Source organism: Rubripirellula tenax (assembly GCF_007860125.1).
GTDB lineage: Bacteria > Planctomycetota > Planctomycetia > Pirellulales > Pirellulaceae > Rubripirellula > Rubripirellula tenax.
The window spans coordinates 325,058-682,737 of the sequence record NZ_SJPW01000004.1; the positions used below are offsets into that span (position 1 = coordinate 325,058).

Annotated in this window: 289 protein-coding genes, 2 tRNA genes and 4 pseudogenes (1 of these 295 cut by a window edge); 165 read left to right on the forward strand and 130 right to left on the reverse strand. The window is 55.5% G+C overall.

Annotation, left to right across the window (positions count from 1 at the left end; genetic code table 11):
• The 5 genes from Poly51_RS15755 to Poly51_RS15775 form a co-directional block, all read left to right on the forward strand.
• Positions 1–1,345, forward strand: the 3' portion of a protein-coding gene (locus Poly51_RS15755; RefSeq protein ID WP_146458754.1) for an ammonium transporter. The gene continues 26 nt to the left of window position 1, outside the view; 1,345 of the gene's 1,371 nt are visible here — the last part of the coding sequence; the start codon falls outside the window, past its left edge; its stop codon occupies positions 1,343–1,345.
• 386 nt (positions 1,346–1,731) lie between these two features.
• Positions 1,732–2,079 (forward strand): P-II family nitrogen regulator, encoded by a 348-nt coding sequence (locus Poly51_RS15760; protein WP_146458755.1) that lies wholly within the window; start codon positions 1,732–1,734, stop codon positions 2,077–2,079.
• The gene (locus Poly51_RS15765; protein WP_146458756.1) at positions 2,076–2,612 is read left to right on the forward strand and encodes a type 1 glutamine amidotransferase domain-containing protein; all 537 of its coding nucleotides are present in this window, start codon (positions 2,076–2,078) and stop codon (positions 2,610–2,612) included. The genes Poly51_RS15760 and Poly51_RS15765 overlap by 4 nt, the downstream gene beginning before the upstream one ends.
• 48 nt (positions 2,613–2,660) lie before the next feature.
• The gene (locus Poly51_RS15770) at positions 2,661–4,058 is read left to right on the forward strand and encodes a TIGR01777 family oxidoreductase (RefSeq protein ID WP_146458757.1); all 1,398 of its coding nucleotides are present in this window, start codon (positions 2,661–2,663) and stop codon (positions 4,056–4,058) included.
• Positions 4,055–4,495, forward strand: a complete 441-nt coding sequence (locus Poly51_RS15775; RefSeq protein ID WP_146458758.1) for a hypothetical protein — start codon at positions 4,055–4,057, stop codon at positions 4,493–4,495. The genes Poly51_RS15770 and Poly51_RS15775 overlap by 4 nt, the downstream gene beginning before the upstream one ends.
• 31 nt (positions 4,496–4,526) lie before the next feature.
• On the opposite strand, the gene Poly51_RS15780 is transcribed toward Poly51_RS15775, so the two are convergent.
• Together Poly51_RS15780 and Poly51_RS15785 are read right to left on the reverse strand one after the other, a co-directional pair.
• Positions 4,527–5,006 (reverse strand): hypothetical protein, encoded by a 480-nt coding sequence (locus tag Poly51_RS15780; protein WP_146458759.1) that lies wholly within the window; start codon positions 5,004–5,006, stop codon positions 4,527–4,529.
• 62 nt (positions 5,007–5,068) lie between these two features.
• A complete protein-coding gene (locus tag Poly51_RS15785; protein WP_146458760.1) occupies positions 5,069–6,517 on the reverse strand; it encodes a hypothetical protein in 1,449 nt (482 codons plus the stop codon).
• 503 nt (positions 6,518–7,020) lie between these two features.
• Between Poly51_RS15785 and Poly51_RS15790 the strand changes: the two genes are divergently transcribed.
• Positions 7,021–9,849, forward strand: a complete 2,829-nt coding sequence (locus Poly51_RS15790; RefSeq protein WP_146458761.1) for a hypothetical protein — start codon at positions 7,021–7,023, stop codon at positions 9,847–9,849.
• A gap of 37 nt (positions 9,850–9,886) precedes the next feature.
• Here the strand turns inward: Poly51_RS15790 and Poly51_RS15795 are convergent, their stop codons facing one another.
• Positions 9,887–10,648, reverse strand: coding sequence for an AraC family transcriptional regulator (locus tag Poly51_RS15795; RefSeq protein WP_146458762.1), 762 nt, complete (start codon positions 10,646–10,648; stop codon positions 9,887–9,889).
• A gap of 148 nt (positions 10,649–10,796) precedes the next feature.
• On the opposite strand from Poly51_RS15795, the gene Poly51_RS15800 reads away from it, so the two are divergent.
• The 4 genes from Poly51_RS15800 (at position 10,797) to Poly51_RS15815 (ending at position 18,488) form a co-directional block, all read left to right on the forward strand.
• Entirely contained in the window at positions 10,797–14,093 is a 3,297-nt protein-coding gene (locus Poly51_RS15800; protein WP_146458763.1) for a DUF1553 domain-containing protein, read from the forward strand.
• Positions 14,090–15,556, forward strand: coding sequence for a DUF1501 domain-containing protein (locus tag Poly51_RS15805; RefSeq protein ID WP_146458764.1), 1,467 nt, complete (start codon positions 14,090–14,092; stop codon positions 15,554–15,556). The genes Poly51_RS15800 and Poly51_RS15805 overlap by 4 nt, the downstream gene beginning before the upstream one ends.
• 81 nt (positions 15,557–15,637) lie before the next feature.
• Positions 15,638–17,059: an alpha/beta fold hydrolase gene (locus tag Poly51_RS15810; RefSeq protein ID WP_186775590.1), complete on the forward strand. Its 1,422-nt coding sequence runs from the start codon at positions 15,638–15,640 to the stop codon at positions 17,057–17,059.
• Between the two features lie 109 nt (positions 17,060–17,168).
• On the forward strand, positions 17,169–18,488 hold the full coding sequence (locus Poly51_RS15815) for a family 43 glycosylhydrolase (RefSeq protein ID WP_246114543.1): 1,320 nt from the start codon (positions 17,169–17,171) through the stop codon (positions 18,486–18,488).
• 49 nt (positions 18,489–18,537) lie between these two features.
• Here Poly51_RS15815 and Poly51_RS15820 read toward each other — a convergent pair whose 3' ends face one another.
• From Poly51_RS15820 to Poly51_RS30470, 3 genes are all read right to left on the reverse strand, one after another.
• Complete coding sequence (locus tag Poly51_RS15820) at positions 18,538–21,552, reverse strand: FG-GAP-like repeat-containing protein (protein WP_146458766.1); 3,015 nt, start codon at positions 21,550–21,552, stop codon at positions 18,538–18,540.
• Positions 21,549–24,458 carry a CRTAC1 family protein gene (locus tag Poly51_RS15825; protein WP_186775591.1) on the reverse strand — a complete coding sequence of 970 codons (2,910 nt, stop codon included), beginning with the start codon at positions 24,456–24,458 and terminating at the stop codon, positions 21,549–21,551. Before Poly51_RS15825 ends, Poly51_RS15820 begins: the two co-directional genes overlap by 4 nt.
• A gap of 224 nt (positions 24,459–24,682) precedes the next feature.
• Positions 24,683–24,850, reverse strand: coding sequence for a hypothetical protein (locus tag Poly51_RS30470; protein WP_186775592.1), 168 nt, complete (start codon positions 24,848–24,850; stop codon positions 24,683–24,685).
• A gap of 297 nt (positions 24,851–25,147) precedes the next feature.
• Between Poly51_RS30470 and Poly51_RS15830 the strand changes: the two genes are divergently transcribed.
• Complete coding sequence (locus tag Poly51_RS15830) at positions 25,148–26,404, forward strand: DUF1559 domain-containing protein (RefSeq protein ID WP_146458768.1); 1,257 nt, start codon at positions 25,148–25,150, stop codon at positions 26,402–26,404.
• Between the two features lie 116 nt (positions 26,405–26,520).
• On the opposite strand, the gene Poly51_RS15835 is transcribed toward Poly51_RS15830, so the two are convergent.
• From Poly51_RS15835 to Poly51_RS15850, 4 genes are all read right to left on the reverse strand, one after another.
• A complete protein-coding gene (locus Poly51_RS15835) occupies positions 26,521–27,933 on the reverse strand; it encodes a sulfatase (RefSeq protein WP_146458769.1) in 1,413 nt (470 codons plus the stop codon).
• A gap of 109 nt (positions 27,934–28,042) precedes the next feature.
• Positions 28,043–30,247, reverse strand: coding sequence for a site-2 protease family protein (locus Poly51_RS15840; protein ID WP_186775593.1), 2,205 nt, complete (start codon positions 30,245–30,247; stop codon positions 28,043–28,045).
• On the reverse strand, positions 30,175–31,269 hold the full coding sequence (locus Poly51_RS15845) for an HlyD family secretion protein (protein WP_146458771.1): 1,095 nt from the start codon (positions 31,267–31,269) through the stop codon (positions 30,175–30,177). The genes Poly51_RS15840 and Poly51_RS15845 overlap by 73 nt, the downstream gene beginning before the upstream one ends.
• 10 nt (positions 31,270–31,279) lie before the next feature.
• On the reverse strand, positions 31,280–33,121 hold the full coding sequence (locus tag Poly51_RS15850) for an efflux RND transporter periplasmic adaptor subunit (RefSeq protein ID WP_146458772.1): 1,842 nt from the start codon (positions 33,119–33,121) through the stop codon (positions 31,280–31,282).
• A 369-nt stretch (positions 33,122–33,490) separates the two neighbouring features.
• Between Poly51_RS15850 and Poly51_RS15855 the strand changes: the two genes are divergently transcribed.
• The 10 genes from Poly51_RS15855 to Poly51_RS15900 all read left to right on the forward strand — a co-directional run bounded on the left by Poly51_RS15855 (position 33,491) and on the right by Poly51_RS15900 (position 45,830).
• A complete protein-coding gene (locus Poly51_RS15855) occupies positions 33,491–35,257 on the forward strand; it encodes a TolC family protein (protein WP_146458773.1) in 1,767 nt (588 codons plus the stop codon).
• A gap of 59 nt (positions 35,258–35,316) precedes the next feature.
• The gene (locus Poly51_RS15860; RefSeq protein ID WP_246114544.1) at positions 35,317–36,048 is read left to right on the forward strand and encodes an apolipoprotein acyltransferase; all 732 of its coding nucleotides are present in this window, start codon (positions 35,317–35,319) and stop codon (positions 36,046–36,048) included.
• Between the two features lie 125 nt (positions 36,049–36,173).
• On the forward strand, positions 36,174–37,574 hold the full coding sequence (locus Poly51_RS15865) for a hemolysin family protein (protein WP_186775594.1): 1,401 nt from the start codon (positions 36,174–36,176) through the stop codon (positions 37,572–37,574).
• On the forward strand, positions 37,571–39,808 hold the full coding sequence (locus Poly51_RS15870) for an amino acid permease (RefSeq protein ID WP_246114545.1): 2,238 nt from the start codon (positions 37,571–37,573) through the stop codon (positions 39,806–39,808). The genes Poly51_RS15865 and Poly51_RS15870 overlap by 4 nt, the downstream gene beginning before the upstream one ends.
• A gap of 132 nt (positions 39,809–39,940) precedes the next feature.
• Positions 39,941–41,383 carry a sulfatase-like hydrolase/transferase gene (locus Poly51_RS15875; RefSeq protein ID WP_246114546.1) on the forward strand — a complete coding sequence of 481 codons (1,443 nt, stop codon included), beginning with the start codon at positions 39,941–39,943 and terminating at the stop codon, positions 41,381–41,383.
• 174 nt (positions 41,384–41,557) lie between these two features.
• On the forward strand, positions 41,558–42,715 hold the full coding sequence (locus Poly51_RS15880; protein ID WP_146458775.1) for an iron-containing alcohol dehydrogenase: 1,158 nt from the start codon (positions 41,558–41,560) through the stop codon (positions 42,713–42,715).
• Between the two features lie 85 nt (positions 42,716–42,800).
• Positions 42,801–43,859 (forward strand): tetratricopeptide repeat protein, encoded by a 1,059-nt coding sequence (locus tag Poly51_RS15885; RefSeq protein WP_246114547.1) that lies wholly within the window; start codon positions 42,801–42,803, stop codon positions 43,857–43,859.
• A 34-nt stretch (positions 43,860–43,893) separates the two neighbouring features.
• Positions 43,894–44,163, forward strand: a complete 270-nt coding sequence (locus Poly51_RS15890; protein ID WP_146458776.1) for a WXG100 family type VII secretion target — start codon at positions 43,894–43,896, stop codon at positions 44,161–44,163.
• A gap of 3 nt (positions 44,164–44,166) precedes the next feature.
• Positions 44,167–44,643: a hypothetical protein gene (locus tag Poly51_RS15895; RefSeq protein ID WP_146458777.1), complete on the forward strand. Its 477-nt coding sequence runs from the start codon at positions 44,167–44,169 to the stop codon at positions 44,641–44,643.
• A 5-nt stretch (positions 44,644–44,648) separates the two neighbouring features.
• Positions 44,649–45,830, forward strand: coding sequence for a hypothetical protein (locus Poly51_RS15900; protein WP_246114548.1), 1,182 nt, complete (start codon positions 44,649–44,651; stop codon positions 45,828–45,830).
• A gap of 211 nt (positions 45,831–46,041) precedes the next feature.
• Here the strand turns inward: Poly51_RS15900 and sucD are convergent, their stop codons facing one another.
• Positions 46,042–46,917 (reverse strand): succinate--CoA ligase subunit alpha, encoded by an 876-nt coding sequence (gene sucD / locus Poly51_RS15905; protein WP_146458778.1) that lies wholly within the window; start codon positions 46,915–46,917, stop codon positions 46,042–46,044.
• A gap of 116 nt (positions 46,918–47,033) precedes the next feature.
• The gene (sucC, locus tag Poly51_RS15910; RefSeq protein ID WP_146458779.1) at positions 47,034–48,221 is read right to left on the reverse strand and encodes an ADP-forming succinate--CoA ligase subunit beta; all 1,188 of its coding nucleotides are present in this window, start codon (positions 48,219–48,221) and stop codon (positions 47,034–47,036) included.
• A 170-nt stretch (positions 48,222–48,391) separates the two neighbouring features.
• Here sucC and Poly51_RS15915 point away from each other — a divergent pair, with 170 nt between their 5' ends.
• The 6 genes from Poly51_RS15915 to Poly51_RS15940 all read left to right on the forward strand — a co-directional run bounded on the left by Poly51_RS15915 (position 48,392) and on the right by Poly51_RS15940 (position 55,915).
• Entirely contained in the window at positions 48,392–49,969 is a 1,578-nt protein-coding gene (locus Poly51_RS15915; RefSeq protein ID WP_146458780.1) for a UxaA family hydrolase, read from the forward strand.
• A 235-nt stretch (positions 49,970–50,204) separates the two neighbouring features.
• Positions 50,205–51,242, forward strand: a complete 1,038-nt coding sequence (locus Poly51_RS15920; RefSeq protein ID WP_146458781.1) for a DUF3500 domain-containing protein — start codon at positions 50,205–50,207, stop codon at positions 51,240–51,242.
• Positions 51,243–51,285: 43 nt separating this feature from the next.
• Complete coding sequence (locus Poly51_RS15925) at positions 51,286–51,672, forward strand: hypothetical protein (RefSeq protein WP_146458782.1); 387 nt, start codon at positions 51,286–51,288, stop codon at positions 51,670–51,672.
• Positions 51,673–51,744: 72 nt separating this feature from the next.
• Entirely contained in the window at positions 51,745–54,768 is a 3,024-nt protein-coding gene (locus Poly51_RS15930; RefSeq protein WP_146458783.1) for a M28 family peptidase, read from the forward strand.
• 133 nt (positions 54,769–54,901) lie between these two features.
• On the forward strand, positions 54,902–55,576 hold the full coding sequence (locus Poly51_RS15935; RefSeq protein ID WP_186775595.1) for a zinc metallopeptidase: 675 nt from the start codon (positions 54,902–54,904) through the stop codon (positions 55,574–55,576).
• 141 nt (positions 55,577–55,717) lie between these two features.
• Positions 55,718–55,915: a YjfB family protein gene (locus Poly51_RS15940; protein WP_146458784.1), complete on the forward strand. Its 198-nt coding sequence runs from the start codon at positions 55,718–55,720 to the stop codon at positions 55,913–55,915.
• 33 nt (positions 55,916–55,948) lie between these two features.
• On the opposite strand, the gene Poly51_RS15945 is transcribed toward Poly51_RS15940, so the two are convergent.
• From Poly51_RS15945 to Poly51_RS15970, 6 genes are all read right to left on the reverse strand, one after another.
• Positions 55,949–56,905, reverse strand: a complete 957-nt coding sequence (locus tag Poly51_RS15945; protein WP_146458785.1) for a hypothetical protein — start codon at positions 56,903–56,905, stop codon at positions 55,949–55,951.
• Between the two features lie 237 nt (positions 56,906–57,142).
• A complete protein-coding gene (locus Poly51_RS15950; protein ID WP_146458786.1) occupies positions 57,143–58,648 on the reverse strand; it encodes a glutamate synthase subunit beta in 1,506 nt (501 codons plus the stop codon).
• 92 nt (positions 58,649–58,740) lie between these two features.
• On the reverse strand, positions 58,741–63,300 hold the full coding sequence (gltB, locus tag Poly51_RS15955; protein ID WP_146459197.1) for a glutamate synthase large subunit: 4,560 nt from the start codon (positions 63,298–63,300) through the stop codon (positions 58,741–58,743).
• Positions 63,301–63,459: 159 nt separating this feature from the next.
• Complete coding sequence (locus tag Poly51_RS15960; protein ID WP_146458787.1) at positions 63,460–64,434, reverse strand: LysR family transcriptional regulator; 975 nt, start codon at positions 64,432–64,434, stop codon at positions 63,460–63,462.
• 108 nt (positions 64,435–64,542) lie between these two features.
• Positions 64,543–64,806 (reverse strand): hypothetical protein, encoded by a 264-nt coding sequence (locus Poly51_RS15965; protein ID WP_146458788.1) that lies wholly within the window; start codon positions 64,804–64,806, stop codon positions 64,543–64,545.
• 137 nt (positions 64,807–64,943) lie between these two features.
• Positions 64,944–65,810, reverse strand: coding sequence for a carbon-nitrogen hydrolase (locus tag Poly51_RS15970; protein WP_146458789.1), 867 nt, complete (start codon positions 65,808–65,810; stop codon positions 64,944–64,946).
• A gap of 50 nt (positions 65,811–65,860) precedes the next feature.
• Between Poly51_RS15970 and bioD the strand changes: the two genes are divergently transcribed.
• Entirely contained in the window at positions 65,861–66,580 is a 720-nt protein-coding gene (bioD, locus tag Poly51_RS15975; RefSeq protein ID WP_146458790.1) for a dethiobiotin synthase, read from the forward strand.
• Here the strand turns inward: bioD and msrB are convergent.
• Complete coding sequence (gene msrB / locus Poly51_RS15980) at positions 66,499–67,083, reverse strand: peptide-methionine (R)-S-oxide reductase MsrB (protein WP_146458791.1); 585 nt, start codon at positions 67,081–67,083, stop codon at positions 66,499–66,501. The two genes, bioD and msrB, sit on opposite strands and share 82 nt — an antisense overlap.
• 138 nt (positions 67,084–67,221) lie before the next feature.
• Between msrB and Poly51_RS15985 the strand changes: the two genes are divergently transcribed.
• Together Poly51_RS15985 and Poly51_RS15990 are read left to right on the forward strand one after the other, a co-directional pair.
• Positions 67,222–68,367, forward strand: a complete 1,146-nt coding sequence (locus tag Poly51_RS15985; protein WP_146458792.1) for an ABC transporter ATP-binding protein — start codon at positions 67,222–67,224, stop codon at positions 68,365–68,367.
• Positions 68,364–69,140, forward strand: a complete 777-nt coding sequence (locus Poly51_RS15990; protein WP_246114549.1) for a sulfite exporter TauE/SafE family protein — start codon at positions 68,364–68,366, stop codon at positions 69,138–69,140. The genes Poly51_RS15985 and Poly51_RS15990 overlap by 4 nt, the downstream gene beginning before the upstream one ends.
• A 20-nt stretch (positions 69,141–69,160) precedes the next feature.
• On the opposite strand, the gene Poly51_RS15995 is transcribed toward Poly51_RS15990, so the two are convergent.
• Complete coding sequence (locus Poly51_RS15995) at positions 69,161–70,579, reverse strand: DUF6513 domain-containing protein (protein ID WP_146458793.1); 1,419 nt, start codon at positions 70,577–70,579, stop codon at positions 69,161–69,163.
• Positions 70,580–70,915: 336 nt separating this feature from the next.
• Here Poly51_RS15995 and Poly51_RS16000 point away from each other — a divergent pair, with 336 nt between their 5' ends.
• The gene (locus tag Poly51_RS16000) at positions 70,916–72,466 is read left to right on the forward strand and encodes an HTTM domain-containing protein (RefSeq protein ID WP_186775598.1); all 1,551 of its coding nucleotides are present in this window, start codon (positions 70,916–70,918) and stop codon (positions 72,464–72,466) included.
• A 46-nt stretch (positions 72,467–72,512) separates the two neighbouring features.
• On the opposite strand, the gene Poly51_RS16005 is transcribed toward Poly51_RS16000, so the two are convergent.
• Positions 72,513–73,871: a polysaccharide biosynthesis/export family protein gene (locus tag Poly51_RS16005; protein ID WP_146458795.1), complete on the reverse strand. Its 1,359-nt coding sequence runs from the start codon at positions 73,869–73,871 to the stop codon at positions 72,513–72,515.
• Positions 73,872–74,038: 167 nt separating this feature from the next.
• Positions 74,039–75,043 carry a hypothetical protein gene (locus tag Poly51_RS16010; protein ID WP_146458796.1) on the reverse strand — a complete coding sequence of 335 codons (1,005 nt, stop codon included), beginning with the start codon at positions 75,041–75,043 and terminating at the stop codon, positions 74,039–74,041.
• A gap of 368 nt (positions 75,044–75,411) precedes the next feature.
• On the opposite strand from Poly51_RS16010, the gene Poly51_RS16015 reads away from it, so the two are divergent.
• Positions 75,412–76,971 (forward strand): MraY family glycosyltransferase, encoded by a 1,560-nt coding sequence (locus tag Poly51_RS16015; RefSeq protein WP_146458797.1) that lies wholly within the window; start codon positions 75,412–75,414, stop codon positions 76,969–76,971.
• Positions 76,972–77,414: 443 nt separating this feature from the next.
• Positions 77,415–80,843, forward strand: coding sequence for a general secretion pathway protein GspD (locus Poly51_RS16020; protein WP_246114550.1), 3,429 nt, complete (start codon positions 77,415–77,417; stop codon positions 80,841–80,843).
• 114 nt (positions 80,844–80,957) lie between these two features.
• On the opposite strand, the gene Poly51_RS16025 is transcribed toward Poly51_RS16020, so the two are convergent.
• A complete protein-coding gene (locus Poly51_RS16025; protein WP_146458798.1) occupies positions 80,958–81,203 on the reverse strand; it encodes a response regulator in 246 nt (81 codons plus the stop codon).
• 501 nt (positions 81,204–81,704) lie between these two features.
• Between Poly51_RS16025 and Poly51_RS16030 the strand changes: the two genes are divergently transcribed.
• Positions 81,705–82,205, forward strand: a complete 501-nt coding sequence (locus Poly51_RS16030; RefSeq protein WP_146458799.1) for a low molecular weight protein-tyrosine-phosphatase — start codon at positions 81,705–81,707, stop codon at positions 82,203–82,205.
• 10 nt (positions 82,206–82,215) lie between these two features.
• Here the strand turns inward: Poly51_RS16030 and Poly51_RS16035 are convergent, their stop codons facing one another.
• The gene (locus Poly51_RS16035) at positions 82,216–82,863 is read right to left on the reverse strand and encodes a thioredoxin family protein (protein WP_146458800.1); all 648 of its coding nucleotides are present in this window, start codon (positions 82,861–82,863) and stop codon (positions 82,216–82,218) included.
• Positions 82,864–83,072: 209 nt separating this feature from the next.
• Between Poly51_RS16035 and Poly51_RS16040 the strand changes: the two genes are divergently transcribed.
• From Poly51_RS16040 to Poly51_RS16060, 5 genes are all read left to right on the forward strand, one after another.
• Complete coding sequence (locus tag Poly51_RS16040; RefSeq protein WP_146458801.1) at positions 83,073–83,813, forward strand: helix-turn-helix domain-containing protein; 741 nt, start codon at positions 83,073–83,075, stop codon at positions 83,811–83,813.
• A gap of 136 nt (positions 83,814–83,949) precedes the next feature.
• Positions 83,950–85,152, forward strand: coding sequence for a cis-3-hydroxy-L-proline dehydratase (locus Poly51_RS16045; protein ID WP_146458802.1), 1,203 nt, complete (start codon positions 83,950–83,952; stop codon positions 85,150–85,152).
• 4 nt (positions 85,153–85,156) lie between these two features.
• A complete protein-coding gene (locus Poly51_RS16050; protein WP_246114551.1) occupies positions 85,157–86,596 on the forward strand; it encodes an arylsulfatase in 1,440 nt (479 codons plus the stop codon).
• A 242-nt stretch (positions 86,597–86,838) separates the two neighbouring features.
• On the forward strand, positions 86,839–88,053 hold the full coding sequence (locus Poly51_RS16055) for a DUF1559 domain-containing protein (RefSeq protein WP_146458803.1): 1,215 nt from the start codon (positions 86,839–86,841) through the stop codon (positions 88,051–88,053).
• A gap of 56 nt (positions 88,054–88,109) precedes the next feature.
• Positions 88,110–88,292: a hypothetical protein gene (locus tag Poly51_RS16060; protein WP_146458804.1), complete on the forward strand. Its 183-nt coding sequence runs from the start codon at positions 88,110–88,112 to the stop codon at positions 88,290–88,292.
• Between the two features lie 268 nt (positions 88,293–88,560).
• On the opposite strand, the gene Poly51_RS16065 is transcribed toward Poly51_RS16060, so the two are convergent.
• Entirely contained in the window at positions 88,561–89,670 is a 1,110-nt protein-coding gene (locus tag Poly51_RS16065; RefSeq protein ID WP_146458805.1) for a pyridoxal phosphate-dependent aminotransferase, read from the reverse strand.
• A gap of 110 nt (positions 89,671–89,780) precedes the next feature.
• On the opposite strand from Poly51_RS16065, the gene Poly51_RS16070 reads away from it, so the two are divergent.
• The 3 genes from Poly51_RS16070 (at position 89,781) to Poly51_RS16080 (ending at position 93,729) form a co-directional block, all read left to right on the forward strand.
• Positions 89,781–90,365, forward strand: coding sequence for a DUF4416 family protein (locus Poly51_RS16070; protein ID WP_146458806.1), 585 nt, complete (start codon positions 89,781–89,783; stop codon positions 90,363–90,365).
• A 113-nt stretch (positions 90,366–90,478) separates the two neighbouring features.
• Positions 90,479–91,057 (forward strand): hypothetical protein, encoded by a 579-nt coding sequence (locus tag Poly51_RS16075; RefSeq protein ID WP_146458807.1) that lies wholly within the window; start codon positions 90,479–90,481, stop codon positions 91,055–91,057.
• A 251-nt stretch (positions 91,058–91,308) separates the two neighbouring features.
• Positions 91,309–93,729, forward strand: coding sequence for a TolC family protein (locus tag Poly51_RS16080; protein ID WP_146458808.1), 2,421 nt, complete (start codon positions 91,309–91,311; stop codon positions 93,727–93,729).
• Positions 93,730–93,960: 231 nt separating this feature from the next.
• On the opposite strand, the gene Poly51_RS16085 is transcribed toward Poly51_RS16080, so the two are convergent.
• Complete coding sequence (locus Poly51_RS16085; RefSeq protein ID WP_246114552.1) at positions 93,961–94,224, reverse strand: WYL domain-containing protein; 264 nt, start codon at positions 94,222–94,224, stop codon at positions 93,961–93,963.
• A 129-nt stretch (positions 94,225–94,353) separates the two neighbouring features.
• Positions 94,354–95,328 carry an NHL repeat-containing protein gene (locus Poly51_RS16090; protein WP_146458809.1) on the reverse strand — a complete coding sequence of 325 codons (975 nt, stop codon included), beginning with the start codon at positions 95,326–95,328 and terminating at the stop codon, positions 94,354–94,356.
• Between the two features lie 132 nt (positions 95,329–95,460).
• On the opposite strand from Poly51_RS16090, the gene Poly51_RS16095 reads away from it, so the two are divergent.
• The 3 genes from Poly51_RS16095 to Poly51_RS16105 are packed head-to-tail and all read left to right on the forward strand — an operon-like array spanning position 95,461 to position 98,127.
• Complete coding sequence (locus Poly51_RS16095; RefSeq protein ID WP_146458810.1) at positions 95,461–96,597, forward strand: L-threonylcarbamoyladenylate synthase; 1,137 nt, start codon at positions 95,461–95,463, stop codon at positions 96,595–96,597.
• 13 nt (positions 96,598–96,610) lie between these two features.
• The gene (rpiB, locus tag Poly51_RS16100) at positions 96,611–97,099 is read left to right on the forward strand and encodes a ribose 5-phosphate isomerase B (RefSeq protein ID WP_146458811.1); all 489 of its coding nucleotides are present in this window, start codon (positions 96,611–96,613) and stop codon (positions 97,097–97,099) included.
• Positions 97,100–97,107: 8 nt separating this feature from the next.
• Positions 97,108–98,127: a DNA polymerase III subunit gene (locus tag Poly51_RS16105; RefSeq protein ID WP_146458812.1), complete on the forward strand. Its 1,020-nt coding sequence runs from the start codon at positions 97,108–97,110 to the stop codon at positions 98,125–98,127.
• Between the two features lie 18 nt (positions 98,128–98,145).
• Here Poly51_RS16105 and Poly51_RS16110 read toward each other — a convergent pair whose 3' ends face one another.
• The 4 genes from Poly51_RS16110 to Poly51_RS16125 all read right to left on the reverse strand — a co-directional run bounded on the left by Poly51_RS16110 (position 98,146) and on the right by Poly51_RS16125 (position 101,385).
• Positions 98,146–98,652, reverse strand: a complete 507-nt coding sequence (locus tag Poly51_RS16110) for a hypothetical protein (protein WP_146458813.1) — start codon at positions 98,650–98,652, stop codon at positions 98,146–98,148.
• A 56-nt stretch (positions 98,653–98,708) separates the two neighbouring features.
• Positions 98,709–99,857 carry a cyclic dehypoxanthinyl futalosine synthase gene (gene mqnC / locus Poly51_RS16115; protein WP_146458814.1) on the reverse strand — a complete coding sequence of 383 codons (1,149 nt, stop codon included), beginning with the start codon at positions 99,855–99,857 and terminating at the stop codon, positions 98,709–98,711.
• 5 nt (positions 99,858–99,862) lie between these two features.
• Entirely contained in the window at positions 99,863–100,648 is a 786-nt protein-coding gene (locus Poly51_RS16120) for a menaquinone biosynthetic enzyme MqnA/MqnD family protein (RefSeq protein WP_146458815.1), read from the reverse strand.
• A 77-nt stretch (positions 100,649–100,725) separates the two neighbouring features.
• Entirely contained in the window at positions 100,726–101,385 is a 660-nt protein-coding gene (locus tag Poly51_RS16125) for an RluA family pseudouridine synthase (protein WP_246114553.1), read from the reverse strand.
• A gap of 311 nt (positions 101,386–101,696) precedes the next feature.
• On the opposite strand from Poly51_RS16125, the gene Poly51_RS16130 reads away from it, so the two are divergent.
• The 9 genes from Poly51_RS16130 (at position 101,697) to Poly51_RS16170 (ending at position 114,626) form a co-directional block, all read left to right on the forward strand.
• Positions 101,697–102,392 (forward strand): hypothetical protein, encoded by a 696-nt coding sequence (locus tag Poly51_RS16130; protein WP_246114554.1) that lies wholly within the window; start codon positions 101,697–101,699, stop codon positions 102,390–102,392.
• 41 nt (positions 102,393–102,433) lie between these two features.
• Complete coding sequence (locus tag Poly51_RS16135; RefSeq protein ID WP_146458816.1) at positions 102,434–103,864, forward strand: phytoene desaturase family protein; 1,431 nt, start codon at positions 102,434–102,436, stop codon at positions 103,862–103,864.
• 41 nt (positions 103,865–103,905) lie between these two features.
• Positions 103,906–104,727: a fumarylacetoacetate hydrolase family protein gene (locus tag Poly51_RS16140; RefSeq protein ID WP_146458817.1), complete on the forward strand. Its 822-nt coding sequence runs from the start codon at positions 103,906–103,908 to the stop codon at positions 104,725–104,727.
• Positions 104,728–104,904: 177 nt separating this feature from the next.
• Entirely contained in the window at positions 104,905–106,992 is a 2,088-nt protein-coding gene (locus tag Poly51_RS16145; RefSeq protein WP_146458818.1) for an HlyD family efflux transporter periplasmic adaptor subunit, read from the forward strand.
• Positions 106,989–107,927, forward strand: a complete 939-nt coding sequence (locus tag Poly51_RS16150; protein WP_146458819.1) for an HlyD family secretion protein — start codon at positions 106,989–106,991, stop codon at positions 107,925–107,927. The genes Poly51_RS16145 and Poly51_RS16150 overlap by 4 nt, the downstream gene beginning before the upstream one ends.
• 11 nt (positions 107,928–107,938) lie before the next feature.
• The gene (locus tag Poly51_RS16155) at positions 107,939–109,954 is read left to right on the forward strand and encodes an efflux RND transporter periplasmic adaptor subunit (protein WP_186775599.1); all 2,016 of its coding nucleotides are present in this window, start codon (positions 107,939–107,941) and stop codon (positions 109,952–109,954) included.
• Positions 109,947–110,549 carry a peptide chain release factor family protein gene (locus Poly51_RS16160; RefSeq protein WP_222435872.1) on the forward strand — a complete coding sequence of 201 codons (603 nt, stop codon included), beginning with the start codon at positions 109,947–109,949 and terminating at the stop codon, positions 110,547–110,549. The genes Poly51_RS16155 and Poly51_RS16160 overlap by 8 nt, the downstream gene beginning before the upstream one ends.
• Positions 110,550–110,673: 124 nt before the next feature.
• Positions 110,674–112,983 carry an FAD-dependent oxidoreductase gene (locus Poly51_RS16165; protein WP_222435873.1) on the forward strand — a complete coding sequence of 770 codons (2,310 nt, stop codon included), beginning with the start codon at positions 110,674–110,676 and terminating at the stop codon, positions 112,981–112,983.
• The gene (locus tag Poly51_RS16170; protein WP_146458822.1) at positions 112,980–114,626 is read left to right on the forward strand and encodes an FMN-binding protein; all 1,647 of its coding nucleotides are present in this window, start codon (positions 112,980–112,982) and stop codon (positions 114,624–114,626) included. The genes Poly51_RS16165 and Poly51_RS16170 overlap by 4 nt, the downstream gene beginning before the upstream one ends.
• Here Poly51_RS16170 and Poly51_RS16175 read toward each other — a convergent pair.
• A complete protein-coding gene (locus Poly51_RS16175) occupies positions 114,621–115,388 on the reverse strand; it encodes a (5-formylfuran-3-yl)methyl phosphate synthase (RefSeq protein ID WP_146458823.1) in 768 nt (255 codons plus the stop codon). The genes Poly51_RS16170 and Poly51_RS16175 overlap by 6 nt on opposite strands.
• A gap of 115 nt (positions 115,389–115,503) precedes the next feature.
• Here Poly51_RS16175 and Poly51_RS16180 point away from each other — a divergent pair, with 115 nt between their 5' ends.
• Positions 115,504–116,688, forward strand: a complete 1,185-nt coding sequence (locus Poly51_RS16180) for a ribonuclease D (RefSeq protein ID WP_146458824.1) — start codon at positions 115,504–115,506, stop codon at positions 116,686–116,688.
• Between the two features lie 32 nt (positions 116,689–116,720).
• On the opposite strand, the gene Poly51_RS16185 is transcribed toward Poly51_RS16180, so the two are convergent.
• Positions 116,721–118,091, reverse strand: coding sequence for a 2-oxo acid dehydrogenase subunit E2 (locus Poly51_RS16185; protein WP_146458825.1), 1,371 nt, complete (start codon positions 118,089–118,091; stop codon positions 116,721–116,723).
• 65 nt (positions 118,092–118,156) lie between these two features.
• Complete coding sequence (gene aceE / locus Poly51_RS16190; protein ID WP_146458826.1) at positions 118,157–120,886, reverse strand: pyruvate dehydrogenase (acetyl-transferring), homodimeric type; 2,730 nt, start codon at positions 120,884–120,886, stop codon at positions 118,157–118,159.
• Positions 120,887–121,210: 324 nt separating this feature from the next.
• Here aceE and Poly51_RS16195 point away from each other — a divergent pair, with 324 nt between their 5' ends.
• On the forward strand, positions 121,211–122,014 hold the full coding sequence (locus Poly51_RS16195) for an SDR family NAD(P)-dependent oxidoreductase (protein WP_246114555.1): 804 nt from the start codon (positions 121,211–121,213) through the stop codon (positions 122,012–122,014).
• A gap of 21 nt (positions 122,015–122,035) precedes the next feature.
• On the opposite strand, the gene trpE is transcribed toward Poly51_RS16195, so the two are convergent.
• Positions 122,036–123,571, reverse strand: coding sequence for an anthranilate synthase component I (gene trpE / locus Poly51_RS16200; protein WP_146458828.1), 1,536 nt, complete (start codon positions 123,569–123,571; stop codon positions 122,036–122,038).
• Between the two features lie 308 nt (positions 123,572–123,879).
• Between trpE and Poly51_RS16205 the strand changes: the two genes are divergently transcribed.
• The 3 genes from Poly51_RS16205 (at position 123,880) to Poly51_RS16215 (ending at position 126,256) form a co-directional block, all read left to right on the forward strand.
• Entirely contained in the window at positions 123,880–124,443 is a 564-nt protein-coding gene (locus tag Poly51_RS16205; RefSeq protein WP_146458829.1) for a UvrB/UvrC motif-containing protein, read from the forward strand.
• The gene (locus tag Poly51_RS16210) at positions 124,440–125,528 is read left to right on the forward strand and encodes a protein arginine kinase (protein WP_146458830.1); all 1,089 of its coding nucleotides are present in this window, start codon (positions 124,440–124,442) and stop codon (positions 125,526–125,528) included. The genes Poly51_RS16205 and Poly51_RS16210 overlap by 4 nt, the downstream gene beginning before the upstream one ends.
• 152 nt (positions 125,529–125,680) lie before the next feature.
• Positions 125,681–126,256, forward strand: a complete 576-nt coding sequence (locus tag Poly51_RS16215) for an RNA polymerase sigma factor (protein ID WP_146458831.1) — start codon at positions 125,681–125,683, stop codon at positions 126,254–126,256.
• A gap of 23 nt (positions 126,257–126,279) precedes the next feature.
• On the opposite strand, the gene Poly51_RS16220 is transcribed toward Poly51_RS16215, so the two are convergent.
• The 5 genes from Poly51_RS16220 to Poly51_RS16240 form a co-directional block, all read right to left on the reverse strand.
• A complete protein-coding gene (locus tag Poly51_RS16220; RefSeq protein ID WP_146458832.1) occupies positions 126,280–126,729 on the reverse strand; it encodes a hypothetical protein in 450 nt (149 codons plus the stop codon).
• Positions 126,730–126,775: 46 nt separating this feature from the next.
• Positions 126,776–127,261, reverse strand: a complete 486-nt coding sequence (locus tag Poly51_RS16225) for a type II secretion system protein (RefSeq protein WP_146458833.1) — start codon at positions 127,259–127,261, stop codon at positions 126,776–126,778.
• Entirely contained in the window at positions 127,261–127,725 is a 465-nt protein-coding gene (locus Poly51_RS16230) for a hypothetical protein (RefSeq protein ID WP_146458834.1), read from the reverse strand. The genes Poly51_RS16225 and Poly51_RS16230 overlap by 1 nt, the downstream gene beginning before the upstream one ends.
• Before the next feature lie 35 nt (positions 127,726–127,760).
• Positions 127,761–128,243 (reverse strand): pilus assembly FimT family protein, encoded by a 483-nt coding sequence (locus Poly51_RS16235; protein ID WP_146458835.1) that lies wholly within the window; start codon positions 128,241–128,243, stop codon positions 127,761–127,763.
• A 132-nt stretch (positions 128,244–128,375) separates the two neighbouring features.
• Entirely contained in the window at positions 128,376–128,702 is a 327-nt protein-coding gene (locus Poly51_RS16240) for a prepilin-type N-terminal cleavage/methylation domain-containing protein (protein WP_146458836.1), read from the reverse strand.
• Positions 128,703–128,816: 114 nt separating this feature from the next.
• Between Poly51_RS16240 and Poly51_RS16245 the strand changes: the two genes are divergently transcribed.
• Both Poly51_RS16245 and Poly51_RS16250 read left to right on the forward strand, forming a co-directional pair.
• On the forward strand, positions 128,817–130,247 hold the full coding sequence (locus Poly51_RS16245; protein WP_146458837.1) for an aldehyde dehydrogenase family protein: 1,431 nt from the start codon (positions 128,817–128,819) through the stop codon (positions 130,245–130,247).
• A complete protein-coding gene (locus tag Poly51_RS16250; RefSeq protein WP_146458838.1) occupies positions 130,244–131,581 on the forward strand; it encodes an N-succinylarginine dihydrolase in 1,338 nt (445 codons plus the stop codon). The genes Poly51_RS16245 and Poly51_RS16250 overlap by 4 nt, the downstream gene beginning before the upstream one ends.
• On the opposite strand, the gene Poly51_RS16255 is transcribed toward Poly51_RS16250, so the two are convergent.
• Positions 131,554–132,378 carry a carbon-nitrogen hydrolase family protein gene (locus tag Poly51_RS16255; RefSeq protein ID WP_146458839.1) on the reverse strand — a complete coding sequence of 275 codons (825 nt, stop codon included), beginning with the start codon at positions 132,376–132,378 and terminating at the stop codon, positions 131,554–131,556. The genes Poly51_RS16250 and Poly51_RS16255 overlap by 28 nt on opposite strands.
• Positions 132,379–132,428: 50 nt before the next feature.
• Between Poly51_RS16255 and sthA the strand changes: the two genes are divergently transcribed.
• From sthA to Poly51_RS16280, 5 genes are all read left to right on the forward strand, one after another.
• Positions 132,429–133,820, forward strand: a complete 1,392-nt coding sequence (gene sthA / locus Poly51_RS16260) for a Si-specific NAD(P)(+) transhydrogenase (RefSeq protein WP_146458840.1) — start codon at positions 132,429–132,431, stop codon at positions 133,818–133,820.
• Positions 133,821–134,005: 185 nt separating this feature from the next.
• Positions 134,006–134,908 (forward strand): hypothetical protein, encoded by a 903-nt coding sequence (locus Poly51_RS16265; protein WP_146458841.1) that lies wholly within the window; start codon positions 134,006–134,008, stop codon positions 134,906–134,908.
• Positions 134,905–137,049, forward strand: a complete 2,145-nt coding sequence (locus Poly51_RS16270) for a DUF1549 domain-containing protein (RefSeq protein WP_186775600.1) — start codon at positions 134,905–134,907, stop codon at positions 137,047–137,049. The genes Poly51_RS16265 and Poly51_RS16270 overlap by 4 nt, the downstream gene beginning before the upstream one ends.
• A 7-nt stretch (positions 137,050–137,056) precedes the next feature.
• Positions 137,057–138,373 (forward strand): DUF1501 domain-containing protein, encoded by a 1,317-nt coding sequence (locus Poly51_RS16275; protein WP_186775601.1) that lies wholly within the window; start codon positions 137,057–137,059, stop codon positions 138,371–138,373.
• The gene (locus Poly51_RS16280) at positions 138,370–139,374 is read left to right on the forward strand and encodes a WD40 repeat domain-containing protein (RefSeq protein WP_146458844.1); all 1,005 of its coding nucleotides are present in this window, start codon (positions 138,370–138,372) and stop codon (positions 139,372–139,374) included. The genes Poly51_RS16275 and Poly51_RS16280 overlap by 4 nt, the downstream gene beginning before the upstream one ends.
• 185 nt (positions 139,375–139,559) lie before the next feature.
• Here the strand turns inward: Poly51_RS16280 and Poly51_RS16285 are convergent, their stop codons facing one another.
• The 3 genes from Poly51_RS16285 to Poly51_RS16295 form a co-directional block, all read right to left on the reverse strand.
• A complete protein-coding gene (locus Poly51_RS16285; protein ID WP_146458845.1) occupies positions 139,560–141,089 on the reverse strand; it encodes a SpoVR family protein in 1,530 nt (509 codons plus the stop codon).
• Positions 141,090–141,101: 12 nt separating this feature from the next.
• Positions 141,102–142,361, reverse strand: a complete 1,260-nt coding sequence (locus tag Poly51_RS16290) for a YeaH/YhbH family protein (protein WP_146458846.1) — start codon at positions 142,359–142,361, stop codon at positions 141,102–141,104.
• Positions 142,362–142,498: 137 nt separating this feature from the next.
• Entirely contained in the window at positions 142,499–144,448 is a 1,950-nt protein-coding gene (locus Poly51_RS16295; protein WP_146458847.1) for a PrkA family serine protein kinase, read from the reverse strand.
• A 691-nt stretch (positions 144,449–145,139) separates the two neighbouring features.
• Here Poly51_RS16295 and Poly51_RS16300 point away from each other — a divergent pair.
• Entirely contained in the window at positions 145,140–146,312 is a 1,173-nt protein-coding gene (locus tag Poly51_RS16300) for a TMEM43 family protein (RefSeq protein WP_146458848.1), read from the forward strand.
• A gap of 25 nt (positions 146,313–146,337) precedes the next feature.
• Here Poly51_RS16300 and Poly51_RS16305 read toward each other — a convergent pair whose 3' ends face one another.
• From Poly51_RS16305 to Poly51_RS16325, 5 genes are read right to left on the reverse strand one after another with little or no spacing between them, the layout of a single operon-like run.
• Positions 146,338–147,297 carry an ABC transporter permease gene (locus Poly51_RS16305; protein ID WP_246114556.1) on the reverse strand — a complete coding sequence of 320 codons (960 nt, stop codon included), beginning with the start codon at positions 147,295–147,297 and terminating at the stop codon, positions 146,338–146,340.
• Positions 147,294–148,811 carry a sugar ABC transporter ATP-binding protein gene (locus Poly51_RS16310; RefSeq protein ID WP_146458849.1) on the reverse strand — a complete coding sequence of 506 codons (1,518 nt, stop codon included), beginning with the start codon at positions 148,809–148,811 and terminating at the stop codon, positions 147,294–147,296. Before Poly51_RS16310 ends, Poly51_RS16305 begins: the two co-directional genes overlap by 4 nt.
• Positions 148,808–149,803: a sugar ABC transporter substrate-binding protein gene (locus Poly51_RS16315; protein ID WP_146458850.1), complete on the reverse strand. Its 996-nt coding sequence runs from the start codon at positions 149,801–149,803 to the stop codon at positions 148,808–148,810. Before Poly51_RS16315 ends, Poly51_RS16310 begins: the two co-directional genes overlap by 4 nt.
• Positions 149,800–150,735, reverse strand: coding sequence for a ribokinase (rbsK, locus tag Poly51_RS16320; protein WP_146458851.1), 936 nt, complete (start codon positions 150,733–150,735; stop codon positions 149,800–149,802). Before rbsK ends, Poly51_RS16315 begins: the two co-directional genes overlap by 4 nt.
• Entirely contained in the window at positions 150,732–151,781 is a 1,050-nt protein-coding gene (locus tag Poly51_RS16325; RefSeq protein WP_146458852.1) for a nucleoside hydrolase, read from the reverse strand. The genes rbsK and Poly51_RS16325 overlap by 4 nt, the downstream gene beginning before the upstream one ends.
• 265 nt (positions 151,782–152,046) lie before the next feature.
• On the opposite strand from Poly51_RS16325, the gene Poly51_RS16330 reads away from it, so the two are divergent.
• Together Poly51_RS16330 and Poly51_RS16335 are read left to right on the forward strand one after the other, a co-directional pair.
• Positions 152,047–154,629, forward strand: a complete 2,583-nt coding sequence (locus Poly51_RS16330) for a PSD1 and planctomycete cytochrome C domain-containing protein (RefSeq protein WP_146458853.1) — start codon at positions 152,047–152,049, stop codon at positions 154,627–154,629.
• 28 nt (positions 154,630–154,657) lie between these two features.
• Positions 154,658–156,043: a DUF1501 domain-containing protein gene (locus Poly51_RS16335; protein WP_146458854.1), complete on the forward strand. Its 1,386-nt coding sequence runs from the start codon at positions 154,658–154,660 to the stop codon at positions 156,041–156,043.
• A gap of 1 nt (position 156,044) precedes the next feature.
• Here Poly51_RS16335 and Poly51_RS16340 read toward each other — a convergent pair whose 3' ends face one another.
• The 5 genes from Poly51_RS16340 to cobA form a co-directional block, all read right to left on the reverse strand.
• Entirely contained in the window at positions 156,045–156,611 is a 567-nt protein-coding gene (locus tag Poly51_RS16340; protein ID WP_146458855.1) for a hypothetical protein, read from the reverse strand.
• Between the two features lie 85 nt (positions 156,612–156,696).
• Positions 156,697–157,914: a molybdopterin molybdotransferase MoeA gene (locus Poly51_RS16345; RefSeq protein WP_146458856.1), complete on the reverse strand. Its 1,218-nt coding sequence runs from the start codon at positions 157,912–157,914 to the stop codon at positions 156,697–156,699.
• The gene (gene mobA, locus Poly51_RS16350; RefSeq protein WP_146458857.1) at positions 157,904–158,467 is read right to left on the reverse strand and encodes a molybdenum cofactor guanylyltransferase; all 564 of its coding nucleotides are present in this window, start codon (positions 158,465–158,467) and stop codon (positions 157,904–157,906) included. The genes Poly51_RS16345 and mobA overlap by 11 nt, the downstream gene beginning before the upstream one ends.
• The gene (locus Poly51_RS16355) at positions 158,464–158,778 is read right to left on the reverse strand and encodes a carboxymuconolactone decarboxylase family protein (protein WP_186775602.1); all 315 of its coding nucleotides are present in this window, start codon (positions 158,776–158,778) and stop codon (positions 158,464–158,466) included. The genes mobA and Poly51_RS16355 overlap by 4 nt, the downstream gene beginning before the upstream one ends.
• Positions 158,779–158,857: 79 nt before the next feature.
• The gene (cobA, locus tag Poly51_RS16360) at positions 158,858–160,396 is read right to left on the reverse strand and encodes a uroporphyrinogen-III C-methyltransferase (protein ID WP_146458858.1); all 1,539 of its coding nucleotides are present in this window, start codon (positions 160,394–160,396) and stop codon (positions 158,858–158,860) included.
• Between the two features lie 121 nt (positions 160,397–160,517).
• On the opposite strand from cobA, the gene rpsT reads away from it, so the two are divergent.
• Positions 160,518–160,784 carry a 30S ribosomal protein S20 gene (rpsT, locus tag Poly51_RS16365; RefSeq protein WP_146458859.1) on the forward strand — a complete coding sequence of 89 codons (267 nt, stop codon included), beginning with the start codon at positions 160,518–160,520 and terminating at the stop codon, positions 160,782–160,784.
• A gap of 131 nt (positions 160,785–160,915) precedes the next feature.
• On the opposite strand, the gene Poly51_RS16370 is transcribed toward rpsT, so the two are convergent.
• From Poly51_RS16370 to Poly51_RS16430, 11 genes and pseudogenes are all read right to left on the reverse strand, one after another.
• Complete coding sequence (locus Poly51_RS16370; RefSeq protein ID WP_246114557.1) at positions 160,916–162,400, reverse strand: sulfatase family protein; 1,485 nt, start codon at positions 162,398–162,400, stop codon at positions 160,916–160,918.
• Positions 162,401–162,461: 61 nt separating this feature from the next.
• Complete coding sequence (locus tag Poly51_RS16375) at positions 162,462–164,111, reverse strand: DUF5060 domain-containing protein (protein ID WP_146458861.1); 1,650 nt, start codon at positions 164,109–164,111, stop codon at positions 162,462–162,464.
• A 52-nt stretch (positions 164,112–164,163) separates the two neighbouring features.
• A complete protein-coding gene (locus Poly51_RS16380) occupies positions 164,164–165,606 on the reverse strand; it encodes a sulfatase-like hydrolase/transferase (protein WP_146458862.1) in 1,443 nt (480 codons plus the stop codon).
• 62 nt (positions 165,607–165,668) lie between these two features.
• Entirely contained in the window at positions 165,669–168,011 is a 2,343-nt protein-coding gene (locus Poly51_RS16385) for a beta-agarase (RefSeq protein ID WP_146458863.1), read from the reverse strand.
• Positions 168,012–168,073: 62 nt separating this feature from the next.
• Positions 168,074–169,819, reverse strand: a complete 1,746-nt coding sequence (locus Poly51_RS16390; protein WP_146458864.1) for an arylsulfatase — start codon at positions 169,817–169,819, stop codon at positions 168,074–168,076.
• A gap of 9 nt (positions 169,820–169,828) precedes the next feature.
• Positions 169,829–172,105 (reverse strand): sulfatase-like hydrolase/transferase, encoded by a 2,277-nt coding sequence (locus tag Poly51_RS16395; RefSeq protein WP_146459207.1) that lies wholly within the window; start codon positions 172,103–172,105, stop codon positions 169,829–169,831.
• Between the two features lie 318 nt (positions 172,106–172,423).
• A complete protein-coding gene (locus Poly51_RS31330) occupies positions 172,424–175,033 on the reverse strand; it encodes a glycoside hydrolase family protein (protein ID WP_246114558.1) in 2,610 nt (869 codons plus the stop codon).
• Positions 175,034–175,090: 57 nt separating this feature from the next.
• Positions 175,091–176,512, reverse strand: a complete 1,422-nt coding sequence (locus Poly51_RS16410) for a sulfatase-like hydrolase/transferase (RefSeq protein ID WP_146458865.1) — start codon at positions 176,510–176,512, stop codon at positions 175,091–175,093.
• Between the two features lie 298 nt (positions 176,513–176,810).
• A pseudogene (locus Poly51_RS16420) lies at positions 176,811–176,945 on the reverse strand (transposase); the annotation flags it as partial.
• A gap of 169 nt (positions 176,946–177,114) precedes the next feature.
• Complete coding sequence (locus Poly51_RS16425) at positions 177,115–178,629, reverse strand: sulfatase family protein (RefSeq protein WP_146458868.1); 1,515 nt, start codon at positions 178,627–178,629, stop codon at positions 177,115–177,117.
• A gap of 16 nt (positions 178,630–178,645) precedes the next feature.
• Positions 178,646–181,072 (reverse strand): sulfatase-like hydrolase/transferase, encoded by a 2,427-nt coding sequence (locus tag Poly51_RS16430; protein WP_186775603.1) that lies wholly within the window; start codon positions 181,070–181,072, stop codon positions 178,646–178,648.
• Positions 181,073–181,604: 532 nt separating this feature from the next.
• On the opposite strand from Poly51_RS16430, the gene Poly51_RS31335 reads away from it, so the two are divergent.
• The 10 genes from Poly51_RS31335 (at position 181,605) to Poly51_RS16480 (ending at position 194,349) form a co-directional block, all read left to right on the forward strand.
• A complete protein-coding gene (locus tag Poly51_RS31335) occupies positions 181,605–181,886 on the forward strand; it encodes a transposase (RefSeq protein ID WP_246114559.1) in 282 nt (93 codons plus the stop codon).
• Between the two features lie 26 nt (positions 181,887–181,912).
• Positions 181,913–183,055 carry an IS3 family transposase gene (locus Poly51_RS31815; protein ID WP_390621791.1) on the forward strand — a complete coding sequence of 381 codons (1,143 nt, stop codon included), beginning with the start codon at positions 181,913–181,915 and terminating at the stop codon, positions 183,053–183,055.
• Positions 182,947–184,161, forward strand: a complete 1,215-nt coding sequence (locus Poly51_RS16445) for an autotransporter-associated beta strand repeat-containing protein (protein ID WP_146458870.1) — start codon at positions 182,947–182,949, stop codon at positions 184,159–184,161. The genes Poly51_RS31815 and Poly51_RS16445 overlap by 109 nt, the downstream gene beginning before the upstream one ends.
• Before the next feature lie 106 nt (positions 184,162–184,267).
• Positions 184,268–185,644 carry a tetratricopeptide repeat protein gene (locus Poly51_RS16450; RefSeq protein ID WP_146458871.1) on the forward strand — a complete coding sequence of 459 codons (1,377 nt, stop codon included), beginning with the start codon at positions 184,268–184,270 and terminating at the stop codon, positions 185,642–185,644.
• 275 nt (positions 185,645–185,919) lie between these two features.
• Positions 185,920–188,046, forward strand: a complete 2,127-nt coding sequence (locus Poly51_RS16455) for a PEP-CTERM sorting domain-containing protein (RefSeq protein ID WP_186775604.1) — start codon at positions 185,920–185,922, stop codon at positions 188,044–188,046.
• Positions 188,047–188,363: 317 nt separating this feature from the next.
• A complete protein-coding gene (locus Poly51_RS16460) occupies positions 188,364–188,609 on the forward strand; it encodes an ECF-type sigma factor (protein ID WP_261344121.1) in 246 nt (81 codons plus the stop codon).
• Positions 188,610–188,724: 115 nt separating this feature from the next.
• On the forward strand, positions 188,725–189,597 hold the full coding sequence (locus Poly51_RS16465) for an alpha/beta hydrolase family protein (RefSeq protein ID WP_146459208.1): 873 nt from the start codon (positions 188,725–188,727) through the stop codon (positions 189,595–189,597).
• Between the two features lie 90 nt (positions 189,598–189,687).
• Positions 189,688–191,727, forward strand: coding sequence for a hypothetical protein (locus Poly51_RS16470; protein ID WP_146458874.1), 2,040 nt, complete (start codon positions 189,688–189,690; stop codon positions 191,725–191,727).
• Complete coding sequence (locus Poly51_RS16475) at positions 191,727–193,094, forward strand: DUF1800 domain-containing protein (RefSeq protein ID WP_146458875.1); 1,368 nt, start codon at positions 191,727–191,729, stop codon at positions 193,092–193,094. Before Poly51_RS16470 ends, Poly51_RS16475 begins: the two co-directional genes overlap by 1 nt.
• Before the next feature lie 19 nt (positions 193,095–193,113).
• The gene (locus Poly51_RS16480; protein ID WP_146458876.1) at positions 193,114–194,349 is read left to right on the forward strand and encodes a DUF1501 domain-containing protein; all 1,236 of its coding nucleotides are present in this window, start codon (positions 193,114–193,116) and stop codon (positions 194,347–194,349) included.
• Positions 194,350–194,563: 214 nt separating this feature from the next.
• Here the strand turns inward: Poly51_RS16480 and Poly51_RS16485 are convergent, their stop codons facing one another.
• The 5 genes from Poly51_RS16485 to Poly51_RS16500 form a co-directional block, all read right to left on the reverse strand.
• On the reverse strand, positions 194,564–195,697 hold the full coding sequence (locus Poly51_RS16485) for a cellulase family glycosylhydrolase (protein WP_146458877.1): 1,134 nt from the start codon (positions 195,695–195,697) through the stop codon (positions 194,564–194,566).
• Positions 195,698–195,776: 79 nt separating this feature from the next.
• Positions 195,777–197,738, reverse strand: coding sequence for an Ig domain-containing protein (locus tag Poly51_RS16490; protein WP_186775605.1), 1,962 nt, complete (start codon positions 197,736–197,738; stop codon positions 195,777–195,779).
• A gap of 324 nt (positions 197,739–198,062) precedes the next feature.
• Positions 198,063–198,593, reverse strand: coding sequence for a Spy/CpxP family protein refolding chaperone (locus tag Poly51_RS16495; RefSeq protein WP_146458878.1), 531 nt, complete (start codon positions 198,591–198,593; stop codon positions 198,063–198,065).
• Positions 198,594–198,858: 265 nt separating this feature from the next.
• A tRNA-OTHER gene (locus Poly51_RS30480) sits at positions 198,859–198,937 on the reverse strand.
• A gap of 297 nt (positions 198,938–199,234) precedes the next feature.
• Complete coding sequence (locus tag Poly51_RS16500; RefSeq protein ID WP_146458879.1) at positions 199,235–199,507, reverse strand: hypothetical protein; 273 nt, start codon at positions 199,505–199,507, stop codon at positions 199,235–199,237.
• Positions 199,508–200,465: 958 nt separating this feature from the next.
• On the opposite strand from Poly51_RS16500, the gene Poly51_RS31820 reads away from it, so the two are divergent.
• Positions 200,466–200,705 carry a helix-turn-helix domain-containing protein gene (locus tag Poly51_RS31820; protein ID WP_146458880.1) on the forward strand — a complete coding sequence of 80 codons (240 nt, stop codon included), beginning with the start codon at positions 200,466–200,468 and terminating at the stop codon, positions 200,703–200,705.
• Here Poly51_RS31820 and Poly51_RS30485 read toward each other — a convergent pair.
• The 3 genes from Poly51_RS30485 to Poly51_RS16515 all read right to left on the reverse strand — a co-directional run bounded on the left by Poly51_RS30485 (position 200,628) and on the right by Poly51_RS16515 (position 203,046).
• Complete coding sequence (locus Poly51_RS30485; RefSeq protein WP_186775643.1) at positions 200,628–201,212, reverse strand: hypothetical protein; 585 nt, start codon at positions 201,210–201,212, stop codon at positions 200,628–200,630. The genes Poly51_RS31820 and Poly51_RS30485 overlap by 78 nt on opposite strands.
• Before the next feature lie 109 nt (positions 201,213–201,321).
• Entirely contained in the window at positions 201,322–202,227 is a 906-nt protein-coding gene (locus Poly51_RS16510; RefSeq protein ID WP_146458881.1) for a ParB/RepB/Spo0J family partition protein, read from the reverse strand.
• 6 nt (positions 202,228–202,233) lie between these two features.
• Complete coding sequence (locus Poly51_RS16515; protein WP_146458882.1) at positions 202,234–203,046, reverse strand: ParA family protein; 813 nt, start codon at positions 203,044–203,046, stop codon at positions 202,234–202,236.
• Between the two features lie 339 nt (positions 203,047–203,385).
• Here Poly51_RS16515 and Poly51_RS16520 point away from each other — a divergent pair, with 339 nt between their 5' ends.
• Positions 203,386–204,660: a hypothetical protein gene (locus Poly51_RS16520; protein WP_146458883.1), complete on the forward strand. Its 1,275-nt coding sequence runs from the start codon at positions 203,386–203,388 to the stop codon at positions 204,658–204,660.
• Positions 204,661–204,969: 309 nt separating this feature from the next.
• Complete coding sequence (locus tag Poly51_RS16525; protein ID WP_146458884.1) at positions 204,970–205,797, forward strand: hypothetical protein; 828 nt, start codon at positions 204,970–204,972, stop codon at positions 205,795–205,797.
• Here Poly51_RS16525 and Poly51_RS16530 read toward each other — a convergent pair.
• Positions 205,762–206,208, reverse strand: coding sequence for a hypothetical protein (locus Poly51_RS16530; RefSeq protein ID WP_146458885.1), 447 nt, complete (start codon positions 206,206–206,208; stop codon positions 205,762–205,764). The two genes, Poly51_RS16525 and Poly51_RS16530, sit on opposite strands and share 36 nt — an antisense overlap.
• A 1,825-nt stretch (positions 206,209–208,033) precedes the next feature.
• Here Poly51_RS16530 and Poly51_RS16535 point away from each other — a divergent pair.
• From Poly51_RS16535 to Poly51_RS16545, 3 genes are all read left to right on the forward strand, one after another.
• Positions 208,034–208,714, forward strand: coding sequence for a hypothetical protein (locus Poly51_RS16535; RefSeq protein WP_146458886.1), 681 nt, complete (start codon positions 208,034–208,036; stop codon positions 208,712–208,714).
• A gap of 679 nt (positions 208,715–209,393) precedes the next feature.
• Positions 209,394–210,062: a hypothetical protein gene (locus Poly51_RS16540; RefSeq protein WP_146458887.1), complete on the forward strand. Its 669-nt coding sequence runs from the start codon at positions 209,394–209,396 to the stop codon at positions 210,060–210,062.
• The gene (locus Poly51_RS16545; RefSeq protein ID WP_146458888.1) at positions 210,059–210,517 is read left to right on the forward strand and encodes a hypothetical protein; all 459 of its coding nucleotides are present in this window, start codon (positions 210,059–210,061) and stop codon (positions 210,515–210,517) included. The genes Poly51_RS16540 and Poly51_RS16545 overlap by 4 nt, the downstream gene beginning before the upstream one ends.
• Before the next feature lie 275 nt (positions 210,518–210,792).
• Here the strand turns inward: Poly51_RS16545 and Poly51_RS16550 are convergent, their stop codons facing one another.
• The gene (locus Poly51_RS16550; RefSeq protein ID WP_146458889.1) at positions 210,793–213,162 is read right to left on the reverse strand and encodes a hypothetical protein; all 2,370 of its coding nucleotides are present in this window, start codon (positions 213,160–213,162) and stop codon (positions 210,793–210,795) included.
• Positions 213,163–213,457: 295 nt separating this feature from the next.
• On the opposite strand from Poly51_RS16550, the gene Poly51_RS16555 reads away from it, so the two are divergent.
• Together Poly51_RS16555 and Poly51_RS31340 are read left to right on the forward strand one after the other, a co-directional pair.
• A complete protein-coding gene (locus tag Poly51_RS16555; protein ID WP_146458890.1) occupies positions 213,458–214,003 on the forward strand; it encodes a hypothetical protein in 546 nt (181 codons plus the stop codon).
• The gene (locus Poly51_RS31340; protein ID WP_246114560.1) at positions 214,000–214,704 is read left to right on the forward strand and encodes a hypothetical protein; all 705 of its coding nucleotides are present in this window, start codon (positions 214,000–214,002) and stop codon (positions 214,702–214,704) included. The genes Poly51_RS16555 and Poly51_RS31340 overlap by 4 nt, the downstream gene beginning before the upstream one ends.
• A 1,575-nt stretch (positions 214,705–216,279) precedes the next feature.
• Here the strand turns inward: Poly51_RS31340 and Poly51_RS31825 are convergent.
• Positions 216,280–216,621 (reverse strand): helix-turn-helix domain-containing protein, encoded by a 342-nt coding sequence (locus tag Poly51_RS31825; RefSeq protein ID WP_146458891.1) that lies wholly within the window; start codon positions 216,619–216,621, stop codon positions 216,280–216,282.
• Here Poly51_RS31825 and Poly51_RS16570 point away from each other — a divergent pair.
• From Poly51_RS16570 to Poly51_RS16610, 9 genes are all read left to right on the forward strand, one after another.
• Positions 216,608–217,147 (forward strand): RNA polymerase sigma factor, encoded by a 540-nt coding sequence (locus Poly51_RS16570; protein ID WP_146458892.1) that lies wholly within the window; start codon positions 216,608–216,610, stop codon positions 217,145–217,147. The two genes, Poly51_RS31825 and Poly51_RS16570, sit on opposite strands and share 14 nt — an antisense overlap.
• Positions 217,144–218,673 (forward strand): LamG-like jellyroll fold domain-containing protein, encoded by a 1,530-nt coding sequence (locus tag Poly51_RS16575; RefSeq protein ID WP_186775608.1) that lies wholly within the window; start codon positions 217,144–217,146, stop codon positions 218,671–218,673. Before Poly51_RS16570 ends, Poly51_RS16575 begins: the two co-directional genes overlap by 4 nt.
• Before the next feature lie 71 nt (positions 218,674–218,744).
• Entirely contained in the window at positions 218,745–220,076 is a 1,332-nt protein-coding gene (locus Poly51_RS16580) for a DUF1552 domain-containing protein (RefSeq protein WP_146458894.1), read from the forward strand.
• 23 nt (positions 220,077–220,099) lie between these two features.
• Positions 220,100–222,631: a DUF1588 domain-containing protein gene (locus Poly51_RS16585; RefSeq protein ID WP_246114561.1), complete on the forward strand. Its 2,532-nt coding sequence runs from the start codon at positions 220,100–220,102 to the stop codon at positions 222,629–222,631.
• Positions 222,632–222,642: 11 nt separating this feature from the next.
• On the forward strand, positions 222,643–224,430 hold the full coding sequence (locus tag Poly51_RS16590; RefSeq protein WP_146458895.1) for an alpha/beta hydrolase: 1,788 nt from the start codon (positions 222,643–222,645) through the stop codon (positions 224,428–224,430).
• The gene (locus Poly51_RS16595) at positions 224,427–226,580 is read left to right on the forward strand and encodes a DUF1592 domain-containing protein (protein WP_146458896.1); all 2,154 of its coding nucleotides are present in this window, start codon (positions 224,427–224,429) and stop codon (positions 226,578–226,580) included. Before Poly51_RS16590 ends, Poly51_RS16595 begins: the two co-directional genes overlap by 4 nt.
• Positions 226,577–227,911, forward strand: a complete 1,335-nt coding sequence (locus Poly51_RS16600; protein WP_146458897.1) for a DUF1552 domain-containing protein — start codon at positions 226,577–226,579, stop codon at positions 227,909–227,911. Before Poly51_RS16595 ends, Poly51_RS16600 begins: the two co-directional genes overlap by 4 nt.
• Before the next feature lie 46 nt (positions 227,912–227,957).
• Positions 227,958–230,321 carry a sulfatase family protein gene (locus Poly51_RS16605; protein WP_146458898.1) on the forward strand — a complete coding sequence of 788 codons (2,364 nt, stop codon included), beginning with the start codon at positions 227,958–227,960 and terminating at the stop codon, positions 230,319–230,321.
• Complete coding sequence (locus Poly51_RS16610) at positions 230,322–231,776, forward strand: sulfatase-like hydrolase/transferase (protein WP_146458899.1); 1,455 nt, start codon at positions 230,322–230,324, stop codon at positions 231,774–231,776. It begins immediately after the preceding gene.
• 354 nt (positions 231,777–232,130) lie between these two features.
• On the opposite strand, the gene Poly51_RS16615 is transcribed toward Poly51_RS16610, so the two are convergent.
• Positions 232,131–233,102: a terminase gpA endonuclease subunit gene (locus tag Poly51_RS16615; RefSeq protein WP_186775609.1), complete on the reverse strand. Its 972-nt coding sequence runs from the start codon at positions 233,100–233,102 to the stop codon at positions 232,131–232,133.
• A 338-nt stretch (positions 233,103–233,440) separates the two neighbouring features.
• Between Poly51_RS16615 and Poly51_RS16620 the strand changes: the two genes are divergently transcribed.
• From Poly51_RS16620 to Poly51_RS16640, 5 genes are all read left to right on the forward strand, one after another.
• Positions 233,441–233,851, forward strand: a complete 411-nt coding sequence (locus tag Poly51_RS16620) for a hypothetical protein (RefSeq protein WP_186775610.1) — start codon at positions 233,441–233,443, stop codon at positions 233,849–233,851.
• Entirely contained in the window at positions 233,848–234,696 is an 849-nt protein-coding gene (locus Poly51_RS16625; protein ID WP_146458902.1) for a radical SAM protein, read from the forward strand. Before Poly51_RS16620 ends, Poly51_RS16625 begins: the two co-directional genes overlap by 4 nt.
• Positions 234,697–235,516: 820 nt before the next feature.
• On the forward strand, positions 235,517–236,101 hold the full coding sequence (locus tag Poly51_RS16635; RefSeq protein WP_146458903.1) for a DUF2784 family protein: 585 nt from the start codon (positions 235,517–235,519) through the stop codon (positions 236,099–236,101).
• A 15-nt stretch (positions 236,102–236,116) separates the two neighbouring features.
• A complete protein-coding gene (locus Poly51_RS30495; RefSeq protein WP_186775611.1) occupies positions 236,117–236,260 on the forward strand; it encodes a hypothetical protein in 144 nt (47 codons plus the stop codon).
• Complete coding sequence (locus tag Poly51_RS16640; protein WP_146458904.1) at positions 236,257–237,816, forward strand: WD40 repeat domain-containing protein; 1,560 nt, start codon at positions 236,257–236,259, stop codon at positions 237,814–237,816. Before Poly51_RS30495 ends, Poly51_RS16640 begins: the two co-directional genes overlap by 4 nt.
• Positions 237,817–237,949: 133 nt before the next feature.
• Here Poly51_RS16640 and Poly51_RS16645 read toward each other — a convergent pair whose 3' ends face one another.
• A complete protein-coding gene (locus tag Poly51_RS16645) occupies positions 237,950–239,131 on the reverse strand; it encodes a leucine-rich repeat domain-containing protein (protein WP_146458905.1) in 1,182 nt (393 codons plus the stop codon).
• 92 nt (positions 239,132–239,223) lie between these two features.
• Positions 239,224–240,429 (reverse strand): YncE family protein, encoded by a 1,206-nt coding sequence (locus tag Poly51_RS16650; RefSeq protein WP_222435875.1) that lies wholly within the window; start codon positions 240,427–240,429, stop codon positions 239,224–239,226.
• A 579-nt stretch (positions 240,430–241,008) separates the two neighbouring features.
• Between Poly51_RS16650 and Poly51_RS16655 the strand changes: the two genes are divergently transcribed.
• A complete protein-coding gene (locus Poly51_RS16655; protein ID WP_146458907.1) occupies positions 241,009–241,329 on the forward strand; it encodes a hypothetical protein in 321 nt (106 codons plus the stop codon).
• A 293-nt stretch (positions 241,330–241,622) separates the two neighbouring features.
• Positions 241,623–241,808 (forward strand): hypothetical protein, encoded by a 186-nt coding sequence (locus Poly51_RS30500; RefSeq protein WP_186775612.1) that lies wholly within the window; start codon positions 241,623–241,625, stop codon positions 241,806–241,808.
• 63 nt (positions 241,809–241,871) lie between these two features.
• Here the strand turns inward: Poly51_RS30500 and Poly51_RS16665 are convergent, their stop codons facing one another.
• The gene (locus Poly51_RS16665; protein WP_146458909.1) at positions 241,872–243,173 is read right to left on the reverse strand and encodes an IS256 family transposase; all 1,302 of its coding nucleotides are present in this window, start codon (positions 243,171–243,173) and stop codon (positions 241,872–241,874) included.
• Positions 243,174–243,497: 324 nt separating this feature from the next.
• On the opposite strand from Poly51_RS16665, the gene Poly51_RS16670 reads away from it, so the two are divergent.
• The 6 genes from Poly51_RS16670 to Poly51_RS16695 all read left to right on the forward strand — a co-directional run bounded on the left by Poly51_RS16670 (position 243,498) and on the right by Poly51_RS16695 (position 250,397).
• Positions 243,498–244,004 carry a sigma-70 family RNA polymerase sigma factor gene (locus Poly51_RS16670; protein WP_146458910.1) on the forward strand — a complete coding sequence of 169 codons (507 nt, stop codon included), beginning with the start codon at positions 243,498–243,500 and terminating at the stop codon, positions 244,002–244,004.
• Positions 244,001–245,503, forward strand: coding sequence for a FecR domain-containing protein (locus Poly51_RS16675; protein WP_146458911.1), 1,503 nt, complete (start codon positions 244,001–244,003; stop codon positions 245,501–245,503). The genes Poly51_RS16670 and Poly51_RS16675 overlap by 4 nt, the downstream gene beginning before the upstream one ends.
• On the forward strand, positions 245,500–246,915 hold the full coding sequence (locus Poly51_RS16680; RefSeq protein WP_146458912.1) for a sulfatase: 1,416 nt from the start codon (positions 245,500–245,502) through the stop codon (positions 246,913–246,915). Before Poly51_RS16675 ends, Poly51_RS16680 begins: the two co-directional genes overlap by 4 nt.
• Positions 246,916–246,958: 43 nt before the next feature.
• On the forward strand, positions 246,959–248,167 hold the full coding sequence (locus tag Poly51_RS16685) for an endo-1,4-beta-xylanase (RefSeq protein ID WP_146458913.1): 1,209 nt from the start codon (positions 246,959–246,961) through the stop codon (positions 248,165–248,167).
• A gap of 220 nt (positions 248,168–248,387) precedes the next feature.
• The gene (locus tag Poly51_RS16690) at positions 248,388–249,137 is read left to right on the forward strand and encodes a PEP-CTERM sorting domain-containing protein (RefSeq protein ID WP_146458914.1); all 750 of its coding nucleotides are present in this window, start codon (positions 248,388–248,390) and stop codon (positions 249,135–249,137) included.
• A 132-nt stretch (positions 249,138–249,269) separates the two neighbouring features.
• On the forward strand, positions 249,270–250,397 hold the full coding sequence (locus Poly51_RS16695) for a sulfatase (protein WP_146458915.1): 1,128 nt from the start codon (positions 249,270–249,272) through the stop codon (positions 250,395–250,397).
• Here Poly51_RS16695 and Poly51_RS16700 read toward each other — a convergent pair.
• From Poly51_RS16700 to Poly51_RS16720, 5 genes are all read right to left on the reverse strand, one after another.
• Positions 250,352–250,897, reverse strand: coding sequence for an NAD(P)-binding domain-containing protein (locus tag Poly51_RS16700; protein ID WP_146458916.1), 546 nt, complete (start codon positions 250,895–250,897; stop codon positions 250,352–250,354). The genes Poly51_RS16695 and Poly51_RS16700 overlap by 46 nt on opposite strands.
• Positions 250,897–251,526, reverse strand: a complete 630-nt coding sequence (locus Poly51_RS16705; RefSeq protein ID WP_146458917.1) for a MerC domain-containing protein — start codon at positions 251,524–251,526, stop codon at positions 250,897–250,899. The genes Poly51_RS16700 and Poly51_RS16705 overlap by 1 nt, the downstream gene beginning before the upstream one ends.
• Positions 251,526–252,791 carry a GTP-binding protein gene (locus tag Poly51_RS16710; RefSeq protein ID WP_186775613.1) on the reverse strand — a complete coding sequence of 422 codons (1,266 nt, stop codon included), beginning with the start codon at positions 252,789–252,791 and terminating at the stop codon, positions 251,526–251,528. The genes Poly51_RS16705 and Poly51_RS16710 overlap by 1 nt, the downstream gene beginning before the upstream one ends.
• 12 nt (positions 252,792–252,803) lie before the next feature.
• Positions 252,804–253,214, reverse strand: coding sequence for a hypothetical protein (locus tag Poly51_RS16715; RefSeq protein ID WP_146458919.1), 411 nt, complete (start codon positions 253,212–253,214; stop codon positions 252,804–252,806).
• Between the two features lie 161 nt (positions 253,215–253,375).
• Positions 253,376–254,284: a ZIP family metal transporter gene (locus tag Poly51_RS16720; RefSeq protein ID WP_146458920.1), complete on the reverse strand. Its 909-nt coding sequence runs from the start codon at positions 254,282–254,284 to the stop codon at positions 253,376–253,378.
• A 205-nt stretch (positions 254,285–254,489) separates the two neighbouring features.
• Between Poly51_RS16720 and Poly51_RS31030 the strand changes: the two genes are divergently transcribed.
• From Poly51_RS31030 to Poly51_RS16730, 3 genes are all read left to right on the forward strand, one after another.
• A complete protein-coding gene (locus Poly51_RS31030) occupies positions 254,490–254,882 on the forward strand; it encodes an ArsR/SmtB family transcription factor (protein ID WP_246114562.1) in 393 nt (130 codons plus the stop codon).
• 13 nt (positions 254,883–254,895) lie between these two features.
• Positions 254,896–255,246 (forward strand): hypothetical protein, encoded by a 351-nt coding sequence (locus Poly51_RS31035; protein ID WP_222435876.1) that lies wholly within the window; start codon positions 254,896–254,898, stop codon positions 255,244–255,246.
• Between the two features lie 83 nt (positions 255,247–255,329).
• Positions 255,330–255,755, forward strand: a complete 426-nt coding sequence (locus Poly51_RS16730) for a Fur family transcriptional regulator (RefSeq protein WP_146458921.1) — start codon at positions 255,330–255,332, stop codon at positions 255,753–255,755.
• A gap of 5 nt (positions 255,756–255,760) precedes the next feature.
• Here Poly51_RS16730 and Poly51_RS16735 read toward each other — a convergent pair whose 3' ends face one another.
• Complete coding sequence (locus Poly51_RS16735; protein ID WP_186775614.1) at positions 255,761–257,203, reverse strand: A24 family peptidase; 1,443 nt, start codon at positions 257,201–257,203, stop codon at positions 255,761–255,763.
• A 262-nt stretch (positions 257,204–257,465) separates the two neighbouring features.
• Here Poly51_RS16735 and Poly51_RS31345 point away from each other — a divergent pair, with 262 nt between their 5' ends.
• Positions 257,466–258,311 (forward strand): hypothetical protein, encoded by an 846-nt coding sequence (locus Poly51_RS31345; protein ID WP_246114563.1) that lies wholly within the window; start codon positions 257,466–257,468, stop codon positions 258,309–258,311.
• Between the two features lie 15 nt (positions 258,312–258,326).
• Here Poly51_RS31345 and Poly51_RS31830 read toward each other — a convergent pair.
• The 3 genes and pseudogenes from Poly51_RS31830 to Poly51_RS16750 all read right to left on the reverse strand — a co-directional run.
• Positions 258,327–258,665, reverse strand: a pseudogene (locus tag Poly51_RS31830) (DUF2924 domain-containing protein); the annotation flags it as partial.
• Positions 258,655–258,816 (reverse strand): hypothetical protein, encoded by a 162-nt coding sequence (locus Poly51_RS30505; protein ID WP_186775615.1) that lies wholly within the window; start codon positions 258,814–258,816, stop codon positions 258,655–258,657. The gene Poly51_RS30505 and the pseudogene Poly51_RS31830, both read right to left, overlap by 11 nt.
• A 488-nt stretch (positions 258,817–259,304) precedes the next feature.
• Positions 259,305–259,673 carry an IS66 family transposase gene (locus Poly51_RS16750; protein ID WP_186775616.1) on the reverse strand — a complete coding sequence of 123 codons (369 nt, stop codon included), beginning with the start codon at positions 259,671–259,673 and terminating at the stop codon, positions 259,305–259,307.
• 226 nt (positions 259,674–259,899) lie between these two features.
• Here Poly51_RS16750 and Poly51_RS16755 point away from each other — a divergent pair, with 226 nt between their 5' ends.
• Positions 259,900–260,799 (forward strand): GAF domain-containing protein, encoded by a 900-nt coding sequence (locus Poly51_RS16755; protein WP_146458926.1) that lies wholly within the window; start codon positions 259,900–259,902, stop codon positions 260,797–260,799.
• 7 nt (positions 260,800–260,806) lie between these two features.
• Here the strand turns inward: Poly51_RS16755 and Poly51_RS16760 are convergent, their stop codons facing one another.
• The 5 genes from Poly51_RS16760 to Poly51_RS16780 form a co-directional block, all read right to left on the reverse strand.
• Positions 260,807–261,517, reverse strand: coding sequence for a helix-turn-helix transcriptional regulator (locus Poly51_RS16760; protein WP_146458927.1), 711 nt, complete (start codon positions 261,515–261,517; stop codon positions 260,807–260,809).
• Positions 261,518–262,213: 696 nt separating this feature from the next.
• Positions 262,214–262,735, reverse strand: coding sequence for a macro domain-containing protein (locus tag Poly51_RS16765; protein ID WP_146458928.1), 522 nt, complete (start codon positions 262,733–262,735; stop codon positions 262,214–262,216).
• Between the two features lie 19 nt (positions 262,736–262,754).
• Complete coding sequence (locus Poly51_RS16770; RefSeq protein ID WP_246114564.1) at positions 262,755–263,192, reverse strand: macro domain-containing protein; 438 nt, start codon at positions 263,190–263,192, stop codon at positions 262,755–262,757.
• Positions 263,193–263,232: 40 nt separating this feature from the next.
• On the reverse strand, positions 263,233–263,766 hold the full coding sequence (locus tag Poly51_RS16775; RefSeq protein ID WP_246114565.1) for an RNA 2'-phosphotransferase: 534 nt from the start codon (positions 263,764–263,766) through the stop codon (positions 263,233–263,235).
• A gap of 26 nt (positions 263,767–263,792) precedes the next feature.
• Positions 263,793–264,398: a nitroreductase family protein gene (locus Poly51_RS16780; RefSeq protein ID WP_146458931.1), complete on the reverse strand. Its 606-nt coding sequence runs from the start codon at positions 264,396–264,398 to the stop codon at positions 263,793–263,795.
• Between the two features lie 89 nt (positions 264,399–264,487).
• On the opposite strand from Poly51_RS16780, the gene Poly51_RS16785 reads away from it, so the two are divergent.
• Entirely contained in the window at positions 264,488–264,859 is a 372-nt protein-coding gene (locus tag Poly51_RS16785; protein WP_146458932.1) for a TA system antitoxin ParD family protein, read from the forward strand.
• Positions 264,859–265,407 carry a zeta toxin family protein gene (locus tag Poly51_RS16790; protein WP_246114591.1) on the forward strand — a complete coding sequence of 183 codons (549 nt, stop codon included), beginning with the start codon at positions 264,859–264,861 and terminating at the stop codon, positions 265,405–265,407. The genes Poly51_RS16785 and Poly51_RS16790 overlap by 1 nt, the downstream gene beginning before the upstream one ends.
• Positions 265,408–266,150: 743 nt before the next feature.
• Here Poly51_RS16790 and Poly51_RS16800 read toward each other — a convergent pair.
• Together Poly51_RS16800 and Poly51_RS16805 are read right to left on the reverse strand one after the other, a co-directional pair.
• Positions 266,151–269,915: a dsDNA nuclease domain-containing protein gene (locus Poly51_RS16800; RefSeq protein WP_146458934.1), complete on the reverse strand. Its 3,765-nt coding sequence runs from the start codon at positions 269,913–269,915 to the stop codon at positions 266,151–266,153.
• Between the two features lie 27 nt (positions 269,916–269,942).
• Positions 269,943–270,332 carry a helix-turn-helix domain-containing protein gene (locus Poly51_RS16805; RefSeq protein WP_315853671.1) on the reverse strand — a complete coding sequence of 130 codons (390 nt, stop codon included), beginning with the start codon at positions 270,330–270,332 and terminating at the stop codon, positions 269,943–269,945.
• Between the two features lie 81 nt (positions 270,333–270,413).
• Here Poly51_RS16805 and drmD point away from each other — a divergent pair, with 81 nt between their 5' ends.
• Genes drmD through Poly51_RS16820 form a run of 3 tightly spaced genes read left to right on the forward strand, consistent with a single transcriptional unit; the run spans position 270,414 to position 274,244 of the window.
• Positions 270,414–273,056: a DISARM system SNF2-like helicase DrmD gene (gene drmD / locus Poly51_RS16810; protein WP_146458935.1), complete on the forward strand. Its 2,643-nt coding sequence runs from the start codon at positions 270,414–270,416 to the stop codon at positions 273,054–273,056.
• Complete coding sequence (locus tag Poly51_RS16815) at positions 273,043–273,381, forward strand: hypothetical protein (RefSeq protein ID WP_146458936.1); 339 nt, start codon at positions 273,043–273,045, stop codon at positions 273,379–273,381. The genes drmD and Poly51_RS16815 overlap by 14 nt, the downstream gene beginning before the upstream one ends.
• The gene (locus Poly51_RS16820; protein ID WP_146458937.1) at positions 273,378–274,244 is read left to right on the forward strand and encodes a hypothetical protein; all 867 of its coding nucleotides are present in this window, start codon (positions 273,378–273,380) and stop codon (positions 274,242–274,244) included. Before Poly51_RS16815 ends, Poly51_RS16820 begins: the two co-directional genes overlap by 4 nt.
• Here the strand turns inward: Poly51_RS16820 and Poly51_RS16825 are convergent.
• From Poly51_RS16825 to Poly51_RS16835, 3 genes are all read right to left on the reverse strand, one after another.
• Positions 274,200–274,859 (reverse strand): hypothetical protein, encoded by a 660-nt coding sequence (locus Poly51_RS16825; protein WP_146458938.1) that lies wholly within the window; start codon positions 274,857–274,859, stop codon positions 274,200–274,202. The two genes, Poly51_RS16820 and Poly51_RS16825, sit on opposite strands and share 45 nt — an antisense overlap.
• Positions 274,834–276,027, reverse strand: coding sequence for a hypothetical protein (locus Poly51_RS16830; protein WP_146458939.1), 1,194 nt, complete (start codon positions 276,025–276,027; stop codon positions 274,834–274,836). The genes Poly51_RS16825 and Poly51_RS16830 overlap by 26 nt, the downstream gene beginning before the upstream one ends.
• A 728-nt stretch (positions 276,028–276,755) precedes the next feature.
• Positions 276,756–276,989, reverse strand: coding sequence for a hypothetical protein (locus tag Poly51_RS16835; protein ID WP_146458940.1), 234 nt, complete (start codon positions 276,987–276,989; stop codon positions 276,756–276,758).
• A gap of 164 nt (positions 276,990–277,153) precedes the next feature.
• On the opposite strand from Poly51_RS16835, the gene Poly51_RS16840 reads away from it, so the two are divergent.
• The 7 genes from Poly51_RS16840 (at position 277,154) to Poly51_RS16870 (ending at position 284,146) form a co-directional block, all read left to right on the forward strand.
• Entirely contained in the window at positions 277,154–278,731 is a 1,578-nt protein-coding gene (locus Poly51_RS16840) for a hypothetical protein (protein WP_146458941.1), read from the forward strand.
• 518 nt (positions 278,732–279,249) lie between these two features.
• A complete protein-coding gene (locus tag Poly51_RS16845; RefSeq protein WP_146458942.1) occupies positions 279,250–279,801 on the forward strand; it encodes a hypothetical protein in 552 nt (183 codons plus the stop codon).
• Between the two features lie 137 nt (positions 279,802–279,938).
• Complete coding sequence (locus Poly51_RS16850) at positions 279,939–280,205, forward strand: hypothetical protein (protein ID WP_146458943.1); 267 nt, start codon at positions 279,939–279,941, stop codon at positions 280,203–280,205.
• A 144-nt stretch (positions 280,206–280,349) separates the two neighbouring features.
• The gene (locus Poly51_RS16855) at positions 280,350–281,186 is read left to right on the forward strand and encodes a M23 family metallopeptidase (RefSeq protein WP_146458944.1); all 837 of its coding nucleotides are present in this window, start codon (positions 280,350–280,352) and stop codon (positions 281,184–281,186) included.
• Positions 281,187–281,381: 195 nt separating this feature from the next.
• Complete coding sequence (locus tag Poly51_RS16860; RefSeq protein WP_146458945.1) at positions 281,382–282,221, forward strand: 2OG-Fe(II) oxygenase; 840 nt, start codon at positions 281,382–281,384, stop codon at positions 282,219–282,221.
• A 57-nt stretch (positions 282,222–282,278) separates the two neighbouring features.
• Positions 282,279–282,926, forward strand: coding sequence for an alanyl-tRNA editing protein (locus Poly51_RS16865; protein ID WP_146458946.1), 648 nt, complete (start codon positions 282,279–282,281; stop codon positions 282,924–282,926).
• 860 nt (positions 282,927–283,786) lie between these two features.
• Positions 283,787–284,146, forward strand: coding sequence for a hypothetical protein (locus Poly51_RS16870; RefSeq protein ID WP_146458947.1), 360 nt, complete (start codon positions 283,787–283,789; stop codon positions 284,144–284,146).
• Positions 284,147–284,150: 4 nt separating this feature from the next.
• On the opposite strand, the gene Poly51_RS16875 is transcribed toward Poly51_RS16870, so the two are convergent.
• From Poly51_RS16875 to Poly51_RS30510, 11 genes are all read right to left on the reverse strand, one after another.
• The gene (locus Poly51_RS16875) at positions 284,151–284,573 is read right to left on the reverse strand and encodes a hypothetical protein (RefSeq protein ID WP_146458948.1); all 423 of its coding nucleotides are present in this window, start codon (positions 284,571–284,573) and stop codon (positions 284,151–284,153) included.
• Positions 284,574–284,582: 9 nt separating this feature from the next.
• The gene (locus Poly51_RS16880; protein WP_146458949.1) at positions 284,583–284,834 is read right to left on the reverse strand and encodes a hypothetical protein; all 252 of its coding nucleotides are present in this window, start codon (positions 284,832–284,834) and stop codon (positions 284,583–284,585) included.
• Positions 284,835–284,928: 94 nt separating this feature from the next.
• Positions 284,929–286,743 carry a sigma 54-interacting transcriptional regulator gene (locus Poly51_RS16885; RefSeq protein ID WP_146458950.1) on the reverse strand — a complete coding sequence of 605 codons (1,815 nt, stop codon included), beginning with the start codon at positions 286,741–286,743 and terminating at the stop codon, positions 284,929–284,931.
• Positions 286,740–288,497 (reverse strand): PEP-utilizing enzyme, encoded by a 1,758-nt coding sequence (locus Poly51_RS16890; RefSeq protein ID WP_146458951.1) that lies wholly within the window; start codon positions 288,495–288,497, stop codon positions 286,740–286,742. Before Poly51_RS16890 ends, Poly51_RS16885 begins: the two co-directional genes overlap by 4 nt.
• Positions 288,494–289,450 carry a PEP/pyruvate-binding domain-containing protein gene (locus Poly51_RS16895; protein ID WP_146458952.1) on the reverse strand — a complete coding sequence of 319 codons (957 nt, stop codon included), beginning with the start codon at positions 289,448–289,450 and terminating at the stop codon, positions 288,494–288,496. Before Poly51_RS16895 ends, Poly51_RS16890 begins: the two co-directional genes overlap by 4 nt.
• Before the next feature lie 11 nt (positions 289,451–289,461).
• A complete protein-coding gene (locus Poly51_RS16900; RefSeq protein WP_186775617.1) occupies positions 289,462–290,781 on the reverse strand; it encodes a PEP-utilizing enzyme in 1,320 nt (439 codons plus the stop codon).
• A 338-nt stretch (positions 290,782–291,119) separates the two neighbouring features.
• The gene (locus Poly51_RS16905; RefSeq protein ID WP_146458954.1) at positions 291,120–292,424 is read right to left on the reverse strand and encodes an NCS2 family permease; all 1,305 of its coding nucleotides are present in this window, start codon (positions 292,422–292,424) and stop codon (positions 291,120–291,122) included.
• 749 nt (positions 292,425–293,173) lie between these two features.
• Positions 293,174–293,608, reverse strand: a complete 435-nt coding sequence (locus Poly51_RS16910; protein WP_146458955.1) for a hypothetical protein — start codon at positions 293,606–293,608, stop codon at positions 293,174–293,176.
• On the reverse strand, positions 293,605–295,158 hold the full coding sequence (locus Poly51_RS16915; RefSeq protein WP_246114566.1) for a recombinase family protein: 1,554 nt from the start codon (positions 295,156–295,158) through the stop codon (positions 293,605–293,607). Before Poly51_RS16915 ends, Poly51_RS16910 begins: the two co-directional genes overlap by 4 nt.
• 20 nt (positions 295,159–295,178) lie before the next feature.
• Positions 295,179–295,667, reverse strand: a complete 489-nt coding sequence (locus tag Poly51_RS16920; protein WP_146458957.1) for a DUF2924 domain-containing protein — start codon at positions 295,665–295,667, stop codon at positions 295,179–295,181.
• Positions 295,664–295,834 carry a hypothetical protein gene (locus Poly51_RS30510; RefSeq protein WP_186775618.1) on the reverse strand — a complete coding sequence of 57 codons (171 nt, stop codon included), beginning with the start codon at positions 295,832–295,834 and terminating at the stop codon, positions 295,664–295,666. The genes Poly51_RS16920 and Poly51_RS30510 overlap by 4 nt, the downstream gene beginning before the upstream one ends.
• A gap of 1,223 nt (positions 295,835–297,057) precedes the next feature.
• On the opposite strand from Poly51_RS30510, the gene Poly51_RS16930 reads away from it, so the two are divergent.
• From Poly51_RS16930 to Poly51_RS16945, 4 genes are read left to right on the forward strand one after another with little or no spacing between them, the layout of a single operon-like run.
• On the forward strand, positions 297,058–297,276 hold the full coding sequence (locus Poly51_RS16930; protein WP_146458959.1) for a hypothetical protein: 219 nt from the start codon (positions 297,058–297,060) through the stop codon (positions 297,274–297,276).
• Positions 297,273–297,764: a DUF2924 domain-containing protein gene (locus tag Poly51_RS16935; protein WP_146458960.1), complete on the forward strand. Its 492-nt coding sequence runs from the start codon at positions 297,273–297,275 to the stop codon at positions 297,762–297,764. The genes Poly51_RS16930 and Poly51_RS16935 overlap by 4 nt, the downstream gene beginning before the upstream one ends.
• Positions 297,761–299,323 carry a recombinase family protein gene (locus Poly51_RS16940; protein ID WP_146458961.1) on the forward strand — a complete coding sequence of 521 codons (1,563 nt, stop codon included), beginning with the start codon at positions 297,761–297,763 and terminating at the stop codon, positions 299,321–299,323. The genes Poly51_RS16935 and Poly51_RS16940 overlap by 4 nt, the downstream gene beginning before the upstream one ends.
• Positions 299,320–299,748 (forward strand): hypothetical protein, encoded by a 429-nt coding sequence (locus tag Poly51_RS16945; RefSeq protein ID WP_246114567.1) that lies wholly within the window; start codon positions 299,320–299,322, stop codon positions 299,746–299,748. Before Poly51_RS16940 ends, Poly51_RS16945 begins: the two co-directional genes overlap by 4 nt.
• A gap of 12 nt (positions 299,749–299,760) precedes the next feature.
• Here Poly51_RS16945 and Poly51_RS16950 read toward each other — a convergent pair whose 3' ends face one another.
• Complete coding sequence (locus tag Poly51_RS16950) at positions 299,761–300,051, reverse strand: hypothetical protein (protein ID WP_246114568.1); 291 nt, start codon at positions 300,049–300,051, stop codon at positions 299,761–299,763.
• Between the two features lie 769 nt (positions 300,052–300,820).
• Between Poly51_RS16950 and Poly51_RS16955 the strand changes: the two genes are divergently transcribed.
• From Poly51_RS16955 to Poly51_RS16980, 6 genes are read left to right on the forward strand one after another with little or no spacing between them, the layout of a single operon-like run.
• The gene (locus Poly51_RS16955; protein WP_146458962.1) at positions 300,821–301,975 is read left to right on the forward strand and encodes an ABC transporter permease; all 1,155 of its coding nucleotides are present in this window, start codon (positions 300,821–300,823) and stop codon (positions 301,973–301,975) included.
• 22 nt (positions 301,976–301,997) lie between these two features.
• Positions 301,998–302,516 (forward strand): hypothetical protein, encoded by a 519-nt coding sequence (locus Poly51_RS16960; protein WP_146458963.1) that lies wholly within the window; start codon positions 301,998–302,000, stop codon positions 302,514–302,516.
• 2 nt (positions 302,517–302,518) lie between these two features.
• On the forward strand, positions 302,519–304,078 hold the full coding sequence (locus tag Poly51_RS16965) for an efflux RND transporter periplasmic adaptor subunit (RefSeq protein ID WP_146458964.1): 1,560 nt from the start codon (positions 302,519–302,521) through the stop codon (positions 304,076–304,078).
• The gene (locus Poly51_RS16970; RefSeq protein ID WP_146458965.1) at positions 304,079–304,768 is read left to right on the forward strand and encodes an ABC transporter ATP-binding protein; all 690 of its coding nucleotides are present in this window, start codon (positions 304,079–304,081) and stop codon (positions 304,766–304,768) included.
• 15 nt (positions 304,769–304,783) lie between these two features.
• Positions 304,784–305,917 carry an ABC transporter permease gene (locus Poly51_RS16975; RefSeq protein WP_146458966.1) on the forward strand — a complete coding sequence of 378 codons (1,134 nt, stop codon included), beginning with the start codon at positions 304,784–304,786 and terminating at the stop codon, positions 305,915–305,917.
• A gap of 4 nt (positions 305,918–305,921) precedes the next feature.
• A complete protein-coding gene (locus Poly51_RS16980; RefSeq protein ID WP_146458967.1) occupies positions 305,922–306,524 on the forward strand; it encodes a cation diffusion facilitator family transporter in 603 nt (200 codons plus the stop codon).
• A 27-nt stretch (positions 306,525–306,551) separates the two neighbouring features.
• Here the strand turns inward: Poly51_RS16980 and Poly51_RS31350 are convergent, their stop codons facing one another.
• Positions 306,552–307,274 (reverse strand): hypothetical protein, encoded by a 723-nt coding sequence (locus Poly51_RS31350; protein WP_246114569.1) that lies wholly within the window; start codon positions 307,272–307,274, stop codon positions 306,552–306,554.
• A gap of 113 nt (positions 307,275–307,387) precedes the next feature.
• Entirely contained in the window at positions 307,388–307,753 is a 366-nt protein-coding gene (locus Poly51_RS16990) for a hypothetical protein (protein ID WP_009096979.1), read from the reverse strand.
• Positions 307,754–308,053: 300 nt separating this feature from the next.
• Between Poly51_RS16990 and Poly51_RS16995 the strand changes: the two genes are divergently transcribed.
• Both Poly51_RS16995 and Poly51_RS17000 read left to right on the forward strand, forming a co-directional pair.
• Positions 308,054–308,647, forward strand: a complete 594-nt coding sequence (locus Poly51_RS16995) for a hypothetical protein (RefSeq protein ID WP_146458968.1) — start codon at positions 308,054–308,056, stop codon at positions 308,645–308,647.
• 238 nt (positions 308,648–308,885) lie between these two features.
• Entirely contained in the window at positions 308,886–310,517 is a 1,632-nt protein-coding gene (locus Poly51_RS17000; protein ID WP_146458969.1) for a TolC family protein, read from the forward strand.
• A 27-nt stretch (positions 310,518–310,544) separates the two neighbouring features.
• Here Poly51_RS17000 and Poly51_RS17005 read toward each other — a convergent pair whose 3' ends face one another.
• From Poly51_RS17005 to Poly51_RS17015, 3 genes are all read right to left on the reverse strand, one after another.
• Positions 310,545–313,997, reverse strand: coding sequence for a caspase family protein (locus tag Poly51_RS17005; RefSeq protein ID WP_146458970.1), 3,453 nt, complete (start codon positions 313,995–313,997; stop codon positions 310,545–310,547).
• Between the two features lie 187 nt (positions 313,998–314,184).
• Positions 314,185–316,221: a caspase family protein gene (locus Poly51_RS17010; RefSeq protein ID WP_146458971.1), complete on the reverse strand. Its 2,037-nt coding sequence runs from the start codon at positions 316,219–316,221 to the stop codon at positions 314,185–314,187.
• Positions 316,222–316,294: 73 nt separating this feature from the next.
• Complete coding sequence (locus tag Poly51_RS17015; RefSeq protein ID WP_146458972.1) at positions 316,295–317,014, reverse strand: hypothetical protein; 720 nt, start codon at positions 317,012–317,014, stop codon at positions 316,295–316,297.
• A 292-nt stretch (positions 317,015–317,306) separates the two neighbouring features.
• Here Poly51_RS17015 and Poly51_RS17020 point away from each other — a divergent pair, with 292 nt between their 5' ends.
• The 15 genes from Poly51_RS17020 to Poly51_RS17090 all read left to right on the forward strand — a co-directional run bounded on the left by Poly51_RS17020 (position 317,307) and on the right by Poly51_RS17090 (position 335,423).
• Positions 317,307–317,936: an RNA polymerase sigma factor gene (locus tag Poly51_RS17020; RefSeq protein WP_146458973.1), complete on the forward strand. Its 630-nt coding sequence runs from the start codon at positions 317,307–317,309 to the stop codon at positions 317,934–317,936.
• Positions 317,933–319,783: a serine/threonine-protein kinase gene (locus Poly51_RS17025; RefSeq protein WP_146458974.1), complete on the forward strand. Its 1,851-nt coding sequence runs from the start codon at positions 317,933–317,935 to the stop codon at positions 319,781–319,783. Before Poly51_RS17020 ends, Poly51_RS17025 begins: the two co-directional genes overlap by 4 nt.
• Before the next feature lie 107 nt (positions 319,784–319,890).
• The gene (locus Poly51_RS17030; RefSeq protein WP_146458975.1) at positions 319,891–320,274 is read left to right on the forward strand and encodes a hypothetical protein; all 384 of its coding nucleotides are present in this window, start codon (positions 319,891–319,893) and stop codon (positions 320,272–320,274) included.
• Between the two features lie 246 nt (positions 320,275–320,520).
• A complete protein-coding gene (locus tag Poly51_RS17035; protein WP_146458976.1) occupies positions 320,521–321,033 on the forward strand; it encodes a hypothetical protein in 513 nt (170 codons plus the stop codon).
• Between the two features lie 247 nt (positions 321,034–321,280).
• Entirely contained in the window at positions 321,281–322,768 is a 1,488-nt protein-coding gene (locus Poly51_RS17040) for an efflux RND transporter periplasmic adaptor subunit (RefSeq protein ID WP_246114570.1), read from the forward strand.
• An 11-nt stretch (positions 322,769–322,779) separates the two neighbouring features.
• Complete coding sequence (locus Poly51_RS17045; RefSeq protein ID WP_146458977.1) at positions 322,780–326,031, forward strand: efflux RND transporter permease subunit; 3,252 nt, start codon at positions 322,780–322,782, stop codon at positions 326,029–326,031.
• Between the two features lie 41 nt (positions 326,032–326,072).
• Positions 326,073–326,735, forward strand: coding sequence for a hypothetical protein (locus tag Poly51_RS17050; protein ID WP_146458978.1), 663 nt, complete (start codon positions 326,073–326,075; stop codon positions 326,733–326,735).
• A 39-nt stretch (positions 326,736–326,774) separates the two neighbouring features.
• A complete protein-coding gene (locus Poly51_RS17055) occupies positions 326,775–327,308 on the forward strand; it encodes a hypothetical protein (protein ID WP_146458979.1) in 534 nt (177 codons plus the stop codon).
• 110 nt (positions 327,309–327,418) lie between these two features.
• Complete coding sequence (locus tag Poly51_RS17060) at positions 327,419–328,201, forward strand: hypothetical protein (protein WP_146458980.1); 783 nt, start codon at positions 327,419–327,421, stop codon at positions 328,199–328,201.
• 55 nt (positions 328,202–328,256) lie between these two features.
• A complete protein-coding gene (locus tag Poly51_RS17065; protein WP_146458981.1) occupies positions 328,257–329,486 on the forward strand; it encodes an ABC transporter permease in 1,230 nt (409 codons plus the stop codon).
• A gap of 69 nt (positions 329,487–329,555) precedes the next feature.
• Positions 329,556–330,239 (forward strand): ABC transporter ATP-binding protein, encoded by a 684-nt coding sequence (locus tag Poly51_RS17070; RefSeq protein ID WP_146458982.1) that lies wholly within the window; start codon positions 329,556–329,558, stop codon positions 330,237–330,239.
• Between the two features lie 180 nt (positions 330,240–330,419).
• Complete coding sequence (locus Poly51_RS17075) at positions 330,420–331,181, forward strand: methyltransferase family protein (protein WP_146458983.1); 762 nt, start codon at positions 330,420–330,422, stop codon at positions 331,179–331,181.
• On the forward strand, positions 331,178–331,420 hold the full coding sequence (locus Poly51_RS17080; RefSeq protein ID WP_146458984.1) for a BON domain-containing protein: 243 nt from the start codon (positions 331,178–331,180) through the stop codon (positions 331,418–331,420). The genes Poly51_RS17075 and Poly51_RS17080 overlap by 4 nt, the downstream gene beginning before the upstream one ends.
• 32 nt (positions 331,421–331,452) lie before the next feature.
• On the forward strand, positions 331,453–332,925 hold the full coding sequence (locus tag Poly51_RS17085; protein ID WP_146458985.1) for a trypsin-like peptidase domain-containing protein: 1,473 nt from the start codon (positions 331,453–331,455) through the stop codon (positions 332,923–332,925).
• A 23-nt stretch (positions 332,926–332,948) separates the two neighbouring features.
• Positions 332,949–335,423, forward strand: a complete 2,475-nt coding sequence (locus Poly51_RS17090; RefSeq protein ID WP_146458986.1) for a heavy metal translocating P-type ATPase — start codon at positions 332,949–332,951, stop codon at positions 335,421–335,423.
• Positions 335,424–335,676: 253 nt separating this feature from the next.
• Here the strand turns inward: Poly51_RS17090 and Poly51_RS17095 are convergent, their stop codons facing one another.
• The 7 genes from Poly51_RS17095 to Poly51_RS17125 form a co-directional block, all read right to left on the reverse strand.
• Positions 335,677–336,036 (reverse strand): hypothetical protein, encoded by a 360-nt coding sequence (locus tag Poly51_RS17095; RefSeq protein ID WP_146458987.1) that lies wholly within the window; start codon positions 336,034–336,036, stop codon positions 335,677–335,679.
• Positions 336,033–336,884, reverse strand: coding sequence for a radical SAM protein (locus Poly51_RS17100; protein ID WP_146458988.1), 852 nt, complete (start codon positions 336,882–336,884; stop codon positions 336,033–336,035). Before Poly51_RS17100 ends, Poly51_RS17095 begins: the two co-directional genes overlap by 4 nt.
• The gene (locus tag Poly51_RS17105) at positions 336,884–337,375 is read right to left on the reverse strand and encodes a YiiX/YebB-like N1pC/P60 family cysteine hydrolase (RefSeq protein ID WP_222435878.1); all 492 of its coding nucleotides are present in this window, start codon (positions 337,373–337,375) and stop codon (positions 336,884–336,886) included. The genes Poly51_RS17100 and Poly51_RS17105 overlap by 1 nt, the downstream gene beginning before the upstream one ends.
• Before the next feature lie 122 nt (positions 337,376–337,497).
• Positions 337,498–338,211, reverse strand: a complete 714-nt coding sequence (locus tag Poly51_RS17110; protein WP_146458990.1) for a glycosyltransferase family A protein — start codon at positions 338,209–338,211, stop codon at positions 337,498–337,500.
• Complete coding sequence (locus Poly51_RS17115; RefSeq protein ID WP_246114571.1) at positions 338,204–338,959, reverse strand: glycosyltransferase family 2 protein; 756 nt, start codon at positions 338,957–338,959, stop codon at positions 338,204–338,206. Before Poly51_RS17115 ends, Poly51_RS17110 begins: the two co-directional genes overlap by 8 nt.
• 5 nt (positions 338,960–338,964) lie before the next feature.
• Positions 338,965–340,299, reverse strand: a complete 1,335-nt coding sequence (locus Poly51_RS17120) for a glycosyltransferase family 25 protein (RefSeq protein ID WP_146458992.1) — start codon at positions 340,297–340,299, stop codon at positions 338,965–338,967.
• A 13-nt stretch (positions 340,300–340,312) separates the two neighbouring features.
• Positions 340,313–340,885 carry a hypothetical protein gene (locus Poly51_RS17125; RefSeq protein ID WP_146458993.1) on the reverse strand — a complete coding sequence of 191 codons (573 nt, stop codon included), beginning with the start codon at positions 340,883–340,885 and terminating at the stop codon, positions 340,313–340,315.
• Here Poly51_RS17125 and Poly51_RS17130 point away from each other — a divergent pair.
• The 6 genes from Poly51_RS17130 (at position 340,877) to Poly51_RS17155 (ending at position 343,776) form a co-directional block, all read left to right on the forward strand.
• Positions 340,877–341,170 (forward strand): hypothetical protein, encoded by a 294-nt coding sequence (locus tag Poly51_RS17130; RefSeq protein WP_146458994.1) that lies wholly within the window; start codon positions 340,877–340,879, stop codon positions 341,168–341,170. The two genes, Poly51_RS17125 and Poly51_RS17130, sit on opposite strands and share 9 nt — an antisense overlap.
• Positions 341,171–341,176: 6 nt before the next feature.
• Complete coding sequence (locus tag Poly51_RS17135) at positions 341,177–341,530, forward strand: hypothetical protein (protein ID WP_146458995.1); 354 nt, start codon at positions 341,177–341,179, stop codon at positions 341,528–341,530.
• A gap of 24 nt (positions 341,531–341,554) precedes the next feature.
• Positions 341,555–342,262: a hypothetical protein gene (locus Poly51_RS17140; protein ID WP_146458996.1), complete on the forward strand. Its 708-nt coding sequence runs from the start codon at positions 341,555–341,557 to the stop codon at positions 342,260–342,262.
• 156 nt (positions 342,263–342,418) lie between these two features.
• Positions 342,419–342,949, forward strand: coding sequence for a hypothetical protein (locus Poly51_RS17145; protein ID WP_146458997.1), 531 nt, complete (start codon positions 342,419–342,421; stop codon positions 342,947–342,949).
• A 185-nt stretch (positions 342,950–343,134) separates the two neighbouring features.
• Complete coding sequence (locus tag Poly51_RS17150) at positions 343,135–343,419, forward strand: hypothetical protein (protein WP_146458998.1); 285 nt, start codon at positions 343,135–343,137, stop codon at positions 343,417–343,419.
• A gap of 45 nt (positions 343,420–343,464) precedes the next feature.
• A complete protein-coding gene (locus Poly51_RS17155; RefSeq protein WP_146458999.1) occupies positions 343,465–343,776 on the forward strand; it encodes a hypothetical protein in 312 nt (103 codons plus the stop codon).
• A gap of 138 nt (positions 343,777–343,914) precedes the next feature.
• On the opposite strand, the gene Poly51_RS17160 is transcribed toward Poly51_RS17155, so the two are convergent.
• The 3 genes and pseudogenes from Poly51_RS17160 to Poly51_RS17170 all read right to left on the reverse strand — a co-directional run.
• Positions 343,915–344,709: a hypothetical protein gene (locus Poly51_RS17160; RefSeq protein WP_146459000.1), complete on the reverse strand. Its 795-nt coding sequence runs from the start codon at positions 344,707–344,709 to the stop codon at positions 343,915–343,917.
• Positions 344,709–345,524, reverse strand: coding sequence for a hypothetical protein (locus Poly51_RS17165; RefSeq protein WP_146459001.1), 816 nt, complete (start codon positions 345,522–345,524; stop codon positions 344,709–344,711). The genes Poly51_RS17160 and Poly51_RS17165 overlap by 1 nt, the downstream gene beginning before the upstream one ends.
• Before the next feature lie 105 nt (positions 345,525–345,629).
• Positions 345,630–346,013 (reverse strand): annotated as a pseudogene (locus Poly51_RS17170) (N-6 DNA methylase); the annotation flags it as partial.
• A 34-nt stretch (positions 346,014–346,047) separates the two neighbouring features.
• Between Poly51_RS17170 and drt2 the strand changes: the two are divergent.
• From drt2 to Poly51_RS17185, 3 genes and pseudogenes are all read left to right on the forward strand, one after another.
• Positions 346,048–347,322: pseudogene (drt2, locus tag Poly51_RS17175) on the forward strand (antiviral reverse transcriptase Drt2); the annotation flags it as partial.
• Between the two features lie 30 nt (positions 347,323–347,352).
• Positions 347,353–347,730: a DoxX family protein gene (locus Poly51_RS17180; RefSeq protein WP_146459004.1), complete on the forward strand. Its 378-nt coding sequence runs from the start codon at positions 347,353–347,355 to the stop codon at positions 347,728–347,730.
• A complete protein-coding gene (locus Poly51_RS17185) occupies positions 347,723–348,439 on the forward strand; it encodes a ZIP family metal transporter (RefSeq protein ID WP_146459005.1) in 717 nt (238 codons plus the stop codon). Before Poly51_RS17180 ends, Poly51_RS17185 begins: the two co-directional genes overlap by 8 nt.
• 29 nt (positions 348,440–348,468) lie before the next feature.
• Here the strand turns inward: Poly51_RS17185 and Poly51_RS17190 are convergent, their stop codons facing one another.
• Positions 348,469–348,783: a hypothetical protein gene (locus Poly51_RS17190; RefSeq protein WP_146459006.1), complete on the reverse strand. Its 315-nt coding sequence runs from the start codon at positions 348,781–348,783 to the stop codon at positions 348,469–348,471.
• 413 nt (positions 348,784–349,196) lie between these two features.
• Positions 349,197–349,270: transfer RNA gene (locus tag Poly51_RS17195), tRNA-Met, on the reverse strand.
• A gap of 283 nt (positions 349,271–349,553) precedes the next feature.
• Between Poly51_RS17195 and Poly51_RS17200 the strand changes: the two genes are divergently transcribed.
• Complete coding sequence (locus Poly51_RS17200) at positions 349,554–351,362, forward strand: prenyltransferase/squalene oxidase repeat-containing protein (RefSeq protein ID WP_246114572.1); 1,809 nt, start codon at positions 349,554–349,556, stop codon at positions 351,360–351,362.
• Positions 351,363–351,365: 3 nt separating this feature from the next.
• Here Poly51_RS17200 and lnt read toward each other — a convergent pair whose 3' ends face one another.
• On the reverse strand, positions 351,366–353,003 hold the full coding sequence (gene lnt, locus Poly51_RS17205) for an apolipoprotein N-acyltransferase (RefSeq protein WP_146459007.1): 1,638 nt from the start codon (positions 353,001–353,003) through the stop codon (positions 351,366–351,368).
• 161 nt (positions 353,004–353,164) lie between these two features.
• Here lnt and Poly51_RS17210 point away from each other — a divergent pair, with 161 nt between their 5' ends.
• Positions 353,165–355,066 (forward strand): serine/threonine-protein kinase, encoded by a 1,902-nt coding sequence (locus Poly51_RS17210; protein ID WP_146459008.1) that lies wholly within the window; start codon positions 353,165–353,167, stop codon positions 355,064–355,066.
• 19 nt (positions 355,067–355,085) lie between these two features.
• Here Poly51_RS17210 and Poly51_RS17215 read toward each other — a convergent pair whose 3' ends face one another.
• Entirely contained in the window at positions 355,086–357,476 is a 2,391-nt protein-coding gene (locus Poly51_RS17215; RefSeq protein WP_146459009.1) for a heavy metal translocating P-type ATPase, read from the reverse strand.
• Between the last annotated feature and the right edge of the window lie 204 nt (positions 357,477–357,680).

Here is a 357,680-nt window from a genome sequence, read left to right on the forward strand (position 1 = left end):
CCAAGATGAAGTGGTTGCGGAAGTGGTCGAAGCGGTCGCTGAGGCCGAGCCCGCTGCCGATGCCGATCTGGGTGTCGGCTACGCCTTGGACAACGCGGTGCTATTTCTGTGCGCCGTGCTGGTCTTGTTCATGCAGGCAGGCTTCGCGATGGTCGAAGTCGGACTGAACTCGGCGAAGAATACGATCAACATTTTGTCGAAGAATGTGATGGACTTGGCCGTCGGGGCCCTGCTGTTCTTCGCCGTCGGTTTCGGATTGATGTATCCGGGCAGCTATGGGGAAGTAGACAACGCCTACTTTGCCTTCGGCGGCAGCGGCATCTATGACTCCGCCGCTGATCGAACATTCTCGCCTCAAGTCGACTGGTTCTTCCAAGCCGTTTTCGCAGCGACTGCCGCGACGATCGTATCGGGTGCCGTCGCGGGTCGAATGAAGTTCACCGCCTACCTGATCTACAGCGCGATGTTGACCGGATTGATCTATCCGATCAGCGGCTACTGGAAGTGGGGCGGCGGATGGTTGATGCAGTTTGGCGAACTGGTTGACGGCGAATACACGATGGCCTTCCAGGACTTCGCAGGTTCGGCAGTCGTTCACGCGGTTGGTGGATTCGCCGGCCTAGCCGGTGCGATGATCCTTGGCCCACGCCTGGGACGTTTCACCGCCGATGGCAAGAGTGTGCCCCTTCCCGGTCACAACATCGCCTTCGCTGCACTGGGCGTGTTCATCCTATGGGTCGGATGGTACGGATTCAACCCTGGCAGCCAGCTGGCGTTCCAAGGTACAGGCGACATTGACGCGACGGTCTTCATTGCCGTGAACACAACTCTGGCTGCTGCGGCGGGTGCCGTGATTGCGACCGCGTTGAGCTGGGCGATGTTCAGCAAGCCCGACCTGACAATGAGTCTTAACGGTGCGCTGGGTGGATTGGTCGGTATCACGGCTTGCTGTGACGCGTTCTCGAACGTTTGGTCAATCGTTGTCGGCGGTGTCGCTGGTGCGTTGGTCGTCTTGGGTGTGATCCTGCTGGACAAAGCCAAGATCGACGACCCCGTTGGTGCATGGCCCGTTCACGGATTGTGCGGCGTTTGGGGCTGCTTGGCACTTGGCCTGCTTCCCAACACCCACCTCGACAGTGGTGCAACCAGCTTGATGGTGCAGTTGATTGGTACGGTGTCGATATGTGCTTGGTCGTTCGTCACGATGGGAGGTTTGTTCCTGGTGCTGAAGGCGCTTGGCATGCTTCGAGTCTCGGCCGAAGAGGAAACCGCTGGCTTGGATATTTCCGAGCACGGCATGCACGCATACCCGTCGGACGCAGTCTCTGGCGGTGCGGTCATCTAGTGAATTCAATCGACGTTGTTTTGGCAGCGTCGAAACGAGCTACCCACCAATGCTTCGTCGCCACGGTCGTCCTGACCGAGGCGGCGAGGCACCCGGTGCGGAAAGGGAACACGGGGAGACAAGACGACTTCTCGGCTCTTGCCTGGGCCAGAAGATCCCGGCTCGGGTGGGCGTCCGCCTCGCTCACCTGAGTTCGGGTTTTTCGAATCCGGCAAACCAGCGGTCGATCTTGAGAAAGCCGGCGTCTCGTCAGAGGCGTCGGCTTTTTTCGTACCCGCGAACGTTGCGTAGTCGCCAACCGGTCGACCATCTACAATCACGATCTGCCCCGCTATTGTCACCTTTGTTTTATGGACTCGTCGAAGCACCGTGAAAGTCGAAGCACCGTGAAATTTGTCATCGCAATTGTCCAGCCGGGCAAGCTGGAATCCATCAAGGCGGAACTCAGCCAAGTCGAAGTCGTTCGATTGACGGTGTTGGATTGCCAAGGCTTTGGTCGCCAGCGGGGAAAAACCGGGGCCCAACACGGCTTGGACTCGAGCGTGAACCTGCTTCGCAAAGTTCAATTGCAGATCGCCGTCAATGAAGAGTTCGTGCAACCGACCATCGACGCGATCGTCGCGGGCGGGCGGACGGGATCCGAGGGCGAGATCGGCGATGGCAAGATTTTCGTTCTACCGATGGACGATTGCATCCGAATCCGCACTGGTGAAACAGGAAGTGAAGCAATATGAGCGAGTCTGATCTCCCGCTGGCCGGCCAACGCGTCTTGATTTTGACCGGCGAGATCTACGAAGACCTCGAACTTTGGTACCCGAAACTGCGACTCGAAGAGGCCGGTGCCTCCACCGTCGTCGCTGGCCCCGACGCGAAAACGCACTACAACGGGAAACATGGATACCCGTGTACCAGTGATGCCGCGATCGCGGACATGGATGCGGGGGACTTCGATGCATTGGTTGTGCCGGGCGGATTCATGCCCGACAAGTTGCGCCGCGACCGGGCGGTTCTCGACTTGGTCCGCGCCTTCGACGCGGATAAGAAACCGATTGCCGCGATTTGCCATGGCGGATGGATTCCGATCTCGGCGGGTGTCTACAAAGGCGTGCGAGTGACCGGTTCGCCGGGCATCAAGGACGACCTCGTCAATTCGGGTGCAACCTACGAAGATGCGTCGGTCGTTGTCGACGGTCACCACGTGACCAGCCGTCGCCCGGACGACTTGCCGGATTTCTGTCGAGCGCTGATCGGCTTGATGGCTCGCTAGAGTTTTTTCGACGCAGCCATTCCCACGCACAAAAGAACGTACACCTGCATGGCCGAAGACGAATTCTATGCGGCGACGGTCTCGTTGGCCGTGCCGATTGACCAAGCATTCGCATATCACGAACGCCCGGGAGCACTGTCTCGGTTGATCCCGCCGTGGGAGTCTGTCGAACTTGAGCATTCCGACGGATCGCTGACCGTTGGCAGCCAAGTGGTCATGAAGACCAAGATTTTTGGGATTCCGTTTCGCTGGGTCGCCCGTCACACCGAATACGACCGGCCGCGGCTGTTTGCCGACACTCAGGTTTCCGGACCTTTTGCATCGTGGGATCACCGCCATGAATTCAGCGAACCGTCTACCGAACAAAGTTCGATGTCTCAACTGCGAGACCAGATTCGGTATCGAGTTCCGCTGGGCGCGGTCGGGCGATTGTTTGGCGGATCGAAAGCCCGCCGAACGATTGAGGCGATGTTCGCGTTTCGTCACCGTTTGACTCAGGATGACTTGCAATTGCATCACGATCGTCCGGCCGAACCGATGACGATCGCCATTTCCGGATCTAGCGGAATGGTGGGCAGCCAGTTGTCGGCGCTGGCGACACTCTTAGGGCATCAAGTTCGCCCGATCGTTCGGTCCGTCGACAAAGACCCCAACACCATCGCGGCTTGGTCAAATGACGATGACTTGCAAAAGTTCGAAGGTGTTGATGCCGTGGTTCACCTAGCCGGAAAGTCGATCGCTGACCAACGTTGGACCGACCCCGTCAAACAGGAAATTCGCGACAGCCGCGTCGTCAAAACACGCCAACTTTGCGAGTTGCTGGCCCGACTGGATCGAAAGCCATCGGTTTTGATATGCGCGTCGGCGACGGGCATTTACGGGGATCGTGGCGATGAGATTCTCACCGAAGATTCCCAGCCCGACGATTCGTTTCTAGCGGATGTCGCTCGCCAATGGGAAGCCGCTTGTCAGCCGGCCATCGATGCGGGCATTCGCGTCGTCCATGCTCGTTTCGGAATCGTTTTGTCACCGCAGGGCGGCGCGCTCGAAAAATCGCTGCTGCCGGCAAAGCTGGCCGGCGGGTCGCTGGGCAATGGCCGCCAATGGTGGAGCTGGATCGCGTTGGACGATGTCGTCGGTGCGATCTATCACGCGATCACCGACCCTTCGATGTCGGGACCCGTCAATTTCGTTTCGCCGACACCGGTCACCAATGGTGAGTTTGCAAAAACGCTGGCCAGTGTTGTGGGTCGACCGGCACTGTTTCCGGCCCCTGCGTTCGCACTCCGAGCAGCGCTGGGCGAAATGGCGGACGCGCTGTTGTTGTCCAGTTGCCGTGCCGAGCCGACGCGGTTGCAGGCGGCGGGCTATCGATTTCGGTTCACCGAATTGGAACCGTTCCTTCGATACGTGTTGGGGCGAAACCGGCTGAGATCGGAAGCATGAACGCCAACACTCTTTTTATCTTAAATCTGTGTTCGACGTGGTACATGGTCGGTCTGATTTGGATGGTCCAGGTCGTACACTACGCGATGTTCGATCGCGTGGGGGAGAGCGAATTTATTCGCTATGCTGCGGACCATAATCGATTGATCACGCCCATCGTCGGAGTCCCGATGTTGATCGAAATCGCGACGGCGTGCATGCTTTTGGCGATGGCGCCGGATGGTTTTCCGCGATGGGCGGCGTGGGTCGGCGTCGCGATGATCATCGCCATTTGGATTTCGACGGCGGTTCTGCAAGTGCCGTGTCACGAACGGTTGGGTTCCGGCTTTGACGTCGAAGTGTATCGACGATTGGTCAACACCAATTGGATCCGCACGATTTTGTGGACTGCGCGAGGCGTCATGATGGGCTATTTCTTGACGAAGATGCTGCGGTGATCCTTTGCGAATTCCGCACCGCCGAGAGTGACTACAAGTACATGCCGACGAAACCGTCGGACGAATCACTCTGCTCTTGAATCGCTTTCAGGCGTTCTTCCGTCTTGGTCATGTCACCCGCTTCGATGTAGCGGTCGAATTCGACCAGCAGTGCATGCCGAACGCTTTCGGTCAAAAATTCAACCATGGGTTCGTTCAACCAACTGCACGTTTCGCCTTTCAGTTGGACGTGTACATCAACCGCTTTGGTTTGGATGTCCTTCTCGCCCGTCATCACCGTGCCCTCGAACGAGAACACAATTTGGCCGCGATTGGGATCGTTGGTCAAGTGATACACACATTGACCACGGTGCAGATAGTACGTGTTGTGCGTACCGTGCGTTGCCATTGCATCTTTGACTCGCAACACAAACTGTTCATAGCGAGGCGACGCATCGACGGGAACGTCCATCCGCGTGACGCTGCGCAACGGCAGACAATCAAACTCAACCTCTACCCACCTGCCCGTCATGATCGTCGATTCCTAATACCGCTGAAGCCTGAACTGACACAGATTCCAGTGTACCGAAAAAATCACTGAACCGTCGTCAACACGTTGACGTTTTGTTCAACGCGACGATGGATTCGGTTGAGTTGCTGTTCAAGCTGCAGGTTTTCACGATGCAGACGCTGCATTTCTTGACGCATTGCTTTGACCGTCGCGTCCGTTTCTGCTGCATATTCGCTGATCGCTTTGGATTCAACCTCGAACTGCTTCAAGTCTTGTTCCAAACGAACCTTGATACCTTGGTTGGCGACCAGCATGCCGTTGCTCTTGTCGATCGCTTCCTTCAAAACGGTTTCCGCCTGAGTCAGTTCGGCCTTTCGGTTTTCCAACTCGGCCAATCGCAAGCGAATGTGCCGCAGAATGAATCGATAGTCATTCAAAGGGCGGATGTAATATCGGTCGATCAGTTTTGCCGCGCCCTCGTCGATCAAAACGTCTGCGGCATCTTCTTTGAACAAGTAGATGTCGCCCTTCTTGAACTTGACGCTGCCGCCGTCGCCACGTTGCAACCTTGCATCCACCGCGCGACCCGTTCCGTCGAAGAATCCACCTTCGAGTGCGCCACGTTGTTCGGGGCTGTCGACTTCGATGGAATGATTCTTGATGAATTCAACCTTGGTCCATCGGCTCAGTGGCGGATCGTCTTGTGTCGCCCGTGAACCGTCACGCAGGTAATTCTTCAGCGTTTCGGGGGAAACGGTTTTGCCGATTATCGACTTGACCAATTCTTCGTCGACACGTCCGAGCCAGTTGTCGTCACTGGGGACACTACCTTCGGCGATAAACGGCGTATGTCCGTCAAGCGGCAGCAACTCGTAGATCGACCAACTGCGAGCTTGACCGCTGCCGATCGCTTGCAATTGAGCTGGCTCGAGCGGTCCCGTCGGAGTGATCACGATTTGGTTCGGTGTGCTGGCCGTGACTCGGAATTCACCCAAAAAGAACGTTGGGATAGGAGTCGGCACGTCGGGACGCGGTGTTTCGCCGAAACCGTACACAACCAAATCAACTGGGATCATCGGTGCCGGATCCACGGCAGCCGCGGGCTCTTCACCGGGGACGCCGGCCACACCGGTATCTTCGACCAGCTGGACCAAAGTGATTTGATTGTCGGCAACGTTCTTCATCTGCAGGTTTCGCCAGCGACGTCCTGCTTCGATTCCCAGCTTCGAAAGCCGCTGTGACAATTGACGAACTCCGTCACCGCCGGTGGGATCGGTCGGATCGCCGCGAGAAATCAGCCGGTGCTCGGCTTCGACCTCAGCAAATTGTTTTTCTAGCTTTTCACGGACCTGATGCCACGCCGCACGACTCTTCAACACGCCCGCGGTCGGGAACAAGAACAGCACCGCCAAGATCATGGTGATGCAGACAGGCACGATTTGAAACCAACGCCAACCGGACGCGGCCTTCCAAACCATTACGAAGAAGCCGATCAGCAGAACGACCAACAGACCGAGGATGACAAACTTCATGGTCGTTTTGAGATCACCATCGCGGCGAGTGAAATGGAACGCGTCTCCCGCAAGCAGCTCTCGAGCTCAACTTTCCCTAGGAATGCATTGTTTCCTATCGGAAGATGAAGCCGTCGAACCTGCAATTTTGAGCGCTGAACACCAAAAAGAGCAGAGGAGTGGCCGAAATTGCCTCCCCGAATACTAAGTTGGGCAATTTGCAGCGTCAAGGTTTTCTCGCCACGGTTGGGCTCATTGGGCAATTTGTTGCCCTTTCGACCCCTCTTCTAGCGCCTTCAGGTCGCTCCATCACCTCATTTCGAGACTTTTCCGCATAACCGAGGCAATCCGCTTAGTCGTTACCACCGGACGGGGGTAACCGGAAAACCGGCAACCTCGGCATAATTGCCCCGCAATCGAAGGGCTTGAAAAACCGAAACCGATAACGACGGGACCGAATGCGCACGGAGTGCCGGTCTGCGACTGTACATCGATGTTTTCGCTTTCGACGATTGACCTGCCCTATGACAACGATTCGATCAAACGCCGTAGTGCCCTTGGCCGCAACCGTGGGAATGATCGTTCTTGGGATCGCCGCCTCGACGGGGTGCCATCGGCAATTCTATCGCAAGCAGGCCGATTGCGAGGCCCACGCCCTGATAGCAGAGAAGTCCTCTCACGTCGCTCGCCCGCCCAGCCAAGCGGTTCGTATCGAAGTCGATCGACGCAGTCGGATGTTCAACCCATTCGATTTGGACTTTCAACCGATGCCGCTGGATGACCCGTCGTCCTACCAATACATGCAGTGCGTTGACGGCCGCCGGGGATACCCGATGTGGGAAGCCGCGGGGCTGACCAACACGACCGAGAGTCCAGATTGGTGGCAGTTTCTACCGCTGAACGAAGACGGCGTGTTGGTGCTGAATCTCGAGAACTCGGTCCAGATCGCGCTGTTGCATTCGCCCGAGTACCAGGCCCAGGTCGAACAGTTGTATTTGTCGGCGCTGCAAGTCAGTGCCGAACGATTTCAATTCGACACACAATTTTTCGGCGGCGGTAGAACGTTCTTGACTGCCGACGGTTCGGCTCGCAATGGAGGTGGGGGAGCCAGCAGCACGCGATTCGAAATCGGTCCCAATAGCAATGGACGACGAGACCTGGCGTTGCAACGCAGTTTTGCGACCGGCGGCGAGTTGGTCGCCGGTGTTGCCAACAGCATCGTTTGGGAATTAAGCGGTCCGAATTCGCAGAGCGCATCGACCGTATTGGACTTCTCGTTGATTCAACCTCTCTTGCGGCGTGCCGGTCGCGACCGAGTGCTCGAAGATTTGACGTTCGCCGAACGCGCACTGCTGGCTAACGTTCGTTCGTTCGAACGATTCCGTCGCAGCTTCTTCCTGAATGTCACGATCGGTCGGTCCACCGAAAGCACGTTGCGAACGGGCGGATTCAGTGCCGGCGGACTCGGCAACAACGTTCCCAATGCGAACGTGACCAATACAGGCAACGTCGGCGGCTACCTTGGACTGTTGCAAACCGAATTGCGGATTCGCAACCTGGAAGAAAACATCGCCCGACAGGCCGAGTTCTTGTTGGTGCTCGAAGACACTTTGATCGAGTTGTTGACCAAGATTCCGGACGATGCCGACTCGATCGTGCGTCAGCGATTGCAAGTCGCACAAGCACGATCAAGTCTGTTGCGATCGCAAAGTGACTTGGTCAATCAACAAGCCAACTACCAACGCTCGGTGGACGCGTTTTTGCGAACGCTGGGACTGCCACCTTATATCTGTGCAAAGTTGGACGATCCGTTCCTGGACCAATTCGAGCTGATCGACCGAACGCTATTGCTGCGGCGTGAAGAACTCAGCCTGCTGCGATCGGACGTCGGCGTGTTGAACGTCGCGATTTTGGAACGCACTCAAACGGGCATCGATCCGGATACGAAACTGCCAAGTTCGTCGCTCGAATGGAGCGAAGGCTTGAAAGAAACACTCGAGGAACTCCGCAAAGAAATCGAACCACTGGCCGAGTTCAACAAAAAGTTGATCGACGAAGACTTGCCGTCGGTTGCGAAAGATATCGAGACGTTCAACGAGTCATTGGGCGAGCGTCAAAAACAAAACAAAGACTTGATGAAGGTCTACGAAACGGAACAGCAGAGCATTTGTGGATTGTTAAACGTGTCGGAAATCGACGAGTCGATCTTCGAAATCGATGAACTCGAAAAGCTCGCACCACTGTTGCAACAGTCGTACGACCGACTGGAAAAACGGTTCCAATCCTACAACGATAAGATTGCCGAACTGCAAGAAACTCTCGAAACGATCCTGGCGGACGAAGGTGGCGACCTGGAACCCGACGAACTGGCGACGGGGCTTCGTGACGACGTCATTCTGGCATCCCAGAACCTGTTGGCCGACCTCGGTGACGACGTGCTGGCACTGCAGTTGATCCAGGCTCGGGCGCGGACCGAAAAGGTTGTCCTGCCATCGGTCGACATCGCACCGGAAACCGCGTTTGAAATCGCTCGCAAGAACCGTCGTGACTTGGCGAATGCGAAAGCCGCTTTGGTGGATACGTGGCGAGCGATCGAAGTCGTCGCGGACGATTTGGAAAGCACGCTGGACCTTGAATTCAGCGGCGATGTTCAAAACGTTGGCAACAACCCGCTCGACCTGCGAAGCAACACCGGACGATTGCGAGTCGGATTGCGTTGGGACGCGCCGATCACCCGCTTGCTTGAACGCAATGCGTATCGAACCAGCTTGATTCGCTATGAACAAGCCAAGCGATCCTACTACGGGCTAGAGGACAGCATTTGGCAACTGCTGCGAGCCGAGATTCGACAGCTTCAAGCGAACCGTTTGACGTTTGAACTGGGCCGACAATCGGTTCGAATCGCGGCTCAGCAGATCGAATTGAACGCGGACATTCGTGAAATCAATGACTCCCGCGGTCGCCCGGCCGGTCCAACGGCCGCTCGTGACGCGATCAGTGCGCTCAGCGATTTGTTGGACGCCCAGAACGGACTGCTGAACATCTTCGTCAATTACGAAGTGGTACGCCGTGGCTTAGACTTTGACCTGGGAACGATGGAGTTGACGCCCGAAGGACTCTGGATCGAACCAGGGGAACTGGAACCGGAATTGCTTCTCATGCTGCCGGGGACGACGGCTGGCGGAATGGTGGATGGTCAATGCACCAATTGCTGCTTGCCCTACAACCCGCTGCCGCCCGAACCAAGCTTCAAGGACTTTTTGCAAACATCTGCCGGAATACCCGTGGAGGCGAACAACGGACTGCCGCCCGAAGTGGTCATCGAAGCCGGCGGTTTTGTGCCGGAAAGTTAACGGTCGACTTGAAGCTCGAAAGCACTCGACTTGCGGGCTATCGAAATCGTTTTCGATAGCCAAGCGGTGTCAGTCCCGTCACCCGGCGGAAGCGTTTGGTGAAGTGGCTTTGGTCAAAGAAGCCGACTTCACTGCTGATGTCGATGATGCTCTTTTCGGTTTGCGTCAACAGTCGCTGGGCATGCTGGATGCGACGCGACAACACGTACTCGGTCGGCGAAAGTCGCAGGATGGCGCGGAATCTCGCATTGAACTGGGTCGGCGAAAGGCTCGCCTTGGCCGCCATCGCGGCCATCGAAATCGAATCGGTGTAGTTCGCGTCCATATGCTCGATGACCGGCGACAGTTCTTGAAAAAACGCCATTTGGTCATCGCCCGTGGCAACCGGATACATGGCTCCCGCTAGACCGATCACCTTTCCGCCAGGATTGAACAACGGCGTTTTCGTAGAAACGTACCAACTTGGTGTTCCACGAACGTGGGGCACCAACCACGCCTGGTTGGGAATGATCTTCCCGCCCTCCATCACTCGTCGGTCTTCGGCGTGATAGGCCTCGGCGAGTGCTGGCGGTTGGAATTCGAGGTCGGTTCTTCCGAGCAATTCTTCCTTCGATTCCATGCCGAACACATCCGCCAGCGTCCGCTTGTTGGCGCCGATGTACCGGTGATCGGAATCCTTGGCATAGAAAAGCACCGCCGGAAGGTATTCGTACAATTCGAATGCTTGCCGAATGCCAGGATTCTGTGCAAAAAAGGAGTCCTGAAACTCACGCGGCTTGTTTTTGGCGGCTTGCGACATCGTTAAAACGTACCAAAAACGACCGTTGATATACAAGACACGCCGTTGCTTTTGGTGCAAAATATGGACGGACGTGATCTGCAGTCGCAGTACGGACCGGCGACGCCTCTTGCCCGATCCTCGGATTCTAAGAAGCAGCACCATAGTGATGAAAAAGCGAAAAGTCGCACCTCATTGGATCATGACGTTTTCAAACGCCTTCGTGTGTTTGAGCCTGGCGGGCGTGGTTAGCGCCGACACTGTCTCGTTCAACCGAGATGTGCGGCCGATCCTGTCGGACCGCTGCTTCAAGTGTCACGGGCCTGATGCCGCGAATCAGGAATCGGAGTTCCGCGTCGATACGTTCGACAATGCGACGGTCGATTTGGGTGTCTACTTTGGCGTTGTTCCCGGCGATCTTGAAAAGAGCGAATTGCACGTCCGGATTCACGATGAAGATGATCCGATGCCGCCGGAGGGATCGTTGAAGCCGTTGACGGACCGGGAACGAGAAATTTTGGATCAGTGGATTCTTCAGGGCGCAGCATTTGAATCGCACTGGGCGTTCACGCCGCTGGCCGAACAAATCGAAACGCCGGCGATGTCGGAAATTGGTGAACTGGCCGATTGGCAACAAGGCCCGATTGATCAGTTCATCGCTAAGACGCTGGTCGCCAAGAAGATGGAACCGGCCGGCGCGGCTCCCAAAAACAAATGGCTGCGCCGCGTGACGTTCGATCTGACCGGGTTGCCGCCGACCGAAGACGAAATCAATGACTACGTCGCCGACGCGACACCGACGGCGGAAGAGAAGGTCGTCGACCGTTTGCTTGCCAGCGATGCCTACGCCGAACGCATGACCAGTGAATGGTTGGACGTCGCTCGCTACGCCGATTCGTATGGGTACCAACAAGACACCGAACGATTCGTTTGGCCGTACCGTGATTGGGTCATCGACGCCTACAAACAAGGGATGCCGTACGACCAATTCATCACTTGGCAACTCGCCGGTGATCTTTTGCCTAGCCCGACGCGTGAGCAGTTGCTGGCGACGACATTCAATCGATTGCATTCACACCAACGCGAGGGCGGCGTATCGGTGGAAGAATTTCGCGTTGAAAACGTTTCCGACCGAACGCACACCGTCGGTACCGCGATGCTTGGGTTGACGATGGAATGTTGCCGCTGTCACGATCACAAATACGATCCGCTGACGGCGAATGACTATTATTCGTTCAGCGCATTTTTTGACAACATCGACGAAAACGGACTGATCTCTTACTTCACACCCGCCGTCCCCACGCCGGCGATGCCGCTGCCCAATGACGAGCAGCGGGAAAAGCTTGACGCCTTAACCCAAGAGTTGGCAAAGTCCGAAGCCGCGTTGCAACAGCACTTAGACGGCGAAGCGAAAACGGCGTTCGCTGCTTGGTTGAGTGAACGTAAGACCGAAACGCTGATGCCGGGTCATGTCACGTCGCTTTCGTTTGACGAATTCAAGGTTGTTTACGAAAAGCCGACTGAAAAACGAAAGAACAAGAAAAAAGCCGATACGAAGGATGCGAAGCAGGAGGACGAACCATCCGAAGCGTCGGAACCCAAAGTCGATTCCAAGAACTTTGGGCTGACGAACCGTTTTGGTCCCGAGGCGGTAACACCGTCGGTCAACAAGCTAGTGGAAGGCCATTCTGGGAAGGCGATCGAATTGACGGGCGAAGATGCGGTCGAGATTCCAGAAGTTGGTTGGTTCGAGCGTCACGATCCATTCTCGTTTTCGCTTTGGATTTCGTCACCTGAAGTCGAAGAACGAGCAGTCATCTATCGACGCTCACGTGGTTGGGACGATGCCGGTTCGATCGGATACGAACTGACTCGCGAAGGCAGCATCCTGAGCGCAAAGCTGTGCCATTTTTGGCCCGGTGATGCGATCGCGGTCGAGACGACCGAGCCCATGGAGATCGATCGATGGTACCACGTCGCCGTCACCTACGACGGTTCAAGTCGCGCCGCGGGGCTGAAGATTTTCGTGGACGGAAAGGCAGCCAAAACCGTGACGGTGAAAGACCATTTGACCCGTAACATTAGCCAATGGGCGGAAAACTACGACAAGGTCAACTACTACGAACTGGCGATCGGGTCTCGCTATCGCGATCGCGGTTTCGTGGATGGTCAAGTCGATGACTTTGACGTTTTTGATCGCGAAATCAGCGCGATCGAAGTGGCACAGTTATTTGACGCAAACGCATTACAGGGCTTGATGGACAAACCGGTTGCCACGCTGTCTCGTCACGATCGAAAACAATTGCAAGAGTACTTCTTGTTGGCCGCAGACGACGAATCGAATCAGTTGCGAAAAGCCGTTCGCGATGCCCGGTCGGCCATCAATGCGCACATGGATTCGATTCCCGCCATCATGATCATGCGAGAACTTGACGCTCCACGACAGACTTATCTTCTTGATCGCGGCGTCTACGATGCGAAGGGCGAACCGGTATCGCCGCGCACGCCCACATTCCTGCCGCCGATGTCGGACGAAATGCCACGCAACAGACTCGGCTTGGCACGTTGGTTGACCATCCCTGACCATCCGCTGACTTCGCGTGTGGCCGTCAATCGTTACTGGCAATTGATGTTCGGACAGGGACTTGTTCTAACGCCGGAAGACTTTGGCAATCAAGGTGAAATGCCGACGCACCCAGAACTGTTGGATTGGCTTGCCCGAGACTTCGTCGCATCCGGCTGGGACGTTCGTTCGATGCTTCGCAAGATCGCATTATCGGCAACTTACCGCCAAACCGCTGCGGTTTCGCAGCAGCAACGCGATCGAGATCCCACGAACCGCTACTACGCCCGTGGCACAGGGTCACGGTTGTCGGCCGAGATGATTCGTGACAACGTCCTTGCGACCAGCGGACTCCTCAACGACGTCGTGGGTGGTGAACCGGTCAAGCCCTACGACTTGGCGTTGGCCTACACGCCTCTTGAGATCGACAAAGGGGAAAAGCTCTATCGCCGAAGCCTGTACACGTTTTGGAAACGTGCTTCACCGACCCCAGTCATGATGACGCTTAACGCCCCCAGTCGCGAAGTTTGCCGCATGAAACGCGAGTTGACGGACACACCGTTGCAAGCACTTGTGTTGCTAAACGGTCCGCAATTCATCGAAGCCTCGCGAGTCATGGCGGCTGAATTGCTTGACACGTACGGCGAGAGCCCGGTGGAACTTGCAGGCGATGCGTTCTTGCGTCTGACGTCAAGACAGCCAAGTCAACGAGAGACGGAGATTCTGGTTGAAATGTACACGAAACAATTCGACGAATTTTCGAAGCATCCGGAACTGGCAACCGAGTTTTTGAAGACCGGCCAGGCTTCCGTTGTAACGAAGGCGAGTCCGGCACATCTGGCCGCGGCTACTGTCTTGGTCAGTTCCATCATGAACCTTGACGAGTGTGTGAGGCACCAATGAATAAATCAATTCAACACGTTTGCACCGGCAACGACATCAACCCGCTATCTCGCCGCCAATGGTTAAGCCAACTTGGCTATGGGATCGGCTCGATGGCGTTGGGCAGTCTGCTGCAGCAGGACATGGCCATGGGGGCTTCGTCGTCCGCGGAAGCGGCTATCGAGGCGGGGATGCACCATGCGCCGAAAGCCAAACGAATCATCTTTTTGTTTCAATCGGGCGCTCCGTCGCAAATGGATTTGTTCGACTACAAGCCAGTGCTGAACGAACGCGATGGCCAAGAATTGCCCGCTTCGATTCGCATGGGTCAACGTTTGACCGGCATGAGTGCCCACCAGGCAACGTTGCCAATCGTCGGTTCGCCGTTCAAGTTTTCACAGCACGGCGAGAGTGGAACGTGGATGAGCGATCTGTTGCCACACACGGCAAAGATTGCCGACGAACTGTGTGTGATCAAGTCAATGAACACTGAGGCGATCAACCATGGTCCAGGTGTCACGATGATGCAAACCGGGTCGCAGTTCCCTGGCCGGCCCAGCATGGGCGCATGGTCGTGGTATGGACTGGGCAGCGAGAACGAAGACCTGCCCGCGTTTGTCGTCATGGTATCGAAGGAACGTGGCGGCCAACCGTTATTCGCAAGACTATGGGGCAGCGGTTTTTTGCCCGGCAAGTACGACGGAGTCGAACTGCGATCCGATGAAGATGCTGTCTTGTATCTGAATTCGCCCGAAGGGATTCGGCAATCGAGTCGCCGAAGTGCGTTGGATGGACTCGCCAAACTTCACCAATTGCAATACGAATCGACTTTGGATCCGGCCATCGAGAATCGCATCGCTCAGTATGAGATGGCGTTCCGCATGCAGACGTCGATCCCTGAAGTGACCGATATTTCGGGCGAATCGAAACAAACGCTTGAACTCTACGGCGATGATGTTACCAAGCCAGGTTCGTTTGCCGCGAACTGTTTGCGCGCTCGCCGCTTGGCCCAGCGCGGTGTTCGCTTCATTCAACTGTATCAACCCGGTTGGGATCACCATGCAAACTTGCCTGGGTCGATCAAGCATTCGTGCAAGATTACGGATCAACCAACGGCTGGCTTGATCCAAGATCTCAAGAACCACGGGTTGCTCGAAGACACGTTGGTGATTTGGGGCGGCGAGTTCGGCCGCACCAGTTATTGCCAAGGCAAGATCACGCCGGGAAACTTTGGTCGCGACCATCACCCACGTTGCTTCACAATGTGGATGGCCGGCGGCGGCGTTAAACCCGGTTACACGCACGGCGAGACCGACGAATTCAGTTACAACCTGGTATCGGGCGGCGTCCACATTCACGATCTGCACGCAACGATTCTGCATCAGATGGGCATCGATCACGAACGTCTGACCTTCCGATATCAAGGTCGTGATTTCCGCCTGACCGATGTGCATGGTCATGTGGTGAAAGAACTGATTGCCTAGGAAAAACGCGTAAAAATGCTTGCTACTTCCCCATCACTTCCAAGCCAAGTCTCCAAGGATGCTCTCGTGTTTCTATTTTCGATGTCGCGGAATTTTGGATTTCTTGTACTGGCGTTGACGGTCGCCGTTGCCACGGCGGATGACGGCCCATCGGACTGGAGCCACCAAGTCGAACTCCCCACGGGTGAGACCGCGATCGAGTTATTCAACGGGCATGATCTGACCGGGTGGAAGGGGCTAAAGAAGTACTTTTCGGTCGTCGACCAGTCCATTCGCGCAGCCAACGACGAACCAGTTTCGCACGGCACGTATTTGTTTTCGGATCAAGCATTCCGCGAATTCCGTCTGTTGTTGGAGGTGAAACAAAACCGCAGCAAGGGTTATTCGATCATGCACTCTGCGGTCGCCGCGCTAGGAGAACGCTTCACGGACCCCGGCAGCGAGTTTGCGTTCAAGGGGCCGTTATTAATGTTCTGTCATGACTGGGGCATCTGGGGCGCATACACACGAGGTCGTATCTTTCCGTCCGATCAGAAAGGTCCGATGATGGAAGTGCCGTGGGAAAAAGATGGCGAATGGAATCAAATCGAAATTTTGGTCGTCGGCAATCGCATTCGGATGGTTGCCAACGGCACCGTCGTGATCGATCACACCGAAACGAAAGACGAACTAAAAAAGTGTCCGATCGCGTTACAACTTCATAACAACAAAGAGCCACAGGAGTTTCATTTCCGAGGCTTGGTCGCCGTTGAGAATCCAGCGGATGAACTGCTGACGGTGAAGAAAGATGACATCGGAGTATCGACCGTCGTCCCATCCAATGTCGTTATCGTGCACGGTGCATGGGGTGGTGCTCATCATTGGAAAGCGGTTGCCGATTCGCTATCACATGATCGTGCGATGGATGTTCGACGCATCACGCTGACGGGACTGGGCGAGCGATCCCATTTGGCGTCTCGCGATGTTGATCTTCCAACGCACATTCAAGATGTGGTCAATGCGATCGAGTTCGACGACTTGAGCAACGTCGTCATGATCGGACATAGCTACGGCGGCGTCGTCGTGTCGGGTGTGGTCGACGCCATTCCCGAGCGCATCTCCCGAGTCATCTACATGGACGCGCATTTGCTGGACGATGGCGAATCGTATTTGACGCATCACACAGAGTTGAAAGAAAAGTTGGTGGATCGAGCCGACCAAGATGGTGAAGGATGGCAATTGCCGGTTGACTGGGCTAATCCGATGCGAGACACGCCGCATCCCTTGGCGACGCTGTTACAGCCAATCCACTTGCAGAATCCCGACGGTGCGAAGGTACAGTCGTCGTATTGGCTCTTCACCGATGGCGGGAAGCCTGAAGCAGACGAACGGCACTTTTACTATCAACGTGCCCAGCAACGAGGTTGGCCCGTAAAAACATTCTCGTGGGACCATAATCCGCACCGAAGTCGCCCCGATGACGTGGTTGCCGAGTTGGCCAAGTTGTTGAAGGACCCAACGTAAACGAACGATTCACCCGTCGTGGCATCAACGAATGCGACCCGCTGTCTCGACGATTATGATGCCGCCCTTGTTTTTCTTCCTGTCGTCTTTCCTAACTTTGAGCGAGCTGATGATTCATCGAATATTGCTTCTCTCCGCAATGGTCGTTTCTTTTACAACCATCGCCAAAGCTCAGTCTTTTGGAGGCGTTGTTTCGGATTCCGAAACCTCTGCTCCGATTCCAAACGTGACGGTGCTTCAGTTGGAAGACAACATCACCGCAACGACCGGTCAAGATGGATCTTTCAAGATCGAGGGCGGCGGTGAGGGTGCTAAAACGCTGCGATTCATTTCCGAAGGCTACGTATTCGATGAAAAGCGGCGCATTGCACCCACCAACACGATCACCGTTTCGTTGCGAAAGACAAAAAAGAGCGCCGCGAGCATCCGGGAAGAAGGCTATATCGCCAACGGTTGTGAAATCACGAACCCCGAAAAGCCCGAATGGAATATTCGTTTCGAGCACTCACCGTTGAAGGGTGATTTGGCGCCGGACCCCAACTTCACACGCCGCGATCCGAGTGCCGTCATTTTCGTCAATGACAAGTACTACGTTTGGTATTCGTACAGCCTGACGCACAACACCGACAAGGAAGCGCCTTGGGATTTGAACGATCTCTATTTCGCGACATCGAGTGACGGAGAGACTTGGGAAGAAAAAGGGCCAGCAGTGATGCGAGGGGCCGAGGGCGAGTTCGACCACCGGTCCGTTTTCACGACGGAAATTTTCGTCCACGACGGCGTCTATTATCTGGTCTATCAAGCGGCTGCTGATCTGGACGGAGTTTACAATCGCAACTTTGTCGGCATGTCCCAAGCAAGTTCACCAGACGGGCCTTGGACCAAACTAAAGGAGCCTGTGCTTCGACCGACGTACGTGAACACTCCATATTTTGACAACAACGCCGTTCATGATCCCTGCTTGATTCACTACAACGACAAGTTCTATCTGTACTACAAAGGCGAGTGCAATTGTTTCGATTGCGAGGGTTGCGAACGCTGGTGCAACCCCATTTGCGGATTGAAAAAGCAAGTGAAGTGGGGCGTCGCCATCGCGGACAGTCCGACGGGACCGTTTGTTAAATCGGAATTCAATCCAATCACCAACACGGGTCACGAAGTGATGGTTTGGAAATACGGGACGGGAGTTGCGATCCTGCAGCACCAAGATGGCCCGGAAGCTAAGACGATTCAGTATGCCGAAGACGGTGTTAATTTTGAAATCATGGGCAACGCCATCGACATGCCCGAAGCTGCGGGATTGTTTCGCCCTTCGGATCCCGAAAACACGCCGCATGCCGGCGTGGATTGGGGACTCAGCCACGTGCTGAAATGGAACGCGGGGCCAAAGGGGTGGATGTACATTCAAAAGTACAAGAAGATCAAGTGACGCTTGGGCTGCCGGACTGGCGGGAACTTGAGAATCAACCGTCCCATTGTCATGGACTGACTACCTGTGTCCATGCAACCGAGTCTCGTTCAACGATCAGATAGCGCCGATCGATGGACAGGTTGGAAAATCGCTGCTCTTTGCCGGTCGGCCACTTCACGACAACCGTTACGGGTTCGGAAGCGAAACCTAGACCAAAGGCAAGGACGGCTTCATTGCGTCCTTGGAATCCATCGCCGGTTGAGACTACGGCGATCTGTCTTTTCGATTCCGTGATAACGGTGACATGGGCGCCGATCGCATCACGCTCGCTGGCCGTGCCGACCAATTGCAACTGAATCCAATGATGGTTTGAATCCGTCTGATTCTCAAGCAACGCGACAGGCTCCTGCAAATCAACGACAAGGAAATCGATTCGTCCATCCGCATTGTGATCGCAGGTGATCAAGCAGCGTCCAAGATGATTCTTGTTCCAGTATTCGCCGCCGCAGTCCGTGGCCAATTCAAAACGATCACCTCGGTTGACCGCGAGTTGCGTCGGCATTTCAAACGCGATCCCTTTGTAAGTGAAATCGTCGATGTATCCGTTGGCAAAGATAACATCGGTCCATCCGTCGTTGTCAAAATCGAGGGACTGGACGCCGAATCCCAGCACGTTGGCACTGATTTGATGGAGCCGATACTGTGCGGCCAAATCACGAAACGTGCCATCGGATGTTTGCAGGAACAGATTCGCCCACTCGTCCAGAAAGTTGGCGACGACAAGGTCGGGAAAGCCGTTGTGATCGAAGTCTGCTTTGGCGACACCCATACAAGCTTGTGCGGCACCTCGCGATCCAAAGGCAACGCCCGCGATGACGGCTAGATCTTGAAATGACGGTTGGTCGTTCGCAGTGCCGGTTTCCGTTTCGTCGAGTTTCCAGAGTTGGTTGGGTTGAAGGTCGTTCCCTACGAAGATTTCCAGCCCCGTCTGCAGGTCTAAATCGGTGATCACCAATCCGAGCCCTGGACTCGGATTGGTGAGCATCGTATCACGAAGCGTCCCGTCGGGATCCGCAATCCAAACGTGATCGTTGGCTGCTCGGAAGTTTGACGGGCCCATGCCTGTGATGGCAAAGCCGTCCTGATTTAGCTTCGGTCCAACAAAGATGCCTTGGTCATCGACGTAATTCATTTCCACGATATCGGGCAGTCCATCGGCGGTCACGTCGGCGATCCCAAGTCCAGTGGTAAAGCGTTTCTCCCACCAACCGATTTGATTACTGATCTCGCGAAATGTGCCATCGCCTTGATTGAGGTAAAGACGATTTCGACCAACGTTTCCGACGACGATATCTGGGAATCCGTCTTGGTTGAGGTCACCGAAAGTCAGCCCTTGGGCGTAACCGAGATCGCCGACGCCTGCCAACTTGGTGACGTCTTGGAATCGATTCGCGTGTTGCCGATAGAGCACGTTGGGGCGATCCGAATCCTCGCGAGGATCGCTACCACCCTGGCCGAAATAGAAATCGATTCTTCCGTCGAGGTTGTAGTCGAACGCGATCGCTCCGGCGCCGAACTGTTGAAAGACAAGGATCCCACGAAGGTTGCGTGGATTCGCGTTCAAGTATTCGTGGTCCAAGCCAAACGTGTGTGCGACGTCAATAAACCGGGGCTGCGAAAGAGTCTCTGGCGCCATTGTGATCGGCTTTGTTTCGCGACGGGTCGATGCTGATGCAACGCGATCGGTTTGGACAATAGCGGGATCGGGAAAGTCTTTCGGATTCAAGCCGCACAGACGCCGATCGATCATGGTTGCGTCCGGCATTTGCCCCCATTGATCCAACATCGTACCGGCCCAGGTCAAGAATTGACGGTTGGGTGGTTGGCGAGTCATGTAGATTTGCGTCCACGCGATCGCCTGCTCGCGTTGACCCAGGTTGGCCAAGTCGGTCGCTAATTCCGCGACCAATTCTTGGACGTTCGGGGCACGATCGTGAATCATATTCGCCGTCACCAAGACGGTATCAAGACGTTCGATTCGTTCGGAAACTCGTTCGGCCGCCGTGATTTCGTTCAGTCTGGTTAGCGCGTTCTTGAGTCGCAGATGGGCCTGCACAAAGGTGCTGTCCAGCCTGACCGATTCCAAATACGCACTCACCGCCGCTCGATGATTCTTTGAGTACGTTTCCAAGTCACCAACCGCCATCCAATACGCAGCGATTTGTGCGGCTTCGACGGGGGCTTGGGCAAGTAGCGATACCGCTTCGTCAAACTGTTGCAACTCCGTCAGTGTCGCGGCGTAATACGCGATGACGTACGGATCGGGAGCGTTCGGTTCGATCAAGGACTCGAACAATTCGGCTGCCCTATCTAGCTTTTGGGCCGTGTACATCCCGAGTGCTTGACCGAGCCGAAACTTCGGATTTTCGTCGGATTGCTGCGTCCAAATGTAGGGTGCAGAGAGTGTCAACAGCGAGCGCAGTTCGCTCTCGGTAACGTCGCCGGTGTGAACGAGTGGGGCGAGGGTTTTCGCGGCCTCGTCCCGCCGACCGACGGTGTTGAGAAGGAATGCGAGACGATGCCTTAACGCCGGATTATCGCCGTTTCGTTGAAGCAGAGTTTGGTAGCGGGGAATCGCGGATGGGTAATCGCCGAGCTGAGTCATCCAATCCGCGCACAGCCCCCACGCCGCGACACCGAATAGCGGGTCGTCGATCGGTACATCATGCAATCGTTCGATAGCGGACTTCAAGTCGCCCGCGACAGCATCGATCTGGGACAAGCCAATGACGGCGCGCCGATCATCGGGATCACGGACGAGAATGTCACGAAGGAATTTGCGAGCCGACTCGATTTCATTCGCTCGGATGGCCCGTTCGGCCCGCGCGAGAAGCTCGTCGATGGAAGGCGGCTGCGAATCATCGCCGTTTGCGGCGATTGATTGTTTGAAACTGGGCTGATCGAAACTGGGCTCATCGGCGCTAGATTGGGCTCTCGGTTGGGTACTCGGTTCACTCGGCCCGCATCCTGAGACGAACGCAAAGCACAACGTTATTGCCACCCCGATTGTTCGCGGACTCATGGTTTCGCCAGCTTGAGATCGTTCTTCAGCTCGAACGGCGAATCGCCTTGGACGATCAGCCAATCGGCGTCAATGGAAAGCGAAGTATGAGTCTGTGTCGAACCATCCGGCCACAGCACGGTTGCCGTTACTTTCGCGTCGCGGGGACCTAAGCCAAATCGGATCACACGCTCGTCGCTGCACATGTAGCCGTCGCCCGAGGTCAAGAATGCGGTTTGCGTGTTCTCGTCAGTGGAAATCTTCACGACGGTTCCGACGGCATCTCGACTCACATTCCGTCCACTCAATCGGATCGCTAAATGGTGGTGATCGGTTACTGTGTGATTGACTAGCAAGGCGACGGGTTCGGTTTGGTGCGTGACCACAACATCGCAGCGGTCATCACCATTGGCATCGATCGTCCAAAGGGCCCGTCCGGCGTGGGGATTCGAAAAATACTCGCCGCTGACCTTGTTATCGACCCTAACGTACCGATCCGCTGCGCCACGCTGGAATATTTGCAGGGGCATCGCAAACGGGGCCGAGTCTTTCAAAGCCGCATCGCTGAGGCTGCTCGGTTTTTCGGCCGCATAGTTGTCGACGTGACCGTTGCAGACGATCAGCTCGTTGGTTCCGTTGAGATCAAAATCAACGGCCGAGGTACCCCACCCGACCATCGCCATGGTGGGTTGCGCAAGCCCCACGGAATTCGTCTGATCCTGCCACAACCCACTGCCCCGTTGTCGATAAAACGTGTTGTATTCAGACAAGAAATTGGTCACGTACAGGTCGGCTTTTCCATCGCCGGTTAAGTCAGCTGCAGCGATTCCCATCGATCCCTGCGCCAACGAGCGATCATTGCGTGCGAGGCCCCGGACCATCGCAGATTCGTGCAAGCAAAATCCGGTCTCGTCTTTCGATGGGCTGAAATAGTGATTGTCCGTTTGATCGTTGGTGACGTAAACGTCAACGCCCGGTTGATCGTCAAACGAGCCGGTCACGATCCCAAGCCCTCGCCCAGGAACACTCGCGATCGCTCCCCATTGGATGGTCTTGTCAACAAATCCTCCTGACGCAGCACCCTTCATGAACGAGTCTTGTTCGGCCGAATAAGTCGTTGGTGCGCATGACTGCGTGCCGTTGACATCATCGGCGCACACTCGGCTCAACACGTCGGGGCCGCCGCAATAGTGAACCACGATCGCGTCGTTGATGCCGTCGCCATCGACATCCGCAATCGCGCCGCTGGTCGACCACTTTGATTCCGTCTCGGGCAGCCACGTTCGGCTCGCGTCGCGAAAACTGCCGTCACCGTTGTTGATGAAGAGCTGATCTGGTCCGAAATTCAGTACGAGCAAATCGGGAAAACCATCCTCGTTGACATCGCCCACCGCGGCACCCTGGCCGAACTCTGTGCTGTCGGACGAAGACGACTGTGTGACGTTGGTGAAAACGCCGTCCAGATTCCGCATCAACGCGTTGCTTTGCGAATCGCTTTGATGCGGGGTGCCGCCCGCGCTGGTCAAGTACAAGTCGCTGTTGCCGTCCAGATCAAAGTCGATGGTGCCACCACCACAGCCCGTCGTGTAATGGATCATCGTGTGAGACACACCGGGATCCGCAGCGCTTTTGCCAAAGAAATTCAATCCTCGCTGCTTAGCTTCGTTGGCGAATTCCAAATCGCTCGCGGACGCATCTTCGTTGCCGAAGTCGAGTGATATCGCCGAACCGTTGCCATCGTCGCCGGATGACAAAGGCAATCCACTCAAGTCCAACTGGTGATACGGTTCGGCAAGCTGCCAGGGCGTGTCTTTGTTAAGCGACGTTACAATTTTGGCTCGTATCGCCTTGGCAGTGCCGTCGTTTTCTTTCACCATGGTTGTCGCTACCGCAGCCCATGCCTCGGCTTCCCAGAATCGCCCGAGTCTGTGCAATGATTCGGCGACGGATGCCGCGTCGGCAGATGACTGCTGCCCCGTCCGAGTGAATCTCGCCACAGCATTGGAAAGTTCACTCAGCCGAGAAAGACGAGACTCAACCGATGCGATCACTTCCGGTGGAATGACTCCATCGTCCCATTTGAGTTGTCGTAGCAAAATGGTGAGTTTTGAAAACGCCTCGACGTCTAAGTCGCCAAGACGAGCTGCTTCCCAGTACGCTCTGGCTGCGGCTTGTTCGCGGTGGGCCTCGCGTGCCCAGTCACCAAGCGCGATCCAATAGCTTGGGAACCGCTGGATTTCTTTGCTCTGCGATTCTGACCACTTTTGGAATTCATCGAAGCGCCGCGCCGCCGCCAGCGATCGTCCGAGTAACGCTTGCGCAGGAAAGTAGTCCTGGTGAGAGGTGACGATGTCTTTCAGTAACTCGATGGCGGCGTCGAAGTTACCTGCATCGAAAGATTCTTTCGCCTTGCCAATCAGCGGGCGTCGATCGCTGGGATTACGGACGACCATCGCATCAAGAGGCTCTGTTGAGAGAGTGCGTCGGTGATCACGCACGAGTGCGAGCAGAAGTTCTACATCGAACTTTCGTTTGCGAATCAAAAAGAGCCCGTGCGGAACTGCGTCCAATGGCTGCTCAATCCCGACGTAAAAGTCGAACAGCCAGCGACGCGATTCAAGATGGTCCGGCTGTATCGTAAGCGAATCTTCTAGCAGCTTCATTGCGTCATGAAGCTGGCCCACAGAGATTCTAGCCGACACCGCTTCTAGCACCTGCGGTTCGTCAGAATACGACTCCGCACGGCAAGCTTCTTCCAATAGGCCTATCGCGATGGCGGGCTGGCCGACCCGGCGGGCCACCTCGGCCACTTCTCGAACGACGCCTGGTTCCCGATGGTGACGTGCCAGGACGCTGTCGGAATACTGAAAAGCTAGGGGCCACTGTCCCGCGTTGACGGCCGCTCTCATCGCCGCGAGCGAGTCCATCGATCGTGAAGACGGCGCGGCCGTTTCGGTCGAACACCCTAACAACCCGGAAAGGGCACATGTGAAAATCCAAGCCAAGAGCAAACAACGAAACCCTCCAACCGAAGCGTGCCGGTTGGAGGGCAATGTCGTTTCTGGTTTCTTGCTCATAACGCCGCGTAGCAGTCAGAGTGAGGAAGGACCGGGCCCACGGTCAAGCAAGAATTCGCCGCAAAAGCCGCGAATTACTTCGCTTTCGCGGCCTCAGCCGGCACGGCAAACGCTGCAGCTTCTTTCGCCCGCATCGCGTTGTATTCCGCGATCTTATCAGGCGATTCGTCGGCCACGTTGGTGGCTTGGGGGCCACCGCACCCCATCGAAAGGAGACATGCGGAAACGAGAATGGTACTCACGAAAAACTTCATACTGGTCACTTTGAGGAATGGCTGAATGGGCGTGAACAAACAATTGTCCCGATACTTTGGTCGCGGCTCAAGATTCAATTTTGGAAAGAAAACCAGAATCTTTGCGGAATCGGCACACTCAGTTAGACTCGGGTTCTATAACAATTCTCCAAGCCTAGTGGAAAAATCACAAATTGTGAAAAATTGCGATCCAAAAAAGCGTCCGCGGACTGTATAAATTGTTAACAGTCTACATCTGACTGTCGGTTTTCTGAATTTCTTTCATCCTTGAAAAGGTAACTTTCAATGGAACGATCTCGTCGCGCAGGCTTCACCTTGGTGGAGCTTCTAGTGGTTATCGCCATCATTGGCGTGTTGGTCGGTCTGCTGCTTCCAGCGGTTCAAGCTGCTCGCGAAGCCGCTCGCCGCATGAGCTGCAGCAACAACTTTAAGCAAATCGGGCTTGGGTTACACAACTACCACTCAGCCTACAAGCAGCTGCCCATCCACGGTGGTGGGACGAATGCTCGCGTCCCTGCCGGTTGGTGGAATGCGAGTGCAACGGGGAACCGTTGGCGTTTGAGCATGTTAGTAGGCGTCACTCCCTTCGTCGAACAGCAAGCGGTTTGGGAAGTCATTTCCAATCCTTACGAAAACCCGAACGATGCCGACACGGTGATCACCGATCCCGGCGATTCCACAACACTGCCCCTCGGCAACGTTGACTTCTTTGCTTTCGGACCGACGCCGGACACCATCGAATATCGGCCTTGGGCGACTGATATCCCGACGCTTCGCTGCCCCAGCGATCCCGGTCGCGGACTTCCTTCACTGGGCCGTACCAACTACGCCGCTTGTGTTGGTGACCAAATCGAGGACATGGAATACGGCAACCGCGTCGGCAACCGGTCCAGAGTTGGGACCGGAACGGGTGTAGTTTGGGATGGCAACGGTGCTGAAACACGCGCAGGTGCCCGTGGCGTGTTCCGAATGTGCGAGACCACCAAATTCCGCGACGTCCTTGATGGCCTTTCAAACACGATCATGGCTTGCGAAATCGCAACCGACCTGGGTGATGGCGACACGCGTACCATTCCGCAACCCATTGCGGGGGCAAGCACGCAGGCGACTGGGATCATCGATAACCCAGCCATCTGCCAGCAGAACTCCACCATCGATCCGTTGCGTCCTCAGTTCTGGTTGGTCAACCCGGGCAGCACCACCTCAGGACGTGGCTACCGCTGGGCAGAAGCACTTCCCGGTTACACCCAAGCGAACACGATTCACCCGCCGAATAGCCCGCTTTGCATGTGGGCATCTTCGGGCAACAGCGGTGTTGTTCCACCATCAAGTCGTCACCAAGGTGGCGCGCACGTGCTGATGTCGGACGGTGCAGTCAAATTCATCACTGACTCGATCGAAGCCGGCGCCAAAAATCACCCTGCTGTTTGGCTCGGCGGAACCGCAGCGCTTGGCAATCAGCCTGGTGCAGCAAGCCCTTACGGCTTATGGGGTGCGTTGGGCACACGAGCTTCAAAGGAAGTGATTGAAGAAGAACTATAAGCGTTGCTTAACAGTTTCATCGGACACGAACCCTGGATTCCGAATCGGAGTCCAGGGTTTTTTACGCGCCAACGGAATCGCATTTCACAGGTCGCTTGCGTTATAGCCGTGATCTGTTATTTCCTCTTGTCTTTCGCAGCTCCCGTCTTGACTGACTTGAACGGAACCTTATCTGTTTTGGGAAGGTGACCGCGATGTTGTTCCAGTACTTGCTCATTGCTAGGCGAAGTAGCGACGTTGGCCCACTCGTACGGATCGGTTCGATGGTCGTACAGTTCTTCGCTCCCGTCGGCATATCGGATGTAACGCCAATCTTTGGATCGCACCGCGTGATTCTTGTATCCGTAGGTTGAAATCGCGATGGAATCACCAGCCACTTCGGGGCTACGCAGCAACGCCACGACACTCTTGCCTTCTACATGGGCGGGGACTGGAATGCCCGCCAAATCACAAAGCGTAGGATAGATCGTCATGAAGTCCACCGTTTCATCGCACCGTGTTCCCGGTTGAGTGACGCCGGGCGCGACCCAAATCAATGGTGCCCGAGTCTCTTCCTCCCAGAGTGCAAATTTTCGCCAGTGCTGTTTCTCGCCAAAGCTCCATCCGTGATCTCCCCACAGCACGACGATCGTATCCTTGGCGATCGGGCTGTTATCGAGTCCATCGATCAAACGACCGATGTTCATGTCCAAGTACGCGACGGTCGCCAAGTAGGACTGGATCGCATGTTTCCATCGGCCGGACTTCAAAAATTTTGCATGGTCTCTATCTGGGCCTGCCATCCGGACGCCGGCCGGCGAAAGGTCATCCAGATCATCGCCGCGATGCGGCGGCAATTCGATTTCCTCGATCGGAAACATTTCGTAATACTTACGCGGAACTGCAAATGGCAGATGCGGTTTGTGCAGTCCACAAGCAAGAAACAGCGGCTTGTCGTGCGATCGATTCATCTGCTCGACGCACCAATCAACGATGTGGTAATCCGAGATGTCGTCATCTTCTAAATCGGATTTTAGCGGTTCATGAAAGCCTTCATCTTTACCGACACTTTTGCCCGTTGCGGTGAAATTTCCGCGTCGCGAGTAGTCGGACCATTCCGATTCATAGTACGAATCGCTGTGATAAATCTTTCCAGATCCGGCGACATGGTATCCTGCACCCATGAACTGTTTGCTTAGCCCGAGCCCCTCGGGGATGTGTTTTTTCCAGTTGTCGGCATTGAGGTAGCAGGCAGTGTTCCACGGACGCAGTCCCGACATCAGGGCAGCTCGAGCCGGGTTACAGGCCGGGACGGCACAATGCGCTTGGTGAAACGCCACGCCTCGCGCGGCCAAGCGATCAAGATTTGGCGTCTTGGCCTGTGTGTTGCGACCCATGTAACCCACCCAGTGATTCAAATCATCGACAGCGATGAACAGAACGTTGGGCCGTTTTACGGAACGTGCCTCATCGGCGCGGCATTGTTGGTTCCAAATCCCAATCGCAACGAAAGGGATTGCAGTCGCAAGTAGAAAGCGTTTCGAGATCATGGCGGTACACCGAATGAAATGGTTGGCGGGTCAAGGTGAGTCTTCCTTGCCAAACATTCTAGCGGCGCACAGCGACCATTTGGTTGCAATCAACAACGGATGCTGATTTCTAGAACGCGTTGCTGAACCATCGGCGAAGGCGAATCCAGGCCGACGCGGATTCGACTTCGACTTGAACGGTGGCGATCATGCGGACCGAAAGCGGAGTCGCTTGATGGTCGATTCGAACACGGGCTTGGTAATAGGGCGAGCGCAGAACGTCGATGGCTTTGTCGCTGATTCGACCGGATCGAATCAGACCCTCTGGAATTTCATTTGCCGGTGATGTCGCGACTTCCATAATGACGCCGCGAACGGAACCGCGTGGGCGATCGGCGACTAGAATCGCCACTGGTTGCCCGACTCGAACCAGTTCAACGTCTTGTTGACGAATGTAGGCGATCGCATCTCGCTCGACTTCATCGCCGATCACGCAAATCGTCGTTCCCTCGTCCAACCTTGCGCCACGGTTGTCTAGGTCGAGCGGGGTACCGGACCAAAACTGTGAATCTTCGGCTCGGACAGGGGACATCGCCATTCGTTCGGGATCAAACGCGACGCCGCGAACCGTCGCACGGATGGATCGACGGTCGAGTTCGCGGTCGACCAACTTGATCTGCTTTTCGGTTTCATCTAGAGCCCGACGTGTTGCCGGAATGGTCGAAGCAGCGTCGGAGTCGATGCCTCGACGGTTTTGTAGCGATGCAAGAGTTGAAACTAGCTGATCACGACGCGTTGTCATCGAAAGTCGGTGTTGCGCTGCATCGTCATCGACGAGCGAGCAAACGACTTGCCCGGGTTGAACCACCGTACCACCGCGCACCGCATTCTGGACGCGTCCCGGCAACGTCACGACGAGGGTTTCCGCGGATTGTGGTTGCGTGATCGATGGCGCAGTGACACTTCGTGGCAGTGGCACGAATGCGCCCGCGACCAACAATGCGGAAAGACCTGCCAACGCTAGGCCGGGGCGAGTGGAAAAAAAATCCGAAGATCGACTCTGTGTGCAAGGCTTCTTGAACCACCTTGGGAACCCGCGCACCAAAAACGACATCAGCAATGACCCGATGACGATGAGTGCCAGGTCGCCGCCGCCATGGGACTTGGCCCAAGCGTAAAAAACGGTCGCGAGCGCCGAATAGACCATCCAACGATAAACCACGCTGGCGATGAAATACGCGATCAATCCGATCGATCGAGCACCCGCGTCATCTACCGACGATGAGTATACCGGTGCCACGCCCCACAAGAAATTTCGCAAGCGATCGTTTGCCAACGCGTTTGCACGGCCGGCCAAGTTGGGGATCCCGATCGCATCGGACAATATGTAGTAACCGTCGTAACGCATCAGCGGGTTTCCGTTGAACAAGACGGTCGATGCCGAGCACACCACCATCACGGTCACGCAAACGTCTCTTAGGGGTCCATCGATAGTGAAGACCCAAACCCAGGTTGCGATCGCCGCGATCATCAGTTCGGCAATCATGCCGGCGGCGGAAACCAGCATGCGTTTCCAAGGTCGGGGGATCATCCACGCATCGGAAACGTCGCAATACAAACATGGGATTCCGACCAAGAACATCACGCCAATCTCGGTGCACTGCCCACCTAATTTGCGGCATACCATCGCGTGGGCTAGCTCGTGCGTGATCTTGGTCATAGCGATCGCCAACACCAACACAACCCATAAGTCAAAACGGCCTGCCGCAGTAGACAGGTTTTCGGCGAAAACTGACCAACGCGACACCGCCATGGAAACGGCAACCAGCATCACCGCGATGCCCGCAACGATCGCGAACGGAGAGAACAAAACGCGAGCGATCGGATCGAGGTAGCCGAGCCACGGCGTTGGATCGATACCGGGCAACCGGATGGCCAAAGGGTTGGACCAACGCGACGTCGTCTTCGCCGACGATGGAAGTTTGGCTGCGATCAGCAGGCCTTTCGCATTCGCTTCGGCGAAAAACTGGACCACGTTCGTAGCCGGCAAGTGTTGCGGCACGAACAAGGCTGCGGCGTCGCTACAGAGCTGAGTGAGCGATCGTTTGCCATCCGCCAAACACAGCATGGTGTGCTCTTGTTCGGTAAAATGAACATACGTTCGCGCAAGCGGATCTTTGATGACCCACACCATCGTTCCGCCAGACTGGATCCGCTTGTGAATCAGGTCGGGGCGAAGCCGCAGAGCAGCAGATTTCGCTTTCAACTTTTCCGCCTCGCGCTCAATCGCATACCGGGCAATACGTCCATCGCCGGGTTGTCGAACTCGATCCAAAACTTGACTTCGTTGTTGACCGGATCGATCTCGGGGCTGACAAACACGACCGTCCCCGTTCGTTCGACTTGTTCGCCGTTGCCGATTTCGATAATCAAATCAACGCGGGGCTTCTTTCTCAGTTCACTCAGTTGATCAAACGACGCGAATCCTTCTGCACGCAATCGATCCAACCGGATCACTCGGGCGATCGGTTCGCCTTCGGTCACCCAGTCGCCGGCGCGTTGAAAGACTTCCGCGACAACTCCATCCAAAGGCGACACGACCCTGTGACGTTCGGTTTCCAGAGTCGCCAATTCGCTTTGGCGTCGGCCGAGTTGCAAGTTCAAGTCAGCGATGTGCTGGTCGGCTTTGGATTGTTCCAGGGCTAGCGTGAATTGCTGGATCGCCCAAACGTGCCGCGACGCGGCTTCGGATTCGGCTTGCGCCTTGAGTCGATCGACGGCCCGTTCAAACGTGGCTTGTTCACTTTCCAGTTGCGACCTTTCGTATGTCAATCGAAGTCCTTCGATCTCTGATGCTGACACACTTTCGGAATACTCGGCGCGTGATCGAAGCGCCCGGTCGAGTTCGTTCTTGGCAACGGCGGCTGACTTTTCCGACGCTTGAATTTGGACATCGTTGGTAGCCAAACGGTCAGCGATCTTCTGGCGAACCAGATGTTCTTTGGCCGATTGGCGCTGAGCCCCTAGTTCGGCTTCGGCCTTTTCGGTTGCCAGGTCATTGTCGGCGGTGCTTTGAAGAATATCGAGTTGCGTTTGCGCGATGGCTGCTTTGACGCGTGCCTCTCGGTCGTCGGTATTGGCGATCGTTTGTCCTGTTCGGACGGTATCGCCTTCGTGAACCGATACCGTCGCAATGACGCCAGTCCGCGACGCAGGGACTTCGACCGAATCGATCACGGTGATGATCAACTGGTCAAACGTGATCGGTTCATCGGCGGTTGCCGGCGCATGGGCGAATATCGCGAAGACCGACAAGGCTACGATCAGGTTACACGTCGATTTGGTTCTTTGAATCATAGGAGCAACCTCAAAACCAACTCTGTTGGCGATACCACTGGATAAAGCTTTGCAGATAAACAAAGGCGGCGGAACGTTTGCCGCAATGGATGCGAGCGACGACCGACGCGCCTTGTCGCATCGCCGAACCGTCCCCCGATTCGATGGACACGATCGCGCGGACGACAGATTTTCCCGCCGCGTTGACGTCGGCGACTCCCGACACGCGATCGATCGAACCGGCAATCGTTTGAGTCGGATCGGATCGCAGTTTGAGCGAACATCGTGTGGGACCCTTGTTTTGCGTCCCGGCAACATGCGCGATCGATTGATCGGGAATTTCGATCTCTGCGTTCCAGCCATCGGCGGGCGAAATCACACTCAATAAATACTGACCATGCGAAACCGGTCGCCGCGCCAGCGACGTGTCCATGTTCCAGTGGTCGACGATTCCGTCGATCGGGCTGGTGACGATCAATTGCTGGCGTTGATCATCAATGGCATCGCGTTGGCGCATCAGGCCGGCGATTTCCGCGTCGAGCGTCTGCTGGTCGGCCGACGACTTTGCGTCACGGCCACCGCTGCTGCGCAGTGCGGCGATGGAGTCTCGTTTCGCTTTGGCGGATTCAAGTTGGGCAATGATTGCTTGCTGGTCGAGATCAAGCTGTGGACTTCGAAGTGCCATCAACTTCTGGCCGGCAGAGATGTGCTGGCCGTCCGAAACAAAGACTTCGGTAACGATGGCTTCCGTCGGCGCAAATATACGAGACTGATTCGACGCCACCACTTTCCCTTCGACGGGAACATCAAACGCCACCGGAAACCAGCCGGCGATCGCAATCGCGGCAGCAACGGCGACGGCCGTGGTCCGCTTTCGCGTCGTGGCGAAATCGAACCACTGCATGGCTACCGACGACAGCGCGGATTCGTGCCGAACGATGGCTTGCTGGATTGCACCCGTGACGGGCGCGTCGACGGTGTCCCAGGCTTGCGTCAGCGACTGCGGTCCATCCGTTGAAATTCGGAACATTTCCAATGCGATGACGGCGATCGGATCGTGGTCGTCGGGGCCAAAAATCGGTTGGAGCAATATTTCTCGGCAACCGGAGTGATCGATATAAGCGTCCAACACCTCGGAAGCTTCGTCCGTCGATCGGCTGTTCGCACCAATCGAGTGGCGGATGCTGGATTCACGCTGGATCGTCAATCGGGCGAGCTGTCGCAGTGCTTGTACGTCGTGGGCGCGGCGGTCAATGGTCGAGTGCGTCGACGTCGCGACCAACCGAACGGCTTTCGTTTTCGCTTTGACGCGCAGCAGGCTGATTCGATCGATCGACAATCGGCGGCTTGTCGCGGACGCAATCGCGGCGAACGATTCGGTTAAGTGCGTGCCTTGGTGCATTTCCGCGATCCAATCGTCTCGATCGTCCTGGTCTTTTAGTCGCGCGGCAAGCGATTGAATTTTCCCTCGCATGTAGGGAGCGATTGCCAGGTCGGAAAGAACCGAAACGAGCTGCTCGATGGCTTGTCGCCGCGCGAGCGGAACCGGCTGGTGGAAGCGAGCTTCCACGTGCAGCAAATCGTTGCCGCCGGCCGACGACGATGCGGAGATCGATTCGTGTTTATTCTCGTCGCCTGAAATGAGGGCGATTGGATCGCACACGATCGTCGTGGACGCAGCTTCCGATTGAAGACGAACGATCGCCGCATCGGCGGCCGTCGTTTGACGAAGCCCGCTCGCGAGTTCGCTAAGAAAATCATGCGTGTCCGCGGGCGACGTCGATGGTTCCCTCGCCTTCGCCTCCAACGATTGGATCAGCCGTTGGCATTGGTCCCATAACAGGTCGTCGTCATTTCGGTGTCGATCGATCATGACGTTTCGTCGAGGCGACCAAGGGAGTGAAGGGATGCCGAACAGGTTGTTCGTAACACGACCTCATTTTAACCGGCTTCAACAAATTGCTTCCCATAAACCCCGTGTTTCACGCGACTGAACATCCGTGGATGCAAAAACGTGCGGATTGATTGGACGGGCGGGGTCCGGTTGTACGAATAAGACTTGTGGCGCCGGTTGTACCCATTACAGGACGACCCTGCGCCTGCGAGACGTGACACGATTCGTTTTCGTGGCAACCGTTTCCTTACGCAGTCATTGGCGATCACGTTGTCTAATTCCGGCTCACGACGAAAAACAGCTACGCGGACCGCTTGGGTTCGAGCGTCGTTGTGCGCGCTGGTGACCATGACCCCGGTGGGGTGCCGAGCCTATCGAGACATTCCGCAGACGATCGGGAACAACACCGCTCAGATCGACGCATTGATGATCGAAGTCGATGCCGGCGCGCCCGCGATGAGCACCAGTATCGCATTCGCGCACCAGGCCGCAACCGCGCCGATGACGCTGCGATCGCCCGAAGACTTCGACAACGCCACTTACCGCGACCTATCACTGGAACAAGCGGTGCAGCTTGCAGTCGACAGCGCGGACGTGCTGCGTGACCTTGGTGCGACCGTGTTGCGTTCGCCGGGCCAAGTGACAACGACGGAAGCATTGGGGTTGGTCCAAACGGATCCCCAATCGAGCATCGAAGCTGCTTTATCGGCTTACGATGCCCAGTTTTATGCCTTTGGAAAATGGCAGAATAACGATCGACGTTTCAACAACCGATTCTTCGGTGGCGGATCGACGGCGTTCAAGCAGGACACGCACGACTACGTCGCCCAGTTGTCCAAACGCACGGCGACGGGTGCGCAATTCGCCGTTCGAAGTGTTACGGACTACGACGCCAACAACGCGACGGGAAATTTGTTCCCCAGTGCATGGCAAACACAATTGCATGCCGAAGCGAGGCAACCGTTGTTGCAAGGCGGCGGCTTGACGTTCAATCGAATCGCCGGACCGGGCGCCCAACCGGGCGTCTACAACGGTATTCTGATTGCGAAAGTCAACAGCGACATCACTGCGTCGAAATTTCGAAGCCAGACGCGCGACTTCGTCAGCGATGTGATGAACGCGTATTGGGATCTGTATTTCGCGTATCGGGATTTAGATGCCAAACGCGACGCGCTCGAACGGGCACGGCAAACCTGGGAGAGCTTTCAAGCTCAAAAAACCAGCAACCGCAAATCGGGTGCATCCGAGGCGCTTGCTCGCGAACAATACTACCGATTCAAAGCCGAACTGCAGGACGCGATCGCGGGCAAGTTGGCCCAGCGGACACAGGTCGACAACAGCAGCTCGGGCGGAACATTCGCGGGCCAGGGCGGCGTGCAAGCGTGCGAACGGAAGTTACGTTTGCTGATCGGATTGCCGATCAGCGACGGAACGCTGATCCGTCCGTCGGACGAACCCAACGACGCGCCCATCGTGTTCGATTGGGATTCGATTTCGGCGGAAGCCATTCAACTTCGAAGCGAGCTCCAGCAACAACGTCTGACCGTCAAGCGTCGCGAAATGGAATTGCTGGCGGCGAAAAACTTTTTGATGCCGTCGCTCGATCTGGTTTCGATCTATCGGTTGCGAGGACTCGACAAGCATCTAGCCGGCAACGACAGCGCCTTCGCAGAAGTCGGCTCACTCGACTATCAGGAATATGAAGCGAGTGTCGAATTGCGGCTGCCCGTCGGTTTTCGGCAGGGTCACGCCGCGGTACGGCACGCCCGATTCCAGGTCTCGCGAGAGAAAGCCATTCTGCACGAACAAGAACGTCAGGTCTTGCACGACTTGACGGCGGTGGTAGCGGATGTCGATCGTGCTTTCGCGCAAGTTCAAACCAGCCTGAATCGTTTTCTCGCGGCGAGCGAAGCCCTTGATGTGCTGGAGGCGAATCGAAAGGCCGGACTCCCCGTGAATCTGGAACAATTATTGGACGCACAGCGGCGGATCAGCGAGTCGCAGAGCCGGTACTATCTTTCCTTGGTCGAATACACGATCGCGAACAAGAATATTCAGTTCGAAAAGGGCACATTGCTGGAAACGGCGAACCTCATGATCGCGGATTTGCCTTGACGCTAGACTCTAGGTATCTGCGCCAAGGCGCCGTAACCACTATCAAATAGCGTGATGTCATGAACGTCGAACTTCTTCTACAGCACTTTCATACTCGGTCCCAACATTCGCCCGAACAGGCTTCGGATCCCGATTCCTTGATCGGGTTCTTCCAGAACTTTAGGCCTGGTGGGGAGGCGCTTCAGGATCTATTCAGCAGCCTTGATCTTGGCGGCACCGAGATCGCGGAGGATCTAAACGCTCGGATATCCGAGCTTTTCGAAGTCGCAGGCGACGATCGACGACCGCAGGGAGGACGTGACGCGTACTTTGTGGTGCGCAAACCGGTGCCGCTTGACCCATCGTTGGCCAGCGATTGGGCGAACCAGTGGTTGAGCCATGTTCGCGATCTGGCCATTTCGGTGGGCGATTTCGAGCTGGTCGAATCGCTTGATCCGACGCCCACGATTCGCGTGCTGGAGGGCATGCCACCGAAGCACCCGAAGGCCGAGGACGAAAAAGCCTCGCTTTTGAAATTGATCGAGCAGAATCTGCCGATGCTCGTTCAACGAATCGACGCCGGGCCTGTGCCAGCGGTTCTGCGTCCGGCGTACTACTTTATCGCGTGTGACGCGGCGCTTCGCGACTACTTGATGTGGCCGCTTTATGCGACAGCCGCTGGAATCCAAGATCCATTCCTCCCCTATTTCCGTTTGTGGCGGCACGGCGTGAAGTACCGAATCTTTGAAGACAACAAGATGGATCTTTACCTTCCCCGTCCAACGGCGGTGATCGGCGTGCCGGCAAGCTGATCAATTCGGAACGCTGGGTGATTCGGGTTGGAAAAGATTGGTTATGCTTTGCATCAGAGAACCACCGGTGGGTGGTTTCTTGATCTGAAGTCATCTTCTTTCCTCCTGGAACAAACATGTACGGCATGACCGGCACGCTTTTTCATCTTTTTGCCGCAGCCGAAGTCGAAGTTGAAATCGCAACGGATTCCGCCATGGGCGGGGCAACCGGGACGCTCATCTACATGGCAGCCGCCTTCTTTTTGATCGTCTTAAACGGCTTTTTCGTTGCTGCGGAGTTTTCGTTGGTCAAGGTTCGGATCTCCCGAATCGAACAACTCGAACGCGACGGGAAGCTGTTTGCTCGGACGGCGAAATGGTTGGCCAAGCGATTGGACGAGTCGCTGTCGGCGTGCCAATTGGGGATCACGATGGCGTCGCTTGCCCTGGGTTGGGTCGGCGAACCAGCGTTCGTACGCATTGTTGCCCCAGTGTTGGCATGGTTCGGAATGACCGATCCGCGACTTTCGCACATCCTCGGTTTTACGATCGCGTTTTCACTGATCACCGGGTTGCACTTGGTGGTGGGTGAACAGTTTCCAAAGATTTTTGCCATCCGGCGACCCGAGCAAATGTTGCTCTGGTGCGCGATACCGCTGAAGTTTTTCTATGTCATCTTGTTCCCATTTTTAACGGTGTTGAATGTCGTGACGGCATTCTTGTTGCGACTGGTGGGAATCAAAGGTGCCGCCGAACACGACGGACCGAACACCGAAGAGGAAATTCGTGCGCTGCTTCGCGAGGCGCATGTCCACGGCAATCTGAGCCGTAACGAACACTCTTTGATCAACAACGTGTTCGAGTTTGACGACATGATCGTGCGTCGCGTGATGGTGCCCCGCGGGGACGTTGAGTTTTTTGACATCAACGAACCTGTTTCGAAATTTCGTGACCTCGTTCGCCAAACGATGCACACTCGCTATCCGGTTTGCGATCGTTCGTTGGACAAAGTGATCGGCATCATCCACATCAAAGACCTGTTGGTGATTCCGCCTGACGACGACGGTTTCGACCTGCGGTCCATCATTCGGCCGCCAAAGAAGGTTCACGAGACGATGCCGATCAGTCGCGTGCTAAGACACTTTCAAGCCACGCATCAATTGATGGCGTTCGTGATTGACGAGTACGGAACGATCACCGGGATGGTGACGCTAGAGAATGTCTTGGAGAAGATCGTTGGCGAGGTTGACGACGAATTCGATAGCGCAGATCCGAACGTCGTGCCGGTCGGCCAAGGAGAATTCATCATCAACGGGATAACCGGGCTTGATGAAGTTCGTCGTCGTTTGTCGATCCCGCTGGACGAGTCGGAGGAAGCCGACACGATCAGTGGTTTGCTGATGGACGTAAAGCAAAAGATCTTAGTCGCAGGTGACAAGCTGGAAGTCGTGGGCGCCAACGTGGAAGTGCTGGAGATCAGAAACGATAGTGCAACGAAACTGAGATTCAAATTGGTTGAGGCGGTTCCTGACGGAAATCAGTCGTGACGGATCGAGCTGCGACAAGTGCTCCGGCAAAATTTGGAATGTTCGGCGGAGTATTTACTCCGTGCACGTTGACGATCTTGGGCGTGATCATGTTTCTGCGGTTCGGCCAAGTGGTCGGACAGGCAGGCGTTCTGCACGCGGTGCTGATCGTCCTGGCGGCGAAATCGATCACCACGCTGACCACGCTATCCCTTTCGGCGATCGCGACCAATACGCGGGTCAAAGGGGGTGGAGCGTACTATTTGATCAGCCGCTCGCTTGGCGTGGAATTCGGCGGCGCAATCGGCATCTTGTTCTTCACCGCCCAAGCGATCTCGGTAGCGATGTACATCATCGGATTTACCGAAGCCTTCGCCGTTACGTTTCCCAATTGGTCGGCGCATTTCGTGGCGATCGCCAGTTTGGTCAACTTGATCACGTTCCTGTGCGTTTACGTGGGTGCGGGTTGGACGATCAAGGTCCAATACTTCATCTTGGCCGTTTTGGTCATGGCACTGGCGTCGTTCTATGCCGGAGCGATTGCGGATTTCAGTCCCGCGTATCTGCAGACGAATTTGACGTCTAACTTTCTGCCGGGCGAGAACTGGTTCACCATGTTCGCTCTATTTTTCCCCGCGGTAACGGGAATCATGGCCGGTGCGAATATGTCGGGCGACCTCGCCAACCCGTCGCGGGCGATCCCACGAGGCACGTTGTTGGCGATCGCCGTGACCGCGGTGGTGTATCTGTCGCAAGCGCTCTTGTTGGGTTGTGCCCGTCCGTCGGAAGAGCTGATCAGCAACAATATGGTGATCCGCGACATCGCGATCTGGCCGATGGCGATCACCGCCGGTGTTTTTGCGGCAACGTTGTCGTCAGCACTGGGCAGCATGATGGGCGCGCCGCGAATATTGCAGGCATTCGCTCGCGACGAGATTTTCCGATCCTTGTCGTTCTTCGGTGTTGGCAGCGGCTTCACGAACGAGCCTCGCAGGGCAACGGTTCTGACATTTGCGATCGCTCAGATCTGCATCTTATTGGGCGATCTGAATGCGATTGCGCCCATCATCACGATGTTCTTCATGATCACCTACGGCTTGTTGAACTTGGCGACGTTCTACGAAGCGATCACTAAGAACCCGAGTTATCGGCCGACGTTCAAGTACAGCCATTGGTCGACGTCGTTGGCCGGTTCGCTGGGGTGTTTGGGGGTCATGTTTTTGGTGAATTGGAAGTGGGCGTTGGGGTCGATCCTTTTCATTGGCGGACTGCACTGGTTCATTCGTTCGCGTGAGATCGAATCGCGTTGGGGCGATTTGCAGAGCGGCGTTATTTTTGAACGGGCCCGGAAGGCGCTGTTGCGTTTGGAAGTCGAAGCCTATCACCCCAAGAACTGGCGTCCCATTATCATGGCGCTCAGCGGTACCGGATGGACGCGAAGCCACATTCCCATCTACGGGCATTGGTTGACGTCGGGGCACGGAATGCTGACACTCGCGCATGTCGTTTCTGGTGACATCGAAGATCATGCGGAGCGGCGTGATCGCTATGAAAAGGTGCTTCGCAACTTCATTGCAAAGGAGCAACTGGAAGCGTTTCCCGCTGTGACGTGCAACGCCTTATTGTCCGACGGCATCGAATCGTTGATCCAGTGCTCTGGTATCGGTGGACTGCGACCCAACACCGTTCTTTTGGGTTGGCCGCGAGACGAATCGAAGTCAGAAGCTTTTGGGGCGAATATTCGATTGATCGCGAGGATGAATCGAAGCATTTTGGCGATGCGATTTCTGTCCTATCGAAGCGAAGATCCGGACGCGGATGACGGCAGCGATGTCGACGAACACTGGAAGATCCCCACCGGTACGATCGATGTTTGGTGGCGTGGAATGGAAAACGGAGCGCTGATGATGCTGCTGGCACATCTACTGAATCGCAATTCGGGTTGGCGAGAGAATCCGATTCGTGTGATGCGTGTGGTCGAGAACGAAGAGGGCAAGGGAGAGGTGTTGAAGCACTTAGTCGAACTCGGTGCATCGTCCCGAATCACGATCATTCCCGAGGTTGTTGTTTCCAGCCGGCCACCGTCGGAAGTGATCGCCGAAGCGTCCGCGTCGGCGGCGATTGTGCTACTGGGCTTTCAAACCCCCGAGGAAGGCAAGGAAATGGAGCTCTACCGCCGAATGGAAGACCTGGCCGGTGACTTGCCGCGAATCCTGTTTGTCGACAGCGCCGGCGGCATGGCGCTGGAATCGTAAGAAATCAGTCCTAGGGAAGCGGATCCCGCGAATGATCACGCTTTGCGGCATAATTGACGCACTCACGCCTAGCGATGACACTGAACGCCCGGCCTGCTTCCCCCACCCGTCCTTGCCCAAACGGAGATTCTGATGAATTCCAAGATCGCTTGCTTTCCCGTCTCGGCAATTCGCTCGTTCGCGATTCTGAGCGTGATGTTGATTGCCACGGTTACGCGAGCCGATCAGCCGAACATTGTATTTATCTTTGCCGACGACCAGTGTTTCGAAACGATTGGGGGATTGAATAACGCCGCCGTCGAGACGCCCAATTTGGACAAGCTTGTGCGTCGGGGCACGACGTTCACACACGCTTACAACATGGGTTCCTGGAGCGGCGCGGTTTGCGTGGCAAGCCGCACGATGCTGAACTCGGGGCGGTTCGTATGGAATGCTAACGCGATCTACGACAAGTCGGAAAAAGAACGATCCGAGGGCCGTTGGTGGAGCGAGTACATGAAGGCCGCCGGTTATCGCACCTACATGACCGGCAAGTGGCACTGTAAAGCCAACGCGAACAAGGCGTTCGATGTCGCGCGAGACATTCGCGCGGGCATGCCAGGCGATACTGAAGCGGGTTACCAACGACCGGCCGCAGACGGTAGCGATCCTTGGTCGCCGTCGGATCCTAAGTTCGGTGGTTACTGGAAAGGCGGAACCCATTGGAGCGAAGTGGTCGCCAATCACTCGCAAGATTACTTTTCGCAAGCCGCATCACGCGACGAGCCGTTCTTTATGTATTTGGCTTTCAATGCGCCCCACGATCCACGTCAATCGCCACAAGAATACGTTGATAAGTATCCGGTCGATTCGATCCAAACGCCAGAGAACTTCTTGCCTGTCTATCCCTATGCGGAACAGATCGGATGCGGTCCGAAATTGCGGGACGAGCGACTGGCTCCGTTTCCACGAACACCCCATCAAGTGAATGTTCATCGCCAAGAGTATTACGCCATCATCACTCACATGGATGTCATGATCGGGCGAATCCTCGACGCGATTGAGAAAAGCGGCAAAGCCGACAACACATGGATTTTCTTTACCGCCGACCACGGGTTGGCCGTCGGCCAGCACGGCTTGATTGGAAAGCAGAACCTGTATGACCACAGCGTGAGGGTTCCGATGGTCGTCGTCGGTCCCGGCGTCGACGCAGGAAAACAGATTGAAACGCCCGTTTACTTGCAAGACATCATGCCAACGACGCTTGAGTTGGCAAATGTAGCGAAACCCGAACACGTTGAATTCCACAGCCTGCTGCCGATGCTCGACGGCGAACCGAGCCCGTATCAACGGATGTACGGTGCTTATCTGAACAAGCAGCGTAGTATTCGCACCGAAACGCATAAGTTGATCGCGTACCCGGAAGCCGGTGTTTTGCGGCTTTATGACATCGCGGCCGATCCCCGCGAGATGAAGGATTTGGCGGACAACCCGAAATCAAAGCCATTGCTGCAAGAAATGTTTGCTCAGTTGCAAGATTTGCAGCGCGAGATGAATGATGATTTGGATTTGACTGCGTTGAAGCCAGCAAACTAGTGTTCCTGCAAGGCTTAAAAGTAATCGCAGGTCGGAAGCCTACGCTACGGTTTGACCACCCCGATCACCCAGTTGCGGCGAAGTACAAGTCGTTCGCGGTTCGTTGCCGTTTGCCCCGCGATCGGCTACACCGATCGAACGATTCCCTCCCACCTCTATCCAACCTAGCTTCCGATGCAGCCTTTTGACATTCAGAATCGCACGCGTTTTATTTTCGGCGAGGGTGCGATTTCACGATTGGGAGATTTATCGGCTCAGTACCGACCGGCCTGTGTGATGGTGGTCAGCGATCGAGGCATCATGGAGGCCGGTCACGATGCGGCGGCAATTGCCTCGTTGAAAGCGGCGGGATTGAGAGTCGAGTCGTTTCATGACTTTGCAGAGAATCCGACGTCGGCCATGGTCGACGCGGGGGTGCGACGGGCCGCCCACGTCAAGCCGGATCTGTTGGTCGGCTTGGGCGGCGGCAGCAGCATGGATTGTTGCAAGGGGATCAACTTCGTCTACTCGTGTGGCGGTACGATTCATGACTACCACGGGGTTGGCAAGGCGACGTGCGATCTGCTGCCAATGATCGCCATTCCGACGACGTCGGGGACGGGCAGCGAAGCCCAATCGTTTGCGTTGATCAGTGACGCCGAAACGCATGCCAAGATGCCTTGTGGCGATCGGCGCGCCGCGTTCCAAATCGCCATTTTAGATCCCGTGTTAACGTTGACTCAGCCACCGAAGGTAACGGCGCTAACCGGCATCGACGCGCTTTCGCACGCGATCGAAACTTATGTGACGAAGCGGCGCAACCCGATGTCGATCGCTTACAGTCGTCGCGCTTTTGGAATGTTGGCGAGCGGGTTTCCACGAGTCCTTGCCGATCCGACGGACTTGGATGCACGAGGGCAAATGCAGTTGGGGGCGTGCCTGGCCGGAATGGCCATCGAGACGTCGATGCTGGGTGCGGCGCACGCAATGGCCAACCCGCTAACGGCACGGCATTCGATCACCCATGGCCAGGCGGTGGGGATGATGTTGCCGTCGGTCATTCGTATGAACGGTTCCTTGCACCCCGATTGGTACGGCGAATTGATGCGCGAGATCGAACCGGCGACTGGCGACGACAAAGCGGTAGAACGCTTGGCGACGTGCGTGACCGGATGGCTGCGCCAAGCGGGTTTGGCGACGACTTTGGAAGAGTTGTCCATCGCCGACACGGAAATTGCAGCGCTGGCTGACGATTCGCTGAAACAATGGACGGGGACCTTCAATCCGGTTCCGCTAAACATCGAGCGATCTTGCGATTTGTATCGATCCGTTGCTCGCAAACCGGCTGTCTAAGTTGTCAAAATCGGTGTTTGCGGTGGGCCTGGGAATGGTTCACAATGGGGGCGGCCGTTCCATTTGCATCCTAGAGTATTACGACATGTCAGCGTCATCGACCAACGATTCAGGCATTCAGGTGACCGGTTCACCCAAGGTGTCGCATGGCGGACGTGAGGGAATATGGGTTGCGGTTCATCCGGAGGAATTGGAGCGTGTGCCGATTGAGAATTCGGAAAGTGCAGCCACCGAAACAGAGCCCCAGAACGATCCCCAGCTAGAAGTCGCTCCGGCGGCGAATGAAACGTCCAGCGTCGATCCCGAACCTCCGGCGGTCATTCCGACGCCGATTCCCCCGTTGGTGCAAAAGCCTGCCGAACCGCAAGAGGCGCCTACGCTTGCCGCTGCAACGGTCGGTGTCACCGCCGGTGCCATCAAGACAGCCACAACGGAAAAACCCAAGCTCGAACTGAAGCGTCGGCAACAGCTTGAACATCACCTCAAGTCGAATCCGGCCGATCTGGACGCGTTCCTTGAACTGTCGCGGATCTACCGTGCCGAGAATCGGCCGATGGAGGCGCGGCGGGTGCTGCAGCAGGCGATTCAGATTTTTCCAGACGAACCTGATTTACAGTGGGAACTCGAAGAGGCCACCCTATCGCGATCGATTCAGCAACTTCGCGAGGTGGCGGAACTGGCCGGACGCCTCAACACCGCTGAAACGGATCGTGAACTGAATCGGTGCCAGCAGGACTGGGCGCGGCGCCGAATCGAAGTTTGCGAAGCAAGATTGGTGCGTGATCCGTCGTTGACGCACTTGCGAGTGACGCTTGCGGAAGCCAAGTACGATGCCGAAATGTATGAAGAAGCGATCGATGACCTAGACATAGTTTTGGGCAACGACGAATTCTCGCCATCCGCCTACCTGCTTCGCGGTCGGTGCATGTTGGCGATGGGTAAGGACCTTGATGCGATGGTATCGCTTCGGGCGTGTGCGATGCGTCGTGCGGTGGTGGCGCCGTTGAGGACGCGGGTCGTTGCGTTAAGATTGTTGTGTGAGACGGCGGATCGATTGGGCATTGCGTTAACGCTGGCGACGTATCGATCTCATCTCCAGCAGGCTGAACAAGAATTGGCCAAGCAAGCGACCCTGGGTTCGTGATCATCGCGAACTTGCCAACCAAAGGATGAAATCGATGAGTCAAGCCGTTGTTGATCCAGACCAGTTGCGTCAATTTGCTTCGCAGTTGCACCGTTTTTCGGAAGAGATGAAGCAGCGATCAACGGGACTGGCGTCCCAGATGAATCAACTCGAACAAACGTGGCGAGACGAGCAGCAACGCAAGTTTTCGGATGAATTTACGAGCCAAATGCGGCAGATGGCCCGTTTGATCCAGACCACGGAAGAACACGTTCCGTATTTGATGCGGAAGGCCGAGCAAATCGACGCTTACTTGGGGCGATAGCCGATGTCGGCCAGCAATGTACGCAGCATCGAATCGCTCGAACGCTTTCATGCCGGTTTGACTCGATTGTCGGGCGATTGGGACAAAGCGTTGCAAGAGGTTCGAATGATGGTCCACCGCGCGGAAGACTATTTTTCGCACGACCGCCCGAAACATTGGCGTCACCAAGTCACGCTTGCCCAACGGCAGCTTTCCGAGGCGAAAGACAGCCTGGCACAAAAGCGAGCAACCGTGCGACCCGGCGATCGACCGGCGGCGTCCGAGCAAGTCAAACGAGTCGCCTTGTGCGAAAGACGGGTGCGGCACTGTGAAGAGAAGGTTCGCCAAGCCAAAGCGCTGTCGATCGAGATGTCCCAGGCTTGCAATGAAGTCCTTGGCCCCCTTGCCGACCTGGCCCAGCAGTGCGAGGTTTTATTGCCCACGGCGGCGATCGAACTGCGAAGGTTGATCGAGCAATTGAAGGCATACGCGGACCCATAAGCACTATGAATACAACCGAAGCGGATATCTTTGCCAGTCTGGCCGAATCTCGAGGCGACTCGGCGGCAATGCTGGATCGAATGATCGACCATTTTCGGCGCACCCGCCGTGCGATGGAACTGTTCGAAGCCATCAAGATGCGGATTCGGGGTCAAGTCGGATTGCCTCTGGTGGCATCCGAAGATGAGCCGTCCAGGCCCGAAGAGGTCGAGAAACAGCTGGAAGTCGGGCTGCTCGACGCGTGTCGCGAAGCCGGCACGATGTTGCTTGAAGACGGCCGCGTCGGGGAAGGTTGGATGTATCTGCGCCCCACTGGGGATATGGATCTTGCGCGTCAATTGATCAGGAAGGTGAAAATCACCGATGACAATTACGACGAAATGATCCAAGTGTTGTTGCACGAAGGCGTCGACGTTGGCCGTGGTTACCAGGCGGTTATCGACAATCAGGGCACTTGCAATAGCATCACGCTTTACGAGCAGTCGCTGGTTGGTCGAAGCAAAGCGGATCGCAGTGCAGCGTCCGCTCGATTGCTCGAGCATCTCTATGACGAATTGTTGGCAATGGTTCGCAACGATATCGATCAAAAGGAAGGGGAACCGCCGGCCGGCCCAGACGAAACACTCAGCGACTTGATCATCAATCGTCGTTGGATCCTTGCCGGTGGCGGCTATCACTTGGACACGACCCACTTGGCCGCGACCGTGCGTGTTTCGACCGTGCTAGATGACCCCGACCAACTTCGGAAAGCATGGGAATTGACCCAGTACGGTCGGCAATTGAATCATCAGTTTCAGTATCCCGGCGAAGAACCGTTTGTGGATTTTTATCCCGCCTATGGAACATTTTTCTCGGTTCTACTGGGCGAGAACGTAGAGGCAGGGCTGAAGCTGTTCGAGCGAAAAGCGCGGACGGTCGACGTGGCCCAACATGGGACCGGTGCGATCGAGGCGTATGTGGATCTGCTGGACCGAATCGGCCGACACTCTGAAGCGGTCTTGGCGTCATTGGAGTTCGTCCCCGGCGACGTGCCGACGCAGCGGATCGTTCCAATGCTGGTCGAGATGGCGTCACGCGCGAAGACTGCGGGAGACGAGTCCGCATTCGATCCGATTTTAGAGTACTGCAAAAAGCACGGCGACGTACTGGGCTATGCCGCCGTCTTGCACGCCACATCTTCGGCCTAGCCCGGGCATCCCTATGTGGACCCGCGACTCCGCTCGCGGGAACGGAACTGCAAAGCGGTTCTGTGCGCTGCTTTTAGTATCTTGTGTCAGCTCAATAACCGAACTCAGTCGCAACAGGCGTCGCCCGACTTCTGGGCAACTGATGAAAACCCGAACTCTGACGAGCCCGGCTAAGGAAAACGCTCGCCGAAAACCAAACTGCGGCGGAACACTAGTGCTTCTTCATCGCTTCCACGACCGCAGCGCCCATGTCGGCGGGCGTTGGTGCGACAACGATTCCGGCGTCTTCCAATGCAGCAACTTTCTCCGTTGCCGTTCCCTTGCCACCGCTAATGATCGCGCCGGCATGGCCCATTCGTTTCCCGGGCGGTGCGGTGCGTCCGGCGATGAAGGCGGCCATCGGCTTGGTGACATGCTCTTTTGCGAACGCGGCGGCTTCTTCTTCGGCTGATCCGCCGATTTCACCGATCATCAAAATCGCTTCGGTTTGATCGTCTTCTTGGTAAAGCTTTAGCAGATCGATGAAGCTGGTCCCGACAATCGGGTCACCACCCAGACCGACACAGGTGCTTTGCCCCAGGCCAAGGTTGCTGGTTTGCCAGACGGATTCATAGGTCAGGGTACCACTGCGGCTCATCACGCCGACCTTGCCTGGTTGGTGAATGTAACCGGGCATGATTCCGATTTTGCACTCGCCGGGCGTGATCAGTCCGGGGCAGTTCGGGCCGATCAGGATCGAACCGCTTGCTTTTACCTTTTCGTAAACGCGAACCATGTCCAAGACCGGCACGCCTTCGGTGATCGCGGCGATGATCTTGATGCCTGCATCGACGGCTTCCAAAATCGCATCGGCCGTGAACGGCGGCGGGACAAAAATCATTGTCGCGTTGGCGCCGGTCGAGTGAACGGCTTCTTCGACGGTGTCAAAAACGGGGATGCCTTCGACGTTTTGGCCGCCCTTGCCTGGCGTGACGCCGCCGACCATTTGAGTGCCATATTCGCGGCAACCAAGTGCGTGGAACGTGCCCGCATTGCCGGTGATGCCTTGGCAAATGACTTTCGTGTTCTTATCGACCAGGATACTCATGGGAGTAGGCTACAGGGTTCAGGTTACAGGTTTTAGGAAATGGGATAGGCGACAAACGAAAGGCCAGGGCGAAAGGAGAAGCGTTTGGTTGCTCCTCGCGTCCCGACCACTTTGACCTACGCTCCGGCGGCAGCGACGATTTTCTTGGCGGCATCGGTGATGTCGACCGCGTTGATGATGTCGACATCCGATTCGGCCAACATTTTGCGGCCCTCTTCGACTTCGGTGCCTTCCAGCCGAACAACCAGCGGCACCTTAAATCCGACGACCTTGCTGGCCTCGATGATGGCCGATGCGATCGTGGTGCAGCGGGCGATACCGCCGAAGATGTTGACCAAGACGCCTTTGCAGTTCGGATCCGACAGCAGGATCTGGAACGCTTCGGTCACTTGTTCGGCATTCGCGCCACCACCGACGTCCAAGAAGTTGGCCGGTTGGCCGCCGTGGTACTTGATGATATCCATTGTCGACATCGCCAGTCCGGCACCGTTGACCAAGCAACCGATGTTGCCTTCCAGCTTGACATAGCTGAGGCCCGACTTACTGGCCCGCACTTCGCTGGGCTCTTCTTCGGACAGGTCGCGGTATTCCAACAACTCTTTATGGCGGAACAGTGCGTTGGAATCGAAATCGATCTTCGCGTCCAAGGCGATCATTTGTCCGTCGCCGGTGATGACCAGCGGGTTGATTTCCGCCATCGAACAATCGTAGTCGACAAAAAAACGACAGATCGCGGGCAGGAACTTCGAAGCTGCCTTCGCCGCTGTTCCTTCGATCTTCAGTTTCTTGCAAAGCTTGCGAACTTGATAGCCTTCCAGCCCGACGGCCGGGTCGAAGTGTTCTTTGAAAATCAGTTCGGGAGTGTGCTCAGCGACCTCTTCGATTTCGACGCCGCCCTCGGTGCTGGCCATCAGAACTGGCTTCATCGTGGCCCGGTCGACAACGATGCCCAAGTACAGTTCGCGAGCAATATCGCAGCCGGCTTCGACGAAGACCTGGTTGACGAGTTTGCCTTCGGCGCCGGTTTGGATCGTGACCAATGTCTTGCCCAGCAAGCCGTTGGCGGCTGCGCGAACTTCGTCGGCGCTCTTGCAAACCACGACGCCGCGTTGATTCGGATCCTCTTTCGTCGTTCCCTTGCCGCGTCCGCCGGCGTGGATTTGCGATTTAACGACCGCAATTTTCCCGCCCAGTTTTTCGTAGGCCGCGACGGCTTCGTCGGCCGTTTTGGCGACGATGCCATCCAGAACCGGCACGCCGGATTTGCGGAACAGTTCTTTGCCTTGATATTCGTGAATCTTCATCGGTTTTGGCTTGGCTGTTTTTGATTGGGCTGGTTTGGGTCGGCTTGGAAGCCGTATCGAGAACGTGATTGACGCAGCTTGTCAGACGCTAAACTGCGACATCAAACTCTCAAAACTTCGACTCCGGAAATATAAGCGTCCGGGTTCGCGTCAGGAACCACAGGCACACGATGACAATTGTCGACCAAGCGGATGCGAATCCCCGCCCGATGCTGATTCGATTGGACCCCAGCGACAATGTGGCCGTGGCGACGTCCGCGATTGCGGCAAGTCAAAGGGAAACGCTTGGCGGTCGAGAAGTCGTGATCAGAACGTCGATTCCGGCGGGCCACAAAGTCGCGACCTTGCCCATCTCGTCCGGCGATCCGGTGATCAAGTACGGCCAACCCATTGGTATGGCGACCCGCGACATCGGTTTGGGGGACCACGTTCATTCCCACAACTTGACCGACCATCACGTCGTATCCGACGATCTGTCGACGATTTCGCCTCCGCCTCCGCTGCCCAAACAGTCGCGATCGTTCGACGGATTCCACCGGCCCGATGGTCGCGTCGGGACGCGCAACTACGTCATGTTGCTATCGACGGTGAATTGCAGTGCGACAGTCTGTCACAAAGTGGTCGCTCGATTTACGCCCGAGCGCATGAAGCGTTGGCCGGGCGTTGATGGTGTCTTTGCGGCAACTCACACCACCGGTTGCGCGATGCAGTATGACGGCATTAAGCACCAAATGCTGGGGCGTGTCTTGGCCGGATACGCGGGGCACCCCAACGTCGGCGGCGTGTTGGTGATCGGGCTGGGTTGCGAACAAACCACTGCGGGATACCTGGCCGAACATCACGGCGTCGTTTCCTTGTACGCCCCCGGCGGTAAGAAACTGACTCGCGACGCGGGGGTCCCGATATTGACGATGCAAACCGAAGGCGGCACGCGGGCGACGATCGAAAAAGCAGACGCACTGATGGTCGAAGTCCTCGACCGGGCCAATCGGTTCACCCGTTCGCCCGCCGATGCGTCGAAGTTGACACTGGGGGTCGAGTGCGGCGGAAGCGACGGTTACTCGGGTTTGACGGCGAATCCAGCCGTGGGCGTGGTTTCGGACCGGATCGTCGCGTGTGGCGGCACGAGTGTGATTTCGGAAACGACGGAATTGTACGGCGCCGAACACTTGCTGGTCCGTCGCAGTCGCTCGGCAGCGGTCGCCCAAAAACTGCTGGATCGGATTCAGTGGTGGAAGGACCACGTCGCGATGTACGGTGGCCAGATCGACAACAACCCGTCGGTCGGCAACAAGGCGGGCGGATTGACGACGATCACGGAAAAGTCGCTGGGCGCGGTATCCAAAAGTGGCTCGACTGCGATGGAGGCCGTTTACGAATATGCCGAGCCGATCACGTCGACAGGACTGGTCGTGATGGACACGCCAGGGTTTGATCCGGCCAGCGTCACGGGCAAGGTTGCCGGTGGGGCGAACTTAGTCCTATTCACCACCGGACGGGGCAGTTGTTTTGGGTGCAAACCGACGCCGGTCGTCAAGATCGCAACAAATACACCGATGTTCGATGCGATGCGTGAAGATATGGACCTGGACGCAGGGACGGTGATGACGGGCGAAGACCTGCAATCGGCCGGCGATCGTTTTTTCGAATTCACTCTGGAAGTCGCCAGCGGTCGAAAGACGGCCAGCGAGATACTTGACGTCGGCGATCACGAGTTTATCCCCTGGACGGTTGGGCCAACGCTCTAGTAAGCGACGCCGTTGCGAGCCAGGGCGCATCAGTTTTTGAAACTGGGTGGCTCAGATTGTCGCGGATTGCCCCGCAATCCAACGTGTTCCAGGTGTTGGATCGGCGGAGCGATCCACAACGATCGTTGCCTAAGTTGTGAAACGGATTTGCCCTGTCGTCGCGGGCGCACCGTCGTCTCTGTTAAACTACGCTGATTGCTGGTTTCTGCCCTTTCCCACGTCGGACCTTCCCGCCATGCGTCTTTTCGTTCGCTCTTTCATTGCTGCCTCCCTTTGTCTTACCGCGCTGGCCGTTGGCGGTTTGAAGGTTGGCGATCCGCCCGGGCAACAGATGCAAACGTTTGCCGAGTCGTTTGTGTCGTCGCTTGATGCCGACCAGAAGGCGAAAGCGATCATGCCCTATGACTCGCCTGCTCGCATTGATTGGCACTTCATACCGAAGAAGTCTCGCAAGGGATTGATGATCAAGGAAATGAATACGGCCCAACAAACGGCCGCTTTGAGACTGGTTCGCGCAGCACTTAGCGAAATGGGTTACGACAAAGCCAACAAGATCATGATGAACGAGAGCGTGCTGCGAGAACTCGAAGGCGACAATCGCACTTGGGATCGTGATTCGGGAATGTACTACGTCACCTTGTTTGGTGAGCCCAAGAATGAAGGCGTGTGGGGCATGAGTTTTGAAGGCCACCACCTTTCGCTGAACTTCGTTTGCCGCGACGGCAAGATGGTCGATAGCACGCCGCAGTTTTTTGCAACCAACCCCGCTACGATCATGGACGAAGTGTCGGGACCGCTGGGCAAGGGAACTCGAATCCTGAAGCAGGAAGAAGACTTGGCATTCGCATTGATCAACTCGCTTTCGGGGGACACGCTCGGCACCGCGATGATCGCCGATGAAGCACCCAAGGAAATCCGTTTTGCCGGCGAAGGTCAGCCGAAAGTTGGCAAGCCTGAGGGCATCCCAATGTCTGATTTGGACGCCTCCGGAAAGAAACTGTTGCAAGATTTGGTCAGTGTCTACATCGATGCCGTTGCCGATGACATCGCTAAACAACGCCGCGAATTGATCGAGCAAGCCGGGTGGGACAACGTTTATTTCGCCTGGGCCGGCGCGACGAAGCCGGGTATCGGCCATTACTATCGTGTCCGCGGCAACAACTTCCTGATCGAATTCGTCAACACACAACCCGACGCGTCGGGCAACCCGGCCAACCACATCCACGCCGTGTGGCGAGACCTGACGGGCGACTTCGATTTGCCGATCGAATAGAGTTGCACAGTTCAACTTCTTTCGCACCGAGGCGCTGTCCCCCATGTTCTCGTTCTTCAAACACTTTCGTGAACGTTGGAACGATTGGTGCGGCGACCGAGACATGGAGATGGCGATCCGTCGTCATTTGAATGAGAACGGTTTTTTCGGCCAATCGGCGAAGCTGAAAAACGTGCGTTGCGTCGCCGTCCAACGGCCCGGCTGGCTGCAGGTGTTTCGTTTCGAAGCCGTTGTACGTTTGAGAACTGAAACGCCGGACGATCAACCCGATCCGGAACCAGAATACCGGACCGTTTTTGGGCTGGTCCGCGATGATATTCGCCACAAAATCAGCACCGTGCGAGTATTCGACGACGAAGGCGAGCGGAGCGAATTGTTCGGTCGATGGAGCGAAGACCTGATCCGGCTTCGCGGTGCTCACGGGTTGTAACGGCGCTGGTTGATCGAGCCGATTGCGATAGAATTCAGTCCACCGCAGATTCTTTCCCGCCATGGATGAAACATGCTCTGTTCAATTGCCCACCGCGCTGTCGTTTCGCTCGCCTTTCTCGTTTTCGGTTCCACGCTCTTGCAAGCTGAGGCTCCGGATGTGGCCGCGATCAGTGGCAATGAGGCACTGCTGCTGAGTGGGACACGTCAAATTACGTTTGAAGGCCGCCGTGCTGGCGAAGGATACTTCAGCGCTGATGGTAACCGAATGGTCTTTCAAAGCGAACGCGATCCGGCCAATCCGTTCTATCAAATCTACGTGACGGATTTGGAAACCGGCGACATCGAAATTGTGTCGCCCGGTTTCGGGAAAACCACGTGCGCGTGGATCCATCCCCAAGGCGATCGCATCCTGTTCGCTAGCACACTGGACGATCCCGATGCAAAGACAAAACAAACGGATGAACTGGAGTTGCGGGCCACCGGAAAAGAACGTCGGTATTCTTGGGATTACGATCCGGCCTACGAGTTGTATGCAAAAGACTTGGCGTCGGGAATGTTCACTCGCTTGACCGACACAAAAGGATACGACGCAGAAGCCAGCTACAGCCCCAGTGGTAAGCAAATCGTGTTCGCGTCGAACCGCTGCGCTTACGAAAGAGAATTGTCCGACCGCGAAAAACAGTTGTTCGAAATCGATCCGGCATCAATGATCGATCTGTACATCATGGACGCCGACGGAGCGAATGTCCGCCGTTTGACGGATGTCGCCGGGTACGACGGCGGGCCGTTCTTTTCGCCCGATGGCCAACGAATTTGTTGGCGCCGATTTAGCGAGGATGGCGTCACGGCCGAGGTCTACACGATGAAGACCGACGGGACCGATGTGAAACGGTTGACGGAGATCGGTGCGATGAGTTGGGCGCCGTACTTTCACCCCAGCGGCGACTACTTGATCTTCACCACCAACAAGCACGGCTTCGGCAATTTCGAACTGTACCTCGTCCGCGCCGACGGCAAAGGCCAGCCCGTTCGTGTGACGGACACCGATGGCTTTGATGGGCTTCCCGTGTTCTTGCCCGATGGTGACCGATTGTCGTGGACATCGAATCGAACCAAGTCGAAACAGTCGCAAATTTTCCTGGCGGATTGGGACGATGCCAAGGCACGGCAATTGCTGGATTTGACCGACGCCGAAAGCGAAGATCGCACCGCTGCGCTGGCATCAGCCGAATCGTCATCCCCAGATTTTTCGCCCGCCGACGTGATGCGCCATGTCGACTATCTGACTCGCCCCGAACTGGGTGGCCGATTGACGGGCACCGAAGGCGAGCGTCGGGCGACGGCCTATGTTGCTGCTTATCTGGAAAGCCTGGGGTTGGAACCGGCCGGCGAAAATGGAACGTTTTTTCAATCGTTTGATTTTCCGGCCGGTTCGACGCTGGGTAAAAACAACTCGATGACGACGGGTGATCAAACGCTCGTGCTGAATCAAGACTGGGTCCCATTGTCGTTCTCGGCGGACGGTGAAATCGGAGAAGCTGCCATCGTCTTCGCGGGGTACGGTCTGCAGGTTCCCGGCGGCGAAGGCGTCGACGAGTACGACAGCTATGTGCATTTGAATGTTGCAGGCCAGTGGGTGTTGGTGTTCCGTGATCTTCCGCAAGAGATCACACCCGAGCAGCGGCAACAAATGGCTCGGTATAGTTCGCCACGGCGTAAAGCCACAGTCGCTCGTGACCTGGGCGCGAAGGGGATTATCTTCGCCGCCGGGCCGACCAGCAAAGTGCGAAACGAACTGATTCGTTTTGATGCCGACGCGTCTCAGGCTGGCGTTTCGATCGGTGCCCTTTCGGTCACCAACGAAGTCGCGGCAAAGTGGTTGGCCGAGACGGATCAGGACTTGGCAAAAATTCAATCCGAACTGGACGACGGATCGCTCGCGATGGGTTTTCCCGTCGAAGGCGCGAAGGCAAACGCGAGCGTCGACATCGATCGCAAGCGTGGCACAGGACGAAACGTATTGGCTCGCATGAACGCTGGCGAACAAGCCGATGCATCGCAGCCCGTTGTGATCGTGGGCGCCCATGTCGACCACTTGGGTAAGGGCGGAAGCAGCAACTCGCTAGCCAAAGACGACGAACGTGATGGGATTCACGTCGGTGCCGATGACAATGCTTCGGGCGTGGCGGCGATGCTTGAAATCGCTCAGTATTTGGCAGCGGAGAAGAAGGCCGGGCGGTTGAAAGCGAAGCGTGACTTGGTGATCGCCGGTTGGAGCGGCGAAGAACTTGGTTTGTTCGGTTCCCAAGCATTCGTCGAAGCCTACGGCACGCTTTACCCCGACGCGCCGAAAACAGTCGTCGATCCGGATTACGCGGCCGCCGCAGCCGCGCACGGGATGACCACGGACGCCGCGCCGTTGACCGCCGCCGTAGCAGCCTATTTGAACTTGGACATGGTTGGACGACTTCGCGAAAAACTGGTCATCCAAGGGCTGGGATCGTCACCAGGATTTGATGCCGAAGTCCAGCGGCGTAACGTGCCGGTGGGTTTAGAGTTGACGTTGGACAAGACGAGCACTCGATTGCCCACCGATGCGTCAGCGTTTGTGGCCCGCGATGTGCCGATTTTATCGGCCTTTACGGGGGCTCACGAGGACTACCATACGCCGCGTGATACGCCAGACAAATTGAACTACGAAGGTGCAGCCAAGATCAGCCGTTTGTTTGCGCTGTTGGCTCGCGGTTTTTTAACCGCTGCCGAGCCGCCGAAGTTCGAACTGGCTGAGGGCGAAGCGTCGGAGAAGGACGTGCCCCGTGCGAACTTGACGGCATATCTAGGGACGATTCCCGACTACGTTGCGGGCGACGTGAAGGGTCTGAAGCTGAGCGGTGTCGCCGGCGAAGGCCCCGCGGCCAAGGCGGGCTTGAAGGGCGGCGACGTGATCATCGAACTTTCCGGCCGAAAAATCGAAGACATCTACGATTACACCTACGCGATCGAGGCTCTAAAAATCGGTGAAGAGGTGGAAATCGTAGTTCGTCGGGGACAGGACGACGTAAAGTTGATGGTAACGCCCACCGCACGCGATTGAGAATCAAGTTGCATCGGAAATGACGGCTCCGGCCGGCACTTGGTCCGACAGTTGCATCAGTAGGTGACCTTAGCGTTCGCTGCCGTTTTGGCGGACGACGTTTTTCGCAAACAAATGATGAGAACTCACAAAGATGATCATGTATCTGCTGTTTTTGGCTCCAGCAATGTTGCTGGGCCTTTACGCTCAGTGGAAGGTGAAATCTTCATTCACGGCAATGAGCCAAATCCCCGCGAGAATGTCGGGCGCCGAAGCAGCGCGTCGGATGCTCGATAACGGCGGACTACAATCGGTCGGAATCGAGCAGGTTCCCGGGCAACTGAGCGACCACTACGATCCGCGTTCCAAAGTGCTGCGATTGAGTGGCGACGTTTACAACGGTCGATCGATGGCTGCGCTGGGCGTGGCTTGTCACGAGGCCGGGCATGCGTTCCAAGATGCGAAGGGTTACCTTCCGTTGGTTGTTCGCAATGCAGCGGTGCCAGCCGCCAACTTTGGGTCGGGAATCAGCGGCATTTTATTGATGGCCGGATTCGTGATGGGGGCCAAGCCGTTGATTTTGATCGGCGTGCTGTTTTTCTCGGCGGTCGTATTCTTCCAACTGGTGAATTTGCCCGTCGAATTTGACGCGAGCGCGCGAGCGAAGCACGAGTTGGTCGCTCAAGGCATGATCGCCGGGAATGAAGAACACTACGTCGGCAAGGTTCTAAACGCTGCGGCGTTGACCTATGTGGCTGCGACGCTGCAATCGGTGATGACGCTGGCTTACTACCTGTTCGTGATTTTCGGAAATCAACGCGACGACTAACCAACCGCGTGACCGTTACCAGCCGAACTGGAACCAGGTTTCCATCCAGTTTCGGCTGGGAAAACTTCTGCGTTGACGGGGAACTGGGCGAAAGCTTCAAAAGATAGGCTTCCTTTTCCTCCGCAAGCACGGTCCTTCCCGATGTCCAGCATTCCTGCGCCGGTACGCCAACTTCTTCAGGCTCGTGACCAAGCAACGGCCCAGAAGATCGACATGGCCGTTACGAAGAAAGCACTTGATACGCAAAAAGCGACCGGCGACGCGATCATTTCGATGCTCGAACAAACGGTCAACGTGCAGAAGCAGATCGCCAAAGGTCACCTGGACGTTAAGGTCTAAGGATCCATCAAGGCGATCATCGCCTCAACCGTTCTAGCGGTAGAACGATCCCGACGTGTTGGGAGTTTCGGAACCGCTTGGGTATCCACCCGTCTTGCTCGTGCTGCCGGGCATATAGCTGCTGCCGCCTGTGCTGGCCGGTGCATAGCCCATCGATGAAGACGCTGCAGGTGCCGCGATCTCACTTGCCGTGCTGGCCGTCGAGAATGATGGCCCCGCCGAGTCAGGCATGCTAAATGACGGCGACGATGACGCGGTACTGGTAGCCGGCGTGATCGACGCAGCGGCCGGTGATGTTCCCAATGGCAGTGCAAAACCGCCTGACGACGGCGAAGTCAACGATGACGATGTCACACTTGACGGGACCTTCGTGGGTGCAGGTGGTGGCGAAGTGTAACTGGTCGATGGTGCGGCCACTTTCGAAGTCGCTGCGACGCTGCCGGGCAAACCATAGCTGGTCTGTTTCGGTGTAGAGCTGGCCGCCGGCGGGGTGCCCCCCGTCTTCGGTGTGAAGGTGCTCTTTCCAAACGTGTACCCAGACGGCGCGCTGGAATCTGACGGCATCGTCGGTAAGGCCGCAGAGTTCGCGGCGTTCGCAGTCGGCGGTACGTAGGACGCGCCGCTGTAGATGCCGTTGGCTTGGGCTGCGGCCAAGTTGGTTGACGGGCCCGTCGCGGATGAAGCGGGCGTCGCGTACCCAGGTGTCAGGTTATAGCCGGCAACTTGTGCGTTGACGGAACCAGGTTTCTTCAGCGGAGATGGTGTCGCCGTCCCGCCAGCAATCGATGCAATCGCCTCGGGCGTCGCCGACGCACTGGGTGGTGACGGATACGTTCGCGTCGGGCCGGTGCCGGCGAGCGCCTCGGCCGATGGTTCACCTCGCCGGGCGAACATGTTCATGCCAGGCATGCTTCGGCAACCGGTGGACGCCAGCGTTGCGGCAATGCAAGTGGACAACAAAAGTCGGCGAGTTGTAATGTGCTTCAGCATCCCTGCTTACCTTCGGCTCTACTATTCAAACGGCATCGTGATGGTTCGAACTCGCCAATCCATTGACGAGTTGCGAAAACGCTTGTCGCTGTCTTCAACGCTTTAATCGGCATTCCCGACCCAGATTGCCAAGAAATTTTTCCGATTCCGTCTGACCGTAAAACGTCCGCAGTGCGGGTGTCAATGTCAGCTTGTGCACTTTTCACTTGGCGACGTTTCCCGACGCCGCGTGAAACTCTAAACGCTCATTTCCATCGCCGTGCCCATCGTTTGACCGGGGGCGGGCAAGTTACTGCTGCCTTCCAAGTAGATGTCGATCGCACGCGCGGCACCGCGGCCTTCGTTGATCGCCCAGACCACCAAACTTTGGCCGCGGCGACAGTCACCAGCGGCAAAAACGCCGTCGATGTTCGTCGTGTACTTACCGTGGACTGCTTGGAAATTGCTACGTGGATCGACTTCCAATCCCAGCGACTCGGCAACGTATTGTTCCGGTCCCAAGAAGCCCATCGCCAAAAGAATCAACTGTGCCGGCCAATCCTTCTCGCTGCCGGCGACTTCGGACATCGCCCAACCGCCTTCGCTGTTTTTGGTCCAAGCGACCTGAACGGTTTTGATACCACGCAAATTCCCGTTCTCGTCTTTCAAGAATTCCTTGCTCAGGATTTGGTACTCGCGCGGGTCACGTCCGAACTTCTCGGAAGCTTCTTCGTGGCCATAGTCGACGCGGAAGACACGTGGCCATTGTGGCCACGGATTGTCGGGTGCTCGGTCTTCGGGCGGCTTGGGTAGCAATTCAAAATTGACCAAGCTGCGACAACCGTGACGGATCGACGTTCCGATACAGTCCGTGCCGGTATCACCACCGCCGATCACGATCACGTCTTTGCCTTCGGCGCTGATGAACCCATCGCCTAGCGAATCGCCGTGGACGGCCTGGGCCGTGTTGGCGGTCAAGAAATCCATGGCTGGATAAACGCCCACGGCGTCGCGATTGGGAATCGGCAAATCACGCGGTTTCGTTGCACCGCAAGCCAACAAGACGGCGTCAAAATCTTTTTGCAAGTCTTTGGGCGAGATGTCTTTGCCGATGTTCACCCCCGTTTTGAACGTGATGCCCTCGGTCGTCATCTTGTCGATGCGGCGCTGGATCGCTTGCTTGGACAACTTCATATTCGGAATGCCGTACTGCAGCAGTCCGCCGATTCGGTCGGCTCGTTCAAAGACGGTGACCTTGTGACCGGCGCGATTGAGTTGGTCCGCCGCAGACAAACCCGCCGGTCCGCTGCCCACGATCGCAACGGTTTTTCCAGTGCGCGTTTCGGGCGGTTCCGGCACGATCCATCCCTCTTCCCAAGCTCGATCGACGATCGCATTTTCGATGTTCTTGATCGTCACCGGCGGATTGGTGATGCCAAGCACGCACGCGCCTTCGCACGGCGCCGGGCAAACCCGTCCGGTGAACTCCGGGAAGTTGTTGGTCTTGTGCAACCGTTCGATCGCTTCTTTCCAACGGTTGTTGTAAACCAGGTCGTTCCACTCGGGGATCAAGTTATCGATCGGACATCCGGTCGTCGATTGACAGAACGGGACACCACAATCCATACACCGAGCGCCTTGCTCTTTGAGTTGTTCGAGCTTCGGTTCGGTGTAGATTTCGTCATAGTCGTTGATGCGAACGACTGGTAAACGCCACGGCACTTTTTTACGGTCAAATTCTTTGAATCCGGTTGGCTTGCCCATCGTTGGCCTCTTTCGTTGATGTGTTTTTGATTCGTATTTATTGATTGCCTGTGGGGCGATACCCACAGGAATGATTGCGGCGACGTTGGGTTCTAAACCAATGCTTCCTCGACCTGCAAATTTTGCAGAACGCGTTTGTAGTCGGTCGGCATGACTTTGACGCACTTTGCCAGGAACTCGGCCCAGTTGTCGAGCGCCCACGCTGCCATGTCGCTGCCGGTAAAGTCTTTGTGCTTTTGGATGATCGCTTTGATTTCGGCTTCTTCTTCAGCCGTTTCGATCTTTTCCAATTCGACGGTGGCGAGGTTGCAGTTCACAGTGAATGTGTCATCGGCATCGAGCACGTAAGCAATGCCGCCGGACATGCCCGCGGCAAAGTTGCGTCCGGTTTTGCCCAGGCAAATGACGCGTCCGCCGGTCATGTACTCGCAACCGTGATCGCCCACACCTTCGACAACCGTGATCGCACCGCTGTTACGAACACAGAATCGCTCCGCCGCACGTCCGCGTAGATACGCCTCGCCGCCCGTCGCACCGTACAAGCAAACATTGCCGACCAAAATGTTATCTTCGGCCGTGAAGCTGGCTTCGCGAGGCGGGAACACGATCACGCGACCGCCACTGAGTCCCTTGCCGACGTAATCGTTGGCGTCACCTTCCAATTCGATCGTGATCCCGTGCGCCAAAAATGCGCCCAAACTCTGTCCGGCCGATCCGGTCAACTCAATGCGAATCGTGTCATCCGGCAATCCGGCTTGGCCGTATTTCTTGGCAACTTCGTTACTCAAAATCGTACCGACCGTTCGGTTGATGTTCACAACCGGTGACTGGATCACCACGGATTTTCCAGAATCGATCGCCGGCTTAGCGGCCTCCAATAATACCGTCATGTCGAGTGATTTTTCGAGTCCGTGGTCTTGCGGCATCGAGCAGATCACGCCGACGTCTTCGTGCGGCTTCTTGGCCGGCATCAAGATTTTTGTCAAATCGAGTCCGTCCGACTTCCAGTGCTTGATCGCTTCGTCCGTCTTGAGCATGTCGCTTCGTCCGACCATTTCGTCGATCGATCGGAAACCCATTTTTGCCATCCAACGTCGCGCGTCTTCGGCGACCATGAACAGATAATTCACGACATGCTCGGGTTTGCCCGTAAACATTTTGCGAAGTTCGGGGTCCTGGGTCGCGATTCCGACCGGGCAAGTGTTCAAGTGACACTTACGCATCATGATGCAACCGAGCGTGATCAGAGGCGCGGTCGAGAACCCGAATTCTTCGGCGCCCAACAACGCGGCAATTGCCACGTCTCGGCCGGTCTTCAATCCGCCGTCGGTCTGCAACACGACTCGTGAACGCAAATTATTCAGAACCAAAACCTGATGCGTTTCGGCAATGCCAAGTTCCCAAGGAAGTCCCGCGTGTTTGATGCTGGTCAGCGGCGAAGCACCCGTGCCACCGGTGTCACCGGCGATCAGGATGTGATCGGCATGTGCCTTGGCGACACCCGATGCGATGACGCCGACGCCAACTTCGCTGACCAACTTGACGCTGATCCGCGCAGCGCGGTTGGCGTTCTTCAAGTCGTGAATCAACTGAGCCAAGTCTTCGATCGAATAGATGTCGTGGTGCGGCGGAGGGCTGATCAGACCGACACCCGGCGTGCTGTAGCGGATCCGGGCGATCGTTTGATCGACCTTCTTGCCCGGCAATTCACCGCCCTCGCCGGGTTTCGCACCCTGCGAAATTTTGATCTGAATTTCGTCGGCATTGGACAAGTACTCGATCGTCACGCCGAAACGGCCCGACGCGACCTGCTTGATTGCCGACCGCTTTGAGTCACCGTTTTCAAGTGGTTTGAATCGGATCGGATCCTCGCCACCTTCGCCGGTGTTGCTCTTGCCGCCTAAACGATTCATTGCAACTGCAATCGTCTCGTGTGATTCCGCGCTGATGCTGCCCAGCGACATCGCACCGGTACAGAATCGTTTGACGATCTCTTTGGCCGGTTGAACTTCGTCCAGCGGAATCGACTTTTCTTCGTCGATGTGGAAATCGAACAGTCCCCGTAACGTGCAACGGTTGCGGTTGTCTTCGTTGATTGTATGAGCGAATCGCCAGTACGCACTTTCGTCGTTGTTGCGAGCCGCGACTTGCAAATCAGAAATCGACGCCGGTGACCAAGCATGCTTTTCACCTTCGGCCCGCCAATGGAACTCGCCCAAGTTGGGCAGTGCGGGCAAACGGTCGGACGACTTCAGCGGGAACCCCAGCTTGTGACGTCGCATGGTTTCTTCGGCAAGGATGTCGAATGAGACACCTTGAATGCGGCTGGCCGTGCCGACGAAGCACTTGTCGATGACTTCGTCTCGCAGCCCCAACGCTTCAAAAATCTGAGCGCCTTTGTAACTCTGTAGCGTGCTGATGCCCATCTTGGCCATGACCTTCAACATGCCCTTGGCGACGCCCTTGCGATACGCTGCCACGACCTTGTCGTCGTCAAGTTTCGGATCCATCAATCCATCCAATCGTGCTTGCCACAAAGCTTCGAATGCCAAGTAGGGGTTGATCCCGTCGGCGCCGTAACCAACGAGCAAGCAGTGATGATGGACTTCGCGAGCTTCGCCCGATTCGACGAGCAAGCCGATGCGGGTCCGCTTGGCTTTGGCAACCAAGTGGTGGTGAACGGCACCGGTCGCCAACAGCACGCTGACGGGAACGCGATCATGCGAGATGGCGCGGTCGCTCAAAATGACCAACTGGATGCCTTCGTCCGCTGCCGCTTCGGCTTCGGCCGCGATTCGGTCGAGCGTATTCTTGAGCCCGGCTTTGCCTTCGGCACGATCGAAGGTGATGTCGATCACGCGACTGTGCCAGCCTTCGTAATCGATGTGCTTCAGCGCCGCAATTTCTTCGTTGGTCAAAATTGGGTGATCGACAAGCAAGCGATGGCAGTGCGCCGGCGTCGCCGTCAACAGGTTCTGTTCCGGACCGATGTAGCACTCCAACGACATGATGACGTCTTCGCGGATCGAATCGATCGACGGGTTGGTCACTTGTGCGAACAGTTGCTTGAAGTAGTCGTAAATCATTCGCGGCTTGTCCGACAAGCACGCCAACGCGCTATCGTTGCCCATCGATCCGACCGGGTCACGCAGTTCCGAAACCAAGGGACGCAGCATGAAGTTCAGCGTTTCGGCGGTGTAACCGAACGCTTGCATGCGAGGCAACAATGTCTCGCTGTCGAAACCGTGAGGCTCGTTTTGCGGATTCAAGTCGGCCAGGCGAATGCGTTGCTCTTTCAGCCAGTCGCCATAAGGCATCTTGCGAGCGAATTCGCTCTTCAGTTCTTCGTCGGGGATCAAACGGCCTTCGGCAAAGTCGACCAAGAACATCTTTCCCGGTTGCAAACGCCCCTTCGATTTGACGATCGCCGGATCCACCGGCAATACGCCGACTTCGCTGGCCATGATGACGCGGTCGTCGTGGGTGATGTAGTAACGACTTGGACGAAGTCCGTTGCGGTCCAGCGTCGCGCCGATGTAATGGCCGTCGGTGAACACGATCGAAGCCGGCCCGTCCCAGGGCTCCATCATGCAACTGAAGTACTCGTAGAACGCCCGCTTTTCTTCGGGCATCGTTTCGTGTTTTTGCCAGGCCTCGGGGACCATCATCATGATCGCCTCTTGCAGCGTTCGCCCGTTCATCAGCATGAACTCGAGGACGTTGTCAAACGTTCCCGAATCGGACCCATTGGGCTCGATCACAGGAAACAGTTTCTTCAGGTTGTCGCCGAACAGTTCGCTTTCGGCCGAACCTTCACGAGCACGCATCCAGTTCTTGTTGCCGCGCAGCGTGTTGATTTCGCCGTTGTGGCTCATGAACCGAAGCGGTTGTGCCCGGTCCCAGCTTGGGAACGTGTTCGTCGAAAATCGACTGTGAACCATCGCCAAGTGCGTTTCGAAATCGGTATCACGCAAGTCGGGGAAATAGGGCAAAACTTGCGCCGGCGTCAGCATGCCTTTGTAAATGATGACCTTCGAACTGAGCGAACAGATGTAGAACATCAAAGCTTGCTTCAAGCTGCTGTCGGCGCCGCGAAGCCGATGGCTGGCTTGTTTGTGAATCATGTAGAGCTTGCGATCGAACGCATCATCCTTCAGCCCATCGGAGGCTTCGACGAACAATTGTTCGATGTACGGTTCACTGGCACGAGCGGTTGGGCCAATGTCGGCAATGTCCGTCATCTGTGGCACGTCACGCCAACCGATCAGCTTCTGGCCGGCTTCGGCAATCAGCGACTCAATGGTCGACTTGCATTCAGCTCGTTCAGCCTCGTCTTGCGGCAAGAAAACCAAACCGGCCGCGAATTGGCCCGGTTCGGGCAATTCAACGCCAAGGTCGCGTTTGGCGACTTTGCGTAGAAACTTGTGTGGCAGCCCGCACATGATTCCGCTGCCGTCGCCCGTGTTCGTTTCACATCCACAAGCACCGCGGTGATCCATGTTCTGCAGGATCGTGTCCGCATCGATCACATTCTGGTGACTGGGAACGCCCTTGATGTGGGCGATGAAACCGACACCGCAAGCGTCTTTTTCAAACTCGGGGTCATACAGACCTTGAGCCGGTGGCAGGTGAAAAAGGGGTGTCTTCACGATCGGGTCGTCATTGGATTGGTTGTCGTTGTTCATCGTTTCCTACTCGTTTTCCATCAAAGGTTGTACTGCTTTGGCCGCCCGATTCACCGAGAGGTGCGAGGCTGGCGTCTAAGCAAAGTTGCGAAGTTGCCAGGCGATGCACCGGAGAACCGATCCGGGTCAAGCCACGACCGAAGTACCGCTCCCGGTTTCGATCGAACCGCCGTCCACGCCAGATTTCCTGCTGGCGGATTTACTCCGTATTTCCGACTCGATGTCACGCCCCAGCAGAAGCGAGCCAAACTCGCTGGCTGCGCGGCTGAGACGTCCCGAACGTCGAAAGATCATTCCGAGTGGACGCTTCATGCGCCACTCCTTACATGCCACCACTCGCAACGCGCCGGTGGCTGTTTCGCGGCGAACCGCTGCCTCGGGGATGATGCCCATTCCGCGATTGGCCTGGATGGCCCGAATCATGGAGTCGACATTGTCGAACTCCATCCGAACGTTGACCGCGACGCCGGCGCGAGCCAGGCATCGATCGATTTCTTGTCGTAACGTCAATGCACGATCGAATCCGATCATGTCGGCGCCACGCAATTGCGCCAGCGTGACTTCGTGGCTGGCGGCCAACGGATGCTCGGCCGAGCAGACGATACGCATGGGTTCCTGTTGCCAGGGAATGCAATGAATTTGTTTGGTGCTTCGCGGAAAGCTGACCAGTCCGAAGTCGACCTCGCCTTCGGCCGTCATTTCGATAACACGTTCGACGGAACCGAATTCCGCTTTCACGTCGACTTCCGGATGCAAACGAGCGAACTCGTCGGTCGCCGCTGGCATGTAGCTGAGCCCGACCGAAACGATGGTCCCGATGGTGATCTGGCCACGCAGCGTGCAACTGATGCTGCGAACCTCTTTTTCAAGCCTTTGATACGATCGCAAAACGCCTCGTAATCCACGCAGGTACGTCTTGCCTTCGGGCGTCAGAATCAGCGGCCGTTTCGAGCGATCGATTAACCGAACGCCCAACGATTCTTCCAGATGACCGATCGCTTGGCTGGCCGCACTCTGCGTCAAATCGTGAGCCTCCGCAGCTTTCGAAAAGCTACGCTGCTCGGCGATCGTACAAAAGAGTTCCAGAGTCCGCAGGTGCAATCGAGTTACCTACCATTAGGATTTCTAATAGTGCGGCCTTCAGCATGAAGGCCGTTGATCGCAAGGTAAATCGCAGCTCGATTTTCGTCAATAGCTTCGGCACCGACGCTAAGCTATCGCACCGCTTCGCCAACGCCGGGGCAGTGTGAATGCGTACAGTACCGTAATCGCCCCCAATGACAGGAACGCCCAGGGCATCCACTCTTTCGGCCGCCAAGTGCTGACATTGCCCGACGGACTGCCCGCCGGGTTGATGAAGGACGCCGGGCGAGTTTCGCCGGCGGCATACAGATTGGCGCTGTCGATCATCAAGAACTCGGCGCCCAAGATGATTGCCATGATACCCAGCGCGATGAAAATGGAACGTCGCATCGAAATGTCTCTCTCAAAATCTGGAAGGCCAGGAGTCCAGAGAGTGAGATCGGCATTTGCTAGCAACAGAATCTTCCATTTCCTGGCTTTGCCCTAATACCAGCAAAACCAGCAGTACTTCCGACTCTTGATTCCGTCTAGTCCAGATACCGCTTCGTCAGACCTTCGTAGGCATCGATTCGGCGGTCTCGCAGGAACGGCCAATGCGTTCGGACCACGTCAATGTCGTCGATTTGACAATCGGTGGTGATCACCGTTTCGTCGCCGGTTCCGGCCTGGGCGACCACTTCACCACGGGGTGAAACAACGAACGATGACCCCCAGAACTCCAACCGGCCCTCGATGCCGACTCGGTTGGGCGCCCCCAGCCACAACCCGTTTGCGATCGCATGGGCTCGCATCGCCGTTTGCCAAGCGTCGCGTTGCCCGGGCCCGAAGGTGTCCTTTTCATCATCGATCCAACCGATCGCGGTCGGATAAAGCAGGATCTCGGCGCCGGCGAGCGCGAACAACCTTGCCGCTTCCGGATACCACTGGTCCCAACAAATGCCGACCCCCAGTTTCGCGTAACGTGTTTGGATCGGCGTGAATCCGAGGTCGCCGGGCGTGAAATAGAACTTCTCGTAAAACAGGGGATCGTCGGGAATGTGCATCTTTCGGTATTTACCCGCGATCGTCCCGTCGGCGTCGATGACCGCGACGGTGTTGTGATACAGCCCCGGCGCCCGGCGTTCAAACAGCGGTGCGACGATCACGATTTCGCGGCGTGCGGCGATCTCGGCCAGTGCCTCGGTAGACGGGCCGGGAATCGATTCGGCCAGATCGAACATGCAGTGATCTTCGGCTTGGCACGGATACGGCCCGGTGAACAGTTCCTGCAGGCAAACGACTTGGGCTCCATCATCGGCTGCGCTCTCGATGTGCTTCGATGCCGATGCAATGCACGCAGCGACCGATCCGGCGTCTCGCATTTGAACCAGCGATAAGCGAACATTGCGTCCCACAAGAAGACTCCCAGAGAAGTAATAAATAACCGAATAACCAAACCGATAATATGACGTCGCCCCATCCTAAGCCGCCGACGCTGTTCTTTGCAGGCACCGACACGGATGTCGGCAAGACGTTTGTGGCGTGCATGTTCGCGAGACTTTTGCGAGATCGCGGCCATCGCGTGGGCATCTACAAGCCGGTTGCCAGCGGTTGTCGCGATGAAAATGCCATTCGCATCGCCGATGACGCCGTCGCGCTATGGAATGCGGCGGGTCGACCTGGATCGATCCAGCGAGTTTGTCCGCAGATGTTCTTGGCGCCCCTGGCACCACCGGCCGCCGCGGCACAGGAGGGACGACAAGTCGACGCCGAACGCTTATTTACCGAAGCCAGTCATTGGGACGACGTTTGCGACGCGTTGATCATCGAAGGTGCCGGCGGGCTGTTCAGCCCCTTGGCCGACGGCGTATTGAACATCGACCTAGCCCGGAAGTTTGCCGATGCGCACTTGATCATTGTTGCCGCAAACCGCTTGGGTGTGATTCACCAAACTCTGGCAACGATTGAAGCGGCTCGCAATCGCGGGCGAATGCCCGTTGGCATTGTACTTTGCGATCCCAAAGGGACCGCCGAACCGTCGACGGATACCAATGCATCGCAGATCGCCGCCTATACCGATGTGCCGATCATCGGCAACGTGCCTTACTTGACTTCGACGGATGCTTTGTCGGACGTCGAGGCTTTTGTTTCGACAAAGTTCATCGACGAACTGTTCATGCAGTAACGTTTGCCGGTCGGCTTTGGTCCATCATCAAACACGTGCCCCAGGTGTGCGCCGCACCGGGCACAGTGGACTTCTGTTCGTTTGTAAAACAGGAAGTTGTCCGTTTTATACCCAACACTTTTCTCGTTTAGCGGTGCATAGAAGCTAGGCCAACCGGTTCCCGACTTGAACTTTGTGTCACTTTTAAAAAGATCGAGTCCACAGACAATGCACTCGTAAATCCCTTTGTCTTTGTTGTTCCAGTATTTGTTTCGGAACGCGGGCTCGGTGGCTTCGTTTTGGGTCACGTCGAACTGGATCCTGGTTAGGGAACGCCGAAGCTCCGTTTCTGATTTCGGCGTATATGATTCCGCCTCGCCGTCACTTTCCGACTCGTTCGAAGGAATCGAAAATTCGGACTGCGTTTCCGTCGACCGTTCATCTGCGACCACTCGCATTGAAAGACAGGCGGCGAAAACGACCAACGAGAAAGCGGCGAACAACCCAAGGCTACGAGACATCATCGGCGGACTCCATCGATCGGCGGGGGGATCAGGCGGGGAAATCGCAGTCGGCGAACTCGGAGAGAACACGGACTTCCGTTACAATGCCGGATTGGATCCTTCATCCGTCATTCCCGACCATTCTACGCCCTTTTTGTCATGCCGCACGTCGAATTGCGAGATATCCATTCGACGTTGGGCGGTATTTCCATCTTACGCGGGATGGATTTCCGGATTCCGGACGTCGCATCCACCGTGGCGGGCGATCCCTACATCGTCCTGCTCGGCCCCAGCGGTTGCGGAAAATCGACGACGCTTCGGACCATCGCCGGACTGCAGTCGCCCGATCAAGGTCAAGTGCTGATCGGCGGCGAAGACGTGACGACGCGTCCATCCCGACGTCGGGATGTTGCGATGGTCTTTCAAGGGGACTCGCTTTATCCACATCTGACCATCCGGCAATCGCTGGCTGTCTCAGCAGCGCGGACGACGGATCGATCGAAACGAGAATCGCAAATCGGGCGAGCAATCTTGATGACGGGGATCAGTGCCATCGCGGACCGCCATCCCGACCGGTTGAGCGGCGGCGAACTGCGACGCGCGGCGATCGCGAAGGTCATCGCCTCGGGGGCTTCGGTTCGATTGCTAGACGAACCGCTTTCGGCACTCGATGCATCGGTCCGGCATGGGTTGGCGGCAGATCTGCGAAGGTTTCACGATACCGACGCTGCGACCACCATCCACGTGACCCACGACGGCGACGAAGCGATGCGAATGGCTGACCTGATTGCCGTGATGGCCGGCGGTCGCATCGTTCAGTTCGACACACCCTCGCAGATCTACGATGCGCCGAATTCGGTGACTGTCGCACAGTCGATCGGAACGCCGCCCATGAATTTTCTGAACGCTTCGATTGCGAATGGCGAAGTTTGTTTCGAGGACGACAGGATTCGCCTTCGACGGTGCGAATCAGTAGATCACATCGTCGGGATTTCATCCGCCAGTTCCGTGAAGAACATCATTGTTGGCGTTCGTCCCGCATCGGTTCATCTGGGCGAACTGGGTTCAACGTCACTGGTCCTCTCTATCGTTCGATCGTCGCTTTCAATCTGTCGCATGAATCACTCGCTGTTGATCACTGTACCAATCGAAGGGCAGGCGTTCGCGGCGCTGCTGCCGCGAACGACGTTGTTTGAAACAACGTCGCTTGAAAAAGACACCGTTTCCATCGCGGCCGGTTTCGACGATTTACATTTCTTTGATCGGGCGACGGGGATTCGCATCAACGACCGGTCGGATCGATGACCGAATTTGCTTTCACGGCTAGCGATTTGTATTCGATGCTGCCGATCACCTTGATTCTATGCTTGGGCATCTTCGTTCAATCAGCCGCCGGTTTCGCCGCCGGAGTGTTGATCATCCCCGTGCTGTTGTGGTGTGGTTACACGATCCCGGCGGCGCAATCTGCTTTGTTGGTGGCAACGATTCCACAAAATGTTTGGGGCGTCTGGTCATTGCGGGATCAGATCAAACCACGCAGCATCGTTTGGCCTGGTTTCGGGAGAGTCGCTGTCCTTCCCGTTGGCGTTTGGGTGTTGCATTCGATGGAATCGCTGCCGACGCAAACGATTCGTCAAATCGTTGGCGGCGTTGTGCTTTTTGCAGCGATCGCGACCGTCTACGTCAAACCGACACCCCGTTCACACTTGCATCCGGTTTGGGCGTGGCTTGCATTTCCGATTTCGGGTTTTCTGCAGGGCGTTGTCGGAATGGGCGGGCCGCCCATGGTGTTTTGGGTTCAAGCTCACGACTGGGACACGAAGCAAACCCGTGGATTCCTGTTCGCGATGTACCTGGTCAGCCTCGCGCCGGCCTTGGCGATTTTGTACTTCGCTTTCGGCGATCGAATTGTCGCGCCGGGGCTGTTGGCAGCCGCGTCGATTCCCGCGTTGTGGATCAGTTCGGTGTTCGGACTGAGATTCGGAACGTGGTTAGGAAAAGATCGATTGCGTCGGTTGACGTTGGTCTTGTTGATGGTGTTAGGCGTATCGGGATTGGCATCACCTTGGTTGCGATGAAGTCGCAGACGTCTTTGCCATCACTTCGTTCGATGCCGACTGGTCCGCTGGATGCGATGAAGATCTTCGGTCCTTGTCAGGAACCCCCAATCGAGTGCTTGATCTTGCTCGTATTGCTTACCAAGTGTTTGCGAGATCGACGCTTTGGCAAGCTCGTAGCCGAGATAGAAAGCGTGACCGGCATCAACATTGTCGGATATCGATTCGGCCATCAATCGATCGAATAATCGAAACGGATCGTCATCGCGCAGGTGCAACCCCGCCGAAATCAGATGCAATTCGCCTTGCTGGGCGAAGATGCGATAGTTGTTGTCTTTGATCGAATGGGCCATCGCCACCAGTGCTTCGTCGGGGTACGGACGAAGCTTCGTATCGCGCAGCATCACTAGCTGATCGGACAATCGTTTGGGTGGTACGGCATGGCGGCGACTGTAGTGTGTCAAACGTCTGGCAACATCGCATTCGCGAATCGATGATCGCGCCCAATTGATCACCTGTGTCGTCAGCACGCTTTGGATTTCAAGCTCTTGGCAAACAGCAATCAACATCATGTTCACGCCGGCCGAATCCACGTCAGTCAATTCGGTCACGTTGCCGATCCCCATCATCATCGGCAACTCGGGGTAACGAGAACGGACGCCCGCGTAGCGCACGAGACTTTCCGCGAAGCCCATGCCGATCGGTTCAAGAATCGAGTCCAATCGCATCGCGACGCCGCGAGTTGTCAAAAAATCGATTGTTTTTTCAAAACTTTTTTCATCACCAGGAACGTCCGGGATGACGACGACTTCACATCCCCAATCAGCAGCCGCATCGCGATTGGTTGAGTTGACCGACAGCACCAATGTCGCGCCGTGACGCGTCGCTTGGGAAGCCTCCCACGGATCGAAGGTGTCGACCGAAACTTTCAATCCGTCGTCAACGAGCGCCGTGATGTAGTCGCCGATGTTCACGCATCTTGACGACGGATCGCATCCGAAATCGATCACGTTTGCGCCGCTGTCGCTCAGTTGCCTTGCGATCGTTACGACGTCTTGGACACTGCGACGCGGCGCGTGGTTGATCTCGGCAACGATGTCGATATCGTACTGGCCGAAATCGGCGTCGGGTCGCGTGCCACCAAACAGTTCGGGCATCGAACGGCAATCGTTCGGTCCGCAAATTACGGGAACATTCTGCGATTCGGCCAGTTCATCAATGCCCTGCTCGCAATAACCGGGAACGATCACGTGGGTCGCCACATCGGGGACTGACAGGTGGCGTTTCAACCACTTGGGCGTCATCAAAGCGGCAACGGTGATCGGCATCACACCGATGGAGTAATCGAAGGAGTGCTTGTCGGCCAAATCGGCAACGATCGCGCGCACCGCGGCTTCGGCCAATCGTCCCGTAACGAAATGATAGTGGTGCGTCGGATCAACTTCGATGACATGCATCATCGTTTGGACTCTGTCGGATGTTCGATTTTCATGACGCTCAGTCTAGCTGGAAAAACAACATGACGACTTGTATTCGCGGTTCGGAAATCCGAAATCAAGCCGTCGGTCTTGTTTGCAAGAGGTGTCTCGGCAGACAAAAAAACCGATGCCGAATGCATGGTCGCTCTTGACGCAACAAGCCTAGCCTTTAAAACTTCCTGGACGAGAGATCCGTCGATCGATTTGAAAACCATTTTTAAATCGTCGTGGCCGGGATCTCTCGTTTTTTTATGCGCTGGCGATTTACGATCCGGCACGACATTTCTTATGCCGGTGCTCCCATTCCCCGGTATCGCCATGACGGATTCTCTAATTCAACTCCAACCGCAGCAGTCGACGAACGTGCCATCGCGACCAACGACAATTTGGCATCGCGTTTCAACGAGCGGATTCGATCGAGTCGACTCGTTGATTCTGATCTGGTTGCGAGTCGCCGTTGCCGTCGCGATCTACGTTTGGGCCAACGACTACCTTGCCGACGAAACGTACCGGCACGTCTTCATCGAGCCTCGTGTGTTGATGAAGTACGCCGAGTTCGAATGGGTTTTGTTGTGGCCGGGCGATGGCATGTACTGGCACTTCGTGATCACAAAGATCGCCGCGATTTGCCTTGCCGCCGGATTGGTGACGCGTCTGTCGGCGGCAATCCTTTGCTTCTCGATCGCCTACGTGTTGTTGGTCGAAGCGACGATTTACGTCAACCATTACTATTTGCTTTCCATGACGGCGGGTTTACTGGTTTTCCTGCCTGCGGCTGGCCAATGGTCGGTGGATCGCTTGATCGGGCTAACGCGGACCGGCCCCACGATGTGGCGTTGGCAGCTTTGGATGCTGCGGTTTCAGCTGGGGATGCCGTATGTCTTTGGTGCGATGGCCAAGCTGAACGGTGACTGGCTGCGTGGGCAACCGATGGAATCGATCCTGCGATTGCGGACTTCGTGGGGCGGCCGACCGTGGTCTGAGATCCCCGGGATGGTCGAGGCGTTCGCATGGGGTGGTTTCGCTTTCGACTTGTTGGTCGTGCCACTGCTGATGTGGAAACGAACTCGCTTGATCGCGGTGGTCTGGGCCATGCTATTTCATTTGACGAATGCAGCGACTTTGGACATCGGCGTTTTTCCCTGGTTCATGTTAGCGACTTTGGTGGTCTTCTTTCCAGTTGACTTCCTGCGTCGGCGGATGCGCATGTTTGTCGGCGACACGCGAGACCTCATACCGCACAGCGACGTTGCGACTCTCGTTTCCCGGCTAGACCGAGTCGCTGCCACGATGGCGATTGTCTACGTCTTCATTCATATTTGCTTGCCAATGCGGCCGGCGATCTATCCCGGGGATTCGAATTGGAACGAGCGAGGCCACCGATTCGCGTGGCGGATGATGCTCTATCACAAACACGCGTTGACGCACTATTTGGTCGTGGACAAAAACAGCGACGAGTTTCTGTTCGTGCCTTCAACCACCGTGTTGACGGGATATCAAGCGTTACGAGATGACCATCGCCCTGAAATGATCCGGCAAACCGCGGTTGCAATCAGTAGGACGGCCACAGAATTGGGCGTCACAGAGAACCGAGTCTATGCGTTGGCTCTGGTTTCGCTAAACGGACGAAAGCCGACACCAATCGTGGATCCCACAATCGACTTGACGCAGGTTCGCCAAGGCTGGTGGCGTGACGATTGGGTACGACAAGATCCGGGGCCCCTGTCGGATCCGCCCTGGACGATCGACAAGGAACAGTGGTGGTCGGTTCTCGAATTGCCAGAGCCGTTCACTGCACTGCAGGGACGAACGCCAAATGAGTTGCAGGAATTTTTGAAACAGCAGGCAACAAAAAAAGCCACGCCGTGATCGATTCACGGCGTGGCTCAGTTTCTTCTTTGCGACGTTCGCTCGCTTAGTTTCGCAACAGTTCCGCGATACCGAAGGTGAAGAACGTGGACAGACCAAAGTTGATCGCTTCCTCTTCACACTTGTATTGCAGGATCAACGTGTCGCCCGCTTGGACTAAAGGTCGGCTTCGCGGATCGTTGATCGCTTGGCTCAAGTCCACCTCGATGGCCACTTGACCTCCACACCCGTCGCTGCGAAGGACGTACAGCATGGTTGGTGGAACCCCTTGGGCCCCACGACCGACCGATTGTCCGAATTGCTGAGCCGTACCGCCGATGCTTGATCCGGCAACCGCAATCGCACCCAACACGTCCAAGTCATAGTCACGTGGCAGTGGGAATTGACCACCGTTGAGCAAGCCGCCGGTGTAGTACACTTCCGTTTCACGCGATTCGATGTACACGATGTCGCCGTCTTTGAGGACAACGTCTTCTTCGTCGATGTCGGGCACGACGCCTGGCTTGAGCCGTAGCGGAATCCGTAAGACCGATGGATCTTCGGGAAGCTTCGGCGGGCAAGCACAAGGATCAAGTCGCAACGCCTGTTGCTGGAGATTCCATTGTTGCATGAACTGGGCACGTTTGCGTTGGTCGGCGCGGCTGGCTCGCAACACCTTCACCTCGTTCTTGGCGTTCAAGCCCGGCAGTCCACCGGTTTCGACCAAAGCATGAAGGATGTCGTTCTTGTATGCGGGAAGCTTGACCAAACCGCCCGAAGCACTTCGGTCACTACCACCAGTTAAAAACTGGGACGCGACGTTCTGTACGTTAAGTCCATTGTTCGGCGTACCACCACCGTCTTCACGAACCACGATTACGTCGTAGGTACGTTCTTTGATGATCGTGACGATCGGGCGAGCCTTTTCAGGACGCAAGATGTCTTCGTCGATGTACTTGTCACGGATCGCATCGCGAACTTGCTCGAGCGTCAAGCCGTCGACGTCAAGAGGTTCGATCAACGGCAACGACAACGTACCGTCATCTTGCACCGCGATCGGGTATCCGATCGACGGTGGCAATGTGCTGTCCGCATCGGGGAAGTTCACCGGTGGCGGCTCAGGTGGTTGGTTGGGCGGATTGAAGGGCAGAACGCCTTCAACGTAGATACCCAAAATGTCTCCACCTGAGATTTGATAGTCGCGCGGTGGCTCGATCGACAACAACGCGATGTCGACAGGCACCAAGTCATTCTTTGGCTCAGCAAAGAACTGTGATGGTAGCCGGTCGGCCGGTACGCCGTTGATCGGCTGTGTCAAAGCCGAGCACCCAGAAAGTGCCGTGGCAACCAAGCTGGCCGCAACGGCGGTCGTTGCGGAGCGGATCAATCGCCGTGTCCGCTCGACGGCTGGAAGTTTCGTTCTCATCCCTGAACTCTCTTGCTAGGGCCCGATTTTGATTTGCTGAAAGACTTGGCCAGTCGCCGAACGTCTTACGTATTGACCAAAGCAACGCCGTGGTCAGTCATTGAACGCCTGGGAGTCATTCCGCCGGCGTTACCGTTGTCATTGATTCACTCTGATCGTGAATGCTCTCACTCAAAACTGAACGGCAGGTCGTTCGCATCGCTGATGTTGATGGTGTCGGAAGAAGTTCCGAACACGTCATCAATATCAACGGTGACAGATTCATCGATCACGTTGGATCGATCGATCACTGCCGTTCGCATGTCCGGTTGCGAAGCGGCGGCTGGGCCATCGCTTAACACCGCGGCAAACGGAAACGAATCCGAGCTTTGGTAGGCGCTGTCGAAGTCATCGAGTGCATCGATTGCTTCTGTCGCATCTGATTCGATTGGCTCGATGCCACTCTTATCAAGCTTGGGCTCGTCAAGTTTCGTTGGCTCGGGCGCCTTTTCGTTTTCCGTGTAAAACGGATTCGCAGGTGCAGGAGCGGTGGAACTTGAATCGCTGTTGGAATAAGCAGCAGCGGGCATCGGCACCGGTGCCTGTTGAGGCGCCGATGACGTACCAATTTGGCTCCAATGTCCGACTCCGTCTTCCTCGGCTGCTCGAGCCCCTTGCGGGAAACCCTGGAACCAAGCGTTGACAGCACCTTGACCGTTGGCTGATTGGTATCGCCATCCCCAGTACTGGGACGGGGCAATGGCAGGCGTGCAAGCGTTTCCGCCTTCAGCGACTTCCATGTAACCCTTCATGAATCCATCTCTGAATTCACGCTCGTTGCGTTGATTGCAAAATTGGTCTTTGCGGCAATGCCACGCTTTCTCGGCTAACGCACGGTTGCGGTAGCCAATCATGAAGTCGTCGATACATTCGGTGTGCTTCAACTGTCGGCCAATGCCGGCAGTCATCGTGCATCCGCTCGATCCCACCACAATCAGTCCGAGACACCCCGCCGCCAGCCAACGTCGCAGGTTGCGAATCGCCGGTGAGGGTTCTGTGCTCGTATTGATCGTGACGGATCCAGCTTCGGCATTATCCGAAGAGTTCGTCGCGACGGTATTCGGCTCGGCCTCTACGGCCCAGTCAGATTTGTTCTGTTGAAGTGCTTTCGCACCAATGGAACGAATCGCCATGTTGGCCCCCCTTGGCTACAACGGCATTCGGTAAGTCAGTCATGCAGGTTGGGCGGGTCGTATCGTTAAGACACGTCGCCCTGGCCTATCTATCGCCGTATTCCCCCTGCCGGATTAAACAAAAAGGACGAAAATCCGATCTGTAACGGAAGAAGCGACCCTACCGGCCTTGTCTATTGAGCCTAAGAATGCCGTCTAGCACTGCCTCACAACCGGAAATGTCTACCACCACAAGCGTTAAATAATGGGGGATTTTCCAGTTCAGAGGTTTTGTCGGGAAGATCGCCCTCTACAATGGAACGCTTACTCGGCGAGCGTTGTCCCGCCTTGGCTAATCTTCATAAATTCATTACGCGTCGGTAAACCTTATGGCACCGTTAATAGCGATCGCTCTTCTCCTTGCCATCGCGATCGCGCTGGTTTTGGTGCCGTTCGTTCGCTCTGTGGCCCGTACCGTCGGGATGGTGGATTCGCCCGACCGCAAACGAAAACTACAAGACGAGTCCGTAGCTCTAGGGGGGGGCATCGCGGTTTTCGCTGCGGTCGCGATCACGTTTGCAGCTACGATCTTGATCGATCGACAATTCTTTGGACAAACCCTGGGTGTGCTTTCATTGCGCTGGTACAGCCTTTTCGGTGCTGCTGCAGCAATGTTGACAGTCGGTTTGGTTGACGATACGTGGGGATTGCGTGGGCGACAAAAGCTGCTGCTGCAATGCTTGATCATTGCCGGACTGGTCGGCAGCGGGACCGTCATCGAGAAACTTAGCCTGTTCGGGTTGACGCTCGATCTTGGCGTGTTTTCGTTTCCCATCACGATGTTGTGGTTGTTGATTGCCGTCAACGCGCTCAATCTGATTGACGGAGCGGACGGCATGGCAACGACAGCGGGTTCGATTATCTGCATTGGCATGGGGATCGCCGCTCTTCACTTTGGTTCCTACCTCAGCGTCGTGCTAGCGTTTGGGTTGGCCGGTGCTCAACTGGGATTTTTGAGATACAACCGTCCGCCGGCAAGCATCTACCTGGGTGATGCGGGCAGCATGATGATCGGCTTGTTTTTGGGCGCACTTGCGATCTGGAGCAACTTCAAAGAGTCCGCCGTCTTGGCATCGGCGCCGATCGCTATTTTGGCGATTCCGCTTTTCGATTCGAGTGCCGCGATTCTTCGTCGCTGGTTAACGGGGCGAAGCATCTATGTGACGGACCGAGGCCACCTGCACCACTTGCTGCAGCTTAAGTTTGGGAAGAAAGGCATGTTGTTGGTTGTAGCACTGTTGTGCGGCATCACGACAACGTCTTCGGTTCTGTCGCTGTATTGGAACGCACCTTGGTTAGCCGGTATCGGTGTCATGGTCGTCTTGGGCTTGTGCATCAACACACGAACATTCGGTCACGCCGAGACTCGTTTGCTGGTCAACCGTTTCGTGAATTTTGCCCAATCTTTCACGCTCAATCCGAAAACTTGTTTGACCATGAAGCAACAGCGGCGTGTGCCGCTTCAAGGCGTCGGGCAATGGGAAACGGTTTGGGAACCGCTGGTTGAATTTGCCAAGACTCACGATTTGGCGCGAGTGAAAATCGATCTGAACTTGGCTTGGCTTCATGAAGGGTATCACGCCAATTGGCAAAGCGTTCGGATGCCAGATCGAGCACACCAGTTGTGCGTTTCGTTGCCGCTATTCACGCACCGCTTGGGCAACGGCAAAAACGCGATCCAGATCGGGCGATTAGATGTTGTGGCTTTGGCCATAGATGCCGATGCCTATCAAAAAATCGCCGACCTGAGCGATCAGCTGATGGATCTGACCCCGGAAATCGACCGGATCGTCAGCCGACTCGAATCCGTAAGGCCGCAGGCTCCGGCCCCCGTCACGTTGCCCGTCGAACAGGTCTCGGACGTTCCAGAGTCCGTCGTTAACGCCTAATTCGCCGGGCGAAAATCACGCTGCTCGGCCGATTCCCGACCAGATTCCGTGCGGCCTCTGTCTGCGCGTTCTTGTAACCACTCCGGGTGCGATCGTCCGTTCCTTGCGAGACTTGGTTTCGACAGCCAGTCGGCCAATGACTTTCCAGCTCACGAAAATTTTTTGGCTTTAGGCCAATATTCGTGTTGACAGGCTCTCCGCGTTCGAGCTATTCCCACTCACTGCCAAGGTTCCGTGTCAGGTACCAACGCGTCGGAAACGGATGCCACACCATGGAAGTGTGTTGCAATCCTTTGAATGACGCCAGCGGGTACTCGATCCATGCCTTGTCAAACCATCGGACGGGAGCGGACAACAACTCAGGTTCAGTCTTTTAGGGCGACACCTCGGATTGTGAATCTGTCCCACTTATTGAAGTCTCACCGCGAAGAAGGAGTGTCGCGTTGAACCGCCTCGTACCTAAAAACTGTGTCACCGCACGAAGTCGTCGCCTTGCCTTGATGGCTGCCATCGGGTTATTGGCGAGCGTCGATGCATCCGCACAATTCGCGATGCCCGCCCCCACAGGCGGGACATCCCCGGCCGTCGATGCGTCATCAATGACGCTCGTGACTGGTCAACAGAAGATTGCCGAAGTCAAGAAAGCGATCGCAGGCCAAGACTACCACACGGCAGTCGAGTCCTACCGAATCGTCTGGGCTATGCAATCGAAATTCCCTCAATTGGCCGGCGAGCTGCAAAGCTTACGGACGCAATTGGAGTCCATCGGCATCGACGGAGCATTGCTCTCCATGCCGCCTAAACCACCCATCGCTCTACTGCCTGACGTTGCGAATGCAATTCCAATGTCTGGTTTCGATGGCTCGGCCACGTTATCCAATCCCAAGCAGGAAGCCCTTCGCCTTGTCGCGATCGGTCGTGCCGCGCTGGATCGCGGTGACGTGACCACGGCCATCACCGTCGCACGAAAAGCCGAGGCATTGAAGGTTCCCGAAAAGGACTTTGCCCCCGGCGAACCACGTGTTTGGCAATTGGTGCTTGATGTCGAATCAGCGGCACGCCGGAATGGAATTTCCCAAGTATCGGGACAATCCACGGCCGGCGCACCATCGTACGTTCAGCCCGCCATCGCATCGGGAAACACCGCGAACAACAACGCCGTTTCGCAGATGCTCTACGCCGCAGAAACCGGCAACGGAGCAGTGCAGCAGGTCCAAGCGTTCGAACCTTTGGCGGGGAATCGCAATGCGATCGCCAGCGGTTTGTTTAGCGATGGAATGAAGTCGCTGACCGACGGCAACAAGTCAGACGCGTTAAAGAAGTTCCGTGAAGCTTGGAAGTACGAGGCCGATCTCGATCCGACCCAGCGGCAACTCCTGAAAGACAAACTGACGTTGCTACAGCCAACCCGCCTGGGTTCAGTAGCAGCAGCGAAGTCGGATGGCGAGCTTTCGCCCATCGATAAGGCAGAGCTGGAAAGCCAAGAGAAGACACGTCGCCTGTATCGCGAAGTCACTTCCGAATTGGCGAAGACCGAGCAATCCAAGATCGAAGCACCACTTGATTCCCTCGACCAACTCGAGCGGCTTCGTCGCCGCGTCGATGGCTCGGATATCGACGAGAGCGCAAAACGATCACTTGCCGTGATGGTCAATCGGGCTGTTGCCGAACAGAACAGATACATCGAAGCCAACCGTGCGAAGATCAACCTTGATCTTCAAAACGACGCGGTTCGGATGCAGATGGAACAGGACGACGCCCGCGAAGCTCGCATTGAACAAGAAGTCTCGCAAATTGTCGAAGACTTCAACGTTCTGGTCAAAGAGGGACGCTTCGAAGAAGCCGAGGTGCTTGCTAAGCAAGTACAGGAGCTGTTGCCGGGTGACCAAATCGCAGTTGCGATGTTGCAGCGCAGCCGCATCGGTACTCGAATCCGTATGGGCGAAGAGATCCGTGACTTGAAGGCGGATTCGTACTTGGACCAGATGTTGGAGGTTGAGCGTAGCTCGATTGTCACCAATCCGGATCGTCCGGTGACATGGGAGAATGCCGAAGACTGGGAAAGCTTGTCCCGACGTCGTCTGGGCAAGAAAGGCCAAGGCGACCCAAGACTGAGCGCTGCCGAGAACGAAATTCGCGACAAGCTGTCGACTCCGGTCAACATCAAGTATCGCAATCGACCACTTGGTGAAGTGATGGACGAATTGTCTGCCGTCACCGGCGTCCCCATCGTGATCGACGAACGGGCTCTTGGTGCGGTACGTGTCACAGCGGAAACGCCCGTGACGCTGCAGCTTCAAAACGAAATCATGTTCAAGAGTGCTTTGAATATCATTCTTCAACAACTGGAACTGACGCACGTCATCGAAAATGATGTGTTGACGATCACCAGCATCGAATCGAAACGAAGCAAGGTTTACCCGGTCACGTACCGCGTGACAGACTTGGTCACGCCGATTCCGAACTTCACGACCAGCTATGACGACGGCTTGGCCGGTGCACTTCGCAACGCCTACCAAATGTCGAACCCGCAAACCGACGTGCACGTTGTGCCTGTGTCGGCGACCGATTTGGGCACTGGGATGGCGCGGCAAATGTCGCCGATGAACATGAGCGGATCGAACGTTCTTGGCCAATACAGTCCGATGGGTGCTCAAGGCAGCTTTGGCATGGGCAATCCACCCGGCGGCGGAGGTGGAGCGGGCGGTGCTTCATTCGCGAACTTCGACAGCTTGATCGAACTGATCCAAACGACGGTGGTTCCCGATACGTGGGACCTGTTAGGTGGCCCCAGTACGATGCGTGAATACGCTCAAAACTTGAGCTTGGTCATCAGCACGACCAGTGACGTTCACGACCAAATTGCCGACCTGCTGGAATCACTTCGCCGTTTGCAAAACTTGCAGATCACGATCGAAGTCCGATTCATCACGCTTTCGGATACGTTCGCCGAACAGATCGGTGTCGACTTTGACCTGAGCTTTGACGACAACACGCGAAATATCCCTGACGATGACGCCGGTCCGAGCATTACGGTCGGATACGACGGACAGGCAATCACGTCGGACTTGGACATCAAGTTCAACAACGGCAACGCGGTTGTTCCTGCGTTCGGCGGTATTGGGGTAGCGAACCCGTCCACTTTGGGATTCGCGATCCTCAGCGACATCGAAGCCTTCTTCTTCCTGCAAGCGGTCCAGTCCGATTCGCGGACCAACGTTATGCAGGCTCCGAAGGTAACGTTGTTCGATGGACAATTCGCCAGCATCAGCGACGTGACACAGCGGCCGTTCGTTACCAGCATCACGCCGGTCGTGGGTGACTTTGCGGTCGCTCAACAACCGGTCATCGTGGTCCTGAACGAGGGAACGCAGTTGAACGTTCAAGGTTTGGTCAGTGATGACAAGCGATTCGTTCGCCTGACTTTGGTTCCGTTCTTCAGCCAAATCGGAAATGTCGACACCTTCACTTACGAAGGCAGTCGCACCTCCAACAACAGCAGTCGGTCAGAAACCGATACCAACGGTGACGGTGTTATCGACGAGCAAGACGAAGTAGACACCGAGAACTCGTCGGATATCATCACGGGCACCACGGTGCAGTTGCCCACCTTCGCGTTCACTTCGGTCAGCACGACCGTAAGCGTTCCCGATGGCGGAACGATCCTGCTGGGCGGTATCAAGCGGATGTCCGAAGGTCGTGTTGAAAGAGGAACCCCGCTTTTGAGCAAGATTCCTTACGTCAGCCGATTGTTCCGTAACGTTGCGACCAGCCGAACGGCGTCTAGCTTGATGCTGATGGTAACGCCGCGAATCATCATCCAGGAAGAAGAAGAACTGGCTCAAACAGGATTCAATCCGGCTAGCCAATAGTCCGGATTCGCAACAGCGAGTTCATCGAAACGAGAAAAGCCCTGCAGTGAAATGCAGGGCTTTTTTCGTTGTGGTTTGGTGTGAACCTGGCGGTAAAGACGCAGGCGAATGTCGTTAGCTGGAAATCGCCCTATTCTCGGCCGCCCGTTGAAGCGCTTCCTCGACACGTGCCATCAGCGGATCCGGCACGATGGCACGGGGGACATTGGATTCGTTCATGGAACTGTGATCGTCCGCATCAGCCTCCGCCACAAACTCAGCATTGCAGTGCTGACACGCCACGTTGTACCCAATCAACGATGCGCGAATCTGGACGCGGCGGCCGCAGGTCGGGCAAGATTGGGTGAATCGGATGGTCATCACAAAACTCCATTAGTGAGTGTGAAGGGGGCCAATTGCCGAATAAGGTGGGATTCTATCCCTAGATCGGCTGCAAGGCAATGTTATTCGCCAATAATCGGTTCATACCGCTACTTTTCGGTTCATTGAGTCGCCAAAATGATACCACAGGGGCACGAATCCCCTCTGCAGGGTACCTAGCATAGCACTTTTGCTTACCCATGCCAGCGAAAGGTGCTGAAAAAGGTGTGACTATCTGGCGACTGGGATGTCCTTGATGCTTGTAAGTCGCCGGACCATGCAACAAGGTTCGCAGCGTAGTACCGGTTCGTCAAATCGGAATCATCCCGCAACGGACTCGCTCCGGACTTGGGACACTGCAGGTTGACGGGGCGGTGGGTTCCTCAGTCGCAATCGTTTACGATTTGGGACCAAACGAAAGGGGGCCGGGACCGAGGAAATCAAAAAGGTCTTTTCTAATTTCCGTCCGACACTTATGAACGCGAGCCAGGCGGTATCACGATGACTACCAAACGAGTTTTGTTTGTATGCATGGGAAACATTTGCCGATCGCCCGCTGGCGAGGCCGTCATGCAGCGTTTTGCGACGGAATTCGGCGTCGACGTGGAAGTCGATTCGGCAGGGACGCACGGCTACCACGTGGGTGACCCCGCGGACGCTCGCATGCGCGCCGCAGCCGAGGCACGTGGCTACGAACTGAACAGCCGCGGCCGGCAAGTAACGGTCGATGATTTGGCCCCCAACCGTTTCGACTTGGTTTTGGCGATGGATGCCGAAAACCACACGATCCTTCAAGAAATGGCGGGCGGGATCAAGCCACACATACGCATGTTCAGCGACTATCTCAGCGACACGGATTGGCCCCAAGACGTCCCCGATCCGTACTACGGCGAAGCCGAGGGCTTCAAAATGGTGCTGGACATGTTGGAGGAAGGTTGTCCGATCATCCTGCAAACGTTGATGGGCGAAGATATTTTCGCCGGCGAATTCGACGACGAGTAGCAGCGAACGGTTATTTCTTTCGCGTACGTCGTTCGCGTTGGAACCGAATCTGACATCCGATCGGAACCGTTTCGGTCAACTCGAGTGGCTTGCCATCCAACAGGGCGTCAACCGCATTGGCTACAAATGGCTGGGTAACATTCTTACCATCGGGACGATCGTCCATCGAACCCATGTAAACGACGTGACGTTTCCCGTCATCGTCCTTCGCGCCAAGCACAAAAAATTCGGGTGTGTACTTCGCACCAAACCTTTTCGCGATCTGTTGCGATTCGTCAAACAAGTACGTGAACGCGAACGCCTTTGAATTGGCCTTTTCTTTCATGGCATCGAAGGAGTCTTCGTCGATCGTGTTGACGTTGATCGCAACGACGGCAACCTGTCGCGGTGAGTAGTTATCGTGCACCCACTTCAAGCGTTCTTCCACGTCAACGGCGTACGGGCAACTGTTGCAGGTGAACGCAACCACGACGGCAAGCTGATCGCCCAATTCCGTCGATCCATGACGCTTGCCGTCGACGCCCGGCAGATCGGCCCAAGTCGGCGCTTCGTCACCGATACTAAGGACGCTGTTGAATTCGCCGGCCAATGTGCTATCCAACACACCGATCGAGGACGAAACAGCCAAAAGCGTTACGGCGAAGAAATAGCGAATCATGAAACGTCCTGCCCGTTTGATGGTCACGATGTTGATGAATGGATCACTCGTATCCTAGCAAAGCGAGTTAGCAGGACGAAGAAAAATCGCTGATCAGGACTGGGTTTCATTCGGCGGCGCACTAGAATGCTTGAAAAGCGGAACGAAATTTCGTTCCAAGGCCAACTGCACCCAGCTCGAGATCTAGCAGGCGGATACAGCGTTACCTGATGCAACAGACCATTCGTTCGATCGACATTCACTTACTTGAGCGGCTATTCCAATCATTGCCTGATACGGCGTTCTTCATCAAAGATTTTCAAGGTCGCTACTTGGTCGTCAATGAATCGCTGCGGGCGCGGCACGGTTTGGAACATAGTGGTGACGCGATTGGGAAGCGGCCATCGGACATTTGCCCAGGGGACTTCGGACGTGTACCGGCTGAGCAAGACACCAAAGTCTTACAGACTGGTTGCCCCTTAGTCGATCATCTTGAAATGCATTGGTACTTGCCCCAGGAACCTGTTTGGTGCTTGACGACGAAGCTGCCCATCGTTGCCGACGATGGCAGCATCGCCGGCCTCATTGGGTTCTCCCGTGACGTTCGTACTCCGCTTGAAAACCATGAGATCCCCAAGAAATTCGCTGAGATTCTCGATCTCTTTGAAGACAACCTGATCGAATACGGGACTGCGTCGTCGCTTGCCCAGCAGTCCGGGATATCGCTGCAACGACTCGCCCGATTGACGAAGCGACTCTTTGGATTGTCCCCCACCCAATTCATAAGCAAAACCCGAATCGCGGTTGCGTCGCGCCTGCTGTTTGAAACGAACCGAGCCGTTTCTGAAATCGCCTTGACGAGCGGCTTCTATGATCAAAGCGCTTTCACCCGAGCGTTCCGCACCGCAACGGGTGTCACCCCAACCGCTTACCGACTGCAAGCAAAATCGATTGCCGACCAATCGAAGTAATGGCCATCCGCGCGCGAAGCATCCTTCGATGTGCGCAAATCGTTCGCTCCGCGATTTACTTAGCCAAGTGGGGCGGAGCAAACGAGGATACGATAGTGGCGTGACTTCGCTCCACTAAACCGTAAGCACGGTGTCTATGAAAATCACTCGAATATTTGCGCATCGCGTCGAATTGCCCTTGGTCGAAGGCAACTATACCTGGAATCGGGGTAACTTCGTTTCAGTTTTTGACAGTACCGTGGTTGGCGTCGAAACGGACGAAGGGCTGATCGGATACGGCGAAGCGTGTCCTTTGGGTTCCTGCTACCTTCCTGCCTATGCCGACGGTGTTCGTGCGGGGCTGCGAGAATTGGGTCCGCACTTGCTCGGCTTTGATCCTCGCGAATTAGGAGTGCTGAACCAGCAGATGGATGCCAGTTTGGCTGGGCACCCGTATGTGAAGTCCGCGATCGACATCGCTTGCTGGGACATTCTTGGCAAGGCGACGGGCTTGCCGGTTTGCGTCCTGATGGGCGGACGCTTTGGCGATGGAGTGCGACTGTACCGCGCGATTTCACAGTTGGATCCCGAACTGATGGCAGAGAATGTCGCCATGTATCGCGACCAGGGTTACACGCGTTTTCAACTGAAAGTTGGCGGTGATCCCGATACAGATATCGAGCGGATTCATGCCGCTCGGGCCGTGCTTCGACCCAACGACCGCTTGGTCGCGGACGCGAACTGTGGCTGGTCCCAGCACGAGGCGATGCGGGTCGTTCAAGGGGTTCGCGATTTGGATGTCTATATCGAACAACCGTGCTTAACCTATGAAGAGTCGTTGTCGATTCGACGCAACACAAACTTGCCGTTCATCATGGACGAGAACATCGACTCCTTAGCGATGTTGCTTCGCGCCAACCGCGATCAGGCAATGGATGTGGTGAATTTAAAAATCAGCAAGTTCGGCGGGCTGACAAAAACCAAACAAGCACGCGATCTGTGCGTTTCCCTCGGGCTGGCGATGACGATCGAGGACACGTGGGGGAGCGACATTACGACAGCCGCGATCGCGCACTTGGCACACAGCTCGCCAGAGTCGCTTCGCTTCACGAGCACCGATTTCAATAGCTACAACACCGTCAGCAACGCGTCGGGGGCACCCCAGCGACAATCGGGGTTCATGTCGGCAGGGGACGAACCGGGGCTCGGCGTTAGCCCTCGGCTTGAAGTGCTGGGCGAAGTCGTTTGGCAATGCGCCATCCGCAATCGGATTTCGGAAAGCAGCACGCCAGTCTCCAACATCCATCAAGCCAAAGCGACTAGCGTTGCCAATCCAGCATCTCTCGCGAAAGCAAAATAGACTCATGCGTTTACCTCTACCGTCGGTCACGATGCTTGGGCTGTGGCTACTGATGGCTGTCGGGGCACCGACATCAACCAAAGCCGAATCGATCCAGAAACCCAACATCATTTACATCATGATGGATGAATGGGGCTACTTCGAATCTTCGGGGATGGGCCATCCGATTTTGAGTACCCCAAACATTGACAACATGGCACGCGAAGGGATGCGGTTCACGCAATTCTTGGCCGGCGGGAACGTCTGCGCTCCGACTCGCAGTACCCTGATGACTGGTCAGCACACCGGACACACGACCGTACGTCTAAACGGCGGAGCCGCCGCTCTGCGCGCAGACGACCGCACGATTGCCGACGTGCTTCACGAGCGTGGGTACGCGACGGGTGGCTTTGGGAAATGGGGTCTCGGGGATGCGGGAACGTCAGGCGTTCCGGAGAATCACGGATTTGATACGTTCTTCGGCTACTACCATCAAGTTCACGCGCACGTCCACTACCCTCGCTACCTGCTTCGTAACAGCGTCAAAATTCCGCTTGCGGGGAACACGGGTGATCCGTTTGTCGGTGAAGTGTTCGCGCATCAACGGATTCACGAAGCCGGGCTGAGCTTCATCCGCGAGAACGCCGCACGGCCGTTCTTTGCGTACCTACCGTGGACACCACCGCACGGCCACTGGGGAATGCCCAAAGATGATCCCGCTTTTATTAAGTACCGCGATAAGAAGTGGGATGCAAAAAATCAGCGTGGCGAAATGGACGCCCAAATCTACGCGGCCATGGTCGAGATGGTCGATCGTCAAACCGGGGAAATCTTTCAACTGCTACGCGAACTCGACCTCGATCAAAAAACAATCGTCTTCGTTTGCGGTGACAACGGCGGCCAAGCCTACTTCGAAGATGAGGGTCATCCTCACGGCTTTTTTGGTCCTAACCTGAACCCGAAAACGGGCGAGCGATTCCGAGCCGGCAAGGGAACGTTTTACGAAGGTGGGCTGCGGATTCCATTCATTGTTCGTTGGCCCGGTCAGATTGCTGCTGGTTCAGTATCGAATCATCTCGGGTACTTCCCGGACGTGATGGCAACGCTCGCGGAGCTGGTGGGCGCGACGTTAGATGAAAATGCCGACGGAATTTCGATTCTGCCAACCTTGTTGGGCGAAGCCGTCGTCAAGCGCGAACAGCAACAACATCCTTACCTGTACTGGGAAGACGGAAAGAGCATGGCCGTTCGAGTGGATAATTGGAAAGCCATCCGGCCGACTCCGTCGGCTCCGCTCGAGCTATACGATTTAAGCAACGATTTGGAAGAGAAACACAATGTTGCGGAAATTTTCCCTGACATGGTCGAAAAAATGAAGTCGCACGCTGCCGAAGCACATTCCGCCCCACGATCAGGCGCTGTTCTGGACCCGAGTGCCAGATTCCAAGGCCACGCCGTCCCTTAAGGAGACGGTGTGGCTTCGAATGATCCACTCGCAACATTTCCATGTGGTGTTCGGACTCTTGCGTACGGCCGATGCGTTTGTCCGTGTAAACAGCATCGACGATTCATCCAAGTGGCGACCGTGCGCATTTTCCACTTTGGGTGATCGATTCATCCAATAACGCTTGGAATGAGCAGCCTATTTTGAAAGCGTTGTCGTAGAAAACGACTAGATGTTTTTTCTCTTTCGAGCCAGGGTGTGTGATGAGAAATCCAAGAAGCTTACGAGCATTCACATTGGTTGAGCTACTGGTGGTAATCGCCATCATCGGTGTTCTAGTTGGATTGCTTTTGCCAGCCGTGCAAGCTGCGCGCGAAGCAGCTCGCCGGATGAGTTGCAGTAACAATTTCAAACAGATTGGGCTGGGCATTCACAACTATCACTCCGCCTTTAACCAACTGCCCACTCAAGGCACCGGTACGAAGGGTCCAGATGCTGGTAAAGTCGCAAGTGATTATCGCGGGAATAATCGCATCGAACTTTCCGCTTTGGTCGGCCTGATGCCATTCGTGGAACAACAGGCGTTGTGGGAACAAATTAGCAATCGTTTTCAAACCGATATCAACGGAACGCCAGCGTTTTACAACGCGATGGGACCATGGCCCAACGCGTCGCTAACAAACTATACGGCCTTCGGGAGTTATGATCCGTGGCTCGCGAACATTCCCACGTTACGTTGCCCCAGCGATCCAGGTGTGGGGCTTCCTGCTCAAGGACGCACGAACTATGCAGTCTGCACGGGCGACTCGTGTGATACGAGCTTTGGCGGCGCGTTGAATCGATTGTCCGGTTTACCCAACGGCACAACCTACGATCGAGCAAAGGTATCGATGAGGGGTGCGTTTGCGGTGCAAATCAAGACAGGCTTTCGAGACTGCCTTGACGGTCTTTCCAATACGATTTACGCCGGTGAGATCACGACGGACTTGGGCGATCAGGACAAGCGAACCCAAATTGTTGCCTACCCGGGCAATATCATTTCCTTGGGTGGGAATTTGGGCTGTCGTCCAAGTATCGATCCACTTCGCCCCAACTTCTGGTCCGCCACGCCAGCACCGAACACCTTGTTTGCAAGTGCTGAGGAGCGACGTGGTTACAAGTGGGCGTCGGTGCTTCCGATTTACACTCAAATGTTTACGATTCTGCCACCAAATTCCGAACTGTGTGGCAACTCAAACGCGGTCTCCATCGTCATGGCTCCGCCAAGCAGTCGGCACCAAGGCGGCGTTCACGTCCTGATGGGTGACGGCGCCGTGAAATTCGTGACGGATTCGATCGAAGCTGGGGATTCCAGCTTTGGCCAGGTTGGGATCCACGCATTGCATTCCCCGGCATCGAGACCTGGAATCGCAAGCCCCTACGGACTTTGGGGAGCCCTGGGCACTCGGGCTTCAAAAGAGTTGATCGAAGAGTTCTAAGTTAACGCTTCGATCAAAGTGTATCTTCCCACTCCTAAAATTAAGGTCGTCGATTCATGACCCGCTATATTTTTGTCACGGTAGTATGTTTCTGTCTCGTCCAGTTTGTCGGCTGCGGCGGCGGCAGCAAAGAACCGGGCGTGGCTGCGAAGCCAGACGAGATCAGTGCCTATATGGCGGCTCATCCAGAATTGGAATTTGACACGACGGACCCAGACGTAACCCCATCCCAAGAGTAGGCACGGCAGGGCGACACCTAGTGTTGCCGTGGCAATCTCATACCGGACCGTTTTTCCAGTTGGATTGGGATCACGGCCTGTGTGGTCCTTGGTCCATAGTCCCTGTATGGTTTGCACGCCAACGCGGCACAGCAATCTGGTCGGCTAGATCGCGTTCCGGGTCCGGATCACGAACCGGGCCGGGTTTTCAGCGGCGCCGGCGGGCCGTCCCGGTTCATCGCGTTAAGAGCCGACGCGTCGGCCGTGGCCGTCTTCACGGCCCGCACGGTCAGCCCCCGGAAACCAAACTCCGCAGCACTTCGATGCCGCGGTGGAGCGTCTCGTCGGATGCCGCGAAGCTGATGCGGAAGTGGGTGTCGTGTTTGCTGAAGATGTTTCCTGGGATGATCAACAGCCCCTTCTCGATCGCCCGCTCGACGAACTTGGCACCGCTGGGGATCGGTGATCGAGGGAAAACGTAAAAGGCACCACCGGGTTTGCTGATTTCGTATTTGTCTGAAAGCCCGTCATAAATCAGATCCCGTTTGCGACGGTAATCATTGATGTGGCCATCCAAATTCACTTCCATCGCTCGCAGCGCTCCCCACTGGGCCGGCTGGGGCGAACACACGAAGGAATACTGCTGAACTTTCAACATCGTGTTGATGATTTCGGCAGGTCCGTGAACGTAGCCGACTCGCCAACCCGTCATCGCATGGCTCTTGCTGAACCCGTCGATCACGATCGTTTGGTCATTGAATGATGCGGGCGAGACGAAGTCCCCGTCGAAGAAAAACCGACTGTAGATTTCGTCCGACAACAGCGCGATGTTGCGATCAGCCGCCAGTTGGGCAACGGCCTTCAATTCCTCTTCGCTGGCTGTTACACCCGTCGGATTGGCGGGGCTGTTGACCAAGATCATTTTCGTTCGCGGAGTGATCGCGGCTTCGATCTTGGCAGGATCGAGCCGAAAGTCGGGATAAGAATCGACGGGCACCGGTACCCCGCCACACATTTTCAACAGCGCCGGGTACATGACGAAATAGGGATCCAGATAGATCACTTCGTCGCCCGGGTTGATCATCGACAACATGGCCAACATCAATCCGCCACTGGTCCCGCTGCTAACGAAGACGTCGCGATCTTCATGGGGATATTTCGCGGCGATCTCGGCTCGCAAGGCTTCGCGAAGCGGTCCGATGCCCTGGGTTGGCGAGTAGGCGTTTTTCCCCGATTGGATGGCATCGATGGCGGCAGTCCTGATCTCGCCCGGTACATCGAAATCGGGTTGTCCGATCGAAAGGTTGATCGGATCCTTCAGCTTTGCGGCCAGGTCAAAGACTTTGCGGATTCCGCTGCTTTCAAACGCGGCCGTCCGATCGGCGATCCAAGGGTGCATGTCGTTTTCGGGTGGGGTGAGTTGGTATTGCCGTTACAATGTCAGCACAATTGTAGCAGTCAAGTTCTGCGTTTGGCATCCTTGTGCATCTTCGTGAGATCTCCCCGCCCGTGTCATCGATTCGCCTGGTCGAACCCGTCGTTCGTTTGTGTGCCATCATCACTCGGTACGACGATGCGAAGCATTGGGCGATCGAACGGATCTCGCTGCACTGGGGCGATCCCCTGGCACAGTCCGATCCGGTTGCGTTCGAAGCAGGTGGTTTCTACGACACCACGATGGGCACGGGGCTGACCAAAACGTTGGTTGCGTTCGGTGACTACCAAGATCCCGGCGGGTTGGCAGACTGGAAATTACAAACCAACCAATGGGAAGCCGAATACGCATCGCTGGGTCGGCACGCCGAACCGCGGCCCCTGAACTTGGATTCGGGTTACCTGAGCCAGGCCAAGTTGGTGTTGGCGACGGTCAAAGATCGCGACCACCGGATCTATTTGCACAGCGGAATTTTTGCCGAAGTGACCTTGAACTACGTCGGCAAAAAATGGGTGCATCATCGGTGGTCCTACCCGAGTTACCGGGCTGCCGAAGTCGCTGACTTTGCCAGTCGACGCAGGTTGGACTTGCGAAGTCACCTGGAATTGACTGGGCAAATTCGCCGTGTTGTCCATCCATCGACCGAACAACCGTCATAACCGTTCGTCCGTTCAAAACCGGACATCGAACGAGCCGATGAATGAAAGGTCAGGTGATCGGCAAGGATGCTGGTTTCACGACAGTTGTGTTTCACCGATCCATGGACGGCCCAATGCGTTGGATACAAGTGCGATTAGTTTTGGTGGCGGCGATGGCTTTGGCAGCAGTTGCGGCCGAGGCACATCACCCCGATTTCGAAAACCAGCCCGTGCGTCCTCGCGTCGACGTCATCGGCCCGATCGGCAATCGATTGCCATCATCCTATCGTCGCAAGTACAACCGACCGACCAACTTTGGCGGTTGGTTGGCGTATCACGTTGCTCCGTCCAGCCAAGAGGCGATGGCGTGGCACGATGCGACTCATCGCGATGCCTACAAATGCGATCGCCCGCGGTTGGAGATGCACTACTTTTACCCCAAGCCTTACGAGGCACTTCGTATTGGGCCTCGTCGGGACAGCAGGAACATCGCCGACGCAGCACGTCAGTCGCGTGAAAACCGTGACGAGTCAATGGCCAATCGCGATGCCATGAAACCTGCGGACGTGAAACCCACGGTCGACTTAGAGCAGGCGTTTGCCGAAACCGACGAACTGGCACCGGTCAACGTTGACGAAGCGGTCGAGCAAGTCATGGAACGAACGCAAGAACTTGATGCCAAAACGCTTTTGGATTCGGGATTTGACGAGTAACGCGGGCACAGGTCGCACCGCGTTGGGGAACGATTTCACGACGCGAAGAAGATTCTGCACCTTTTTGATCGGAACCGTCAAAGTTTCCCTAACCAGACTCCGATAACTTAGTTGGGCGAGGTCCCCTTCAAAGGAAGGGGACATCGTGGGGGGCTTCCACACTCGACCCGCACGGGAACATGCCATAGTCGCTTGGCGCGACTGATGGTGTCGGCATGTTTCACGGCGGCACGACCTCGGAAGCCTAGATAATGAATCGCGCTCTGGTTCGATACACGACTTATTTGCAGCTGGTCCTTGCCGTCTTGATGGCATCGGGCTGCTCGACGACGCAACCGTTTTTCGCGGGTGAGTCGCCGGACTTGCAATATTACCTAAACGCTGCGACACGGATCGAGTATCCGGACGTCGAAGTCGATAGTTTGGCCGAAACAACGATGGCGACCGAGCCGTTGTCGATCGGCAATCACGACTACCAATTCTGGGACCTGTCGGTCGAAGAATGCGTTTCGATTGCGCTGCAAAATGCGAAATTCTTTGTCACCACCAGTGGCAATGCCGAATTTCGTCAAAACGTCGCAGCACAATTCACCAGCGCATCGGCTGACCAGCTGGGCAGCATCTACGACGTCGCCATCCAACAGTCGACGACTCAGTCGATTCCGTTGACCGTCGATGGATCGGGGAACCGCACGCTGCCGCGAGGCGTCTTGCGAGCCAACCAAGTCGGCGGCGTGGAAGACGCGTTATCGGAATTTGACGCTCAAGCAAGCGGCTTCCTCAACTACAGCAACACCGACCGACCGCGTAACACCGGCGCGCTGAACACCGTCAACCCGCAATTCTTTACTGCAGACGATTTGACGCAGCAGTTTGCGTTGAGCAAACGATACGCCACCGGCGGCGTCGCAACACTTCGTCAACAAATCATCTACTCGAAAAACAACGCCGAAGTCGGTCCCATCTCTCGCGCCGTCGCCAGCGACTACACCGCAGTGATCGAAGCTCAGGTTCAACACCCGTTGATGCGTAACCGCGGCACACTGATCAACCGCATCCCCGTTGTACTGGCCAGCCTGAACGAAGACGTGGCGATCGCCGACTTCGAAATTCAAGTTCGCAACCTCGTCCGTGACGTCGAAGTCGCGTATTGGAATCTGTACGTCGCCTATCGCAGCGTTTCGACTTCGGTGATCGGTCGCAACAGTGCGATCGCGACGGCGAAGTTCGCTCAACTGAATCTCGAAAACGGTACAGGCACGATTCAAGAGGTCGCGCAAGCGAACGGACAATACTACAACTTTCGCGCTCGGCTTGAAGGCGCCCTGTCGGGATCGAACCTTCCCGGCGACGACCGGTTCGGTGTGTACGGTGCCGAACGTGTGATGCGTGAATTGATGGGCTTGGCGCCAACCGATGGTCGCTTGATTCGCCCGATCCAAGAACCGAGCCTCGCTCGAGTCGCGTTCGACTGGGAAGAAATCACAACGCAAATGTTGTACTTGAGCCCTGAACTGCGTAAAGGTCGCACGGTGATCAAGCAACGCGAACTGGAACAAATGTCGGCCAAGAACCAACTGTTGCCCGAAGTCAACTTGTCACTGCTGTACCGCTGGGTCGGCGTGGGCGATGAACTTGGGTTCGGATCACGAGCCGATGCGAACGGGCCGCTTCCGGGAAGCAGTGCACTTACCGATTTGACGGGCGGTGACTACCAAGAAGGTGCCGTGCGATTGGAGTTCACACCACCGGCGATCGGTGGACGACGTGAACGTGCCCGCATCCGCGGATCACAACTGCGTCTGCACCAATCACGAGCGTTCTTGCAGGATGCCGAGCGATTGATGGTCAGCCAAATCAGTGATGCGATCGCCAAGACGGCAACGCACTATCAGTTGGTTCAAACGTACGCCCAAGTTTGGCAACAAGCCGAAACGGAAGTCGAATCCCGCTTGACGGAGTTCAAGGGCGGACGGACTCAGATCAATGTGGTGCTGCAAAGCCAACAACGTCGCGCCGATGCTCAAATCGCTTACTACCGTGCCTTGGCCGAATACAACAAATCGCTCAACTACGTCGACTACTTGAAGGGCACGATGCTGGCGAACAGCAACATCACATTGTCCGAAGGCCCCTGGAACAAGAAGGCATACTGGGACGCACTGGAACGTGCTCGTGAACGTAGCGCTGGAAAGCACAAGGTTTACGGAGTCAGTCGGCCCAACGTTGTTCGCCAAGGTCCACTTCGAGATGCCGCGTCGGCGTCACAACCCGTCGGCAGCGGCGTCATTCACGACGGACAACTGCCACCTGAAATGTCATGGAGTGGATCGGACGCGAACATGGACCCGATGGGTGCCAACGTAATGCCGATGGACGAATCGGTCACCGCACCACAAGACATTCCGTTGGGCGAGATGGGGAATTCACCTAGCGATCTGCGGACGCCGGGATCGACTCCGATGCGAGAACCACTACCAACCCCTGATCCGCTGCCGATGATGGACAGCTTACCGGACAGTTTCAATGGTGCAGGTGAAGTTCGGCAAATGAGTTTCCAACAACAAGCGACGGGCTCGTCAAAGGCTGGTCAAAATAAAGTTCACGTCGGTGACGTGCAAATCGACGGGGCACCCTTGCCAGTCCGTCGAACACCCCTGCCGAATCGGTAAGCGATCGGTCCCACCAAAACTCCGGGCGGAGGCTTGCGAGGACTACCGATTCTAGCGCGTCGGAACCAACGGTCCTCGTACACGAAAAGCTTGAGCACGCTGAAAAAGCGTCTCGAGCTTTTTGTCGTTGACTCTCAGCGATTCAAATTTACCCCCGACGACTGGCGCGGTCCCGCTGGTTCGATAGCGGAGCGGCGCGAGCCGTCGGGTTTTGATCTTCGCCAGTGACTGCTAGTTGTTCTCGCACGATCCGGCTCCCATCGGGACCGGCATCATGACGTCGGTCGCGGGAACCAGACGAATGTTCTTGCATCGCGAGAGTTGAAATTGGCGCGGTTGTTCGCGACACAAGCATAGCCCCAGAAATCGGTAGCTGCCCATGAACTTGATCGGGCTGACGACGCGGTGCGTTCGGTTTCCCTTAGCATCGGCGTAATCCATTTCGATGACGTAATTGTCACAGTCTTGCATGGCTTGTCGAAGAATACGGTTCATCTTGGTTTCCCCCCGGAAAGTGTTTTCGTGTATGTCCTGCTCGAACACTTCTAATATTCGAGATGTCCATGACACGTCTGGTCACGAGGTGGAAAAGACCGCGTTTGAGACTGCCGAATGCCTGTTTTCCTATGCCGGCAGCTCGATCCGTTGGACTCGGTGGTTATTGCTGTCCAAGATGTGAACACGATCTTGGGAATCCACGACAACACCCCAGGGTTGATTCAGCATCCCTGGCTCGAAACCCGGACTGCCCCAAGACGCGATCGGCTTGCCGTCGGGGTCCAGTCGCTGGATGCGATTATTTTTGTATTCGACAACGATGATGCTGCCGTCGCTGGCCAATGCCAAGTCATACGGATAGTAAAACTGTCCGGGCAATGTTCCTGGCCCGCCCCAAACGTCAATCAAACGCGGCGTCTCTTCGCTGAGATCAAATCGCTGGATCCGATGATTGCATGCATCGGCCACCCACATCACATCGTCGCGGATGACCAAACTTTGCGGACGCAGGAATTTTCCGGGGGTATCACCCGTGCCGCCCCATTGGATTAAGAAATTGCCTTCCGAGTCAAACTTCTGGATTCGGTCCGACGCGTTGTATTCGCCAATGTAAACGTTGCCGCGATCGTCGCTGACCGCATCGGTCACAAACGCGAATTGGCCGGGCAGATGTCCAGCCGTGCCGCCAATTTGTTGTTCGACGAGCAGTTCCCCGTCGCGGGCATACGCCAGCATGCGGTAATAATGCGTGTCAGCGACCAACAATCGACTGGAACCTGTGCCGCTGGAACCTGTGCCGCGGTGTCGTGCGGCTTGAAAAGACATGCCCGTGGGGCGGCCATTCGCCGTTTCGGGGGTTTCCCAAACCCTCAGAAACTGTCCGTCGGCGTTAAAGACCTGGATTCGTCCGGTCGTATCGACGATGTACAGTTGGTCGTCATCGTCGATGGTGATCGCGCGAGGCTTCAAGAAACGGCCGTCGCTTAAACCACGTCGCCCCCACACCAAATCAGGCAAATCGCTGCCTCCCGACGGTACACAGCCGGCAAACGAGGACACGGAAGCAGCGGCCACCAGGCCAACGAAACTCCGTCGCTTCATCGATCGATCACTTGGTGTTAGCGGGGGGTGTCAAAAAACGGCCGACTTGTGAAGGCGATTCCGTGGCTTTTACAATGAGCGCCTACTCGCATTTTACCCGACAGGCGGCCGCAAGGTCACTCAGCGTCATCCATGTCTAAAATTCTTGACCTCCGTGCGACCGATGACCCTCGTGACATCGTCCATCGGTCGGTCCAGGCATTGGTCGAGGGAGGCGTCGTGGGTGTGCCAACCGACACGGTATACGGGCTGGCCGCGAGCGCACTTTCCGAGATGGCCGTCGCTCGATTGTGCGAGATCAAAGGCAGGAACCAATCTGTGCCGCTAGCGATTTCGGTGCCCAGTCGCGAAGCGGCCGAGGATTTTTACTGCGGCATCGCCCCTTTGGCCCGTCGCTTGGCGGCTCGATGCTGGCCGGGCCCGTTGACATTGGTGATTCCCTGCGATTCGAAGCATTCGGCGGCCAATCAGCTGCCTCGATCGGTTCAGGAGCGGATTCGCGGCGAGTTCGGATGCGTGGGCTTCCGGGTCGTCGATCATCGTGTTATTTCGCATATTCACCGGTTTTTGTCGGCTCCATTGCTGTTGACGAGTGCCAATTTGTCGGGACAGCCGGTCGCCACCACGGCTGAACAGGTCGAGAAGCAATTGGGGGATTCGATCCCACTGCTGCTCGACGATGGTCCGACCCGTTATGGTGATGCTTCAACGGTTGCTCGTGTGAGGGGCAATCAAATGGAAATTCTTCGTGAGGGCGTCATCGAGCGAGCCGCCATGAACCAATTCATCAAACCCGTTATCGCCTTAGTCTGCACCGGCAACACGTGTCGAAGTCCGATGGCCGAGACGCTGCTGCGTGACTTAGCCAGTAAGAAATACGGCTGTGAGGATGCTGTGCGGGTCGTATCGGCGGGTGTCGCAGCGGGCCCCGGCAGCGGCGCGACTCCCCAGGCGATCGAAGTCATGGGCAATCGCGGCCTCGACTTGACCGGGCATTGCAGCCAGCCACTGGACGATTCAGTCATTGGCGTCGCAGATTTGGTGCTGACGATGACACGTGGTCACCGGGCGGCAATCTTGGCGGCTTGGCCGGGACTGCACGATCGCGTCTTTACCTTGCGCCGCGACGGCGGCGACATCGCGGATCCGGTCGGCATGCCGGTCGATGTTTATGAAGCGTGCGCGGATCAAATCGAGGGCGAACTTCGCGCCTGGATCGATTCGCTCGGCGACGATTTTTTCCCCGACGCTGCAACCGATCAAGCTTAGAAACGAGGCTCCCATGTTAAAAATCGCAATCGGCAGTGATCATCGTGGCGTCAAAATCAAGAACCGCTTGGTGCAGAACCTGACCGCAGCCGGTTTCCCGGTTTGCGACCTGGGTTCGCATGGCGAAAGCTCCGTTGACTATCCCGATTATGCCAAAGCCGTTGCAATGCAAGTGGGCAGCGGAGAGTCGGACCGCGGTATCTTGATTTGCGGTACCGGAATCGGCATGTCGATCGCGGCCAATAAGTTCACGGGTGTTCGTGCCGCATCCTGCTATGACGAAGTGATGGTCGAAATCAGCCGCCGCCACAACGACGTCAATGTGCTGTGTCTTCCCGGTGACATGATCGGTGATCGGCCCATCGACGATTTGGTATTGATGTGGCTGAATACAGAATTTGATGGCGGCCGACACGCTGTTAGGATCAAAAAAATCAGTGATATCGAAAAGCTCGACTCACGCGCCGCATCGTCCAGTCCGGTCGTACAAGACCCGTCATGACTGCGGTGATGACAAATTGGTCGACTTTGATCGGTCACGAAAAAGCGCAGCGATGGTTCGCCGCTGCGATCGGACAGAATCGACTCGGAGGCAGTTTTCTGTTGGTCGGTTCGCCGGGAATCGGCAAGCGGACGCTCGCCAACGTGTTGGCACGGACGCTCCTTTGTCAGGTTTCGAAACCGGACCAAATGACCCCCTGTGGAACGTGCCCGTCTTGTTTACAGGTCGAAGCCGGCACGCATCCCGACGTCGTTCGTGTTCGCAAACCGGATGACAAGAGTCTGATCCCCGTGGAGTTGCTGATCGGTTCACGCGAGGCTCGGATGCAGGAAGGTTTTTGTCGCGACATCCGCTTGCGTCCCAGCGTCGGCAATCGAAAAGTCGCGATCCTAGAAGACGCCGATTTTTTGAACGAGGAAGGCGCGAACTGCCTGCTGAAGACTTTGGAAGAACCGCCTTCGGCAGCCATCGTCCTGCTGATCGGCACCAGCGAACAGCGTCAATTGCCAACCATTCGGTCGCGATGCCAAATCTTGCGACTCGGTCCACTGTCCAACGAAGACGCCGCGCGATTGGTGCGTGACATTCACGGCGTTGAAGCGTCCGACGAAAGCATTGCCTCGGCCATCGACATTGCCGGTGGCGACATTGAAGTCGCGTTGAGACTCCTCAGCGGCGAGTCTGACAAACTTCGCGGCGCGCTGACCGCCCAACTGGATGCCGATTACCCGGACCCGGTCGGGCTGTCACGAATCATCTCGACGCACGTCGATGCCGCGGGCAAAGACGCGACCAAACGGCGGGGCGCGATGCGTGATGTATTTTCGATGTCCGTCCAGCACTATCGGCGGCAAATGCGAGCCGATGCACTTCGCGACTCGGTAGCACCCATCACGCTGAACCGCCTGGACCGCTGTGTTCGAGCGCTGCGCGAGGTGGATCGCAGTGCCAACCAAGCGACGCTGATCGAGTGCTTTGCCGCCGACATCGCCGCCGGGACGACAGGCGACCGCGGCGAGATCGGGTGATGCGATGGTGACGTTTGGCTAGAAACCCAACGCGTTACCGTCTTCGTCCAGAATCTGTGTCTTGATTTGCAAGAACCACTCGTTGCCGTTCTTTTTGACTTTCGCGTTAACATCGTAGGGCGTTTCGGCAACGAAATCACTCGCCAATTCGCCCGTGCCGCTCTGCAACGATTCTCGCATCAGTCGCAACACCGTGTGGTCGATATTGCTGTACCACGGATTGCTCTCGTGATCACTAAGCACCACTTCGAGCGCTTGATAGAGTTCGATTTCGGTCCAATCGCCGGGCGGTTTGATCTGCAACTGGGCTGACTTCTTCAAAGCGTTGCCCAGCTCCCAATTGGCCGAAAACGTCTTGTCCCCCAGTTGATGCTCGATCGAATAATTCGAACCGTGCTTGGCGCGAATGGTCGCCTGCAATTGCGATGCGGTCGAGGTATCGATGGGGCCTTCGACGACGGGAGGTTTGGACGCGGGCAGACAACCAAGCGAGAAAACAACCAACAACAAACAAATGCGTTTCATGATGGACAGATCCGGGCGAGTGAAAGTCGACAAGAAGCATCCAATATAGCGAACGACTAGACCGAAAGTTGCACCAACTCCTGAGGCGGATTGTGACACGCTTCGATGGCCTTGCGTTCCAGTTCGGGCGAAACGAGTTGGTAGAAAACGTCTCGCTGGCGAGCTTCAAAACCAAGCTCTTCGATCGCATCGCGAATCTGCTGGAGCGACAAATAGTGGACCGTCCCTGCTTCGGCGACAACGTTTTCTTCGATCATCAAACTACCCATATCGTTAGCGCCGAAGAGCATCGCCAATTGGCCGATCTTCAACCCCTGTGTTACCCAACTGCTTTGGATGCTGGGGACGTTGTCCAAATAGAGTCTCGAAACCGCTTGTGTCTTCAAGTACTCGAACGACCCGACGGCCGGCACATGCGAAAGGTCGGTGTTGTCGGGCTGGAATGTCCAGCAGATGAACGCGGTGAAACCACCGGTCTCGTCTTGAAGATCGCGAACTCTCTGGAGATGCTCGATTCGTTCGGCCAACGTTTCGACATGACCGAACATCATCGTCGCAGTGCTGATGCCGCCCAACTTGTGCCACACCCGCATGACGTTGAGCCAGTCGTCCGACATAACTTTGCCGCGAGTCAGTTCGTTGCGGACGCGGTCCACCAAAATCTCGGCGCCGCCACCTGGGATGCTGCCCAAACCGGCCGCTTTCAAACGCGTCAAAACTTCTTCAATCGATAGGTTGTTGACCTTGGTGAAGTGATGCAGTTCGGGCGGGCTGAAACCGTGAACATTCACGTCGGGGAACGACGACTTGATGTCACGCAACAGTTCTTCGTACCAGTCGAGTTTGAATTTCGGATGCAGTCCGCCTTGCATCAAGATTTGGTTCCCACCAACGGCAACCGTTTCTTCGACTTTCTTGAGCAGTTCCTCACGCGGCAGCACGTAGCCTTCGTCGCTTTTGGGACCACGATAGAACGCACAAAAATGGCAAACCGCGGTGCAGATGTTGGTGTAGTTGATGTTCCGATCGACGTTGTACGTGCGATACGGTTCGGGGTGCATCCGCCGCGAAACCTGGTCAGCCGCAGATCCGATCGCGGCCAAATCGTGGCTTTGCAATAGCTTCAAACCTTCGTCGGCCGAAATGCGTTCGCCCGCGATGGCTTTGTCCAAAATGGGCCGAATCGATGTATCTTTTGCGGTCATAGGAATCACGTCGAAGAAGTCAAATTTTTATCGGGAATCAATCCGATCGCGGTTGCTCGCGTGCGAAACGATTCGAGTCCATGTCGCTCGCCCGTACCAAGCCGGAAATACAAGTTCTCTGCGAAATAACGATGCAAGTCTTCTTTGGTCAGCCCGTGGGTCGCCGCATTGGCGGCGGCGATCGATTCAAGGTGCTTGATTCCCGAATCTCGGCTCGCTTCCAATATTTCGGCTAGGCCGGAAACATCAACGCCCGGTCGGGCCACCCACATCGCGAAGACGAACGGCAATTCGGTCCAACGACACCAACGATCACCCAAGTCCCAAATTTCTTGATAGACGCCGCGAGCCGGATGCATCGCCCGGTCGCCGATCAGCAAGATGGCATCCGCATCGACCTCTTCCGCCGATTGATCGATCCCCATCGGGACAGTGTCGGGGCGCAGTCCGTACATTTCGGCGAGCAACACCTGCACCATCGCGGCGCTGGTGCGGCTGCCTTCATCAAGCGCTAGAGTGCGGATTTTGGCCACCGGCACCCGGCTGAGCAAACGAACGCTCCAAACCGGTCCGCGGCAACCGATCGCGGCATCGGAAACGATCGAATAGTCATGCCCGCGGAAATACTCGACCGATGGGATCAGCGCGACATCAAGCCTTCCCGCTGCTAAATCAGCCGCCAAGCGACTGGGCAAATCCAGCGTCAGCGACCCTCGCGAGCCCAACTGGCTGGCAAGCGTGTGAATCAACGGTTTGGTGTTCAGGTAGGAAACTGCGCCGACGCGTAACATGGTGGAGCTCGAAAAAATAGCACGGCTGGTGCTGTGGGATGTTCGATTCACGGCGAAGGCACGCCGTGCCACTGTGACTAACCGAAGACGTCGGTCGAGGGCAACGCGGGACCGCGAACGGTTTTCAGCTTTCCGTTCTTGGGATCGTGAAACACGATCGATTCGGCTCTCAACATCAAACTCTCCGAGGTGGGACCGCCGTACAAATCGTCACCGACGATCGGATGGCCCCGGTGGGCCGCTTGAATCCTTAGCTGGTGCATCCGGCCGGTGTACGGATACATCCGCAACAAGGTTTGGTCCTTCGCCGCGTCATATCCAACGACTTCGATGCGAGTTTCGGCTTCCTTGGCGTCCAAGTCACCAGCGGAACAAACCTCGGCCTTCGGTTGATCAGGCAGTTTTCGAATGGAGTCGGTCCAAACGATGTCTTCGTCTGAGCCGCCGGATTCGATTTTTCCAGCCACGATGGCGGCGTACTGCTTGATGACTTTGCGGCTTGAGAATTGGTCCGATAACAACCGAGCCTCTTTCTTGCGAAGCGCGATCAGGACAACGCCGCCGACGTGTCGATCCAGCCGGTGGACAATCGCGAAATAGTCGCTGCGATCGGCGAGCTGGATTTTAAGTTGGCTCTCCAAGCTCTCGCCGCCAGGAGGCGCCTGAGTCGAAAGGCCAGGCGGTTTATCGACGGCGATCAGGTGACCACCGTCCCACAGGATGCTGATGTCTTGCAAAGGATTGATTGAAGGGATTGGAAGGAGAAGCGAAGAGCGTTTCAGGCTGATCTAGGAGCGTGATCGTCATGCCAGAAACGCATCCCGATAACCCGATTTTGAACTTGGATGAATCATGGGCCGACATTCAGTCAATCCTAACCCAAATATTCCCCCTGCGATACAATCCGCACATGACCCATCAGGGCGCTTCACTTTTTCAAAATGAATTGAGCCGAAAAATACAAGCACGACTCGCATGCGAGTGATTTTACGGCCATTTCAGGAATTCACTCGCTTGCGTTTCGTGCTTGTAAATATGCCTGTAAAAAATGATTCGCTCTGACATGACCCACACCGACTCGCCCCCGTCCGATCGAGGCTTTCAATTCAGCCTTCGCGAAACGCTGGGCTTGGTCACGATTGCAGTGCTGGTGGCCGGACTGATCACCGCGACGAAACGCTTGAGATCGGCCGAGCGAGAGCGCGACCTGTTGAGAAACGAAGTCGGCTACCTGACCCCCACCGATGCGGACCAAATCGCGGCTTCGCGAGCCCCCAGCGACCAGCCGTTGACCTATCGGGTCCGCGTGAGGGTGCCCGAGGCCAAAACGAAATTCCGACTCGCCTACAGCTCAATTTGGCCAGCGGGAGAATCGTCGCCCATGTGGTTCAGTGCCGTCCCCATTGTCGCAGGCGAATCGCTGGTGACGGTTCGAATCATGGAAGACCCCCGCGACGGACGTTGGAAAATTTCGACGATCGTTGGCACTTCGTCCGGCACCCGACGGATGGCGACGACACTGCCACCCGACCAAGTTCCCGTTTTTCGTGGCTCGCACGAAGTCCTCAGCACCGGGATTCCCCGCGGCGAAACGTTCGCCGCCGCAATATCTGAATCGATTCGCGTGCTGGACGAACGTTGGCTGGTCGGCGAGGGCAGCTTGTTGTTATACGGTGATAGGCCACCGGATGCGGACCAGCTTGGAATCTTCGCCGAGCTTCAACCCGACACCGGACCGTTGTAAGCTTGGCCCTTCGCCTTGACCCATTTTTGACTTGAGTTTCTATGCCACGCGATTTTTTGAAGGGTGCCGCCGACGAGTATGACGTCGTCGTGATCGGCAGCGGACTTGCCGGGATGACGTCGGCGAACATTCTGGGCCGGGCCGGTCATCGCGTCCTGCTGCTCGAACAACACTACAAGCTTGGCGGGCTGGCGACGTGGTTCCTTCGTCCCGGTGGCCACACGTTCGACATTTCGCTTCACGGTTTCCCCCACGGGATGATCAAGTCGTGTCGGCGCTACTGGAGCAAAGACATCGCCGATCGAATCGTCCAACTAACCAACATTCGATTCGACAATCCCCAGTTCTCGTTGACAACGACGTTCAACCGCGAAGACTTCACCAAGCTGTTGACTTCAAAGTTCGGAATCGAACATCAAACGGTAAGCGATTTTTTTGATACCGCGCGAGGAATGAACTTTTATGACGACCAAGAACTGACAACGCGGCAATTATTCGATCGCTTTTTTCCCGGTCGCGATGACGTTGTCCGTTTGCTGATGGAACCGATCACGTACGCCAACGGATCGACACTGGAAGACCCGGCCATCACCTACGGGATCGTGTTCAGCAACTTCATGAGCAAGGGCGTCTTCATCTATGAAGGCGGCACCGAAGACTTGGTCGCGCGGATGAAGAAAGAACTGACCTCCAACAACGTCGACATTCGCATCAATTGCCCCGTCGATCGCATTCATTTGAAAGACGGTCACGTCGCCGCGGTGGAAACCCAGGGTCGAAAGATCAAGTGCCGCGCCGTGGTCAGCAACGCGAACCTGCGGACGACCGTGCTGAAAATGATCGGCGCGGACGTACTCGATAAATCGTTCGTCGAAAAGACGCAGGCGGTACGGCTGAACAACAGCAGCACGCAAGTCTATATGGCGTTGAAACCGGGCGAGGAGATCGATGAATCGAGCGGCGATTTGTTTTTCACGAGCACGTCGAAAGAGTTCCGCACCGACTTGCTGCTTAGCCGCGATATCACCAGTCGCACGTTCAGCTTCTATTACCCACGCACGCGCCCGACCAAAAAAGAACGTTACGCTATCGTCAGCAGCACGAATGCGAATTGGTCCGATTGGTCCGATTTGAACGAGGCTGATTACGAAGCCAGCAAGGCGGACTTGGTTGAAACCACGATCGACGCGCTCGAAAAATACATCCCCGGTGTCCGCGACAAAATCGATCGCGCCGAGGCTGCGACGCCACGTACGTTCCATCACTACACGCTTCACGAATCGGGTGCCAGCTTCGGAACAAAATTCGAAGGGCTCGGCGTTAGCCGTGAACTCCCTTCGCAAGTCGGTGGTATGTACCACGCCGGCAGCGTCGGAATCATCATGAGCGGTTGGTTAGGCGCTATCAACTACGGCGTCATCGTCAGCAACGAAGTCGATCAACAGTTGGTCCGCGAAAGCTCGCAGGTCTAACGCACCAATATCACTCCCTCCTCCCACCACGAGCGGCCACGATGCCTACCTGCCGATACCTTACTGAAGATGGCAAGATCGAGTATGCGACTTTCAGCGAAGGAAAAATCTGTCCGCTGCCGCACCTGAACGACGGCAATTTTTTTGAACCGCGTGTTCCCGCCTACAGCTCTGATGAAACATGGCGCAACGCGCCACCGAATTTGCTACCGCCTACTCCGACACCCGAAAAAGTGATCTGCATCGGCTTGAACTACCGCGACCATGCGATCGAAACCGGTTCCGAAATTCCCTCCGAGCCCGTCGTCTTCAGCAAGTTCAATACGGCATTGGTCGGACACGGCGACACGATTCGGTTGCCCAAGGTTTCGGCGCAAGTCGACTACGAAGCTGAATTGGTTGTGGTGATCGGAAAGACGGCCAAGCATGTCTCGGGCGCCAACGCGATGGATTACGTCTACGGATATTCGTGTGGCCATGACGTTTCGGCACGCGATTGGCAAAAGGGTCGCCCCGGTGGCCAATGGTTGCTGGGGAAAACGTTCGACACGTTTGGGCCGGTGGGGCCGTGCGTCGTTACCTGTGCCGAATTGCCGGATGCGTCGAACGTCAACGTGCGAATGAAGCTGAATGATGAAACCGTACAAAACAGTACGACGGCGCAACTGATTTTCGATATCCCGACCTTGGTCGCTCACTTGTCAAACATTGTGACGCTCAAGCCCGGCGACTTGATCTTCACCGGGACACCGCCCGGCGTCGGGGCCGCACGCAATCCGCCAGTCTTCCTGAAGAACGGCGACGTTTGTAGCGTCGAAATCGAGGGAATTGGGGCGCTGACAAACAGATGCGAGCAAGAATAGCCGGCCACAGGCCGGTGCGCCGCGACTCCCTTCCCTCCTAGTGGGTGGCTTGATCCGCGAAACGACATTGCCGCCGGGTGTTCCGATTTGATATGGCTTTCAAGCAAGCGGTGGATTTTCCGTCGCACTATCTTGATTTCCCACTTCGGCCTTCGTGGCCAAGGTCATGTCATTTCTGTGAGTTCGGCGACCGCGAACCAGCCGTTTGTCTTCCAACCGTCGTCGGCACCTCCGTCGACTGGGAATGACGTCGTGGTTGATACGCGTCGCGAAATCGCCGAGATCGTTCGGGAAGTCGCAAATGCCGTTCGTAGCAATCGATCATCAACCGAATTTTTCTCGCTATTGGCCGACCGAACGCTGCGAGCGATGGCCGCCGAGGGCGTCGTGTTTTGGCGTCGAAGCGAACACACTGATTCACTGGCGTACCGCTGCGTTCATCGACTCGGCCGCGTCACGGATCAAACCTTACCGACTGCGTCCCGACCGGCGCACGAAAGGTTGCTCGTCGAGATCGGCCGAAGCGGTGCCCCCGCGGTTGTTCCGTCCACCCCGGGCGCCTCGGATCCCGATTTTCCATCGAATCCCGCCGACGTGCCGACTGCGCTGGTCCCCATTCACTGCGACGCTTCGCAATCGGACGCTGACTACCTGTTCCAAGTGTTCTTGGAACCTGGCGGCGGCGTCGCGACCCAAAGAGGCTACTTGAGATTCGTCGTCCAAATGGCCGACTTGGCGGGCGAGTACTTGCGAGCTGAACAGCTTCGCTCGCTGTTGGCTCGACAGCGGTTGGCAACACAAGTCGACGAAGCAACATCCAAGATGCACGCGCTCACGGGCGCCGAAGAATTGGCGGAATTCATTGCCGATTCGGCCGTCGATGTCTTCGGGTTTGATCGGGTCGGAATCGTCCGCCTGGATGGACCTTCGCCGAAACGAAGTCCGAGCTTGATTGCTGTTAGCCACGTTCCATCCATCGATCAGCGATCCAGCGCAGCGGACCAGGTGCGCCGCGCTGCGACGACGCCCGTCGATGCAGATGGTAGCCGTTGGTTTGATGCAGGATCCCAACCGCCACAAAAACAGAACGTCGAATCAAACTCAATTGTGGTTCGCGTTGTCGCCGGCCAACCCGATGACCACACCGGCAAGTACCGCATCGTCGGCCTATCACAAACGAAGAAAGAGTCTTTGGACGTCGACGCGATTCGCGACTCGGTCACGCGTTTTGCCACACACTGTGATTTAGCTATGCAGAACGTGGTGCGAACGGAACAGTCGAGTTCACGATGGCTTCCAAAGTTCATTTCGGCGGATCGGACATCAACATCGGTCCGACGCGCATTCAAGGTCGGTGGCGTTTGTTTAGTACTTGCGACCGTGGCGGCGATCCCGGTGCCCCTAGTCGTCGATGCACCGGCAATCGTGCGTCCGGCCGATTCGCAAATGGTTTGTGCGACGCGCGACGCGGTTGTCCAGTCCATTGCCGTTGCCCATGGTCAAGCGGTGAAGCGGGGGCAAGTGCTATTGACGATGTCGGACCCATCACTCGATGACCAGATCCTGGCACTCGATGGAAATCTGGCTGTGTTAAGCGAAAAACGAAATCGTTTGAACGACGCGATGATGAAAGTATCCGTGTCGGGACAAGATCGGGCGCAAAGTATTCAGAACGAACGCCTGATCGTCAGCGGCGAAATTCAATCGATAACGGACCAGCGCGATGCACTTCGGCGGACGAGGGAGTCGTTGGCGGTTCATGCCGATCGCGACGGAATCGTCGACGCTTGGCAGGTCGAATCGCGATTACAATCTCGCCCCGTCAATCGTGGAGACGGGTTGATGCGCGTGATTGCCGCCGATTCGGGATGGATCGTCGAAGCACGCGTACCCCAGAACCGAATCGCCCAACTGAAACCCTTGCTCGAAAATTCATCCGCCATCGACCGTGCCCATGTCTCGTTCGACTCCGATCCCGGGCATGTGATCGCCGCATCGCTGATACAGTTGGGACCATCCGTTGTCGCAGAGAATGATCCGCTGCCCGCTACGGCAGCAATGCTGCGTTTGGAAGACGTTGCCAGCGACGAAATCCGAAACCAGACGACTTGCGGTGACGTCGCCGGCGCACCCGCGCGAGTCATGTTCAAGTGTGGCTATCGACCCATAGTCTACGTGATGTTTCAAGACTTGATTCATTCGATTAGAAGCACCGCATCGCTTTACTTTTTCGGTCATCGAACAAACACGGGAGATGCGGCATGATGTGGACTATCCGCAGACTATTTGTCGGAATCACACTGGCGACGTCAACCATCGCGTCCGGCGGTGAGGCACAAATCAATGTCGACGAATGCGTTGTACGGTTTGCAAGCGAGGTAAATGTTCCTGCGCTCGAAACCGGTTCGGTTGCCCGAATGAATGTGAAACTGAACGACGCGATCGACGCGGGCGCTCCCATCGCGTCTCTTGACGATCGATCGATGTTGATTCTTCGGCAAGCTGCTTCACGTCGATTGGAATTGGCGAAGTCGATTGCCGTTGACGATGTCGAAATTCGTTATGCCGAAGTCGCGATGCAGGAAGCGGAAGCCGAACTGGAAACCAGTCGATCGATACAGAACGACGTGCGAGGTGCGATTCCGCTGACCCAGATTCGTCGCTTACGATTGGCTGTTGAACGCGCAAAGCTCGAAATATCGCAGGCAGAAAAGCGAAAGCAACAGGCTCAAACGGAAAGCGAACTTCGCCAAACCGATTTGTCGTTGATCGACGAACAGCTCCGCAACCTACACGCCGATAGTCCCATCAGCGGCATCGTATTGAGTCTTTTTCATTCCGCGGGCGAGTGGGTCGCGAAAGGCGAAACGATTGCAACGGTCGGCCAAGTCGATCGGCTTCACATTCATGCCTTGGTCGACAGTCAGCAAATCGCACCGGGACAATGCAAGGGATTGCCTGTCAGTGTCCGCTGGAACGATGCGGCAACCGGCGAATTGGTTTCCTTGCGAGGTAGCGTTCTGTCGGTCGACCCACAGTTGCTGCCCAACAGAGTGTTCCGCCTGCACGCCGAGATCATCAATCAAAAACGAGACGACGCATCAGGTGGATGGCTGTTGTTGCCGGGCACGGATGTCCGAATGACGATCTATACGCCGACATCGGTGACACACCAAACGCCCCGGTCAACCGTTCGGTGAGAACCGCTTGCATGAACGATCATACTGTTTCGTCGTCCCGCCCCTCGATGCGCGACTTACGCGCCGACTTGACGGCTGTTCCCGTCTCGTCATCGCGAAGCGGCATGTGGATGGTGGTTGACGCGATCGCCGGACGAATAACCCGCGTGTCGAACGAACTCTGGCAATCGCTCCAGCAAGGCGATGCGACTGCCCTACAGTGGCAGCAGGCTCGCAGTGCTGGATGGACTCGACAACGCAGGCAGACGCAACGAACCCCGTTCTCGCCACTTGCCGTTCGCATTCCACTGGGATCGCTCGACGCAATTGCGAATCGGCTTGCACCGTGGACGGGATGGGTGTTTGGTCGCCTTGCCGTTTGGGGATGGTGTCTAGCAATCACCGCGGCACTATTGATGGTGATCGGACGTAGTTCGCAAGTCGCAGCATCGGCAAGTTCGTTGGGCGCATTCTTATCGCAAACACATCCACTTGTTTTGGCGTTCTGGTTTGTGGTCACCAAAGCGGTACACGAATTAGCGCACGCGATCATGTGCCGACGCATCGGATATCAAGCCGGTGAATGCGGTGTGCTGATGCTATGCGGGATGCCATGTCCCTATTGCGACGTATCGGATTCGGTACGTGAACCGTCGCCATGGCGGCGGATGTCCGTCATGTTGGCGGGCATCTATGTCGAGTGGATCATTGCTACGATTGCAACGTTCGTTTGGATCGGTTCACGGAATCCGAGTACAGCTTGGCATGCATTTCACTTGATGTTGGTGTGTGGGATCAGCACATTGGTTTTTAACGCCAATCCATTGATGCGATACGACGGTTACTTTGTGTTGTCCGATTTGGTGGGCAGCGTTCACCTGCGAAGCGAATCACGATCGGCCTTTCGCGGAATTGTGACTGCACGAATCGCGGGCCGGGGTTTCGCGTCGCGAGTAACGCCGACGATACGATCGGTCTTACTGGCTGCCTATCATGTTGCATCGACGATCTATCGGTGCGTTGTGTTGTTTGCAATTGCAGCGATGCTGTTGATCGCGGCCGAGTACCTACATTTGGAATCCGCGATCATTGTTTTGATGGCCGTGGTCGCGATAGCGTTGGTTTTTAAACAGCTTCGATCGATGGCGATGGCAATGGGCGGGAAGGGCGATTGGTCGGGAGTGTCAGGAATCCGCCGGGCGATGCTTGGTGCGACTGCGCTGTTGATTGGAATCGCCGTGTTCTTGATTCCGCTGCCTCGATACCAGACGGCCAGGGGCACGCTTGACGCAGCACTCGCCGACACGGTTTATTTGCCTCATGACGCGTTGGTCGATCTAGTTCCGGTGACCTGGGGCCAATACGTCAAGGCTGGGGAAACGATCGTTCGACTGCGTGACGAAGCGAATGAAATCGAAATGACAAAGGTGGCGGGACGCCTAAGCGTCGCGCGATTGCGAAGCCAGTTGTCGCGGCGGGTAACGATGGATCGCGGCGACGAAGCAGGCGATTGGGAAACGTTCGAAGCTGGACGCCAAGGGCTTCAAACGCGTTTAGCATCACTGAACGATCGCGCCGCCACGCTGGAATTGCGAGCCAAGGTCAACGGTGTGGTCTTGCCACCGAAATCAACGCTATCTACCCCATCGCAGGGCGGCATCACGACGCCAGCCGATCGTCGTGGAACGTTTGCGAGTTCCCAGCAGGCGTGGTGTCGAATTTCGACGGATGGGTTGCTGCATGCCGTGCTTGCGGTGGACGCACGCGACCGGAATCAAATTCGACTCGGATCACCAGTGCGGATAGCGGTTTCCGCCATGCCCGGACAAGTCTTTGAGTCGGTCGTCGAAAGTGTTTCGCCTATCCAGTCGGATTCACGTTCGTTGATACAGCGAGCCGGATATGAGGTACTATGTCCGCTAGAGCGATTTCCACCGACCGACGTGTTGTCGGTCTTGGGCGCCCAATGTCGGGCAACGGTTCGATTGCCTAATCGAACCATGGCTTCGTCCGTCTGGTCAGGATGCAAAGAATGGTTCGGTGAATAGTCGATCCGACGACCCGAAGGGTTCCAAACCGGAACCTTCGATTGCTTCACCGGACCAACGGATGCCGCTCCGCTCCGTTGACCCAAACCATCCCGCGTTGTTGGATGATGCAACGTTGTTGGGGCAATGCGACTTGCGTTTCCAGCGTCGCGGCGGTCCGGGCGGTCAGCATCGCAACAAGACGAGTTCGGGTGTGTTCTTGCATCACGAACCTACCGATATCACGGCCGAAGCGACCGAACGCAGAAGCCAAGCCGACAATCGTTCCGTGGCACTGTCGCGACTGCGTTTTCGGTTGGCGATGGAGCTGCGCGGTGCTTCGATTTGGGATGCCCAACCGACCGGAATGGCGAAAGAGCTGAGGGCAACGTACCGTGGCCACCCGCTGAAATTTCGTGACTCGCACCCCTATCGGCCGGCCGTGATGTCGTTGTTAATCGATGACTTGCACGCGGCCGGAGGACAACCCAGCGCGGTATCGAAGGAATGGTCGGTATCGACGACCAGCATCGTCAACCTCTTGAAGTCGCATCCGCCCGCGATCACGCTGATCAATTCGATCAGGGCGTACCACGGTCGCCCGCCACTACGGTAATTCAACCGTCCAGGGACTCAGCGGGCAATTCCAGCGATGGATTCTGGCTACAATCGGAGCCGGTTTCCGCCACAGAGCGTTGTTTGACGCGACTTGGCTACCCAATTCGATAACCACCTTTGCAATGGTCGCTGATATGTTTCGGTTTTTCAGTCTCTTCGTTGTCATGTTCGCCGCGGTAGCGGCATCACCGGCCGCGGAAGTGTTTGTCGAAGCAGAAAGTTTTGATGATCACGGCGGGTGGAATTTGGACACTCAGTTCATCCAACAAATGGGATCGCCTTATCTGATTGCACACGGATTGGGCAACCCGATTGCCGATGCGTCGACGACGGCATCCGTGCCAGAAAATGGTACTTATCACGTTTGGGTTCGCACGATCGACTGGGTAGCCCGATGGGGGGCAAAACCGTCGCCGGGCCAGTTCAAGTTGCTCATCAACGGCAAACCGCTCGAAAACACGCTCGGCACCGAAGGTGCAAGTTGGTCATGGCAGAACGGTGGCGAAGTGTCGCTACGGGCCGGCCAAGTCGAATTGGAACTGCACGACTTGACGGGCTTTGACGGAAGGTGCGATTGCATTTACCTGACGACGGACGCGGACGGCAAGCCGCCGACCGATGAAGTGGAATTGGCGGCATGGCGGCGCGAGCAACTCCATCTTCCAAAAGAACCGCAAACCAAAGGCCCTTATGACCTGGTCGTCATCGGCGGCGGATATGCGGGCATGGGTTCGGCCATTTCGGCGGCCCGCATGGGTTGCCGCGTGGCTCTCGTTCAAGATCGCCCCGTACTTGGCGGCAATGGGTCCAGCGAAGTGCGAGTCTGGGCGATGGGCAACATTCGTCGCGGCAAGTATCCGCGCATCGGCGAGATCATCGAAGAGTTCGCCGACAAAGCATCAAAGTCACCGGGCACGTACGAAGAATTTGGCGATGCGTTGAAGGAGCAAGTGGTTCGCGCCGAGCCGAACATCGACCTTCTGCTCAACCACCATGCAACGGCCGTGGAAATGGATGGCTCGAAAATCGTTGCGGTTTCCGCGATGGATACGCGCAGCGGCGGTGAAGTCAAAATCATTGGCGATTACTTCGTCGACTGCACCGGACACGGATGGGTCGGCCATTGGGCGAAGGCTGATCTGGACATGACGGATGCGGGACGGATGGGCATGAGCAATATGTGGGCTTGGGACGAATTGGATTCACCAACATCGTTTCCCGAGACACCATGGGCGCTCGACTTGAACATGGAAGACTTCCCCTACCCCCGCGACCACCACGGCCAATGGTTTTGGGAGAGTGGTTTTGACAAAGACGCAATCGGTGGCGCCGAAGCCATCCGCGATTGGAATTTACGAGCCGTGTACGGTGCATTCAACGCGATGAAGAACGGCGATGGGGCCGAAGATCACAAGTCCGCGGTCCTGACTTGGGTCGCTTTCGTCGGTGGGCCTCGCGAGAGTCGGCGACTGATGGGTGACGTAGTGCTTACCGAAGAAGACATTGTCAGCAAGAGAGATTTTCCCGACGGGTGTGTGCCCAGCACTTGGTCGATCGATCTGCACTATCCGAAGAAGGAGTACGCAGACAAGTTTCCGGACAATCCGTTCATCTCGGTTGCCGTTCACGATCGCCGCGTGGATAAATCGTATGGGTATCCGGTTCCCTATCGATGTTTCTACAGCCGCAACATCGACAACTTGTTCATGGCCGGTCGCGACATCAGCGTCACGCACCAAGCGCTGGGTACCGTTCGCGTGATGAAGACATGCGGCATGATGGGCGAAGTCGTCGGCAAGGCCGCGTCGCTTTGTGCGTTGAACGATTGCTCGCCGCGCGACGTTTACGAAAAACACTTGGGCGATCTGCTTGCGTTGTTGGAGTTGCCCGGTAAGGCGCGTCGCAGCACCCCGTCCGATGAAATTATGATTCCCGATGATGCGTTGCCCTTGGCTGGTCCGAACGGTCCGCCCACGGGACACAATCCGGCAAAGCTAGAAGGCACGGTTGTCGATGATTCCCGCGCGGTGTTAACGGGAAAATGGACCGATGGCACCGGACTGAAAGGATATGTCGGCGACGGCTATCGTTATGCATCGGGCAAATCGGATGCGACCGCCGAGTTCACGCTTCCGCCGCCGAAGACCGGAAATTACGAACTGCGATACTTCACCAAAGCGCACGCCAACCGTTCGTCGAATACGAAAATCACCGTGACCCAAGGTGATTGGAAGCGAACGTACGAACTGGATCAACAAACGCCGCGCGAAGCGGATTGGACGGTCGTAGGTACGATCAGCGCGCGAGTTGGGGTGCCCGTCCAGGTGCTCGTGGACTGCAAGACTGCCAATGGAACCGTTCACATCGACGCGATTTCGCTGGTCGAGATGTCGGTTGAGAAGTCGTCCAAGAAGTCAGTCGAGGCAAAGTGAAATCGGCCTCTGCGTCAAACCAGCGATGGAGACGATTCACGCACCCGGTTCGGTTGGCATCGGTGGTGGCGCTGCTGTGGCTGATTCCCTCGCCGGCATCAAAACCGATTGACGCTACCGACCCGCCACGCCTGGCCGAAATCCGGGCGATGCTGGGTGATGCGGGGATCTTGGTCGGTGACGTCGATGCGAACGGAATGTGGCAGTTGAAAGATGGGTCTGGCGCGAGTCACGGGTCGCTGGCGCGGACACTACCGGCCGCCAAAAAGATCGTCGGATACCGCGGGCCGACCGAGGCGATGATGGTGTTCGACGCCGACTTGCAGATCACAGCGGTCGGGTTGCTGCACAGCGCCGACACGACCGAGCATGTCGATGCGGTGCGCGCCTCGGCGGATTTTTTTCGTCAGTTTATTGGGTGGGGTTGGGGAGGCCGCGGCAGCGAGAATCGTATCGATGGCGTCTCGGGCGCGACACTGACGTCGATGGCGCTTGCCCAGGGGATTGTCAAACGTATTGGTGGCGACCGGCCTTCGTTGATTTTTCCTGACGACGTTTCGGATGCCGAGCGGGCGAAGTGGTCGGACGATTCGGACAGTTCACAAGACTTGGTTCGCACGGGACCGTACACCGACAACATCATCGGGTATCAAGGACCGACAGAACTGTTGATGACATTGGATGCCGATCAGCGAGTCGTTTCGATGGGAATCCGCACGTCGTTCGATAACGAACCGTACGTCGACTATGTCCGAACCGAACGCAGTTTTTGGAAACGGTTCACCGGCCGAACGATCGACGATCTGGCGACGATGGATCCGATGGCCGAGGGCATCGAAGGAGTCTCTGGCGCGACCATGACCAGCCTGGCCGTCGCCGACACCGTTGTCGCGGCAGCGAACGAAATAGTACAGCGAGGCGCTGACGAAAGTTCGGACGCAACCGCGGTCGCGGTGCGATGGACAATCGCCGACGTGATCACCATCGCCACCATCTTGGCCGCGGCGCTGTTTCGCCGTCTGCAATGGTTTCGATCGACAGTCGGTCGGAAAGTTTGGTTGCTCTCGGTCTTGATCGTGATCGGACTTTGGGCGGGGAATCTAATTTCCATGGCGTTGATCGCCGGTTGGTCGGCTCAAGGGATTGCATGGCGGTTGGCCCCGGGACTGGCGTCGATCGTTGTCGTTGCTTTCTTGGTTCCACCGCTGACCAAAGCGAATCCTTACTGCAACCACCTGTGTCCGCATGGGGCGCTGCAGCAATTGGTCAAGCCAACGCCAAAGTCACGGCGTCGCGTTTCGTTCCCGGTTGGGCTTACACGATGGATGCGGCGGTTACCGGGGTTGACGTTGGTAGCCGGCTACTTGGCACTGATCGCTTCACCATCGATCGACCTAGCATCGTGGGAACCGTTTCACGCGTATCTGTTTCGCATCGCCGGTTGGAGCTCAATTGCCTTCGCCCTGATGACGCTGGCGGCATCGTCGTTCATTCCGATGGCGTATTGCCGAATGGGGTGCCCGACGGGGCGGTTGATTGACTACGTTCGGCTTAGTGCGACGAGCCATCGTTTCCAACGCTCGGACGCCATCGTGGTCGCAATGTTGATCGTCGCCGTTGCCGCGTCGGTAAGCCGGTTATAGGAATGAGCGGAAAGTATCGGCCCAACATTGCATCTTTTGTCGGCACAGGCTGCTGGTTCGGTCGCCGGAACAGACATCACCGCGAACACCGATGCAGTCGGGGTGAACATTGGATTGGTTCAGTTTCTCGACGTCGGCGTGGCGGATCGATCCGGCGAGCGCCCACCAAAGGCCAAAATCTCGGGCGATTGCCGAAATCTCGGTCAACCGATCGATCGATAAATGATCGAGCGTCGACCGCCCGTCTTTGGTGAACGTGTCGATCAAACAGCGATTCAAGCCGGCCCGTTTCGCCGTTTCAAAAACAGATTCGGGGGCAATCGATTCGGCGGCATGGTGATCGGCATACGCGACCGCGACCAATTCGACCTTCGTCGGCAAACGGTCGCGAACGTCTTCCCACATTTGGGTCAATCGCTGAGGGCTGTGGCATCCACTCGGTCCAGCCTTGGCAAAATCGAAGGTGGCGGGCAATCGGCTGGCGACCCTGCGGGCTTGGTCGGGTTCGCCCAATGCGGCAGACAACTTTGGTTTTGCGTGGATCATCGCTTCAACGATCGTGACCGTTTCGAGCCACAATTCGACGGGTGAAGGCGCAAGCGGGCCGTTGCGTGGCTCCTTCAGATCCAAAATATCGATCGGATACTCGAACGCGATGCGAACTTCATCGAGACTTCGCAAACTGACCAACCATTGCCGTGAGACAGATTCAACGGGGGGCTTAAAGCCTGCTGGATCACTAAAAGTACCCTGGTTTGTCATGTTTGGTGACCGCCGCGAAGCATTTGATGTCAAAGTGGATAGGCGAGTGCCACGGTGGCAGGTAAAGTCGGAGCAGTTCCCAACATGATCGATCCCTTACCCAGCAAGCGTAACGTTGAAATACGAGTCCATAAATACGGTCGTCCAGCTCGAGCAGTTCTGTGACGAGATCGCCGCATTCGATCGGATCGGTTTCGACACGGAGTTCGTTTCGGAAGACACCTACCGGCCGCTGTTGTGCTTGATTCAAGTCGTCGCAGGTGATCGCTTAGCAATTATCGATCCGATGACCGTTGAAGATACCCGGCCGTTTTGGGATCTGTTGACCGAACCCGGCCGAACGGTCATCGCCCACGCGGCTCGAGAAGAAGCCCGATTCTGTTTCCGATTTACCGGAAAGCCGATCGCCGGCCTTTTCGACACGCAACTTGCCGCCGGCTTTGTCGGTATTGAGTTTCCCGCGTCGTTGGGGACCCTGGTCCAACGGCTGGTCGGGAAAACGCTCCCCAAGGGCGAGACTCGCACGAATTGGGTTCGCCGGCCGCTGACGGCGGACCAAATAACCTATGCGTTACATGACGTCACGGATCTGTTCGAGATGCACGACCAGCTTTCGTCGATGGCGAAAAAGCTGAATCGTGCGGGTTGGCTGGATGAAGAAACCGGCATCTTTCAGCAGAAGGTCATGGACGGCGAGACTCGCGAGAATTGGCGTCGCGTCAGTGGGGCGTCCGGCTTGAATCCGCGACAACTCGAAGCCGTTCGTCAGATTTGGCTGTGGCGAGAAGAACGCGCGAAAGAGCTTGATCGATTGCCGAAGCGAATCCTGCGAGACGACTTGTTGGTCGAACTGGCACGAAAGGGTTCGTCGGACGTGCAACGGATTCGCGGCATTCGCGGCATGGAACGACGCGGGTTCAATGACCAATACGACGCCATCGCGGCCGCCGTCCAGCGATCGTTGGATACACCCGATGCTGACTTGCCACGTCGACCGCGAGGCACACGGCGGGCGGTTTCGCCGATGCTGAGCCAGTTTCTGTCGACATCGATCGCGTGCATCAGTCGCCAGCATAAATTGGCGCCCTCGATTGTCGGCAACGCCGATGACGTCCGCGAGTTGCTCGGGTACGAGCTGGACCGCCGTGACAACGACGCCGAACCGTCGCTGTTGAAGGGTTGGCGCGGCGAGATCGTGGGAAAGACGTTCCGCCGGATCCTGGCGGGCGAGCTTGCGATTCGCGTCGCCGACGTCAACGAGACTCAGCCGCTCGAATTCATCGAAGCGGCAAACGGTTGAATTCGCGGGAAGGCATTCCCGCAGAACTTTCTCTAAAGCGCCAACAGCAATCGGCTAGGTGCTTCCAAGTATCCGATGATGTCGTTCAAGAAACGAGCCGCCGTTCCTCCGTCGACCAAGCGGTGGTCGTAGGAAAGGCTAAGCGGCATCATCAAACGCGGCTTGATCGAATCATCGGGCATCACAACGGGCAACTTGCGGCTACGTCCGACCAACAGGATCGCGACTTCCGGAACGTTGACGATCGGCGTCGAGTATTGTCCGCCGATCGCACCCAAGTTGCTGATCGTGAATGATCCGCCCTTCAAGTCGTTCATTCCGAAATTACCGCCGCGGACCTTGCCGGCCATTTCGGCAAGCGAGCGAGTGATTGCCGGAACGCCCATTCGATCGGTGTCCGACATGACCGGCACGACCAAACCGCGATCGGTATCCACGGCGATTCCGATGTTCACATAGTCTTTGTAGATGATCTGCTCGTTCGCTTCGTCGATGACGGCGTTCATCGACGGGTGATGACGCAGCGCCGTTGCGACGGCTTTGATCAAGAACGGCATCGTGGTCAGTTTCAGACCCTGAGCGGCGTAGTCGTCCTTGCTGGATTGACGCAGTCGTTCCAGATCAGTGATGTCGGCGTCGTCGAAGTTTGTGACGCGAGGAACTTGCGACCACGAAGCGTGCATTTGACGCGAGATCGTCTTGCGGATCTTGCTCATACGTTCAACGCGAATCGGGCCGAAATCGTCGTTCTCGGCCGTGCCGGGAAGCCCCGGCGTTGCCGTGCGAGGTGCTGCCGACTTTGGGGCGGCAGCGCCGGCTTTCGCCGATTGGCTAGTGGCGCGAACAACGGCAAGGATATCTTCGCGGCTGATCCGTCCCGCGTCGCCCGAGCCTTGGACGTTGGCTAGGTCCACGCCGACTTCACGAGCAAATCGTCGCACGGCCGGACCGGCCGGAATCGCGCCCGATGCCGAAACGACTTCGGTGTGTTCGGGCGCGGGTGTCGGAGGTGCTTGTGGCGCCGGAGCAGCTTGCTGTGCGGGTGCGGGAGTCGGCGCCGGTTTGGGAGCCTCGGCCTTGGGCGGCTGGGGAGCCGGTGCTGGTTTGGGAGCCTCTGCCTTGGCAGGTTCAGGCGTCGACGGCGCGGCCGGGGGTGCCGCCGAACCAGCAGCCGCTTCGACTTCGATCAGCACGCCACCAATGGGCACCGTTTCGCCTTCTTTCACCGTGATCTTGGTGACTTTGCCGCCGTGGGAAGCGGGAACGGCAACGGTCGCCTTGTCGGTTTCCATCTCGACGATGTCATCGCCTTCTTTGATGACGTCGCCGACGGAGACGAAAATTTCGAGGACGTCGCCGGATTCGATGCCGTCGCCGAGTTCGGGAAGTTTGACTTCGGTCATGGGAGGAAGATTGGTGTTAGGTATTGGGAATTAGGTTTTAGGGAAGTCGATCGAGCGCCGGTGCGTTAGGCGAAATACGGGTCGACTTTCTCGGAGTCGTAATCCAGATCTTTGATCGCCTGCGCAACGTCTGTCATCTTGAAAGTGCCGGCTTTCGCCAATCGGTAAAGCGTCGCGATCACGATCGATTCGGCGTCGACTTCGAAGTGGCGACGAAGGGCTTCGCGAGTTTCGCTGCGGCCCATGCCATCGGTTCCCAGCACGAAATAGTCGCCCGGGATGAACGGAGTCAACTGCTCGCCGAGTGCTCGCACATAGTCGCTTGCCGAGATGAACGGCCCTTCAACGCCATCGAGCGTTTCCTCCAAGTAACTTCGTCGCGGCGTTTCGGTCGGATGCAAACGATTCCATCGTTCGCACGCACCAGCTTCACGTCGCAGTTGCGTGTAACTGGTCACACTCCACACATCGCTGGCGACGTTGTATTTTTCGGCCAGAATCTCCTGAGCTTTCAAGGCCGAATTCAGAATCGCACCACTGCCGAACAGTTGCACGCGAGCCTTGGCGCCGTCGACATCCTGGCTCCTATACTTGTAGATGCCCTTGATGATGCCTTCTTCGCATCCGGCCGGCATTTCCGGGTGCAAGTATTCGTCGTTTTCGGCGGTGATGTAATAAATGCACTGTTCGCCGTCGGCATACATGCGTTGCAAACCCTCTTGCACGATGACAACGACTTCATACGCGAATGCCGGATCGTAAGCACGAACCGTCGGGAACGCGATCGCGTTCAGCAAACTGTGTCCGTCTTGGTGCTGCAGCCCTTCGCCGTTGAGCGTCGTGCGGCCGGCCGTCCCGCCGACCAAGAAGCCCTTCGCACGCATGTCGGCGGCAGCCCAAATCGAGTCGCCGATCCGCTGGAAACCGAACATGCTGTAATAGATATAGAACGGAATCATGTTGACGCCGTGGCAACTGTACGCCGTTCCGGCGGCGTTGAAGCTGCTGATCGAACCGCACTCGGTGATGCCTTCTTCCAGAATCTGGCCGTCCTGGGCTTCCTTGTAGTAAGAAACGATTCCCGAGTCGGCGGGCTCGTAAAGCTGACCCGCGTGGGCGTAAATCCCAAACTGGCGGAACATGCCTTCCATACCAAACGTTCGCGATTCGTCGGGCACGATTGGCACAACGTTTTTGCCGATCTTCTTGTCACGGCACATCGCGATCAACGTTTGCACGCATGCGAACGTGGTCGAGATGCTCTTATTCTCCATCTTGCTGATGACTTTGCGGAAATCCTCAAGCGAAGGAACTTCCATGGTCGGATGGTCCGTCGGACGGCTGGGGACCGATCCCCCGAGCGTCTTGCGGCGTTCTTTCAAATACTTGATTTCGGTGCTGGATTCCGAAGGCTTGTAGAACGGTGCGCTGCCGACTTCAGCGTCGCTGATCGGAATACCGAAACGAGTCCGGAACTCCAACAGCTCGGCTTCGTTCATTTTCTTTTGGTTGTGAGCGACATTGCGGCCTTCGCCGGCTTCGCCCAAACCGTATCCCTTGATCGTCTTGGCAAGAATCACGGTCGGCTTGCCGTTGTTCAAATCCATTGCCCGCTTATACGCCGCGTAAACCTTCTCGGGATCGTGACCGCCACGACGGATCTTTTCGATCTTTTCGTCCGACAGGTGCTTCACCAGTTCCAGCAATTCGGGGTACTTGCCAAAGAAGTGTTCGCGGACGTAGCTGCCCGGCATCGACGTGTACTTTTGGTATTGGCCGTCGACCACTTCGTTCATCCGTTTCGCCAACAAGCCTGTCTTGTCGCGAGCAAGCAGGTCGTCCCATTCGCTACCCCAGATGACCTTGATCACGTTCCAGCCAGCACCGTGGAAGATCGATTCCAATTCTTGAATGATCTTGCCGTTGCCGCGGACCGGCCCGTCGAGTCGTTGCAGGTTGCAATTGACGACAAAAATCAAGTTGTCGAGTTTCTCTCGCGATGCCAATCCGATCGCACCAAGCGTTTCGGGTTCGTCACATTCGCCGTCGCCCAAGAACGCCCAGACCTTTTGGCCCTTGGTGTCCTTCAATCCGCGATCGTTCATGTATTCGTTGAACCGCGCTTGGTAGATCGCCATGATCGGGCCCAAGCCCATCGACACGGTCGGGTATTCCCAAAAATCGGGCATCAACCAAGGGTGCGGATAACTGCTAAGCCCGCCACCTTCGGCCAGTTCGCGACGAAAGTTTTCCAGCTTGTGTTCCGGCAGTCGACCTTCGACATAGGCACGCGAATACATGCCCGGCGACGCGTGACCTTGGAAATAGATCGAGTCGCCCGAGTAGCCGTCTTCGCCGCGGCCTTTGAAGAAGTGGTTGAACGCGACTTCGTAAAGTGTTGCGCTCGATGCGAACGTGCTGATGTGACCGCCGACACCACCGCCGCGTTTGTTGGCTCGCACGACCATCGCCATCGCGTTCCAGCGGATGATCGACTTGATGCGACGCTCAATTTCGCGGTTTCCCGGGTACGCGGGTTGCTCGTGCGGCGCGATCGTGTTGACGTAGGGCGTCGAGGTGTCGGACGAAAGCGGCACGCCCTCTTCGGCGGCGCGGTCGCGGAGTTGGTCGATCAGAAACTTGACGCGTTCAGGGCCCTTGCTTTGCAGGACATAGTCGAGCGAGGAGAGCCATTCCTGGGTTTCTGCTGCATCGATATCGACGTCAGCATTTCGTTGCAGTTCGCCTAGATTTTGAGCGACTTCGGCTTTTGCGACAGTTTCAGATTCAGACATCGTTGGTGTGATTCCCTCGTATCGGGCAAGCTCGCTCGCCCCGAATTGGCTTGGCTATGGTGTCGACCTTATTCTCACCGAAACCGCACGAAGCGGAAACCTCGGCAACGGCCTGGGCGCGGCAAATCGGGCCAGATTGCCACCGAAATGAACTCACCGCGACCATTTCAAGCGTGCAGATTAGTCACAGGTGCGAGAAGACAGCAAGGGTAAGCGTCAAAACGACCCGATCGGCCGTAACCTACTATGTCACGCTCCTTTAGAGATCGCGACACCAAAGCTAGATTAGGGGCTGACTTCCTTCCCCTGTCGCAGGTTTTGCCCGTGTCTAGCCATTTCGATTCGACGACTGCCGTCATCACCGGTGCCTCCAGCGGTATCGGCCAGGCGATCGCAATCGCGCTGGCCTCTGCGGGAGCCAGCCGAATCGGGGTCCACTATCGGCGAAACATCGCGGGTGCCCAAGAAACAGCCCGACAGATTCAGGACGCCGGGGCCGACGCGGTGCTGATTCCCGCCGACTTGGCCAATTCGGAACAGCCGTCCCAATTGGTCGATCGCGCATTCGACGAACTGGGGCCGATTCAAACGTGGGTCAACAACGCAGGCGCCGACGTCTTGACCGGCGAAGCCGGCAAGTGGGATTTCGATCGTAAACTGAAACACCTGGTGGATGTCGACGTGATCGGCACGATCGACTTGTCGCGGCGGGTGGCCCGGCGACTCGCCGATCAAGACACTGCATCACCTCCGTCGATGGTCTTCCTGGGCTGGGACCAATCTTTGGCCGGCATGGAAGGCGATGCGGGTCAAATGTTTGGTCCCGTCAAAGCCGCCGTCACAGCGTTTGCCAAAAGTTTGGCCCAATCGATGGCACCCCGCGTCAGGGTCAACACGGTCGCGCCGGGATGGATCCAAACGTCATGGGGCGAAACAACAAGCGACTATTGGGACAGCCGCGCCAAAGGCCAAGCACTGATGCACCGCTGGGGATTGCCCGATGACATTGCTAAGGCCGTATGCTATTTGGCCGATCCCGCCAACTCGTTCGTCACCGGCCAAACGATCAATGTCAACGGCGGCTGGAACCGACGTTACGACACAAGTGGATCAGACCCGGCGTCGTAAACATCACTCGCCCAGCGATGGCTACTTGCTGACGCGTGCGACCGTCATTTCGACGGCGGTGATCAGGGCTCGGGCTTTGTTGACGGTTTCTTCGTATTCGGCCGTGGGATTGCTGTCTGCGACGACGCCGCATCCAGATTGAACATAAACGGTGTCGTTTTTGATCACCATGGTTCGCAGCGCGATGCAAGTATCCATGTTGCCGCGGTAATCGATGTACCCGACTGCGCCTCCGTAGGGGCCACGTCGATGCGGTTCGATCGAATCGATAACCTCCATCGCGCGAACTTTGGGAGCGCCGGAAACGGTACCGGCCGGCAAACAGGCTTTCAGGGCATCAAACGCATCGAGTCCGTCTCGCAATTTCCCTTGCACTTCACTGCTGATGTGCATGACATGGCTGTACCTTTCGACGACCATGATTTCGGTCAACTCGACGGTACCAAACTGTGCCACGCGGCCGACATCGTTGCGTCCCAGATCGACCAACATGACGTGCTCAGCCCGCTCTTTCGGATCGGCCAACAACTCGATTTCCAGCTTCCGATCTTCGCGTGCGTCTTTCCCTCGTCGGCGCGTCCCCGCCAGCGGTCGCACTGTCACTGTTCGGTCCGACACACGGCACATGATTTCGGGCGAGCAACCGACCAAGACGCAATCGGGCGTTCGCACAAAAAACATGAACGGGCTTGGGTTCACGACGCGCAGCGAGCGATAAATCTCAAGCGGATCGACGTCGGTTTTCACCGCCCATCGCTGACTGGGCACGACTTGAAAGATGTCTCCGGCGCGAATGTATTCCACACAGGTTTCAACAGCCGCTTCGAACGAAGCCTGTGTAAAGTTGGCTTCGATTTCCAGTGGCGATCGGTCGATCGTTTCCTGCCACGCTGTCGGATTCCATTCGTCAGGCGTCAGTCCCGTTTGGCGCGACGACAGTTGGGCAATCGTTGCGTGGATACGGGCACACGCGGACTGATAAATCGCATCGGCTTCACCGGCGCTACCGACTTGCCGGCAATCGGCCAGCGAAACGATCGTGATCGTTTTGTCGACATGGTCGAAAACGCAAAGCGTGTGATAGAACCCAAAATCTAAATCGGGGATATCGCGATCATCGGTCGGGGCGTTGGGCAGTTTTTCGACGTAGCGAACTACGTCATAGCCCGCATAGCCGACCGCCCCACCGACAAATGGCGGCAGCCCCTTCATCTTGGCGACCGAGTAGTGGAAGTGGGCGCGAAATTCGTCCAACGGGTCGGCGGCTTGGCGAGTTTCCGTGGTACCGTCGGCTTCAATGATCGAGATCGCTTGGCCTCGCGCGACGAACCGTCGAATCGGTTTCGAGGCCAGGATGCTGAACCGGCCGACCTTTTCACCGCCGATCACACTTTCGAATAAACACGCCGGGCCGCCATCGTCAAGCAGCCGAAACGCGGTCACCGGCGTCAGCGTATCGCTTAGCAAACGGCGGTAGACGGGGACAAAGTCGTGCTCGACCGCAAGATCGGCGAAGTCGGCAGCCACCGGTGTGTGCCGTGCGTCAGGCGTGTGCATCAAAGCGTGGGGGCAAAAAGTGTTGTCAGGATCAGGAAGAATTCGTCGATCGATCGGTTCAACATGATAGGCAGAAGTCGGCCGGTGCGGCAGCCAGCGCGGAATCCGGTGCATCAGCCACACCCGCACCTTCGTTGACAGTAACAGGGCCAGCGATAGAATCCATAGGTGGTTGGTAGGACGCCGACGGGTTTGCCGATTCGGGGCATTTATCGCAAAAATGCTCGGCTTATTGCTTCCCCATTGTCCCAAGGGGTCGGCTTCTCGATCTCGCAGTAACAGCCGCAATCGGCCCATCGGAAGCAATCATGAAATGCCAATACTGCGAAAAACCCGCGACCTTTCATATCACCGAGTTGACCGAACCGAGTGGCCCCCAAGTGATGCACTTGTGCGAGGAGCACGCTCGCGGGTTTCTGCAAAAAGACAACGCTAGCCCGGCTGTTTCCGTCGCCGGCGCATTGGCAAAACAACTCAACTTGGGCCAAACCAAGAAAGAGCTTGCGGAACTGGACCAAAAAGAATGTCCGGTTTGCGGCATCAGTTTCTTTGAGTTCCGAAGCACCGGGCGTCTCGGCTGCCCCTACGATTACACACACTTCGAGGCTGACCTCGAACCGTTATTGATCAACATCCACGATTCGCTTGAGCATTGCGGCAAACGCCCCCGCCGCGCTGCTGCATCGGCAGACTCCCAGGCAACCATGATCCAACTGCGACGCGAAATGGAAGAAGCGATCGAACGAGAAGACTACGAACGGGCATCGGAAATTCGCGACGAGCTTCGGAAGATCGAAGATGCGGGAACTCGGCCCGTCGATAGCGACAAGTCCGACAGCTCGGCTTCCGCTTCGGGAGACGAGTCGAAGTGAAACGCAACACGGACTTCAGCGAACTGGCACGGCACTCGGGCGAATGGCTTCGTGGGACCGGTCCGGAATCGGACATCGTGATCAGCAGCCGCATCCGCTTGGCTCGCAACCTTGCCGATTTTCCTTTCATTCGTCGCTGCAGCGACGAAGATCGAATCAGCATCGAACGGACCGTTCGTGCACGAATGGAAGCGATCGAGGGCTGGCAAGATATCCGCTACGTCGACATCGAACAGCTTTCCGAGATTGATCGTCAGTTCTTGGTCGAACGCCAACTGATCAGCCGCGAAATCGCTGATGCCGACGGTTCTCGTGCGGTCGCGATTGATCCGAACGAGCAATACAGCGTGATGATCAACGAAGAAGATCACTTGCGTATCCAGGTCATGCACAGCGGTTTGGATCTGAGTTCGGCATGGGATCGCATCAACGCGCTCGACGACCAACTGGAAGGCACGATTCTTTACGCCTACAGTCAAAAATACGGTTACCTGACCGCGTGCCCGACCAATGTCGGCAGCGGACTGCGTGTCAGCGTCATGCTGCACCTGCCGGCCCTGGTGATCACGCAACAAATCGAAAAAGTGTTCCGCAGCATGCAGCGGATCAACGTCACGGTCCGCGGGCTATACGGCGAAGGATCCCAGTACACGGGTGACTTCTATCAAGTCAGCAACCAGATCACGCTCGGTCACAGCGAGACGGACCTGGTGGCCTTGGTCGGCGAAAACGTCGTTCCGCGGATCATCGAATACGAACGCAAGGCTCGCGATTTCCTGGTCAGCCAAGGCGAAAAGGATCTGCACGACGACGTCAGCCGAGCGTTGGGGATCCTAAGCACGGCAAAAAAGATCAGCAGCGAAGAAACGATGCACTATTTGTCGAAAGTTCGCATGGGGGTGAACCTGGGGCTGATCAATGACGTTGCGGTCGGAACGATCAACAAGCTGTTCATTCATACGCAACCGGCCCACCTACAGAAGCTGCACGGTCGTCTGTTGGGTTCGTCAGACCGAAACGTCGAACGAGCCACGTATCTGCAACGTCACTTGGCCGGACCCGTGGGCAACGGCGAACTAAACTGACCCGGACGGCTCCGTCGAGGCGATTTTTTACGCTCGCGTTGCTGATCGGGCCCGAATAGTGACGCCAAATTGCGGTTTTTCTTGTTCGCTGTTGATAAACTGGAAACCACGTTTATCGATGTGGTGTCAATTCAGTTTGCGAAAGACGTTGAGTGGCGGACGAGTCCCAGTTGATCGATCGAGCTCTCGAGGGTGACCGCGATGCGTTCACTTCGTTGGTCGAATTGAACCAGGACCGCCTGTTCGCGTCGATGTTGCAAGTCACCGGCTCGCCCGAGGAAGCAGAGGACGTCGTGCAGGAGGCGTTCATCAGCGCCTTCATGAAACTGGATACGTTCCAACGCAACAGCCAGTTTTCGACGTGGATCTATCGAATCGCCTTCAACAGTGCCCTCTCCAAGCGGCGCCGCAAACGGGCGAGGGTTTCGCTGGACTACTGCCGCGAGGCCAACGGCTTGGAAGTCGTTGATCGTGCCGATGGCGTGGACGAACCGATCCTGCGACGCGAACGTGTCGAGATGGTGCGGCAAGCGATGCAGACATTGACCGACGAGCACCGAATCATTTTGGTGCTGCGAGAAATGGACGAAAATACGTACGAAGACATTGCCGAAATCTTAGAGATCTCGATCGGCACTGTCCGCAGCCGACTCAGCCGAGCACGTCACCAATTGAAGCTGTCGCTCGAGGCGGTGCAACGTGCCGAAGAATCGACCGGCAGTTCATGATCGCCCTGAAACGCTAGCGCGAATCACTTGGAGGATGCTTTGACTATGGTCGGGCTCGAAGGCTTGATGCCACCGGTCGATCCAACGCTTGAGCTGCTGCCTTTGGCCAGGGCTTCGACGTCGATCACGCGAGTGATAGCCGGTGTTTTCGATCCTTCGTAAAGAAAGACTTGGACCATCGTCGTCGTCTTCGACATCGGGCGAAGTTCAATCCAGTGAGCCGAACTCGACCCTTTTTCGCGAATTTCTCCGCTGAGCGTGGGATCAAGCCTCAGCATCGCAAGCGACCGCTGCATCAAACCATCTGCGAACACACGGCCTTGGACCGCCGAACGAGTCGCGTCGACACGCTGAACGGCCAATTGATTGCTGCGGACAATCGCAATCGTAGCCATCGAGAGGATGGCTGCGGCAAGCGTGCAAATCAGCAGTGCCGATCCGCGGCGATCAAGTCGGCGTCGTTGACGTTTCATGGCATCAATCATTTCGGGATGGTTATTCCAGGCCTGCAAAACGCTTCTAGGTTTGCACGAGGGTCGAGACGTACGATTCAATCTTGTAGTACTCGCCCGATTCGGGGTCTTTGACACCGATGCGAATGGCAACACCGATCGGCAATCCTGGCTTTTCGGATTGAACGATCGATTCGCATTCGAATGAACCGACGTTTTCAAGGATGACCGTCTTGGTGCGTCCGTCCGATAGAATCAAACGGTCGGAATCGAAAACGATCTCGGCCTTATCGCCGCTGGCCAGGATCAAGGTCAAATTCCGCGAACCGACATCGATCACCGTGCCGGTTTGAATCGTTTCCTTGACCCACCGCAAGGCCGATCGTGTTTGGACTTCCGCATCGACGTTGGACGCACGACCGATCGCGCGAGCGGATGCCCGAATCACGCTAGCGACGGGAACGACCATGACAGCGACAATGGCCGTGCAGGCGATCACTTCGATCAGGCTAACGCCACGTCTCGGTTTCAATTGTTTCTTTTGCGTTTTCATTACGGTGACGCCATTTGGGTTTGCAATGACTCACTGACTTCGGTCGCATCGATGCGAGCGTTGCTGTTGGCATCTCGCCAAACGGTAACACGAATCGAAAGCAGTTTTGCCGTTGGCAGTGTCTTGTCGGGTTCGAGCTGGTATTGAGCCAGGAAAACCTTCCCGCTCGGCGAAACGACTTTCGTCAGATCATCGATCGGTCGATCGAATGCCGACGCAAACTCGCTGGGTTCCGACATCTTGACCTTTAGTATTTCGATAAAGCTTTCCGCTTCGAATAGCATCGCGTCGCGATCTTCTAGACGCTGGTTGATCGATTCTGAATGCCCGATCCAACGGACCGACGGAATCAACAACAGCGATAATAGCATCGACCCGATGGCGACATCGATCAACGTCGCGCCTTGACGCGTCGCGACGTGCCGTCTTCGGCGAACATTCGTGGAACAGTGATGAGATTTCATGATGACGATTCGAAGATAAAATTCTTGTTTTTTCGTTACGGAAGTCGATGAGTCACGTTTCCGTCGGTCGGTGTGACCTGGACCAACCCCGCGAGTGATCCTTCGGAAACTTTCCATTCCAAACCACGATCTGCTGACCCCGTTGCTTTGAACCAAATCTCAGTTGGCGAACCGCTAATGGTGGGTTGATCACCCAGATCGATTTGCCATTTCTTACCTGCCCGCATTGGGCCGGCTTCCTCAACGATGGTCAGCCATTGACGACCGCGAACGTTTTCCTGACGCACCGCGACGTTCGTGCGGCTAGCGATGGCAGTGTTACGAGCAAGCACGAGCGTTTGATAGACTTCTCGAGTGACATCTGTTGCACCTCGGCGATCGCGCCATTGACCGTCCAGCATGAACGACCCTGCAACCGTCGCGGCAGCCAAAAGCATCACCACCAATATCGTTTCAACCAACGTGACGCCAAAGCGACAACGTCGATCGAGGAAAGCGGCAGGAATGCGATGGACCATCGTTCGAAAACACCGTTTATAAAATGACAAAGGTCCGGCCAGGACAAGCACGGCCAAAGGTGCGGCCGCCAATGCCCTGGATCGGACCCTCGGAGTCAATCAGTTCAAAGGCGTGAAAAACGCCTCCTTCAATTACTTCTTGGCGAACACGCCGGTAGTCGGTACGTAGTCGTACTTGGTCCGCATCGCGGCAACGCGGCGACGTTCGTCGGTCGTTGTGTAGGGCAAGTAGCCAGACGAACCCAGCGTGGTCACGCTTTGGGGAAAACGACCGACTTCCAAGAAGTAGGTTTGTGCCATCGCGTTGAGCGTGGCGACTTCTTGATCTTGCAGCTTGTCTTCACTCTTCGCACGCATCGGAGCAACCGTAGCAACGGTTGCGGCAGCGACGACGGCAAGGATGACGACGGCGGCGATAACTTCTAGCAGTGAGAAACCGCTTTTCTTTTGACGCTTCATATTTGTAGACTCCAAGGAACGGGATGAAATGGTTTGGCTCCCTCGAACCTCCCATCTACAAGAAACCTAGGTCACGTTTTCACAGGGTGCAGAAAACGAATCGAAAAAATACCCATGAATCTTCAAAGTGTCTCGTTCATCTCTGGCGAACCGATTTTCGACAAGAAAGCAACGAATAAGCAGGAAATTGGCGAAATTTTAGAAAAAGCCAAAGTGGCGGGTCAGATCTGGGCCAATGTCTCGGTGGCGGATCGAATCGAGTGCGTTCGCCAATTCGGAGCGTTTGTTTCCGCCCATCGCGATCAAATCAGCAAGCTGATTTCCAGTGAAGTCGGCAAGTTGCCGTGGGATGCCGATGGCGAAGTGTCCGCTTCGATCGCGAAAGTCGAATTGTCGATCGCCGCGATGGAAACACGTCGTCGTGACCGAATACTCCAACCGTCTAACGGTCCCGTTCAGCGCCAGGTTCGATACCGTCCGATCGGTGTCGGTTTAGTGTTGGGGCCTTTCAACTTTCCGCTGCACTTGCCGGGCGGACAGATCATCCCGCTGTTGTTGGCAGGTAACGCAGTCGTGTTCAAACCCAGCGAGAAGGCAACTGCGGTGGGTCAGTGGATGATGGACGCTTGGCACCAAAGCGGACTGCCTCGCGACGTGATGCAGTGGATCGTCGGCGCCGGCGACACGGCGGTCACAGCCATCGATCGGCCCGAAGTCGGCGGCGTCTTCTTGACCGGCAGCCGCGCGGTCGGGCAAGCCATTCACCGACAATTGGCCGGGCGACCGGAAGTGATGTTGGCGCTTGAGTTGGGCGGCAACAATCCCATCATCGTGACAGAGTCCGTGCCACCAGACACGGTCGCCAAGTTGGTTTCGTTCTCGGCATTCGTGTCGGCCGGACAACGCTGCACGTGTGCCCGAAGAGCCATTTTCGTCGACGGCAACGATAGCAATCATCAGATCAACGCGTTGGTGATCGCGACCGAGAAACTGTCGGCCGGATTGCCCGGCGACAATCGCGCGGAGGTCGGTCCATTGATCGATGCGACTGCGGCAAAACGACTGAAGCAAACGTATGACGAGCTACTGCATCTCGGGTGCAAGCCCTTGCTTCCGTTCGCGGTCGATCCACGGCATCCGGCGCTGGTCAGACCGTCGATCCTTGACGCGACCGATATTTCGCCAGACGGGCTCGCAGCGATCGGGGCCATGGAATGGTTCGGACCGTTGTTGGTGGTCCAGCGGGTGAAGAATTTCGAAGCAGCAATCCACGCCGCCGCTCGGACGCCCTATGGCTTGGCCGCTTCGTTATTAGGAGGATCCAAGGCGATGTTCGATCAGTTTGCCGCCGGCGTCGGTGCGGGCGTCGTGAACTGGAATGGTCCCACAACCGGTGCCGCCGGTGCGTTACCATTCGGAGGTCTGGATGCCAGCGGCAATCATCGTCCGGCCGGTTACTATGCCATCGATTTTTGTAGTGACCCGGTTTCTTCGCTGTTGCGTGATGAACCATCAACGGATGATCCCTGGAGTATCGTTTCATGACGCTGATCGAAATTCAAATGGACCGGCTGGTCGGTCCGACACACCACTTCGGTGGCCTGGGCGTCGGCAACGTGGCTTCACGGGACCATGCCGGTCAAGTATCCAATCCCGCTGCCGCGGCGATTCAGGGCCTTGAAAAAATGCAGTGCGTGGCAGAGCTGTCGGTGCCACAATTCGTGCTTCCGCCGCACGTTCGTCCCGATTTCGCGTTCTTACGTTCGATGGGGTTTTCCGGCGATGACGCGTCGGTGCTGGCGAGGGCGCACGATGAATCGCCGTGGATCTTTTCTGCCGCAATGAGCTCGTCCGCTATGTGGACTGCGAACGCCGCCACGGTGACCCGATCATCGGGCGGCCAGGGTACACGTGGCCGGACGACGATAACGGTCGCCAATCTGTACGCGAGCTTGCACCGTGCGATCGAACCATCGCAAACGGTTGACGACCTTGGCGCCCTGTTCGGCGATACCGTCGAGATACTCCCACCGCTTTGCGGAGGCGCTGCGATGCGCGACGAAGGCGCGGCAAACCAGATGCGATTGCTTGGCGATTCGATGGACAGTGATTCAACGGAACGCGCGATCGATGTTTTCGTTTTCGGCGATCAGCCTCCGATGCCGAACGCATTCTGGCCGCGGCAAACTCAGGCCTCATTCGATGCGATCGCTCGCCGGCATGGTTTGTCGCCCAGCGATGTTTGTTTCGTCAAACAACATCCTCGCGCGATCGATGCGGGAGCGTTCCACAATGACGTGGTCGCGATGAGCCACCGAAATCTTCTGATTCACCACGAGCGGGCTTTCGCGAACAGCACATTTTCAATGCAAGCCATCGAAGCCAAATTTGCACAGCGGACGGCATCCGTTCTGAATCGGATCGAAGTGTCCGAGTCGACGCTTTCCCTCGACGACGCGATCTCGACCTATCTCTTCAACAGCCAGATCGTCTCACCGGGCAACGCGGACGGACCGCCCGTGATCCTGTGTCCGGTTCAAGTCCAACGGCATCCGGTGGCAAAGTCATTGGTCGACGAATGGCTGGCCAGCGGTGTCTTTTCGCAGGTCGTCTACGTCGATCTTGGCCAAAGCATGGCCGGCGGTGGCGGTCCGGCATGTCTGCGGCTGCGCGTTCCCGTTGATGAATCCGAATTGGCGTGGATCAACCAACGCGCCCGGTGGACGCCCCGGCTTCACCAATCGATCCAGCAAATCATTCGCGACGGTTACCCGACATCGGTGACGCTGATTGACTTGGCGTCGATCGACTTCATCCGCCACATCGGCCGCGTCCGCGACCAGATCGCCGTTCAACTGGGTCGCGAAATCCGATCATAGAACTCGGGCCGACGATCATTCATGCGATGGATGACATGCTTTCCAACCGTACGCTCGATCCGCTTGTTCCTGGCTTGGGCCGGGTCGATATCGGCAAACAGCATCGTTTCTTGGTCGTCAGAACTGGCCGCCAAGACAACGCCATCAGGTCCGCAGATCGAACTTCGGCCACAAAATTCGAAACCGCGTTCGGTACCGACTCGGTTGGCCGCGACAAAGAAAAGATGGTTTTCCATGCTACGAGCCGGCGGAACAATCTCGGCGGTTCGAACTGCACCGATCGGCCAATTCGTGCCCAAAGCAATCACGTCGGCACCCTCGAGCCCCAATATCCGCATCGGTTCGGGAAACGAACAGTCATAGCAAATCGCCAAACCGACGTTCACTTCCCCGGCCGCTAGAATTCGGTAGGGAATGTCTCCTCGATCGACGAATCGGTCGACACCGAGATGGGGCAAATGAATTTTGCGGTAGTGGCCGATCACGCCGCTGGGGCCGATTAAGGCCGACGAATTGAACAATCGATCGCCGTCGGCTTCAAGAAACCCCAGCGTCACGCGTAAGTTGTATTTCGCGCACGCATCGGCGATGGTCGCAAAAGTTGGGCTGCCGATCGACAGGGCCTGCTGATAGGCTTCATCGCGACTTTCATACGAATAGCCGCACAGAACACATTCGGGGAAAATCACCAGCTCGGCCTTCGCCTCGCTCGCTTGATCGATCCATCGCAAGACACGATCAAGGTTGGCGTTGACATCGGCAAAAACAACATCGGTCTGGACGCAGGCGAGTTTCATCGTAAAAACAGACTCTTCAAGAATGGCAACCAAAGTAGATTCGAGACATTATGAACGATTCAGCTTACGACTACGACCTGTTTGTGATTGGCACCGGCCCCGGCGGTGAGGGAGCTGCGATGCAATGTGCCAAAGAAGGCATGCGTGTCGGTGTGGCTGAAAAATACCGCCAAATCGGTGGTGGGTGTACCCACTGGGGAACGATTCCCAGTAAAGCGCTTCGCTTTGCGATCACTTCGACGATGACGGCACTGAAGAATCCCGCGCTTCGGGAAATGGGCGTCACCACAACTCCTACGCTTGAGCAACTCAAGCGGGGAACCGAGACGATCATCGGCCGCCAGGTCACGATGCGACAATCGTTCTACGATCGCAACGACGTTCCAATCTACCGCGGACAGGCCCGATTCGTCGACGAGCATTCGGTGTCGATCGACGGTGACGAACCGATCCGTGCGAAGTACTTCGTGGTCGCGACCGGATCACGCCCGTTCCGCCCGGCAGGAGTTGATTTTAATCATTCTCGCATTTTCGATAGCGACACGATCCTTGGCATGGAACACAAGCCGACGTCGATCTGTGTCTACGGTGCGGGCGTGATCGGTGTTGAATACGCTTCGATGTTTCGCAACTTGGGGATCAAAGTAAATTTGATCAACACGCGAGGCAAGCTGCTGGAATTCTTGGACGACGAAATCATCGACGCGATTTCGTATCACTTGCGAGACCAGGGCGTCGTCATCCGTCACAACGAATCGGTGGACACGATCGTCGGCGATGACGATGGTGTGGTGCTGCAGTTAAAGAGCGGCAAACGCGTGAAGACCGACATCTTATTGTGGGCCAACGGACGCAGTGGCAACACGGACGATCTAGGTCTCGAGCACCTCGAAGTCGTCGCAAACAATCGCGGTCAAATCCAAGTCGACGAACATTTTCAAACTGTCGTGCCTCACATCTATGCGGTCGGTGATGTGATTGGTGTCCCGTCATTGGCAAGCGCCGCTTACACCCAGGGTCGTGCGGCGGGCATGCACATTCTTGGTCAAGCCGACGGCAACTTGCGACTGCATGATATTCCAACTGGCATTTACACCAGTCCCGAGATCAGCAGCGTCGGAAAGACGGAGCGAGAATTAACCGAAGCCTGCATTCCCTACGAAGTCGGCCAGGCCCAATTCAAAAGCCTCGCCCGCGCGCAAATCACCGATCAAACCGTGGGCATGTTGAAACTGCTGTTTCACCGCGACACGCTGGAAATATTGGGGGTCCATTGTTTCGGAGCCAACGCGTCCGAGATCGTACATATCGGACAAGCGATCATGGTTCAGCCGGCGCCCAACAACACCGTGAAGTACTTTGTCGAAACGACATTCAACTATCCAACGATGGCCGAAGCGTATCGCGTCGCGGCGCTGAACGGGATCAACCGACTGTTCTGATACGGGCTCGTAAATTCCTGGGCGACTGGCGGAACCCTCAATGGAATCCCAGTCGCTTTCCGAATCCAAGATTTCCGCCTCCTTTTCCGTTCAATCACTTCGGAAAAACATTGCCGACCATAGCAACGTGGGTTTGACGCTGCGACAATATCCAGCATCTGAACTCGAATGCAGGGTACACAGCAATGCGATTCATATGGACTTCGTCAATCATTTTATGTTTGGCGTCGGTTGCAGTAACCGAGGAACCGATTTTCTCGGGTCCACAAGTCGGGGAAGAAATCGTCCCTTTTGAAGCGAGGCTCGTATTCGGTGACAGCGCCGGCAAGGATGTCGATGTTCTTGAAAATATCAAGGATGGGCCAGCGTTACTCGTGTTCGTTCACCAGGTCACTCGACCTTCGATTGCTCTAACTCGCTTGCTGATGAACTATGCCAACACGAAGACGGACGAAGGGCTGCGATCGAGACTGATCTTCCTTACGACGGATCCGACGGAAACGGAAGCGTGGTTCCGCCGCGCTCGCCACGCATTGCCCGTTGGCGTTGCGCCCATGGTCTCGATGGATGGTGTTGAAGGCCCTGGATCTTACGGACTCGATCGTAAGATGACGCTGACCATCCTGGTTGCGAATCAGGGAAAGGTGGTCGCGAACTTTCCGTTGATTCAACCAAGCATCCAAGCCGACGCACCCAAAGTTGGTCGGGCGATCGAGAAAGCATTGGGGCGCGATCTGTCGCCGACATTGGCCGAGATGGGATTCGCAGCACGGCCAATGGAATCACGCAACCCAACCCAGTCATCTGAACAGGAAGGCATCTATCGCCAGATGATGTCACCCGTCATTCGAAAAACGGCGACAGCAGAGGATGTCGACGCGGCGGCAGAAAAAGTGGAAAAGTTTGCGGCCAAGAATCAATGGTTCAAGGATCACGTTTACAAAGCCGCGAACCTGATCGTTGGCAGCGGCAAGCTTTCCAACTACGGGACCGCGCCGGCCCAAGTCTATCTTAAAAAATGGGCCAAAGAGTTTGCGTTCGAACCGGTTCCGGAAAGCGACGACTCAGCCGGTGCCGTGTCACCATGAAGTGCTTCCTGCGGATTCGCTTTGCCGCCTTCATCTTTGTTGCCATTGTCGGGGCGTCCATCATCGCCAATGCAAACGCTACGGAAATCGACTTTGATACCGAGATCATGCCGCTGCTTTCCAAGGCGGGCTGTAACGCAGCAAGTTGCCATGGCAGTGCAGCAGGACAAGCGGGGTTTCGCTTGTCGTTGTTCGGTGGCGATCCAGAGCATGACTATCGCACGATTGTCCGCGAGCTTTTTGGTCGGCGAGTCAATCTCGCCCACCCCAACGAAAGCCTGATCATCTCGAAACCCACCGCTCGACTGGAACATGGCGGCGGTGATGTCTTGGACCCGGACGGTGAGCCGGCAAACACGATTGCGAGTTGGATTGCGGCCGGTTGCCATCGTTTGCAGGTTCGTAAGTTGGATCGTTTCCAGGTTGTTCCACAGGAGTTTGTTGCTGACGCCGTACCGGCAACACTCCAGCTCAAAGCAACAGCGATCTTCGACGACGGTCTCGAGCGAGACGTGACTCCCCAAGCGGTTTTCGTCAGCCAGAACGAGTCCGCACTGGTCGTCGACGAACTTGGCGTAGCGACCGTCACCGCCCCAGGCCGACACACTGCGATCGTGCGATTCGCAGGTAGCGTAGCGATGGTTTCATTCACCACGCCGATTGGTTCCGATTCGATCGTTTTGCCCGAAACGGCAAGGAAAAACGGGATCGATGATGAGATCAATGGAACGTTGCAGCGATTGCGACTTACGCCCGCAGACACCACGGATGATGCTTCGTTTTTGCGGCGGTTGTCGCTCGATCTAACGGGACGTTTGCCATCGCCGACACAAATCGAAAGATTCGTCGGCAATGACGAGGCCACCAAGCGGTCGTCGATGATCGACGAGCTTCTGGAATCGAATTCATTCGTCGACTATTGGACGCATCTGCTCGCCACGCAACTACGTCTCCGTAAACCCGGCAATGATGCGGTCGCGGCCGATGTATTCTACGACTGGCTCAAAGAGCGGGTCGCCGATGACACTGGCTGGGACGAAATAGCGAGCTCATTGATCCTTTCCGAAGGTGACTCTCATCAGCCTGGCGCCGCAACCGTTCATCGATTTTTTGCGACCGCTCGCGAGGAAGCGGAATACATTAGCGAAGTATTGATGGGCGTTCGGTTGCGATGTGCGAATTGCCACAACCATCCGCTCGACCAATGGACGCAAGACGACTACCACGGGCTGGCGGTGATCTTTGCCGGCCTTGAGCGAAACCAAGTCGTGCGGTTTACGGGACGGGGAACCATCATTCATCCTCGTACCGGAGCGAGTGCGCTGCCCCGGATACCGGGTGACCGGTTCCTGGGACAAGACCGCGACAACCGGCAAGAATTCTCCCAGTGGCTGACCCGCGACGACAACCCGTACTTTGCCAAGGCGTTGGTCGGTCGCGTCTGGCAATCGTTGATGGGACGTGGTTTGGTGACTCCGGTCGATGACCTACGCGCGACGAATCCTGCTTCGCACCCCAATCTGCTGGAACGGCTATCACGCCACTTTGTTGACAGCGATTTCAAACTCCGGCCGTTGATTCGATTGATCTGCGACTCCGACGTGTATCAGCGTTCCTCTTCGCCGCTTGGTACCGGATCGATCGACGACACCCGACAATTCTATTCGCAAGCGAACAGCAAACCGCTTTGCGCCGAAGTGCTGGCCGACGCGATTGGTGACGTGACGGGTGTTGCCGATGACTACCATGGCGTCAGTCGGGCGATCAACGTTGTCGACCGTGCGTCTTCATCAGAGAGCTTGCAATTTCTCGGGCAGTGCGCGCCAGGTGAAAATTGTTCCTCGCCAAGCGGTTCGGAGCGAGGGATCGCATCGAAGCTGCATTTGATGAACGGAGAGTTGCTAAACGCGAAGATCATTGACAGCGATGGGCGGCTGCGGCGGATGCTAAGAGACGACATCGCAACACGCGATCTCGTTCGTGAATTTTACCTGCGAGCGTTGTGTCGCCCACCGTCCGATCGTGAGCTGGCCGATTGGGTCGAACGCATCGATGCCAGCGAAGTCGAACGGAAGCACGAACGGTGCGAGGACTTCCTTTGGGCACTTTTGAATTGCCATGAATTCACGAACAACCACTAGGCCAAGAATGACACAACATTGCGTCCCGCTTGGGCGACGAGACTTTTTGCAGGTTGGCGGAATTTCGGCTTGGGGACTAGGGCTAAACGCTTCGTTCGCGCAATCCGCGAAGGGTGCCGCGCCGGCCAAGGCCAAGTCTTGCATTTTGATTTGGCTCGACGGAGGACCAAGCCACCTGGAGTCATTTGATCCGAAACCGAACGCGCCCAATGAAGTTCGCGGTCCCTTCGGCGCAATGTCGACGTCGGTTCCCGGAATTCAGCTAAGCGAATTATTGCCGCGAACCGCTGCGACGATGCAGCATTCGGCGATCATCCGCTCGATGACATCGCCGTTGGGTGAGCACAATTTCGGCACGCACTATTTATTGACGGGATACAAGCCAACCCCGGCGCTGAACTATCCGGCGATCGGGTCCGTCGTCTCACATCTGGCTTCCCACCGGGGCGCGATTCCCCCGCACGTAGCGGTCCCCGACCTGCAAGTGGGTGGCGGCAAGTTCATTGCGTCAGGATATCTTCCCGCCCGTGTCGCTCCATTTGAAGTCGGCGGCGATCCATCCAAGCCCGATTTTCGTGTCCGTGACTTAGAGCCTTTTCCCGGAATCGTTGATGAACGGCTGGAACGCCGACACGCGTACTTGCACGCACTCAATAGCATCCAAGACAAGGCAGAGTCGATTTCACCAGCCGACCCTGCGTTTGAACAAGCGTACCGTCTGATGACATCGAGTTCCGGAAAACGTGCGTTCGACTTGTCGGCAGAGTCACAAGAAACTCGTAGGCGCTACGGCACGAAGTCAATCGGACAATGCTGCCTGCTAGCACGTCGATTGGTGGAAGCCGGGGTTCCATTCGTGACCGTCAACAACCGTGGCTGGGATACGCACGACGATTTAGTGACGCGGCTTAAGGACGGATACACCGGCGCGAAGCAGCCCGTCGGACTGATTCCATCGCTTGATCGGGCGTATTCATCGTTGATCACCGACTTACACGATCGCGGCTTGTTGGACGAAACGTTGGTGGTCGTGATGGGCGAGTTTGGTCGCACTCCCAAGTTGAATACGCTCGGTGGTCGTGATCACTGGCCACGCGTGTTCAGCGTGATGCTGGCCGGTGGAGGCATCCCGGGCGGGCAAGTCATTGGGGCCAGCGACGACATGGGGGAAAGCCCGCGAGACCGGCCCGTGACGCCAGCCGACCTGGCCGCAACCATCTACAAGTTGCTCGGGATTGATCCCGCGACCAACTTGCAAACAGCAGACGGCCGCCCGGTAAAAGTGAGTTTGCATGGGACACCGTTGAGCGAGCTCGTTGGATGAACGATTGGCATCTCAATCGGTCGAAGCGATGGCGGTTGCTAGTCGCGATCACATTCTGGATGATCGTGTCATTTTCGGCGTATCCCCATTGCGCTGCACAACCTCCCGTCACCGCGCTCGCGTTCGCGCCGTCCGGTGATCGAATCGTTTCCGGATCGCAAGGTGGAGTTTCGATTCGCGAATGGCCATCACTCATGAACGCTGAAGATCACGTCGTTGATATCGGAAAGATTCAAGACCTACAGTTTTCGCCAGACGGAACGCGATTGTTGATCGTGGGTGGAAAACCGAGCGAGGTTGGCGAGTGGCGGATCGTGACGTGGCCAAACCTAACAACCATCGCATCAAGCACGGCGCATGACGATGTGATTCACTCAGCGATCTGGCTATCCGAAAATGAATTCGTAACTGCTGCAGCCGACAACGAGGTGATCCAGTGGCAGGTAGGCGCTAGCCAGTCCGCGGATGGTCGTGCCGATGTCGTCCGCCGTCTGAGCGGCCATACACGACGCGTGCTCAGCGTTGAATCCCTTGATAACGGTCGACTGCTGGTCTCAGCCGGTGTCGACCAGAGTCTGCGCGTATGGAGCGACGAAAAAGATTTGACAACACCTTTAAGAATTCTAGACAACCACACCGACATCGTGCGGGACCTTGCAAGGCGACCCGGCGAACACTCGATTGCTTACCTCGCATCGGCAAGTGCAGACAAGACAGTTCGACTCTGGCAACCTTCGATTGGTCGACTTGTGCGATTCGCACGTCTGCCGGTCGAACCGCTATGCATTGCCTGGACGACCGACGGCAATCACATCGGCGTCGGCTGCATTGACGGCAATTTGCGAATCGTCAATGCAACATCCGTCAAAGTCGAACAAACGCTGCCCGCAATCGCTGGCTGGGCCTACACCATTCTCGCGTCCCCAGACGGGAGCTTCGCAGTCGGTGGTTCGGAAGGAACGTTGGTGCGAGTAAGACCAAGCTCGCCGCTGTCGCCATGAGTAAATCGAATTCGCAGGATGCAATGATCACCGCCCGTAAAGATCAAACCAGTGTCAACTTTTCGTAGGCAGTTCCGGTCAAGTTAGGATTGCGTGGAAAAAAACTGTCGTAACTCGGGCACTTTTGCCCGAGATGTTCGCGACGGGCAAGAGTGCCCATCGTACATTTATTTCCCGCTCGATCCTTAGGGTATCGCAACCACATCGTACTCATTCAGGGTCGCACCGGTTTCGGCGTCCGTTTCGACCAATCGAACGCGGTAGCCCCATAGGTTTGCGACATGACACAGGACTCGATTGCATTCGTCCTTCGCCAACACTCGTCGCCCGCGAACACGATGGGTTAGGACCAAGCGACGACTTCCTGACAAATCGGCTTCGGTGACCTCGATGTCGGGATCATTTTTCGACGAATCGTACTGGCTTGCAAGGCAACGTCGGATGTCGCGATAGCCCGATTCGTCATGGATCGCATCGACGGACATAAAACTTGAATCTCCACGATCGCCGACCGTGAACAGATGCATTTGACGAATCAATCGAGGGCTCAAAAATTGCAAAACGAAGCTCTCGTCACGGTATTCGGCCCAGGCTTGCTTCAGTGTTCCCATCGCATCGCCATTGCCCGCAATCTCGGGGAACCAATCGCGGTCTTCCTTATCCGGTTGCTCACAGATGCGTTGAATGTCTTGCATCATCGCGAACCCAATCGCATAGGGATTCAATCCGCTGTATCGCCGGTCATCGAAATTCAGTTGGCGAACAACCGACGAATGCGAGTGCAGGAATTCCAGCATCGAACCATCATCGATTTGGTGCGTGTCGTATAGCCGATTCATGATCTGGTAGTGAACGAACGTCGCACATCCCTCGTTCATCATCTTGGTTTGACGTTGCGGGTAGAAATACTGTGCCGACCGGTGAACGATCCGCAACAACTCTCGCTGCCACTCCATCAGCTTTGGTGCGTGCTCGGCCAAAAACATCAACACGTTCTCTTGCGGCAAACGCAGCGCATTATGGTCTGCTTCGACCCGACCCGCGTCCGGCGAGGCCGTGCTTGGCCGGGCTGGCAAGGTTCGATAGAGGTCGTTGTAGGTTGCTTCGGCGTGCGAGCGTCTCGCTTCCGCCTTCGCTTCGCCATCGCTCGCGCGAGCCGATCGTTTGGGCGCATAGCGGCTGATTCCACAGCCCATCAAGGCGTGTGCAGCGTCCAAAACACTCTCGACCGCATGCAGACCATGCGATTCCTCGCACTTTGCGACAAACTGTTTGGCATAGGCCAAGTCGTCGAGGACTCGGTCCGCCCGCGTCCATTGGCGAAAGAGATGGTTGTTCTTGAAGAAGTGGTTGTGCCCGAACGCAGCGTGCGCGATGACAAGCGTCTGCATCGTGACCGTGTTTTCTTCCATCACGTAAGACACGCATGGATTCGAGTTGATCACCAATTCGTATGCCAACGCCGTTGCGCCTTTTCGATACAGCAACTCTTCACGGGCAAAGTGTTTTCCGAACGACCAGTGGGAATACATCATCGGCATGCCCACCGACGCATAGGCATCGAGCATCTGTTCGCTCGTGATCACTTCGATCTGGTTCGGATACACATCCAGTCCAAGTTCACCGATCGCGATCGATTCGACTGCGTCGTATACCCGACCGAGCGTGTTGAAGTCCCATTCGCTGCCGTGGTAGATCAGGTTCGAGTCAGTCATGAATGGGTCAACCTATGTAGCGGCAAAAAGCTTGCGGAACACGGGATAGATCGCGGAAGGTTCGCTGACTTGGGCACGCGCGAAATGTGGGTAACGATCCACCAACGACGAATACTCGTCCCAAAGTAAGCTCTCACCACTGGTCACTTCGCCGTTGACTTCGATGTAAGCGTAGTATTGGCAAATGGGAAGAATTGTTTTTTCTAAGAGCGTCAGAGTTCGGGGCATATCGTGATCGAAATTGTGACCGTCCGAGGCTTGCGCCGCGTAGATATTCCAGTCGGCGACCGGATATCGGTTTTTAACGATCGTCGCCATTTCCTCCAACGCCGACGAGACGATGGTTCCGCCCGTTTCGCGTCCGTGGAAGAACGTATCCTCGTCAACTTCCGACGCGGTATAGGTGTGGCGAATGAACACCAACTCGACGGCTTGGTAGTGACGCACCAAAAAGAGGTGCAAGAGCATATAGAAGCGTTTCGCCAACTCCTTCAAATCCTCTGTCATCGATGCCGATGTGTCCATCAAGCAAAACATCACCGCCTGGGTGGTTGGCTTGGGCGTGACGTCGAAGCGGTTGTAACGCAGATCAACGGTGTCCAGATACGCAACGCTTCGCATCCGTCGCTTCATCAACTCAATCTCGTCGGCCAGCCGCTGAATTTCGGCTTCATTCTGATCCGTTCGTGCCTGCTCGATCTGATCGAGCAGCGATTGCAACTCGATTTGCTTGGGCCGCCGCAGGGCGATGCGTCGCGACAACGATCGTCGCATCGTTTGCTTCAAATTCAAACGCTGGGGTGCCCCGTCGCTGGCAAACCCGGCCCGTGTTCGCACCGATGATGCTAACGACTTCAGCTTTTTCTTGGCCAGGTTCGGCAGTTCGAGATCTTCGAAAAACAGCTCCAGAAACTCTTCTCGCGACAACATGAAAACGAACGAATCCTCGCCCTCGCCATCGGCACTTCCCGATGCTCCAATCCCACCGGCACCGGATCGCGGTTTTCGAATTCGGTCACCCCGTTGGTAGCTTTGGTTACCGGGTAACACAAACTCGCGGTCGCCGGTGCCAGGCTGGAAGTGGAAGTTGGGCTCGCTGACATCGCTCGAACTGACCGATACCTTCTCGCTACTATCCAAATCGGCGACCTTTCGATTGCGGATCGCTTCACCGACGGCCTTGCGGATGTGTGACTTGACTCGTCGAACGAAGCGTCCGCGATTTCCAAGACTCTTTGATTTCGGATTCTGTCGACGATCGATGACGTGCATGGGAATAGGTGACAGGTGACAGGTGACAGGTGACAGGGAGTAGGGAACAGGGAGTAGGGAACAGGGAGTAGGGAACAGGTGACAGGGAACGGGATTTAACAAGCTGTTACCTGTAACCTGTTCCCTGTCACCTACTCTCATCCCGACTTACTGACTCGCATGTACCAGTCGACGAGCCGGCGTACTTGCAATTCGGTGTAGCCTCGGTTGCTCATCCGCTGAACGAATTCGTCGTGCTTGTGTTCGGCCTCGCTGTCTTTTTTTGCACCAAAGCTGATCACGGGTAGCAGTTCTTCGATTTGGCCGAACATCCGTTTCTCAATCACGTCCCGAATCTTTTCGTACGAAGTCCATGACGGATTTCGACCCTCGTTTTTTGCTCGAGCACGGAGTGCGAACTTGACAACCTCGTACCGAAAATCTTTCGCGTTCGCGATTCCGGCGGGCATCTCGATCTTTTGTAGTTCATCGTTGAGAACGTCTCGGTCCATCAATTGGCCGGTGTCGGGATCCTTGTAGTCGGTGTCGTCGATCCATGCATCGGCGTAGCTGATGTAGCGATCGAACAAGTTTTGGCCATAGTTGTGATACGATTCCAAATACGCCTTTCGTATCTCGTTGCCGATGAATTCGGCGTAGCGATTCGCCAGCTCTTCTTTGACAAAACCAAGGTATCGCTGCTCGACATCTTCCGAAAACTGTTCGCGACGAATCGATTTGTCCAGCACGTACATCAAGTGGACCGGATCGGCGGCAATTTCATGAGTATCGAAGTTGAATGTTTCGGAAAGAATCTTGTACGCGAAACGCGTTGAGATTCCGTCCATACCCTCGTTCATTCCTGCGGTATCGTGATACTCTTGGACCGTGCGAGCATTCGGGTCGGTGTCCTTAAGAGACTCACCGTCGTACACGCGCATCTTTGAATACAAGCTGCTATTTTCGTGCTCCTTCAATCGCGTCAGGACCGAAAAACGGGCCATCATTTCCAACGTATCCGGCGCGCACGGTGCCGAGCCAAGTTCGGAATTCCGAATCAACTTGTCGTAGATCATCTTTTCTTCAGTCGCACGAAGACAGTAAGGCACTTTGACGACGCAGATCCGATCCAAAAACGCTTCGTTGCTGCGATTGCTTTTGAACGATTCCCATTCCGATTCGTTCGAGTGGGCCACAATAACGCCTTGGTACGGCATTGCACCCACATTCTCGGTTCCGACATAGGTGCCGTCTTGGGTCGCCGTCAATAATGGGTGCAGCATCTTCAGCGGAGCCTTGAACATCTCGACGAACTCGAGCAACCCTTGGGTCGTTCGATTCAGCCCGCCTGTGTACGAGTAGGCGTCGGCGTCGTCCTGGCCAAAGTGTTCGAGTTTGCGGATATCGACTTTGCCCACCAGCGACGATATGTCTTGGTTGTTCTCGTCGCCCGGTTCGGTCTTGGCCACCAGCAGGCGCCGCTGCTCGGACGGGATCACGCGGACGACCGAGAACTTCGAAATGTCACCTCCGAATTCGTCCAGCCGTTTCAATGCCCAAGGCGACATGTAACCCGGCAATCGGCGGCGAGGGATGTTATACGTCTCTTCTAAAACGCCGCCCATCGTACGCGGATCGAACAGTCCCAGCGGGCTTTCGTAGATGGGACTGACCTCGTCATCGGCGCACAACACATACACCGGCCTTGCTTGCATCAACTTCTTCAACGCATCGGCCAGAGAACTCTTTCCGCCACCGACGGGGCCTAGTAAGTAAAGAATCTGCTTCCGCTCCTCTAACCCCTGCGCGGCGTGACGAAAATAGCTAACGATCCGCTCGATTGTTTCTTCCAGCCCATAAAAGTACTGGAACGCCGGATAGGTTTTGATCGTTCGATTCATGAAGATCCGTCCCAGTCTCGCTTCACCGGACGTGTCGATGTGGACAGGTTCACCAATCGCATCGATCATTCGTTCGGCGGCGCTGCTGTAGAGCGACGGATCCGTACGGGCCGAGTCGAGAAACTCCTTCAGCGTCAGCTTGACCTGTTTCTCTCGCTCGTAGGTTTCCGAATACAGGCGGAGGATGTCGGTACTTGATTCGTTCATGGTTAGATCTATCCACTTCCGAGGATCGACGGGCGCATGCGACAGCCACATTGAAACACGAAACCCTTCGGCTGATGTACCGACCCATTTCCCTGTCATGGGGTTCGACCATCACCAACAAATCTCGCTGAGCAGATTGCCAGTCGGCGTTTGGCGAGGGAGTGGTTGACGTCCATCATCCGCGAAAAGTTTGCAAGTGGCGTCGTGCCCTTAATTATAGAGGCGGTTCGGAAAATCAAGCGAAAAAAATCGCTGCTTCGTCTCGTCACGAACGAATCGATTTTGCCAAACCCCCGTTTTCGCCTGCGTTTTACGGTCTAGAACCTAAACGCCCTGCGTCTCTACTCTGAGCCCCCTGGTCCCACTGTCGCCGCCCGACAACGGCACCACAACGCATTCGCCACACCCGATAGCTCGACGAAAACTTACCTTCTTGGCGCCCCCGATTCTTGAACTTCGAGCCTGATCATCGTCGGCGCATCGCGGCCCTAACAGCCTGTTGAAAGGGGGTCTGACCCTCTCCGACGTTTCGAATTCACAATGTTTCAGCAACGTCTCCAAAGGGTCAGACCCCTTTTTCAACAGGCTGCTAACCGTTGGCACGGCGTCCATCCGCAAACAATACCCGACAACGATAGCGTCCTTTGGACGTGTTAAGATGCGTTTTTGATCCGTTAAACCAGAGGCAGTGATGTTCGGTTATTTCCGTCGTGTGAAGAACTCTTTTGCGGCAATGATTTTCGGCCTGTTGATGGTTCCCGGTGGAATGGCATTGCATGCATGGAACGAATACCGAACGGTCCATCGTTCACGTGGATTGGCAGAGGCTTCTCGATTGGTCGAAACGATCCCCGACACGAATGTGGTGGACCCGAGCCGCGACGGAAAATTGGTCCATTTGTCTGGACTCGCCGACACCAACGAAACGCTTGAAGACGAACAGTTTCATGTTTCCGCGCCGGCAATACACTTGGCTCGACGCGTCGAGATGTTTCAGTGGAAGGAAAAAAAAGAAAAGCGGAGCAACTCGAATTCCAACTCGGGTCAATCGACCAAGTACACGTACCATCGCCAGTGGGCAAGCGAGCCGATCGACAGCAGTCGCTTTCACCGGCCCACCGACCACGAAAACCCCAACATGCGGTACCGCAACCGCGAATCGACTGCCAAACATGTTTTTGTGGGTGCGCACAACTTGAATGATGCGCTGAAGTCTTCGATGCAAGACTGGCAGCCCTTCGAATTCACAGGACGCGAGTTTCTGGCGACGATACCGGAAACGGACCGCGATCAGTATCTGATGCGAAACAACCAACTGTTTTGGAGCGTCCACGTTCCCGATTTCGATCAACCACGCGTGGGCGACATTCGCATCCGATTCGAGACCGTTTCGCCTGACACCATCAGTTTGATCGCAGAACAGCGAGGCGACACGTTTGCCAACTTTCGCACCAGCAATGGGGAAGCAATTCAACGCCTCTACATGGGAACGTTTACGGCAGAGGAAGTGATCGAAAAACTGATTACCGAGAATTCAGTGATCGCTTGGGTGCTTCGCGCGGTAGGGTTGCTCTTATCCGTCATCGGTTTTTCGATGATCCTAAAACCCCTCAGTGCCGTCACCAGCTTCGTCCCGTTGCTGGGTCAGTTCACCGGCGCACTCCTATTCTTCGTCGCGGTGTTGTTGGGGGTAATCGTTTCCAGCACGGTGATCGGTTTGTCTTGGATTGCGGTTCGGCCGTTGCTCGGGATTGCTCTGTTGGGGCTGTCGGCATTGGCGGCGTACGCTGTCTTTTACCTGCGTCGCAACGTGCACCATGACGACGTCCCCGAACAGGTCGACGCGTCGATGTTCGTCCAGTGACCCGCATGCGGGTATCAGCATCGAGTTACCCGCGACGGTGTCCCCACCGGCTTCGCATCGCGTCCAGCAAGACAGCTACGACAATCACCGTTCCGGTGATGATCTGTTTCATCGGATCCGAGACGCCGACTTGAGCAAGTCCGGTTTGTAGTACCGCGATGATCAAAACGCCTAGGAACGAGTTGATCACGTTGCCGCGACCGCCCATCAAACTGGTCCCGCCGATCACGCAAGCGGCGATCGCCGATAGCTCCAAACCCATCGCTGCGTTCGGGTCGGCGGTCGACAATCGCGATGCGTACGTCAGTCCCGCTAAGCCACACATCAATCCGCTGATCACAAAGACGCCGATGGAGTACGGAGCCGCGTTGACGCCGGACATGCGGACGGCTTCTTCGTTGGTACCGATGGCAATGCAGTAGCGTCCGAATACCGTACGCGTCAAAACAAATTGTCCCACGATGACTGCGACAATCGCCATCAAGAACGCGGGCGAGAGAGACAATCCGGCGATGGGTTCGCCGATCCCTTCGACCGCCGATCCGATGTATTTGGTTTGCGAGTTGGTGACCAACTTGGTGCCACCACGAGCAATTTCCAACATTCCCAGCGTCACAATGAACGAAGGGATTTTGGCAAGCACCGATACGCATCCGTTGAACAACCCGCAGGCCGCTCCGGCCAACGCGCAAAACGGGATCGAAGCCCACAACGACCAATTCCAATCGACCACCAACGCCCCCAGCACGGCCGAAGAAAAAGCAAGGATCGAACCGACCGACAGATCGATTCCGCCAACGACCAATACCAACGTCATTCCAACGGCGACCAGGGTCAGATCGGGAATCTGATTCGCGATAGAGACGAACGTCCCTGCTTGAAAAAAATTCTCACTCATCAAGCTGAACACGGCTACCAAGACAATCAGCACGCCGACAAGGCCGGCGTACTGAATCACGGTGCGATAACTTTGTGATGGGTTCACGGAGAGTTCGCTTCTTGTTTGGAGAATGCCGCTTGCATGACTTTCTCTTCGGACCAAGCACCTCGATCAAAAACCGCCACCATTTGCCCCGCCGACATCACGGCAATTCGGTCGCACGTTTCCATCAATTCGCTCAGGTCACTGCTGACAATGACAAGCGACTTACCGTCCGCCGATAAAGATTCGAAAAGTCGGTAGATCCGGCAGCGAGCCGCCACGTCGATCCCTCGCGTCGGTTCATCGACAAGAAACACACTCGCATCGCGGACCAACCACTTCGCCACAGCAACCTTCTGTTGATTGCCGCCACTGAGGGTTTCCACCGACTGTTCAATCGATTGACAATGCGTCTCCAACGACTGACGCATCCCTTCGGCCGCGACACGTTCGTCTTTGCAGCGAAGGAAGCCCCAGGAAGAGAATCGATGCTTGACCGATGCCAGTGTCGTGTTGAATCGAACAGATTGAGATACGAGAAGCCCGTTGGCTTTGCGATCTTCGGTGATCATCGCTAGGCCAGCGGCGACTGCTTGGGCGGGATTGCGGAACACCCTTGGTATTGGATCGTCGCCAACGAATACGTCGCCTTGCTCCGCGCGGTCCGCTCCGAAGATCAACCGTAACAGTTCTGTGCGGCCAGATCCCACCAGGCCGGCGATACCCAATCGCTCGCCACGATGCACCGAGAAGGAAACGTCGCGTACAACACGTCCTCGCGACAAACGATCGATGCGAAGCCCGACTTCGTCCGTTGCGTATGAAACATGAACGTGCCGCTGAGTGACGTTGCTTGCCGGACCGACCATCAAGCCAACCATTTCGTCATGCGTCAGCCCGCCTGTGTCGCACGTGGTGACGAACTTCCCATCGCGTAGCACCGTAATTCGATTGGCCATCCGAGCCACTTCGTCGAGCCGGTGTGAGATATAGACGATGCCGACGCCTTGACTGCGAAGCTGATCGAGCCAGTGGAACAACGTTTCGGTTTCGCCGTGACTCAGCGCCGCAGTCGGTTCGTCCAATATCAATAGGCGACACTCGCGATCCAACGCTGTCGCGATCTCAATCATCTGCTGTTGGCCGATGCCAAGCGTCCCGACGTTCGTCGTTGTTTCGATTTCGTGCAATCCGAATCGATCGAGGGCGATGCGGGCGCGACGATGAAGCTCGTGATGCTGAATAACGCCCCACTTCGTTGGAAAACGACCAAACAAAAGATTTTCGGCGACCGTTAGCGTCGAAATTTGGTTGAGTTCTTGTTGAACAATTTGCACGCCTGCCGCCTCGGCTGCCAACTTGCTCGTTGGCGCAAATGCGTGCCCGTCCAGCCACATTGTCCCTGAGGTTGCCGGTATCAAGCCGGCGATGATGCGGCACATCGTGCTTTTGCCAGCGCCATTGGCGCCCAACAAGGCGTGGATCTCGCCCGGTTCGATGTCGATCTGTGCACCGTCGAGCACCGTGACGGCGTACGTCTTCGTCAAATCGCGAACAGAAAGCAACGGCGAGTTCATCGGGCCAGTGTTTCGGCGGTGACCAAGTCGACGGGCGTCTGGACATCATCGGTCGATGCCGCCGGATCCTTCAAAATCGCAAGCGCGGTTTCGATCCCAAAGACGGCCAACTGGTCGCCGTGTTGGTCGGCCGTCGCTAAGACTTTTCCATCGACGATCAACTGCCCCACGGCGCCAATGTTGTCGAATCCGACGACTTGAATCTCGCCAGTCCTTCCCGCGGCTTTGATGGCGGCGACCGCGCCGAGTGCCATCGAATCATTCGCAGCCAGAATTGCTTTGATCTCCGGAAACTCGCTGATCATCGATGCGGCGATGGCATTGGCTTTATTGGTTTCCCAGTCCGCGGATTGGCTCGATACGATCTCGACGCCAGCCTCTTTCATGGCTGCTTCGAATCCAAGCCGACGTTCGACTCCGTTGAACGCGGTGGCTTTGCCTTCCAGCACAGCAACCTTGTCGCCTTTGAAAAGAGACTTCGCTAGAAAGTCGCCGACCTGCTTCGCGCCGCTGCGATTGTCGGGACCGACGAACGCAATGGCGACGTCTTCCTGTTTCAGAATGTCGGCATCCAGTCGGTTGTCAATGTTGACAACAACAACGCCCGCCTTCTTGGCCTTTCGCAGCGCCGGCACCAGGGCTTTCGAATCGGCCGGCGCGATCACGATCGCATCCACGCCCCCAGCCACCATTTCACCGACCAACGCGACCTGGCGACCGAGATCCGATTCGTCTTTGATCCCGTTGGTCAGCAGTTCGTATTCGTCCGAGTGATCCGACTGGTGCGCCTTGGCACCCGCTTCCATCGTTGAGAAAAACTCGTTCGCCAGCGATTTCATGATCAAGGCGATCCGAGGTTTGCCAGCCCCGCTTGTCGAGTCCGATTCCGTCGCCGGTTTGGATACCGACGTCGATGCAGACTTGGGCCCACACCCGACGAAAGCGAGTACCAGTCCCGCGAAAAGCAGGCTGAATAGGGTAGTGCGATTCATAGCATTTGGGGGTTGAGAAGGTTTTCGATTTCGGGTCGAGTCGGCAAACCGGGCTGGGCACCAAGACGAGTGGCGGCTATCGCCCCGGCCACGGAAGCAAACCGAGCAGCCGTGAACACATCTGCATCTTCCGCCAATCGTACTGCAAGTGCGCCAGCGAATGCATCGCCCGCTGCCGTGGTGTCGACCACAGTGACGGGCGTGGCATCGATCCACTGAAAATCAGCTCCATCGCTGACCACTGCGCCGCGTCCGCCCAGCGTCAAAATCACGTTTCGAGCACCTCGCCTGTGCATCGCTGCGGTCGCTCGCTTGGCGTCTTCGACCGTTTCGATCGCGTGACCGACGATCGACTCGGCTTCAGTTTGGTTAGGACAAACCACGTCGACGGTCAAGAAACCATCACCCAGGCATGCGGGCATTGGCGCCGGATCCAACGCGACACGCACTCCCGCGCGTCGCGCCACTTCAATCGCGGCCAAGACGGTGGAGTGCGGTACTTCGAGCTGAACCATCATCACATCTGCGGTACCGATTTGATCGGCAAACATGTGAACGTCATTCACCGAAAGCATCGCATTTGCGCCCGGCACGACCATGATTGAGTTCTCTCCGACGTCGTCCACCGCCACGACGGCCAGCCCGCTGGCGGTTTCCGGCGTTCGGATCACAGTGTCGACAGAAACTTTTTCACGGATCAAATTGTCCATCAATCGATTCGAAAACGCATCGTCGCCGATCCGCCCGATCATGGTGACGTCGCCGCCGGCGCGGGCAGCCGCGACGGCTTGGTTGGCGCCTTTGCCACCAGGCACTTCATCCGAAGACCGTGCGATGATGGTTTCGCCGGGACGCGACAAATGCTTGCACCGGATAACAAGGTCCATGTTGATAGAACCGAGCACGACGATTTTCGCAGCTCGCGTATTCATCGCTTCGGTGGCTCGCTTGACAACCCGACGAGGGTCTCGACCACACGAATTTTCTGAGTATCGGATAGCGTCAAATACCGATGCCTTCCCTCGTCGCCCTGCTGGAACGTCGTCAAGCCATCGTCGGCCACCGTCACCGTTCCAGGCTCGGACAACCCGAAATAGTCACGGTCTGGACGAACCGCCTGCAGAACGCTGGTCAGGTCCCATGTCGGTCGGTCATGGGGCGGCGGGTTGTAAGCGATATAGGCCTCGGCCAGCGGATGATGATCGACGTAGGCGAAATCTTGCTCGATACTTTGATGGGGGTAGGTGACGGCGATCCCGATCTCGAAACCGCTCCACAGGATCGGAGTCGGCCAATCGTTGGCGATGGTCTTTGCCGACGGAATGTCTTTCACGATATTGTATTCTTTGTGATCGTAAGGATGCCCCTTGTCGCCCATGATCTGGGTGAACGCGCCGGCCATAATTGACAACAAACGCACCTTTTTTTTGACGAGCTGCTCACCGTCGAGTGGACTGATCGCATCCGGCTGGGACTTCAACAGGTTGGCCAAATTCGTTGAGAATCCGACCTGGGCGATCACCACGGTTCCATCGTCTGCATCGGCCAATGCCTTGCGAAGCACGTCGACAGCGGCGGGCGCGTCTTTACCGGACCGCAGGTCGTGGGGATAGCGAAATGAGTCGCCGTCCTTCGTGATCGCTAGCGGATTGAACTTGCCTTCGTGGTTGGTAACGCCGCTATCGCAAACTCCAATCGGAATTTCGCCGCGACCGTAGAACGTATTAACGACATCCGTGAAAGCCGCCGCCAACGGGTGATCCTTCGTGATCGTAACGGCCAGCAATTCGCACTCACCGCGACTCTGCAACGAGTGGATCACCCCCATCGCCAACACGTCATCCACGTCGTTGCCAATGTCGGTATCGAAAATCAAAGGGATCGGACGGGCTCCGGTCTGGGCCAAAGCCAGCGTTCCAGCCGCTTGCAACAGAGCCAAGCACAGAAGGCAGCTAAAGGTCTGGGTGGGTCGATTCATGACGTGCTTGATCCGTTCTTTCGTAAGGCGGAAGGAGTGAAACAAGAATGATAGTTTGACCCGACTCCGATATGTTGGACGCTGAATCCATCAGGCTGGGTGCCAGAAACGTTAGGCGGACTGCCCAATTCGCGAAGCTGGCGGAACTTTAGCCATCGCCCAAACAGATAGGCGACGAGAAACCATTGCGACTTCCGTCCTTTTTGCGAGACAATTTGATTTCCCACGGGTTAAATCAAGCAACTCGCCTCGTTTGGATTCGATTATGTCTGTTCAGCGTCTATTGGTCTCGCTTGCGGTTCTGGTACTTACCAGCCAGCCCTCATCGGCGGTCGAGAGCCTGACACCCGATCAGACCAACTTCTTTGAGACCAAAATTCGACCAGTGCTGGTAAAGGAATGCTACGGCTGTCACTCGGAAAAAGCCGGTAATGTCCGCGGGGGCCTGCGACTGGACACGAAACAGTTCTCGTTACTCGGCGGCAGCAGCGGCCCCGCCGTGGTCCCGTTCGAACCGGACGACAGCCTCCTGATTAGCGCGATCCATCACGACGACTTTGTGATGCCGCCGAAGAAAAAGCTGACGGCGGATCAGATCACGGATTTTGAGCAGTGGATCAAAATGGGAGCCCCCGATCCTCGCGAATCCGAGATCGAGACGTTCAAGTCGTCCATCACCGCCGACGAAATTGCGACGGCCAAACAAGAATTCTGGGCTTACCGCTTGCCCCAGCAGATATCGCCACCCCATGTTGCGGATGTGGCATGGCCGAAAACGGACATCGACCGCTTCATTGCGGCCGGCTTGGAAGCCAAAGGATTACCGCTTTCCGTCGATGCGACGTCATCACAGGTGTTGCGCCGACTCTGTTTTGACCTGACCGGACTTCCGCCGACACCGAAGCAAATCGAAGCATTCACAAGTGGTTGGAACCTAGATGCCGATGCGGCGATCGCTGCGACGGTCGAGGAACTGCTTTCCAGCAACGCATTCGGCGAACGCTGGGGCCGGCACTGGTTGGACGTGGCCCGATACGGCGAATCGACGGGTGGCCAAGTCAACATGACGTTTCCGCACGCATGGCGTTACCGCGACTATGTGATCGATTCGTTCAATGATGACAAACCGTTCGATCAGTTCGCCGCCGAACAGATCGCCGGAGACCTGATGCCGGCGAAAACGGATCGGCAATGGACCGAGCAGTTGATTGCGACGACGTTCCTAGCGATCGGTGCAAAGAATCTGAACGAACAGAATCGGATTCAATTTGCTGCCGACTTGATCGACGAACAGATCGACGCGACGACGCGAGTGTTTCTGGGAACGTCGGTCGCGTGCGCTCGATGCCACGACCACAAGTTTGATCCCATTCCGCAGACTGACTACTACGCGATGGCTGGCGTTTTTCGGAACGCCACGACGTACTTTGGCAATCCGCCGTCGGAGTTCGGAAACTTCAGCCCCGTTCAAGCCAATCGAACCAGCAGTTTGATCGTGTTGCCCGTGGAAGACCCGAATCCATACGACAAACGATACTCGCGCAGCGAGCTGGCAGATTTGCGAGCTCAGATGAACGACAAGTTCGATCAGCAACGGAGCATGCGTTCGCAATCGGGTCAGAGTCAAGCAGCCCGTCTGCGTTTGAACAACGAGATCGCCGAATTGTCGGCGAAACTAGCCGTCGTCGATGACCAAGGTCAGCCACGAAGTTACTGCATGGGCGTGCAAGAACAGGCCTCGGCACAGAACGCGACGTTGCTGGTTCGCGGCGAAATCGACTTGCCCGCCCAAGAGATTCCGCGAGGCATCCCGAGCGTGTTGGTCGAGCAACCGATTTCGATTGCGGATGATTCAAGCGGAAGACTGGAATTGGCCAGATGGATCGGCAGCGATGAAAACTCGCTGACCGCTCGCGTGATGGTCAACCGAGTTTGGCAACACATGATCGGCCGCGGCTTGGTGACTTCGACGGAGAACTTCGGATCGACCGGCACCGCGCCAAGCCATCCCGAGCTGCTGGATCACATGGCGGTGGAGTTCGCCCAATCGGGATGGTCGGTCAAGACATTGATCCGCCAAATCGCTACGTCGCGTGTTTACCGAATTGCGTCCACATACAACGAAACGAGTTTTGAACGGGATCCCGATAATACCCTGTTGTGGCGTGCCAACGTGCGGAGACTCGATGCCGAAGCGATTCGCGATGCCATGCTTAGCGCCAGCGCAAACATCGATTTGGATCGGCCGCGCGGTTCCGAAGTTGCCAAAGCGGGTTACCTCCGCGTGCGTGGTGGCTTCCTAGGCGACCCGCGAGAAGCGGTCCAGAAAATGATGTTGGCATCACGCGATTCCATGCGAAACAACGCCCGTCGCCGTTTTGGTTTCGGATTCCAAAACGGTCGCGATTCAACCGCGGATATGTACCAACGAATTACAAGGTCGCTGGACATGAACGATGCAATGTTTCGCAGCGTCTACCTGCCCGTCGTTCGCGACGAGTTGCCTAGGGCGTTGGATGTGTTCGACTTTGCCGATCCGAGCGCCGTGATCGGAACCCGCGAAGAATCCAATACGGCGAACCAATCGTTGTTCATGATGAACAACCCGCTGGTCATTGCCCAAAGTGATGCGATGGCGACTCGTATCGCCAAGTCTTATCAACGTCCAGCCGCACAAGTCCATGCGGCGTTCGTGTTGTCGTTGGGTCGCCGACCAACAGGAACAGAACTTGCGGCAACGATGAAGTACTTGGGATCGCTATCTGACGGCGGCTCACGTCAGGTTCAACCCCTTGCTGCAGTCTGCCAAAGCTTGTTTGCGTGTGCCGAATTTCGCTACCTCGACTAACTCCCCAGCTTACCCTTTTGGATTCGTGATGATATTTTCTCGACGCGATGCACTTCGCAATGTTTCGGCTGGGTTCGGATACTTGGCGTTCGCCGGGATCAGCCATTCGGCCGCCGCGAAAGAGGCTGTTGCGAACACGAATCCGCTTGCACCCAAGGCGCCTCATTTTGCCGCTCGCGCCAAACGGGTCATTTTCCTGTGCATGCAGGGCGGTCCGTCGCACGTCGATACTTTCGATTACAAGCCGCAACTGAACGCCGATCACGGCAAGCGTGGCAAGTACGGCGGCCAATTGCTGAAATCACCTTTCGAATTTCGGCAACGTGGCGACAGCGGCTTGTGGATTTCGGATCTGTTTCCGCACGTCGCAAGACACGCCGATGAACTTTCGTTGATCCGGTCGATGCAGTGCGACCAACCGGTTCACCCGGGTGCGATGACACAGATGCACACCGGCACGGCTCAATTCATTCGACCGTCTCTTGGTGCATGGACACTTTACGGATTGGGAACCGAGAACGATTCGTTGCCGGGGTTCGTGTCGCTCAGTCCACCGTCAGGTACGTCCCGAAACTATGGCAGTTCGTTCTTGCCGGCGATCTACTCGGGAACCAAGGTTGGCGGACCGGCTGGGCCTGCGACGTCCAGGTTTTTTCAGGGGACATCAAGCCAATCGGTCCCTGACATCAAGAATCCAAAACTGTCGAAAACAGACCAACGAAAACAGATTGATTTTATCCAGACTCTCAATCAAGAAAAGCAAGATCGCGATGGGGTGAATCCAGGCGTCGAAGGCGTCATCGAGTCCTACGAATTGGCTTTCCGGATGCAGGACACGATGCCAGAATTGATGGATACGTCCGGCGAATCTGAAAAAACGTTGGCGATGTACGGTATCGACGGTGGACCGACCGACGGCTTTGGCAAACAGTGCTTGCTGGCCCGGCGGTTCGTCGAAGCCGGCGTGCGGTTCGTCGAAGTCACACACGGCAATTGGGACCAACACGTTCGTTTGACGACCGACCACAAGGCACGTGCCGAGGCCTGTGACCAACCGATTGCCGGCTTGCTGCAAGACCTTAAGCAACGCAACTTGCTCGAAGACACACTGGTGATTTGGGGCGGGGAATTCGGACGAACGCCGGCAGCCCAAGGCCCCGATGGACGCAACCACAACAACAAGGGCTACACGACCTGGATGGCGGGCGGTGGCGTGAAGGGTGGCTTCAGCTACGGGGCCACCGACGAACACGGCTACGAAGCGGTCGAAAACCCTTGCCACATTCATGATTGGCACGCAACCATTTTGCACTTGATGGGACTCGATCATGAACGTTTGACATACCAATACGCAGGTCGAGACTTCCGTTTGACGGACGTACACGGGACGGTCGTCGAAGAAATCCTGGCATGATTTAGCGTGCCGACCGAGCGACGACTCGTTTGCGAAAGTTTTTGTAACTCTCGTCGTGAAATTGGCTTTGCTTGGGAACGTAAACGAACATCATCGCTTCGGGACACGCCAGCAAGCCGCTGCCGCTTGCATGGACTTTGACCACCGAATTGGGCCAATGGAATTCACCGGCCGGCGAAATCAACGTCAACTGATCCTTGTTTGATCGGACTTCGCAATCCGCACCCGCGACCAAGCCAAATTCGAAGATCCTTTTCCGCACTCGCACTTTCGAGTGATGCACGAGCGCCAGATACCCCAGCGTCGAACCAGCCAGCGAAGCGAAGACTCCGATCAAAAACATGATCAGCCCCTGACTCGCCATCGTTGCAACCAGAATCAAGCTAGCGAAAATCATCGCAATCGATCCGATCGACAATCGCATCATATGAAGACGCAACAAGTATTGATCTTCGGCCTTACGAATCACCGATTTGGTCAGCCGCAGACTGACGTGACTGCTAGCGTCGTCGGCCAACGCATCTGAAACACCGCGAGCTGGTTGATACGGATTCACGTTCACTTGCATGATGTTGAACTCAGCCCTGCGTCCGCATTGGGAACCCTGCCGGTCATTGCCAACCGTCGGCGTGCTCGCACCGCAACGATCAAGTCTACCACGGGTAAAACGGCCACGGCACGTCGGTGTGGCTATCGGTGTTATTCGGGGAAACTTCGACGAAACCGTCGCTCTGTGACATCGAAACCAAATCACCGGAACCTTGGCTGTCAATCACTTCGGCAGTTCCATGGTCGGTCAATCGTACCAAACGCATCCAATGCATCGGCAAGGTTTTATCGCCGGGATTGGCAAGACGAACGACGGCCTGTCGAGGCAACCAACTTGTTTGTCCGCTTTTCTTTGCGATCAACGGCAATGCCATCCGTCGACAGCCGATCGTCGCGCTAACGGGATTCCCCGGCAAACCGAGTATCAATTTCCCATCGTTCGTCGCGGCACCAAGGATCGGCTTGCCCGGCCGGATCGGCAATCCGTGAAAGACGATATCGCCACCCACCTCGCGAACCACATCTGGCACGTAGTCGTAGTCACCCATCGATACACCACCAGTCATCAAGATGACATCGCAAGTTTTTAAGGTGGCCGCGATCGCGTCAGCGAGTGCCGATTTTTGATCGCCACAATGATCGCTGGAAACGTGTTCGATCCAGGGTTTCTGCGCCAGCAACCCGCCGAGCGCAAATTGATTGCTGTTTTGCAGTTGCCAAGGCTGGGGTCGATCCTTCAAGAATATTCCCACCTCGTCGCCCGTCGTGATCACACCAACTTTAACGGGCATGAAAAAGTCGCTGCCGAAGCAACTGAAATTGATCGCCACGGCACGATCGGCGGCAGTCATTTGCTTGCCTGCTGCGATGACCTGGCTACCCGCGGCAGCGTTCTCGCCAGCGCGACGGATATTTTCCCCAAGCGAAGTCTGCAATGCCACATCGCGAAACGTGATGACTCCACCGCTTTCGATGGTATCTTCCCGCTTGACGACGGCTTCGGCGCCCTTGGGAATGATCGCGCCGGTGAAGATCTGGACGACGCCTTCTGCAGGCATCGATGGTGGCGGCGATCCCGGCACGGCTTGCCCAGCGACTTTCACCGGTGCATCGCCTTGCAAATGGCCGATACGGATAGCGTAGCCGTCCATCGCGGAAACGTCGGCTGCTGGACTGTCGCGATCAGCGACCACGGGTTCGGCGAACACACGTCCACCACCGCAGGTCGTGGCGAGACTTTTTTCGATCCCCACGATCGATAGTTTTTCCGCGATCGCTCGCAGCGCATCGTCGGGATGGTCGAATGCAAACTTACCGGCCATGGTCTTCCAGATCTTCGGGAGTGTTGATATTGCGACAGCGGGTTCGATCCACGGCAACCGTTTGGATCATCGCTGGGTCGCGTTTAAAATATCGAAACAGACTACGGTCTTCGCTTTCGGTCAATCGCTCGATCGTTTCTAGTAGGGTGACCGGATAGATCCCGACGAGAGGTTCCATGCGTTCCGAAATGGCAAGGGTGGTTTTATTCGATTCCAGCCATGCAGACTTCAGTGACAGCAAGTCTGCGACCGTCAATTCGGGAACGTCGACCGGAGTGAAGAAGCAGGCCGCGAAATCGTGCTCAGATGCATATTCTAGTGACTCGGCGATACCAACAACGGGACCACGATGTGCGACCGGATCAGCGATGGAAACGATGCCTGGTAACTTCGCATCACCACTGATGATGACTTGGTCACAAAGACATCCGAGTCGATCGATGGCATGCTTCAAGAACGTGCCGCCATCGGCCCGTCGCAGCGAAGACTTGTCGCGCCCCATTCGCGCCGACCGGCCACCGCAAAGCACAACGCCCAACAACCGGCCCGTCATGCTTCATACTTTGTCAGCACATCTTCGACCCAAGACCGGGCTCGCATCATGGTTGGAAATCCAATCGTTGGCGCCGAAACGACGGCGACGTGTCGAAGCTCGGCCGGTGTACACCCTGCCTCGAGTGCCTTGCGACAATGCGAGTGCGCGGCGCCTTCGAGCCCAGACCCGATCGAAACCGCCAACTTGACCAACGCGACTTCGCGTTCCGATAGCGGTCCCGCTTCTTTGGCTGCTTTGCCAAACGCTTCGTAGGCTTGCATCAACTCTGGATAAGACTGATGCATTTGCTTGTAAGGTTTCGGGATCATGGATGATTCCTGAATACTCGGATGGAGGACGAAACAGGTCGGGGGGAACCCGTGAGGCTCTGACACGCGTTGATTTCTTTTAGCTGGACACCGAATCATCGTCGCAACTATTTTTTCTAAACGGATGACCTTGCACGATCAGGTCGATCATCGAATCGATGGTGTGGGGATTCGCTTCGGCGGCCACAACATGACCGAGGTCTCGCAACGTTCCCGATGTGACCGGTGAAAGGCTAACCAACTTGCATTGGTGCAAAGACTCGCCAAACATGCGATGCAAGTTTGCCGCGCTGGCGCTGCTGGTGACGGTAACCCAATCAACTTCACCGGCATCGACGCGAGCGGCAAGCTTTGAATCGACCGAGGTGATGTCTCGATTTTGGTACGCCGCTATTTCGGTAACCACGGCACCCGCCATGGTCAATCGATCGGGCAGCACATCTCGGCCTCGATCGGCGCGGACGATCAAGACGCGCTTGCCCGACACTTCGCCTGCCAATTCGGTGGCCAATGACTCGGCACGAAAGTCGGTGGGGACGATGTCGGCAATCAAGTGATAGTCAGCCAAAGACGATGCCGTTTTTGCGCCTGCGACCGCGATGCGAATCCCGGCTAGCGCCCGCAAGTCGAGGCCAAGCTGAATCATCCTGTCTAGAAAAAATTGAACGCCGTTGTGGCTACAGAACACCACATAGTCGAAGCCATCCAGTTGCCCGACCACCGAGTCCGTCGCAGTCCAGTCATCGGGAGCGGCGATTTCAATGGCCGGTTGAACGATCACTTCGGCGCCCCATTCTCTTAGTGAGGCGGCCATCGATTCGGATTGTCCGATGGGCCGAGTGACCATCACGGTTTGCCCGAACAGCGGACGACGAGACACCCAATCCATCGATTCGGCCAATCGAGTCACCGGTCCAATGATGATGATCACTGGCGGCCGGAACTTGCTGGCAGGAGTCAATCGATCGGCAACCTCGTCCAGACGACAATGGATCGTCTGCTGGTCTGGCAAACTGCAACGCCGGACCAGAGCGACGGGCGTATCGGCCGGTTTGCCGGCGGCGATCAGCGATCCGGACCAGACCTCTGCCGTGGTGACGCCCATGTAGACCACTAGCGTGCCTGGGAAACGGGCCAAAGCGTCCCAGTCGAGGGCCGACTGAGTCTTTTCGGGCTCCTCGTGGCCGGTGACCAGGGCAACCGCGGAAGCTAGGCCACGGTGGGTGACCGGGATACCAGCGAAAGACCCCGCCGCCAAGGCTGCTGTGATTCCAGGGACGATTTCGAACTCGATTCTCGCGTCCCGCAGGGCGTCCACTTCCTCGGCCGTTCGGGCAAATACGGCCGGATCGCCGCCTTTCAATCGGGCCACGATGCGTCCGGCTCGGGCGTGAGCCAACATTTCATCGATAATCTCGGATTGCTTCCAAATCCGTGTTTGGCCGTGTTTTCCGACGCTAATGTGCTCTGCACGGGCCGCGTGGGCCAGCAAATCGGGATTGCTAAGGCCGTCGTACAGCACGACATCGCACCGCCGCAGCAATTCGGCACCGCGCAGCGTCAATAGCCCGGGATCGCCGGGGCCGGCACCGATCAAATAGACTTTTCCTTGGCTCATAGACACCTATTCTGCGCTTTTTTGGGTGACTCTGGACAGGAGGCCAATCGATTGGCATACTACGCAGCCCTAAGAACCACGTTTCACCTTAAACATTGACGCATCGCCGCGTCCCCAAGACATGCCAAACACCGCGAGCGCGAAAAAACGACTTCGCCAAAACGAAAAACTCCGCATCAGCAACCGTGCCAAGCGAAGCACCCTGCGTGGCCAACTTCGTCGCGTCCGTGACGCTGTGAAGGCTGGCGACAGCGATGCTGCTCAAGCCGAGTTGCGAATCGCTCAGAAGAGGATCGACCAAGCCGCTGCGAAGAACCTGCTGCACCAAAACACAGCCGATCGCACCAAGCGCCGTCTCAACAAAATCGTCAAGGCAATCGCCAAGTAGTCGATCGCCAAGAAATCAAAGAACGAAGCCACCGGCGGATCCCCGCAGTGGCTTTTTTCGTGCGCTGACGAGACTCTGGTTCCAGGCATCCCGCTAATGCCCTGCATCCCGCCAATGCCCTGACGCTGCCGTTATTTTTTCGCTCTCAATGTTGCAACATTCTTCTCGGACGGCGGTATCAAGCGATCAAACAACGTCCCGTAAGGCGTATAGCCGTTGTAGGGAACAACGTTTTCCTTCCATCGCTTCAGTTCGGCATCGTACCGATCTCGCATCTTTGCCAAAGACGAACTGGCTTTTGGATCGGTGGCGAGGTTGGTCATCTCTAGCGGGTCACCAACCAGATCGAAAAATTCTTCGGTAGGTTCCATCTTCGCATCGCCGTACCACCAATAGGTGTACTTCGATTGCTTCGTCATGACGCTAAGGCTGTGCGTGGGAGCTTTGTCAAACGTATTGATGAAAGCAAGCTGATCACGGACATCCACACTCGGATCGTCCAGCAGCGGTCGCAGGCTGACGCCATCCATGTTGCCGGGGATCGCCACTCCCGCCAACTCCAAAATCGTCGGCGCGAAGTCGATGTTTCCCGTCAGCGAGGCACTTCGAATTTGCTTACCCGCCGATGGGCTTCGCGGATCGTAGATCATTAGCGGCACGCGCGACGACTCTTCCATCGGCAACACCTTCGACCCGTATCCATGGGCGCCGCAAATGTAGCCGTTGTCGCTGGTATAGAAGATGACCGTATTGTCGGCGATGCCTTGCTTGGTCAATTCGTCTCGAATCATTCCAACAGCGACGTCGATGGCGTAGACCTGCTGATAGTACTTTGCCATTTCACCGTCATAGTCGGTGTCGTATTTCCACTCGGTGAATCGCGGATACTGACGGCCCTGCTTGCTCTGCATCGAAAGATGCTCGCCCGCCTCGCGACCGAAATTAGCGGGCTTGGTAAATTTCTTTCCCGCGTAAACATGATCGAACGACGGATCGGGAGTGGCCGGCTTGTGCGGAGCCTTGAAACTGATCGAAAGGCAAAGCGGCTTATCTTGCTTCACCGCTTCGCGAATGGCGTCTTGCCCAAACGCGCCGTAGGACAACGTGGAATGCGGGTATTGCTTGGCGTATTTGGACATCGACTTGTTTCGCTTGGTTGCGTAATCAGTCTGGCCCGGACCTCCGCCCCACAAGTCAAAGTCGTCCGCGCACAGCCCGCGGCCTTCGACGACGATCCCAAACTTCCCCGCAAAGGCGGTCATGTATCCGGCCTTTCGCAACAGCACCGGGTACGAGTTTTGCCACACCTCGGGCTTCATGTTGCCGTGGCTGAAATTCGTCCCCGTCTTGTACTCGTACATCCCGGTGAACACGTTCGCACGACTGGCCATGCAGATCGCCGTCGTGTTGTAGTGCCGATCAAAGACGACTCCATCACGGGCCAACTGATCCATGTTGGGCGTCTGGACCTCGTCGTTTCCATAGCATCCGACCGAGCTGATATTCTGGTCATCGGCAAACAAGAAGATGATGTTCGGCTGCTCGGCGATGGCGGTTGTACGAACCAGAAAAGCCAGAGCAAAGGCAACAACGACTATCGGTTTGGTGAATGGCATCATGACGATTCAGAATGGGGGACCTTCGAACGAAAAAACGCGTTCTGCTATCTCCGATAGTTTACTCGACCTGCACGGTGGGCTGAAATTTTAAGACGAGAATCCTAAATCCTTCACCGATCGGTACTTCGAACGCCGGCCATTGAACAATCTCTTTGTCGACGGGATTGTCGTAGGTTCCGTCGAACGGATTGAACCACGTTCCTCTCATGGTACGGCCCATTAGTTCTTTAGGAAGCTTGATCCCGATGAAATCGCATTCCTTAGGAACATAGTAGACATAGAGCTGATCACCATTGTGTAAACAGAATCCGGCATTGCTCATTTTGTCGCCGGCTTTTAAGCGACCGACATCGTACTTGTCGACAAAGGCACGCATGTGGCGATAGTAATCCAGTCTTGGCCGATCCTCGGGCGCAAGCGATTCGATGTCGGCGATGATCGCGTTCCATGCCGCTCCCTGCCAATAATGCGTCGGGTAGGTTCCGGCAAACACGCACTGCCACGCTCGTTCCAAACAAACCTCGGGGGAAGTGTAGTTACCTGTGAAAACCACGTACGGCCCTTTCTCGTACCCGCCATGCTCGATGTTAAGAATCGGCTTTCCCGGGATCCTTTCACAAACGTTTCGCATGACGCTGTACAGTTCCGAACTCCACAACTGAACCGAGACGAAGTCGACGTTCTCTTGAAATCGATTGCAGTAGCTGTAGTCGTGAACCGTGATCAGACGTTTGAATGCGTCGCCCTGCCTAAGCCGCTCGATTCGCTGGTGGATATAGTTCACATCAGTGTGACCATATCCAAGTGCCTCTTTCGAGACATCCCAAACGATGTTGGGATACGCTTGGTACCGTCGCACGACGTAGTCAAAGTAACGATTGTCCGCGTCGGAGTTCGCCGCCGGCCAATTCACCTCTTTGTTCCAAACGTAGATCATCAGGTGGGCGACGATTCCCTTTTGATCCAGATACTCGATGACGCGATCCAGGCGTTTGAAATAGTCGACATTGATCTGTGAATGGTCAGGCGAATTGTTGTTGCCGCCAAACGGGAAAACCTTCGGGTGGCCGTACTCATGCTCGGGTCGCAGTCGCTCGTCCTTTTTCCAATTCACGTCGTACGCGAACACATTCATCACGATTTGATTGAACCCGTCCTTGGCAAGCGAATCGACGAACGAGCGTGTGTTGGGGATGTCGGTTGCATTTTCCGCATCCAAAGCAAACAGCCAATCACACTCGAATGCGATCGGGTAGTAGCTTGTGCCGTTTTCATACCGAAATTGACGGGCTGCGTTCGGATCAATGACGACTCCACCATTGCGGCCTTGCTGAGCCGCAGCGACATCGATGCCTCCGGTTTTTCCGTCCAATTCGCCAACGTCGGAATGGGTCACGTAACTCCATCTGCCAGCGAACGATGATGTGAATCGAATCACATAGTCCTTGTTCCCGTCAAAGAAACCAGGCACTTCCAATCGGTCACCCGAATCGTTCGTGAATGTCGCCGAAAACTTGACGTCGACAGGTTGGCTGGCAACCGTTTCGACTTGGAAGCCGATGTCGATGACTTCCCACTGATGAGCCGATGCGACTTCACCTGTGCGATGCTGGACCGTTTCCACCGCACTCGCCACGCTGTTGATGAAAGTAAGTGCAAACGGAACAACGACGAAAGCTAAGAGCGATCGAAAATGGTGAAGTCTCATAGTGCTTATGTTCTTCGGATGGATTGCGTGGATCGGTAACGATCGAAAAATACTATTTGAACGTGGGGACCGGGGTCGGCGAGTACCCTTCGGCGGTCGCCTGCCCTGGAATCGAGTCGATGAAAAATTGATCACGATGTTGGTGGTATTGATGGTAGTTGCCGATTCGACTGGCTACATTCGCTTTGTCCCAAGATAGCCAATGGTTGCGAAGTTGATCCGCCAACGCTCGTTCCTCGGTGACACGATTGTTCTTTTCAGATGCGTCGGCTGGCAAATGAAACAGCTCCGATTTGCCACCCGCCTTGTCGGCGACATGTTTGGTTCGCTTCCTATCCAAAATCGACCAACGAACCCCACCTTCTCGCCAGTACAAAAACTCATGTGCGAAGTTATCGCTTGACTGATCGAGCAACGGGATCAAGTTGGCCCCTTCCATCAAACTGGCCGGTTGAGATTCATTGCCAGCCACCGCTACCGCCGTTGCGGCGATATCCAATGAGATAACAGGCTTATGATAGACAGTGCCTGGCTTGATCTTTGCCGGCCACGAAGCAATGAACGGAACGTGGACACCGCCATCGTAGAGGTTCCCCTTTCCACCGCGGAACGGCGCATTCGAAGATCCATTCCATTTTCCCGGTTCCGATTGGGTCGGTTGCGGACCACCGTTGTCACTTAAAAAGAAGACCAGGGTGTTTTCGCGTAAGCTATTTTTCTCCAGTGCGGTGAGAACCTGTCCGATCCCCGCGTCCATCACATCGACCATCGCGGCATATCGTCGGCGCTTTCCATCTTGGATGCTCGAATATTTAGCAATCGCCTCGGCCGGTGCTTGCAACGGTGCGTGCGGCGCGTTGAAGGCGAGGTAAAGAAAGAAGGGTGCGTCCTTACTTGAACTGACAAAATCGGCGGCATCGATGCTGAGCGCCGTCGTCAAATACCCTTCGAACTCTGCCGGCTTTCCGTTTCGTTCCAGCGCCTGCGTGTAACCTTCCTTCACGGGATCACGAAGGTCGATTTTAAAATAGTCATGGCCTCCACCGAGGAATCCGTAAAAATAGTCAAAGCCTCGCTTGTTGGGATGAAAGGGAGCGGCCGCACCGAGGTGCCACTTGCCAATCACGCCTGTTCGATATCCGGCCTTCTGCAGACGCTTGGGGAAAAGCGTCACGCTTGGATCAATCCCCAAGTAAGGATTGCTGGGGTCGTACGCCGGATTGGTCTCGAAACCGAAACGCTGCTGATATCGACCGGATAGCAATCCCGCGCGACTGGGACCACAGTACGGGTGCGTCACGTAGCCGCTGGTGAAAGTCACTCCGGAAGCAGCCAACGCATCCAGATTGGGCGTCTGAATGTCGGTGGCGCCAGTAAACCCGGCGTCCGCGTATCCCATGTCGTCTGCCATGATCAGAACGATGTTCGGCAGTTCGTCGGCAAGACAATTTCCGATGCTGAGCAGCAAAATCAATGATGCGAAGAAAGACTTCATTGGCGAGATATCCTTTGTTGTGCTGGGCGAAAAAGCTGCAGAAGGCAAACGGGCAGTCCGCCCTACGGCAGCTTCCGATGGGTAACGATCTGAACAGACGTGATGGTCGCACCGTCTTGCGCCGTGATCATGATCTGGTTGGTACTACGCAGAGTCGATGGTGATAGCGGTGCATCCAACGGAGCGAAGAACTCACTGAATTCGCCGGCGTCACCCAAGTCCACGGTGATGGGCGTTTCATTGACCTTCACATCAAGCGGCTCGGTGACGCCTCCACCGCGATGGATGCCAACAATCAGCTTGGCGAAACGGATTGATTTCGGATCGTCGATCCTGACTTGAAACGATGAAGGTCCGCTTGCCGTCGCAACGGCGGTTTCGGAAGCGTAAATCCGATCCAACTGCAACGTGCCAGACGTCTCGATCGGCTTTGGCAATCCAATTCGAATGACAGTCGTTTCATTCACGTCAACTGGAACGGCCGCCACGTCGACGGAATGTTCTGGCGCGAAAACCACCTCGCCGCCCGAGTAGTTCAAGCGAGTCTGCATCACACCGGTCGCACTGACTTTGGCCGCTAAATCGGACAAGTCGATCGCAATCTGACGACCACCCATGTTGGTCACTGCAAGCGAAATGCGGCTTCCATCATGCACGGCAACAACATCCAACCAATCCCGATCAAAGGCAACCGGTAACCGGCGGCCATCAAAGTCTTTCCAAAGATCGAAGTAATGGGCGATCGTCGTCGGCTCAAAGTCTTCGAACGATCGATGCCGCTCTCGATCCTCTTTCGGCGCAAAAGCGGCGTCACCGCTGTTGGGATTCCAAGCCATGTGCAAGAAGATAAAAGGCACGAACATCTCGATCTGGTCTGGCCGTTGCATCGACTTGGTCAAGTAAGCGTTCCACGCATAAAGCCGTAACCAATTGTCCGACGGTTGGCGTCCGTTTTGCAGCGATCCAGTTTCCGTTATCAAAATCGGCAACACGTTGTCGACGCGGTGCATCTCGGCACGCAGCATGTCCAAGATCGCCTCGTACCGACCGAGCAAGTAGTTGGAGTACCCGAGCCCACGCCGCTCGTGAGCCCCCAACATCAATGCGTTTTCGTAAAAGCGGTGCGAAAAGAAGTCGAGCTTTCCGCGAGTCTCTTTGATGAATCGAGCCTGATTCTGGTACAGCCCGAAGTCGCCTGCTTGAAGCTGCATGTAGGCCGATGAGGGTCCACCGACTTTGACTTCGGGGGCAACCGAATGAACGGCGTCGGCAACGCGATTGTGGAAATCGGCCAAGAGGCCCCAGCCATCAATGCCTTGCTTTTCCTGCCAATGGTGTGCCCACTCGGACTGGACACTGCTTTCGTTCTTCACTTCCCACCAAGCCGCCGTCGATCCGCCGTCCTTGATCTGATCGACAACGTACGCGGCCGCAAGTTCCGCAGCATCATCAAAACGCTCGACTCGCGGCGTCCCACGACCCACCAAGGGAACCGACATGAACTCGGGCCAATCATTGAAACACATCGCGTAGGGTTCATGCTGCCACGCTGGAATCGTTTTGCGTTGACGCTCGCCCGCGTCATATCGATCAAAGAAGGTCAGGTCAGCGGCACCCGGCTTGTCCTTTTGTTCTTGAAGCGTTTCGGCATCCTTCTTCCAACCGCGTGTGAGGGCGGGATTGAATTTGAACGCACCTCGACCCGGCAAAAAATTGTGATCCGATGCCCATTGCTCGAACGACTGGTCAACCACCCCCGGCGTCTCATGCATCCGAAACCATCGATCTCGCTGCAATTCGGATGTTCCGCCAATCGACAGTTCATGATCTGTGTCAACGTTGACCACGACTCGCTCGCGAGGAAACTCGGAACCCAGGTCGCGAAATGGAATGGTATCAAAATCTGGTGAAATAGCGTTCTGAGCGAAAAAGACGAGGTCATCAATTCGACAAACCGAGTCCTTGTCTTTCATCAAAAACCGGATTTTCATTCGCTGGGGTGGTTCATCGCTGTTCGGAATCGAAGGCATCTGCACACGATAAAAGTCTTTCACCTGCACACTACGCGGAGGTGCGACGTCGGGTGAAAACGGAAAGACGTGAACTTCTTTGATTCGATCTAAGTCTGCACCATGAAATCCGAAGTGGCGAAACAGTCCAGCAACTCGCTCGGTTCCCTCGGGAAGCTCAATCTCGTCGCGATCATGGATTTGCTGGGTTTGCTCCAAGATCGTCAATTCCTTGAGACCACGGCCTCGACCGTTTCCTTGGTAGACCGTTTTTCGACTTTCGGCAAACGTGTCAAAGAGATAGTCATGGATGGCCTTTTGCTTTTCACCTTCTGCGCTGATGGTCACAGCATCCGTCGAATGCTGGGCGATCGACCGCGAGGCGGAAATAGGCAAAAAAACTCCGCAGAGCATTGCGACTGCTATTCGGATTTGTCGTACATTCATCGCCAGAGTCTTCATCGGGGTTGGTCTAACTTTTCCATCAATTGGATATCAGCAAAGTAGGCGCCACGTCGTGTGCTGGTTCTATCGTCCGACAACCAACTCTGTAGCAACGCATTGCCAGCGGGCAATTCAACATCAAACAATACGGAAGTGTCATCAGAATTGATCGACTGCGCCGCGTCGATGTCACCGATGCGAATCCTCGCGTTTGTTGCACCCATCGGGGCGGGCGCGTCCGTGGGGAATCGTGACAAACGTACTTGGTAGCGGCCGGCTCGGACGACATTCACGGCCCAGAATCCGTTGATCTCAAGTAAATCGTCGCCGAGTTGCTCCTGTTTCCATATCACGTTTCCATCGGTCGGGTGCCAATCGCGAACCGTCAATCGTGTCGGGTTTTCTTCAGCCACCCCGATCTGAAATCGTTCGTAATCAACATCGTCTGCAAACACATCGGCGAAGTATTCTTCATATTTAGATCGCATATCGGCGACCACGTTGGGATGCTGTGCAGAAAGGTCTGTCGATTGCCCTGGGTCGTTGTCGATATCGTAGATCTCGCCGTCAACCATTCGCCACTTCTCGGAAAGCATCGCATAGTGAGGATACTGGCCACGTCCTTTCACGGATGCTTCAAGTGCCGGCCGATCACTTTGTCGTTCGACAAACATCGTGCGATCTGGCCAATCATCCACAGTGCCCTCCAACAAGGGTGCGAGACTCTGGCCATCGAAGCGTTTCAGGTTCACGGCATCCAAATTGCACCAATCGATCAGCGTCGGTAGCCAATCACGACACGAGGTCAACGCGTGGATCTTGCGTCCCGCTTGCAGTCTCGCCGGCCAACGCACAAAGCAGGCGACGCGATGCCCTCCTTCGTAAACTGACCCCTTCTTTCCTCGCATTCCCGCGTTGTGTCCGTCATCCGGAAACCGACCATTGGCCCCTTCCGCAGTGCCGTTGTCGCCCATGAAGATCACGATCGTTTCGTCGGCGACCTTTCGTGACTCAAGAAGGTCCAACAGGCGGCCAAGGTTTTCATCAAAGTTGATGATCTGGCCGAAGAACTTTGAACGGTTTTCAGAATGGCCTTCTGCCCTGAAAGGAACCGAGTATTTTTCAGCGACCGTGTGCGGGCCGTGCATCGCGTTGAGCGGCAAGTACACAAAGAAAGGCTGCTCGGATGGCTCGGAGATCATCCTCTCGCACTCTGCGAAAAAGACATCTGTGCAGTATCCGAGGATCTTTTCCGGTTTTCCATTTCGGTAGTACGTGTCATCGAAATAGTCGTTGCCGATCGGGTTACCGATTTCATCAATCCCGCCGGCAAGATGCCGAACAACATTTTGAAAGCCGCGAAACCGTGGCGCGTAGGGCCACGTATCACCGAGGTGCCATTTGCCGAACATGCCCGTTCGATAACCGACTCCGGCAAACAAATCGGCCATGGTCGCTTCATCGGCGCTCAACAATTGCCGACCCTCGGTCACCGCCCATGCACCCACACGCGAAGAATACCGCCCCGTCATCAACGCTGCACGAGTCGGTGTGCAAACGGGATCGACGTGATAGTCTTCAAGCTGAGCACCTTCGGCGGCGAGGCGGTCCAAACTAGGCGTTTTCAACCATGGGTTTCCATGACACGACATGTCACCGTACCCCTGATCATCGGTAACAATCAGGATCACGTTGGGACGATCAGCCCCTGCGGCGAAGCCACAGAACAGCAGCCCAAAGACTGAAGTCAAACGTTGCATGAAACCTTCCTAGGGCTGAATCGAAAAGACCTGCAAATTATCGAAGTCAATGGTTGAACCGTTGACTGTCATTCCAAACTTACTCTTCGTTGGATGGCTGATCCCCGAAGATTCAAAATGCACGACAGACTTGCCGTCGATTGAGACAGCCAAGGTGTCGCCCTGCAATTGAATTCTGGCGTGATGCCAGTCGGGTCCTTTCAAGGAAACCGGTGCCGACGCCTGGGTCGCAGCAAGGGTCGCTTCTAAGGCAGCTTTTCCTTCCTCCGAAAGATTCTTGTCTTGACGTTGTTTTCGCACTTCCAAGTTCATCGAACCGGACTTGTCATCACTGACGGAAACCATCTTGGGCGAGATTGAAACGCGGCAAATGTGACCAGAGTGCACCGATTTTTCATTCTGATCATCCAGGACGAAGTTGAAATGGGATCCACCGTTGAACCGAAAGTCAAACTCAATATCAATGTCCTTGAAATTCATGGGTTTGCGAATCACCGCACCATGGTCGTCGTTGGTTTGTCGCCCATAGAGCACGCCGTCGCGAATTGTCCACGCGCCGTCGGTCCCACGCGCTATGGTGTACTGCTCGCCCGGACGCGTACGGCCATCGAACTTGTCTGCGAACAGTAGCTTGCGTTCACCGGCGTTACTGGACGCATTCGGTTCAGTGCGAACACTTGTATCGACCGTCTTAACTGGCTTTGGAATATGCTTAGGCTTTACCGCAGTCGCTAGCAAATCGACGCCTGGTGCGTCGTGCTCATTCGCATGCAAGTTGAATTGTGGCAGCACGGCACGCAATGTGTCGCGTTCATTTCGATGATCATCGCTGACGACGTTCCAGTCTTTGATCTCAGGGAAACTGATCAAGTCGTCGGGTTCAGCCGAAACGTCCCACCATTTCCCTTTGCCGTCCTTCATGACAAGATCGCCACGGATGATTTGGTCCGCACCGTTGTACCCGTAGATCCAATCGCGATGCTTGGTTTTGTCGGTAAACAAGAACGGAACAAAACTGTCACCGTTGACCTCATAGTCGCTAGGAATCTTCGTGCCCGTCAGATCGGCGATCGTGGGTAGCATATCGGCCATGCTCACCAACACATCTTGGCGGCCGTGCTTGGTCATGCCGGGTGCCAAAATGATCAATGGAACATGTGTACCTTTCTGGCGATCCGAACTGCTCTTTCCGTAACCGCTGGTTCCGTTGTCGGCACAGAAGATCATCACGGTGTTGTCCGCGATCCCCAATTCCTGCAACTTGTTTCGGTAGAGCCAGATCTGATAGTCGAGATAATTGACGTGGTTGTGGATCCCTGGTTCCGTGACGGTTCCGTGAACGTCGTAAACGCCTTTGTCGCCCGTGACATGGGAGTCAGTTCGCGTGTATCCCTTGCCATCCCATTTCACGACCGGAGTTCCCGGCCACTTTGATGGGGATTCCGGATTCAACCAGTCAAATGCATCGTGACCGAGGTGCGACGTATGGTAGACGAAAAACGGTTTGCCATCCGCTTGCTGACGATCCATGAAATCAAAGATAAAGTCCAACTCGACATCCGGTCCGTAGGTGTTCAGACCGAAGGTCTTCTTTGACTCTGCGGTATTGGGCCACCACTGGAATCCGTTGAGTTTGCCCGCATGCTTCATCAGCCGAACATGCGGATTCCAGTACCAACCGTGTTGAAGATAGGTATCAATCGGTTGGTCGGTATCCGAATTGAAAAGGTGCTTCTTACCGTCAACTTTCTTCTCGTACATCTTGAAATCGGTGAACGGGTTGTCGGTATCGGCGAGTTCGCCGGGCGTGAAGCAACCCTGGTCGAAGCCAAACTCACGAAGGTCACCCGCCATCTGCGTTTTTCCTGCCCAGTACGTTGCGTAACCGGCTTGCTGGGCCACATGTCCGATCAAGCGAGGCGAACTTTTATACAGCGGCCAAGTGACCGATTTGCCATTGGCGTCGATGTAACGACCTTTATCCTTGTTGTTCCACCATTTGTGTAAGTGAGCGTAGCGGCCCGTCATCATCATCGCGCGACTGGGCGAACAGACGACCGATGCCCAAGCGGTCTTAACCCAGCAACCTTCCGCCGCCATCTGATCGATTGCCGGAGTCTGTGCACGCAAAGCAACTTCCGAAGTGTTTCCGCCGGAGGGTGGACTCCAAACGGACGATCCATACAGCGGCAACTCACGTGCACTAATATCGTCAGCAAATACCAGAATGATATTAGGACGCTCAATTGCGTAGGTTTGTGAGGCGATTGCTGCGAAGGCAACCATCGCTGAACCGACGCCGAATTTGACGAGAGACAATTTTCTACCGGAGGGTCGAGGGACAGACGCCAGAGTCGATGACGTCGGGCAATTTTTTTGCCGTGGTTTAGATACGCATAGAATGGAGTCTTGCAACTGTTTTACATTTCGCAAAACTATTCCCAAACAACACCGCGATTTCTTATTTGAGTTACCACAAAACTGCGATGGCCACGCCGATCACTGCTTCGGTTGAATTGCTATTTGCGTCTGTTTCCCGGCAGGCAGGTAGTGGTGAACCAGACAACGGGCGAGACTGACGCGGCAATGGCATTCGGTGCGCTATCATTTCGCGTCCGTCGAGTCGTTTTTTGGGATTCGCAATGGTATTTGAACATTGAACGAGTGTGTCTTTTCTTGGGTCTCTTCGGCAGCGCAAAACAGAACGGTCGGCACTCCGTTTTCGAGCCATAGCTGCGGTCGTTCCAGACGGTGAAAGGACTGCTCGGTCCCTTCGGCCCAAGTCAACTTGCGTTGCAAAACCCAGGGATTTGTCGCGACTTCCCAGTCTAGTCCATCCAACGACGTGAACAGCGCAAGCGAGTCCTCGCCCGTTCCGTTGAAGTGGCCTTTGTGATCGTTCACAATCGCCCAGCAGCGGTCTCCGTCGGCCCAAACGAAAGGATCCTCGGCCGGAAACTTCACGCCCGGTGCCGTGAACAGCGGTTTCATTCGTTTCTTGAACGGTCCCGTAGGAGACATCGAAGTCGCCGCGAGGTGAACGACGGGACCACCAAACGGAAGCTGCCCCTTCGTTCCCACCGCCTTGTAAATGAAGACAAACGTTCCGTCAGAGCGTCGTAGAATCGAAGGGTTGCTGGTCATTAACTCATCATCCGCGCCTGGCTCAGGTGTCACATCAATCAGTGGCTTGTCAAAACGTCTCCAAGGCCCAGCCGGATGATCGGCAACTGCAACTCCGATGCGCTGGTGGTTGCGGTGGATCGGATTGAGTTTCTGTGTAGCGTTGCCGTCGCCAAAATTTCCCATGTAGTACAAATAGTACTTGCCATCAAACGCGTGCACCGTCGGGTTGTGGGTACACATCCCATCCCAGAACTGTGCACCTCGCGCAGGAAGCGCAACGTCGACATGTCGATAGGGCCCCAGTGGATGGTCGGAAACCGCGTGAGCAATTTCGGAATGCGTCACCCAAGCATTGTGCCCGAGTTCACGCGGCCATCGGCTATACAACAAGTGGCATTTGCCATCGGTGTCTCGCACCATGCTGGCGCCCCAAATGTAGAAGCCTTCGTCAATGAACTTGGCCGAAGCGGGAACCGGTCGGATCATAGACTTGAAATCCAGCGTCGCGGCGCCGATGGGGCCCTTCGTCGCGGTCGTATTCGATGGCGTCCTTCGCCAGATTTGGACATCGTCAACGTCGGCGGTTTTCAGAACAAGCAGACGCAACAAGGATTTTGTGGGGTGAGCATAGCCGCTCGAATGATGGCTTCCGGCTGGCTTTCCGTCGATCTCCACAGACACTTCGTCACCGGCAACATGAACCATCACCTCATGCCACTGTTTCAATTTCAACCGAATTGGGAACTGTTTCTTTCTCGTAGCCAATTCTGCGCGTTGCTCGCGCGTCATCGACTGTGCGTTCAACAACGCACGCATTTTTAGATCCATGACACCAGTTTTTCGGTCCTCGACCACCAATGCGTTCTCGCGAAGGTCGACATCAAAAAGATGCCCCGCGTGGACCGACTTGCATGCTAAGTCAGCGAAGTTCAGCTTCAGACTGTCACCAGCTTCGTTCAACCTGAATCGCATACCAATGCTGCCGTCTTCAAAAGCAAATGCATGGCGAACCGACGTCGCGTGGTTGGCGACCGCGTGAGTGAAAATGTGCATCGATCCGTCACGCAAATCAACTTGTTTGTGACCGGCCGCGGTCGTATCGCTGCTGGTCGTCCAAGCGTTCCCAGGCTCGTCCTTCTCGTCTTGCGATTCGGATCGTTCAAAGTGATCCTCGAAGATCAGGTCACCCAAGTGTTTGGGGCCAGCGTTGGATCGTGTCACTGTGTTCATCCATGCCCGAATCTTGTTCCGATACTCGCTCGGCTTGAACGCCCACCGGTCGGTATGAGAGGACTTTGCAAGTTCGTTGGGGAAAGGACCGAGAATTTCTTCCGTATCCACGTATCCAAACGTGAAAGGGGTCGCATCAGCTACCGTGGATCGAACGAATTGCTCGGTCGCGTGACTGCTGCCGTTCTGGCTGACCCAGTAAGGCCGATTGCGCACGCGAGCCAGTCGCTTGGTTGATTCGCTTCGGTACTGTTCCAGTGGCGATCCCCATGCAGTGCTCCACTCCTTCACACCATCGAAATGATCGTGCGCTATGAAGGCCGTCCACAGACTTGCAATCTCGTCATCGCGCAACCCGAGATAGTTGACACCTATGGCGCCTCGCGAAAACCCGCAAAGAAATACGGCATTCGGATCCGCATTAAATTGCCGGATGATTCTTGGGACGTTTCGCTTGGCATATTCAACGGTCGCTTCCTCATCGCCCCACCACGTCACCTGGTTACCATCGCCGGCTTCGTTTACGTACGGCAGAGAAACCCAAATGTACTTACCATCCGAAAGACCAAACCCGAGTGAAGCATCTTCGGGCCTTCCCGTCGAACCACTCTGCGGAAAATAGTTCCCCGTGTACTCAAAGATGATTGGCAGTGATTCGCCGTTCGGTTTCCACTCGATCGGCAGATAAAGCGTGTGAAACACTCCTGTGCCAGAGTACTCGGGCGGATTCACGGCAACGCGTTTGCCAGCCGCTGGCGCACCATCGGTTAGCTCGGGTAGCGAGAGCGTCTCGTTCGAATCAGTGCTAAGTTGAAATCCGTTAGCAATGGCTGACGGCATACAAAGGCAAGTCGCCATCAAAACAATTCGCTGAATTAAAATAGAACTTGTCACAGAATAAACCTTCATTGTTGGTTACCGTTCGCCCCTTGAAGCAGCTTCAATTGTTTTTTGTCGCGAGTCTTCTTCGCTCCGTACGTTGGGACCGTGGGCGTCAAGCCATTTCGGTTCGACATTCTTTGAATCCCACTTAAGAATCAGTTGACCTAGGCGTTTGACCGTATCGGGCTGCTGTTTTGCTAGGTCATTGCGTTCCCAAGGATCATTGGCCAGATCGAAAAGCAAGTCTCGATTCTTGTAACCACTGCGAACCAACTTCATGTCACCATCTCGCACCGCAAAACCGTATTGCTGATCGCCCATCGCGTAACGCCAGAAGAAACGCCGCGACGATTCCGCCTGTTCCTTTCCGCCAGCCACTAGCGAGGGGATCAAGTCGACGCCATCTAAATCACTGTTTGCGTCTGCTGCGATTCCAGCGGCATCCAAAACAGTTGGAAAGATGTCGAGCGCCGAAATCGGCGATCCGTGCGTCACTCCCTGCGGAAATCTTTCTGGCCAAGTCATCAAGAAAGGAACACGAATCCCGCCTTCGAACAACATTCCCTTGTGCCCACGGAACGGAAAGTTGACCGCATGCTCTTTGCGGCCACCGTTGTCGCTGTAGAAAATCACCAACGTGTTTTCGGCGATCCCAACTTCTTTCAACTTATCCGTCACACGGCCAATGCCTTCGTCCATCCCGGCGACCATGGCACCATAAACCGCTCGACCACCGTATTCGATGTGTTCGGTTTTCGACAAATGTGTCTTCGTTGCCTGATCAGGTGCGTGAGGCGCGTTGTAGGCGAGATAGAGAAAGAACGGTTGATCACGATGCCGATCGACAAACTGCACCGCTTCGTTTGAAAAATCATCCGTCAGATACGTCAGCGTTTCCGGGTCCACCGGCAGGTCTCCGCGGTGAACGCCCAACGCGACAGGCTTCTTTCCAACGTCACCCCAGTAGCTCAGGCCACCGGCACTAAACCCAAACCATTCCTGAAAGCCACGACGATTAGGCCAGTACCGAGGCGTGTCGCCCAAATGCCATTTGCCGATCGCGCCGGTAACGTAGCCCGCATCGCCCAGCACGTTTGCCAGCGTCTTCTCGCCCAACGGCAAGCCAGGAGCCTGGTCGCCAAACGCGACTGCACCGGGCTCCGGATTGCACTCGTGGCCAAAACGCTGTTGGTATCGACCGGTCAACAATCCGGCACGACTGGGACTGCAATAGGGATGCGACGCATACCCGCACTCAAATACCACGCCCGACTGCGCTAAAGCATCGAGATTCGGAGTCGGAATCTCCTTGCAACCGTTGAAACCAACATCGCTGTACCCCAAGTCATCCGCAACAATTAGCACGATATTTGGACGCTGATCGGCATGGCTATCTCCGGAAGTACGAAACAGGACTGCAGCGACAACGGTGGCAAAGTAAACGAAACGCATCATGGACAACTATCAGAGGAAAGAAATTTAGAAAGTGGGATCGCCTAGCGCAGCACGCTAGGCACTGTCTATCAAAGGAGTGGAATGAACCGTCATATGGCAGCGAGTTGCACGAAGCTCAGATAGGAGCAGGTCAGTTTATCGTATCGCGTTGCCACATCACGCGACTCTTTGAGCCAGCCGATGAGGCGTTCGACGAAGTTTCTGGCTCGGTATCCTTCGCGGTCGAACGATCGATCTTTTCCAACGCGTCGACTCGCCTTAAAGGAGTTCGGTAGATCCGCGTCCATTACTCTTCACGGGTCCATCGCCGAAAACGTGCGTAGACGGCCTGCCATTTCCCAAACACAGCAGTCAGGTCACGCCACGGAGAGCCGGTTTTGAGTACCCACATGATTCCGTCAATGACGACTCGGTGATTCATCCACGGACGCCCACGCTGTCTTTTTCATTGCGAGGGAAGCAGATGTCGGATTGCATTGAACTCTCGGTCCGTGAGATCATATCGGGGCATTTGGCGTCCTCCTTGGGTATCTGTCGCAAGACTCCCGGGAGATTGCCAAATGTGTTTTTCAATTCAAAAACCAGCAGTTACGAGACAGGTCCTAGCTGGCTGGGGTCGTTCGCTCGCCGCTGTTGCGAATGCCGATGTACGTGTCTCGCATCTGCTTGACTCGGTCCGCTTGCGACGGATTGTTCACCATGTTCTTTGCTTCGTTTTCGGTTGGGTTGTCATCCAAGTTGAACAACGCGATCGGTTCAAATTTTGAAACCTTGTGATCGCTTTGCAGGATCAACTTCCAGCCGTCTTGGCGGTACATGACTTCGTGCTTACTGCCCGCCTGCATCATCAGATAGTCGCGAGGTTGAAAATCTCCTTTGCCGGTCAGCAACGGCAACAGATTCAGCGAATCCATTGCCTCGTCAACGGGCACTTGGACGTCCAATAGAGCCGCCATGGTTGCCAATACGTCCTGATTGATGACTATCTCGTCACTGACGCTGGCCGGTTGAATGCGCCCGGGCCAAACGGCGACGAATGGAACACGATGCCCGCCTTCATGCGGCGCATTCTTGAATCCTCGCCACTCGCCGCTGGAATCATGCCCGGCCTTCACCGAAGCTCCAATGCCCAATCCACCGTTATCGGACGTGAACACAATCAGGGTGTTTTCGTAGACGTTATTGGCTTTGAGAGACTGAACAATCCGAGCAACCTGATGGTCGAGATCACGAAGCGTATCGAGATGGTTCGAGGGAGTCGTTCCTGCGATCTTTAGCCCGTCAAATTCGGCCGTTGGCGTGTGTGGCAAGTGAACGTGGGGACTCCAATAGCAAAGAAAGAATGGATCCTTGCCTGCCCGCTGGTTTACAAAGTCGACAGCCTTGGCCGACAGCAATTTCCCGATCTCGCGAGCGTCCCAGTTGGAATCGCCCGGGCCCGGGCCCTTGTCCGACACGAACTTGGGGTCGATCGCCGTTTTCTCGTCCAGAAATATGATCTTCGAATCGTCTTTCAACGGAAGCCAGTCACCGTTTTCGTAAACAGTGTAGCTTGGTCCTTGAATGCCACATGGCATCGTCAGGCTGTAATCAAATCCGATCGAGCCTGGTCCACCGCCAACCATTTTGGCCATGTCGACGGTTGCGTTGGGATCGTTGCGTTCGTTCTGGCGATAGATTTTTCCGGTCTCCGAATCCAGGAAGTCGCCGCCGAGATGCCACTTGCCGATGAAGCCTGTCGAGTAGCCCGCCGATTTGGCGACGGTCCCAAGAGTCGCTTCGCCCGCCTTGAAGGGACTCTCGCGGAACGAGCCCCACACGCCCCACGGTGCATAGCTGCGATAGTTCATATTGCCGCTCATCACACAGTATCGCGTTGGCGAACAGAGCGCCGTCGCGGAGTGAGCATCGGTGAACCACATGCCGTCACGGGCGAGCTGATCCATCGCCGGCGTGGGAACCTGAGATTTTTTTCCTTGGAACTTTTCTTGGTAATGGTTCACATCACCAAGCCCCAGGTCGTCGGCCATGATCAGCACGATGTTGGGACGCTCGACTGCGGAACAAACCGACGTTAACGAGAATAGGAGAGCGAAGGTAGCGAGATATTTTTTCATAATTCAGAAGTGGGAGTTATCTAGGAACGATCCAGACGTTGCGAAATCGATTCGGGTTGCCGTGATTTTGTAGATAGATCGGGCCGTTGGCCACTTCGGGGCGAGGCCCAGCGGGACCGCCACCTGTGCCTTCGGGCAGGCTAATGTTGTCTTGAATTTTGACGCCGTTAAGAATGACCGAAATCACCGCGTTCGAAACTTTGGATCCGCCCGTAAAACGAGCTGCCTTGAATTCGATCTCCATGCTTTGCCATGCGAGCGGCGGCAAGCACATGTTCAAATCAGCTGCCCGAATTCCATAGACGCTGCCGCTCCACGTATCAACGGGCTTTAGCAGATCCACTTCTTTCCATGCGTTCGGATTCGGATCGAGCCCAAACGTGTCAGCGATCTGCACTTCATAGGCTCCCACGGCAAAAACTCCGCTGTTACCGCGGTGTGGGTGACTGATCGGTGGCTCGGGCTTTAGCGGCACCAAGTATTCCAAATACAAGGTGAAGTCTCGGAAGTTCTGCTTGGTCGCCGCACCCGCTTGCAATGTTCCGTTGACGATCTTTGCATTCTTCCACGCGTTCGTGTTTGAACCATCGAACAACACGATCGCGCCGGCGGGCGGCTGTTTGCCGACAGCAGCTTTGCTGCGATCCACCTTGGTCCAACCCTGCAAACGATTCTGCAAATCGCTCAATTCGATCCACTCATGAGCTACCGCATCGCCATCCCATCCGGCGCCGGGCAAACCGCCTTGATAGATCGACAGATAAAACTGGTTACCCGCAGGTGTCGCCTGCAGTGCTTGGCGGTCCTTTACGAATTCACCGATGAAGGCGAACCCTGGAAACTCCTTCACGGCAACCCCTGCGTCGGTCCAAGTGGCCGCGTCCGGGTACGGAACGATCTTCGGCTTTGGCTTTTCCACTTGATCGGTCGCCTTGCGAGACGGCTGCGCGATCGCGTCTTGATTTTCGACTGCGTTGTCGCTGGCGTCCGTTTGTTCTGATTTCAAAAAGTCATACTCAGCCGTAACACACGTCCCTTTGGATTCCTCAAACACCAATTTTAGTGACGCTTTGCTTTCGGGGTATCGTCCCTTGTCATCGGTTGCGTGCTCCCACTGCTGCAAGTGTTCGCGGTGTTCCGTCAGCACAGTTGCAAACTCAGGATCTTTTGCCAAATTGACGGTTTGATGCGGGTCCGACTCTAAGTTGAACAGCTCCTCTTCAGGGCGATTGACGGCGTCGTGATACGATGCCTGCAACGGACTGAGTTCACCGTGTGCAAGCAAGTCACGAAGTATTGTGAACGTCGCGTAGTTGTCGCGATACTGTGGCTGATACAACGCTCGGTCGGTCTTGTAGTTGCGGATGTACCGAAACTTCTGAGACCTGACCGTACGCATTCGATCAATCGCGTTGCCCATACGATCTCGAGCTGAAATCACAAACTTCTGCGAGTGGTACAGATCTGCAAACAGATCGTGTCCCTCCATGAAGTCGGGAATGGTGATACCTGCTAGACCAAGCGAGGTGGCCGTGATATCGATGCCGCTGACCAAGTCCGAACGAGATTCACCACGCGCAGCTTGAATGTTCTTTGGCCAACGAACGATCAATGGAACCTTGGTTCCATCGTCGTACAAAAACTGTTTGGCTCGCGGCAACGGGCTGCCGTGGTCGGTAAAGAAGAACACCACAGTATCGTCCCACAAACCGAACTCTTTCAGACCTTCGATGATCGCACCGACTTGCGCATCGGTTTCGGCGACCTGTTCGTAGTGCCGGGCGATTGCGTTACGGAACACGGGGTGGTCGGGATACTGCGGCGGCACCGCGACTTGATCGTCTCCGACGCGACTCTTGGCCGGAAACTTCGATCCCGTTTCGCCGTCGATCTTGCCTCCTTTGAGCTGGATTTGCCCGAAGAACCGTTTGCCCTGCAACTGCTTCAACCACGAAACATCACGACCGACCATGTGTGCAACGACTTGCCTGCGTGTGGGCCGCTGGAACTCGGGCGAATACATCAGATCCCGATCTCGCTTAAAATTGTAGTCATCCTTCGCCTCGTTGAACGTCAAGTAGCCCGCTTCGCGGAACAACTCGGGAACCGTTCGCAATCCCTCCGCCAACGGCATTCGGATCATGGTTCGGTGTTGATGCAAACCGTATGTCGTCTGCATCGTTCCGGTAATCAGTGCCGATCGCGTTGTCGAACAAACCGGTGCCGGCATGAATGCGTTTTGAAACAGAACACCTTCCGCGGCGAGACTATCGATATGCGGAGTCTGGGCAATGGGATCGCCGTAGCATCCCATCCAATCGCTCATGTCATCAACGTAAATCCAAAGAACATTCGGTCGATCGGTTGCAACTTCCGCTCGACACACGCTTGAAAACATCACAGCGGCTAAGAGCAGGATGCGAATGATGTGGTGCGTATTCATTGGTTTAACCAGAAACAAATCTTCGCCGACAAGTAGGAAAAATCTGAATTCGATGCAAGCGACTGCGGTGAGTTGAAGATAGCGGGCGTCGAGACCGCAGCGGCGGACATAGAGGTAATCGCGTCTACCTGTCCGAATTCGAAAACTATCGAGCGATATTCTCTGAGAATCTACAAAACATGGGACATCGCAAGAATGATAGTCTAACATCCTGTCGCAGGATGCTTGCACGACCACATACCGCAAGAACGACGTGCTTGAAGCGGGCACCTATTTCGTTGGTTGGGGGCAATGCAATCTTTCACTACCAATTCCTGCGTTGCCGCAGAGAATATCTGTAGTCGCAAGTGTCGACAGTATAAATGAGCCTTGCTCGTTTTTATCACCCCGCTTTACCCATTCGCTAGCTTCCATGAGCGGCAAAAACAACGCGACCACACTACTTTTGCTACTCGTGTTGACTTGGAATGCTCCCCAAAACCTGATCCAGGGGTTATGAAAGTCTAGAGCCAATTCCGGCGAAGGATTTTCCATGAGCAAGAAACGACGACGACATTCACCCGAACAGATCATCAAGAAGCTACGTGATGCGGATGCCATGCTGGCGGCCGGCAAGAGCGTTGGCGAAGTCCTCCAAACGCTCGAGGTCAGTGAAGCCACGCTGAGCCGCTGGCGGAGCCAGTACGGCGGCATGAAGAGCGAAGAGGCCAAGCGGCTCAAGGCACTCGAAGAAGAGAACAACCGACTCAAGAAGATCGTGGCCGACCAAGCTTTGGACATCTCGATGCTGAAGGAGATCACCAAGGGAAACTGACGACCCCTCGATCGCGACGCGCGGCGGTGCAAGAGCTTCAACAGAAGTTCGACGTGTCCGAGCGACGTGCTTGCCGCGTGCTCGATCAACCTCGGTCGAGTCAGCGATTTGAGGGGAAGCCGAAAGATGAAGACGAACAATTGACCAAGCGAATTCTTCAGTTCGTACGAGAACGCCCTCGTTGGGGTTATCGACGTATCTGCCAACTCCTTCGCCGCGACGGTGAGACCATCAACATGAAAAAGATGTATCGACTTTGGAAAGCGGCAGGACTGAAGGTGCCACGCAAACGCCGTAAAAAACGTGCAACTGGCGTCCGCGGCAATGCGTGCGACGTTCAAGCCGCGGCTTTCGTCCACGACGTTTGGACGTGGGACTTCGTGCAGTCTTCGACGCTCGATGGACGGACCATTCGCTTCTTGAACATCGTCGACGAATACACTCGGCAATGCTTGACGATCAAGGTTGGACGCAGCATCACGAGCGAAGATGCGATTGACACGCTGGCAGAGCTGTTCGCGATGCACGGCGTTCCGAAACGACTTCGATGCGACAACGGTCCGGAATTCATCTCGACAGCGATCAAGCAATGGTTGGCGACAATCGGCGTGGAGATTCTTTACATCGAACCAGGCTCGCCCTGGCAGAACGGCGTCTGCGAGAGTTTCAATAGCCGACTGCGCGATGAGTACCTGCATCAAACGGACTTGATCAATGAAGACGACGCACGGACGAAGGCACGAGCTTGGCGGGAGGACTTCAACACACGCCGCCCGCACAGTTCGCTTGGTTACCTGACCCCATCGGAGTTCGCGCGGCTCAGCGTGGCTTCACTGACCTCGAGCGTTTGCAGGACTTCGCCAACGCTCTTGCCGGCCGCCAGCATGGCATCCGCATCACGTAGCTTCTTGATGATCTGTTCGGGTGAATGTCGTCGTCGTTTCTTGCTCATGGAAAATCCTTCGCCGGAATTGGCTCTAGACTTTCATAACCCCTGGATCAGGTTTTGGGGAGCATTCCAAGCGGGGGCACCCTGCAGAATAACAATTCGAATGTCGATTTGGGCAACCGCGCCATCACGATTGATGCCGATGGCGGCACCATCATCGCGGGCTGGACCAATCGCAGGGTTTCAAGTGACGGAGAAATTTCCGGCGTCGGCAAGCTGACCATTGCCAATGACAGCTCGTCGGTTCGACTCACCGGTGCCAACACCTATTCCGGTGGCACCGAGCTTCAAGGCACCGTTTGGGGGCAAACCGATACGTTGGGTACGGGAGATGTCAATCTGAATAGCGTCACTGCCGGGCGTGGTCATCTGAAGAACTATCTAGGATCGAGCACACACTCAAACAACATCATCATTGACGACACCAACGGTGGCCGTTTGTCGGCGGGTTGGAATAGTGACCTGACCCTCGATGGCGTCGTTTCCGGAGCTGGAACCCTACAAGTCGAGGGTGACAGCGGAACCGTCGTCCTGGCGGGTGCAAACACCCACACCGGCAACATCGAACTGCTCGCAACAAACAGCGTCTTGAAGGTAACCGGCTCACTTGGCAGCGGATCCTACGCTGGCACCATAAGCGGCGACGGAACCTTTGAATACGCCGGATCCGGCACTCAGGTGCTTACCGGCGACAACGGCTACACCGGCACCACCACGGTGTCCGCCGGCACACTGGTCATCAATGGTGACAACTCTGCTGCAATCGGCGACGTGACGGTTGCCTCCGGTGCAACGCTGGGTGGAACGGGTACGGTCGGCGGTGCGACGACGATCTCCGGGATTCACGCTCCGGGAAATTCGCCAGGCGTTCAAACGTTTAACAATGGGCTTACCTACGATGGTGCCACGATCGAATGGGAATTGGTCTCGAACACCGATTCGCTCGGAGACCGCGGAATTTCCTTTGACGGGATCGATGTCTTCGGTGGCCTGACTTTCACGAATGCGACAGCACTTAAGTTTGTGTACGGCGGAGCGGTGAATTTCAGCGACGGATTCTGGGCATTGGACCGTGAATGGCTAGTCTTCTCGGGTGCATCGAGCTTGACGGGTAACGATAGCCAACTGGCGTTCGACCAAAACGGAGCCAGCCCGAACGGTTTGTTCTCGTTGATTTCCAAAGGGGACGACAATGTCTACCTCAGTTACACCGCCGTTGCGGTGCCTGAGATGTCCAGCTTGTTGATGGCCGCCATGGGCATTGGGATTGCTGGTGTTGCTCGACGTCGGCAACAACATAAAAGCAACACTCGCAAGAACGCTTAGCATTCGCGTTGATCTCAGTCACAATAAAGCACTCGCAGTCTCCACGACGGCGGGTGCTTTTTTTGTTCTCATTCGCCTCACTCACTTTCAACCTCAGCAGGTTCCCGTGTTTAAAATATTGTCACCGATTCGTTGGCTCGGTAATTCACTGGCATGCCTGTTGATGACCCTTTGCGTTGCATGGAACCCGGCGACGACTCGTGCGGATGAGATGACGGCCGAGTCGCTGCTTCGCGAGTACATTCCGAAGGTCACTGCCAAACACGAAGACGTCCAACGGGCGATCGTGATCTTCAAAACGGGGAACTTCCTGCAGGCTCGTGCCCTGTTGGAAGCGGCACAGCAAGCCGACCCGGATTTGCCGCCCGCCGGTATCATGCTTGCCACGATGTTGTACGCGGCCGATCAACCCGCCTTGGCCAGAGCCGAACTGGAACGCGTCGGACAGGCAATCCCCGACGAGCCCAGCGTGTTGCTGTTGCTAGCCGAAGATGCATTGGCCAATGGCAACTATACCTATGCCGACCTGGCGTTCCGCCGTTGCGCCGACATGATCAAAACGACTGCGACGAACGAACATCGCAACAAGAACCTAAAGAATCGCGTCGTCCGAGGATTGGCTGCGATCGCCGAAGCACGAGAAGACTGGCCGTTGGCGGTCAAGCTGCTTGGCCAGGTGCTCGGCGATGACCTGAGCGATTCGAACATGGTGGCAAGGCTGGCGCGAGCCGAGTTCAAAAAAGGCAACGCCGACGCATCATTCTCGCTGTTGAAAAAGCACTGGGAATCAGACCCTACCAAAATCCAACGTCCCGAAGTGACCCAGGGATTGCTGTTCCACGAAGCGAAAGACACTGTGGCATCCGCCAAGTACATGAAGATGGCGGCCGAGGCAGCGCCGAAAGATGCCCCGACTCAAATCAAGGTGGCCCAATGGGCATTAGAGACCGGGGACACCGACATGGCACAGGCCTGCGCCGAACGCGCAGTCTTAAATTCGGATCCTTCGATTGAATCACGTTTACTGGCGGCGCTGGTGGCTCGCTACAAGAAGGACTATCCGATGGCGAAGGACTATTTGGAATCGGTTCATCTGGAATCGCCGGCCAACCTGGCTGCGATCATCGAACTTGCCATCGTGCTTAGCGACATGAAAGGGATGGAGAATCGTGGGATCCAATACGCACAACTCGGCGTCAAGCTGCAACCCGATCTTCGCTCGCCGGCTGGCCGAAACGCGGCGATGGCGCTGGCGTGGATTCTGCATCGGTATGGCGGGCAAGCAGAATCCGAAAAGATCTTACAGCAGGTGCTCGTCGGCGGCCCAATTAGCGTCGAGAGTTCCTACTACGCGGCCAGAATTTTGATCGCTGGGAAGAACCACGCCGCTGCCAAGAATCTGCTTGAGCAAGCCCTTGCCACGGGCCAGATTTTTCCGAACTACGACGAAGCGAAGCAGCTACTCAAAACTACAAAGTGGTAACGGCGATGAATGCTCGTCATGATTGTCACTGTGATCCATTTGTCCTGTTGGTCGACGTTGACCCTTGTTTTTCCGATTGCGAACCGATGCCTTATACCTCCAATCGATCCAAATCTTCGTCGCGTTTTGGGCTGCGGTTTTTCACCCGAACCCTAACGTTACTAATTCCGGTTCTGGCGACACAGTTCGCGTGGGGCCAAAACGTTGTCAGGCCGCTATCGACGGATCCAATTGGTAAAACGCCCAGCATCATTGGGCTCAATAGTGGCAACTACATGCCCGGGTCCAACAACAGCAGCTTCTGGCGTTGGACCGGAGTCAACGGTGCTCGCATCTTTACGTCGGCCCCCAATATCGAACAGGTCGACGACATTTCCGGTCACGGCGATGGGGTCAATAGCCAATCGTCATTCCTTGCTCGTCGCGAAGCGGTCCGGTCCAACCCCACCGACCCTTCGTTGATCAACTTCTCGGTCTTTGAAGACGGCTACAGGAACAACGATTCGGGATTCATCAACTTCGACCATGCCTACGGCGACCTTGCCAACAACGGCATCAGCCAGTTAGCAATCATCAACCGCACCGCGGGCCAGTATCCGATGGTCCAAGACGATTCCGCCGCGGGATGGGCGGACCGCTGGGAACATTGGCAGCACTTTTACGCCCAAGCCTACTACCTAGGCAGCAACCACGACGTCGAGCGTTTCAGCATGTACAACGAACCGGACCAAGGCAGCCAGAGCGTCACTCAAGCCGACTACCTGTTGCGGCTTCAGTTGGCGTCGGACGCGATTCAGTCCGCATTGGGCGACGTAAACCGCGACTTTGGCAAAAGCCTTACCGCCAATGTCATCGCACCCATCACCGCCGGTTCGGCCAACGAGTACTTTGCACGCACCGACAACTCCGACACGCGCGATGACAACCAAGGTTGGGGCGAACTGGTGATCAACAACTTGAACACCAACTTCTTGGGACAAGTCGACACGAATTTTCAGCTGATCCATACCTACGGTTACCAGCAGTACAACGCAGACGGGCGAGAATACGCTGCCGACCTGAACTTCATCAAAAACGAAGTGGCTCGCGACATTAGCCAGAACAACTTGATCGGCGAAGTCAACGTTGCATTGACCGAGTTCAACGTCCACTCCAACGGCGTGTTCGATACGCGCACAGACGACCTGAACACGCCATCGCGTTTCGCTCGGCTGGGAGGGATCTTTGCGGGGCTGGCGAATGAACAGGTCGACGAGCTTTACTTGTTTAAGTTTGACTCGAACGCCGAAGACGCCGACCTACAAAAAAACGCGATCTTTACCAACAGCCGCTTTGACGCGTCCTACGACGTCGGCGGCGCCACCAAGGCTGCGGGCGTGTTGCAATTGTTCACGAAGGGATTCGCCGGAGGTCAGGATTTGTTGGGCGTATCGGAAACAACAAACAACCTGGAAGTGGCCACCAGCTACAACGCATCCAAGGACGCCTTCTACATGCTGTCGGCAAACGAATCGTCATCGCAGAACCGCAGTCTGACATTCGACCTGTCCGCATTAGGTGTCGAGCCTGGCGCGATCGTCCAGATCGAAGAAGTATCCGAAGGCAAAATGGCCGAAGTCACACACCGCATCGTCGTCCCCAGCGACATGATGATCAACGTCGATCAGGCGAGCGAAAGCGTCCTGCTGTTGTCCGTACCTCGCACCGCCGCAGATCATCTGGTGGACTTGACCGCGTCTGTCGACGCGACCGTTCGTGCCGGCAACAACATCAACAGCAACGCCGGAAGCAGCGACAACATTTTCGTCCGAAACGTCGCCGACGGACCCGACGGTCGATCGGTCGGATTGATTCAGTTCGACACCACCGGGATAACAGAAGTAGTCGCCGTCGAACGTGCTGTGCTGCAACTCCATGGTGAAATCAGTGAAGGCAGCGAGGAATTCGTCACCGCGCATGTGTACGGCATCATTGGTGACGAATGGGACGAAACAACGATCACTTGGGGCATGACCGACAACTTAGGCGAGTCCACCGGCACGGCGACGCTGGTTGCCGACAACTTTATCCTCGGTATCGGTGAGACCGCCGAGTTTCTGGGGCACCTGACGGTTAGCCAATCACTAGAATCCGTTGCATTGGACGTGACCGGATTCATGCAACACTACTCTGACCAGAGGGTGCAATTCTTGATAGCACGGGAAGTCCGTTTCGATGGCGAGAACGTCGACCGTTCGGTCGGAGCGATTCGGTTCGATTCCAAGGACAACGCCAGCGGCCTTGGGCCAAAGTTGCTATTGGAATTGCGAAACGTCGTCGCTGTTCCCGAACCAAGCACGTTTGCGTTCCTGGGCTTGGTCGGCGTCGGCGTGATGGCGGCTCGCAAACGACGTCGACGTTGAATCACCAAGCCGGTGGTGGCTCAGGATTTAGCGGAAAATAACTGTCGTAACTCGGGCTCTTTTGCCCGAGATGTTCGCGACGGGCAAGAGTGCCCATCGTACATTTAATTCCCGCTCGATCCTTAGCGGCTTAGCGAGCCGCTACGCGTAAGAGAGCGTCCGGCTAAAGCAAACCCTCCTGCTCACCTCGAATCGTCTCGCGGGATAGTCAGGAAAGGGAACCAATTCGCCAAGAAAAACCACAGATGAACACGAATGAACACAGATTGCGTGCTGAAGACGGGGGCGTAAAAATCGGTGTTCGTCTGCGTTGATCTGTGGTTGAATTTCATGACCAATCACCATTTGGCACAGCAGGTATTGCCATGCAACGAATCCTGGTCGACAACGCGCGAAAGAAAAAGCGGCTTCGACATGGCGGCGATCGCAATCAGGTGCGGCTATCTGATACCGACATCGCTCAGCCAGCCTCTTTCGATGACATGGATTTGATCGCGTTGGACGAAGCGCCCACATGTAGTCCCTTTTCAATCGCCCCGTGGCATGACATTTACACTTTGTAGCCAGCGGTAAGCGGCAACGGATCGGAGTCCTTGCAATTCGGTCGAAATTCGCCGATCCAATGCAGTCGTTGAGGTGTTTGAAATGCATCACCTCAATCAAAACGGGTCAACGCCGATGCTACGCCTGCGACACGCTCCAATCCTGGCGGTATTCCTCGGCGTGTTCGTTGCCGCGCCGCTGCGATCCGACGCACAGGATGTCGTGATCGAACCCGATGTCGTTTATGGCCACAAACTTGGACTGGCGATGACGTGCGACGTGTTCACGCCCGTCGAGCATGTGAATGGAGCGGCGGTTTTGTTCATGGTCAGCGGCGGGTGGTATTCCCATTGGTCGCCGCCTGAACAGACACAGCACATGTTCAAGCCCTTGACGGACGAGGGATTCACGGTGTTCGCCGTCCGTCACGGCAGTAGCCCAAAGTTCTCCATCGCCGAAGCGGTCGCCGATGTCCGTCGCAGCGTGCGGTTCATTCGTATCAATACCGAAAAGTTTCAAGTCGATCCGAACCGAATTGGCGTGTTCGGAATGAGTGCGGGGGGACACTTGTCGCTGATGCTTGGAACGGCATCCGACGACGGAATTACCGATTCAAAAGACCCCGTCGAACGGGTCAGTGATCGAGTCAACGCAGTCGTTGCGTACGTCGCACCGACCGATTTGCGCATCATGGCCAGGGACGCCCCCGATCGGCTCCCCGCTTATCAACGGTTCCCGGCGCTCGATATCGACATGATTGCGGCAGAACCCAACTCGCCCATCGTTCATGTCACGCCCGACGACGCGCCGACACTGTTGCTTGCCGGAGCAAAGGATGATTTGGTTCCCATATCGCACAGCCGCAACATAGAAGCGGCATTCGAAGAAGCAAACGTTGAAAGCAAACTGATCGAGTTTGAGAACGCCGGCCACGGCTTCGGAGGCGAGGACGCTGAGAATGCGACCAAGGCGATGGTCGATTGGTTTGTTACTCACCTGACGAAATAGGCATCGCGTCAGTTTGCGGATGCGATGTCTCATTTGCTGGCACCCCAGGCGGTTGCGTCCGCGTATCGGCGGAATTGCCCCTCGACGATTATGACTTCACTCGCACGACGCTATGCGAATGGAAAAATCTACACCCAGAAACCAAAATCGATTCCGGTCCGCCAGAGCAAGTACAGTCGCCACCAGACTTCGACTAGCGGTCTGCAGGGTATCGCGTTCATCGAACAGGACAATTGGTACGCAGAAATACGACGACTGCAGTCGATCCATCCAGTAAAATTCGTTGTGCTAACCGAACTCTTTCTGCAAACCGAAAACTCCATGCTCCGTCAAATGAAACTCTCCCTTCCGGTGCTGAGCGTGATGCTGGTCCTTGCCAGCTTGATCGCTTGGCCGCGAGACTCGTTCGCTGAGCCTCCACGCGGTGTCGACTGTGTGGCGACCGAATTGCTGCCCAGTTCGATTGTCGCTTGTGCGGAAGTCTCTGATCTGGGCGAGGCATTGGAAACCGTTTTAAAACATCCGCTTCGATCGAAACTCGAAGCGATGCCGGCGTACGATGGGTTCATCCAATCGGGTGCTCCGGCAAAGATCCAAACGGGTCTGCGTGCCTTCGAAGCGACTATGGGAAAGCCGTGGCAAGAGGCAATGGAGACTCTGACCGATCGCGGCATTACGATCGCACTCGATGCTTCGGATGGCGGTGTGGCGATCTTGGTTCACTCGTCTGACGCGGACTCATTGGAACGCTTCCGCGGATTTGTACTGGCATTCAGGCAAATGCAAGGAGCAACCGCGAAACAGGGTGAATACCGCGGATTCACCGCCGACTTGGTGGGCGACAAATGGAAGATGGTGCGGATTCACGATTGGTTGCTTCTGACTAACAATGCGGAACTTGGCAAATCCATCATTGACCAGTACCTCGATCGCAACGGCGATTCACTCGAAACCAACACGACCTACGCCGCGGCACAGAAATCCATTGACCTGGGTGACCGAGAGCATTCAACCGTCTCGGCGTACGTCGACATTGAACCACTGCGTGATGCTGGATTTGCAAAAAGCGTTTTCAATGAAAAGATTGACAACATCGTAGGCGAAGTTGCATTGGGCGGTGTGCTGGCAAATCTTCGTCACACATCGTTTGTGACGGGCCAGTTCAACATTCGTGATGCCGGGCTGTCGCTGCGTCTGGCAACGCCTCATCAGCGTGATTGGGAAGCGCCGCGAGAGTACTTTTTCGGAGAACCCCAACTTGCCGCCGCACCGTCGCTTCTGGACGTGGAAAACCGTTTGTTCGCAGTGTCGACGCATCGCGATTTGTCGCAAATGTGGCTGCGATCCGGCGACCTCGTTTCCGATCGAGCCGTCGATCAACTCGCCGTCGCCGATACGACGCTGACAACATTCTTTTCCGGTCGAGACTTCGGCGAAGACATCCTTGGTTCGCTGGAAAGTGAAATCCAGATTGTCGGCATGGAACAAGATTTTACGGACGTGCTGCCCCAGCCGGCGATCAAATTGCCCGCGTTCGCGGTGCAGTTTCGGATGAAAAATCCCGACGAGACGCAGCCCGAATTGCGTCGTGTGTTTCAAAGTTTTATCGGATTCCTTAATGTCACCGGCGCCCAAAACGGACAACCACAATTCGACCTTGGGATGGAGACCGTTGGCGATGCCCAATTGGTCACGGCGACCTATGTACCGGAAAAGGGCGCGCGAGAAAGCCGCGATGCGAAAATTCAGTTCAACTTTTCACCGACATTGGCGTTTGCGGGCGAACGAATTGTGTTCGCGAGCTCCACCGCGTTGGCGCGGAAGTTGATTGAGTCGCCCAGCGGCAACAAGCACGACAACGAAGTCGGATCACAGGCAGGCGTTCCGAACACGATCGGCAGGTTGGAAACGACGACTTTGCAACGCATTTTGGAAACCAACCGACCACAGTTGATCGCCAACAGCATGCTCGAAAAGGGGCATAGTAAACAAGCGGCTGAAGACGAGATTGCTTTGCTGTTGGAGTTGATCGGATTCCTTCGCGACGTTCGATTGAACTTGAATGTGACAGAGTCGCAGATGACGTTGGGGTTGGCGGTTGATGTGACGTCGGATTCGGAGGCCCAGTGATGAACAACATGCACTCCGTCGATCCGGCCTGGGCATGGCAGCCTTTTGAACCGACGGCCGATCAGCCTTGGGACCGATCTACGGTGGCGCATCTGTATCGCCGATCTGGGTTCGGCATGGACCTGATCCGTATTGATGAAACGGTAAACCGTACTCCTGCGGACGTGGTCAAAGAACTCGTCGCGGGCAACCGTGAATCGACCGACTTCCGCTCCACAGCCGACGCGCTCGCCGAAGCAACCCTGGCTGGCGGTGACGCAAAAAAGTTGTCTGCGGCATGGGTCTATCGCCTGCTCTACACGCCAAATCAGTTGCTCGAAAAGACAACTCTCTTATGGCACGGTCACTTTGCAACGGGCGCGGAGAAGGTCAAGGATGCCAGGATGATGTGGAATCAAAACCAGCTCTTGCGCGACCATGCGCTCGGCGACTTTGGCGATTTGGTCCATAAAATTTCGCAAGACTCGGCGATGCTGGTCTACCTCGATTCAGTGGTCAATCGAAAAGCACATCCGAACGAGAACTTCGCCCGCGAGCTGATGGAACTATTCTGCCTCGGGGAAGGCAGCTACACCGAAATGGACGTACTCGAGCTCGCACGCTGCTTCACCGGTTGGGAGATCAAGAACAAGAAGTTTCGCAAGAACCGTTACCAACATGATACAGAAACGAAAACGGTGCTCGGGCAAAGCGGCAATTTTGATGGCGAAGACGGTGTAAGGATCGTATTGGAACAGCCCGCCGCACCCCTCTTTGTCGCTCGCAAGCTTTATCGGTTTTTCGTTAGCGATGAGCCGAATCCGACGGACGCGATGTTGCAGCCGTTGGCGGACGCTTTCCGCGAAAGTGATTTGCAAGTTGCCCCCGTGGTTCAGCGAATCCTTGGCAGCAACCTTTTCTATTCGTCAATTTCGATCGGTCGCAAAATCAAATCGCCTGTCGAACTCGTGCTTGGAATGCTGCGAAGTCTCAAAGCCACGACCAACACTCAACTCGTCGCCAAGGGCCTGCTGAACATCGGCCAAGGCTTGTTCTATCCACCGAACGTCAAAGGTTGGGACGGAGGCCGAGCGTGGGTCAATTCGTCGACGCTATTGGGGCGGGCGAATCTTGTCGCCGACATTTTGGAGAACGAAGCGACCCGATTCGATGGCAAGAGTCTCGCGGAGTACTTGCGAGATCAGGGTGTGCGAACGACCGAACAAGCCATCGAACACTTCGAGCATTGTTTGCTTGCCGTGCGGTTGGATGAGCCAACAAAGACCCAGATCCGCCAAACCGTCACGTCTGGATCAGGTGACGAAGAGCGGCGAATGCGGTCGCTATTGCATGCCATGACTTCTCTCCCCATTTGCCAGCTCGCGTGAATCTTTAAGGCGCATCGATATGTACATCTCTACAAACCAAAGTCGACGCAAATTCCTGCGAACCACCGTTGGTAGCGCGGCTGCGATCGGAGTCGGTGCGGCATTGCCGAAGTGTTTTGCAGAGGCAGCATCGGGTCGCAGCAACACCACCGAACGAATCCTTGTCGTGGTGCAAATGTCGGGCGGAAACGATGGACTGAACACGATCGTTCCCTACGCCGACGACGACTACCGATCGGCTCGGCCAAAGCTGGCGATTCCGACGAGCGACGTAATGAAGTGCGATGACGACAATGGCTTTCATCCCTCGATGACCGGCATGCACGAACTGTTGCAGGACGGGAAGTTCGCCGCGGTTCGAAATGTCGGTTATGAAAAGCCGAATCGTTCACACTTCGAGTCAATGGACATTTGGCACACGTGCCGGCGCAAAGACGAACCACGCCCCGATGGATGGCTAGGTCGTTTCCTGGATCAACAACCGTTGGCCGCTGGCGGTGACGTCCCCGCCTTACACCTGGGCCGAGAACAGCAACCGGCGGCAATCGCATCAACGAGCATTCGCGTGCCGACAGTGAACGAGTTGGCGGAGTTTCAATTGCGGGGCAATGACAAGCAATCGTTAAGGAAGTTGTTGCAGAATCGCCAGCCGACCCATTCCGCAAGTGAAAATGAACTGTTGAGTTTTTTGCAATCAAGCACGACCTCGGCGATCGCCGCTAGCCAGCGCGTGACCGAAGCGGCTTCGAGTTACCAGAGCGATGTGAAATACCCCCAAACCGAACTGGGCAACAAGCTCCGCGTCGTGGCCCAATTGATCGACTCGGGAATGAACACACGCATCTACTACGTCCAGCATGACGGTTTCGATACACACGCCCAGCAAGATCAAACCCACACCATCTTGCTTCGCCAATGGAGCGATGCGGTCAGTGCGTTGGTACGTGATTTGGAAGGCCACGACCATGGGAAGCGAGTCTGCGTGATGACGTTCAGCGAATTCGGTCGACGCGTTTCTGAAAACGCCAGCGAAGGAACCGATCACGGCGCCGCCGGTCCGATGTTCTTGTGCGGTGGTGGCGTGAAAGCCGGGATTGTCGGAAAACGTCCAAACTTGACGGATCTACAGGATGGCGATCTGAAACACGAATACGACTTCCGCCAAGTCTATGCATCGGTTCTGAAAGACTGGCTCGGCACCGATCCATCGCCAGTTCTCGGCAAAGAATACGCGTCGCTGCCATTGTTCGCTTGAACTTCGTATCGTTCCGAGTCTTTTGTTAGTCAAAAACTTAGAACACGAAACGTGCGCCTTTACATCCCTGCAAACGCGATCTGCCGAAGCGATCGAATTGAAACCGCAATGATGGCGATCGCAAGCAGAGTCATCGCTGGTCAAGTCCAGAGCGACCTGGGACGTCGGATACGACGGCCAGAACACCGTCCGTTCTTCTAACGTCTCATTGCCGCTACGGCAGCATCAGGATCTGTGCAGACATAGCGTGAAATTTTTCTAGCCAAGCGGCGGTGATGGCATGCGCGATCGTGGCTTCGGGCTTTTGCTTGAGTTGCGCGGCAGTTTCGCCCCAGTAAAAACTGATCCAGCCGTCGGTAAACTTGGCAGATCGATTTACAAAGTCCTCAAGCTCTGCCGTGGAACACTTCAACGGGAACATCTCTTCGACGACCAAAGGTTTGCCAATATCGTAGGCTTCCAAAGCAGTGATCGCGGCGTCGACCTTGTCTTTCTGAGGATAGAAATGCACCGATGCGAAATCCAAACGCTCACTCACTTCCGGTGAATAGAACAACGGCTTTCCGCCCCCGAACGCGAACACCCAAGGAATCACGCCGACGGTGACCATGGTTTGATCGTCGTGTTCTCGAATCGCGTCGACCATTTGATTGACCCAGGCCTTGGCGATCTCCTGGCGTGTGCGACCGTTCAGATCGAGTGTCAATCGCTGCACAAAAAACTTGCCTCCAAGCTCACCCGCCAACCACTCGCGATCAGGTTCTTCGCCTGCTTGCTTCTTCGCCGGGAAAACCGGTTCGTTCATCAGGTCGTAGCAAAACACGGCGGGACTGTCGCGGCAGGCTTCGGCGATCGATCCCCAGAAGAAAGCTTGCGTCTGCCAGCGATCTTGTTCGTTCAATTGGTCATACCAAGGGGGAACGTTGGCTTTGTGGTAGCAGGCTAATCCCGTGATATCCAGATACAGCCCTTCATGCTCGGCAAGCTTCAGCAGTTTCTTCAGTTGGTCCACTGCCAATTGGTTGATCTTGTCCGCAGCGATTAGAAACTTACCGACTTGTAAATGGATGCGTACACAATTTGCGCCAAGCGATTTGATTTCCGCGAAGTCCTGCCCCACTTCGTCCCAGCGCTCGATCCAGTACTCATCGATCAGTTCACCGGCGCCGTTGTGATCATAGTTCACGCCCCAGACACGGAACGGCTGTCGGGTTTCCGCGAAAACGAAATGATTGCCATCGTCAGATACGCGAATGCGACTCTGCGTCTGAGCCATCGTGGTGCTGCTGATCGAAAGGCTCAACAAGCAGAACAGAATCGCGTGTGGAACTGCGTTCGAAACGGGCATTGGCTCAGGCCTTGTCGGAGGTGAATCGTGACTGCCGTAGCGGATCCATCCAGGCTGGAAGTCTAACGATTCTTGACCCTCAAGCAAAACGATCCGCTCTTCTTCGACTTCTACGAACGACGAATCCAACAGCAGCAAGCAATACAAACGCGCCCGTCGTCGGCTCAGGAACGGCAACAGCCATCAACTTAAAACCTGCTTTCTTGAAAGCGCCCGTGCCATCGGTCACTTGAACGGCCACGTTCCAGTTTCCAAAGTCATCCATCACGGTGCCAGAAAGCAGACCTTCGCTTGACAAAGTCAGACCGTCGGGCAGGCCTGCATCGGAAATCGTTTCCCAGGCGTAAGCGGAATCGCCGCCGCTTGCGAAGAGCTGAAAGCTGTATTGCTCACCGATCTGGGCCGCCACAAATTGATCGGTCGTAATCAAAAGATCGCTATCGGGAACGAAGTCGCCCGTCTCAGAAAGGTTAGCCAGTTCCTTGATCAGATCATGCCCCATCAGGGCGGCCATTCGAATCTGCTCCGTCGTGTAGGAACCTCGATGAATATCCGCGGCAGTGATCTCGTCAGGAAATGGAAACTCGGTGCCCAGTGCCGAACTCAACATCATGTAGGCGTTCATGTAGACCAATGGGTCCGACATATGGAGTCCATCATCGGATGCAACGAAGTCTGGCATCGCCTCGTTCAAACGCCCCATCCCGATGGTAAGCGGAATCAACTTCCAACCCCGCTCGGCATAGTTGAAATATAATTCGCTGCTGCTGTGGTAATCCAACGCATCCAAAGTCGAAGCGGTGCCGCTGACGGAATCGATGGCGAACGACTTGATCCAGTCGAAGGCCATGGGAACCATGTTGGCTTGATTCAGGTCAATCACTTCCTGGGCGTCGGCGCCCAACCAGGATCCGGATACATACATGAACGCCCTTTGGTCCGCATCATTGTTTAATTTGCCCAACTGATTCTGAGCGTCACTGGGGTCAGTGTCATCAGGGTGCCAATACCGGGTTCCAATACTCTCACCATTCCGAGTGCCCAGCTTTCTAAAGGCCGCGCTCGTCGCGGGATTGCTGTCGATGATTTTGTTGAGCGCATCTCGGGTCCAGTCATGAGTACTGGAACCCTTGTACGCGTAGCGGACGACATCGTTAAAAGGCGCGGTGGCGACATCGAGGTTTCGATAAACGACCGCACCTTCCTCGGCATAGCTCGTGCTGTACTGCTGTGTCGCTCGTTGCGTGTCAATGGTCGCTTGCGCTGTATTCCCCAAGGCGGCGGCATTCCCACTTGAGATGCCTGCGGGAGTGTAAGTCGAGCTGCTGGCGTTCAGCCCGGTTACCTGGGTGAAGATGGAACTGGCGTAGAGGAACTGTTCTTCGGCATTGGATATCGTTCCTGTCGCCTGCACCGCTTGAGCCCCAGGAATCAAATCGAGGCCGACACCGTTGGCCACACGCTTCATTACGGAACCGTAGTCACTGACTTGCTGGTCCACGTTATTTGGCAGCAGGATCTTGGGCGTGCTTCCCGCATTCAAGATCAGATTACTCAGCTGCGTGGCACCTTCATAAAACACTTCCGGCGCGAAGTACTTATTATCAAGCGGAGCTTCATCGTAAACATTCGTTGGTCCACCGTTGAATTCGCGGTATTCAATCGTGCCGGTGGGCGTGGTGTTGATCGTGGGAATCAAAATGACATTTTTGTAACCTTCCGCAACTTTGGCGCGAAACCCGACATCTTCTGAGTTCTGATCATAAAACCCATCTGCAAGCGACTCGATGCGCGACTCTTGAAGAATGTCCACCTTCGCGTTGCGATAGCCATCAACACCGGCCAGCAGCCCTTGCAAGTGAACCGCAACATCGGAATAGAGGCCCGAACTTTCGCCAACGGAAAGCAACAAGATGTCGTCGGACTTATCCTGAGCAAAACCAGGAGACGTCATCGCAAACGTGAAAAGGAAAATTGCAATGACGGTAACGAAGCGTCCAGACGGTTCATGCCGTTGACGATCGATAATTCGAATTTTCATCGGCATACTTCTCTTTCAATTCGTCCGGCCTAGGGATAACCGAAGTGGTGGTCCAGCGGATAAAGTCAAACGAATGGGGGCAAACAAATGGGCCGCGACCGACAGCGACTCGCTTGCCCCCAATCGTTTGACAACTGACATGATGACGCCGCCCACATCCATCAATGAATCTCTCTGGCAAAGTAAGAAAAAAACTCATCCAAAGTGACGCTGTCCAGTTAGCGCGACAACAAGGCGTCAGGTCTCATCAAGCGATGCCAAGCAGCGAAAAGGCTTGCACCCGGTTTCGGTTCTGCGTTCGCGCAGGTGTTTTTCCCCTGGCCGCTACTTCTTCTTTGCGGCGGCTTTTTCTTTCTCCGCTTTGACACGGGCAGCGTGGGCGCTGGTTAACCAGTTGGGTAGTTGCTTTCGTTGTTCAGCCGTTAGGACGTTGACGATCGCGTATCGATAGTCGTTCCAGACTTTTCCGGCTTTGGATTGGGCGGCGGCCTGTTCGTCGGTGTAGTCAGCTTCCTTGCTGGCTTGGGCAGAAAGTTCCTTGCCCTTGATCCCCTTGGCTTTCAATTTCTCGTAGGTTTCGCTGCGTTGCTTTGACATTTTCCAAGTGATGCCTGCCGATTCGAAGAGGGCCTTTTCCTGTGCGATCGCTTTCGTTTTGAGTGATTCGAGATTCTCTTTCTGCTCGTCCGTCAGATCTTTGACGGACTCCTTGATCGCGTCCATGGTCTTTGGGCGATCAACCGGTTGCGTGTTCTTATTGGCCTCAATCGCAGCGTCTTGAGCGATCGTCTTTGGCGTGCTGGCAACCGTTGCCAAGAAGGTGATGCTAGTGATCAGGATTGCGCGAATGAACATGAATGGCCTTGAGGGAAAGAACTTTTGAGGAAGAGTTCAGTGGAGAAGGGGATGCCCGGGAGTTTGCGAACCGGAAAGCACTACTGCCGGAAGGATCCTATCGTAATTTGCGGCACGTCCAAACGTATTCGGATCGGGTATTGCGCGGGGATACAGCGGCCTTTAGACTGTGCGGGACGCTGACCGGACTTCGAGGGCCCTGCCAGCGAGGCAAGAAAAAAGGACTCACGGCCCAGAAAGCCGCAAGTCCTTTGCTCATAACGAGTACCGAAGGTGGGAGTCGAACCCACACGAGGTTGCCCTCACAGGATTTTGAATCCACCCAACCAGCATTGGACTTAGGCTGGAAAACCAACGCAAACCCAGCGTTCCGCCGGACGAGTATCGAAACTCACGTTGAGTCTGAATTGTAAGCAAGTTAGGCCAAAATGGGCAGTCCTGCCACTGATTTGCCACTGATTTTCCAAACTGGATCTGGACTCCAGTTTGGCTGGCACCGACCCGGAAAATGCAGCCAGCCAAACCAAAGCAGAGGTTGAACGGATAGGGCATCGAACTTGATCGGTAGGAATCGCTCGCTAAGCTTTTAGCATCGCGTCCCGCGATGGTTCACATTCCCCGCAAAAGAGACCCGTTCCCCCTCAACCCAAATCGGAACCCAGCCCAGCTTCTGGCTTGTGAAAAATATGGAAGCGACTGACTTCGGTGGATGCCGCATGCGTCTTCTGAGTTCGGTGTGTTCCGTTCATGCTCCGTTGCGGGGTGTGAATCGAATGAACCAGAACAAGGATGACACCATGTACGATCGCAATAATCGACGCAAGCACCGAAGGAACGAGAGACAGCAGATCAACTTCACCATTCAGCTCAACCCAGCGGATGTTGATTTGTTGCTCCGGCTTTTTGTTTTCCACAGTATCGCGAACCTCGTGTTCGTCACCGTGGTCTTCGGGTTTGCCGTGTACTTTCTGTAGATCTCTCTGACCCACGTTTGCGCGTGGGTCTTTTCGTGCACGAGCGTCTTCCGTCGCTCGCAAGAATATTCAGAAAAAGTTTGGGTCAGAACGAACTTGATCGCAGCAGATCCCTGGGTACGCTTGGAGCATGAACGATGTCGATCTGATTTCTCGCCAAGTACGTTTCCCGCAATAAGAGACCCGTTCCCCCTCTACCCAAATCGGAACCCAGCCCCTTCTGGCTTGTGAAAAATAAGGAAGGAGTCGCTTTCCGCCATCGCTTCAAACCTTTGTTTTACTTGTTGGTTTCAGCAGTCCACCAGTACTGCTGAATCGAATGAACCCAAAACTACGGAGACACCATGAAGACGAAACGGAAAACGACGGAAAAAGTGAGTCGTTCATATGTAGATGCAAGAAGACGAGAACAGAATGCCAACGCAATTTTGTTCTTGATTCTCTACGCAGTCATAATGACCTACGCGGCCATTTTGTCGACGACTTAAGTTTTCCTGACCTGTGCCTAACAGCACAGGTCTTTTTTTGGATATCACGAACGTAGTCAGAAAGCAAATTTCCGCTACTGAAAAGCAAAGAAGGGCCCGTCGCTGTTGATCGTGTTTGTGACGTGCAAGCAGATCGCCTGTCGCTGTGCAGGCCTAGGCCTCAAGAAAAGAGGAAGCCCCGGCCGTGGCAGGGGCTTCGCGGATTCCAGCTCATTTGCTGGGCTTGGTCTTTGGCTGCGACTCGCTGGTCTTCTTGTCGCCGCTTGTTGACGAACCTTTGGGTTCGTGATTTCCGCCACCATTGGTCATGACTTACTCCAGTCGGGGTTAGGGGCAATTGACGATACAGACGATCGTCTGTAGTAATATCGTCTGTAGATAAATCGAGTTCAACCCATAATCCTTGGTTTATGGACGCAATTGAACTAGATTTTGGCAAGACAGTGCGTAAACACCGGGAGAAATCCGGTTTGTCCCAGGAAGAATTCGCGGCCAAGGCCGGGGTTCACCGCACGTATATCAGCTCGATTGAGCTAGGCAAGGTTCAGGTCAGCATCGGCGTGGCCGAGAAACTAGCTCAAGCTCTTGGCGTTCCGCTCAGCAACATGTTTCGAGAAATCGAGCGGGGACGTGATGATGCCGATGGTTGAGGTGGGGGACAGCAGGTCTTCTACACGGCGGTAGTACTTTTGCAATGTATCTCTTGAGCCGAGATACAGAAGCAGCGAAATTCCGGCAAACGCCAAATCGGCTGGCTGTGGCTCCTGGCCAGCGAGCGTTGAACGCCAGCAACCGTAAGCAATCCACCAGGCGAAGAGACTGTTTCCATAGAACTGGTAGTAGCGGTAATGGTTCTCTTCAAGAAGCGTGTAGGCGCCGAGATTCGCTTGTAGTTTTACATAGTCCCATTCGGGACGCGCGATCCCGGTGTGGTGATGTAGCCAATCAAGGCACAGCCATCGGGCCGTACTGCATAGCAAGCCGACGAATAACGCGGCGAGCGTTGAGTACAGGAAACCACCAACTGAGACACCCTCGGTTCCTGCGATCCAAACATTTACGGTCGTTGACCTGAAACTGACACCGCAGATCGCGATAAATCCGGGAACAAGAAACGCGATGACGAGTCCGAAATTTTTATTCGTTAGAGATTGCACGCGCGGATGCTAGTCGGATGAATTGAGAAGCGCAACACTCGGTGCAGTGAAGACTGACCGATAAGAAGACTTATCGGCAAATATTGAATGATCTCAGGGGGTTAGGGCGTTAGAGTTGGGTGTTGTTGTCCAACCGGTGACGGACCTCGGCCAGCGCAATCGACAGTGCCTCTTCGACCTGTTCATAATTGCATTGCTTCGATGCCGACACCACAACCTTGATGCCATGCTCGCTCGCGAACGTGAGCTTGGTTCGAGTCTTGGAAGGTGTCGACTTACCCCGCCGTTGCTTGACTTGATTCTGGGCTTTGGCGGCACTGTAATCACCGCTTCGGTCCAAGCTATTGAATGCAGCTAGAATCTGATCGTCGGATGACAGTTTCGACAGTTCATATGCTGCCTTCGCCGATAGTTTTCCGTCTTCGACTTGCTGGCGAATTTGGTCGGGCAGACGCAGCAAAGCCAGCGAACGGGTTACCTTTGATCGGGTAACGCGAATCGCCTCAGCGAGTTGCTTACTGTTCCATCCCGTCATCCCTCGTAGTTGATCGAATGCTTTCGCTTCTTCGACTGGCTTCAAGTCTTCGCGGAGAAGGTTCTCGATCAGTTGCTGCTGAAGAACTTCGCTCTTGCTCAGCGTTCCATCAACGAACTGACAATTGACCGATTGAAGCCCGGCTTGTTTGGATGCACGATACCGACGCTCGCCTGAGATAATGATCCAGGTCGCGAGTTCTTCTGACCAGCGAACGCGAATCGGTTGAAGCTGGCCTTTCTCTCTGATGCTGTTTGCAAGTTGCTCTAGCTCTTCATTGCTGAACACCGCCCTTGGCTGCTCTGGGTCGGGAATGAGTTTCTCGATGTCGAGCGTTCCGAATGAACGAAGTGCCCGACGTCCAACATCCTTTGTCTTCGCAACCGGACTAAGGGTTGGTCGCATTTCCTGATTTCGGACGCCCATCGACTCGTCGAGGTTTCCCTGGATCCGCTGAAGCGTGTCTCGTAATTTTGCCATTGCTAATTATGCCATTGTTTTTCGATTGGTTCGGTTTTCGATACGCGTCAGTAGCTCACCAGCAAGTGCACGCATGCTCGCCGCAGCCTTCGATTTTGGTGCGTATGCTTGGACTGGTTGCCGGCACGCGAGTGCAACTTTGAACGCAGAGACTTCGGGCATCACCGTGTCCAGCACCATTTCCTGATAGAGCGTCCGCAACCTTGCTTCGTAGGAACGATGCACGAGTAGCCTTCGGTCGTATCGGGTAATGAGATGACCAAGGCGTCTCAAGTTCGTGTTCAGCTTGCGGGCATTGTCAATGCACTGGTGAACGGCACGCAATCCTTGAGTGCCAAAGTCTTCAGGCGGCACCGGGATGACCACATAGTCAGCAGCGATCATTGCGTTCCAACTGCACTGATAGAGATTCGGCGGGCAGTCGATCAACGTGACATCGTATTCACCGATTTCGTCAAGCGCGTCGCGAAGTGAATACTGAATCATTCCTGCTGATTCTGGCGTTGGTGCATTGAATGTGGCTAAATGCAGGTTTGTCGGGAGAATCGCAATGTTGTCGAAGCTTGTTTGCCGAATCAACTGACGGCGATCAACGAAGAAAGTTGACTCATCAAAAACGGCTGCGAGAGTCTGTTCGGCTGGAAGGTTCTCGATTTCATCACTGCCAAAGAAACCTTGGCTCAGAGATCCTTGAGGATCAGCGTCTACAGCGAGGACTGAGTAGCCGAGTCCAGCAAAGGCACCGGCGAGGTGAAAGCACGTCGAACTTTTCCCGCAACCACCTTTTTGATTGATCAAGCACAGGGTCACTCCCGCCATACCGCTCCTTGGCAAACGAGACTCGCTGATTGCACCGTGCAATTCTATTCAAGTCACCGATATCACAGCCAAGAACGTCGCACGTTGAGGAGAAGGTCGTCAAGGAAAATGCACTCACTTTGAAGGGGTGTATGTACGTGTCGTTTGCGTCTCATATTTTAGTTCCGGACGGACGACCTCATGCAACCCGCCAAAATAATTGCACAGTGCAATTCTCAATAGCTTCGCGAAATCACTCTCCTTTTCCGTCCCATCCGCCTCAAGGGTCAGGCAACGTTCCATTTCTTGGTGACACATCGGGGTCGTCATGCTTTAAGCGAGTTAAAGCAATGGAGGTACATGAAGAAACAATCAAGTCCATTTGAAAGGGTCACGGGCATGGGGCAACTGTCCATCGTGGAACACGCGTTGTGTCCCCTCGATTCACGTGCATCACTTCGCGAGAATCTTGTCCACGGTGCGAAGTACTCCTTCGTGAACAAGTCAGGGCAGCGAGGCTATGCCAAGGCCCGCGTTTTCTCACCTTTGGGATTGTCGGCCTCTGACGAGCTGTACCTTTGGGGTATGCTCGCGCTGAGTCTTCTGCCCGCCGAACCTCACGCGGAACTCGTGGCGACGCCGCACTGGATTCTCAGGCAACTTGGAATCATCAACCAAGGAAGCAAGCGTGGTGGTCGGCAGTACAAAACCTTCGGCGAAGCACTTCGTCGGTTGTCTGTGTTGAACTACATGAGCGACAACTTCTACGATCCGACGCGAGCCGAACACCGTCGGGTCAGCTTCAGCTTCTTCAGCTATAGCTTGCCGGAGGACCCACGATCTTCGCGGGCATGGCGAATCGCTTGGGACCCGATTTTCTTCGAGATGGTAAAGTCCACAGCAGGTCATTTTCGTTTTGATCTCGCCGTCTATCGGGAATTGGACGCTGCCAGCCGACGACTGTTTCTTTTCGTCAGCAAAGTGCTTTCGCACCGCCGCACGCGTCTGCGAGCGATCGCACTGGAACAGTTAGCAACTGATCTACTTGGGTTCAGCCCGACGTTGGCTCCTCGTGAGATGAAAGCGAAAGTGCGTCGCTGCCTGAAACGGCTGATTGAACTACACGTTCTATCAGAAGCGGAAGTCTTCAAAACCAGTTGCGGAAATCAATTCGTTCGGCTTCAACGCGGCTCCTACTTTCAAACGGCCAAGCATGCGAGCTACCGACCATCTTCCGCCGACTCCCCCACTCTCGAGACACTGCGTGAGATAGGCTTCGAGGACGGTCCAGCGATTCGACTGATTCAACGTTTCTCGCCTCGCCTGCTAAATGAATGGTGTGACATCACTCAAGCAGCGATTGAACGACACGGCATGTCGTTCTTTTACAAAAGCCCGATGGCTTTTCTCGTCGACTCACTCGACAAGGCATCCAACGGCACACGAACTCCGCCCGACTGGTGGGTTGATCTGAAACGAAAGGAAGCGAAGCTGCATGAGATGACACCGCAGAGTTCCGAAGTATTCCAAAAGCTTCGAGCCGAAATCTTTCAGGACAACGTGACGTCCAAAATCAAGGACAGCTCCCCTACCGTTGTTTCCTCCGCCCGCGACATTCTGAGATCAGTTGGTTAACTACAAAAGCAAGAACATTTGTTTTCAAGTACTTACTTTGTACAAGTACTTTGGGGCTCACCTCACCTTCGCCAAATCTCCAGGGTTTTCACAGTCGATCCGTGTGCTTACACGCAGTCGCCTTAAACAAATGGCCGAATTCTGTGACGCGAGCGACACGCTTTTCCGTCATTCTGCGACGCAAGCGACACGCATTTTCCCGTCTTTTGCGTGACGGTGCCGACACGTGTTCCTGAAGTTATCCACAGTTGCCGCCCCCGATAAATCGAGGAATTAGAATGGAGGCTTCTCAAATCCTGGATTGCACTCATGGCTTATCTTGATACAACCGACTGGCAACTTCATCCCGAGTTGCGAGACGAACTACTTGGCGAAAAGTTTGGCGAGTTCTATATGTTGGAAGTCATGGAGAGGGCAATGGAACTGCTGCATCGACATCTGCGCACAGGCACGATCTACGAGCACACGAAGCGTATCCTGGACGAGTATCCGCCGATTGAATTGACCGATCCCATTCATGGCTACGAGACGACTGATCTGACGGACTTATTCAAGCTTGGGAAGTTTCGCTACGATGGCGATGAAGGTCGGCTTTGTGTTTGCTCCATGACGCCTTATCAGTGCGAATTCGCCATTGGATCGGCCCGTTTGCACGACAATAGCATCAACATGAACTGGCGTTACTTTCTAGAAGTAGCAAACACAAGTCCAAAAGTGTTTCCAAGCGACCCAGTCGGTCGGCAGCGTTTGGCCTGGGAAGTGGCGGGCATTGTGCTGCATGAAGTTGTACATAATCATGGTTTCTCGCACCCAGACTATTGGGACGTTATCGACGGCAGGGCGACGACGTTGCCGAATTTGATTGAGGCCAGGGAGTCCGAATTTGATCCGAAGTTTGAGTATTTCCGGACACTTCCCTGTGTTGCCGAGCAAGCTGTTTATCTAATCGCAAAAGATGACTTCGCAGGTACGCGCTATGATCCTTCTCGTAACCGACGCTGGCCTACACCCTGCGGCTGTCAGCTTCTGCGCCCGCCGAGAAAGGATGGTCCGCATGGAGGAATGGCAATTGAAATACCCGAGCGAAACAGTCAGGAAAAGCTAGTTCGCGTTCGCCGCCAAGGAGATGGACTCTAATTGACGAGCCGGAATCGCCGCAGAGCTTCTGGGCATCCAACGCTGCAAGGCCCGGTAGATCGCGAGATTCGCTTCAACCTTGGTCAGGAGGTCATGCTTAACCGTTTGGCGAATTTCTACGCCAAAGTAGTCTGCCAAAGTCGCGAGCCGGTAGTTTGATACTGGAGTCATCTGCACGTCTTCATAGAGCAACCAGGCCGCCCGCTGCATTATGCAGAGCGGACGAGGCGACGCGGGAAAGTACGCTCGATGACGTAAAAACCAATTGCGAAGGAATGCTAATTTCGCGGTTGCGTTGTGCGCAACCAACTGAGCGGTAGGGGAATTCTCTCTTACACCACCAAATGCATCAAGGGTTGAGTGTTGCTGTAAGAAGTTCTGCACGCAAACAAGGGCGTCTTGTTCAAGCAACTCGCAATGTCGCCAAGTTCGGCGATCATAAGTTCCGCCGAAGAACGAACGCGGATCTGCGTCGCTTTGACGGAACCGGATCTTCGCTTCAAAGCGATCAATCTCCCGTAGGCTTTGGTCGACCGCAATGGCCGCGATCTGGATGATCGGACGGTCCGTCTCTTCGCCTGCTGCGACGAGATCGAAGAAGACTAACCGTTGATCGACTCTTTTGGGATCCATGTAACGCAGGTATCATCTTCCGATGCGTTTGTCCATGAACTGCGAATCGTACAAGTCGAATGAAGTTTGAAATCGCTTCAGCTAGGAGCAAATCTGCTGCTGACAAGTTTATCCTTGCCTAACTTTGGCGTTGCGCTATTGAAAACTCAGAGGCTGGGCACGGATTCCCGGCTTCGGCTGTCGTTTACGTTGAACGTGCTGCTGCAAGCGTGTCGCAAATTCGATTCGCAAGTGGTGGCGAGCATGACAAACTTCGATAGCCAATCGCACCTGGTAAACCTTGGCTTACCACCAAGGCTAAGGGCGCGGGGTTAACCTCCCGTGAAGCGATTGGCCCGTAGAGCTGGATGCATCGAGAGGTGCTTGTCCAGTTCGACGGAGGCTTCGTTGAGTAATCCGGTTACGTTTCACTGGCCTCGTATGCCAGAGATTTCTGAACCGAGTAATCCAACGATTCGATCCGATGAGATTGATCCCGCTGGGGACTGTATTCCAGATCGGGGGCGATGCGGAAAAACCTCGCCGCGTTCTTGTCGAACGCGGGTTTGAGGCCGTCAATCTCCAAAGCAGGTGAGGTTTAATCATGAGAATGATGAGTAATCCTGCACACGGGGTTCGGGGTCATCGACTTCGTTCAACGTGTCCGACGTGGGGAGCTTCGAGCCTGGCGACAGGCCGAACCGAGCGTGACTTGACTCGGGGACTGCTGGCAAATCCAGCGGCTGTGAATAGCTCAACTATGAAAGGCCCGCGAGGGCTTGTCGGTGAACTTTGCGAAAGACGCTGCCGAGCAGCGAAAGACCTTGGTCGATGGGTAAGGGGATGCTTCCATGTTCGGTCCCCAGAAATGCGAGACGGTTCAATTGAACTTGATTCGCTAAACGATGCTGGCTTTGACGAGCCATGCATACGGCCAACGTTCCTCCCGCTAAAACGGGATAGCGACGTGATTCGCAAGGTGAAGGAATTGACTAACGCAGGAAGTTCAGCGGCAGCCGGTGTGGTTACCGGTGCCCGGAGCGAGTGTAGACTCGCGAGTCATCCGGGTGTTTCAAACGCCGTTGAATGGGAGTGTGGTCCAAGTAGAGAGTCGAACGAGAATCGGGCGGAAGCTCGATTTTTTGTTTGGGCGATGTATCCGGCAAGGCAGTCGGGACTCGTTGCTGTCGTAACAGGTGGTGCTGACGGCGATAGCACGACGAAAGGACTGACGGGCAGTATGTAGCTGTCGAAGTTTTGTGTTGTTGACTGGAGTTTTCGGTCAACGGTCCCTGAAGAGGCGCGAGCGGCCTAAGAAGACTTGTGCTGACGCACGAGCCTTCTGAGGCAGCGGATCGACGGCGGACAAGCGGAGTGCGTCTGCACTCAACTTGTCAGCCGACCGGTTTTCTTTGGTGACGGGCAGTATGAATTAGCGTGGGCCAATTCAAGAATATGGCACCGCGCATTTTCGATTGCTCGTTTAAGGCATCGATTGTGTCGGCTTTGATGCACTTGGTGAAAGAGACCGATGGTTTTGCCTTTTCGGTTAACGGCTTTTTGGAAGGACTGTGCCACAAACAATCCTTCCCATTTGGTCTTTCTCACTTCGGCATGGAGGCACATGAAATATCGCGTCGAAACGACATCCATTCAGGGGTTCATTCAGCAAATCGCCTGCTCCTACCTTCGCCACGGCTATTGGTTTTACGTTCGTGGATCTATTCCACCAGACAAAGATCCATTCGTCATCGATGAGAAACTGCTTTCCAAGTACAAGATCGCCGTAAGCGAATCAACGAGGGCACGACGCAAAAAAGGTGGGCGAGCCAACTTGCAACTCATTCGCCATCAAAACGTATTTGTAATCATGGCTACTAAAGGCATTCATCCGTTTTTTGAACTCGAGTCCAAGACGATTCGAGACATTCGGCACACGCCGCTGCAATACGCCGGTTACAGCGTCAGCTACAAGCCAGGTGGACGAAAGAAAGACGGAAGCCGTGATGACAAATGGCATGCACATGTGGCCCTGACACGGAGTTTCTATCTAGACCTAAAGGCGACATTCACAGAGCGAGCCAAGGTGGACTCGGCCGAAAGGCTTGCGTTAGCGTTTTACGAATTGTCAGTTGCTCCGTACGCTCCGATCCGACGACAATTGCTCACAATCCATCGCGAGGTAAATAGAATCCGAAAGATTGCTGGTCGGACGCAAATTCCGACGGACGTACTTCCGCTCCGACGAAAGGTCGTTCGGCCTTTCGAGAGACCCATTTATCGCCAGACGTCAAAAATACGATGAACCCGCCGATGTTCGTTTTGTTCTATGCATCAGCGATCTCTCTCGTCGCGAATTACCCGAACGAAACTCTGGCGATCGCCTGTGTGCTAACGCTATGGCGAATGAGCCGAAGCTGAACCGCTCCGAACGCGGATATCAATACGTTGGAGAAGGAAATGAAGGCCTGGATTGCCGGATTGCCTGCACGCTTTGATAGCAAACGTCTCGCGTTGCACGCTATTCGCCCTAGACTTCGCATCTTCTCCTGCGAGCCAGGATTGGGCAGGTGCGGACAGGTCATTAGGGATTGTTTTCCGATCTCGTTGCGCTATTCTTGATCTCCAAGGCGTGGAGTCAGCAATGTGGCTGATTAACTGTAGCGAACGGAGACACTGTGGTAGTACTACGGAAACATTGGAGCAGCATACGCAATGTCGCGATTTTGCTCATCATGTTCGCAGGAGGCTTGGTCCTCGCCGGGCCAAGTGGTCAGTCGCATTCTTCCGTGGCTGCGGGTCTGTTTGATCAAATCCCTACAACTACGGTCGCTTTCGGACCACTGCAGGTTCCTGTTTCACCTAAGAGCGGGTCTTTCTGTGGACTTTGCGTTTTGGCACTGTTGTTGCACGCTGGAACGATCAAATCGTTTTTCGCGAAGAAGGCTAACGAACCATCAACTCGCAACACCTCATCGGCTCAGATGTCAGACAACGAACTATCGGCAGATGCAACGGCAACGTTGGCAAACGACGTGCAGGTAAACACATTCGTGAGCTTGCCTGATTTGAACGCTTCTGCGACCTCAACGAGCAGTCGCGATGCCGAGTACTATTCGGCAGGCGTTCAGATTGGCAGCCGCTACAGTTTCAGCGTTGTTATCAGGCAGAACGTTAGCAAGTTCTCTTCCGAAGCGAAGGGGATCCTGGCGTCGCTTGCGGAAGAGCAACATGCGGCGCGATATCGGAAGAGCAAGCTTGCTGCTCTTTCGGACTTTTGCGAATCACTTTTAGCAGGAATTGAGGAACCTTGGTTCCAGCAGGCATGTCAGACGTATCAAGACTGCTTTCAAGAGAAGCTCGATGTTTTCACCGAGGCGCATGGCAAGATTGAGCATGAGCGTCAGAGACTGCGATGTGCCGCTGCGGATTATGAAGAATCGACGAAGGCAGCGTCGCTAGACGCTCAACAAACCAAGGACTTCGAGTCGCGATTCCAAGAGGTTTACGACCGAGTGATTGAAGCTCTGGAGGAGTTTGTCGATAGACTGCGTTCCTTGAACGCACGATGTGCCGCCGAGAATTCACTGGAAGCTGCTGCAAAGGGGCTGGTGGATTGTCGGGATCGAATTGAGAATAGGATGGATTCATGACGGTTCAAGATCAACATTCGCCCGAACAATTGCTGGAGTCCGCGCAAGCGGGCTTCCCCGGATCAATTCTTTCCGATCTCGTTGAATTGTCCGACGCACTCATTGCAAGGCTACGGCATCAAGAAGAAGCAATCCAATGGCCAATCTTTGAAGTTGTCTGCCAAGCGCAGAACAACGCTGTTGTCCATGCGGGCCGGACTGCTTCGGTAGCGCGTCTGATGCGTTTGATGAAGTCTCTGGAAGGATTCGAGTCACTATTGGCTTACGCGATTGACAAGCATCCAGCTGGCCCCGACTTGGATCAGACTCTGCACGAATACATCGGCCATACTGAAAAACGGAAAGCTGTTGTGTCCGAGATGATTCGTGAAGCAGAGTCGATGACATCATCGGATCTCGAACCGATGTTTGTGTATGGGCCAGAAGGCTCGGATTCAACACGACGAGCAAGGTAGCGAGGGGCGAGCCGGCTGATCTCTCGAAACCGGTGCCGGTTGTGTGTGTCGTTGATGATCGAAAGGTCGCTCAGCCGTTTGATGATTGCCCGAACGCTCACTTTGAATTGGCTTTTCGTCATCCAAGGTGCTGACATCTACTCCGAGGCATCGTCATCATCCCAAGGTGGGTCCGTTTTTCGGATTCATAGGGAGATATGTGTGTCGACATCCAGTCCCCGCGATCAATTCGACAACAACGAAGTTCCGTGCGTTAGACCAGATTGTAGTCGACATCACCACGTTCCTTTTGGAAGAAACTTGGCGGATGTGTTTCCGTTTAGAGAGCCCTTGTGAAGTGAGTATGCCCCGTTTGCTTCGACGTGGCCGATAAACTCTTCTTGATCGAGATGGTGGCCGCCAACGAGGTGTCGATTTGACAATACGGTCCAAAACAACGCGAGGTTTTGTTCGGCTAGGAAGTGTTCCATTCGTTCTTGGCAAAGGAGTAACACGCTCGGCCCCGGCTGATAGATTGAGGGATCCATGGCAATCACCCGACCTTCAGAGTCTTGCCACGAGCCTTGGCTGCCTCGCTGCTTCAAATTCATGCTCGTCACAAGTGGTTTGCTTGGCAGTTTGAAGCGAACGCTGTCAATCAGCGAGGAGTCTGACGGCGAGTACTCCCATGCGTATTCTTCGGCGGTAATGAGCAGTGGTGTTGGCAATGTTCGTCCATGCTCAGTCCCATCGTACCAGTCTGATACGGCCGATGACTCTGCCTCGATCTCTTTGTATCGCTCAGACCAAAAGTACTCGCCAAGAAAGATGTCGTTGGAGTAACCGTCGTTCTCCGGAAGTGAGTACTTTGCCCAACGCTGCCTATGAGCCCATTTCATGAGTTGGGGAACTGCCTTGGCCGACGCTAGGTAGCTGTTGATTGTGAACGTGATTCTACGCTGTGTACACTCAAACTCATCTTCACCGACGGGGACGGGGCTCATCCACCGATAGTGGCCATTGAGAGTCAGCCAACGACGCCCTTCGGTATCGGCGACACTGATCATATTCATTGGATCAGGGAGATCGGACTCGATCTTAGCCCACTGATTGTCAGAAATATCGTCGTTCCAACTCGAAATGGTCACTGGTGACCACCACGAAACCGGATGTGGTTCGTAGTTGTCGCACATAGTTTTTGAGATCGTGTTGGACGGGTCCATCTCTCGACCATAGATCAGCCGCCACGGTCCGTCGTATTGAAAGCTCACTTCGCTCGTCGCACTTCTCATCTCGAAATTGTCTGAGGCTCTCGCCTGCAACTCGCGAACCGCGAGCCAACTGTACTTCTTGCCGATGGTTTCGTGACTCGTAATCGCATCGTCGGAGTGGCGAAACTCGAGATCAAAATCGCCGAAGCGCTCAGCCGTCCAGCCTAACTGGATGACACGCCGAACGAGCCAACGCCTTGCACTCTCCGAGTCCAGGGTCGGCCGACTCCGATAAAGAGCATGCGGATTCTCGACGTATTCCCGTATGATGCGATCGAACTGATTCCGCTTCCGGCTTCCTGATCTCAGGCTACGCCCGAATCGCTCGATTGCAGCCGCAATTTCGTTTTCCGTTTCGTCGTCGGATACAGCCATGTCATCAGCGAGATCCCCCACCGATTGACGCAAACCAAGAAGGACCTTATCAGATTCTTTTAGTTGCAGGTCACGAATTGATTCGAGCAAGGCGTACTGTCGCTCCGTGAGCGACTGCTCGAAAGAGGTCAGCAATTCACGTGGACTATGCTTGCGTGGTTCGTCAAGCCTGAAAGTGCTCCATCTGTCAAACGAACACGCATGCTCGGCAAATTTGTTGTAGTGTCCGGTGATGTACTGCGTGAAGCGATCATCAGCTATATCTCGGCATTCTTCTTTGGTCGGGAAATCGGCTGGTGCTGGCCATTGGCTTCGGTATGGGGGACGAATGAGATCAACGTCGATCGCCAAGTCGCAGCCAATGTGAATCGCGTACTCAATCGTTTGCCGCGCGTAGTCCCTGAGCAGCAGGTGAATGGGCGGATTACCATCTGCAAAAACACTATCGAACACGACCTGTGCAAGTTCGCGAATTCCTGCTTCATCGTTCGATCGTAGCGCACATCCGTAGGCGACCGCGTTTAGTCGCTCGCGGACGTACAAATCATCAACGTCGTTGAACTGTCGATACACTCGACAAAACAGTGGCAGACGCCGCTGAAAGAGGCACACCATAGCCTTGGTCGTTCTGTCACGCACTTCGCGGTTAGACGTCGTCAAGAACCAACCAAGAGTAACGCCAGCCAGTTCGACGATTTCGTCATCGAAAGCCTCGGACGTACCCGCATTCCATGCCCATGCGATCAAACGGTCGACCCTGCCGCCTTGGCCATGTCGATTATGAAGAAAAGTGGACCACCACACGTCACGATCCGCCATGCACTCCGCCGATAGCTTTCGATTCAACCAATTGGCGTTTAACGGATGGTTGGGGACGATTGAAAGTGAAAGCACTGAATCCCAAAACTCGGATTCCAACTCGGCTTGATCCGTGATGGTGGATTCGACGTATGCAAACAGTTCGCTACTGAACGCATCGGATGAACGCCAAATCAAACTGGAAACGACAGCCCGTTGCACGCAACTAAAAGAGCTAGCTCCGGGTGTCGTCTCGCCAGGGCGCGAGTTTACGCGGCCAATTGATGGTTCGTGGTAGCTTTGGGTGCGTAAGGTCGTATCGACGCCTCATTAGCCTTCAAGACCGCGCCATAGGTTGACTCCCACGTTCGTGTGGTCTCTTCAGGGCGCAGTTTGACGGTTGATTGAGGTGCGTCGGTTTCGCGGCATTGCGTAACCTCGGATTGGTGTTTCAGAACAAGGGCGTCCCGCGTCACACTGATGTTGCAAAACAAAAAGGCAACAACAGGACGCCCTCATGGATGAGAGTAATCGCTGGGGTCACCAGCACGCAACAGATGCTCAGCAAAACGCCCTCGCGCAAGATATCGTCGAGCAGGTTTTCGATGAGATCCGCTCTCGTCTCGTTGAAGCCGTCGACGGATTCCTCAAAGAACCGATTTCACCGACAGCGCTGCATCGATTCGAACTCGCTCTGCTGCTCTTGGTTCGCGAAATCGGACGCTTGATTCTCCAGGGAGTCGTTCAATCACTCGAACCATCCGGCGCGACTCGTCTTCCCAAAGATCTGTATTATCAGTGCGGAGGATACGGAAGTCGCGCCAAACCAACGCCCAATCGTTCGATCGCCACTCGCTTTGGAATCATCGTCCTGTGGCGAACGGGATTCCGAAGTTGGCAGCGAGACGAAGAGACGATCTTCCCGTTGGAGTTGATGCTGGGGCTGGTCGAAAACGTTTCACCCGCCATGCTCGATTGGATCGGACAGGAGATTGCCGCCGCCGGCATGAGCCAACAAGCGACACTCGATGGAACGGGCAAATTCCTGGACTGGCTTACGTGACAGACTCGGGCAGCAACGAAACGGAGTACTTTCGTCGCGTTCTGAAGAAGATGAAGCATCCGATCAGCGGCAAGAAGTTGGACTGGACTCGGGTGGCCGACTTCTATCATGTCAGCGAGCGGGTGAAGGTTGAGAAATCGCTCGAAGCCGATTGGGCGTTGCGCCTTGCCGGTGGGGAGCGAATTGTTGAGGTAAAGCCAACACCCAACGACGAAGCAGATTGGATCGTGCGTTTGGTTTCAACCCACAGCAAAGAAAGTCCACGAATCGAACGAGTCGAGATCGCCCGCGCCGGCAATGACGTTCAATTTCGCAGGAGTGAAGTTCGACACTTCGTTCCTGGCAACCTCTTCTACTTCGGCTTTGATGTTCAAACGGGTATCGGAACGATCTCTAACGCATCGTTTGGTATCGGCGGAAGTGATTGGAAGTCGTCGGACCAGCGAATCAATTTGGAACCGACGTTGTTGGAAGCCCTCGAGGTGCCACTTCTCGCCGAGCTTGAAAGAAGGGCTGCCGGGACGAGCGTCCAGAGGCGTCGGGGCGTTGAAGAAGCCCGCCACGCAATTGCTCGATTATCCCTGCCAGAGTTTTCAGCATCCGTGCTGTTCCTGTTGCCGAACCCGGCAGCCCTGTGGATTGGTGTGTTCGCAAACTGCGAAAGAATGCTCAGCCGGCCGACGGCGGCACGATCTTGTTGAAGCGGAGACCGCGGTGAGGGTTTGCAACCGCCTTCTTACCGGCCAGATGTTTGTCGGCCGCGATTTGATCGGTCACCTGCTGCATCATGTCTGCCAGCATCGCCAATGCATTACTACGACGGGAGCTAGTTCACGGAATGCATCCCCACATTCACGCTGCCCATGCTCAGCATGAAGCAAAAATCGGTTAGCCGATCACGTCAGTGTATTTTCATCGTCGAGATTCCGTGGCTCGTTGCGACCTAAGTAATTGAAGAACTTTGCCCATGCCCACGACATTGAAAATCCTAGGAAGGCAAGAAAGGCGAAGAGTCCGAGCCCAAAAACGAGGTAATCGAGCCAAGCTGGTAATGGTAATGACACTGATCTCTCCAATGCTGTAATCGGGCCTGCGGTTCCGAACTAGAGCCCTTCGAAGAAAAGAAGGTTTGGTCTGATTCGCAAATTCCGAGTGGGACTGGTGGGAACAGAAATTGGTACGCAGACTCTTCTGGATATTGGACTCGCGTGCTCCAGTGGCTGACGTTGGAACCTTTGGAAACACGGATCGGAGCAAACTTTCAGGCGGTCGACTTAGATTCTCTTCCGGCGTTGAAGTTCTTTGAAGCTCACTCGCTCACACTTCGGTGCAGATGGTCGATCGGTTCCGAATAATAACGTACCCTGCATCGAGGCAGCGACGGCGGAGCCGACGAGGCAGTCGAGGCAGTGGTTGTCGGGTAATTCAGGGCGGGCTTTCCATTCGTCGACGGTTCAGCCTCAGCCTTCGGTTTTGATGAAATACTCGGCGTTGATTGGTTCTGCAAAGCTTCAATTGGTTTCCGATTGCGTTCCGTAGACGGAGAGACATCCGCGGTCACCCATTGCGACGGCGAGGCGTGCGTGGGTGAGTGACTTCCACCAATTGGTGTCATAGATCACGTGACAGATCGCTCATTTGCCGAAGATACTCGTCGGCAAGATGTACGACAGCGGCTAGCGAACACCCGGCGTCGGCCGCCGGAGCGTCGAAAAGAATCTTAAAAAGTCGCTTCGGTGTGCAGGACCGACGGCATTTTCTGTGAGATCTTCAAGCTGGCGGTTGGTCCAACCGCCGTCACGAAATGATCTAACTACTCACATTCCGCACCCCTGAAACAAGGTTCGACGACCGCCCCAATTGAATCGGCAAAAAACGGTGTTTTCCGATTTCGAGTTCTTGCATGCGATCCGTGTTTGGTACGGGGTGCCTGACTTTGATTCCTCCGAATCGCAAAAAACACTGCAATTTGTTGGGTCAAACGCAACTTGAAGTTTAGGGTGCGGAATGTGACTAACTAAGTCGCGTCGGTCACGCCACCTACGGCGCTATCGTGACAGCAACAAACGATTGCGAATCTCGAATTGGAAATCCAGAAAGGTCCCCGAGTCATACTCTACCCAATCCGAGGTCTCGTTGAGCCAGATGCATTTGACCGTTTGAAACTGGCTCACGAGTACATGTCGCTAATTGACTTGGGACAGGTGAAAACGCGAGCGGAACTGGCGTTAATCCGGAGACCATGACCGTGGCCGACCGCACAAAGGAAGCGATCACTACTTCTGCCGATGTTGTTCGTGATATTCGCGGGGTGTCATATTGCGGTGTTTCCAAAACAGAACGCTCAGGTATTCTGGGCATTCGAGGCTACAGCGGTTTGCGATTCGATCCAACGTGAGGTTGGTTTCACGAAGTTCCCTTTTTGCTTTCGCCAGCCGCGTCGCCGTGATCAATTCGTGCAGTGTTATTCCCACCGCACATTTAGATCGTGTTTCCAGAGCCCGTTGGCGGCCGAATAGCAAAGAAATTTGTCCCGCTTTTCGTCCGATTCGACGCTTATATGTATGCTCTCGCTTAAAAGCGCTCTCTCGGATCGACGACGTGATGGATTCAGACAAAAATCGAGATCAAATATTGAAGGAAGCCTTTGGTTACCACAAGGCGCTCGTGGCGTATGCCTACGGCCTGCTGCGGGACTATGCCCTGGCCGAGGACGCTGTTCAGAGCGGTTACGTGGCCTTAACGAAGCGATTTGACACGATTTCGGGAGATTCGGTGCTCGCCTGGTGCCGGGGTGCTGTTCGTCTGGAGGCGCTTCAGCTTCTTCGAAAGCGCGGCAAGGTGCCGTCGTTAGAAGAAACCCTGCTTTTCGACGCGGTTGCCGATGCGTTCGAGATTGAGCAAACGCCCGAGCGAGAAGCCATGCGATTGGAGCGGCTGGAGAAGCTGCGCGACTGTTTCGCGAAAGTTCCCACGCGTTCCCAAAAAATGATTGGCGGGCGATATCTGGATGGGCTCGGCCTACGGGAACTGGCGCTGCGGTTGAACATGAGTGAGGCAGCAGTTCGCAAGGGTATCTATCGAACGCGCTTACTTCTTCGAGAATGCATGGAACGTACCCCAATCGCACCGAGGTCGACATGAATCATGAATTTGATCAATTTTTCGACGCTTACCTCGCTGGTGAACTCAGCGCGGAGCAATCGGTTGACTTCGCTGAGAAACTGGATTCCGATCCCGGTTTTCGCGCGGCATTTGTCGGCTTTGTAGAGGAGTCTCATGAGCTCGCCAGTGTTGCTGGCGAAGTTGCGGATTCACGTCCGGAGAAGAAGATCTCTTCTCTATCGACATCAACGTTCCGAGCCATTTCCGCAGCAGCAGCGGTCTTATTGTTAGTGGTCGCGGGATGGTTGTTGTGGCCTTGGCAGAACGCTGACGATCCCAAACTTGCCGACGTTACCGGAGAGGCCCTGGATCACAGCGTGGCTCAACTGGAGAAGGCAGTCGGAGTCCGCTGGATCGGTTCGGTTCAGCCCGCCCAGGGAGCTGCGTTGGAGCCGGGGATTCTCCGCATTGCCGGAGGAGTCGCTCAGCTTGAGTTCTATAGCGGCGCCCAGGTGATTGTTGAAGGTCCGGCTGAATTCGAACTCATCTCGGCCTATCACGCGCGCTGCCTTCAAGGGAAGATTCGGGCTCGCGTGCCAAAGCAGGCGCAGGGGTTCTCGATTCAGACGGCCTCGTTTGAGCTGATCGACCTCGGTACGGAATTCGGGATGGACGTTTCCACTTCCGGCGCTGCGAACGTTCGCGTGTTCGATGGTGAAGTGGAACTTCATGCTGAAAATCGTGCGAAGCAATCCGTGCTCGGTGGGCAGGCAATTGCAATCGACGCGGAGGGGAATTCTTCGCTGACGCAGAATGAGTCTTCTTCATATCCAGACTTTGCCGAAGTTCAGGCGCGAGCCGATTCCGATGCGATGGCGAAGCTGGAGCGATGGAGAAAATGGAATGAGTCTCTCCGTTCTGACTCACGCATCGTCGCCCGATTCGATTTTCAAGATCGAACGATTGACCAGGGAGCGATCGTGGGATGTCGTTGGGCCGAAGGTCGCTGGCCGGGCAAGGGCGCACTTGAATTCCGCCACACCGGAGATCGTGTGCGTGTTTCGATACCAGGTAAGTTTTCCCAGCTCACCCTAGTGACTTGGATCCGATTGGACGCGTTACCAAGGCTGCGTCACCAAGCCTTGTTGTTAACGGATGAATATCGACCGGATCACATTCATTGGCAAATTCCCCCCATTGGCGGGCTGGCCCTGAAAGCGAGGTTGAAGCGTGGAGAATCAATCGTCAAGCCAGGGCAAATACCGAATGTTTTCGATCAAAATGCACTCGGAGTCTGGAGTCACGTCTGCTCTACGTTCAGTCAGCAAGAAGGAATGGTCCGGCACTACCTCAATGGGAAAGAAGTCTCGGAGCATGTTTTCGATTATGGTCGCCCACTTCAGATCGGTGTCGGAGATATCGGCAACTGGAGTGTGCCAGCCAAAATGCTCAGAGGGCCGGGTCCGCCTCGCAATTTTGTTGGCGCCATGGATGAGATGACGATTTGGAACGTGACGCTTTCCCCTGATGAAATACACGACATCTATCAACAGCACAGGCCGTGAATCCATGAGCTGCGATAAGGAAATGGCAAACATCTATGAGAGAACAGAAACTAACAAATCGGTATAGACATATGATAAATCGCAGACAATCAATTCAGAAGGTTCTTTCAGGAATTGGAGCCGCTGCTTTCGGGTCTTCAGTATTACCTCAACTCACCCAGGCCGCTTCCACAAACACCGGGTATGCAGGTGGACCAAAGCGAGTCGTATTCTTCATGCAGAACAATGGGTTCGACCCCAAAAGCTGCGTCCCAACTAATGTGGCTAATAACGGCTCCCTTGCCTCAGCAATTTTGCCGAAACAAATTGAAGCCCTCAATCCCTACAAAGAAAAGCTTCATATTGTTAACGGTCTTCACGGGAAGCATACGAGTGCTACTCACAGTGCTTTTTTTGGTGCTCTGGGAGGTTACCGCGGAAGTAATGGCGTTCCTCCAAGCGCCTCCACAATCGATTACGAATTAAGCAAAATCCTCCCCGAAACTTTGCTCCCCCATCTCTGCATTGGGATGGACGCCCTCGAAAACATGACTACGAAGCCAACTGTAGCCAACCTATCCGCAAGTGGTGCAGGGCAAACGATTCCCATGTATTCGAACCCGAATCATCTCTACCAACTTCTTTATGGAAGTATTTCCAGCGGGGAAGTTCGTAGTCAATATGAAGCCGATAGCTCTACGCTGGAGCTGGTCGAATCCCTGGCAGTCTCAAAAGCCAGAGGACTCTCAGCAAGCGAAAAGGAACGCTACAGTAAGTTCACCCGCGGGCTCGGTGATATCAATAACTTACGAGGCAAACTCGAAAACGCGTCTGACCAACTTGCCCAGTTCGCTCCCGAGATAGATGAGCGTTATCAAAACCCAGAATTTGAAACCGACTGGCACGATACCCTGCTCGACCTCGGAATCTCTGCCCTGAAGTCAGGAACAACCAGCGTCCTCACTGTGGGGTCGGGGCGAGGAGATATCTTTGGCTCATGGAAGGGACTGGGAGTGGAAGTGCAAGGTCACAAACTCGGACACATGCCACAAGCTGGGAATCCCATCTGGGATCGTATTCGCCAATACAACATGAGGATGCTCATCAAAATCATGGAAGAGCTGGAAAGCGTCCCAGAGGGGAGCGGCACCATGATGGATAACACACTCATCGTTTACACGAGCAACAACGCAGACAGACAACACACCAACGGGGCTAACTGGCCTGTGATGTTACTTGGAAACTGTGGTGGTGCATTCAAAACTGGTCGCTTCACCCAGCTAGACGGAACCCGCCCTATCAATGCACTTTACACCTCGATCTTGAAGACGGCAGGCGTCAATACAGAACGCTTTAACATGTCAGAAACAATGGCAGGTCACTATGACTCCGGGACAGGGCCCATCAAGGCAATCATCGCCTAGAACAGTATATGAAAGATAAGTCTATGAAAGCCCTACAAAACTACACACTCATAGCTACCGCCTTTTCACTGCTAAGCATGATGAATTTACAGGCGGAAGAACCTTACACCCCCGGGCATCCACCAGAGGGAGGCTTTGATTCGTTCGCATCCGAATTTATCGAGCGTCATTGTTTCGACTGCCATGGTGATGGCACGGAAATGGGAGGGCTAAGCTTAGATGACCTTGGCCCTGTAAACGAGACAAACGCAGGCCTTTGGGAATCCATCTGGGCACAGGTTGCAATCGAAGAGATGCCACCAAAAAACGAAGGGCAGCCTGAAAAAATTGATCGCCTGAAATTCACTGATTCGATTCTTAACGAATTAGGTAAAACCATGAAAGACAAGGGTGGTTTTCATGCCCACAAAACCCCCAAAAAAGCAAATTTTGTCAGCCATGATCTACTCTTCGGAGAACTACCGAAAGATTTGAAACTGCTGCCAACCTCTTCACCGAAACGAATTTGGAGAGTGACGCCACAAGAGCATATCACTCGGCTCAATGAACTGATTAACACTGAGCCAGAATATGACCCCAAAAATCCAGGTTTAAGAACGCATGGTGACGCTGTGCCACTAGATCACGGCGGTCAACTCAAGCTCTACTTCGGTGTCGACCGAATCAATAGTTGGCAAGGCGCGACGGTCTCCTATGCAGCCGCCGTTAAAAGCGCACCGGTCGTTCTTGCTGCCGCACACAAGCATGGATTTGAAAATTATGCCCATTTTGCGAGCGTAAACAGTGCCGAATCTACGCAGATCCTAAGTAAAGCGGTAGACATCCTAAAATACATGGCATATGGCCCCGAGATCTTGGTTATAGATCCGGATCAAATCACCAATGATCCAGTCCTCTATACCGCAAAACTCGAAGGAAAAAACATTATGGGAAGCACTGCGTCTGTGACCTATGATGAAAATATTGTTCGCCCTCTAACACCTCTTTACCACCTCCTGAAACAAGAGAAAGAAACGTATTCAGATGCCGAGTTGCAGAAGGTCATCGAACATTTATTCGAAATGGTAACATTCCGACCCCCAGAGGTTTCTGAGACGAATAGTTATGTGGACTTAATTAAGGAGTTAATTCCAAAACTTGGACAAAAAGAAGGACTCTTTAGAGGCTTGTCTGCGATCTTCTTAGATCGTGATGCTCTGTTCTATTCTGAACTAGCTGAAACAGGAGAGCCAGATCCATTCGGGCGTGTCATGTTACAGGACTGGGAACTCGGTAATGCACTCAATCGAGCGCTGTGTTACATAAAGCCGGATGCGCAACTCCGGGAAGCTATAGCAACCGGAAACATGCGCACCAGGGAAGATGTGCAGCGTGAGCTTTCTCGTATGCTCGCAGATGACAGCATTCGAAAACCACGCATCCTTCAATTTTTCAGAGAGTATTTCGACTACGACCTTGCGGTCTATATCTGCAAAGATGACAAGGCCTTAAGAAAAACAGGATATGGCAAACAAAGGCCTGATCGTTTTCAAGGAAGCATGCTCTTTAATCTCGCCAGCACAGACCGTCTGGTTGAGTTAATCCTCGAGGAAGATCAGCAAGTTTTGAAGGAACTTCTGACGACTCAAAAAGTAATATTTACCGGAAGCAATAAGTCGTATTACCCCGGAATAAAGATAAGGCGCGCCAAAAAAACACCGTCGAAAGACAATGCAAAAACACCCGGGAAAACAACTTCAAAAGAGAGAACCTGGAAGACTATAAGAAACGAACTCGAGTCAGATAAAACTCTCAGCATGGACAAGAGAATTGAACTGCTGCGAGAACACCACACACTAAAATACGGGCACGAAAAAGGGTATCAAGCACCTGAAATCCCGTCAGACGCAGATGCATTCTATGCAAGAGTGGGCCATCGCTCATATGGAACAGGCTCATTTAAGCCCGAAAGATACTTACACAGCGCACCTAAAGGGCAACGTCTTGGAATTCTAACACAGCCTTCCTGGCTGGTCTCCCATTCGGATGCGATGGATAACCATGCGATTCATCGTGGCATATGGATTCGGGAGCGCCTGCTTGGTGGAGGAATACCGGATGTGCCTATTACCGTCGATGCCCAGCTTCCGGATGAGCCTGATACTCCACTGCGCGACCGTATGCGAGTAACCCGTGAGGAGTATTGTTGGAACTGTCATGAAAAAATGGATCCGCTCGGCCTTCCCTTTGAGATGTATGATCACGCAGGGTTTTACCGGACTAAAGAACTCGGCAAACCAGTTGACACCTCTGGGGAGATCATTGACTCCGGAGCCCCAGAGCTTGACGGTCCCGTCACCGATGCTCTTGAGATGATTACTAAGCTCGCGAAAAGCGAACGCGTTGAACAAGTGTTTGTCCGGCACGCCTTCCGTTTTTGGATGGGACGCAACGAGACCATTCATGACAGACCCGTCCTCCTTGCTGCCCACAAAGCCTATCAAGAAAGCAACGGCAGCATGAACGCCCTCATTACTTCTCTCGTTACATCTGATGCCTTTTTGTATCGGAAGTAAGGAATCTTAATATGATAAAACAATTGTTGATGATATGTACTTTGTTTGCATCGGTCTCTGCTTTCGGCCAAGTGCCGAAGATGGGCGGCGGAAAGAAGTATGATTGGACGCTCGGATACGAACCGGACAAGATCATCGAGTTCTACACGCCGCTTCCGGATGTGGATCTGAAGCTCCATCTGTTTTTCCCGGAAGACTATCAGGTCACCGACAAACGCCCGTGCATCATCTTTTTCTTTGGCGGCTCATGGGTGGGAGGCGATCCGGACCAGTTCTACGGGTTTAGCAAATATATGGCGTCGCGGGGTATGGTTGCCATTTCCGCTCAGTACCGTAACAAAAAGTACAACAAAGCCATTCCGCGCGATTGTGTGGAAGACGGCCGCGAGGCTGTGCGGTATGTGCGCCAACACGCAGTCGAGCTTGGGGTTGATCCGGATCGGATTGCTGCGGGTGGCGGCTCAGCGGGCGGGCATGTGGCTGCCGCTGTCGCCATGTGCACAAATCTTGATGCCAATCCCGACAGCCCCGTTTCAAGTATTCCCAATGCGCTCGTGCTGTTTAATCCGGTCTACAACAATGGTTCAGAGGGGTTTGGCTACAAGCAAGTTAAAGATTATTGGGAGGATATTTCTCCTTTCCACAATATTCGCGAAGGACAACCGCCAACCGTCTCATTTTTTGGGTCAAAGGATAAGCACACTAGCGTGTCGCAGATCAATGCCTTTCAAGCGGCCATGGAAAAAGCCGGCAATGTTTCAGTCTCCCATATCTATGAGGATCAGGGGCATGGATTTTTCCATATCTCGAAAGGCGGCCGGAATCTCTTTGAAGATTTGTTGATCAAGAGCGATGCGTTTTTGGTCGAGCAGAAATTTCTGTCGGGCGAAAACCGGGCCAAGGAGTGGACTGCCATGGCGATTGAACACTATGAGAACACCTCCTTGGCACAAAGAAAGACTGCCAAGAAGAAGCCGACGAAAAAGCCCACGAAAAAATCGGCGAAGAAGGAGCTGGTCGATGTGTCGGAGGGGCGCCCTGTGGTTCGATTGTGGCCACTGGAGCAGGTCGGCGGTCCGGCGAATCGGCTGAAACATGAAGTGACCCGTCGTGGGACTATTCGATATGAAAACGTTAAGGATCCGCACCTGGTGCTCTTTTCTGCTCAACGGGCTGAGCCGAATCCTGCGGTTGTCTATTGCCCTGGGGGTGCCTATCAACATCAGACGCCTAAGCCGGAAATCATCGAATGGCTGAACGAATGCGGGGTTACGGTTTTTATGCTCAAGTATCGGGCTTCTGGCGATCGTGAGGCGGCCTTTGAAGATGTGCAACGTGCGATGCGCCTGGTGCGTCAGAATGCAAAGCAATGGAATATCGATCCGAATCAACTGGGTGTAGTCGGATCGTCGGCGGGCGGTCATTTGGTGTTGCGCTTGAGCCAGCATCATAATCAACGTGCCTATCCGGAAATAGATGATGCGGATCAGCAGTCTTGTGAACCGGATTTTGTGATTACCGGTTCGGCGGCCTATTTGTGTGAAAAGGGAACGCAAGAAATTGTGGAGGAGTTCCCAATGAGCGGCAAGATCGCACCGACATTTATGGTCTATGCGCTGAATGACAAACGCCATGGACACAACAGTGTGGTGTATGAAAAGGCGCTAAGAGCGGTGGGCGGAACCACGGAAATCATGGCCTCTGAAACGGGCGGTCACCCGTTGAAAGGTGTGAACTGGTTCACACCGTGCGAAGAATGGCTAAAGGCGCAGGGCATTAAGATTAGCCCTGTAAAATGATCTTTAACCACCGTTACCCGTCATCGATATCGACCGGACGTCCGCTTGAGCAGTTCTCTGCTCTCAGCGCCGTACCCGCCTTCGGAGTGTTCATGATCCTGCGCCAGCCAATATCCAAGTTACTCGCCTTATGCCTCGTGCTCGCAATGCCCATGAGCGGCATGGCTGTCGATCACGACACGTTCTTCACCGATACGTTGCAGCCAACCTTCAAGGAAAGCTGCACTGAGTGCCACGGTCGCAACGGCGAGGTAGAGGGCGACGTCAACCTGCTGAACCTGAAGAACGTCGGTGACCTGACAGGCGATCTGGAGCTTCTCGAAAACCTGGTTGACGTGCTTGGGGCCGAAGAGATGCCGCCGGAAGACGAACCGCAGCTGGACGCAAAGCACCGTCAGCAGTTGTTGGCACAGTTGCAGAAATTGCTTCACGAGGTCGTCAGCAAGCAGAAATCCGCCGCGCAGGCGCCCATCCGGCGAATGAACCGGTTTCAGTACAGCAACGCCGTCCGGGACTTGTTCGACCTGAAAGTAGCAATCTTCCCGCTGCCCGAGCGCGTCGTCCGGGATTACGGCTATTTCAAGCCGGAGACCGGCAAGATGCCGGACGTTATCAGAGCGGGCAACCGACCGCTCGGCAAATCGCAGATGAACGAGAAGCGGCTTGCCGACGTCCTGGCGTTCCCCCAGGACCTGCGAGCCGAACATGGGTTTGACAATCAAGGCGACCATTTGTCGCTTTCCCCGTTGTTGATGGAGTCGTTTATCGAGCTCAGCCGATCGGTCATCGACAGCCCGACGTTCACCGACAGGACCTGCGGAATCTGGCAGCAGTTTTTCGCTCCGCCGGCGCCCAGTGGAGACACACGCCTCGCCGTCCAGACGCGGCTTGAGTCGTTTCTGACTCGCGCCTTTCGACGCCCGCCCGGCACCGAGACCCTGCAACGCTTCACCAACCATGTCATGGGCTTGATTGCCGCCGGCAGTTCATTCACCAACAGCATGAAATCCGCGGCTGCCGCGGCTATCGCTTCACCGCGATTCCTCTATCTCTATGACCGCGCCAGCTCAGCTGACAAGGCTGAGACGGTTGACGACTACGAGCTCGCGTCGCGCCTGTCGTTCTTCCTTTGGGGAAGCATCCCGGACCAACCGCTTCTCGACCTGGCAGCTGCCGGCAAGCTGAAGGATCCAACCGTTCTGGCCGGCCAGGTTGACCGCATGATGACCGACAGAAAGCTCAAGCGATTCTGCGACAGCTTTCCATCACAATGGCTGCAGATGGACCGGATCATCTCGGTCAAACCCGACCCAAAGCAGCATCCCGATTTCTACTTCAGCGGCGGCCAGTACAACGCTTCCATGCATATGATGCTCGAGCCGCTGCTTGTATTCGAAACAATCTTGATTGAAGACCGATCGATCCTTGAACTGATCGACGCCCCTTTCAGCTATCGCAGCGAGGCGCTGGTATCATGGTACGCGGACGGCAAACTCAACAAAGCCAGGCCGGCGGTCAACACTTATACGCGCGTCGCCATCACTGACCGGCGCCAGGGTGGTGTCATGACCAATGCGGCCGTGATGACCATGACATCGGGCCCGAAGCGAACGCATCCGATCACCCGCGGCGCATGGCTGGCGACCGTTATCTTCAACGACCCGCCTCCTCCGCCACCCGCCGACGTGCCGCCGCTGCCGGAGGATAAGAAGGACACCTCACATCTCACCATCCGCGAACGTCTCGCGGCACACCGCGAACGTGCCGACTGCGCAGGTTGCCATGAACAGATCGACCCGCTCGGGTTTGCGCTCGAGAACTACGGTCCGACCGGACTGTGGCGGACGGTCTATGACAACAACCGCGAGATCGACATGAGCGGCAAGCTGTTTCGCCAACACAAATTCGCCAGCGTTGTCGAGTTCAAAGACGCCATTCTGCAGAACAAGAATCGCTTTACGCGGGCGCTGGTCGGGCATCTGCTAGCCTTCGCCCTGGCCCGCGAGATCGATGCCACCGACGCCGTGGCGCTGGACCGCATTGTCGAGCAGGCGACGGTCGACGACTACCGACTGAAAGGACTGATCAAGCAGGTCGTCCTCAGCGAGTCATTTCAACGCAAATACAATCCCCCGGAGGATGACCGATGATCACGCGACGCTCCTTTTTACGCGGTGCTGGCGGCGCAGTCCTCTCCTTACCCTGGCTCGAGAGCCTGGCCGAATCACCCGCCGCGCAGGCACCTCACCGCTTTGCCGTATTCTATGTCCCGATCGGTGTCGTGCGCCGCTCATTCTTCCCCCTCGAAACCGACAACGAAGTCCCCGTTTTTCGCGGCGCTGACTTTAAGGGAGTGGATGGTGCTGACATCAAGCCCGGGCTGCATCCGTTTCCGCTGACGCCGACGATCAAGCCGCTGGAAGGCATGCGCGAACATGTGACGCTGATTACGGGAATCGATCGCACCTTTCAAAGCGGCACAGACGTCCATGCCCAATGCGGCAGCTGCTTCCTCACCAGCGCCGCCCCGTACAGCATCCAGCACTCCGCCTATCCGCTGGATCGAACGCTCGACCATGTCATTGCCGATGAAATTGGCGGCACGACTCCGTTCCGTACCATGGAATTCAGCTGCAACCCGCACAAGGACAACAAGGAGTCGATCTACTTCGACAACATTTCCTGGTACGCCACTGGCCAGGTCGCGCCGTCTATCCGCGATCCGCGCAAGGCCTATCGCCGAATGTTCGGCACGCAGGAGATCGAGCGCGTGCGCAACATCTCCGACCTGGTCCTGGACGAAGCCCGGTCACTGAGCCGGGAACTGGGCTACGCCGACCGCGAGAAGTTCGGCGAGTACCTGGAGGCGATTCGCAGTATCGAGGTCAAGACAGATCGTCTGGAGAAGATGAAGGGTGAACTGGACAAGGTGGACTTGGCAGAGCCCAGCGCGGCACATCTGCCGCGCGGCGAGCACATCCAGCTAATGGCCGACCTTATGATCGTCGCGCTCCAGGCAGGTTTGACGCGTGTCGCGACCTTCATGATCGGCCCGGAACGCTGGGATACCCCGTACATGTTCGACGGCCTGTTCGATGAGCCGATGAGTCATCACAAAATGTCGCATAACCAGCGGCAGTACATCACGCACCTGGAGCAGGTAGATCATTTCCACATGCAGCAGTTTGCCCTGGTGCTTGAGAAGATGAAGGCGATCAAGGAATCGAACGGCTCGACGCTGTTGGATAATACGCTCATCACCTATGGCTCCGGGCTTGGCGACGGCTCAACGCATCAGTTCCACAACCTCCCCATCATCGTCGGCGGCGGCGCCGGCTTCGGCATCAAGGGCGGCCGCCATATTCACTGCTCCGACGGCACGCCGCTGGCCAACCTATGGCTGAAGCAGGCGCAGCTGATGGGCCTCAAAGGCAATCGCTTCGCAGACAGTACCCAGGCAATGCACCAGCTGGTTGGATGATGGCAGCCCGTAGGAATTCAACGTAGGAATCACTCGAAAGCTCTCAATGAAATACTACATGCTTATTTTATCGACCTTGGTTCTGTTCGCGGGAAATGCGTTTGCGGCAGAGAAACCGAACGTCGTTTTGATCTTTGCCGATGATCTAGGCTATGGCGATGTGGGATGCTACGGCGCAACCAAAGTAAAGACGCCTGGCATTGACAAGCTTGCCGTGGAAGGGCGTCGCTTTACGGATGCCCATTCGGCGTCTGCTGTTTGCACGCCATCGCGCTACGCGCTGCTGACCGGCGAGTACCCTCACCGCAGGAATCTCAGCAAACCGGTTTTTCTGAAAACTGGTCTGGTGATTGATACGAAACAGCAGACCGCGGCCAGCGTGATGAAAGACGCCGGATACGATACTGCCTGTATTGGTAAATGGCATCTTGGATTCGGAGATCGTGCTCCCGACTGGAACGGCGAGCTGAAGCCTGGACCGCTGGAGTGCGGATTTGATTACTACTACGGCGTTCCGGTCGTCAATAGCCACCCGCCGTTCGTCTATGTTGAGAATCACAAAGTCGTTGGGCTCGTTCCTGATGATCCTTTCGTCTTCGGCAAGAAAGCGAAGACCCGAGAGTTCTTCGAGAAGATGGGAGTGAACCAGATTGGTGGCGCTGACGCGGCTCATGCGTTGTACGACGACGAAGCAGTCGGAACGACACTGACAGAAAAAGCGGTCGACTGGATTAAGAATCGCGGGAAGAATCCATTCTTTCTCTATCTGGCTACGACCAATATCCATCATCCATTCACACCAGCACCACGGTTCAAGGGAACGAGTAAGTGCGGCCCCTACGGCGACTTCATACACGAACTCGATTGGATCGTGGCCGAAGTGATGAAAACGTTAGAAGCACAAGGCGTCGCGGACAATACGCTTGTCATTTTCACCAGCGACAACGGTGGCATGTTCAACGTCGGTGGGCAAAATGCCTGGGACGCTGGGCATCGTCTCAATGGTGAACTGCTCGGCTTCAAGTTCGGAGCCTGGGAAGGCGGACATCGTGTGCCCTTTATTGCGCGATGGCCTGAAAAGATTGAAGCTGGGTCCGTATCGGACGAGTTGATCTCCAACATCGACATGATCGCAACGTTCGCAGCTTTAACGGGCATGCAATTGAAAAATGGGCACGGACGCGACAGCGTTAATGTACTTTCCGCATTGACGGGCAATCCATCGAAGCCGCTGCGAGATCACATCGTGCTCGCTCCCAGCAGGCAAAGTCATCTGGCCGTTCGCAAAGGCAAGTGGATGTACATTGGAGCGCAGGGAAGTGGCGGATTCACGGCCGCAAAACGAGGCGCACATGCCTTCGGCGGTCCGGCAGCGATCACGTACGCGGGTTATCAGAACAACGACATTGAGAACGGTAAGATCAAGAAGGACGCTCCACCCGCTCAGCTTTACGATCTTGTTGCAGATGTGAGCCAAACCACAAATCTCTACAACGAGTACCCTGAAGTGGTGAAGGAGATGCAGGCCTTGCTGGAAACCTATAAGCCAGTAAGAACGGCAACCCCAAAACTCGCGCCCAGACCTGCCGCGAAAACCGGACCGAAGAATGTTGAGATTCCTGTAGGGAATGCATTCCCCGGCGAGAAGACCGATTTCAAAGGGTTTGATCTCTACAAAGTGAAGACGGCAAAGGGCTATCTGTCTGTCGTGTGCCCTAAGGAAGCTGCACCCGGAAAGCCCTGGATGTGGAGGAGTGGCATGTTCTGGAAGGCAATTCCAAAGTTTCACGATGCTGACCTGAAACTGGTTGAGCAGGGGTATCATGTTGTGCTTTCTGCGGGGCATGTATATGGACATCCCAAAGGGAATGCTGGGATTGACGCCGCGTATGACCTGCTGACAACGGAGTATGGGTTTTCCAAAAGGTGCTCCATGGCATCCATGAGCCGTGAGACGAATGCACTGTTTCGCTGGGCCGCCACCCATCCTGAAAGGGTGGAAAGTATCTACGTCGACAACGGCGTCCTTAATTTGAGGAGCTGGCCCGGAGGTGCCCAGGTGCCCGGCAGTTCATCCAAGTTCAAGGGTCACCTACCGTCCTGGGAAGGACTGAAGAAAGCATACGGGTTCACCTCTGATGAAGAAGCGCTCGCCGCCAAAATCAGCCCGATCGACCTGCTGGAACCATTGGCCAAAGCCGGTGTTCCCATTTTGACGGTATGCGGTTCTAAGGATGACTGTTGTATCTATGAAGAGCAGGACGCCATCCTTGAGCAGCGTTACAAAGCGCTCGGTGGAGACATCACTGTGATCATCGAGAACAAGGGGCACTCGCACGGCATGAATGACCCGACGCCGGTCATCGAGTTTATACGGAAGAACAAAAACAGGACGGACAAGAATCAATAGATGAAAAATTGCATAAGACTTTGTTGCGTTATCTGCCTGTTGGGTGCGTGTTTTTCCGTTGCCAAGAGTACCGCCGGTGAGCCCAACATCATCGTCATTATGGCGGATGATCTCGGCTACAATGACGTTGGCTGTTACGGCTGCAAGGACATCCCGACGCCGAATATCGATCAGCTGGCCAGTGATGGCGTGCGCTTCACGTCCGGGTATGTGACCTGGCACATGTGCGGCCCCTCGCGCGCAGGATTTTTGACTGGCCGGAATCAGGCCAGCTTTGGCTACTATAAGAATGCGACGCTGCCGTTCGATCCCAAGCAGGGTCTGCCGAAAATGGAAACCATTGCCAGCCTTTTGCAGAAACAAGGTTACGTGACCGGTGGGGTGGGAAAATGGCATATGGGTACAGCCAACGACCAGCATCCTAACTCCATGGGCTTCGACGACTGGTTTGGATTCCTTAGCGGCGGATTGATGTATTACCCGCTGGATCATCCTTCCTACAAAGGAAAGTACAATCCGTTAAAGCGGCCTGCGAGGTGGCGTGACATCCATCACACTTTGCCGCTGATTCACAACCAGACTCCGGTGAAGAGGGAGCGGTATCTGACGCACGAGCTGACCGATGCGGGAATCGCTTTCATGGATAAGAACAGCGAGAAACCGTTTTTCCTGTTTATGTCTTACAACGCCCCACACCTTGATCTTGAGGCACCGGAGGAAACGATTGCGAATTTCCCAGAGGACAAGATGAGTAAGGTGCCCGGTGTAAAGCCGGGGGCTCGCAGCGTCTATGGAGCCATGGTTTATGAATTGGATCTGGGCGTAGGGCAGCTCTTGTCCAAGATCGATGATCTGGGCATTGCCAAGAATACCGTGGTTTGGTTCTTGAGCGATAACGGCGGGATGAGCAGAACCAGCGACAACCGGCCGCTGAGAGGCAGCAAAGGAAGGGCGTACGAGGGCGGTTTACGTGTGCCGATGATTGTGAAGTGGCCTGGAAAAACACCGCAAGGCGTTGTTCTGGATGAGATGATCTCCTCGCTGGATATCGGCGCGACCTCGATCGCGATGGCCGGCGGCGATCCGGCACAAGCCGGGCTTCATGGCAAAGATATTCAGCAATACATGACACAGCAGTCAACCAAAGCACCGCATGACGTTCTGTACTGGCACACGGGTCGCGGGCAGACTCGTCAAGGCGTGATTCGTGAAGGAGATTTCAAGCTCTTGACGGCAAAGGGCAAGGCCGTGCTTTACAACTTGAAAGACGACCTCGGCGAAACGACGGATGTTGCGGCATCGCATCCCGAGCGGGTTCGATCAATGCTCGCTCGCTGGGACGAATGGAACAAAGGGAATGCACCCGATTTGTGGGGAACACCTGACAGGCCATACCAATACGCGGAATACGAGTGGCTGAAAGGCAGTCAGCACTACAAAGCCACGTCTGAGTGATGAGGGAGCAGGGAAAATGAACGTGCGAACCATTTCTTCCCGACCTTTGGGTTTCTGCACGAGCCTTCTCCCGCTCTTTGTGTGCCGCGTATGACTCGGTCAAAGCTCCCCAAAAAGGACTCAGACCCAAGTAACCGAGCCAACAACGTACGAAGAGCGCAGCCTGCGGCGGTGAACCACACCGACCGCACGAACGCGATTCGCTCCGTGAAGGCGGGTGCATCGACCGAACGCTCGAAGTAATTGGGGGAAACCGCTTCGGTGTCTTCAGGATTCGGACACCGACGCGCCGAAATGGCCCTCACCAAAAGTGCTCCGGTTTCATCGACCGGAGCACATTAGCAGTCAGTCTTGCTAGCTTCTCTTCTTGCGCTGAAGATCCTTGAAACTTACTCGGTCTCGACGGTTGGTGGCTTGATTGTCGGTGCCGAAGAGCAAGGCTCCCTGCATCGCAGCGGCGACGGCACAACCGACCAAGCAATCGAGCCAGTGATTGTCAGGTTGCTCCGGCCTCGCCTTCCATTCGTCTACCGTTCTCCCGCGCCCTTCAGTTTTAATGTAGTACTCGGCAGTGACTTGTTCGGCAAACATGCGGTGCATGTCGGGGCGATCGCCAAAAACCGAAAGGCAGCCACGATCGCCCATCGACACGGCGAGACGAGCGTGGGTGAAGGACTTCCACCAGTTGGTGTCATAGATGACGTGGCGGATCGCTCGCTTGCCGTTGATTGACGGAACACGCCAGTTCAAACCGACGCGATCGCCAGGCCGCCGTTTGTATTCGCTGAATGGGTTCGAGGACGCACCGACGAAGCGACCGTGTGACGGAAGCAAGATCGACGCGTGCGGGCTCTGCCGGCAAAATTGGTAAACGACGTTGGTGGAGTGACCCCAGTTCGCGTCGATGAGGCAACGGCCAATCTTCATGGCTGCACCGTCGTCGCGTTGCCATTCGCGGCCTAGCAGATCCGAGGTGAGCGCTTCGAGGCCGGCATAAATGCTGCCCTCAAGGCCCGTGCCTTCACTGGCGTTTTCCAAGGTGTGGCGGGCGTCGCGAAGGCTAAAGTGCGCTCGTTGCTGGTCGGGGTAGGACCCGTAGTCGACGACGTAGCCGGTGAAATCGTCTTCCCATGCGGCAGGAGTACCTATTTGGTCGCGGGGAGACCGCACACGGCCGCGTCGGTGGCGTCCTGGTGCGACGCGGCGTCGAGAGCGGCGTTGGCTTGGTCGACGCGACGCCCGCCGGCACGTGGCGCCCGTGGGGTGAAGTCGCCGCACCAATCGTTGGCGATGCAAGATCGCCGGCGTCAACGTCGCCTGCGACATCTCCCATTCGTTCAAGCACGAACACATCGACCCACCCGGCTACCGGCGGCGGCGACCCGAGTTCCTGAGAACCGCCGTCCGCAAACACGGAATCGAACGAGTTATCTGGCGTTAGCGCCATCACTCGTTTCGAACCATCAAGCCAACGCACCGACCAACCCAACCGCCCGACCAACCAATCATCGATCCATTCAGTCACGAAGCCTCTGGTAAATCTCGTTGACACGAAATGGAGTTCTCACATGCACGCGTTCATGCGATGCCTCGCAGCGTCGATGTTTTTGGTCTTTGTCTGCGCTGAATGTTCAGGCCAAAACTACCCCGATGGCACATTGGTGATGTCCCGCTTGAAAGGACGTTTCGGCAACTTCCTTTCTCGCGTGACCGGAACGCACTACACGCACACCGCGATCGTGATTGACGGCAAGGTTTGCGAATCGACGTTCCCACGAGCCAAATGCACACCACTGACTCGCTACGCGGCCGGCAAACCTTGGATCATTCGGTACATTCCCCCAGGCGAACCGCTCACGCCCGCACAAACGCATGGAATCCGCGACTATGTCCGGCAAAACGTCGGGCGGCGATATGGATTGAAGCAGTTCTTCAATCCTAACTCCCGCCCGAATGGACGCATCTACTGCAGCCAGTTCGCGCACGGAGCACTTAAGTCGGCGGGTTTTCAACTGCCGGCGAAATCCTGGCACACCCCGGATCGCCTTCTACACGGATCGCCGATCCACCAATGAGCGTTCCGCGTGACCCTAGCAATCAAGGCGACCAAGCGATGATCGCACTACCCGCATTGGAATATCACCTAGCACACGGTTGCAACCTCTCGTGCCAACAATGCAGCCACTACAGCAACTTTCATGTAGCGGGCAAAATGCCGACAGTCGAGGATGCCGGGGCGGATTACGCGAATTGGTCGCATCGGCTCAAACCACGCCGTTTCGCGTTACTTGGCGGCGAGCCACTCCTAAACCCGCAAATCCTCCAGCACATCCGACTCACACGGCAACACTGGCCCGATAGCGAACTCATGCTGGTCACGAATGGTTTCTTCCTGCATCGCTTCCCCGACTTACCCGCCATCCTGCTCGAAACGAACTGCCGACTCGAAGTCAGCCAGCACGGTACGCACGATGACTACGTCAAACGATTCCGCGAAGTCAAACATCTTGTTTGGCGATGGCGAGAGGATCACCCTGGCATCCAAATCAAAATCCGCCAATCCCATCGCGGCTGGATGCGGCAATACAAGGTCGAAAACGGCAAGCCGATGCCATTCGACACCAAACCGGAAGCCGCGTTCAAAGTCTGCATGCAGAAGACTTGCACACAGCTTCACCGCGGCGTGCTGTGGAAATGCCCGGCGCTCGCTTACTTCGCTCAGCTCGAAGCCAAGCTGAAGTTGCAAAATCTCCCGCAGTGGCAACTGTTCCGTGACTACAAAGCGATCGCCACCAACGCCAGCGACGATGAACTGCGCACCTTCATCGAAACCAAAGCTATCCCGCAATGCGGCCTATGCCCATCACGTCGCACCAAGTTCGTCCATCCCAACCCCCTGCAACGGAGTGCTTTGAAATGACTTATGGACCCTTCGAGCCAGAAATGCCGCCCCCTCCTTTCGTGCCGCCCTTTGATCCGCCCGGCAGCGAATCGCCGTACGTTCCCGAAGGCAGTTCCACCGATGATGACGGTTCGAGCGTCGACTTTGGCCCCCGTCCGCCTTGGTGGCCCGAAGATTTCCCCTGGCCACCCGAGCCCGAAGAGCCCACCGTGATCGAACCCTACCCGCCGATCCACGTCTGGCCGCAACTTCCGCCCGACCATCCCTACCACGTCCCTCCTGGACACTCGGCTCCAGATGACCTGCCACCAGGTCATCCCGGCGAGTACTATCCCGGCATGCCGCCGGATCCCGTCGTGCATTCAGTCCAACCCGACGAAGAATCATCTAATGACGGCGGGTCAACCGAAGTCTCGATAACCCCATCGATCGACCGTTCAAAAACAACAACGAAACCCATTCACCCAAGCCGGCTCAACGCCGGCTTTTGTCGTTTCTGGACAGAATCAACATCCAGCTTGCTGAAACCAACGCGTCTCGATAGGTTCGGAACAAGGCGAGGCAAGACCGCCACGCCACTATCAAAAACCAACACAAAGAAAACATGGGGCGAACAACTTGATGTCCGAACCACTCGGGGCTGCAGGCGATGTATTGATCATTTACGATCCGCGTTCAGGACAAAGGGCTGATTGCGATTGAAGGGTCAACGGAATCGTAATTCACATTTCCAGAGCCAAAGCAACTATTTTATTGTTTTTCCGAGTCATGCCCACCATTCCGCCGACGCTGTATCCAATAGGTAGCGTCTTCACTTTGCTGACGTCATCAGGTCGGCGTGCAGATTCTTCCTCGGGGATGGCTGCTGGTGCCGGAATCATTCGTATGTAAGGCGGTTAAGTTTGCATTCAGTATATCCAAATCAAGTTCTCATCGGCTCAAAAACTTCCTTCGCATGCGCTGCAGCCTTGTTGTTCGCAGTCCTTCCTCGCATCGTCGCTCGGGCATAAGAAACATGGGCAGTTTGGATATTGTCATTACGGCCATCGTCGTCATTCATGCCAGTATTATCGGTTTGGATTTTCTCGGCGCAATTGCCGTCGTCACCAATCGTTTTCATGTCGCTCGGTTGCGGTGGTGGCAATGCCTTTACCTGTCAATTGTGTTCGTCAAAAGCCTTTCATTGCTATTCATCGATGCATGCCCGCTGACAATCGCGGAAAACTACTGCCGTAGTCTTGGCCACGTCGACACCTCCTACGGCGGTTCGTTCATTTCACACTATCTGCCGAGAATACCCACCGAAGTGGACATCGTGGTGACTTGCCTGTTGATGCTGACAGGGCTCGTTGCTGTGCTTCGAGTCGGTCACCAGCAGATTGCGACCTGCCTTGCTACGTCGCATGCACGCTCAGTCCACTAAACCCGAGGGTCAAACATGAACATGTTTATTGCACACATGACGCCTGAAGCAAGCAACGCAATCGGGATTGCCTTGTTACTAGGCGCGATTGCAGTGATTGTTGTCGTTGTCCTGGTCATAGTTGTGGTCATAACGCTGGTGAAGCGGTGGAAGCTATGAAGTTGAAATCCCTCGCCAGCCGCCGCACGTTCGTGGCGGTTCACTTTTTTCTCGGCGCGTTGCTGGTTTTCATCACACCGTTGCTGTTCTGCTTGATGAAACCTGAGCAGGCGAGCGTCTATTCATTCCATCACTTCACGCCTTTGATTCCATTTTTTGGGCTTGGCTGGATGTTGCTTGGTGCGCTTCTGATTGTGGGTAAACCGAAAATCGATCAAATTGCCAGAGCCATCTATATTGCTTGGCTGTGCTTGATTGGCTGCCTTGCTGCACTTGGAGTTGTCCTGATTTGCGTCGCTGCGTTATCTGCAAATCGCAAGCCATTCTTCGGGGAGGGGACGATCGGCCAGTTCGGAGTCTACTTGGTCTTTCTTGGTGCAGTGTTGTTTGGCATCAGCATCGGCTTGCTGTTCCTGCTACGGCATTTGCGCAGTGCTGGACCATCTGCCGCTCCTCCTTCAACGAAGACTCGATTTGTATATTCACTTGGTGCTGGAGCCCTGAGCATTCTGGTCGCGATGCTTGGGCTCGCTTGGCAAGTTTCGATCGACCAGCAACGATCTAGCCAGCTTCAGCAAACGCACGAGCAGCAGTTGCAGGGCTATGCGTACGATGGGGGACAGGTGAAGTCACTGGTGTTCTCTCCTGACGACAACTACCTAGCAACAGCGATAGAGTTTGATTATTCTCATCGCGGCGTTCGAATATGGGATGTCCAATCAGGCAGACTGTTACAAGAAATGGACGGTGGACGGGAGGTTCTATCACTCACATTCACGCCCGATTCGGCGAGTTTGATTGTTTGCTATGAGGACCAGTGGAACAGTGGCGGTTTCACCGTCTTCAATAGGGAAAAAGGCACGGAGGAATTCCGGAATAGTGACCATCGGATATCGAGTGTTGCGGTTTCAGCCGACGGGAAGGTTTTGGTGGCATGTGGAAACGCTGGGTACGGAAACAATTCGCTGGTGGCACCGTTCACGGTTTGGAACTTGGCGACTTTCACAAAAGTATTTGAATCGCCGCCGAAGTATGGATACATCAGTGCCGCATTTTCAGCGAGCCAAACACGCTTGGCGGTAAGGCGTCAGGAAGCGATTGAGATTTGGCCCATTCCAATGGACGCCAATTCGACATTCATTCGATCCTGGGACCCGAGAATGGGAGGCGATGATGTGACGGCTGTTGCATTTTGCGGAGATGACACCAAAGTGGCGGCCGGCGGCGTATTTGGTTCCAAAGTGTGGAGTCTATCTGATTCGAATGGCGACCCTGATGACGCTTCGGACTTGCCAACCGTTGGGCCGACGAACGCCGGGACATTTTCGGATGATGGCTCACTGCTTGTGGTCGCCAACCAGGAGCAATTGGTTCAAGTCATTGACCTTGAGACTGAAACGCTTTCTCACGAGTTCAAAGCTCCTTTCTGGGTCGAAGGACTGGCGATCTCTTCGGACAACAAATTGATCGCGGTCGGAGGCCAAGGTCGAGTCGTCATGCTCGACGCGAATTCCGGCGCGCTCATCAAGGAACTTGCGCAGCGAGATAGACTGTAGAAGAACAGGTGCAGATGTCTTTGATTTTCTTGTGGTAAGCGGGGCACGCAAAACAACGCGTCATTGATCAAATCGCCAAGTCGTTTTGCATCGGCCTTGTGCACAGAATGATGCCAGATGAAGTGGTCTCAGATCAATCTTCTCGATAAAACAACCAGCGATCACGTCCTTCTGCGTATACTTGAATGGAGCACTGCTTCGGCAATTCGTACATTAGCGTTTCAACTCCAGTTTTCGTGACTGAGTGGCTATTGAGCGACATACTCGTCAAGTTTTTTAGACCCTTGAGATGCTCCAAACCAACGTCGGAAATCTGATCGCTACCGAGATGTAAAGTCTGCAGGTTTGTCAGCTTTCCGATATGCTGCATCCCAGCGTCGCTGATGTTGCCGCAGGTAAGGCTTAAGCGATACAGGTTCGTCAGGTTGCCGATGTGTTCGATACCAGCGTCGGTGATTTGATCGCTCCGGAGCGTTAGGGATCGCAGGTTGGTTAGAGTACCAATGTGCTTCAAACCAGAGTCCGTGATTTCACTACCAGTGAGGCTTAAGTGCTCAAGTCTGGTAAAGCTCCCGATGTGCTCCAACCCGACGTCAGAAATCTTGTTGGAAAGAGAGAGATCTTCCAAGCTGTAGGATAGCCGCTTTAGATGTTCCACCCCAGCGCCGCTGATTCCTGGGCAGACGAGGATTAGATCGCGCAAGGGGTAAAGATCTCGCAGATGAGACAGGCCAGCATCCGTGATTTCGTTGCTTGAGAGCGCCAGGGAGTCAAGTCGAGTTAACGGCTTGAGGTGTACCAAGCCAGCGTTGGTGATTGCGTTGGTTCCCCCAAGGGTCAGGCTCCGCAAATCAGTCAGGGCTTTTAGGTGTTCAAAGCCAGCGTCGGTAATTCCTTCACCGCGGAGAGTAAGAGACTCCAAGTTGGTCAGGTTCCCGAGGTGTTGCAAGCCCGCGTCGTTGACGTAGATGTCACCGTAGATGACCAACCGTTTCAAACTGGTCAGGTTCCCAACGTGCTCGAAGCCAGCGTCGGTGATGACCGGCGTTATGGACGCGTTACGACCAAGTTCGAGCGAACCACCACCAAGCTTGAGCGAGCGAATGTTGGTCAACTTTTTGAGGTGTGCCAGTCCATCATCGGTAGGACTTGGATAGTTAACGGAATAGGTACCGTCAGTCTCGGGACCAAAAACGCTCGCTCCCAATTCTTGTAGAGCTTTTAGGTGCGACGGGATCTCGACCTCGTGAGCGACTTCGTTCGCTCCACAACCGACGACGGTTACCAGAATCAGTGAAGTGAGTGTGCCACGCATGAGAAGTCAATTTGGAAGATTTGAGGTTCGTGCAGACGAGTGCTGAGGGTGAGCAAATGCCAACTCCTGGCAGCAATTTGCCAGCCATTTGGTCATGGTTCTGCGTGCCGCCACCGCTTCACCGTCCAGACCATGGCGACGACCAAAAGCGAAGGCAACAGCAAGATCATTGCCCACGGGCGATGCCCTGGGAATTCCCAAATGTAGTTATTGATCAGGATTCGTTTCCCGCCATCGATGAATCCGTCGCTTACAAAATGTTTGAATCGATGTCGTGGCATAACTCCGACAAGGCGGGATGTTCCATCTCGAAGATCCACCGCGTGGATTTCGCGAGCTGAACGCGGAGTATGCTGTGGCGGGGACTGGAGCAGACCAGAGAGCCTTTCACGAAACGCTGATAAACCGTTCGTCTGGAGTTTTGGAATTGCCACGTAACGCATGTCCGGTGACAACCCCAGCAGTAGTCCGCTTGTCGCCAGGCGAAAGACCTCGCCACGTTCCACCATGCGTCTGACGATAAGCAGTTCGTTGCCAGCGGGATCGTACTCCATCGAAACTTGCAGCGATCCATCGTCGGTAAACAGGTCGCCACTGGTGTCTGCGTCCACAATCTCAATCGATTCTTCGTGCACCTGTATCAGGGCAGGATAGTGCCCCGCGGCGGTTACTTGCAGAAAGGACGGCGTCAGAAATGTCAGATTGTAGGCCGACCTGAGTATCGCATGGGATTGCGACTTATAGGCAGGAGTGATCGAGGTGTGTCGCTGCTGTGACTCGATGTCCCATCCATGGAGCGATACTTCGAAATTCGCGTCGTCCGCGACGACGATCCACAAAGTCTCTTGGTCCGGAGATAACGTGAAAGCTTTCGGATAGTTCGGTTCGAGAAAGGAACCGATTTGATTCCCAGTGCCCGTTTCCAATACTCGAATTTGGTAACCGTCCTCGATGCCTCTTTCCACCGTGACGACCCGAGATCCGTCCGAACTGAGAGCGGTCATCTGAAATTGGCCCGACGCGAACTGCGACAGTTCTTTTCCAGAGCGTAGATCGATCAATTTTGCACCAGAAAAGTTTTCCATGACGACTGCGATCGTGGTGCCATCGACGTCGGCACAGCTATGCAGCGTTCCCCGAATACGCGAAATCGTCGTCTGCGTCGTGCCCTTATTCCAAGTACTGATGTAGGAATTTCGGCCGGTTCCATCATGAAACGATACAACGACTAGGTTTCCATGATCCATCAAATGGACCGCACCGACGATATCCGTACCGCAATTAATGGACTGAATCATTGCCCCGCCTCGAGCATCCCAAATCTCGATGGGGCCCTGTGGAGGCTGATCGCCTTTGTGTTCAACGCGTCCACTAAACGTTTTCACCAGCTTTGCGGGACTCCTGACCGTAGCGAGGTATCTGCCGTCTTCGGAAATCGAGACGACTTTTCGGTCTTCGGGAATCATGAACTCGCAAGCGGGCCACGAGCAGATGTAGAGAAGCAGGACGCCCAGTAGCCACATCACATCAGCTAACACGTGCAGGCGGCGAATACGAAATTTCTTGTCGTGACGTTGGTGGTCCGCTGAATCATGATTGCCGGACGGAAGTCGACACTCTGAGCACTCGCCTGCTGGTGTACTGGCTGGCATTGATGTTCTGCAACTGGAGGCTGATTTGGATCGAGCATGGTTGGTCTTCCATCGCTTGAATTCTACGCTATGAAAGAGCCTACAAATGCGAATGGGATCGCGACACAGTTTAGAAAAGTACCGCAAAAACTTTTTGCAAGAAAGTTTGCAGAGTTGCCGTCATCCTGAGTTCAGATCGACGCTAATAGATAGGAGTGCACATCTTTCTGCTCGATCGGTTTGAAAATGATTTCCCAAGTTCACCTGCCTGACAAGGTAATTGCTTTCTTCATCATCGTGGCAGTGGTCAGTGTGGCTGTCCTTGTGATAATCGGGTTTTCGGTTCGGAAGGCTTCCAAAAGAATGGGGCTTGCGAATTCAATTGCGGACTGTCTCGGCATTTTTGTGCCGATCTTGCTCGTCATCTTTTTGATCGGGGGACTACTTATCTTTGACCAGAATCAGCCGCTACCAGTTGAGCAGTACCAACCGAATGACATTCCGCAGTATGAACAGGAAATGCAGCAAGAAATGGAAATGCAATCCATGAACCTGCGGGAGGATTGAGTCATGCACCTCTGTCGCCGTCCCGCTATCGCAACTTTCCTTGTCGCGCTAATCCTTGTCGGTTACCAGCGACGAACGGCACGGGCCGCTAGCGTTATGCCGAGAATCATGACTGATTCTGTTGCCTCATCAAAGGCGTACGCAAAGTGACTTTTCGTAATTATCTACTGACAGCTTTTTGTTGGCTGCCGATGTTGACTGGCTGCGGACGCTCGACGCCGACAACCGACCAAGCCAACGTAGCGATCCTCAGGCCGACCGTCGTGCTGCAGTCCCTCGATGAGGTTCCACGCATGTCGGCTGATCCTGTCCAGATTGCGTTATCGCCCGATGGCAGTCGTGTGGTGGCGGTCGCTCCGACCGTTGCCGGGGACAATCTTGTCGTCTGGGACTCGCGTTCGGGAAGCATCGGGGATGTCCCATTCGTTGTTGAAACTCTTGATGGTCTCTCTGGTGAAAACGTAGGTATTTGGGTTTGAGTTTGCAACAAGCTCGCCCCTCCTGACTTCGCCGTAGGCGAAGTCAGGAGGGGCGAAGACGGTTTACTCGGGATTGGCTGGTGGGCGTGCGAGGGCCACGATGAGTGCGGGCAATGACGAGTGGCCGGAGATTCGGCGGAAGCCTTTCTCGGCCTCTAGCAACGCATACGAATGCCAGCGACTTGCTTGATCGGTCTCTGCTCGAAATCGCGTCACGCGGCCGAGCTTGCGACGTGTGTTCAAGAACGAATTCTCGATCGCATTGGTGCTCAGTAGCGAGCGGTGAAGCGTGCTGGGCACGTTCAAACGATGCAACGCTAAGAGGTCATCACCGGCTTCGTGCAGACTCCGATACGCTTCGGCGTTGATCGGTTTCAGAAACGCTTTGAGCTCACCAAAGACCTCTTGGGCAGCTTCGATCCCTTGAACGCTGCGAAGACGTGTGAACAGACGTGCTAGCTCGCCCCAATGACGCTTCGAGAGCTTGCCCTTGATGTTACGTTCCTTGTGGACCAAGCAACGCTGGATGACGGCGTCGGCAAAAAACTCAACGACCGCACCGCGAAGGGCATCACTGCCATCGAGAATGACGTACAAGCGATGCTCGCAGGTGAAACCACGCTTGACGATTCGGCTCATCAGTTCACGAGAAACTTCCAAGTTTTCGCTACTGCCCAACGCAAAGTCCAGGACATGCTTGCGGCCTTCGCTGTCGATCCCAAGTGCCGCCACGGCCGTCTGATCTTTGCTCAAACGAATGCCGTCAAGCATCAACGCACACCAAGTGGCACCGCGAAGATCTTTGGCTCGCAGTTGCTCGACAAACTTGCTTCCCGCTTCCTGCCAAAGCCAGGAAACATTCGACCGTTTGACACCGGGAGAATTCGGCTTGATCTCTTCAACGCCGCGAGTGCTCACACCCGAGACGATCGCTTGGACAATCTGTGCCTGCAGCTGCTGAGGGTCTTTGGCAGCACGGTACGTGGCCAGCTCGACTTCGTCAGTGGAACCGTCACCCGACTTCTGGCGAACTCGAGGCCGGACGACGTCTTCGCGTTCGCCTTCGTAGAGCACGCGACCTGAACTCGATCCGGCGCGATAGTGATCGCTTGGCGATGGATCGTGCTTGGGGCCGCACAGCTCAGTGACTTCGGCGGCCATGACTTCACAGATCATCTCACGCACGTGACCCCGCAAGAAGTCGCGAAAGACCTGTCCGGTTTCAGCTGCCGAAACTTGCCCCAGTGATTCCAAAAGATTAGCTTCATTGATGATGGTCTCCCCGTCGGTTGCAGCCGACGAAAATTGAAAAGTTGCGAAGGGCAGATTCTGCCCCTCGGGAGACCATCTTTCAACTTTCAACAATTATTGGGACGCTTCCAAACCGGACAGCGATCGTGCATCCGCTGGTAGGCCGGATAAGAATCCTGAAAGAATCCTGAAAGAATCCAGGGTCGCGAATGTCCAGGCTGACGCTCGGGATACCTGCGTCGATCAACAATGGATAAGATTTGCCCACGAACGCCCCTCGGAAATCAGAAAAACGGATATTGGAGCAGAATTCTCGCAAAAAAGGTTCTTGCCGTGGGAAGTAATCGCGTTGCAGATGCAGCGAAACTGCCGCGAGACCGCCACCGCTGAAGCCCCGTTGATCCGTCGACCATTTCTTTCGTCTTTTCTGCCGTCGTCATGTGCAACGCCGAGATCGTTCGCTACTTTGCCCTTTCTCAGCCCAAGCTGCGCGCATTCATTCGGTCGATGGTATTCAATCCATCGGACGTCGACGACATTTTGCAGGAAGTCGCTGTGATCGCGATCGAGAACTCGCACCGATTTGACGCGTCGAGATCGATCGATGCTTGGGTGTTTGGAATTACTCGCAATCGAATCTTAAAGCACTTTGAGAGTCACAAGCGGCAAAACCTTTGCTTCTCCACGGAGTTAGTCGACGCATTGACCCAGGCTGCCGAGGTGGACACGGACAGCCACGATTCGCTGGAGGCCTTGCACGGCTGCCTGGAAAAAATCGAACAGCCGCATCGGGATTTGCTAATCAAACGGCACGAGCCCGGGGTCACCGCGCGGCAATTGGCCAGAGAGATCGGATACACCGACACGCGGATGAGCCGATTGCTTCAGACGCTTTACGCGAGATTGATGAACTGCGTGCAAAACGAAATTTCGGGTGTCGCATGAAGAGGTCCGAGAGCGCGTCGAAGCATCTTCTGTTTTTGTTCGGCAAGGTTCGCGACGAAACGATTTCCTCGCAGGAGCTTGCCGAATTGGAATCAACGCTGCTGGCGGATCCAGCCGCGATGAAGCTTTACCGCCGGTTCATGGCGCTGTGCTCGGGTCTGGAGCAAATCGCAAGGATGCAGTCGGATTCAGGATCGGAGGCCGCGGCGAACTTTGGCGCCAGTCTCTCTGACGACGAGACTTTCGATTGGGCCAATGAGCTACCGCCCGTGGTCGGACAGCTCCCAATCGCTCCGCGTCCGGCTCCGCCTGTTCTGGTTCAATCCGCGAAGCCAAGTCTTTCGCCTCTTCGTCCCGCTCGCAAGACTGTCATCAGCGTCGGCGCGATGGCCTGCATCGCCGCGACGCTAGTGTTCGTTTTGATCCGCTTCGGAAGACCGAGTACGGCATCGACTTACGCGACCCTCGTCGACTCTCACCAGCCGGTATGGTCGGGCGGTCGGCAAGTTCAACCCGGCGAAGGCTTGTCGGCAACTCATTACTCGCTGGTAAGCGGTGCGGTGCGTTTGCGATACGACAACAAGGCTGAATTGCTGGTCCAAGCTCCGTCCGTTTTCTCGATCGATGGTGTGAACGAAGCAACGCTTCATTCCGGTTCACTTAGCCTGTCGGTTCCTCCATCGGCATCGGAATTTCGCGTGAAGACGCCTTGGGCAACCGTTGTTGACCGGGGAACGCGGATCGGGATCATCGCCAGCGAAGACGAAGCAATGGAGGTCCACGTCTTTGAAGGCAAAGCGGAAACGATTCGGGTGGGTGATCGGAAAGGGCAAACGTTGAAAGCGGGCGAGGCGGTCTTGTTGGCTTCCATCAATAGCGTCCCGCAATTCATGGCACCAAACCGAAGCCGTTTCGCGGAGAAGATCGAAGACCTCGATCACCTTCCAAACGTTTCCGGTGACGTCGAACTTCTTGTTTCTTCGCCAAGATCCGTGCGGCGGGTCAGAAGCGAGTTGGTCGACATTGGCCGGGCGACCGTTTTCGCAGAACAGAAGTCCGTGCGGCTTGGGGATGATTTGCCCGTGACGATCGATCGACCCGGCCGACCGGCAACCCTTCAGTCGAACGGGGCAACCATCGCGGCCGGAACGCTGGTCGATACGTTCTTAGTTCATCTTGCGGCACCACGCTCGATCCGCCGCACGAACCAAGCGTTGGTCGCGAAGGGCAAGATCTCATTCACGCATCCCGTTGTCGGAATCGTTGCGGCGGCACCGGGACGAATGGACGCGTCATTGTTGAATCCTGACACGGAATATCCTGGGGATCGGGATACCGGACTGGAAGATTCCATCGAAGGGAACGACCGATTCGCAGATAGGCTTCAACTGAGTTCCGATCGAAAAACAATCACATTCCGGTTGCACGTTCACGGCCGAGAAGCCTCTGAGCCATCGGATTTCATCGACCAATTTCGAGTGTTAGTAGAAGCGAAATGATTGCACGATGGACATCATTGGTTCTCGGTTTGGTGATTGGCACGACAGCGCTGGCTCAGCAGGAACGCCCCAATGTCCTGTTCATCGCCATCGACGATCTGAAGCCGGTTCTGGGGTGCTACGGAAACAAAACCGCCATCACCCCCTCGATTGACGAGATCGCGAGGCAGGGAACGGTTTTTCTAAACGCGCACTGCCAATGGCCGGTGTGCGGCGGCAGCCGAGCAAGTTTGATGACCAGCTTGCGCCCCGAAGCGGTCGGCGTGATGGATCTGAAAACCAACATGCGAGCCAAGAACCCGAGTGTTTTGACGCTCTCGGAACACTTCAAGAACCAAGGGTATGTCAGCGCGGGCACCGGAAAAATCTACGATCCGCGTTGTGTCGACAACAAGAAATCGCTCGACGCGCCGTCTTGGTCGATTCCCTTCGTAAGCCCCAAGTACTCATCGCTTGAATTCAACGATGTCAAGCAGGTGACCTTGGCGCCGGACGTTTCCGATAGCGATTTGGGCGACGGACAGATCGCGGACAATGGCATTCGACTGATGCGAAAACTAAGTGGGTCTGGCAAGCCGTTCTTTTTGGCGGTGGGGTTCAAGAAGCCGCATTTGCCCTTCATCGCTCCAAAGAAGTACTGGGATCTCTACGAACGTGATCGTTTTCAATTAGCGGTTCATCAAGTCGGAATCAAAAACGACAGCGAGTACGCGCTTCACGATAGCGAGGAGTTACGCGGCTACGAGGGAGTTCCATCAGAAGGCGAGATCCCAAGTGATCTTCAACGTGAACTGATCCACGGTTACTACGCATGCACTTCGTTCGTCGATGCCCAGGTCGGGCGACTCGTTTCCGAGTTGCGGCGGCTTGGCGAAGCGGACAACACCGTCATCCTATTGTGGGGCGATCACGGATTTCATCTTGGCGACCATGGTATTTGGGGCAAGCACACCACGCTCGAGCAGGCCACACGCGTTCCGCTGATCATCCGGCCTCACCGCGGCACCGCCGTACCAACAACGCTTGCACCGGCGGAACTGAACGACATGTTCCCAACACTTTGCGACCTTGTGGGAATCCCCGTTCCCAGCGGAATCAACGGACGCAGCCTGTTAGCGGTCATCAACGGTTCCACCGAATCGGTGCGTGATGGCGCTCTGACCGTGTTCAAGAAAAAAGGTGCGATTGGGTATTCGTACCGAACCAAGCGATACCGTTACACGCTGTGGCTGAACAAGAACGGCAATGTCGTCGCGTCGGAACTGTACGACTACCAGACAGATCCGTTGGAAACCCGGAACTTGATCAACGACGTGAACTACGAACAAGTGCAACGTCAATTAAGTGACCATTTAAAAGCGGATGCCCAAGGTTGCGAGCGTCTGTTGTCCTCTACGCCAAGTCGTCGTTGAACATACGGCTTGAATTCCAAAGCAAACAGAAAAGAGTCTTCCCATGATGATGTTCCAACCCTTCAAGGCGTCGCAGCTGGACAGCGTCTGCCGAATGGCTGCGACTTTCGCGTTGGCGGTTCTATTCGGATCGACGCTTGGTGCCGAGACGCCAAAGACAGGGAAAGGGAACGACAAAAAGAATCGCTCGATGATCTCCGACGCGGAGCCTCCGGTTCTTGAAGCACCAAGTGGTCCGCGACTGCGAGAGATCGCACCGCTGGGATCGTTCCCGCTGATCATCGGTGGCACCTCCAGCATTCAATTGTTGGGAACCGAGGCGGAAACGATTCTCAATCGTGAGTTCCAATTCATCACGCCGGCGAACGCCTTCAAGCAAGCCGGTGTGCATCCCGAACCGGGCGTTTGGAAATGGAAAAAGCCGGACGCATGGATTGCGAGATGCCAGGAACGCGGCGAGATCATGAGGCTGCACGCCTGTGTCAGTCCGCAATGTTCCGCGTGGGCGGAAGAAGATGATCGAACGCCAGACGAATTGCGTCAGGTCATGGAAGAGTACGTCACGGAGATTTGCAAACGCTACGGACACCACGATCACGTAAAGTGGATTGATGTCGTCAACGAAACCGTCACGCGTGAGGGTGAATGGTTCGGCCCCAAAGAAGGCGTTGGGAAATGGCAGAATCCTTGGACGCAAATCGGGTTCGATGAAACCCATCCGCTACGTCCGCCGCTTTACATCAAGCGAGCCTTTGAGATCGCCGCGGAGCACGCCCCCAACGTCAAGCTGCTGTACAACCAGCACGGTGACATGGAGCCCGAAGCGTGGAAAAAGGTCTGTGCCGCGGTTCTGTATCTTCGCGAAAAGAACGTTCGCATCGACGGCATTGGCTGGCAGGCTCACGTCGATTCCGACTTCGAAAAGGACGCCGGCAACATGCAACGACTGAATCAACTGATCACCTGGGCACACCAACACGATTTGGAATTCCACATTACCGAAAACACGGTTTGGACAAAGGACGCGGATCACGACGCCCAAGCGGCGACCTTCGCGGCCATCATCCGAACGTTGCTTTCGCACTGTCGCGGCGGCGTCGTGACATGGAACGCGTGGCAAATGCGGGACTCCGATACGCAGCGGCCCGACCGGCAGGGCAACCTGTTTGACAAGAACGGAAGCCCTCGGCCGTCTTACTATGCCGTCCAAAAAGAATTGCTGAATTTCAAGCAATCGCTTCGCCGCGAGTAGTCCGCTGCATTTCCGCCCCCAAACGGCCTGATGAAACGACATTGGGCAGAAGAGAGTCCTGAAAAAATGCCCGTGTGGGAAATCTTGAAGAAAATTGTCGCAATTCCCGCAAAAAATCGTGTTGATGCCGGAATTAGGCCCGGTACGGCGTTTCTAACCGCGGAGGTGGTCCAACGCCGAACATCATTTGACCGCACCTGCCAGGCTCGAGAGTTACCACATGTTCCAAAAACCTTTGCTCAGTCTCAGCGCCATCCTAGCCGGACTTGTTGCCTTCAGTCCGGCCAACGTCTTGGGCGATCTCGTGCTTGTGTTCGAGGGGAATCACAATGGTACGGTTGCCCAGATCACTAATGGTGGGACAGGCTTCGAGACGATCACATTGGATTTCTCGACGGGTGCAAACACTCCGAATGGTTCTTATGGGTACACGATCAGCGGCATTGACGCCGCAGCTGACGGAACCGCGAACGATAGTTTGACGTTTTCGTTTGGTGTGGCAGCCGCGGGTGGAAATGGCGACGTTGCTTTTCAGGATGACGGCAACTTTGGCGTCACTGGTAACGGCGCCGGTAATTTGAATGCTGCGGACGAAACGTTGACGTTCAGCTTATTGAGCCAATCGCTAACCCTTGGCGATCCCGGAACCGGTTCTGTTACCGGTGGTGGCTTCAATCGGATCGCTTTCTCGCAGCTCAATAGCGCAGACGAGACAGCCGTCCTGAGCGGTGGTACATCCGCCGACGGAGTGATCACGGGGGCCACGACCTTTAGTCCAATTTCCACCTTCACGATTGGCCACACTGGCGACACCTCTAACTTTCGCGTTGGCCCGGCCCGATACCGATTCTCCATCACGGCCGAGGCAACGGCTGTTCCCGAGCCATCTTCCCTGGCGCTGATGGCGGTTGCGTCGCTAGGTGGATGGATGCATTGGCGACGCAAGCAGCGTTCGCTTGCCAAGTCCTGAGAATGCAACGGACTTGCTTTTCGTTCACCGCTGCGATCGCCGTGTTTCTGCGCCAAGACCGCAGCTTGCGAACGTCTGATTACATTGTTCAGCGGGAACTTCTCCCTTACTTTCAATCAGACAAATAACGCGATGACAATCAATCGACTGCTCGTTTTTGCATTGGTGGCGACGGCTTCGCTTTTCCAACACGCAACCATGGACGGCGCGGATTCCGACAAGCCCAACATCGTTTTGTTTTTTGTCGATGACTTTGGCGCACGCGATCTTTCGTGCTACGGCAGCAGCCTGTACGAGACGCCGAACATGGATCGGTTGGCCGCCGAAGGAATGCGGTTCACCGATGCTTATTCAGCCTATCCCCGTTGTGTGCCCTCGCGAGTGGGGCTGCTGTCGGGGAAGTGCCCAGCACGTGTCCAATACGAGTCGGACCAACGCAAAGGCAAAGAACACCATCTTCCGCTAAGCGAAGTCACCTTTGGTGAAGCACTGCAAGAACACGGTTACCAAACCTGCTACATCGGCAAGTGGCATCTCGGTCACGAGGGTGGAGATCCGAGAGCGCAAGGTTTCGAGACCGTCATTCATGCGGGGTCGGCCGGTGCAACGGGCAGCTTCTTCCATCCGTTTTCGGTCGAGAAAGGTCACTCCGTCGAGAACCCCATCGAAAGCAAAGAGGGCGACAACCTGATCGATCGGATGACCGACGAAGCGGTGAAGTACATCGATGCCGCGAAGGAAAAACCGTTCTTGATGGTGATGGCGCATTACGCCGTTCACACTCCAATCGAAGCACCCGAGGAGATCACGAAAAAGTATTCCAGGAAGCTTCGCAAAGCGGGTTTGGCATCGGGCGGAAAACGCGACGATGCCGACTTCGTTCGGGACCGACAAGGGATGACGAAGACGATCCAGAACAACCCGACCTACGCCGCCATGATCGAGAAGACAGACGATTCGCTTGGACGCATCATGCTGGCGCTCGCGGAAGCCGGTGTGGCGGACAAGACAGCCATCATTCTGACTTCGGATCACGGTGGCCTTTCCACGCGAGGACTCGAAAACAATCGCGGCGTCGCAACGTCCAACGCTCCCTTTCGCCAAGGCAAAGGATCGATCTTCGAGGGCGGCACTCGCGTCCCGTTGATTGTGAAGTGGCCTGGAAGAATCGAGCCCGGGAAAGTCTCGTCCGTTCAGGTGACCGGTATGGACCACTATCCGCCGATGATGATGAAGTCATCGCCTTGCAGATCTTCGTAGCTGGGGATCGTCGCCGTGTGGATGCAGTACTCGCTGCCCGGAAACCCGTTCAAACGAGGATACTGAAACTCGCCCGCCGCCCAAATCACATGCTTGGCTCGCAACGTCTCCGTAGTGGTGTCGATGCGAAACTCGTCGCCGACTTTGGCAACACACAACACATCGGTGTTCTCTTGGACGGGAAGCTCAAAGAACTGGGCGACACCTCGCAAGTGTGCTGCGTACTCTTGACCCGTCGGATGTTCGACTTCCAGACTGAACGCGGGCGACACGCCGATCGCCACTGAATTCAAGTCCAAGATTCCGATCGAATTGGTAGGAAACGACGGCGTGATAAACCGAGTTTCCGCGGGCCAACGATCGAACGATTCGCCAACACGATAACGATCAAGAATCCGAAATTTCTCGATCCCGGCATGCTTGAGTGCGATGCCAACACCAACACCCGCCGCTCCCGCACCGATGACGACGACGTCGAAGATTTCCGGCTGGGATAGCATTACGCAGTCGCCTCGGCAGACGGCTTCGCTTCACAACAACCGCACAAACATCCGTAGCGACGGTTCAGCAAGTGAGCAGAGACCAGCAACAGGCCTCCCAAGGGTGTGATCCAGGGAGCGAGACGGACGAGTAATTCTGGTGACATGAAAGACGCCATGGCAATGCCTGCGGTGCTGACGTCGGGGGATTGTTGCTCCGTAACAGCGTCCGTCGCGCACAGTTCGCAGCATGCATCGGTGCAGACAGCAGCAGAAACGCTGGACGAGTCAGGCAACTCGCAAGCCGCACAACAATCGCCCGCGAAACCGAATGCCGCAAAGGTGATCAGCGAAATGCCGACGACCGCGATCCCGGCGGGCATCCAACGACGGTGCTGGCGAAAGCCGGGAACGAATGCCGCCAGCGCGATCACGAAACACGCCAGCGCCATCCAGCGATGAAAGGCTGCATCAGCCAGGAAACTCAGCCCCAAAGCCGGCAAGAACGAGATCACAAACGGCATCGCCGCACAGTGAATCGCGCAGCCGATCGACGCGACGATGCCGAACCAGTCTTGCCAACGAGACGGGCTGGCAGCGGGCGGCATGCTAGGCGTTGAAGCGGAACGAGGTTCAATCACTTGTGACATTACACCGCCTCCTCTTCCAAGAGTTCGTCTTCGGTTTCCAGTTCGATCGGCGGCAACGGGTCTTCAAAGTTTGCCCAGTGCTCTGGCCCTTGCACGTATTCCAGATCGGTTAGCAGACAGTCATCGAGAATTTGAATGATTCGTTCTTGGTTCATCGCGTTGCCGATGAACACCAACTCCTGATGTCGATCCCCGTGTTCCTTGAGGCCATGCGCGCCAACAAATTTGGATTGAATCTCGGCGACCACTTCCTCGTCGTCGGGCCACTGTTCGTCTGGCGCGGCGGCCCACCAAAAACCGGCCGGGTCCATGCGGATCGAACAACCGGCTTGCGACCAGTCATAAGCCCAGTCGTGACGCGACGCGATCCACATCAAACCTTTGCTGCGCAGCACACCGGTGAACAAGCCGTCGTCCATGTCACCATCGAGGGCGTCGGTCAAGCGTTTGGGATGAAACGGACGGTCGCGGCGATAAACAAAATTCGAGATGCCGTACTCTTCGGTTTCCGTTTCCTCTTCGCCGCGTGGCACCGCGAGCCAACCCGGTTGAGACTCGGATTCACTGAGCGAGTACAAACCCGTGCCCATGATCTCTGACAGCTCGATTTGGCTTTCGGTCGTGTTGAGAATCTTGGCGTCGGCGTTGAGTTGCCGCAGGATGCGATTGAGTTGTTCGATGTCGTATGGCGACACCAAATCAGTCTTGTTCACGATGATGACGTTAGCGAACTCGACTTGATCGACCAGCAAGTCAACGATGTTTCGCTTGTCGTCTTCGTTCAGTCCCAAACGGCGATCCGTGAGATCGTCCCACGAACCAAAGTCCTTCATGAAGTTACCCGCGTCGACGACGGTGACCATCGTGTCAAGGTCGGCGACCAACGACAGACTATCGCCTTCTTCGTCCTCAAACGTGAACGTCTCGGCGACCGGCATCGGCTCGGAGATGCCAGTTGATTCGATCAACAGGTAATCGAATCGTCCAGCGCGAGCGAGCCGACGGACTTCAATCAGCAAATCTTCACGCAAGGTGCAGCAGATGCAGCCGTTAGACATCTCGACGAGCTGCTCTTCGGTCCGCGATAAATTTGCATCGCCCGACTTCACGAGCGCCGCGTCGATGTTCACTTCACTCATATCGTTTACGATCACGGCGACCTTGAGGTTGTCACGATTGGTCAAAATATGGTTGAGCAGCGTCGTCTTTCCGGCACCAAGGAAACCGGACAGGACGGTAACGGGCAGAAGTTTGGTTTGGTTCATTGAGATCATCCTTTAGGGTTGATTGGCGATTTGGGTGAGGAGTGAGTGGGAGACTCGCGTTCGCTGGGCGTCCGCGTTATGAAACCTATTCGATGCAATTTTCCGCAGATCAATCGCGACGACTCCGTGCCTTTGCAGTCGCTCAAGAAACAAAGCCGCGAGCGGCGATTCTTGACCGCTGTCGTACACGACAAATGTCGCGTGACGCATGGCGAAAGCGCGAGCGTTGACGACTTCGTAGTCCTCGGAATCGTCTTGAATCAGCACCCCCAATGCGACACCGTTTGGCAACGGTTCCAAAAAAGCCGCCGACGCCGAATCGGCAACCACGACAGTCTGCACGGGTGGCTGAACCGTAGGCTCACCGGCGAACGTTTGAAAACCGACCACACCCAACCATGCCGTCAACAAATATCGAACCATCACTCACTCTCCAGGAAACGAAGCGACCGAAGCAAATATACCGCACCTGCAATGCGTGTGCAAGTATACGGCGGTTCGATTTAGACGGAGAGATTATTTATTAAGGGAGTCGATCGGGCGGTGTCGGGATCGCTGGCTCCGCATAAAGACTCGACATCGCTTCAATGATCGTGACCATGATCGTGCGAGTGTTCTGAATGCGCTGGCTCGTGAGTGCCATGATCGTGACCGGGCAGGTTTTCGATGCCGACGGCGATCGCGATGCCGAGCAAGAACGCGGTGGTGAGCTTGCCGCGATCGTGATCGTGGAAGGCCACCTCGGGCAACAAGTCCGCCAGTGCGATGCCGATGAAGAAACCGGCCGAAATCGTGAGTCCCCAGCCTAGAACGCCTGAGTTGGCAGCAAAGGTCGTCGCACCGAAGTAGAACGCCAACGCCCCGATAGGGCAGGCGAGCGAGAAGGCTAGGTTCGCTGCGTTTTGTGCCGCTTGGGGCCAATTCTGTTTGCTCATCACTGATATGATCGCGAACGCATCGAGCGGTTTATGCAGCAGCACGGCCAAAAACGTACCCAGTCCCGCCAGTCCCAGCCAAGCACCATGCGAAGCGTCAGCGATTACGCTGCTGGCCAGTGCCACGCCGTCCACTAGCGTGTGCAGCAGCAAACCAAAGAACAGCCCCGCCCAACTGATCCCCTTCACGTCGCCGTGATCGTGCGAGTGACCGTGATCACAATGGGTATGTTGATGATCGGGCTGGGCATTCACTTCGTCCCCATTTTCGGTCACCGGGACGCCGTGGTCATGGGTATGGAACAGCCGAATGAGCAAGAACATGACCGTCAAACCGATCAAGACTCCCACACCCGCCTGCGAGTGAGATCGCAACACCTCACCACCATGCGGCAGCAAGTGCAGCAGCGCGATGCCGATCATCAATCCCCCGACGCCGCTCATTAGCAACTGCGTCCGCAAATGCGTCATCCGCAATAGCGACGACAACTTGCCACCGGCGAGCGAAGCCGCCGCGATCAGCAGGCAATAGACAATCAACAAGGCGGCGGTCGACATCGAATTTCCAAACAGGCAACGAGAACAGACCGCAAAAGATACGCTGTTGCATTGGTTGTGCATATAAGGTGACGGATGATTCCGCGTCACCTCGCTGTATCTCGTTATGGCTCAGGGGTGCGAGTCTCGAATGGAATTGCCTGCGTGGGACTTGACGTCGGGCTGATGGATCGTATACTTGCATAGGTAAGCAACTGTGAAACCAATGGCAAAACTTAAAAATCGAAATTCAACTGTACCGGCTGACGAGTCCCCAAGCTGCGACGGGCATGGGCATCGTGGGTTGGCGATGCGAGTAGACGCGGAAGCTTGCGAGCGGGCGGCGGCGATTTTTCGGGCGTTGGGCGATCCCCAGCGACTGCGATTGCTCATTCTGCTCGAAGCGGGTGAATGCTGCGTTTCGGAACTGTGCCAAACCCTCGACGAACCGATGCCGGCGATTTCACAGCGGCTGAGACTGCTTAAAAGCGAACGCATCGTTCGCTCGCGGCGGGACGGCAAGCACGTCTACTACGCGCTCGCCGATGACCACATATCGCGATTGGTGACCAACGGGGTCATGCACGCGATGGAACTTTCTCACTCTGATTCTCGTTAAGGAACTGAAGCAAATGTCGAAACTACACACCCATCACGACCACCAACATGGTCCTGACTGCGAACACACCGGCGTCCAGCACGGTGACCATGTCGATTATCTGCACGACGGCCACATGCACCACGTCCGCGATGACGGACAAGTCGAAGAGCATGTTTTGGAAGTCAGCGAAGCCAATCCGAACGTTTGCACCCCGGCTCACTCTTGTACCGGACACGAAGCAGGCCACGTTCACGGTCCGAACTGCGGCCATGAAGCGGTGCCACACGGTGACCATGTTGATTACTTAGTCGATGGGCACTTGCACCATCCGCACGGCGATCACTGCGACGATCACGGACACGTTGCTGTTGTGGGAGCGTGAGGCTCCTGACGATCTCCATTACTTGCAAACGTTTTGCAATTGGGTATAGTCGAAGCGTTCATGATTCCTTCTGAGATATCCAAATGACCAAGAACGACGAATCGCTTGACCCGGTCAAGCAGGCGATTCGCGAGGCAGGGCTCCGTGCCACGCCGGCGCGAATGGCAACCTTGCAACTGCTCCGCGCATCAAACACGCCGTTGACCCACGCGGTGGTGTCCGATCATCTGGCCGTCAACGGTGTCGATAAGGCGACGGCGTTTCGTAATCTCAATGACATGGTCGAAGCAGGTTTGGTCCGGCGGACCGAAGTCGGTGATCACGTTTGGCGATTCGAGGCGACCTCTGCCGACCACGATAACACACACCCGCACTTTTTGTGTGTCGACTGTGGCACCGTATCATGCTTGGACGATGTTAAGCTGACTGCAGGCAGTCAGAGGGCGAGCGAGAAAATCGGAGAAGTCACCGAGATCTTACTGCGTGGTCATTGCAACGAGTGTCGTTAGATGGCTCACCACAACGCGGCAAGCCATTTCCAGGCAGGTTGATGCAGCATCGCGATTGTGAATAGCATCGATGTCGCCGACCACTGTATTTTTGCGCCGTTCCAACGACTTAGCAGCGTAAGCAAGCTAGCGGCGATGAGGCAGAATAACGCGATCGTGACGGTCGCTTGCCAGCCCAGCGTGATGCCGACGAGCGCGGCGGCCAACGAAAGCGATGTCTTACGTCTCTGGATGCGTTTGCTCGCGAAACGTTGAACTAAAATTGCCAGTGCCCAACCGGTAATTCCACCTAACACGCTGGTCACGGCCTGAACCAACCAAGTCGGCATCGCCTGACTCAAAGCGATCGGGATCTGAGCGTCAAACGCGACCGGTTGAAGTCCCGTAAAGGCGATCGGCAACGTGGCCAGCACGATCACCATCGACCGAGCCAACCACTTCGGGCAACGCAAGCGGTCGACATCCATGAGGGCCAACATCAACAGACAACTGAACATCGCCACGTGATAGAGGTAGAGACCGATGACGGGCCACTTCGTGTACAAGATGATCCACAAAATTCCGGCATAGTGGTAATGTGGGGCTCCGGGAACATTGGCCGCGCCGGTGACCAATTCGTACAAGAACAGCAGCCCAAAGATCGCTGCTCCGATCAGTTCAACCCAAAAGTATCGAATCGGAATGTCGGCCGCGCAGGCGCGGCAACGACCGCCTAAGTTGAGATAACTGAAGATCGGCAGATTGTCGGTTCGTCGAATCGGTGTCTCACACTTCGGGCACGCCGAGGATCGCAAGGCGATGGATTCACCACGCGGCGCACTGGCGGCGACCACGTTGATGAAACTCGCCACGCAGGCACCGAAGTAGGTAAAGATCGCGAACACGGCGAACTTGGCGCTGCGAATTCGCAATTGTTCAAGCGCCGTCAACTCTTCGATCGTGTAGCTGCTCGGTCGATCGCGGTACTGTTCCAGAAACGCATCGATCGAGGGCAGGACAATCATGTACACCAGCACGCCGGCAATCCCGATCATCACAGCCCCCGATCGAAAGGAGACTCGCAGGCTTTGAACTCGCACGATGGCGACGCATTCGCGAACCGCCAAAATCACCAAACTCGCCAGCAACACGGCGGGCGAGAAGAACACCATCGGCGACGACCAACGGTCGGGGGTGTCTTGCTGAATCGTCGTCCAGCTCAACAACACTGCGAAACACACCAACACCGTCAATCGAACGGCCGAGGGGAACCGCGAGCTGACGAGACTGGCAAGAGCCAACACGTTACCCAGCACCAGCATCAGCGAGCCGGAATCGACGCCGATCCGAACGGCTGAAGCGATCGCCGAGCAGCCTGCGGTGCCGATCAACAACATGCGGGCATATTCGCCAAAAAGCGAATCCGCCAACGGATCGGATGAATTCGTGAGGGATGGGTCGGAAAACATAGCAGGCACGCGAAAAGCTTGTCCAAGCATCCGGCACGCCGACCCGCGACCGAAGCTGATTGAGAGGCAACCGAGAATCTAATACTTCTGCACAACCAGTGCAAGTAAGGTGGGCGCGTCGCCTGGCTGGCTTTCCGGCTGTGGCAATCTGGGTTGACTTTGTCAATTCAATCGGTCGTTTTCAATGTGCGGGTTTTTCCGTGCCGATACCAAACCATGGTCGGGCCGTTTGGCTTCTTTCTAACGGCGTATGGGTTTTGTGATGCAACGAATCAGTCGGTTTTGTTTCGCAGTGGCGGTGTGGTGGCTGGCCGCGTTGCCGGCGGATGCCTGGGATCGTGGTTGTGATGATTCCCAATCGAAACCTTCGTACGAGGGCGATTCGCCGTGCAATCGCTTGAGCGACGATCCTGCTTGCATGGGACAATCGCTCGCCGATCGTCGGTATGAATCGTTGTTCTGGGTCGGCGTCGATAGCCTGTGGCTAACCCATTCGGGCAGCGAATTTCGCTCCGAGATTTTGGATCCCGGCAACAACGCCGTCGTGGTCGCTCAAACGCTCGATCACGGCTTGCCAGTCGCACCCCGATTGCGATTGGGGACGTTGCTGTTGGATTCCGTTCGCACCGAACTGAGCTACTTCGGCACCGACGGTTGGGAGTCGTCCGCGACACTGCAAAACGTCGCACCGCTGCCCGATTTGGATGCGACGATCGATTACGACGCGGAGCTTCACAACGTCGAGTGGAATTTTTTCAGCGGCCAATCCGAAATCGATTCGCACTGGATGATCGGTTTGCGTTACCTGCGTTACCGCGATTCGTTTTCAGAAAGCTATCGTTTGGACACTGGGTTCGGGCCGTTGATCGAGGAGACGGCAAGTGGCGAAGCGACCAACGACGCGTTCGGCCCGCAGGCGGGTGTTGGGTTGGATCTTGGCGGCGGCAACACGTTGCTGCACTTGGGTGCGAAGTTGGGACTGATGAACAATCAAGTCCGTCAATCCGGGCCGGCGTTCAGCAACGCGATCTTGATCGACGGGAATCCGGAAACGACGTTTGATAAGCGTCTTGTAACGCTCACCCTCGTATTCAAAACCTTCGGTTAGCACGAGCACTCTCAGCATCGAGCCTTTGTACTTGCGCTCGATGATTTGCCCCGGCGGCGGCACCCGTGGATCCCAGTTGTTTGGTACCGTCGTCGATTCGCTTTCCTGCGCTCGTTGCCGGGGTGGGGTCGTGCGAATCAGCGACTCGCCGGCGATCACCGTTGCTCGCAGGATAGCTCGTTCACTCAGGCCGCCCTCGGCGTCGGCTTGAAGCTTCCAGGCAACGCGACGTTGCACGAAGCGTCGGTTTCGTGATCGGCACTTTTCGCCGAACAGCTTCTCGTACTTTGCCGTGAGTTCGCCGATCGTCAGGTCCGAAAGTCCCGCGATTTGCAATTTCGTTTTAGGACTCATCGCTCACCTCCGGCTTGTTGATGCTCTTGTTGTTCTTCGCCACATTGGACTTTTCGATCGCGCCCGATTGTTGAGCGGCAATCTTTACTTTCTGTCGCCAGATCGCTTCGACAATCAGCGTCGCGATCTTCTGTCTTTGTTCCTCGCACAACGTCTGTTTCTCCCACTTGGAGTCGAGAACCGGTCTCGGCCGGACCCGATGCCCGGTCGTTTGGACCGGTCACAGAGAGCGAGGAATCCGAACGCAACTCAAGCCGTTCGGGTAGAGAGTTTGAGAGAATTTGAGAACTTTCCCGCTGGTCCCGCCAGCGCAGCACCGCAACGCCCAACAACGCCGCCACTTTTTGAACTTGATCCGCCGTACTGACCGCCGCACCCGCCATTCGCACCTCCCACACAAAAGCCTCAAACCCGACCAAGCCAGACGAAACTGGCACCCTCAGGGTTACTTATGCAGAGCAGGCAGGCCGAGTTGTGGATAATGGCAAATCGATGCAAAATTCGCTTTACAATTCAATTTAGATAGCCGCGGCAGCGAGATATGAAAGCCATGAGTGACTATCCCGACAACTTCAACGTAAGCGGTCGGCAGAACTATTTGCGGGTCAGTTTCCGCCGGCGGGCTCGGCGGGCTTTGGTTTAGTCGGCGTGGGCCAGCGATTCCGCCTCGCGGTAGCTGCGGACTTTGTCTGGATGAGTGGTTGCCCAGGCGTTCGGTAGCAGCGCGTCCAGGTCAGAATCGCCACCGGCAAGACGCCGCAGCACGTCCTCCAGATATGCCCACAAGTCCAGGTTGTGTCGGTGCGCAATGGCGGTCAGCGTGTACGGTCGCGCCGCCACTTCACCACCCACCTCGCTGCCCAAGAACAACCAGTTCATGCGACCGATCGTCAGACGACGAAGATCTCGTTCGGTGTCGTTGTTGTGAATCGGCAGCCCGCCATCCTCGATGAACACGATCAGCGGTTGCCACTGGTTCAGCGCGTAGCGGACCGCTTTACCGCTCACCAACTTCAGCCCCCGCCGAACGCTTACAAGAAAGCCACGAGCGATGTATCATGACGAGGTCCAAGCCAATGTCGCCGCCTAGAAAAACCTGCGTCAAACACGGCCAAAACGTCAAACCGTGCCATTCGGGTCTGGCATGGCTGTGCCAGGCACCCAAAGGACCGTTCCGGCAACGATACTTGCCCCCATTTATTCACGCATGGTGTCTCACTTCGATAATCAAATCATGCCCGCACACAAGCCCTATCCGACCTTCGCACTCGCGGCCGCTGACGTATTGAAGTACCTGCACAACCGATACGGATTCGGATTGTGGATGGTAACGCGTACCGAAGAGAATGACTGGATCGTTTTGCACGCTGAAGACCATGGTTACGGAGTCAAGCCAGGTGCCGTGTTTCGCTGGGCTGATTCCTTCTGCTCGCAAATGGTGATTGGACGAGGACCTTGCATCGCCCCTCGGTCGGACGATGTACCTGCGTACGCAGCAGCACCGATAGGTTCCCAAGTGCAAATCGGCGCGTACGTTGGGATTCCGTTGAAGGATGCCGATGGAGAGCTATTTGGCACTCTGTGCGCGATTGATCCACTCCCTCAAAGTGATGAGTTGATCAAGGAACAGCACGCGATCGAATTGATCGGTCGGCTGTTAAGCACTTGCCTCGTCGCAGAACTCAAATCGTCTGCCGAAGCGAGAAGCGACCTTCGGTTGGATGTTTCGCGATTAGTGGATCGCGAATCGGGAGCGCTCAGCCAAGCCGGATGGGAACAATACGCGGCCGCGGAAGAAATCCGATGCCAGAAGTTCGGCCATCCTGCGACGCTGCTCAGTCTAAAAGTGCCTTCGGACCAGGAGTGGCCCCTTCGCGAAGTTGTGTCTGCGGTGAGCAAAGTGTTGACGGCTGATGAAGTCATTGCAAGGGTAGAGGGCAAGTCGGAACTGCTTGCCCTACTCCCGGAAAGTGATTCAGGTGCTGGCAAACTAGCGCTAGCTAAGGTCGAAGAGGCGTTGAAGGCTTTTCCAGGTATCGTTGTCAAAGCCGTTTCCCGAGATCCTCGACGGGGCATCCAGGCTGCGGTTGAAGAATTGCTCGGTTCGGAAAACCAAGGCGAACGCCCTGTCTGAGAGGAGCCTAAAACTGATCGTCGATAAGACCGTTTTCCTCCAGGCGAACCATGAGCTTCACAATATCGATGGGTTTTTGAACGCCCATCAGGTCCATGATCTTGTGACGACGGTTTTCAACTGCCTTGGTCGTTAGCCCGACGCGCGAGGCGATCTCCTTCGTTGAATCACCCATGACATATCCGCGACAAATCGTACGATCCGTTTCGTCCATTCCCAGAAGAACCGACAAGACTTCGTTCAAACTTTTTCGTTTTTCCGCTTCCGTTGAACCGACGAATTCCTTCGCGCGAGAGATGACGATGATCGCGTAGTTGGGGCTTTTCAGTTCATCGAGCCGACGCTTGAACGTTCGCATCGTAACTGTGCGTCCGTTTTCCCAACGACAGAGATGCTCAATCTCAATGTTCATGACTCCGTCGAGAATGAGCCGGTCGGAATCGGTCGACGTCTTCACGAGGTGGGGCAGGAAGTGGCTATCCAGTGTCGATCCGACGGCTGATTTTTCGTTCAGCATGTAGCGGCGAAAGGCGGCATTTTCGAACGTGATCACCCGACTTAAATTCTTGATCGCGACCATCGACTCGAATGAATCTAGACCCAGCGGTTGGCTGTGCTCGGAATGGTGCCACTCAAACACGGCAGCCAATATCGATGCCTTCTCTTCGTCGAAGGACGATTGATAGTGAATCGGAACGTCGGGAGGCTGATTTTGCATTTTCGTTAACCTTCGTGACACGTTCCCACCAGAACGACCGTTCCGGATGAAGCGGATCACCTTCTTAGCCGATAAAATCACTCCATCCAGCCCATTGCAAACCAGCCCATCCGTGTCCGAAATAATCGATCCCAAAAATCAACATTTTTCGAGCGGCGTCCCGTGCAAGAGCGATGCTGAAGCAGGGCAACCTGAAGATTCGATGGCGGGCAAGGGATCGGATTGGGGGCAACAATCCGATCCCTACGCCGCCGCGAAACTCCGACAAGCCAGGGCACTAGCAAGTGCGAAGTCCGCTTCGTTAACACGAACATTTATCGCACACTGCGAGACGGTTCGCCAGCCGATCTGAGCGAATCTTGCAAGATTCCACGCTGTTCATCGACTTGCATTAGCGGCTTTAACGATGACGCCGGATAGTCAGTGGTTTGTTAGTAAGCGTTCGGCAGAACTATTTGCGGGTCAGTTTCCGCCGGCGGGCTCGGCGGGCTTTGGTTTGGGCGGCGCGGGCCAGCGATTCCGCCTGGCGGTACTCCCTCAGAAAGAAGTATTGTCTCGCAAATCGACTTCGCGAAGTCCAAGCGACTGCGGATCGACGGGTAGATCAATGGAATCCGCATCGAAACGGCTTTGAAGCCAGCCAAGGGAAAGTGGTACAACAACAGAAAAAGGAAACCGTACCTCATGCCGTTTCCTTCACGCCTGATCCCGAGTCACTGAGATCGCTTCCAAAAGTTCGGATCGATGCTCGTCCGATCGGACCACGATTGTCAACGTAAGACCATCGAACCGAGGTTCACCTGCAAGCGGTGCCACCGCTGTTCCAAAATCAGCAATCGACATCGGGCCATATCCGGTGGCCAGGGTCGGTGTTGAGATCGTCTTCGCGCCAGCCTTGATCGCGAGATCTAAGGCGGCGACAACGGTCTTGCGGACGAGTTCGATGGAAGAGTCGTAGAACGGGTCAATCGCAACCGCATGTAGAATTAAATTGAACGGCAGGCCTCCGGCAGCGCTCTGGACGACTGTTCCAGCAGGGACGGCAGAGAGCCCTTTGCTTTTCAAGTGTTCGTGCAACTCCGCTTGAATCGTCGGCCCAACTGCTGAAAGGATTGCTCCATTGACGCCACCGGAAAGATTCAACCATGGGTTAGCGGTAGAAATCAACACATCAGCGGCAACTGCGAGTACATCACCGACTTCAATGTTGATTTTCATTTAAAACAATCCGGTGCATTCAGGTCTTCCTAAATTGAACGATGACGATTCGACCCGCGAAGCGAACAGCCGCGAGTTCGTCCTTCATCATATCAAGAACAGCGACAGTCGATCCTCCACCTGTGCCAGCACCGATTAGTGGAAATGCAATCGAGGTGAAATTTTTTTCCTCCGCCAACGCGATTGCATTGCGGCATGAATCTCGGATCGACCTTTCACTCGACCGCCACCACATGCTGATGCCGGCCACGTGGATGATGGCCTTGAATGGCAGATCGCCCGCAGTGGTGAGCACCGCGCCGCCAAGCGGAATTGCCCCGTGCTTAGCAAGCTCACGAAACGGAGCGTATCCAGCACGGCGCTTAATCGCTCCTGAGACACCCTGAGGAATCAGCAGCCACCAGGGGATGATGTTTCGATTCCAAGCGTTAACGATAACGTCGACGTCTTGGTCCAATAGATTTCCTTGAGCGACTTCCAGTTTGCTCATTCGACGCTCACGTAGGGAAAGTCAGATACTGCGGTGGCACAGCGTCGACCAACCAAACACCGTTGGCTGAAAGATAAAAGAGGTGTCCTTGTTGATGCATCGCCGCAGCGTCGATCTGGAGAACGATTGGCTTGCCTCGTCGTGAACCTACTTTGGTTGCCGTCGCTGCATCGGATGAAAGGTGGACGTGGTTTCGGGATCGCTTTTGTAGCCCAGTCGCCCGAATGCTCTCCAAAAATGCTGCAACAGTTCCGTGATAGAGCGTTTGCGGCGGCTTAGCTTCGTCAAGTTTCAAATCGACGTTGGCCAATGAGTGCCCTTGGCTAGCACGAATGCGCAGCCCGTCGTCGCTTAACGCGAATCGCTTCTTGTCACTTGTTGCGACGACTTCGTGGAGCAACTCAAGAGACAAAGCCTTGCCTCGTTCATTGGCATTGGAAATTAACTGATTGATGTCCAGCCACCCCTCATCGTCCAGTTGCATTCCGACGACTTCAGGTTGATGCCTGAGAACAAGGCTCAGGAATTTACTGGTGGCCATGAGATTCTTTTCGCTGTTCATTAAGTTTAAAACCCATTCTCGATAGTCAATTCATCGAGTGAAAGTTGCCCAGGCTTCGGCCATGCGTCCTTGGTCCCTTTGCCAATCGCGACCATCGGTCCCATGACGTGATCGTCGGGCAAGTTGATGAGCTTGGCGACGGCTTCGATGTCGAAGCCGATCATCGGGCACGACTGATAACCCATGCCTTGCGCGGCGAGCATCATCGTTTGCATCGCCATCCCGATGCTGCGTTGAGCCTCGTCTCGCTGCAACCACTCGCGGCCCTCGTGGAACGGCCCCATCCATCCGACCAACATCTCAGCGACTTCCTTCGGAGCGTTCGCAAAGTAACGCGACGGCTCTTTCTGCCACGCCTTCATGTCGGCGGTAAACAGAGCGAGCAGCGAAGCGTCGGTCATCTGGGCTTGGTCGTTGCCAAACTCCTTGCGAATCTTCGCTCGCAGATCCGGATCGCGAAGGATGACGAACCGCCAGTGCTGGATATTGAAACTGGTCGGGGCTTGGATGGTGGCTTCGAGCAGCTCCTTTTCTTCGGCCGCGGTCATCCGGTGGTCGGCGTCGAACTGCTTGATCGCGCGGCGGTTGTAGATCGCTTCTTTGACTTGCATCGTGGATCCTTGTAATTGGCATGGATTGTTTTCGGAAAGTTGAACCATGAGTAGCGTTATGCTACCATGGCAATGTAAGGAGAAAAACCATGGGACAACCAGTCAAGCTTTCTGATGAATTGGTTTGCGACGCGCGAGCATCGGCGGAGATAACGCAGCGAAGCATTGCCGGCCAAATCGAATTCTGGGCGGCGCTGGGCAAGTCGCTCGAGCCGATCTTGCGTGGCGATCGAGCGATGGCACTTCGCCAATCGGGGGCGGCGCGGCCATTGTCCGAAGCGATTTCGGAGGTGGATTCGCCGGCGGGTCGGCAGCGTGTCAGCGATTACCTCAACACGCGACCGTTCCCACATTTTGAACCGATAGCTGATCGCCCAGGTTTACTTCGAAAGACCGATGAAGATGGCACCGAAACGATTGGACGGTTTGTCAATCGAGTATTCGAACCGGCCGACGAGTGATGCTGGGCTTTGAGTCTCTCGACAAACGACCGATCATCATCGCGATTGCCGGATCCAACGGTGCCGGCAAGTCGACGTTCTTTGCGTCGCATTTGGCCGACTGCGGACTTCGCTTCGTCAACGCGGATGACATCGCACTTGAATTGGACATCGGCCCGTATGAAGCGGCCGAGGCGGCAGCGGCGATCCGAGAGTCTCTCGTCGAGCGTGGCGAGAGTTTTGTCTTCGAAACGGTCTTGTCGGACCCGGTCGGCGAAAAGGTCGATTTGCTGGCCGGATACGTGTCGCGCGGTTACGAAGTCGTGATGATCTTCATTCGCATCAAAGACGCGGCCACATCGATCCAGCGAGTATCAATGCGGGCAAGCCAAGGTGGCCACGACGTTCCGGACGCAAAACTGCGTGCAAGGTTCAAACGCACGCGAGCCAATCTTGCTCGGGCGATCGAGCGACTGCCGAACGTCTTGGTCTTCGACAATTCCGAGCTGAGCCATCCGTACCACCTTGTCGAGCGTTACCGAGACGGCAACCGCGTCGATAAACGATGACGCCCAATCAGAACGGGAATCAATTTTCGTGAAATAGCGAGTTTTCCCACGCGGGAAAACTCCAAGAAACTCGAAAGCTGATTGCTCTCAGCACTCTCGCAATGGGGCTCTGAACACACCCTGCCATCCCACATAACCCGCTCAAAACAGAGAGTCTCTGTTTCTCGGAAAATCACATTAGCCGAAGGTCACAGAGACAGAGAGTGGCGAGAGTTCGGTCCGAGAGAGCGCAGAGGCGGGGGCGGACCGTGAAAACAGAGTGTCTCTGTTTGGCCGACGGCAGAGACGCCAGAGAGCTGGCCGGAACGCGTTTTACCCAGCAAAAAAGGGCGTAAAACACGAAAAAAGGCCGGCGACAGTGCAAAGCACCATCGCCGGCCTTCTGATTTACCCGGCGGTCAAAAAATTTTGAACCAAGTCCGGAAAGTTGAGGGAACCGAACTCCTTTCAAAAGGTCTCTACCCCCCGGTGTCTCGGGTGAAGGGCTGGCGGCGGAAATTGCGAATAACCCAGCAAAAGACGACATGAAACGTCTCTGGGTAATTCGACAATCGGGCTAGGCGGACTTCATAACCCGCCAAAATCCCTCGCCGACACGCATCATCAAAGCTTTGAACACAAACCGCCAACGAAAAAACTCTCGATGACTTGGATGGATTGGTACGACGCCCTCGACAAACCAATTTGGACGCCTGAGCCGTCGACGATCCGCCAGATCTGGCAGCTTCTCCAGGTAACACTCACTAACGCTCTAGTCTCGAAAGTTCGTCTGATATCCCCATGTAGCCGACACGTTCCATTTTGTCGATCAAGTCTAGGCATCGCACTTTCATGGTCTCACTCTTCGTTTGCTCATATTGTCGGACGACAAGTTTGGAGATAGAGCGAGCAATCATTGACCCGTGGTAGGCGATGTGCGTTCCTTCCTCGCCGAGAAAGCTGAGCACCCTTTCAGCTGCAGCACACGTCACTTCGGGCAACTCAACTGATGACTGCTCCATCGACCTCAATAGAGACTCTGGGTCAGTTTCAAAGCTTGTGGATGCAATGAATGTAAGCAAGCTAGCTTCATGCTCTCGAAGAAATTCACCTGACAATCCACTGAACGCCATGCCAACTCGCTGTCGGACTTCTTCAGACGAGTCGTCATAGAAAGCCACCAGCGACTGCTGACACTGTTCACCGACATGCTCATTGTCGATGTTGTGAGCGTAGACTGACGCAAGCTTCCGCCGCATGTCTTCGGTTCCCGTGCGAGCTTCATTCAATAGCGTCCCAGTATCGATGTCTGAAAGGTCCGCGTGAGCGATTGACACCGCTGCATTCTTAATGGATTTTTGGACGTCTGAGCGGAACGCTTCTTCATCCTTCAGTAGCGAAGTCTTCTCCTCTGGGATCGACGACTTCTCAGCTGACCAACCAAACGACTCCACCGATGAAAACGACTGTTTGGGAAGGTCGGGGAATTTCCGTTCGAGCGTCTCGATCCGCATTTTGGTGGCTTCCGAAGTTCGGTCGGCATCGAGACATCGGAGCAGGTAGAGCTCATCTCGTCCACGGATCTGCGGCGTCCGTCGTTCATGTGCGTCGCAATAGCCATTGATGAACGACTCGATCGCATCGAGGTTTTCGTCGCTGCAATGTGGCGAAATAGCGATTAAGGCCATGCAACTGATTCGCCCTCCCGAACCAATGTCCAGACGACTCTCGTTTCGCAATACATACTCAGCGCACTCATCTGCGAATTCGCCGGCATTCTCGGTCCATGCTCTCAGGAGCAAGTAAGCGAACGTGCCGCTGTTTGTCGCCGGCAAATCGCCAACGATTTCACGCAGTAGCTCCGGCTTCTCCTTTGCGAGATGCCCGAGGGAAGCAGCCAGTTGGTCCAGTGTGACGTCGTCGATGTCAAAATAGTCTGTTCGACCGGTGATGTATGGCCATGCGCGGTCCCTCCCGTCTTTTCGAGTGGTGTCCAGCGACTGGAGTACGACATCGCGAACAATTGGCAGCATCCGTTGGGCAAAGTATGTCGGTTCGTCTTGGCCGGCCTTTGCAATGATCGTTGTGCCGCTGCGAGAGTGGTTGAGCTTGCACCGATCCATGAACTTGTCGGATTTGCCGTCGTTGCATTCTGTTGCAGTCTTCTCGAACCAGGTCGCTAGCACGTCGATCAAGAATCGAGGTGATTCCTTTTCGGCATTGTGATGCTGTGTCCAGAAATCGCTATCTCCGGATGTTGGGCTTTGATAGTCGTCGTACGAACCATCACGGATCATGGCGTGATAGATGTCGCTCATCGCTTTGCTCTTGTGAGCGATACCCCAAGACATGATTCGATGAAGCCGTGTCTGCCAGTCACCACCTTTGCCTCGATATGGCGCAATCAACGCAGCGATTTGCTCCGACCTGTCGTCGTGCAGGTCGCTAGATTCGAGGATCCAAGTAGCCGAGTTGCTCCAGATCGATTCGGAAGATGCGAGCCAGTTCTTCAGATAGCCGTGGTCGTTTAGCACGTCGAACCAACCAACGTGCCCTCGACACGCGACGGACACGTATCGCGACAGATCCGTCTCCAAAAAATACGGTTCGATGATTTGCCACTCATCACGTTGCGGATCGGCTATTTGCCCCAACGTGGAAGCCACCATCCGCTTGATGTGGAACCGCACTTTTTCGCTTTCCAGTAATTCCTTCAGGTCGGCGAGGTAGCGTTGTCGATCAGAACCACGCCTAAATGCAAGTATCTGCCGTACTTGCGACCTGCGGAACAAATGCTGCTCAGAGGATTCAAGCAGGTCGACAATGCTATCTCCGGAGCGGCAGAAATGGCGTGCGAATGCATAGTCGAAAAACGACTCATGGAAAAACCGCAAGCTCTCACCAGACCGAACCAACACATGTTCCGACACCATCGCCTTCACATCGTCGCTGAACTGGTCGATACCAATGCTCGGCGCGAATAACAGTTGGTCCTGGCTCATACGCCGTGTTAGGTACTCGATCACCTCGTCCCATGCTGCCTCGCGGCCAAGGCGTTCCTTCAGCTTGAATCGTTTGCGATCCCAGAACTCGTTGTAAAGCTCCAGGCTCGTCGAGAAAGGCTTGGCTGGGTCTCCTTCGAGGAACAGAAGCAAATGAAACGGACAAGACAGGATCTCGTACTGTCTGTCACTTAACCCGACCTTTTCATGCCCGGCCAAAGCAATCGATTCATTGATTTGCTCGCGGGTTAGTTTCTCAATCGCGACCTGCTCGAACCCACTGAGTTTATTCGCAAGGCCACGAAGTCGCGCGTCGTGCTCAAGATCAAAGTCACGACATGCGAGAAGCAAGTGCATATTCTGGTAACTGGCGACCTCGTCCAGCAATCGCTGAAAAACATCCCACATCGAAGAGTGACGACCCGACACTAGGCTCATCGCGTCCAGCTGGTCGACGACTAAAACGCAAGCATCCCCATCCGCGATACCAGCGAGTATTCGCGCCGGTGAATCGGGTAAATCGAGTTGTTTTCCGACCTGCCTGGTCGTCTGACACGGTTGGAAATTATCCATCCGAATGCAAAGGCATTCGATTTCTTTCTCAACCAAGCCGGAGACCACCTGAGCTATCAAACAGCTCTTCCCGAAACCGGCCGGAGCCTTGACCAAGACCCCTCGACACTCGGAGCGTATGAAGTGCCCCAGGACGACTTCGGTCTCACTGCGAGCAATTGACCCACCATTGATCAGCTCGGCTTCCGCGACGCTTAGGTACGACTCATTCGTTGATTTTTGGAGATCTCGTATTCCTTTGTTATTTTTCCAGTCGCGAACGCTATACCCAAGCGATTCAACGTGATGGCGGACGTCAGCGGTATCAAGCTTGCGTCCAAGGTTGCGGATTGCAAACTCGGCGAGCTCTCGCCTGAGACCAGCCGGAATCATCTCATCGCCGTTATTACGATGAAAGTATTCTTCAATCCGTTGGTCCACCGACCGAATCAAATCGTCGTGACCGCGCGGTATCTCTTCGATCGCTTTCAATATTGAAAGGCAATGGGCCTCGTCGCCGCCCGTGAGGTTGCGGACCATAACGTTGAACTGATTTGACAGCTTCTCCGATAACACCGACCGAAACTCAGAAGCGTCCGCAACGTTCCTTGCGCGATCAACCAATTCTCTTAGTTGATTCGCTCCGGTCGCCGAGATGAACTTGAGCCGGGCGGATGGATGTCGATCAAGCTTTTCCGCGAGATCGCCGAGGATACTGCGTCCTGTAGACCGATCCGGCCGCGTCAATACAGTGATGGACCATTCTGTCGCCTGTGTCTGACGCTTGAGCGAATGGAATTCAACCGTGCCGGACTCGGTTTTCGCCTGAAACTCGACGCCAGCGGAATCTTCCCCAAAAGACTCGATCTCCATCTCGCTGTAGCGGCCGCGATGCAAGTTAATTAAAGCGTCAACAGTCCACACCGACTCGTAGTGGTTGCCGATCTTGTCTGCTTCGCCTCCGCTCCTTGGCATCCCTAGCCCACTACTTTTCCGTGAATGTTAACTGGTTGTTCTGTGTCTTCGCGGTCGTTCTTCGCCAGACAGTTCCTTCGCAAGCGAGTCGAGCGAACCATCATCCAGCGTCGCAACCAAACGAAACACTTCCGGATGTTCACGGATGCGTCTGCGCAAATCGTCGGGCACCTTGTCTGCCAACAGCAACAATTCGTCCTCGTCCGCTTCCAGTTGCTCCGACAACTTGTGGATGAACTTCGCGCTTGGATAGTCGCCGAAATGCAATGTCTCGTTCTCAACTTTACTGATGTACGAGATGCTCACGCCTAGTTGCTCAGCCAATTCACGCTGGGTGAGCTGTCGTGCGCAACGGATTTGCCGAACTCGCTGGCCAAATTGCATTGGGACATGCCTCGCTGATTGTTGACGCGTCATCGAAATGCTATCCTTTGCATACTTTTTGGTCAACCATTGTTGAAGGCAAAGCTCAAGCCATACGCGGAGGGGCAAACGTACATGTCGACAGTCGAAATGGATGCGACACGTCCAGAGGTCGGGCAGGCGGTGCAGGTTCGCAATCGCTTAGCAACAGTGCGCGCCGTTGAACCCTACGACACACGTGGAAAACAAGGACGTTTGCACATCGTCGAAGTCGAATACCTCGACGACTGCCGATACCCCGAATCGGAACAAGTGCTTTGGGAGGTCGAGGCCACCGCGAAAGTCCTTGGCAGCACATCGTTGCCGGGAGTGGATGCCAATCCACCAGATCTGCCGGTGTCGCTGCAGTCATTCGTCAATGCTCACCGATGGACGCGGTTGAATCGGCTCCGCGAAACAAACGACATCAAGGACGAGCCGATTCTTGGCGTTTGGAATTCAGCGATTCAGGTGCATCCGTACCAATTGGAACCGGTCATCCGAGCGCTCTCGATGCCGCGAGTCAGCCTGCTTTTGGCCGATGGCGTCGGACTGGGAAAAACGATTCAGTCTGGCTTGGTGCTGGAAGAGCTACTGCTCCGTCGTCGCATCCGCCGCGTTCTGGTCATGTGCCCTGCCATGCTGCAACGGCAGTGGAAGATCGAATTGCAACGCAAATTCAACCTGAACTTCGAGATCATCGACTCTGACTCGACGTTCCAGCTTCGCCGCCGCATGGGGATCGACACGAATCCTTGGAAAGCGTTTCCCCGAGTCATTACGTCGATGGACTATCTGCGGATGCCTGACGTGCTGCAGCAATTCATGCAGGCGTCCCAGGTCGGCGACGACGAGGGTCAAGTTCTCGCACACGCACCATGGGATTTGTTGATCGTCGACGAATGCCATCACTTCGCCCCGTCTAGCGGCAGCCGGGCCAGCCAGCGGACCCGAATGCTGCGTGAGATCCGCTTCCTGTTCGAGCACCGGCTATTCGCGTCGGCCACGCCGCACAATGGCAAGACGGTCAGCTTTACGGGCTTACTCGAATTGCTCGATCCCGTGCGATTCCAAATGCACTACGAACTCGACGACAACACTCGCAGTGCGCTTCGCGATGTTCGCATCCGACGACTCAAAGACGATATCAATGCCAACTCACTTCATCCGCCGTTCGCTCATCAACATGAACCCGAATCGCTGGAGTACGACCTGAGCGACAAAGAGGTCGCTCTCTATGCGGCCCTGCGAAAGTATCGCAACCAAGGCGAAGAGGACCTGAAGGAAGCTACGGGCAAAGAGCGTTGGCTCGGTAAGTTTATTTACTCGCTGCTGACCAAGCGTCTGCTCTCGTGTCCGCTGGCATTTGCTCGCACGTGGTGGCGTCACGTCGAACCTGAACCGGAAGAATCCGAGGAAGATGATCTTGGGCTATTCAAATTGGCCGAAGTCTCCGCTCAACGCGCGGACGATCAGCTGAAAAGTGACGAAGAACGCAGCGTGCTCGAAGACGACACGGCCCGCTACGGAGGTCTGTGGTTTCGGAAGCATGGTGGCTTGACGAATGAGCTTCAAGACAACGTCGGCAAAGCACTCGAAGCACTCGGCTACGATCGCGAAACAGTCGAGGATGAAGCTAAGCTAGGGACGCTTGCAAAACGATCGGACTCGAAGACTGACCGATTGGTTCAGTGGGTCGAGGACCATCTGTTCGTCGACGGCAATCTCCGCGACGACGAACGCCTGCTCGTTTTCACCGAATACAAAGAGACACTTTTCTATCTCGAAGAACGTTTCAAACAACTTGGCTTCGACAAGAACACGCTGCGGATGCTGTTCGGCGGAATGAACGCGGGAGAGTTTGAAAGCGTCAAGAATGATTTCGAGGATGCCGCTGCACCGGTCCGACTGATGCTGGCGACCGACGCCGCCTCTGAAGGTATCAACATGCAGGAGGAATGTCGGTGGATTATTCACTATGACATCCCCTGGTCGCCGTCCAAGCTGCAACAACGAAATGGCCGCGTCTCGCGCCACGGGCAAATGCGTGACGTTCATATCCATTACTTCCGCAGCGGCGAAGACGAAGACTCTGACTTTCTATTTAAAGTTGCCGCCAAAGTCGAGCGTGTTCGCCAGGACCTCGGCAGTGTTGAGCGAATCTTTGAGGCAGCCATTCAGCGGCACTTCAGTGGCCGTGAAACGTCCATCGATGCAGTCAACAAGCTCGTCGACCAGACGATCGAGCAGAGTCAGCAAGCCGACGAACTTGGCCAGAGTAGCGGCGGCGACATCGCCGACCTCACGCGTCGAGCACGCGAGTTGCTCGAAAGCACCGACGACCGGCTTGGCATTTCGGCTGAGGGTCTGATCGAGATACTGAAAACTTCGTTGACCGTTGAAGGTGCCGGCAGCCTCGATGAGATCATTGATCGGCCCGGATTCTTTCGGCTTCGGCCACCACCGCGTTGGGAAGGGCTGGCTAAGCAGTCATTGTCAGTTGGCCCGAAGTCCGATCGCATGGAGATTGTCTTCGACGGTTCACTGGTCGAGCGTGAGAAGGACGGACGCCGGATTATGCGAGTCGATCGGCATCAATGCCTGATGCGGTTGGGGCACCCGATTATGCGGCAGGCGATGACAACGCTGTGTCGCCAGTTGCACGACCCCACTTCCAAGCAGCCGATTTTTCGGTGGAGCGTCGCCGGGATGCAAGGAAGTGGCTTTGAGGCGTTATAAACACCGACTTGCCGAGCTGAAGAACCGCAGCCGGGACAATGAGTTGCAAAAACTGGCCGAACAATTGGCCGAGGAAGAGCAGGAATCGCTGATGAACCTGTTTGAGGAAATCAGGGAGGATGCAAAGTCACGTGCGACCAACATCGAAGATCAAATGCAGGTGTTGCGGCAAGATGTCGAGCGAACACGGATTACGCTGGAAGCTGAACAAAAGCGTCGCGTGAAAGAAGTGCTGCCCAATCGCTTCGCAATTCGTGAAGTCCGCGTTCTGCCGTTAGCCATCAGCTATGTCGTGCCAGCGACAGCGGAGGACATGAAATCATGAAAGGAATGACCGCAGTTGCAAACGAATTAACGATGCAGAATGTCACTTTTCTTCTCGAAGATGGAAAAGCTGAAGAACCGCCGTTTATCAATTCAATTGAATTCAATCTGAAGCAGAGGCACCAGGCTAAAGAGCTTTGGTTGCCCAATCTAGCGCACAACGATTTCAAGACAATTTTTGTTGCTTCGGATTTTGGTGGTGATCACCAAGAATCAGAGTTTAGGACGTATTCGTTTGTCTTCGCTGGCTACGAGTTTCTCGGTCCTGTGTTAAACCAGTTCAAGCGAATTCGGTACCGGCACGGTCTGATTGAACCATACAGGGAAATCAATTTCAAAGAGTTTCGATACGGCCCGATCGGACGCTGCGTCCCCGATTGGCTCCAAGCGTCGAATTGCATCACCGGGCTACTCTTCACGCTTGTTGTCTCAAAAGACTGTAAGACGCTGTTTGGTGTTGACGATGCGAAAGTGCCGAAGCAGCTTGCGAAAATGATGGAAGACTTAGGCTTCGGCTCCTGGTCTCCAGACGACACGGAAAAAGTGCTCCGTATCGTGCATGTCATCGGATATTTTCTTGGCCTGCTTTCAAGGCCAGGGCAGAATGTCATTTGGATGTGTGACAACGATAGCATCGCGGCAAATGCAGATCGAGTCGAGCAGCTAAGAAAGCTGTTTGCATTGCGACTCTCACAATACGGCCACGGCCAGTACGGAGAGGTTGCTCTCGCGTTTCCGTTTGAGAAGACTGAGGAATCCTTTCATCTATCAGAGTTCCTGAGTGTCGTCGATCTATCAGCCGGAAGTATTGCAGAATTACTAACGAGGCGAATCGGTAACTTCGAGACCGAGAATTCGCTGTAGTTTTGAACGTGCGTCGTCCTGAGCGACCAACTCGAACCGGTCGCTCAATCGCAACAAGTCCGCAGCCGATGCGATTTTCCCATCGGTTCTCTCCAGCCAGACCGTCGCGGCGGTATCGAGAGAACGATTGGTCGGCAATACAAATAGAAATGGTCCCGAGGCATCACGTGCCACCTCGTCAATCGCTCGAACCACATCGGTGGGATACTTGCGAATGCAAAGATAGACGGGAAACGCCTTGAAGCTGGCCGGCAGTTCGCCGATGCGACAAACGTGGTACGTCCTGCCAAGCATCTCAAACTTAGGCGACCATCCAAGCGATTCGCAGATCTCCTTCGCTAACAATCGCACGTCGATTCGGCGCAGCAACGCATTGGAGCGTTGAAGCACACGATGCTCAAACGTCTCTTCGTTTAGCGCGATGACCCGATCTTCGTACTCGATGACTTTCCACAGGGCGGAATCACCAACGAACCGAACGCGACTCGCGAATTTGTTCGTCGCGATGAAAAGGCGGCTCAGCGGCTCGAACTCCGTTCCAAGCCGCTGCTGCCAGACTTCGGCAACTTCCATGAGCGATGCCGCATCCTCAAGCGCGCGCCAAAGCCTTGTCATCGGCATCCTTCTCGACCTTTGCACCGGAACGGATGATGAACTGTCTCAACATCAACCATTGCTCGGCTGTATCGGCGTTTCCGTCACGTGTGTAGCACGCAGCATTTCCGGCATAGAGCTTGACTGTTCTCCACGCCCGCGTGCCGCGAAACTTGATCTTGAACGTCGCGTCGATCAGTCTTCCCTGAATAGTTAATGCTTCGCCACGTTCACGGAGATCCTCGATAATGTCGTCGGCACCGAAAATCGCGTAGGCGTTGCGGCCTCCGCGATCGACGCGGTATTGCGTGAACAAAATTCCTTCGATGTCGTCGATGTCACCCCATGACAACGCGTCCTCGCCCAGTTCTTCCAGTGGAGCCAGCGTAAAGACGTTCGAGTCCGAAAAATACTCGGGATCGTCGAACAGCAAGATGCCGAACACACGTTGATAAATGGGCAACGCACGCCTGATCGCCGAATTGCACTGAAGGACGTGATCCCCATGCTTGAAGATCGCAGTGTCTTTGCCGGCGGGACGAAAGTGAAGGTTGCGCACGGAGTCGTCTTCGATTGCCTGCTTACGTTGAAATGGATCGCCACGCTGAATCGACACTTGGATGCGATCAGCAATGTGGCGAACGGACAATTTGCAAAACGTGCTGCGATTATTCCCGCCAAACCAGTCGCTCATTTCACTGGTTGCGCGATCCACTCGCTCTGGCGTCAGTGGCAAGACATCCTTTCGGTTTCCCACTTCCGGCTGGAAGCAATCCATCCGACGTGGCGATTTCCAGGTGTACCAAGCGTGTTGGTCTTCGACGATTGACGGATCGAAAAGCCAGACTTGCACGGCAATGTCGGCTGGTGAATGATCGACGGTCGCGTCGTACGACATCCCAGCCTTCATGGCGGCGGCGAGCAGGGCATCCATTCCCTGCGGTGTCGCCATTTCGTCGATGTAGCCGATTGCGTTGAGCAAATCCTGCGGCGCGGCTTCGTCCGGCGTCTCCAGAATCTCAGCCAGCAATTCGAGGTCGAGCGTTGCCGCTTGCCGGGCCGACGGCAGCGACAACCCTCGACCGCGGAGGTAGTCGGCGTAGGGCTTGAGTAGTGCGAGAAGTCGTTTGGTTTCGATGGTTCGGACGATGTCCGGATTTGTCAGGTGCTTGGGGTTGAAGGCAGCCATTCTTGGTCAATCATTCCGCTCACGGTGAGTACGCTTCCCTGGAGACAGTCAAGTTTCGAGCCAGACAATCCGGTTGCTAGCAAATGCGACGAGTGCATGCCTATTTAATGCAACGGTTGTGACACGTTAGGTCCACGCCACAAAAGAAGTCTTTAAGAAAGTCGATTAGCACCGAAAAAACCAGTGCGAAAAGAACGAGCCAATCTCGTCCGCACCTAACACCGAACGCAGTTTGGCCGATCTGTTCGTGACGTTGGTTTGTCCAACGGACTCAGTTTGGCCGTGACGTAACTCGCGTCGAACGATAAAGCCGACGCAGTTTAGGAACTTGCCTAAAATGCATCGGTCTGTTGCACGTCTGTTGCACCTCTGCAAGTTAGCGCGTTGCCATTGTTCGGGCGGTTTGTCCAACCTGCTGCACGAAGCAGAAATTGGAACTGCGGTCGGTCGTTTTCACCGACGCGCGTTAACCCAACAGCAAGACCCGGCTGTTAACCTTGGATAGACGGTCCAGATAGCTCCCCGATCCGTACTCTATGCGGACATCGGGGCTTATTGAGGTAGGTGCCTTTCGTATCAACAAGTTACGTCGATCAGCGAGAGTCGAGTTATACCCTTGGAACGCGATTTCCGCCATTCCGAAGCCGAAATGCGAACCGCAGAAACCAAAGCGAGATCGCCTACGGTTGGCGCGATATTACCAGTCTCTGCTCGATTCTGGTGAGGTATCAACGAGGGCTGAACTGGCCCGGTTCCTTGGCGTCAGCAGATCCCGCGTAACACAGGTGCTCAATCGCCTGAAGTTGGATTCGGGCGTCAATGGCGAATCCGCGTAGGCGATCGTCGGTGGCTGTGGTGGCTGTGGTGACTTTGTCGACGACCGTCCGGCAGGTTTGTTCGACGTCGTTGCGACGGACTGCTGGCGTCTGAAAGTCAGACAACATTGTCTGAAGAACAGCCATCGAACTCGTCTTCTGACAGTCGCCTTCACGATCTCCAACCAGCTAATGTTCGCAGTGCCCGCGAACTTCATGTCGCCTCAGCCGAATGCTTTTGTTTGGTACGTCGTTCGCGATCTGACTTGTTGATGTCGTGACGAACCTACCGCAAACAAGGCCACGGACTGATGCTTCAGAATGATTCTCGCCAGTTGACTCAGATCAAGCTCGGCATGGACGAACGCAGCGTCAACGATAAGGTCATCAGAGCTTTGGCGGACCGCGGGGACATTTACGTAAACGGCGGTTACCTCTGTACGCTGGGTACTGATTCGGATGACCGCGTAATCGTTCGACGACTTCATCGAGCGTCAGTACGCGAGACTATTAGCCAGACAGTTCGATTTACGGAAGTACTATCGCGAAATGGGAAGGAGCACCCGGTCGCCCGCCGTGTTCCCAAGTGGTGCCACGACGCGATTCAACAGCGAGGCGAGTGGGATGGTATTCCAAGCCTTCGCGGGATCGTAACCTGTCCGGTGTTGAAATCGGACGGCACCATTCTGCAAACCGAGGGATTTGATCCGGAGAGTGGTTTGTATCTCGATCTCAAAGAGGCCTTTCCGTCAATCTCCCAGAACCCGGATCGAGCGACTGTCGAAGCTTCGGTCAAGATGCTTGCTGATGTTGTCGACGACTTTCCCTTCGCACAACCTGTTCACCGAGCCGCTTGGCTCGCTTTGGTACTCACGCCGATTGCCCGCCAGGCCCACGACGGCGTCACCGGTCCGCTGTTCTTGATCGATGCCAACACTCCCGGCGCGGGTAAGACTTTGCTTGCCGATATCACCAGCATCATCGTGACCGGTAAAGATGTCGCACGGATTTCTGCACCGGCGAGCGACGAAGAGGCCCGAAAGAAGATCACGACACTTGCCGACAAGGGTGAGCAAATCGTCTTGATCGACAACATCGCTGGTGCGTTTGGATCATCTTCGATTGACGCGGCGCTCACCGGAACGATGTGGAAAGACCGGAGGCTCGGTTCACAAGAGCTGATCGAAGCTCCTTTGAACATGACTTGGATGGCAAGCGGCAACAACGTCGCACTTGCCGCCGACACGGCGCGACGGGTTTGCCATATTCGGCTTGAAACATCTCACGAAAACCCGGAGGAACGTACGGGATTTCGTTATCCGAACATCAAGGAACATGTCAAATCGCAGCGACCCGGGCTGCTGGCAGCAGGCCTCACCATTCTTCGAGGCTACATTGCTGCCGAACGCCCCAACCAGAGCCTGAAACCGTGGGGAAGTTTTGAATCATGGTCTGACTTAGTGCGTAATGCGTTGGTGTGGGCGGGAGAGCCTGATCCGGGTGAAACGCGGCAACAGATTCGTGTATTGGCGGATAATGACCGCGATTCCCTTCATATGATGATCGAAATGCTGGAGACCATCGATCCGAATGAAAATGGTCTGCAAGCGTCGGAGTTGCTGAAGATCGCGAAGGGTGAAACCGGTGGGTTCGATGACTGCGAGGTCGAACGGCTTTGCGAGTCCATTGAGTCGCTTTGCGAACAGTCGATGAAGAGCGTTACCCCCAGAAAACTCGGAGTTCGTCTCTCCCACTTCCGTAATCGCATCACTTCCAACAAACGACTCGACTTCCGGACAAGTCGTGGTGCTCGCTACTGGTTCGTTCAGCCGATCGAAGCGGAGGGTCGCCGAAGTCCGAGCGAGCAACATATCAACGAACAGTCGTAGGTGTCGCTGCTCAACGTCGCGGTGTCGGACGCGGATACAGTCATGTTTGAAATTCATGCGTGGCTGGATCTGCCGAACGGAGAACCGTGGACGTCGAATCAGAACGATGGGCGATCGACTGGACGGTTCATTGTCGCACGGGTGTAGGTTTGCCAGACAGACGGTGTCTGATCGTCTCACAGTTCCTCACGTGATCGTTGTCATGCTCAACGCGACCAATGACCGTTAAGAAAAAATCTCGAAATGCATAGCGTCGGCAAAAAAGCGAGTGTTGCTCTACCGTACTCGAAATGGAATCAGTAACAAAAAGTTTTGGCACGGAGCATGCATAAGAAATAAGGCAACAGCCAGGCACTCTGTGCTAGGCAACCTACGCGAACAACGGCCTGCGGGTCGTTGAGTAATCCGGAACAGAGTTTGAATGCTCACGATTCCGGAATTAAAGCCTGGCATTGTTATCCCAATCCTCGATTCGACCCGTCGTTCGTAATTACTCGGATCGGCAACGTGGTACGGAGGTGGATATGGGACAAACGACTTTTCAAAAGAAGTGGGGAGCGAACGAAAGAGAGTTCGCCACCGCAAACGCAGACCGTCGAATGCGCCTGCAATCGACGTGGGTCACTAATGCGCTCCGTCACTTTGATCTCGATGAGCTCGACACGGCGAAACGCTCGATTAAACGTGCTCAGGAAATCGCAGGAGTCGACTTGTCGGCACGTTTCGCGGCGATCATTACTGACAGGATCGTTCGTGAAGCTTCAGGCGACATTCCTGAATTCGACGAGTCGATCAAGCTCCTGAAACTCCTGAACGAGATCGACGCAATTGATATTCAGCGGGCGATTTCCGAATCCTTCGCCAGCGACGAACTTCAACGTTGGCTGAGACGGTCTATCAATGCCGGATCATTTCGGATCTGGGAATTGGTGAACGAACTCAAATGCCACCGTTGCGACGTTTCCGAAGAAGTAATGGCTGCTTTCGAGCGTGTTCTTCCTGATGTCGCACCCAAACGGCCTTCAGTTCTGCAGAAGGCAATCAACACGGGGCTTGCTGAACCCGTGTGACGGACTGGCTATAGCAGGTTGGTTCCCCAACCTCCGATTCTGCAGCCAGAACAACCGCACTGACCTCCCCTTTGTGGGTGAGGTCGAAATTTCGCCACTCGTTGTCGGTCAGGCAGCGACCTATTGAGGAGCCACTGATGTGGAAGACCATTCGGTGGCCGATTGCCGCCTTCATCCAACGGCTTAATTGTCGAAAGACACTGAGCGAGATTATTCGAATCGGCAAGGATCACGGAATGATCGTAATGCTGCTGATGATCACGACAGAGCTGATCGAATCCCTCGTGATTCCGATCTTACTGTTTCGAGCCGGCCATCCGGAAATGATTCCTTTGGCTTTGGCAATTCATACAGAACCACTCGTTCTGGCCGCATACTTCGGCATCAACAAGTGGATTAATTAGTAAACCCTGAATCCGAAAGGAGGTGAAAAGGCAAGCACAAACTGGAGTTGCTGAGCAAACGTGGGCTTAACACAAATGACTTCCGCCGAGTGACGACGTCCCAGCCCAGACGTTCGATCTCGGCTTTTTTATTGGAGAATATCCATGAGAAACCTATTGGCGATCATCTTGATCGCCGGGTCGTTGACGACCTGCTGTCAGGAAGCGAACGCGTTGGATAACAACGCACAACTTTCCTTCCTGCTGACTCACGGTGACTATCACGTCACTCAAGAGTACCTGAGTTACTGGAGCGGTAACCCGACGCCAGACAACCGGCACGCCGGTGTGGACTTCGCGACCCCAACTGGCACGGTGATTTACGCACCGGTCAGTGGAGCCGTGATTAAGGTCGGCGGCTCACTGGGCTACTGCACGCTGTACAACTCAACGCTCGACGTCAGCATCATCTTCCTGCACCTTTCCACCATCAATTACTCCGTCGGTGACACCGTCAACGTCGGAGAGATTATCGGTGCGGCGGGAAGTGCAGGAACCGGTGGATCGCACTTACACATCGAAGTGCGTCCCGGCCGCAGGACTCACGCTGTCGGGCCAACATCCGGCAGCAGCACTGCTGCTTTAACGATTGACCCGTTGGCTGCGTTCTCAAACTCGTCAGGCAACGGGCTGACTTTGTATGAGACTGTTCACCTGAGCGGTAGCGGCGACTACGAGATCTTCTACACCGAGTATTACCACCCGGGAGAGATCACGGCGATCGTCAAGAACTCGGGAACGCTCGACGCGGACCTGTATTACTACAGCTGGTCTGCCAACAGCTGGTATCCGCTTTCTGCTTACGACGGAAACGAATTCTGGACCATTTCAATGGGAAGTGGTCAGCCGAATTCAACATACCCGTTGTACATCGCCGTCGTGGCATGGTCCGGCAGCGGGACAGCGGAAGTGATGTGGCACTCGTCATCGAGTGCAGAATAAGCCGCATACGTTTGCGGCTTAAAAGCGACGGCTCGGGGGTGGTTTGACGGCCTGACCCCCAAGCCGCGGGCTTAACGAACTTCGGGAAGTCCCGTGCGTCCGCCGTTCACCATCGGCATTCTCAACATGTCGCGAGCATCTGACAAGTCCGCATGTTGATGGCGCATTGGTCTTCCCTTTCTTTGGAGATTTCCGATGTCAATTATGATTAATGACCTTCCTCGAACCGATGACGAAAGCGCTTTTGTAGCTTGCGTTGAAAACTCGGTATCGCGGGAAAACCTTGAAGATCTTGTTGCTGGCAACGTGATTGCAATTCGGCAGCAGGGATATTGTTTGCCGAAACGTTGCGAGAGCATCGCTGCTTCTCTTCTCAAGCATGAGATGATGGATGGATATGTCGTTGATCCACGTATCCGTCGTTGGGGTGGTCGCTCAGGCACGTTCTACGACACCTACGTCGATCCGAGCCTTCTTGAAGAGTACTTCGTGAATGCTCAAGTTGTGATGCAGGGACTTCGAGAGGCGTGTGGATTCGATTCCCCGATTGATCGGCTCCACGCCGAACTCGATGAGGCGTCGCCAGCCGGAGCAACCGTTGCTCGATTTGGCAAACGCAAGATGGTTGCCGGAACAGCGCGCGAGTTCCGGGTTGGGGTCGGTGCAGATCCGCATGTTGACTCACTGGGCTTCGACTCCTGTCGTTTCCCAGATGCACCGAAGTTGGATTGCCAGCTTTCCGCGAACATCTATCTGCAGCCTGCGGAAGATGGTGGTGAGCTTGAAATCTGGCCACAACGAATCACGTGCACGGACACACTGGAATCGTTGCGAGATCCGTCGAGTGATTATGGCTTGGACCGAAAGAAGCTCGGCGCACCAGCCGTTCGCATCAAGCCAGAACCGGGTGAACTGGTGTTGTTCGACACGAATCACCCGCATGCTGTCTGTGCATCCAAGCGTGGCGTTCGCGTCACGTTGTCGCTGTTTATCGGACTTGTCGACTGGGACAGTCCGCTTCAACTTTTCAACTAGTAGTCAACCTAAATCTGCGGGGTCGAAAGGCCCCGTGGATTGAAAGGACAAGTTCAAATGACAAAAGCAATGAACCTGATTGGTGATCAACGTGTATGTGTGGGCGTTGTAACCGAAATTACGAACGATGATGGCAAGTACATCGTCGAATTTGACCAGACGGTCTTCTGCCCAAAAGGCGGTGGACAGAAGTCTGACATCGGTACGGCAGGAGAATCCGAAGTGATCAACGTCCTTAAGGGCGAAGGTGGACGAATTCTCCATGTGCTTGATGCAGAACCGCGCTATTGCGCCGGCGACGAGGTCGAACTCAAGGTTGATCCCGACCGCCGCGAGCAGAATAAGCGAAACCATAGCGCCGGTCACGCGATTGCTGCTGTGACGGAGCAGTGCTGTCCGCAACTTCATGCTGTCGGTGGTCACCACTACCCCGGAGAAGGGCGAGTTGAGTTTGAAGGCGAAATGCCGGCGCTCGATGGGTTGCTCGAACGGTTGACTTTTGCAGTCGACGAGTTGATCGAAAGAGACTGTGAGATCTCGATCGTTGGCAAACCGTTCGAATCTCGGGCAATTCAGTTTGCAGGCTTTGAAGCTGTGCCGTGTGGCGGAACACATGTTGCGTCCACTAGCGAGTTGGCGGGCCTCAAACTCAAGAAGCTCAAAGTTAAGAACAATCGGCTGCGAATCAGTTACTTGATTGACTGACCCGAAGCGAACATCACCAGCAACTTACGGGCGGCGAGGAATCTCGCCGCCCGTTTTTCTTTGGACGGAGAGTACAAAATGAATCAACATCGATATTTATGGGATTCGTCCCTCATGGGTAATGCAAGAGTGAAAAGGATCGGCGGGTTCGGTGAGTCGGAATTCGACTACCGACCATATGTTGTGTTGGACCAGACGCTTTTTCATCCAGTTCGTCCAAACCAAAGTGATGACCGAGGTGAAATTGCCGGACTACCCGTTGTGGCAGTTCGGCAGTCCCGAGGCGGTGAACTTCAACACCATCTTCCGATTGAACCCGACTTCAGGATCGATACGGCAGTGACGATGAACGTTGATCCTGTGAGGCGGTGTAAGCTTGACTCATTACGGCTGTCCGCAGACCTGCTCGCAGGCCTTGCTGAGAGCATTTTTACGAATGTCAAAGTCATCGGAATTGACTATCGACCGCACCGCTCGCGAGTTGAAGTTTCTTCTCGGTATTGCGTTCCCGGCTGGTCGGACGTGGAAACTCGCCTTCGCCAGCGGCTGGCCGACGCCCTGACGAGCAGCGTGAAGGTTGCGACACGGATTCCATCGGCGAGCTGTGAGTTCTGCCGAGTCGCGATCGGCGGCCTGCCGGAGAGAACGTCACACGGAACATATCCCCAGTCAACGAACGCCCTCACTGTCAAGCTGCTCGGTGGGAATGCAATCGGAGGACGGCTGCATATTCGGTTCGACGCCAGTTCGGAACATGGAAGCAACAGCGTTGAGTGTGGCGAGCAATCGTAGCCCGCCAATTTCTTCTTTCTTCTTCTCTTGCCTCCCGTATTGGGTGGCCAATCAAAAGGAGGTGCCGAATGGCATCTACACAGCAATTTGCTGAGGGAACTTCGGATGCCGGCACTTCCGATCAGCAGTGGATCAAGTTCCTGTCGGGATTGCCGACTGACAAAGAAGAGCCGGAGCGTGCACGGAAATTTCGTGCCGCGGTGCAAGAAATGAGCTTGGCTGGCAAGGCCGATGAACTTCGGAGCCTTTACGGCCACGCGTCGAAATGTACATTCGACCTACATGATTCCAACATGTTCGCTTATGCGGTCGAATTGCTTGACGACACCACCATTACCGCAATGACGTGTGAATTGCGTCGCATTGCAGATCGGTGGCCGACTGGCTTAGTCGGACCGGTCACTAACCGGCTGCAAACCAATTTATAATTCGCTAACCCCCAGCCATCGTTCGGCTGGGGGTTTTCTTTTTTGCGCCGTATTCACTCAAAAAGGCAGCGACATCATCCGACAGCATGATCGGAAGCACGTCAGCATCATCTGGATTACGGAGGTGACGGGTGGTGACCTCAAACATAAGCTTGCCGACGAATCCCGGAAAACCGGCCAGATGATCACGGAACAGATCAAAGACCTTTCGTCCGTCATCCAGGGTCAAACAGGTCAAGGTATAAATCCGCTTCACCTTTCCCTCAGGCGGTCGATCAACCGACGGAATTCCAGTTGCTTCTATAGATTCGACGGCCTGAGCAATCAGGGAACTCAAGGCAAATGTGAAGGTCGCACGCTTTGTATTGGCCTTCTGGGACAGCCGACAATCGAACTTCGGGTAATCCGGATGTCGGAGGATGCCCATTCTTCACATTCAAGCGGACAACATCGTCGGCAGCACACACTCCTCCTCCATCACGCCGCGAAATCGTGAATCTTGGGCCAACGTGCCGTTCAGCCATTCCCACAACTCTGCGTCGTGGTTCTTAGTGTGGATGGTTCCACGCCATTTGCTTTCGACCACGTTGACGTGCCGAACGAACGAATTCCGCTCAACGCCACGTGTTTCCATCGCGTTGACCGACGATTCTGAGATATTCTCACCAGATACGTGTAGCTCGAACAACGCAAGCACCTCTCTCTCTAAAAACGCGACACACGCATGAGTTTTCGCAACGGATTGTTGTTCTCGCCGCTAAAGGCCGCTCTTGTTCTGAGACTCATTTGCTTTCATGCGACTTGCACCACTTAGTAATCTTGGTTCGATCTGTCTTGCCGAGAAGGCGAGCCATTTCCGTCCGCACCCCTTTTGCCGCCTCGTACGCCTCTAGCATGGCGGCCTCCTCAACTATTGCCAGTCGTTCGTCGAGTGGCAGTCCCTTCAGATCGCTCAAATCAGGCCTAGAACTAACACCCCCAGTACTTGCTTCAAGCTGTGAACGTACGAGTTCCGCGGATATGACGCCTTCGTCTGCCAGCAAATACAACTTGTCGACGACCCAGTTCAATTCGCGTACATTGCTGGGCCAATGATATTTCACTAGTTCGGCGACAGCGTCCGCCTCAATTCTGATGTCTGTATGGAGCGCAGCCTGCTTTAATGGCGCAAGGAAGTGGTCCACCAAGTCAGTAACGTCATCTCTTCTTTCGCGAAGCGGAGGTATATTGATTTCAATCGGTGCTGCTTTGCGAATCCTATCACGAAAGTCGCCCTTAAATTTCTCTGCAGCGACCAAAGATTCGAGGTTCTTATTTGTCGCAAATACAAAACGTGCGTCGCACATCTTGTAGTTGGATTCGCCGAACGGGCGAAACATGCGATCATTTAAAAACCGCATGAGCCGTTCCTGGTGAATCCACTGCACCTCCGCAATCTCATCAAAGAAGATCGTCCCGCCAGCTGCCTCTTCGACCAATCCCCTTCGTGGCGAGACATGAGGTATTGCCCCAGGCACAACACCGAAAAGAATGTACTCCACCTCGTTGGTGTTCTCCGGGAGATTTGTGCAGTCCACGATAACATACGGCCCTGACGCTCTTGGACTGACCTCGTGCACGAACCGAGCGAGTCTTTCCTTTCCTGTGCCTGGCTCACCGTAAATAAAGACGCCAAACTGTTCCAATGGTGCCGTTCTTCTGATCTCAGTTAGGGCGGGAAGCATTCCCTGACCCACTATCCCATCGCAATCGACAGTTCCATTGTTGGACATTTGTCGCTGAGCGAACTGCTTGAAAGAGAACCGCGCGTGATGCACAACGGTGTCGACGAACGAATGGACATGATGCTCCAACGACTCGTAGTCCAACGGCAGTGGTCGGTCAGTTTCAGGAGCTCTGTGGGAATTGACGTGCCGCCATTTCACTAACGCGGAATGGATATCGGCATGTTCGCCCTCGATTTCGTCAAAAGCGATAGTAACGTGAGTTGCTCCCTTTGACTCAAAATCGATGAGGTCGCGCTGAACCAGTGGCAGGTACATGTCGAACAGTAGCCCACTGAAGACCTTATGGAATCTAGCTTCGTTGACCTCACGAGGTTCCGCGTTCGCGAAAAACTCTCGAAGTTCTGGAAACTTCTGAATCGTTGTGTCAGCGCCCAATGAACGAGCAAAGCTTCGTAAGGAATCAACTCCAAACTTCGAGATGACGGCGATCGACAGATTTCGGTATGCACGGGGTGCAAGCTCAATAAGTAGCCTAAGACCATCTACCAGAAAATCATCGCGAACTCGGTCAAGCACGTCCTCGGGGCAAAGCAACAGCGTCAGAAAATTATGTGCGGTTCTGTTATTGTGACTTTCGTATTGATCCGTCGGCCTGCGTTTCCATAGCAAATCAAGAAACAGGCAGGCATGATCGTATGCCATTGCTTCGGAAAGTTGTGTCGTAACCCATGCCAGCACATCCTTGAATCGAAACTCGCCTTCGAATGCGCGCAATTCCCAATCGACACCGTCATAGGATCTGACGGCCCTTTCGAGCAGCTCTCTTTGTTCGGGGCGGTCTTCGACGATCAGACCGAGAACGGAAGTCATGGCGTAGTCCGCTGGTTCGAATTTGCATGGGCGGAATTGATCAGGCGGTATGCCCTCATTGCCGCGTTCATATAGTAACCGAGTCGATTCGGCCTGAAGTCTGCCAATGTCACAGTTCGCTCAAGAGTGACTAACGTGCTGTTCTGAAACTCAACGCCCTTTGCGATGCACGACGATCGCTTTTGACTGAACAGCTCTTGAGCATCCTCTAAGTCGATGCTTAACAAGCCGTCCAACTCGTCCAAGGCCAAAGAGTATTGCAACAGATCATCATCGCAGCGAACCATATACATGGCATGGTGCTCGTAGTTTTTTCTTTGACGAGGAAGGTCAGTGCATTCCTGTTGCCATCCGAAAGACTCGCAGTCATTGGGGGCAAATGATTTTCCAAGTTCCTCCTCCACTTCTCGGAATCCGTCCAGAATTCCTTCTCCAGCCGTCAAGTGGCCACTTGCGGTCACATCCAGTAGCCCCGGGTAGTCTTCAACTTCGCTTGATCGCTTTTGAAAAACCAATCCAGGTTGAGGACCGCATGAAACCACCCAAAAGTGAAATGTTTGATGCCACCAACCGAATCGATGAGCATGAGATCGCTTTCCGCGACCGATCACATTCCGATTTGCATCGCAGATGTCGAGCTCTTCATCGTCGTTACCTGATTCAAACGTGTTGGCGAACCGCACGACACCTCTAGTTGGATCGGTCGAATCAACCATAATCGGCTCTCCGTCTTCAACGAAAGCCGTGGCGAGTTGCGTGCCGACGATACACGGCTTCTTGAATTCCCGGCTGACGGTAGCTGCATGACATGCTGCTCCTCCTTCGTCCGTGATGATTCCTCCACACTTCCGAACGAGACTTGTCAATGTGGGCAATGCATCTGGTGCTACGAGTATGTCGCCTTCATTGAAGGTAACAACATCTTGCGGGCTTCCAGTCACTACACGTGCAATTCCTGATGCTACTCCTTGAAATGCTACGCGGCCAATGAGTTCTCCAGCCTGCTCGTCACTTCCTTGCTCTTCGAGCGATTTTACTACGTCAAGGTTGTTTCGACGCCACACTATCTGTTCTTCGCCACCAAGGTTCTGATAGACGAAAACGCGCCCGTCGTTTCGTGACGCGATCCGACCCGCGATCTGTGAGTATTGGTGCCGTTGCAACTCGTTGTAAGTGATGAATTCCACCGAGTTTGCCGGGTAAGCAACGCCCGCATTCTGCAGATCCTGAACCGCGATAGGATAAAGAACGTCGGTTATTAGGCGGTGGTAGTGCGAGACCAGTCGAAGATCGTTTGCGAATTCTAAATGCTCATCGCTTTGTAGGCGCAGTCGCTCATACGCCCTAACAGTGCCGTCAGGAATCACAGTTGCGTGAATTCCGTGCCGAACGAAGAACTCAAAAGCTTCACCGAAGTTTGAGTACGCCCCTGAACCTGCCGCGATCGCAGATTCCGCTTGTTCATTGAGCAACCTGGCGGATTCAAGAGTCTGTGCGAGCACGCTTTGATTCTCGGTGACCAGTTGATCGAACCCAGACTCAGAGGCCGCTAATTGATCTCGAACTCGGTATCTCCGGACAAGCGATTGCTTTGTCTCAACGAAGAGCGCATCGGTCATCCTGACACCAAGCAATTCTTCTACCAGTGGGGACGGGTGCCATGCGTACCAAAGCGATGCTCCGAATAAACTTACCGGCCGCGTCAGCCGATGCTGCCACTGTCTCGAAGTATCAAACGGCAACGAGTTACTCATCCTTGGCCTCCTAACGTCGTAATTGGGCGACTCTGAAGGATGTGCAAAGTTCCGTCTTCAACTGCCCATTCAACGTCGACAGGGATTTCAAACGTGCTTTCAATTTCGATTACGGTATTAGCAACCTCTTCCAGCGTTGCGTCAGACAGCTTCTGTTGTCGAGCCGATTCAGCGGGAAGCTCCACCCAATCAGTTTTCCCCTGGACTGTTCGCACCAACTTCTTCCTCTGATTGCCGACATGCTTCTCAGTTAAACCTTTGGCTGACTTACTGAACACGTACGTGTCCGGGGTGATAGCACCCGAAACAACAGCCTCGCCCAAACCGAATCCAGCCTCGATGACCACTTTGTCGGCGTCGTTAGTCACTGGGTGCACGGAGAATGCGATACCGGACACATCGCTATTAACCATTTCTTGAATGACCAAGCCGACACTGCAATCGTGAATATTGAAGCCACCGTTGTGGCAGTAGCTAAGCGCGCGTGTGGAATACAGAGATGCCCAACATGCCCTTACCGAGTCAATTAATTCGTCTCGACTGGTGTTGAGTTTTGTCTCCAACTGCCCTGCCCACGATGCTTTTTCCCCGTCTTCCATGCTTGCACTCGATCGCACAGCCACGAACTCCGCTTCGAGCGAATCGAATTCTCTACAGAGCTCATTTGACACTTGCTCGGGAACGACCATCCCGTAAAAGTATTCGCCAATTCTCTTTGACGCGTTTGAAACACTCGCAACATCCTCGTAGTCAGCGATTCGCTCCAGTTCTACCGCAATTATCTTGTCCAGGCCAGAATTACACACTGCCAGCGAGTAGGCATCGGATGTCAATACGAAGCCAGTTGGCACGCGAAAGCCAGCGTGATGTAGGCGTGATAGCCACGCACCTTTCCCGCCCGCTTTCACGCGTTGCTTTTCGTCTGACTCAAAAAGTGGTGCCACAATTCTCATAGGGATTGCCTCTAATCGTGTGTCCGTTCGATTCTTCGTACCACACCGTTAACAGCATCGACTTCAGCAACATCGCCAGACTTAAAGACTCTTGTCGCAATTTCGGTACCCATAACACAGGGGATGCGATGTTCCCGAGCAGTAATCGCAGCGTGGCACAACATCCCGCCGTAGTCAGTGACAATCGCTCCGCACTTCTTGATCACTGGCATGTAGTTCGGATCGGTCATCGAAATGACGACGATGTCACCTTGCTCTACATTGGGCATGTCGTCTTCACAGTGCAGTACGGTGACTTTGCCGGTTACATGACCTTCGAACGCCATTTTGCCTGTAACCTCAGAGAAGGACGAGTAGTCTCTCTTGGTCAGTTTCGCGTTGACTTCTTTCAATCGATCTCCCGACAGCATTTCCAGTTCGCCATCAATCTTCACGACGGCGAAACTTTCTTTTCGGTCCGACAACGACAGCGCATCGACGGACCTTTCGCGGATTGCTGACACGATCTCTTTGTCCGTCAAAAGCATTAACTCATCTACCGTGACTGATACTCGCTTGCCGATCTCCACGAACATTGGCCGGAGGTTCGTCCAAGCGATATAGTACGAATCGACTCGCACCGGTTTTAGGTATGACAGATCCTGGGCGATGTCGATGTAAAGAAGAAGTTGCTTTTCCGAATGCAGTTCGCGCTGCAGTTTCTCACATCGCTGTTGAAGCTCGTCATCCCTCGCCGCGAGTGTTCTCAATTCTGAAGCACAATCTCGAGGCTGCCACTTCCAGCCTTCCTGCCCTTCTTTCTTCCATTGACCTAGCATCTCCGCGATGCGGCAGTAGAAGTAGGTATGGTCATAGGGGTCGCCAATGAAATGGTGTGTACTGATCCACTGCCATTCTTCGAAGTGCTTTTTAAGTCGCTCCTTCGTCTCGTCCGGCAATCCGGATTGAATCGCCTCAGAGATCGCCTCCGGCAGCGCATCACCTTCATCGGTCGGACTCGGCACTTCAATAGTTGTCCCTGTGGCCTGTAGCTCCGCAACAATTTGAAGCAGTTCTTCCTCCTCTTGGTTCATCCCAATCTTCTTCTTTGGGATGTTTAATCGCTTGATGTAATCATCCATCAACGCAAGCGGTTCACCCCGTTTTTCGAGAGCGCTGGCGAGCAGTTCGCGAATGCGAGTTTCCAACAAACCGCCCACCAGCTGATACCCTTCAAGCACCGGTTGAGCCAGATTCACTGTGCGGTACCAACCCTCGAACACTTCGATGAGTTCTTCATCTGTTTTCTCCGCAAAGTCGCGGGCAATGAACGGCTCCGAGTACTCGATCATCTGGTTCGAAACGTCAGCCACGATCCGCTCGTAGTCTCGAAACCAGAGCGGATTCTTCTCAAGGTTCGCGGTGAAGAAAACCTTCATCTCCTCGAACTCTGTTCGCTCAAAACAGTATTCGTAGTCGAGGAAAAGAAACTGACGAAACTCAAAATCGAATCCGAGTGTCGCCTGATTGAATTCACGTGTTCGTCCGGAAATGTTCGAGTACGCGAAGAGTCCAGCTTGGATCCAGCGACCAATCTTTACCCATTCACGTTCGTTGATCGCTGTGGCAAGCTGTTCGACCGACATGGCCATGATTCACTCCGACGAGTTATCAGTGTGTTGAAGGATTATTAGACGTACTGAAGCACGACGCCGATGGCCAACAACACAACAGACCCAAGCAGGTAGGGATTTGGAAACTTGCGCTCTTTGACGACTTCTGCAATCAAATAGATCCCGAAGCCCGCAAGCATCGCCTTCTCAAGCGAAAACGTAAAGACGACAAGAATGGGCATGATCACCGAAACGGCGATGTCCAACTTGTTATATTTCTTGAGGATTTCGAGCCGGGGACAAAGTTGAATTCCGACGACGACCAAGGCGCCTGTGGTCGCGACTACCGGGATGAATTTGAGAAACGGGGTGATAATTAGGCAGCTCAACATCAGCATCCCGCAGACAATGGCGGTAATTCCAGTTCGCCCGCCTGCACCAATACCAACAGCACTTTCAACATATGTCGTCACGCTTGTCGTACCAAGGCACGAGCCGCCCAACGTAGCAATACCGTCAACCGACAGCGCTTCTTTCATACGCGGTATCGTGCCGTCGTCTGACGCAATGCTTGTATTAATCGTTAGTCCAATGAACTTCGCGATGCTTCCATAGAAATCAACAAGAAACAGAACGATGATCGCAATGATAATCTTTGGATTGGTCCACAGCACAGAAATGTCGAGCTTGAAGATCCCTGAAAACATTGCGGAGGAAAGCTCTGCGGCCTTTTGTTCTTCGACGAGTCCCATGTAGTTGCAATAGATCGCTGCAAGGATGATGCTGACCAGCACGGCCGCTCGGAACTTCACCTTTTGAAGAATTAGAATAAGTCCCACGCCGAGATATAGTGCAATAGCTTTGTGAGATGTAAAGTCCCCTATTCCGTTCACGTAGATCCCGTCGAAGGTGAGTAGCTCGGAAAGCTTCAGCCCAATCAGGATCAGGAAGACGCCAACACTCAAAGACAAAGTGAACTTCATCTTGTCCGGAATTGACTGAATGATTTTCGTTCTTACGTTAAGTAGGGTCACGACGATGAAGAGCACTCCCGACCAAAAGACGGCCCCCAGCGCCTGTTGCCAGTTGAAGCCCATTGCGCCAACAACGACGAACGCGACGTACGCATTCATTTCGAGTCCGGGAGCCAACGCGAACGGGTGTCGTGCCCACGCGCCCATGACAAACATTGCCACTGCCGAGGTGATGACGGTTGCGAACAAGACGAAGCTCTTGTCCATCCCGGCCTCCGCTAAGATTGCTGGGTTCACGACCACGATGTAGGCAAGGCTGAGAAACGTGGAAAGGCCCGCCAGAATCTCGATTCGCAACGAAGAACCAAGCTTTTCGACCTCAAAGTACTGATTTATCTTCTCAAGCATCAAATTCTCCCAGTTTGACAAACGCAGTGCGGATTATGCCCGACGATGATGTTCGCCCACGCAAACGCCGTACCTTTAATGATTGCATGGGAAACTGCAGTTCGTTCGTGTTGTAAAAGCATCGTGCGTGCTGGCCACGTGTCTGACGATCAGACAGACGTGTCTGACGATCAGACACTCTCGGATTCTAAGGACACATCAGTCATCGGCAGCACAAATCCGTTTCACGTTACGGTCCCATGACCGTCTCGCCACAAAGGAGGTAGGTGCCGGTTTTTCCATCCTCTGATGGCTCAAGTTCTTCCCTGAAGTCCGCCCAGAACGCGGCTTTGACTGGGACTCTGCGAGTTCCGAAGGCGGCAGTCCCCAACCCCAAATGCAAAACGGGGCCGTCACCGATGGTGACGACCCCGCATTGTTAACCGGTGAGGACGAAATGTTCGCACAAGTGTCCAAAAAGCTCCCCGATTGGGACTCGAATTCCGTAGACGGAGTTAGGAGTTAATGGAGTAAGACGGTGCAACTTACATCGGTGACTACACCGCCAGCACGAATGACGACTTCTTGGGGCTGGAGGTTGCATCGACCGAGGCGGATTGGATGATGCGGTTCGGCGCGTCGGTCGTCTACACCTCCGCGCCGAATCGCTAACAAGCAGGACTGTTATCGACCTTCGACTACGCGGCAGGATCAACGCGTTGGATGCAACTGGCGAGACGCGGATGTCATCATGTTACACACACACGCGACTAGTCTTTCCTAGCACTGACGGCTTTCTTGGCAACCAAAATCTGTTGCCAGGCGACCCGTTGTTCGGTCCATTCAAGCATGGCGGTGATGGGCCGAATGCGTTTTTCGTGCAGGAACGGCTTGCCTTTGGATTGCGGCGGGAGATCCAGAAGTGCAGTTTGGATGTCGGGGGCTAGAAGATTCAACGCCATGATCTGCGACATGCGTGGTTGGCTGACTTTGGCGCGGCGGGACAGCTCGATCATGTCGGTCGCTTCGCCGGTTCGCAGCATCTCTTGATAGTGAATCGCGAGTGCCATCAAGCGGGCGATTCGCGGGATGCGGGCAGGTGGCTTAGGCTTGCTCACATTATCGCTGTTGGCGTCGTGGGGCCGAATGGTTTTCCGACCGCGGGCGACGATTTGGACGTTCAGCTTTCGTTTGACGGTAATCATGCTGCCTCTTCAGGTTCTGGTGCCAGGTTTTCCAGCGACGCGATGCCGCTGGAATGAAATGAAATCTCGATCGTGCAATCGCTCTGATCGAATTCGACGCGGGCCACTAACAATCCGAGCAGCTCCGACTGTTCGCGAATCGTCAGCGAGTTCCAAACGCGATCGAAATCGGTGAATGCTTCGGTGACATCAACGGCCGAGACCTTTTGACGGTCGATCTCTGCGATGCGTTTGTTTGCGACGACCAGGCTGCGTTCTGCGGCCTCGATCCGCTGCTGAAGATCCGCCATGCGGGCGGTCGTCGAACTGTTGGCGTCTTGCACCAAGACTACCCGGCGAATCTCGGCGTGGTCGCGACTGAGCTGCCGTGTCAGTTGTATCCGCTGCGTCTCGAACTCCTCCTTCTGGTCAGCGACGGCTTCTGTTGCTTGCCGAACGATCTCATCCCGCAATCCTTCATCGCCGGCGATCGCACGGACTTGGTCGACCACGGCTGCTTCGATTTCGCCCGCCGGCAGCGAAGGATGCTGGCACGCCTTTCGACCGCGTTTGATCGCCCGGACGCAGGTATAGTAGCGGTACGCGATCGATTTCTTCTTGGTGACGTTGTGAACCATCGCCACGTTACAGTACGGACATCGGATCAGTCCCTTGAGTAAGCCGCCGTTCTTGCCAGGGAGCCGATTGCCCCGGTTATGACCATTCGCCCTTAGTTGCGATTGAACTTGCTCAAAGATTCCTTCGTCGATGATCGCTTCGTGCTGGCCTTCGTAGATATCCGTCTTGTGCTTGATCTTGCCGGCGTAGATTGGGTTGGTCAGCATCGCGTGCAGCGAACATTTATCGAACGCCCGGCCACCCTTCGCCGTGCCCTTCTTGGTTTGCCAGACTTTGTTGCACCAGCCACGGCGCTCAAGTTCTTCTGACACCAGCATCAGTGCTTTCAGTTCTAGATACAGCGAAAAGATTCTCCGAACACGAGTCGCTTCGTCCGCATTGACCACCAATCGTGGCGTTCGTTCCCTGCGATCAATGTCATACCCGAGCACGGGATACCCGCCAGTCCATTGGCCTCGTTTGCTTTGTGCCGCAAGCTTGTCGCGAATCCGCTCGCCGATGATCTCACGTTCAAACTGGGCGAATGACAGCAGGATATTCAGCGTCAACCGGCCCATCGAGTGCGTCGTGTTGAATTGCTGGGTCACCGATACAAACGACACACCGTACTTATCGAAAACCTCCATCACTTTGGCGAAGTCCAGTAACGATCTACTGAGCCGGTCGACTTTGTAAACCACGACACAATCAATCTTGCCGGCCTCGATGTCGTCGATCAATCGCTTGAATGCCGGCCTTTCGGTGTTCCCGCCGGAGAATCCACCGTCGTCGTACCGTTCCGCGTTGACCAGCCAGCCCTCGTGTTGTTGGCTCGCGATAAACGCCTCGGAAGAATCACGCTGGGCATCGAGCGAGTTGAACTGTTGGTCGAGCCCTTCCTCGGTGGACTTGCGAGTGTAGATGGCACAGCGGATCGCCGTTGGAGTAGTCACCGTTGTTTGTCTCAGACTGCTCATGCTCGCCTCCCAAGCCGAAAGAAGAGAAACCCATTCGTGTGCGTTCCGCTGACCGCTTTGGCGATCGCGGAAAGCGAGCGATAACGCTGGCCCTCGTATTCGAATCCCTCCTGTAAGACGACGACGCGAATCATCTTGCCTTTGTACTGACGCTCAACCATGTTCCCTGGTGGCGGCAGTCGTGGATCCCAATCGACGAACGCCGATGGCTTGGCGTTAACGACCTCCACGTTTTTGGTGCTGTTTTGCCGGGGAGCAGTGACGCGTGTTTCGGCGTCGACCGCCAACTCCTCCGCTTTTTTGAGCGTCGATGCTGACAGTCCGCCTTCTTCGTTGGCCTGCAAACGCCAGGCGATCCGGCGGATGAGATACTGTTTGTTGCGACTTCGGCATTCTTCGCCGAAGACCTGTTCGTATCGCTCCTGCAAGTCGGCGACTCTCAAATCCGGCAGCCGCGCGATCTCGGCGGTGATCTTGGGACTCATCGCTCACCTCCGGCTGGCATGCTGCATTCAGGTGCATGGTCCTCGGTCGATACGTCCTCGCCGTCCGTTGTTTCGACAGCAGTTTGTTCGCGTTTCACCTTTTGCACCCGCGACAATCCGCGGATCAACAGCGCAGCGATATTCTGCGTCCGTTTTTCATTCATCATCTTTCACCTCGCAGTGGTTCTGGTCTCGGCTGGTCTCGAAACCCGTTGTTTCAGAGACGTCCGTGACAGAGAGCGATGGCGGCGCGACACCATCAAGCCGCTTGGGTAAAGAGTCTGCGAGATTTCCAGAAACTCTTGCCGGTTCGTCCGGAGACTCGACCGAGTCGTCGGATGCTTCGCGAAGCCGACCGATCCCGCGAGCAAGAATGGCGGCCACCCTGCGCAGCCGCATCGCCGGCGGATCATCCGGCGAGTCCAAAGAAGATAGAGAACCTATGGGAACACCTCCGCTAGGAAATAATCACGGAAGGCGCAACCATTGCTCCCTCCCGGGACTATCTATGCGAAAGCGATGACGCGCGTCCCATAACCGGAGCGGCAAAGTTTGATTTCGGTGCCTCGCGACCGAGAGCAACTAGGCAGCAAAAAGAATCCCGAGTGGGCCAGACGTGCGATAACCCCCACGCCCAAAACCCGTGGTCTCCATCACCCCAGAGAGTCGTGAGAGAATCTCGCCCCAAACGACCCCCACCACCCGTCAGAACCACGGCTTGGCCGGCCACCGAGTCTCTGACCCGAGACTCGGGAAAAGCATGGAATTGCCAGGAAACCACGAAAAAAGCCGGCGTTTTGCGAGCTGCAAAACGTCGGCTTTCGGAGTTTACCTTCTGCGGTCAGTTTCCTAACCAAACAGAGAAGTTGTGAGCGAGTGACTCGCGTCAAGGCATTTCTTGATTCTCTGCGAGGGTGAGAAAACCCCGTTTGTGAACTGCGTACTAAATACTACAAACCGCGATCTGGCGTCAGAATAATGGACCGGGCCGCTCTTGGGGGTGGGAGCGGGACGGGTGTTGGGGCTTTGTTGAAGATGCTCGTGCAGGGTTTTGAAAACACGGCATAGGTTACCTGAGAGGGACGATTTGGTTTGTCTCGGTAGCTTCATGAATCTTTCAAAAGGTTGCGTGTGGGTAAGGCATTGAATGGTGGTGGGACGGCGGATCTTTCTTCGTCGGAGCGGCGGCGGTTGGTCGCTGGGTTGTTGGCTCGTGGGGTTTTGCGGTGGCGGGCTTCGCGGCTGGCGTCTGTTTCTGGAACTCCGACGGACTCTTTACCCGAACGGCTTGATCGTCGTTTGGATCCAGGGCTCTCTGTGGAAGACGCGGTCTCGCTTGGTCGAGACGACGCGTCCGGTACTTCTTCTTCTTCCACAGGGAATTCAGAACATGTGTGAACAACGACGCAGCGCGATCGCTGCCATCTTTGCCAAAGGCGTCGCGCGGTGCCGAACGGTGTCGCGCGACGAACATCGACAACCGGTGGGTGAACCGGAGTTCGATTCGGTGCTGGCGAACGCAAATGACGAGACCGATGCAACGTCGGCTTGCAATGGATCGGTGCTTGAGGAAACAGAAGATCTTGGATCGAAGGAGGCGACGCTATGAAACCATCGACTGAAATTGAGATCGCGAAGCTGGACGACATGACGGTCGACCAATTGATCGCGAAGTACGAAGACTTGTTTGAAGAAGCGTGTCGCAGCAGGCATCGCAAGTATCTGACGCGGCGGATCGCTTGGCGGTTGCAGAGTCGTGATGAGGGTGGACTGAGCAACCATGCGAAGCAACGGGCTCGCGAGATCGCGGCGACATCGGATGTTCGGACGACGCCCCCTCGAGCGGACGTAATTGATCGCGTTCGGCGGAAGAAGCCGGAGCTGGACGGTTACGTGGATTGGGATCCGCGCTTGCCGCCGCCCGGCAGCTACGTCGAGCGGTTGTACAAGGGCAAGATGATTCGGGTTTTGGTTTTGACGGATGGGTTCGAGTACGAGGGACGGCGGTATCGGTCGTTGTCCAACATCGCCGGCGAACTGAGCGGGTCGAGTTACAACGGATTCGTGTTCTTTAAGCTGGGGGTGCGTGAGAAATGACAAAACCAAAATCGGATAAGCCCGAGGTGCCGAAGATCCGGTGTGCGATCTACACCCGGAAGTCGACGGAGGAAGGACTCGATCAAGAGTTCAATTCGCTCGACGCTCAACGCGACGCCGGCGAGAACTACATCGCGAGCCAGCAACAAGAAGGCTGGGTCGCGATCTCGAAGCACTACGACGACGGTGGGTTCTCCGGCGGGAACCTCGAGCGGCCAGCGATGAACCGCTTGTTGGCGGACATTTCCAACGGCGAGGTCGACTGCGTTGTCGTTTACAAAGTGGATAGGTTGAGTCGATCGTTGTTGGATTTCTCGCGGATCATGGAGGCGTTTGATAACCAAGGCGTTTCGTTTGTCTCGGTGACGCAGGCGTTCAACACGACTCACTCGATGGGTCGGCTGACGCTGAACATCCTACTTTCGTTCGCCCAGTTTGAACGCGAGATCATCGGCGAGCGGATTCGCGACAAGATCGCGGCTCAACGGCGTCGCGGCAAATGGGCCGGCGGGATTCCGGTGCTGGGGTACGACGTTGATCGGTCGGGGCCGAGTCCGAAGTTGGTGATCAACGCGGACGAGGCGGCCAGGGTGCGGCGTATCTTTGGGATGTATTTGGAACTGCAAGCGTTGACGCCGGTGGTCGAAGAACTCGATCGTCGTGGGTGGACGGCGAAGCCTTGGAAGACGAAAGCGGGCAAGCCGCGTGGCGGCCGGACGTTCGACAAAGCTTCACTGCATTCTTTGTTGACCAACGAGATCTACATCGGACGGATCAAGCACAAAACGGAAACGTTCAATGGCGAACACACAGCGATCGTGGACGACAAGTTGTTCGATGATGTTGGAACGATGCTTCGCAGCCACGGTCGCGGCGGAGGCGCGCACTTGGTCAACAAGTACCAAGCGTTGCTGCGTGGTTTGTTGTACTGTCCGGCTTGCAACCGCTCGATGGTCCACAACGTATCAAAGCGGAAGTCGAAGATCTACCGCTATTACACTTGCGTGACGGCGATCAAACGGGGGCGGAAGCATTGTCCGTCGCCGTCTTTGCCGGCCGGCGAAATCGAATCGGTCGTTGTGGGCCAGGTGCGTGCGATCGCGTCGGACAACGCGTTGCGGCGGGACGTGTTGACGCAAGCGATGGAGCAAGTCGGCGACGAGCTTGGCGAATTGCAAACGCAGCGGTCTCAGTTGCAGGACCAACTCGACTCCAACGACAGACAGATTCGCGAACTCGTTGGTAGTTCGGGGGTGACCACTTCGCGCCGCCTCGCGGAACTGCACGAACATACGGCGGATCTCGGCCGATCGGTGGCCCGCGTTGAAGCGGAGATCGAGCGGTTGCAAACGGATCGCATTAGCGAAGCGGATGTCGCGGTCGCATTCTCGGACTTCGACAACGTTTGGAACGCACTGAACACGCTTGAAAAGGCGGATGTGTTGGGGTTGCTGGTGTCGCGAATCGAGTTCGATGCCGCCGACAGTTCTCTTTCAATCTCGATGCACCCCGCCGGCATCAAATCACTCGCCAACAATGTGGAGGATTCGGCATCATGATTAATGTCAAACTGAAAGTAGATTTGCAGCTCAACAAGGTCTCGAAGCAGAAGAAAGAACCCACGGAGGAAGAGACTGGCGACGATGTCCCGGTCAAACGTCGCGGCAAGATCCCGCGAGTATCCCGTTTGATGGCGATCTCGATTCAGTTCGACCAGATGCTGCGAAGCGGTGAGGCGAAGGACACGATGCATCTGGCGGACATGCACTCGATCAGTTCGCCGCGGGTGACGCAGATCATGAATCTGGCGTTGCTTGCCCCCGACATTCAAGAGGCGTTGCTCTGTCTGCCGCGCGAGTTCGTCGGGCGATCGAAGATCAACGAGAAGATGCTGCGACCGATGACGGCTGAAATGGATTGGGACCGCCAGCGAGAGATTTGGCGACGGTTGCAGACGGACAATTCTCAAACGCCAGATGAATGATTGACAAATCTGCTAGAACGCGGGTGGTGTGACGCCTTTGGCTTTTAAGGCAGCAAGGTATTTGTCTGGTTCGGCGACTAGCTTTTTGGCGCAGCCGGGGCAGCAGATGTAGATGGCTTTGCCGTTGACGTTCACTTTGCCGGGGACGCCCATGCCGCCGAGTGGTTTGTCCATCAGTCGGCACGTTTTCTGGGCGGCGATCGCGGCGGCATGACTGGCACACTGGTGAGCCGCGTGGTCGTGCTCGGCGTGGTTGCGAAGTGCTTCTGCTTCTTGGGCAAATACGAACTGGGGTGCTGCCAATAGTGCAGCGGCGCTCGCGATTGCGCGTCGTCGGCCAACAACTCGGGGAACCGAAATTACCGGACCGAGATGGCGAACGGCAATCTCACGTCTTATCCACAACTAGCCGACAGCGGCGGCACAGGCGGACTGTTCTTGTGGCAGCTCTGACCTTGCCGCAAAGCGTGTAATGAACTACCATCAGGGAGTGAAAAGTCCTTTACTTGCCTTGCTGTTGATCGTCAATTTATTGGCGTGTCCGGTGCGTTGCCTTTCGTGTGAAGCGGATGTGGCGGTGGGTGAGGTATGTGTGCCAGCAGTTTGCTCTTGCTGCTCGCACGGTGATGAAGCTCCCGAGTCGGAGTCACCTGAACCCTGTGGTGACGATTGCAACTGTCAGAATTGCATCTGTGAAGGTGCGGTGGTTGAGGCCGATGTGGCTTTGCCCGACTCGCCAGAACAATCTGGGCAATGGGTGCGTGCGGCGATGATGATCGCTAATCCGACTGCGGCTCTGTTAGTCAAAACATCTTCACGACGATCGCGTGCCCCCAGCGGGCGTCTTCTCTGCGGTCGTGATGTGCGTGTTGCGCACCAATCTTGGTTGATCTGAACCGCTTGAACACCTGTTTGCGATCGCCTGCAACCTCTTTTTGCAAGTGAACGAGTGATCGTCCTGGTCACCGGTCGCTAGGTTCAATCCATGCTTGCTTTCGTCGGTCACTGCTGCGCGCGGTGGTTGCGAGCGAGAACTGGTTTTCCAATTCACCAATCTAAAATCATCAATCAAATGCTTCTCCCTTGGGAATACGGTGTTCGCAATCTGGCTCGACGGCCCGTGCGGACGGCATTGACGCTCGTTGCATTAGCGACGGTCGTGATGCTGGTGTTCGTCGTGGTGGGGTTTATTCGTGGGTTGGAACAATCGCTGGCCGTCAGTGGAGATGAAAATGTGGTTCTCGTGTATTCCGTCAATTCGGAGCAGAACATTGAGAACTCGTCGATCGCCGCGCGTAGTCCGTCGCTCGTTGCGGCCAGCTTGGACGGCACGGTGAAACGCTTTGATGTGACTCATGTGTCGCCGGAGTTGTATCTGGGTACGCGAGTAAAGACGAATGGAAGTGCTGGCGGCTTGGGGTTGGTACGCGGCGTTTCGTATGCCGCGCCGCTGGTACGTCGATCGGTGAAGTTGGTCGAGGGCGACTGGCCCGGTGAGGGGGAAGTCATCGTGGGTCGTTTGGCTGCCGCGAAACTAGGTAGCACTGATGAAGCAGTGATGGTTGGGAACAGCGTCGAATTTGAAGGTCGATCGTGGCAAATCAGTGGACGGTTCGCGGCTGGCGGTGCAGCGTATGAATCCGAGATTTGGTGCCGACTGGGAGATTTCCAGACGGCAACTAAACGACAGGACTTGAGTCTGGTTGCGATGTTGTTGTCGCCTGGAAGCTCGCCCGCCGAAGTCCAGTTGTTTTGCAAAGAACGGACGGACCTGGAACTGCGAGCGATCCGCGAAACGGATTACTACGCCTCGCTGCAACAACACTACAAACCGGTGCGGTTGCTCGCTTGGTTCGTCGTCGTGTTGGTATCCGGTGCTGGCATCTTTGCTGGATTGAACATGATGTACGGCGCGGTGGCGGGACGGATTCGTGAGATTGCAACACTGCAAGCGATTGGATTTCGCCGACGGGCGATCCTGCTCAGTTTGGTGCAAGAAGGAGTTTTGTTGGCAGCGGCCGGTTCGCTGCTTTCTGGCGTGATCGCACTGACGATGCTCAACGGCATGGCGGTGCGTTTCACGATGGGTGCGTTCACGTTACGCATTGATAGCGTCGCAATCTTGATCGGTTGCGGGGTTGGTTTGTTATTGGGTGTCGTGGGTGCGTTGCCCCCGGCAATCAAAGCGTTGCGAGCCGAAGTCGCAACAAGTTTGAAAGCTATTTGACTACGTTTCCTGGAGAATTTTGATGAAGATAAATTTGAGTGTCGCCCTTGTCGGTCTTAGTCTATTAGCGGTTGGCTGTGGCCAAACGGAAACTGCGACGACGCAAAGCAAAACTGTCGAGGTCGATACGCGGTACGCCGCGACAACGGAACCCGCTAATGCCGTGCCCGTTGGGGAAGCTCGCAATAAAAGCGAAGACGGGCAAGACATCACCTTGGTCGGTGTCATTGGCGGTTCGAACAAACCGTTTGTCGAAGGAATTGCCGCGTTCACCGTGGTTGACCCGAAGGTTCCGTATTGTGCTGCCGAAGAAGGTTGCCCGACGCCTTGGGATTACTGCTGCACGCAGGATCAAGTCAAAGAAAACGTCGCGACGATTAAAATCGTGGATGATTCTGGCAAGCCAATCACCAAGGACGCTCGCGAGTTTCTGAACGTGAAGGAATTGTCGACCGTTGTCGTCACTGGGAAAGCCAAACGGGATGACCAAGGGAACCTGACCGTCGCGGCAAGCAAAGTCTTTGTGCGAACTGAGAAGTAGTCATGGCGAACGCTCCTCTCGATCTCAGCCAGCTCGCTCTCGACCGTTCACCCAGGGAAGCAACGTCGTCCAACCGGCCCCGTCGCAAGCGTTGGTTGACTCGCTACGCGCTGCCAATCGGCATTCTGTTGGGCTTCCTTGGCCTGCTGGGTGCTGCGGCGGGTCGGCGGTTGTTGCCCCAGCCATCGGTGACGGTGCTTCCGGTGATTGTAAAGCGTGCCGAAGTTCAACAAGCGGGAACGACGCTGTTTCAGTCGCCCGGTTGGATTGAACCGAGGCCGACGGCGATCAGTGTGGCGGCACTCGCTCCCGGAGTGATCGAAGAGCTGTTGGTAGTCGAAGGGCAGCAGGTTGCCAAAGGCGAACCGATTGCGAGATTGATTTCAATCGACGCAGAATTGAACGTTGAGCAGGCGAACAACTCACTTGCGATTCGCGAGGGCGAGCTGAACCGGGCGAAAGCCGAATTGGATGCCGCCAAAATCCGGCGTGAAAATCCGTTGCACTTGGAGATTCCGCTTGCAGGCTCCGAAAGTTCGCTTGCAAAGGCGAAAACTGAGTTGGCAAAGCTGCCGTTCTTGGTCGATGCGGCCAAGGCGAATGCTGACTACACCCTGAGCAGTATGGAGGGAAAACAGTCGGCCAAGGGCGCGGTCTCTGGAAATGTGATTGCACTCGCAAAAAGCGACCACGTTGGCGCGACAGCATTCTTGGAAGAACTTCGCCAGCGCCAGCCGAACTTGCAACGAGAAGTCGACGCATTAGCCAAGAAGGTCGATGCACTTCGGCGGCAACTTAAATTGCTCGTGGAGGAAACAAGGCAAGTTGAGGAAGCGAAAGCCAAGGTGCAATCGGCGGAGGCGCTTCGCGACGAGGCCAAGTTGCAAGTCAGGCAGGCCGGATTGGCATTGGAACGCAATGTCGTTCGCGCTCCGATGAACGGGCGAATCATGAGGTTGGTCGCATCGCCGGGGACTCGCGTGATGGGATTGGAATCCACCGCCGGGCAAAGTTCCAGCACGGTGGTCGAGATGTACGATCCCGCCCGATTGCAAGTCCGTGCAGACGTGCGACTCGAAGACGTGCCGATGGTCTCGCGCGGTCAACCCGTGGAAATCGAAACGGCATCCTCCGGCGGCATCATCAAAGGACGTGTTTTGCAAGCGACCAGTTCGGCGAACATTCAAAAGAACACGTTGGAAGTGAAGGTTGAATTGATCGACCCACCGCCAAACGTCAGTCCTGAAATGCTGGTCACGGCGACGTTTCTAGCTCCTGTGCTGGAGAACCAAAAAAGCGAAGCGACGGAAACCGAACGATTGTTTGTTCCCGAGCAACTGATTCAGTCGGATGACTCTGGTGCCTTCGTTTGGATTGTCGACGCGGATGAATTGGCTCAGCGGCGATCCGTCGAAACAGGAACTCCGATCGCGGGCGGATTGATGGAGATCACGACGGGGCTGAAGGTGACGGACAAACTGATCGCGAGCGGCGTGGATGGACTTTCCGAAAGCAGCCCGGTCCACGTGACGGGCGACGACCAAACGATGGGAATGAATTAGATGGCATTAGTAGAACTACGTGGCGTTAGCAAGAGCTTCCGCAAAGGCGATGAAACGATCACGCCTTTGGACAACATCGACCTGGATATCGAAGCGGGTGAGTTCGTTTCGTTGATGGGACCAAGTGGCACAGGAAAAAGTACGCTATTGAACCTTGTCAGCGGCATCGACCGACCGGACTCGGGAACCATCACGGTCGACGGCACGGAAGTCACGAAGCTGTCACGCAGCAAACTGGCTGACTGGCGGGCTGCGAATCTCGGCTACATCTTCCAGACGCACAATTTGATACCTGTGCTGACTGCGTACGAGAATGTCGAACTGCCGACGTTGTTGTTGAAGCTGTCATCCTCGCAGCGACGACAACGGGTTGAATTGGCAATGGAGGCAGTCGGCCTGAGCGACCGTTCCGACCACTACCCGCGTCAGTTATCTGGTGGGCAGGAACAGCGAGTTGGGATCGCGCGGGCAATCGTTGCTCATCCCAAAGTCGTCGTTGCCGATGAGCCAACGGGTAGTTTGGACACGGAAACGAGCGAGCAAGTGCAAATCTTGCTGCAAAGACTGAACAAGGAACTCGACATCACATTGTTGATGGTCACGCACGACACGGACGCCGCGAGAATCGCGTCGCGGCAGTTAGTGCTCGATCGCGGGAAGTTCATCGAATCACAAATAGCCGTCGCGTAACACGGAATATGTAACATGTTCACCTACGTCCTGAAAACACTCTGGCGTCACCGCACGCGAACGCTGCTGACCGTTACCGGCGCGGCGGTGGCGATGTTTGTATTTTGCTTCGTTGGTTCGGTGCAAGAAGGTTTGCTTCGGCTGACGACGGGGTCGGACGCCGACCGAAGTCTGATTGTGTTTCAAGAGAATCGCTTTTGTCCGACAAGCAGTCGATTGCCGGAAGACTACTCGCGAAAGATCAAAGAGGTGCCGGGTGTTCGTGATGTGATGCCCATTCAGGTCTGGACGAATAACTGTCGTGCGAGTTTGGACATCGTCGTATTCAATGGTGCCGACCCAGAACAGATTCAAAAGACACGACCTATCAAGCTGACGAGCGGCAATTGGCAGCAGTTCGCATCACAACGTGACGCCGCTATCGTTGGTAGGAATGTCGCTCAACGTCGTGGCCTCAAGGCGGGCGACCAGTTTTCTATTGGTGACCTGTCTGTGAAGATCGCGGGTGTGTTTGAGTCGACGGTTCCATCGGAAGAGAACTTGATTTACACAAGCCTTGCATTTCTGCAATACACTCGCGGGCTTGATGCTGCCGGTTTGGTGACGCAGCACGAAGTCATGCTTACCGACGATGCCGATCCTGATCGCGTTGCTACGAAGATCGACGCGAAGCTGCGGGCTGGTTCTGTCGCAACGAAGACCCGACGCAAGGGAGCGTTTCAAGCCAGTACGCTCTCCGACCTCGTCGACTTGATCGGCTTCGCCCACTGGCTCGGGTACGCCTGTGTCGGACTGGTGTTGTCGCTCGTCGCAACGACCACCGTCATGAGCGTTCAAGATCGGATCAAAGAGTACGCCGTGCTGCAAACGATCGGCGTCCGTCCGATGCGAACGATGCGTTTAGTCTTAGCCGAAAGCACGATCCTGTGTCTGGTCGGCGGCATCGCCGGAACCACGCTGGCACTTGCTGCCCTCGGCATTGGCGGATTCGCGATCGGCGCGGAAGGTGCCACAATCGCCTTTCGTCCTTCCCTTGGATTGGCGATCAGCGGAACCGTCGTATCGCTGATTGTGGGCATTGCTGCGGGATTGGCCCCAGCCCTTCAAGCCGCGACTGTTCCGATCGTGAATGCACTTCGGGAGGCATGATTGCATGACTGACTGCGGATGCGAATTGGAAGCAGAAGGCGACGCACAGCGAAGGACGCTGCGCGTGGTGCTGGCAATCAACGCTGCAATGTTTATCGTCGAGATAATCGCTGGCGTGCTTGCCAGTTCGACGGGCCTGATCGCGGACTCACTCGACATGCTGGCCGACGCCAGCGTCTACGCAATCAGCCTGTACGCCGTTGGTCGTGCCGCCAACATCCGCCGCAATGCCGCAACTGCCAGCGGCGTGTTGCAACTGGCTCTCGGCTTCGGTGTATTGATCGAAGCGGTTCGCCGCTTCATCGGTGGCGGGGAACCGATCGGCGTTGCGATGATGGCGATGGGCTTGATTGCTTTGATCGCCAATTCCTTTTGCCTGTGGCTGATCGCCAAGCACAAAGGCGGTGATGTCAACTTTCGAGCGTCCTACATTTTCTCAGCCAACGACGTGATCGCCAACATTGGTGTCATCGTCTCGGGCCTGATCGTTAAACTCTCTGGCTCGCAAATTCCCGACCTGGTCATCGGAATCCTGATCGCCAGCGTCGTTGTGCGAGGTGGCGTCAAGATTCTCAGGATGGCCGGTTCCGGCGAGGAAGCGAGTTAAGCGGTGACGGTAGGTTCCTTCGCTGCGTCAACTGACGGTAAGAGATGGACTTCCCAAAGCTGTTAGGCTTGGTGGTGGTCCGTCCATTCTGATTGGGCCGTTGTTCGTGGGTGGACTGCTTGGCTGTGCTGGACGGTCGCGAGGAGCTTCGTAGCGTGGAAGCTCGGGAACTGCATTGCGGTTGGGAAGCGTTGGTGCAGTCATCGGCTGACGATCAGGCGTGCCGAAAGTGACGGCGGGGTTTTGGAGACTCGGATTCACTGGGCCGTGTGAGTGCCCATCGTGTGAATGGTCGCCATGATCATGGCCATCGTTGGCATGGTGGCCCCGGTCATTGTAGGAACCCGTCGCGCCGTTTGGAATTTCATACTGACGGGGTGCGTCGAGGTAGGGTGCATCCTGATAGGGTGGATTCTGTTGGGACAATTCACCAAGCGCGGGCTGGTTGTACTGCAACGGGCAACCGACATCGTCGGGGCAGTACACGCTGTTGTTGCTGTGATATTGGTTCAGCGGCATGTCGACGTATCCGAGAGCGATCGGGGCGTGACCGTGATGGCTGTCTTGGTAGTGGTACGAGTCGTGCGCATAGTGATGACCGCCCTGGTAGTGCCCGTAAAAATGTCCGTGGTCGGTATAGTGATGAGCTCCATGATGACCATATCCATGCCATTGCTGAGCAGTTGCTGGTTGCATTTGCGAAAAGGCAGCGATAGCGAATGCGGCGAGCGCGACGACGTGTTTCGGCATGTTTTTCATTTCGTTGTAAGTTTTGCACAGAGACAAGAAGGACGGACGAGACTTGCTCGCCCGTCCAGTTGATTTAGAACGGTCGGTAACATTCGCAAGCGAACAACGCTTGATTAGTGATGGCCGCCAGCACCTAAAACATGGAAGCGTCCGATATCAAGGTGCAATCCACCGCGTTGACGATAGGGTTGTGATCGGTAGGTAGGAGAGTACTGTTGCTGGTATTGCGGTTGATAGCTCGGTTGGTACGTTTGGCCGTATCCATAACCGCCGTAGTTCGATGAATAGCCGTAATTGCCATAGGTTTGAACGGGTGCTTGAGCGTAGCCGCCATGGTGACCGCCACCGTGATGGCCGCCGGAGTAGGCGTGGTGTCCGCCATGACCACCATGAAAGTAGTCGCTAGCGGTGGCACCGGTATTTCCGGCAAAGGCGAACAATCCTGCTGCGAGAGCGGCAATTGCGAAGGCACGATTCATAAGGTGTCAGTCCTGAAATTCGAGGGGAGGTTCACGGCAAGTGCCGCTGGAAACACATCTAACGCATTGCGTGTGCCAAACCGAAAAACCAGTGAATTCCCAGGTTTGACACCAGATGCCTGACGTCAAGTTGAATACATCGCGACCTCATTACGATCTCATTTCAAGATAAGTCGCAGCAGATCGACGCGATTGCACCCCTCGCGTGGGATGGTACAATAACCCTTAGCGGGCGATGCGAACAATTCGACGGATTTGCATTGTCCTTCACAGTTTGCCCCACGTTAGGAGTTTAGACCAATGAAATGTTTCCTCTCAGCATTCGCCGTTTTGGCTGTCGCGACCACCGCACAAGCCCAGTGGAGCGTTCCCCACACGACCACGCACATTGACCATGTGCCACACACGACGACGCACACCGATTACGTCCAACATGGCAATCACGTTGACGCGGTGCCTCACACAACAACCCACATTGACCGCGTCCCGCACACGACCACGCACGTCGATCATGTGTCGCCGTACGGCAATTACCCAACCACGACGCAGCCGTATCAGCAACGCTATCAATCGGCCCGGCCCGTGATTCAGGGCCAGTACCAGCAGCAATACCCGCAGCAACAGTATATCCAGGGACAGTCGTATCCGCAGCAAGGACGAGTGATTTACCGAAACGGCATTCGCCAGACTTACACTCAACCGTATCAGTCTTACCGCCCATCGTATCAGCAACCGCACCTGCATTCGCAAACGCACACCGACTACGTGCCTCACACACAGACGCACATTGATTACCAGCAACATGGCAATCATCTGCACGCGGTTCCTCACACTACCACGCACATCGACGCCGTTCCCCACACGACGACGCATCTTCATGGTGGCCATCACTAGGCTTGTGTCCAAGACAGTTGAATAAATGACGTTCGCCGGAACGGAATCCGGCGTCAAGCGGCCACCTGTTGGACGCACTTCTGCGGACCTCTTCCGCACCGATCTTCCGTACGACCCGCATCACCCGACCTGAGCAGGTTGCGATAGGCCGGATTGCAAGGGTACGACGTGAAAATCCCCTCGTCCCTAACCGATAGGAACCAACGGCTGGTCTCATTTTTTCACGGAGGAAAACGCGGTGATCGCAACACAACCGACCAGCAATCGTACTCGTCAATCGCGGCGTCGGCGGTTGCGTGCGGCTTTGAGTATGACATTGATGCTGGGTTCAGCGATGAGTTTCACGGCGGGTTGCCAGAGTGTTGGCAATCACGTTGCGACATCAGCTCACAATCCCACAATGCTTCAATCGAGCGAAGCGAACGTCGCCTCAACACCGGCGACGGCCATCGTTGCGGCACCCGTGATCACGGTCGCATACAACGACAAGTCGGATGACGACAAACCCGTTGCAACGGAAGAGGACGATTCCGATAAGGAGTCCGCCGGTTCCTTGCGAGACATCATGGCGCTGGATTTGCCCGAACAGTCGCTCAGCGAAGTCGCCGTTGTGCCATTCTCAACCGGCAATGAGTACTACCTCAGCGAACAGCCCGCCGGATTGACGCTCGAAGCGATCGAGTCGATGGCTTTGGCGAACAATCCGACCATCGCTGAATTGGTCGCGACAACGCAAAAAGCCGCGGGTTTCAAATGCCAAGTCGGGCTGCGTGCCAACCCTGTACTCGGCTACAGCGCTGTCCAACTCGCCGACCAAGGTACCGATCAGCACTCGGTGTTCATCTCGCAAACAATCATCACTGGCGACAAACTTGCGCTCAATCGCGCCGTGCTCAATGAAGCCTTGCGTGCGCAGCTGATGCAGCTGGAAGCTCAGAAATACCGTATCGCGACTGACATTCGCATCACGTTCTACGATGCCTTGGCGGCACAGCAACGAGTGAATTTGATCCGCGATTTCCAATCGGTCGCTGACAAGGGAGTCGATATAGCCGAGCAACTCAAAGAGGCACAGGAAGGCTCGCAGCTGGAAATCGTTCAAGCAAAGGTTCAAAAGAACGAGATCGACTTGGCTCTCCGGCAAGCCCAGATTCGCTTCGACGCCGCTTGGCGAGAGATGGCCGCATTGGCCGGCAATCCCGACATGATGCCCGTGGCACTACTAGGCGCACTGCCCAACGCGGATTCCGCCTTGGACTGGCCCAGCGTTGCGGCCACGATGATCGCATCGAGCCCCGAAGTGCAGGCCGCGCAGGCCCGAATCAATCAAGCCAGAGCCAACCTTTGCCGCCAACAGGCTCAGCCGATTCCGAACCTAGATTTGCAACTTGCCTCTGGGTATGACAACGGCACGGACAACGGCATGATCAACTTTCAAGTCGGAGCACCGATTCCGGTCTTCAACAAGAACCAAGGCAACATCTCGGCGGCCCGTGCTGAGTATGTGCGTGCGTCACGCGAACTCGAACGAATCCAAAACTCTATCAAGGCACGCTTGGCTCAGGTTTCGCGAGACTACGATTCTTCAATGGTTGCAGTTGAACAGTATTCCAAAGACATCCTGCCCAACTCAGAAGACGGTTTGAAGCTCGCTGAGCTTGCCTACAAAGCTGGCGAGACGAGCTTTGTGCAAGTCCTAGTCGCCCGCCGAACTTATTTCGACACGAACTTGCAGTACATCGTTTCGCAGCAGCAACTGGCTCAAGCCCGCGCCCGCGTCGATGGATTCGTCCTGACGGGAGCATTGGATGCGGTCGTTGATAACAGTGGCGACGATAGCCTGCGTGGTCTGACGTTCAGCCAACAGTAATGACTCGTCAGACAACCTAGATTTAGCCTACGGACGTTGAAGCGCAAACGGAAAAGTAGTGGCTTGAGACGCCGTTTCGACGGCAGTCGTTTCTTTGCCAGTGGTTGAGTCGACAAAAGTTCGTGTCATCGCATGGCGCGCATCGAAACCACGCACAGAATCACGCCAGCGGCAGTCAACAGACGAAGTGAGCGAAGCAGAAGGGTTCTGTTTCAGCCAACCGGACATCGCATCGTAGACGTCGTCCGGCAGCGGCAGTTTCGTAGTGGAGTAACATGCTTCGCGGACCATTTCGACGTTATAGTACGATTCTGCTAACGAAACGCAGCGGCTGATGCCACGCGGAATGTCGACCAATAGGTAGGGTTTGCCATCGAGGGTATAGACCGCCAGAATCGGCCTTACTTCATTACCTTTGATATCCAGCTTGCCGAGCGTCGCCTCGGCCTGGATCTGCAACATCTCTTTGACCTGTGCGTCGCCTAGACTCATCTTCGCATTCATCGCTGTATCGAAGTACGGCCTCAAATACTTGACGGCATCGGATACCTGGAACTCTTGCTCAGGTTCGTCGTTGCTTGTTGCTTGATAAGAGTCCAACGCAACCCTGCAAAAGCTCAGTAGTAAGTCAGCATCCGCGAGTGTTTGGTATTTGTTGCGACTGCCAGCGTGTTTTAGCAAGATGTCCGATGCGAAGAGACAAAGTTCAAGCTGATCCCGATGCGGTGTGGTGCCGACTTTATCGCGGTATGCGAGGATACACTCACGCAGGTTGTTCTGGTCCGTCAGTTCACTTCCGTTCGTCGTCCCTTTTTTCGCGGTTTGTTCGCATGCTCGGACGCACAATGTTGTCAGGGTTCCGACGGCATCCAGTAAACCGCCTGCTTTGTCCTTCTGAGGCAAATAGATTTTGTCGGCAACTTCACACATCTGATTCGCGAGTTCGTGGTCAGTGAACGTCGACGGGAGACTTAACGCCAACGCTTGTTTGTACAACAACACGGCAGTGGTTTGATCGCGAGCCGAATCACGTAGCAAATGCACACGCGTCATGGCGCGGCGATAGTCATCAAGAGCTTCCTTTAAGTCTCGCACCTCTGGATCGCCAAATAGGTTGCAGTCGCCAAGTCGCTCTTGCGTATTGATAGTCCGACCGATGAACTGATCTTCGATTGCTGCGTCAGCGGAGTCACTGCGAAACTGACCGAACGCAGATTCAACGCGGTCGGTGAGTTTTCGATACTCGGCGGCTGCCAGTGCCGTTTCGCCTTGAAAACGCATTCCCATCGCGATTCCATGCAAGTTGTGCAGATAGGCGACCTTGGATGAATAGTCTCGCGACTCGTCAAACGCAACTTGGTTAGCGACCGACGCATCGACACAGACCATTTCTTCGCTGGATGAAAGCGTGTCGGTGTCATCACCGTTAACGCGGCTCATTCGATTCAAGAGAATCTGGTTGGACTTGTGGAAAGAACACACAGCATCTTCGATCTTCCATTGCATCATCTTGCACCAGGCATTCCTCCGGTAGATATGGGCTTCGAGGAAATGGCCCGCAACTGGAGACGTGAGGCCGTCTGGCTTTGGCTTCGCTAGCTCTTTTGCTTCATCGAGTAAAGAATCAGCTTGTTTCCAGCGATTGATACCGATCCATGCGTCCGCTTCACTGCATAGAGTGAATGCCATGAAGAAATCAGCGTAGCCTTTCTGCTTGCCATCGAACGTGAGTTGTTCGATTTCGCGACGAGCTTGCTGGTACTGTTCCGCTGCGAGTTTGTGCTGTTTCAGCTCGCGTTGCAGAAACTCGGCATAGTCAACACGGCACAGGGCTTGGAGGATCTGTAGCGAGTAATTGAACACCTTCTCGTCATCTTCAGCCATGTCATTATTCTGCGGCACTTGCGTTGCACGCATCTCGTGCGCATACATTCGGAGTGCCTGTTTGTAGACGCTATCTGCCTCAGTTTTGCTGAGTGAGTGTTTAACAACAGCTAGCAGATGAACGTCAGCAGCTTGCAAGTCCTTGTCCATGCTGTTGGCGGGAGCGACTTTCGGAGAGACACCGCGTGAGGCTTCGATCGCATTGCTTTTGGGTAACAATGGTTCAAGGTCGGATTCAATCTCTGCTAGTGCTTCCCGCAGCTTTTTCCCATTGTCCGCGTCAAGCAACAGCGTACCGTGTTTGCGACGTAGTCTTGCGACCTCGCTTTCGCCCTCTTTCAGTTGACGCAGCGCAGAATCCGCAGCCAATCGCAGGCTCTCGGCATCCAAGAGATCGGCGACCTCATTGCCACGTGCAACGACTCGGTGACTGTCATAGATTTGAACCATTTCGGCCCGAATGCTTGGGATAAACCATGGACATTCTTGAAACCACCAACTGCCCTGGCGGCTGACCACCATGCTGCGCAAGTACGCCTCTTCCAACTCTTCAACAAGAAACTTTTTGAAGTCTGCTTTCGTGTTCGGTTTGAACGAGAACTCACCCGCATCACCAGTCTGCTCGACCAAGTTGCGACAATCGGGGCGTTGGCTGGGATCAAAGTAGCCTTCCAGATGCTGCAAAATCGCATGAGCCGTCACTGGCTGCTTTTGATTCTGTGCTGGAATGCGTCGCAACCCATGCAAAAACGCCGATGTAAACTTCGAGTTGCCGTCGCGACCGTCGGACGCAAGCTGACTGGCGCGACAAGACGCCATCGCTTGAAACGCGGGAGCATTGAGCAGACTTTCGTCACTACGCCCTCTGCCATCGCTCGGTGGCTGGAAGGCGGTGGAGGCACGATGTTGATTAAAAATTTCTCCCGAGTGGCAACAGTCGAGTACTAACAGTTTCTGCTTAGCCTTGATCCGCCCGAGGTCGTCAATCAAGCCGAACGGCAAACCAAAAAGGTTACCGATCGGTTCGCCATTTTGAAGTTCAACATCCATCGCAAGCATCGCAACATTGTTTCCGCTTGTGGATTGTGATCCAAGCTTGATTCCGTGACCTGCAAAGAAGAAGAAGACGGTATCGTCCTCGTCCGCTTCCTTGCTGACCCGCAACAACTCGCGTGCAATGTTCGATTTCGTAGGCAACCGCTCAGAGTCGGTCCCTTTGTCGTCCGTCAAGACGATGACGTGACTTTTGTCGTAGTCGTAATAATTGGTCAGGATATCGGCAATTGCCAACGCATCGTTGGCAGCGTTGGACAAAGCGGGCAGGGCGTCACGGCTAAGAAGATCATCGCCGTCACGCAGTTCTTCTTGACGACTGGTGTAGTTCACGCCGATCAGGATGGCCCAATTCTCGCCGCCACGCAGATCTTTCTTGCCAAAGCCAAGATCATCGTCAGCTAAGGTTTGGCTCCGAGACAGAAGCGAGATTGCAATGAACAGGACAGCGATCGCAAACGTTAACGCAACGGTCGGAAAACCTACACCGCCCGAGACGCAACGAAGGCTCCGAGAAATGATTGTTGGGAAAATCTTCTTCATGCTACCAATTCCAGTGAATTCAAGCTTTATCGAGTGGCAGTGCCACCACCCAGCGTAGTGGTTGCGATCCGAAACTGCAAACGATTCGTTTCGTCCAAAGTTGCAAAACACGCACCTTTACGATCGTTTCCGATGTCCATCACTCAATTGCCATCAGTTGTAGCGATTACGCAGGCTGCAACGTCAACTATTCCGAGACGACCCAGGAAACCATTGACATTTGAGGCTGCTGCGTTGTGCCCCCGGTGCGAAATTTCTGGTTGCCGAACGTGGCATCATAAAGCTGCTTTTCAAACGGCGTCTTCGCGACAAAACCTCGCTTCTTCGCGACGACATCGCCAAGTTTTGTTTGTTCGATTCCAACGTAGTTCAATTGATGCTTCACCCTACCTTCCTGCGGAATGCCGACCAAGACTAAGCCGTTTTGCCCCCACATCTTCTCATTGATGGTCATTTCAAACAACGCGATCGTTGTCGGACGAAATAGACTTTGCGCTGGCTTTATAAAGTCCGACGCTTGACTAGCAATTTGAAAGCGTGAGCTGACAAAGAACACCGCGAAGGCAGCATCGTAGGCACCTTCGTTAACAACTTCGATTCGCAACACGTCGCCTGCCTTGACCACATCTGTGGTGAGATCACCAGTCACTTTGGTCATCTTCAGCTTGATGTCGTGCGTTGCGGCTGCGTTGGGTCCATACGCTGCCGCGAGTCGTTGAAGGTTCTCGCAGTTGTACACTCGGCGAAGATCACGCTCGACTGCATCGACAAGTCCGCTGTTGGCTAGTGAAGATAGGTAGCGGACATGCGGGACGCGTTGAAGTTGTGCTGCGGTCGGCCAGTCGTCGCCAAGCGTCAAGGCGACTTCATTGGGCACTAAAAGACGATCTGTCTCAGACACCAAGAGCGTCCATCCTTGGGTGCCTTTTGTTTCAACGACACGGAAAATACTGAGTGGATCGGCTGCCTTTTCTCGAATCGTCATCTCAAGCGATTGCGCCGCATCGACTTCGCTCGCTGAGATAGTCAAAGCAATACGCAGTTCGCCAAGCTCTTGGCTGACGACTTGGCATGTTGAGTTCTTAGGTAGGTCGTCGATCGGAACAGGTTCTGAAAAATCGCCGTAAGCAACACTGTTAATCTCGGCAGTCGTCGCGGATAGATTCGTTACCTGCACGTAACCGATTGGCGTTATTTGCTTGCGATCCTGCGGAGCAAAGATGGCTACGATCGCGTTCATGGTCAGTCCGGCCATCTGGCCACCGATGATTGACGCCGTGTCTCCATCGTTTTGCAGGTACATCGGATTCGCCCGTGGCCACTTCTCAAAGCCGAGTACTTCCTGATCCAAGTCACCTTCACAAAAAGGAGTCGGCCAAGTACGTCCGAGAGCACGGTATCTTTCGATAATTCCACGTCGCAGATCTTCGTAGGACAAGCTTGCATTGTCGTCAACGGACTGCTGGTCCAAACACTGCAACAAGCAATACGTAAACAATCCATGCGGCACGGGCTTGCCTGCTGACTTATCGAGCGATTTGTCTTCGATTGCCCGTTCGTAGGCTTGGCAAGCGTAGAACGCAACGCAGTTCGATGATCCGTCTTTGGGCAACTCCCACCCAACATCGTCGTTGCTCTTGGGTGCGGCAAGACGTATCGCATCAAGCTCGGGCGAAGCCAGTCCACGAACCGTTTCATTAGGATCGCCGCCTCGCGTCATTGTTCCAGAGAAACAACTGTCGAATACGATCCAGGTGCGAATCCCTTTTTGATTGAGTGCTGCCAACCAAACGCCGATTTGGTCGTCCAAGATGACTTCGGTTTCGTCGATCGGCATGAAAAACTCGTCCGTGCCATCTTTCTCCGTATCGCTTCTACGTTGCCCGCCGTGACCGGACATGTAAATCAACAGCATGTCGGGAGCTTCGTCCGCCGCCCAATCCGCTGCGACAACGGTCTCGAAGGCCGCATGGATATTGCTGTAGGTGGGAGGTTTTGTCGTGGTGTCAGCGTCACTCAAGACCGTCAGATCGTCTGGTCTGAAACCAAATCGAGGCGTTGCCAATCGCTCTTTCAGTAAGGCAACATCGACACCGCAACCGTGCAGATCACTCTGCGTTTTATAGTCGGAGCATCCAATCAAGAGTGCATGACGCGCGGCATAGGCTTGATGTTGAGAAAGAACAATCCACGCGATCAGTGGAAAAAGAACAAATCGAAACATTGGAGAACCTTTCCGCGAGCGGGAGCTGGACCCATGGCGGGTCCAGCTTCAAAGTTAAACTTCTGACCAATTCCTACCAGGGGAAGTGGTGAGGATGTGGCGGATCGAGACGGAAGACCCATCGGTGCTGGTGGCCGACGATGTGATCGTTCCAGCGGTGCCCCTCGTGATCGCGAGCTTCGAGGTAGTGCGCGCTATGCACATGAAATGTGCCGACACTATGACCTTCGACGTGCCCGATCTCACGACCATTGACGTAGACATGGACTTCGTCGTGGTTCGACCTGTTGTCGATATACAAATCTCCATCGAGATCCTTCGTCGCGTCTCCTTCTTTGGGCATCTTCTCGGCAGCCGCTTTGGCAACTTTCATGATTTTGTCGCCAAGATCGCCACCGAGCAACTTTGCAGCCGTTGCGATCTCGGTCGGATTTCCGCGATTCTCTGCAAGTGTCACGGCTTCTTCTTGCAACGCGCTTGATGTCAAAGACGCCTGCTTGCCAGAAAGTGATTCAGCCGCCGACAAAAGTTCCGCTGATAAGAGCAGCTCGATCGGATCGGCAGCCAATCGTGCTGCGTCGATTTTTTGGCCCAAGTCGTTAATCGCTCCGAGCGAAACGCCAAGCTCGGTACCGAAATCAATGAACTTCGCTTGCTTGACAGTTTCCGGCTTAAGTGTGACGACCTTTTCGTCTGCCGCTTGGTCCTGAGCATTTGCTGCCAGACCAGTGATACCCACTAACAGAGTCGCCATAACGATTCGTGAGAGTTGTCGGGAAAAGAATTTGTACATCGTGTTTACCTCGTGCCTTAACGGCTGAAAGAAAGGAGTCAATCCATTGAGTGTGTGTCCGTCCTGGTGTGAAGTCTGGCCGCTTGCATCAAAATGATCGTCCATCTCAAAACAGCCCGCCGCGTGGTGATTGTACGCCCCCCTGGGCGGGGATACAATCAGTAGACGGCACTGGCGTCAACCAGCACGGAAGCTTCACACCCGCATCCAATGCAATGTCACGGCGGTTGCGGAAAGTAATCTGGAATTTTCGAGATCGAGTCGTCACTGAAAGCACAAGGCGCATCCCAATATGACTCACTTGCACGGCACGCATGTAGACGCCACCTCAACGCCGCCGACGAAAAGCCTTTCAGACTTGCTCGTCGCGTTGGCCCAGCATAATCCGGACGCTCCGAGTCGCGTGCTGGAAATGTACGGAGACGAGATTCATCGCTTTATTCGTTTCCGAATGCGAGATTCCGTTCTTCGGAGGCTGCATGATTCCATTGATGTAGAGCAATCGGTCTTTCGTCGTTTCTTTCAGAGGGCGTCGAGCAACGAATTGCGGCTTGCCAATGAAGATGAGTTGCGGGCGTACTTGTTCACGCTCGCTAAAAATCGTGTTCGCGAATTGAAGCGATCACTGTCCGCAGCGAAACGAAAAGCCCATTTCGTTGAAGAAGATTCCACGTTTCAACTTGGCCAGATCGGCGGCAATGCGACGAATCCTGACAGTGCGATCGCGGAGGCGGAGTTGATGACTGAAGTGCGTTCGCTCGTCGGCACGGACGACTGGACAGCGGTGGTAGAACGGCTCGACGGTCGAACGTGGAAAGAAGTCGCTGAAGATCAAGGTGTGATGCCAGACACGCTTCGCAAGAGAATTCAAACCGCTCTGAACCAAGTAAAGAATCGCCTGATGGGCAACGACACAACATGAATGACGATGAATTTGAAAAGCTGCTTCGCGAAACCGAGTTTTTGCCACCTATCGAAATGTCGTCGCATGTTGCAACTGTGATCGCTCAGCAAGCGGATCGGCTCAATGACAGCCAGAGGGTAGATTTACTTTACTTGGAATATCTGTCTAAACAATCCAGCGGTGTCAGCGAGGAAATTGGTGATCTTTGTACTCGCTATCCTGAATCCGCCGATAAATTGCTGCGACAGATTGAGGTGGACACCGAGTTGTCGCGACTCGACGGCGAGACGGACCCACTAGGTTCGTTTGAAAATCACGTCACGGCGATCGAGCACATCGGCGCATACACGGTGATTGAAAAGATCGGCGAAGGATCGCAAGCCGAGGTTTTTCGCGTTATCCATCCCATGCTTCGCTGCGAACTGGCAATGAAGGTCGGCAAGTGCAAGACCGCAGCCACCGACCGGATTCTCGAAGAGGGACGTTTGCTGGTCACGGTCAACGATCCCGGAATAGCGCGTGTGATCGACGCGGGTGTATGGCACGATCGGCCTTTCATCGTATCGGAATTGATTCGTGGCACGACACTAAAGCAACGTGTGGATGACCGTACTTTAACGCAGACCCAGCTTGTTGAAGCGTTAATACGACTAGCATGCACAGTCCAAACTTTGCATGAGGCCGGAATCGTTCACTGCGATATTAAGCCCGCGAACGTGCTGGTCGATGCAAACGGACTTCCTAAATTGGTTGATTTTGGGCTAGCGATCAATCGCGGCGTAGACGTTTGGGACGAGAATGCCACCGGGCGACAAGATCATTCCGGCGGTACGCTCGCTTACATGGCCCCAGAATTGCTCACTTCCGATAACAATCGTGATGAAAGACGTTATCGGAAACCCGTATCGGATGTATTCTCGCTCGGTGCGTTGCTCTACTTCGGCTTGGTTGGAAATCATCCTTACGCTTCGCGCTCGTCGCTCAATGTGGTTGATCTAGTCGCCACCGGGCAATGGGATCGCGATGTCCTTCGGAATGCGGACACACCCAGTCAAGTGATCCGAATTTGCGAAGCGGCATTGGCCACTGATCCTGGAAAACGTACTGCGTCGGCTAGCGACTTTGCGGACGAGCTACAGTGTTGGCTTGAACAACGAACCAGCCGACCTCTTTATTACAAAACGATTTTGGCAATCTCGATTGCGGTATTTAGCTTTGTTGGTTTGGTCCTTTGGCGATCAAACTCAAGTCAAATGAATTTTCCTTTACCGCTGGCTGTCTCGCCATCAAAATGGATTACTGAATCGAAACGCCTAGGACTGCTGGATGTCAAAGTATGGTCCGAGCAATATGCCTTTGAACTCGTTCATCGCGTGCCGATAGCCACAGGAGAAGGCTTGCAAGTCAACGCTTCGCTTCGCGGCGGACGGCAGGGTGAGTTATGGATTGTCTCAAGCGAAGGGAAGCCTGAACGTTTGGCCGGTTTTGCCGCTGAGGATCAACCGCGTTGGGTTCACTACCCCGCCAAGCTTGACCAAGCAGTTCCGCTCACTGGCCCTGCGGGCACGGAGGTAATCGTTTGGCTTGAACTGCCCGCCTCGAAAGAACTGAGTACGGGCATCTACAACGAGCAAACCGCCGAAATCCTGCGTCCCAGCACTCAATGGCCGTCCATCGGTGATGCATTGGTATTCCGGATCGTCGATGGCGTGCTGACAATCGAACAGAACGACCGCTCTCTCGGATCACCGCAGGATATCGACGCTCCCTTGGCGACTGTCCAAAAGCATCTTAGGAACGCGACGCACGAACTCAACAGTCGAGGGATTGGCGTCGAGATTATTGCTTTCACACACGCCGAATAAAACTTTCCGGATTCCTTTCCGCTAGGCGTCCGTTTTTGACTTGTCTTGGTTGTCGGGCTTACTGAAGCCCAAAACAATGTTCTCAACCAAGCACGAAGGAAACGAAAATGTCTATTGGAAAGAAAATCGTCCCTGCCATCGCACTTGCTGCCCTATTTACGTTCGTCATGGGTAGTGAGGCGAAAGCACAGCACGGCTCTCATTTTGGAAGCCACCAAAGCAGTCATTTCGGTGGCCATCACGGCGGAAGCCACAGCGGATTTCACAGCGGAGGTCATCACGGTAGTGGGCACATCATCCAACCTTCTCGGTACGTGCCGACCTATCCCTCCTACCCGAGCTACCCGACGTATCCTTCGCCGAACATCCATCGCGGATATCACAATACGACACACTTGGATTACCACGCACCGTCGTTTGTGCCACACAACGGACATCTCGACTACCGCCCCGGCCACTACGATGTTCACCAATCTGGACATTGGCACTGAGTTCATTGACACTGACACCGTCGCACTATGCGACGGTGTCGCGGTCAGGTTGACGACAATCCCGAATTTTATTGAGCGTCGATTTCGCGACTTTTGCCAACGATTCGCCGCAAATTCGCGATTGGCACAGCTTCTGCATTACCCTTCCCGCACAATTTCACTGTAGACCGGACTGCCAAAATTCGATAGTAATACTGCGACGATTCGTCCCATTGTGCCGATCGTCCGTGTCCCAACAAAGCGACCATGTTTCACAAGCTCCTCACCTACTCGACGATGACCGCCGTAGTGCTTCACGCACTGCTGGGTTGTTGCGTGCATCACGCTCACGCGGGTCACACGCACAGTCACGACGTTGACCAGGTGATGGTGGACGTTCCGCACGTGGTTGGTCTTAGCGACTCTGGCCACGATCACGACGGACATTCCCACGAAGGTCACAAGGCTTCCTGCCAACATCAGCACAACGCAGATGGCTCGATCACTTGCGATTGCTTTGATGACGAGTCCAGTCAGCCATGCTCAGGTTCGCATGGCCCCCATGAATCCTGTGACGAAGCTGACTGCAACATCGTTGCCGATCAACGAGACAACGACGTTTCGTTGATCTTGACCCTTGATTGGTCGCCCTTGCTGACGCACTCTTTGTCGGTTTCGTCGCAAGACCTACTCGCACTACGGACGGAGTACGGTTCGCCGCCCGATCCGCACGACGTGCAGTCACCTCTCCGCATCAAGACTCAAGTCTGGCGTCTGTAAAGGTCCGCTCTCGTCCGTGTTTGGATGAGAGTGTGCGTGCCTCTATGCCGTAGCGGAAGTCGTCAAGACTTTCGATCCTCGGGCATCAGCTCCAACACTTTTGGCGAGTTCCGCTAGCACTGATTTGTGCTGCTGGCATTCGCCGATCATCTGCCACGGACGCTTCTTCGCGTTGACCTTTCTCTGACCCACACACATTGAATCGTGGGTCGGTTTCTCCGGCAGTTGTTCCGTTGGTTTCGTTACCATGAAAATTCGTATGCCCAAAGTCCCCATGAAGTGGGTTTGGCTATTCGCCACGCTGGCCGTTGTGATCGTCGGTGGTCTGACTTGGAAGCATTGGTTCCCAGCCACCAATGCCTGGGTCAATCAAACCGCTGCTTCGTTCCGCAGTGGCGGCGGCGAAACACACGACAGCGAAACGGCTGCTGAACCAGATCCTCATGCTGGACACGATCACGCAGCGCATGCGGGTCACGACGAGGCGACTTCGTTGGAACTGTCAAAGCAGGCGATCCGCAACATCGGATTGTCCGACGAAACGATCCGCCCGATCAAGTTGGAAACCTTCCGTCGATCCATCACGGTTCCCGCCGTCGTCGTCGAACGGCCTGGTCGTTCACGAGTCCAAGTTGCCACGCCGATGACCGGCGTCGTCACGCATGTTCACGCGGTGCAAGGCGAAGCGGTCGAGCCAGGAAGTCTGCTATTTCAGATCCGCTTGACACACGAAGACCTTGTCAACGCACAAACCGATTTCCTTCGCACGCTCGGGGAACTCGATGTTGAACAACGCGAAGTCGCTCGCTTGCAACAGGTCACCAGTAGTGGTGCGATCGCCGGCAAGGTTTTGCTGGAACGACAGTACGCTCGCGACAAGCTGAACGCCAACTTGAGTGCCATGCGTGAATCGCTGCGGCTGCACGGATTGTCGGACAACCAAGTGGAACAAATCCAGCGTGAGCGACGGTTGCTTCGTGAGTTACAAGTCTTCGCACCGAACGTCGATAGCCACGGCGAAGATGAATTGAGATTGACCCAGCGAGTCATTCAAGCGGGTTATGTCAAAGACGAGCAACCCAAACACACTGGCCCATTGATCCTGCAAGACTTGGCTGTTCACAAAGGCCAGTCCATCAACGCGGGCGAAACACTTTGCATCTTAACCGACTACGACGAACTGTTCATCGAAGGGCTCGCATTCGAGCAAGACATTAAGCAGCTTCGGAAAGCGTCCCAGAATGGCTGGGCAGTTGACGCGATCTTGGAAGAACCAGGCTCCGAATCCCGTGTGATCGAGGGCTTGAAAATGGCGTATCTCGCCAATCAAGTTGATGCCAAGACGCGAACGCTGAATTTCTATGTTCGCCTTCCTAACGAAGTCGCCAAGGATCATCGCGCCGACGGCAATCGCTACGTCGAATGGCGTTACGTCCCCGGTCAACGGATGCAGTTGCGAGTACCAGTACAAGAAATGCCGGAACAAATCGTGGTGCCTGTCGAGGCAGTGGCAAGCGAAGGAGCGGAAACTTTCGTGTTCCAGCAGAACGGCAGTCACTTCGACCGCGTGCCGGTTCATGTGAAGTATCGCGATCAGTATTCCGCCGTGATCGACAACGACGGTTCGCTGTTCCCTGGTGACGTCATTGCCATGCGTGGCGCTCATCAAATGCAAATGGCTCTCAAAAACAAGTCTGGCGGTGGAGTTGATCCACACGCAGGCCACAACCACTAAGGAGCCACATCATGCTTAATTCAATCATTCGTTTTGCGTTGAAGCAACGCATGCTTGTCATCGCCGTTGCCCTGTTCCTGGTGGGATTCGGGACTTGGCAGGCGATGCAGGCTCCGATCGACGTCTTCCCCGACCTGAACCGGCCTCGCGTAGTCATCATGACCGAGGCACCGGGGTTGGCACCGGAGGAAGTCGAGACACTGATTACGTTTCCGATTGAAACGGCGGTCAATGGCGCGAATGGCGTTCAAGCCGTCCGCAGTTCGTCGGGCGTTGGTATCTCGGTCGTCTATGTCGAGTTCGATTGGAACACGGACATTTACAACGACCGTCAAATCGTTGCCGAGCGGTTGCAACTCGTTCAAGAACGGATGCCGAAAGGCGTAAAGCCAACGCTCGCACCGATCTCTTCCATCATGGGTCAAATCCTGATGTTGGGAATGTGGAGCGACGACGGTGCAACCGAACCGCTTGAACTGCGAACGCTCGGTGATTGGGTCGTGCGGCAGCGATTGCTGACAATCCCTGGCGTTTCGCAAGTCTTCACGATGGGCGGCGGACGCAAGCAGTTTCAAGTGTTGGTCGACCCCGATGCGATGTTGCGATTCGGAATTGCGTTACACGAGGTTAAGCAAGCCGTTCAGAACAGCAATGACAACGCCACGGGCGGCTACTTGGATGAACAAGGCCCGAACGAATTGCTAGTTCGTGGTCTGGGCCGTGTTCAGAGCATTGAAGACCTGCAAAAGGTCGTCGTCACGATGAAGGAAGGCCGCCCCATTTCGCTGGGCCAGATCGCTCGCGTCGTCGAAGGTGCGCAAGTCAAACGCGGCGACAGTTCAGCCTGGGTACGCGATGAGGACAGAAATTACAGCGGTGGCCCTGCGGTCATTCTTACGATCAACAAGCAACCGGGAGCCGACACGCGGCGAGTGACCGACGATGTGATGGCGGCAATTGATGAGTTGCGGCCTTCTTTGCCGGGTGACCTACGCATCGAACCGCTCTACACACAAAAGTCATTCATCGACCGTGCCATTGAAAACGTTGCCGAGGCACTTCGTGACGGCGGCATCTTAGTCGTCATTATTTTGTTCCTGTTCCTGATGAACGTCCGCACGACATTCATCACGCTGACCGCGATTCCGTTGTCGCTGGTAATGACCGCGATCGTGTTTTCAATCTTCGATTTGTCGATCAACACGATGACGCTGGGTGGTTTGGCCGTTGCGATCGGTGAACTGGTCGACGACGCGATCGTCGATGTGGAAAACATCTATCGCCGATTGAAGGAAAATCGGGCCAGCGATAACCCCAAGCATCCCTTGCTGGTCGTATTCCGTGCCAGTATCGAGATTCGCAATTCAATCGTATTCGGCACGATGATCGTGATCCTCGTATTTCTACCGCTGTTCGCGCTCTCGGGCATGGAAGGACGTTTGTTTGCTCCGCTGGGTGTCGCCTACATCGTTTCGATACTTTCGTCGTTACTTGTGTCGCTGACCGTCACACCCGTGCTGTCCTATTGGTTGCTCGGTAGCCAAAAGCTTAAGGGGCACGAGAAAGACGGATTCGTCCTGCGAGGCATCAAATGGGTTGGCGACAAAGTCATCCGCTTCAGCCTGACGGTTCCGCGATTCAATCTAGCCGTCACAGCGGTACTAGTCGTTTTGTCCGGAATGTTCCTGATGAGTCTCGAACGCGACTTCCTGCCGCCATTTAATGAAGGTGCGGTTCAACTAAACGTCGTGTTGCCGCCGGGCACTTCACTGGCTACTTCCAACGACATTTCTAGCCGCGTCGAAACTCGATTGCGAGAGATTGAAGACATCGAAGGATTCATTCGACGTACCGGCCGCGCCGAGTTAGACGAACACGCCGAGGGCGTGAATATGAGCGAGTTCATCCTGGAACTCGATCCCAAATCGCCGCGATCCCGCGAAGAACAGCTCGAAGAAATTCGCGAGGCGATGGCCGACATTCCCGGCATCGTCACTGCGGTCGAGCAACCAATCGCTCACTTGATCTCGCACATGATCTCCGGTGTGAAGGCTCAAATTGGAATCAAAATCTATGGCGACGATCTCGATCTGTTGCGTCGCAAAGCGGGCGAGATGGAAGCGGTAATGAAGACGGTGTCCGGAACGAAGGATGTGCTGGTCGAACCCCAAGTCATCATTCCGCAATTACGGATCGAACTCGACCGCGACAAGCTATTGCTTTACGGACTCAGTGCCGTCGAAGTCAACGAGTTCATCCAAACGGCCCTCAACGGACAAGTCGTTTCCGAAATCTTGATCGGCCAACGCACGTTCGATTTGATGCTGCGTCTCGATGAAGATTACCGCGAGAACCTGCAAACTCTAAAGCGGCTGACGATTGACCTCGCCGACGGTGGGAAAGTGCCGTTGGAATCGGTCGCGAACATCTACCAATCAGGCGGCCCAAACACAATTAACCGCGAAGATGTTCGTCGCCGAATTGTGTTGCAGTGCAACGTCTCCGAGCGAGGCGTGGTTGACGTGGTGGAAGACATTCAAAAGAAATTCCAACCCATTGTCCAGTCGTTGCCGCCGGGATACTTCGTTCAGTACAGCGGACAATTTGAAAGCCAGCAATCGGCATCGCGAGTCATCGGCATCCTGTTCGCCGTCTCGCTAGTGGGCGTGTTCCTGGTTCTGTACACGATGTTCCGCAGCGTCAACCTCTCGCTGCAAGTGATGATGGCCCTGCCAATGGCGTTCATCGGTTCGGTGATCGCGTTGGTCGTCACTGGCCAAACGCTGACCGTTGCCGCAATGGTCGGCTTCATCTCGCTTGCCGGAATCGCATCGCGAAACGGAATCTTGCTGATCAACCACTATTTGCACTTGGTCCAGCACGAAGGCGAAGACTGGACAAAAGAAATGATCGTTCGGGCGGGTCTGGAACGACTCGCTCCCGTGCTGATGACGGCTCTGACCTCCGGCATCGGCTTGGTCCCATTGGTCATGGCGGCTGGCGAACCAGGTAAGGAAATCCTCTATCCAGTCGCGACCGTGATTCTCGGCGGACTGATTAGTTCGACGCTACTCGACTTCTTCGTTCACCCGGCGTTGTTCTGGCTGATCGGACTGAAATCGGCTGAACGAGTTGTCAACGAATCGAAGACCGACATTCCTTTGTTTGAAGAGTCCGAAGACGAGGAATCTCACCTACCACTCAACCACTCTCGGTCAAGGACGACAGAGACTTCCCAACCCCTTTCCGAACCCGCAACCTAAGACAGGAAGCGAACGGATCATTTTCCAAAAAGGAAAGTTTTATGTTGAAACGAATATCAAGACTGCTGTGCTTCGTCGCACTCGCATCGGTTGGCAGTATTGCCAGTGCCGAAGAGTCGATCGCATTCTGCTTGCCCGAGTGGAAAGAGATGCACTTCGACGATTCAGCCAAGGCGCAACAGCACCTTGCTGCCGTACAGAAACTGGGCTGTGAAGCCAAGATCGACAACCACGGTGGGCACACCGATGTCGTTTACCGATCGCCAAAATGGAAGAGCATGGAAGTCGCTACCGACGAACTCGCTCACCAATGGGAATCGTGGCTCAAGAAAGCAGGATTCGAGACCTTGCACGGTCACGCGGCGGATCACGGTGGCGACGATCATGCTGGGCATGAAGGTCGCGACCATGCGGCACACGATCACGCCGGACACAGTCACGCGGCAGGCCAAGTCGAAGAGGTCAACTACCGCATCACCGACTGGAAAACGATACACATTGAAAACCAAGAACAGCTCGCGGAACTTACCGCGATGTTGAAAGGACTCGGATGCGAGCTGAAAAGCTCACAGCATTCCGGCCACGCCGACTTGAGTTTCCGCTGTCCGCAATGGAAACACATCGAAGTCGGTTCGCACCAAGTTGCCACAACTTGGGAACAGTGGCTCGCAAAAACGGGCTTCGAGGCGAAACACGTTCACTAGAAACTCTCAGATCAACCAACTCCCTCCAGGAAAAATCCAATGAAACGCTCTACAAAACTCTTCACGCTCGCACTCGTCTCCATGACCTTCGGCCTCGTCGGCTGCAAAGACGGGGGAACTAACACCGGAACGACCATCGAAACATCGGCACCTCCGGCAACCGTTGACGATCACGCAGAACACGCACATCCCAGCGAAGGACCGCATCACGGCGGATTGATCGAATTAGGCAACGAGGAATACCACGCCGAACTCGTTCACGACGAAGACACTGGTTCGGTGACGATCTATGTACTCAACGCAGCCGCGACTGAGCAAATCCCGATCGAATCGACCGAGATCACGATCAATGTCAAACATGACGGCAAGCCGGAACAATTCAAACTGGCCGCTTCGCCTGATGCAAGCGACCCGCAAGGCAAGTCGTCACGCTTCGTTTCGACAGATGCGGAACTCGGCGAGCACTTAGATGAAGAAGGAGCCGACCCAAAACTCGTCCTAACGATCAACGGCAAATCGTTCCGAGGAACGATCGCACACGACCATGACCACGAAGGTCACGACCACGAATGATTTACGAATGATGATCGTAGATTGGAGATTGAAATCCAACTCTCCAATCTGCTTTCGTCGATCTGCGACCCTCAAATTTTCGATCTCCAATTACCAAGGGAATGACAACGATGAAACGGATTTTCAATCAAACGACAATCGCACTGACGATGACACTGGTAACCGCTTGCTTCGCGATGGCTCAAACCGCAAGCGCGGCGAGTCCTGCCGAGCAAGCGATTCGTGCGGCCGAAGCCAACAACCAGTTTTCCTTCGTGATGTTCTATCGCGGCAACGACGCGGCGACAAAAGCGATGCACGGCACGCTGCAATCAGCACTGTCCAATCGACAAGACGCCGTGGTAGTTCCCGTGCAAATTGGTGACGTTTCCGAGCAAACGCTGGTTAAGCAATTCGACGCAACCCGGATGCCGATGCCAGCAATCGCCACGCTCGCTCCCAACGGTGCGGTGTGCAGTGTTTTTCCACGGAGGGTGACGGAGCAGCAAATTGCCGCTGCGATCGTTTCGACTGGTCAGACTCAAATCCTAAAGGCGTTGCAAGACCGCAAGCTTGTGTTGCTATGCGCTCAACCCACCGCCGGTACCCCGGTTCCTGCGGGAGTTCAGCAGTTTCAAGCGGATCAGCTTTACAGCAATCGAACCGAAGTCGTCACCGTGTTGGCGAACGATCCGGCCGAGGCTGAGTTCTTGACCAAGATCGGAGTGAAGCCAGGCCAACTGACACCCGTTGTCGCATTCATGGCACCTCCAGGCGTCATGGTCGGCACCTTCAACGCAAACGTCAGTTTCGATGTGTTGGCCGAGAAGTTAGCCGCCGCTGGCAAATGCTGCGACGACGAAAACTGCAAGCACCACAAATCGGCCCAGGCTTCGCAACCAGCACGACGCTAGTGCTCCTGGTCGGCAACCTTCACTCCACAACCTTCAATTCAGCGGAACGGAATCTATGAAACTTCGACACTTAATATGGAAAGAACTTTGGCAGCGACCAACACCGATGTTGACCAGCCTGTTGGCCGTCACGCTTGGCGTCACAGCGCTTGTTGCGATTCAGAACATTACCGTGTTCTCAGAACGCAAGATCGCTGGTGACATGGAGTCGCTCGGTGCAAATGTCTTGGTGTTGCCGCCGAGCGTAACTCTGCAAGACTATTATGGTGCCGACATGCACGGGCACACGATGCCCGAGGAATACGTCACCCGACTCGCGCTCGCTCGATTGCCAGGCGTTGAAAATCTGGCTCCCAAGTTGTGCGTCGAAGCGGAAGTCGACACGATTCCCGTCACGCTGACCGGTATCCTGCCACGCAGTGAATTTCAAGCCAAGGCCGCTTGGCAGGGTCTCGGAATGTTGGGCAATGCCGTCGGCAGCGATCGCGGTTGTTGTGCCACCGCCGCTGACACCGGCGAAGGCGATAACGATCCGAACTCGCTGGCCACCACACGCACCATCGCCGAATTAGGCGATCGCGATGTGATCCTCGGACGCGATCTCGCCAGCCAACTTGGTGCGAAAACTGGCGATACGTTGCCGCTACTCGGTGAAGATTTTACTGTCCTCACGGTGCTGCCTTCGACCGGAACGATCGACGACGGACGCATGTTCGCTCACTTGCACAGCGTCCAAGACTTGTCGGGTGCGGGGCCAGTGGTGAACGTCATCGAAATCATGGCGTGCTGTGAAGACGCCGCTGGCGGTTTAATCACGAACCTGTCCGCCGAACTTCCCGAAACGCGAATCGTCACGATCGCACAAGTTGTTCAAACACAAATTGCCGTCAACGGATTGATGTCGCGTTTGTCTTGGGTCTTTCTGTCGATCCTGCTGTTGGTCGGTGGAGCGAGCATCGCCAGCGTGATGTATGCCAACGTGACCGAACGACGCAAAGAAATCGGAACGCTGATGGCAATCGGTGCCAGTCGCAACTTTGTAACACAAATGTTCCTTGGCAAAGCCGCGATCTTGGGACTCGCCGGTGGTGCAGCGGGCTTTATCGTCGGCACCATCGTCGCGGCAGTACTGGGACCGCAGTTGCTGGGCATTCATGTACGCCCGATGCCGATACTGCTGGGCGTGGGAATGGCCACGGCAACGATCGTCGCGGTCCTCGCCAGCCTACTGCCCGCCCGCCGAGCCGCTGGTCTCGATCCGTGCCTTGTTTTCAACGACGCCTGATCGCTGCGTCGCGTAATCGAAAGATCGTACTTCCAATATCAAAAAACACATTTCAAATCGAACCAAGATATGTATCAACTCAGTTCCGTTACCCAGACCTACGAACGTCGAGGCCAGATCGTCACGGCGCTCGACAACGCCGACCTCACGATTCCCGACAACGACTTCATTGCGATCGTTGGCCCCAGCGGCAGTGGCAAAACCACGCTGCTGTCCGTCCTCGGTGGAATGCTCGCACCGTCAACCGGCAACGTAATGCTCGATGGCGAATCGTTATATGACTTATCCGTGGAAGAACGCACGGCGCTGCGGGGCCGCAAGATTGGCTTCGTCTTCCAGTCGTTCAACTTGATCTCCTGGCTGACCGCTCGCGAAAACGTGCAAATCCCACTGATGTTGTCTGGCAAAACGGCCAAGCAACAAGAAGATCGTGCGATGGAGATGCTCGACCGCGTCGGCTTGTCCGATCGAACCGATCACCGTCCGTCGGAAATGAGCCAAGGACAGCAACAACGAGTCGCGTTGGCGAGGACGCTCGCCAACGATCCGCAAATCATCCTGGCCGATGAACCGACCGGAAACCTCGATTCAGAAACCCGCCAGCAGGTGATGAATTACCTGAATGAATTTCACCAAGACGGGCGAACGATCGTCATGGTCACCCACGACGCCGACACCGCCGCGTTTGCGCACCGCACCATTCGCTTAGTCGCCGGAGTCACGAATGAAATCGCAATGGCGCGGGCAGCGTAAGCAAAAGATGGGGAGTACGAGAGATGGTCTTCTTGTCTCCCTCTCTGCTTGTCTCCTAACTCCCAACTTGAAAACTGGCGGCTGCCATTCAGCCGTCAGCTAGGTTCCCGGACCGCGTCACTCACCAGCCGACGCACCGGGAACCGTTTTTCGTCTCCCAATCTGAATACAGAATTTCCTATGGCACTCGTTGAAGAATTTGAACGCACGGGATCCTGGCTGTTCCGCTGGCGCAGTTATCTGCCCTTCGTGTTCTTACCGTTGATCGTGACCGCCGTGCTTCGATATCCCGTGATTGAATCGCATCCCAATTTGCATTTCGTCTGGAGCATCGTCAGTCTAGGTGTTTCGCTAGTCGGACTAGCGGTTCGGTGTCACGCGGTTGGGCATGCCGCTGACGGAACGTCGGGGCGCAACACGAAAACGCAAGTTGCCGAAACACTCAACACCTCTGGCTTCTACTCCGTCGTCCGGCATCCACTGTACCTCGGCAACTTCTTGATTGCCCTGGGCATCGTGTTGCACTCCGCTGCCCCCTGGTTGGTCGCGGTCTTCCTGATGGCATTCACGTTGTACTACGAACGCATCATGTTCACCGAGGAAGCGTTCTTGCGAGAAAAGTTCGGCGGTGTGTTCACAGATTGGTCTAATCGCACCCCCGCATTCTTGCCAAGACTAAGACAATGGAAGTCGGCGGAACTCCCTTTGGACATTCCCAAAGTCATTCGAGCCGAATCCGCTGCTGTCGCGGTCATCGCTTTGACTTTCCCGGCACTAGAATTAGCGCTGCACGAAGCTCAGCAAGGCAACGTCGCCATCGAGAAATCGTGGTACATCCTGCTCGGCAGCGGCATTCTTCTCTACATCATCGCCCGGGTTATGAAACGGCAACTTCGACGATGGCTCAAATACGAGCGAATCTTGTACGAGGCCGCAAAGTGAACTCACACAACTCCAGGCATCCTCCTGCGAATCCCGAACCGCTCAACGTTAGAGTCGAACGCATCATCAAGCGATTCGGCTTTGATGGAGTGCATGTTTCCAGCGATCAGCCCTGGCACGTAACTCTCACTGGTACTGTCGATGAAGTCAACGATCGTGCGTTAGTTGTCGCGATCGCTCGAACCACTCCGGGCGTCACCGTGGTCCGCAGTGATATCGCCTTTTCTAAACAGAACTAAACGGATTCACCTCTCGAACGGAATCACCTCCCATGAAGTTTGATTGCAGAACCTTTGTTTGCTACTTGTTTACGTTCGTGATCGCGACGACATCCATTGCGGCGGAACCTGTTTCGATCGAATCTAAGGCGGACGCCGTATTGGCAAACGATCTGTCGAAGCTTGTTCGCAATGTTGCGGATCGGGTCTCACCCGGAATCGTGACTGTCTACGCCTTGCGTGGGCCAAGGATGACACTTCCCATGCGATTACGTGAACAGACGAATCACAGTCATCAACCTACGATATCAAATTTTCGGCATACCACATCGACGCTCGAATCTCCCGACGACCAGGGATCAGGCGTCATTATCGACCGTGAAGGCTGGGTGCTCACTTGCAGCCATGTTGTTGAAAATGCCAACGCAGTATTTGTGCGAACGGCGGACGGGCGAAAGCTCCATGCCAGCGAAGTCGTTTGCGATCCAGTATCTGACTTGGCGATAATCAAACTCAAGGACGCAGCCGATCTGCAAGAAGTCAAGTTCGCGGACTCCGATAGCCTGAGTGTTGGCGATTGGGTCATATCGCTTGCTTCTCCCTACGATCTTCAACGTTCTGTCAGTGCAGGCATCATCAGTTCGACGCAGCGATGGGTTCCGAGTTCACCCTATCCGTTGATTCAGAACGACGCCTGCACCAATCCCGGCAGTTCCGGCGGAGCGTTACTGAATCTGCACGGCGAAGTCGTCGGAATCATTGAAGGAGCCATCACGATGACTGGCGAATTTCAAGGCATCGGTTTGGCAACACCGATCAGCGTTGCCAAAGACGTCGCAGACCAACTTCGCATGAACGGCTACGTCGAGCGATGCCGTTTCGGTTTTGAAACCCAACCGCTGACTCCCGACATGGCTAAACTGTTGGAGCCATCGCTTCAGGCCGGGCTGTATGTGAAAGACGTCATGCCGAGATCGCCAGCCAGCCTTGCGGGTTTGTGTGAGGGTGATGTGATTACCGAGTTTGACGGCAAAACGGTCACGCAATCATTTGCCCCGGACTCAATCAACGCGAACGTGGCGACTGGCAAATCACACGTGATGAAAGTGCTTCGCGATCATGAGGTCATTGATTTAGAGATTTCGCTGAAACACACTTCGCACACTAGCGCAACACCGGCGATGCCCCAGTCGCCGCCGACGGATTCATTCGAGCACTACGACTCGCCCAACCGCCTGGGACTTTCGACGCTAAAACCGTCGATGATTCGCGAGCTTGACCTTCCACCAGGTTCCCATGGCCCGTTGATTACACATGTTTCTTACGATAGTGAAGCGTATCGTGAAGGCATTGCGGCTGGCATGGTAGTTGCTCGTATCAACGATCAGCGAATCGAAAATCTAAGCCAGTACGCAGAGGTCACCAAGGATCTGGAACCTGGAAAGCCGTCGCTTTTTCTATTGCAATCCAATCAAGGCACGCATCTGGTGATGCTGGAAGCGAATAAGCGAAACGGCGACGAATAACTCCAAGTGAGATCGACACACGCATGAAAAAAGAAAAAATCGAACTCAACCTGCTTCTACCTACCGTCAACGATGCGGACGATTCGTGCATCAGACGTCTGGCGGAGTTGCTGCAAAACAAAGCAGGAATCGACGCGGCACACTTGCTCAAACCGAGTGATGAAAGCCCTGGCCAAGTCTGCGTTCACTACGACCCGAATGTGGTGTCGACGGGCGAGGTTCGCGATTTGGCACGACGCGCCGGTGCTGAATTGGACAAGCAATATGGTCATTGGTTGTCGAAGTCGCCCGCCATCCATGCTCGCCGCGCATCGGCGATCGAGTCTCGCTTGAACCGCATCGACGGAGTTCTCGAAGCGGTGATATCGCCCGACGGAACCGTGCGAGTCGAATACGATCGAAAGCTGACAAGCGAGTCCGCAATCGCGGACGCATTTCACCAATGGCAGACTTCGACAACAGTCGACGCTCACGCGGGTCACGACCATGATGGGCAAACTCATGAAGACGATGACGACCATACCGGACACGACCATGCCCACGGAGGCATCTTCGGGTCGAAGTCGGAACTGATCTTCGCGATCCTCTGTGGTGCGTTCTTGTTGGTCGGCTGGCTGATTGAAACGTTTGCCGAACTCAACCAGTGGATTCCGGTCGGTTGCTTCATCGCCGCTTACCTCTTCGGCGGATACTACACCGTCAACGAAGCGATCGAAAAGATTCGTGCGGGCAAGTTCGAGATCGACTTCCTGATGATCGTGGCTGCCGCCGGTGCCGCGTCGCTGGGTGCGTGGGCCGAAGGTTCGTTGCTACTGTTCCTGTTCAGCATCGGTCACGCATTGGAAGGCTACGCGATGGGGCGAGCCAAACGAGCCATCGAAGCGTTATCCGAACTCGCCCCTAAAACCGCACGTGTTCGACGCGATGGAAATGAATCAGAAATTCCCGTCGAAGACTTGGTCGTTGGCGACACCGTCATCATCAAACCCGACGAACGAGTCCCAGCCGACGGTTTCGTGATCGCGGGTGAGTCCAGCGTTAACCAAGCACCAATCACGGGCGAAAGCGTGCCTGTCGACAAACAGCCTGTTCGCGATATTGAAGCCGCAGCGGCTGAATCCGAATCACTTCCGCCGGAACATCGAGCCTTTGCCGGCACGATCAATCAATCGGGATCGTTAGAAATCTGGGTCACGAAGATCGCATCGGAGAACACGCTGGCTCGCGTCGTGACAATGGTCAGCGAAGCGGAAACGCGGGTTTCGCCAACGCAAAAGTTCACGAAAAAGTTCGAGCGATACTTTGTTCCGTCGGTCATCACCGGCGTCGTGCTCTTGATGTTCTCACCGCTGGTTATCGACGAAACCTTCAGTGATTCGTTCTACCGAGCAATGGCGGTGCTGGTTGCCGCCAGCCCTTGTGCACTTGCGATCGCGACACCTAGTGCGGTGCTCAGCGGCGTCGCGCGAGCCGCTCGCGGCGGCATCCTTATCAAAGGAGGCGGGCCATTGGAAAGCCTCGGCAGTCTCGATTCGATCGCGTTCGACAAAACTGGCACGCTCACCGAAGGCGAACCAAAAGTCACCGATGTTCGCACGGCGGATGGCGTTGAAGAATCGGAACTGTTGCGGTCCGCAATCGCAGTGGAAGACCTCAGCAAACACCCGCTTGCCAAGGCAGTCGTCCGCGATGGGAAGAAGCGATTGGGTGATGGGCAGTCTGGGAGTGGGGGAGAGATTCCAGAGGCAACAGATCTCAAAAGCATCACGGGACGCGGCATCCGGGCGACGGTCGAAGGGGACGTCGTGCATATTGGCAAAGACGACTTGTTCGCCGAAGTCGACGGTCCGCCGCTACCAGACAGCGTTCGCGAGATCGTCGAATCACTAGAACAAAATGGTCGCACCACAATGATTGTCCGCCGTGCCGATCGCTACCTCGGCGTCATCGGATTGATGGATACGCCGCGAGAAGCCTCAAAGCGAACCATCTCGCGGCTTCGCGAACTCGGCATCAAGCGAATGATCATGATCTCAGGCGACAACCAAATGGTCGCCGACGCGGTCGCAAAAGAAGTCGGCCTCGACGAAGCAAGAGGCGACTTGATGCCCGACGACAAAGTCAACGCGATCAAAAAGCTGCAAACCGAAGGTGGCGTCGCAATGGTTGGCGACGGTGTCAACGACGCTCCTGCAATGGCATCCGCGTCGGTAGGGATTGCGATGGGAGCCGCCGGAAGCGATGTTGCCCTCGAAACCGCCGACGTCGCTCTGATGGCCGACAACCTCGACCACCTCCCACTCGCGATTGGCCTCAGCCGCGCAACACGACGAATCATTCGACAAAACCTCTGGATGAGTCTCGGCATGGTCGCCTTCCTCGTCCCCGCCACGATCCTCGGACTGAACATCGGCCCCGCCGTCGCCCTCCACGAAGGCAGCACCCTCGTCGTCGTTTTTAACGCCCTGCGTCTACTCGGTTACAAACCAAAAGCTTAAGAGGACACGGACTAGGTCGACGACGATGACCCCGTCCTGCCTTACCTATCACAATCACCAGAAGAATGCGATCTGCGATGGCAAGCTAAACGCAACCCTTCAGTCTCAGAACGAAAAAACGCTGACGCCCCAATGTGGGACGCCAGCGTTTTGTTTTGCCGCCGCTTAGTGTTGCCAAGTCATATTCTTCGTCGTCTTCGTAGGACGGTGGCCAGTCAACAAGAATGCCGGGGTGCCTGGGCCGGTCGTCGCCTCAGTCGCTGGGATGGACGACGTGGTAGTCGGGCATGCCGGGGTAGGCTTCGCCGGGGTGACCGGGCGGCAGGTTGTCTGGGGCCGAGAAGCCGGGCGGGACGTGATAGGGATGGTCGGGCGGTAGTCGAGGCCAGACGTGTATGGGCGGGTAGGATTCGACTACGTTGGGCTCCTCGGGCTCGGGTGGCCATGGGAAGTCTTCGGGCCACCAAGGCGGACGAGGACCGAAGCTGTCGCTCGAACCATCGTCATCGGTGGAACTGCCTTCAGGCAGGTACGGAGGCTCGCTTCCGGGCGGGTCGAAAGGCGGAACAAACGGGAACGGTGGCATGTCGGGCTCGATGGAACCATAAGTCATAGCAATGTACTTCGTTGCAGGGGGTTGGGATGAACGAACTTGGTGCGGTGAGATGGGCAGAGTCCGCACTGCGGTACGGCCTTGGTTTCGATGAAGGTGCGAAGCTCATCGTCGGTGGCATCGGCAGCGATCGCTTTGTAGTCGCGAAAGAGTTGCCACTGGGGCAAGTTGTTCAACTTCAGCTTCGACTCGAGTTGGGCGAAGTAGGCCAAGGCAGGGCACTTGAACAAGAATCCGTTCTCGCCGAGCTGGGTGCAGGTCTTTTGAAGACAGACACGGTAGGCTGCGTTGGGATTGGAATCGAACGGCATCGGCTTACCGTTCTCGATATTGTGCTGCCGCATCCAACCGCGATGGGATTGGCGGATCTTGATTTGGATGCCAGGGTGATCCTCGCGCCATCGCCAAACAAGATGTTTGACTTCGCGGAATCGTTTGACGTAGTCATCGTGCGTACCGTGCTGGCTGACTTCGAGTCGGCAACCGGTTTCCACCAGAACCGCCGGCAGGTCAGGAAATCGATGCAAAAAGAAGCCGTTGGTGACTAGCATCAAATCGCTGCCGGTCCAGTGATCTGCCGCGAGATGAATGTGCTGGATCACGTTTGGGTTCAACAGTGGTTCGCCGCCAAGGAGGGCAAAGCGTTTGGGACGTAAACGTTGCGACCATCGTGAGTAGTCTGCATCGGCTTGCTCGACGGTCGGCATTGAGCCGGCCAGCTTGAGATTCGAATAGTGGCTGCATTGTTGGCACGAGAGGTTGCAACTGTGTGCGAGGTGATATTCCAACGCGGGCAGTTCAATCATCGCTTGATCGCCTGTAATGTCAGGAGTGTTTGGCGAACTCATTAGTGAATCGGCGATCCGCGTAGAAGACGATCCGGGGTGTGCCAGGATTTCGACGGAAGTTGAATGCCAGCCGACGAGAGTGCTCCATGAGCGAACTGGCTGCAGTAAATGCGTCCATCGGGGCGAGAGTTAGGATTGAAGAACTGCTTCAATCCGTAACGCAGTCCAACGTTTCGCCGAACATAGTCGCGTATTCCTTGCACTTGTGTGGGTGTGAGTGGTTCGCTTGGAGGAACGTAACGCACCGTCCAAGGCTTGCCGGCCGCGTAGCGATCGAGTGGTGTGCATTTGGCTCGCGGAAAGGTCGACTCGCAAACCTTGCCATCAATCACGATCGCTGTGTGCGTGTAGTGCGTTCCGGTCACGCGAGAAAGGAAGTTGCCGAAACGTCCTTTCAAGCGGGACATCACTAACGTGCCATCGGGGTAGGTTTGGCCTGAGCACTCGGCGCAGACAAAGACCAAGAACATCAATACTGTGAGGCATCGCATGAACGCGTGCATGTGAGAACTCCATTTCGTGTCAGCGAGATTTACCAGAGACGCCGTGACTGAATGAATCAGTGATTGGCTGGGTGGTCGGCTCTATGGATGGTTAGAAATGAATGACAGCGTCAGCGCCACATGACTCGGTCGAGTCCATGCTTCCGAATGGCTGTTGTCAAGAACTCGGGTCTTCGCCGCTGGTAGCCGGGTGGGTCGATGTGTTCGTGCCTAAAGGAATGAGACACATCGCAGGCGACGTTGACGCCGGCGAGCTTGCATCGCCAGAAGAAGTCCCAGTGCTCTTCGACTTTGAGCGATTCGTCCCAGCGGATCGCTTGGAGGATGTCTCGATAGGCCACGAAGCAATTTCCGACGTAGTGACACCATCGCATGGAGCCGCGTCGCTTGTAGTGCCCATGCGGAATCCGCAGCGTCCGACCATCAGACTTCATCAGCTTTGGACGTTCTTGAAGATTTGATAGACCGGCCAAGAGATCCAGGTCATGGTGACGGTTCAACTTGACAGCCAATTCCGGCAGACGCGTTTGGTTGGTAACCAAGTGATCGTCGTCAGCAAAGACCACCATCGGGGTGTCACCAGCGTCGAGCAACCGGTTGCGACCGGCCGACAAGCCAATGTCGTACTCGGTTTCAATAAGTCGATCGACCATTGCCGCCTCGTCGGGACAACTCGACGAGAATCGCAACTCCGGTTTTCCATCGTCGAGCACGTGGATTGCCGGTCGTTCTTCGCCGTAGAGTTGGTAAATGCTGCGGACGAGCGCGGCACAACACTGCGGGCGATGAATCGTCTTGATGCAAAAAGTGATTTGTTCACGCACGGACGATTTGACCTCCTGGATAACGCATCGAATGGAAACCGTGCTTGCGAAGCCCTATCGCACGGAACTTCGATCTTCCCCGCAGGTTGCCGTAGCCAGTGCCGGCCACGTGTGCATGGACGACTGAACAATCCGTCGCGACCGCGATTTGCAGATTGGCAAGGTGACTCGCCCGGTAGAAGAACTCCCAGTGCTCGTAAGTTTTCAGGGCTTCGTCCCAACGGAGCGTCGCGATCTTTTCTTTGCGAGCGAGAAACGCGTTGCTGACCATGTCGCACCAAGCAACGGTGCCGACACGTTTCTTCTCGCCCCGATGCATCCAGATGCGTTTGCCGTTCATCAGCGGCGAAAGCATCGTGGGTCGACCGCCTCCACCTTGTCGGACGGCAAGGATGTCGAGTTCGTGCTTCGTGAAGTACTCGCAAACGCGGTCGATGTGAAAGTCCGGCGTGACAACATGGTCGTCGTCCAGCAGAAAAATGAACTCGGTCTGCGCCGCGTCGATCGCCGCGTTACGTCCTACTCCAACGCCCACATCGTGCTGATCAAGGTTGATGACCGTGCAAAGCTCAGCGGTTTCTGGATATTTCTCACTGAATCGAAGCTCGGGCCGACCGTCGTCGACAACAACAATCCTTGGATCGGCGATGTGCTCGCGCAGCGATTTGACCAGGCGATGGCAGGACCAAGGTCGGTGAATCGTCTTGATGCAGAATGTAATGTCTGCTGTTGAGATGCTATTCACCATGATGCTCACCCAAACTTCCTAAGATCCGGATTGACGTGTTCGATCGCTGACTGGATTTCATCCTGGGTTGGCGTGATCCCGAGGAACTCGACCAGATTGCTGATCACCTCCTCGGGATACGTCACCAGTTCGGCGAACTCGATCCGGAATACCGGCACTTCGGGATGGTCTGCGATGAAGTTGTCTCGGTGATCGCGGAGACTGCGTTGCAGAACCTCACAGTCCTCGTCGTTCGCCGCGAACCATTGGCCACGATGTTTCGCGCTGCGATTCTGCAGTGAACGAATCGACGCTTCGATGTCTCGTTCGACGGAGATGATTCGCAGTGAATCGCCCAGTCCGGCGTGAAGGTGATTCACGAAGCGACATAGATGCGGATACTTTGCGCCGGAGACAGTCTTGTCGCGGTTGGCTTCCGATTTGCGACTGACGATCCACGACTTGAGCATTTGAGTCAGTTGGTCGTCGCTGACATTCGGATCGGTGGCAGGGAAACGCATCACCTTTTCGCAGAGCTGTGCCAACCCGAGTGCCTCTCCGCCTCCGGTCGCTTCGTAGCCGCCAAGCTGGTTTCCCATGTGAACGCCGAGATGATGCATGACCATGGCGACGCATGATGTGCCGGCGCGGTGCGGGCCGAGGACGGCAAAGAACGGTGCGTCGGAATGATCGGCGTTCTTCGCATCGTTGAAGAACCGCGTTTGACTCCATTTTCGACCGCAGATGTTGGACTTGGTCGGCAGTTGTCCAACGAGCCAACGATCGGGCGTGTAAACTGCGATGGATTCCTTTTGGATGTTCTTTCCTTGAACGAGTGCTTGGTAGCGACGCTGAATCAATCGACCGAGGTGATGGTCGATATGATGCTTGGTGTGCCAATCGTTCCAAGTGAGATGGCGATAGAGTGTCTTCATCGCCTCGCGTCCTCGCACCATGAACGCATGAGTGCGGTTCACGTTGTAGGGCCGGTAGACGTGTTCACTGACTTTGTGTGGCGGGTTCTTGCCGGCGTAAAGGTGTTGTCCGCCCAGGTAGGCCATTCCCCAGTCGGCAGGCAGTTCCGCGATAAACTGTTGCAGCCGTTCGCAGAAGTCGTCGCCGAATCCCGCGTCGTCTTCAAAGACAACGTACGAGTCGATGTGTTCGAGCAGACACTTTTCGAGAATTAGTAAGTGAGATCGGTAGCATCCCCACGCTCCGTTTCCTGCACGCCACTGCGGGGGTGTTGCGACGCGGCGGCCGTCGATCGCGGCGAACCGCTCCGGTTCGGGGAACGGCCAGGGATCGGGGAGTTGCCTCATCCATTCTTGCATTCGATCATCGCGACGATCGAGGTTCATTAGGAAACAGCGTTCAACGATCGAATTCGTCCTCCGGATCGTCTTGGTCTGGTTCGGGTGCCCCTTCAGGGAATTTTCGCTCGTACTTGCGGATGGCAGTGTTGACGAGACTGCGGGCGACTGTTGATGTAAACCTTCCATGCGGGAGTCCTCTTGCTTGGGCTTCTTCGAGTAACCAATCGACGATCGTGTCAATGTTTTGGCGGCAACCGTCGGCACCCCAGTCGTTCATCGTGTCGACACGGGTTTCGCAGTTGCATGTTTCGCTTGGCTTTGCAAACCAAGCGATCATCTTTTTGAGTTCGTTACCGGGACCGGGCCGGTAGCTACTCATCTTCAGCGTCGCCGGCATCGGGTCTTCGTCCGGCATGTAGTTGCGAAGAAGTGCTTCCAACTCGATGACGTTTTGTTTGCGTCGCTTCTTGTTGACCAATGCCATGCCGATGGTGACGACGTTGATCGCGCACGGGTTATCGTTGATCTGGCACGCGTTGCACGCGGTCGGCGTGGTTTGCACGCGACACCCAGCGAGTTGGCATGCCACTTCGCATTGGTTGTCGGGTGTTAGATGTGGACAATGCATCATGCTGTCATCCCCGCTACCGCGCCATCGAATGAACCGGACGAACTGGGTGGGTCGCCGGGGTCTTCACAATCGCTGCTCACCAACTCCCAACCGCACGACCAAATCCACGTGCTGTTGCAAGGTTCACTGGATCCGCTGCTGTCTTCGGATGGTTCCTCGGTTGAATCGCTTTCACTCGGCCGATTGGAGCCATCACTGCTATCGGACGCACTTCCGCTCGGGCGATCGGAACCATCGCTGGGTGGGTCTGAGTCGGATGTCGAGTCGTTGCTCTCGGATGGTTGATCGCTGTTGCTTCCCGATGAATCGCCGACGCTCGGGTCGTCGCTTTCGCTGGGCCGATCACTGTCAGAACCTTCCGATCCCGAGTTGCTAGTCGACCTTGAAGTTGAATCGGAACCAGAGACACTTGATGACGTCGGGACACTGGTCGAGTCATCGCTTCGCGAGTCACTGCCAGAATCCGATGTGCTCGTTGATCGTGAGTTGGAGGCCGATCCGCTATCGCTGTCTGGTTCGGATGCACTTACGCTGCCTGATCCTGAATCACTGCCGGAATCCGATCCGCTGCCTGATGCAGAACCACTTTGGCTCCCACTGGCGGAGGCACTATCCGAGTATGATGCCGAAGCACTCGCTGAGTAACTTTGCGAGTCTGAACTGCGGTCGATGCTTGATTCGCTTTGGGAATCGCTGCCCGACTCGCTGGCTGATGGCGACGTCGAGTCGGATTCCGATTCGGACTCACTTGATACGGAATCGCTTTCGCTACTCGCTGACGAATTCCAACTAAACGAAGGCACGCTCTCCGAGTCTGACTCGCTACGTGACTCACTTTCTGATGTGCTTGATACGGACTGGCTGGATTCAGATGTCGATGATTCGCTGGTCGATGACGCACTCTTGGATGTGGACGATTGCGAACTGCTAATGGATGGCGTGCTGGCTGATTCGCTTGATTGCGAGGTCGATGAATCGCTCGACGAACCGGAATCGCTTGATTGCGAGTTGCTCGTCGACGAATCACTCGCCGATGAACTGGACGCGGACACGCTTGGCAGGCTGATCGACGTACTGGAATCGCTCGATTCGCTTGTCGATGAGTCGCTGGACTGGGAGTCGGACGAACTATCTGACGAATCACTCGATGCGGACGACGACCCATCGGAACTTGATGAACCACTGACGCTGGGCAGGCTGGTCGATGTGCTCGAGTCACTAGACTCGCTGTTGGATGAATCACTCGATTGTGAGTTTGACGAGCTGTCCGACGAATCACTCGAGGCGGACGATGACCCATCGGAGCTGGATGAACCACTGATGCTGGGCAGACTGGTCGAGTCACTTGAATCGCTGTTGGATGAATCGCTTGATTGAGAATTCGACGAACTGTCTGACGAACCGCTCGATGAAGACGAGGAACCGTCGGAACTGGATGAACTGCTTACGCTCGGAAGACTTGTCGAGGTGCTTGAATCGCTGCTGTTCGAGGAATCGCTCGATTGACTACTGCTGACGCTACTGGATGAAGACTTGGAACTGTGGCTTGAATCGCTGCTGCTGGATGCAGATGAACTGAGGGAGGAATCGCTGCTGTCGGATGACGACGAGTTTGAGGATGAATCGCTGCTCGAAGATGACTTTGATGAAGACGACGAACTGCCGGAACTGCTGCTCGATGACGAGCCGCTGCTTGATGAGGACGATGGGCTGCCGGACGACGATGACGACGATCCACTGCTCGAGGAACTAGAACCGGATGAGCTGCTACTGGAAGATGACAGAGAACTGCTGGAACTTGACGACATGCTCGATGAGCTTGAACTGCTCATGCTCGAACTACTCGATGAACCACTGATGCTTGATGAGCTTCCCGATGACGAAGAAGAGGATGATGACGAGGGAGACGACGAGGAACTGCTGGACGATGAATCGCTGCTAGAACTGCTACTGGAACCTGAACTCGACGAACTGCTGGAGCTTGATGAACTGCTCGAACTACTGCTGCCATCACAGCATCGGCAACCGATCGTCAAATACGCCGACGTGTCTTCGTGGAAGTGACAGACAATCTGTTGGCTTGCCAGCAATGCGTAATCGCACACGTTGTAGACCGAGACGGCAGGGCCAATCGGTTTCCATCCACCATCAAACCGAAGTTCGCGAGCCGTTCCCCACGACTTTGCTTTGATACGTTTCGCTGGCTTGCACAGAAGCGTTTGCTTGGGCGGGTCGATCACCCACGATCGTTGACCGTCGAACTGCACTTCCAGGTATTGTTTCGGCGAATCCGCGATCGGTCCGCGAATACGCTGCGCCGAGTGATTTCGAGCGGTGATTCGTACCGTGTCGCCAGCCGGGTCGGTTACCGCATTGATCTCGCCCGCTTTGTCGAGTTGATACAAGTCGCAGTCCGCGCTGCCCGTTCGCATCCCTCGCCGGCCCGCGATGCCACCAATCGGAACCTCGACGAGGTAAACTGGATCAGCGGGCCGGCCGACTCGAACGACCGCCCACTGCAGACCAGTCGTTGAGAGATCTTTCCGCCACAGGATCTGTGCCGAACCGTCGGGCTTGGATTGCAACGTGTCGCCACCGGATTCGGCAACGTCGGCGAAGCGATGCCACGTTTTGGTGACGTCGACCTGCGCCGCGACGACACCATCGAACACGACTCGACCAACTTGGTCCGCCGCGATCGGTTCGATGGCGACGCCAACGCGACCGCTGTGTTCGTCTTCGGTTGGCGTGATGCACTCGATCGTGGCATCACGAACGAAGCGGGCCAGTTCGACGGGGCCGGCCGTTGGATCGGTCAGCGGCGTTTCAAAGCCGACGATGCCGCCGATCGGAACGACCGCGCCGGACTTGTTGTGAACGCGAACCGTTGATGCGTTTCGCAGGTGCGTCCGCGGTCCGCCGCCACCGGGAAGCCGGTTGCGGTGCGACGCATCGGCCGCGGCGAGCAGTCGGTTGTACTCGGTCGCCGAGATGCGAAGCTGATCACCTGGGCGAACGCGTCTTGCCAACTATGAGATTCCTAAAGCGTTAAAGTTGCCTTCGGGGTAGACCTGCTCGACATAAGCCGCCGCCGGTGTTTGCAACACGCGGTCGCCGACGACCTCTTCGTCGTGCTTCACCCAAAGGTAATCCCAGCCTCGTTTATTGACGGTACCGATTTCACCAAGTTGCAGTGCGGCTTGGTTGGGACGAGCGGCGAAGTGATAGGTGATGTCGACCCAGTTGTTGTCGTCTTCACCTCCTTCACCGCCGAGGAACAAGGCTTCGCCGGGGCCAAAGATCGACCAGTCGGTTGAGTTGGTTCGCCCCGTCATCGCGACGACGGCCAGCAAGTAGGACGTCGAGACGAACTCGAACTTCTTGCGGACCGAGAACTCGAAAGCGGGTACGGTGATGTCGACGCCGGACACGCCGGAGTCACTCACGCCGATCGCACCGCGATAATTGGGTGCGGTCTTGCCAGGAGCGGCGTAAATGCCGCGGGTGCCGAGCGACTGATTGACGTGGGTTGTCGCGCCGGTGGTGTTGAACGAAACCGGATCGAGTTTGGTCTCGTTCAGGTTCGCGGTGACGAGTGCGTATTTCTCGTTGATGTGTTCCGCGTCGATTCGCAGGAACGGGATCGTTTCCGGTTGGGTCGTGCGGAAGTGTTGCAGCAACGCGGCGGCAGCGGCGGCCGGATCGACTCCGCCACCACCGGAATTTGCCACGTAGGAAACCGTGTCGGTCGTTTGCGTTCCACGAGTTGCCTTGGGGGACAACGCCGCGACCTCGAAGTTGTATCCGCCAGCAGAGATGCTCATCAGCTAAACACCAGCCCGCCGCCGCTGGACCGTTCGGCGAGCTTGCGGGTGTTGTGAGCGGTTTCGACGATGGCTCGTTGGACGTCTTCGCTTAGTCCGAGGCCGGAGCGTTCGCCGGTTTGATCGAGGTTACTGCTTCCGCCGGCGAGCAATTCGTTGGACTTCATGAGGTATTGTCCGATGGAGATAAGTCGATCGTTGAGTTGTTGTAAGCCCGATTCGATGTTGTCGGCGGGCAGTGGTTCAGCGAGCGGTTCTGCGACAAGGGATGGTTCTTCGATGGCGACGTTTGCATCCGCCTCGGGTTCTGGTTCCTCGATCACCAATTGCGGCGCGGCGATCACTTCGGGCTCGTTGTCGAGCTGGATTGGCTCCAGTTTTTCCGCAGGTTGTGGATTGCCGAGCGGTTCGATGCGCCGGGCACCGCTGCCGAAGTCCAGTCCGCGGGAATCGAATTTGCCGGTGACCGATTCGCCGGTGGATTCACCAACGTCGGTACCGGCGAAGTTGTCGATCGAGGCTTGGGCCTCGCGATTCAGTTCCAAGGCAACGGCATCGTCTTCGAGCGTTGCTGGCGGGAGGTCGACCTCGCTGGCTGCCCCCGCTTGGTCGCTAATCGCGGCAGCTTTGGCTTCGATTGCGGCGATGCCGGCTTTCAGCTTTTCGATACGTTCGTCATCGGGTTCATTTTCGCCGGGGATTCCCACTTCGGCTTGAGCGGCTTCGAGGGACACTTTGGCTTCGCCGATCGCGGCAGCAAGGTCATCGGAGATTTGTGGTGAATCGTTCGTCTCGCTATCGAAAGGTGGTTTCAAACCCGATGGTCAACTCTCTGGCGAAACTTGCCGGGTCGGCTGTCCGCGAACCGCAGCAACATCGATTGAATCTGCTCGCCGAAACACTCTGACCAACGCGCAACCTCATGGTAGCGGCGGGAGACCAAGCTCTTTGAGGTAGCTGTTGTGTTCTGACTTGGCCTTTTCGATCTCGGCTTCAATTGCGACAAGCTTGCGATGTGTTTCGGCTAAGTCGATTTGGACCTCAGGTTCGGCGGTGCTGACGTAGCGGGAGATGTTGAGGTTGTAGTCCTCTTCGTCGGCGATCTTCGACATCTCTATGCGGGCGGAGAAGCGGTCTTCGATCCGGCGATGCTGGTAGGTGTCGATGATCTTGTCGATGTGCGTGTCTGACAGGAAATTCTGTCGCTTGCCTTTCTTGAAATGTTTTTCGGCGTTGATGAACAGCACGTCGTCGGTTCGCTTGCACTTCTTCAGCACCAAAATGCAAACGGGGATTCCGGTGCTGTAAAAGACTCCGCCGGAATTACGGCGTCGGGGCTATCGTCATTTTGACGATGTGTGGCATGGTCTGGACAACCAGACTCAAGAATTCAAGCCGAAGGATGTCGCGATACATCCTTTCTTGCCGTTCATCGGCCGGACCAAGATCGAGCGGCGTTACAAACGCGACCTCGGTAAGGTGAAGCCGAAAGAACGGCCGCTTCGTTATGCGGCACACAAAGATGCCCGTATCTATTCGCGTTACGCCCAGATTGTCAGTCAACTATACGAGCATCAACTAGCGGAGCTTGGCATCGCCCAGTGCGTGCTTGCCTACCGCAAAACGGCAGCCAAGGCCAGCAACATCACCGCAGCCAAAGAAGCCTTCGACTTCATCGAGACCTTTGGCGAATGCGATGTCGTGACCGTTGATGTAACGTCGTTTTTCGAGAACCTTGACCACGAACGGCTGAAGGAATTGTGGTGTCGAGTGCTGGGCTGCGAAAGAATTCCATCTGATCACTTCGCGATTTTTAAGCAGCTTACTCGTTACCGATTCGTCGACCTGGATCGTTTCTTGGACGAAGCCGAAATCAAGAAAGCATCGCTATCGCGAAAGTCGCAACCGGGCCAAACGCGGAAGCGACTAAGTGACATGGATCGCCTGCGTGAGCTGTTTAAGCGGGAGGGCGTCGTCCAAAAACATGACGAAACGGCCGGAATTCCCCAGGGTTCGCCGGCGAGTGCTGTCTTGTCGAATTTGTACATGCTTGATTTCGATGCGGCTCTTGCTTCGTACGCTGACGAGATCGGTGGACTCTATCGCCGCTACTCGGATGACATCTTGATCGTTGCTCCGGTAGGCATGGCGAGCGATGTGATTGCCCGCGTTCGGGACGAGCTTGAAGCAGTCGACTTGAAAAGCAACAAGGACAAAGAGAGTTTTCACGAGTTCCGGGTAGATGATGAGCTCGCACTTCGGGCAGATATTCCTGTCGAGTATTTAGGCTTTGAGTTCGATGGGGCTCGAACGGTGCTGAAGCAAAAAACGATCACTCGCTATCAACAGCGAGCAACACGTTTGGTCAAGAATCTTCGCCGCGCCGCACAGTGCCGCGGCAAGAAGCGTGTCAATCGGAAAAAGATCTTTGATCGCTGCACACACATCGGGCGTCGGAATTTTGTTTCCTACGCTCGCCGATCGGCGAAAACCTTCTATCCCGATAGCCCGAAGCGGAATCCAATCATGCGACAACTTCGCAATCATGTGAAATTCGTCGAAAAACGGATCGAACGAGCTGAGGTATGGCTGGGCGAAAATGTTTCGACGTAATTGCCGATCTTGCTCTGGTCTGGTTCTAGCATGACAGCCGTCTCTCGTTTTGTCATCTCGCTGCTATTCATCGCCGCCGGCGTGAATCACTTCGTGTCGCCGGACATGTACTTGAAGATCATGCCGGCGTATTTGCCTTGGCCGTTGTTTTCGGTTTACGTGTCGGGGTTCTTTGAAATGGCTGGCGGGATTGGCGTTGCGGTGCCGAAGCTGCGGCGGGCGGCGGGGTGGGGATTGATCGCGTTGTTGGTGGCGGTGTTTCCGGCGAACGTGGAGATGGTTTTGCACGCGGATCGGTTTCCGGAGATTCCGTTTTGGGCGTTGGTGGCTCGGTTGCCGCTGCAGGGCGTGTTGATCGCTTGGGTTTGGTGGGCGGCGGTGAAGCGGGTGGGGGCGACGGATGAGTGAGCTAATTCAGGTGTTGGTGATGACGACGATCGCGGGGGCGGCGATGCCGGTCGGTGGCGTGCTCGCGATGTTCGAGCGGATTTCGCCGCAGTGGATCGAGGACGAGTTCCGGCACAGCGTGATCGCGTTCGGCGGCGGCGTGTTGATCTCGGCGGTCGCGTTGGTGTTGGTGCCTGAGGGCGTGCGTGAGTTATCGCTCGGCTGGATCGTGCTGGCGTTCTTGATCGGTGGCATCGCGTTTTGGGGTTTGGAAACGGTGCTGGCTCGATCGAAGAGTTCGGCCGCTCAGTTGGTCGCGATGGTGTCGGATTTCGTTCCCGAAGCGATCGCGTTGGGCGCGGCGTTCGCTCATGGCGAAAGCACGGGCGCGTTGCTGGCGCTCTTGATCGGGTTGCAAAACTTGCCCGAGGGTTTCAATTCGTTTCGAGAGTTGAAAGCCAGCGGCGGAAGTTCCGATTGGAAGATCGTCGGGTTGCTGTGTGCGTTGGTGCCGCTGGGGCCGATCGCCGGTTGGATCGGATTCAGCTATCTGTCGGCGTACCCCAAACTGGTCGCATTCATCATGCTGTTTGCCGCCAGCGGAATTTTGTATCTGACGTTCCAAGATCTCGCACCGCAAGCCAAAGACGGCGACCGCAAGCTGCCCGCCGTCGGAGCCGTGCTGGGGTTTCTGCTCGGCGTCGTCGGCCAAGTCCTGCTGGACGGCTGAGTGTTCATTTCGCCGCGACGAAGCCCTGATCAGGCGTCTCGTTCTGCCCACCATTTGGCGTAGGGTGTGTTCTCAACCAGGCACCGGGTGAAGTCGGTGTCGTCATCCCACCAAGTCGGGCCGCGTTCTCCGAGAGAAATTTTGGCGGCGTTCACGCGGGCACGTGCGACGGTCAGGGCGGCATCATCGTCGGCCCGTTTGGCGACGCCAACCTGGCGACGAGCGGCCATCAATTCATTCACAAACCTCTGACGCTCGGCCTCGTCAAGGTTCGGATTCGTGCAACGCCACAGACGTTCTTGGTGGACAAAGTAGCGGCCGTCAGGGGTAGTCGGATACTTCAACAGCGGCTCTCAAACGCGAAAACACTTTTCTCGGCTTCTCCAAATCAACTTAACGCTATCGGGCGATTTTGAGCGACCGTCTGGCCGTCTCAATCGGTCACGACCCAGAAAGACAAACGATTTGCAGCGTCAGATGCGTTTCCCAACCCGACCCAAAGAGAGAACCGAACAGCTCGTAACCCAAGAGGCCTAAGAAACGGAGAACGTAAGAAATCCGCCCCAGAACCGGTTCCAGCCGCCACCGACCCGTTCTCGGGTCATCTCTCAACTAGAACCGAGAAAGAAAACCGCCCCCGGCCAATCGGCGTAAGTCGTTCGTAGATAACGGGATAAAACGAAAAAAGCCGACGTGCAAAACACGTCGGCTTTTCGTTTACCCGACGGTCGGAACTAGTTCCAACCGTTCTAAGAAGTTGCGGGAGCCGGATTCGAACCGACGACCTCGAGGTTATGAGCCTCGCGAGCTACCGGGCTGCTCCATCCCGCGGTGATGTTTTCCGAAACAGTCCCGAAGACTGCCTCGACTGACGCTTTATCGGATATCGGCTCCTGATTGTCAACGGCCGTACGGGGTTCTTGAAAATGATTGTTTTTCGATACCCGCGGATCCGGTTTATCCATCATAATCGGGTTGGCTTCGCTACCAAGTCCGTCGAGTTGGCTTTCGATCGACTCTGGCCTTATCCTAGAGCCAGCCAAAATGCGAAATAAGCATCATTGGCCCTTTTCCTCTTCTCTTCCCACTGGCTGGTCACTGACCGATCGAAACGATGTCGGAAACAGACTTTCATCGCGATCCGACGTCAACCGATTCGATCGGACATGGACAGACTGGCATCGGACGCTCGGCGCCACCTCCACCACCCGTGATGGGTCCACCGATTTCAGCGGCTCCGCCGCCAGTCGAACAACCGGTGATCCCGGCACCACCGCCGGTAGCCCCCAAGCCTGATGCCGGTCCGCCTGCGCCGACGATCAAGCGCAGCGATGTGCTGCCGGCCAATCGCGCCTCGGTGGTACCACCGCCTCCGCCGCCTCGATCCACTCTTCCGCCGGTACGCCCGGCCACATCGGACACTCGCGTCGGCAATGGCATCGGATCGGCGAAGGGCGTCCGTTGGCGGGGCGAGTTGGAACCGATTCAGACGCGTACGAAGCCATCGTCGACGGTGGCGGACTCTGATCAAGTCGACGATCTGAGCGATCCGGGAACGGACCGGCGCGGGTTCACTGCACCGCCGTGGTTGGTCAGCTTGGTGATCCACCTGATCTTCTTGCTGGTGTTGGCACTGATCACCACACCCGTTGGATCAGGCATCGGAAAGATGATCCTGACGATTGGGCAGAATGACGGCGACAAGAAAGATGAGATTGTTGAGTTTGAAATTTTGTCCAACGATACAGAGTTCGAATTGGATTCCATGGTCGAATCCGACTTCGATACAGAAGTCGATACAGAATTACCAACTGTCTTTGAAACTGCTGCGACGGAAATGACGCCTGAGTTGGTGCCGTTGGCGTTCGGAGACTCTGCATCGGAAATCGCTCAACCGATGTTCGGCGGCCGCACCGGTGCGATGAAGGCGTCTTTGTTGGCGAAGTTCGGCGGAACTGCGGAAACGCAAGAAGCGGTCAAGCGAGGCCTCGAGTGGCTGAAACGCAATCAATCGCGTAAAGGCGGTTGGAGCATGAAGGGTCCGTACCGTGACGGCAACCACGCCGAGAACGAAGCATCGGCAACCGCGATGGCAATGCTGGCGTTTCTGGGTGACGGACATACGCATCGCAGCGGCGACTACACCGACGAGATGGAAAAGGCGATGAAGTACTTGGTCAGCCTGCAAGACCGAAGTGGCTTCATGGCGGGAAAAGCACGCGGACACGAGCAGATGTATTCGCAAGCGCAAGCGACGATCGCGCTATGCGAGATGTACGGCATGACGAAGGATTCCTGGCTGCGTCCGCGAGCGGAGCTGGCCGTCGAATTCGCGGAAAAAGCGCAGTCGAGCCAGGGCGGATGGCGCTACACGCCGAACGAAGATTCCGATACGTCGGTGACGGGTTGGTTTCTGCTGGCGTTGATGAGTGCCAAGAGTGCGGGCCTTGAAGTCAACGATTCAAAGCTGCGAGCGGTCGGCAAGTATTTGGACACCGCAGAATCCTATGAGGGTGCGGCGTACTCGTACCAGCCTCGAGGCAACCCGTCGCCGGCGATGACGGCGGAAGGCTTGCTGTGCCGCCAATACCTGGGTTGGCGTCGAGATGATTTGCCGATGATTCGCGGAGTCGAGGCTTTGTCGATGGATTATCCGTTCGACGTGAACGACCAGGATGTCTACTACTGGTACTACGCGACGCAAATGCTGCATCATTTCGGCGGTTCCCCTTGGCGAAACTGGAACGAGACGATGAAGGTCGAGTTGCCAAAAATGCAAACTCGCGGTGGTCGCGAAGACGGAAGCTGGCCGCCGCAGGGCGATGCGTATGGTTCGTATGGTCGCATCTACACGACGTGCCTGTCGATCTATTGCTTGGAAGTCTACTATCGTCACTTGCCGCTTTACCAAGTCCAAGAGTAGTCGTCACGAAACGACTTTTCGCCGCTTGATGAAGAATGCGGTGACGATAACACAGCACCAGGCGGGGATGTCACCGATTTTGACGTAGACGGTGTCTCGAGCATCCGCTCTCGGAGTCGCAATCAGTGTTTCGTTGACTCCCGTCGCCAGCCGCGCGACGACATTGCCGTTGGAGTTGATTTGCGCGGTCGGCCCATTGTTGGCGGCCGAGACGATGGGCCGGCGAATTCCGACGGCGACCATTTGTGCACAGCGAAGATGGTGTTCGATGATGGACGAGTCATCGAACCATCCGTCGTTGGTGACTGTGACGACGACATCGGGCACGGCGCCGGTACGCGACAGGGCGCGCATTTGATTGACGGTGACTCGTTCGACGGCGGTTTCAATGCAAATGTTTGGCGAGACATCGATGCCAGCGATATGCATTCGCTTGCCACCTTCGCCGACGTTCAAGTGGGGAATCCAGGATCCGATCACCGGCAACTGGCTGATCCATGGAATGTTTTCGCCGACGAGAACCAAGTGGGTTTTCCCATACCAGTCCGCCAGATCTCCATCGGCGCCGACATGAACCACCCCGCTATACAGTTCGATAGGATCGTCGTAACGGATGACTCCGCAGCCGGCCAGGAACTCGGGAGGTTTTCGGCCGGGTTTGGCGGCGATCATCATTTGCTGAATCGAACGCGACCGTTGGTTGAAATACTGTTGGTGTTCGACGATTCCGGCTTGGAATTCCGCTGGCGTCATGGAAGCTTCTTTGGGAACCGGCGCGTTGGGCGGCGCGGTCATCCATGTTGCTGAACCGGTAAACATCGATTCGGGCCAAACGACCAGATCGATCGGTTTGTCCGATTCGCCGACGGCTTCGATAGCTTGCCGGGCATAGTTTCGAAAGATCTCTTCTTGGCGTTCGCCGCTTTGTTCGTAGACGACTTCTTCGTCACGCTGAAGTAACGCGATCGTCGCGAGTGGTTCACCGAGCGGTTGCGAGAGTCGCCAGTACCCGTATCCGCACGTTGCGATCAGAGCTAACGAGGCAATCGATGTCGCGATCAGCATCGACCGGCGATCGGCGTTGCCCCGGTACCGCCGGAACTGCAGGAACGTCGCGACGTTGCAACACATCAACACCATCCCGATGCCGTAGGACCCGAACAGGTCGGCGATTTGAATCATCATGGGCACGCCAACCAAAGCATGACCGAGCATGGCGGCGGAGATCCCGGTGAGGAAGTAGTTGCGAATCAACTCGGTCGCGACCCATACGATCGGAGCGGCGACGTAGAGCGGTATCCGACGAGCAACTGCGCGACGACAAATGCCGACGAACGCAACATGGTAAACGGCTAAGTAGGCGGCCAAGAGGATCCAGCAGAGATACATCGCCGGGTGGGCATGACGGAGTCCTTGGAGCGTGACCAACCAATAGACCGTCGAGGTCAGCCAGATGGCGAGGTAACCACGACGATCCAACGGAGTATCCGTCGCGATCAAGAACAACCAGGGGATCACGGCGACGAAGGCGACTGGCCACCAACCCAGCGGCGGCCCCGTCACCCAAAGCATAACGGCGGAAATCATCGCGATTTGGGCGATTCGTTTGGGCGGCGCGGAATTTGGTTTTTCTTCGTCCATGGCGGGGCAATCGTAGCAGAGTGCGGGTAACGGTCGAAGATCGGTTGCGGGCAGCCGATGGAAGGTATTTGGGCTGCGGCGTCGCGAGGCTGACGAGGGTGGTTTAGAATGGCACTCGCACGGAACTGCGATTCTCTATGCTTCTCTTTTTGTGATGAACGATGCCGCCTGACGAATACCTAGGCCCATACAAGCTCGGCGAATTGATCGGTCGCGGGGGTATGGGCGTTGTCTACGCAGGACAGCACATCAAGAGCGGCGAGCGAGTTGCGGTGAAGTTGATCGCGGCTCACGTGTCGGATGATCAGCGTTTTCGGCGTCGATTCGCGGCCGAGATTCGGGCTTTGAAGATGCTGCGGCACAAGGGCATCGTTCGTATCATCGGCGAGGGCGAGGACAACCAGGGTCGGTTGTTCTATTCGATGGAGTTGATTTCGGGCGAAACGCTGCAGGCGTTGATACGGCGGCTCAAGAAACTGCCGGTCCCGATGGTTCTTGACCTTTCGGTCCAGATCGCATCCGCATTGAAGCACGCACACGATATCGGCGTGACGCATCGTGATTTGAAACCTGCCAATTTGATTTTGACCGACGACGGCACCATCAAGCTGGTCGACTTCGGCATCCCGAAGGTGTTTGGTGACAGCAGCGAACAGACTCAATCGGGGTCCGTGCTGGGTACGCCCGATTACATGGCGCCCGAACAGGCCGTTGGTGGACCGATCACTCCGCGGACCGATCTGTATTCGCTTGGCAGTGTCATGTACGCGATGTTGCTGGGACGTGCGCCGTTCAAGGGACGATCATCAACGGAGGTGATAGACGCGTTGATGCGAGACCGTCCGATCCCGTTGGATTTGGTCAACTCGGCTTTGCCCGAAGAGTTGACCGCGATCGTGCACCAGATGTTGGAAAAGAAGCCCGAGGATCGTCCACCGACGGCATTGTCGGTGATGAAACGGTTGAAGTTGATCCAATCAACGTTTGCGCGGGACGCGACTCTTTCATCCGATTCGGCTCTGACCGACGCGGGTAAGAAATCGGCAACATCGGATACCAATATTGTCGACCCGGTCACCCATGGTTCGGGCGACGTCGCCAAGGCAGCCGCAAAACGCGACTCCGTCAGCACCGCGCCACAAGACCCGCGCAGTGACTCCGGTAGATCCGATCCGACCAGCAGCGATGTGGCGGCGGACCAGTCGACGCGGATGGCGGGTGAAACCAACCACGACCGTTCGTCGCCGGTCGCGCGAACGGTCGTCTCACGCGGCGGCAACACCGTTCGCGCGGAGGCTTCAGATTCGTCTGACACGTCCGCGACGGCACCAGGCGGTTCAGAATCCGAAACGAGAGCACGGTTTACCACCGTGGGCAACCTTGGCACCGAACACACCACAGCGACGGACGCAAAGAGCTCTTCACAATCGCTTTTGCATGGATCGCTTCTCGTCGTGATGGTCGTGGTCCTGCTTGCGATCGGATACACGTTTTACCGGTCGATCCAACCGCCTACGCCAGAAAAACTGTATGCGTCGATCCTATCGTCGGGCGATCTGGCGAAGATGAACGCGTTCATACGACAGTATCCTAACGACGGTCGGATCGAAGAAGTTCGCGACCTTGCCAACGAAGCGACGTTGTCGGCAACATTGAATCGACTACGGGTGCAGGCAAAAATCGGTTTGGTTGAAATGGGACCGGCCGAAGAGGGTTTCATGGTGGCGATGAAGAATCGAAAAACTGAACCGATCGAGACCGCAGAGCGGATCGAACATTGGATCAACGCGTTTGAGAACTCCATTGCCGATGATAGCGAAAGTCTCGGCGAGCTACTTCAACTCGCTCGGCACGAACAGAGAGTCTTGCGACGTCGATCGCCAATGATTGTGATGGATCCGCGAACCAGCAAACTGATCGAAGACATCCGTGCGGCGGCCGAATTCCTTGATGCTGATGAAGCGAAAAAGAAGCTCAACGGCATCGTTGAAACATTCGCAAACGAGCAGTGGGCTAAACCGGCAGTGGACGAAGCCCGTCGGCGTCTTGAATTGTTGAAATAGCGAAAACGCACGGACATGATTAGGTCAACTTCGCCGCACGTAGCCGCAGTGCATTGGCGATCACGGAAACGCTGCTGAGACTCATCGCCGCAGCTGCAACCATCGGGCTTAGCAGCACGCCGAAGACGGGATACAGCAGACCCGCAGCGATGGGAATTCCCAGTGCGTTGTAGACGAAGGCAAAGAACAGATTCTGGCGAATGTTGCTCATTGTCTTGCGACTCAAGTGGGCGGCCGCCGCAACACCGCGCAGATCGCCGCCAACCAGGGTGATTCCCGCCGATTCGATCGCGACCCCCGTACCCGTTCCCATCGCGATGCCGACATTGGCTTCGGCAAGTGCGGGCGCGTCGTTGATCCCGTCGCCGCACATCGCAACGGTTTTGCCTTTCTTTTTGAGCTTGCGAATGAAGTCATGCTTGTCGGCAGGTGAAACGCCGGCATGAAATTCGTCGATGCCCAACTTCGTCGCCACGGCGTTTGCAGTCGGCTGGGCGTCGCCGGTTAACATCACGATCTTAAAACCGAGTTCATGCAGCGACTTCAACGCAACTGGCGTGCTGTCCTTGATGGGGTCCGTGATCGCTAGAACCGCCGCCAGCGTTTTGTCGATCGCCACGAACACGACCGTCGCGCCTTCGGCCTGATGCGATGCCGCGAACTCTTGTCCCCCATCCACGCCCTCGATTTTCTGTCCGTTTAGCAAGTCCGCGTTGCCGATCAGCACTTTGTTTTGGCCGACATCAGCATGTACGCCGCCGCCGGTGATGCTGTTGAATCGCGATGCTTCAACGACTTCCAAGCCATCGGATTTCGCACGGCGAACAATGGCTTGGGCCAACGGGTGTTCGCTCTGAGTTTCGACGGCCGCGCACAGTTTTATTACGTCTGCTTCGTTCCAATCGCCAAACGTCTTGACGCGGGTCACCTCGGGACGCCCTTGTGTCAGCGTCCCGGTTTTGTCAACGACGATGGTGTCGACATTCTGCATGAGTTCCAGTACTTCGGCATTTTTGATCAGCACACCTTCGGATGCGCCGCGACCGACACCCACCATCACCGACATCGGCGTTGCCAACCCCAGTGCGCACGGGCACGCGATGATCAACACCGCAACGGCCGCCACGAACGCGTGCGCAAGTCGTGGCTCGGGACCGAACATCGCCCACCCGATGAACGCCAGGATCGAGCACGCGATCACGACGGGCACAAAGTAACGAGCGACGACGTCGACCAGTTTTTGGATCGGCGCGCGGCTGCGCTGCGCATCGGCGACCATTTGGACGATGCGGTTCAAAACGGTATCGCCGCCGACACCGACAGCTTCCATCACCAATGCGCCCGTCTGGTTGAGCGTCCCACCGGTGACTTCGTCACCTTCGACCTTGGTCACCGGCATCGGTTCGCCGGTCAACATCGACTCGTCGACGCTGCTGGCCCCGCTGAGAACTCTTCCATCGACGGGGACCTTTTCGCCCGGACGAACTCTCAATCGATCGCCCTTTTGGACGGCATCCAACGGGACGACTTCTCCGCCATCGCCGACAATTCGGTGGGCGGTTTCGGGTGCCAGCTTCATGAGTTCGCGAATCGCGCTACCGGTCTGTTGTCGTGCTCGCAATTCCAACACTTGCCCTAGCAACACCAGCGTGATGATCACCGCGGCGGCTTCGAAATACAGCGGCGGCACGCCATGGTCGAAGAACGCCTTCGGGATCACGCCGGGCACAAGCACGACCACCAGACTGAACGCGTACGCGGCCAGCGATCCCACCGCGATCAGCGAGAACATATTTAAATTCATCGTTCGAAACGACTTCGCGCCGCGAACCAACAGTGGCCATCCGCACCAAAACACAACTGGGGTCGCTAGCGCGAATTGAATCCAACCCGCAACGCTGCTCGACATGAAATCGCCGATCCGCAATCCGGCCATCGGCCCCATCGCGATTACCAATAGCGGCACCGACAAGGCGACACCCGTCCAAAAACGCCGCTTCATGTCGGCATACTGTTCGTCATCGGCGTCGCTAGACAATGTGACGACGGCTGGTTCCAAGTCCATCCCGCAGATCGGACAATCGCCGGGTCCGATCTGTTCGATTTCCGGATGCATCGGACAGGTGTAGATCGCGGACGCGTCAGCGGGGGCCAACCTATTTCCGTTTGTCTTGGTCGCGGATCCGCCGCAGCAAGAATGAGCCCCGTCTGCTTGGCTGCCCGTTGTTCCCGCTTGTTTCTTGGCGGCGAAGGCCGAAAGAACGTTCACGGGATCGGCTTCGAATTTTCGCTGGCAGCCCTCACAGCAAAAGAAGAACGACTTCCCACCGTGGTCGCTGTGGCGCGAATCCGCCGGATTGACTGTCATTCCACAGACCGGATCAACGGCGGTGATTTGTATCGAGTCCATCGTTGAATCCTTCGGTGTCAGTTTGGCAAGTCGCGAGTGGCCCCGTATGAGTACGCAAGTTGTATGCCGCGGCTAGCTAGTGTCTGTCCGGAAATCACTCCGAGTGCGATTTCCTCGGGGTGAGCTTACGAGTTTCAGTCGCGAAGATTCGGATTCCGAGTAGCGGGCGAAGTGATTTCCGGCTTCTCTACATGTTTTGCGAGC

Bases quoted from the DNA above. Each gene is read 5' to 3' on its own strand.
- Poly51_RS16605 (WP_146458898.1), top strand. From the start codon at position 227,958: ATGAAATACTACATGCTTATTTTATCGACCTTGGTTCTGTTCGCGGGA.
- Poly51_RS17010 (WP_146458971.1), bottom strand. From the start codon at position 316,221: ATGTTTCGATTTGTTCTTTTTCCACTGATCGCGTGGATTGTTCTTTCT.
- Poly51_RS16890 (WP_146458951.1), bottom strand. From the start codon at position 288,497: ATGAGTAACTCGTTGCCGTTTGATACTTCGAGACAGTGGCAGCATCGG.
- Poly51_RS16335 (WP_146458854.1), top strand. From the start codon at position 154,658: ATGATATTTTCTCGACGCGATGCACTTCGCAATGTTTCGGCTGGGTTC.
- Poly51_RS15990 (WP_246114549.1), top strand. From the start codon at position 68,364: ATGACCGAATTTGCTTTCACGGCTAGCGATTTGTATTCGATGCTGCCG.
- Poly51_RS15925 (WP_146458782.1), top strand. From the start codon at position 51,286: ATGTTCTCGTTCTTCAAACACTTTCGTGAACGTTGGAACGATTGGTGC.
- Poly51_RS31345 (WP_246114563.1), top strand. From the start codon at position 257,466: ATGCAACGAATCAGTCGGTTTTGTTTCGCAGTGGCGGTGTGGTGGCTG.
- rpiB (WP_146458811.1), top strand. From the start codon at position 96,611: ATGTTAAAAATCGCAATCGGCAGTGATCATCGTGGCGTCAAAATCAAG.
- Poly51_RS16515 (WP_146458882.1), bottom strand. From the start codon at position 203,046: ATGGCGGGAGTGACCCTGTGCTTGATCAATCAAAAAGGTGGTTGCGGG.
- trpE (WP_146458828.1), bottom strand. From the start codon at position 123,571: ATGCACACGCCTGACGCACGGCACACACCGGTGGCTGCCGACTTCGCC.
- Poly51_RS16720 (WP_146458920.1), bottom strand. From the start codon at position 254,284: ATGTCGACCGCCGCCTTGTTGATTGTCTATTGCCTGCTGATCGCGGCG.
- Poly51_RS16905 (WP_146458954.1), bottom strand. From the start codon at position 292,424: ATGCTTGAGAAGATAAATCAGTACTTTGAGGTCGAAAAGCTTGGTTCT.
- Poly51_RS16670 (WP_146458910.1), top strand. From the start codon at position 243,498: ATGTGCAACGCCGAGATCGTTCGCTACTTTGCCCTTTCTCAGCCCAAG.
- Poly51_RS16690 (WP_146458914.1), top strand. From the start codon at position 248,388: ATGTTCCAAAAACCTTTGCTCAGTCTCAGCGCCATCCTAGCCGGACTT.
- Poly51_RS16895 (WP_146458952.1), bottom strand. From the start codon at position 289,450: ATGAGAATTGTGGCACCACTTTTTGAGTCAGACGAAAAGCAACGCGTG.
- Poly51_RS16345 (WP_146458856.1), bottom strand. From the start codon at position 157,914: ATGGCCGGTAAGTTTGCATTCGACCATCCCGACGATGCGCTGCGAGCG.
- Poly51_RS31820 (WP_146458880.1), top strand. From the start codon at position 200,466: ATGGACGCAATTGAACTAGATTTTGGCAAGACAGTGCGTAAACACCGG.
- Poly51_RS16545 (WP_146458888.1), top strand. From the start codon at position 210,059: ATGACGGTTCAAGATCAACATTCGCCCGAACAATTGCTGGAGTCCGCG.
- Poly51_RS16935 (WP_146458960.1), top strand. From the start codon at position 297,273: ATGAAACCATCGACTGAAATTGAGATCGCGAAGCTGGACGACATGACG.
- Poly51_RS16800 (WP_146458934.1), bottom strand. From the start codon at position 269,915: ATGCCAAGGAGCGGAGGCGAAGCAGACAAGATCGGCAACCACTACGAG.
- Poly51_RS16675 (WP_146458911.1), top strand. From the start codon at position 244,001: ATGAAGAGGTCCGAGAGCGCGTCGAAGCATCTTCTGTTTTTGTTCGGC.
- Poly51_RS16615 (WP_186775609.1), bottom strand. From the start codon at position 233,102: ATGTCGCAGGCGACGTTGACGCCGGCGATCTTGCATCGCCAACGATTG.
- Poly51_RS15855 (WP_146458773.1), top strand. From the start codon at position 33,491: ATGACCCCGGTGGGGTGCCGAGCCTATCGAGACATTCCGCAGACGATC.
- Poly51_RS17045 (WP_146458977.1), top strand. From the start codon at position 322,780: ATGCTTAATTCAATCATTCGTTTTGCGTTGAAGCAACGCATGCTTGTC.
- Poly51_RS16835 (WP_146458940.1), bottom strand. From the start codon at position 276,989: ATGGCTGTTCTTCAGACAATGTTGTCTGACTTTCAGACGCCAGCAGTC.
- Poly51_RS16705 (WP_146458917.1), bottom strand. From the start codon at position 251,526: ATGTCACAAGTGATTGAACCTCGTTCCGCTTCAACGCCTAGCATGCCG.
- Poly51_RS16005 (WP_146458795.1), bottom strand. From the start codon at position 73,871: ATGAGAACGAAACTTCCAGCCGTCGAGCGGACACGGCGATTGATCCGC.
- Poly51_RS16025 (WP_146458798.1), bottom strand. From the start codon at position 81,203: ATGACCATCCGATTCACCCAATCTTGCCCGACCTGCGGCCGCCGCGTC.
- Poly51_RS16375 (WP_146458861.1), bottom strand. From the start codon at position 164,111: ATGAGACTTCACCATTTTCGATCGCTCTTAGCTTTCGTCGTTGTTCCG.
- Poly51_RS16685 (WP_146458913.1), top strand. From the start codon at position 246,959: ATGATGATGTTCCAACCCTTCAAGGCGTCGCAGCTGGACAGCGTCTGC.
- Poly51_RS17105 (WP_222435878.1), bottom strand. From the start codon at position 337,375: ATGCGATGCCTCACAGTATTGATGTTCTTGGTCTTTGTCTGCGCCGAG.
- Poly51_RS16060 (WP_146458804.1), top strand. From the start codon at position 88,110: ATGACCCGCTATATTTTTGTCACGGTAGTATGTTTCTGTCTCGTCCAG.
- Poly51_RS16425 (WP_146458868.1), bottom strand. From the start codon at position 178,629: ATGAAAAAATATCTCGCTACCTTCGCTCTCCTATTCTCGTTAACGTCG.
- Poly51_RS15800 (WP_146458763.1), top strand. From the start codon at position 10,797: ATGAAAAAGCGAAAAGTCGCACCTCATTGGATCATGACGTTTTCAAAC.
- Poly51_RS16340 (WP_146458855.1), bottom strand. From the start codon at position 156,611: ATGCAAGTGAACGTGAATCCGTATCAACCAGCTCGCGGTGTTTCAGAT.
- Poly51_RS16860 (WP_146458945.1), top strand. From the start codon at position 281,382: ATGTCAATTATGATTAATGACCTTCCTCGAACCGATGACGAAAGCGCT.
- Poly51_RS16030 (WP_146458799.1), top strand. From the start codon at position 81,705: ATGACTACCAAACGAGTTTTGTTTGTATGCATGGGAAACATTTGCCGA.
- Poly51_RS31350 (WP_246114569.1), bottom strand. From the start codon at position 307,274: ATGCCGAAACACGTCGTCGCGCTCGCCGCATTCGCTATCGCTGCCTTT.
- Poly51_RS16625 (WP_146458902.1), top strand. From the start codon at position 233,848: ATGAGCGTTCCGCGTGACCCTAGCAATCAAGGCGACCAAGCGATGATC.
- Poly51_RS16555 (WP_146458890.1), top strand. From the start codon at position 213,458: ATGGATGAGAGTAATCGCTGGGGTCACCAGCACGCAACAGATGCTCAG.
- Poly51_RS16185 (WP_146458825.1), bottom strand. From the start codon at position 118,091: ATGACCGAAGTCAAACTTCCCGAACTCGGCGACGGCATCGAATCCGGC.
- Poly51_RS16085 (WP_246114552.1), bottom strand. From the start codon at position 94,224: ATGAACCGTATTCTTCGACAAGCCATGCAAGACTGTGACAATTACGTC.
- Poly51_RS16250 (WP_146458838.1), top strand. From the start codon at position 130,244: ATGACGCTGATCGAAATTCAAATGGACCGGCTGGTCGGTCCGACACAC.
- Poly51_RS16235 (WP_146458835.1), bottom strand. From the start codon at position 128,243: ATGGTCCATCGCATTCCTGCCGCTTTCCTCGATCGACGTTGTCGCTTT.
- Poly51_RS17215 (WP_146459009.1), bottom strand. From the start codon at position 357,476: ATGGACTCGATACAAATCACCGCCGTTGATCCGGTCTGTGGAATGACA.
- Poly51_RS15935 (WP_186775595.1), top strand. From the start codon at position 54,902: ATGATCATGTATCTGCTGTTTTTGGCTCCAGCAATGTTGCTGGGCCTT.
- Poly51_RS16275 (WP_186775601.1), top strand. From the start codon at position 137,057: ATGACACAACATTGCGTCCCGCTTGGGCGACGAGACTTTTTGCAGGTT.
- Poly51_RS16000 (WP_186775598.1), top strand. From the start codon at position 70,916: ATGACGGATTCTCTAATTCAACTCCAACCGCAGCAGTCGACGAACGTG.
- Poly51_RS16155 (WP_186775599.1), top strand. From the start codon at position 107,939: ATGAACGATCATACTGTTTCGTCGTCCCGCCCCTCGATGCGCGACTTA.
- Poly51_RS16265 (WP_146458841.1), top strand. From the start codon at position 134,006: ATGCGATTCATATGGACTTCGTCAATCATTTTATGTTTGGCGTCGGTT.
- Poly51_RS17055 (WP_146458979.1), top strand. From the start codon at position 326,775: ATGAAACGCTCTACAAAACTCTTCACGCTCGCACTCGTCTCCATGACC.
- Poly51_RS16585 (WP_246114561.1), top strand. From the start codon at position 220,100: ATGAAAGCCCTACAAAACTACACACTCATAGCTACCGCCTTTTCACTG.
- Poly51_RS17120 (WP_146458992.1), bottom strand. From the start codon at position 340,299: ATGAACCTCGATCGTCGCGATGATCGAATGCAAGAATGGATGAGGCAA.
- Poly51_RS16230 (WP_146458834.1), bottom strand. From the start codon at position 127,725: ATGAAATCTCATCACTGTTCCACGAATGTTCGCCGAAGACGGCACGTC.
- Poly51_RS31335 (WP_246114559.1), top strand. From the start codon at position 181,605: ATGAGCAAGAAACGACGACGACATTCACCCGAACAGATCATCAAGAAG.
- Poly51_RS15825 (WP_186775591.1), bottom strand. From the start codon at position 24,458: ATGGACTCGCTCGCGGCGATGAGAGCGGCCGTCAACGCGGGACAGTGG.
- Poly51_RS16900 (WP_186775617.1), bottom strand. From the start codon at position 290,781: ATGATCGAGTACTCGGAGCCGTTCATTGCCCGCGACTTTGCGGAGAAA.
- Poly51_RS16120 (WP_146458815.1), bottom strand. From the start codon at position 100,648: ATGTTACGCGTCGGCGCAGTTTCCTACCTGAACACCAAACCGTTGATT.
- Poly51_RS16700 (WP_146458916.1), bottom strand. From the start codon at position 250,897: ATGCTATCCCAGCCGGAAATCTTCGACGTCGTCGTCATCGGTGCGGGA.
- Poly51_RS17140 (WP_146458996.1), top strand. From the start codon at position 341,555: ATGCTTGATTCGCTTTGGGAATCGCTGCCCGACTCGCTGGCTGATGGC.
- Poly51_RS17035 (WP_146458976.1), top strand. From the start codon at position 320,521: ATGTTTCACAAGCTCCTCACCTACTCGACGATGACCGCCGTAGTGCTT.
- Poly51_RS16570 (WP_146458892.1), top strand. From the start codon at position 216,608: ATGGATTCAGACAAAAATCGAGATCAAATATTGAAGGAAGCCTTTGGT.
- Poly51_RS17065 (WP_146458981.1), top strand. From the start codon at position 328,257: ATGAAACTTCGACACTTAATATGGAAAGAACTTTGGCAGCGACCAACA.
- Poly51_RS15945 (WP_146458785.1), bottom strand. From the start codon at position 56,905: ATGCTGAAGCACATTACAACTCGCCGACTTTTGTTGTCCACTTGCATT.
- Poly51_RS16920 (WP_146458957.1), bottom strand. From the start codon at position 295,667: ATGAGTCCCAAGATCACCGCCGAGATCGCGCGGCTGCCGGATTTGAGA.
- Poly51_RS16650 (WP_222435875.1), bottom strand. From the start codon at position 240,429: ATGATTCAGTCCATTAATTGCGGTACGGATATCGTCGGTGCGGTCCAT.
- sucD (WP_146458778.1), bottom strand. From the start codon at position 46,917: ATGAGTATCCTGGTCGATAAGAACACGAAAGTCATTTGCCAAGGCATC.
- Poly51_RS16310 (WP_146458849.1), bottom strand. From the start codon at position 148,811: ATGAACTCGCCGTTGCTTTCTGTTCGCGATTTGACGAAGACGTACGCC.
- Poly51_RS16240 (WP_146458836.1), bottom strand. From the start codon at position 128,702: ATGAAGCGTCAAAAGAAAAGCGGTTTCTCACTGCTAGAAGTTATCGCC.
- rpsT (WP_146458859.1), top strand. From the start codon at position 160,518: ATGCCAAACACCGCGAGCGCGAAAAAACGACTTCGCCAAAACGAAAAA.
- Poly51_RS17185 (WP_146459005.1), top strand. From the start codon at position 347,723: ATGAGTGAGCTAATTCAGGTGTTGGTGATGACGACGATCGCGGGGGCG.
- Poly51_RS17130 (WP_146458994.1), top strand. From the start codon at position 340,877: ATGCATCATGCTGTCATCCCCGCTACCGCGCCATCGAATGAACCGGAC.
- Poly51_RS15795 (WP_146458762.1), bottom strand. From the start codon at position 10,648: ATGTCGCAAGCCGCCAAAAACAAGCCGCGTGAGTTTCAGGACTCCTTT.
- Poly51_RS15785 (WP_146458760.1), bottom strand. From the start codon at position 6,517: ATGAAGTTTGTCATCCTCGGTCTGTTGGTCGTTCTGCTGATCGGCTTC.
- Poly51_RS15875 (WP_246114546.1), top strand. From the start codon at position 39,941: ATGAATTCCAAGATCGCTTGCTTTCCCGTCTCGGCAATTCGCTCGTTC.
- Poly51_RS16980 (WP_146458967.1), top strand. From the start codon at position 305,922: ATGACTGACTGCGGATGCGAATTGGAAGCAGAAGGCGACGCACAGCGA.
- Poly51_RS16105 (WP_146458812.1), top strand. From the start codon at position 97,108: ATGACAAATTGGTCGACTTTGATCGGTCACGAAAAAGCGCAGCGATGG.
- Poly51_RS16870 (WP_146458947.1), top strand. From the start codon at position 283,787: ATGGCATCTACACAGCAATTTGCTGAGGGAACTTCGGATGCCGGCACT.
- Poly51_RS16755 (WP_146458926.1), top strand. From the start codon at position 259,900: ATGCCCGCACACAAGCCCTATCCGACCTTCGCACTCGCGGCCGCTGAC.
- Poly51_RS17015 (WP_146458972.1), bottom strand. From the start codon at position 317,014: ATGTACAAATTCTTTTCCCGACAACTCTCACGAATCGTTATGGCGACT.
- Poly51_RS16540 (WP_146458887.1), top strand. From the start codon at position 209,394: ATGTCAGACAACGAACTATCGGCAGATGCAACGGCAACGTTGGCAAAC.
- mobA (WP_146458857.1), bottom strand. From the start codon at position 158,467: ATGACGGGCCGGTTGTTGGGCGTTGTGCTTTGCGGTGGCCGGTCGGCG.
- Poly51_RS16075 (WP_146458807.1), top strand. From the start codon at position 90,479: ATGCGTTGGATACAAGTGCGATTAGTTTTGGTGGCGGCGATGGCTTTG.
- Poly51_RS16040 (WP_146458801.1), top strand. From the start codon at position 83,073: ATGCAACAGACCATTCGTTCGATCGACATTCACTTACTTGAGCGGCTA.
- Poly51_RS17180 (WP_146459004.1), top strand. From the start codon at position 347,353: ATGACAGCCGTCTCTCGTTTTGTCATCTCGCTGCTATTCATCGCCGCC.
- Poly51_RS16855 (WP_146458944.1), top strand. From the start codon at position 280,350: ATGAGAAACCTATTGGCGATCATCTTGATCGCCGGGTCGTTGACGACC.
- Poly51_RS16285 (WP_146458845.1), bottom strand. From the start codon at position 141,089: ATGACTGACTCGAACCTGATCTACCACGGCAGCGAATGGGACTTCAAC.
- Poly51_RS16620 (WP_186775610.1), top strand. From the start codon at position 233,441: ATGTCCCGCTTGAAAGGACGTTTCGGCAACTTCCTTTCTCGCGTGACC.
- Poly51_RS16990 (WP_009096979.1), bottom strand. From the start codon at position 307,753: ATGAATCGTGCCTTCGCAATTGCCGCTCTCGCAGCAGGATTGTTCGCC.
- Poly51_RS16465 (WP_146459208.1), top strand. From the start codon at position 188,725: ATGCTACGCCTGCGACACGCTCCAATCCTGGCGGTATTCCTCGGCGTG.
- Poly51_RS16015 (WP_146458797.1), top strand. From the start codon at position 75,412: ATGGCACCGTTAATAGCGATCGCTCTTCTCCTTGCCATCGCGATCGCG.
- Poly51_RS16225 (WP_146458833.1), bottom strand. From the start codon at position 127,261: ATGAAAACGCAAAAGAAACAATTGAAACCGAGACGTGGCGTTAGCCTG.
- Poly51_RS16805 (WP_315853671.1), bottom strand. From the start codon at position 270,332: ATGACGCGTCAACAATCAGCGAGGCATGTCCCAATGCAATTTGGCCAG.
- Poly51_RS16220 (WP_146458832.1), bottom strand. From the start codon at position 126,729: ATGAAACGTCAACGACGCCGACTTGATCGCCGCGGATCGGCACTGCTG.
- Poly51_RS16480 (WP_146458876.1), top strand. From the start codon at position 193,114: ATGTACATCTCTACAAACCAAAGTCGACGCAAATTCCTGCGAACCACC.
- Poly51_RS16395 (WP_146459207.1), bottom strand. From the start codon at position 172,105: ATGGTTGCCTTCGCAGCAATCGCCTCACAAACCTACGCAATTGAGCGT.
- Poly51_RS16520 (WP_146458883.1), top strand. From the start codon at position 203,386: ATGAAGAAACAATCAAGTCCATTTGAAAGGGTCACGGGCATGGGGCAA.
- Poly51_RS15765 (WP_146458756.1), top strand. From the start codon at position 2,076: ATGAGCGAGTCTGATCTCCCGCTGGCCGGCCAACGCGTCTTGATTTTG.
- Poly51_RS16840 (WP_146458941.1), top strand. From the start codon at position 277,154: ATGCTTCAGAATGATTCTCGCCAGTTGACTCAGATCAAGCTCGGCATG.
- sthA (WP_146458840.1), top strand. From the start codon at position 132,429: ATGAACGATTCAGCTTACGACTACGACCTGTTTGTGATTGGCACCGGC.
- Poly51_RS15850 (WP_146458772.1), bottom strand. From the start codon at position 33,121: ATGATCGATCGACACCGAAATGACGACGACCTGTTATGGGACCAATGC.
- Poly51_RS16780 (WP_146458931.1), bottom strand. From the start codon at position 264,398: ATGCAAGTCAAAGAAGCGATCTACAACCGCCGCGCGATCAAGCAGTTC.
- Poly51_RS16910 (WP_146458955.1), bottom strand. From the start codon at position 293,608: ATGATTACCGTCAAACGAAAGCTGAACGTCCAAATCGTCGCCCGCGGT.
- Poly51_RS16965 (WP_146458964.1), top strand. From the start codon at position 302,519: ATGGCGAACGCTCCTCTCGATCTCAGCCAGCTCGCTCTCGACCGTTCA.
- Poly51_RS15790 (WP_146458761.1), top strand. From the start codon at position 7,021: ATGACAACGATTCGATCAAACGCCGTAGTGCCCTTGGCCGCAACCGTG.
- Poly51_RS17060 (WP_146458980.1), top strand. From the start codon at position 327,419: ATGAAACGGATTTTCAATCAAACGACAATCGCACTGACGATGACACTG.
- Poly51_RS16110 (WP_146458813.1), bottom strand. From the start codon at position 98,652: ATGAAACGCATTTGTTTGTTGTTGGTTGTTTTCTCGCTTGGTTGTCTG.
- Poly51_RS17075 (WP_146458983.1), top strand. From the start codon at position 330,420: ATGGCACTCGTTGAAGAATTTGAACGCACGGGATCCTGGCTGTTCCGC.
- Poly51_RS30510 (WP_186775618.1), bottom strand. From the start codon at position 295,834: ATGATGAATGAAAAACGGACGCAGAATATCGCTGCGCTGTTGATCCGC.
- Poly51_RS16785 (WP_146458932.1), top strand. From the start codon at position 264,488: ATGGGACAACCAGTCAAGCTTTCTGATGAATTGGTTTGCGACGCGCGA.
- Poly51_RS16010 (WP_146458796.1), bottom strand. From the start codon at position 75,043: ATGGCGATTCGTTCCATTGGTGCGAAAGCACTTCAACAGAACAAATCT.
- Poly51_RS15950 (WP_146458786.1), bottom strand. From the start codon at position 58,648: ATGGGCAAGCCAACCGGATTCAAAGAATTTGACCGTAAAAAAGTGCCG.
- Poly51_RS17125 (WP_146458993.1), bottom strand. From the start codon at position 340,885: ATGATGCATTGTCCACATCTAACACCCGACAACCAATGCGAAGTGGCA.
- Poly51_RS16135 (WP_146458816.1), top strand. From the start codon at position 102,434: ATGCCACGCGATTTTTTGAAGGGTGCCGCCGACGAGTATGACGTCGTC.
- Poly51_RS17025 (WP_146458974.1), top strand. From the start codon at position 317,933: ATGAATGACGATGAATTTGAAAAGCTGCTTCGCGAAACCGAGTTTTTG.
- Poly51_RS16875 (WP_146458948.1), bottom strand. From the start codon at position 284,573: ATGGGCATCCTCCGACATCCGGATTACCCGAAGTTCGATTGTCGGCTG.
- Poly51_RS16095 (WP_146458810.1), top strand. From the start codon at position 95,461: ATGTCTAAAATTCTTGACCTCCGTGCGACCGATGACCCTCGTGACATC.
- Poly51_RS17100 (WP_146458988.1), bottom strand. From the start codon at position 336,884: ATGAGTTCGCCAAACACTCCTGACATTACAGGCGATCAAGCGATGATT.
- Poly51_RS16090 (WP_146458809.1), bottom strand. From the start codon at position 95,328: ATGAAGCGACGGAGTTTCGTTGGCCTGGTGGCCGCTGCTTCCGTGTCC.
- rbsK (WP_146458851.1), bottom strand. From the start codon at position 150,735: ATGAATACGCGAGCTGCGAAAATCGTCGTGCTCGGTTCTATCAACATG.
- Poly51_RS16080 (WP_146458808.1), top strand. From the start codon at position 91,309: ATGAATCGCGCTCTGGTTCGATACACGACTTATTTGCAGCTGGTCCTT.
- Poly51_RS17200 (WP_246114572.1), top strand. From the start codon at position 349,554: ATGTCGGAAACAGACTTTCATCGCGATCCGACGTCAACCGATTCGATC.
- Poly51_RS17115 (WP_246114571.1), bottom strand. From the start codon at position 338,959: ATGGTGAATAGCATCTCAACAGCAGACATTACATTCTGCATCAAGACG.
- Poly51_RS16655 (WP_146458907.1), top strand. From the start codon at position 241,009: ATGATTTCCCAAGTTCACCTGCCTGACAAGGTAATTGCTTTCTTCATC.
- Poly51_RS16175 (WP_146458823.1), bottom strand. From the start codon at position 115,388: ATGACAAACCAGGGTACTTTTAGTGATCCAGCAGGCTTTAAGCCCCCC.
- Poly51_RS16065 (WP_146458805.1), bottom strand. From the start codon at position 89,670: ATGCACCCTTGGATCGCCGATCGGACGGCCGCGTTTGAAAGCAGCGGA.
- Poly51_RS16510 (WP_146458881.1), bottom strand. From the start codon at position 202,227: ATGGCAAAATTACGAGACACGCTTCAGCGGATCCAGGGAAACCTCGAC.
- Poly51_RS16850 (WP_146458943.1), top strand. From the start codon at position 279,939: ATGTGGAAGACCATTCGGTGGCCGATTGCCGCCTTCATCCAACGGCTT.
- Poly51_RS16765 (WP_146458928.1), bottom strand. From the start codon at position 262,735: ATGAAAATCAACATTGAAGTCGGTGATGTACTCGCAGTTGCCGCTGAT.
- Poly51_RS16050 (WP_246114551.1), top strand. From the start codon at position 85,157: ATGCGTTTACCTCTACCGTCGGTCACGATGCTTGGGCTGTGGCTACTG.
- Poly51_RS15770 (WP_146458757.1), top strand. From the start codon at position 2,661: ATGGCCGAAGACGAATTCTATGCGGCGACGGTCTCGTTGGCCGTGCCG.
- Poly51_RS16760 (WP_146458927.1), bottom strand. From the start codon at position 261,517: ATGCAAAATCAGCCTCCCGACGTTCCGATTCACTATCAATCGTCCTTC.
- Poly51_RS16960 (WP_146458963.1), top strand. From the start codon at position 301,998: ATGAAGATAAATTTGAGTGTCGCCCTTGTCGGTCTTAGTCTATTAGCG.
- drmD (WP_146458935.1), top strand. From the start codon at position 270,414: ATGTCGACAGTCGAAATGGATGCGACACGTCCAGAGGTCGGGCAGGCG.
- Poly51_RS16730 (WP_146458921.1), top strand. From the start codon at position 255,330: ATGACCAAGAACGACGAATCGCTTGACCCGGTCAAGCAGGCGATTCGC.
- Poly51_RS17160 (WP_146459000.1), bottom strand. From the start codon at position 344,709: ATGAGCATCTCTGCTGGCGGATACAACTTCGAGGTCGCGGCGTTGTCC.
- Poly51_RS16390 (WP_146458864.1), bottom strand. From the start codon at position 169,819: ATGCAACGTTTGACTTCAGTCTTTGGGCTGCTGTTCTGTGGCTTCGCC.
- aceE (WP_146458826.1), bottom strand. From the start codon at position 120,886: ATGTCTGAATCTGAAACTGTCGCAAAAGCCGAAGTCGCTCAAAATCTA.
- Poly51_RS16380 (WP_146458862.1), bottom strand. From the start codon at position 165,606: ATGAAGTCTTTCTTCGCATCATTGATTTTGCTGCTCAGCATCGGAAAT.
- sucC (WP_146458779.1), bottom strand. From the start codon at position 48,221: ATGAAGATTCACGAATATCAAGGCAAAGAACTGTTCCGCAAATCCGGC.
- Poly51_RS16970 (WP_146458965.1), top strand. From the start codon at position 304,079: ATGGCATTAGTAGAACTACGTGGCGTTAGCAAGAGCTTCCGCAAAGGC.
- Poly51_RS16535 (WP_146458886.1), top strand. From the start codon at position 208,034: ATGAAATATCGCGTCGAAACGACATCCATTCAGGGGTTCATTCAGCAA.
- Poly51_RS16245 (WP_146458837.1), top strand. From the start codon at position 128,817: ATGAATCTTCAAAGTGTCTCGTTCATCTCTGGCGAACCGATTTTCGAC.
- Poly51_RS15835 (WP_146458769.1), bottom strand. From the start codon at position 27,933: ATGATCTCGAAACGCTTTCTACTTGCGACTGCAATCCCTTTCGTTGCG.
- Poly51_RS17095 (WP_146458987.1), bottom strand. From the start codon at position 336,036: ATGACTTATGGTTCCATCGAGCCCGACATGCCACCGTTCCCGTTTGTT.
- Poly51_RS16945 (WP_246114567.1), top strand. From the start codon at position 299,320: ATGATTAATGTCAAACTGAAAGTAGATTTGCAGCTCAACAAGGTCTCG.
- Poly51_RS16150 (WP_146458819.1), top strand. From the start codon at position 106,989: ATGATGTGGACTATCCGCAGACTATTTGTCGGAATCACACTGGCGACG.
- Poly51_RS30500 (WP_186775612.1), top strand. From the start codon at position 241,623: ATGTCGGCTGATCCTGTCCAGATTGCGTTATCGCCCGATGGCAGTCGT.
- Poly51_RS16695 (WP_146458915.1), top strand. From the start codon at position 249,270: ATGACAATCAATCGACTGCTCGTTTTTGCATTGGTGGCGACGGCTTCG.
- Poly51_RS17040 (WP_246114570.1), top strand. From the start codon at position 321,281: ATGAAAATTCGTATGCCCAAAGTCCCCATGAAGTGGGTTTGGCTATTC.
- Poly51_RS16640 (WP_146458904.1), top strand. From the start codon at position 236,257: ATGAAGTTGAAATCCCTCGCCAGCCGCCGCACGTTCGTGGCGGTTCAC.
- Poly51_RS15815 (WP_246114543.1), top strand. From the start codon at position 17,169: ATGATTCATCGAATATTGCTTCTCTCCGCAATGGTCGTTTCTTTTACA.
- Poly51_RS16525 (WP_146458884.1), top strand. From the start codon at position 204,970: ATGGCTTATCTTGATACAACCGACTGGCAACTTCATCCCGAGTTGCGA.
- Poly51_RS16455 (WP_186775604.1), top strand. From the start codon at position 185,920: ATGCCCGGGTCCAACAACAGCAGCTTCTGGCGTTGGACCGGAGTCAAC.
- Poly51_RS15885 (WP_246114547.1), top strand. From the start codon at position 42,801: ATGTCAGCGTCATCGACCAACGATTCAGGCATTCAGGTGACCGGTTCA.
- Poly51_RS15780 (WP_146458759.1), bottom strand. From the start codon at position 5,006: ATGACGGGCAGGTGGGTAGAGGTTGAGTTTGATTGTCTGCCGTTGCGC.
- Poly51_RS17005 (WP_146458970.1), bottom strand. From the start codon at position 313,997: ATGAAGAAGATTTTCCCAACAATCATTTCTCGGAGCCTTCGTTGCGTC.
- Poly51_RS15965 (WP_146458788.1), bottom strand. From the start codon at position 64,806: ATGCGACGTTCCATTTTCATCGCGCTGGGTATCATGGCAATCATCTTG.
- cobA (WP_146458858.1), bottom strand. From the start codon at position 160,396: ATGAGCCAAGGAAAAGTCTATTTGATCGGTGCCGGCCCCGGCGATCCC.
- Poly51_RS16325 (WP_146458852.1), bottom strand. From the start codon at position 151,781: ATGAATCGACCCACCCAGACCTTTAGCTGCCTTCTGTGCTTGGCTCTG.
- Poly51_RS15830 (WP_146458768.1), top strand. From the start codon at position 25,148: ATGGAACGATCTCGTCGCGCAGGCTTCACCTTGGTGGAGCTTCTAGTG.
- Poly51_RS15985 (WP_146458792.1), top strand. From the start codon at position 67,222: ATGCCGCACGTCGAATTGCGAGATATCCATTCGACGTTGGGCGGTATT.
- Poly51_RS16370 (WP_246114557.1), bottom strand. From the start codon at position 162,400: ATGCCATTCACCAAACCGATAGTCGTTGTTGCCTTTGCTCTGGCTTTT.
- Poly51_RS16775 (WP_246114565.1), bottom strand. From the start codon at position 263,766: ATGGCCACCAGTAAATTCCTGAGCCTTGTTCTCAGGCATCAACCTGAA.
- bioD (WP_146458790.1), top strand. From the start codon at position 65,861: ATGACGTCGCCCCATCCTAAGCCGCCGACGCTGTTCTTTGCAGGCACC.
- Poly51_RS15820 (WP_146458766.1), bottom strand. From the start codon at position 21,552: ATGAGTCCGCGAACAATCGGGGTGGCAATAACGTTGTGCTTTGCGTTC.
- Poly51_RS17050 (WP_146458978.1), top strand. From the start codon at position 326,073: ATGTTGAAACGAATATCAAGACTGCTGTGCTTCGTCGCACTCGCATCG.
- Poly51_RS16300 (WP_146458848.1), top strand. From the start codon at position 145,140: ATGTTCGGTTATTTCCGTCGTGTGAAGAACTCTTTTGCGGCAATGATT.
- Poly51_RS16865 (WP_146458946.1), top strand. From the start codon at position 282,279: ATGACAAAAGCAATGAACCTGATTGGTGATCAACGTGTATGTGTGGGC.
- Poly51_RS16930 (WP_146458959.1), top strand. From the start codon at position 297,058: ATGTGTGAACAACGACGCAGCGCGATCGCTGCCATCTTTGCCAAAGGC.
- Poly51_RS16255 (WP_146458839.1), bottom strand. From the start codon at position 132,378: ATGAAACTCGCCTGCGTCCAGACCGATGTTGTTTTTGCCGATGTCAAC.
- Poly51_RS16475 (WP_146458875.1), top strand. From the start codon at position 191,727: ATGAACAACATGCACTCCGTCGATCCGGCCTGGGCATGGCAGCCTTTT.
- Poly51_RS16280 (WP_146458844.1), top strand. From the start codon at position 138,370: ATGAACGATTGGCATCTCAATCGGTCGAAGCGATGGCGGTTGCTAGTC.
- Poly51_RS16820 (WP_146458937.1), top strand. From the start codon at position 273,378: ATGAAAGGAATGACCGCAGTTGCAAACGAATTAACGATGCAGAATGTC.
- Poly51_RS16580 (WP_146458894.1), top strand. From the start codon at position 218,745: ATGATAAATCGCAGACAATCAATTCAGAAGGTTCTTTCAGGAATTGGA.
- Poly51_RS15915 (WP_146458780.1), top strand. From the start codon at position 48,392: ATGACAATTGTCGACCAAGCGGATGCGAATCCCCGCCCGATGCTGATT.
- Poly51_RS15810 (WP_186775590.1), top strand. From the start codon at position 15,638: ATGTCGCGGAATTTTGGATTTCTTGTACTGGCGTTGACGGTCGCCGTT.
- Poly51_RS16885 (WP_146458950.1), bottom strand. From the start codon at position 286,743: ATGACTTCCGTTCTCGGTCTGATCGTCGAAGACCGCCCCGAACAAAGA.
- Poly51_RS17030 (WP_146458975.1), top strand. From the start codon at position 319,891: ATGTCTATTGGAAAGAAAATCGTCCCTGCCATCGCACTTGCTGCCCTA.
- Poly51_RS16590 (WP_146458895.1), top strand. From the start codon at position 222,643: ATGATAAAACAATTGTTGATGATATGTACTTTGTTTGCATCGGTCTCT.
- Poly51_RS15895 (WP_146458777.1), top strand. From the start codon at position 44,167: ATGTCGGCCAGCAATGTACGCAGCATCGAATCGCTCGAACGCTTTCAT.
- Poly51_RS15930 (WP_146458783.1), top strand. From the start codon at position 51,745: ATGCTCTGTTCAATTGCCCACCGCGCTGTCGTTTCGCTCGCCTTTCTC.
- Poly51_RS15900 (WP_246114548.1), top strand. From the start codon at position 44,649: ATGAATACAACCGAAGCGGATATCTTTGCCAGTCTGGCCGAATCTCGA.
- Poly51_RS17020 (WP_146458973.1), top strand. From the start codon at position 317,307: ATGACTCACTTGCACGGCACGCATGTAGACGCCACCTCAACGCCGCCG.
- Poly51_RS16055 (WP_146458803.1), top strand. From the start codon at position 86,839: ATGAGAAATCCAAGAAGCTTACGAGCATTCACATTGGTTGAGCTACTG.
- Poly51_RS15805 (WP_146458764.1), top strand. From the start codon at position 14,090: ATGAATAAATCAATTCAACACGTTTGCACCGGCAACGACATCAACCCG.
- Poly51_RS16295 (WP_146458847.1), bottom strand. From the start codon at position 144,448: ATGAACGAATCAAGTACCGACATCCTCCGCCTGTATTCGGAAACCTAC.
- Poly51_RS16715 (WP_146458919.1), bottom strand. From the start codon at position 253,214: ATGGTTCGATATTTGTTGACGGCATGGTTGGGTGTGGTCGGTTTTCAA.
- Poly51_RS16490 (WP_186775605.1), bottom strand. From the start codon at position 197,738: ATGAAAATTCGAATTATCGATCGTCAACGGCATGAACCGTCTGGACGC.
- Poly51_RS16735 (WP_186775614.1), bottom strand. From the start codon at position 257,203: ATGTTTTCCGACCCATCCCTCACGAATTCATCCGATCCGTTGGCGGAT.
- Poly51_RS31330 (WP_246114558.1), bottom strand. From the start codon at position 175,033: ATGGCGACTTGCCTTTGTATGCCGTCAGCCATTGCTAACGGATTTCAA.
- Poly51_RS16045 (WP_146458802.1), top strand. From the start codon at position 83,950: ATGAAAATCACTCGAATATTTGCGCATCGCGTCGAATTGCCCTTGGTC.
- Poly51_RS16710 (WP_186775613.1), bottom strand. From the start codon at position 252,791: ATGAACCAAACCAAACTTCTGCCCGTTACCGTCCTGTCCGGTTTCCTT.
- Poly51_RS16130 (WP_246114554.1), top strand. From the start codon at position 101,697: ATGATTCGCTCTGACATGACCCACACCGACTCGCCCCCGTCCGATCGA.
- Poly51_RS16430 (WP_186775603.1), bottom strand. From the start codon at position 181,072: ATGAATACGCACCACATCATTCGCATCCTGCTCTTAGCCGCTGTGATG.
- Poly51_RS16205 (WP_146458829.1), top strand. From the start codon at position 123,880: ATGAAATGCCAATACTGCGAAAAACCCGCGACCTTTCATATCACCGAG.
- Poly51_RS16575 (WP_186775608.1), top strand. From the start codon at position 217,144: ATGAATCATGAATTTGATCAATTTTTCGACGCTTACCTCGCTGGTGAA.
- Poly51_RS17090 (WP_146458986.1), top strand. From the start codon at position 332,949: ATGAAAAAAGAAAAAATCGAACTCAACCTGCTTCTACCTACCGTCAAC.
- Poly51_RS30495 (WP_186775611.1), top strand. From the start codon at position 236,117: ATGAACATGTTTATTGCACACATGACGCCTGAAGCAAGCAACGCAATC.
- Poly51_RS15865 (WP_186775594.1), top strand. From the start codon at position 36,174: ATGACCGGCACGCTTTTTCATCTTTTTGCCGCAGCCGAAGTCGAAGTT.
- Poly51_RS15940 (WP_146458784.1), top strand. From the start codon at position 55,718: ATGTCCAGCATTCCTGCGCCGGTACGCCAACTTCTTCAGGCTCGTGAC.
- Poly51_RS15775 (WP_146458758.1), top strand. From the start codon at position 4,055: ATGAACGCCAACACTCTTTTTATCTTAAATCTGTGTTCGACGTGGTAC.
- Poly51_RS16165 (WP_222435873.1), top strand. From the start codon at position 110,674: ATGGTCGCTGATATGTTTCGGTTTTTCAGTCTCTTCGTTGTCATGTTC.
- msrB (WP_146458791.1), bottom strand. From the start codon at position 67,083: ATGATGTCTCGTAGCCTTGGGTTGTTCGCCGCTTTCTCGTTGGTCGTT.
- Poly51_RS31030 (WP_246114562.1), top strand. From the start codon at position 254,490: ATGGCAAAACTTAAAAATCGAAATTCAACTGTACCGGCTGACGAGTCC.
- lnt (WP_146459007.1), bottom strand. From the start codon at position 353,003: ATGGACGAAGAAAAACCAAATTCCGCGCCGCCCAAACGAATCGCCCAA.
- Poly51_RS16955 (WP_146458962.1), top strand. From the start codon at position 300,821: ATGCTTCTCCCTTGGGAATACGGTGTTCGCAATCTGGCTCGACGGCCC.
- Poly51_RS16495 (WP_146458878.1), bottom strand. From the start codon at position 198,593: ATGTTCATTCGCGCAATCCTGATCACTAGCATCACCTTCTTGGCAACG.
- Poly51_RS17210 (WP_146459008.1), top strand. From the start codon at position 353,165: ATGCCGCCTGACGAATACCTAGGCCCATACAAGCTCGGCGAATTGATC.
- Poly51_RS16485 (WP_146458877.1), bottom strand. From the start codon at position 195,697: ATGCCCGTTTCGAACGCAGTTCCACACGCGATTCTGTTCTGCTTGTTG.
- Poly51_RS16600 (WP_146458897.1), top strand. From the start codon at position 226,577: ATGATCACGCGACGCTCCTTTTTACGCGGTGCTGGCGGCGCAGTCCTC.
- Poly51_RS31035 (WP_222435876.1), top strand. From the start codon at position 254,896: ATGTCGAAACTACACACCCATCACGACCACCAACATGGTCCTGACTGC.
- Poly51_RS16355 (WP_186775602.1), bottom strand. From the start codon at position 158,778: ATGATCCCGAAACCTTACAAGCAAATGCATCAGTCTTATCCAGAGTTG.
- Poly51_RS16290 (WP_146458846.1), bottom strand. From the start codon at position 142,361: ATGCACGTCATCGATCGTCGACAGAATCCGAAATCAAAGAGTCTTGGA.
- Poly51_RS16270 (WP_186775600.1), top strand. From the start codon at position 134,905: ATGAAGTGCTTCCTGCGGATTCGCTTTGCCGCCTTCATCTTTGTTGCC.
- Poly51_RS16470 (WP_146458874.1), top strand. From the start codon at position 189,688: ATGACTTCACTCGCACGACGCTATGCGAATGGAAAAATCTACACCCAG.
- Poly51_RS16825 (WP_146458938.1), bottom strand. From the start codon at position 274,859: ATGACAAGGCTTTGGCGCGCGCTTGAGGATGCGGCATCGCTCATGGAA.
- Poly51_RS16645 (WP_146458905.1), bottom strand. From the start codon at position 239,131: ATGCGTGGCACACTCACTTCACTGATTCTGGTAACCGTCGTCGGTTGT.
- Poly51_RS16830 (WP_146458939.1), bottom strand. From the start codon at position 276,027: ATGGCTGCCTTCAACCCCAAGCACCTGACAAATCCGGACATCGTCCGA.
- Poly51_RS16330 (WP_146458853.1), top strand. From the start codon at position 152,047: ATGTCTGTTCAGCGTCTATTGGTCTCGCTTGCGGTTCTGGTACTTACC.
- Poly51_RS16610 (WP_146458899.1), top strand. From the start codon at position 230,322: ATGAAAAATTGCATAAGACTTTGTTGCGTTATCTGCCTGTTGGGTGCG.
- Poly51_RS15860 (WP_246114544.1), top strand. From the start codon at position 35,317: ATGAACGTCGAACTTCTTCTACAGCACTTTCATACTCGGTCCCAACAT.
- Poly51_RS16790 (WP_246114591.1), top strand. From the start codon at position 264,859: ATGCTGGGCTTTGAGTCTCTCGACAAACGACCGATCATCATCGCGATT.
- Poly51_RS17085 (WP_146458985.1), top strand. From the start codon at position 331,453: ATGAAGTTTGATTGCAGAACCTTTGTTTGCTACTTGTTTACGTTCGTG.
- Poly51_RS15995 (WP_146458793.1), bottom strand. From the start codon at position 70,579: ATGATGCATGTCATCGAAGTTGATCCGACGCACCACTATCATTTCGTT.
- Poly51_RS15845 (WP_146458771.1), bottom strand. From the start codon at position 31,269: ATGATTCAAAGAACCAAATCGACGTGTAACCTGATCGTAGCCTTGTCG.
- Poly51_RS16995 (WP_146458968.1), top strand. From the start codon at position 308,054: ATGAAATGTTTCCTCTCAGCATTCGCCGTTTTGGCTGTCGCGACCACC.
- mqnC (WP_146458814.1), bottom strand. From the start codon at position 99,857: ATGACCGCAAAAGATACATCGATTCGGCCCATTTTGGACAAAGCCATC.
- Poly51_RS16140 (WP_146458817.1), top strand. From the start codon at position 103,906: ATGCCTACCTGCCGATACCTTACTGAAGATGGCAAGATCGAGTATGCG.
- Poly51_RS15920 (WP_146458781.1), top strand. From the start codon at position 50,205: ATGCGTCTTTTCGTTCGCTCTTTCATTGCTGCCTCCCTTTGTCTTACC.
- Poly51_RS15880 (WP_146458775.1), top strand. From the start codon at position 41,558: ATGCAGCCTTTTGACATTCAGAATCGCACGCGTTTTATTTTCGGCGAG.
- Poly51_RS16595 (WP_146458896.1), top strand. From the start codon at position 224,427: ATGATCTTTAACCACCGTTACCCGTCATCGATATCGACCGGACGTCCG.
- Poly51_RS15890 (WP_146458776.1), top strand. From the start codon at position 43,894: ATGAGTCAAGCCGTTGTTGATCCAGACCAGTTGCGTCAATTTGCTTCG.
- Poly51_RS16315 (WP_146458850.1), bottom strand. From the start codon at position 149,803: ATGAATCGCACTACCCTATTCAGCCTGCTTTTCGCGGGACTGGTACTC.
- Poly51_RS16940 (WP_146458961.1), top strand. From the start codon at position 297,761: ATGACAAAACCAAAATCGGATAAGCCCGAGGTGCCGAAGATCCGGTGT.
- Poly51_RS16035 (WP_146458800.1), bottom strand. From the start codon at position 82,863: ATGATTCGCTATTTCTTCGCCGTAACGCTTTTGGCTGTTTCGTCCTCG.
- Poly51_RS16975 (WP_146458966.1), top strand. From the start codon at position 304,784: ATGTTCACCTACGTCCTGAAAACACTCTGGCGTCACCGCACGCGAACG.
- Poly51_RS16410 (WP_146458865.1), bottom strand. From the start codon at position 176,512: ATGATGCGTTTCGTTTACTTTGCCACCGTTGTCGCTGCAGTCCTGTTT.
- Poly51_RS16680 (WP_146458912.1), top strand. From the start codon at position 245,500: ATGATTGCACGATGGACATCATTGGTTCTCGGTTTGGTGATTGGCACG.
- Poly51_RS17070 (WP_146458982.1), top strand. From the start codon at position 329,556: ATGTATCAACTCAGTTCCGTTACCCAGACCTACGAACGTCGAGGCCAG.